This window comes from Priestia sp. FSL R5-0597, assembly GCF_038006305.1.
GTDB lineage: Bacteria > Bacillota > Bacilli > Bacillales > Bacillaceae_H > Priestia > Priestia zanthoxyli.
The window spans coordinates 2,724,620-3,183,667 of record NZ_JBBOUZ010000001.1 but is presented as its reverse complement, the minus strand read 5'-3'; the positions used below and the strand labels follow the sequence as shown (position 1 = coordinate 3,183,667).

The 459,048-nt window shown below is 38.4% G+C and carries 509 protein-coding genes, 8 pseudogenes, 3 riboswitches and 4 other annotated features (1 of these 524 running past the window's edge); of the genes and pseudogenes, 365 read left to right on the top strand and 152 right to left on the bottom strand.

Annotated elements, in window-relative coordinates:
* The first annotated feature begins 19 nt into the window (after positions 1-19).
* On the top strand, positions 20-676 hold the full coding sequence (locus MKX72_RS16465) for a TetR/AcrR family transcriptional regulator (RefSeq protein ID WP_047751820.1): 657 nt from the start codon (positions 20-22) through the stop codon (positions 674-676).
* A 152-nt stretch (positions 677-828) separates the two neighbouring features.
* The gene (locus MKX72_RS16460) at positions 829-1,422 is read left to right on the top strand and encodes a hypothetical protein (protein ID WP_028414498.1); all 594 of its coding nucleotides are present in this window, start codon (positions 829-831) and stop codon (positions 1,420-1,422) included.
* A gap of 39 nt (positions 1,423-1,461) precedes the next feature.
* Here MKX72_RS16460 and MKX72_RS16455 read toward each other — a convergent pair whose 3' ends face one another.
* The 6 genes from MKX72_RS16455 to MKX72_RS16430 all read right to left on the bottom strand — a co-directional run bounded on the left by MKX72_RS16455 (position 1,462) and on the right by MKX72_RS16430 (position 6,004).
* Positions 1,462-1,815, bottom strand: coding sequence for a DUF1516 family protein (locus MKX72_RS16455; protein WP_223272376.1), 354 nt, complete (start codon positions 1,813-1,815; stop codon positions 1,462-1,464).
* A gap of 154 nt (positions 1,816-1,969) precedes the next feature.
* A complete protein-coding gene (locus MKX72_RS16450) occupies positions 1,970-2,341 on the bottom strand; it encodes a NucA/NucB deoxyribonuclease domain-containing protein (protein ID WP_372454473.1) in 372 nt (123 codons plus the stop codon).
* A gap of 191 nt (positions 2,342-2,532) precedes the next feature.
* Positions 2,533-2,997: a FixH family protein gene (locus tag MKX72_RS16445; RefSeq protein WP_049165553.1), complete on the bottom strand. Its 465-nt coding sequence runs from the start codon at positions 2,995-2,997 to the stop codon at positions 2,533-2,535.
* Positions 2,998-3,026: 29 nt separating this feature from the next.
* Positions 3,027-4,406, bottom strand: coding sequence for a PepSY-associated TM helix domain-containing protein (locus MKX72_RS16440; protein WP_155007932.1), 1,380 nt, complete (start codon positions 4,404-4,406; stop codon positions 3,027-3,029).
* Positions 4,407-4,540: 134 nt separating this feature from the next.
* Entirely contained in the window at positions 4,541-5,182 is a 642-nt protein-coding gene (locus tag MKX72_RS16435) for a response regulator (protein WP_033580507.1), read from the bottom strand.
* Positions 5,183-6,004 carry a sensor histidine kinase gene (locus MKX72_RS16430; RefSeq protein WP_049165546.1) on the bottom strand — a complete coding sequence of 274 codons (822 nt, stop codon included), beginning with the start codon at positions 6,002-6,004 and terminating at the stop codon, positions 5,183-5,185.
* 202 nt (positions 6,005-6,206) lie between these two features.
* Here MKX72_RS16430 and MKX72_RS16425 point away from each other — a divergent pair, with 202 nt between their 5' ends.
* The 3 genes from MKX72_RS16425 to MKX72_RS16415 all read left to right on the top strand — a co-directional run bounded on the left by MKX72_RS16425 (position 6,207) and on the right by MKX72_RS16415 (position 7,989).
* On the top strand, positions 6,207-7,040 hold the full coding sequence (locus MKX72_RS16425; RefSeq protein WP_049165544.1) for an AraC family ligand binding domain-containing protein: 834 nt from the start codon (positions 6,207-6,209) through the stop codon (positions 7,038-7,040).
* Between the two features lie 27 nt (positions 7,041-7,067).
* Complete coding sequence (locus MKX72_RS16420) at positions 7,068-7,697, top strand: LysE family translocator (protein WP_049165541.1); 630 nt, start codon at positions 7,068-7,070, stop codon at positions 7,695-7,697.
* Positions 7,698-7,854: 157 nt separating this feature from the next.
* The gene (locus tag MKX72_RS16415) at positions 7,855-7,989 is read left to right on the top strand and encodes a hypothetical protein (protein ID WP_258524403.1); all 135 of its coding nucleotides are present in this window, start codon (positions 7,855-7,857) and stop codon (positions 7,987-7,989) included.
* 87 nt (positions 7,990-8,076) lie between these two features.
* On the opposite strand, the gene MKX72_RS16410 is transcribed toward MKX72_RS16415, so the two are convergent.
* Positions 8,077-8,439 carry a hypothetical protein gene (locus MKX72_RS16410; RefSeq protein WP_033580509.1) on the bottom strand — a complete coding sequence of 121 codons (363 nt, stop codon included), beginning with the start codon at positions 8,437-8,439 and terminating at the stop codon, positions 8,077-8,079.
* Between the two features lie 203 nt (positions 8,440-8,642).
* Here MKX72_RS16410 and MKX72_RS16405 point away from each other — a divergent pair, with 203 nt between their 5' ends.
* The 3 genes from MKX72_RS16405 to cotJC are packed head-to-tail and all read left to right on the top strand — an operon-like array spanning position 8,643 to position 9,739.
* Positions 8,643-8,891: a spore coat associated protein CotJA gene (locus MKX72_RS16405; RefSeq protein WP_033580510.1), complete on the top strand. Its 249-nt coding sequence runs from the start codon at positions 8,643-8,645 to the stop codon at positions 8,889-8,891.
* Positions 8,888-9,148, top strand: coding sequence for a spore coat protein CotJB (locus tag MKX72_RS16400; RefSeq protein ID WP_025751042.1), 261 nt, complete (start codon positions 8,888-8,890; stop codon positions 9,146-9,148). Before MKX72_RS16405 ends, MKX72_RS16400 begins: the two co-directional genes overlap by 4 nt.
* A 21-nt stretch (positions 9,149-9,169) precedes the next feature.
* The gene (cotJC, locus tag MKX72_RS16395; protein WP_025751043.1) at positions 9,170-9,739 is read left to right on the top strand and encodes a spore coat protein CotJC; all 570 of its coding nucleotides are present in this window, start codon (positions 9,170-9,172) and stop codon (positions 9,737-9,739) included.
* Between the two features lie 69 nt (positions 9,740-9,808).
* Here cotJC and MKX72_RS16390 read toward each other — a convergent pair whose 3' ends face one another.
* Positions 9,809-10,177 carry a nuclear transport factor 2 family protein gene (locus tag MKX72_RS16390; RefSeq protein WP_098627543.1) on the bottom strand — a complete coding sequence of 123 codons (369 nt, stop codon included), beginning with the start codon at positions 10,175-10,177 and terminating at the stop codon, positions 9,809-9,811.
* A gap of 303 nt (positions 10,178-10,480) precedes the next feature.
* Here MKX72_RS16390 and MKX72_RS16385 point away from each other — a divergent pair, with 303 nt between their 5' ends.
* Both MKX72_RS16385 and MKX72_RS16380 read left to right on the top strand, forming a co-directional pair.
* Positions 10,481-11,059 (top strand): TetR/AcrR family transcriptional regulator, encoded by a 579-nt coding sequence (locus MKX72_RS16385; RefSeq protein WP_028414486.1) that lies wholly within the window; start codon positions 10,481-10,483, stop codon positions 11,057-11,059.
* 26 nt (positions 11,060-11,085) lie between these two features.
* Positions 11,086-14,235 carry a cytochrome P450 gene (locus MKX72_RS16380; protein ID WP_155007934.1) on the top strand — a complete coding sequence of 1,050 codons (3,150 nt, stop codon included), beginning with the start codon at positions 11,086-11,088 and terminating at the stop codon, positions 14,233-14,235.
* Between the two features lie 71 nt (positions 14,236-14,306).
* Here MKX72_RS16380 and MKX72_RS16375 read toward each other — a convergent pair whose 3' ends face one another.
* Positions 14,307-15,242 (bottom strand): helix-turn-helix transcriptional regulator, encoded by a 936-nt coding sequence (locus MKX72_RS16375; RefSeq protein ID WP_155007936.1) that lies wholly within the window; start codon positions 15,240-15,242, stop codon positions 14,307-14,309.
* Positions 15,243-15,332: 90 nt separating this feature from the next.
* Here MKX72_RS16375 and MKX72_RS16370 point away from each other — a divergent pair, with 90 nt between their 5' ends.
* Positions 15,333-15,851 (top strand): dihydrofolate reductase family protein, encoded by a 519-nt coding sequence (locus MKX72_RS16370; RefSeq protein ID WP_028414483.1) that lies wholly within the window; start codon positions 15,333-15,335, stop codon positions 15,849-15,851.
* A gap of 89 nt (positions 15,852-15,940) precedes the next feature.
* Positions 15,941-16,381, top strand: coding sequence for a cell wall hydrolase (locus tag MKX72_RS16365; RefSeq protein WP_013083968.1), 441 nt, complete (start codon positions 15,941-15,943; stop codon positions 16,379-16,381).
* 141 nt (positions 16,382-16,522) lie between these two features.
* Here MKX72_RS16365 and MKX72_RS16360 read toward each other — a convergent pair whose 3' ends face one another.
* The 10 genes from MKX72_RS16360 to gvpA form a co-directional block, all read right to left on the bottom strand.
* On the bottom strand, positions 16,523-17,047 hold the full coding sequence (locus MKX72_RS16360; protein WP_028414482.1) for a hypothetical protein: 525 nt from the start codon (positions 17,045-17,047) through the stop codon (positions 16,523-16,525).
* A gap of 145 nt (positions 17,048-17,192) precedes the next feature.
* Entirely contained in the window at positions 17,193-17,321 is a 129-nt protein-coding gene (locus tag MKX72_RS16355) for a hypothetical protein (RefSeq protein ID WP_255219776.1), read from the bottom strand.
* A gap of 32 nt (positions 17,322-17,353) precedes the next feature.
* Positions 17,354-17,671 (bottom strand): gas vesicle protein, encoded by a 318-nt coding sequence (locus MKX72_RS16350; protein ID WP_016764858.1) that lies wholly within the window; start codon positions 17,669-17,671, stop codon positions 17,354-17,356.
* A 14-nt stretch (positions 17,672-17,685) separates the two neighbouring features.
* Positions 17,686-17,970: a gas vesicle protein K gene (locus MKX72_RS16345; RefSeq protein ID WP_047750481.1), complete on the bottom strand. Its 285-nt coding sequence runs from the start codon at positions 17,968-17,970 to the stop codon at positions 17,686-17,688.
* Positions 17,960-18,211 carry a gas vesicle protein gene (locus MKX72_RS16340; RefSeq protein WP_098627540.1) on the bottom strand — a complete coding sequence of 84 codons (252 nt, stop codon included), beginning with the start codon at positions 18,209-18,211 and terminating at the stop codon, positions 17,960-17,962. Before MKX72_RS16340 ends, MKX72_RS16345 begins: the two co-directional genes overlap by 11 nt.
* On the bottom strand, positions 18,208-19,032 hold the full coding sequence (locus tag MKX72_RS16335) for a GvpL/GvpF family gas vesicle protein (protein WP_155007938.1): 825 nt from the start codon (positions 19,030-19,032) through the stop codon (positions 18,208-18,210). Before MKX72_RS16335 ends, MKX72_RS16340 begins: the two co-directional genes overlap by 4 nt.
* An 11-nt stretch (positions 19,033-19,043) precedes the next feature.
* Positions 19,044-19,301, bottom strand: coding sequence for a gas vesicle protein GvpG (locus MKX72_RS16330; RefSeq protein WP_033580519.1), 258 nt, complete (start codon positions 19,299-19,301; stop codon positions 19,044-19,046).
* Entirely contained in the window at positions 19,298-20,068 is a 771-nt protein-coding gene (locus MKX72_RS16325) for a GvpL/GvpF family gas vesicle protein (RefSeq protein ID WP_155007940.1), read from the bottom strand. Before MKX72_RS16325 ends, MKX72_RS16330 begins: the two co-directional genes overlap by 4 nt.
* 23 nt (positions 20,069-20,091) lie before the next feature.
* Positions 20,092-20,355: a gas vesicle protein GvpO gene (locus MKX72_RS16320; RefSeq protein ID WP_013057922.1), complete on the bottom strand. Its 264-nt coding sequence runs from the start codon at positions 20,353-20,355 to the stop codon at positions 20,092-20,094.
* A gap of 23 nt (positions 20,356-20,378) precedes the next feature.
* Positions 20,379-20,657: a gas vesicle structural protein GvpA gene (gene gvpA, locus MKX72_RS16315; RefSeq protein WP_029714942.1), complete on the bottom strand. Its 279-nt coding sequence runs from the start codon at positions 20,655-20,657 to the stop codon at positions 20,379-20,381.
* A 436-nt stretch (positions 20,658-21,093) separates the two neighbouring features.
* On the opposite strand from gvpA, the gene MKX72_RS16310 reads away from it, so the two are divergent.
* Entirely contained in the window at positions 21,094-21,918 is an 825-nt protein-coding gene (locus MKX72_RS16310; protein ID WP_155007942.1) for an SPL family radical SAM protein, read from the top strand.
* A 37-nt stretch (positions 21,919-21,955) separates the two neighbouring features.
* Here MKX72_RS16310 and MKX72_RS16305 read toward each other — a convergent pair whose 3' ends face one another.
* Positions 21,956-22,339, bottom strand: a complete 384-nt coding sequence (locus MKX72_RS16305; RefSeq protein WP_098627537.1) for a nuclear transport factor 2 family protein — start codon at positions 22,337-22,339, stop codon at positions 21,956-21,958.
* Between the two features lie 18 nt (positions 22,340-22,357).
* Positions 22,358-22,837, bottom strand: coding sequence for an RrF2 family transcriptional regulator (locus MKX72_RS16300; RefSeq protein WP_013057917.1), 480 nt, complete (start codon positions 22,835-22,837; stop codon positions 22,358-22,360).
* A gap of 160 nt (positions 22,838-22,997) precedes the next feature.
* On the opposite strand from MKX72_RS16300, the gene MKX72_RS16295 reads away from it, so the two are divergent.
* Both MKX72_RS16295 and MKX72_RS16290 read left to right on the top strand, forming a co-directional pair.
* The gene (locus tag MKX72_RS16295) at positions 22,998-23,981 is read left to right on the top strand and encodes a LacI family DNA-binding transcriptional regulator (protein ID WP_028414479.1); all 984 of its coding nucleotides are present in this window, start codon (positions 22,998-23,000) and stop codon (positions 23,979-23,981) included.
* 272 nt (positions 23,982-24,253) lie between these two features.
* Positions 24,254-24,937 carry a TerC family protein gene (locus MKX72_RS16290; protein ID WP_033580523.1) on the top strand — a complete coding sequence of 228 codons (684 nt, stop codon included), beginning with the start codon at positions 24,254-24,256 and terminating at the stop codon, positions 24,935-24,937.
* A 37-nt stretch (positions 24,938-24,974) separates the two neighbouring features.
* Here MKX72_RS16290 and MKX72_RS16285 read toward each other — a convergent pair whose 3' ends face one another.
* Positions 24,975-25,526, bottom strand: coding sequence for a helix-turn-helix domain-containing protein (locus MKX72_RS16285; RefSeq protein WP_028414477.1), 552 nt, complete (start codon positions 25,524-25,526; stop codon positions 24,975-24,977).
* Positions 25,527-25,621: 95 nt separating this feature from the next.
* Between MKX72_RS16285 and MKX72_RS16280 the strand changes: the two genes are divergently transcribed.
* Positions 25,622-26,347, top strand: a complete 726-nt coding sequence (locus MKX72_RS16280; protein WP_034267817.1) for an AzlC family ABC transporter permease — start codon at positions 25,622-25,624, stop codon at positions 26,345-26,347.
* On the top strand, positions 26,344-26,673 hold the full coding sequence (locus tag MKX72_RS16275; RefSeq protein WP_033580525.1) for an AzlD domain-containing protein: 330 nt from the start codon (positions 26,344-26,346) through the stop codon (positions 26,671-26,673). Before MKX72_RS16280 ends, MKX72_RS16275 begins: the two co-directional genes overlap by 4 nt.
* Before the next feature lie 115 nt (positions 26,674-26,788).
* Here the strand turns inward: MKX72_RS16275 and MKX72_RS16270 are convergent, their stop codons facing one another.
* Together MKX72_RS16270 and MKX72_RS16265 are read right to left on the bottom strand one after the other, a co-directional pair.
* Positions 26,789-27,202 (bottom strand): DUF1259 domain-containing protein, encoded by a 414-nt coding sequence (locus tag MKX72_RS16270; RefSeq protein ID WP_154992041.1) that lies wholly within the window; start codon positions 27,200-27,202, stop codon positions 26,789-26,791.
* 114 nt (positions 27,203-27,316) lie between these two features.
* The gene (locus MKX72_RS16265; protein ID WP_028414473.1) at positions 27,317-27,973 is read right to left on the bottom strand and encodes a DUF975 family protein; all 657 of its coding nucleotides are present in this window, start codon (positions 27,971-27,973) and stop codon (positions 27,317-27,319) included.
* 281 nt (positions 27,974-28,254) lie between these two features.
* Between MKX72_RS16265 and MKX72_RS16260 the strand changes: the two genes are divergently transcribed.
* The 5 genes from MKX72_RS16260 (at position 28,255) to MKX72_RS16240 (ending at position 31,238) form a co-directional block, all read left to right on the top strand.
* A complete protein-coding gene (locus tag MKX72_RS16260) occupies positions 28,255-28,800 on the top strand; it encodes a CBO0543 family protein (protein ID WP_033580526.1) in 546 nt (181 codons plus the stop codon).
* Positions 28,801-28,907: 107 nt separating this feature from the next.
* Positions 28,908-29,267: a nuclear transport factor 2 family protein gene (locus tag MKX72_RS16255; protein ID WP_028414471.1), complete on the top strand. Its 360-nt coding sequence runs from the start codon at positions 28,908-28,910 to the stop codon at positions 29,265-29,267.
* Between the two features lie 86 nt (positions 29,268-29,353).
* On the top strand, positions 29,354-29,914 hold the full coding sequence (lepB, locus tag MKX72_RS16250) for a signal peptidase I (protein WP_028414470.1): 561 nt from the start codon (positions 29,354-29,356) through the stop codon (positions 29,912-29,914).
* A gap of 292 nt (positions 29,915-30,206) precedes the next feature.
* On the top strand, positions 30,207-30,770 hold the full coding sequence (locus tag MKX72_RS16245) for an NAD(P)H-dependent oxidoreductase (RefSeq protein ID WP_034267823.1): 564 nt from the start codon (positions 30,207-30,209) through the stop codon (positions 30,768-30,770).
* Positions 30,771-31,073: 303 nt separating this feature from the next.
* Complete coding sequence (locus MKX72_RS16240; RefSeq protein ID WP_013057894.1) at positions 31,074-31,238, top strand: hypothetical protein; 165 nt, start codon at positions 31,074-31,076, stop codon at positions 31,236-31,238.
* A gap of 81 nt (positions 31,239-31,319) precedes the next feature.
* Here MKX72_RS16240 and MKX72_RS16235 read toward each other — a convergent pair whose 3' ends face one another.
* Entirely contained in the window at positions 31,320-31,574 is a 255-nt protein-coding gene (locus tag MKX72_RS16235) for a hypothetical protein (RefSeq protein ID WP_013057893.1), read from the bottom strand.
* Positions 31,575-31,936: 362 nt separating this feature from the next.
* Here MKX72_RS16235 and MKX72_RS16230 point away from each other — a divergent pair, with 362 nt between their 5' ends.
* From MKX72_RS16230 to MKX72_RS16195, 8 genes and pseudogenes are all read left to right on the top strand, one after another.
* On the top strand, positions 31,937-32,743 hold the full coding sequence (locus tag MKX72_RS16230) for a cell wall hydrolase (protein WP_033580528.1): 807 nt from the start codon (positions 31,937-31,939) through the stop codon (positions 32,741-32,743).
* 172 nt (positions 32,744-32,915) lie between these two features.
* Positions 32,916-33,116, top strand: a complete 201-nt coding sequence (locus MKX72_RS16225) for a hypothetical protein (protein WP_033580529.1) — start codon at positions 32,916-32,918, stop codon at positions 33,114-33,116.
* A 230-nt stretch (positions 33,117-33,346) separates the two neighbouring features.
* Positions 33,347-34,297: an ABC transporter permease gene (locus MKX72_RS16220; protein WP_028414467.1), complete on the top strand. Its 951-nt coding sequence runs from the start codon at positions 33,347-33,349 to the stop codon at positions 34,295-34,297.
* On the top strand, positions 34,290-35,237 hold the full coding sequence (locus tag MKX72_RS16215; RefSeq protein ID WP_034267834.1) for an iron chelate uptake ABC transporter family permease subunit: 948 nt from the start codon (positions 34,290-34,292) through the stop codon (positions 35,235-35,237). Before MKX72_RS16220 ends, MKX72_RS16215 begins: the two co-directional genes overlap by 8 nt.
* A complete protein-coding gene (locus MKX72_RS16210) occupies positions 35,231-35,989 on the top strand; it encodes an iron ABC transporter ATP-binding protein (protein WP_028414465.1) in 759 nt (252 codons plus the stop codon). Before MKX72_RS16215 ends, MKX72_RS16210 begins: the two co-directional genes overlap by 7 nt.
* Before the next feature lie 23 nt (positions 35,990-36,012).
* A complete protein-coding gene (locus MKX72_RS16205) occupies positions 36,013-36,969 on the top strand; it encodes a siderophore ABC transporter substrate-binding protein (RefSeq protein ID WP_155007946.1) in 957 nt (318 codons plus the stop codon).
* A 36-nt stretch (positions 36,970-37,005) separates the two neighbouring features.
* Positions 37,006-37,278, top strand: a pseudogene (locus tag MKX72_RS16200) (manganese catalase family protein); the annotation flags it as partial.
* A 240-nt stretch (positions 37,279-37,518) separates the two neighbouring features.
* Entirely contained in the window at positions 37,519-37,659 is a 141-nt protein-coding gene (locus MKX72_RS16195) for a hypothetical protein (protein ID WP_176343797.1), read from the top strand.
* 467 nt (positions 37,660-38,126) lie between these two features.
* Here the strand turns inward: MKX72_RS16195 and MKX72_RS16190 are convergent, their stop codons facing one another.
* The 3 genes from MKX72_RS16190 to MKX72_RS16180 form a co-directional block, all read right to left on the bottom strand.
* Positions 38,127-39,206 carry a PrsW family intramembrane metalloprotease gene (locus MKX72_RS16190; protein ID WP_098627532.1) on the bottom strand — a complete coding sequence of 360 codons (1,080 nt, stop codon included), beginning with the start codon at positions 39,204-39,206 and terminating at the stop codon, positions 38,127-38,129.
* A 239-nt stretch (positions 39,207-39,445) separates the two neighbouring features.
* Positions 39,446-39,694 (bottom strand): hypothetical protein, encoded by a 249-nt coding sequence (locus tag MKX72_RS16185; RefSeq protein WP_033580533.1) that lies wholly within the window; start codon positions 39,692-39,694, stop codon positions 39,446-39,448.
* A gap of 22 nt (positions 39,695-39,716) precedes the next feature.
* Positions 39,717-40,331 carry an NAD(P)-dependent oxidoreductase gene (locus MKX72_RS16180; protein WP_034267848.1) on the bottom strand — a complete coding sequence of 205 codons (615 nt, stop codon included), beginning with the start codon at positions 40,329-40,331 and terminating at the stop codon, positions 39,717-39,719.
* 535 nt (positions 40,332-40,866) lie between these two features.
* Between MKX72_RS16180 and MKX72_RS16175 the strand changes: the two genes are divergently transcribed.
* Positions 40,867-42,354, top strand: coding sequence for a hypothetical protein (locus tag MKX72_RS16175; protein WP_340760406.1), 1,488 nt, complete (start codon positions 40,867-40,869; stop codon positions 42,352-42,354).
* A gap of 77 nt (positions 42,355-42,431) precedes the next feature.
* Here the strand turns inward: MKX72_RS16175 and MKX72_RS16170 are convergent, their stop codons facing one another.
* Complete coding sequence (locus MKX72_RS16170; RefSeq protein ID WP_235918738.1) at positions 42,432-43,154, bottom strand: DUF421 domain-containing protein; 723 nt, start codon at positions 43,152-43,154, stop codon at positions 42,432-42,434.
* Positions 43,155-43,481: 327 nt separating this feature from the next.
* Here MKX72_RS16170 and cspD point away from each other — a divergent pair, with 327 nt between their 5' ends.
* Both cspD and MKX72_RS16160 read left to right on the top strand, forming a co-directional pair.
* A complete protein-coding gene (gene cspD, locus MKX72_RS16165) occupies positions 43,482-43,679 on the top strand; it encodes a cold-shock protein CspD (protein ID WP_013057877.1) in 198 nt (65 codons plus the stop codon).
* A gap of 242 nt (positions 43,680-43,921) precedes the next feature.
* Positions 43,922-45,499: a peptide chain release factor 3 gene (locus tag MKX72_RS16160; protein WP_028414456.1), complete on the top strand. Its 1,578-nt coding sequence runs from the start codon at positions 43,922-43,924 to the stop codon at positions 45,497-45,499.
* A 97-nt stretch (positions 45,500-45,596) separates the two neighbouring features.
* On the opposite strand, the gene MKX72_RS16155 is transcribed toward MKX72_RS16160, so the two are convergent.
* Together MKX72_RS16155 and MKX72_RS16150 are read right to left on the bottom strand one after the other, a co-directional pair.
* Positions 45,597-45,923: a DMT family transporter gene (locus tag MKX72_RS16155; RefSeq protein ID WP_013057875.1), complete on the bottom strand. Its 327-nt coding sequence runs from the start codon at positions 45,921-45,923 to the stop codon at positions 45,597-45,599.
* Positions 45,920-46,453 (bottom strand): TetR/AcrR family transcriptional regulator, encoded by a 534-nt coding sequence (locus tag MKX72_RS16150; protein WP_155007948.1) that lies wholly within the window; start codon positions 46,451-46,453, stop codon positions 45,920-45,922. The genes MKX72_RS16155 and MKX72_RS16150 overlap by 4 nt, the downstream gene beginning before the upstream one ends.
* 237 nt (positions 46,454-46,690) lie before the next feature.
* Here MKX72_RS16150 and MKX72_RS16145 point away from each other — a divergent pair, with 237 nt between their 5' ends.
* On the top strand, positions 46,691-47,266 hold the full coding sequence (locus tag MKX72_RS16145; protein ID WP_034267864.1) for a poly-gamma-glutamate hydrolase family protein: 576 nt from the start codon (positions 46,691-46,693) through the stop codon (positions 47,264-47,266).
* Here MKX72_RS16145 and MKX72_RS16140 read toward each other — a convergent pair.
* Positions 47,217-47,771, bottom strand: a complete 555-nt coding sequence (locus MKX72_RS16140) for an HAD-IIIA family hydrolase (RefSeq protein ID WP_155007950.1) — start codon at positions 47,769-47,771, stop codon at positions 47,217-47,219. The two genes, MKX72_RS16145 and MKX72_RS16140, sit on opposite strands and share 50 nt — an antisense overlap.
* 148 nt (positions 47,772-47,919) lie before the next feature.
* Between MKX72_RS16140 and MKX72_RS16135 the strand changes: the two genes are divergently transcribed.
* Complete coding sequence (locus MKX72_RS16135; protein ID WP_033580541.1) at positions 47,920-49,242, top strand: AlbA family DNA-binding domain-containing protein; 1,323 nt, start codon at positions 47,920-47,922, stop codon at positions 49,240-49,242.
* A 157-nt stretch (positions 49,243-49,399) separates the two neighbouring features.
* A complete protein-coding gene (locus MKX72_RS16130; protein ID WP_165351766.1) occupies positions 49,400-49,546 on the top strand; it encodes a hypothetical protein in 147 nt (48 codons plus the stop codon).
* A 38-nt stretch (positions 49,547-49,584) separates the two neighbouring features.
* Here MKX72_RS16130 and MKX72_RS16125 read toward each other — a convergent pair whose 3' ends face one another.
* Positions 49,585-50,028, bottom strand: coding sequence for a hypothetical protein (locus tag MKX72_RS16125; RefSeq protein ID WP_028414451.1), 444 nt, complete (start codon positions 50,026-50,028; stop codon positions 49,585-49,587).
* Between the two features lie 118 nt (positions 50,029-50,146).
* Here MKX72_RS16125 and MKX72_RS16120 point away from each other — a divergent pair, with 118 nt between their 5' ends.
* The 9 genes from MKX72_RS16120 to MKX72_RS16080 all read left to right on the top strand — a co-directional run bounded on the left by MKX72_RS16120 (position 50,147) and on the right by MKX72_RS16080 (position 55,596).
* Positions 50,147-50,365 carry a DUF1659 domain-containing protein gene (locus MKX72_RS16120; protein ID WP_013057868.1) on the top strand — a complete coding sequence of 73 codons (219 nt, stop codon included), beginning with the start codon at positions 50,147-50,149 and terminating at the stop codon, positions 50,363-50,365.
* Between the two features lie 15 nt (positions 50,366-50,380).
* Positions 50,381-50,593, top strand: a complete 213-nt coding sequence (locus MKX72_RS16115) for a DUF2922 domain-containing protein (RefSeq protein ID WP_013057867.1) — start codon at positions 50,381-50,383, stop codon at positions 50,591-50,593.
* A 55-nt stretch (positions 50,594-50,648) separates the two neighbouring features.
* Positions 50,649-50,786: a YvrJ family protein gene (locus tag MKX72_RS16110; RefSeq protein WP_155007953.1), complete on the top strand. Its 138-nt coding sequence runs from the start codon at positions 50,649-50,651 to the stop codon at positions 50,784-50,786.
* Between the two features lie 84 nt (positions 50,787-50,870).
* Entirely contained in the window at positions 50,871-51,284 is a 414-nt protein-coding gene (locus MKX72_RS16105; protein ID WP_028414449.1) for a BlaI/MecI/CopY family transcriptional regulator, read from the top strand.
* Between the two features lie 3 nt (positions 51,285-51,287).
* Positions 51,288-52,139 (top strand): M56 family metallopeptidase, encoded by an 852-nt coding sequence (locus MKX72_RS16100; RefSeq protein ID WP_034267882.1) that lies wholly within the window; start codon positions 51,288-51,290, stop codon positions 52,137-52,139.
* A gap of 36 nt (positions 52,140-52,175) precedes the next feature.
* The gene (locus tag MKX72_RS16095) at positions 52,176-52,883 is read left to right on the top strand and encodes a DsbA family protein (RefSeq protein WP_033580543.1); all 708 of its coding nucleotides are present in this window, start codon (positions 52,176-52,178) and stop codon (positions 52,881-52,883) included.
* Positions 52,883-53,293 carry a disulfide oxidoreductase gene (locus tag MKX72_RS16090; RefSeq protein WP_028414446.1) on the top strand — a complete coding sequence of 137 codons (411 nt, stop codon included), beginning with the start codon at positions 52,883-52,885 and terminating at the stop codon, positions 53,291-53,293. Before MKX72_RS16095 ends, MKX72_RS16090 begins: the two co-directional genes overlap by 1 nt.
* A gap of 1,069 nt (positions 53,294-54,362) precedes the next feature.
* Positions 54,363-54,845, top strand: coding sequence for a DUF2243 domain-containing protein (locus MKX72_RS16085; RefSeq protein ID WP_033580545.1), 483 nt, complete (start codon positions 54,363-54,365; stop codon positions 54,843-54,845).
* Positions 54,838-55,596 (top strand): cytochrome c oxidase assembly protein, encoded by a 759-nt coding sequence (locus tag MKX72_RS16080; RefSeq protein WP_049165493.1) that lies wholly within the window; start codon positions 54,838-54,840, stop codon positions 55,594-55,596. The genes MKX72_RS16085 and MKX72_RS16080 overlap by 8 nt, the downstream gene beginning before the upstream one ends.
* A gap of 38 nt (positions 55,597-55,634) precedes the next feature.
* Here MKX72_RS16080 and MKX72_RS16075 read toward each other — a convergent pair whose 3' ends face one another.
* Positions 55,635-56,519: a YitT family protein gene (locus MKX72_RS16075; RefSeq protein ID WP_033580547.1), complete on the bottom strand. Its 885-nt coding sequence runs from the start codon at positions 56,517-56,519 to the stop codon at positions 55,635-55,637.
* A gap of 304 nt (positions 56,520-56,823) precedes the next feature.
* On the opposite strand from MKX72_RS16075, the gene MKX72_RS16070 reads away from it, so the two are divergent.
* Together MKX72_RS16070 and MKX72_RS16065 are read left to right on the top strand one after the other, a co-directional pair.
* Positions 56,824-56,949 carry a hypothetical protein gene (locus MKX72_RS16070; RefSeq protein ID WP_016764808.1) on the top strand — a complete coding sequence of 42 codons (126 nt, stop codon included), beginning with the start codon at positions 56,824-56,826 and terminating at the stop codon, positions 56,947-56,949.
* Positions 56,950-57,047: 98 nt separating this feature from the next.
* Positions 57,048-57,521, top strand: coding sequence for a hypothetical protein (locus MKX72_RS16065; RefSeq protein WP_033580548.1), 474 nt, complete (start codon positions 57,048-57,050; stop codon positions 57,519-57,521).
* 28 nt (positions 57,522-57,549) lie between these two features.
* Here MKX72_RS16065 and MKX72_RS16060 read toward each other — a convergent pair whose 3' ends face one another.
* On the bottom strand, positions 57,550-58,008 hold the full coding sequence (locus MKX72_RS16060) for a GyrI-like domain-containing protein (RefSeq protein WP_047750500.1): 459 nt from the start codon (positions 58,006-58,008) through the stop codon (positions 57,550-57,552).
* Between the two features lie 251 nt (positions 58,009-58,259).
* Here MKX72_RS16060 and MKX72_RS16055 point away from each other — a divergent pair, with 251 nt between their 5' ends.
* Positions 58,260-58,694 carry a hypothetical protein gene (locus MKX72_RS16055; RefSeq protein WP_033580550.1) on the top strand — a complete coding sequence of 145 codons (435 nt, stop codon included), beginning with the start codon at positions 58,260-58,262 and terminating at the stop codon, positions 58,692-58,694.
* A gap of 88 nt (positions 58,695-58,782) precedes the next feature.
* On the opposite strand, the gene MKX72_RS16050 is transcribed toward MKX72_RS16055, so the two are convergent.
* Entirely contained in the window at positions 58,783-59,010 is a 228-nt protein-coding gene (locus MKX72_RS16050) for a hypothetical protein (RefSeq protein ID WP_013057853.1), read from the bottom strand.
* A 128-nt stretch (positions 59,011-59,138) separates the two neighbouring features.
* Here MKX72_RS16050 and MKX72_RS16045 point away from each other — a divergent pair, with 128 nt between their 5' ends.
* Complete coding sequence (locus tag MKX72_RS16045; protein WP_028409240.1) at positions 59,139-60,137, top strand: NADP-dependent oxidoreductase; 999 nt, start codon at positions 59,139-59,141, stop codon at positions 60,135-60,137.
* A gap of 40 nt (positions 60,138-60,177) precedes the next feature.
* Here MKX72_RS16045 and MKX72_RS16040 read toward each other — a convergent pair whose 3' ends face one another.
* A complete protein-coding gene (locus tag MKX72_RS16040; RefSeq protein WP_028414439.1) occupies positions 60,178-60,810 on the bottom strand; it encodes a YitT family protein in 633 nt (210 codons plus the stop codon).
* A gap of 417 nt (positions 60,811-61,227) precedes the next feature.
* Between MKX72_RS16040 and MKX72_RS16035 the strand changes: the two genes are divergently transcribed.
* The gene (locus MKX72_RS16035; RefSeq protein ID WP_028414438.1) at positions 61,228-62,052 is read left to right on the top strand and encodes a 5'-nucleotidase, lipoprotein e(P4) family; all 825 of its coding nucleotides are present in this window, start codon (positions 61,228-61,230) and stop codon (positions 62,050-62,052) included.
* Here the strand turns inward: MKX72_RS16035 and MKX72_RS16030 are convergent.
* Both MKX72_RS16030 and MKX72_RS16025 read right to left on the bottom strand, forming a co-directional pair.
* Positions 62,045-62,260 (bottom strand): hypothetical protein, encoded by a 216-nt coding sequence (locus MKX72_RS16030; protein ID WP_165573214.1) that lies wholly within the window; start codon positions 62,258-62,260, stop codon positions 62,045-62,047. The two genes, MKX72_RS16035 and MKX72_RS16030, sit on opposite strands and share 8 nt — an antisense overlap.
* A gap of 191 nt (positions 62,261-62,451) precedes the next feature.
* Complete coding sequence (locus MKX72_RS16025) at positions 62,452-63,021, bottom strand: GNAT family N-acetyltransferase (RefSeq protein WP_013083913.1); 570 nt, start codon at positions 63,019-63,021, stop codon at positions 62,452-62,454.
* Between the two features lie 312 nt (positions 63,022-63,333).
* On the opposite strand from MKX72_RS16025, the gene MKX72_RS16020 reads away from it, so the two are divergent.
* Positions 63,334-64,125 (top strand): sulfite exporter TauE/SafE family protein, encoded by a 792-nt coding sequence (locus MKX72_RS16020; protein WP_033580552.1) that lies wholly within the window; start codon positions 63,334-63,336, stop codon positions 64,123-64,125.
* A gap of 29 nt (positions 64,126-64,154) precedes the next feature.
* Here MKX72_RS16020 and MKX72_RS16015 read toward each other — a convergent pair whose 3' ends face one another.
* From MKX72_RS16015 to MKX72_RS16005, 3 genes are all read right to left on the bottom strand, one after another.
* Positions 64,155-64,880, bottom strand: coding sequence for a class D sortase (locus tag MKX72_RS16015; RefSeq protein ID WP_155007955.1), 726 nt, complete (start codon positions 64,878-64,880; stop codon positions 64,155-64,157).
* Position 64,881: 1 nt separating this feature from the next.
* Positions 64,882-66,015 (bottom strand): processed acidic surface protein, encoded by a 1,134-nt coding sequence (locus tag MKX72_RS16010; RefSeq protein WP_155007957.1) that lies wholly within the window; start codon positions 66,013-66,015, stop codon positions 64,882-64,884.
* Between the two features lie 343 nt (positions 66,016-66,358).
* On the bottom strand, positions 66,359-66,490 hold the full coding sequence (locus MKX72_RS16005) for a hypothetical protein (RefSeq protein ID WP_013057845.1): 132 nt from the start codon (positions 66,488-66,490) through the stop codon (positions 66,359-66,361).
* Positions 66,491-66,841: 351 nt separating this feature from the next.
* On the opposite strand from MKX72_RS16005, the gene MKX72_RS16000 reads away from it, so the two are divergent.
* The 4 genes from MKX72_RS16000 to MKX72_RS15985 all read left to right on the top strand — a co-directional run bounded on the left by MKX72_RS16000 (position 66,842) and on the right by MKX72_RS15985 (position 71,595).
* Entirely contained in the window at positions 66,842-67,399 is a 558-nt protein-coding gene (locus MKX72_RS16000; protein ID WP_028414434.1) for a thioredoxin family protein, read from the top strand.
* A 383-nt stretch (positions 67,400-67,782) separates the two neighbouring features.
* Positions 67,783-69,426 (top strand): APC family permease, encoded by a 1,644-nt coding sequence (locus MKX72_RS15995; RefSeq protein WP_047750503.1) that lies wholly within the window; start codon positions 67,783-67,785, stop codon positions 69,424-69,426.
* Between the two features lie 428 nt (positions 69,427-69,854).
* The gene (locus tag MKX72_RS15990; protein ID WP_155007959.1) at positions 69,855-70,478 is read left to right on the top strand and encodes a LysE family translocator; all 624 of its coding nucleotides are present in this window, start codon (positions 69,855-69,857) and stop codon (positions 70,476-70,478) included.
* 271 nt (positions 70,479-70,749) lie between these two features.
* The gene (locus MKX72_RS15985) at positions 70,750-71,595 is read left to right on the top strand and encodes an N-acetylmuramoyl-L-alanine amidase (protein ID WP_033580557.1); all 846 of its coding nucleotides are present in this window, start codon (positions 70,750-70,752) and stop codon (positions 71,593-71,595) included.
* A 46-nt stretch (positions 71,596-71,641) separates the two neighbouring features.
* Here MKX72_RS15985 and MKX72_RS15980 read toward each other — a convergent pair whose 3' ends face one another.
* From MKX72_RS15980 to MKX72_RS15955, 6 genes are all read right to left on the bottom strand, one after another.
* Complete coding sequence (locus tag MKX72_RS15980) at positions 71,642-71,959, bottom strand: DUF3243 domain-containing protein (protein ID WP_013083905.1); 318 nt, start codon at positions 71,957-71,959, stop codon at positions 71,642-71,644.
* A gap of 219 nt (positions 71,960-72,178) precedes the next feature.
* Complete coding sequence (locus MKX72_RS15975) at positions 72,179-72,685, bottom strand: PCYCGC motif-containing (lipo)protein (RefSeq protein ID WP_080974266.1); 507 nt, start codon at positions 72,683-72,685, stop codon at positions 72,179-72,181.
* An 84-nt stretch (positions 72,686-72,769) separates the two neighbouring features.
* Positions 72,770-73,390, bottom strand: coding sequence for a class I SAM-dependent methyltransferase (locus MKX72_RS15970; RefSeq protein WP_028414429.1), 621 nt, complete (start codon positions 73,388-73,390; stop codon positions 72,770-72,772).
* 57 nt (positions 73,391-73,447) lie between these two features.
* Positions 73,448-76,006, bottom strand: coding sequence for a heavy metal translocating P-type ATPase (locus MKX72_RS15965; protein WP_049165480.1), 2,559 nt, complete (start codon positions 76,004-76,006; stop codon positions 73,448-73,450).
* A gap of 31 nt (positions 76,007-76,037) precedes the next feature.
* A complete protein-coding gene (locus MKX72_RS15960) occupies positions 76,038-76,397 on the bottom strand; it encodes an ArsR/SmtB family transcription factor (RefSeq protein WP_028414427.1) in 360 nt (119 codons plus the stop codon).
* Between the two features lie 300 nt (positions 76,398-76,697).
* Complete coding sequence (locus tag MKX72_RS15955) at positions 76,698-77,126, bottom strand: PAS domain-containing protein (RefSeq protein WP_235918739.1); 429 nt, start codon at positions 77,124-77,126, stop codon at positions 76,698-76,700.
* A 187-nt stretch (positions 77,127-77,313) separates the two neighbouring features.
* Here MKX72_RS15955 and MKX72_RS15950 point away from each other — a divergent pair, with 187 nt between their 5' ends.
* The 8 genes from MKX72_RS15950 (at position 77,314) to qoxD (ending at position 83,929) form a co-directional block, all read left to right on the top strand.
* Positions 77,314-77,553 (top strand): hypothetical protein, encoded by a 240-nt coding sequence (locus MKX72_RS15950; RefSeq protein WP_033580560.1) that lies wholly within the window; start codon positions 77,314-77,316, stop codon positions 77,551-77,553.
* An 80-nt stretch (positions 77,554-77,633) separates the two neighbouring features.
* Positions 77,634-77,786: a hypothetical protein gene (locus MKX72_RS15945; protein WP_186808516.1), complete on the top strand. Its 153-nt coding sequence runs from the start codon at positions 77,634-77,636 to the stop codon at positions 77,784-77,786.
* 479 nt (positions 77,787-78,265) lie between these two features.
* Entirely contained in the window at positions 78,266-78,613 is a 348-nt protein-coding gene (locus MKX72_RS15940) for a rhodanese sulfurtransferase (RefSeq protein WP_033580561.1), read from the top strand.
* A 307-nt stretch (positions 78,614-78,920) separates the two neighbouring features.
* A complete protein-coding gene (locus MKX72_RS15935; protein WP_013057828.1) occupies positions 78,921-79,499 on the top strand; it encodes a hypothetical protein in 579 nt (192 codons plus the stop codon).
* A gap of 566 nt (positions 79,500-80,065) precedes the next feature.
* Complete coding sequence (qoxA, locus tag MKX72_RS15930; protein WP_013057827.1) at positions 80,066-81,019, top strand: cytochrome aa3 quinol oxidase subunit II; 954 nt, start codon at positions 80,066-80,068, stop codon at positions 81,017-81,019.
* Between the two features lie 46 nt (positions 81,020-81,065).
* A complete protein-coding gene (gene qoxB, locus MKX72_RS15925) occupies positions 81,066-83,009 on the top strand; it encodes a cytochrome aa3 quinol oxidase subunit I (protein WP_013083896.1) in 1,944 nt (647 codons plus the stop codon).
* The gene (gene qoxC, locus MKX72_RS15920; protein ID WP_013057825.1) at positions 83,009-83,617 is read left to right on the top strand and encodes a cytochrome aa3 quinol oxidase subunit III; all 609 of its coding nucleotides are present in this window, start codon (positions 83,009-83,011) and stop codon (positions 83,615-83,617) included. Before qoxB ends, qoxC begins: the two co-directional genes overlap by 1 nt.
* 3 nt (positions 83,618-83,620) lie before the next feature.
* Positions 83,621-83,929 (top strand): cytochrome aa3 quinol oxidase subunit IV, encoded by a 309-nt coding sequence (gene qoxD / locus MKX72_RS15915; RefSeq protein ID WP_013057824.1) that lies wholly within the window; start codon positions 83,621-83,623, stop codon positions 83,927-83,929.
* A 29-nt stretch (positions 83,930-83,958) separates the two neighbouring features.
* Here qoxD and MKX72_RS15910 read toward each other — a convergent pair whose 3' ends face one another.
* Together MKX72_RS15910 and MKX72_RS15905 are read right to left on the bottom strand one after the other, a co-directional pair.
* Positions 83,959-84,297, bottom strand: coding sequence for a hypothetical protein (locus tag MKX72_RS15910; protein WP_034270308.1), 339 nt, complete (start codon positions 84,295-84,297; stop codon positions 83,959-83,961).
* A gap of 1 nt (position 84,298) precedes the next feature.
* Positions 84,299-85,078: an undecaprenyl-diphosphate phosphatase gene (locus MKX72_RS15905; protein ID WP_025751115.1), complete on the bottom strand. Its 780-nt coding sequence runs from the start codon at positions 85,076-85,078 to the stop codon at positions 84,299-84,301.
* Between the two features lie 181 nt (positions 85,079-85,259).
* Between MKX72_RS15905 and MKX72_RS15900 the strand changes: the two genes are divergently transcribed.
* The 3 genes from MKX72_RS15900 (at position 85,260) to MKX72_RS15890 (ending at position 87,278) form a co-directional block, all read left to right on the top strand.
* Positions 85,260-85,673 carry a hypothetical protein gene (locus MKX72_RS15900; protein ID WP_033580565.1) on the top strand — a complete coding sequence of 138 codons (414 nt, stop codon included), beginning with the start codon at positions 85,260-85,262 and terminating at the stop codon, positions 85,671-85,673.
* 101 nt (positions 85,674-85,774) lie between these two features.
* Positions 85,775-86,317 (top strand): GNAT family N-acetyltransferase, encoded by a 543-nt coding sequence (locus MKX72_RS15895; protein WP_028414422.1) that lies wholly within the window; start codon positions 85,775-85,777, stop codon positions 86,315-86,317.
* Between the two features lie 133 nt (positions 86,318-86,450).
* Positions 86,451-87,278, top strand: a complete 828-nt coding sequence (locus MKX72_RS15890) for an LCP family protein (RefSeq protein WP_047750510.1) — start codon at positions 86,451-86,453, stop codon at positions 87,276-87,278.
* A 34-nt stretch (positions 87,279-87,312) separates the two neighbouring features.
* Here the strand turns inward: MKX72_RS15890 and MKX72_RS15885 are convergent, their stop codons facing one another.
* On the bottom strand, positions 87,313-87,576 hold the full coding sequence (locus MKX72_RS15885; protein WP_013057818.1) for a hypothetical protein: 264 nt from the start codon (positions 87,574-87,576) through the stop codon (positions 87,313-87,315).
* Between the two features lie 413 nt (positions 87,577-87,989).
* Here MKX72_RS15885 and hutI point away from each other — a divergent pair, with 413 nt between their 5' ends.
* Positions 87,990-89,267, top strand: a complete 1,278-nt coding sequence (gene hutI, locus MKX72_RS15880; protein WP_028414420.1) for an imidazolonepropionase — start codon at positions 87,990-87,992, stop codon at positions 89,265-89,267.
* Positions 89,268-89,342: 75 nt separating this feature from the next.
* A complete protein-coding gene (locus MKX72_RS15875; RefSeq protein ID WP_028414419.1) occupies positions 89,343-89,717 on the top strand; it encodes a DUF7674 family protein in 375 nt (124 codons plus the stop codon).
* 47 nt (positions 89,718-89,764) lie between these two features.
* On the opposite strand, the gene MKX72_RS15870 is transcribed toward MKX72_RS15875, so the two are convergent.
* Positions 89,765-90,058 (bottom strand): DUF3817 domain-containing protein, encoded by a 294-nt coding sequence (locus MKX72_RS15870; protein WP_013083888.1) that lies wholly within the window; start codon positions 90,056-90,058, stop codon positions 89,765-89,767.
* A 259-nt stretch (positions 90,059-90,317) separates the two neighbouring features.
* Between MKX72_RS15870 and MKX72_RS15865 the strand changes: the two genes are divergently transcribed.
* From MKX72_RS15865 to MKX72_RS15850, 4 genes are all read left to right on the top strand, one after another.
* Positions 90,318-90,893, top strand: a complete 576-nt coding sequence (locus MKX72_RS15865; RefSeq protein WP_028414418.1) for a TetR/AcrR family transcriptional regulator — start codon at positions 90,318-90,320, stop codon at positions 90,891-90,893.
* 33 nt (positions 90,894-90,926) lie between these two features.
* Positions 90,927-91,376: a DUF6188 family protein gene (locus tag MKX72_RS15860; RefSeq protein ID WP_034270292.1), complete on the top strand. Its 450-nt coding sequence runs from the start codon at positions 90,927-90,929 to the stop codon at positions 91,374-91,376.
* A 122-nt stretch (positions 91,377-91,498) separates the two neighbouring features.
* Entirely contained in the window at positions 91,499-94,537 is a 3,039-nt protein-coding gene (locus tag MKX72_RS15855; RefSeq protein WP_028414416.1) for an efflux RND transporter permease subunit, read from the top strand.
* A 245-nt stretch (positions 94,538-94,782) separates the two neighbouring features.
* Positions 94,783-95,505, top strand: coding sequence for a GDSL-type esterase/lipase family protein (locus MKX72_RS15850; RefSeq protein ID WP_028414415.1), 723 nt, complete (start codon positions 94,783-94,785; stop codon positions 95,503-95,505).
* A 135-nt stretch (positions 95,506-95,640) separates the two neighbouring features.
* Here the strand turns inward: MKX72_RS15850 and MKX72_RS15845 are convergent.
* Together MKX72_RS15845 and MKX72_RS15840 are read right to left on the bottom strand one after the other, a co-directional pair.
* Positions 95,641-96,681, bottom strand: a pseudogene (locus MKX72_RS15845) (alkene reductase); the annotation flags it as partial.
* 173 nt (positions 96,682-96,854) lie between these two features.
* Positions 96,855-96,974, bottom strand: coding sequence for a DUF4023 domain-containing protein (locus tag MKX72_RS15840; protein ID WP_080754499.1), 120 nt, complete (start codon positions 96,972-96,974; stop codon positions 96,855-96,857).
* 206 nt (positions 96,975-97,180) lie between these two features.
* Here MKX72_RS15840 and MKX72_RS15835 point away from each other — a divergent pair, with 206 nt between their 5' ends.
* Positions 97,181-97,498, top strand: coding sequence for a hypothetical protein (locus tag MKX72_RS15835; RefSeq protein ID WP_028414413.1), 318 nt, complete (start codon positions 97,181-97,183; stop codon positions 97,496-97,498).
* Between the two features lie 21 nt (positions 97,499-97,519).
* Here MKX72_RS15835 and MKX72_RS15830 read toward each other — a convergent pair whose 3' ends face one another.
* Both MKX72_RS15830 and MKX72_RS15825 read right to left on the bottom strand, forming a co-directional pair.
* Complete coding sequence (locus MKX72_RS15830) at positions 97,520-97,798, bottom strand: RNA polymerase sigma factor (RefSeq protein WP_028414412.1); 279 nt, start codon at positions 97,796-97,798, stop codon at positions 97,520-97,522.
* A gap of 326 nt (positions 97,799-98,124) precedes the next feature.
* Positions 98,125-99,312 (bottom strand): macrolide family glycosyltransferase, encoded by a 1,188-nt coding sequence (locus MKX72_RS15825; RefSeq protein WP_028414411.1) that lies wholly within the window; start codon positions 99,310-99,312, stop codon positions 98,125-98,127.
* A gap of 219 nt (positions 99,313-99,531) precedes the next feature.
* Between MKX72_RS15825 and MKX72_RS15820 the strand changes: the two genes are divergently transcribed.
* Complete coding sequence (locus tag MKX72_RS15820; protein ID WP_155007961.1) at positions 99,532-100,248, top strand: CPBP family intramembrane glutamic endopeptidase; 717 nt, start codon at positions 99,532-99,534, stop codon at positions 100,246-100,248.
* Positions 100,249-100,397: 149 nt separating this feature from the next.
* On the opposite strand, the gene MKX72_RS15815 is transcribed toward MKX72_RS15820, so the two are convergent.
* Positions 100,398-101,507, bottom strand: a complete 1,110-nt coding sequence (locus tag MKX72_RS15815) for a GerAB/ArcD/ProY family transporter (RefSeq protein WP_028414409.1) — start codon at positions 101,505-101,507, stop codon at positions 100,398-100,400.
* A gap of 15 nt (positions 101,508-101,522) precedes the next feature.
* A complete protein-coding gene (locus MKX72_RS15810) occupies positions 101,523-101,756 on the bottom strand; it encodes a hypothetical protein (protein WP_049165455.1) in 234 nt (77 codons plus the stop codon).
* Between the two features lie 222 nt (positions 101,757-101,978).
* On the opposite strand from MKX72_RS15810, the gene MKX72_RS15805 reads away from it, so the two are divergent.
* The 4 genes from MKX72_RS15805 (at position 101,979) to MKX72_RS15790 (ending at position 103,519) form a co-directional block, all read left to right on the top strand.
* A complete protein-coding gene (locus MKX72_RS15805; protein ID WP_049165452.1) occupies positions 101,979-102,251 on the top strand; it encodes a hypothetical protein in 273 nt (90 codons plus the stop codon).
* 84 nt (positions 102,252-102,335) lie between these two features.
* On the top strand, positions 102,336-102,527 hold the full coding sequence (locus MKX72_RS15800) for a hypothetical protein (protein WP_014459359.1): 192 nt from the start codon (positions 102,336-102,338) through the stop codon (positions 102,525-102,527).
* 42 nt (positions 102,528-102,569) lie between these two features.
* On the top strand, positions 102,570-102,941 hold the full coding sequence (locus MKX72_RS15795; RefSeq protein ID WP_013083874.1) for a hypothetical protein: 372 nt from the start codon (positions 102,570-102,572) through the stop codon (positions 102,939-102,941).
* A gap of 44 nt (positions 102,942-102,985) precedes the next feature.
* Positions 102,986-103,519, top strand: coding sequence for a GNAT family N-acetyltransferase (locus MKX72_RS15790; RefSeq protein ID WP_155007963.1), 534 nt, complete (start codon positions 102,986-102,988; stop codon positions 103,517-103,519).
* A gap of 128 nt (positions 103,520-103,647) precedes the next feature.
* Here the strand turns inward: MKX72_RS15790 and MKX72_RS15785 are convergent, their stop codons facing one another.
* On the bottom strand, positions 103,648-104,397 hold the full coding sequence (locus MKX72_RS15785) for a MerR family transcriptional regulator (protein WP_155007965.1): 750 nt from the start codon (positions 104,395-104,397) through the stop codon (positions 103,648-103,650).
* 158 nt (positions 104,398-104,555) lie between these two features.
* On the opposite strand from MKX72_RS15785, the gene MKX72_RS15780 reads away from it, so the two are divergent.
* Entirely contained in the window at positions 104,556-105,008 is a 453-nt protein-coding gene (locus MKX72_RS15780) for a MarR family winged helix-turn-helix transcriptional regulator (protein WP_013057798.1), read from the top strand.
* Between the two features lie 22 nt (positions 105,009-105,030).
* The gene (locus MKX72_RS15775; protein WP_047750520.1) at positions 105,031-106,638 is read left to right on the top strand and encodes an MDR family MFS transporter; all 1,608 of its coding nucleotides are present in this window, start codon (positions 105,031-105,033) and stop codon (positions 106,636-106,638) included.
* A 38-nt stretch (positions 106,639-106,676) separates the two neighbouring features.
* Here the strand turns inward: MKX72_RS15775 and MKX72_RS15770 are convergent, their stop codons facing one another.
* Together MKX72_RS15770 and MKX72_RS15765 are read right to left on the bottom strand one after the other, a co-directional pair.
* Positions 106,677-106,829, bottom strand: a complete 153-nt coding sequence (locus MKX72_RS15770) for a hypothetical protein (RefSeq protein ID WP_165573525.1) — start codon at positions 106,827-106,829, stop codon at positions 106,677-106,679.
* A gap of 25 nt (positions 106,830-106,854) precedes the next feature.
* Complete coding sequence (locus MKX72_RS15765; RefSeq protein WP_013083869.1) at positions 106,855-107,037, bottom strand: YolD-like family protein; 183 nt, start codon at positions 107,035-107,037, stop codon at positions 106,855-106,857.
* Between the two features lie 613 nt (positions 107,038-107,650).
* Here MKX72_RS15765 and MKX72_RS15760 point away from each other — a divergent pair.
* Together MKX72_RS15760 and cysI are read left to right on the top strand one after the other, a co-directional pair.
* Positions 107,651-109,459, top strand: a complete 1,809-nt coding sequence (locus MKX72_RS15760) for an assimilatory sulfite reductase (NADPH) flavoprotein subunit (protein WP_047750521.1) — start codon at positions 107,651-107,653, stop codon at positions 109,457-109,459.
* Positions 109,460-109,481: 22 nt separating this feature from the next.
* Positions 109,482-111,203 carry an assimilatory sulfite reductase (NADPH) hemoprotein subunit gene (gene cysI, locus MKX72_RS15755; RefSeq protein WP_028414400.1) on the top strand — a complete coding sequence of 574 codons (1,722 nt, stop codon included), beginning with the start codon at positions 109,482-109,484 and terminating at the stop codon, positions 111,201-111,203.
* 49 nt (positions 111,204-111,252) lie between these two features.
* Here cysI and MKX72_RS15750 read toward each other — a convergent pair whose 3' ends face one another.
* Positions 111,253-111,519: a hypothetical protein gene (locus MKX72_RS15750; protein WP_033580575.1), complete on the bottom strand. Its 267-nt coding sequence runs from the start codon at positions 111,517-111,519 to the stop codon at positions 111,253-111,255.
* Positions 111,520-111,717: 198 nt separating this feature from the next.
* On the opposite strand from MKX72_RS15750, the gene MKX72_RS15745 reads away from it, so the two are divergent.
* The gene (locus MKX72_RS15745; protein WP_155007966.1) at positions 111,718-112,467 is read left to right on the top strand and encodes an SDR family NAD(P)-dependent oxidoreductase; all 750 of its coding nucleotides are present in this window, start codon (positions 111,718-111,720) and stop codon (positions 112,465-112,467) included.
* A gap of 42 nt (positions 112,468-112,509) precedes the next feature.
* On the opposite strand, the gene MKX72_RS15740 is transcribed toward MKX72_RS15745, so the two are convergent.
* Both MKX72_RS15740 and MKX72_RS15735 read right to left on the bottom strand, forming a co-directional pair.
* Positions 112,510-113,040, bottom strand: a complete 531-nt coding sequence (locus MKX72_RS15740; RefSeq protein ID WP_033580577.1) for a GNAT family N-acetyltransferase — start codon at positions 113,038-113,040, stop codon at positions 112,510-112,512.
* Between the two features lie 230 nt (positions 113,041-113,270).
* Positions 113,271-114,275: a DUF3231 family protein gene (locus MKX72_RS15735; protein ID WP_033580578.1), complete on the bottom strand. Its 1,005-nt coding sequence runs from the start codon at positions 114,273-114,275 to the stop codon at positions 113,271-113,273.
* A gap of 317 nt (positions 114,276-114,592) precedes the next feature.
* Between MKX72_RS15735 and MKX72_RS15730 the strand changes: the two genes are divergently transcribed.
* The 6 genes from MKX72_RS15730 (at position 114,593) to MKX72_RS15705 (ending at position 119,074) form a co-directional block, all read left to right on the top strand.
* A complete protein-coding gene (locus tag MKX72_RS15730) occupies positions 114,593-115,387 on the top strand; it encodes an aminoglycoside N(3)-acetyltransferase (protein WP_033580579.1) in 795 nt (264 codons plus the stop codon).
* Between the two features lie 270 nt (positions 115,388-115,657).
* Complete coding sequence (locus tag MKX72_RS15725; protein ID WP_033580580.1) at positions 115,658-116,890, top strand: NAD(P)-dependent malic enzyme; 1,233 nt, start codon at positions 115,658-115,660, stop codon at positions 116,888-116,890.
* A gap of 163 nt (positions 116,891-117,053) precedes the next feature.
* On the top strand, positions 117,054-117,359 hold the full coding sequence (locus MKX72_RS15720) for an antibiotic biosynthesis monooxygenase family protein (protein WP_013057785.1): 306 nt from the start codon (positions 117,054-117,056) through the stop codon (positions 117,357-117,359).
* Entirely contained in the window at positions 117,356-117,721 is a 366-nt protein-coding gene (locus MKX72_RS15715; protein ID WP_025751140.1) for a hypothetical protein, read from the top strand. The genes MKX72_RS15720 and MKX72_RS15715 overlap by 4 nt, the downstream gene beginning before the upstream one ends.
* A gap of 189 nt (positions 117,722-117,910) precedes the next feature.
* Positions 117,911-118,555, top strand: coding sequence for a hypothetical protein (locus MKX72_RS15710; RefSeq protein ID WP_154990306.1), 645 nt, complete (start codon positions 117,911-117,913; stop codon positions 118,553-118,555).
* A gap of 99 nt (positions 118,556-118,654) precedes the next feature.
* On the top strand, positions 118,655-119,074 hold the full coding sequence (locus MKX72_RS15705) for an Rrf2 family transcriptional regulator (RefSeq protein ID WP_028414393.1): 420 nt from the start codon (positions 118,655-118,657) through the stop codon (positions 119,072-119,074).
* A 30-nt stretch (positions 119,075-119,104) separates the two neighbouring features.
* Here MKX72_RS15705 and MKX72_RS15700 read toward each other — a convergent pair whose 3' ends face one another.
* From MKX72_RS15700 to MKX72_RS15680, 5 genes are all read right to left on the bottom strand, one after another.
* Positions 119,105-120,727, bottom strand: coding sequence for an APC family permease (locus MKX72_RS15700; RefSeq protein ID WP_155007967.1), 1,623 nt, complete (start codon positions 120,725-120,727; stop codon positions 119,105-119,107).
* Positions 120,728-121,128: 401 nt separating this feature from the next.
* Positions 121,129-121,584, bottom strand: coding sequence for a hypothetical protein (locus tag MKX72_RS15695; RefSeq protein WP_028414391.1), 456 nt, complete (start codon positions 121,582-121,584; stop codon positions 121,129-121,131).
* Between the two features lie 238 nt (positions 121,585-121,822).
* Positions 121,823-122,275: a DMT family transporter gene (locus MKX72_RS15690; RefSeq protein ID WP_155007968.1), complete on the bottom strand. Its 453-nt coding sequence runs from the start codon at positions 122,273-122,275 to the stop codon at positions 121,823-121,825.
* Between the two features lie 12 nt (positions 122,276-122,287).
* Positions 122,288-122,716 carry a DMT family transporter gene (locus MKX72_RS15685; protein WP_028409192.1) on the bottom strand — a complete coding sequence of 143 codons (429 nt, stop codon included), beginning with the start codon at positions 122,714-122,716 and terminating at the stop codon, positions 122,288-122,290.
* A gap of 70 nt (positions 122,717-122,786) precedes the next feature.
* A complete protein-coding gene (locus MKX72_RS15680) occupies positions 122,787-123,101 on the bottom strand; it encodes an ArsR/SmtB family transcription factor (protein WP_013083854.1) in 315 nt (104 codons plus the stop codon).
* Between the two features lie 295 nt (positions 123,102-123,396).
* Between MKX72_RS15680 and MKX72_RS15675 the strand changes: the two genes are divergently transcribed.
* From MKX72_RS15675 to MKX72_RS15665, 3 genes are all read left to right on the top strand, one after another.
* Positions 123,397-124,887: an MFS transporter gene (locus MKX72_RS15675; protein ID WP_034270214.1), complete on the top strand. Its 1,491-nt coding sequence runs from the start codon at positions 123,397-123,399 to the stop codon at positions 124,885-124,887.
* A 286-nt stretch (positions 124,888-125,173) separates the two neighbouring features.
* Positions 125,174-125,344: a hypothetical protein gene (locus MKX72_RS15670; protein WP_013083852.1), complete on the top strand. Its 171-nt coding sequence runs from the start codon at positions 125,174-125,176 to the stop codon at positions 125,342-125,344.
* Positions 125,345-125,490: 146 nt separating this feature from the next.
* Positions 125,491-125,883: a hypothetical protein gene (locus tag MKX72_RS15665; protein WP_028414388.1), complete on the top strand. Its 393-nt coding sequence runs from the start codon at positions 125,491-125,493 to the stop codon at positions 125,881-125,883.
* Between the two features lie 23 nt (positions 125,884-125,906).
* Here MKX72_RS15665 and MKX72_RS15660 read toward each other — a convergent pair whose 3' ends face one another.
* Entirely contained in the window at positions 125,907-126,263 is a 357-nt protein-coding gene (locus tag MKX72_RS15660) for a helix-turn-helix domain-containing protein (protein WP_028414387.1), read from the bottom strand.
* A gap of 267 nt (positions 126,264-126,530) precedes the next feature.
* Between MKX72_RS15660 and MKX72_RS15655 the strand changes: the two genes are divergently transcribed.
* Both MKX72_RS15655 and aspA read left to right on the top strand, forming a co-directional pair.
* Positions 126,531-127,514, top strand: coding sequence for an asparaginase (locus MKX72_RS15655; protein WP_033580584.1), 984 nt, complete (start codon positions 126,531-126,533; stop codon positions 127,512-127,514).
* A 20-nt stretch (positions 127,515-127,534) separates the two neighbouring features.
* Positions 127,535-128,965 carry an aspartate ammonia-lyase gene (aspA, locus tag MKX72_RS15650; RefSeq protein ID WP_155007969.1) on the top strand — a complete coding sequence of 477 codons (1,431 nt, stop codon included), beginning with the start codon at positions 127,535-127,537 and terminating at the stop codon, positions 128,963-128,965.
* A gap of 32 nt (positions 128,966-128,997) precedes the next feature.
* Here the strand turns inward: aspA and MKX72_RS15645 are convergent, their stop codons facing one another.
* Complete coding sequence (locus tag MKX72_RS15645) at positions 128,998-129,441, bottom strand: HIT family protein (protein ID WP_084595970.1); 444 nt, start codon at positions 129,439-129,441, stop codon at positions 128,998-129,000.
* A gap of 254 nt (positions 129,442-129,695) precedes the next feature.
* Between MKX72_RS15645 and MKX72_RS15640 the strand changes: the two genes are divergently transcribed.
* The 4 genes from MKX72_RS15640 (at position 129,696) to MKX72_RS15625 (ending at position 131,882) form a co-directional block, all read left to right on the top strand.
* Positions 129,696-130,118, top strand: coding sequence for a MerR family transcriptional regulator (locus MKX72_RS15640; protein WP_155007970.1), 423 nt, complete (start codon positions 129,696-129,698; stop codon positions 130,116-130,118).
* A gap of 427 nt (positions 130,119-130,545) precedes the next feature.
* Positions 130,546-131,127 (top strand): ATP-dependent Clp endopeptidase proteolytic subunit ClpP, encoded by a 582-nt coding sequence (clpP, locus tag MKX72_RS15635; RefSeq protein ID WP_155008244.1) that lies wholly within the window; start codon positions 130,546-130,548, stop codon positions 131,125-131,127.
* A gap of 12 nt (positions 131,128-131,139) precedes the next feature.
* Complete coding sequence (locus MKX72_RS15630; protein WP_165573521.1) at positions 131,140-131,304, top strand: hypothetical protein; 165 nt, start codon at positions 131,140-131,142, stop codon at positions 131,302-131,304.
* A 161-nt stretch (positions 131,305-131,465) separates the two neighbouring features.
* Entirely contained in the window at positions 131,466-131,882 is a 417-nt protein-coding gene (locus MKX72_RS15625; RefSeq protein WP_028414382.1) for a hypothetical protein, read from the top strand.
* Between the two features lie 280 nt (positions 131,883-132,162).
* Here the strand turns inward: MKX72_RS15625 and MKX72_RS15620 are convergent, their stop codons facing one another.
* Complete coding sequence (locus MKX72_RS15620) at positions 132,163-132,432, bottom strand: GlsB/YeaQ/YmgE family stress response membrane protein (RefSeq protein ID WP_013083843.1); 270 nt, start codon at positions 132,430-132,432, stop codon at positions 132,163-132,165.
* 350 nt (positions 132,433-132,782) lie between these two features.
* Here MKX72_RS15620 and MKX72_RS15615 point away from each other — a divergent pair, with 350 nt between their 5' ends.
* A complete protein-coding gene (locus tag MKX72_RS15615; RefSeq protein WP_155007971.1) occupies positions 132,783-133,598 on the top strand; it encodes an STAS domain-containing protein in 816 nt (271 codons plus the stop codon).
* Positions 133,599-133,641: 43 nt separating this feature from the next.
* On the opposite strand, the gene MKX72_RS15610 is transcribed toward MKX72_RS15615, so the two are convergent.
* Positions 133,642-133,827 (bottom strand): aspartyl-phosphate phosphatase Spo0E family protein, encoded by a 186-nt coding sequence (locus MKX72_RS15610; protein WP_028414380.1) that lies wholly within the window; start codon positions 133,825-133,827, stop codon positions 133,642-133,644.
* 157 nt (positions 133,828-133,984) lie between these two features.
* Positions 133,985-134,248 (bottom strand): GlsB/YeaQ/YmgE family stress response membrane protein, encoded by a 264-nt coding sequence (locus MKX72_RS15605; protein ID WP_013083841.1) that lies wholly within the window; start codon positions 134,246-134,248, stop codon positions 133,985-133,987.
* Positions 134,249-134,445: 197 nt separating this feature from the next.
* Between MKX72_RS15605 and MKX72_RS15600 the strand changes: the two genes are divergently transcribed.
* The 3 genes from MKX72_RS15600 to MKX72_RS15590 all read left to right on the top strand — a co-directional run bounded on the left by MKX72_RS15600 (position 134,446) and on the right by MKX72_RS15590 (position 136,453).
* Positions 134,446-135,210 carry a GNAT family N-acetyltransferase gene (locus MKX72_RS15600; protein WP_155007972.1) on the top strand — a complete coding sequence of 255 codons (765 nt, stop codon included), beginning with the start codon at positions 134,446-134,448 and terminating at the stop codon, positions 135,208-135,210.
* 142 nt (positions 135,211-135,352) lie between these two features.
* The gene (locus MKX72_RS15595; RefSeq protein WP_014459392.1) at positions 135,353-135,829 is read left to right on the top strand and encodes a hypothetical protein; all 477 of its coding nucleotides are present in this window, start codon (positions 135,353-135,355) and stop codon (positions 135,827-135,829) included.
* 138 nt (positions 135,830-135,967) lie between these two features.
* Positions 135,968-136,453: a hypothetical protein gene (locus tag MKX72_RS15590; RefSeq protein ID WP_155007973.1), complete on the top strand. Its 486-nt coding sequence runs from the start codon at positions 135,968-135,970 to the stop codon at positions 136,451-136,453.
* Between the two features lie 36 nt (positions 136,454-136,489).
* Here the strand turns inward: MKX72_RS15590 and MKX72_RS15585 are convergent, their stop codons facing one another.
* Together MKX72_RS15585 and MKX72_RS15580 are read right to left on the bottom strand one after the other, a co-directional pair.
* On the bottom strand, positions 136,490-137,323 hold the full coding sequence (locus MKX72_RS15585; RefSeq protein WP_034270201.1) for an STAS domain-containing protein: 834 nt from the start codon (positions 137,321-137,323) through the stop codon (positions 136,490-136,492).
* Between the two features lie 238 nt (positions 137,324-137,561).
* Positions 137,562-138,344: a PAS domain-containing protein gene (locus tag MKX72_RS15580; RefSeq protein WP_033580591.1), complete on the bottom strand. Its 783-nt coding sequence runs from the start codon at positions 138,342-138,344 to the stop codon at positions 137,562-137,564.
* A 152-nt stretch (positions 138,345-138,496) separates the two neighbouring features.
* Here MKX72_RS15580 and MKX72_RS15575 point away from each other — a divergent pair, with 152 nt between their 5' ends.
* From MKX72_RS15575 to MKX72_RS15560, 4 genes and pseudogenes are all read left to right on the top strand, one after another.
* Positions 138,497-138,760, top strand: a complete 264-nt coding sequence (locus MKX72_RS15575; RefSeq protein ID WP_155007974.1) for a hypothetical protein — start codon at positions 138,497-138,499, stop codon at positions 138,758-138,760.
* 352 nt (positions 138,761-139,112) lie between these two features.
* Complete coding sequence (locus MKX72_RS15570; protein ID WP_033580592.1) at positions 139,113-139,778, top strand: cobalamin B12-binding domain-containing protein; 666 nt, start codon at positions 139,113-139,115, stop codon at positions 139,776-139,778.
* The gene (locus MKX72_RS15565; RefSeq protein ID WP_029714452.1) at positions 139,765-140,589 is read left to right on the top strand and encodes an STAS domain-containing protein; all 825 of its coding nucleotides are present in this window, start codon (positions 139,765-139,767) and stop codon (positions 140,587-140,589) included. Before MKX72_RS15570 ends, MKX72_RS15565 begins: the two co-directional genes overlap by 14 nt.
* Positions 140,590-140,723: 134 nt before the next feature.
* A pseudogene (locus MKX72_RS15560) lies at positions 140,724-141,074 on the top strand (EamA family transporter); the annotation flags it as partial.
* 143 nt (positions 141,075-141,217) lie between these two features.
* Here MKX72_RS15560 and MKX72_RS15555 read toward each other — a convergent pair.
* Positions 141,218-142,132: a LysR family transcriptional regulator gene (locus tag MKX72_RS15555; RefSeq protein WP_013083830.1), complete on the bottom strand. Its 915-nt coding sequence runs from the start codon at positions 142,130-142,132 to the stop codon at positions 141,218-141,220.
* A gap of 409 nt (positions 142,133-142,541) precedes the next feature.
* On the opposite strand from MKX72_RS15555, the gene MKX72_RS15550 reads away from it, so the two are divergent.
* Positions 142,542-143,645, top strand: a complete 1,104-nt coding sequence (locus tag MKX72_RS15550; protein WP_033580593.1) for a citrate synthase/methylcitrate synthase — start codon at positions 142,542-142,544, stop codon at positions 143,643-143,645.
* Between the two features lie 54 nt (positions 143,646-143,699).
* Here the strand turns inward: MKX72_RS15550 and MKX72_RS15545 are convergent, their stop codons facing one another.
* Entirely contained in the window at positions 143,700-144,164 is a 465-nt protein-coding gene (locus MKX72_RS15545) for a DUF4306 domain-containing protein (protein WP_235918740.1), read from the bottom strand.
* 188 nt (positions 144,165-144,352) lie between these two features.
* Between MKX72_RS15545 and MKX72_RS15540 the strand changes: the two genes are divergently transcribed.
* On the top strand, positions 144,353-145,237 hold the full coding sequence (locus tag MKX72_RS15540; protein ID WP_028414373.1) for a diacylglycerol/lipid kinase family protein: 885 nt from the start codon (positions 144,353-144,355) through the stop codon (positions 145,235-145,237).
* Between the two features lie 29 nt (positions 145,238-145,266).
* On the opposite strand, the gene MKX72_RS15535 is transcribed toward MKX72_RS15540, so the two are convergent.
* On the bottom strand, positions 145,267-145,830 hold the full coding sequence (locus tag MKX72_RS15535; protein ID WP_028414372.1) for a YitT family protein: 564 nt from the start codon (positions 145,828-145,830) through the stop codon (positions 145,267-145,269).
* 360 nt (positions 145,831-146,190) lie between these two features.
* On the opposite strand from MKX72_RS15535, the gene MKX72_RS15530 reads away from it, so the two are divergent.
* The gene (locus MKX72_RS15530; RefSeq protein ID WP_033580596.1) at positions 146,191-147,360 is read left to right on the top strand and encodes an MFS transporter; all 1,170 of its coding nucleotides are present in this window, start codon (positions 146,191-146,193) and stop codon (positions 147,358-147,360) included.
* 186 nt (positions 147,361-147,546) lie between these two features.
* A complete protein-coding gene (locus MKX72_RS15525; protein ID WP_033580597.1) occupies positions 147,547-147,993 on the top strand; it encodes a GNAT family N-acetyltransferase in 447 nt (148 codons plus the stop codon).
* A gap of 328 nt (positions 147,994-148,321) precedes the next feature.
* Here the strand turns inward: MKX72_RS15525 and MKX72_RS15520 are convergent, their stop codons facing one another.
* Together MKX72_RS15520 and MKX72_RS15515 are read right to left on the bottom strand one after the other, a co-directional pair.
* Entirely contained in the window at positions 148,322-148,678 is a 357-nt protein-coding gene (locus tag MKX72_RS15520) for a hypothetical protein (protein WP_033580598.1), read from the bottom strand.
* A 66-nt stretch (positions 148,679-148,744) separates the two neighbouring features.
* Positions 148,745-149,611 (bottom strand): YitT family protein, encoded by an 867-nt coding sequence (locus MKX72_RS15515; protein WP_033580599.1) that lies wholly within the window; start codon positions 149,609-149,611, stop codon positions 148,745-148,747.
* A gap of 162 nt (positions 149,612-149,773) precedes the next feature.
* On the opposite strand from MKX72_RS15515, the gene cobT reads away from it, so the two are divergent.
* Complete coding sequence (gene cobT / locus MKX72_RS15510; RefSeq protein ID WP_049165408.1) at positions 149,774-150,811, top strand: nicotinate-nucleotide--dimethylbenzimidazole phosphoribosyltransferase; 1,038 nt, start codon at positions 149,774-149,776, stop codon at positions 150,809-150,811.
* A gap of 74 nt (positions 150,812-150,885) precedes the next feature.
* On the opposite strand, the gene MKX72_RS15505 is transcribed toward cobT, so the two are convergent.
* Positions 150,886-151,050, bottom strand: coding sequence for a hypothetical protein (locus tag MKX72_RS15505; RefSeq protein WP_155017376.1), 165 nt, complete (start codon positions 151,048-151,050; stop codon positions 150,886-150,888).
* 288 nt (positions 151,051-151,338) lie between these two features.
* Here MKX72_RS15505 and MKX72_RS15500 point away from each other — a divergent pair, with 288 nt between their 5' ends.
* On the top strand, positions 151,339-152,019 hold the full coding sequence (locus MKX72_RS15500) for an FHA domain-containing protein (RefSeq protein WP_033580601.1): 681 nt from the start codon (positions 151,339-151,341) through the stop codon (positions 152,017-152,019).
* 15 nt (positions 152,020-152,034) lie between these two features.
* On the opposite strand, the gene MKX72_RS15495 is transcribed toward MKX72_RS15500, so the two are convergent.
* The 3 genes from MKX72_RS15495 to MKX72_RS15485 all read right to left on the bottom strand — a co-directional run bounded on the left by MKX72_RS15495 (position 152,035) and on the right by MKX72_RS15485 (position 153,847).
* Complete coding sequence (locus MKX72_RS15495) at positions 152,035-152,802, bottom strand: class I SAM-dependent methyltransferase (protein ID WP_049165404.1); 768 nt, start codon at positions 152,800-152,802, stop codon at positions 152,035-152,037.
* Between the two features lie 187 nt (positions 152,803-152,989).
* Positions 152,990-153,451 carry a DinB family protein gene (locus MKX72_RS15490; protein WP_049165400.1) on the bottom strand — a complete coding sequence of 154 codons (462 nt, stop codon included), beginning with the start codon at positions 153,449-153,451 and terminating at the stop codon, positions 152,990-152,992.
* Positions 153,452-153,571: 120 nt separating this feature from the next.
* Entirely contained in the window at positions 153,572-153,847 is a 276-nt protein-coding gene (locus MKX72_RS15485) for an AbrB/MazE/SpoVT family DNA-binding domain-containing protein (protein WP_013057736.1), read from the bottom strand.
* Between the two features lie 412 nt (positions 153,848-154,259).
* On the opposite strand from MKX72_RS15485, the gene rpsN reads away from it, so the two are divergent.
* The gene (gene rpsN / locus MKX72_RS15480; RefSeq protein ID WP_028414364.1) at positions 154,260-154,529 is read left to right on the top strand and encodes a 30S ribosomal protein S14; all 270 of its coding nucleotides are present in this window, start codon (positions 154,260-154,262) and stop codon (positions 154,527-154,529) included.
* Between the two features lie 29 nt (positions 154,530-154,558).
* On the opposite strand, the gene MKX72_RS15475 is transcribed toward rpsN, so the two are convergent.
* Entirely contained in the window at positions 154,559-156,310 is a 1,752-nt protein-coding gene (locus MKX72_RS15475; protein WP_033580603.1) for an SH3 domain-containing protein, read from the bottom strand.
* A gap of 571 nt (positions 156,311-156,881) precedes the next feature.
* Here MKX72_RS15475 and MKX72_RS15470 point away from each other — a divergent pair.
* Positions 156,882-157,415 (top strand): GrpB family protein, encoded by a 534-nt coding sequence (locus MKX72_RS15470; RefSeq protein ID WP_028412757.1) that lies wholly within the window; start codon positions 156,882-156,884, stop codon positions 157,413-157,415.
* A 35-nt stretch (positions 157,416-157,450) separates the two neighbouring features.
* Here the strand turns inward: MKX72_RS15470 and MKX72_RS15465 are convergent, their stop codons facing one another.
* The 4 genes from MKX72_RS15465 to MKX72_RS15450 form a co-directional block, all read right to left on the bottom strand.
* Positions 157,451-158,131: a DUF4397 domain-containing protein gene (locus tag MKX72_RS15465; protein WP_033580604.1), complete on the bottom strand. Its 681-nt coding sequence runs from the start codon at positions 158,129-158,131 to the stop codon at positions 157,451-157,453.
* Positions 158,132-158,246: 115 nt separating this feature from the next.
* Positions 158,247-158,684: a hypothetical protein gene (locus MKX72_RS15460; protein WP_033580605.1), complete on the bottom strand. Its 438-nt coding sequence runs from the start codon at positions 158,682-158,684 to the stop codon at positions 158,247-158,249.
* A gap of 93 nt (positions 158,685-158,777) precedes the next feature.
* Positions 158,778-159,515 carry an oxygen-insensitive NADPH nitroreductase gene (nfsA, locus tag MKX72_RS15455; RefSeq protein ID WP_049165395.1) on the bottom strand — a complete coding sequence of 246 codons (738 nt, stop codon included), beginning with the start codon at positions 159,513-159,515 and terminating at the stop codon, positions 158,778-158,780.
* A 29-nt stretch (positions 159,516-159,544) separates the two neighbouring features.
* Positions 159,545-159,829 carry a putative quinol monooxygenase gene (locus MKX72_RS15450; RefSeq protein WP_013057729.1) on the bottom strand — a complete coding sequence of 95 codons (285 nt, stop codon included), beginning with the start codon at positions 159,827-159,829 and terminating at the stop codon, positions 159,545-159,547.
* 204 nt (positions 159,830-160,033) lie between these two features.
* Here MKX72_RS15450 and MKX72_RS15445 point away from each other — a divergent pair, with 204 nt between their 5' ends.
* Entirely contained in the window at positions 160,034-160,348 is a 315-nt protein-coding gene (locus MKX72_RS15445; protein ID WP_013083811.1) for an ArsR/SmtB family transcription factor, read from the top strand.
* A gap of 19 nt (positions 160,349-160,367) precedes the next feature.
* Here MKX72_RS15445 and MKX72_RS15440 read toward each other — a convergent pair whose 3' ends face one another.
* On the bottom strand, positions 160,368-160,703 hold the full coding sequence (locus MKX72_RS15440; RefSeq protein WP_033580606.1) for a CHY zinc finger protein: 336 nt from the start codon (positions 160,701-160,703) through the stop codon (positions 160,368-160,370).
* A 177-nt stretch (positions 160,704-160,880) separates the two neighbouring features.
* On the opposite strand from MKX72_RS15440, the gene MKX72_RS15435 reads away from it, so the two are divergent.
* The 16 genes from MKX72_RS15435 to MKX72_RS15365 all read left to right on the top strand — a co-directional run bounded on the left by MKX72_RS15435 (position 160,881) and on the right by MKX72_RS15365 (position 175,651).
* The gene (locus MKX72_RS15435; RefSeq protein ID WP_029714620.1) at positions 160,881-161,948 is read left to right on the top strand and encodes an undecaprenyldiphospho-muramoylpentapeptide beta-N-acetylglucosaminyltransferase; all 1,068 of its coding nucleotides are present in this window, start codon (positions 160,881-160,883) and stop codon (positions 161,946-161,948) included.
* A gap of 158 nt (positions 161,949-162,106) precedes the next feature.
* Positions 162,107-162,249, top strand: a riboswitch (cyclic di-AMP (ydaO/yuaA leader).
* Positions 162,250-162,321: 72 nt separating this feature from the next.
* Positions 162,322-162,459 (top strand): hypothetical protein, encoded by a 138-nt coding sequence (locus MKX72_RS15430; RefSeq protein WP_155278280.1) that lies wholly within the window; start codon positions 162,322-162,324, stop codon positions 162,457-162,459.
* A 15-nt stretch (positions 162,460-162,474) separates the two neighbouring features.
* A riboswitch (cyclic di-AMP (ydaO/yuaA leader) is annotated at positions 162,475-162,615 on the top strand.
* 291 nt (positions 162,616-162,906) lie between these two features.
* On the top strand, positions 162,907-162,993 hold the full coding sequence (gene kdpF / locus MKX72_RS28335) for a K(+)-transporting ATPase subunit F (RefSeq protein WP_080754503.1): 87 nt from the start codon (positions 162,907-162,909) through the stop codon (positions 162,991-162,993).
* Between the two features lie 24 nt (positions 162,994-163,017).
* Complete coding sequence (kdpA, locus tag MKX72_RS15425; RefSeq protein ID WP_186808525.1) at positions 163,018-164,679, top strand: potassium-transporting ATPase subunit KdpA; 1,662 nt, start codon at positions 163,018-163,020, stop codon at positions 164,677-164,679.
* Positions 164,680-164,700: 21 nt separating this feature from the next.
* Complete coding sequence (gene kdpB, locus MKX72_RS15420; RefSeq protein WP_049165386.1) at positions 164,701-166,776, top strand: potassium-transporting ATPase subunit KdpB; 2,076 nt, start codon at positions 164,701-164,703, stop codon at positions 166,774-166,776.
* A 13-nt stretch (positions 166,777-166,789) separates the two neighbouring features.
* Positions 166,790-167,356, top strand: a complete 567-nt coding sequence (gene kdpC, locus MKX72_RS15415; protein ID WP_049165382.1) for a potassium-transporting ATPase subunit KdpC — start codon at positions 166,790-166,792, stop codon at positions 167,354-167,356.
* Between the two features lie 53 nt (positions 167,357-167,409).
* Positions 167,410-168,558: a KdpD-like non-kinase potassium sensor gene (gene kdpDN, locus MKX72_RS15410; protein ID WP_049165380.1), complete on the top strand. Its 1,149-nt coding sequence runs from the start codon at positions 167,410-167,412 to the stop codon at positions 168,556-168,558.
* A gap of 29 nt (positions 168,559-168,587) precedes the next feature.
* The gene (locus MKX72_RS15405) at positions 168,588-169,022 is read left to right on the top strand and encodes a CBS domain-containing protein (RefSeq protein ID WP_047750552.1); all 435 of its coding nucleotides are present in this window, start codon (positions 168,588-168,590) and stop codon (positions 169,020-169,022) included.
* A 254-nt stretch (positions 169,023-169,276) separates the two neighbouring features.
* Positions 169,277-169,831: a signal peptidase I gene (gene lepB / locus MKX72_RS15400; RefSeq protein WP_028412768.1), complete on the top strand. Its 555-nt coding sequence runs from the start codon at positions 169,277-169,279 to the stop codon at positions 169,829-169,831.
* An 82-nt stretch (positions 169,832-169,913) separates the two neighbouring features.
* A complete protein-coding gene (locus MKX72_RS15395) occupies positions 169,914-171,017 on the top strand; it encodes an oxidoreductase (protein WP_223546159.1) in 1,104 nt (367 codons plus the stop codon).
* 250 nt (positions 171,018-171,267) lie between these two features.
* Entirely contained in the window at positions 171,268-172,155 is an 888-nt protein-coding gene (locus MKX72_RS15390; RefSeq protein WP_033580612.1) for a sulfite exporter TauE/SafE family protein, read from the top strand.
* A gap of 448 nt (positions 172,156-172,603) precedes the next feature.
* A complete protein-coding gene (locus tag MKX72_RS15385; RefSeq protein ID WP_033580613.1) occupies positions 172,604-173,065 on the top strand; it encodes a hypothetical protein in 462 nt (153 codons plus the stop codon).
* Between the two features lie 116 nt (positions 173,066-173,181).
* Positions 173,182-173,640, top strand: a complete 459-nt coding sequence (locus tag MKX72_RS15380) for a hypothetical protein (RefSeq protein WP_028412771.1) — start codon at positions 173,182-173,184, stop codon at positions 173,638-173,640.
* Complete coding sequence (locus MKX72_RS15375) at positions 173,640-173,960, top strand: hypothetical protein (RefSeq protein WP_028412772.1); 321 nt, start codon at positions 173,640-173,642, stop codon at positions 173,958-173,960. The genes MKX72_RS15380 and MKX72_RS15375 overlap by 1 nt, the downstream gene beginning before the upstream one ends.
* Positions 173,960-175,219 carry a glutathionylspermidine synthase family protein gene (locus tag MKX72_RS15370; protein ID WP_049165375.1) on the top strand — a complete coding sequence of 420 codons (1,260 nt, stop codon included), beginning with the start codon at positions 173,960-173,962 and terminating at the stop codon, positions 175,217-175,219. Before MKX72_RS15375 ends, MKX72_RS15370 begins: the two co-directional genes overlap by 1 nt.
* A 15-nt stretch (positions 175,220-175,234) precedes the next feature.
* Positions 175,235-175,651 carry a DUF350 domain-containing protein gene (locus MKX72_RS15365; protein WP_033580616.1) on the top strand — a complete coding sequence of 139 codons (417 nt, stop codon included), beginning with the start codon at positions 175,235-175,237 and terminating at the stop codon, positions 175,649-175,651.
* Positions 175,652-175,669: 18 nt separating this feature from the next.
* On the opposite strand, the gene MKX72_RS15360 is transcribed toward MKX72_RS15365, so the two are convergent.
* On the bottom strand, positions 175,670-175,816 hold the full coding sequence (locus MKX72_RS15360) for a hypothetical protein (RefSeq protein WP_165351762.1): 147 nt from the start codon (positions 175,814-175,816) through the stop codon (positions 175,670-175,672).
* 189 nt (positions 175,817-176,005) lie between these two features.
* Here MKX72_RS15360 and MKX72_RS15355 point away from each other — a divergent pair, with 189 nt between their 5' ends.
* Positions 176,006-176,431: a DUF6843 domain-containing protein gene (locus MKX72_RS15355; RefSeq protein WP_033580617.1), complete on the top strand. Its 426-nt coding sequence runs from the start codon at positions 176,006-176,008 to the stop codon at positions 176,429-176,431.
* Positions 176,432-176,472: 41 nt separating this feature from the next.
* Here the strand turns inward: MKX72_RS15355 and MKX72_RS15350 are convergent, their stop codons facing one another.
* A complete protein-coding gene (locus MKX72_RS15350) occupies positions 176,473-176,925 on the bottom strand; it encodes a hypothetical protein (RefSeq protein ID WP_028412776.1) in 453 nt (150 codons plus the stop codon).
* A gap of 172 nt (positions 176,926-177,097) precedes the next feature.
* Between MKX72_RS15350 and MKX72_RS15345 the strand changes: the two genes are divergently transcribed.
* Both MKX72_RS15345 and MKX72_RS15340 read left to right on the top strand, forming a co-directional pair.
* Complete coding sequence (locus tag MKX72_RS15345) at positions 177,098-178,435, top strand: sodium-dependent transporter (RefSeq protein ID WP_014459442.1); 1,338 nt, start codon at positions 177,098-177,100, stop codon at positions 178,433-178,435.
* A gap of 304 nt (positions 178,436-178,739) precedes the next feature.
* Entirely contained in the window at positions 178,740-179,141 is a 402-nt protein-coding gene (locus MKX72_RS15340) for a hypothetical protein (RefSeq protein WP_235918741.1), read from the top strand.
* Positions 179,142-179,358: 217 nt separating this feature from the next.
* Here the strand turns inward: MKX72_RS15340 and MKX72_RS15335 are convergent.
* Positions 179,359-180,883 (bottom strand): annotated as a pseudogene (locus MKX72_RS15335) (catalase); the annotation flags it as partial.
* Positions 180,884-181,335: 452 nt separating this feature from the next.
* Here MKX72_RS15335 and MKX72_RS15330 point away from each other — a divergent pair.
* Together MKX72_RS15330 and MKX72_RS15325 are read left to right on the top strand one after the other, a co-directional pair.
* The gene (locus MKX72_RS15330; protein ID WP_028412780.1) at positions 181,336-182,511 is read left to right on the top strand and encodes a C40 family peptidase; all 1,176 of its coding nucleotides are present in this window, start codon (positions 181,336-181,338) and stop codon (positions 182,509-182,511) included.
* 124 nt (positions 182,512-182,635) lie between these two features.
* Positions 182,636-182,950, top strand: a complete 315-nt coding sequence (locus MKX72_RS15325) for an MTH1187 family thiamine-binding protein (RefSeq protein WP_013057706.1) — start codon at positions 182,636-182,638, stop codon at positions 182,948-182,950.
* Positions 182,951-183,014: 64 nt separating this feature from the next.
* Here the strand turns inward: MKX72_RS15325 and MKX72_RS15320 are convergent, their stop codons facing one another.
* Positions 183,015-184,598 (bottom strand): PucR family transcriptional regulator, encoded by a 1,584-nt coding sequence (locus MKX72_RS15320; RefSeq protein WP_049165366.1) that lies wholly within the window; start codon positions 184,596-184,598, stop codon positions 183,015-183,017.
* A 306-nt stretch (positions 184,599-184,904) separates the two neighbouring features.
* Here MKX72_RS15320 and allC point away from each other — a divergent pair, with 306 nt between their 5' ends.
* The 11 genes from allC (at position 184,905) to MKX72_RS15265 (ending at position 196,571) form a co-directional block, all read left to right on the top strand.
* Complete coding sequence (allC, locus tag MKX72_RS15315) at positions 184,905-186,146, top strand: allantoate deiminase (RefSeq protein WP_224980593.1); 1,242 nt, start codon at positions 184,905-184,907, stop codon at positions 186,144-186,146.
* 12 nt (positions 186,147-186,158) lie between these two features.
* Entirely contained in the window at positions 186,159-187,409 is a 1,251-nt protein-coding gene (locus tag MKX72_RS15310) for a pyridoxal-phosphate-dependent aminotransferase family protein (protein ID WP_047750555.1), read from the top strand.
* Between the two features lie 41 nt (positions 187,410-187,450).
* A complete protein-coding gene (gene ggt, locus MKX72_RS15305) occupies positions 187,451-189,061 on the top strand; it encodes a gamma-glutamyltransferase (protein WP_047750556.1) in 1,611 nt (536 codons plus the stop codon).
* Positions 189,062-189,085: 24 nt separating this feature from the next.
* A complete protein-coding gene (locus MKX72_RS15300; RefSeq protein ID WP_340760287.1) occupies positions 189,086-189,670 on the top strand; it encodes a chromate transporter in 585 nt (194 codons plus the stop codon).
* On the top strand, positions 189,667-190,197 hold the full coding sequence (locus tag MKX72_RS15295; protein ID WP_014459451.1) for a chromate transporter: 531 nt from the start codon (positions 189,667-189,669) through the stop codon (positions 190,195-190,197). Before MKX72_RS15300 ends, MKX72_RS15295 begins: the two co-directional genes overlap by 4 nt.
* A 58-nt stretch (positions 190,198-190,255) precedes the next feature.
* A complete protein-coding gene (locus tag MKX72_RS15290) occupies positions 190,256-190,714 on the top strand; it encodes a GNAT family N-acetyltransferase (RefSeq protein ID WP_155007977.1) in 459 nt (152 codons plus the stop codon).
* A gap of 200 nt (positions 190,715-190,914) precedes the next feature.
* Positions 190,915-191,120 (top strand) — a binding site (T-box leader).
* A gap of 70 nt (positions 191,121-191,190) precedes the next feature.
* Positions 191,191-191,397: a binding site (T-box leader), on the top strand.
* A 126-nt stretch (positions 191,398-191,523) separates the two neighbouring features.
* On the top strand, positions 191,524-192,597 hold the full coding sequence (locus MKX72_RS15285) for a bifunctional 3-deoxy-7-phosphoheptulonate synthase/chorismate mutase (RefSeq protein WP_013057698.1): 1,074 nt from the start codon (positions 191,524-191,526) through the stop codon (positions 192,595-192,597).
* Between the two features lie 6 nt (positions 192,598-192,603).
* Positions 192,604-192,804, top strand: a binding site (T-box leader).
* 48 nt (positions 192,805-192,852) lie between these two features.
* On the top strand, positions 192,853-194,019 hold the full coding sequence (gene aroC / locus MKX72_RS15280) for a chorismate synthase (protein WP_155007978.1): 1,167 nt from the start codon (positions 192,853-192,855) through the stop codon (positions 194,017-194,019).
* A gap of 20 nt (positions 194,020-194,039) precedes the next feature.
* Positions 194,040-194,897 (top strand): prephenate dehydrogenase, encoded by an 858-nt coding sequence (locus MKX72_RS15275; protein ID WP_033580624.1) that lies wholly within the window; start codon positions 194,040-194,042, stop codon positions 194,895-194,897.
* A 15-nt stretch (positions 194,898-194,912) separates the two neighbouring features.
* Positions 194,913-196,184 (top strand): 3-phosphoshikimate 1-carboxyvinyltransferase, encoded by a 1,272-nt coding sequence (gene aroA / locus MKX72_RS15270; protein ID WP_033580625.1) that lies wholly within the window; start codon positions 194,913-194,915, stop codon positions 196,182-196,184.
* 141 nt (positions 196,185-196,325) lie between these two features.
* The gene (locus tag MKX72_RS15265; RefSeq protein WP_013057694.1) at positions 196,326-196,571 is read left to right on the top strand and encodes a hypothetical protein; all 246 of its coding nucleotides are present in this window, start codon (positions 196,326-196,328) and stop codon (positions 196,569-196,571) included.
* Positions 196,572-196,613: 42 nt separating this feature from the next.
* On the opposite strand, the gene MKX72_RS15260 is transcribed toward MKX72_RS15265, so the two are convergent.
* Positions 196,614-198,158, bottom strand: coding sequence for an FAD-dependent oxidoreductase (locus MKX72_RS15260; RefSeq protein WP_080754504.1), 1,545 nt, complete (start codon positions 198,156-198,158; stop codon positions 196,614-196,616).
* A 127-nt stretch (positions 198,159-198,285) separates the two neighbouring features.
* Between MKX72_RS15260 and MKX72_RS15255 the strand changes: the two genes are divergently transcribed.
* The 5 genes from MKX72_RS15255 to MKX72_RS15235 all read left to right on the top strand — a co-directional run bounded on the left by MKX72_RS15255 (position 198,286) and on the right by MKX72_RS15235 (position 202,196).
* Positions 198,286-198,444, top strand: a complete 159-nt coding sequence (locus MKX72_RS15255; protein ID WP_155278281.1) for a hypothetical protein — start codon at positions 198,286-198,288, stop codon at positions 198,442-198,444.
* A 367-nt stretch (positions 198,445-198,811) separates the two neighbouring features.
* Positions 198,812-199,783: an extracellular catalytic domain type 1 short-chain-length polyhydroxyalkanoate depolymerase gene (locus MKX72_RS15250; RefSeq protein WP_033580627.1), complete on the top strand. Its 972-nt coding sequence runs from the start codon at positions 198,812-198,814 to the stop codon at positions 199,781-199,783.
* Positions 199,784-200,122: 339 nt separating this feature from the next.
* The gene (locus tag MKX72_RS15245; protein ID WP_033580628.1) at positions 200,123-200,542 is read left to right on the top strand and encodes a CBS domain-containing protein; all 420 of its coding nucleotides are present in this window, start codon (positions 200,123-200,125) and stop codon (positions 200,540-200,542) included.
* A 262-nt stretch (positions 200,543-200,804) separates the two neighbouring features.
* Entirely contained in the window at positions 200,805-201,185 is a 381-nt protein-coding gene (locus MKX72_RS15240; RefSeq protein WP_034270116.1) for a hypothetical protein, read from the top strand.
* A gap of 57 nt (positions 201,186-201,242) precedes the next feature.
* The gene (locus MKX72_RS15235; protein WP_033579463.1) at positions 201,243-202,196 is read left to right on the top strand and encodes a sporulation protein; all 954 of its coding nucleotides are present in this window, start codon (positions 201,243-201,245) and stop codon (positions 202,194-202,196) included.
* Positions 202,197-202,225: 29 nt separating this feature from the next.
* Here MKX72_RS15235 and MKX72_RS15230 read toward each other — a convergent pair whose 3' ends face one another.
* Both MKX72_RS15230 and MKX72_RS15225 read right to left on the bottom strand, forming a co-directional pair.
* Positions 202,226-203,551 (bottom strand): hemolysin family protein, encoded by a 1,326-nt coding sequence (locus tag MKX72_RS15230; protein WP_049165352.1) that lies wholly within the window; start codon positions 203,549-203,551, stop codon positions 202,226-202,228.
* Between the two features lie 668 nt (positions 203,552-204,219).
* The gene (locus tag MKX72_RS15225) at positions 204,220-204,852 is read right to left on the bottom strand and encodes a spore coat protein (RefSeq protein WP_033579461.1); all 633 of its coding nucleotides are present in this window, start codon (positions 204,850-204,852) and stop codon (positions 204,220-204,222) included.
* 208 nt (positions 204,853-205,060) lie between these two features.
* Here MKX72_RS15225 and MKX72_RS15220 point away from each other — a divergent pair, with 208 nt between their 5' ends.
* Complete coding sequence (locus tag MKX72_RS15220; protein ID WP_033579460.1) at positions 205,061-205,612, top strand: hypothetical protein; 552 nt, start codon at positions 205,061-205,063, stop codon at positions 205,610-205,612.
* Positions 205,613-205,635: 23 nt separating this feature from the next.
* On the opposite strand, the gene MKX72_RS15215 is transcribed toward MKX72_RS15220, so the two are convergent.
* Complete coding sequence (locus MKX72_RS15215; protein ID WP_028412796.1) at positions 205,636-206,088, bottom strand: Dps family protein; 453 nt, start codon at positions 206,086-206,088, stop codon at positions 205,636-205,638.
* Between the two features lie 192 nt (positions 206,089-206,280).
* Here MKX72_RS15215 and MKX72_RS15210 point away from each other — a divergent pair, with 192 nt between their 5' ends.
* From MKX72_RS15210 to MKX72_RS15200, 3 genes are all read left to right on the top strand, one after another.
* A complete protein-coding gene (locus MKX72_RS15210) occupies positions 206,281-206,562 on the top strand; it encodes a hypothetical protein (RefSeq protein WP_013057684.1) in 282 nt (93 codons plus the stop codon).
* Positions 206,563-206,655: 93 nt separating this feature from the next.
* Complete coding sequence (locus MKX72_RS15205) at positions 206,656-206,829, top strand: hypothetical protein (RefSeq protein WP_013057683.1); 174 nt, start codon at positions 206,656-206,658, stop codon at positions 206,827-206,829.
* A 552-nt stretch (positions 206,830-207,381) separates the two neighbouring features.
* Positions 207,382-208,083 (top strand): poly-gamma-glutamate hydrolase family protein, encoded by a 702-nt coding sequence (locus MKX72_RS15200; RefSeq protein WP_049165349.1) that lies wholly within the window; start codon positions 207,382-207,384, stop codon positions 208,081-208,083.
* Between the two features lie 51 nt (positions 208,084-208,134).
* Here MKX72_RS15200 and MKX72_RS15195 read toward each other — a convergent pair whose 3' ends face one another.
* Positions 208,135-208,404 carry a CPCC family cysteine-rich protein gene (locus MKX72_RS15195; RefSeq protein ID WP_033579458.1) on the bottom strand — a complete coding sequence of 90 codons (270 nt, stop codon included), beginning with the start codon at positions 208,402-208,404 and terminating at the stop codon, positions 208,135-208,137.
* Between the two features lie 287 nt (positions 208,405-208,691).
* On the opposite strand from MKX72_RS15195, the gene MKX72_RS15190 reads away from it, so the two are divergent.
* From MKX72_RS15190 to MKX72_RS15180, 3 genes are all read left to right on the top strand, one after another.
* Positions 208,692-209,252, top strand: coding sequence for a copper resistance CopC family protein (locus tag MKX72_RS15190; protein ID WP_049165347.1), 561 nt, complete (start codon positions 208,692-208,694; stop codon positions 209,250-209,252).
* A gap of 4 nt (positions 209,253-209,256) precedes the next feature.
* On the top strand, positions 209,257-210,318 hold the full coding sequence (locus MKX72_RS15185) for a copper resistance D family protein (protein ID WP_232217049.1): 1,062 nt from the start codon (positions 209,257-209,259) through the stop codon (positions 210,316-210,318).
* 413 nt (positions 210,319-210,731) lie between these two features.
* Positions 210,732-212,459, top strand: coding sequence for an ABC transporter ATP-binding protein (locus MKX72_RS15180; RefSeq protein ID WP_155007979.1), 1,728 nt, complete (start codon positions 210,732-210,734; stop codon positions 212,457-212,459).
* A 42-nt stretch (positions 212,460-212,501) separates the two neighbouring features.
* Here the strand turns inward: MKX72_RS15180 and MKX72_RS15175 are convergent, their stop codons facing one another.
* A complete protein-coding gene (locus MKX72_RS15175; protein WP_028412803.1) occupies positions 212,502-213,167 on the bottom strand; it encodes a type 1 glutamine amidotransferase domain-containing protein in 666 nt (221 codons plus the stop codon).
* 97 nt (positions 213,168-213,264) lie between these two features.
* On the bottom strand, positions 213,265-213,843 hold the full coding sequence (locus MKX72_RS15170) for a hypothetical protein (RefSeq protein ID WP_028412804.1): 579 nt from the start codon (positions 213,841-213,843) through the stop codon (positions 213,265-213,267).
* Positions 213,844-213,993: 150 nt separating this feature from the next.
* Between MKX72_RS15170 and MKX72_RS15165 the strand changes: the two genes are divergently transcribed.
* Entirely contained in the window at positions 213,994-214,392 is a 399-nt protein-coding gene (locus tag MKX72_RS15165; protein ID WP_034270096.1) for a FixH family protein, read from the top strand.
* A gap of 63 nt (positions 214,393-214,455) precedes the next feature.
* On the opposite strand, the gene MKX72_RS15160 is transcribed toward MKX72_RS15165, so the two are convergent.
* Positions 214,456-215,832 carry an aminotransferase-like domain-containing protein gene (locus MKX72_RS15160; protein ID WP_033579453.1) on the bottom strand — a complete coding sequence of 459 codons (1,377 nt, stop codon included), beginning with the start codon at positions 215,830-215,832 and terminating at the stop codon, positions 214,456-214,458.
* 150 nt (positions 215,833-215,982) lie between these two features.
* Between MKX72_RS15160 and MKX72_RS15155 the strand changes: the two genes are divergently transcribed.
* Both MKX72_RS15155 and MKX72_RS15150 read left to right on the top strand, forming a co-directional pair.
* Positions 215,983-216,900 (top strand): DMT family transporter, encoded by a 918-nt coding sequence (locus MKX72_RS15155; RefSeq protein WP_155007980.1) that lies wholly within the window; start codon positions 215,983-215,985, stop codon positions 216,898-216,900.
* Between the two features lie 293 nt (positions 216,901-217,193).
* Positions 217,194-218,525, top strand: coding sequence for a polysaccharide biosynthesis protein (locus MKX72_RS15150; protein WP_013057669.1), 1,332 nt, complete (start codon positions 217,194-217,196; stop codon positions 218,523-218,525).
* A gap of 35 nt (positions 218,526-218,560) precedes the next feature.
* On the opposite strand, the gene MKX72_RS15145 is transcribed toward MKX72_RS15150, so the two are convergent.
* Positions 218,561-220,351: a transglycosylase domain-containing protein gene (locus MKX72_RS15145; RefSeq protein WP_034270090.1), complete on the bottom strand. Its 1,791-nt coding sequence runs from the start codon at positions 220,349-220,351 to the stop codon at positions 218,561-218,563.
* An 822-nt stretch (positions 220,352-221,173) separates the two neighbouring features.
* On the opposite strand from MKX72_RS15145, the gene MKX72_RS15140 reads away from it, so the two are divergent.
* The 6 genes and pseudogenes from MKX72_RS15140 (at position 221,174) to MKX72_RS15115 (ending at position 226,856) form a co-directional block, all read left to right on the top strand.
* A complete protein-coding gene (locus MKX72_RS15140; RefSeq protein WP_033579450.1) occupies positions 221,174-221,776 on the top strand; it encodes an alpha/beta hydrolase in 603 nt (200 codons plus the stop codon).
* Positions 221,777-222,066: 290 nt separating this feature from the next.
* A complete protein-coding gene (locus MKX72_RS15135) occupies positions 222,067-222,777 on the top strand; it encodes a polysaccharide deacetylase family protein (RefSeq protein ID WP_155007981.1) in 711 nt (236 codons plus the stop codon).
* 15 nt (positions 222,778-222,792) lie between these two features.
* A complete protein-coding gene (locus MKX72_RS15130) occupies positions 222,793-223,386 on the top strand; it encodes a DedA family protein (RefSeq protein WP_028412811.1) in 594 nt (197 codons plus the stop codon).
* On the top strand, positions 223,383-224,516 hold the full coding sequence (locus tag MKX72_RS15125; RefSeq protein ID WP_028412812.1) for an MGDG synthase family glycosyltransferase: 1,134 nt from the start codon (positions 223,383-223,385) through the stop codon (positions 224,514-224,516). Before MKX72_RS15130 ends, MKX72_RS15125 begins: the two co-directional genes overlap by 4 nt.
* A gap of 92 nt (positions 224,517-224,608) precedes the next feature.
* On the top strand, positions 224,609-225,358 hold the full coding sequence (gene nfsA / locus MKX72_RS15120) for an oxygen-insensitive NADPH nitroreductase (protein ID WP_028412813.1): 750 nt from the start codon (positions 224,609-224,611) through the stop codon (positions 225,356-225,358).
* A gap of 428 nt (positions 225,359-225,786) precedes the next feature.
* Positions 225,787-226,856, top strand: a pseudogene (locus MKX72_RS15115) (LysM peptidoglycan-binding domain-containing protein).
* Between the two features lie 80 nt (positions 226,857-226,936).
* Here MKX72_RS15115 and MKX72_RS15110 read toward each other — a convergent pair.
* Positions 226,937-228,079, bottom strand: coding sequence for a C40 family peptidase (locus MKX72_RS15110; protein WP_028412815.1), 1,143 nt, complete (start codon positions 228,077-228,079; stop codon positions 226,937-226,939).
* Positions 228,080-228,273: 194 nt separating this feature from the next.
* Here MKX72_RS15110 and MKX72_RS15105 point away from each other — a divergent pair, with 194 nt between their 5' ends.
* The 8 genes from MKX72_RS15105 to MKX72_RS15070 all read left to right on the top strand — a co-directional run bounded on the left by MKX72_RS15105 (position 228,274) and on the right by MKX72_RS15070 (position 234,425).
* On the top strand, positions 228,274-229,323 hold the full coding sequence (locus MKX72_RS15105; RefSeq protein WP_155007982.1) for an anthranilate phosphoribosyltransferase: 1,050 nt from the start codon (positions 228,274-228,276) through the stop codon (positions 229,321-229,323).
* Between the two features lie 152 nt (positions 229,324-229,475).
* On the top strand, positions 229,476-229,778 hold the full coding sequence (locus tag MKX72_RS15100) for an urease subunit gamma (RefSeq protein WP_013057659.1): 303 nt from the start codon (positions 229,476-229,478) through the stop codon (positions 229,776-229,778).
* A gap of 14 nt (positions 229,779-229,792) precedes the next feature.
* Positions 229,793-230,119, top strand: a complete 327-nt coding sequence (locus MKX72_RS15095; protein WP_028412817.1) for an urease subunit beta — start codon at positions 229,793-229,795, stop codon at positions 230,117-230,119.
* 1 nt (position 230,120) lies between these two features.
* Complete coding sequence (ureC, locus tag MKX72_RS15090) at positions 230,121-231,830, top strand: urease subunit alpha (protein WP_028412818.1); 1,710 nt, start codon at positions 230,121-230,123, stop codon at positions 231,828-231,830.
* Between the two features lie 9 nt (positions 231,831-231,839).
* Positions 231,840-232,286 (top strand): urease accessory protein UreE, encoded by a 447-nt coding sequence (ureE, locus tag MKX72_RS15085; RefSeq protein WP_028412819.1) that lies wholly within the window; start codon positions 231,840-231,842, stop codon positions 232,284-232,286.
* Entirely contained in the window at positions 232,279-232,965 is a 687-nt protein-coding gene (locus MKX72_RS15080) for an urease accessory protein UreF (protein ID WP_155007983.1), read from the top strand. Before ureE ends, MKX72_RS15080 begins: the two co-directional genes overlap by 8 nt.
* Before the next feature lie 39 nt (positions 232,966-233,004).
* On the top strand, positions 233,005-233,619 hold the full coding sequence (ureG, locus tag MKX72_RS15075) for an urease accessory protein UreG (protein WP_028412821.1): 615 nt from the start codon (positions 233,005-233,007) through the stop codon (positions 233,617-233,619).
* Positions 233,616-234,425 carry an urease accessory protein UreD gene (locus tag MKX72_RS15070; RefSeq protein ID WP_048019020.1) on the top strand — a complete coding sequence of 270 codons (810 nt, stop codon included), beginning with the start codon at positions 233,616-233,618 and terminating at the stop codon, positions 234,423-234,425. The genes ureG and MKX72_RS15070 overlap by 4 nt, the downstream gene beginning before the upstream one ends.
* Positions 234,426-234,679: 254 nt before the next feature.
* Here MKX72_RS15070 and MKX72_RS15065 read toward each other — a convergent pair whose 3' ends face one another.
* Entirely contained in the window at positions 234,680-235,318 is a 639-nt protein-coding gene (locus MKX72_RS15065; protein WP_155007984.1) for a HoxN/HupN/NixA family nickel/cobalt transporter, read from the bottom strand.
* Positions 235,319-235,590: 272 nt separating this feature from the next.
* Here MKX72_RS15065 and MKX72_RS15060 point away from each other — a divergent pair, with 272 nt between their 5' ends.
* The 17 genes from MKX72_RS15060 to MKX72_RS14980 all read left to right on the top strand — a co-directional run bounded on the left by MKX72_RS15060 (position 235,591) and on the right by MKX72_RS14980 (position 252,388).
* Complete coding sequence (locus tag MKX72_RS15060; RefSeq protein ID WP_033579442.1) at positions 235,591-236,052, top strand: hypothetical protein; 462 nt, start codon at positions 235,591-235,593, stop codon at positions 236,050-236,052.
* A 232-nt stretch (positions 236,053-236,284) separates the two neighbouring features.
* Complete coding sequence (locus tag MKX72_RS15055; RefSeq protein ID WP_033579441.1) at positions 236,285-237,052, top strand: carotenoid biosynthesis protein; 768 nt, start codon at positions 236,285-236,287, stop codon at positions 237,050-237,052.
* Complete coding sequence (locus MKX72_RS15050) at positions 237,049-237,762, top strand: lysophospholipid acyltransferase family protein (RefSeq protein ID WP_155007985.1); 714 nt, start codon at positions 237,049-237,051, stop codon at positions 237,760-237,762. The genes MKX72_RS15055 and MKX72_RS15050 overlap by 4 nt, the downstream gene beginning before the upstream one ends.
* Positions 237,759-238,865: a glycosyltransferase gene (locus MKX72_RS15045; RefSeq protein WP_155007986.1), complete on the top strand. Its 1,107-nt coding sequence runs from the start codon at positions 237,759-237,761 to the stop codon at positions 238,863-238,865. Before MKX72_RS15050 ends, MKX72_RS15045 begins: the two co-directional genes overlap by 4 nt.
* Positions 238,862-240,322 carry a phytoene desaturase family protein gene (locus MKX72_RS15040; RefSeq protein WP_155007987.1) on the top strand — a complete coding sequence of 487 codons (1,461 nt, stop codon included), beginning with the start codon at positions 238,862-238,864 and terminating at the stop codon, positions 240,320-240,322. The genes MKX72_RS15045 and MKX72_RS15040 overlap by 4 nt, the downstream gene beginning before the upstream one ends.
* 132 nt (positions 240,323-240,454) lie before the next feature.
* Positions 240,455-241,183 carry a hypothetical protein gene (locus MKX72_RS15035; protein ID WP_028412829.1) on the top strand — a complete coding sequence of 243 codons (729 nt, stop codon included), beginning with the start codon at positions 240,455-240,457 and terminating at the stop codon, positions 241,181-241,183.
* A 157-nt stretch (positions 241,184-241,340) separates the two neighbouring features.
* Entirely contained in the window at positions 241,341-242,084 is a 744-nt protein-coding gene (locus MKX72_RS15030) for a sugar phosphate isomerase/epimerase family protein (RefSeq protein ID WP_033579437.1), read from the top strand.
* Entirely contained in the window at positions 242,081-243,040 is a 960-nt protein-coding gene (locus tag MKX72_RS15025; protein ID WP_099000311.1) for a sugar kinase, read from the top strand. The genes MKX72_RS15030 and MKX72_RS15025 overlap by 4 nt, the downstream gene beginning before the upstream one ends.
* A 2-nt stretch (positions 243,041-243,042) precedes the next feature.
* Positions 243,043-244,323, top strand: coding sequence for an MFS transporter (locus tag MKX72_RS15020; protein WP_013083743.1), 1,281 nt, complete (start codon positions 243,043-243,045; stop codon positions 244,321-244,323).
* A 26-nt stretch (positions 244,324-244,349) separates the two neighbouring features.
* Entirely contained in the window at positions 244,350-244,994 is a 645-nt protein-coding gene (locus tag MKX72_RS15015) for a bifunctional 4-hydroxy-2-oxoglutarate aldolase/2-dehydro-3-deoxy-phosphogluconate aldolase (RefSeq protein WP_014459503.1), read from the top strand.
* Between the two features lie 101 nt (positions 244,995-245,095).
* Positions 245,096-246,106 (top strand): LacI family DNA-binding transcriptional regulator, encoded by a 1,011-nt coding sequence (locus tag MKX72_RS15010; protein WP_049165310.1) that lies wholly within the window; start codon positions 245,096-245,098, stop codon positions 246,104-246,106.
* A 102-nt stretch (positions 246,107-246,208) separates the two neighbouring features.
* Positions 246,209-246,844: a 3-hexulose-6-phosphate synthase gene (gene hxlA / locus MKX72_RS15005; protein WP_049165308.1), complete on the top strand. Its 636-nt coding sequence runs from the start codon at positions 246,209-246,211 to the stop codon at positions 246,842-246,844.
* A complete protein-coding gene (hxlB, locus tag MKX72_RS15000; RefSeq protein WP_033579433.1) occupies positions 246,844-247,392 on the top strand; it encodes a 6-phospho-3-hexuloisomerase in 549 nt (182 codons plus the stop codon). The genes hxlA and hxlB overlap by 1 nt, the downstream gene beginning before the upstream one ends.
* A 336-nt stretch (positions 247,393-247,728) precedes the next feature.
* A complete protein-coding gene (locus tag MKX72_RS14995) occupies positions 247,729-248,700 on the top strand; it encodes a DHH family phosphoesterase (protein WP_098625824.1) in 972 nt (323 codons plus the stop codon).
* Between the two features lie 21 nt (positions 248,701-248,721).
* Positions 248,722-249,471 carry a glucose 1-dehydrogenase gene (locus MKX72_RS14990; RefSeq protein ID WP_049165303.1) on the top strand — a complete coding sequence of 250 codons (750 nt, stop codon included), beginning with the start codon at positions 248,722-248,724 and terminating at the stop codon, positions 249,469-249,471.
* A 270-nt stretch (positions 249,472-249,741) separates the two neighbouring features.
* Positions 249,742-250,389 carry a nitroreductase family protein gene (locus MKX72_RS14985; protein WP_033579430.1) on the top strand — a complete coding sequence of 216 codons (648 nt, stop codon included), beginning with the start codon at positions 249,742-249,744 and terminating at the stop codon, positions 250,387-250,389.
* A 427-nt stretch (positions 250,390-250,816) separates the two neighbouring features.
* Complete coding sequence (locus tag MKX72_RS14980; RefSeq protein WP_028412838.1) at positions 250,817-252,388, top strand: APC family permease; 1,572 nt, start codon at positions 250,817-250,819, stop codon at positions 252,386-252,388.
* A gap of 58 nt (positions 252,389-252,446) precedes the next feature.
* Here the strand turns inward: MKX72_RS14980 and MKX72_RS14975 are convergent, their stop codons facing one another.
* A complete protein-coding gene (locus MKX72_RS14975; protein WP_049165300.1) occupies positions 252,447-253,010 on the bottom strand; it encodes a YdcF family protein in 564 nt (187 codons plus the stop codon).
* Positions 253,011-253,157: 147 nt separating this feature from the next.
* Positions 253,158-253,337, top strand: a riboswitch (cobalamin riboswitch).
* A 92-nt stretch (positions 253,338-253,429) separates the two neighbouring features.
* Here MKX72_RS14975 and MKX72_RS14970 point away from each other — a divergent pair.
* The 3 genes from MKX72_RS14970 to MKX72_RS14960 all read left to right on the top strand — a co-directional run bounded on the left by MKX72_RS14970 (position 253,430) and on the right by MKX72_RS14960 (position 257,500).
* On the top strand, positions 253,430-254,956 hold the full coding sequence (locus MKX72_RS14970) for a cobyric acid synthase (protein ID WP_155007988.1): 1,527 nt from the start codon (positions 253,430-253,432) through the stop codon (positions 254,954-254,956).
* Positions 254,957-255,161: 205 nt separating this feature from the next.
* Positions 255,162-256,220 carry a FecCD family ABC transporter permease gene (locus tag MKX72_RS14965; protein WP_028412841.1) on the top strand — a complete coding sequence of 353 codons (1,059 nt, stop codon included), beginning with the start codon at positions 255,162-255,164 and terminating at the stop codon, positions 256,218-256,220.
* Complete coding sequence (locus MKX72_RS14960) at positions 256,217-257,500, top strand: ABC transporter ATP-binding protein (RefSeq protein ID WP_033579427.1); 1,284 nt, start codon at positions 256,217-256,219, stop codon at positions 257,498-257,500. Before MKX72_RS14965 ends, MKX72_RS14960 begins: the two co-directional genes overlap by 4 nt.
* A gap of 17 nt (positions 257,501-257,517) precedes the next feature.
* Here the strand turns inward: MKX72_RS14960 and MKX72_RS14955 are convergent, their stop codons facing one another.
* The 7 genes from MKX72_RS14955 to MKX72_RS14925 form a co-directional block, all read right to left on the bottom strand.
* The gene (locus MKX72_RS14955; protein ID WP_028412843.1) at positions 257,518-258,336 is read right to left on the bottom strand and encodes a hypothetical protein; all 819 of its coding nucleotides are present in this window, start codon (positions 258,334-258,336) and stop codon (positions 257,518-257,520) included.
* Between the two features lie 44 nt (positions 258,337-258,380).
* Entirely contained in the window at positions 258,381-258,806 is a 426-nt protein-coding gene (locus MKX72_RS14950) for an Hsp20/alpha crystallin family protein (protein ID WP_028412844.1), read from the bottom strand.
* Between the two features lie 89 nt (positions 258,807-258,895).
* Entirely contained in the window at positions 258,896-259,399 is a 504-nt protein-coding gene (locus MKX72_RS14945) for an Hsp20/alpha crystallin family protein (RefSeq protein WP_028412845.1), read from the bottom strand.
* Between the two features lie 51 nt (positions 259,400-259,450).
* Positions 259,451-259,693 (bottom strand): spore germination protein, encoded by a 243-nt coding sequence (locus tag MKX72_RS14940; protein WP_013057626.1) that lies wholly within the window; start codon positions 259,691-259,693, stop codon positions 259,451-259,453.
* A 107-nt stretch (positions 259,694-259,800) separates the two neighbouring features.
* On the bottom strand, positions 259,801-260,043 hold the full coding sequence (locus MKX72_RS14935) for a spore germination protein (protein WP_013057625.1): 243 nt from the start codon (positions 260,041-260,043) through the stop codon (positions 259,801-259,803).
* Between the two features lie 143 nt (positions 260,044-260,186).
* Positions 260,187-260,966: an STAS domain-containing protein gene (locus MKX72_RS14930; RefSeq protein ID WP_028412846.1), complete on the bottom strand. Its 780-nt coding sequence runs from the start codon at positions 260,964-260,966 to the stop codon at positions 260,187-260,189.
* Between the two features lie 182 nt (positions 260,967-261,148).
* Entirely contained in the window at positions 261,149-262,354 is a 1,206-nt protein-coding gene (locus tag MKX72_RS14925; protein WP_049165290.1) for a TcaA 3rd/4th domain-containing protein, read from the bottom strand.
* A 198-nt stretch (positions 262,355-262,552) separates the two neighbouring features.
* Here MKX72_RS14925 and MKX72_RS14920 point away from each other — a divergent pair, with 198 nt between their 5' ends.
* From MKX72_RS14920 to MKX72_RS14910, 3 genes are all read left to right on the top strand, one after another.
* Positions 262,553-263,698, top strand: a complete 1,146-nt coding sequence (locus MKX72_RS14920; RefSeq protein ID WP_049165285.1) for an acyl-CoA dehydrogenase family protein — start codon at positions 262,553-262,555, stop codon at positions 263,696-263,698.
* A gap of 90 nt (positions 263,699-263,788) precedes the next feature.
* Positions 263,789-264,343, top strand: a complete 555-nt coding sequence (locus MKX72_RS14915; RefSeq protein ID WP_033579422.1) for a GrpB family protein — start codon at positions 263,789-263,791, stop codon at positions 264,341-264,343.
* A gap of 15 nt (positions 264,344-264,358) precedes the next feature.
* Positions 264,359-265,291 carry an alpha/beta hydrolase gene (locus MKX72_RS14910; RefSeq protein ID WP_049165282.1) on the top strand — a complete coding sequence of 311 codons (933 nt, stop codon included), beginning with the start codon at positions 264,359-264,361 and terminating at the stop codon, positions 265,289-265,291.
* Between the two features lie 155 nt (positions 265,292-265,446).
* Here MKX72_RS14910 and MKX72_RS14905 read toward each other — a convergent pair whose 3' ends face one another.
* Positions 265,447-265,599 carry a YflJ family protein gene (locus tag MKX72_RS14905; protein ID WP_080754441.1) on the bottom strand — a complete coding sequence of 51 codons (153 nt, stop codon included), beginning with the start codon at positions 265,597-265,599 and terminating at the stop codon, positions 265,447-265,449.
* Between the two features lie 149 nt (positions 265,600-265,748).
* On the opposite strand from MKX72_RS14905, the gene MKX72_RS14900 reads away from it, so the two are divergent.
* From MKX72_RS14900 to MKX72_RS14820, 17 genes are all read left to right on the top strand, one after another.
* The gene (locus MKX72_RS14900; protein ID WP_049165277.1) at positions 265,749-266,612 is read left to right on the top strand and encodes an alpha/beta fold hydrolase; all 864 of its coding nucleotides are present in this window, start codon (positions 265,749-265,751) and stop codon (positions 266,610-266,612) included.
* A 434-nt stretch (positions 266,613-267,046) separates the two neighbouring features.
* Positions 267,047-268,390 (top strand): hypothetical protein, encoded by a 1,344-nt coding sequence (locus MKX72_RS14895; RefSeq protein WP_033579419.1) that lies wholly within the window; start codon positions 267,047-267,049, stop codon positions 268,388-268,390.
* Between the two features lie 106 nt (positions 268,391-268,496).
* The gene (locus tag MKX72_RS14890; protein WP_049165272.1) at positions 268,497-269,459 is read left to right on the top strand and encodes a class F sortase; all 963 of its coding nucleotides are present in this window, start codon (positions 268,497-268,499) and stop codon (positions 269,457-269,459) included.
* Positions 269,460-269,689: 230 nt separating this feature from the next.
* The gene (locus tag MKX72_RS14885; protein WP_176544737.1) at positions 269,690-271,228 is read left to right on the top strand and encodes an AbgT family transporter; all 1,539 of its coding nucleotides are present in this window, start codon (positions 269,690-269,692) and stop codon (positions 271,226-271,228) included.
* A 264-nt stretch (positions 271,229-271,492) separates the two neighbouring features.
* Complete coding sequence (locus tag MKX72_RS14880; protein ID WP_028412855.1) at positions 271,493-272,719, top strand: ammonium transporter; 1,227 nt, start codon at positions 271,493-271,495, stop codon at positions 272,717-272,719.
* A gap of 14 nt (positions 272,720-272,733) precedes the next feature.
* On the top strand, positions 272,734-273,096 hold the full coding sequence (locus MKX72_RS14875; RefSeq protein WP_013057611.1) for a P-II family nitrogen regulator: 363 nt from the start codon (positions 272,734-272,736) through the stop codon (positions 273,094-273,096).
* Between the two features lie 166 nt (positions 273,097-273,262).
* The gene (locus MKX72_RS14870) at positions 273,263-273,400 is read left to right on the top strand and encodes a hypothetical protein (protein WP_186807070.1); all 138 of its coding nucleotides are present in this window, start codon (positions 273,263-273,265) and stop codon (positions 273,398-273,400) included.
* A 488-nt stretch (positions 273,401-273,888) separates the two neighbouring features.
* Complete coding sequence (locus tag MKX72_RS14865) at positions 273,889-275,064, top strand: branched-chain amino acid ABC transporter substrate-binding protein (RefSeq protein ID WP_033579416.1); 1,176 nt, start codon at positions 273,889-273,891, stop codon at positions 275,062-275,064.
* Between the two features lie 81 nt (positions 275,065-275,145).
* A complete protein-coding gene (locus MKX72_RS14860) occupies positions 275,146-276,132 on the top strand; it encodes a branched-chain amino acid ABC transporter permease (RefSeq protein ID WP_033579574.1) in 987 nt (328 codons plus the stop codon).
* Between the two features lie 9 nt (positions 276,133-276,141).
* A complete protein-coding gene (locus tag MKX72_RS14855; protein WP_033579415.1) occupies positions 276,142-277,428 on the top strand; it encodes a branched-chain amino acid ABC transporter permease in 1,287 nt (428 codons plus the stop codon).
* Positions 277,429-277,440: 12 nt separating this feature from the next.
* Complete coding sequence (locus MKX72_RS14850) at positions 277,441-278,238, top strand: ABC transporter ATP-binding protein (RefSeq protein ID WP_033579414.1); 798 nt, start codon at positions 277,441-277,443, stop codon at positions 278,236-278,238.
* Entirely contained in the window at positions 278,235-278,942 is a 708-nt protein-coding gene (locus MKX72_RS14845; protein ID WP_049165268.1) for an ABC transporter ATP-binding protein, read from the top strand. The genes MKX72_RS14850 and MKX72_RS14845 overlap by 4 nt, the downstream gene beginning before the upstream one ends.
* 527 nt (positions 278,943-279,469) lie before the next feature.
* Entirely contained in the window at positions 279,470-280,150 is a 681-nt protein-coding gene (locus tag MKX72_RS14840; RefSeq protein ID WP_223546143.1) for a hypothetical protein, read from the top strand.
* Positions 280,151-280,367: 217 nt separating this feature from the next.
* Positions 280,368-281,465 carry an acyltransferase gene (locus MKX72_RS14835; protein WP_047750599.1) on the top strand — a complete coding sequence of 366 codons (1,098 nt, stop codon included), beginning with the start codon at positions 280,368-280,370 and terminating at the stop codon, positions 281,463-281,465.
* A gap of 121 nt (positions 281,466-281,586) precedes the next feature.
* Positions 281,587-282,123 (top strand): sigma-70 family RNA polymerase sigma factor, encoded by a 537-nt coding sequence (locus tag MKX72_RS14830; RefSeq protein ID WP_033579411.1) that lies wholly within the window; start codon positions 281,587-281,589, stop codon positions 282,121-282,123.
* Between the two features lies 1 nt (position 282,124).
* Positions 282,125-282,523, top strand: coding sequence for a PadR family transcriptional regulator (locus MKX72_RS14825; protein ID WP_033579410.1), 399 nt, complete (start codon positions 282,125-282,127; stop codon positions 282,521-282,523).
* Positions 282,520-283,794, top strand: a complete 1,275-nt coding sequence (locus MKX72_RS14820) for an FtsW/RodA/SpoVE family cell cycle protein (RefSeq protein ID WP_033579409.1) — start codon at positions 282,520-282,522, stop codon at positions 283,792-283,794. The genes MKX72_RS14825 and MKX72_RS14820 overlap by 4 nt, the downstream gene beginning before the upstream one ends.
* 10 nt (positions 283,795-283,804) lie before the next feature.
* Here the strand turns inward: MKX72_RS14820 and MKX72_RS14815 are convergent, their stop codons facing one another.
* Positions 283,805-284,092 carry a hypothetical protein gene (locus MKX72_RS14815; RefSeq protein ID WP_028412858.1) on the bottom strand — a complete coding sequence of 96 codons (288 nt, stop codon included), beginning with the start codon at positions 284,090-284,092 and terminating at the stop codon, positions 283,805-283,807.
* Positions 284,093-284,314: 222 nt separating this feature from the next.
* On the opposite strand from MKX72_RS14815, the gene MKX72_RS14810 reads away from it, so the two are divergent.
* The 3 genes from MKX72_RS14810 (at position 284,315) to MKX72_RS14800 (ending at position 285,970) form a co-directional block, all read left to right on the top strand.
* Complete coding sequence (locus MKX72_RS14810; RefSeq protein ID WP_033579408.1) at positions 284,315-284,803, top strand: GyrI-like domain-containing protein; 489 nt, start codon at positions 284,315-284,317, stop codon at positions 284,801-284,803.
* Between the two features lie 93 nt (positions 284,804-284,896).
* Positions 284,897-285,187, top strand: coding sequence for a hypothetical protein (locus tag MKX72_RS14805; RefSeq protein ID WP_013057601.1), 291 nt, complete (start codon positions 284,897-284,899; stop codon positions 285,185-285,187).
* A 324-nt stretch (positions 285,188-285,511) separates the two neighbouring features.
* Complete coding sequence (locus MKX72_RS14800; protein ID WP_049165262.1) at positions 285,512-285,970, top strand: hypothetical protein; 459 nt, start codon at positions 285,512-285,514, stop codon at positions 285,968-285,970.
* Positions 285,971-286,011: 41 nt separating this feature from the next.
* Here MKX72_RS14800 and MKX72_RS14795 read toward each other — a convergent pair whose 3' ends face one another.
* The gene (locus tag MKX72_RS14795) at positions 286,012-287,232 is read right to left on the bottom strand and encodes a DUF418 domain-containing protein (protein ID WP_033579406.1); all 1,221 of its coding nucleotides are present in this window, start codon (positions 287,230-287,232) and stop codon (positions 286,012-286,014) included.
* 165 nt (positions 287,233-287,397) lie between these two features.
* Between MKX72_RS14795 and MKX72_RS14790 the strand changes: the two genes are divergently transcribed.
* The 6 genes from MKX72_RS14790 (at position 287,398) to odhB (ending at position 295,738) form a co-directional block, all read left to right on the top strand.
* On the top strand, positions 287,398-288,294 hold the full coding sequence (locus MKX72_RS14790; protein WP_155007989.1) for an NAD-dependent epimerase/dehydratase family protein: 897 nt from the start codon (positions 287,398-287,400) through the stop codon (positions 288,292-288,294).
* Between the two features lie 121 nt (positions 288,295-288,415).
* Positions 288,416-288,862, top strand: coding sequence for an OsmC family protein (locus MKX72_RS14785; protein WP_098625818.1), 447 nt, complete (start codon positions 288,416-288,418; stop codon positions 288,860-288,862).
* A 139-nt stretch (positions 288,863-289,001) separates the two neighbouring features.
* On the top strand, positions 289,002-290,546 hold the full coding sequence (locus MKX72_RS14780; protein ID WP_028412865.1) for an MDR family MFS transporter: 1,545 nt from the start codon (positions 289,002-289,004) through the stop codon (positions 290,544-290,546).
* A gap of 66 nt (positions 290,547-290,612) precedes the next feature.
* On the top strand, positions 290,613-291,200 hold the full coding sequence (locus MKX72_RS14775) for a PadR family transcriptional regulator (RefSeq protein ID WP_028412866.1): 588 nt from the start codon (positions 290,613-290,615) through the stop codon (positions 291,198-291,200).
* A gap of 364 nt (positions 291,201-291,564) precedes the next feature.
* A complete protein-coding gene (sucA, locus tag MKX72_RS14770) occupies positions 291,565-294,426 on the top strand; it encodes a 2-oxoglutarate dehydrogenase E1 component (RefSeq protein WP_033579402.1) in 2,862 nt (953 codons plus the stop codon).
* Positions 294,427-294,442: 16 nt separating this feature from the next.
* Complete coding sequence (odhB, locus tag MKX72_RS14765; RefSeq protein WP_014459542.1) at positions 294,443-295,738, top strand: 2-oxoglutarate dehydrogenase complex dihydrolipoyllysine-residue succinyltransferase; 1,296 nt, start codon at positions 294,443-294,445, stop codon at positions 295,736-295,738.
* A gap of 41 nt (positions 295,739-295,779) precedes the next feature.
* Here odhB and MKX72_RS14760 read toward each other — a convergent pair whose 3' ends face one another.
* Positions 295,780-296,388 carry a TetR/AcrR family transcriptional regulator gene (locus MKX72_RS14760; RefSeq protein WP_098625816.1) on the bottom strand — a complete coding sequence of 203 codons (609 nt, stop codon included), beginning with the start codon at positions 296,386-296,388 and terminating at the stop codon, positions 295,780-295,782.
* 193 nt (positions 296,389-296,581) lie between these two features.
* On the opposite strand from MKX72_RS14760, the gene MKX72_RS14755 reads away from it, so the two are divergent.
* The 8 genes from MKX72_RS14755 to MKX72_RS14720 all read left to right on the top strand — a co-directional run bounded on the left by MKX72_RS14755 (position 296,582) and on the right by MKX72_RS14720 (position 304,721).
* A complete protein-coding gene (locus MKX72_RS14755; protein ID WP_098625814.1) occupies positions 296,582-297,757 on the top strand; it encodes a YhgE/Pip domain-containing protein in 1,176 nt (391 codons plus the stop codon).
* 35 nt (positions 297,758-297,792) lie between these two features.
* The gene (locus MKX72_RS14750; RefSeq protein ID WP_235918743.1) at positions 297,793-299,304 is read left to right on the top strand and encodes an FAD-dependent monooxygenase; all 1,512 of its coding nucleotides are present in this window, start codon (positions 297,793-297,795) and stop codon (positions 299,302-299,304) included.
* Positions 299,305-299,452: 148 nt separating this feature from the next.
* Positions 299,453-299,638 carry a hypothetical protein gene (locus MKX72_RS14745; RefSeq protein WP_154990369.1) on the top strand — a complete coding sequence of 62 codons (186 nt, stop codon included), beginning with the start codon at positions 299,453-299,455 and terminating at the stop codon, positions 299,636-299,638.
* A gap of 126 nt (positions 299,639-299,764) precedes the next feature.
* A complete protein-coding gene (locus MKX72_RS14740; RefSeq protein ID WP_028412871.1) occupies positions 299,765-300,457 on the top strand; it encodes a response regulator transcription factor in 693 nt (230 codons plus the stop codon).
* Positions 300,454-301,923, top strand: coding sequence for a sensor histidine kinase (locus MKX72_RS14735; protein WP_034268979.1), 1,470 nt, complete (start codon positions 300,454-300,456; stop codon positions 301,921-301,923). The genes MKX72_RS14740 and MKX72_RS14735 overlap by 4 nt, the downstream gene beginning before the upstream one ends.
* A gap of 25 nt (positions 301,924-301,948) precedes the next feature.
* On the top strand, positions 301,949-303,025 hold the full coding sequence (locus MKX72_RS14730; protein WP_155007991.1) for a TolB family protein: 1,077 nt from the start codon (positions 301,949-301,951) through the stop codon (positions 303,023-303,025).
* Positions 303,026-303,172: 147 nt separating this feature from the next.
* Positions 303,173-303,934 carry a M15 family metallopeptidase gene (locus MKX72_RS14725; RefSeq protein ID WP_098113833.1) on the top strand — a complete coding sequence of 254 codons (762 nt, stop codon included), beginning with the start codon at positions 303,173-303,175 and terminating at the stop codon, positions 303,932-303,934.
* A gap of 115 nt (positions 303,935-304,049) precedes the next feature.
* A complete protein-coding gene (locus MKX72_RS14720; protein WP_155007992.1) occupies positions 304,050-304,721 on the top strand; it encodes a DUF421 domain-containing protein in 672 nt (223 codons plus the stop codon).
* 28 nt (positions 304,722-304,749) lie between these two features.
* On the opposite strand, the gene MKX72_RS14715 is transcribed toward MKX72_RS14720, so the two are convergent.
* From MKX72_RS14715 to corA, 3 genes are all read right to left on the bottom strand, one after another.
* On the bottom strand, positions 304,750-305,484 hold the full coding sequence (locus tag MKX72_RS14715) for a polysaccharide deacetylase family protein (protein ID WP_155007993.1): 735 nt from the start codon (positions 305,482-305,484) through the stop codon (positions 304,750-304,752).
* A gap of 83 nt (positions 305,485-305,567) precedes the next feature.
* Positions 305,568-306,845 (bottom strand): polyamine aminopropyltransferase, encoded by a 1,278-nt coding sequence (locus MKX72_RS14710; RefSeq protein WP_049165238.1) that lies wholly within the window; start codon positions 306,843-306,845, stop codon positions 305,568-305,570.
* A 431-nt stretch (positions 306,846-307,276) separates the two neighbouring features.
* Positions 307,277-308,239, bottom strand: a complete 963-nt coding sequence (gene corA / locus MKX72_RS14705) for a magnesium/cobalt transporter CorA (protein WP_098625803.1) — start codon at positions 308,237-308,239, stop codon at positions 307,277-307,279.
* Positions 308,240-308,369: 130 nt separating this feature from the next.
* Here corA and MKX72_RS14700 point away from each other — a divergent pair, with 130 nt between their 5' ends.
* The 15 genes from MKX72_RS14700 (at position 308,370) to MKX72_RS14630 (ending at position 316,952) form a co-directional block, all read left to right on the top strand.
* The gene (locus tag MKX72_RS14700) at positions 308,370-309,245 is read left to right on the top strand and encodes an STAS domain-containing protein (protein WP_098625801.1); all 876 of its coding nucleotides are present in this window, start codon (positions 308,370-308,372) and stop codon (positions 309,243-309,245) included.
* Between the two features lie 217 nt (positions 309,246-309,462).
* Positions 309,463-310,533, top strand: coding sequence for an FMNH2-dependent alkanesulfonate monooxygenase (gene ssuD / locus MKX72_RS14695; RefSeq protein WP_155007994.1), 1,071 nt, complete (start codon positions 309,463-309,465; stop codon positions 310,531-310,533).
* Between the two features lie 121 nt (positions 310,534-310,654).
* Positions 310,655-311,428, top strand: a complete 774-nt coding sequence (locus MKX72_RS14690) for an alpha/beta hydrolase (RefSeq protein WP_098625797.1) — start codon at positions 310,655-310,657, stop codon at positions 311,426-311,428.
* A 79-nt stretch (positions 311,429-311,507) separates the two neighbouring features.
* Entirely contained in the window at positions 311,508-311,708 is a 201-nt protein-coding gene (locus MKX72_RS14685; protein ID WP_013057578.1) for a DUF6501 family protein, read from the top strand.
* 279 nt (positions 311,709-311,987) lie between these two features.
* Complete coding sequence (locus MKX72_RS14680; RefSeq protein ID WP_013057577.1) at positions 311,988-312,227, top strand: YiaA/YiaB family inner membrane protein; 240 nt, start codon at positions 311,988-311,990, stop codon at positions 312,225-312,227.
* Positions 312,228-312,351: 124 nt separating this feature from the next.
* Positions 312,352-312,873, top strand: coding sequence for a hypothetical protein (locus tag MKX72_RS14675; protein WP_028412881.1), 522 nt, complete (start codon positions 312,352-312,354; stop codon positions 312,871-312,873).
* 109 nt (positions 312,874-312,982) lie between these two features.
* Positions 312,983-313,201 (top strand): spore germination protein, encoded by a 219-nt coding sequence (locus MKX72_RS14670; protein ID WP_013083687.1) that lies wholly within the window; start codon positions 312,983-312,985, stop codon positions 313,199-313,201.
* Positions 313,202-313,209: 8 nt separating this feature from the next.
* Positions 313,210-313,443 (top strand): hypothetical protein, encoded by a 234-nt coding sequence (locus MKX72_RS14665; protein ID WP_028412882.1) that lies wholly within the window; start codon positions 313,210-313,212, stop codon positions 313,441-313,443.
* Positions 313,444-313,598: 155 nt separating this feature from the next.
* A complete protein-coding gene (locus MKX72_RS14660; protein ID WP_013057574.1) occupies positions 313,599-313,940 on the top strand; it encodes a DUF1033 family protein in 342 nt (113 codons plus the stop codon).
* Positions 313,941-314,037: 97 nt separating this feature from the next.
* Positions 314,038-314,568, top strand: a complete 531-nt coding sequence (gene sigY, locus MKX72_RS14655) for an RNA polymerase sigma factor SigY (protein WP_033579389.1) — start codon at positions 314,038-314,040, stop codon at positions 314,566-314,568.
* A complete protein-coding gene (locus MKX72_RS14650) occupies positions 314,565-314,885 on the top strand; it encodes a YxlC family protein (protein ID WP_033579388.1) in 321 nt (106 codons plus the stop codon). Before sigY ends, MKX72_RS14650 begins: the two co-directional genes overlap by 4 nt.
* Positions 314,885-315,088, top strand: coding sequence for a transcriptional regulator (locus MKX72_RS14645; protein WP_098625794.1), 204 nt, complete (start codon positions 314,885-314,887; stop codon positions 315,086-315,088). The genes MKX72_RS14650 and MKX72_RS14645 overlap by 1 nt, the downstream gene beginning before the upstream one ends.
* Entirely contained in the window at positions 315,085-315,276 is a 192-nt protein-coding gene (locus MKX72_RS14640; protein WP_013057569.1) for a PLD nuclease N-terminal domain-containing protein, read from the top strand. The genes MKX72_RS14645 and MKX72_RS14640 overlap by 4 nt, the downstream gene beginning before the upstream one ends.
* A gap of 12 nt (positions 315,277-315,288) precedes the next feature.
* The gene (locus MKX72_RS14635) at positions 315,289-316,179 is read left to right on the top strand and encodes an ABC transporter ATP-binding protein (RefSeq protein ID WP_098625791.1); all 891 of its coding nucleotides are present in this window, start codon (positions 315,289-315,291) and stop codon (positions 316,177-316,179) included.
* Positions 316,176-316,952, top strand: a complete 777-nt coding sequence (locus MKX72_RS14630) for an ABC transporter permease (protein WP_034268960.1) — start codon at positions 316,176-316,178, stop codon at positions 316,950-316,952. The genes MKX72_RS14635 and MKX72_RS14630 overlap by 4 nt, the downstream gene beginning before the upstream one ends.
* Positions 316,953-316,979: 27 nt before the next feature.
* Here the strand turns inward: MKX72_RS14630 and MKX72_RS14625 are convergent, their stop codons facing one another.
* Complete coding sequence (locus MKX72_RS14625) at positions 316,980-317,783, bottom strand: lipid II flippase Amj family protein (RefSeq protein WP_049165218.1); 804 nt, start codon at positions 317,781-317,783, stop codon at positions 316,980-316,982.
* Positions 317,784-318,289: 506 nt separating this feature from the next.
* On the opposite strand from MKX72_RS14625, the gene MKX72_RS14620 reads away from it, so the two are divergent.
* From MKX72_RS14620 to MKX72_RS14595, 6 genes are all read left to right on the top strand, one after another.
* The gene (locus tag MKX72_RS14620; RefSeq protein WP_013057564.1) at positions 318,290-318,937 is read left to right on the top strand and encodes a VC0807 family protein; all 648 of its coding nucleotides are present in this window, start codon (positions 318,290-318,292) and stop codon (positions 318,935-318,937) included.
* 161 nt (positions 318,938-319,098) lie between these two features.
* Positions 319,099-319,773 carry a GntR family transcriptional regulator gene (locus MKX72_RS14615; RefSeq protein WP_028412889.1) on the top strand — a complete coding sequence of 225 codons (675 nt, stop codon included), beginning with the start codon at positions 319,099-319,101 and terminating at the stop codon, positions 319,771-319,773.
* Positions 319,770-320,462, top strand: a complete 693-nt coding sequence (locus MKX72_RS14610; RefSeq protein ID WP_049165214.1) for a DUF2848 family protein — start codon at positions 319,770-319,772, stop codon at positions 320,460-320,462. The genes MKX72_RS14615 and MKX72_RS14610 overlap by 4 nt, the downstream gene beginning before the upstream one ends.
* The gene (locus MKX72_RS14605) at positions 320,459-321,241 is read left to right on the top strand and encodes a carbon-nitrogen family hydrolase (protein WP_034268943.1); all 783 of its coding nucleotides are present in this window, start codon (positions 320,459-320,461) and stop codon (positions 321,239-321,241) included. Before MKX72_RS14610 ends, MKX72_RS14605 begins: the two co-directional genes overlap by 4 nt.
* 38 nt (positions 321,242-321,279) lie before the next feature.
* Positions 321,280-322,575 (top strand): MFS transporter, encoded by a 1,296-nt coding sequence (locus tag MKX72_RS14600; protein ID WP_049165211.1) that lies wholly within the window; start codon positions 321,280-321,282, stop codon positions 322,573-322,575.
* A gap of 191 nt (positions 322,576-322,766) precedes the next feature.
* Positions 322,767-323,039 carry a hypothetical protein gene (locus MKX72_RS14595; protein WP_223260190.1) on the top strand — a complete coding sequence of 91 codons (273 nt, stop codon included), beginning with the start codon at positions 322,767-322,769 and terminating at the stop codon, positions 323,037-323,039.
* Positions 323,040-323,096: 57 nt separating this feature from the next.
* Here the strand turns inward: MKX72_RS14595 and MKX72_RS14590 are convergent, their stop codons facing one another.
* The gene (locus tag MKX72_RS14590; protein WP_033579384.1) at positions 323,097-324,797 is read right to left on the bottom strand and encodes an L-lactate permease; all 1,701 of its coding nucleotides are present in this window, start codon (positions 324,795-324,797) and stop codon (positions 323,097-323,099) included.
* Between the two features lie 382 nt (positions 324,798-325,179).
* On the opposite strand from MKX72_RS14590, the gene MKX72_RS14585 reads away from it, so the two are divergent.
* The 8 genes from MKX72_RS14585 (at position 325,180) to MKX72_RS14550 (ending at position 335,713) form a co-directional block, all read left to right on the top strand.
* Positions 325,180-326,505 carry an FAD-binding oxidoreductase gene (locus MKX72_RS14585; protein ID WP_098625789.1) on the top strand — a complete coding sequence of 442 codons (1,326 nt, stop codon included), beginning with the start codon at positions 325,180-325,182 and terminating at the stop codon, positions 326,503-326,505.
* The gene (locus MKX72_RS14580) at positions 326,506-327,867 is read left to right on the top strand and encodes a (Fe-S)-binding protein (RefSeq protein WP_154990394.1); all 1,362 of its coding nucleotides are present in this window, start codon (positions 326,506-326,508) and stop codon (positions 327,865-327,867) included.
* Entirely contained in the window at positions 327,851-329,302 is a 1,452-nt protein-coding gene (locus tag MKX72_RS14575) for an FAD-linked oxidase C-terminal domain-containing protein (protein ID WP_098113827.1), read from the top strand. The genes MKX72_RS14580 and MKX72_RS14575 overlap by 17 nt, the downstream gene beginning before the upstream one ends.
* 171 nt (positions 329,303-329,473) lie before the next feature.
* A complete protein-coding gene (locus MKX72_RS14570; RefSeq protein ID WP_098113826.1) occupies positions 329,474-331,651 on the top strand; it encodes a malate synthase G in 2,178 nt (725 codons plus the stop codon).
* Between the two features lie 106 nt (positions 331,652-331,757).
* Positions 331,758-332,534 (top strand): fumarylacetoacetate hydrolase family protein, encoded by a 777-nt coding sequence (locus MKX72_RS14565; protein WP_033579381.1) that lies wholly within the window; start codon positions 331,758-331,760, stop codon positions 332,532-332,534.
* Positions 332,535-332,586: 52 nt separating this feature from the next.
* Positions 332,587-333,381 carry an IclR family transcriptional regulator gene (locus tag MKX72_RS14560; RefSeq protein ID WP_033579380.1) on the top strand — a complete coding sequence of 265 codons (795 nt, stop codon included), beginning with the start codon at positions 332,587-332,589 and terminating at the stop codon, positions 333,379-333,381.
* 143 nt (positions 333,382-333,524) lie between these two features.
* Positions 333,525-334,757 carry an aminopeptidase gene (locus MKX72_RS14555; RefSeq protein ID WP_033579379.1) on the top strand — a complete coding sequence of 411 codons (1,233 nt, stop codon included), beginning with the start codon at positions 333,525-333,527 and terminating at the stop codon, positions 334,755-334,757.
* A 119-nt stretch (positions 334,758-334,876) separates the two neighbouring features.
* On the top strand, positions 334,877-335,713 hold the full coding sequence (locus MKX72_RS14550) for a hypothetical protein (protein WP_155007995.1): 837 nt from the start codon (positions 334,877-334,879) through the stop codon (positions 335,711-335,713).
* Positions 335,714-335,742: 29 nt separating this feature from the next.
* Here MKX72_RS14550 and MKX72_RS14545 read toward each other — a convergent pair whose 3' ends face one another.
* Both MKX72_RS14545 and MKX72_RS14540 read right to left on the bottom strand, forming a co-directional pair.
* Positions 335,743-335,877: a hypothetical protein gene (locus tag MKX72_RS14545; RefSeq protein ID WP_014459590.1), complete on the bottom strand. Its 135-nt coding sequence runs from the start codon at positions 335,875-335,877 to the stop codon at positions 335,743-335,745.
* A gap of 80 nt (positions 335,878-335,957) precedes the next feature.
* On the bottom strand, positions 335,958-336,449 hold the full coding sequence (locus MKX72_RS14540; RefSeq protein WP_028409022.1) for a hypothetical protein: 492 nt from the start codon (positions 336,447-336,449) through the stop codon (positions 335,958-335,960).
* A gap of 407 nt (positions 336,450-336,856) precedes the next feature.
* On the opposite strand from MKX72_RS14540, the gene MKX72_RS14535 reads away from it, so the two are divergent.
* The 3 genes from MKX72_RS14535 (at position 336,857) to MKX72_RS14525 (ending at position 339,071) form a co-directional block, all read left to right on the top strand.
* Positions 336,857-337,276: a hypothetical protein gene (locus MKX72_RS14535; protein WP_028412901.1), complete on the top strand. Its 420-nt coding sequence runs from the start codon at positions 336,857-336,859 to the stop codon at positions 337,274-337,276.
* A gap of 72 nt (positions 337,277-337,348) precedes the next feature.
* Positions 337,349-338,365 (top strand): hypothetical protein, encoded by a 1,017-nt coding sequence (locus tag MKX72_RS14530; protein ID WP_033579377.1) that lies wholly within the window; start codon positions 337,349-337,351, stop codon positions 338,363-338,365.
* 127 nt (positions 338,366-338,492) lie between these two features.
* Positions 338,493-339,071, top strand: a complete 579-nt coding sequence (locus MKX72_RS14525) for an HAD-IA family hydrolase (RefSeq protein WP_033579376.1) — start codon at positions 338,493-338,495, stop codon at positions 339,069-339,071.
* Positions 339,072-339,073: 2 nt separating this feature from the next.
* Here the strand turns inward: MKX72_RS14525 and MKX72_RS14520 are convergent, their stop codons facing one another.
* The 3 genes from MKX72_RS14520 to MKX72_RS14510 all read right to left on the bottom strand — a co-directional run bounded on the left by MKX72_RS14520 (position 339,074) and on the right by MKX72_RS14510 (position 343,969).
* Positions 339,074-339,670 (bottom strand): mechanosensitive ion channel family protein, encoded by a 597-nt coding sequence (locus tag MKX72_RS14520; protein WP_028412904.1) that lies wholly within the window; start codon positions 339,668-339,670, stop codon positions 339,074-339,076.
* Positions 339,671-340,513: 843 nt separating this feature from the next.
* On the bottom strand, positions 340,514-341,536 hold the full coding sequence (locus MKX72_RS14515; RefSeq protein ID WP_033579375.1) for a hypothetical protein: 1,023 nt from the start codon (positions 341,534-341,536) through the stop codon (positions 340,514-340,516).
* Between the two features lie 969 nt (positions 341,537-342,505).
* Positions 342,506-343,969, bottom strand: a complete 1,464-nt coding sequence (locus tag MKX72_RS14510; RefSeq protein ID WP_013083667.1) for a hypothetical protein — start codon at positions 343,967-343,969, stop codon at positions 342,506-342,508.
* Between the two features lie 313 nt (positions 343,970-344,282).
* Between MKX72_RS14510 and MKX72_RS14505 the strand changes: the two genes are divergently transcribed.
* From MKX72_RS14505 to MKX72_RS14485, 5 genes are all read left to right on the top strand, one after another.
* A complete protein-coding gene (locus tag MKX72_RS14505) occupies positions 344,283-345,164 on the top strand; it encodes an HAD family hydrolase (protein WP_033579374.1) in 882 nt (293 codons plus the stop codon).
* Between the two features lie 504 nt (positions 345,165-345,668).
* On the top strand, positions 345,669-346,493 hold the full coding sequence (locus MKX72_RS14500; protein WP_042992073.1) for a pyruvate, water dikinase regulatory protein: 825 nt from the start codon (positions 345,669-345,671) through the stop codon (positions 346,491-346,493).
* Positions 346,494-346,613: 120 nt separating this feature from the next.
* Complete coding sequence (locus MKX72_RS14495) at positions 346,614-348,116, top strand: malate:quinone oxidoreductase (protein WP_033579372.1); 1,503 nt, start codon at positions 346,614-346,616, stop codon at positions 348,114-348,116.
* A 251-nt stretch (positions 348,117-348,367) separates the two neighbouring features.
* The gene (locus MKX72_RS14490; protein ID WP_033579371.1) at positions 348,368-349,027 is read left to right on the top strand and encodes a 2OG-Fe(II) oxygenase; all 660 of its coding nucleotides are present in this window, start codon (positions 348,368-348,370) and stop codon (positions 349,025-349,027) included.
* Positions 349,028-349,426: 399 nt separating this feature from the next.
* Positions 349,427-350,251 (top strand): thermonuclease family protein, encoded by an 825-nt coding sequence (locus MKX72_RS14485; RefSeq protein ID WP_033579370.1) that lies wholly within the window; start codon positions 349,427-349,429, stop codon positions 350,249-350,251.
* A gap of 244 nt (positions 350,252-350,495) precedes the next feature.
* Here MKX72_RS14485 and MKX72_RS14480 read toward each other — a convergent pair whose 3' ends face one another.
* Positions 350,496-350,786 (bottom strand): EamA family transporter, encoded by a 291-nt coding sequence (locus tag MKX72_RS14480; RefSeq protein ID WP_051137148.1) that lies wholly within the window; start codon positions 350,784-350,786, stop codon positions 350,496-350,498.
* Positions 350,787-351,012: 226 nt separating this feature from the next.
* Between MKX72_RS14480 and MKX72_RS14475 the strand changes: the two genes are divergently transcribed.
* Entirely contained in the window at positions 351,013-351,135 is a 123-nt protein-coding gene (locus tag MKX72_RS14475) for a hypothetical protein (RefSeq protein WP_255219794.1), read from the top strand.
* 83 nt (positions 351,136-351,218) lie between these two features.
* On the opposite strand, the gene MKX72_RS14470 is transcribed toward MKX72_RS14475, so the two are convergent.
* Positions 351,219-351,362, bottom strand: coding sequence for a hypothetical protein (locus MKX72_RS14470; protein WP_155017337.1), 144 nt, complete (start codon positions 351,360-351,362; stop codon positions 351,219-351,221).
* A gap of 159 nt (positions 351,363-351,521) precedes the next feature.
* On the opposite strand from MKX72_RS14470, the gene MKX72_RS14465 reads away from it, so the two are divergent.
* From MKX72_RS14465 to MKX72_RS14425, 9 genes are all read left to right on the top strand, one after another.
* Positions 351,522-352,076, top strand: coding sequence for a GNAT family N-acetyltransferase (locus MKX72_RS14465; RefSeq protein ID WP_033579369.1), 555 nt, complete (start codon positions 351,522-351,524; stop codon positions 352,074-352,076).
* 197 nt (positions 352,077-352,273) lie between these two features.
* A complete protein-coding gene (locus MKX72_RS14460) occupies positions 352,274-352,834 on the top strand; it encodes a hypothetical protein (protein ID WP_028412912.1) in 561 nt (186 codons plus the stop codon).
* Positions 352,835-353,033: 199 nt separating this feature from the next.
* Positions 353,034-353,864 carry a YitT family protein gene (locus tag MKX72_RS14455; protein ID WP_028412913.1) on the top strand — a complete coding sequence of 277 codons (831 nt, stop codon included), beginning with the start codon at positions 353,034-353,036 and terminating at the stop codon, positions 353,862-353,864.
* Positions 353,865-354,176: 312 nt separating this feature from the next.
* On the top strand, positions 354,177-354,590 hold the full coding sequence (locus tag MKX72_RS14450; protein ID WP_155007997.1) for a DUF4395 domain-containing protein: 414 nt from the start codon (positions 354,177-354,179) through the stop codon (positions 354,588-354,590).
* Positions 354,591-354,835: 245 nt separating this feature from the next.
* Positions 354,836-356,359, top strand: coding sequence for a nickel ABC transporter substrate-binding protein (nikA, locus tag MKX72_RS14445; RefSeq protein ID WP_033579367.1), 1,524 nt, complete (start codon positions 354,836-354,838; stop codon positions 356,357-356,359).
* 2 nt (positions 356,360-356,361) lie between these two features.
* Complete coding sequence (nikB, locus tag MKX72_RS14440; RefSeq protein WP_033579366.1) at positions 356,362-357,303, top strand: nickel ABC transporter permease; 942 nt, start codon at positions 356,362-356,364, stop codon at positions 357,301-357,303.
* Positions 357,300-358,106 (top strand): nickel transporter permease, encoded by an 807-nt coding sequence (gene nikC, locus MKX72_RS14435; RefSeq protein WP_033579365.1) that lies wholly within the window; start codon positions 357,300-357,302, stop codon positions 358,104-358,106. Before nikB ends, nikC begins: the two co-directional genes overlap by 4 nt.
* 5 nt (positions 358,107-358,111) lie before the next feature.
* The gene (locus MKX72_RS14430; RefSeq protein WP_033579364.1) at positions 358,112-358,909 is read left to right on the top strand and encodes an ABC transporter ATP-binding protein; all 798 of its coding nucleotides are present in this window, start codon (positions 358,112-358,114) and stop codon (positions 358,907-358,909) included.
* 9 nt (positions 358,910-358,918) lie between these two features.
* Positions 358,919-359,689 carry an ABC transporter ATP-binding protein gene (locus MKX72_RS14425; protein ID WP_033579363.1) on the top strand — a complete coding sequence of 257 codons (771 nt, stop codon included), beginning with the start codon at positions 358,919-358,921 and terminating at the stop codon, positions 359,687-359,689.
* 64 nt (positions 359,690-359,753) lie between these two features.
* Here MKX72_RS14425 and MKX72_RS14420 read toward each other — a convergent pair whose 3' ends face one another.
* A complete protein-coding gene (locus tag MKX72_RS14420; protein ID WP_028412920.1) occupies positions 359,754-360,050 on the bottom strand; it encodes a hypothetical protein in 297 nt (98 codons plus the stop codon).
* Between the two features lie 134 nt (positions 360,051-360,184).
* Here MKX72_RS14420 and MKX72_RS14415 point away from each other — a divergent pair.
* Positions 360,185-360,286 (top strand): annotated as a pseudogene (locus MKX72_RS14415) (DNA topology modulation protein FlaR); the annotation flags it as partial.
* Between the two features lie 46 nt (positions 360,287-360,332).
* Here the strand turns inward: MKX72_RS14415 and MKX72_RS14410 are convergent.
* Positions 360,333-361,652, bottom strand: a complete 1,320-nt coding sequence (locus MKX72_RS14410) for a DUF2254 domain-containing protein (RefSeq protein ID WP_230624634.1) — start codon at positions 361,650-361,652, stop codon at positions 360,333-360,335.
* 173 nt (positions 361,653-361,825) lie between these two features.
* Here MKX72_RS14410 and MKX72_RS14405 point away from each other — a divergent pair, with 173 nt between their 5' ends.
* Positions 361,826-362,272 (top strand): DUF4385 domain-containing protein, encoded by a 447-nt coding sequence (locus MKX72_RS14405; protein WP_033579361.1) that lies wholly within the window; start codon positions 361,826-361,828, stop codon positions 362,270-362,272.
* Here MKX72_RS14405 and MKX72_RS14400 read toward each other — a convergent pair whose 3' ends face one another.
* Positions 362,273-363,586, bottom strand: coding sequence for a hemolysin family protein (locus tag MKX72_RS14400; RefSeq protein WP_033579360.1), 1,314 nt, complete (start codon positions 363,584-363,586; stop codon positions 362,273-362,275).
* Positions 363,587-363,855: 269 nt separating this feature from the next.
* Here MKX72_RS14400 and MKX72_RS14395 point away from each other — a divergent pair, with 269 nt between their 5' ends.
* The gene (locus tag MKX72_RS14395; RefSeq protein ID WP_028412925.1) at positions 363,856-365,889 is read left to right on the top strand and encodes a Na+/H+ antiporter; all 2,034 of its coding nucleotides are present in this window, start codon (positions 363,856-363,858) and stop codon (positions 365,887-365,889) included.
* A gap of 47 nt (positions 365,890-365,936) precedes the next feature.
* On the opposite strand, the gene MKX72_RS14390 is transcribed toward MKX72_RS14395, so the two are convergent.
* Positions 365,937-366,395, bottom strand: a complete 459-nt coding sequence (locus MKX72_RS14390) for a histidine phosphatase family protein (RefSeq protein WP_235918744.1) — start codon at positions 366,393-366,395, stop codon at positions 365,937-365,939.
* 341 nt (positions 366,396-366,736) lie between these two features.
* On the opposite strand from MKX72_RS14390, the gene MKX72_RS14385 reads away from it, so the two are divergent.
* Together MKX72_RS14385 and MKX72_RS14380 are read left to right on the top strand one after the other, a co-directional pair.
* Positions 366,737-367,618 (top strand): M23 family metallopeptidase, encoded by an 882-nt coding sequence (locus MKX72_RS14385; RefSeq protein ID WP_049165173.1) that lies wholly within the window; start codon positions 366,737-366,739, stop codon positions 367,616-367,618.
* Positions 367,619-367,752: 134 nt separating this feature from the next.
* Positions 367,753-367,884 (top strand): hypothetical protein, encoded by a 132-nt coding sequence (locus tag MKX72_RS14380; protein ID WP_255219796.1) that lies wholly within the window; start codon positions 367,753-367,755, stop codon positions 367,882-367,884.
* Positions 367,885-367,954: 70 nt separating this feature from the next.
* Here MKX72_RS14380 and MKX72_RS14375 read toward each other — a convergent pair whose 3' ends face one another.
* A complete protein-coding gene (locus MKX72_RS14375; protein WP_033579356.1) occupies positions 367,955-368,413 on the bottom strand; it encodes a hypothetical protein in 459 nt (152 codons plus the stop codon).
* Between the two features lie 211 nt (positions 368,414-368,624).
* Here MKX72_RS14375 and MKX72_RS14370 point away from each other — a divergent pair, with 211 nt between their 5' ends.
* The 4 genes from MKX72_RS14370 to MKX72_RS14355 all read left to right on the top strand — a co-directional run bounded on the left by MKX72_RS14370 (position 368,625) and on the right by MKX72_RS14355 (position 371,550).
* Positions 368,625-369,257: a GntR family transcriptional regulator gene (locus tag MKX72_RS14370; RefSeq protein WP_228307259.1), complete on the top strand. Its 633-nt coding sequence runs from the start codon at positions 368,625-368,627 to the stop codon at positions 369,255-369,257.
* Positions 369,258-369,338: 81 nt separating this feature from the next.
* Positions 369,339-370,370 (top strand): zinc-dependent alcohol dehydrogenase, encoded by a 1,032-nt coding sequence (locus MKX72_RS14365; protein ID WP_033579355.1) that lies wholly within the window; start codon positions 369,339-369,341, stop codon positions 370,368-370,370.
* Complete coding sequence (locus MKX72_RS14360) at positions 370,367-371,128, top strand: glucose 1-dehydrogenase (protein ID WP_033579354.1); 762 nt, start codon at positions 370,367-370,369, stop codon at positions 371,126-371,128. The genes MKX72_RS14365 and MKX72_RS14360 overlap by 4 nt, the downstream gene beginning before the upstream one ends.
* A gap of 62 nt (positions 371,129-371,190) precedes the next feature.
* Positions 371,191-371,550 (top strand): hypothetical protein, encoded by a 360-nt coding sequence (locus MKX72_RS14355; RefSeq protein WP_154992112.1) that lies wholly within the window; start codon positions 371,191-371,193, stop codon positions 371,548-371,550.
* 43 nt (positions 371,551-371,593) lie between these two features.
* Here MKX72_RS14355 and MKX72_RS14350 read toward each other — a convergent pair whose 3' ends face one another.
* Entirely contained in the window at positions 371,594-371,824 is a 231-nt protein-coding gene (locus MKX72_RS14350; RefSeq protein ID WP_033579352.1) for a hypothetical protein, read from the bottom strand.
* A 253-nt stretch (positions 371,825-372,077) separates the two neighbouring features.
* On the opposite strand from MKX72_RS14350, the gene MKX72_RS14345 reads away from it, so the two are divergent.
* Positions 372,078-372,590, top strand: coding sequence for a topology modulation protein (locus tag MKX72_RS14345; RefSeq protein WP_155007998.1), 513 nt, complete (start codon positions 372,078-372,080; stop codon positions 372,588-372,590).
* Between the two features lie 77 nt (positions 372,591-372,667).
* Here the strand turns inward: MKX72_RS14345 and MKX72_RS14340 are convergent, their stop codons facing one another.
* Both MKX72_RS14340 and MKX72_RS14335 read right to left on the bottom strand, forming a co-directional pair.
* Positions 372,668-373,339 carry a VOC family protein gene (locus tag MKX72_RS14340; protein ID WP_033579350.1) on the bottom strand — a complete coding sequence of 224 codons (672 nt, stop codon included), beginning with the start codon at positions 373,337-373,339 and terminating at the stop codon, positions 372,668-372,670.
* A 43-nt stretch (positions 373,340-373,382) separates the two neighbouring features.
* Positions 373,383-373,787 (bottom strand): hypothetical protein, encoded by a 405-nt coding sequence (locus MKX72_RS14335; RefSeq protein ID WP_028412934.1) that lies wholly within the window; start codon positions 373,785-373,787, stop codon positions 373,383-373,385.
* 128 nt (positions 373,788-373,915) lie between these two features.
* On the opposite strand from MKX72_RS14335, the gene MKX72_RS14330 reads away from it, so the two are divergent.
* Both MKX72_RS14330 and MKX72_RS14325 read left to right on the top strand, forming a co-directional pair.
* Positions 373,916-375,148 carry an MFS transporter gene (locus MKX72_RS14330; RefSeq protein WP_154992116.1) on the top strand — a complete coding sequence of 411 codons (1,233 nt, stop codon included), beginning with the start codon at positions 373,916-373,918 and terminating at the stop codon, positions 375,146-375,148.
* Positions 375,145-375,597 (top strand): GNAT family N-acetyltransferase, encoded by a 453-nt coding sequence (locus tag MKX72_RS14325; protein ID WP_033579348.1) that lies wholly within the window; start codon positions 375,145-375,147, stop codon positions 375,595-375,597. The genes MKX72_RS14330 and MKX72_RS14325 overlap by 4 nt, the downstream gene beginning before the upstream one ends.
* 121 nt (positions 375,598-375,718) lie before the next feature.
* Here the strand turns inward: MKX72_RS14325 and MKX72_RS14320 are convergent, their stop codons facing one another.
* Together MKX72_RS14320 and MKX72_RS14315 are read right to left on the bottom strand one after the other, a co-directional pair.
* Positions 375,719-376,630 (bottom strand): DMT family transporter, encoded by a 912-nt coding sequence (locus MKX72_RS14320; protein WP_033579347.1) that lies wholly within the window; start codon positions 376,628-376,630, stop codon positions 375,719-375,721.
* A gap of 167 nt (positions 376,631-376,797) precedes the next feature.
* On the bottom strand, positions 376,798-376,944 hold the full coding sequence (locus MKX72_RS14315; protein WP_013057506.1) for a hypothetical protein: 147 nt from the start codon (positions 376,942-376,944) through the stop codon (positions 376,798-376,800).
* A 218-nt stretch (positions 376,945-377,162) separates the two neighbouring features.
* Here MKX72_RS14315 and MKX72_RS14310 point away from each other — a divergent pair, with 218 nt between their 5' ends.
* On the top strand, positions 377,163-378,053 hold the full coding sequence (locus MKX72_RS14310; protein ID WP_155007999.1) for a LysR family transcriptional regulator: 891 nt from the start codon (positions 377,163-377,165) through the stop codon (positions 378,051-378,053).
* Between the two features lie 85 nt (positions 378,054-378,138).
* Positions 378,139-379,311 carry an iron-containing alcohol dehydrogenase gene (locus MKX72_RS14305; RefSeq protein WP_028412939.1) on the top strand — a complete coding sequence of 391 codons (1,173 nt, stop codon included), beginning with the start codon at positions 378,139-378,141 and terminating at the stop codon, positions 379,309-379,311.
* 36 nt (positions 379,312-379,347) lie between these two features.
* Here the strand turns inward: MKX72_RS14305 and MKX72_RS14300 are convergent, their stop codons facing one another.
* Entirely contained in the window at positions 379,348-379,680 is a 333-nt protein-coding gene (locus MKX72_RS14300; RefSeq protein ID WP_028412940.1) for a hypothetical protein, read from the bottom strand.
* Between the two features lie 265 nt (positions 379,681-379,945).
* Here MKX72_RS14300 and MKX72_RS14295 point away from each other — a divergent pair, with 265 nt between their 5' ends.
* The 7 genes from MKX72_RS14295 (at position 379,946) to MKX72_RS14265 (ending at position 386,416) form a co-directional block, all read left to right on the top strand.
* A complete protein-coding gene (locus MKX72_RS14295; RefSeq protein ID WP_261764020.1) occupies positions 379,946-380,917 on the top strand; it encodes an EAL domain-containing protein in 972 nt (323 codons plus the stop codon).
* A gap of 172 nt (positions 380,918-381,089) precedes the next feature.
* A complete protein-coding gene (locus tag MKX72_RS14290) occupies positions 381,090-382,334 on the top strand; it encodes a YeeE/YedE family protein (RefSeq protein WP_033579343.1) in 1,245 nt (414 codons plus the stop codon).
* 313 nt (positions 382,335-382,647) lie between these two features.
* A complete protein-coding gene (locus tag MKX72_RS14285) occupies positions 382,648-383,754 on the top strand; it encodes a CapA family protein (RefSeq protein WP_014459640.1) in 1,107 nt (368 codons plus the stop codon).
* A 92-nt stretch (positions 383,755-383,846) separates the two neighbouring features.
* A complete protein-coding gene (locus MKX72_RS14280) occupies positions 383,847-384,032 on the top strand; it encodes a DUF4083 family protein (protein ID WP_013057499.1) in 186 nt (61 codons plus the stop codon).
* A 100-nt stretch (positions 384,033-384,132) separates the two neighbouring features.
* Positions 384,133-384,366 carry a hypothetical protein gene (locus MKX72_RS14275; protein ID WP_028412944.1) on the top strand — a complete coding sequence of 78 codons (234 nt, stop codon included), beginning with the start codon at positions 384,133-384,135 and terminating at the stop codon, positions 384,364-384,366.
* Positions 384,367-384,470: 104 nt separating this feature from the next.
* Positions 384,471-384,956, top strand: coding sequence for a GNAT family N-acetyltransferase (locus MKX72_RS14270; RefSeq protein WP_028412945.1), 486 nt, complete (start codon positions 384,471-384,473; stop codon positions 384,954-384,956).
* Positions 384,957-385,084: 128 nt separating this feature from the next.
* Entirely contained in the window at positions 385,085-386,416 is a 1,332-nt protein-coding gene (locus MKX72_RS14265) for a TIGR00366 family protein (RefSeq protein WP_014459643.1), read from the top strand.
* A 70-nt stretch (positions 386,417-386,486) separates the two neighbouring features.
* On the opposite strand, the gene MKX72_RS14260 is transcribed toward MKX72_RS14265, so the two are convergent.
* Positions 386,487-387,326, bottom strand: coding sequence for an SDR family oxidoreductase (locus MKX72_RS14260; protein WP_154992120.1), 840 nt, complete (start codon positions 387,324-387,326; stop codon positions 386,487-386,489).
* A gap of 230 nt (positions 387,327-387,556) precedes the next feature.
* On the opposite strand from MKX72_RS14260, the gene MKX72_RS14255 reads away from it, so the two are divergent.
* From MKX72_RS14255 to MKX72_RS14230, 6 genes are all read left to right on the top strand, one after another.
* Positions 387,557-388,519, top strand: coding sequence for a carbohydrate ABC transporter permease (locus MKX72_RS14255; RefSeq protein WP_028412947.1), 963 nt, complete (start codon positions 387,557-387,559; stop codon positions 388,517-388,519).
* Complete coding sequence (locus MKX72_RS14250) at positions 388,519-389,346, top strand: carbohydrate ABC transporter permease (RefSeq protein WP_013057493.1); 828 nt, start codon at positions 388,519-388,521, stop codon at positions 389,344-389,346. Before MKX72_RS14255 ends, MKX72_RS14250 begins: the two co-directional genes overlap by 1 nt.
* A gap of 70 nt (positions 389,347-389,416) precedes the next feature.
* Positions 389,417-390,700 carry an ABC transporter substrate-binding protein gene (locus MKX72_RS14245; protein ID WP_033579340.1) on the top strand — a complete coding sequence of 428 codons (1,284 nt, stop codon included), beginning with the start codon at positions 389,417-389,419 and terminating at the stop codon, positions 390,698-390,700.
* Positions 390,701-390,919: 219 nt separating this feature from the next.
* Positions 390,920-393,193 carry a T7SS effector LXG polymorphic toxin gene (locus MKX72_RS14240; protein ID WP_052191897.1) on the top strand — a complete coding sequence of 758 codons (2,274 nt, stop codon included), beginning with the start codon at positions 390,920-390,922 and terminating at the stop codon, positions 393,191-393,193.
* Positions 393,194-393,204: 11 nt separating this feature from the next.
* Entirely contained in the window at positions 393,205-394,518 is a 1,314-nt protein-coding gene (locus MKX72_RS14235) for a suppressor of fused domain protein (protein ID WP_155008000.1), read from the top strand.
* A gap of 133 nt (positions 394,519-394,651) precedes the next feature.
* Positions 394,652-394,852: a hypothetical protein gene (locus tag MKX72_RS14230; RefSeq protein ID WP_080754439.1), complete on the top strand. Its 201-nt coding sequence runs from the start codon at positions 394,652-394,654 to the stop codon at positions 394,850-394,852.
* 63 nt (positions 394,853-394,915) lie between these two features.
* Here MKX72_RS14230 and MKX72_RS14225 read toward each other — a convergent pair whose 3' ends face one another.
* Positions 394,916-395,239, bottom strand: a complete 324-nt coding sequence (locus MKX72_RS14225; RefSeq protein ID WP_014459650.1) for a YnfA family protein — start codon at positions 395,237-395,239, stop codon at positions 394,916-394,918.
* Between the two features lie 308 nt (positions 395,240-395,547).
* On the opposite strand from MKX72_RS14225, the gene MKX72_RS14220 reads away from it, so the two are divergent.
* Entirely contained in the window at positions 395,548-396,534 is a 987-nt protein-coding gene (locus MKX72_RS14220) for an MBL fold metallo-hydrolase (RefSeq protein ID WP_033579339.1), read from the top strand.
* 42 nt (positions 396,535-396,576) lie between these two features.
* Here the strand turns inward: MKX72_RS14220 and htpX are convergent, their stop codons facing one another.
* Entirely contained in the window at positions 396,577-397,449 is an 873-nt protein-coding gene (gene htpX / locus MKX72_RS14215) for a protease HtpX (protein ID WP_014459652.1), read from the bottom strand.
* 296 nt (positions 397,450-397,745) lie between these two features.
* On the bottom strand, positions 397,746-398,333 hold the full coding sequence (gene plsY, locus MKX72_RS14210) for a glycerol-3-phosphate 1-O-acyltransferase PlsY (protein WP_033579338.1): 588 nt from the start codon (positions 398,331-398,333) through the stop codon (positions 397,746-397,748).
* A gap of 466 nt (positions 398,334-398,799) precedes the next feature.
* Between plsY and MKX72_RS14205 the strand changes: the two genes are divergently transcribed.
* The 16 genes from MKX72_RS14205 (at position 398,800) to MKX72_RS14130 (ending at position 410,778) form a co-directional block, all read left to right on the top strand.
* Positions 398,800-398,988, top strand: a complete 189-nt coding sequence (locus MKX72_RS14205) for a hypothetical protein (RefSeq protein WP_016764545.1) — start codon at positions 398,800-398,802, stop codon at positions 398,986-398,988.
* Positions 398,989-399,295: 307 nt separating this feature from the next.
* Complete coding sequence (locus MKX72_RS14200; protein ID WP_033579337.1) at positions 399,296-399,607, top strand: hypothetical protein; 312 nt, start codon at positions 399,296-399,298, stop codon at positions 399,605-399,607.
* 366 nt (positions 399,608-399,973) lie between these two features.
* Entirely contained in the window at positions 399,974-400,300 is a 327-nt protein-coding gene (locus MKX72_RS14195; RefSeq protein ID WP_098627507.1) for a nucleoside triphosphate pyrophosphohydrolase, read from the top strand.
* Positions 400,301-400,462: 162 nt separating this feature from the next.
* Complete coding sequence (locus MKX72_RS14190) at positions 400,463-401,314, top strand: HNH endonuclease domain-containing protein (protein WP_235918745.1); 852 nt, start codon at positions 400,463-400,465, stop codon at positions 401,312-401,314.
* A gap of 138 nt (positions 401,315-401,452) precedes the next feature.
* On the top strand, positions 401,453-402,397 hold the full coding sequence (locus MKX72_RS14185) for a sugar-binding transcriptional regulator (RefSeq protein WP_026106623.1): 945 nt from the start codon (positions 401,453-401,455) through the stop codon (positions 402,395-402,397).
* A 5-nt stretch (positions 402,398-402,402) separates the two neighbouring features.
* Positions 402,403-402,726: a hypothetical protein gene (locus MKX72_RS14180; protein WP_034268798.1), complete on the top strand. Its 324-nt coding sequence runs from the start codon at positions 402,403-402,405 to the stop codon at positions 402,724-402,726.
* A gap of 182 nt (positions 402,727-402,908) precedes the next feature.
* Positions 402,909-404,210 carry a pyrimidine-nucleoside phosphorylase gene (locus tag MKX72_RS14175; RefSeq protein WP_155008001.1) on the top strand — a complete coding sequence of 434 codons (1,302 nt, stop codon included), beginning with the start codon at positions 402,909-402,911 and terminating at the stop codon, positions 404,208-404,210.
* 21 nt (positions 404,211-404,231) lie between these two features.
* Complete coding sequence (gene deoC / locus MKX72_RS14170) at positions 404,232-404,906, top strand: deoxyribose-phosphate aldolase (protein ID WP_155008002.1); 675 nt, start codon at positions 404,232-404,234, stop codon at positions 404,904-404,906.
* A gap of 59 nt (positions 404,907-404,965) precedes the next feature.
* Complete coding sequence (locus tag MKX72_RS14165; protein ID WP_013057475.1) at positions 404,966-405,364, top strand: cytidine deaminase; 399 nt, start codon at positions 404,966-404,968, stop codon at positions 405,362-405,364.
* A gap of 19 nt (positions 405,365-405,383) precedes the next feature.
* Positions 405,384-406,565, top strand: coding sequence for a NupC/NupG family nucleoside CNT transporter (locus MKX72_RS14160; RefSeq protein ID WP_028412960.1), 1,182 nt, complete (start codon positions 405,384-405,386; stop codon positions 406,563-406,565).
* Positions 406,566-406,713: 148 nt separating this feature from the next.
* Entirely contained in the window at positions 406,714-407,328 is a 615-nt protein-coding gene (locus tag MKX72_RS14155; RefSeq protein WP_013057473.1) for an AmiS/UreI family transporter, read from the top strand.
* A gap of 42 nt (positions 407,329-407,370) precedes the next feature.
* Positions 407,371-407,615 (top strand) — a binding site (T-box leader).
* A gap of 67 nt (positions 407,616-407,682) precedes the next feature.
* Positions 407,683-408,912, top strand: a complete 1,230-nt coding sequence (locus MKX72_RS14150; RefSeq protein WP_033579333.1) for an MFS transporter — start codon at positions 407,683-407,685, stop codon at positions 408,910-408,912.
* A gap of 78 nt (positions 408,913-408,990) precedes the next feature.
* The gene (locus MKX72_RS14145) at positions 408,991-409,413 is read left to right on the top strand and encodes a DUF4275 family protein (protein WP_033579332.1); all 423 of its coding nucleotides are present in this window, start codon (positions 408,991-408,993) and stop codon (positions 409,411-409,413) included.
* 270 nt (positions 409,414-409,683) lie between these two features.
* Positions 409,684-410,031, top strand: a complete 348-nt coding sequence (locus MKX72_RS14140) for a DUF805 domain-containing protein (RefSeq protein ID WP_028412962.1) — start codon at positions 409,684-409,686, stop codon at positions 410,029-410,031.
* A gap of 51 nt (positions 410,032-410,082) precedes the next feature.
* Entirely contained in the window at positions 410,083-410,439 is a 357-nt protein-coding gene (locus tag MKX72_RS14135) for a DUF805 domain-containing protein (RefSeq protein WP_028412963.1), read from the top strand.
* Positions 410,440-410,640: 201 nt separating this feature from the next.
* Positions 410,641-410,778: a hypothetical protein gene (locus MKX72_RS14130; RefSeq protein WP_186808517.1), complete on the top strand. Its 138-nt coding sequence runs from the start codon at positions 410,641-410,643 to the stop codon at positions 410,776-410,778.
* A gap of 33 nt (positions 410,779-410,811) precedes the next feature.
* Here MKX72_RS14130 and MKX72_RS14125 read toward each other — a convergent pair whose 3' ends face one another.
* Positions 410,812-411,888 carry an LLM class flavin-dependent oxidoreductase gene (locus MKX72_RS14125; RefSeq protein ID WP_033579331.1) on the bottom strand — a complete coding sequence of 359 codons (1,077 nt, stop codon included), beginning with the start codon at positions 411,886-411,888 and terminating at the stop codon, positions 410,812-410,814.
* Between the two features lie 320 nt (positions 411,889-412,208).
* Here MKX72_RS14125 and MKX72_RS14120 point away from each other — a divergent pair, with 320 nt between their 5' ends.
* The 6 genes from MKX72_RS14120 (at position 412,209) to MKX72_RS14095 (ending at position 417,225) form a co-directional block, all read left to right on the top strand.
* Entirely contained in the window at positions 412,209-413,021 is an 813-nt protein-coding gene (locus MKX72_RS14120) for an amino acid ABC transporter substrate-binding protein (RefSeq protein WP_155008003.1), read from the top strand.
* A gap of 150 nt (positions 413,022-413,171) precedes the next feature.
* A complete protein-coding gene (locus MKX72_RS14115) occupies positions 413,172-413,981 on the top strand; it encodes a hypothetical protein (RefSeq protein WP_028412966.1) in 810 nt (269 codons plus the stop codon).
* A gap of 180 nt (positions 413,982-414,161) precedes the next feature.
* Positions 414,162-415,073 (top strand): NAD(P)/FAD-dependent oxidoreductase, encoded by a 912-nt coding sequence (locus MKX72_RS14110; RefSeq protein WP_155008004.1) that lies wholly within the window; start codon positions 414,162-414,164, stop codon positions 415,071-415,073.
* A 111-nt stretch (positions 415,074-415,184) separates the two neighbouring features.
* Positions 415,185-415,463, top strand: a complete 279-nt coding sequence (locus MKX72_RS14105) for a hypothetical protein (protein ID WP_049165106.1) — start codon at positions 415,185-415,187, stop codon at positions 415,461-415,463.
* A 252-nt stretch (positions 415,464-415,715) separates the two neighbouring features.
* Positions 415,716-416,717 (top strand): DUF3231 family protein, encoded by a 1,002-nt coding sequence (locus tag MKX72_RS14100; RefSeq protein ID WP_155008005.1) that lies wholly within the window; start codon positions 415,716-415,718, stop codon positions 416,715-416,717.
* Positions 416,718-416,877: 160 nt separating this feature from the next.
* Positions 416,878-417,225 (top strand): DUF805 domain-containing protein, encoded by a 348-nt coding sequence (locus MKX72_RS14095; RefSeq protein WP_155008006.1) that lies wholly within the window; start codon positions 416,878-416,880, stop codon positions 417,223-417,225.
* Positions 417,226-417,257: 32 nt separating this feature from the next.
* Here the strand turns inward: MKX72_RS14095 and MKX72_RS14090 are convergent, their stop codons facing one another.
* The gene (locus tag MKX72_RS14090; RefSeq protein WP_155008007.1) at positions 417,258-418,442 is read right to left on the bottom strand and encodes an iron-containing alcohol dehydrogenase; all 1,185 of its coding nucleotides are present in this window, start codon (positions 418,440-418,442) and stop codon (positions 417,258-417,260) included.
* A 54-nt stretch (positions 418,443-418,496) separates the two neighbouring features.
* Positions 418,497-419,345: an AhlS family quorum-quenching N-acyl homoserine lactonase gene (ahlS, locus tag MKX72_RS14085; protein ID WP_034268775.1), complete on the bottom strand. Its 849-nt coding sequence runs from the start codon at positions 419,343-419,345 to the stop codon at positions 418,497-418,499.
* Positions 419,346-419,666: 321 nt separating this feature from the next.
* Between ahlS and MKX72_RS14080 the strand changes: the two genes are divergently transcribed.
* The 8 genes from MKX72_RS14080 to MKX72_RS14045 all read left to right on the top strand — a co-directional run bounded on the left by MKX72_RS14080 (position 419,667) and on the right by MKX72_RS14045 (position 427,481).
* Complete coding sequence (locus MKX72_RS14080; RefSeq protein ID WP_155008008.1) at positions 419,667-421,055, top strand: sigma-54 interaction domain-containing protein; 1,389 nt, start codon at positions 419,667-419,669, stop codon at positions 421,053-421,055.
* Positions 421,052-422,149 carry a sugar diacid recognition domain-containing protein gene (locus MKX72_RS14075; RefSeq protein WP_155008009.1) on the top strand — a complete coding sequence of 366 codons (1,098 nt, stop codon included), beginning with the start codon at positions 421,052-421,054 and terminating at the stop codon, positions 422,147-422,149. The genes MKX72_RS14080 and MKX72_RS14075 overlap by 4 nt, the downstream gene beginning before the upstream one ends.
* A gap of 126 nt (positions 422,150-422,275) precedes the next feature.
* Positions 422,276-423,544: a GntP family permease gene (locus MKX72_RS14070; protein ID WP_155008010.1), complete on the top strand. Its 1,269-nt coding sequence runs from the start codon at positions 422,276-422,278 to the stop codon at positions 423,542-423,544.
* A 20-nt stretch (positions 423,545-423,564) separates the two neighbouring features.
* Positions 423,565-424,701 (top strand): glycerate kinase, encoded by a 1,137-nt coding sequence (locus MKX72_RS14065; protein WP_155008011.1) that lies wholly within the window; start codon positions 423,565-423,567, stop codon positions 424,699-424,701.
* Positions 424,702-425,026: 325 nt separating this feature from the next.
* Positions 425,027-425,920 (top strand): alpha/beta fold hydrolase, encoded by an 894-nt coding sequence (locus tag MKX72_RS14060; RefSeq protein WP_155008246.1) that lies wholly within the window; start codon positions 425,027-425,029, stop codon positions 425,918-425,920.
* 134 nt (positions 425,921-426,054) lie between these two features.
* On the top strand, positions 426,055-426,726 hold the full coding sequence (locus MKX72_RS14055; RefSeq protein ID WP_049165076.1) for an HAD family hydrolase: 672 nt from the start codon (positions 426,055-426,057) through the stop codon (positions 426,724-426,726).
* Positions 426,727-426,745: 19 nt separating this feature from the next.
* Positions 426,746-427,189: a GNAT family N-acetyltransferase gene (locus MKX72_RS14050; RefSeq protein ID WP_155008012.1), complete on the top strand. Its 444-nt coding sequence runs from the start codon at positions 426,746-426,748 to the stop codon at positions 427,187-427,189.
* 76 nt (positions 427,190-427,265) lie between these two features.
* Complete coding sequence (locus MKX72_RS14045; protein WP_049165070.1) at positions 427,266-427,481, top strand: DUF3951 domain-containing protein; 216 nt, start codon at positions 427,266-427,268, stop codon at positions 427,479-427,481.
* A gap of 55 nt (positions 427,482-427,536) precedes the next feature.
* Here MKX72_RS14045 and MKX72_RS14040 read toward each other — a convergent pair whose 3' ends face one another.
* Positions 427,537-428,316, bottom strand: coding sequence for a class I SAM-dependent methyltransferase (locus MKX72_RS14040; protein ID WP_155008013.1), 780 nt, complete (start codon positions 428,314-428,316; stop codon positions 427,537-427,539).
* 65 nt (positions 428,317-428,381) lie between these two features.
* Positions 428,382-429,137, bottom strand: coding sequence for a hypothetical protein (locus MKX72_RS14035; protein ID WP_155008014.1), 756 nt, complete (start codon positions 429,135-429,137; stop codon positions 428,382-428,384).
* Between the two features lie 333 nt (positions 429,138-429,470).
* On the opposite strand from MKX72_RS14035, the gene MKX72_RS14030 reads away from it, so the two are divergent.
* The 6 genes from MKX72_RS14030 to abc-f all read left to right on the top strand — a co-directional run bounded on the left by MKX72_RS14030 (position 429,471) and on the right by abc-f (position 437,276).
* Positions 429,471-430,505 carry a LacI family DNA-binding transcriptional regulator gene (locus tag MKX72_RS14030; RefSeq protein ID WP_154992434.1) on the top strand — a complete coding sequence of 345 codons (1,035 nt, stop codon included), beginning with the start codon at positions 429,471-429,473 and terminating at the stop codon, positions 430,503-430,505.
* A 311-nt stretch (positions 430,506-430,816) separates the two neighbouring features.
* Positions 430,817-432,076: an ABC transporter substrate-binding protein gene (locus MKX72_RS14025; RefSeq protein ID WP_155008015.1), complete on the top strand. Its 1,260-nt coding sequence runs from the start codon at positions 430,817-430,819 to the stop codon at positions 432,074-432,076.
* Between the two features lie 89 nt (positions 432,077-432,165).
* Positions 432,166-433,098, top strand: coding sequence for a carbohydrate ABC transporter permease (locus MKX72_RS14020; RefSeq protein WP_033579310.1), 933 nt, complete (start codon positions 432,166-432,168; stop codon positions 433,096-433,098).
* Entirely contained in the window at positions 433,098-433,928 is an 831-nt protein-coding gene (locus MKX72_RS14015; RefSeq protein WP_028412981.1) for a carbohydrate ABC transporter permease, read from the top strand. Before MKX72_RS14020 ends, MKX72_RS14015 begins: the two co-directional genes overlap by 1 nt.
* 26 nt (positions 433,929-433,954) lie before the next feature.
* Complete coding sequence (locus tag MKX72_RS14010; protein WP_155008016.1) at positions 433,955-435,277, top strand: alpha-glucosidase/alpha-galactosidase; 1,323 nt, start codon at positions 433,955-433,957, stop codon at positions 435,275-435,277.
* 370 nt (positions 435,278-435,647) lie between these two features.
* Entirely contained in the window at positions 435,648-437,276 is a 1,629-nt protein-coding gene (gene abc-f, locus MKX72_RS14005) for a ribosomal protection-like ABC-F family protein (protein ID WP_098627492.1), read from the top strand.
* Positions 437,277-437,496: 220 nt separating this feature from the next.
* Here the strand turns inward: abc-f and MKX72_RS14000 are convergent, their stop codons facing one another.
* A complete protein-coding gene (locus MKX72_RS14000) occupies positions 437,497-439,629 on the bottom strand; it encodes a GDYXXLXY domain-containing protein (protein WP_098627491.1) in 2,133 nt (710 codons plus the stop codon).
* 336 nt (positions 439,630-439,965) lie between these two features.
* Between MKX72_RS14000 and MKX72_RS13995 the strand changes: the two genes are divergently transcribed.
* The 14 genes and pseudogenes from MKX72_RS13995 to MKX72_RS13930 all read left to right on the top strand — a co-directional run bounded on the left by MKX72_RS13995 (position 439,966) and on the right by MKX72_RS13930 (position 452,273).
* Positions 439,966-440,319 carry a YwqH-like family protein gene (locus tag MKX72_RS13995; RefSeq protein ID WP_098627490.1) on the top strand — a complete coding sequence of 118 codons (354 nt, stop codon included), beginning with the start codon at positions 439,966-439,968 and terminating at the stop codon, positions 440,317-440,319.
* Positions 440,320-440,325: 6 nt separating this feature from the next.
* Positions 440,326-440,598 carry a DUF5344 family protein gene (locus MKX72_RS13990; protein WP_014459698.1) on the top strand — a complete coding sequence of 91 codons (273 nt, stop codon included), beginning with the start codon at positions 440,326-440,328 and terminating at the stop codon, positions 440,596-440,598.
* A gap of 182 nt (positions 440,599-440,780) precedes the next feature.
* Complete coding sequence (locus MKX72_RS13985; protein ID WP_186808518.1) at positions 440,781-443,027, top strand: T7SS effector LXG polymorphic toxin; 2,247 nt, start codon at positions 440,781-440,783, stop codon at positions 443,025-443,027.
* 13 nt (positions 443,028-443,040) lie between these two features.
* Positions 443,041-443,451, top strand: a complete 411-nt coding sequence (locus MKX72_RS13980) for a hypothetical protein (protein ID WP_098627484.1) — start codon at positions 443,041-443,043, stop codon at positions 443,449-443,451.
* Positions 443,452-443,956: 505 nt separating this feature from the next.
* A complete protein-coding gene (locus MKX72_RS13975) occupies positions 443,957-444,424 on the top strand; it encodes a DUF6985 domain-containing protein (RefSeq protein WP_155008018.1) in 468 nt (155 codons plus the stop codon).
* A 386-nt stretch (positions 444,425-444,810) separates the two neighbouring features.
* A complete protein-coding gene (locus tag MKX72_RS13970; RefSeq protein WP_098578643.1) occupies positions 444,811-445,200 on the top strand; it encodes a hypothetical protein in 390 nt (129 codons plus the stop codon).
* A gap of 409 nt (positions 445,201-445,609) precedes the next feature.
* Positions 445,610-446,089, top strand: a complete 480-nt coding sequence (locus MKX72_RS13965; RefSeq protein ID WP_098578644.1) for an Imm30 family immunity protein — start codon at positions 445,610-445,612, stop codon at positions 446,087-446,089.
* A gap of 373 nt (positions 446,090-446,462) precedes the next feature.
* Positions 446,463-446,870 carry an Imm48 family immunity protein gene (gene imm48 / locus MKX72_RS13960; protein WP_155008019.1) on the top strand — a complete coding sequence of 136 codons (408 nt, stop codon included), beginning with the start codon at positions 446,463-446,465 and terminating at the stop codon, positions 446,868-446,870.
* Positions 446,871-447,326: 456 nt separating this feature from the next.
* The gene (locus MKX72_RS13955) at positions 447,327-447,686 is read left to right on the top strand and encodes an Imm3 family immunity protein (protein WP_155008020.1); all 360 of its coding nucleotides are present in this window, start codon (positions 447,327-447,329) and stop codon (positions 447,684-447,686) included.
* 145 nt (positions 447,687-447,831) lie between these two features.
* Entirely contained in the window at positions 447,832-448,218 is a 387-nt protein-coding gene (locus MKX72_RS13950; protein WP_155008021.1) for a hypothetical protein, read from the top strand.
* Between the two features lie 239 nt (positions 448,219-448,457).
* Positions 448,458-448,924 (top strand): annotated as a pseudogene (locus MKX72_RS13945) (DUF6985 domain-containing protein).
* A gap of 212 nt (positions 448,925-449,136) precedes the next feature.
* Positions 449,137-449,607, top strand: coding sequence for a hypothetical protein (locus MKX72_RS13940; protein ID WP_155008247.1), 471 nt, complete (start codon positions 449,137-449,139; stop codon positions 449,605-449,607).
* A gap of 42 nt (positions 449,608-449,649) precedes the next feature.
* Positions 449,650-450,021 (top strand): annotated as a pseudogene (locus MKX72_RS13935) (DUF4352 domain-containing protein); the annotation flags it as partial.
* Positions 450,022-450,770: 749 nt separating this feature from the next.
* Positions 450,771-452,273, top strand: coding sequence for a malate:quinone oxidoreductase (locus MKX72_RS13930; RefSeq protein WP_013083523.1), 1,503 nt, complete (start codon positions 450,771-450,773; stop codon positions 452,271-452,273).
* 114 nt (positions 452,274-452,387) lie between these two features.
* Here MKX72_RS13930 and MKX72_RS13925 read toward each other — a convergent pair whose 3' ends face one another.
* Positions 452,388-452,954, bottom strand: a complete 567-nt coding sequence (locus MKX72_RS13925; RefSeq protein ID WP_034268657.1) for a DUF6434 domain-containing protein — start codon at positions 452,952-452,954, stop codon at positions 452,388-452,390.
* Between the two features lie 196 nt (positions 452,955-453,150).
* On the opposite strand from MKX72_RS13925, the gene MKX72_RS13920 reads away from it, so the two are divergent.
* The 7 genes from MKX72_RS13920 to MKX72_RS13890 all read left to right on the top strand — a co-directional run.
* Positions 453,151-454,083, top strand: a complete 933-nt coding sequence (locus MKX72_RS13920) for an ADP-ribosylglycohydrolase family protein (protein ID WP_034268654.1) — start codon at positions 453,151-453,153, stop codon at positions 454,081-454,083.
* Between the two features lie 171 nt (positions 454,084-454,254).
* On the top strand, positions 454,255-454,431 hold the full coding sequence (locus MKX72_RS13915) for a hypothetical protein (RefSeq protein WP_156830718.1): 177 nt from the start codon (positions 454,255-454,257) through the stop codon (positions 454,429-454,431).
* Between the two features lie 263 nt (positions 454,432-454,694).
* Positions 454,695-455,000 (top strand): PTS sugar transporter subunit IIB, encoded by a 306-nt coding sequence (locus MKX72_RS13910; RefSeq protein WP_025751577.1) that lies wholly within the window; start codon positions 454,695-454,697, stop codon positions 454,998-455,000.
* Positions 455,001-455,011: 11 nt separating this feature from the next.
* Positions 455,012-456,358: a PTS cellobiose transporter subunit IIC gene (celB, locus tag MKX72_RS13905; protein WP_034268651.1), complete on the top strand. Its 1,347-nt coding sequence runs from the start codon at positions 455,012-455,014 to the stop codon at positions 456,356-456,358.
* 38 nt (positions 456,359-456,396) lie between these two features.
* Entirely contained in the window at positions 456,397-457,725 is a 1,329-nt protein-coding gene (locus tag MKX72_RS13900) for a 6-phospho-beta-glucosidase (RefSeq protein WP_048019128.1), read from the top strand.
* A gap of 98 nt (positions 457,726-457,823) precedes the next feature.
* Positions 457,824-458,732: a phosphotransferase gene (locus tag MKX72_RS13895; protein ID WP_155008023.1), complete on the top strand. Its 909-nt coding sequence runs from the start codon at positions 457,824-457,826 to the stop codon at positions 458,730-458,732.
* A 79-nt stretch (positions 458,733-458,811) separates the two neighbouring features.
* Positions 458,812-459,048, top strand: the 5' end (the start) of a protein-coding gene (locus MKX72_RS13890; RefSeq protein ID WP_155008024.1) for a TcaA NTF2-like domain-containing protein. The gene runs 1,470 nt beyond the window's last position; 237 of the gene's 1,707 nt are visible here — the first part of the coding sequence; it begins with the start codon at positions 458,812-458,814; its stop codon lies off the right edge, out of view.

Below are 459,048 nucleotides of genomic sequence, written 5' to 3'. Positions count from 1 at the left end.
GTAAGCGAGCGTGAAAAAAATGCCAAAAGTAAGGGAAGGATACGCTGAAAAAAAGAAGCAAGAGATTTTAGAAGCAGCCAAAAGAGTATGCAAGAGCAAACCGGTGCATGATGTAGCCATGCGAGATATCGTTTTGGAAGCTGGAATGAGTCAAGGAGGCGTGTACAAATATTTTTCAAACCTTGATGAAGTATTTGTCGGACTTCTTAATCAAGAAAGCGTCAGCTATAAAGTAAAAGATAAAATTGAAGCCCTGCTTCAGACAAAAAAAGACTCCTTTGAAATGCTGCATGATTTCATTATGTATATTGGAGAGCATATCCAGGAATCAATGACAGCGGGAGGAGAAATTTACTTTGAACTAGTAGCGTTGTATTCAAAAGACCCTCAGCGTTTTATGAAAATTGAAGATCAGCTAGTTGAAGTATCAAACCTTAAATATATTCAAAAAAAGCTTCACGACTTTATTACGGAACAAATAGAAGTAAAGAATTTCTCTCCGGCTGTACCAGCAGATGACCTGCTAGCTTTTATGGCTACAACCGTCAACGGAATTACACAAAATCCAGCGCCGGTTTACAACGTCGATGAACAGAAACAAGTTGCAGAAGAGGCAAACGTAGAACGTCATATCAATACGCTGTCAGTAGCTGTCCGAAAGCTGTTAGGTGAATAAGTACAGCTGCAATTTTGAAATGTTCCTTATCGTATGGCTAGCGGCGTTAAGCATAGTTAGAAAAAAGGCTTTCACTTCTCCGTCTCTTTTGAATAGTTTTGCAATAATTAAGCATAATACGACTGCAAACTATATTTAAGGAGATGGAAAAAATGAAAAAAGGACTTATCATTGCTTCTTCGGTGCTTTTCCTTTCAGGCCTAGCTGCGTGCGGAGGAAATAAGGACAATAACGCAATGGACAATACTCAAAATGATTTACGCAACACTTCTACAAACGACGGAGTTGATAACAATATCCCAATGGATAATACTGATCAGCCGACCAAGTCAGTTGAAGCAGCGCAAAATGTAGAAGATATGAAGGAAGTTGATGATGCATATGTGCTTCGTGATAATAACAACGCCTATGTAACAGTAGACCTAGCTGGAAATGACGCAGCGGACAACAATGATAACGGCAAGGTGAACACGGTAACGTATAACGGCGATACTTACCATGAAGTTTCAACTGATTTTGAGCAAAAAATTGCGGACCGTGTGAGAGAAGCAGATAGTAAAATTGACAAAGTATACGTGGCGTTTGTCAACACGGGTTTAGACAATATGAATAACAACAATAACGTACCTGGTGTAGATAAAAATGACAACATCTATAAAGATGATGAAAAAGACAACAACCGTGATCCGGAAGATATTGTAGAAGATCCAAAAGATATGATGGATCGTAACAACAAAGATCAATAACATAAAAAGGCCTCTGAATCACCAGAGGCCTTTGGTTCATTAACTAAGTTCAAGTAAAGAAATAAAAATCGGAAGAACACAGCAAGAAACGGCTGAAATAAAATCAAGCTCGTTCTGTTTTTTTGCAGAAAGCGTGAACTCCATCAAAATAATTGTCAGGATACTCATGAAAAGCGTTGCATAAAAAAGAAAATCGCGCTGACTTTCCACTAAAAACAACACCGCATTTAAAATCAAAATAACGGCATAAAGAAACTTAAGCAGCACGTGAAGCTGCATGCTGAATTTATTCTCTTGTTTGTAGCGCAAGATATAGACAAAAAAGAAAATAAATAAAGTTAATTGCCATGAGGCAGGAAGTAACTGCTGCCATAGATTGTCCAAGAAACTCATTCCTCCTATAAAACGATGATGCATATATGTATAACATACATTTTTATTTTAAAAGTGAAGAGTATCTTTAGGCAAGAACAATTCTTCCTTTTTTATTCTTTTTCTTATACAGGCTCTCAACATAAAAAAAGAATGGTCGCAATGACCATTCTTTTTACTTCACTTCAATTAAAACCTTCGTACCGTCTGGAAACTCATCTACTTGATGTGAAATCCAAGACCCGGCGCCTCGGTTGTCTGAAGGCTTTACATATTCAATATCTGCGCCGCTTCCGCCTTCTTCACAAAAGGCCATCGGAAACTCATCTCGGTCATAGCCGCTTTTAGTCGGAATGCCTTTTAAAGACTCACGGCGGTTTTCTTCAGCACCGTCTCGATCGATTGTACAAACAGCCGATTTTCCTTTATCGATTGCATGTTGAATGTGCGCTGCAGTTTCAGGGTAACGATCAGCAGGGAAGGTAATGACTTCATCGTAGGAGGGATTCGTTGAAGAGTTCTGCTCTAACGGATTTCCTTCAATCATAACAATAACGGCTATTACTAAAATTAAAATACCAGAAACAATTTTTTTCAACCTGTAAAACTCCTTTATAAAACGTTTATCACTCTTATTGTAAAGTAATAAGAAAAAAATGTAAAAACATATAATGGAACTAGCTAGAATTCATAAGACAAACATAAGCTCACGTTCAGCTGCTGAACGTGAGCTTATGTCTAATGATGAGAGTGGTGATGATGCGTTTCGTTTTCAGCTGGCTGTAGTGAACGTAACTCTTCTTTTGATAATTTGCCTACTGCGACTTGCTGAGTAGGAAGGATGTGCTCACCGCGAGCATTAATATCGGTTTTAATATAGTAAATACCATCCTCTTTAAAGGCTGCTTTTGCTTTATACATACTGCCGTCATAATGTGCCTTTATTGTTTCAACTTTACCGGGAGCATCTTTTTTCCACACGTTAAACTGAACGATTTTGGCGTCATCCACCGTTTTATTTTCTTGCATTACGTGCACTTTTAGTACCTGTGTGCTCTGTGGCTCTATATTTTCAGGAAGCATCACATGCGCCGACAGAGGCTTTTGCTGCTTGTAGAGCTGGTCTGCGTCACTGTTTACAGAGCACGCGGAAAGCACAAGCGTACTGAGTATGACTAGTCCGGACATTTTCCATTTATTCATTGTCACTGCACCTCACATCGTTTCATCAATCATGCGTTTAAAAATCGCTTCAATGCTGGAATTCGTTTGATAACAAAAAAATCTAAAAGCCACACGATAATCAAAGACAGTCCGACTAAAGGAAAGAGGATACCAAACACGACGATTATACACGTCACGATTCGCATTGCATTTCCTTCAGGAACTTTAGGAGCCCCCATGTTTTTAGCTGGTTTTCGTTTCCACCACAGTAAGGCTCCGCTGATAGCGATACCAGCAATTCCGATACAAATAATAAGGCCCATAAGCTGATTGATAAATCCAAACTGTGTGCCTTTATGAAGCGTAATACCAAGCGCAATCAATTTGCCCATAAATCCATAGTTGTCGTACCGATAATCGGCTAACACAGCTCCGGTATATTGATCAAGGTGAATGGTTGCTTCATCTTGAGCTCTTGGTGAAAAAACGGAGAGCGTATACACACCTTGAGCGTCTTGCGGAATAGAAATGGTGTAGCCGTCGTGCATATGCTGTTCTTTTGCAATCCCTACAATGTCATCAAGCGATACTTTTGTATATTGCGAAGCTGTGGAGCTTGGCACTTCTAACGTTTCAGCTCCCCAAGGCACGTCCGCAACATCTTTTGTTTGCACGGTTGAAGTAGGAGCACTTCCTACCCAAATAGACGGAGGGTACCCAACACCTGCGTTTGTGGCGACTTGCTGAAACGCATTGCCCCACAGTCCTGACCACGGAAGTCCTGTTAGTACGAGAAAAAGCATCCCCGCTGAAATCCAAAAGGCCGGTACTGCATGAAGGTCACGTATCAGTACGTTTTTACCTTTTGAAAAACGAGGAATCAGCACGCCTTTTATTTTGTCTTTTTTGCGCGGCCACCATAAAAAAGCGCCGGTTACAATTAAGACAATTGCCCAGCAGGCCGCAAGTTCTACGATACGATCACCTGCTGTTCCCGCCATCAGCTCTCCGTGAAATTCTTCAATTTGATTCATCAAGCGACTGGAATCATCTACTTTTCCTATGATGCGACCATTGTGAGGGTTAACAAACATCGTATATGTATGGTCTTTTAATGAAATTCCTACTTCTGACGAACGAGTAGAGCGATTACTGGGCTTATACGTCAACACATCAGCGTCTGGATACTTTTCCTTTACAGCCTTTACTTGTGCTGAAGGGGATAGGGACTGTGACTGAGCTTGTACATGATAGAAGTCGTGATACAGTTTTTCTTCAATTTGAGGCTTGAATAAATACATCCCCCCAGTAACAGCTAATATAAGAAGAAACGGAGTAAATATTAAACCTGCATAAAAATGCCAGCGCCATATGGCTTTGTATAGACCTTGAGAACGCGCCGTGCTTTTTTTCGTTGTACTCGCTGATTCTTCGCGCTTTTCCTGCATCGTTTTTTCCTCCTTTTTACTAACTAACGTGCTTTTATTATAGAAGGAAAGGGAGAATTAGCCATCACCCCTGAGAGTGATTGTTGGGGTTTATAAGAGGAAGGGGGTAATAAAAAAACAGCTCGTGAAAGCTGTTAGTTCATTAAGCCATTTTGAAACGCATAGCTTGTCAGCTGCACGCGGTTTTCTAAATGAAGCTTGCTTAAAATATTTTTCAAATGGCTTTTTACCGTGTGTTCAGAAATAAATAACTGCGCGGAGATATCGCGGTTTGACAGCCCTTTAGCCACTAATTGAAGCACTTCAAGCTCCCGTGCAGAAAGGGGAGTGTCTGGCTTTGTAATCGATGTTTCCTGCGGAAACTCTTTTAAAATTTGAAACGCAATTTCTTTTGACATAGGAACTTCATCTAAAGCGAACGCACGCAAATAGTCGTACCACACTTCAGACTGCAGGTTTTTTAACAAATAGCCCTGGGCGCCTTTTTTCAACGCATCAAACAAATCCGTAATATCGTCTGAAACCGTGATGACCACAATTTTAACATACGGAAACTGAAGCTTAATTTGTTTTGTCGCTTCTAATCCATTCATCACGGGCATTTTAATATCCATTAGCACAATGTCAGGCATCAATTTTTCGGTTAGTTCGATTGCTTCTTGCCCGTTGGTTCCTTCGCCAACAATCATAAAATCTTCGTATTCTTCTAAAATATCGCGAATGCCTTCTCTTGCGTGAGCGTGATCATCTACAATCAAAATACGAAACGGCTGCATTTACGTAACCTCCTTTTTAATACTAACAATGGTCTGGTTCTGTTTTCGTTGAATGGAAAAGTCCCAGTTCATATCTTTAGCACGATCTTTCATAATTTGCAGGCCAAGACCGGCCTTAAGAGATTCAGAGGTGAAACCTATACCGAAATCTGTAATTTCACAAATCCATCCGCCGGCCGTTTCACCGGCTGTAATCCAGATTTTATTTGTTTTTGCATGTTTAATGACGTTCATAGCAGCTTCTTTCACACAGGCAAACAGCTCATTTTTTTCTTTTCTCGAAAGCGTTGTTTCTGACAGTCTCCAATCTAAATTGACATCTAGTAAATGAGTATGTTTTAAATCATCGACGTATTGATGAATGCTTTCAGTCCAGCTTTCTGAAGAGTCTGAAGGAGAGTGCTTTAAATTTGTAATCGCTTGGCGCGTATCGTCATGAACATGCTGCAGAGTTTGCTTCATTCGGATAAAATCAGGATCCTGCTCTAAGTTGTTTTTTCTTCCGAACTTGTTCATTTTAACAGATAGGAGAAACAGCGACTGCGCAATGCCGTCATGCAGTTCACGAGCTAATTTTTCACGCTCAATAAGCGCAGCTTTCTTTTCTTTTTCTTGCCTTAGTTCCTCTTGCATTTTTTCTAAAATAGAAAATAAATAGCGGACAAAGACAAGCGTTACAAAAAAGACAAGCAGCGGAGAAAGAACATTTCCCATGTCCATTGAGATGTAAGGGAGCAAAAAGGCATGGCGAACATACTCCCAAAGTGCGATGGTCAGAGTTGGAAGAAGCAAAATCAGCCATTTAATTTGTCTATATTTCACGGTATCCCTTCTTTCATCCATAAAATGTGTCTATATTTTATCATTTGAGCGGAAAATTACTAGAGGAAAGAAGAGAAATCACTCTTAGGGGTGAGTGGATAAAGTTAATAAAGAAAATCTTATCTGCAATATCATACAAGAAAAATTCTCGAGTCAATGGTATGGTTAAAAAGCTTAGTATGTGACAAGGAGTGATTTATTAATGGCAAAAGAAATTCGGACAGCGCACGTTGACGCTGATTTACATATTGAAGCTTACCGTTTTAAAGGAATTATGCAAAAGTTTCCTGCTCATTTTCACGAGTATTATGTGATTGGATTTATTGAAGAAGGTCAGCGTCATTTAATCTGCCAAGGCAAAGAATACATCATTAATCCAGGCGATTTGCTGCTGTTTAATCCGTATGATGTCCATAGCTGTGAACAAATAGACGGCAAAACGCTTGATTATCGCTGTATTAACGTAACGCCAGACGCGATGAAAAAAGCTGTTTTTGACATTAACGGAAGTGAAAGTCTTCCGCGTTTTAACAGCAATGTGGTACAAAGAAGTGAGGCTGTCTCTAGTTTAAAAGAGCTTCATTTACAAATTTTAAATGGTGAACATGAGTTTAAGAAAGAAGAGTTATTTTTATATTTGCTAGAAGAGCTCATGCACGATCATTCAAACCTTTCCTTTTTTTCGTCAGCTGCTGACACGTCTGATGAAATCAAAACAATCTGCAGCTATTTGGAAGACAGCTATACAAACAAGATCACGCTGGATGAATTAAGTAAGCTAATTGGATGGAGCAAATACCGGCTGCTGCGCTCTTTTACAAAGCAAAAAGGAATCTCTCCATACAGCTACTTAGAAACAGTTCGAATCAATCAGGCTAAAAAGCTTCTAGAACAGGGACAAAAACCGATTGACGTCTCCTTTTTAACTGGATTCAGTGATCAAAGTCATTTGACTCGATTTTTTAAAAGTCAGGTGGGGCTAACGCCAAAACAATACATGAAAATCTTTGAAAGTGAAAAGAAAACAGAATGCTAGTAATAGCTTAAAAAGGAGAGAAGAGCTGTGGATCATTTAGCTGCTTATATGCTGATGGCGCTGGTTATGTCAATGATACCTGGTGCTGATACGATTCTTATCATGAAAAATACGCTTCATCACGGAGCAAAAGCAGGACGTTTTACCATACTCGGCATGGCTACAGGCCTCACGTTTTGGACGTTAATTGCTGTGCTTGGCTTGTCTGTTGCTATCGCGCAGTCGGTGTATCTGTTCAACACCATTAAATATATAGGTGCCGCGTATTTATTTTACTTAGGTATCAGGGTATTTCTGACAAAAAATACGCTCTCATTGGAGCACATTTCAGAAGAAGAAAAAGCTGTTAAGCCTTCATCTAATCACGCCTATAAAGAATCATACATACAGGGAGCTCTTAGTAATTTTCTTAACCCTAAAACGGTATTGGTTTATATTACATTCATGCCACAGTTTATCAACTTGAATGCTCACACGAATCAGCAGCTGCTTATGCTTGGTTTTATTCTTACACTCATAGCGGTAGGTTGGTTTTTAATCTTAGTGTATGTAGTAGATTACGTGAAAAAATGGCTTAAAAAACCGATGTTTCAAAAAGTTTTTCAGAGATGCAGCGGAGTGCTGCTGATTGGTTTTGGAATAAGAACAATCGTGTAATAGTAGCTAGTAAGCAAAAAAGAGGCTGGGATAAAAATATGTTAGTTGAAGGAAGATCCGAATGAGTTTGATTCTTGATGGAGAATCAAACTCATTCGGATTTTTTATTAGTATGGTGAACATAGCCTTCGTATATTTATTCAGTTATTTCTAGCTGTTGATTGGAGGGCAAGGCGAAGACTCCTACGGGAAAAGCGGAACAGGTGAGACCCCGCAGAAGCGCAAGCGACGAGGAGGCTCACCGGCCGCCCGCGGAAAGCGAAGCCATGCACGGAAATCAACAGCAGTGTAACAAGCCACCGATACTAGTTCATGTATTCAATTTTATCGTCTTTAAATTGTATTGATTTAGTTATATCTCAATCTCTTTTCTTAACGTTTAAAAACACGTAAACGAAACAATTTGTCGTGTATCGACACCGAAAATGGTCCAAAAACGTCCGTTCCATCTAAATCCTGCAACCGATCGCGGTCCTACAAAAATAGGGAAATACCAGAAGCTAGAGCCGTTTCTAAGCCATATGAACGTATTGCGGAATAGACAAAGAGAAATGGCTCCTGGGTCAACAGCAAATGGAGTTGCCGTTTGCTGAGCTGGAATAAATGCCGGCGGAGGGGAAGTTGGAGCTTGCTGTGGGTCAGGTGTAGGTAAACCGCCTGGTGGTCTAGGTGGACCGGGCGGGAGTTGAGGTCCAGGAAATCGTGCTGGGTAAAAATAAAAATCCATGTAATTAATGTCCATTTTTTAAGCACCTCTATTTTCTTAATCACTATTTTATAAAGTATGAGAAAGCTGCCTAAAGGGATTGGGCAACTATAGCGTTTTTTACATAGGTCTTTTTTATGAAGAAAAGTTTGGTTCTTAAGTCGGGAAGGAATTCCTTCATGAACTCGATAAAAACTGAATAGGATAAAACAGAGTGTGTTTTTAGAGGAGGACTTTTCATGGATAACAATCCAAAAAAGATGTTTACACCGGTTAAGACCTATCAACCTTTCCACAGTATCTATGATCCGTGCCGGCCGATAGGAGTTAAATATTATTCTACGCCGCCTCAATTATACATGGGATTTCAGCCCGCGAATCTGCAGCAGTTTTCACCGAAAGAAGCGCTAAAAAAAGGAACGCTGTGGCCGGCTTTTTGGGACTACTATGAAAATCCATACAAAGATAAGAAGAGGGATGAAGAATGAAAAAACTACCTCCGGAGTACTATCAGGATTTAGAAGAAATACAGGCGATTGATTTTGCACTTGTAGAATTAACGCTGTATTTAGATACCCATCCAAATGACCAGCAGGCTATGCAGCAGTTTAACGAATACGCGCAGCAGGCTATGCAGTTAAAAAGAAACTTTGAAACAAAGTACGGGCCGCTCCAGCAGTATGGAAACAGCTATACCGACGGGAAGTGGAGCTGGGGAACAAGCCCTTGGCCATGGCAAATATAAGCAGATAAAGGCGGGAACTATATGTGGGTGTATGAAAAGAAATTGCAGTATCCAGTTAAAGTAAGTACGTGTAATCCAACGCTTGCCAAATATTTAATGGAACAGTACGGGGGAGCGGACGGAGAGCTTGCAGCTGCACTTCGTTATTTGAATCAGCGCTATACCATTCCCGATAAAGTTGTTGGACTGCTAAACGATATCGGGACAGAAGAGTTTGCTCATCTTGAAATGATTGCGACGATGATTTATAAGCTAACAAAAGATGCAACGCCGGAGCAGCTGAAGGCAGCTGGATTGACAGAACACTATGTAAACCATGATAGTGCACTTTATTACAATAATGCTGCTGGCGTTCCGTTTACAGCTACGTATATACAGGCAAAAGGAGATCCGATTGCAGATCTTTATGAAGACATAGCGGCAGAAGAAAAAGCAAGAGCTACATATCAATGGTTAATTGATATATCAGATGATCCAGATTTAAACGACAGCTTACGATTTTTACGAGAAAGAGAGATTGTTCATTCACAGCGTTTCCGTGAGGCCGTGGAGATTTTAAAAGATGACAGAGACAGGAAGAAAATCTTTTAACTAGCAAAAAACATCCCTCTTTGCGAATGCAAATGAAAGAAGGGATGTTTTTTATTATGGCAGCGTTGATTATGCGCTAGAACTGCAGTGACAAGAAACAACCTTTAATGTTCCTTCAACATCTTTCCAAATTCGCGTATAGCAGTATTCGCCTCCAATAGATTCACCAGCTGCAAGCGACCCATTTAACGCTACTTTTGTAACCGTAACGGCAAGTTCTTGAAACAGTTTAATTTCTTGTTCCAACACTTCGATGCCCGCTATATCAAGACTTTTTGAACGATGAGCATTTATATCTTGCTCTTTTGACAACCATTGCCCAAAGTGATTCACAAAAATAAGCTCATCTGAAAGTAATTCTTCTAATAACTCTACGTTATTAGAAAGCATGGCTGAGCGAAGCATTTCTTCGTATTCTATCACTCTTGCTTGGTTCATTTTTAATCCTCCTTTACGCCTTGTGTAACTCTTTTCTATTTCCACCTTACTTTTCCTTTAAACTTCTTCCTTTAATAGTTTGTGTTAAATTATGTTAATCAAGGGGATAAGTGGACTAATTTTCTGTAAGCATAAAATATTCTGAAAGACTCCATTATTTACCTTTAAATGGTATAAAATTAGAGTGAAAGAACCTTTTCTTTCCACTTGTTTAGTTATCTTTTTACTATTAAGAAGCAGTTTTTTATACTTGTAATTGTAGCGGAATGAACGTTCATTCCGTTTTTGGAAAGAGGTGATAAAGTGGAATCTACTCCAACAAAACAAAAAGCGATTTTTTCTGCTTCGCTTCTGCTGTTTGCAGAAAGAGGATTTGATGCAACCACGATGCCAATGATTGCAGAAAATGCCAAAGTAGGAGCAGGAACAATTTATCGCTACTTTAAAAATAAAGAAAGCCTTGTAAACGAACTGTTTCAGCAGCATGTAAACGAGTTTTTACAGTGTATTGAAAGCGGCCTGGCTAACGAAAGAGAAGGATATCGAGATGGATTTCATCATATCTTTGAAGGTATGGTGACATTCACTAAAAATCATCCTCGTGCGCTTGGCTTTATTAAAACTCATAGTCAAGGAGCTTTTTTAACAGAAGAGAGTCGCTTAGCCTATCAAAAGCTGGTGGAATTTGTTTGCACGTTCTTCAGAGAAGGACAAAAGCAAGGCATTATTAGAAACCTTCCTGAAAATGCGCTCATTGCTATTTTATTTGGAAGCTTTATGGAAGTATATGAAATGATTGAAAATGACTATTTATCTTTAACTGATGAACTTCTTGCCGGCGTAGAAGAGAGTCTGTGGGCAGCACTTAGCAGACAATCATGAAACTTAACAAGTGAAAGAGGGATAACATGACAATTAAAGAAATGCCTCAGCCAAAAACATTTGGAGAGCTTAAAAACTTACCGTTATTAAACACAGATAAACCGATTCAAACGCTGATGAAAATTGCAGATGAATTAGGGGAAATCTTTAAATTTGAAGCGCCTGGACGTGTGACGCGCTACTTATCCAGTCAGCGTCTAATTAAAGAAGCATGCGATGAATCCCGCTTTGATAAAAACTTAAGTCAAGCGCTTAAATTTGTGCGTGATTTTGCAGGAGACGGTTTATTTACAAGCTGGACGCACGAAAAAAACTGGAAAAAAGCGCATAATATCTTACTTCCAAGCTTCAGTCAGCAAGCGATGAAAGGCTATCACGCGATGATGGTCGATATCGCCGTGCAGCTTATTCAAAAGTGGGAGCGTCTAAATGCAGATGAGCATATTGAAGTACCGGAAGATATGACGCGCTTAACGCTTGATACAATCGGTCTTTGTGGATTTAACTACCGCTTTAACAGCTTTTACCGCGATCAGCCTCATCCATTTATTACAAGCATGGTACGTGCGCTAGATGAAGCGATGAACAAGCTGCAGCGAGCAAATCCAGATGACCCTGCCTACGATGAAAATAAGCGTCAGTTTCAAGACGACATTAAAGTGATGAACGATCTAGTAGATAAAATTATCGCAGATCGCAAGGCAAGCGGTGAACAAAGCGATGATTTATTAACGCATATGCTAAACGGAAAAGACCCAGAAACAGGTGAGCCGCTTGATGATGAAAATATTCGCTATCAAATTATTACGTTCTTAATTGCGGGACACGAAACAACAAGTGGTCTTTTATCATTTGCGCTGTATTTCTTAGTGAAAAATCCACATGTATTACAAAAAGCAGCAGCAGAAGCAGCACGAGTTTTAGTAGATCCTGTTCCAAGCTACAAACAAGTCAAGCAGCTTAAATATGTGGGCATGGTCTTAAACGAAGCGCTGCGCTTATGGCCGACAGCTCCTGCATTTTCTCTATATGCAAAAGAGGATACGGTGCTTGGAGGAGAATATCCGTTAGAAAAAGGCGATGAACTGATGGTTCTAATTCCTCAGCTTCACCGTGATAAAACGATTTGGGGAGACGATGTGGAAGAGTTCCGCCCAGAGCGTTTTGAAAATCCAAGTGCGATTCCGCAGCATGCGTTTAAACCGTTTGGAAACGGTCAGCGTGCGTGTATCGGTCAGCAGTTCGCTCTTCATGAGGCAACGCTTGTACTTGGCATGATGCTAAAACATTTTGATTTTGAAGATCATACAAACTACGAGATGGATATTAAAGAAACTTTAACGTTAAAACCTGAAGGCTTTGTTGTAAAAGCAAAATCAAAAAAAATTCCGCTTGGTGGCATTCCTTCACCTAGCACGGAACAGCCTGCTAAAAAAGCACGCAAAAAGGTAGAGAACGCTCATAATACGCCGCTGCTTGTGTTATACGGTTCAAATATGGGAACAGCTGAAGGAACGGCGAGGGATTTAGCAGATATTGCGATGAGCAAAGGATTCGCACCGCAAGTTGCAACGCTTGATTCCCATGCAGGAAATCTTCCGCGTGAAGGAGCTGTTTTAATTGTAACGGCTTCTTATAACGGACATCCGCCTGATAACGCAAAGCAGTTTGTCGACTGGTTAGACCAAGCGTCTGCTGATGAAGTCAAAGGGGTTCGCTACTCCGTATTTGGATGCGGCGATAAAAACTGGGCTACTACGTATCAAAAAGTGCCTGCTTTTATCGATGAAACGCTTGCAGCTAAAGGGGCAGAAAACATAGCTGAACGCGGCGAAGCAGATGCAAGCGACGACTTTGAAGGCACATACGAAGAATGGCGTGAACATATGTGGAGTGACGTAGCAGCTTACTTTAACCTCGACATAGAAAACAGTGAAGATAATAAATCTACGCTTTCACTTCAATTTGTCGACAGCGCTGCGGACATGCCGCTTGCGAAAATGCACGGTGCTTTTTCGGCGAACGTTGTAGCAAGCAAAGAACTACAAAAACCAGGCAGTGAACGAAGCACGCGTCATCTTGAAATTGAGCTTCCAAAAGAAGTTTCTTATCAAGAAGGAGATCATTTAGGTATTATTCCTCGCAACTATGAAGGAATAGTAAATCGTGTAACGACAAGGTTCGGTCTAGATGCATCACAGCAAATCCGTTTGGAAGCTGAAGAAGAAAAATTAGCGCATTTGCCACTCGGTAAAACCGTATCAGTAGAAGAGCTTCTGCAATATATGGAGATTCAAGATCCTGTTACGCGCACACAGCTTCGCGCAATGGCTGCTAAAACGGTCTGCCCGCCGCATAAAGTGGAGCTTGAAGCCTTGCTTGAAAAGCAAGCGTATAAAGAAAAGGTGCTGGCAAAACGCTTAACAATGCTTGAACTGCTTGAAAAATATCCGGCGTGTGAAATGGAATTCAGCGAATTTATCGCTCTTCTTCCAAGCATGCGTCCGCGCTATTACTCCATTTCTTCATCACCTCGCGTCGATGAAAAACAAGCAAGCATCACGGTTAGCGTCGTCTCAGGAGAGGCGTGGAGCGGATATGGAGAATATAAAGGAATTGCGTCGAACTATCTTGCTGAGCTGCAAGAAGGAGATACAATTACGTGCTTTGTTTCCACACCGCAGTCAGGCTTTACGCTGCCAAAAGATCCTGAAACACCGATTATCATGGTCGGACCAGGAACAGGCGTCGCGCCGTTTAGAGGCTTTGTGCAGGCTCGCAAGCAGTTAAAAGAACAAGGACAGTCGCTTGGAGAAGCGCATTTATACTTTGGCTGCCGTTCACCTCATGAAGACTATCTGTATCAAGAAGAGCTTGAAAATGCACAAAATGAAGATGTCATTACGCTTCATACCGCTTTTTCACGCGTACCAAATCAGCCGAAAACATACGTTCAGCACGTTATGGAACAAGACGGCACGAAATTGATTGAACTTCTTGATCAAGGAGCGCACTTCTATATTTGCGGAGACGGAAGCCAAATGGCACCTGACGTTGAAGCAACGCTTATTAAAAGCTATGCTGATGTTCATGAAGTAAGTGAAGCAGACGCTCGCTTATGGCTGCAGCAGCTAGAAGAAAAGGGCCGATACGCAAAAGACGTGTGGGCTGGGTAAATAAAAAATAACCTCCGCTAAATAGCGGAGGTTATTTTTTATAGTCAGATTGAGACATGACTAACCCCACCTCATTTATAGCGCCTTAGCGTTTCTTCTGCGTGACAGCAAATTTTTTCAATTAGCTCCTTAGGTTCTTCAATTAAAGCATGAGCACCTAAGGTATAGAAAAAAGAAGCCATGTAGTTTAATTCATTTCCATCAGTTATCGTATCGATATAGCCGCCCCCGTCTTCCGTTACCTTCACGTGATTTTCAAGCCACGGAACGCCTTTACACTGACGAACGCCTTCGTGCGTCAAGGTTACTTTTAACGAAATCGGCTGTGAGTTTACTGGTTCTGTTTCAAGCCATTCTTTTAACGTAAGAGACATCTTTTCGTCTTTTTCTAAAACTTTTAACGAGTGAATACGATCTGCTCGAAACAATAATACTTTTTGCTTATCGCAGGAATAAGCGGGGCAGTACCACAAGCCGTTATGAGCATAAATGCCAAGGGGTTTGACTTCTTTTCTTGTTTGACCCGTCTTTGAATCATAAAGAAATTCAATATATTTTCCTGTAAGGCTTGCTTCTAGCAGCTCTTTTAAATAAGGAGTGTCTAAGTTTCTTTTAGGATTCCAAAACGCAATATGAGCACTTATTTTATCTACTTTTTTCTTCGTTTCTTCAGACAGGTACACATAAAATTTTTGAAGAGCCGCATGAATTTCTGCATCAAACGGAAGGTCATGATAATACTGCAGAGCTTGATAAGCAAAAAAGATCGAAATAGCTTCTTGTTCCGTAAACAAGATAGGAGGGAGAATACGGTTTTTTAACACTCTGTAACCACCGCTCCGTCCTTTTTCACTGTAAAGAGGCAGTCCTAATTCACTTAAGTCCAGCAAATAGCGCTGAACGGTCCGTACAGAAAGGCCAAATTCCTCCGCTAGTTCTTTTGCCGTAAACGTTCTTTTTGTATTAATAAACATAAGCATATCAACAAGCCGTCTAGACTTAGCCATTTATTTTCACCTTTTTCTTTTAATATGACAAAAAGTGTCGTATTAAGATGATATCATACAGAAACAGTAAAGTTGAAAGGAGAAAAGGGAATGAAGAAAAAAATCGTCGTATATATTGCCGCAAGCTTAGACGGGTATATCGCAAGAGAAAACGGAGAGATTGACTGGCTAGAAAGCGTAGAAGGAGAGGGGGACAACGGCTACGAAGCGTTTTATCAAACGTGTGATGCGGTCGTTATGGGAAAGGCTACGTACGATCACGTGCTGAAGCTCACACCCGAGTTTCCGTATCTCGATAAAAAGTGCTACGTGTTTAGCCGCTCAGCTCAAGGAAAAGATCAGTATGTTGAGTTTATAAACGAAAGCGTGGCGTCATTTCTCAACAATCTCAATCAAGATACGAAAAAAATATGGCTGGTGGGAGGTGCTGATATTCTCGCTGATTTCTTAAAAGCAAACAGGGTGGATGAATTTATTATATCGGTTATTCCCGTTTTGCTTGGAGCTGGTATTCCATTGTTTAAGCCAGGAATTCCAGAAATGAACTTCAAGCTCACTAATATGAAGCAGTACGGACAAATTGCTCAGCTGTATTACAAAAGAGGATAAGCCTTTTGCGGAGCATTCAATTCCTGTTATTTTAGGGACAGTGACATCAAGACCGGCTTTTTTTCATAGTATATTTTTGGGGTGAAAAAATGCCAAGAGTAAATTATCGAGATTCAGACGTTGCTTTAATGGCAAGGATGATGAGAGCAGAAGCTGAAGGCGAAGGAAAACAAGGCATGCTGTATGTTGGAAATGTCATTGTAAATCGCCTTAAAGCAAACTGTTTAGATTTCAAGAATTTAAGATCCGTTCCGCAAGTTATTTATCAGGTGCAGGGAGGCAACTATTCGTTCGAGGCTGTTCAAAAAGGAAATGTATTTTATCAACGAGCAAGAGGTGTTGAAAAAAGGTTAGCCAAAAAGAATTTGGATTATTGGAGAGAACACCCGGGGAAATATGCACTGTGGTACTTTAACCCATCCGCTCCATGCCCTCCAACATGGTACGGTCAACCCGCTTCTGGTCAATACAAAAATCATTGCTACTATGAGCCAAAGCCTGGAACATGCGCTAGCGTTTATAACGGGTAGATAGCTTAGAAGATATGCTGCGCTTTGAAAGTCTGGCCTCAAATCCAACCCGTTAGCTGCAGGTGACAAGGTAATTCTTCTTCATATAATAAGAGAAAGCCCTCTTTTCATAAAGAGGGCTTTTGCTAATTGGTGCATGTCTCATTTTGCTTCAAATTTTATGTTTTTACCAGCAGCAAATTCGGATTGATCCTTCGCTTTTGTATCCTTTACCACCCAGGACGTCTTTACCTTAGCTGCTGCTAAAATATCTTTGATTTGCTTATCGGTTAAGCCTTTCGTATAAAGGACAAATTCCCTTGTATAGATGTTTTTGTTTTCTTGCTCTTCATCTGCACCGCTGCCAAACCAATATCTTGTTTGCTGATCGTCTTTCATGTTATTAAAAGCTTCTTTATAGTTAGGTAGCTTAACTTGAATATCCGACAGGTAGTTCGTACCGCGTAAAGTAAGAGTCATATGTACTTTGTGAAAATCTTTTTTAGAAGGGCCTGTTAACCCTGATGTTCCAACTTCACTAAATTCTTTTTTCGTCAGCGGTTTAACTGTAGTAGAAACAGAAACTTTTGGATCTGAATTATTTGTCACAACGTCTTCGGTACTGCAGGCACTTAAAATGAACAGCGTTAAAAGAGCATAAATTGCTCCCATCACTTTTTTCTTCATGCTCGTTCTCCTTTGTCATTAATAGATAATGGTATTCATTCGCCATGTTCATTATCTTTACCTTTATTTGTCTCAACGTCATGATTAATGAAGAAAAGTATAGAAACATTAAAAAGAGAAATGCCGAGGCATTTCTCTTTTTGTTCTATGAGTCTGGATTAAGCGAAGTATGCGTATACTCCGGCATACGCTCTTCTTTTTCCGTTAGTTGAGTATCGGGGCTTTGCTGCTCTTGTGAAACAGGAGACAGCGTGGATTTTTGTTCATGATTCATGTTTGTCATTCCTCCTTCTATGAAGTGAGCTGTTAATCAAGCGAAAGCAAATCATCTTGAATTCGCTGTGTTAAAGAGGCAACTTGCTGCGTTAAACTGTCATTTTCCGCCTGGAGTTTTTGATAAGACTGATTTGCTTTTGAACATAGGTAAGGGTCTGTTTCCCACCAGTCCATGCCAATTTCTCTTGCTTTATCAATAGAAGCGACAAGCAGCCGAATTTTTATGGTTAAGAGTTCAACATCAGCAATTTGCACTTTAATATCTCCAGCAATAACAAGACCTTTATCTAATACTTTTTCCAATACTTCTACAATGGTGCCCAGATGCCCGTTATGTTCCGCCGCCATTTTTTCACTCCTTGTTATAACACTTTTCCCAGCGGACCTAGATCAATATTTAAATCTTCATTTGTAAAGTTAAACACTGATTTTAGCTCCTCCATTTTGTTCTCTAACTTCATCAACGCCACGCCCAGATCTTCGATTTGAGCGTCCGTCAGGTTTCCGCTGTCGACTCGGCGAATCGCATGTTTTTCAATGAGCTGCCGCAGTAATTCAATGACGGTTAAAACAAGCTGTGCTAGGCCCTGTTCAGCATTTTCCGCACTCAGCTCAATGCGACCGTTCCGTTTAGGGTTATTTTCCATTTCGCAACGCCTCCGTTTCCTGTTCAAACTGCTCAGAAGAAATGATTTGACGATCATGAGAGCCTATCAGCGTTTCTACAGAAGAAATCAGTACGCGCAGATCAAGATAGACTAAATCAATTCCGGCAATTGAAATCAATAAATCACCTTTAATGGCAATTCCTTTATCGAGGATCACATCCAATATATCAATGAGGGCAATGTCTTTTTGCTCGAGCGTTTGTTTTCGCAGCGATGTCATCCCGCATCTTTCTCCGAGCGGAGAGTGTCGATATGATAAGCAGGCCATGGTCCTGTTACTTCAATGTTCAGTCCCATGTTTTTGTAAAGCGCTTGCTTGTTGCTAATGGCTTTTAGAAACGATTCCACATTGCTCTTGGACAAAAGGTAGATGCTGTTCCAGCACATGCTGTAGCTGTCGCCGGTTATTTTTTGACTCCAGTTATTTTTGATTGTGTGGTAAGCGGCGTAGGGACTTATCTCACTGTGCAGGTGGTCACAAAGCGAAAGCTGCTCTTTTTCTGTTTCTTCTTCAATCAGCCTTTCTATCTTTTTACGTTCAAAAAACTGCCTGCCCGGAGGTAACGTATTTATTTCTTCTTTTTTCTTTTGGATCGTTTCACTGTATGTCAAGAGGTAGCTCTTTAAATGATTCGTATGGGCATACACTTTTATATTCCATTCTTCAGATTTTTTTAAAAGCTGAAGAGAAGAGAGGGTTTTTTCTTTGTTATCGACAATGCTTTTTTGGCAGCTGTCCTTGCTTTTATAGACAGTACAAAATTTCATTGGAAGAAGCGTGTAGTGCTTCTGTAAGAAAAGAAGGGTCTCATGGTGATGCATAGCTTTGTCTTGCAGCCATTTCATATCTTGCTCTATCTTTTCTTTTAGCATTTCTTCTGAATACTCAACGCTTGGCAAGTCGCATACGAATGCGGTAATATCATCAAAGCAAAGAGTATAGATAGGGTTGTTCTTGTCCATGCCTTCAAGGGCGGGGAAGGAAATTTGCTTAGTTTCTTCGGTTGGAACTAGACCATATAAATAAATGAGCTTTTCCATCTCTTTCAACCTCACTTTTGTTTCTTCGTCATTGATTCCCATCTTTTTAATTCATGTTCTTTTGCTGCTTCATACCTAAGCAGCAGTTCTTTTTCTTTTTCCATATATGCATCTTCTGGTATTTCTCCAAGCTCATACATCATTTGAAGATGAACGATTTTTTGCTGAATAAAAGAAACGTCATACAGTTCCTTATCCGCTTCTTCTTTGATTTTTTGCCCAACTTTAACAATGAGCGTGACAGGAGATAACAGCAGTTTATGAATCATACATTCTCTTCTACTTTTAATTGAATATTGATAAAGTTATAAGCGGCCCACGGTCCGGAATATTTAAAATCGGCTTTGTGCTTCCACTTTTCATACAGATCATTTACACGTTCATCAAACGCTGCTTCTTTTTCTCGATCAATTAAAAATGAAGCATTCAAAAGCATCGTTTCAACAATAGGAGGGTTAAGTCTAGACGCTTCAGCCATCGGTTCTAAATGTTGATACAGCTCTTTTTTACAGTCATGCTGAAGCTTTAAAAAGAATTTCTGAGCTGTTTCTCCGTGCGCAATTTGTTTATAAAAATCAGCACTGGCAGAACGCGGATTTCGCACTTGCTGCAAAGAAGAGTCTTGCCCCACTTTTTGTTTCAGCCAGTCCGGTTTCCCAATTACTTTTAGTCCGACTTCTATTTTTCCTTTTAACTGTGGGAAAAGGGAGGAGAACTGTGGATATAAGTTTTCTAACAGCATTTCAACATCTTGTTGACTATGAAATACATTGCCAAAGCTGATTGGAATGACCGAATCATGCTTATTCATTACTTTGGAAATCACCTGCTGGTGCGCTGTGACATTCTCTTTGGTAGGGTGATAAATTTTAAGAGGAAAGGCAGCGGCCACTATAGCTGCATCTCGGTAGTGAATGGTAAAAGTAGCTCTTTCTTGATGATCAATCGTGACGCTGCCAAACGTATGCGCCTCGGTGGCAGGAATGCTGCAAAAAATGTAAATGCCCGTTGCTTCACTCATCGATTTCTGTTTCATTCCTTTCCTTTAAAATAATAGGCTTACTTCTCTGCTGGGGAGCTTCGGTAGCGCAGGCTGGTACGTGAAAAAGACGTAATGTTATGCTGCTTATTGACCAGCACTTCATAGATACCAAGCAGTTCGTCTTTTGCATAGCGCCTCATATACTCCTGTTCTTCAAAAGCTTCAAGTGTTATTTTCCATCCTCCATTTTGAATCGATTCATACGAAATAATTCGATGAGGAGGAGCGACGTGTTCTTTAAAAAAATCAGTCACGGATTCCATGATTTCGGCTACTTTCACTTCTCTAATCCACCTTTATGAGTTTATAAATCTAAATCTTGCAAAAGGTTTAGCTGTTCAAGTTTGTTTCCGCTGTTATTGGAAGAAAGGAAATCTTCTCTTTCGTTATGAAGCAGCCGAATGGCCTCAGCGTACCTCAGCCATGTGTCCACGCTCGCAATCACGATTCTAGCTTCAATGGTAATCAATTCAATACCAATAACGGAAATACGAGCGAATACGTCAATTACCACACCTTTATCTAAAATGCGGTCAACTACTTCAGCTAGACTAGAACAATCGTTTGATTTGTTAATCGTCATGATGAAAACCCTCTCATGTTGCATAGTAGAATAGATGCGTTTGCTAATCTTGCTATTAATGTGCGTGATGTTGTAAAAAATATACAAATAAAACGTACATAAATGTAAAAATAGTATAAAATACCATGATTATTTTTGTTTAGATACGGGTAGAGTTAAGTACATTACTTTTATCCATTGATGATTGAAAACACATACATAAAAAACAAAGGGAGTGGAGAAAGATGAGAAAAGAAGAGCAGCCGGTATTATCTGATTTTATTGAAAAGGACCAATTTGAGTTAAATTCATATTTAACCTCTTTACTTGAAACGACAAGTGAAAAAAAAGAAAATCAAAGTTGATGAGTTGAAAACATAAAGGGCTACTTTCCATGTGGAAAGTAGTTTTTTCATTTGTGAACTTGATATACTTATTGGACAAAGAGGTGAGAAAGATGAACCAAAAAGACGTGGTTTCGAAAAGTATTTTAACAAAAGCGACCGGCTTTTTGGCATCCGGTTATACTCATAGTTTAAATCCGTATGCTGGATGTACATTCTCCTGCAAATTTTGCTACGTGCGAGAACTGCCAATTCAGCGTTTTAAAGAAATGGAGTGGGGGACGTGGTTAGAGCTGAAAGTCAACGCAGCTGAAGTCTATCAAAAAGAAATACAAAAACTGCGAAAAAAAGAGCAGCCGGTGTGCATTTTTATGTCTTCAGCGACAGATCCCTATCAGCCGGCTGAGCGTAAAGCAGGCATCAGTCGAGCTCTTTTAGAAACAATGATCAATCATCCCCCTGATTTTTTACTGATTCAAACAAGATCGCCGCTTGTGACGAGAGATATTGATTTGCTTTTACAGCTTCAAAAAGTATGTGACCTTCGCGTATCGATGACTATTGAAACAGACCGAGAAGATGTAAAACAAATTTTTTCTCCTTATGCTCCGGGGATGAAACTTCGTATGAATGCGTTAAAAAAAGTAAAAGAAAGCGGAATTTCAACGCAAGTAGCCATTGCTCCAATGCTTCCTTTCACGCCTGAATTTCCTGAGAAAATAGAAGGAATGATGGACCGGATTTGCATTGATACCTTGTACTTAGGAGATGGTTCCTTAGGGAAAACGTCTAAAAGGCTAGGGATGCCGGAACTATTTGATCAGCACGGTTTCCTAGACTGGTATGACAAAGACATTCATATCAAAGCCATTCGTTACTTTGAAAAATTTTATCCTTCTTCGATGATTTATCTTTCTCAAGAAGGGTTTGCGCCGTAAAAAAAGAAGGGCCTATATAGCCCTTCTTTTCTCCATATTAATTTTTATACGTATCAAACATGTTTGTGTCATCAGGTACGTTTTCTAAATAACTGATCTTCCCGTTTTTATCTAGCTTAGCAATATCTTTTCCTGTTTGAGTAAATACGCTGCCAGATGCACGTTTTCCGCATACTGCCCAAGGAGTTTCAAACATGTTCGTACCTTCAACTGCTTTCCAGCCTTCGAACATATGCTTAATATCAGCATTTTCTTTAAAAACCATTTTCACAAACAGCTTCCAGTTTTCAATGCCTTGCTTTTCGTGGCCGTTTAAGACAAATACGATATCGTCTGAAAAAAGGCTCACCAATTCTTCAAATGCTTGTTCGCTTGTACGTGATTGATCGAATAAATCAAAATATCTATTTAAGTTTTCCATGATAATCTCCTTTGGGTGCTACAGCACCATTTTTTCTTCTACAGTTGCTTTTAGCATGTCCAGGTTTTCTTTTGGACATTTTTTGTGAATTTCATTTGTAAGCGTGGCAATGGTTTGCCGTTTTAAAATGGACTGCCATGAAGATTCGGCTTCTTCCATTAAATCGGATAATAAGCAAATATCTTTGTCTTTTAAATTAAGCATATCGTGAAAAATACCGCTTGATGAATAAAGAGACTGCTTGCCTTCAATGGCTACGTATACGTCATAAATACGAATTTCTTCCGGCGTTTTCTTTAAGCGAAATCCACCTTTGCTACCAGGAACGGAAGCAAGTAAATCAGCGCTAACCAGCTTGCGAAGAAGCTTTTGAAAATACGTAGGCGAACCCCCAAGCTGAGTGCTTATAACATCTCCTGGCAGCACAGCTTTTTCAGGTAAAAACGTAAGCAGCAAAATGGCATACACCGATTGCTCAACGCCTGTTTTCATATGCAAAAACATCATCTCCTGCCATATGTGTACAACGTGGATAATGATTATCCATGTTTAGGTTATCATACCGCTTATGAATCAAAAAGTAAAGCAGTTACTTAATATACACGCGATATTCGTGTATACTGTGAAAGAAGCAGCAACAAAATACGGAGATGAGAGAATGACAACTATTGCAGATATCGCTCGGCTTGCAGGAGTAGCAAAAAGCACTGTATCCCGCTACCTTAACGGAGGGTCTGTGAGCGATGCGACGAAACGAAAAATTGAAGGAATTATTAAAGAAACAAACTATAGCCCAAATGCTTTTGCTCAAAGCTTAAAAGCAAAAAAAACAAATATCATCGGTGTCATTGTTCCTCGCATGGGTTCTTTTGCGACTTCCCGCACATTAGATGGTATTGACCAAGAACTTAGAGACCACCACTATCAAATGATTGTTTCCAATTCTAATCAAGATTTAGAAAGAGAAATTGAAAATATTTATACGCTGGCTAAGCAGAAGGTAGCCGGTATTATTTTGCTTGCCGTTCAGATTACAAAAGCTCATTTGGAAGCGTTCCGTACGATTTCAATTCCCGTTTTGCTAATTGGACAGGAGCATAAAGAAGTTCACAGTTTAATTCACCAAGATTACGAGGCTGCATGCGACATTGGAAGGTACATAGGGGAAAAAGGGCATAAAAAAATCGCTTTTTTAGGCGTAACTGAAAAGGACATAGCTGTAGGTGTAAAGAGAAAAGAAGGGGTAAAGCAAGGTCTTAAAGACAGCGATTGCGAGATCCGCTGTTATGAAACAAGCTTTAACATGAGCGATGCAATCGGAGCAGCTACGGCAGTGATGAAAGAATTTAACCCGTCCATGATTGTATGTGCGACCGATAACATTGCGCTTGGTACGTTAAAGGCAGCTTATTTAAACGGACTGCGCGTTCCTGAAGATGTATCCATTACCGGCTTTGGAGGCTATGAAATTACAGGTGTGATTCATCCGAGCTTAACAACCGTAAAATATTACTATAAAGAAGCGGGCCAAATGGGAGCACAGCGAATTATCAAGCTAGTTAACGGCGAAGAAGTCGAAAAGCTTACACTTTCGAACTACGAATTGATTGAAAGAGAAAGCGTTGACAATCGTTTTACATAAAAAACGATTGACAGAATGTAGGAGATGCTATAGTATGAATGGTGTAAATACAAACAAATAATTGAACGTATCTCCTAAAGGGGAGTAGCTTTAACAGCAAAGTCGTCATTACAGAGATTATCTCTCGGCTTTGTTGGCGACATTATGTTGTTAGCAAGACCTTTACCGCTTATTTGGTAAGGGTCTTTTTTGTATTCAATTATAAAAAAGGAGGAAAAGGCTCGGACATTTAGAGGAGAAACGTTACATAAAAAGAGAAGGTGGAGGTAACTATGGAGGAACTAATTGGCGTATCAGTGCAAGGTTTGCTGCAAATTATTTTTCTTGATTTAATTTTAAGCGGAGATAACGCGATTGTGATTGCAATGGCGGCTCGTAACGTACCAAAAGACTTACAAAAAAGAGCGATTTTAATTGGAACAGGCGGCGCGATTGGTCTTCGATTATTATTTGCGGCTATTATTGTCCCATTATTAAAAATTCCATTAATCGGAGCGGTCGGCGGCTTGATGCTAGTCTGGATCGCGTATAAATTATTAGCCGATAATCACGAACACGGCGATAACCCTCAAGGTGGAGCAACGGTATGGAGTGCGGTTAAAACGATTATTATCGCAGATGCGGTCATGTCATTAGATAACGTATTAGCTCTAGCTGGTGTAGCTCATGAATTTGTTCCAATTATGATTGGTGTATTAATTTCAATTCCGATTATTATTTGGGGAAGCAGCTTTATTATGAAAGCAATGGAAAAATTTCCGATTATCATTTACGCTGGAGCGGCGATGCTCGCATGGTCTGCTGGAAAAATGATTGTTGAAGATAAAATTATTGGTGGATTTGTTCCAAGTACAGCTTTACATCTTGCTGTTCAAGCTATCTTAACGATTGCGGTTGTAAGTATTGGATACATGAAAAACAAAAAAATGAAAAAAGAACAAGCCCACGCAGCTTAATAAAAAAAGAGCGTACGGATGATCCGTACGCTCTTTTTTATGATTCGGGATAGTGCATAAGTAAAAAAAAGCTTGCTTCTTCTTCAGATGAATTGATATAGCTGTGAGAGGTATTTCCTGAAAAATGCAGAGCGTCTCCTGAGACTAATTCATGTTCTTCACTTTCAAAACGAACCGTTAATTCTCCTTCTTTAATAAGTAAGTATTCATCTCCTAAGTGAGTTTTTGCTTCATGCACGCATCCGGGCTTTAATGTAACAATGTAAATTTCAAACTTTTTTTCCGGGTGATAAGGAAAAAAAGAATACACTAAGTAATCACCTTTGTTGTCCGTGATGGGATCTAGCTGTTTTATGCTTACTTTCTGCACATCCGGAGTGTCTTCTTTTATAAATACAGAAAAAGAGACTTGAAGGCCGTTCGCAATCTTCCAAAGCGTAGTAACTGTCGGACTGGATTTACCTTTTTCAATTTGTGCAAGCATTGCTTTGCTCACACCTGTTAATTCAGAAACTTGATCAAGCGTCAAATTTCGATTTTTTCGTAGTTTAACAAGATTTTTAGCAATAATATCTTGAATCGCGTCCATTGTTGTACTCCTTTAATGATTATAAAGATAGTATAACATACCGTTGTTTAATATAACGTATAGATGTATAATATAGCAGAAAAGGAGGGAGTACGGTGATCGCAGAAAAAGCAGTACAGCAGAGAGAAAAAGTGGATCTAACGTTCAGACAAGGGGCCAAGGACTGTGTCCCTACGCTACTCGGTTACATAAGCATAGGGCTTGCCGCCGGGATTGTCGGCGTGTCCTCGCATCTTTCCGTTATGGAAGTTACTTTATTATCAGCGCTCGTGTATGCCGGGGCTGCTCAGTTTATTATTTGTGCACTGATGGTTGCGAACAGTTCGATTTCAGCTATTATTCTCACAACATTCATCGTTAACTTACGACATTTTCTTTTGAGTGCTACGGTCGCGCCTAAATTCACAAAATATTCGTTATTAAAAAACGTCGGAATTGGAGCACTACTGACGGATGAATCATTTGGAGTGTCTTCAAATAAAATTGCAAAAGGGGAGCCAATTAATGACCGCTGGATGAACGGATTAAATATAACGGCTTACGTCAGCTGGATTATCGCCTGTACGATGGGAGCCATTTTTGGGCATTTGCTATCTGACCCGGAAGCCTTTGGATTTGATTTTGCCTTAACGGCTATGTTTTTAGCTCTGCTTGTTTTACAAATCGAAAGCCTGTTACCTTCAAAACTTAATCATTATTTACGTTTAATTCTTTATATGGCGATTATTATGATTGTGCTGTCTTTTTTGGTACCTTCACATGTAGCTGTCTTAATTTCAACGATTATTGTAGCGACGATTGGGGTGGTGACGGATAAATGAGTATCCACTATTCAACACTTATCATTATTTTAGGGTGTGCCCTTGTTACCGTAGTTCCTCGTATTGTTCCGTTTTTAGTTGTGCGTAACATCGCGCTGCCAGAACCCGTATTAAAATGGCTGTCCTATATTCCTATTTGTATTTTAACAGCACTTGTTGTACAGAACTTTATCATTCAAACAAATGACAGTGTGAAAATTAACTGGCCCGTCATCATCGTAGTTATTCCAACCTTACTGATTGCGCTGAAAACAAAAAGTTTATCCATCACCGTTATTAGCGGAGTTGGAATGATGGCGCTGCTTCGTTTGTTTTTATTTTCATAAAAGAGGCTTTTCGTTTAGTTGAAGATAAAATTGAGTCTACTCATAATATGTTCATTCATAAAAAAGAAGCATCTTTTATAGCTCTACCATGCTTTTAAAAGGTGCTTCTTTTTTATTATACGTCTGTTGAAACAGGCAAGCTGCTTAGCGTTGTAAAACAAAAAGCCATTTTTTTTGCAAAATGCAAAGGAGGCTCTACAGATTGAATATGAAGATACATAAGGACGGGTTCTGTAAAAAGCCAATGGTTATGCAAAGCGCTTACGATAAGACCTTGCCGCGCAGCAGCTTCTGTAAAACGAGGGATTTCTTCTTGCAAAATAGCAATCTCAGCCAAGTTTAACGCGTTTCCCTGCGCGTCTATCGCCTCAAATGATACGCCAACCGGAACGACAGAGCTGCTTTTCCGCCCTTGAACAGAAGCCTGAAAGCTTCTTTTAAGCGACACTGAGCATCCTGTTGGACTAACTTTGCTTTTAGCGTTTAAAATCTGGCCAAACTGCTGACATATCTCACTTGTAGTATACATATAAGCCCCTGCCTTTCTTCTATACTCTTAGTAAGCTTTATGACATAAGAGCTTCACTTATGCAAACCGTGTTCTTATAAAAAAATCCTCTTCACGATGAAGAGGATTTTTTTATTATTCAGCATGCGATGAACGTTCGTTTAGCAAATTTTCATAAAAACGAGCAAGTGAAGCAGAAAGGTATGGAATAGACCATAAAAAGCCGATTCCTACTGTAATAATACTTAATAAAAACCAGCCAAGAAAGCTTAGCAGCAGGAGGAAGTACTGTCCTTTATAACCATTCATCAACCTGCGGCTTTCTGTAATCGCTTGATTCATCGAGTAAGTAGGATTGTCTTTACAAATATAGTACGTTTGTGAATATGCCAGTGCTTTAATAATTCCAGGAATCAGTAAGAGCAGTGACCACAGCATCACATAAAGAGTCATAAGTACATAAATTCCTAATGACTTTACATAAAGGCCAAAGTCTTGGAATGTTTTAAACAAGTGCCCCAATCGAACAGATTCACCTCGTGCTAGACCTAAAAATGCCCAGTAGTTCGCCATCAGAAGAGGCGAGAAGACAATAGCAAAGGCAGTTGAAATCCATGAAGCGGAATCAGATTCATCTTTCATCCAATTGTCATAGCCTCCGCTTGCCACAATTTCAAATGGAATAGGCAGAAGCGTATATACTCCGTACGTCACCACCGTCAGTAGAATCGCAAGTCCCCAGCGATTCTTTAAAGAAGCTTTAGCTTCTCTTTTAATCGTACCGATGTTCATGTTGTTCCTCCTTTAATGTTGCAAAACAGTATCTTTTTGCTCGTATTAACATGTAAACCATGCACAATTGTTAATTTTGTATGAAATGAAAATAATAGTCAATAGGTTCTGAGATGAAAAGAGCGCTCTTGCAAAAAAATTTACTAGACAGATAGAAATCTCTAAGTAGGTACAATCTGCTTTTGAATAAGGAGGAGGTGCAAAAGCACTGTGTGCGATGTTTTATTTTAGTATGAAGTGAAACCCTCATGGAAAGACTTTCTAAGATAGGAGGGATTTCTATGTTTGAAATGATTAAAATGATGCAACAAGTCTTAAACGAAAAAGAATTTTCTTATTGGGTTCATCAAGATCTTTTTAGTTTTCAGTGGTGGCTCATAGTAGTGATAAATGCACTTTTCCTGCTGCTTTTTTACTTTTTTATTGATAGACAGCGTCTCTTTTTTATGCTTCTCGTTTTTTTTATCAGCTTTGATATAGTCGGCTTGGTAGATGAATTCGGTAAATTTTTTAATCTGTGGTGCTATCCTCACCAGATGCTTCCATTTACCGATCGCTTCAATACGGTTGACTTTGCTATTATTCCGGTAAGTATCGCACTCGTCTACCAATTTTTTAGCAAATGGAAATCTTTCTTTATCGCACATATTATTACGTCTGCCGTTATTGCTTTTATAGGCATTCCGATATTCAAAGCGCTGTATTTGTACCAATTGCTGAACTGGTCGATGTTTTATTCATTTCTTACCGTATTCGTCATGGGAATTGTCGTGAAAATGATTAGCGATTGGATTGCGGGTAAGAAGAGAGGCTATAGCGTTAGCTAAACAAACAATACTCCTGTCTATTTGAGATAGGAGTATTATTTGTTTAAGGGAAAACGGCAGTATTCCTTTATAATAAATGTAAGAAAGAATGAGAGGAGACTGTGAAAGTGGAAAAAGCGAATATCACCCGAACATTTTATGAGTTAGAATGCAGCCACTTAAAATCAGAGATACGAACCTCTGCTAAAGAGCTTTCAAACATTCTTGCAGATGGTTACGTGGAGTTTGGCAGTTCAGGAAGGGTATGGAAACGAAAAGATTACAATAACAATCATGTACTTTCGCCAGATGTATTTGAGATCTCTCATTTTCATGTAGACGTATTGTCTCCTGACTGCGTATTAACTACCTATCATCTTATGAACCATACGGCAGAAAAAAAGACGCTTCGCAGTTCTATTTGGCGAAAAAGAGAAGAAAAGTGGCGCTTGTTTTTCCATCAAGGCACAGTGACAAACGGTGAGTAATAAATAAGATTATTCGGTTATTATTATACTTTCCCTCTATTTGATGCTATGATGAAAGTATATTTTGACGTAAGGGATGTTTTGAAATGAGCAAAAATAACGTAAAAAAAGAAGTGTTTTCATGGATTAAGTCCATTGTTATTGCATTGGTTATTGTAGTGGGAGTTCGCCATTTTTTATTTGCGCCAACTACGGTTCACGGTGAATCGATGTATCCAACGTTTGAAGATTCAAATCGCGTTATTTTAAATAAAATCAGTGATGTTGATCGCTTTGATATGATTGTATTTCATGCACCGGATGCAGATGAAAATTATATTAAACGTGTAATTGGACTGCCAGGAGATACGGTAGAAATGAAAAACGACGTTCTGTATATTAACGGAAAAGCTTATAAAGAGCCGTATTTAAAAGAATCTAAAAAATCTCTTGCACCTAATGAAAAATTCACGGAAGATTTTACGCTTCAAACGCTGCCCGCAACTGATGGCAAAGTGAAAGTGCCGAAAAATTCACTGTTTGTAATGGGTGACAACCGTCCTGTAAGTCATGATGGACGAGCATTTGGCTTTATTTCACAAAAATCAGTGATCGGAAAAGTGCAGTTTCGCTACTATCCGTTAAATGAAGTGGGCGAACCGAAATAAAAAAGATAGAAAGACTGACGAAATTTAATCCGTCAGTCTTTTTTTGTTGGGTGAAAAGAACTGATTTTAAAAAAACGATTTGCTTTATGCAAGTTAAACATCTTCTAAGAAATTAGTAAATTAGATCTTGTTTTTTTCTTTATTTAGGAAATCATAAGGGTGTTTAAAAAGGGACTTCTAGGTACCTATGTTACTTCAAAGTAAGAGGTAGTACTGATAGATAAGCAGTTTTTATGGGTATACAGATATATGAAGATAAAGAAGTAAGGATTTTGGAAAGGAGCAGGTCAGCATGAAAAACGTATTAATCATTAATGGACACGAGTATTATAAAAAGTCAAAAGGAGAGTTAAACCAGACGATTTTTAATGAAATGCAGCATTTACTCGCTGATCAATTTGACATTAAAACAACGGTGGTTGATAAAGGCTACGAAGTAGAAGAAGAAATTGAAAAGTGGCTATGGGCTGATGTTGTGATTATGCAGACGCCTATTTACTGGTTCAGCATTCCCGGAAAGTTTAAGCAATATATTGATCGCGTGTATATGGATAACATTTTCTTTAAAGGTTCCAATCAATACGGGCGAGGCGGCTTATTAACAGGGAAACAATACATGTTTTCTCTTACATGGAATGCGCCGGAAGCGATTTTTAACAATGACGAAGCTTTCTATGAAGGAAAAAGTTTAGACGAAGCCATTATGCATTTGCATAAAATGAATCAGTACGTCGGTATGAGTCCACTTCCAACGTACTCTATTCACGATGTAGTTAAACATCCAAACATTGATCACTACAAGCATAAATTACAAAATCATGTAGCAGAAGTATTTGGAATAGGAGAGCATCGTTAAAAATAGAGTTGATCGTTTTCTGAGAGGCTCTATAGATTCTAGAAAAAAACATAAAAAAGCGGCTTTATCTTAGATAAAGCCGCTTTTTTATGTGACAGTTTCAAACTTCAGGGTGTGAGGTGGGGTAGTTTTTGTTTACCCGTCTATATCTAAATAAAACAATCTAAATGATAATGAAGTAGAAATTATTTATTCCGTTTGTTTATAAATTGTTTAAATATAAGATGAAGCAGTTTAGCTTTGGAAAATAAGGGAAGAAACATACTAACTTGCCTGTGTATATTTAGAAAAGGAGGGATAAAGATGTCGTTAGCTCATTTTGATGATATTTCAGAAATTTGCTATGCATGTGAAAAACAGCCTCTTGGGAAAAGACAAAAACGCATTGGCGTATGGACGGAAAAAGAAATGAGAAAGCCTGTTGAAGAGAGAGTAGAAAATCAGAAGGTGGTCGCCCTTTCTCGTTAATGTAAAAAAGCCTTTAGCTCATCTAAAGGCTTTTTTACATATTGGCGTTTGGACATGTGTGAAGGGTCATAGAAGCAATCGTTATAAATCTTCTAGTCTTTGAACTTTTTTGCCTTCTATTTTATGCTGTTCCATCGTTTCTTTTAACTCTTTGTTCGCCGTTGTCATGGTCGTTTCATTTGTTACGCCCATAAATGACCAGCCGTGAGATTCAAGCCAGTACTTGAATTCCCGCAAAAACTCTTCCTGCGTTCCTCCCGTATGATAAAAAGCTCCTTGAATCGTAATAGCCGGTTTTTCCGTATTATACGTTACATACATTTTATTTGCACACATCCAAATGGACCTCCTTTATTAATAAACAAACGTAAATTGACAAAGAAGCGCTGAATCATTCCTCAATAGTTACACTATTTCTCTATTTGACTGCTGTTTTCCTTTTAATCTCTGCGATTAATCATAATTAAATCAAGTTTTTTACAGAAAGAGGAATGTAAGTAAACAGATAAAAAGCGCGTTTCGCAATGAAATCGTCATATTTCTACATATTCTTTAAGGGTCATGTAAAAGTTGTAACATAATGAATGGCACTGTAAGAAACTTAATCCAATTAGAACAAATGTTACTGTTTTTTTTAATGAAAAGGCGAATCTATGTGCTAAGGTAATAACAGGTTCAAATTTTAGGAGGTAGTTTTTGTGAGTAAAAAACGTGTAAAAAAATGGGCAGTTGCTTCTGCAGCGTCTGTAGCATTTCTAGCAAGTCAAGGAACAGCATCAGCAGCAGCTTCGCACAAAGTCGTAAAAGGAGATACCTTGTGGGGGCTTGGCCAACAAAATGGGGTTACGGTAGATGAGCTGAAAGGCGCTAATAACCGCCAAAACGACATGATTTACGTTGGAGAAACATTAACGATTCCTGACCAGGGACAAGTACAATCTGCCGCTAGTCCGGCAACATCTGTACATACAGTAGCACAAGGCGAAACGTTATATCATATTGCAACACAAAACGGCATGACTGTGGATCAGTTAAAAGCTGTTAACGGTTTACAAAGTGATATCATTACCATCGGACAAACATTAAAACTTCAAGGAGAAGCACCGGCGCCGGCACAAACTGCTCCGTCTACATCGGTTTCTGCACAAGATCAAGATTTACTAGCTAGATTAGTAGAGGCAGAAGCAAAAGGTGAGCCGTACCAAGGAAAAGTAGCGGTAGCAATTGTGGTATTAAACCGTGTAGCTTCACCGGAATTCCCAAATAGCATTCACGACGTTATTTATCAGCAGCTAGGAAACGGCGTATATCAATTTTCACCAGTAGCAAACGGAGCAATTAATCAACCTGCATCAGAAGAATCAAAACGAGCGGTAAGCGAAGCATTATCAAACCCGCATGAAAACGATGCGCTGTTTTTCTATAATCCGAAAATCGCTGAAAGCCAATGGGTTGCAACGCAGCAAGTAACGGCAGTTATCGGAAACCATGTATTTGCAAAATAAGTAGATTTCTTTCAAATATAAACATATATTTCATATATATGTAATATTCATACAAAGAGTCTGCTACAAAAGTATCTTGGTTAAAGTAAAATCCAAACTATTAATATTGATAGTTTGGATTTTTTTGTTATGGTGAACGTAGGTTTCGTATATGTAGAGGTACTTCTAGCTGTTGATTGGAGGGGAAGGAGAAGACTCCTGGGGAGAAAATGGAACAAATGAGACCCCGCAGGAGCCCATGCAAAGAGGAGGCTTATCGGCCGCCCGCGGAAAGCGAGGCCTTGCACGGAAATCAACAGCGGTGAAACAAGCAGTCCAGATCATTTATTCCTATTATTCGTCTTTAAATGAGGGCGAGTTAGGTATGTTTTAATCTCTTATGTATGAAGAGAGAAATAGCTCTTTTTAAGTTTAATTGAACCTTAAAATGCCTTAACAGATCCATCTGTTAAGGCATTTTTTTGCTTTAATTTTAAGAAAACCATTGATTATTTAGAGAATAATGGTATTATAGGGGTAGTCAATTGATAATGATAATCATTTACATATGATATAGAGGAGGAGATAACTAGACTTCTAGATGAAAGAAAGGAGCAAGGAAAGTTGAAGTTTTATCAGTTAATTCTTGTGTTTGCTGTACTAGCGGTTTCGTCTCTTTTTGTAGGAGTACAAGACCTGTCAGCGATGGATCTGTTTCATTTAACAAAAGAAGAAAGCCAAACGCTGTTTTTTAGTCGTTTTCCTAGGCTTTTGAGTATTATTATGGCGGGAATGAGCCTTAGTATTTGCGGGTTAATTATGCAGCAAATTACGCGAAATAAGTTTGTCTCTCCAACAACTGCAGGAACGATGGACTGGGCAAGACTTGGTGTGTTGATTTCTCTACTAGTATTTGCTTCAGCAAGTCCTCTATTAAAAATGAGCATTGCTTTCATTTTCTCACTTGCGGGCAATCTATTGTTTATGAGAATACTAGACAGAATTAAATTTAACGATACGATTTATATTCCACTAGTTGGTTTAATGCTCGGCAGTATCGTAAGTTCCCTAGCTACCTTCATCGCTTACAAATACGATTTGATTCAAAACCTTTCTTCATGGCTGCAAGGCGACTTTTCGCTAGTAGTCAAAGGGCGATATGAACTTTTATACCTGAGTATACCGCTCTTAATAATTGCTTATCTTTACGCAGATAAGTTCACGGTTGCTGGTATGGGAGAAAGCTTTTCAATCAATTTAGGCGTGAAATACAAACAAATCGTAAACATTGGATTAGTCATTGTTTCGCTTATTACGTCGATTACGATTTTGACCGTTGGCATGCTGCCTTTTTTAGGATTAATCATCCCAAATATCGTATCGATTTACCGTGGAGATCATTTACGAAAAAGCCTGCCTCATACAGCGGTGCTTGGAGCTGTATTCGTACTTGCGTGCGATATTTTAGGCAGAGTCATTATTTTCCCTTATGAAGTTTCTATTGGGTTAATGGTCGGTGTAATAGGAAGTGCGATCTTTCTTTTTATGCTGATAAGGAGAGGTCGTTATGCATAACAAATATAAAATTATTATTCTCGCCGCGCTGGCTATTTTGTCGGCTGCGCTGTTTATCAGCTATGATTTAGGCTACTGGCAGTACACGCTGCCGCGAAGAATTGAAAAAGTCGCTGCGATTGTTTTAACCGGAGGAGCGATTGCGTTTTCATCCGTTATCTTTCAAACGATTACCAATAATCGAATTCTAACTCCTAGTATTCTAGGACTGGATTCACTGTATTTATTTTTGCAAACGTTTATTGTGTACATCTTTGGCTCGACGAATATTGTCATCATGAACAAAAATCTTAACTTTCTTCTTTGCGTTTCGCTGATGATTATCTTTTCGGTCTTGCTTTACATACTGATGTTCAAAAAAGCCGGTAAGAATATTTTCTTTATTTTACTGGTTGGAATTGTGTTCGGCACGTTATTTAAAAGCATGTCTTCATTTATGGAAATGCTGATTGATCCGAATGAATTTCAAATTGTACAAGATAAATCATTTGCAAGCTTTAACAATGTCAATACTGATTTGCTATACATAGCAGCGGTTATTTTTATCCTGCTTGGCATTTACGTATGGCGTTTTACCTCCATTTTTGATGTTCTGTCGTTAGGAAGAGAACATGCGGTAAATTTAGGTATTGATTATGACAGGCTTGTCAAAAAAATGCTGATTGTGATCGCCATTTTTGTCTCAGTGGCCACAGCTTTAGTTGGGCCGATTACCTTTCTTGGACTGCTTGTTGTGAACCTTGCGAGAGAACTGTTCAAAACGTACAAGCACACCTATCTAATGATGGGATCACTGCTGCTTAGTGTTATAGCCCTCGTCGGAGGAGAATTTATTGTTGAAAAAGTGTTCACCTTCAGCACCACGCTGAGCGTCATCATTGACTTTGCCGGCGGAATTTACTTTATTTATTTGCTGCTAAAGGAGAATAGATCATGGTAGAAGTAACAAATGTCAGTAAAAAATACGGAGAAAAAACCGTTTTAGAAAAAACATCTGTGGTGATTCCAAAAGGGAAAATCACGTCATTTATCGGCCCAAACGGAGCGGGGAAAAGTACGCTGCTTTCCATTATGAGCCGTCTTATTAAAGCCGACTCAGGATCAATATCAATAGAAGGAAAAAATATAGAGAATATTGACAGCTCGGATTTAGCCAAAAAAATGAGCATTTTAAAACAGTCCAATCAGCTGAATATCAGACTTAGCGTACGTGAACTCGTAAATTTTGGCCGGTTTCCTTATTCAAAAGGCCGGTTAACAAAAAGCGATGAACAAGCGGTTGATCAGGCGCTGAGTTATATGAAGCTTGAAAGTATTCAAGATAAATACTTAGATGAACTGAGCGGAGGACAGTGTCAGCGAGCTTTTATCGCTATGGTCATCGCACAGGACACGGAGTATATCTTCTTAGATGAACCGCTCAATAACTTAGATATGAAGCATTCTGTTGAAATTATGAAGCTGTTGAAACGTCTCGTAGAAGACTTAGGCAAAACCATTGTGATTGTCATTCACGATATTAATTTTGCGTCTGTCTATTCGGATTACATCGTGGCGCTTAAAAACGGTGAAGTGATCCGTGAAGGCCCAACAGAAACCATCATTCAAACATCTGTATTAAAGGATATATACGATATGGATATTCCAATCGAAACGGTTGGCGGACAGCGTATTTGCGTTTATTTTTCATAAAATTTATTCATGAGGTGACAAAAGTGAAAAAAGTGTTAGTAATGTTTGTAGCAGTCTTAACGGCGATTGTTGTGGCCGCTTGCGGTAATCAAGGAGCAAAAGAAACAACAGGTGGAGAAAGTAAGAAAAAAGAAACGGTAACGGTAACCGATCAGTTCAATAAAGACGGAATTAAAATTAAGAAAAATCCTAAAAAAGTTGTAGTATTCAGCATGGGTGCACTTGATACGCTAGATAAACTAGGCGTTGAAGTAACGGGCTTGCCAAAACAAGCGATTCCTGAGTATTTATCAAAGTATCAAGATGATAAGTATGCGAATGTAGGTGGCTTAAAAGAACCTGATTTCGAAAAGATTGCAGAACTAAAGCCAGACTTAATTATTATTCAAGGCCGCCAAGCAGATTCATTTGATGAATTTTCAAAAATTGCGCCGACGATCTATATCGATACGGACAACCAGCACTATATGAAGTCATTTAAAGAAAACACAAAAGTACTAGGACAAATTTTTGATAAAGAAGATCAAGCGAAAAAAGAGCTAGCAGCAATTGATAAGCAAATTGCAGATTTGAAAAAACAAGCGGACAAACTAGATAAAAAAGCGCTTGTAATGATGGCAAATGACAGCAAAATGACAGCATTTGGTCCAGGGTCTAAATACGGATTAATTCATGATGTATTTGGTATCAAAGCAGCAGACGACAGCCTAGATCCATCGGCTAAGCACGGTCAAAGCATTGCATATGAATATTTAGTTAAGCAAAACCCGGACTACTTATTCGTGGTTGACCGCGGCGCAGCAATTGGTGAAAAATCATCTGCTAAACAAATTGTTGAAAATGAGTATGTAAAAGAAGTCAATGCAGTGAAAAACAATCACGTTGTGTATCTTGATCCAGGTCTTTGGTATTTATCTGGAGGAGGCCTTGAGTCAATGGCAGGCATGATTAAAGAAATCAAAGCAGGGATAGAGAAATAATAGAGAAAAAGGAGCTGGTTTTAACCAGCTCTTTTTTTATGCATGGACTGGGGCAAGCTTTTCCCTGTACCAAATTATGATATTAATAAATACCCTGAATGAAGAAAATTTGTCGAGATGGGCTATCATAACACGCAATTTGATTTTAGGTCAGATCCACACAGAATGGAAGAAATATTCCAAGGGCAGACGCCAAGCAGAAATGGCGGAGACTTGAGCGTAACGCCTCCACCGGAAGCTTTTCCCGTTCCTCACTTATCTGAAATGCCAAATGAGCACGCTCCAGGTTTAGGAGACATGAACGCTTAAAAATATGTGAATTAGCTTTAGTGAATTAGAACTAAAGTAATTTAAAAAACATTGACTGAGGGCTAGTAGTCAATGTTTTTTTATGTTTTTTGAGCTGCTATTCCTCTAAAGGCAAGAACATCTGGCTGTTTTTATAAACTTCGGATGAAATGTGTGTTCATTTAATTGTTTTTTATAAGAAGAAAAGGGAATACTTTCTTTAATCGCTTGCGATAGAAAGTTAATAAGGGGCATGCTGCTATGAGTAGTCAACAAGATGAATTTTTATTTAAAAGAGAGCTCTATCGCTTAGTACAAGAATACAAACGCTGTAAAGCTGAAGAAATTAGACGGGCAATTAAAAAGGATATTCTTCTTTTGAAGAAGGTTATAAATAACTGAAATAGACAAAAACTAGAAAAAAGCTCATGCTAGTTAATAAATGAGCTTTTTTTCCTGCTTTAGACTTGTTCAAACGAATTAGTATGTCTATACATGATCTTGGGAAGATTATGAATCATATTAAACAGAGCTAACGCAGTTGTTTCTGGTTCTTTATAACGATGAATAATATCGTTTTCAATGTCGCAGATTTGAAAACTGTTTAATTGGTTTGAATAACTTAGTGTAAACCTATTGGCAAAAGTATGAGTAATGTCGCTATCTCTATAATTTACTAAATTTGCTATCATGTGCTTAATTTCAGTTAGGTTCATCCACCAAGTCACCCTTTCATGTTATTTAGGTTATCATACCATGTCCAGGTAATTCGAATACTGTTTTTTACAATTTGTAACAACAATTTTTAAAATGAAACATAAAGGTAATAAAAAGTTAAAACGAGCAGCTTAACGTACGCTGAATATTTCCTATGAGGGTGTAGGATTTTCTTTGTAGTGGGTCAACTCTAACTTTTTATCCTCGATTTCTTTTAGCCCAATACGAATCATACTGAATACCAAAATCCATAATATAACCGTTAAAATCGTATGTCCCGCTGGGAAAATACCTAGTATAGGTGAGTCCCAAAGAGCGTGCATAAAAACGACAAGCAAAAATACACCGAGAAATTTGGGCTTTATCAACATGTTCCACTGAAATTTCTTATCTCCTTGCACGATGCAGATGGCAGCGCCAGTCAAGGCAGCCCAAGCCACATGTCCTCCAGGAGCAAAAATACTGCGCCAGAGTATTGTAGAATAGAGCATGTGAAAGCTGCCGGAAAGAAGTGCTCGCAAAGCATAGCCAGCGGTTTCAAAAGCAGCAAAACCAGCTCCTATTGCAGCTCCTAAGAGAAGTCCGTTAAGGATATATCTATATTTAAGATTGCGTACAAAATAAATAACAGCGATAACTTTAGCCAGTTCCTCACATATTCCAATCACGATCACGTTTGTGTTATTTCCAAGAATATCATAAAACACAAGTGCTAATAAAAGTGAGAGGATTCCGCCAATAAAAACGACATAAACAATTTTGTAAATAGCAATATTCTGCGGAGCGTTCATTTCCCAAAAGAAAATGAGCGTAGTAAATGGCACTGCAAAAGCACCGACTACAATAAGACCGGGTATAAAGTTGATGTTTTCGAATAAGCTTACGCCTAGATATAGTCCTAAGTATGCAACAAGCGCAATAAGAAAGACCCTTGCAAAAAGCCAAGGCTTTGGCCATGTATTTACAACTTCTTCTATTTTAGGAGTCGTAAGCCCTGTTCCTACAATAAAAAGCCGTTCAGCTTCCATTTCACTGTGCTGTCGGAAGACTCGAGAGAATATATTTCGAAATTTAGGTTCAACCGAACGTTCATTTCTTGGAATTTTATCAACACGATGGGCAAACAAGTAGAATATGCTGTAGTTTTCATCGTGGTCCACGATTTCATGGCCGCAATTTAAGCAGAATTTTACCCCTTCCGGATTAGAATAAGCGCAATGGGGGCATTTCATTTATCTTCCTCCTCTTTCTTTTGACGCTTGTCTTACGATATCTTCTACATATATTATGTGAGTTGATGAAAAAAAGCATAAGAGGGTTTGGCAGGTAATTTGCTTAAATAATGGAATGGTACAGAAGCTATTGCTGAAAGAGACCTCATGAAAGCTAAAAAAGGCTGCGTCATAAGGCGAATATTCGACTTACAGCACAGCCCTTTATATGATTAAAAATGTGGATGTTTATAATGCTACTACGCAATAAAAAAGCTTCCTGAAATAAAAATGATGACACCAATGACCATCATTAATGTTTCGCGGTCTTTTTTTCCTGTTTTTTTATTAGCAGGAAGCAGCGATTTTGAAAGAGGCTTGGCAAAAATGATGACAAGCATGCAAACAGCAGCAAAGATGCCAAGCGCCACTTGGAAATTACCTTCAATAAAGACGCATGCCATTAAAAGTACAAGACTTATTTTTAGAAAAATTTTTGATAGGTTCACTATCAACACTCCTTTAGAACACTTAATACGAAAGACTTAGTGATTTTTTTATGTGCCTGTTGTTTTCTACGGCTTGAAGGAGAAAATGAGCGACATCAGAACGGCTGATGTTGCGTCCGTTTTCTGGTATGCTAGCTTCTCCTATACGATAATACGTGGTTAACGGACCGCTCGTTAGACCCATTGGCCGAGCAACGGTCCAGTCGAGTCCGCTTACCTTCAAGAGCTTCACGGCTTCGTGATGGTCGCGAAGCACATTTTTTAAAATACGCTGAGCAAGCCAGCCCGTCATGCCTGGAATTTCTCCGTCGATTCCGGCTGAAGCCGTGTAGGCGATACGCTGAATTCCGTTTTCGTTCATACATTGAATCAGCAGATTTGTCGTTTCTACTAAAAGGGTAGAATGCCCTAGATTTTCGGTTCCCAGACAAGAAATGACTGCATCACACCCTCGCATAGCCTGACACACTTCATAATAATCAAGCACGTCGCCTTGTATGATGTGTACGTTCGCATGCGTTACCTTAAGCTTAGATGGATTTCGCACAAAAGCTTTTACATAATGTCCGTTTTTAATCGCTTGCTTGATTACTTCCTGTCCGGTCCTGCCGCTTGCGCCAATCAAAAAAATGTTCATACGATCAACCCTTTCGTTTCAATGTAGGTAGTAAAAACGAAATTTTCTTTTACCATAACACATTTTTCTCGATTTAGCTTGTCAAAACATAAAAGCTACTTACGAGATTCACCAAAGTAAGAGGTATCCTCTGTTCTTTTTTAAAACTTATGTCATAGACTGTCTAGAAAACAAAGAAATGTACGAACGGTTTATAAAGGTGTTTAATGCTTGAGAAGCGAAAGGGTATTATAAGAATAAGGGACGAACAGAAGGGGCGATGCACGATGAAAAAATCGGTAAGCCGAGCACGTGTTATCATAGTACTAATAGGTTTTCCGCTCATCTTTCTCATTATGGCGCTTGTGACCGGTGAGTGGCGATATATGACTTGGATGATCCCGCCTGCACTGATGTCATGTTGGACGGCACTCTTCGTATTAAGAAAGCAAGAAGAAAGATAACAGGAAATTTGAACTATTGCATCGAATTTATAGAAAAAGTATAAAATGATAGAAAGCTATAGTAAGAAAATTTAATGAAGGACGGTGTGAAGATGAACGGACAACAGTTATTGTATGGGTTGCTTACGTCTAAAGGCGATATCCTAAGAGCTGCTTATGTGTTATGTGACCACCGCATTTATACGGAAATGTCAGCACAGTATCAGCAAACGGAGCATACGGATTTTCAAGCATCATTGGTAGAAGAAATGAAATTGCTTGAAAAACAGCCTGAAGTAGACATGCATCTGCATATTTTGCTTGAAATGGCGAAGTTTTTTGAACTTCCCGTTTCTCATGCTACAACAAACGGCGAGCTGTACGAGTTAAGCGATAACATTGGAAATTTGCTTGTATCTAAATACAATGAGCTGTTTTCAATTGCACGCTGTCATACGCTAGAAGACGTAATGCGCCATCAAATCCGACTGTTCTTTCATCTAATTGATTCGCAATACATGATTGCTACAAATCGTCAGCAAGCTGTGTTTCAGCAGCAGCTGATGAATTGGATTGAGCAGCTTCCTCCCATGTATCAAGAAAGAATGATTGATGTATTAGGAGAATATCAGCAGGCAGCGCTTGTGAAACTGCTGCAAAAAAAAGGGACAATCGAGCTATACAAACAGCTTCCTCCGCACGCATACCCTGCTATTTCAGGCCTTATGGCAACCGTAATGAGTATCTTTATTCCCGTTAATTACCCGCCAGCACTGCTATTTAGTATGAATGCGCCGCTTTTTTTAATGGCGAGCTTTGAAAGTCATGAAATTATTGCAAAACGCAAAGAAGCTGGAACGTTTTTACCGCTGTTATTAGTAGTTGTTCAGCTGATGTGGACGTACAAGCTTGAGCATCAGGATGAGCTGTTGAATTATCAGTCTCTATTGATCAAGTGGTCATCTGTACACACAACGTATCAAGATTATGTAAAAAAGAAAGAGCAGTCACTGTTTGATCGTGAACGGTTAGACAACTTTATTTATAAAACAGAGCAGTATGTTAAGCAGCTCTGCGCTACGGAGAAAAAGACGGTGAAACAAATTGAAACGCTCAAAACAGCCATTCGCCATCAGCTTGATGAAATGGAGCTCACATCGTTAAACGGAGGGCTTGTGCTTCAAAAAATGATTGAAGAGCATGAATCATTAAAACAGGATGTAGAAGAACTGCAGCGCAAGCTTTCGATTAAAGGTGACTTCTTCTCTAAAGTAAGGCTGACGTTCCGTTCTGCAGAACGAGCTGTCAAAAGCAAAGTGAAAGAAGTAGAGCGTAAAAAAGTGCTTATGCAAATGACGGACTTTATTTTAGCAAATCGCTTGCCCGTATGCGTGGATATTCAAAATGAAATTTATGATTATCAAGACGAGCTGACGACGACTATTTTTCAAATTAATCAGCAGGTCGAGCTGCTTGAAGAAACAAAACAAAGCCGCCAGCTAGCCGATGCAAAAGTACGCCGCTATGATCAAGAAATAAAGCGATTTGAGCGGAACTATTATGGCTTAAAAGAAGGAACAGTTGAAGAAATGGCACAGTAAAACTGGGACAAACGTATTTTATCCGAACGAGTTTGATTCTTTATGGAGAATCAAACTCGTTTAGTTATGTCTCAACCTTATTCTCTGTCTGTAGGAGCGGACAGCTGATCTTTATACTCATCTACATAGAGCATGCCGTTTGTTGACACAACTGCATACAGCACTTGGTTCAACTGAAGCTGACGATTTGAAAGTTCAAGGTTGATCCATTGTTCGGTATATTGAGGTGTTAAATTTTTATGAATAATTTCTCCGTCCATGATGAGTTCTATCGGTAAATTCATTTCTTTAAACGGCTTAGACAAAACGTCCTGTTTGGCAATGTTTTGATAAGCAGTTTTCTTTAATACCGACAGTTTTCCGCTTACTTCTAAAACAGCAAATTCTACTTCAGCAATGTTGAACGTTCCTAGTTCTCGTAAATGCTGATTCAAGTCGTCAATGGAATATTTGACTTTTTTCATATTTGCTTCAAGAAGCTTTCCTTTTTCCATAATAACCGTCGGGCGTCCTGTAATCCATTTTCGCAAGCGCCTGCTTTTTAGAGCTGTTGATGCTAAAAGAAAATGAATAGCCACAAGAAAAGCAAAAGAAGCGAACATCGGCAGAAATTTTAATTTTAAATCAAATCCCATATTTGCGATGAACGACCCAATAATGATGGACATCGCAAACGTAAAATGATTGTTATGGGTGTTAATTTGTTTTCCAATCAGGAAAGTTGTAATGCTTAAGATAATAAAAGAAACAAAGGTTCTAAGAAGGGACATGAGAATGTCTTCCATAGGTTGTGATGTCACCTGCTTTCTCATAAATAGAAAGAGTATCTATCTCTATAGCGTTATCCATTTAAAGGATCGTTATACAAGAAAAAACATCAAGAAGAAGTGCGGATAATTCGTTCACATTCGGCTACTTAAAAAGGGGTAGAAAGGCTGTAGGTAAGGGATAGAAGCGAACAAAAAGAATGTGCAAATTCCTTTGAAATTTTTTGGAGGATTTGTTACAATAAAGGTGCTTATTTTTGTTCGGTAAGGATAGTTCGAAGTGTTCGTCTTGACTTATTGTAAGAGCAGGAATAGAGTAATACACAATGTGTGGATTGTCACACAAGGAGGAAAAGAGATATGTTACAAGGTAAAGTAAAATGGTTCAACGCTGAAAAAGGTTTCGGTTTCATCGAAGTAGAAGGACAAGACGATGTATTCGTTCATTTCTCTGCTATCCAAGGCGAAGGTTTCAAAACTTTAGAAGAAGGTCAAGAAGTTACATTTGAAATCGTTGAAGGCAACCGTGGACCACAAGCTGCTAACGTTCAAAAGTAATTTTTTTTATAAAGTTTAAGCCGATCAGCAGAACGTTTCTCTGGTCGGTCGTTAAACTAAACTGGGAGAAGGCCCCTTTTATAAAAGGGGTCTTTTCTTGTTCGCTTTTTACACCTTGTTGACGATTTCTTTGATTTTGCAGAAGTATTCAAATATGAAAAAAACTAGTCACGCAGTATAAAAAAAGCGTATAATGAAATGATGAAAATAGGAATTGTAGAGCAGAAAGGATTTTAAAACGTATGAGCAACCAACTTCAAGAAACGATGGTCGATTCACGTCGTACATTCGCCATTATTTCTCACCCGGATGCCGGGAAAACAACGTTAACAGAAAAAATGCTGTTACTGGGCGGAATGATTCGTTCAGCCGGAACGGTTAAAGGAAAAAAATCAGGCAAGTTTGCTACATCTGACTGGATGGAAATTGAAAAACAGCGTGGAATTTCAGTTACATCAAGTGTTATGCAGTTTGAGTATAAAGATCACTTTATTAACATCTTGGATACACCAGGACACGAAGACTTCAGTGAGGATACGTATCGTACCTTAACAGCTGTAGATAGTGCGGTCATGGTTATTGACGGAACAAAAGGAATTGAAGCACAAACGCTTAAGCTTTTTAAAGTTTGTCGTATGCGCGGTATTCCCATCCTAACGTTTATCAATAAATTAGACCGTGAAGGAAAAGAGCCGCTTGAGCTGCTTGAAGAAATTGAAGATGTACTTGGTATCGAATCATACCCTGTAACGTGGCCAATTGGCATGGGGAAACGATTCCAAGGAACGTATGACCGTTTTTCAAAGCAAATTGAAGTGTATCAAGGAAACAAAGAGTCTTATTTTGCAGACTTTGACGGTGAAAATATCGACGATGAAATTAAAAAACACGTCGATGAAATGTATTTACCAGGCTTAGTGGATGATTTATCTCTATTAGACGAAGCAGGTAATGATTTTTCAATTGAAAAAGTAAAGCAAGGCTTATTAACGCCTGTTTTCTTCGGAAGTGCGATTGCGAACTTCGGCGTACAGTCTTTCTTTAATTCATTTTTACAATTAACATCACCGCCGCAGCCTCGTGAATCAACGAATGGCACCGTTCAGCCTACGGATGAAAACTTCTCAGGTTTCATCTTTAAAATTCAAGCGAACATGAACCCAGCTCACCGCGACCGCATTGCGTTCGTACGCGTATGTTCAGGAAAATTCGAGCGTGGAATGAACGTAACATTAGCAAGAACGAACCGCAAAATGAAGCTAGCGCAGTCTCATCAGTTCTTGGCATCAAGCCGTGAAACAGTAGACACAGCGTATCCAGGGGATATCATTGGCTTGTATGACTCAGGTACGTATCAAATTGGCGATACCATTGTAGGAGAGGGAAAAGTATTCGAATTCGACGCTCTTCCAAAGTTCCCGCCTGAACTGTTTGTAAAAGTTCGTGCGAAAAACGCAATGAAATCCAAGCACTTTGAAAAAGGAATTAATCAGCTTGTACAAGAAGGGGCGGTACAGCTTTACCGTACGCCGTTCTTTGGAGATTATATTTTAGGAGCAGTCGGTGAACTTCAGTTCCAAGTATTTGAACATCGTATGAAAGGTGAGTACAATGTCGATCTTGAATTCACACGCATGTCTCACAACATTGCAAAATGGGTAGACAAAGCAACAATTGAAGATCGCATGCTAGATTCTCGCGTGATGCTAGTAGAAGATCGTGATAAGCATGCTGTTCTTATGTTTGAAAACGATTTTGTATGGCGTTTGTTCCAGGACAAATATCCATCTGTTAAATTCCTAGATCCGTTTAATCTATAAAAGAGTATAAAAAAAGGAAAACGATACATACTACTTTCATAAGTAGACAGTCGATTTTCCTCCTTTGCTTAAGAGTCAGTATTTACTGGCTCTTTTTTTAGTGAGCCACTGATTTTAAATTTAAAAGAATGACTCCTGCAATGATTAATACGATGCCAAATACCATCGTAAGACTGCCGCTTTCTTTCCAAATGACTACACCAATCACAGCTGTCACAGCAGTTCCTACACCAGACCAAATGGCGTATGCAACGCTGAGCGGAATGTGCTGAAGCGATGTGGAAAGCGCATAGAAAGCAAGACCAAATCCTAATAAAACACCAAGACTAGGCCAAAATTTTGTAAATCCGTTTGATGCTTTTAACATAGATGTACCAAATAACTCTGAACTAATTGCAATTGCTAAAAATAAATAGGCTTTCATCGAAAACCCTCCTCTGTTAATTTCCGAAGTTGTTGTTGAATCTGTTTTTGCATGTCTGGATCCACGGGTGCGAGCCCAAACATTTGGCTGAACCATAATCCATCGGCTGCTAAGCGCACAATGGTAGCAAGGACAGGGTCAATGCCATCTTGTTCAATATGGTGCTGCCACTTTTTGTAGTGTTTTTGAAGGTGCTGTAGAAGTTCAGGATTCGTTGCAATACCTGCAAGCAACCCTGCGCTCATCGCTTGTTCACGCTGAAGGTCATGAAGCGTCTCAGCGAGATAAGCCCGGCTCCATTTGCCAGGAGCATCGTCATGTTCAATTTGCACGTGTAGCCCGTCATCATATTGCTTTGTGACTGAATGCAGCATTTGCTGAATCAATTCATCTTTTGATGAGAAGTGGTACAACAAGCCGCCTTTACTAACACCGGCTTCTTTTGCTACTTTTTCAAGCGTCAAATTTCCAACGCCGTCACGCTGCACAACCTGAGTGGCCCCAAGCAATATATCATCATATGTAGACACATGAATTTCCTCCTTTTTGATTTTCCCTAGAATACTTTACCGTCTGGACGGTTTGTTTGGCAATACTTTTATTTCGAATTTCAAAAAAAATTTTTGTGCACACTAAAATATAAAGTATAAAAACAAAAATGAACGCGTAAACAAAGGGTTAATCCCTTTACTACTTTTACTATATGAAGAAAAAGGAAAATTAAAGCCTGGGTATATGAAAGATAAAAGAAAGGTGTGAAGAAACCGATGAGGGATGTGTATCAAAGTTTTCAAGAACTATCACAGTGCGAACGAGCCGGAATTGATTACGAAATAAAATGTGTCATTCGCCGGAGAGAAATTGTCGTGCTTGCGATTCACGGAGGAACGATGGAAATTGGGACAGAAGAAGTAGCGGAAAAAATAGCAGAAAAGCTGAACGCAACGGTGTACGTATTTAAAACGCTGAAAACAGAAAATCCGTTTGAATTACATGTTACGTCTGCAAACTACGATGAAGAAATGGCGCGTCATCTTGTGAAAAAATCAGAGATCACAATTTCTCTTCACGGTGCCTATAGCGATGTCTGCACAACTTATATTGGAGGAAGAGACGAAAAGTTAGAAAAAGCGGTGCGTCAAGCACTTTCTAATTTTCCGATCAGTGAAACGCCCGTACATTTAAAAGGCGTTTCACCTCGAAATATCGCCAACGACAATCAGCGGCATAAAGGACTGCAGCTTGAAATCACCACTCCGCAGTATGAACAATTATTACAGGATGAGCAGCTGTTCAACGAGTATGTGAATGCGATAGTATCGGCTGTGAACTCAGTGATGTAAAGATAAATTCAACAGCTTTCTGTATATCGGCTGCAATAAGAGTTGGTTGTACATCAGCCCACTTTTCTCGTTCATGTAACGTGTCATGCCCGGCACCTGTTAACACTAAAATGCAGTGAGCGCCTGCTGCACTGGCCGCTACTAGGTCTTTCCACCGGTCGCCAATCACGATGCAGTTAGCCAAATTTAAGCTGTGCTCCTCCGCTGCTTTTAACAGCATGCCGGGGTTTGGTTTGCGGCACGAACAGGCGTCTGAATCTTCATGAGGACAAAGGTAAACATCATCAAATCCAAAAGCTAAAAGTTCAGAGATAAACTGTGATTTATTTACCTTTCCTTTTGCAACATCGGGCTGATTCGTAAAGGGAAACAGCGGAATGTTTTGTTTTTTTATGTCTTTAATCGCTTGCTTTGCTTGGGGGAACAGCTGAAAATCACCTGGATATTGAATGTCATTACTGCCTCCAATCGTTCCGTCTCGGTCTAAAAATATTGCTTCAATCATGTTATTCACCTCTTTTTCTATCATAATATAAAACAGGATGAATTTGGTAAAAACTTTGTTTTTTGAAAAAAATCAAAGAAATATGACTGTCTTTTTACTTCTCATCATATGGATAAGTTAAATAGAAGTGGTGAGGAGGGGAAGACAAGTGAACGAAGAATCGTTTTATTCACCATTTATAAGCGAAGACGGAAAGAAAAAAACAATTGGAGAAATTGAGTTTTCAGATGTGCAGCGCATGATGGAAAAACATTTAGAAGAAGGCTATCAGCTTGAGTTCAAGCGCGAAGTAAGCTCAACGGTCAAACGGAAAATCCCAAATATCATCGCTTCGTTTGCCAATGAAAAAGGAGGGTGGCTTATTTTTGGCGTAGATGAAGACGACCATTCCATTAACCTGCTCGAGCGCAAGGAATATGAGCTGTTTATTAATAATATGCTGAAAGATGTCACCAACCCCATTCCTCGTATCGTTACGCGCTTTTTATCACCTGAAGATCACCCCGGGCAAGGTGTCTTTGTTATTTGGATTCCCGAAGGTCCGAACCCTCCGTACATGTCTTACGGGAAAATTTACAGAAGAATTGGAAGCGGCACATCTCCCGTTACGGAAATCGATGATCGCTATCATTTAGATCGTCTTTATCAAAAATCGGAGGATCAAACGCAGCGAATAGAGGAATTTTGCACAAAAGAACTGTCTATCTATAACAGAAAGTGGCCGATGCACGGGAAAAGCTATATTCATTACGGGATGTGTAATATGTACGTGCTGCCACTATATGATTTGCATTTAATCGAACAAATGGAAGAAGAACGGTTAAAGCAATATATTTTAAGCAAGTCTAGCGAACCCAAACACTATCGTTTGGACGACGAGAGTATGGTGATGCTGCATACACCGTTTGTCAAAGCTTCTTATTCAGCGGAATCCATCATTTTTCGAAGCACAGATGTAATTGATGCATACGATAAAACAATTGCGTGGGAGCAGTTTTATAACGGATCAGCTAAGTTTCACATTCCTATTCCGTATATGGAAGAACCAAAACAAATTCATGATGTGCTGAAATCAAGCATTTCAAGCTACATTGATGAGACGATTTTTGAGCAGTTTCAATATATAAACGGACCCTTTTTTCTTACATCTTTAATCAGCTGCATCGGCGGATACATCGATTGTATGATGGAACTAAAAACTGAGCTCGAAGACATGATTATTGTAATTGATTTAGAGAACGTTCGAAATGATGTGCTTTACTTTCCGCATCAGCAGTTTCAAACATTTCTAGAAGAAGAAGGGCTCGTCTTTTCAGATAAAAAGCAGTATCGGTTTAATCAATCATTTAAAACAACAAAACTAGGGGGAAACGTCGAACTTCTTGCCTACGTTGATTATATCGTAACGGCGTTTGGCCTTTCAAAAAACCAGTCCATGGACTTTCTTAAACATTCGTTAAACCGAGTATAAAATATACAATTTTTTGACAATAGCTAAAAAAATGACAAAAATGAAAAAAAGTATGATAATATCTTTCGTAAGTAATGAGCAAGTAAAGAAGAGAAAGGGGACTCTTTTTTACAGCTGCCGTTGCTAGGTAGGGTTAAACATAAGGGGAGAAAAAGTAATGAAAAAAGCGACATCCATACTTCTAATTGTCCTAGCACTTGCTGGTCTAGGAGGAGTATGCGCTGCTTATTATCATTTGGAGCAGCAAAAGCAAACGGAAGAAATGACGTATGAACAGAACTACATAACCGTAAGAAATGCATGAAAAAACCAGCCAATCGGCTGGTTTTTTTGGGTTTCAAGTCATAGTAAGTAAAATAAAGATTTTGCTTGTTCAGTTTTTTTAAATAACTCCAATGATGTATAGACGCAAAATAGAAAGCCAACGCTTGAAAAAATAAAAAACAAGCGGAGAAAAGGGCGTTTTTTTTGAATGCGAAAGTACGTAAAAACAACGAGTGAACATACAAGCAGTACGCTCATAGCAGCAAATCGAATCGCGAGCTCTGCTAAATCATCAACCGTGCTTTGAAACAGTTTTAGCGTTTCATCGTTCAAATCAGTCTCAGGAATGTTCGTTTTGTCTTGCTGATTTAACACCCCTACATCCCATTTTTCTCGACTATAATCATGAGAAACCGTGTAGTAAAACGGACCAAGCTTTTTTTCATCTGCACCGTCATCAGCAAGTGCTGAAGCTGGATGCATGAATGCTAGAACAAAAAATAAAAAGCTCCACTTTCTCATTACCAAAGCCTCTTTCTAACTCAGACTATCTCCCATTATAAACCAAAAATTTTTATGTTTCCATCATCCCTCTTTCCTATTTCCATTTCTATATATAAAGTGAAAGGGGGAATAAAAGATGGCAGAAAAAATTCAGCATTCAAGCCAGCTTCGCTTAGTATTAGAACAAGGAATAAAAGAGGATGGAAAACCCGATTTAAAGACAAAATCCTATATGAACATTCAGCCCGGAAGTTCTGCAGATGCACTCATTACAGCAAGCGAAACCATCGCCAGCCTGCAGTCGCTGCCGCTTGTTGAAATCAACGAAGTTGTCACGTTTTCACTTTTAAAATAAGAAAAGAGGTAGAGTATGAAAACTTTAACGATGCAGTTTTTGAATGAGTCACAAAAAGCAGTAAGCCTATCGATTGAATCACCAAAAGATACGTTAGACGCAGCAGCCATCACAGCAGCAATGAACGCGCTGATCGCAAGCGATGTCTTTACTTCAAGCGGCGGAGCGCTCGTTGCCAGAAAAGGCGCCCAAATTGTCGAGCGAAATGTAACCGAATTTACGATTTAAAAATGAAAGTCCTTCCACTTCGGTGCGAAGGGCTTTTTTAAAAGGAGAGAGGAAGATGGCAGAGTGGTTTACGCTTGTTTCAGACGTTGGGTTTCCTATTGTGGTGACGCTTTATTTACTTCACCGAATCGAAGCCAAGCTCGATACAGTTGTGCTGACCATTCAGCATTTAACCGATGAAGTAAAAAAGTGATTATGACAATTGTAAGGCGGTTGTCATGGAAAAGTTGACGGATTTGACACCTCACACTACAATTAGTAGTGTGAGGTGTCGAATATGAAAATTGAAAAATTCAAATTTAACGAAACCGGCCTTAATCGCTTTTTTGGCCCGCTTGAAGCAAAAATTATGACGGCTTTATGGAACGGAAGTGAAATGTCCATTAAAGACGTGCAGCACGTGCTTGAGAAAGAAAAAACAGTTAACTTCAACACCGTTATGACCGTTATGAATCGACTGGTGGAAAAAGGCGTGTTGCAAAAGCGTTTAAAAGGACGTACGTCGATGTATCAGCCGATTCTTTCTAAAGAGGAATTTATCGACGCTCAGTCGAAAGAGTTAACGCACGAATTGATCGATGAATTTGGCTCGCTTGCTGTTACTCATATGCTTGATGCGCTAGAAGAAGTCGATGATTCACTGTTAAGTATGCTCGAATCAAAAGTCAAACAGTTAAAAAAGGATGAATAATCAATGAATCAAGGAATACTAAAGCGTTCTAAGCTTATTTTTAACCTGTGCTTTTTTATTGCCGTGACGTTGCTTATGCAAATGGGGATGTATGTGCTGCATTTGCTGTTTGGATGGAATTTATCGTTTAACTTAATTTTACTTTGTAACAAAGTAGCCCACTTTTTCGGCTTGTTTTTTATTGAATACATGCTGAATGCCGTTATTTTTCACACGATGTTTGTACTGTTCATTAAAGCTGTAAAGCAAGTGATTCAAATGCGGAAAGTCCGTAAAATGATTACGAAGCTGCGAAATGAAACAACAACGGCTGACCTGCAAAAAGCGTACGGAAAGGATTTAACGGTCTTAACAACAGATCAGCCCATTGCCTTAACGATGGGGCTGTTTACACCGCATATCGTCCTGTCTACAGGGTTGCTGTCGGTGCTTGATGAAAATGAACTCGAAGCCGTTATTTATCACGAGCAGTCGCACGTTGCAAACAAAGACCCGCTCAAAACGTTTTTGCTAAGTACGCTTGCCTCTGCATTATGGTATATTCCATTTATTAAATGGAGCCATAAACGCTTCAAAGTTATGCGTGAAGTGCTGGCTGATCAAGATGCCATTGTGAAAAATGGCACGCCTGCTCACATCGGCAGCGCGCTTTTAAAAATGGTGAAAACGGGACAGACAAGTCTCTCGTGTGCGCACGTATCGTTTGCTGATACGTCGGTTAATTATCGCATTCAATATATTTTAAATCCGGAAACGAAAATGCCGATGCAGCCTCCTGTTATTTTAACGCTGACGTCGCTATACGTGTTTTTTATTTTGTGTGCGCTGATTTTTACAGCTCTAACAGCTTTGTAAGTTTGTAAGAGAGAAAGAAAAGAAGGAGATGAGATTGTGTCAAAAGCAAAGAAAAAGAAAAAAGTAACGCCCAATCAGCAAACATCCTCAAGCAAGTGGATTTTTTGGGTGATAGGAATTATTGCGGTCTGTATTTTAGGGTTAATCGTCCTTTCGAATATGTCAAAGGGCGGAGGAGATGAAAAGGCCGCTCTTACATATGATAATCAGCCGTATCTTGGAAAAGAGTCAGCTCCGGTAGAAGTGGTAGAGTTTGGAGATTACAAATGCCCGGCTTGCAAAAACTTCACGGAATCCTTTTTCCCGCTGATTCAAAAAGATTATGTGGATACAGGTAAAGTGAAATTCTACTTTATGAACTATGCATTTATCAACAACGACTCCTCTCGTGCAGCAGAATTCGCCGAAACGGTATACAAAGAGCTTGGAAACGATACATTTTGGAAATTCCATGAACTTCTTTATAAAAAGCAAAACGCAGCGGACGAAAAGAAAGATGTCTTAACGGAATCTTACTTAGAAGATACGCTGAAAGAAGTGTCAAGCGATGCCGATGCGAAAAAAGTAGCGAGTGCATTTAAAGACGGAAAAGGAAAAGATGCGTTTAATCAAGATATGAAGACAGCCAATGACTTAGGCATCACAGGTACACCAACCATTTATGTAGGCGGCAAAAAATTCGAAGGAAAAACAATCGATGACTTTGATCAAATGGTCAAAGATGCGGCTAAGGAGAACAAATAATGAACAAGTCTTTAGTTTTCGGGTGGATTACAGCGCTTATCGCGATGCTTGGAAGCTTGACGTTTAGTGAAGTTCTTCACTTTATCCCGTGCGAACTTTGCTGGTATCAGCGAATTTTAATGTATCCGCTCGCGATTGTGCTAGGTGTAGCCGTGTACCGGAATGATACGTTCATCTACAAATACGTCCTGCCGTTTTCGGTGATTGGTATGGCGCTTTCAGGCTATCATTATTGCCTGCAGAAGATACCGGCTCTTAAAGCATTTGAAACGTGTACAAGCGGTGTTCCTTGCTCAGGTCAATATATTAACTGGCTTGGATTTATCACCATTCCTTTTTTAGCGTTTATTGCGTTTACCATTATTACGATTATGATGCTTGTTCTTCGCAAGCAGATGAAAAAAGCTTAACCTCCGGGTTAAGCTTTTTTTATCTGAAAACAAAAAAAGTCCCGCTTACAAGAAGCGGGTGCAAATAGGGTACATCTATGAAAAATGATGAAATTGTTTTGACAAGAACAGTATATAAAAGAAAAGTGAAAAAACGGTGAAAAGAGAAAAGCTTTTTTAAAAAATATGCTTTTCTTATAAAAAAAGCCCCGCTCACAAAAAGCGGGGAATAAATAGGGGTCATTTATGAAAAATGATGAAATTGCTTTGACAAACTTAGTATACAAAAGAAAAGTGAAAAAACGGTGAAAAGATGGAAGCTTTTAGAAAAAATAAAAAAAGACCTGTTTTGGGGAAACAGGTCACTAGAAAGGGAGTAAAACTATGAAAAAATATGCTAATTGGCTTTACATGTACTATCTTACCGCCGAATAGTGAAAAAACAGTGAAAAGAAACATCAAACAAAAAAAGACCTGCTCTGGGGAAGCAGGTCTTCACAAAGGAGTAAAACTATGAAAAAAATATGCTAATTGGCTTCGCAAGTACTATCCTATACCTTTATGGTGAAAAAACGATGAAAAGAGAAGCAGGATATAAAAAAGACCTGTTTTGGGGAAACAGGTCATTAGAAAGGGAGTAAAACTATGAAAAAATATGTTAATTGGCTTCGCAAGTACTATCTTATACCTTTATGGTGAAAAAATGATGAAAAAAGAAACTGGATATAAAAAAAGACCTGCTCTGGGGAAGCAGGTCTTCAAAAGGAGTAAAACTATGAAAAAAATATGCTAATTGGCTTCACAAGTACTATCCTATACCTTTATGGTGAAAAAATGGTGAAAAGAGAAGCGGGATATAAAAAAGACCTGCTTTGGGGAAACAGGTCATTAGAAAGGGAGTAAAACTATGAAAAAATATGCTAATTGGCTTCGCAAATACTATCCTATACCTTTATGGTGAAAAGATAATGAAAACGAGGTTAGGATATAGCTCCTATTTTTCCATATTATAGATTCATTTCTCTTTAATAGGGTATACGTTCATTAGAATCGATATAAACTTAAAGAACTGGCAGGGAGGGATATATATATGGAAAAGAAGCACGAAGCAACTGCAAATCAGCGCGTGGTTCACCGCGCTCGAAATAGCTGGTCAGGCTTTTTGTTTGGCGTAGGGTTAGTTGCTTTTATTGATGAAGCAGTGTTTCATCAGCTGCTTCATTGGCATCATTTTTATGATAAGTCCACAACGTCCGCTGGTTTAGTGTCAGACGGTTTGTTTCATGCATTCAGCTGGTTCGCTACAATCGCATCACTTTTTATGGTGGCAGATCTAAGGCGCCGGGGCGGCTGGTGGGTGAAAAGGTGGATAGGAGGAATATTGCTTGGAGCCGGGGCGTTTCAGCTTTATGACGGGACCGTTCAGCATAAGCTTATGGGCCTTCACCAAATTCGGTACGGAGTGAAGATTGCACCTTACGACATTACGTGGAATGTACTTGCATGTTTGATGCTGCTTATTGGCATCGTTTTAACATGGTTTACACGTAAACAAGGTGCACATCATGATTAAATATGAAGTACTATCTCAGCTTTTATTAGCCTTGCCTTTTGTCGCTGCCTTTTTTTTATACGTGTGGGCTGTAACGTCTTCAAATGCAACGTATAGAAAATGGTCATTATATAGGACGTCCAGCTGGACACTTGGTATTTTATGCGCCATATCTTCTGTAGCAGGACCGCTCGCAGCTCGTGCTCATATGGACTTTACCGCGCATATGACGGGGCATTTGCTTTTAGGTATGCTAGCTCCGCTTTTAATGGCGTTAGGAGCACCTCTTACACTGCTGCTTCGCACGCTTCCGGTTCATGCAGCCAGAAAGGTGTCAAAACTTTTAAAAGGGCGGTTTGTTCGGTTCATCAGCAGTCCGGTGACAGCTTCTGTTCTTAACGTAGGAGGACTTTGGATTCTTTATACAACAAGTCTGTATGGCATGATGCATCACTCTTTTTTCGTGCATGTCGCTGTACATATTCACGTATTTTTAGCCGGCTATTTGTTCACCGTATCGATGATTTCAATTGATCCTTCGCCGCATCAAAAAGCTTTTACGCACCGAGCGTCCGTATTGGTTCTTGCTCTTGCCGCCCACGGTATTTTATCAAAATATGTGTACGCTCACCCGCCTATGCACGTCTCGGCAGAAGAGGCGCAGCAAGGGGCTATGCTGATGTATTACGGAGGCGATTTAATCGACTTATGTTTAATTTTACTTCTTTGTTATGAATGGTTTAAGCGGGTTCAAAAAGTCTCTTTTACATAAAAAACGCGCAGAAAGCATCATGCTTTCTGCGCGTTTTTTTAGTGAATGTTTCGTTTTTTAAAACGTCCGCCGCGGACTTCGGTAATATCTGCAACGGCTAAAAAGGCAGTAGGGTCAAAATCTTCAACAATGGTTTTTAGCTTTGATTCTTCAAGGCGCGTAATGATGCAGAAAATCACTTTTTTATCATCGCCCGTATAAGCACCTTCACCGTGCAAATAGGTAACGCCTCGACCTAGACGCGCATTAATCGCATCGCCGATGTCATCAGAATGATCACTAATAATCCAAGCTGATTTTGATTCTTCCAATCCTTCTACAACTGTATCAATGGCTTTAGCCGCAATGATGTACGCAAGGATAGAATACATGGCGCGGTCCCACGTGAACACAAATCCCGCTGCTCCTAAAATGAAGAAGTTGAAAAACATTACAATTTCTCCTACAGAAAACGGAATTTTTTTACTGATTAAAATGGCAAGTATCTCCGTACCGTCAAGCGCTCCGCCGTAGCGAATTACGAGTCCAATTCCAATTCCGAGAATAATCCCTCCAAAAACGGTAGCAAGGAGAACGTCTGCGGTAAACGCGGGGACATGGTGAAACCTAGAAGTTAAGATGGATAAAACCAGTATGCCAAAAATAGTGGAAAGGGCAAATGTTTTTCCCATTTGCTTGTACCCGATAAATACAAACGGAAGATTTAGTACAAAAAGAAAGATTCCTAGATTTACGCCGGTAATATGCGAAAGCATGATGGAAATACCGGTAATTCCTCCGTCGACAACGTGGTTTGGAACAAGGAAGATTTCAAGTCCTGTGGCCATGAGCAGGGCACCGATCGCAATAGCGATAGCCCTACCGAATACCTGTCCCTTGGACAGCTTTCGGTGCTGAATTTTCGCTTTTTCGAGTTCTGTCATTTGCATGTCTCCTTTGATGTCTCCTATGTATTTCTCACTTTAGAAAAGTGAAACTATCTTTAATTATACCTTACTATGCACAATTAGTGGGGATAGACGGCTTAATTACTTGTTTCAACCTATAAAAAAAGCCTGCTTTAGAGTCATAAGCAGGCTTTTTAAGGAGTAAAACGATGAAGAAAAGTATGATTGGCTTCACAGTTTTCACTATATAGAGGCTTGATGAAAAAATGATGAAAATGCCGGCATGTGCGGCAAGAAAATCGGGGATACTAGTTAAAAAAGGCCAAAAGGAGATGACGAAATGAGCGTGTGGATGATGTATAATCACTTGATGCATTCGCAAATCTTTTTAAGCAGCGTATTAATTAGCGGTATTCTTCTTGTTAGCGGAGGATTTGTGTACGGCAGAATAATGAGTAAGAAGTGAACCTAATATTGCCGCGAATAGGTTGTTAATGGAAGATGCTCAATAGTAGCTTGGTTAATGTTATACTTGCTCCATAAGCTTAGCGTGGAGGTGTCAGCATGAGCAAGCATCATGATCTAACAGCATCATACGGAGAATCGCTAGTGACGTGTGAACATCAGTTTGAAGCTAGCTATTACTATCATCAAGTGCGCGAACAGTGCATGAATCACATTCATGAAATAAGCAAAGCGGTAGCTGAATTCACCGTTGATTTTACAGATGAAAGTTTGAAAATATTAGAGCTTCTTTACTATGATCTAGAAGACGACGATCGCTTTGACTATTTTTCAATGACAAAAGAAGAATTCGAAGAGTGTATGGGCGTATACTTTGGTGAGGTGGTTACGTCTACGATTGATGAAGCGCGCTGGGTTGTGAAAGAATATCCGCTTATGGAAAACAAGTATGTGACCGGAATTGAAAAAGGGAATCTTTCACTCATGTTTCCCCATGGCTTTTTTAACCATAAAGAGCGTCATCCAGAGTGCGTTTTTACTCTTTATCATTTATATAAACAGCTGCAAAAATAGGAAAAAGGTGAACGTAAGTTCACCTTTTTTAATGTCCAAGCTTTATGGGAATATAAATATCCATTTCATATGTATCACTATATAAATTGCCGTGTATAGCTGTATTTACAATTTCAAGAGCAGGACCTTCAATCATGCTGTAAGGAGAGTTCGGCAGCCATTCATTCCAGATGCTGTTATACGTCGACCCAAGCGATGTAATGGGACCTCTGTGTTTAAACTGCAGGTATGTAAACGAAGGAAACGTATGAACGCTCATACCGCTTGGAATACAAGCCGTATCAGCCACTTCTGTACCTGCAATATAAAAATAATTTTCTCTTTTCGGAGCCATGCAAATGCCTGTAATCATATGAGGTTCTTTTGAAGAAGTAATCATTTCTTTTTCTTTAAGTATTTGCTTCAAAAGATTCTCTTTTTGATACTCTCCGTTTTTTGCTATGCCTATCACTGAAAATCCTTCTTTGTATACAACTTTACCTTGCATAATCCACCTCGAATTTTTCAAGCTCTAGCTTTTATTCTATCAATCATAAATTACTTTACCGTGATTGTAACATAATCTTAAGTAGATATCGATGCAGAAAATGGAACATTACAGTAGCCAGCTTTTGTGAATTAAGAAATAGTTTTAACAAGCTGGTTTAAGGAGGTCTTTGAACTCTTAGTCATGTAAACTAAAAGGTAAGTATATACTTTATTACCGTATATTCCATATAAATAAAGGGAGGGAAAGTAATGGGAGACGTGATTCAAAGCCAGCTGAATATATTTTCATCGCAGTCTCAAAGCGTTCAGTCGTTGACTTACGGTTCTGAAACAAGCATTTTAACAGTAAATGCTGAGACGAAAAAAAACAATCAGAAGATGAAAATAGATGGGTTTGCGACAATTGAAGCAAACATTCCTCTTGGATTAACTAGTTATCAATACGGGGTAACACTTAGAGTATATAGAAATTCTCAGCTTTTGTTTTCACAGAATTTACAGCAAGGAGCTGCAGCCGTTCTAACACTGTCATTTACTCAGCAAAATGCTCTTTCTTTTACATGGGTAGATACAGTAGCATCAATTGGCACATACACGTACTCAGTCAGAATGGAATTTTTTGTCCGTTCTTCAACTGGGGTGAGCGTTCAAACGACTACCCGTGCAATTGCGATTACTACATAAAAACAGCGCCAAAATTCTGGCGCTGTTTTTTTACTGATGCAACACTTTATTTATATAACGTTTACGAAGAGTAAATCCGGGAAACTCCTTAATATAAGTCAAAATGGTAGCTAAACCAGTAGTCGTCCTGCACATTCTTTGTGTTTGAAGCGACAATATGCTCATGACCTTGTTCATCCGTGGCAATCCAGTTATAGTTGATATCCATTTTAATCGGATACATATTGCCTTTTTTAAACAAAATAACGGGGGGAGTTACTTCAACAAACTCGTTTAGTTTTTTAACAACATTTTCTTTACAGCGAATTAGCTCCATGTCTTTTTCTCCTTCGGTGTTATTGCACAATCATATTTTTTGCGTTGTGCACAATATATAATTTAAAATAACAAAAGTAAGTTTAGCACATTTTACAAAAAACAGAGAAATAAAAAGGAGCGATATCGATGAATGAACAAATTTTATTAGCAGAACGCCCAAAGGGAATGCCAACAAAAGATACGTTTAAATACGAAAAAATTGAAATGCCTACAGCGAAAGAAGGCGAGGTACTTGTTCAAACACTTTACCTTTCTGTTGATCCGTATATGAGAGGACGCATGAACGATACAAAATCATATGTTCCTCCATTTGAGCTAAACGCACCGCTTGCAGGCGGCATTGTAGCACGCGTAACGGAATCAAAATCAGATCGCTTTAAAGAAGGCGATATCGTGACAGGTATGCTTCCTTGGAAACGCTATTCAGCCGCAGAAGCAAAAAACTTACAGAAAGTTGATCCAGAGCTAGCGCCAATTACAACGGCTATCGGCGTTCTTGGTATGCCTGGTCTCACAGCTTATTTTGGACTGCTTGAAATCGGTCAGCCAAAAGAAGGCGAAACAGTAGTCGTTTCCGGTGCAGCAGGTGCTGTTGGATCTGTTGTTGGTCAAATAGCTAAAATTAAAGGCGCACGTGTTGTCGGCATCGCAGGTTCTGAAGATAAAATTGCTTATTTAAAAGATGAGCTCGGATTTGATGAAGTGATTAATTATAAAAAAGGAAATGTGAAAGAAGCATTGAAAGAAGCGTGTCCTAATGGAGTTGATGTTTACTTTGAAAACGTCGGCGGCGAGATTTCAGATGCAGTTGTTAGCTTATTAAATAAATTTGCGCGCATTCCGCTTTGCGGCCAAATTTCACTGTATAACTTAGAAAAACAAGATGTTGGACCACGTGTTCAAACACCTTTATTAATTAACAGTGCGCTAATGAAAGGGTTTATCGTAGCCGACTATGCTGACAAATTCCCTGAAGGCATTAAGCAGTTAGGCGAATGGGTGCAGCAAGGGAAAATCAAGTACAGCGAAAACGTTGTAGAAGGTTTTGAAAATGTACCTGAAGCGTTTCTTGGGTTATTTGAAGGGGCAAACTTAGGAAAACAGCTTGTAAAAGTAGCAGAATAAGCGTAAAAAAACCGTGCGGGATCATTTCCGCACGGTTTTTTTACATAGTTGAAGCCGTTTGTTGTTTGGCTTCTTCTTCAATATGTTCACCCGTTCGTTCGATTGGCGAGCGTTTGTGATAGCGTCCAAGCAGTCCTGTCATGATGAAAATACCAATTAACGAATAAAGAACTTGAACTACGCCGAATACCACTGTTGCAGAGCCTACAATCAACACATCTGTCAAAAGCATTGTTTTACCTGGATTAATGCCAAATCTCTTATCAAGAAACACGCATAGCATGTTGATTCCGCCAAGAGAAGAGCCGTGGCGAAACAAAAAGATTAGTCCAATGCCGACGATAATGCCGCCCATAACCGCGGCTACAAGTGGATGCGGAAGCGCAAATGAAAAGTTCGCAGCTAATAAATCGGACATCACTGACATCAAGCTAACGCTGATGAAGCTTTTTATCGTAAACTGCAGTCCAATTTGCGTAAGAGCCATAAAATAAAACGGTAGATTGATGATAAAGAACAATACCCCAAATGAAATACCGGTTAAATGCTGCAGCACTATGCCAAGTCCTGCCGTTCCGCCAATAACGAGGTTAGAAGCGGTTAAAAATTGAATTCCGATGGCAACGCATAAGCAGCCAAAGGTAATCCATCCCCATTGTTTTACGTGATTCATATCTCCATCCCCTTTTGTATATTTATACAATACTTTCGATAGAAAACACCGTCTTTTAATTCACAAAATCTATTTTACTATATATCTTTTCAAAAAAAAGCACTTTTGTGAGAGAATCTAACACAAGATAAAAAGTTAGATAATTCAGATTTATTGAGTTCTTCTGGAGCAAATGAGTGATAAGCCGATATGTTTCTAAAAAAAGATTAAAAAGAAAGAATGAGAAAAACGGATTTTGGAAAATGTATAAACAAATATTTGGATAATGGTCAAAAAAAGGGAAGGAATATCAGTTAAAACGAACTATTTTAATTATTAATTAAAATATTATTCGTATTTGTGTTGATTTTTTGTTTGATTGAGGTAATATATAACATTATTAGCATGAAAATATGTAGAGATGGAAGTGGATGCAAAATGAATAAGAAATTATCAGCGTTGACAGGGGTGGCTGTACTTGCTTTTTCGCTTACAGCATGTGCCCCTCAGCAGGAAAAAGAGGTTTCTGCTGAGAAAAAAGAACCCGTTCAAAATCTAGCTGATCAGCAAATTATGGCGGACGCTTGGTACCAGACATCCGGCGAAATGAAAGCTTTGTATTACCAAGGCTATAATACAGGGAAGCTTCGTTTAGATGAGGCGCTTGCAAAAAGTACCGATAAAAAGCCTGCCATTATTTTGGATTTAGATGAGACCGTGCTTGATAATAGCCCATTTCAAGCTTCAGCGATCAAAACGGGTAAAGGATTCCCTTATAAGTGGGATGAATGGGTGCAAGCAGCAAAAGCGAAAGCAGTGCCAGGTGCTGTCGATTTCTTGACGTATGCAGATCAAAAAGGTGTAGATATTTACTACATTTCAGGCCGTACAACTTCTCAGCTTGAGGCAACAATTAAAAACCTAAAGAATTTACATATTCCTCAAGCAACCAAAGACCATGTGCTGTTGACGGGTCCAAAAGACGAAGGAAAAGAAACGCGCCGTCAAAAAGTAGCGACGAATCATAATGTAGTCCTGCTGTTTGGTGATAACTTATCTGATTTTAGCGGCTTTGATAAAAAGTCGATGAACGATCGAAATAAGCTTGTAGAAGAACAAAAAGAAGCATTTGGTCAAAAACTAATTGTGTTTCCAAATCCAATGTATGGAGATTGGGAAGGAGCTATTTATAACTACGACTACTCAATTTCGGACAAACAAAAAGATAAGCTTCGCCGCGAACAGCTTCAATATTTTAATTAAAAAATAGGTTGAAACATAACGAAATCGCTCCAATCAAAAGGCGAACAAATTGGATACATGAGCTGAACCGCTTGTTACACCGCTGTTGATTTCCGTACAAGACTTCGCTTTCCGCGGGCGGCCGATGAGCCTCCTCGTCGCTTCTCTCCTGCGGGGTCTCATCTATTCCGCTTTTCCCGCAGGAGTCTTCGTCTTGCCCTCCAATCACCAGCTGGTATCACCTGCATTAAATGAAACCTGTGTTCAGCATCACAATAAAAAATCCGAACGAGGTTGATTCTTCATTAAGAATCAACCTCGTTCGGATTTCTCTTCAACTCACATATTGTTGTCCCAGCTTCTTTTAATCTTTTTACTATACCCTATTTAAACGATAGCTTGTACAAATGATCCTGCTTTTTAAGAAAGAAGCCACGGAGCATAAGGAGCTTGCTTCCACTCGTGTTTTAACATGCCATAAATTACAAGATCGTGGTAGTGATCATATAGATATTCACCTTCTCTGCAAATGCCTTCTTCTGTAAAACCTAGACGCGTAGGGATGGCTTTGCTTTTTTCATTATTAACGCCGCAGCGTATTTCGACTCGATGAAGGTTTAACGTATTAAATGCATAATTCAGGCATCCGTGTACGGCTCTTGTCATAATGCCTTTCCCTTGGAAATCATGTCCAATCCAATAGCCGAGACTTGTACTTTTATTTCCCCAATTAATTCCGTGGAAACCAATCATTCCGGCGATTTCTCCGTAGTACCGAATGATCGCCTGGAACCCTTGGTTATTATAGTATTGAGCTCTCCATTCAGGGATGAGTTCATCATAGTCAGCAATACTTTGCATGCTATCTACCCATGGGAGCCATTCTTTTAGGTAAGGTCTTGACTCGTTAATAAGAGAAAGCAAGGGGAAAGCGTCAGTTGATTCAATTAAATGCAAACTAACTTCGTCATCAATTTTGTATTCAAACATACGAAAGCCTCCTGTGATGATGGGCCTGCTGAGATAAGCGTAGCGTGTAGGCAGTTCTAACATCTAGTTTTTCTTTATTCTACCACAAGTAGCAGAGCGGAGAACGAGGAAGTTTGAGCTAAACGTAAATAACGCATAAAGTCGATAGGATTTTAATGATTAAAAAAATTAATAATTGAAAGCACTTTTATCAATGTTTTTACAGAAAAGAAGCATATACAGTGATACAATGGAAGAAGAGATAAGGCGTTGTATGTATACATACTTTCTAACAAACATGATATTGGATTGATAAAAGCAGGTGGTAAAAACATGGATGTACAACTATTAATAACGGTATTTGCACTCGGGTTTTTCGGGTCATTTTTAGCAGGTATGCTTGGAATTGGAGGGTCAGTTGTTTTGTACCCGCTGTTGCTATTTGTTCCGCCTCTTGTAGGAGTGGGAATATTCAGCGCGCACGAAGTAGCTGGTATAGGAGCTGTGCAGTCGCTGTTTGCGTCTGTTTCAGGAGCTCTTGCTTATAAAAAGGGCGGCTATTTGAATAAACCGTTAATTTTATATATGGGCGTCAGTGTCTTAGTTGGTAGTCTCATTGGTTCAACGCTATCAAACTCGTTTTCAGAAGGAATGATCAATTTCATTTACGGCGTGATGGCAACAATTGCTGCAGGATTAATGTTTATGCCCAAAAAAAATAATCCAGCGGCCGATTCATTCGAAGTGACGTTTTCAAAACCTTTGGCAGCAGCCCTGGCGTTTTTAGTTGGAATTTGCGGGGGAATTGTCGGAGCAGGAGGCGCATTTTTACTTGTTCCTATTATGATTACCGTGTTAAAAATTCCTGTGCGCGTAACGATTGCAAGCTCATTAGCCGTGACGTTTATTTCGTCTATGGGAACAACATTCGGTAAAGTAATGACGCATCAAGTCCTTTTGCTTCCGGCGCTTATGATTATTGGAGCAAGCTTACTAGCAGCTCCGATTGGCGCTTTTGTCGGGCAAAAGACGAAGGTAGCGTCGCTGCAAGTGATCTTAGCAGTCGTTATTACGGCGACTTCGTTGAAAATATGGTTTGATTTACTAATGAAATCTATTCATTAAAAAAAGCTGCCTCTTTAAGGGCAGCTTTTTTATTTTGTTGTTGATGCAACAAGGTGAGCGACTAAAATATAGCGTTCAGGTGCTGAACCAACGTAGTTAAATGGATAACAGGTGCTGACGGTTAAAGTGGCTCTAGGTTTTGGCACAATAACGGTCCGGTCATCCGCATCCACAATTCGTACTTTGTTTACTTTGTATGTGAAGGTGCCTGCTGCTGTATTTACCACAAGCGAATCGCCTTCACCCACGTCGCCAAGCTTACGAAAAACCGTATCGCGATGTCCTGATAGAACAGAATTGTCGTTTTGACCAGGCAGCACGCTTCCCGCAAAATGACCGACGCCTTTTTCTAATTCATCTTCGTTCGTACCGTGATAAATTGGCAGCTTCGCATTTAATTTAGGAATATATAGTTCTCCCATTAAATCACCGATTTTTGGCTGTTTCGGATAAGACACATTTGACACTTTTGGCTTTTTTTCTGAGCTAGCAGTACGAGAGTGTACCGCTTTTTTGGGATCAACAGAAGAAGCTTCAGCAGAAGAGTCTGCTGTTGATGAGTCCTTGCTTTTAGAGACTGAAGCTGCGGCTGGTTCTTCTGTATCCATTGTTTTAAATGCCAAATAGCCTCTTGCAAATTTATAGGCGTTTGTTGTTGTAAACCAAAGACCAAAGCAGATGACAGCGGCTAAAAGGGAAAGAACAATCAACCGCTTTTTACGATTGATTGTTCTTCTTGTTTTTCTTGGTTCCATTTTATGCGCGTCTCACTTTGCGGAAAAGAACAAAGCCAGCTGCTACAAGCACTAATCCAATTAATGTATTGGTTACATAATTAGAAGCCGTTTCCGGAAGTTTTGCACCTTTGACCGTTTTTTGTACAGCGCCATTCGTTTGTTTCTTCACAGGTTCTTGTTTCTTTTCTACTGCTGGTTTTTGCGCTTGAGCTGGTTTTGATACAGCTTCAGCAGATTTTTCTACTTCTTTTCCTGTGTCTGTGATGATATCAGAATTAAACATATCGCCTGTGATCACCATGTCTGCTAAAAATTTACCGTCTGTTGTATAAAGAGAAATTTTTAGACTTGCATTTTTTAATTCTTCTAAGTTGATTAAATCAGTAAGAGAAAGCGGTCTTTCATTTCCACCTTGTACAAGTGAAAATTTAGCGTCTAAATGGAAGATTGTTAGCATTTCTTTATAAATAGACATTAATTCAGCGATTTGATCAGCAGATAATTCTGTTGCTGTATCAAAATCTTCGAATGCCGCTAAGCGCTCGCCTAATTGATCTAAGCGGTTAAGCGTTGCTTCATTTGAAAGCTCATCTTCTAACGATGTAAAATGTGCTTCAATTCGATTTAACTCTTCTGAAGTTAAGCCTAATTCAGACTGCATAAATGATAGTAAGCCGCTTAAATCTTCTTCACTTAATTCATCATCGTAAGAAGTGTCTTCTTCGTCATATGACTCATCATCTTCATACCAGTCATCGCCTTCTAGATAGAAGCCGACATCATCGTATAAATCATCTAGGTACACATAGTCGTCTAAGCTTTGGCCGTTTTCTTTTAATAACGCATTTAAGCTTGTTTTGTCTAAGTCAAAATCTGCATACAAATCTTGCACGTTATGTAAGTCAGCTGCAATCGGTTCACCTAAAAAATCTTCTAAATCTGCGATTGTATCGTAGTTTTCAAGACTATCGTCATACAGTGAAAGTGAATATTCAACGTCGTCTTTGGTTACTTCAAAACCTCGCGTTTGGCTTACCGATTTTAAATATTTGTTGAAGTCTGCGTCAAATGTTGACGCGGCTGCGAATGAAGACGTTGGAAATACGCCAACAAACAGCAGAAATGATAATAAAATTGCCCCCAGTTTTTTCATCAATTTTCTCCTTTTTTTTACGTTTTCTACAAGATTATATAGTAAGAGTTATAAATTTACAATATATACTTATATTATATATACCTTGAATATAGTGGTAATTTAAGGTATTTATAGAACTATATATTTTGAGAATACCATATGGAAGGGAGCGGAAAGACCTAGGTAGAAAAAAGGGGAAAATAAAGAAAAAGGTTTATACTTTTTTTGACAAAGCAGAAATATAAAGAAACATCAAAAAAGAACAGCACTTAGAAGCTGTTCTTTTTGAAATGATATGTAAGCATTAGCATAGATAGTTGAAATTCGATACCGTTCCGCTTTAGAAAAAGGTGGCTACGAGTTATGATTTTAGTAAGGATAGTGAAGAAAAGTGAGAGCGCGGTTTTGTCAGCTCTATTTTAATTCCTTTTAGTCTTAAACGTTCTACAAACTGTTTGCGTTTTTTTCGCTTTTCATGCGGGGATTGATTCATATTCGCCTCATCCTCCATATTTAGTCAAGTAGCTAACATATCATTATCATAATCAAAAGATGACGGTTACACAATAAACATTCTCAAATATTCACAAAGATTTAAAATTTGTTACATTGATAGTGTACATGTACCCCATTCTCTTTTTTTATAACATCTCAATGTGCTGTTTTTAAATTGAAGTTTTATGAATTCCGTCGCAGAATAAAAAAACATGATCAAAATGAGCACGCAGACTTTTATATTTTGATTCATGGTGCTTAAAAGCTATACTAGTAGTGCGTATAGAAAAGACGAAAACGAGATTGGATATCTCATCTATTCGTATACAAAAAAGAAAGAGGGATCTTGATGAAAACAGAACAGCAGTATTTTGAAGAAGGAAAATCAATTCAAACATATATGAACGATATGAGTACATTAAAAGAGGAAAGTTTAGCTGTTTATGAACAATTTCAGCTTCCTAAAGATGGACTGGCTGACAAATTAAAAGCTCACAAGCTTCACTTCTTAGCGATTACGGAAGATTGGTGCGGAGATGCGATGATGATTAACCCAATCATTCGTAAAGTAGCTGAAGCTGCCGGTATCGATGTGCGTGTTGCACTGCGCGATGCGGACACCGAATTAATTGATCGTCACTTAACAAACGGCGGCCGTGCTATTCCGATTATTTTAATTTTTAATAATGAAGGAAATTTACTAGGTAAATGGGGTCCTCGTGCTCCTGAAGTTCAGCAAATCGTGGATGAGCTTCGCGCCGAACTTCCTTCAAAGGAAGATCCTTCGTTTGAAGAAAAGCAAAAAGAAGTCTTTTCTGCGTTACGAACAAGATATAAAGAAGAACCGGCTCTTTGGTCGTATGTTTATAATAGCTTCAAAGAAACAGTGTTAGCTGTTGTAAAATAATTTAAAAAAGCAGGGTAAAATGAACGCTTCATTTTACCCTGCTTTTTTTCTGGTTATTGCAGCAAAATCGTTTGTATATCACTTTAATGAAAAGGCTGCTTTTATAAATGTTAGTGTTCGAAACGCGCACTTTTAATTGGTGAAACGCACAAAATTCTAAAAATAAAAATATTTTTTATTCAAAACGCGTACTTTTTTAACTTGATGATGATATAATAGCAAATAATAAATGAAGAAGGGGGACGGGTGAATGAATGTAAAAGCTTTTGGTTAGTACTTTTAAGCAGCATTTTTAGAGATCAAAATGAATTTTATTTTTTAAATTTAATGAAAGCGCTTAATAGCTCACTTCTCAGAATATATAGAAGAAAGGTGTTAGATACATGAATAACTTACATAGAAAAATGGGAACGTTTTCTCTCATGATGGTCGGCCTTGGATCTATTATTGGATCAGGATGGCTGTTTGGGGCATGGAGAGCTGCTCAAATTGCAGGCCCTGCAGCAATTGCTTCTTGGATTATTGGAATGGTTGTTATTTTATTTATAGCTCTTTCTTACAGTGAACTAGGATCGATGTTTCCAGAAGCAGGAGGTATGGTTAAGTATACGCAGTACTCACACGGCTCATTTCTTGGCTTTATTGCGGCTTGGGCAAACTGGATTGCCATTGTATCCGTTATTCCTGTTGAAGCGGTTGCCTCTGTTCAGTACATGAGTTCATGGCCGTGGGAGTGGGCGAAATGGACAGGGAGTTTAGTAGAAAACGGGATTCTTACTGGAAAAGGCTTGGCTATTGCTACAGGGCTATTAATCATTTATTTTCTTTTAAATTATTGGACGGTAGGCTTATTTTCGAAAGCTAACTCACTTATTACCGTTTTTAAAATTGTGATTCCAGGGCTTACAATTGGTGCTCTTTTATTTGCAGGATTTCACGGCGGAAACTTTTCCTCTGCAGGAGGCGTTGCTCCAAATGGATGGGCAAGCGTGTTGACAGCTGTTGCTACGTCTGGGATTGTGTTTGCTTTTAACGGTTTTCAAAGCCCTATTAACATGGCGGGAGAAGCGAAAAATCCGGGACGCTCTATTCCAATTGCCGTGGTAGGATCCATTTTGATTGCAACCGTGATCTATGTATTGCTTCAAATTGCGTTTATTGGAGCGGTAAATCCTTCAGAAATCGTAAAAGGATGGAGTCATCTGAACTTTAATTCGCCGTTTGCCGATTTAGCGATTGCACTAAATATTAACTGGCTTGTTATTGTTTTATATGCCGATGCGTTTGTATCGCCATCTGGAACAGGTATTACGTATACAGCTACCACGTCACGCATGATTTATGGTATGGAAAAAAATAAATACTTGCCGAATATACTAGGACGAGTTCATCCGCTTTACGGCGTTCCTCGTCAAGCCATGTTTTTTAATCTATTTGTCTCATTCATCTTTTTATTTTTATTTAGAGGCTGGGGAATTTTAGCCGAAATTATTTCTGTAGCTACGTTAATTTCATATCTTACTGGTCCTATCACAGCTATGACGTTAAGAAAAACGGGGACCGATCTTTATAGACCTTTACGTATAAAAGGGTTAAATGTAATAGCGCCTCTTGGCTTTATTTTTGCTTCACTTACTCTTTACTGGGCGAGATGGCCGTTAACTGGACAGGTATTATTTATTATTTTAATTGGTTTGCCAATTTATTTTTATTACCAAGCGAAATCAAAATGGAAAGGCTTTGGTCAAAACTTCCGAGCTGGCGTTTGGATGATTGTCTACTTATTATGTATGATGACAATCTCCTGGATAGGAAGTGAAAAATTCGGGGGACTCAATATTATTAAATACGGCTGGGATATGGGTCTTATTGCAATTGTTGCACTTTTCTTTTATGCTTGGGCACTTAAAAGCGGGTACAAAACAGAGTATTTAAAAGAAGCAATTCATGTTAATAATGAAATGAAAGAAGCGGAAGCACAGACTGCCTCGGCTAAAGAGCAAGTTATAGAAAAACAAATTAAATAAGTAGTAAAAATGAGGCTGGGACAAAAGTATTTCAGTTAAAGTCAAATGCGAACTATTAATTATTTTTTAATTGGTAGTTCGTGTTTTTTGTTGTTATGTTGAAGATAGATTTCATGTTTTCAATTGCTTCTAGCAGTTGATTGGAGGACAAGGCGAAGACTCCTGCGGGAAAAGCGGAACAGATGAGACCCGCAGGAGCGTAAGCGACGAGGAGGCTCAGCGTCCGCCCGCGGAAAGCGAAGCCTTGCACGGAAATCAACAGCGGTGTAACAAGCAGCTCAGCTCATGTATACAATTTATTCGTCTTTAGATTAGATTGATTTAGTTATGTCCCAGCCTTTTTTTATGGATAAATTTTCTTTTTTTGAATACTAGATAGTAAAAAATGCTATAATGGTGGGCAAAATCATGCAGGGGGAGAACGGCTTATGGATATCGTATCAATCACTTCTTTTTTAGGTGTAGCCGCTTTGCTTACGGTTATGCCTGGTCCTGATAACTTATTTGTTTTAGCACAAAGCATATCAAACGGTAAATATGCAGGGATTTCGACTTCATTAGGTCTTTGCACGGGCTTGCTTGGTCATATAGCAGCGGCAACGTTGGGCCTGTCGGCTATTATTTATCAATCAGCTTTAGCATTTGCTATTGTCAAATACGCTGGGGCAGCTTATTTATTATATCTGGCTTATAAGACGTTTACAGCCAAAGATTCCGCTCTCGCTGTTGAAAATAAAGAAGCCGTTGAGTACAAGATGCTATATAAAAAAGGAGTGATTATGAACCTGCTAAATCCAAAAGTTTCGCTTTTTTTTCTTGCTCTTTTACCTCAGTTTGTTAATCATTCAACCGGACACGCCACGCAGCAAATGCTTGTTTATGGAGCTGTGTTTTTAGTTCAAGCGCTGATTATCTTTACGTTAATTAGTCTATTTGCAGGGAAAGTAGGGGAGTTTTTGCGAAAATCTCCGGCGCTGTCTAAGCGGCTTAATCTCGTGCAAGGCTCTATCTTTACGCTTATTGGCTTAAAAATTGCTTTTAGTGAGAAATAGCAGAAGATAAGATGGCGAACCTGCTTTTTATCTCTATTAAGAGGCGTGGACATAGGTTAGTTAAAGGGAGATCCGAACGATAAATCCAATTCGTTCGGATTTTTTATGTTTATGGTAAAATCCAGTTTTTTAAGTTATTGTTCTCTAACCTTTAAGAGGACGAACCCTTCTTGTCCACTTACATATATATATAGAATGAGAGATAAAACATCGGACAAAGCCGGTGTTAACCCCAAGTTCTTTCATATTATGGCTGAAAGGAAAGGTTCACATGAAAAAAGTATGGCTAGATGCAGGGCACGGCGGTACAGATTCAGGCGCTTTAGGAAATAATTTGCGTGAAAAAGATATTACGCTGCAGCTTGTATTACACGCGCGGGCGTATTTAGAGCATAACTATTTAGTAGATGTTCAAGTAACTCGTTCAACCGATGTGTTCGTTTCATTATCAGATCGAGCGAACCGAGCTAATGCATGGGGAGCAGATATATTTGTTTCGATGCACATTAATGCCGGCGGAGGTACTGGATTTGAAACGTATCGCTATCCATCACAAGAGGGAAGTCAATCTTCTCTTTTACAAAAAGAGCTTCATGCAGAGATTTTACCAACCATGCGCAAATTTGGAACGATTGCAGATCGCGGTTTAAAAACAGCTAATTATGCTGTACTGCGTGAAACAAATATGCCTGCTGTTTTAACTGAAAACTTGTTTATCGATACAACAGCCGACGCTGAAAAATTAAAAAACGCGACGTTTCTTCGTGAAGTGGGAGAAGCACACGCGCGTGGAATTGCTGCGTATTTAAACTTACCTTCTACTAGCGTTACATTCTATACCATTCAATCTGGAGATACGTTTTATAGCATTGCAAAGAAGTATAATATCACCGTTCAGCAGCTGCAGGATGCAAATCCCGGCGTAGATCCTACCAAACTGCAAATTGGGCAGCAGATTGTTCTTCCTGTCACTACGTATACTGTACAAGCAGGAGATACGTTCTATAGCATTGCAAAGAAGTATAATATGACTGTTCAGCAGCTGCAGGATGCAAATCCCAGCGTAGATCCTACCAAACTGCAAATTGGGCAGCAAATTATCATTCCCGCTGTTTAATATCTGTAAATAAAAAAGATGACACGGCAGCGTGTCATCTTTTTTATTATTGAACTAATCTTACAAGCATATGGGCAAGGTGATGCTGCTGTTCTTTGTCTCCAACTTTCCACAGTTCGTGAAGCAGGTTTTCCTCTCGATTGCGAGGCTCTTCATGCTTAGCGAGATAATCAGCTACTTTCTGAGCTGTTTTAGCCAGCTGTTCCTCATTCATCCCTAACTTTTCACCTTTTGAGACCTTGTCCCCTAGATAACTTTTAAATCCTTCGAAGCTAGAGAGAATATCCTCTTTTTTCTCCTCGCTCATAGAATTAATTGCTCCTTCAACTTTTGCTGAATGATTTGTTTCTACAGAATTACTCATAGATTTTTTCTCCTCTCATGGTTATATTTGGGTGTTAGAAAGCATATTCCCTGAGGGTTCAGTAAATAAACGTCCAAATGTGTTATTTTTACATGATGGCGTTTTACAAGGACTTAAAAAGGTGAGGTCAAACGAGATTTTATCAACCAATAATAAAATGACAAAAAAAGACTTTGAATAAAGAAATAAAAGTCTTTTCATGATTTTTATACTGAAGCATCATACTTCCGGCGTAGGAGTAGGCGTGGCATAGCCTTCCTTATATTTATGATCAATTTCTTGACGAATGTCTTCGATGCTTTTGCCTTTGCTGTAGTCTACTACAGCTTGAGCCGCTATTTCTAAGCAGACACCGCATTTTGTTCCGTGATCATCCCACGTTACTGCGCCGTTTTCTTTGTTTTCAAAGATAAAACAGTCATAGTTGTTTTGATGATTAGCTTCTTCTCCACATCCGCAGTAGCAAGGAATGTTTTCTAGTAAGGTTTGATGCTTAGCAGCGGCTGCATAAATAAGTTGCATATCTTCGGGCTTGTCACTCAGAAAGGAAGGGAGAGTTTCACTATTTTTTGTTTCTTCTCGTTTATCCCCTAATGTGTGCGGCTGATGTTCTTCATGTTGTGTTGTTTCTGTATGTTTGTTAGCTGAACTTTCTTTACTTTCGTTTCCACAGCCGGACACCATGCCTGCTGCAAGGACAACTGGTATGACCTTTGATTTCATCATCAAAATGTTCATCCTTTCTTCAATTAAAGATAGAAAATAATATGTACATCCATCACGTTAAAAAGACATCATTCGTCTTTGAAGTCATTCATCAACTTTCTGCAAAATAATTTTCCGATACATACCTTTCAACATGACGCTTGAATTTTCCTTCAAGATAAGCTGATCCCGGCTTGCTTCAAGCATATGTTCAAAAGAGAGGCCAATATCTGTTCCTAGTAATTTTACGAAGAGGCGGAATATTTTTTTAGGAAAAGCCGCGGATTTCTTTTTGGTTTCAAATTTATCAAAAATCAGGATTGTTCCCTTGGGCTTTACTACTCTTGTCATTTCTTTTAAAGCTTGCTTTGCATCAGGTACTACGCTAAGAATCAAGCTTGCTACAACAACATCAAACGAAAAAGAGTCGAATGTTAGCTGCTGAGCGTCCATTTGGTGGAAAGTTATAGACGGGTTTTTGTATTTATCTTTTGCTTTTTGAAGCATTTCACTGGAATAGTCGATGGCTGTTACATTTACTTGATGAGGAATAAAAGCTAAATCGGCACCCGTTCCAACACCTACAAATAAAATGCGCTGCTCAGACGAAAAGGGGACATCTTGAAAGACTTTTTTTCTGGCTCGATAAAACATCCCGTTATTAAAAAAGACATCATAAAAAGGGGCCCAGCACTTATAAATAAATTGGTTCCAGCGGTTATTCACGTAAACCCTCCTAAAAATAAGCTTTCCAACGCATGCTGGAAAGCTTATAGATTCCATTTATTTTTTCATTTTGAGTAAGCGAAGGCTGTTTAAAATAACAAGTAGCGCTGCTCCTGTATCGCTTAAGACGGCAATCCACAGAGTAAGCCACCCTGGGAAGATAAAGGCTAAGGCAATGACTTTAACAATAATAGAAAACCAAATGTTTTGTTTGATAACAGCTAACGCTTTGCGACTTAGCTTCATTGTATGAGGAAGCTTTTCTAAATTGTCTGCCATCAGGACAATATCAGCTGTTTCCATGGCTGTATCAGTACCAGCACCGCCCATTGCAATGCCAAGATCAGCAGTAGCAAGGGCAGGGGCATCGTTAATTCCATCTCCAACCATAGCCGTTTGATACCCTTCATGTTGAAGCTGCTGTATGGCCTTTACTTTGTCTTCAGGCAGCAAATCAGCGAAATAGCGGTCTACCCGAGACTGAGAAGCAATCATTTTAGCTGTTCCTTCGTTATCACCGGTTAACATCACAATTTGCTGCATTCCGTTTTGCTTAAGGCTTTCTAAAGCAGATATGGTTGTATGTCTGATGGTATCAGCTACGCTAATAATGCCTAGAGCACTTTTAGCTGTTCCGACAATAATAATCGTTTTACCTTCGTTTTGAAGCTTTTCAATCTGAGACCAGCAGTGTGTTAGAGGTGTTCCTAAATCTGAGAATAATTTTGCATTACCTGCGTAATAAACCGTGTCTTGAATTGTTGCTTGCACGCCTTTTCCCGTAAGGATTTTAAAATTTGATCCTTGTAAAGAAACGACTTTTTTCTCCGCAGTATAATCCACGATAGCGCGGGCAATAGGGTGATTCGAATAATCTTCAAGCGTTTTGGTTATCGCTAAAAGCTGATTTTCTTCAGCAGCAAGGGAAACAACTTCTGAAACGGCTGGTTTGCCTTCTGTTAGCGTTCCTGTTTTATCAAAAGCAATCGCATTGATTGCACCGGCTTTTTCTAAAAACGTCCCACCTTTAATGAGCACACCATTTTTCGCCGCGTTTCCAATCGCAGATACAATGGCGACGGGAGTCGAAATGACTAGCGCGCATGGACAAGCGACAACTAATAATTCAAGCCCTTTGTAAAACCACTCGCTCCATGCACCATCAAACAGGGGAGGGATGACCATAATGAATAAAGCTAAAATAAAGACAATAGGTGTGTAAATGGTTGCAAATTTATCAACAAATGCTTGAGTCGGCGCTTTTTTCTCCTGTGCTTCTTCCACTAAATGAATGATTTTAGCAATGGTCGTATCTTCGACTAGCTTTGTTACTTTAATTTCTAACGATCCGCTTTCGTTAATCGTGCCGGCATAGACAGCATCGCCCATTACTTTATCAACGGGAATAGATTCACCTGTAATAGGAGCTTGGTTGATACTGGATTCCCCGTTTATAATTTCACCATCGAGCGGAATTCGGTCTCCTGGCTTTACGACAATCGTGCTGCCAATTGAAATATCTTCCGCAGCTTTTTTAATCAGCTGCCCGTTTTCCTTTACCCATGCTTCAGAAGGAGCTAAATCCATCAAACCTCGTATCGAGTTTCTTGTTTGTTCAATTGATCTTGTTTGCAGAGCTACACCTAAAGCAAATAGCCAGACGACCGTAGCACCTTCAAGCCATTCACCAATAACAGCTGCTCCAAGTGCTGCAACGGTCATTAAAACATTCATGTCTAAAGAACGGCTTTTGATTCCGTAATAAGCACTTTTAGCCGGCTTATATCCGCTAACAATCATGGCAATAGCGTACAGTACAGTTGTCATATAAGAAGCAATTCCTGTATGAGAACCGATAAAACCTAGTGCGATAAGAATACCTGAAAAAATAATCGGACCATTTTTGCCTTTATGGTGCCGAGATTCAGCCGGCTGCCTGCTGCTGGTCACTAAAGTAGCGGTATACCCAGCTTTAGATACTTCTTTAATAATGTCATCAGCTTCATTATCATGTTCGATTTGTGCTTTTCCCGTTGAAAAGTTAACGCGTACGTCTTTGACAGCAGGAACTGTTTTTAAATGATTCACAATCGTGTTTGCACAAGCTGCACAGTCCATTCCTTCAATCAAATACGTTTTCATTTTCTTATTTGATTGAATAGGCTCAATACTAAAGCCCAGTCTTTCCACTGAGTTTGGAATGAGTGACAGAGCTGATTCACTTGCCGCCGCCACTTGAAGCTTTCCTGTATTGTAGTTGATTGCTACGTGTTGAATATCGTTTAACGTTTTTAAACTTTTTTCAATCGTAGCAGCACAAGAAGGACAATCCATTCCATACACGCGGTATTCAGCCGTTTCTTCTATGTCACTGCCTGTTGCTATATCGTGATCGCTGCAGCACGAATGCTGGCTTTTATCGGTCGTTAACGCACTTGTATCTGAACAGCAGCTGTGACTGTGTGCGTGACTCTTTGTACTACAGGAAGAAGGTTCTTCAGTAGGTGCGGCTTCTGAAGAAGAGGAGCAGCAGGGGCTGTTCTCAATTTCTGATGAAGAAGGGCCGCTGCAGCAGCTTCCGGTATGGTGATGATGTTTTTTATCTTCGTGTTTCATTGTGTCCCACTCCCTATACGGTAAGAAAAACTTAAATGGTTACATCTTCTTTTTTAGCAAACATAATATCAATTACTTGTTTAATATGTGCATCCCTTAAAGAATAAAAAGCTAACTTTCCTTCTTTGCGATAATTGGCAATTCCTATATTTCGCAGCAGTCTTAAGTGATGAGAAGCAGTAGCAACCGTAGAGCCTACAATGTTGGCTACGTCACATACACATAATTCCTCACCTTTATAAAGGGCTAATACGATTTTCAGCCGCGTTTCATCTCCCAACGCTTTGAACATCGTAGAAATATCCTGAACAGCTTCAACATCGATAGAAGGCTTAATACGATTCACCTTTTCTTCGTTAAAACAATAAATATCACAGCGATCTTTTGGCATAGTTTCCTCCTTCATTCAAACATTCAAATGATTGTTTGTTTATAATATATGCCAATTTTAAAAAATGTTCAAACATTTATTGATTATTCGGACTTTTTTTTTGAGCAAAACATAAATATAGAAAGAATAAATATGAAAAGTATGCCTATTAGTGTATGTACTCTGGACTAAATGGTGCGGACAAAAAGAGAATGACTTTACGTGTAGAACAAAACAAAAAGCCACCCCTATAGGTAGCCTTTCAATGACTTTTAAAAATGAGAGAAATAACCGAATACAGCGCAAATTATGTTCATTTGGTTATCGTTTTAATCGATTAAATAATAAATCTGCTGCATTATTTAACACCTTGTCCGATTCTTTTAATCGCTTGTCTGAGTTTTCTAAATAGGATTGAGCAGATAATACAACATCTAATGGATCCTTGACATTTTTCTTTTTGGTGCATACTAAATGACCAACATTATTTTTCCAATGAATCGTGCATTTAAAATTCACAAATGTATCATCGCTCGTTCTCAAACGCAAATGCCTGATGATGGGGTTAGATGAAGAGTGCTGTGACAGCATCCACATTGCTTGTTTCCGGTCGTCTTTATGAATAATGCTCCACAGACTGGAGACTGAAGAAAAATAAGAATGTGCTTGACTAGAAAAATGCAGGATTTCACCTTCTTGATTTAATTGAAAGTAAGGAACGGGGATCCATTTAAGTATGTTACTTTCCATCATGCACCTCTCCCAACTTAAGTAATCTCTTTTACCATATCACAATTACCTAATATTTGTATGATTTTTATCATTTTTCCCACTCTTTTCTCCATTTTAAGCTGTAAAAGCTACCGAATTATTCAGTTTACAACACTTGAAAAAGGAACGTGTGTTCGGTAAAATAAAAATTAAAGGAGCGAATTCTATGGAACGGCTACTTCAAGAAAGCTACTCTTCGAAACGACCTGTTGAAATTATTTATATGGATGATAAAGGATGTTTGACACAGCGATTTATCATTGTGTATAAAATTGATCCTCAGAGCGTAAAAGCTTGGTGCTTACTAAGGAACGAGAAACGAACGTTTAAAATAGAGAATATCCTTTCATGCGGATTCAGCAATAAAAGGAAAAGCAGTTTTAGGCAGAAAGCTCACTCAATTTAAGAGGGGCTTTTTCATATCATTTCCTCTTATGGCGTGTGAGTTATTTTCACACACTATATCCACCAGAAAGGGGAATGAACATGACATTAAACCAAGGAAAGAAAACTAAACATATTGCTAAAGGGAGCAAGGACAGAGAAAATATGACAATGCAGGGTGAGAAAAAACAGCATGAAGCACAAAGTACCTCTTTGTCTCATAATAATTGTCGTGCAAACCTTGACGGAGATTAATCTAGAAAAGGAAAGCTTTCGTCTCCGAAGCTTTCCTTTTTTTGTGTATATCGCATTTCTAAGTTAACTCGTATTTTCCTGAGCCAATCACAATATAGTCTTTCGCTTCACGTGTTCATACTATCCTATCTCGCATCCTTCGTTTTTAGAATCATTTTTCTACGTTCTTGCAACATTGGGTCTACTATATTACTCATAAGCGAACCTCAGCCTTAACGGGACAGAAAAGGGGAAATGAAGATAATAATTCTGCGTTTCTTCATTATAATAAGAAAAAACGATCTGTTTACTAGTATTTAAATCTTTCGAAAAATCAAAATAAATAATGATTGATTTCGTCACTTTATTGTGGTTTCATAATAAAGTGTAAAAAGACCATTTTTCTTACAGAGAGAAATGAGATAGAGTACTTCTGTGTTGATTCTTTCTTTTGAATATAGTATACATACAGGGGTATAGAAATTAGTTGGGAGGAAAACATGGCGATATTATATATGAGCATAGGTATTTTACTTTTATTAATTTGTTACAGTTTTTATAAACGCTATGTGCCGGTGCAAGGAATAAAGAAAGTGACGACCGTCGACTGTGCTTCTACAACGATTTCGTATGTAGATGTTCGTCATTTTCATGAAATGAAACAAAACCCCTGTCAAAAAGCAATCCATATTCCGCTTCCTTATTTAGAGAGACAGCATGAGGAAATTCCATATAAAGAAGTGGTCGTAATTGTTCCTGACAGCATTTCCCGAAATTTAAGCATTCGGCAGCTCAAAAAACATGGATATCAGGTCAAAGGATACATGTGTGCGGAAAGATGTGTATAATAAAAAAACGGCAAATAAGCCTTAAACGACTTTGATATAGAAGGATATAATAGATAAGCTAAGCGATACTCATTTCAAAATGGGTATCTTTTTTTGCTTTAAGGATTAAGAAGGGGAGTGGAGATCGGTTTCTTTTGGTTCAACAGCTACTGAGTCTTTTAGCGTATTTTTATGACAAAAGGTTTGAAAAATCCCTTTTGTGGTAAAAAAAAACGTAGTTCTCCTAGTGCATAGACAGAGGTTTGATAGGAAGTTATAATTTAGGCAATTACATAAAAGGGGAGTAAGCTAAGGAAGGTGAATAGATGTGCGAAAGATAAAGCGGTTGCTATTTCTGTTCATTTGTATAGCGGTTGTAATTGTTGCGTATGAGATGATTCGATATCCGATTGAAAACAATGCTGCAAGTGTGCAGCAGCATTTGCGAAATTGGGAGCATAAAGAAAGTATTGATGGTTCTGCAAGGATTACGCTGCAAGATTTTAAACGGGTTGATCACTCTAATACATACATAGCCTTATTCTCCATACCTGGTGATAAAGAAGGAATGGCCGTATTGAAGCAAGGATGGAACAAACGCCTGCGTATTGAAGTCAGTACCAAAATGAGCAATTTAGTGGATTATGATGATATCCATACAAATAAAGGTACATATGCGCTGTTTACAGGAACAAATAGAAGTAAACAAATTGAGCGCGTAAAGGCGGCTTTGGTGCACGATACATATACAATTGATGCCGCGGTTCCAAAAAGTGATTATTTTGTGCTGTATGAAAAAATACCGAGTCATATTAAACATCCGTTTCCAGCAACGACAACGCTGCTAGATAAAGCAGGGGATGATATCACGGTTAAAGAATTTATGGACCAAGAGCTGCGTGAATAACACGTGGCTTTTTTCTATAATAAAAAGCTTTTTAAAAAAATTCACGTTTTGTTCATATTTTCGAAAGAAAGAATTTTAAGCAAAAAAATCAAATATTTGCTACAAAACAAAGGGGAATTAACGGGCAAAATAAGTTTCATACAGGGCGTCACATTTTCTTTGAAAATTTGTCACAAAATATTCAATTATGTCGATGTGTATTGATATATCAATGTTGAAGCAAACATGCAAAGCTAATTTTGCAGTTATTCCTAAAGAAATAGTTAAGAAATGGGAGCTGAATCCTTTTATTTACATTTATTCATACCAAATTATGTGATAGAATATCGCAAGGTTGAAGCACTCTAACCCCATTGGTACAGTCACTATATTAGAATATTTTTAATATAAAAAAATAAAGCAAAAGGGACGAAAAAAATGTCATTTTGTATTACAATAGTAGTGGCCTACAAATAAGGGGGAAGAGAGTCTGTATAAAAATGTCGTTATCTAGCGAAAGATAGCGCATTTTGAATGTTCATCAATATAGGCTTCGCATCATGTGTTGTTAGAAAGGAGAGTTTTAAGTGAAACCAAAAAAAGGATTTTGGAAGCTAGTAGGTTTACTATCTGCGCTTTCACTAGTATTTTTGAGCGGTTGTTCAAAACTTGCTGTATTGAACCCGCAAGGTCCTGTTGCAAAAACGCAATCTGATTTAATCATTTGGTCTATGTGGATGATGTTGATCGTGGTTGTTGTCGTATTTGCTATTTTTATATTTGTTCTTGTCAAATATCGTGAAAAACCTGAAAACATGGACTATGAGCCACCTGAGCAAGAAGGTAACTTAAAGATGGAGGTTATTTGGACAGCATTCCCAATCATCATCTTAATTCTATTAGCAGTGCCAACTGTTAAAGCGATCTACTCTGCAGAAGAAGTACCGGCAGAATCAAAGGATAAAGATCCAATCGTGATTCACGTTACATCTGCAAACTGGAAATGGATTTTCAGTTATCCGGAACAAAATATCGAGACGGTTAACTACGTAAACATTCCAGCAGATACGCCAGTGAAATTTGAGTTAACGGCTCAAGGACCTATGAACTCATTCTGGGTACCAGAACTTGGCGGACAAAAATATTCGATGAACAATATGTCAATGCCATTATACTTAGAAGCTGATAAGCCTGGTTCTTATATGGGACGTAGTGCTAACTTCTCGGGTGAACATTTCACTCAAATGCAGTTCGAAGTTCAAGCTCAAACGGACAAAGACTTCAAAGAGTGGGTTAGTGACGTAAAAGGTACAGCTGGTAAATTGACTGAAAAGAAATATGATCAAATCCTAAGCCCAGGCGTTGTTGGTCGTCAAACTTACAACGGTACACATTTAAAATGGATTGACCATGCAAAAGATGTATACATTCCTGGCAAAGAGCTAGAACGTGGTACAGGACATGATCACAGCAAGATGAAAGAAGACGAAAAAACGAGTAATGAAGAAATGGAAAACATGGATCACTCAAATCATGAATAACATTCATTTATTACACTAAATAACGTAATGATTGGGGGAAGACATAATGAAGCTAGATGAATTTTTCGTCACTGGCGAACCTATGATTTACGCTGCTGACGCAGCAATCGCTATGACGGTCATCGGTATCGTTTTTGTCTTAACATATTTCAAGAAATGGAAATGGTTATGGACAGAATGGTTAACAACAGTTGACCATAAAAGACTCGGTGTCATGTACATCCTTTCAGCTGTATTAATGCTTTTCCGCGGCGGAATTGATGGAATCATGATGCGTATGCAGCTTGCATTCCCGGGTATGAACATTTTAGATGAACATCACTACAACGGAGTCTTCACGGCTCACGGTGTTATCATGATCTTATTCATGGCAATGCCATTTATTATCGGACTAATGAACGTAATCGTTCCATTACAAATTGGTGCGCGTGACGTAGCATATCCGTTCTTAAACGCAATCAGTTTCTGGACATTCTTTATGGGAGCAATGCTATTTAACCTTTCTTTCGTAATCGGAGGAGCTCCTGATGCAGGTTGGACAAGTTACTTCCCGCTTGCAGGTAAAGAATTCAGTGAGGGTATCGGAAATAACTTCTATGCCGTTTCACTACAGATTGCTGGTGCTGGTACATTAATGACTGGTATCAACTTCTTTGTAACAATTTTAAAAATGCGTGCCCCTGGCATGACAATGATGAAAATGCCAATGTTTACTTGGTCAATCTTCATCACATCAATTATTATCATTTTCGCGTTCCCTGTATTAACAGTAGCGCTTGCACTTATGACACTTGACCGTGTATTCGGAACAGCCTTCTTTACAATGGCTAACGGCGGTCTTCCAATGATGTGGGCTAACTTATTCTGGATTTGGGGTCACCCTGAAGTATATATCGTTATTTTACCGGTATTCGGTGTCTTCTCAGAAGTTATCAGTACACATTCTCGTAAGAACTTATTCGGTTATAAAGCAATGGTAGTATCAATGGTCGGTATCGCATTCTTAAGTTACCTTGTATGGGTGCATCACTTCTTTACAATGGGTAACTCACCGTCAGTTAACTCGTTCTTCTCAATCACAACGATGTTAATTGCCGTACCAACCGGAGTTAAAATCTTTAACTGGCTCTTTACAATGTATAAAGGCCGTATCAAATTTACGACTGCGATGCTTTGGTCATTAGCGTTTATTCCAAACTTCGTAATCGGTGGGGTAACAGGGGTTATGCTTGCGATGGCATCAGCCGATTATCAATATCATAACAGTTACTTCCTAATCGCTCACTTCCACTATGTATTAATCTCTGGTACAGTGTTTGGCTGTTTCGCAGGTTTATACTTCTGGTATCCGAAAATTTTCGGTCACACGTTGAACGAAAAATTAGGAAAAATTTCATTCTGGATTTTTGTTGTTGGATTTAACGTATGTTTCTTCCCACAATTCTTCCTAGGTTTAGACGGTATGACTCGTCGTATGCAAACTTATGCTGACAACCTTGGCTGGAACGGATTAAACTTAGTTTCAACAATCGGTGCATTCTTAATGGGTCTTGGCTTCTTCGTATTAGTAGTTAACTTATTATACAGTGCATGGAAAAACAAACGCGACACTGCAAACGATCCTTGGGATGGTCGTACACTTGAGTGGTGGACTAAATCACCAGTTCAAGCTTACAACTTTGCAGTAATTCCTCATGTGAAAGAAATGGATGCATTCTGGCACATGAAAAAACGTAATGAAACAGAAATTAAAGCAGAAGACTTAAAACCAATTCACTTACCAAGCAACTCTGGTGTGCCGTTTATCTCAGGTATTTTCTGGTTTATCGGTGGATTTGGCTTAGTATTTGAATGGATTCCAATGGCAATCGTTGGATTAGCAGGTATTTTTGCTTGTATGCTTGCTCGTTCATTTGATTATGATCCGGGCTTCTATGTAAAAGTAGATGAAATCAAGAAGGTTGAAGGAATTACAGGGGGTGACAAATAATGGCAGGACATTTAGATAAATCATTGCCGTTAGAATACCAAGAAGAACAAAGTCGCCTGAATATCCTTGGATTCTGGATTTTCTTAGGTGCCGAGATCGCGTTGTTCTCTACGCTGTTCGTAACGTACTTAACGTACCATACGCGTACAGCGGGTGGCCCTACTGCAGAAGAACTGTTCGTTGTTAAAGATTTTATGATTGAAACGCTGTTACTACTATTCAGTAGTTTCACGATGGGAATTGCCATCTTTAAAATGCGTAATAATGATTTAAAAGGACTTTTAGTTTGGTTTGTTATTACACTTGTTCTTGGTGGAGGATTCCTTTTCTACGAAATTCGTGAGTTTTACATGTACGCAGTTCACGAAGGTGCAACAATGCAAACAAGTGCCTTCTTATCAGGGTTCTTTACACTACTTGGAACGCACGGTCTTCACGTAACAGTCGGTGTATTCTGGGCAATCAGTATTATTATTCAATTAGTAAGACGAGGATTAACACCAGTTACTGCTCGTAAAGTATTTATTATCGGTTTATACTGGCATTTCCTTGATGTTGTATGGATCTTCATCTTCACGCTTGTATACTTGAACGGATTGGTGGGATAAGACATGGAAAATAAACAAGGCCAAAAAGCAGGTTTTCCGCTTAGTCATGTATTTGGGCTTATCCTTTCACTAGCCTTAACATTCGCAGCGCTTGGTTTAGTAGTGCTAGCTGATCTATCAAGAAGCATTACGATGACTCTTATCATGATCCTAGCGTTATTACAAGCAGCAATGCAGCTAGTAATGTTCATGCACATGACTGAAAGTGAAAATGGTAAAGTACAGGTTGCAAATATTCTTTACAGTTTCTTTATTGCACTTTGTATCGTTGTTGGTACACTGTGGATTCTTGCAGCTCACTTTAACCATTAAAAATAAAACCACTTACTTCGGTAAGTGGTTTATTTTTTTTCATTCAGTTTATATTTCAACGTTTGATATTCTCCCGTAGCTACTTTTTTTACTACTTTTCCTTTATCATCTCTATAAACATTTACTTGTTCGTATACTTCAATTCGGTATCCGCCTCTTTTTTCTGTTTTAACATGAACTTCTTTGACCGACATATTTAATTGTTCCGCAGCGTCTTCATCAGCAGAGGTTTCAACAGCTCCTCCATCAAGTGAAAGGTGAGCTAAGCTGTCAAACGACTGCTGGGAATTGTTATCAACGTAGCTTGTCACGACTAAAATGCCGGCAAAAAACAATACTAAAAAAAGCGTCCGGACTTTTATCTTCATCTTAAAACACCCCCGTAAACTGACAAACAAGCACGACTGCACCTAATATCCAAACGTAAATCGCAAACGTTTTTAACGAATGATGCTTTAAATAATTGATCATCCATTTTACCGCTACATAACCGAATAAAGCAGATGAAAGGGTAGCGACGAATAAAAAGAAAACGGAGAGCTGCTCGACTTCACCTGTGACTACATCTTTTAACTGAAGTAACACCGCTCCGCAAATGGCCGGAGTCGACAATAAAAAGGAAAAGTAAGCGGCTGTTTCACGGTCTAATTTTCGCATTAACGCAGCTACCATCGTTAAGCCTGACCTGGATACAGCAGGGAATATCGCAGCTGCTTGAAACGAGCCGATAAAAAAAGCATCTCCGTATGAAATATGATCCATTTTTTTATAGCCATTTTTTACGGAATCACCAAACCATAACAGCAGTCCCGTCGCAAGAAATTCCCAGCCGATCGTTAGGCCAGATTTAGAAATGCTGTCAAAATAGTCTTTAAACAAAAGACCAATTGCAACTGCAGGGATCGTTCCTATCACTAAAAGCCCTGTAAGCTTGCTAAAGGGATGCCGAATAATATGCCATAGCTCACGCTTATAAAAGACAAACACAGCAAGCAGAGTGCCCATGTGCAGCATCGTATCTAAATACAATCCCGCATCGTCTAAGCCAAATAAGTGGCGCCCTAAATACAAATGCCCCGTGCTGCTTATCGGTAAAAACTCTGTAAGCCCCTGAATGATTCCCAAAATAAATGCTTCAAACCACGACATCTTATCACCTCATACAGCGTGTCCTTATTAGTAGTGTATAGAGGAAGTTCTGAGAACATGACAAAAACATGGAAGTATAGGCATTCATTTAGTGAAATAAATACGTAAAAATAGGTCATAGTATAAGAAGAGACGACCATTCTTATCTCCATCTCATCCACTATGGAAAGAGGTGCTTAAAATGATACGAAAATGGGTTGCTGTATGCGTCGTATTCGCTGCTTTTATTTTTCCGCAAGCAGTAAGTGCTGAACAGCCAAAAGTAGAGGTGTTTCAAATTGAAACGGGCAGAGTCGTTCGTTCAACGCCCAAACCTCCAAATGTTCAAAAAGAAGCCGAAAAAAGTATTGCGTCCATTACTGGTTTATATAAAAAGGCAAGTCCGCTTCCTAAAAAAGGCTATCTTGTTAAAGTACCTCTTGATCCAGCCGTGAAAATTGAAAATAGTGCGGTCAACACGCTGGCAAGTGAAGTTATTTTTGTTCTTGAACCGAATCAAAAACCAATCATGATGGTATTTGACAATGAAAATAGAACCTATTTTTTTGAATTTACTCATGATTTAACTCTTCTCAGAAAAGCATTACAGCTATAAGTCATCGAAATGATGGCTTTTTTTTACATAGACAGTTGACAGTTTATTATGATAAATGTAATATATTTAGAAAAGTCAGAAATAATAAGGGGGAGAATTATGTGATAGCTCTACGACCGTTCTCCAAAAAAGACTTTAAACAGCTAATGGATTGGATTCCCTCCGAGTCATTTATGGTGCAATGGAGCGGCTCTAGCTTTTCTTTTCCGCTTACTCCTAGACAGTTAAAACACTACATTCGATATGCAAATGAAGATGGTGCCTCTACCTATGCTTTTTCTGTAATAGATGACAATGAACAGCTTATTGGGCATATTTCCCTGGCTCATATTGATTATTATCATAAAACAGGAAGAATTGGCCGAGTGCTGCTTGGTGAAAAGTATAGAGGAAAAGGGTTTTGCGCGCACATGTTTGAAAAAGTGTTAGCTTTCGGTTTTGAAGAACTGGGCCTTCACCGAATTTCGCTCGGCGTCTTTGATTTTAACGAGCGGGCGATTCAGTCTTATGAACGAATTGGCTTTACACGCGAAGGCCTTCTTCGAGATGTCCGGCTTGTAGATGGACAGTACTGGAGCTTAATTGAAATGAGTATGCTAGAAAGTGAATGGGCACAGCGTGATGTGCATCAAAAATCAAGCTAACATCTACTAGTGAAAAGCCAGCTTCCCAACAAGCGGGCTTTTTTGACGTGTGCTTAAATTTCCTCAAGAAGGTATAAATTTTCATTCATTAAGGCATATAGAGAGTAAGTGATGTGTAAAGGAGGCCGTATGAATGAAAAAATACAAAGTAGGCATCTTAGCGGCATGTATGTTGCTTTTAGGAACCGCTGGGTTGGGAATTGTCTATCAGCATCAAACATCTGCTAAAGAGCAGCCTCATTCGTTTAATGTACTCGTTATGGGCGTAGATGAAAGGCCAGGCGATACGGGCCGCTCAGATGTATTAATGGTGGTCAATTTAGATAAAAGCCATAATAAAGCAAAGGTTATGCCGATCCCTAGAGATACGCGCGTGCACATTGATGGAAAAGGGACGGATGAGAAAATTAACCATGCTTATCGATACGGAGGCATTCCTTTAACCGTGCGCACGGTTGAGAATTTTTTAAATATTGACGTTGACTACTATGTGAAAGTAAATATGGAGGGGTTCAAAGATGTAGTCGATGAACTTGGCGGCGTGAACGTGAATAACCCGTTTCCTTTTGTCTTTGATTCATTTATCTTTCCTGAAGGAGAAAATGCGTTGAACGGTGAAAAAGCTCTTGCCTATGTACGGATGAGACATGAAGACCCAAAAGGTGATTTAGGAAGAAACAATCGCCAGCGTCAAGTGGTGGAAGCTCTATTAGATAAAGGAATGAACATGTCAACGGTGAAAAATATCCCAAGTCTTCTCACGCTCGCAAAAAAGCATATCCAAACGAATATTGATGTCAGCGATGCATTTACGATGTATAACGTCATTAAGAATGGACGGCCTGATTTCGAAACGGTAACGGTAAAAGGAGAAGGACAAATGGTAGATGGTACATGGTATTATGTTGTAAAACCATCTGAAAAAAAGCAGCTGAGCGCTATGTTTCAACAAACCCATTAATAAAAAAGAGGGCTGAATTTTTTCAGCCCTCTTTTTATTCACCAATTTCTTCTTGACGCTGCAAGCAAGAAATTTGTTTTTTCTCTGGATGGACACCAAATGTATAGCCCCACGTTTGCAATTTATCTAGAATGATTTCGTCTTTTTTAAAGCCAAAGATCATCACTACATCTTGGTTTTCATCTAAAAGCAAATACTTTTCATCTTTGCGCCACATCGTTAAGTTTGACGCATAGAAAAGATTCCAGCCGTTATTCATGCGATGGCCGGTTGCTTGGTTTTTATAGTTGACAATCATATTTCTTCCTCCATTAGTGAATCTTTCTAAAAGTAAAACTTCAAAGAATATTATAAACGTTCTCTTCCTAGAAATCTATTATTTATCCTATTGAGGGGACCTCGCCGTGATGTTTATAAAATACATGTGATAAAAGATTTAGTATATAAGGATATATCTGTATAAAACAACAGTCAATAAGTAAGAAAACGGAGAAAAAAAGGGTCTAAAAGCGTATATAATTGAAAAAAATATAAGTTATCTAGCTTTAAAGACTTAAAAACACGCTTTTCAGACCATGGACATGCTTTTTCGAATTTCTACCTACAAGAAAGAAGGCAGAGGTGCGAAATGTGTAGGTGAATCTAAATGAGTTTACGGTAAACATGGAGCCCCAAAACGTGGTATACGCTAGAAAAGGGGGAAATTCAACGATGTCCAAAAAAGCGCTATGGATTAAAAATGCTTCGCAAGTTGTAACGGCCAAAGAAAATAAAGGTCCTTTAGCTGGCAAAGAAATGAGAAACTTGACGGTGATTGAAAATGGCTCAGTCTGGATAGAAGGAGATCAAATTGTGACCGTAGGTACAACAAAAGAGCTAGAACAAAAATATGAAAGGGAAAGAAATGATGCAACGATTATTGATGCTTCTCATAAAATTGTGACTCCGGGTCTGATTGATCCTCATACACACGCTGTGTACGCTGGCTCTCGTGAAGAAGAATTTTATAGGCGATTTGAAAGACCAACTTCTTACTTGGATTTATTAGAAGAAGGTGGAGGTATTCACTCCACTGTCGTTCAAACACAGGAAGAATATGCGTACCGGATTTATCAGCAGAGCTATGAGCGTCTTACGTCTTTTCTAGCTCACGGAGTCACGACTGTAGAAGTCAAAAGCGGGTACGGCTTAGAACTAGAAACAGAACTGAAGCAGCTGCAAATCGCTAAAATGCTGAATGATACACACCCAGTTGATGTCATAAGCACCTTCTTAGGAGCACACGTCGTACCTTTAGCATATAAAAGAGATACGCAGAAATACGTCAATTTACTTATTCACGAAATGATTCCTCAAATTTCTTCTTATAAGCTCGCAGCATTTAATGATGCTGTATGTCTTCCAAATGCTTTTTCATTCCAACAATGTCAAGAAATACTCGAAGCCGGGAAAAGCCATGGCATGCTTCCTAAAATACATGCCGACCCCTTTGAATACTGCAGAGGAGCAGAGCTCGCAGCAGAGGTAGGAGCGATATCAGCAGATTATCTTTTGTATGCTTCTGATGAAGGGTTAAAGAAACTGGCTGAAAAACGGATCGTAGCCACACTTTTACCGGGGAATTCCTTATTTGTTGGAATGAAATGGCCAGATGCTAGAAAAATGATCGATTTAGGCGTTCCAGTTACTCTTTCTACAGACTGCAATCCAGGTTCATCTCCAACGACTTCACAGCAATTTGTGATGAATCTGGCATGTATGAATATGAACATGAGTCCTGAAGAAGTGCTTGTAGCCACAACTATTAACGCAGCTCATGCTATTAATCAAGGAGATAAGATTGGGAGTATTGAAGCCGGAAAACAAGCTGACTTAGCGATTTTTAATGTCTCTAGTTATCGAACCCTTCAATATCAGTATGGCTTGAATCATATTGATAGCGTAGTGAAAAAAGGAGAAGTAGTTGTAGAAAACGGTAAAGTTTTGTAAAACAAGTTTATAGAAAAAGAGAAAAGGGTAAAGAATAGAGAATTTGTCACACATGCAAAGGCAGGGAATTTAGATATGATTACAAAACAAAATGTTATTCCATTACTAAAAGAAGCTTGCCCATCTTTTGAGCCAAGCGAAGAAATCAACTTCAACGATAAAGAAGAGCTGCAGCATGAATTAAGCCGAGTAGCGGGTCATTTGATCTCTCTTGAATATAACGGCCAGCTCGAACGTGAACCGGATGTGTTTGAAGCGATTGAACAGCTGTATATAGAAGGTGAATCTGATGTGAAAGAAGCTGTTACAACGGGACTCTTTCAAGCAATGCATGAAATGATTATAGATCAGCAAATTAGTCCAGAAGAAATTGGAATGCTATTAAAACCTCACTCACTGAAGTGGTGGAAAACGATTGACCACTTTAGCGAAAATAGTGCGGAACAGTAAGGAAAAAGAACGTCATGGAAACATGATGTCCGTGACGTTCTTTTCTTTTACTGTTCTTTTTTCAGCTGGCGCTCTAAAATAAAAGGACCAAACGGAATAACCGACATAAGAAATGCAAATAAAGAGCGGCCGATTGACCATTTATGAGCGAATTTTACATGAACGACTGCAAGAGCATACAGCACAAAAAGTGCACCGTGTGCTGCGCCTACAACTGATACAGCTTCGGGTATGCCTGCTGCATATTTTAGCGGCATAGCAATGCCCAGCAGCAGTAAAAATGAAATTCCTTCTAAAATTCCTACTAAGCGCAGGCGACCGATTGGTGATGTAAGAACCATGTTTTCTCCTCCCGTAACGACGGAATAAATTTCTGTATCGATGACAAAAATGTACCATAGCAAGCTCTTCATATACAAGCATCATTTGTATCTGTCACAAAAAAGTCGAAAACGCTTTAATTTGCGCTATAGAAGTGTTGTGTTTAAAAAACTGACATACTCTTGTGATGCAATGTATAAAGAAGCACACTACGTGTTGACAAGTTATTTTAATTATTTTATATGTATAGTATCGAAAACGTATGAGAGGATTTTTATCATGACAAACCGAAAACAGCAGCGGGAGAAAATTTTAGATGCTGCTTTTGAAGTGTTCGGATCCAAAGGTTACTATGAAGCAAAAATGATTGATATTGCTAAACTAGCGGGTGTATCTAAAGGAACGCTTTACTTGTACTTTTCGTCTAAAGAGTCGCTTTATATCGCTGTTAATAATCGTTCGTTTGATGAGTTTTTGTATCATGCAAAGCGAAGAACAGATAAATGCCAAACGTTTCACGAAAAGCTCTATTCAGTTGCTAAACATCACCTGCTCTTTTTTTACGAAACTAAAAAATATCCGGACTCTTTTTGGCAAGCCCCTCACCAAATGCCAGAAATGATGGGTCGTCTTCATCAATTTTTTGAGGATTATCACGGGCTTGTTGCTAAATTGATTGAAGAGCAAAAAATAAAAAACGCTTTTTTACACTCAAAAGCGTTTTGCAGCATGTTAAATGGGTATAGGATGGATATCGTTTCCGATGATGATATAACAGAAGAAGATATCATGAACTATGCGGAGTTCATTGTGAACTTATACATTGAAGGCTGCTATTTTGAGACCCAAAAATGACTCGTCGGTACTGGTTGATAATGGAGGGATATGATGAGTAACAGCAGCACAGTAATTAATTTTTCATATTTTCAAGAACAAACCGTTACCAAGGTAAACACAGACAACACCCTGCCGTTTTCTCTTGGATTTAGTAAAGGCGGACTTGTGGCAGAATGTCCATGGAGACTAAAAAACAAACGCAGCATCTTGCTTGGTCAAGCAGACTGGAAATCGCTACATTCCGCCGAGCAGCGTCAGCAAGTCGAAGCGCTGCTGCTTGGCCAGCGCATTCTCTCTATACAGTGGTATGAAGATATCGGTATACTTCGAATTGCGTTTTCTAATGGGTATGCGCTAGATATGTTTCATGACAGCTCGTTTTTTGAAGGCTGGGATTTATATGGTCAAGACGGCTTTTCCTTTATCTCGCTTCCAGGGGGAGCGTGCGACCATCAAATTTCAGTTTGTATAGACAGTTCATCAGCACATGAAAGGAGGTGAGTTTTTTTTACGAAAAACTGACCCATGGGTACTCTAAAATTGTTTAAAAAAATAAAACGGGTCTGCAGCTATTAAAGGATGAAGGCTTCTCAAATAACTTAGTTACGTAACGGAGGAAAAAGATGAATTTTTTGACGAGATTTAGTTTAAAAAATGCGGTAGCTGTGTTTATCGTTTCATTTTTACTTATTTTAGCGGGGCTATATTCATTTTCAAAACTAAAAATTGATTTACTGCCGAATATCGAATTTCCGCAGCTGTCCATTGAAGCAACGTATCCTGGGGCTTCTCCTGATGACGTAAATGAAAGTGTCACGTCGAAAATCGAAGACCAAGTAAAAGGAATTGAAGGCGTTAAAAGCGTACAAAGCGTATCATATGAAAACGTCGGTATTATTAATTTAGAATTCCCGTTTAATACGGATTTAGATAAAGTTGAACAGCAAATTAACTCGTCGATAAAAGAATTAGATTTGCCAGAGTCATCAAATGTAGACGTAAACCGTTTTTCATTTGGTTCCTTCCCGATTTTCAACATTTCACTGTTTGCAAAAGATGATGCAAATCTTGAAAAAGTATTAAACGATGAAGTGATTCCTGAATTGAATAAAATTCAAGGTATTAACTCCGTCTCAGTTGGCGGTGTGAAAGAGGACCTTTTACAAATTACGGTCGATAAAGAAAAAGCAGCTCAAGCTGGTTTAACGCTTGATGGGATGAAAGAACAAATTAATCAAAAAGCCGTTTCCTTCCCAGCAGGAACATTAAACGGAAAAGAGCTCCAAATTCCAGTGCGAGTAGAAGAAAAAGTTGCCACGATCGATGCATTAAAGAAAATCCAGCTGAAATCCACGATGAACCCTGAAGCACAGCCTGTGAAACTTGGCGATATTGCCAAAGTCGAAGCCGTAACAGAACAAGGCGAATATACACGCTATGACGGCAAAGATGCGCTGTCGATGGCCATCACAAAAAAGCAAGACGCTAATACGGTTGAAGTGGCCAACGAAACGATGAAGATTTTGAAAAAATATGACGATCAGTTAGACTACGCAATTGGCTTTGACTCAGCTGATGGCATTGAAAAGTCTGTTGAAACATTAGTACGCGAAGGATTGCTCGGGGCATTATTTGCGTCACTCGCCGTGCTGATTTTCTTGCGTAACTTCCGTGCGACAATCATTGCGATTATATCGATTCCATTATCGCTGTTAGTATCAGCTATTTTCTTAAACCAGCTTGATATTTCGCTTAATATTATGACACTAGGTGGAATGGCTGTAGCCGTTGGGCGCGTAGTAGATGACAGTATTGTTGTGATTGAGAACATTTTCAGACGCGTTCGCCGTTCAGAAGAAGGCATGAGCAATGAGCTTGTCGAATCGTCCACAAAAGAGATTTTAAAAGCGATTACCTCGTCTACGATTACAACGGTTGTCGTATTCTTGCCAATCGGCTTTGTAGGAGGAATTACAGGAGAGTTCTTCTTGCCGTTTGCCTTAACAGTTGTTTTTTCACTGTTAGCATCTCTTCTTGTAGCGATTACAATCGTGCCGATTCTCGCAAAGTTTGCATTTAAAAAAGTACCGCCTGAAGAAAAAGAAGGAAAGCTGCAGCGCGGGTATGCAAAAGCGATTGCATGGTCGCTTAATCATAAAATCAAAATTTTGATTTTATCCTTTATTTTACTGTTTGGATCATTTGCGCTTGTTCCTTCACTTGGCTTTACGTTTATTCCAAATGAAGAACAAAAAATGCTTCAAGCCAACGTTCAATTACCGGCATCTACGTCCCTTGAAAAAACAAACGATGTATCCTTAAAAATTGAAAAGATGTTTGCGGACCAAAACGAAATTTCAGACGTGACAACGGAAGTTGGATCACGTGACTTTTCAACAGGTGTAAAACGTCCGAACCAAGTTGGCTATTTCTTGAATGTAAAAGAAGGCGTGAATGTCGATACGTTTATTGATAAAGTTCAAAAGAAAATGGAAAGCATCACGAAAGAAGAATCACCGAAAGCAACAGTTAATGTGCAAGAAGCATCAACAGGAGGGCCGCCTACAAATAATAACGTGACGGTTGATTTATATTCTTCTAATTTAGATGACTTGCAAAAGGCAGCTAAGCAAGTGGAAAACCACTTAAACAAAGACAAACGTCTTAAATATGTAACAAATAACTTCTCAGATAAGCAAAAGCAGCTTGTAGTAGAAGTAGATCCTGATAAAGCCGCAGAGTACGGGGTATCTGGATTTCAGCTGCTCGGTACAATCTCTGATCAAACCAAACCGGTATCGGTTGGAGACTTAAAATTGGATAATACAAAACGAGCGGTTCAGCTTTCGTACGATAAAGACCTTGCCTCAGTAAAAGAAATTAAAGACCTGCAAGTGTTTACAGAGAGAGGGCCTGTGTTAGTAAAAGATATCGCTGACGTTCGTACAATTGATACGTTCACTTCTATTCAAAAGCTCGACGGTAAAGTATTTGCTCGAGTAGAAGCAGACATCAAAGGCGATGATGTTCAAGCTGTGACCAAAGATGTTGTAGATGGAGTGAAAAAGCTAGACTTGCCGAAAGATGTGAGCTTGGATGGAGGAGGCGGAAGCGACGAGACAGTAGAAGTCTTCCAATCTCTAGGTCTAGCCATTTTAACAGCAATCGGCCTTGTGTATTTAACAATGCTCGTTACGTTTGGAAAAGCGCGTATTCCATTTATCATTTTATCGTCACTCATTTTTGTGCCAATCGGTTCGTTAGTTGGTCTTGTCATTGCAAAAGAACCGCTGTCTGTCAGCGTCATGATTGGATTCTTAATGCTGATTGGAATCGTTACAACAAACGCGATTGTGCTTGTAGATCGAATTACCCAAAATCGTGAACAAAAAGGCATGACAATCCGCGAAGCCCTTATTGAAGCTGGGAAAACGCGATTGCGTCCAATTTTAATGACGGCGTTTGCTACCATTGCTGCTTTAATCCCGCTGGCGCTTACTACGTCAAGCGGAACGCTGATTTCAAAAGGCTTAGCCATCACGGTAATTGGAGGACTTACGTCATCTACTCTTCTTACTTTAATTATTATTCCAGTTGTATACGAACTCTTCTTCGCAAGGCAAGTAAAAAGAGAAAAACAGCTGGAAAAAGAAACGACATAAGAACTATTTTCTAATAGAGGAAAATATGACCATAGACTATATGTTATAATAAAAGTACGTTTTAACCCCTTATATTATAGAAAAAGAAGCGGCGCTTTCGAGCGCCGCTTCTTTTTTATGTAAAATCATTATTTACAAAAAATGATTAAATGTCTTGTATGGAGGGAAAGAGTGTTAACAGGAAGCTTTACTATATCATCGTAGAGTTATCTAAAAACCATACAAAGTACAGGAGTGTCGTTTTCGTGAGTTCAACAAAGAAAGTTGTATTTATCAGTTCCATTATTTTAAATGTCCTTTTCATAGGTGTTTTTGCTTTTTATGCAACAAGCAGCAGCGCGATGAAAAATCCGCTGTCATCTAAGGGTTCGTCTAAGCAAAGCTATAGAGACAATCCTTATTACATTGAACGGACTACTTTGTTCAAGCAATTAAGTATTCCTAAAGAGTCCATCGTATTTCTCGGTGATAGCATTACCCAGCGCTCTGAGTGGAGCGAACTTTTTCATAATAAGCAGATTGTCAATCGAGGCGTAGCCGATGATACAACTGAAGGGGTATTGCATCGTTTAAAAAGCATTACAGATGCTAAACCAAAAAAGATTTTCTTAATGATTGGCATTAACGATTTAAATGAGCAAAAATCTGTAAAAAAAACCAAAGCCAATTACGCTGAAATTCTTGAGCGTATTCATAAAGAATCACCGGATACAAAAGTCTATATTCAAAGTGTACTGCCCGTCAACAATAAAAAATGCGGCGACGCAGTGGACAATAAAGATGTTATCGCATTAAACAACTATTTAGAGCGTCTCGCTAAGAAACATAATGATTCTTACATTGACCTGTATTCGAAAGTATCCAAAAACAATCAGTTAAAAAGTAGTTTCACGGTGGATGGTCTTCATTTAAAAGGCCAAGGCTATGCTGTTTGGAAACAAGAAGTTCAGTCATACGTTAATGAATAAAAAAGAGGTTGAGACGTAGCGTAACGAAACAGATGAAACTACATTCACCATAACAAAAAAACGAACCACTGATTAAACATGCTGATCAGTGGTTCGTTTTTCATTTGAGCTAAAATATTTTTGTTTCAGCTTTTTTTAGATAAGCTCTGGTAAATGTTTTTTAGCATCGTATTCGACAAGAGCATCATCGTTTTTAATACGCTGTAAATAATCAGGATTTGAAATTAGCGGGCGGCCAATAGCAGCTACGTCGATCCAGCCGGCTTGAAGCGCTTTTTCAGCTGATTCAGGCGTTAAATCACCCACGCCGATAATTGGTCCATCCCAGTACTTACGCGTGATTTCATAAAGGTTTTGGCCGTTTTGGACATCTTCGTAAAAATCAAGCATAGACGGGTGAATAATCTCAATGCCTGTTTCTTTAAAAGCTTCTGTATACGTTTGAATGGCTTTTTCGGTATCATCCCAGCGATAGTCTGGTTTATCAAGCTTATGAGGAGAGAAGCGAATCACAACGCGTTCTTTTCCGATAGCGTCAATAACAGCAGAAATCACTTCTTTCATAAACGTTAATCGCTGTGCAAGGTCGCCTCCGTATTCATCCGTGCGTTTGTTAGACCAGTCTGAATTAAATTGATCAATTAAATAGCCGTGAGCACCGTGAATTTCAACGCCGTCAAAGCCTGCTTCAATGGCATTTTTAGCTGCTTGAGCGTACTGTCCTACAACTTCTTTAATATCTTCTTTTGACATTTCTTCAGGCTCTTCGTACGGCTTGCGGAAACGAGGCACTTGACCTTGTGCTGCAATAGCAGAAGGGGCCTGAGGTTTATGTCCATTGATTAACTCAGGATGACTCAAGCGGCCAACGTGCCAAATTTGAGCAATAATCGTGCCGCCTTCTTCATGAACAGCTTCTGTTACAGGCTTCCATGAATCAATTTGTTCTTGTGTATAGATACCGGGAACGCCAGGATTTCCTTTTGCGCGTTCGCTGATAACAATTCCTTCACTAATAATTAAGCCAATACCATCCTTTGCGCGGCGGCGGTAGTAGTCTACAACGTCTTGACCGACTACGCCTGTCTCTGGATCAGCAAAGCATCGTGTCATCGGTGCCATTGCTGTACGAGTGTGTAAATCAAATGCTTCAATGTTTGTTGGTTGGAATAATTTTTCAAATTTACTCATTTTATATTCAGCTCCTTAAGAGGAAAGTATAGCTGCGAACGTTTTTGCAGCGGGTTCAGTTTATTGTAACAGGGGATTTGTTTTATCTTCAAACATTTCGACTTCCGAAAAATGATTACAAAAAAAGCCGGCTGTTTTGACAGCCAGCTTTTACAATATTAATGCTGTTTGTTAGGAAGTTTTTTCTCCGGGTGGCCAGTAGCTTGACCCTGCTTATTTTTACGCTGCTTTTCTTGATTGTCGTTCAGCTTTTGAACAAATTGATTTGTGTTTTCCATTATCCATACCTCCCTTATGAGCTTTCCCTGTTACTATAACCCATTGCATTCAAAAACATGACGCCAATCCGCTAAAAGCAGCTCCATATATACACCGGTATATAGAAATTAACAGGAAAATCGTGTATACTGTTGTAAAAATAACGTTAATGTTTCGTGAGTTTATAATTTCTTATTCATTCATGAACAAGAAAAGGTGTTACGCAATGAGTGATTTTTTTAGCGGGAAAGAAATGTCGTTTATTTTAATTTTGACATTCAGCGTGTACATATTTGTCTGGAATGTGCCCCTTCAGGCGACCAATGCCATGATGATTTACTTTATCCTGCTGTTTTTGTATACAGTCAGTAAGCTGCTTTTTTCTCCTCAGTTCCGACAATTTCCGCTTGTTAAGGTGCTATTGGCCATTTTATTTGTTCTTATGCTGGCTGAAATAATCGTTGCTTACAGCACTCATAGCATAAAGATTACAGATTTACATCATATTTTCGATTATTTCAGTCATATGGATTTGTATTCATAGTATGTACAGCCAAAAAATGATTTACGACGAAATCTTCTCTGAGTTCTGGCTGTGCTTTTTTATATTTTTTACACACTGCTTGCACAAGGAAAGAGAAAGAGTACGTTCTTTGACCAAAAGATCAGGGGAATGCCAAATTTCTTTGAATAGCTCTGTTAAGATGCTTTCGCAAGCATGTGGATCTTTTACTGCTGAATAGACAAGACGATACAAAAGCGTTTCATATCGATTGTAAAGCTGATGAAGTGCTTCTTTCTTTCGGTTTTTTATCTCTTGAATGAGTAAAAGATCATTGTTCATAAACGAGCCCCTTCGAAAATCAATTATAGTTCATTGTACCCTTGTTAAAATGAGCATAAACACCTAAAAAGGAGAGGCTTATGAGCTATGTAGTATCAAAAAAACAAGGCAAAATACTCAACGAGATATCAAAGAAGAGAACTTGGGGAAGTGAGAGACAACCTGCACGCTTTGCTCGTTACGTATCCAAATGAGCTGATAAACTTATTGTAGCTGGATGTGCATTGATTTTCCTTACAGTCGTCAGTTTACTAATCATCGGCATATATACAGTTTGTACATGGCTGTTTTTATAAAGAAAAGGTGCACATCAGTGCACCTTTTCTTTATGAATGTTGCTTCACTACGTAATTGACAATTTGTTCGGCTGCAGCGGCAGGGCCAGATGCCTGCTGGAAACTTGCGTTGATTTCTTTAATTCCTTTTTTATAGGAATCGTCGCGGACAACTTCGTCAACGGCACTTCTTAAAAGAGAGGCATTTACCGTTTCTTTTGCTAAGCGATAACCAGCGTTTAGTTCCACGAGCCTTTGAGCAACGATCGGCTGATCTTTGCCATGAGGTAAAACGACTAACGGTACGTTAAAATGAATAGCTTCGTTTACGCTGTTCATGCCTCCGTGCGTGATAAAAACGTCCGCTTCTTTTAACACGTCAAGCTGAGGAACATAGGGCAAAATAATAAAATGCTCTGGCGCTTTTTTAATTCTTTTAAAATCGGCCCGGTCTCCTGCTGCAATCACAACTTTTCCATCAAAATCGCTAAATGCGTCGATGCAAAGGTTGAAAAAGCCTTCTACGTCATGAAGTACCGTTCCCATTGAAATATAAAGAACTTTTTCGTCTTTCAGCTTTTCTAACGGAAAATCATGAGAGCGGTGACGCTTTGGAAAGCTTGGCCCAATAAATAAACACGAGTCATCAAAATGTTCATGAAGCGGCTGGAAAAAGCGGCTTGTGTACACGACCGTTAATTCGCCTTCATTGTTCATAAATTGAAGCAGATTTTTAGGCTCTATGCCAAACTGATTTTTAAGCAGGCTGAGCCCGTACTGAGCTTGTTCATCCGGCTGAAATGGAACGTCTGAATCAGGATGAAGAGGCATCATTGCTAAGCGGTCTTTCGGCATTAAAAAAGAAGCAGATGATACAATGCCAGGGATCCGCAAATAATCACGCACTAATTCGCCTGCTCCAAACTTGTCGTAAAACACAAAATCAAATTCAATTTTTTTTGATAATATATGAACAAGCTTCAGCGTATCTAAAGACGTTTGGATGTGGATGTTTAAAAAAGCGTTGATTCCTTGAGGAGTTTCAGGCTTGATGGATACACCGCTTAATAAGTCTGGGTGAATGTGTACGATAGCCCCGGCGTTTTCAAGGCGCTCTTTAAAACGCTCGGCCGTAATGTAATGAACTGTATCACCTCGGTCTGAAAAAGCTTTTACCATTCCAAGCGTTGGGTTTACGTGACCTTCAGCGGGAAAGTTGATCATTAAAATGTTTGCCATTTTTTCACTTCACTTTCGGTAAGATTTCTTCAAGCGTAATCAAATATAAGGAAGTTGACAACTAATTTGGTTAGCGCATTTATTTTTTGAAGCCCTGCCTTTGTGTATAAAATGTGAAAAAATATAACTTTTTTCCTAAAAAATAACATAATTAAACTGAGTTTATGATAGAATTTTGAGAGCACTAGAGAGAAAGAATCATTTTTGGAGGTTGCTATTTTGAGTACGTTATCAACAAATTCAGAACCGGTTTTAAAGCCTAAAAAGAAAAAAGAGTTTACTTACTTCACATTGCTTCTATTTATCGTGTTGGGCTTTGGACTGCAAATCCTAGCCGGAATTGGAGTAGCTATTTACGATGAAGTTATGGGTTCAAATATGACAGGAATTTTATTAGAAGGCCCATATGCTCTGCTTGTAGACGCGGCATTTTTTCTAGGGGTTGCGGTGCTTTATAGACCTGTGCGCAGATTTTTAAAACCTATGTGGAACGTCTCGGTATTAAAAGAAGGGAAAACGTATGTATATATTGTGGTAGGCTTTTTAATTGTAGCCGCGGTGCAGTACGTGATGCTTTCATTTTTAAACGTAGAAAGCGCAGATCAGCAGCAAAAAGATTTAAATCAAGGCAGTTTTAATCAAACGCAGCTTTCAAGCTGGATATTTTTTATAAGTGTAGCAGTTATCACGCCTATTAAAGAAGAGTTGCTTTATAGAGGTGTTTTATGTGGTTTCTTAACCAAACGCCATCACGTGCTTGTGGGCATTTTCGTTTCCGCTCTTGTATTCGGTCTTTTACATATTGGCTTTCCGATTACAGCTACCGTCATGGGACTTGTTTTCGCCATTATTTATTATCGAACAAAATCTATTTTCCCATCTATGATTTTACATATGCTGTGGAATGGATTAGTGAGTATAACCGTGTTCTTTTAAAAGAGGGTAAAACAAAGTAGTTTCGTTGAGGGAAAATCCGAACAATTCATCGTTCGGATTTTTTTATTGGTAGGATGAATCTAAGTTTCATGCATGTAGCTTCCTTCTAGCTGTTGATTGGATGGATTTCGTTATGTCTCAATTTCTTTTTATTTCGATAAAGACGCCGAATGCTTTACGCGAATTTTCCCAACTATTAATAACCCAAGAGGGTAAAATAGTCCAAATAACAGACTGTACGGAATCCACGTATCTCTGTCCCACGTTTGTTCATAGGGAATGCTTGGATACACGATAAGTGAAAATGTAACGGCAATAATGCCTAGCGGAAGAGTTAAAATTCGGTAGTTTTTTAATTCAAGAATTTGAGCGAGTCCGGAAACGGTCGCATAATAGTAGAGAGACGTTTTGAAATAAAGAGATAAAAACCACATAATGGCCATGATTACTTCAATATTTTTCAGAAAATCGGCAACTTCGATACGCCTTGCAAGCTCATAGCTTGGATATAAAGCGATACGTGTATACGTATTTCCAAGTACAAGAATGCCAAGTAATAAAATAATAATCATAATGCCTCCGCCGATTAAGCTTCCTGTAAAAAAAGCGCGGTTTCGCTGATCAGGTTCCCCTACGTGAGCAGGGAAAACGGTCAGCAATACAATGAAAGTGAGAGACGTAATACTTGTAAAGACCAGAATAGATCGAATAATAGGCTTAACGCCTACCTCTAACAAAGGCTGCAAATTCTCATAATGAATTTGAGGGAAGATCGAAAAAACTAAGATTAAAAACGGAATAACAAACCAAGGAAAGAGAATTTCAGCACAGCGGGCAATCGTTTCAATGCCAAGACGAACGCCGACAATCACAATTCCCATAAACAAAATATGAACAGCAAGCATAGGCGTTTGAATAATAATGCGAGTTGTTAGAAATGAGCCCACGTAAAACAAAACTTGACTGCAAAAAAGAAGAGTAGAAGCTACAAATAAAAGAGAGACAAACTTTCCTAGCCACTTGCCTAAAATGGCTTCGTTTAGTTCTACAAGGGTTTTATTCGGATAAAGGCTAGAAAGTTTGATATACATCCATACAAGAAAAACGCCTACACCTACGCCTAAAATGGCTGGAATCCATGCTTCTTGTTTAGAATCAGCCGTTAAGCTTCCAGGTACGACTAAAATAGTGTCGCCTAAACTATAAAAAATCACGAGTATTCGAAACTGTGCTGCGGATAATTTTATCTGACTATGCACGTTGTTCACTTCCTTTTACTTCAACAGACTGAACAAAAAATCACTAAAAGGTTTTAATAAAAAAGCAATGCCGTCTCCAGGGTTAGGGATTTCCACACCGCCATATTTTAAACTAACAATTAAAATACTTACTGTGAACAAACTCCAAAAAATTCGCTTTTCTCTTCGACTGTTCACTTTTTTTAAATAAGGTATTTCTACTAAACAAACAGCTGCACAAAGTAAAAAAATCCCTAAAAATATAAGCATGTATCAACCTCAATTAGTAACCCTTCAAAAATAATGAAGGGATGTTAAAGACGCCTGTGTTTCAAAAATAGTATCACCCAAAATGGCGTCATTTATGAAAAGTAAGACTAAAGGCAGTGCAAAACCGTGTTATAATGACCAAGTTGAGCGTTATAATAGAGAAAAAACAGCATGATTACAAACAAGTAGATACATAACAAGGTAAGGATGGGAGAGAGATAGATGGTAGACGAATTCAAAAAAATGCTAGATGACAAAGAAAAGGTACAGCTTATGATCGCCGCCGTTGTCATGCTCGGAGGCCTGGTCGTTTTGTTAAAAAGCGTTGCAACGGGTCAGGCAATGGGCCAAAAATGGCTAGAAAGTAAAGGGAATGTAGACACAGATCTGTATGTTGAAACGGTAAAAAGCTACATACACCTGTATCAAATTGTGGGTGGCGTGATGTTTGGAGGAGGCCTTCTCACGTTACTTCGTGCTAAGCTAAAGAAATAAAGCGGCAGCAAAATAAAAGAGCATAGTCCAAAAGAAGTGTCATATCTTTTTAATAACTTAAAAAATAGTGAAAAGGAGTTATGTATGAATAATGAAGAAAATACACCGGCTTATCATCTGTTTATGATGATAGGAGCGCTTGCTATGCTGATTTTTGGTGTTGTCGGTTTCTTTATTCAGTATCCTGCTACGTTAAGTTTTGTGATGTGCATTGGCGGAAGCATCATATTTTTGCTGCATTTATTTGAATATATGAAACCTAAAAATGAACTATAGCATCTTCAAACGAGGAAATCTAGAAGCAAAGGAAGATGAGAAATGCAGAAACATCGTACGTACGAAACGCTAGTTGATCTTTATCAAAAAAGCGCAAAAATTCATTATGAAATCGATTACCGAGATAAAAAATCTGTAAAAAAAGGAAACCGAGCTGCAGAAGATATGAAAAAAATTGCGCAGCTCATTCATTTATACTATCCAGGCATGCTCTTTGAATTTTCAACACTGCTGACGAATCCTACTTATCGAATTGACCTATGGGCTGCACATCATATTTTAGAAATTATGAGCTATTCACCAATGCTTGAGGACAACGCGCTTTCCGTCATTGAACGCTACGCCGACGAAAATGATTTTACGGCTTTAGGGAATCGCATGTGGTTAGGTCAGTGGAGAGAAAAACAGCGCTAAAACCCATATAGGCAAACAAGAATAACTAAAAGGAAGATAGATATATGAGTTTACGTACATTAAAGAATGGTATAGGCGTCACCATTCGAGAAGCAGAATCAAAAGACGCAGAGAAAATGATTGCTTTTTACAATCGAGTGGGAGGAGAAAGTGATTTTCTTTCATTTGGAGAAGGGGAGTTTCTTAGACCAGTTTCAGAGTATGAAGTGTTTTTAGCTTCTGTAAAACAAGAGCAAAACTCTCTTATAGTCGTGACTGAAAAAGAAGAAGAAATCATTAGTATTGCATCCATCACCTCGTCTCAAAACCCGCGTAATAAGCATGTGGGTACCCTTGGTATCGTGGTAGAGGATGCTTATAGCGGGCTAGGGCTAGGAAGACAGCTAATGATTGAGCTGATTGAATGGGCACGTATGAATAAACAAACAAAAAAAATCGAACTTGTGACGCGAGAAGATAATCAAAGAGCTATTTCTTTATACAAACAGCTAGGGTTTCAAACAGAAGGATTAAAAGAAAAAGACACCTATATAAATGGCGTCTACTATAATACAATGCTTATGGGTCTTCACTTATAAAAAGAGGCTGAGACAAAAGTATGTTAAGTGAATGCAAATCCGAACGATGAATCGTTCGGATTTTTTCATTGTGGTGATGAACGTAGGCTTCATATAATTGATGTAGTTATATCTCAATCTCTTTTGATTTATTGTTTTTTAGCATCAGCAAATGTACTCATCGCCTCGTTCATGAATTTCGCTAATCCTTTTCCGTAGCGATCGATGTTGGTTGTAAACCGCTCATCTTGTACATACATCTCTCCAAGACCTTTAAAGGCTTCTAACGAATACGTTCCAAAGTTCTCATTTAAAAATTGATACCATTGCTCAATGGCTTTTTGAGCTTCTGTAGAGGATGGTGACAGATCACGCAGAGAAGCTAAGTGAGTGTAGATACTTTCCCATTCGTTTGACATGCGCTGCTGTTCTTCATGTGAAAAGCTTTGTACTTTTTCATTCGCTTCATCTACTCGCTGATTTCCCCAGCGCTTCCGGGCTTCTTCTTCGTATGGGTTATGCGAAAAATCCAGCCCTTTAAACCGCTCTTTTTCGTTCATTTCAATCGCTCCTTTTTCATATTGAATCGTTTTATTAATGGTTGCAATCATTTGATCGACCCGACTGCGTTTTTCAATCAGCATGTTTTTTTGCAGTATCAACGCTTCTGTGCGATTAAATATTGGGTCTGTTATAATCTCCTGAATTTGTTTTAAAGGGAAGCCAAGTTCTTTAAAAAATAATATTTGCTGAAGCATATCAAGATTAGCCGGTGAATAAAGCCGGTAGCCGGATTCACTGACAGCATCAGGTTTTAATAGCCCGATTTCATCATAGTGATGCAGCGTGCGGACGCTGATTCCTACTAAGTCAGCCACTTCTTTTACTTTTCTGTTCATTCTTTCATCTCCCTTCTGAAATCTACTATAAAATATAACGCAGCGTAAGGGTCAATACTAAAAAAGAAATAATTGACTTTTAGTTTATATGCATTTATATTTAATTAGCATTAACTATTTATAACATGAAATAAATAAGCAAGCCTGGAGGAATAGATGTGACAAAAAGCAATCAGTATCTTGGGGAGATTCGTTCATCGCTTCAAGTGCTATTTGAAAAAATGCAGCCCGAAATGATGGAGAGCCTTAATGAGCATGAGATGACTCCTACGCAATTATTTGTTCTTTCTTATTTAAAGAAAGTAGGGAGCAGTAAGGTTTCTCAAATTGCAGAGCTAATGGATGTAAAACCTAGCGCCGTGACTCTTTTAGTGGATCGTCTTGAACAGCACAATTTTGTTGTAAGAGAACACAATAAAGAAGACAGAAGAGTTGTTGACATTACCTTAACGGAGTTTGGGCATCGCAAACTTGAAGACGTGCTAAATGGTCGAAAAGCCATTATGGACCGCTACCTTTTGCATCTAACAGAAGAAGAGCTTTCCATGATGGCTTCTATTACGAAAAAGCTTGCAACATCAGCTGCTTCTTATAAAGATAAGCAGCAGTAACAAAAAAGAGGAGAGACACACGATGGAAAATCAAAAAAATTCAAAGCGCACGCTTTTATTAATTGGGTTAATTATTGCGATGTTCTTTTCTGCACTTGATGGAACCATTGTCGGAACAGCTATGCCAAGAATCGTAGGAGATCTTGGTGGTTTAAGCATGATGACATGGCTGACAACAGCCTATTTATTAACGTCAACAACGGTTGTTCCGATTGCAGGAAAGCTCGCTGATTTAGTAGGACGCAGAGTAATTTATGTTACAGGACTTATTATTTTTATGGTGGCTTCTGCTTTATGCGGAATGGCAAATAATATGACAGAGCTTATTTTATTCCGTGCATTACAAGGAATTGGCGGCGGCGTTATGATGCCGATGGCAATGATTGTAATCGGTGATTTATTTACAGGAAAAGCACGAGCAAAGTTTCAAGGAGTATTCGGAGGAATTTATGGTCTTGCTTCTGTCATCGGTCCGCAAATTGGCGGATGGATTGTTGATTCATTGAACTGGAAATGGGTGTTTTACATTAACTTGCCGGTAGGGATACTCGCTACCGTTTTTATTGCGCTCGGACTTCAAGGAAAAAAACATACAGGACCTGTTAAATTCGATGTAGCTGGTATGTTCACAATGGTTATCGGAGTAGTAAGCTTGCTTCTGGCCCTGAGCTTTGGAGGAAAAGACTACGACTGGAACTCTTGGCAGATTATTAGTTTGTTTGCACTTGCTGTTGCTGGGATCATAAGCTTTATTATTGTGGAAACGAAAGCTAAAGAACCGATTCTTCCGATGTATTTATTTAAGAACCGAACGTTTACGCTTTTAAATATCATTGGCTTTTTTATGAGCATTGGTATGTTCGGAGCTATTACATTTGTTCCGTTCTTTATGCAAGGAATCGTTGGAGTCAGCGCCTCAGAATCAGGTACCATTATGACACCAATGATGATTTCAATGATTGTAACGAGTATTATTGGAGGTCAGCTTGTTTATAAAGTTGGAATCAAGCCTCAAATCGTTACGGGTATGCTCATTATGGCAGGAGGGTTCTTCTTGTTAACAACATTAGACCTTCATACTAGCAAGCTTGTTGCTACTTCTTATATGGCCGTAATCGGTTTAGGAATGGGTCTTGTAATGCCAATTTTAACGCTTGCTCTTCAAGAAAGCTTTTCAAAAGAAGAGCTCGGTGTTGTTACATCATCAAGTCAATTTTTCCGTTCAATTGGAGGAACGTTCGGTATTACCATTTTAGGAGCGATAATGAACGCCAAATCAGGTACGCTTCTTACTGACAAACTCGTTCCATATTTAAACTCATTGCCTGCTCAAGCAAGCGCTTTTGCCGACGGGTTCAAAAAAGCGATTGATACGAATCCTGAAAGTGTGCTGCAGATGCTGTTTAGTCCTGAGGCGCTAAAGAGTATTCCAGCTGCGCTTTCAGACAGCATTGTGCCTATTTTGAAGACCTCGCTAATGAGCGCATTGCACAGCGTCTTTTTCATGGGCTTAGCTTTTATTATTTTAGGAGCGGTATGTACATTGTTCTTAAGACAGATCAAGCTTTCAAATAAAAAAGCCGAAGAAAAACCAGAAGAAGGCATTGCTGAAGTAGAGCCATCACATTAAAAAAAGCGCACAAATTTGTGCGCTTTTTTTCTATATTATTAGCTAGTTGTTTCATTAGGCTTGCGAAGAAAAGGGGATTGTTTAGACGTGTCATACGAAATTTGATCAAGCAAATACGATAAATATAAGTTCAGTTCAAACCGATCTTCCGTCACAAAATCTGTAAGCGCTTGCTTATTATCTTTCCACATAGTAATTCCTCCTTAATTTTACATACTAATGAATGGATTTAATATCAGAAAGCAAAAGGGAAACAACGGCTTCATTTTCGTCTTTTACGGATAGAATTTGCTGATGGAGATTTAAGTTGTGCACGCGGCCTTTGCACGTTTGCAACGTTCCATCTTTATAGTAAGAAACAGTTATCGTCCCACTTTTCGTTAATTCTCGTAAAAACATTCAAGAAGCCTCCTTAAAAAAGATTACCTGATTTAAAAGCCAGTCCTTTCATTTGAGATGAGCAAAAGGGAATGGTATGTACTGCAAGCTTCCCTTTATATTCTTCACCGTGTATGAATAGATAAAAGGTTGCTAGCTCACCTATAAACTGTCCTAAATTTCAGAATATACTGTCTTTTGCGTATAGTGTTTTTTAAAAGGATTAATGTTACATTTATTATGTAACATTCTGATGAGAAAGAAAACCGTTTCTACAAAACTTCTCTAAAAATTACAAAATATTCATATTCGTGTGAAGGATGTAGAATGAGCAGATATGGAAGTAACTGCATTTATAAAAAACGTAACCACAGCTTCAATTATTAATGATCTTAATACTAGTTATCAATTATATGTATTTTACTAATTTATTCTTCTCCGATAAAATGCAGGTAGACGAATTTGATAAGAATTTTCTAATGATTTATATAATTAAATTTGATATAATCTATAGGAATAATAATGTATGAAGGGAAACATCATTGATTAATTAGACACAGGTATTACATGTTGTTGAAGATGATTCGTAAAAGCATACATATTTAAATTATATATTTTTGTGAGGTGGACAGTGTTGCAACTTAAGGTAGTAAACAGCCCTTTTAATCAAGAACAAGCAGATTTGCTTAATCGCCTTCTGCCGACATTAACAGAAGCACAAAAAATGTGGTTGAGTGGTTATTTAACAGCATCTCAATCTACGTCTGCCGAAGGAACGCCAGACGTTTCTACAGCAGCGCCTGCTCAAGCGGAGCAGACGATTTCAAAAGACGTAACGATTCTTTACGGATCACAGACAGGAAATGCTCAAGGTCTTGCTGAAAATACAGGCAAAACGCTTGAAGCAAAAGGTTTTAATGTAACTGTATCTTCTATGAATGATTTCAAACCAAATAATTTAAAGAAACTTGAAAATTTATTAATTGTTGTAAGTACACATGGAGAAGGAGAGCCGCCTGATAACGCGCTATCTTTCCACGAATTTCTTCACGGCCGTCGAGCGCCAAAGCTTGAGAATTTCCGTTTTTCTGTCTTGTCGCTTGGAGACAGCTCATACGAATTTTTCTGTCAAACAGGGAAAGAATTTGATGTGCGCTTAGCAGAACTTGGCGGTGAAAGACTGTATCCGCGCGTTGACTGTGATTTAGATTTTGAAGAGCCCGCAAATAAATGGCTTAAAGGTGTTATTGACGGATTAAGCGAAGCGAAAGGACACAGCGCTTCGGCAGCTGTTCCGGCGGAAGCTCCTGCAGGAACTTCGCCGTACTCAAGAACAAATCCTTTTAAAGCAGAAGTGCTTGAGAACTTAAACTTGAACGGCCGCGGATCAAATAAAGAAACGCGACACTTAGAACTATCTCTAGAAGGTTCAGGTTTGACGTATGAACCAGGAGACAGTTTAGGTATTTATCCTGAAAATGATCCTGAGCTTGTTGATCTTCTTCTTAACGAATTCAAGTGGGATGCGAGTGAAAGTGTAACGGTTAATAAAGAAGGAGAAACGCGTCCTCTTAGAGAAGCGCTACTCTCTAATTTTGAAATTACCGTGTTAACAAAGCCGCTTTTAAAGCAAGCAGCTGAGCTTACTGGAAATGATAAATTAAAAGCGCTTGTAGAAAATCGCGAGGAATTAAAAGCATACACACAAGGCCGTGATGTAATTGACTTAGTTCGTGACTTCGGCCCATGGAACGTATCAGCACAAGAGTTTGTAGCTATTTTACGCAAAATGCCAGCGCGCCTTTATTCAATTGCAAGCAGCTTGTCAGCAAATCCTGACGAAGTTCATCTAACAATTGGAGCGGTACGTTACGAAGCGCATGGACGCGAGCGTAAAGGTGTTTGTTCAGTCCTATGTTCAGAACGTTTGCAGCCAGGTGATACGATTCCTGTATACCTTCAAAGCAATAAAAACTTTAAGCTTCCTCAAAACCAAGAAACGCCGATTATTATGGTGGGACCTGGTACAGGTGTGGCTCCGTTCCGCTCATTTATGCAAGAGCGTGAAGAAACAGGAGCAAAAGGTAAGTCATGGATGTTCTTTGGAGATCAGCACTTTGTAACAGACTTCCTTTACCAAACAGAGTGGCAAAAGTGGTTAAAAGACGGCGTGCTAACGAAAATGGACGTGGCGTTTTCACGCGATACTGAAGAAAAAGTATACGTACAAAACCGTATGCTTGAACATAGCAAAGAATTATTCCAGTGGTTAGAAGAAGGCGCATCTTTTTATGTGTGCGGAGATAAAACAAATATGGCACGCGACGTGCACAACACGCTAGTTGAAATTGTTGAAACAGAAGGCAAGATGAGCCGCGAAGAGGCGGAAGCTTACCTTGCTGAAATGAAGAAACAAAAACGTTATCAGCGTGATGTATACTGAGGATTGAAAGGAGATTTTCAACATGGTAAACAAAATTTTAAAAGCGCCCGAAGGTCCTCCAAGTGACGTTGAGCGCATAAAAGATGAAAGTAATTATTTACGCGGTACATTAGGAGAAACAATGCTAGACCGCATCAGCTCAGGTATTTCTGAAGACGATAATCGTTTGATGAAGTTCCACGGAAGCTACTTACAAGATGATCGAGATCTTCGTAATGAACGTCAAAAACAAAAGCTAGAGCCAGCTTACCAATTCATGCTTCGCGTTCGTACGCCAGGCGGTGTTTCAACACCAGAACAGTGGCTAGTGATGGATGATTTAGCACAAAAATACGGAAATGGAACGTTAAAGCTGACAACTCGTCAGGCGTTCCAAATGCACGGAATTTTAAAGTGGAACATGAAGAAAACGATTCAAGAAATTCATGCTTCTTTATTAGACACAATTGCAGCTTGCGGAGATGTAAACCGTAACGTAATGTGCAATCCGAATCCATATCAGTCAGAAGTGCACGCTGAAGTATTCGAATGGTCAAAAAAATTAAGTGATTATTTATTGCCTCGTACAAGAGCGTACCACGAACTTTGGCTAGATGAAGAGAAAGTCATTAGCACACCGGAAGTGGAAGAAGAAGTGGAACCAATGTATGGTCCGCTCTATTTGCCAAGAAAGTTCAAAATTGGCGTAGCTGTGCCACCTTCTAACGATATTGACGTGTATTCACAAGACCTTGGTTTTATTGCCATTTTAGAAGACGAGAAGCTTGTTGGATTTAACGTAGCAATCGGCGGCGGTATGGGTATGACGCACGGGGATAAAACAACTTACCCTCAGCTTGCAAAAGTGATTGGCTTCTGCCGACCTGACCAAATTCTAGAAGTAGCGGAAAAAGTCATTACGATTCAACGTGATTACGGAAACCGCTCTGTGCGTAAAAACGCGCGTTTTAAATACACGGTTGATCGTCTTGGATTAGAAACGGTAAAAGAAGAGCTTGAAAACCGTCTGGGCTGGAGCTTAGACGAAGCAAAATCTTATCACTTTGATCATAACGGAGACCGCTACGGCTGGGAAAAAGGTGTGAAAGGAAAATGGCACTTTACTCTTTTTGTTCAAGGTGGACGTATTGCTGACTTTGAAGACTATAAGCTTATGACGGGTCTTCGTGAAATTGCAAAAGTTCATAGCGGTGATTTCCGTTTAACGGCCAATCAAAATTTAATTATCGCGAACGTATCCACTCAAAAGAAAAAGCAAATTAGTGACTTGATTGAACAGTATGGATTAACAGACGGCAAGCATTATTCGGCTCTTCGCCGCAGCTCATTAGCTTGCGTATCGCTTCCGACTTGCGGGCTTGCGATGGCAGAAGCTGAGCGTTATCTTCCAGTTCTTGTTGAGAAGATTGAAGCAATTGTAGATGAAAACGGACTTCGCGATAAAGAAATCACGATTCGTATGACGGGCTGTCCTAACGGCTGTGCGCGTCCTGCTTTAGGTGAAATTGCTTTTATCGGTAAAGCACCGGGCAAATACAATATGTATCTTGGAGCAGCATTTGACGGCAGCCGCTTAAGCAAAATGTACCGTGAAAATATCAGTGAAGAAGAAATTTTAAATGAACTGCGCGTCTTACTTCCTCGCTATGCAAAAGAAAGAGAAGAAGGCGAGCACTTTGGTGACTTTGTCATCCGCGCTGGTGTAATCGAAGCTGTAACAGACGGCACGAATTTCCACGCATAATACGTATGAAGGGACTTTTCTAACTTACAGAAAAGTCCCTTTTTCTATTTTAGTATTCTCTAACAAATACAGCTACTCCAAATACCCCTAATCTTTCAGCAGTAATTTGTTCAAAGCCGTTGTCAAGTAAACAATGAGCTGCAGTACGGTAGCGCTGACCTTGAGCTAACAAACGTCCGCAAGGATTTGCGCGGCCAATTACCGTTGCTTCTACGATGGTACGAGGAGCTTGTCTATCCAAAGGATTTCGCTCCCACAGAATTGTCACCACATCCGGAGGACGCGGAATAGATACATTACCTGTGTGTTCATGCATAGCCATCACCTCCTTACCCTATAGTAAATGCAAAAAACGCCAAACTGCTTGTACACATGCTGATTTTTGTTAAAAAAGGCGTTCAACTATGCCCCAGTTAACCACTTTTATGGCAATGAAGGAATCAATAGAAACAGCTGATAGAAAAAAGAATGCTATAATGTAAAAGAAAGGAATTTTCATCAAGGAGGGAGAAACATGCAGCAAAAACGAGTAGCGGTTATTACAGGGGGAGCAAGTGGAATTGGCAAAGAGACTGCGTTAAAGTTTGCGCAAAAAGGAGACGCGGTGGTCATTGCTGATTACGATGAAGAAAAAGGAAAAGAGACGCTTCAACAAATTGAAGAAGCTGGAGGCAGCGCTTTGTTTGTGAAAACGGACGTCACAAAGTTCGAAGAAGTAGAAGCACTGATTGAGAAAACGGTGAACAAATTTGGACGAATTGATGTGATGTTTAACAATGCAGGTATCGGACGCCCTACATCTGTTTTAGATCAAGACTTAGAAGAATATCACCGTATTATTAATGTCAATCAGCACGGCGTTACATATGGCATTATGGCAGCGGGCAGGAAAATGAGAGAGCTAGGTATAAAAGGCGTTATTATCAATACGGCATCTATTTTTAGCTTCTTAGCCTCACCCGGTACCTATGCCTATCACGCAACGAAAGGAGCTGTTGTCATGATGACGAAATCAGCTGCGCTAGATCTCGCTAAATACGGTATTCGCGTCGTCGCCGTTGCGCCAGGATTTGTTGATACGCCCATTATTCAAGGCTATAAAGACAACGGTATGATTGAAGGAATGAAAGCTAAAACGATGAGCAGGGAGCTCACTACACCAAAACAAATTGCAGGTATGGTTTATTTGCTGTCCTTAGAAGAAGCGGGAGCTGTAAACGGCAGTGTCATCATGGCTGATGATGGGTATGCGGCGTTTAAATAAAACGAAAAAGGATTCTTTTCTTAAAAAGAATCCTTTTTTTTATTATGTAGGAGGCAGGGAGCTATAAACAAGCGTATCGTGAGCTTTTCCGTTTTGATACATATAGTTTTTTAACACTCCTTCTTGCTGAAACCCGAGCTTTTCAAGCACGTGCTGAGATGCCTTGTTTTCAAGAAACACAACAGCTCCAATTCGCACTAGCTGAAGGGTATCAAATCCATAAGCCATAACAGCTGAAGCAGCTTCCGAAGCATAGCCGTGCCCCCAGTGTTCAGGGTGCAGCTCATAGCCAATTTCCGCCCGCTTATGCTTTTGGTTCCACTGATTCAATCCGACTGTCCCAATTAGTTCCCCCGTATCGAGCCGTTCGATTCCCCAGCGCAAACCTTTTTGATTTCTGTAATTTTCAGCAAAAATATCAATCAGCACCAAAGCTTCTTGGAAAGTTGTGAATTTTTCTTGCCCGTAATATTTGATAACTTCTTCCTGAGAAAAGCAGTCGAAAATAGTATCTGCATCCGCTTCTGTTATTTCACGCAGTGTAGTGCGAGGTGTATGAAGAATAGGAAACATACGTTTCTCCTTTCTATTTTATATAGAAAGTTTTCGGCAGCCCGGAGAAAATTCCTTTTATTTTTTGTCATAAGGTAAGTAGAAATATGAGCTAAAAGACTGAGAAGAAGAGAGGAAGAGCTTCTAAACAACCCAAACAATTTTTATGTAAGGGTAGCAAAAACAGTATACTAAAAAAACAAATAGGACTAGCTGCACGTTTAGCAGCTAGCTTTCCCATTTGCAAGAACCTATTTTTTCGTTAACTGATTGCGATCTTCAATTTGAGGAGGCTCTTCAAGCCATCCGTTTTGAATCATAATTTTTCCACCTTCTTTTGCAAAAAAGTAAATGTCTTTAGCCAGCTGCAGCATTTTGAGCGGCAAATCACTTCTTAAGCTAAAAGCACCCCCTAAAGCATTGCTTCCTAGGCCAAAGGTGCTTAGAAGACTGGTGTTGTACATCATTAATTTATCTGAAAAAGGAGAAACAGTTGAGCTTGTTGCTTTTCCGGCATGGGTAGCAGGAGGCTCTATATAGCTATGACGTAAAATATCTCCGAGTTCTGTTTCAATTTTTTTTGATAGCTTCATCCCGCTGACAAAATGCTGCTGTGCCTCTTTGTTGCCAGCTGCTTGAGCAAAGCCAATCATCAGCTGCATTCCGACAAGATTTGTATCAACGGCATGTTGAATAAGCGACACTTCAATTGTATTAAGAGATCTTTTTTCACTAAGCCAACTTAGCCCGCCGATATAATTTTGTTCGTGGACAAACCGAACTTCTTTTGGCATCGAAACGTAAGGAGGCTTTGCAATGACGCCGGTTTCTAATAATATCTGAGTGGATTGATTGTATATGTTCTGCGATTCTGATGTTGCATTTACAAAAAAATTCCGTACATCTTCCCGGTAGGACATCGTTGAATGCAAAGCAAATAGGCCTGTTTCAATCTGAGACATTAAGCGTACGTACATGATTTCAAACATGGAGTCGAACAGTTTCGGCACTCCTAGGTTTACATCATGTTTAGTAAATCCTAAAGGAATAACCGCACCTTCGTTCTCTAAAATTTCTTTGATTTGCTCTGTAATATTTAATGAGCGGCTATAATACAGCTCAAAAAGCTCTTTATGATCTTCTTTACCTTCAAGACAATATTCTAAAAACCTCGAAATCATCGTTTTTTCTTGATAAGTCATCCATAAGTTAGCGAGCTCCGAGGACGTGAGCGGCGGAAGTTTTGATGTGCTCATTGTACACATTCCTCCTGAAAATAGTGATATGTAAATATGTATAGCTTCATTAGTATTTCTTTTATTTATAGGAATATTCTTCTTTTTACTTTACTGAAAAGATTCATTAGCTGTTATTATAGTAAGATAGTTGAAGGAAATAAAACTTACCAACAAGTCAGTTGTATGATAACTGATATGAATAAAACTAAGTTTTTCTATTACTTTAAATAATTTGACAATTGGTGTTATTCTTACTATTATGGAAACATAAGTTTTACATATATTGCTAGAGTTCAGCAACACATTCTAGCAGCACTATAAGTAAGGAGCTTACGATGAAGCACATTGTCCAAGCAACAGATCATCCTAGAACGAAAGAGACGTTAAAAGAAGATTTACGCAGGTTAGGCATCACACAAGGGATGACTATCATGGTTCATTCTTCACTATCTTCATTAGGATGGGTAAACGGAGGTTCAGTAGCCGTTGTTCAAGCTTTAATGGAGACAGTGACAGAGGAAGGAACGATCGTTATGCCGTCACAGTCGGTCGATCTTTCGGATCCATCAGAATGGGGCAATCCGGCTGTGCCAAAAGAGTGGTGGGAAACTATTCGGGAAACGATGCCTGCATATGATCCAGCCCACACGCCAACAAGCGGGATGGGACAAATTGTGGAAACTTTTCGAACATATCCTGGCGTAAGAAGAAGCAGCCATCCAATGTATTCATTCGCCGCTTGGGGAAAGGACAGCGAAGACATCTTAAGAGATCATCCCCTTGAATTTAGTTTAGGCGAAAATTCTCCTCTTGAAAGGCTTTACAAAAAACATGCCTTTGTTTTATTATTAGGTGTCGGGTTTGGGAATAATACTTCTTTTCATCTAGCAGAATATCGGATTCCATATCGAAACGTGATTCAAAAAGGATCTCCAGTTATAGATTCAGGAAAGCGAGTATGGAAGACGTATAAAGAATTAGAGTTTCGAGAAGGGCTGTTTGAAGAGATAGGTGAAGCGTTTATTGAAGCAAAAGGAATAAAAGCTGAAAAAATTGGTTCAGCACGTGCATACTTCTTTTCAATGCCTAAAGCCGTCGATTTTGCTGAAACGTATTTGAAAGCGCTATAGTGAGCGGTTGTATGTTTTCTAAGTTGTCTGTATATCAGACAACTTAAAGTGAGACAAACAAGAGTTTCCGACACGTCTAGACTTTATATTAACAAAGCGCAGCAGTGGTCTAAGCAAGATAGTTTACTTTTTATGTTTCTTGTTTCATAATGGCACTTGTCTGTGAATTTATTCAGTCAGGTTGTCTTACAATTATGGAGATAAAAAGCAAGTGTTAAATAAATTCATTAAAAAATTTAAATGTATAGAAAAAAAGGAGAGAATACAATTATGTCACTACGTGATCAAGCACTACATATGCATCAAGAAAAACAAGGTAAGTTAGAAGTTAAATCAAAAGTTGAAGTTCAAAACGCTCAAGATTTAAGCTTAGCTTACTCTCCGGGAGTAGCAGAACCTTGTAAAGAAATTCATGAACATCCAGAAACGGTGTATGATTACACAATGAAAGGAAACATGGTCGGCGTTGTGACAAATGGTACTGCTGTTCTTGGTCTTGGAAACATCGGACCTGCGGCTTCACTTCCCGTTATGGAAGGAAAAGCAATTTTATTTAAAAGCTTTGCAGGCGTAGATGCATTCCCAATTACACTTGATACAACAGATACAGATAAAATTGTTGAAACTGTGAAATTAATGGCTCATACATTCGGAGGCATTAACTTAGAAGATATCGCAGCTCCACAGTGCTTTGAAATTGAAGAGCGCCTGAAAAAAGAAGTAGATATTCCTGTGTTCCATGATGATCAGCACGGTACAGCGATCGTAACGGTAGCAGGACTTGTAAATGCACTAAAAATTGTCAACAAATCAATGGAAGATTTAAAAATCGTCTTAAACGGAGCAGGAGCTGCCGGCATTGCTATTACAAAACTTCTTTATTCTTACGGTGTACGTGACATGATTATGTGTGATACAAGAGGTGCTATTTATGAAGGACGCCCTCAAGGCATGAACAAAGTAAAAGCGGAAGTGGCTTCTTATACAAACGTAAACAAAGAAAGCGGTACGCTAAGCGATGTAATTAAAGGCGCAGATGTATTTATCGGCGTATCTGCAGCAGATGCATTATCTCAAGAGATGGTTAAATCAATGAATGAAGATGCAATTATCTTTGCGATGGCAAATCCTAATCCCGAAATCAAGCCAGACGCTGCAAAAGAAGCAGGAGCGGCTGTTATTGGAACAGGTCGTTCAGACTTCCCTAACCAAGTAAATAACGTTCTTGCATTCCCTGGAATTTTCCGCGGTGCGTTAGACGTTCGCGCTACTCATATTAACGAAGAAATGAAAAAAGCTGCTGTTGAAGCAATTGCAGCCCTTATTACAGAAGAAGAGCTAAACGCAGATTACGTGATCCCTGGACCATTTGATCCTCGCGTAGCGCCAGCTGTAGCAGAGTCTGTAGCAAAAGCAGCAATGGATTCAGGCGTTGCCCGTATTACAATTGATCCAGCACGTGTAAAAACACATACAGAACAATTAACAAAAATCGAAAACTAATAACGGATAAAAAAGCCCTTTGAAACGCTGTTTCAAAGGGCTTTTAGGTTAAAGACCTGCTGTAACCCCAGTGAAATCTAAACGTAACACCATTTCATCTCCTATATGATGTACAATAAAGAGAAAAGAACCCAGGTTTTGTATCATAAAGGGAGGAACAAAGATGTACACCGTATTTTCAACATTTAATGTACCGGATGAAAAAGCTGAAGAAGTGATTGGAATTTATAAAAATCGTTCAAAATCAGTCGACGAGGCTCCAGGATTTGTAGATTTTCTACTTCTTCAAAACGATAAGCGAGCAGGGGAGCTCACCGTTCAGCTTACATTTGATACGAAAGAGAATTATTTAAGCTGGGTACGAAGCGAAGATTTCAAGCGTATTCATGATTTAGAGAAAAAGTACCCTGATCAAGAACTGGCAGCCGTCATCCCAAAAGTTTCTCAGTACAAAGTGGTGGCACGATGAGTTCACTTCCCGTTAATAAGATCGTCGAAAGAGTAACGGAGAAAATCTACGAGTTAGAACCTTCTTTGCTCGAAAAATTCGGAGAGCGCGGCAAAGAAAGATGCCATGAAGATAATCATTATCATATGAAGTATCTTGAGACAACATATAAGTTAGACAATCTGCAAATTTTTACGGACTATGCCTTATGGTTAAACAATTTACTTACAAGCCGAGGCATGAAAACACAGCATATTATTGATAATTTTAATTTTATACAAGAAGCGCTGTTTGAACTAGATAATTACGGTGATAAACAAGTACAGGCGTATGTGACTTACTTAGAAGAAGCGAATCATATATTGAAGCAACAGCAGCTTTAAAAAGAAGCTAGGACAAAAGTGTTTTAGTTGAAAGAAAATCCGAACGGGTTTGATTCTTAATAAAGAATTCAACCCGTTCGGATTTTTTCATTGGTAGGGTGAACGTAGGTTTCCTGGATGTCGTTATGTTTCATTTTTTGTTTTACATATGTATAAAGGTGGAAATAAAAAAGAAAAAGGAGAATACATATGCAAAAACAGCTAACAAAAGGAATCCTGTCCTTAGTCACTCTATGTATGATTGGAAGTGCGGCAGCTTGTTCAGGTGAACCAGCTAACAAGACAAAATCAGACAATCATAAAGCAGAGGAAAAACCAATTGAAGATCGTCAAGAATTGACAAAGCTACAGCAGTATTCGAGCGACCCAGACATTAAAAAGGGGAAAGAAGAAGATTTTGACTTGATCGGTACGTTAAAAAAAGACGCTGAAAAAGAAATGACGCTGAGTATTGATGATCAACTTGTTAAAGTACCAAAGAGCTCTGGGATGGAAGTGGAAGGCTCACAGCTAAAAGATATGCTTAATAAAGAAGTAGAAGCTGAGATTGACGCAGCTACACAAGAAGCAATTAGTATTGAATTAACTCCAAAAGCAAAAGCAGATAAAGATGGCGTGTACGAACAAGATGGAAACGAACGTAAAGTTGTGGGTATTTTTATAGAAGAAAGTAACAAACATATAACGGTAAAAGTTCCAAACGGCAAAAAAACGTATCAAAAAAGCACTGACTTTGAAAAAGAAGAAAAAGGCAGTTTAAAAGAAAAGACGGTATACCTTGAAATCAACTCAGCTAACGAAGTAGAAAGTATAGAAAAAGAAGACCGTGAATAAATAAAGCTACAGTTCTTCTTTCCTTCCTTGCTCTCTTGACTTTTCGAACTGTCTCACTTAACGTTACAGTAGAGAAAGAAAAAAGGTGGTTTATGGAAGATGAACAGTGAATTTACCATTGCCGTGCACAGCTTAGTGTTCCTAGCAAATTTACCAGATCACCGAGCAAGCAGTGAATCGATTGCTTATAATATCTGTACCAATCCTGCACGGGTTCGGAAAACAATGAGTACACTCAGAAAAAACAACTTGGTTCGGACAAAAGAAGGGCTAGGCGGCGGTTATACTTTAGGCTGCAGCCCTGCTGAAATAAGTCTTGGGCTGATTTACCGAGTTATATCGACAGGAACGTTGAAGCCTCACTGGTGCAGCGGCGACCCTGACGCTGACTGTATTGTGAAATCAAACATTCAAACAGTGATGGACGACATTTTTACAGAGAGTGAGCAAAGCGTAATCAGGCATCTAGATCAAATTACGATCGAAGACGTGCTGAAAAAAGTTAGAACTGCTCACTAAGAAGCACCTTGCTTATGCAAGGTGCTTTTGTTATGACTCTTTAGAAGCTGCTGTTTCATTCACTGCTGCTTTTAAGTCGTCATTTACTTTTCTTCCATTCTCTAAATACTCCGTTTTGAAGCCGCTTTTTAAAGCCCATGTGTAGAAGAGAAGAGAAACAACAACAATAATCCCCATATCCCATCCATATTTAATAACATTAAGACCGCCAAACTTTTCGCTTCCAAGCCATGAAATAGTCATCATACAAAGTAAGTATACAACCATCCATACGCCGCCTTTGAAGTTCTGTCGAAAGCCTTTCCATTTAGCCTTTGCTTGATAATAAAAATAAATAGGAAGGCCGATTAAAATAATAAACAAAACTTGTCCAGTTAGCGGCCAGCGCGCCCAATATAGCGTTAAAGAAGCAAAAATAAAACCAAGCGGCGCAATGATGCTTAATCCCTTTAAACGAAGGGGACGATATAAATCGCTGCCAGTTCGTCTTAGCGTCATAACCGTGACAGGACCTGTAATGTAAGAGATAAGCGTAGCGACTGAAATAATTTCAGCAAGCACGCCCCAGCCCCGAAATAAAAACAAAAAGACAAGAGCAACAGCTAAGTTAAAAAACATGGCTTGACGCGGAACACCATAAATCGGATGAAGGCGTCCTAGGACACTTGGCAAATATTTATTTTGTTCCATACCATAAATCATTCGAGCAGTAGTAGCTGTATACGTAATACCTGTTCCAGATGGTGAAACAAACGCATCTGCATACAGGACAATGACAAGCCAGTTAATGTTAAGGGCAATGGCTAAATCTGCAAACGGAGAGTTAAAGTTTAAATGACTCCATCCCTTCGCAATATCAGAAGGATTTATTGCCCCGATAAATGCAATTTGTAGAAGCAAATAAATGACTGTAGCAACTAAAATTGAGCCTACTACCGCAATCGGAATAGAGCGGCCCGGATTTTTCGCTTCTCCCGCCATATTAATAGGGCTTTGAAAACCGTTAAAAGCAAACACAATCCCAGACGTAGCAACTGCTGTAAGCACGCTAGCCCAGCCGTTTGGTGCGATGCTGCTTCCAGAAGTGAAGTTCTCGCCGTGAAAGCCTACAAATAAAAGCGCTCCGATTGTAAGTCCTGGTATAACAATTTTAAAAATAGTAATTAACGAGTTGGCTTTGGAAAATAGTCCAACTGTCCAATAATTCAGTAAAAAGTAAATAATCAATAGCACAGTAGCGATAGCTAATCCTTCGCCAGTTAACGTTCCTTTTTCTACGAGGTGGCTTGTCCACTGTGCCCACTTCCAAGGCCACGAACTCATATACTGTACAGAAGCTACTGCTTCGACTGGAATAACGGATACAATCGCAATCCAGTTTGCCCAAGCAGCAATAAAACCAATAAACGAACCGTGTGAGTACTGCGTATACTTGACCATCCCGCCGGCTTCGGGAAACATGGATCCTAATTCACTGTAAGAAAGTGCAATAAATAAAATAACGACCATTCCAATGACCCATGATAAAATAGCAGCCGGCCCTGCAATTTGAGCTGCTCGCCACGCTCCAAATAACCAGCCGGAACCAATAATTGATCCAAGTCCCGTCATGGTTAACGCGAATGTTCCCATTCTTCGATGTAAATTGTTCATCTGACTAACACCTTTCATGTAAAATAAGTCTTTCGTTTAAACGTTGTTGCTTTATTATTATTATTCTGAAATCTTTAGCTGTCAACTTTTGTCGTTACATGCAGTTCTTAATACCTATTGATTTCCAGTTATGCAGGACAGCTATCCTCAACCTTTCTGTCATAGCAATTAAAGCGCTTTACTTTCTTTTTCATCCTACAAGAAACCCTACAGAAATAGATAAAAACCGACAAAAAGTTATCAAGTTCGTATCTTATGCACTAGCAATATGAAAAAATTAGGGGATAAGTGGTAGTTATATTCCCTAAAATTGTGAAGAGAAAACACACTTCATAATAAAGCCCCTTTTGAATAGCGGAATAAATACCTTCAAAAGGGGTAAGAATTGGCTTTTTGAGCCTTTATCTTTCTTGATGTTTATACTCGAGTAATTTTACGACGTTTTCTACATCATTTTCAGCAGAAAGGTCGTTGATATTCACTTTGTAAATAAGCGTATCTGTTGCAAAGAATTCATCTTCTCCCTCAGGTTTTACTTTCAAGTTTAAGATTTTTACCCGCACAATATGAGTGAACTTACCGCCTTTACCTGGCTGTATTTCACCCATTTGTATTCCGATATCATCTTTTTTAATCGGGCGAACTTTTACTTTTTTATGCTGTTTACCGTACACCTTCTCATAATGAGAAGTAATATCTTGATGTACCCAAGGTTCAAGAGATTGATAAATAAAATCTTTTACAACAGGCTGACTTACGTGTGATTCTATATTTTCTTCTGGTATATTTTCTTCTGCGGAAATGGAAAGCGTAAAACAAAAAAAGACAAATGCTGCTAAAAACAAAAATTTTCCCACGAAAAAACCCACCTTACCTGTTCGTTTATGTAGCCGATTTTCTAGATCTGCATCTTTATCTTTTGAACAAAGGCATGAAGGTATGCACAGTTTTTTGTGAAATTCACCTGATTAAAAACCAATTTCGTTTAAATAAAATATGTTCTAAATAATTGATTGAAAATTCAAACGCGGTTTACGTACAAAAATAGCCAAGTGCGCCTTTACATAGGGACACTTGGCTATTTTCATGAATATTTTATGCTGCTGTTTTCTTATTGCCTTTGAAAATAAAATAAAGAGCTAATAACATAAATGCTACACCAATCCAGCGGGATAGATCAAAGGGTACTTCTTTGCTTCCAAACCAGCCAAAATGGTCGATAATCATACTTGCAAATAACTGACCGATAACAGTTGAAATATTAGCTGCTGTTACGCCAATTTTAGGAACAGCTAAAACGGTTAGAAACAAATAAGATGCTCCGAATAAAGCGCAAGTAAGCTGCCATTTAGGGACATCAAAAACAGAGAGAATGTTTCCTTGTCCAAAGAAGACAACGACAATCGTTAAAATCATGGCACCTGTTGCAAAGGTTAAAAAAGCTGTTTCAAACGTACCTGTTTTTTTACTTAAAGTACCGTTAATAGAAGACTGAGCGCTTAGCGTTAATCCTCCTATTAAGGTAAATATTACCATTAATAAACTCATTGTAAAACCCTCCTAGAAAATAAGTACAAGCGCAATTCCCATACATACAATAGCCATTACGCGTTCTTTGTTAATTTTAATTTTGCTGCTGCCAAGCCAACCAAAATGCTCAATGATCATGCTTGTAATCATTTGGCCCACAATAACCGCAACCATTGAAACGCCAATTCCGATAAAGGGGATACTAATCACTAGAATCGTTAAATAAACCGTACCTAATAATCCACCGGTTAAATTCCACTTAGGCGCTTTTAAGACGTAAGGTAAATCTCCCTTTCCAGCAAATAAAGTGGTCAGACCTAAAATGAGCGTTCCCATGATAAAAATATAATAACTGCTTTCAAGTTTTCCAACTGTTTTTCCGAGTTCTCCGGCAATGGCGCCTTCCATACTTAAAGCAGCGCCGCCTAAAACCGCAACTAAATAAACCAACAACTTCACGTTTATCACTCCAATATTTCTTTATATTTGTATATCTAGAAAAATAGATATAATGAGTGAAAAAAACTCGTTAAAGTTTTTTTCGTAAGAATGAAGAAAGCTCTTGAAGCGTTTCTTCATTTCGGCGATAGTATGTCCATTGACCGTGCCGAATTGACTCTAACAAACCTGCTTTTTGCATCATGGAAAGATAACTGGACACTGTGGACTGAGACAGCTGAGCTTTTTCCTGAATATCTCCCACGCAAACACCGCCTCTGCTGCTGACCTCCTTAGGCAAATGTGCTTGTTTGTCTTTAAAATGCTTTTCAGGTTCTTTTAACCACTCTAATATATTTAATCGAGTTTCATTAGATAATGCTTTAAAGATATCAATAGGTTTCATACTTATTATTTTATTCGTCACAGCTCAGATGTCAAATGTTCAAGTTTGCATTTTATAGTTAAATAATCAGCGATGGGTTGAATTATAACAGCTGTGAACAAAAAGTCAACTTATAATAGGGTATAAAGAAGAACGTTTTATCCAGCTGCTTTTCTATTTATATAAGTAGAAAGCATCTTATTTTTGTTAGTAGAACAGATGACATATTCCTTATTTTTTAAGGGATAGTTTAGTAAAATAGAAAAAAGTGAATAACAAAAGAAGCTAGTCTATTTACTCAGGGGGAGGGCTGCATATGCAAGGGAAAACAAAACAAGTGCGCTTTCGTAATATGGTAGCGTATGGATTTGGGGATTTGTTTGGCGGAGGATCCTTTTTTATTATCGGCACATTATTTATGGTTTTTTTAACGGATGTAGTCGGGCTTTCTCCTGTAGAAGCAGGAACGATTGTAGCTCTTGGAAAAGTGTGGGATGCTTTATTAGATCCAACCATTGGGTACATATCTGATCATCTTCAGACAAAAAAAGGACGAAGAAGAGTCTTTTTTCTTTTTGGAATCATTCCAGTTGCCATCACGTTCAGTATGCTGTGGATTCCTATTGAAGGCTCACATATGTTTAAATACACCTATTTTATTTTAGCCTATCTTTTATTTAATACCGCGTTTGGTATGGTCATGGTTCCTTACAATACGCTAGCAGCAGAAATGACGACAGATTATAGTATTCGTTCGAAAATGACGGGAATACGCATGGTCTTTTCACAAGGCGCTTCATTTTTAGGTGCTTTTTTCCCGAAACGAATCATTGATGCATTTCCAGGCGGACAAGGATATTTAATCATGGGCATTATCTTTGGACTTCTTTTTGCTCTTCCATGGATTTTTGTTTACAAGGGAACATGGGATAGCGGAGAAGTAGTGGAACGAAAAAAGAAAAACGGATTTTGGTTAGAATTTAAGCAGCTGTTTATCAGTTTTGGAAGTGCATTTAAAAATAAGTCGTTTAACGTGTACCTTGCCATGTATTTAGCATCTTACATTGCAATGGATGTATTTAATGCTCTTTTCTTTTATTTTATTGCCTATTACATGCTGCGCGAAGCGATTTATGCAGATACCCTGAGCTTTGTGCAAATTACACAAGTGCTATTTATTCCTCTTGTTACGTACATAGCCATTAAGTTAGGAAATAAATTAACCTATAACTTCAGCATGGTCATTTGGGGAACGGGCATTATTTTATTCAGTTTCCTAACAACAGATAGCTCGTTAGTTCTTATTTACTTAGCGGCATTTTTTTTAGGAAGCGGTCATTCGGGAGCGATCATGATTCCATGGAATGTACTGCCGTTTGTATCAGATGTAGATGAGATGATTACGACAAAAAGACGAGAAGGCGTGTATGCAGGGCTGATGTCATTTATTCGAAAATCGTCTCAGGCGCTTGCGATTTTTCTTGTTGGTATTGCCTTAAAGAATATTGGCTATGTACCAAATGCCGAGCAGTCAGCGTCTACGCTAGCCGGCTTACAAAAGCTGTTCATGATTGTACCTGCTATTTTAATTCTCATGGGAATTATAGCAACCATATGGTTTAAAATAAGTCCAAAAAATCACAAAATTTTATTAACTGAAATTGAAAGAAGAAAAAAGGGGGGCCCGGCGACCGCCGTTACTCCTGAAGCGAAAGCGGTTTGTGAAAGTTTAACGGGCTATAAATACGAACAGCTTTGGAAAGACGTAACCATTTCAAAAGAAATTCGAGATAAAACGGTTGTTTAGCCTTTAGATTCACGAAAAAAAGTAAAATTTTTAGCGCGGGGATTCGCTAATTATATCCAATAAGAAACTTCCTCTGACGTATTGCCTTTTAACAACAATAGAAATTCTCCTGCCTATCGACTCATTTTTTAGGTGAATTTTAGAAAGGAAGAATTTCTTGCCATTAAAGATGTGCAATTTGGCACGTCTTGATAGGGTGGATTGCACAATTTATAATGAAACTATAAACTAACCACAGGCGCTTTCAAGGCGCAGGTATAAATTAGAAAAAAGGAAGGTACAGTTTATGCCAATTCGATATGTTTGTCCACAATGCCAAGGAGCCGGTAAGAAATTTGGATTGATAAAGTGCAAAGTGTGCAACGGCGAAGGAAACATCATCATGTCTTCTAATGAGCCAGATCCAACTAAAAATAAAAAATTAAAATCATCTTCTAAACAAGATAAAGCAATGTAGGCTATTGCTAATAAAGGTATGTATGAACCCCGCTTTTCTACAAAAAAGCGGGGTTTTCTGCTAGACAGACGAACGCTTTTCTTATGATACAATAAAATAAAAGTCGCTAAAATAATAGATAGGGAACCGAAAGAAGAGGGAAATAGATGGAATACACCGCAAAACAATTTACGCCGCAGTTAGAAAAGCATATACATAAGGTTGAAAGGTCTATGCAAGAACTTCTCAAATCCATATATGAACAATATAAAGAAGCTTTTGAAAAAAAGGGGATGGAGATCTCTGTAGATGTGATCCGTGAAGGGGAAAATCCTTTTCACCCTGGTTATCACGCCACTATTCAAGTGGGTATTTTAGAAAAAGATGAGTTTTTAGATGGTCTTTTTATTCCTATCTGGCACTGTGTACGCACATTTTTGGGCATTCGTTCTTCGAAGAAGCTCCCAGGCAGCAAGATAACCGGAGAGCTGATGGAAGAAACAGAAGAGGAAATAACAAAAGAAGTAGTAGCCTATTTAGACATGCAGCTAGAAGATTAGAAGCAACCTGCTTCTAATCTTCTTTAAATTGAAGAAGGTGCAGTTTCTTTTTCAATTTGTCTTTTAGCACGAATAAAGGCCGTCAGCTGCTGAATTTCTTCTTGAGATAGTTCCGCACCGTCGACCGTAATTCTATGAGTCTGAGGCGATGTTAATTCGATGGGTGCATCTGAAGGAGAATGAGGTTCCTTTTCCTTACCTAGCAAATAGTCTGTTGATGTATCAAATAGTTCTGCGATTGTAACGAGTGCTTCAAGAGAAGGACGACGATAGCCAGATTCGTATCCTGCGTAGGTGCTTTTAGCAATTTCAAGCTGGTCAGCTGTATATTGAAGAGACCATTTTTTTTCTTTCCTGAGTTGAGCTAATCTGCTTAACATTCATGACGCTCCTTTGTAGGTGTAGTATGTAAAAAACCGAGGCATTCAGCTCGCGCGCAGATCTTTGGAATCAAACCGTGAGCCAATTTACATTTTTATTCATTATATCATTGCCGTAGAGAAAAGTGTACGCGAAACGAATAATTTTTCTCTTGATTTATTGAATTTGGGTTACTATAATTACAGGTGAAGTACGCGAAATGAATATAATTTATTTGATAGATTGTCAGGTTTTTTTACAGAAATTAAGCAAAGGGGATGTCGGTTTTGAAAAAACTATTATTGTTATCAACTGGCGGAACGGTCGCTTCACTTGAAGGTGAAAATGGACTTGTTCCTGGAATGGAGCCAGATCAATTACTAAGCTACATACCTGATTTAAATGAACATTGTCAAATTGACAGCAAATCTCTTATGAATCTTGATAGTACAAATATGCAGCCTGAATGTTGGATAGAGATGGCAAAAGCGATTGAAGAGCATTATAATGAATACGATGGTTTTGTTATTACCCATGGAACAGATACAATGGCCTACACATCGGCAGCTCTTTCTTACATGCTTCAGCATTCTAAAAAACCAATTGCGATTACAGGATCTCAAATTCCTATTTCATTTAGTAAAACGGACGCGAAGCGCAATATTGCAGATGCGATTCGCTTTGCATGTGAGGAAACAGGCGGAGTCTATGTAGTCTTTGACGGTCGTGTGATTCAAGGCACAAGAGCAATTAAGCTTCGTACAAAAAGTTATGATGCATTTGAAAGCATTAACTATCCATACGTGGCGTCTATCCATGATAATACGGTGGAATATACAAAATCGGTTGGCTCTAGTAAAGAAGAGTTGACGGTTAATACATCTCTTTGTACGGATGTGGCAGTTGTCAAACTGTTTCCCGGCATTAAGCCTGAATTTTTCGATGGATTAAAAGATGTATATCAAGGCGTTGTTGTTGAAAGCTATGGAAGTGGAGGAATTCCATTTCAAGTTCGCAATATTTTAGCCAAGCTTATTGAATTGACAAATCACGGTGTATCCGTTGTCATTACTACTCAGTGCCTTGAAGAAGGAGAAGACATGGGCATTTATGAAGTAGGCCGAATGATTAATCATGACAGCGTCGTTCGCTCAAAAAACATGAACACAGAAGCCATTGTTCCTAAATTAATGTGGGTGCTCGGACAAACCAAAGACCCTCACCAAGTGAAAAAGATGATGGAAACGTCGATTGCAGAAGATATTAATTAAAAAAGAAAGCAGGTACAGCTATGAAACAAGAAACAGCAGGATATCGTACAGAAGCTGATTTTCTAGGAGAAAAACAAATTCCAGCAGACGTATACTACGGTGTACAAACCGCACGTGCCGTAGAAAATTTCCCGATTACGGGTTATAAAGTACATGAAGAAATGATTAGAGCGCTTGCTATCGTAAAAAAAGCGGCAGCGCTTGCAAATATGGATACAAAGCGCTTATATGAAGGTATTGGAAATGCGATTGTGCAAGCAGCTGATGAAATCTTAGTAGGTCAGTGGCATGAATACTTTATTGTGGATCCTATTCAAGGCGGAGCAGGAACGTCAATGAATATGAATGCTAATGAAGTGATTGCAAACCGTGCCCTTGAAATTATGGGAGACAATAAAGGCGAATACGGTAAATTAAGTCCTAACAGCCATGTGAATATGTCTCAGTCAACAAATGATGTATTTCCAACGGCTATCCATATTTCAACGCTGAACTTATTAAATAAACTTCTTGTTACAATGAATGATATGCATGATGTATTTAAACGAAAAGCGCAAGAATTTGATCATGTAATTAAAATGGGCCGTACGCATCTTCAAGATGCTGTACCCGTTCGTCTTGGTCAAGAGTTTGAAGCATACAGCCGCGTGTTAGCGCGCGACATTAAGCGTATCAGCGCGACGCGTGACCACTTGCATGAAGTAAATATGGGAGCGACAGCTGTTGGAACAGGCTTAAATGCAGATCCTCGCTATATTGAAAATGTAGTCAAACACTTAGCCGATATCAGCGGTCTGCCGCTTGTACATGCAGAGCATTTAGTGGACGCTACTCAAAATACAGATGCTTATACAGAAGTATCTGCAGCGCTTAAAATCTGTATGACGAATATGTCTAAAATTGCAAATGACCTGCGTTTAATGGCATCAGGTCCTCGTGCAGGTCTAGGAGAAATCAGCCTTCCTGCTCGTCAGCCTGGTTCTTCAATCATGCCAGGAAAAGTAAACCCGGTTATGGCTGAATTAATCAATCAAATTGCGTTTCAAGTAATGGGAAATGACCAAACGATCTCTCTTGCTTCAGAAGCAGGTCAGATGGAGCTTAACGTTATGGAACCTGTGCTTGTATTTAATTTACTTCAATCAATCAGCATCATGAACAACGGTTTCAGAAGCTTTACGGATCACTGTTTAGCAGGAATTGAAGCAAACGAAACGCGGATGAAAGAATATGTAGAAAAAAGCGTAGGGATTATTACAGCTGTTAACCCTCACTTAGGCTATGAAGTCGTATCGCGTATTGCGCGTGAAGCGATTTTAACAGGAAAACCAATTCGTGAGCTTTGCCTTCAATACGATGTGTTAACAGAAGAGGAATTAGATCTCATTTTAAATCCATTTGAAATGACGAACCCTGGTATTGCAGGAAGTTCATTATTTGATCGTCAATAAAGAGAACGGCTTCCATAAGGAGGCCGTTTTTTTTATAAAGACATTTGCTGAATGACGCGGCGCATTTTCTGAGCTGTTGCAGCCAAGACGTCATCATTTTCAGCATATTCGGGAATTTGCGTATAAAAATCTCCGAAACACTCCTCTTTATATCTCGGAACGATGTGCATGTGAAAATGAGTTAACTCGTTAAACATACCCCCGTTTTGAGAGAGAGTAACTCCGTCTGGAATAAAAAGCGTCTTAACTGCTTTTGTCATTAGCTTCGCTGCATTCATCACGGCCAATATGTGTTCAGTATCGAATTCGTCGATTTCCACTATATGTGCTTTAGGAAGAATTAAGAGGTGTCCTTCGTTAAACGGCTTGTGGTCTAGCAGGCACGTCACAAACGAATCTTCAAATATCATATGCGATTTTTCTTGGTTATTTGCTAATCGACACCCTAAGCAATCTATACTTGGATTCCCCATCATATGTTCTCTCCTTTTTTAAGATAACTAAAGTGTAGCATGAGAAGTATGAGCAGGAATAGATTGAAATATACACAGTTGTTTTTTCGCTTAGTAAAGAGAGCCGGGGTATATGACCTGGGCTATTTGGTTCGTTCTTTTTATTTATAGGCTTTGCTGCTTTATCTAAAATTTACCATGGTTTTAATTGTAAAATAAATATCTTTACAGTATAATGACAGTGTAACAGTTAACTGTAACTAAAAAGGGGGGATTGTTTGAAAACATATACAGGCAAGCAAATTACGGAATTATTAAACAATGAAGGTGCGGACTTGAACCTGCGTACGGTGCGGTATTACACGCAAATAGAAATTGTTCCTCCGCTGGAGCTAGTGGGAAATAAGCGCGTCTATACAGATCAGCATGTTCATTACTTTCGAGCCGCTTTAACATTATCAAAAGCAGGGGAGTCACTAGCTTCCATTCAAGAAACGCTGCGTTCAATGAGTGTGGAAGAAGTGAAAAGTATAGGTGCGCAGCTCCCTCTTTACCAAAGCAAACAAATTCAAAATCAAGAAATGCATCAAGTCAATGAAGATGTGTTTGTCGCTATGAATCGGAATTTATCAGCGGACGTACGGCAAAAAGTAATTGAGTCTGTTACTCAGATTTTAAAGGAGCATTCATCGCATGATTAAATTAGCGGTGGCAAAATCAGTAATGGAAAAAGAAGAAGGAATGAACCACCTATGTATTACATTTGAACGATCGCAAATAAAAGTTAAAAACATCACGATTGATATTCAGCTGCCCCAAGGTTTGTTCAAAACAAGAAACTTAAATGGGTACTGTGAAAACCCACAAGGACAAATCGAAGTAAAACATATTGACGATGAACCTTTATTAATAGAGCTCTACACGGAAGAGACCGTTTTATATCCACAGGCAGAGATTGCAGTTGCGGTGACTTACCGCGATGAACACTTGCATATACAGCAAGAAAGACATTCTCTAATGATTAAATTTACCGATGAAGATTTGATAGGGGATTCATTTTTAAATCAAGAAGTCAGTGCAAAAGTAAAAAAATTTGCTCGTATTAATTCAGTGGAAAGAGGCGGTCACATGAACTTAACTCCCTATGTAGTAGAACAAACAAGTAAAGGAGAGCGTGCCTATGACATTTATTCAAGGCTGTTGCTCGACCGAGTGATTATGCTCACAGGTGAAGTTACGGATGAGGTGGCTACTAGCATTATCGCTCAGCTTTTATTTTTAGATGCAGAAAACCCAGAAAAAGATATTAGCATTTATATTAATTCACCGGGAGGGTCCATTACAGCGGGCATGGCTATTTTTGATACAATGCAGCTTATACGTGCAGATGTAAGTACATTGTGTATAGGGCTAGCAGCATCTATGGGTTCAGTTTTACTAGCGGGCGGTCAAAAAGGGAAACGTTTTGCTCTTCCTAACAGCGAAGTGATGATTCATCAGCCGCTAGGAGGAGCAAAAGGACAAGCAGCTGAAATTGAAATTCGAGCGAAGCGTATTTTGCGCTTAAAAGACCACCTAAATGAACTTCTGTCTGAACGAACAGGACAATCGCTGTCAACGATTAATAAAGACACTGATCGAGATACATTCTTTACAGCGGATAAAGCAAAAGAATATGGCTTGATTGATCAAATTTTAGTTCATCAATAAGGAGGATACCATGTGGAAAAGTCAAATCGTTATTCAGTAGAATATGAATGGGGAAACGTGATTTATTACCAAGAAGTAGAAGCAATGACGATACACGAAGCAAAAGAATACGTTCAACATACAAAAGTAAACGCCGCTATTCGCGCTGTTCATGTCATAGAAGATGTCGAATCGTAACGAAAAACTGGATCCTTTCGGGGATTCAGTTTTTTTGAGCAAATGAAGCAGGGATTTATAGGAAGAAAAGAGAATGCAAAAAGAGATTTAAAAACGAGCAGCTGGTAGCATCATTCAGCAAGAACATCTCATTTCAATTACAAAAAGAAAGGTAGATGTAAATGAAAAAAGTATGGTCTGGATTAGTAGTTCTCATTGCTATTTGTTGGGTGATCACAGGATGTCAGCAAAGCAGTGCTTCAAGCGGTACTGTTGAACAAAAGCTCGTAATCGAAAAATACATAGCCGATAATCAATATGGCCATGCGGTTAAAATGAAAGACCAAAATCAAGTGCAGAAAGTGCAGCAGTGGTTAAAAGATGTATCCTGGAGAGAAGAAAAAGCTGAAATGATTCGAAAACCTAACTACATTCTTCACTTTGAACCGGTAGAAACCAAAAAGGATATAAAGGTACAATCTTACCGGATGTGGGTCAACTTAGACAACGAAACCGTTGAATTAGCTACAGATACACACTACGCACAGTTAAAGGGCAAACAAGCAAGGTCATTTATTGAACTAGTAGAACCGAAATAGAAAGCAGCTATAAAACAATGTCCAATAAAAGCTAAAACTGCATTTGTTCATATTGAAGCTATCTTCACCGATATGCTTGAGGACCTCGAATGGACAGAGGTGCTCATTACTAACGCGCTTGATATGAGGGTGTAGAAATATTAAATGTCAGAGGTGACAAGCAGCAATTATTAAATGTAGCCATAAAGAATTAAACTTACAGGTAGGTCTATTATTAAAACATTTTGCTATAAGAAGTAAGGGAAAAAGAGAAATCAAGACGCTGATTTCTCTTTTTTATTTAGGCGTGTCGATGATTATTATTTCCGCGCATTTTGCGTAAAACAAAACTCACAATTAAAACTAAAATAACAGCACCAATAATAGCAGGAACAATTGCGAATCCGCCGATCTCTGGACCGAAATCTCCAAAAATTAGAGAGCCTAACCATGCTCCAATGAACCCAGCGATGATGTTTCCGATAATTCCACCTGGAACATCTCGTCCTGTTAACACACCGGCGAGCCACCCGATAAGTCCTCCAACAATAAGAGTCCAAATAAATGACATATACCTAACCTCCTTTTTATAGGGAATTCCTTTTCAGTCTTTCCTAAAACACATTTTGTCATGCGACATGCTTGCTGCAAACCCTTTTACATTTTTTCATCTATTTATCATATATGCTAAGATAGCCCAACATTAAATTGAAGAGTTATGTATGAGAATTCACCGTGAATGTAACGATAAAATAAAGGAGAGAAGTTCAGCTTATGTACGTTTTAGATTCAATTTAGCTCATTCTATTCGCAAAAGGGGACATCTGGTTCATTTTTAAAAGCTTTTTCCCTTGGTTTTACTTTTTTTAACGGTATATGTGATATCATTTTAAGTAAACAAATTCTTAACGGGAGAACAATATGGAGTCATTATTATTAGATAAAAAGCTTAAACACATTACGAATTTAATTCTAGAAAAAAAAGAAGAGTTCTCAAAACAAAAACAAGATGAAGACAAAGGTATTCAACAACAGTTAGAACCGTGGCGCGTTCATTTAATTCAAATATACGCTGATTCTGTCTCAACAAATGATACGAAAAACTTTGAAGTGCTTGAGGAATGGGGAAGAGAAGTAGCAAATCTACTTGTTGTCCTTCAGCTTCCGCTGGATGTAGCATTAGAAGAAATCAGCTATTACCGAAATATTATCGGGGAAATTATTAAAGAAGAAGCAAAGACTGAAACATTTACGTTTGATGCCTTCTATCAAGTTATTTCTCGTTTCAACTTAGTAGTGGACAAGGCTGTGCACTGGGTTAGTAAATCATATATGACCGACTTTGCAAACAAAATCCAATCCGCTCGCTATGCAATTGATGAACTTTCAATTCCTGTAGTACGCATTACGAAAGAAATTGGCGTGATTCCTCTTGTTGGCGATTTAGATACAAATCGGGCTCAAATTTTAATGGAAAATGCCCTTCAGCACGGCAGCGAGTACAAGCTAAATTGGTTGATTATTGATTTATATGCGGTTCCAATTATTGATACAATGGTAGCGGACCAAATTTTTAAAGTAATCGGTGCTTTAAGATTATTAGGAATTCAAGTGGTTTTAAGCGGTATCCGTGCTGAAATTGCTCAGACGATGGTGAACTTAGGGTTAGATTTGGCTGATATTACGACTTTCAGTAGCCTTCACCAAGCAGTGGAATATGTTAATCAAGCGGACTAATATAAAACAAAAGCCCATGATATGGTTACATATTCATGGGCTTTTATTGGTAGAAGAAAATTTGAAGTTTATTTAACAAAGCATCTAATGATTGACTAACTTGAAGTGTGTTAGGACTTGTCATTCCTTCACGGACAGCCGTTTGAATCATCAACGTTCGTGTCTGTTCGATTTCTTCTATTAGTATTTGGTACATGGATTTGTCTTTTTGATGGGTTGAAAGCAGCATGTTAATTCCTCTTTTTTTATAGTGATTATGGTTAAATTAACATTAATAGGTTTATTTTTCAATATTATGAAATTAAAAATAGTAAATCTTAAGAATTTTCCATATAAAAAAAGAACCTCTTTTTCAACAGAGGTTCTTTTTCTAATATAATAATTTATTATGCATGTTTATGACTACCACGCATTTTTCTCATAATGAAACTTACGATTAATACTAAAATGATTGATCCGATAATGGCAGGAATAATAGCAAATCCACCTACAACTGGTCCGAAGCTTCCAAAGATAGCTGAACCTAACCAAGAACCGATAAAACCAGCAATAATGTTACCAATAATACCTCCTGGAACGTCTCTTCCCGTAATTAATCCGGCAAGCCACCCAATAATACCACCTACAATAAGTGCCCATAAAAATGACATAAATATCATCCTCCTTTTTAATGATGTATTGCTTATATAGGTTAGTACCCCACTTAAAAGAAAACTATTCATAGAATAACAAAAAAAATAAAAAAACTTGGAAAAGGACTTAAGAACTGGGATAGAGTCATAGAAAATAGACTAACTAGTATATAATAGAAAAAGGAACATAGTTTAGAAGAGAAAGGAGACATGAAGTGAAAATAAAAAATCAAAGCGATATAGTAGAACAGCACTTGATTCAGCACTGGATGTATTTTCAGCATACGAAGAAATCTGTGAAGGTGGATACACCAGAAATGAAATGGATTTCTGCATCTCCTTATAATCGCGGCATATATGCAGGAACCCGTCATATTGAGACTGCGTTAGGGATGTGCTCTTCGGAAGGGGAAGAACCTCTATGGATTGTTGGTCCATCTTCATATGATAACCTTGGTCCAGTTCTTCATAAAAATGGATTTGTTCCTTATGAAAAATGGATCGGAATGATTCAGCACATTCAAGAAAAAGAATACGTACACACAGGAGTAGAAGGGTTTCAATGTAAGCGAGTGCACACAGAAGCTGAATTGAAAGAATGGATAACGGTATACATAGACGGCTATCAAAAACCAAAAGAATATCAAGCTGACTTTCTTGAAAGGTTTAGGGAGCTTATGCAGCACACTGACCAATATCACTTATATTTGGGTCTTTATCACAACCGGCCAGCTGTAGCTGGGTCTCTCTTTTTTTATGACGGTACAGCGGGTTTGTACTGTATCACTACAGCTAGACATATGAGGAGAAAAGGCCTGGCTATCGCCTATTTGAAGGAAGTTCTTACTGAAGCAAAAAAACAGGCAGATACGTGTATTTTGCATGCTACAAGTGCAGGAAAGCCAGCCTATGAAAAACTTGGTTTTACAGCGGTTAACGAATTTGATGTATACAGATGGAGAAATAGAGATGGAAAATAATGTGCTGAAGCTTGTGAAACAAGAGACAAAATTCGACAAAATTTTAAAAAAGTGTAGCTTCCACTTCGTTTTTGGTGTATCCTAGGAAAAAGCAGCAGCATGAGCTAGTGTTGTACATAGAACACAGATAAAAGGAGTCATTATGAAACATTTTTTTAAAACGAGCACGTTTTGGATAGGTTTAGTTGTCGGAATCGCGCTCACATTTGGGGGATATTTTACTGTTACTAGTATTTATGATTATTATTTAGGACGAGAACAGCTGAAAGTATTGACTGCCTCTCAGAAAAACCTTCAAACTGCTTTTAAAGAGTATAATCAGCTTATGGCCGAAAAAAAAACCAAAAAGCAATTTATCAATGAACTCGATGATATTTCAAATACGATAAACTATGAATATAATGAATTAGCTTCCCTTGATCCTACGATGAAAACGATGTATAAGCATACGGGCGTCATCGATGATATGGAACTGATGATTGATAATATCGATAGCATTTATGAATTAACGATGAATGATCACAAAGACGCAACAAAACCGCTTCAAACCTACGTATCTGATTTAATGGAATATGTAGAAAAAGATATGAAAAAAGAAATAAGCATGCTAAGTAAATAGAAAAAAACAGCTGTCTAAACAAATGGGCAGCTGTTTTTTTGTTGATTATAAAAGGAATCTTTTGGTTGCAGGCGAAAGAGTATACTATGCACCCACTCACTTACGTGCACCACGTTCACAAAAAAGGGAGGACATAGTATGAAAAAAGTGGTGGTTATCCTATTTAGTTTATTTTCATTAACCGCATGTCAGGTTCCTACAGCTGAAACGCTTGAAGATCCTTATCCACCCGCTATAAAAATAATAGCCGAAGGCAAAGAAGCCATCATTAAGCCTTTATTTTTTTGCTGGACCGAATGTGAAGCTGATTTTGGCGAACGAAAAAATTTCAGACAAATTGTTATGAAAGATAGTATTCCCGTCTCTCAAGGTGGTCAAGTATCCATTAAAATAGATGGTAAAAAACCTAATGCGCTTTATTACAAACAAATTCGCAATCAGTCTATTTATGAAAACACAGTAGAAAAAAAGGACATAAAAAAAACATCTGCTGCTATTACAGTAGATTCTGCCTCTCACAGTAACAGTGATCGGTATATACTCGTAGCGGACTGGAAAGATAACAACGGGAAAAAGTTAATCGGGCGTGTCTACTATACTCCAGTAAAATTTGAAACGCCATAGATATGGCTCTCTATGTTGTAATAGAGAGCCATATGTTTAACCAATAGAATTAAGTGCTTGTGCAAGAGAAGAAGTAGTTTTAACATGTTCAAATGAAAGCCCTAAGCGAATTGCAGTTTGAGAAATTTCCGGTCGAATTCCAGATAAAATTGTTTGCACACCAATTAAACGAAGAGCTTTTACCAAATTGAAAATCTCTTGTGCCATCATCGTATCAATCGTAGCTACACCGAGCAGGTCAATACATAAATGTTCAACGCCTTTTTCCGAGCATTGCTGAAGCGTGTTTTCTAAAATAAACTGACTTTTGACCGTTCCAATATCCCCCACAAGAGGCAGAAGGGCAACTTTGTTTTGAAGCATGATAACAGGAGAACTTAATTCATTAATTAACTCTTTCTGAGCGTTCAGCTGTTCTTGCGTATTCTTATGATATTCTTGAATAAAGATATAAATAGATAGATCAAAGGCTTTAACAATAATGTCATACCACATAAATATCTTATCCACGCTTACCTCTTCTGGGTGCAAAGAGATAAACTTCTTTAAGTAATTAACGACAATTTTTTGTGAATTAAAATATTCTCGAACGATAAAGTGAAGAGGCGTACTTAAATGCTTTGGATCACGTGCAAGTTCGACCGACCACTGCTGGAAATCGGAAAAAAAGTATTCCTCATCTTTTATAAATACGTCAAATAAATGCTGAAAATAATCTTGATTTTGCTGCTTCAGTTCTTTCACAATTACTGGATTTTTACTCGAATACACGGAGAACTCGTTTTCATCGTCGAGCTGATTGTACCAGTCTTCAGTTAATTGAAGAGAATGTTCTTTAAAAAAATGATATAGGTCCTGATTTCTATGCATGAAGACTCTCCTTACATATGTATAGTCTAATTATTTTATAAATAAAGGCATAAAAGCATCCCCTGATCTAGAGTGAGGATGCTTATAAATAAATCCATTATGAAGCGCATTTATTTTCCTATACGCCTTGTTTTCCCTAACTGTATAATTTCAAACCCAATTTATTAAAAAATAAACATTTTTTAACTAGCCTATTCATACATTTTACCTATTTTTCATAAAGAACCACTTCTTGTGCTTATAGCTTTAGCTTCGGTAAGGCATCTTTAATGCTTTGATAGACTAAAATAAAGGACATGTCATCTTCTATAGTGCTCATATGTATGGCCATGTTAGGAGAAATTCCTGTTAAAACGAGCTGAGTTCCCATGAGCTTCAGCCAATTGTAAATATTAAGAATATCACGGCCGAATGAATCATTAAATTGCGCTAACCCTGATACGTCTAGGATTAAATAACGATCTTTGCTGGTTGTGTTACGCGAGGTGAAACTATTGAATAGCATTTCTATACGCCGTTCGTTTAACGTTCCGATTAATGGAAGAACAGAGATTCCTTCCTCTATTGGCACGATAGGAGTGGATAGTCTTTCAACTTCTTCCAAAGCTTGCTGAAGCTGTTCTTGGGCTGTAATTTCTATGGTAACGTCTTTTTGAACACCGATAAAGTAATATTTATCTTCTTCTTCTATATATGTTGGGTCAATCGTTAGCTGATTATGAAAGAAAGAGCCGTCTTTTCGGTAATTCACAAGCGTAACAGAGACTGACTGATTGCGGCTGATAGCGCTGCGAATTTCATCAACGTGGTGCGGGTTTGTAAGAGGACCTTGTAGAAAACGGCAATTTTCCCCTAATACTTCTTCTTCCTTATAGCCGGTCATAAGGGAAAACCCTTGGTTGAGGTAAATAATTGGATTATCAGGTAAAGAAGGATCCGTCACGATAATGCCAGATTGTGAGCTATGAAGGGCCTTATTTAAAATGGACCATTTTGAATCTTGAGCTTCAGGTGTAGTCAATGCATTCCCTCATTCCTTGGAAATTTTATAAAAATATTGTGACATAAACACGTCAAAAAAACAATTTTCGACGCGTTTGCTTCTAGAGAAAGAATGAAGATAAGGAAAAATATGTTATAATAGTTTCGGGGGCAAAGGGAGTGTGAACAAATGTGATAACAATCAATTTATTTAATGTTAGTTTCTTTGTGATGGCGCTAGTAGGCTTTATCCTCATTTTTTGTTTGCGTATAAAGTTCAAGCGGCCACTATCATTGTTTAAATGGTCTTTTTTGTTCGGAACGGTGCTGCTGTTGCTAAGTTTATACTTGTTTATGGCGACCAGCCAATATATTCATTTGATATGCAATACAATCGGCTCAGTTATGACAGCGCTCTATCTTATCAGTATTATGGGGGGAGCAGAAGAGTCATAAATACATATGTTTGAAAGTCTATTAAAAGTGGAAAATAAGTAGCGATGCTTAAAAGAGAAAGAAACGAACTTACATTCTTTCAGCCGAAATAATGACAACTGGAAAAACACCTCGGTAAAAAATGCCGAGGTGTTTTTCATAAATAAAAGGGAAAGGAGAATATTTAGAGAAATACTAGTCATACTTTACTGAGTGTAGTAAAATTAAAAGTTATTATTCTATTTTTAGGTTGTTGCTATTGGCAACATGTGTTAGTCTAAAAGTGGTATACATTTTAGGCGATCTTGAAAAAGAGAGACGAGAAGCTTTTATTCAAGTTTCTTAAAAGCTTTACGTTTACTGAGGTGAAACAATGAAATCTCAAGTACAAAAATTTGTAGGCTATTTATTAGCTGGTGATCAAGACAGCGCTTGGGAAATTGTGCTGGAAGAAATCCAACAGGGAAAGAACAGCCTAGATATTTATGAAAATTTAATTACAACCGCAATGCGAGTAACTGGAGATATGTGGGAAGAAAATATCATTTCTGTAGCTGATGAGCATGTTGCAACTACGACGTGTGATTATGTGCTAACTCGCTATCGCTTTTATAAAAAAATTCAGGGACACGCTTCAGACACCGCTCCAAGGGCACTGCTTCTATGCTTGGAACAAGAACAGCACTTCATTGGTTTAAAGATGGTGGCTTTATTGTTTGAGGAACATGGTTGGAATACTCGCTTTTTAGGTGCCAATCTACCTCTGGAATACGCTGAGAAAATGGCTATAGAATGGAAGCCGCACATGGTAGGATTATCTGTCAGCATTCCTTATCATATTGAGAGGCTTGCTGAATATACCAAAACTTTGGACAAATTAGAACCAAGACCAACAGTAATGGTAGGAGGGCGTTTAGTTTCTCAAATTGATTTCCATTCTTACTGTTCTGAGCATACACGCCTAATTCCGGATCTTTACCAACTAAATAACTGGTTAATCAGTTATCACAAAGGAGTGGAAGTTAATGTCGATGCTTGAATATGTTCCAATTCCTTACTTTCTAGTGGATACTGAATTTAATATTTTGGAATGGTCGCAACAATCAGGTCATTTATTTAAGCCTTCAGCTAATTTTTTAGATCTTGTAGATGTATTTAGTCAAGAAAAGGCGAGAAAGTTTTTAAGCTTGCGCCAAAAAGATTCTCGAGAATTGTCTGTAGACGAACCCCATGATGAGCAAACGCTTGTCCAAAGCCGAGGCCAGGCTATTCAGAAAGTAGAGCTTGTGATGCAAACCAATGATTCGCCGTATTCACTGTTTGAATGCTTAATTCAATGGGATAGTGATATAGGTCATTTAGTTTGTATTCGCCAAGATGAACGTATACAAGAGCTAACAAATCTTGTTCAAGACCATCGGAAACGATTAGCAGATACAGATTTTGAACTGCTTGAACAAAAAGAACGTCTCGAAAAATCATTACAAAAAATTAAGCAATTGTCCGCTTCTTTTATTAAATTATCCTCTAAAGTAGGGCTTATACCTCTTTTTGGAGACTTAGACACAGCTCTTGTAGCTGAAAATACGTCCATTTTGCAAAACTTTGCACATGAAGGAAATTACACCACGCTTCTATTTGACTTTGGGGGCCTAGATATATTAACAACCGAAGGAATTCAAGCTTTTGCAGGCTTTATGCAGTCCTTCTATCTTATGGGGATTACATGCTATATTATTGGCATGAAACCGCACCATACGGCTGCTTTGAAAAATAGAACGTTTGGTGAACAAATTATTTATATGAATAATCTAAGTGAAATTATTGCTGTGAATAAAAATGTGAGTTAAAAGGGTGGAGGAGAAGAAAGTTATTCTTCTCCTCTTTCTGTATACACTTCTCTTCTTATAATTAAACATCTATTAAAGAATCTTTTTATATTTCAGCTGAAAAAATGGCGTTAAGACGTTAAAGTCCTGTGTCGTTTTTAATTAACGGTATTCAAATGTTTTACGGGGGAATATTTCTACTGGTGCTATCTTTATGTACAGAGCAGATTCATGTTTCGACTATTATGTCTTGGAATGCAGTATGGTCTATTGTATATTTAATTTTTGTTGGTTCAATTGCTGGACACGGCTTATATTATTGGCTAATCGCCCAAACAAATCCGGTTTTTCCATCTACTTGGTTGTATGTATCTCCTTTAATCGCCCTGTTAATCGGCTATGTAGTCTTAAATGAAGCTATCACGCCTTCTATTATTGGCGGAGGTCTTCTTATTTTAATAGGAGTATTTATGGCCAATCGTGAAGCTTTGGGAGTACATTTTTAAAAAAGTGTGTTATTCAAAAAGCAGCTGTAAAACAAGTCGCCATTTGCTGACTTGTTTTTAGTTAATCGCAAGACAAAAAAGATTGAAGAAAGATATAAAAGATGACTAAAAGCCTCTTTCTAATGAAAGAAGAGGCTTTTTTGTTAAGAGTTTGCTGACATCGTATGAGACGGCAAAATGATGTCTTGGTCTACTAGGAAGGATAAAAGTTCTCGTGTAGCATATGACATATAGCGATCTTTTTTCAAAATGATGCCGAGCTCCCACATTGGAGTAGGTGCGGCAATTGGAATACTTTTAATAAAGGGATTATTGATTTTCGGAAACACGGACTTTGGTAAAATAGCAATACCTAATTCAGAAGCAACTAGTTCAATAATCAAATCCCATTGAGAACTTTCGTACGCTATTTTTGGATGAAAACCCGCTTGAATGCACTCATGAATAATGCGATCATGAAGAGAGAAATCTTTGCTGAACAGGACAAACGGCTCTTCTCTAAGCTCGCTCAAAGCAACAATTGATTTAGCTGCCAGGGGATGCTCATGATGAATGTATAAATTAAACTCTTCTTCAATAAACGGATAGACGTGAAAAAGAGGGTTTTGAATAGGCAATACGATAATGCCAAGGTCTACTTGTTCGTTTTCTACAAGTTCGACAATTCGCTTTGCGCCAAGCTCCACAAGCTCTAATTTCACCTGAGGATGTTTTGATGTAAAGTTTTTTGCAATCATCGGGAAAACAACAGTCCCTACTAAAGGAGGAATTCCTACTTTAATATCTCCTGTAGGCAGATTTCGTAAATCATCTAACAGAGCATGCAGCTCGTGAAGAGTGGATACCAGCTTTTGGCTTTGCCCGTACACAATCTGTCCTGCATCGGTTAATGTCAGCTTTCGAGTAGAGCGATCAAAAAGGTCTACGCCGAGTTCTTCTTCTAGTTTTTTTACAATTTTACTTAATGCTGGCTGAGACAAGTGAATTGCAGCTGCTGCTTTCGTGAAACTTTTTTGATTAACTACTTCCATGAAATGTTGCAGTTCTCGAATATCCATAAATTCTCCTCACTAGTATTCTTAGTTTTCATACTATTTATTCTATTTATCTATTTTACTTATGATTCAAATAAATGTAAACTCTTACATAAGGAAGTGAATAGTGATTCATCTAAAAATAGCACATCAAATTCCTCTAAATACGTTAGAAACCCGCATATTTGTAAGCGTTAACAAAAAAGTACCCTCGAAGAAAATCCTAAAAAAATATTTTTTTCTCCCGTAAAACAAAGCCGCGAGCGCAGAAATAACACGTGTTGAAATGTTCATTTTGTATACTGTTCTGACAATTAAGAAAGAGGAATAAAATGGTATAGTGCACCACTAAGGTGAGTCTATTCATTCTGCAAACGAGCCGTACATAAAAAAAAGGGCCGGTTTGTTAAAAATAATTGGGGGAGTGGTTGAGATGACATATGTTAAAGGACTAGAAGGAATCGTTGCAGCTGAAACAAAAGTAGGGCACGTTGATGGAGAGAAAGGTCAGCTGATTTATCGCGGATATTGGGCAAAAGATTTGGCGATCAATTATTCTTTTGAAGAAGTTTCTTATTTAATTTGGAACGGTACGCTGCCAAATCATGATGAGTTAAAAGCATTTAAACAAGAGATGGTGACTCATCGTACGCTTCCAGCTAATATTGTTGCGTTAATGGACTGTTTGCCAAAAGATACAGAAGTGATGAGCGCGCTTCGCACATGTATCTCGGCGTTAGGAGACCCTTCATACAGCTGGCCTCCGACAAAAGAGCAGGCGCTTGCGATTACAGCGGTAACACCTACCATTATTGCCTATTGGTATCGTAAAATGAATGATTTAGAAGTAGTAGAGCCTAACGAGCATTTGGATCATGTAGCAAACTATTTATACATGATTAACGGAGAAATTCCAGATCAAAGTTTGGTTACGGCGCTAAACGCCTATTTTGTTTTGACAATTGAGCATGGAATGAATGCCTCAACCTTCTCATCACGTGTTATTTCATCTACCGAATCTGACATGGTTTCAGCTATATGCGGAGCAATTGGCGCGATGAAAGGTCCGCTTCACGGAGGAGCTCCTTCTGGGGTTATTAACATGTTTGATGAAATTGGAAGTGAAGAGAATATTGAGCCTTGGGTTCGTAAAAAATTAGATAATAAAGAGAAAATCATGGGATTTGGTCATCGCGTTTATCGTACACATGACCCGAGAGCAGAAGCATTAAAAGAAGTATCGAAACAAATTTCAGGAGACAACGGGCTATTTGATTTAATTGTTAAAATTGAAGATAAAACAATTGAATTACTAAATGAATACAAGCCGGGGAGAGGCATTTATACCAACGTAGAATATTTCGCTGCAGCGGTTATGAAAGCGGTTGAGCTTCCGTCTGAACTATTCACTCCGACCTTCACAGCAAGCCGTGTGGTTGGTTGGACAGCTCATGTCGTAGAACAGTCAGAAAATAATCGTATTTACCGACCTCAGTCTGCTTATATCGGTTATACGCCAGTTGAGCAAAATCAATAATAAACCGGATTTCACATAAAAAACGTCGGTAGATCCGACGTTTTTTTCATATGGTTAAATATATTCTTTTTGAGAATAAAATCGCTTTAATAAATAGAATAATCCGACTGCTAAGCATAAACTTGCTGCAGCTAAGCTAGAGGTAATCATGGCGTGTTCACCTTCGGTCGGGGTATGTGAAAGTTTATAGCTGCTGTAGCATAAGAGAGCTGTGATACATAAACAGCAGGAGCTAATCAATCCATACCGCTTTTTGAACCCAATAATAGATAGTAATACAATCAAATAAATCCCGCTCACCATCATCATAATTGGAAACTGAGGGTGGAATTTAATCGTATATAACAAATAATCGATGTGAGAATAGTGATGAACCGCCGAGGACTTTGTTAGCCCTCCGGTCAAACTAGCTGATAAAGGTCCTTCAAGCATCGAAGAGCCGTTACACCAAGTAGCGACTGAGGAAAGTAAAAAAACAAAACAACTTGCGAATAGCTGCGTCATACATTTTATTGACACGTATAGAAAGCTCCTCTCAATAACCATCTTTTGTTAATACAAGTCCGAAAATTATTATAGCAGGTTTTGAAAGTAAAAAAAGCACTATTGGAATGGTTTCATAAAACGTTCATATTTCAAAAGGTTTGTTTTTTCAAAAGAAAGGGAAAAAAGGTGAAACGGAAGATATGAATAGAGGAGAGAGAAAGATGAAGGCAGCAGTGATTTTGAATCCAAACGCAGGAAACAAAAAATTAGTAAATGAAATTGACTTTATATGTGATCGGTTAAACACAGCATTTGAGGCGGTTACTTTATATAAAACAGAGCAACCTGGAGATGGTGCCGAGCTGGTAAGAAAATTGGAAGGCGAAGCGGATGTCATTATTGGAGCAGGAGGAGACGGGACGATTTATGAGTTGATCAACGCTCTTGCTCCGCTGAAGCAACGCCCTGTATTTGCTATTTTACCCGGAGGGACGTGCAACGACTTTTCGCGTGCAATCGGAATGAATCAAAATCCTTTAAAAGCAGTGGAGCAAATTATTGAAAAGCAGACGGAAGCAGTGGATGTTGGAAAACATGGCGAAGATTATTTTTTAAACTTTTGGGGAATCGGTCTCGTAGCTGATGTATCTGAAAATATTTTAGAAGAAAATAAAGAGAAATTTGGTAAGCTCTCTTACTACATGAGCGTAGGTAGAACGTTAAATCAAGCAGAGCCTTTTCAATTAAAAATGACGAGCGAAAAAGCTTCCTATGAAGGAGAAGCAGTTATGGTGTTAATTGGGAACGGTCCTTTTTTAGGAGGAACTCGCGCTATGCTAGGAAACAGCTCATTTCAAGACGGATTATTAGATGTATTCGTTATTAAAGAAATGGGAATCGAGCCGGTTATGGCATGGTTACAAACAACTCCTGATGAGGAACAGCTTGACCCTGAAAGCAACCTTATGCATTTTCGGACAAAAGAAGTCCATATTGAAACCACTCCTGAAAAAACGGTAGATTGTGATGGAGAAAAAGAAACGACAACACCTTCAACGATTACGGTTCTCCACAATCACATAAATATGATAGTAGGAAACAAATAAAAAAAACGCTGAAACTTCAAGCGTTTTTTTTATGAAGACAGCCATCGCGGAGAAGTGAAGAGCATAATCATTATGCTGCTCATCGTAATAACAAGCATGGAGTAGCAAAAAGCTGTAAATCCGATAATATGTAAGCCCACTATCATAATCGTACTGTCTAAGATAAAAATGGTTATTCCTATATTGATTTTCCATTTTTTTGATACAATAATAGCGATTAAATCCAGACCGTCCGAACTGATGCCGTAGCGAAGCATCAGTCCTATTCCCATTCCTACGAGTGTGCCTCCAAGCAATGAGCTAAAGATCAAAGGAAGCTCCAGCGTGCCTTCGAGAATAGACAGCCATTCTGTCATAAAAAAAGAAACAAACAAACCTATACTTCCATAAAAAAAGTTTTGGCGATGACGAAAAAAAGCATATAAATAGACAGGTACGTTCAAAAAGAAAATGGACATTCCGATAGGAGTTCCAAACACATAATATACGATAAGCCCAAATCCTATAAGTCCACCGTCTAGTAAGTGATACGGAGCAATAAACCCGTTTAGCCCTAGTCCAATTAATAAGCTGCCACAGCAAATCGAAACCACTCTCGAAAAAATATTCCTCACCCTATACGTTAAATTTTAATGGGAGTACTCGTCCATCTATGTATATGACAAGCTTAGGTTATTTAGAAGTAAAGAAGAAGAAAAAAGAAAATTATGTAAAAAGTATTGATTCTATAACTCTGATATTCTATAGTTAATCTAACTTCGTTTTCACGACAATTTCTTGATTTTTTACCATACTGTTTAACTGTTTGTATTTTTTAATATATAAAAAAGTTGTGTTCTGTAAAAAGCATACGATTGTAATAAGTCGATAAAAGCAAGCCGTTATATAAAGGGGTTGATTACGTGTAGGATTCTCTTTCTTTTCAGTCATACTAAAAAGAAAGAGGGATTGTCGTGAAAAATCGTTCCGTACTTTTTTTATGGTTTGGTCAAAGCCAAGCTAATTTAGCAGATGTATTATATATTGTTGCGTTAATCAGCATTCTTTACGCTCAAAATAGTTCTCCTGTGCTGCTTTCATGCATTCCGTTTACCATTACGGCTGCTAAGTTTTTGAGCAGTTTTACGGTGCCTTTTCTTATAGATCGCTACAGAGCTAAGCGTATTCTTGTGGTGTCTCAGCTGTTAAAAACCAGTGTTTTGTCTATGTTTTTCTTGTGGCATATGTCGCTTATCAGCATGCTGTGCTGCGTGGCGCTTATTGCTTTTTTCGATGGGTGGGCAGCTCCGGTTCAAAGCTCTATGCTTCCTCATTTAGTAGATAAAGAGAAGCTGTTAAAATGGAACAGTATGTTTAATGTCACGGATCAAACGATTCAAATTGCAGCCTATCCGCTTGGAAGCTTTCTGATTATTAGCTGGGATGCTACCGGCCTTTTATGGCTGTCATTTTCGTTATTTAGTTTGTCACTCGTATTCATGCAGGCCATTCGCATGAACGTTCATTCTTCTAAAACGAAGCAAAAACAAGGGTTAAAAGAGGGATGGAAGCTAATTTGGCATTATCCGCGCCTGCGGGTTTTATTAGTCATGGAGGTTTTAGAAGGGATGGCTGCCGGCGTTTGGGCATCAGCTATTGTCTACGTGTTTGTGAAAGAAATATTAAATAAAAATGAAGCTTGGTGGGGATATATTAACAGCAGTTTTTTTGTTGGAACGGTTCTTGGTGGTTTCGTTTTGCTGAAGATTTCAGTTGAGCAAGAGAGAAGTCTTTATCATATTGTAATACTAGGCAGTCTTTTTTCAGGTTTCTTTACATTATTGTTCGGAGTGATATCTGTGCCGTTTCTTTCCCTTTTACTTAGTTTTACTATTGGCATTGCCCTTCAAATAAGCGCTACGTGTTCTTACACGCTTACACAAACGGCCGTTCCTTTAGAAAAGCTTCCTAAGGTGCTTTCCGCTACGCTGAGCGTTTCATATGTGACGTTTGGACTTTCGGTGCTGCTGCTTGGCGCTGTTGCTTCGCTAAATGTGACGGCGGCGTTTCTAACGGCAGGAGGACTGATTGTAATCAGCGGCTGCGTAGGTTTATTCTTACGAAATTATGCGCTTGCTAACTAAAAAAGGTTGCTGTTTGCAACCTTTTTTTAAAACAGCGTATTTTCTCTCCTCAACCATAAGCCGTATAAGGTTGTTTGCTTTAAATATCCCCTTGTGTAAAAGTAGGGAGCTTTTCACGAAAACGAAAGGAAAAAAAGTATAGCTATCGAATTATGTTAAGAGCGTTGAGCTAAAAGGAGTGATTAAATGGTTGTCATTCGACAGGCGGTTGAAACTGATCGAGAGCGACTGGCTACGTTAATGCAAGAATATATAGTGAAATTCTGCGAGCAGCCTGACCCTTCCCGGAAAGCTTTAACTTTACATATTAAGCGTCTATTGAATAATCCTTCCTACGGTATCCAGTTTGTTGCTGAATTGGAAGGGAAACTAGTAGGTTTTGCGACGGTGTACGTATCGTGGAGCACCCATTATTTTAAAGAAACAGGCGTCTTAAAAGATTTGTACGTATCTCCTTTAAACAGAGGAAATAAAATTGGTGAACGTTTGTTTAAGATTTGCCTTGCCTATTCTCAAAAGTATGAGTTTGCAGGAATGACCGCTGAGTGCAGCAGTGAAAATAAAGTTGCTCAAAACCTTTATCAAAAAATGAACGGTAAAGAAAATGCAGGGGTTCAATACCGTTTTTTTTAAGAGAAGTACAGCTTTTACTTTTAAGACTTCTACTAAATGGCAAAAATATGTTATAGTATGAAAAGTGAAATTGATGAAAATGTCGGTGGGCTATATGTTAGATGATGGTATGAATAGTAGGGGGAAGTTGGACTAGCTGTTTGAAAGGCGGCCATCCTATTTTTAGTATAGCCGCAAGGAAGGAGCAGGACCTTGAAAAAAAATCCAATCTTAAACGCGTGGAAAATAGTAACTGCGACGAGCGGTTTTTTACTTGCGCTGTTTATCTTTAAAGTCCGAAAAGGAAGATAACCATATAAAAAAAGCTCCTCGATTGAGGAGCTTTTTATTATTTAGTAATAGGAAACGTCAAGGGAGTCACTGTTGATAAAGAATCTCGGTAAGAATGATAGGTGAAATAATGACGTGTTGGACTATAAATAGTCATGTAAAGTAAATAATCATATTTCGTTTCCATATAGAAAAAAACGCCGTCTTCGTGGAGTGCATAGAAAGAGTACGAAATCCCGAGCAGCGTTTGCTTTTGTACGCTTGCGCTTGGATTTTCTTTAATCCATTCATACAGTTCAAAAACACTCACTCCTGGTGAAGATTGCAGCGTATGTACTTTGTCATATAACTTATCAGATACATCCGAAACCGACTGTTTTAATTGGTTAAATAAGTTGGACATTTGTTCTTTCATTGTGGTGATCTCCTTTACGGGTAGTCAGCTATTAGCATGCTCAGAGAAATTCACGCTTATGTATAGTTAGTGAATGGCTGATTTGAATTTGCCGCCCTGCGCTTCTTGGGTATCCATAATGGTTGTAAATGCCTGTGGATCAATTTCAGAAATAATGGTTTTAAGCTTGGTAATTTCTAAACGCGTCACAACTACGTATATGACTTCTTTTTCTGTACCTTCAAATCCGCCTTTACCATACAGTTTCGTCACGCCGCGGCCTAGACGATGCGTAATAGCGTCTGATAGCTCTTCATAGTGATTTGACACAATAAAAGCTGCTTTTGTTTCATCAAGCCCTTGAATGATCGCATCGATTGTCTTAGACGCAATATAGTACGTAAGGATTGAGTACATGGCCTGTTCCCAACCTAGCACGAACCCTGCCCAAGCGAAAATGAAGATATTTAAAAACATCACAAATTCACCCACAGAAAACGGGATTTTTTTTGTTAATAAAATACCTAAAATCTCAGTTCCATCTAACGCTCCACCGTGACGAATGACCGTTCCTACACCTGCTCCTAAAAGGAGCCCGCCAAATACGGTAGCAAGAAGCGGTTCAGATGTTACAGCTGGAACATGGTGCAATTGAGATTCTACAATGGATAAAGCAACAACTGCAAACATAGATGAAAAGCAGAAGCTACGACCAATTTGTTTGTATCCACTATATAAAAAAGGGAGATTAAAGATGATGATAAGTAGACTGAACGGCAATTTCGTTAAGTAAACTAAAATTAGAGAAATACCGATAATACCGCCGTCAATTACGGAATTTGGGACTAAAAATAATTCGATAGAAACGGCAGCCAAGGAAGCTCCAATTAACATCATAATGTAGCGATAAATGAGCCGACCTGCCTTTTCCTTTTTGTGCTGTTTCGTTGTCATAAAATCTTTCCTTTCAACATACTGCCTATACGCAACTCTTACTAGTATAACTAAGTCTTGGGAACTCTATCCAATTATCTACTTTAAAAAAGACTAGCCAGAATAAACAAAATCCTGTTAAATTAAACGGTAGACATTTGCTGAAATAAAGGAGCTGTACATATGATAAACGTTTATATTCCACCGCTTCAAACAAGCGCTGGCGAAAAAGCGGCACGCTATATTGATACATTAACCAAACCGATAGGAAGCCTTGGAAGGCTCGAAGAAATAGCAGTTGAATTAGCGGCCATGACAGGGGAAGCTTTTCCGACAGTCACGCCGCCAGGAGTCCTCGTTTTTGCAGGCGATCATGGAATTGTACAAGAAGGAGTTTCAGCTTATCCTCAAGACGTAACGGCACAAATGGCGCTGAATTTTTTGCAGGGAGGAGCAGCTATTAACGTGTTTAGTGGGCAAATAGATGCCCAGTTCAAACTGATTGACATCGGCATTGCTTCTGACCTTTCCCATAAGGATCTTGTACAACGCAAAGTGAAGCTGGGCACAGCAAGTTTTTATAAAGAAGACGCGATGACGCGCAGTGAGGCAGAATTGGCTGTTCAAGTCGGATATGAAGAAGCTGAAGAGCTTATTGCCCAAGGAATTAAATGTTTGATTGTGGGAGAAATGGGCATCGGAAACACTACGTCAAGCACGGCTATTTTAGCTGTATTGACAGGAGAAAAAGTCTCTAAGCTTGCAGGAATGGGCACAGGGATTTCTGACGAACAGCTGCGCCACAAAGTGAAGGTAATTGAAGAAGCGCTGCAAAACAGGCACATCAACCCTCAGGATCCAATTGATATTATTAGTAAAATAGGGGGGCTTGAAATTGCAGGGATGACAGGTGCTATGCTGGCGGCAGCTGCTCACCGTATTCCTATTTTAATAGATGGTTTTATTTGTACAGTTGCAGCTCTTCTAGCGACAGAAATCAATACACAAGCAAGAGACTATATGTTTGCTAGTCACGAATCTGTTGAACAAGGTCATGCGTGTGCAATGAAGCTTCTTGGCAAGAAACCGCTTCTCAACCTCAATCTTCGGTTAGGTGAAGGAAGTGGAGCTGCTGTTACATTTCCGCTGCTGCACTCGGCTTCGCTGATGATTGCTAATATGGCTACGTTTCAATCTGCGGGAGTGTCTGAGAAAGAATAAACTTAGAAAAAAATAAACCTAAAAAAGACATGGGAACAAAACCATGTCTTTTTTCTTTATTTTATAAAAAAATCTTATATTTTTAACATCATAAACCAATAAACGCTAAAGCTAGCACCTGTTAAAATAAATGATCCAATAATTAACAATACCAGTGCAACGCGTCGTTTAATCGCTTGAATTTCTCTATCTTTTGGCAAACGTCCCATTGGTCTTCCTCCATTATGTAAATATTTCACGTATTTTCCTATTTTACTCCGCTTTAAAAAGAGAGAACATATGTCAAAGTTACTAAAAAACAAATTATTTTACAAAAAAATTGTATCCACGTTACAGCAGGGCAAAGAATACGTATTTTTTCAGTTAGAAAAGGACTGCTCTAAAGGTTTACTTACATGGCAACAACCTTTATCATATAACTGACTATACTATGATGTTATCCAAAGTTGGAAGAAATCTCAATAAATGTGAGTGTTATAATTACATGATAAGAGTCAGAAAATTTTAAAAAAGAGTGTGAGCAAACAATGAACGGTATGTTGATTATTCGGAACGGTGCTCCTTTTTATGAAGGAGCTTCCGTGCCTATTCCAAAAGATAAAGCTTGTATTATCGGACGAAGCAGTGAAGAATGGGAGCCTTATCTGGCCTTTCAAAGTGCTTACATTTCACGCAAGCATTTTGAAGTAACGTACGAAAGCAATGCATTTTTCATTACAGACTTGTTTAGTAAACACGGGACAAAAGTAAACGGAGAAGAGTTACAGCCTGGAACCCCTCGTTTCTTGAAAGAGCAGGATGTCATTACCTTAGCAAATGAGGAGGCAGCTTTAGTATTTAGAAATGATGATATGGATGCAACCCTCGATTTAGGACCTTTGCTAAAACAAATAAATAAGCCATTTTACACATTAGATCCAATTTTGCAGAAAGTAAAAGTAAAAGAGGAAACGTATATTCTGTCAGATAAAGAATATGCGTGCTTAGCTTACCTTCTAGAATATAACAATCAATTTGTTTCAAAAGAAGCATTAAAAAAAAGCGTTTGGCCTGAACGAGTAGAGTCAAATGGAGAAATTCTGGTAGCAGCGGAAGAGCTGAATGCGCTGATTTACCGGGTTCGCAAAAAAATAGGAACATATTTAGAAATCGAAGTGATTCGAGGAAAAGGATATTGGCTGCACTTTAACGAAAATGGACGTGAATAGAATCACGTCCATTTTTTAATCTCGTTTTACAGCATGTACACGTATATGTTTAGCTTCTGCTAGCCAAGATCCGTTTTGAAATAGTTTGTCTTGCATTCGATTTTCTAAGCGCGTAATGAGGACATTTTTAGTTTCTGTCGTCACGTGAGCAAAAAGAGGGGCTGCATTTGTTTCGAGCCAATTACGCAAGCCGTTTTCCCCTTTTAACAAGAGGGGCCGGCTGTAGTGTATGGCCGTGGTGACTTGAAAATTCTGTGATTCCAAAAGAGAAGAATATTCAGCTACAGAAGGGAAGTACCATGGGAAATCTACATCGTTATAAGGGATATCAAACGTTTTAAATTGACGAATGATTTCTGTGAAAATTTCGTCCATGTTTCCTTTTCCCCAAAATTCTGCTACAAATCGGCCATTTAGTTTTAAAGCATTGTAAATATTTTTAATGACAAGGTGAGGGGGACGGATGTCGTGTAAAGTTGCATTGGAAAAAACTGCGTCAAATTGTTCGTAATAAGGAAGGTTAAGGGCGTTTAACTGTTCAAAGGATAGAGTCGGGTACTGATGACGAGCCTGTTCAATCATATTTTCAGAGCAATCGATGCCCGTTGCACGGACATGAAGCTTATTGAGCTGCGAAATAAATTCGCCAGTGCCACAGCCAATATCTAAAATATGTTCGCCAGCTTGAGGAGAAAGAAGGTTCATAGCACTTCCTCCAAATGAAGAAACAAACGGAAGATGATACACTTGAGCAATTTTTTGTTGATTAACAGTTTGACTCATGAAGTGATTCCTCCTTTGTAAAAGATGATGACGATCGTTTTATAAGAAGAAACAAGCTTTGAATAGTAGATATGAAGTTATTGATAGAATTATACCATATATCTTACTTATTATGCCGAAAACTCCAAAGAAAAAGCGCACCAAACTTCTAGCTTGGGCGCTTACAAGCCGAACTATTTTATAACCATTAACCGAACTGAACAAATAGAGGAAGGTCTGTATGACCCATCTCACGTACGTAGACGTATAAATTTCCTTTATGATGAATTTCATGATCAATGGCCATTTGTAAAAGCTGTCTTCCGGGAAGCTTTCTTCCAAACGCTGCAGTTGCGTCAATGGTCTTGTTTAAGTCAGCTTCGCTAAGTGAGCGCAATACGGCTACTGTTTTTTCCGTATATTCAGCTACAAGGTCCGATAATGTCTTACCGCTAAAATCAGCTTTTTGACCAAGCGGAGATAAATCACCGGATTTTACCACTGATGCAAATGCATAAAAGGATGTTAAAATATGCGTAGATAAGTCAAAAGCGGACATAGATGTCGGGGCAGGCTTGTATTCGTAGTGACCTGCTTCAATTTTGTTGATTAATTCATTAGTTACGTTTCGATGTGCTAAAAAGTGATGAGTCATTTGGTCAACTGTCATGATGAAAGGCTCCTTTATTATGTATTCGCTTCTGAGTATAGCATCTGAAAATCAGAAAGCGAAGAAAAAACTTTAATAAAAAGAAAAACAGCTGCACGTGAGCAGCTGCTTTTCTTTTTATTAGAAATTACGTTGTTTTAACTCTTCAAGTAATAACTCCATACCTTCGCGGCTTAAAGTTAATTTGCCATCTGCGATTGTTACATTGTCAGAAGATACTTCGCCAGTAATCGCACAAGCACCGTTCGGCTCATATTTCTTTAAAATAATTCGATCTGTTTCGACAAAAATTTCAACAGGATCTTTTACATCTATTTCAAGAACACGTCTTAACTCTTTAGGAATTACGATACGACCTAAATCATCTACTTTTCTTACAATACCAGTCGATTTCATTTTTAATCACCTTTACTTTTATATTTTATTGAGTACACAAAATATTATTTTTGGAATTTCTAAGATGATTATATACTAGATAACCGCTAAATTTGTCGAAGTTATTAATATGTAAATGAACTGTAATATTATTGAAATATTATCTGTAAATACAAATCCTCCTACAAAATGGAATATGTAGGGCTCTTTGTATGATATAGGAGATGAAGGAATTAATTACATTTGACATACAATTTTATTTATGTTTATACAGCAGCCTAGAGTTAGGCTACATGTAAGTGTGGAAGCAAACAAGTTGAAAGAATGAAGAGAATATGATTAAATTAAAAAAGTAACTTGTTCAAAATAATTAAATCGTAATGATTACGTATTTCAAATAAAAAATTGATAAAGCGAAAGGATGACAAAGAGTTTGGCTAAAAAATCAAAAGTTGTAAAAGAACAAAAGCGCCAAGAGATAGTAGCGAAATATGCGCAATTGCGCCAAGAGTTGAAGGAAAAAGGAGATTACGAAGCGTTAAAAAAATTGCCTAGAGATTCTTCACCAACGCGCTTAAATAATCGCTGCCGCGTTACCGGTCGCCCTCGAGGCTATCTTAGAAAATTTGAAATGTCACGCATTGCTTTTAGGGAATTGGCCTACAAAGGACAAATCCCAGGTGTTAAAAAAGCAAGCTGGTAGTATAAAAGCCCTCATAATGAGGGCCTTTATTATTTATTAGCTGCAAAGTATCGAGCAATTCCTTGATAAATACCTGTAGATATTTGCTGCTGATACGCATTAGAAGAAACAATTTGCTCATCGTGAGCATTTGATAAAAAGCCTAATTCAAGAAGTACAGCACGCTGGTTGTTTTCTCGAGTAACATAATAATCTCCAAAACGAACCCCCATATCCTTCATAGAAGGCGCATTTTCAGCCATGCTTTCTTGAATATATTTTGCTAATTCTTTATCTTTGGATTCACTGTAATAAAATGACGCAATGCCGTTTGCAGAAGATGAAGTAGAAGCGTTATAGTGAATGCTGATAAACGCATCTGCATGCTTTGCTTCACTAACGTTCACACGTCCGCTCAGTGAAATAAAGGTATCGTTTGAACGCGTCATAAATACATTTGCTCCCGAATTAGCTAAGCGGCTTGCCACAAGTTTTGCGGTTGTTAACGCTAGTTTTTTCTCAATCGATGATTTGCCTGAAGTACCAGGATCATATCCGCCGTGTCCAGCGTCTACTACAATAATTTTATCTTTTAAAGCAGCAGATGGGGAAGGCAAACTAGCTGAAGTTGTAGAACCTGCTGCAGCTGTTAACCCTTTTGACACCCATGCTGTTTGACTTGCAGAGTACTGAATTTGCACCCAGTCATTCGTTTCGCCTACTTTTTTGAATCGTTCGCCCGCTTTTGCTACACGGATAATGCCCGCGCTTAAGCTCGGCTGACTGCGTAAATTTGAAGCTTTTGTAATTTGAATCGACTGGGCTGTTTGTGAAGACTGTCCGGAATCAGCTTGTAAATACTGACTTGCTACCCAGCCTGTTTGACCTGATGCTGTTTTAATCTGTGACCAAGATCCGCTCTCTTTTACCACCGTTACTTTGGAACCCCGGGATAAGTTCGTCACGATAGACGCGCTTGTGCTTGCAGAAGAGCGAACGTTTAATGAGCTAGCGTTAACAACAGCTGACTTGGATGTTGTAGAACCCGAGTTACTAGTCGGTGTAGAAGAACCGGAGCCTGCTTGTAGGTACTGACTCGCTACCCAGCCCGTTTGACCTGATGCTGTTTTAATCTGTGACCAGGATCCGCTTTCTTTTACCACCGTTACTTTTGAATTGCGCGGTAAGTTCGTCACGACCGATGCGCTTGTGCTCGCAGAAGAGCGAACATTTAATGAGCTAGCGTTAACAACAGCTGACTTGGATGTCGTAGAACTCGAGTTACTAGTCGGTGTAGAAGAACCGGAGCCTGCTTGTAGGTACTGACTCGCTACCCAGCCTGTTTGACCCGCTGCCGTTTTAATCTGTGACCAAGATCCGCTTTCTTTTACCACCGTTACTTTGGAACCTCGGGATAAGTTCGTCACGATAGACGCGCTTGTGCTCGCAGAAGAGCGAACATTTAATGAACTGGCGTTAACAACGGCTGACTTGGATGTCGAATTTGCCGTAGACGTACTGTTTGTTTGTGTTTTGTTTATGTATTGAGATGAAATCCAAGCTTCTTTACCGTTATACGTAATTTTAGCCCATCCCTTGCTTTCATCTACTATATTAACGGTGTTTCCCTTCGTTACTTTTCCAACGATAGCGCCGCTTGTACTAGGCGTTGCACGTACATTTAACGATGTAGCAGTTACTTTGGCCGATTCAGCTGCATCTGCGTCAATCGAATGCAAAAGCAATGAAGAGCTTAAAAGAACAGAAGAAACGGCTGTGTACATGACATGTTTTTTATTCATTTTTTCCTCCTTGCAAATTACAAATTTCAACATAAGTTAATTAGTATACAAAGCATATATCGGCAAATAGCCCAAAATTTTGAGTTAAATCTACTATTATCTCATAATGCCGATATTATCCATCATACTATATGTCGAATTTCAATTGTATAATGAATTTGAACTATCTGCCATCCTTAACGATAAAATTTTACATTAATGTAAAATATAATTATATCAAAGGTGAAATGTAGGGATATTAAGGGCATTTAAAGGTCTTTAGCCCTTTGTTCACCGATGTTTTGAGGACATGTTTTATACTAGAAAAAATGTAAAATAGTATAAAGCAGCTGAATGTGAATATGATAGAGGAGAGATAGCAAATAAAAGAGTATCTATCTTTTGGAGGAGGAAACATCCACAATTATGAAACATTCAGAATAAAAATAACAAAAATATATAAAATAATATAAATCCTGTCTATATCGATGGAAAAGCTCATAGCATAAACAAAAAGTGAATAGTTAGAAAATTCTTTCTTTTTACTTTGAAACATGGTACAGTATAAAAAAGTGAAAGGGTGGAAACTGATATGCGAAAGATTGTTCAGTATGAAACAAAGTGGTCGCTTTTGTATCAAATGGAAAAAGAAGCGTTACTTAATACACTAAAAGATTTTTCAGTAGACATCGAACATATTGGAAGCACGTCCGTTCCAGGATTGGCAGGTTCACCAATCGTTGATATTTTAATCGGCGTCAAACGCGAAGAAGACATAAATGAAGTGCGCGCTATATTAAAAAATAAATCTCACGTATACGTAGCGGAAAAGGAGATGTTCGTCTTATTAAAAGAAGGCGTTCCAGCTGCACACTACCCTCCTATTATGACAGCTAAAAATGCCCGTAAGCTCATTCCACATGATGCTAGAAGAAGTCATGTGTACGTAACGGTCAGTGAATCACCTTACTGGAATGAACGAATTAATTTCAGGGAGCAGTTACGCTCGAGCGAACGTGCTAGAAAAAAATATGAAGGTATGAAATACGAGCTTTCAAAACGATTGTGGAACGATATTTCTACCTATGAGTACAAAAAAGAAGAATTCATTCAGCGCAGTCTATAAAAAACGTCATTTCAATTGAAATGACGTTTTTTTAATTAATTATCTTGTAAAACAATGGTCTCAAGCTTATCAGCAGTATTTACTGCGAGAACCGTATAGTTTTTACCGCTTTGAAGATTTGTTCCAGGAAGACTTAGTATTTCTTTTCCGTCTGCTGTGGAAACAGATAAATCATACGAACCCGGATTTACTACTTGATAACCTGAAATGCTTTTAAAAGACAGATCTTTAAATAAAGGAGCAGCCCCTTTAGGACCTACGTTTACCGCAGGAGCATCAGGAGATAAATGAGCAACACGTAAGCTTGCTTTTCCATCCATCCCTTGCTTATTATTCGTGAAAGCCTGCAGTTCAAGATTTTCGGCTTTATTTACAGCGGCTACTGTATACGATTTTCCACCGTCTACAACAAGGGTAGCTTCGATGATGGAATCTTTTGTTCCTTTTGTCTTCGCTTCGTATACTTCTACTTTATGAGAACCAGCTGACAAAGGCAGGGAGTTGGAGACATCTTTAAACTTTGCTCCTTCTACTAAAGCTTTGTCATCCACAAAAATGTCTACAGCTGGAGCATCCGGTGAAGCATGAACGATACGAACTTCTGCATTTTGAGCTGGTCGCTCATCTGCAGCAGGAGGTGTTTCAGCGGCAAATACTAACATGCGGCTAAGTGCCAAGAAGGCAATCACTGCTACCATTACGAATAGTCGTTTCATCAAGTATCACTCCTTTTTTAGTATACACAGCTTTATGTAAAGAGAAGGACTGTGCAGTTGTTAGCGTATACTAAATAAAATCAACTATTCGTTTGTTTGTTAACTTTTAACGTGTTTACTGAGATTTCTGACGGAAAAATCGAAGAATAGCCAAAATATTGTACAAGGTTGTTAAGAGCCACGTCAATAAAAAGCCTAGGCCAAGTCCGATATTGGCATCTATATACGTATGCGTGAAGTCATCATATACGACGTAGGCAAGAGGAGCAATTGACAGTAAAAGGAGAAGAAAAAACAAAAGTGTTTTCCATCTGCTTAAAGTGAAGGTTAGATAAAAGAAAAGGAAAGCGGAAAACAATAGAAGACCGTCTCGAATAGCCCAAGGTAAAACGCCGATATGTGGATTCGCGAGAAGAAAGGTTGGAACAATTGAAAGGAGGAAAAGGAGAGACAGCAAAGTCACATGAAGGGTGTTCTTTTTTGTAAAAGCCGGCACCAATAAAAACGCTGCCGTTGCACCTAAAAGAAAATTACAAATTAAAATAAACTCCATCCAAACACCTCATTTATCGAGTATTACTTTTAGTCTATTCAAGACGCTGTTAAAGTAGATAAAAAAAGCTGCGATGAACATCGCAGCTTTTGATCATTCGAATTTAAATCCTTGTTTTTCAAGCATCGCTCGAACTTCTGGATAATAAATGGTTTTGTAAATAGCGGATACAGTTTGTGACCAGTTGCGGTCATCTGCACCGTTTGTTCTCTTTTTCATATACTCTGCCATTTCAGCATCATAGTCTTGAATCAATGACTTTAAGTCATGATTATAGCTTTCACGATGGTGCACAGCAGCTTGTGGCAATCGAGGCTTTTTCGCAGAATGATCTGCCGGATGTCCAACGACAAGACCGCTTACTGGGAATACGTATTCCGGTAAATCTAGGAGCTCAATGACTTCTAGTGGCTTTCTGCGAATTCCGCCGATTGGTACTGTACCTAAACCGAGTGACTCTGCTGCAACTGTTGCTGCTTCTAAAGAAATTCCAGCATCGGTTGCCCCCACTAAAATTGACTCAAGTCCATCGGTTACGCCAAGAGGCGCATCGTTAAGCTCAGCTGCAATATTAGCACGATTAAAATCTGCACAAAAGATTAAAAATAGAGGAGCTTGGTCAATCCACGCTTGGTTGCCTGCAAGCTCTGAAAGCTTTTTCTTCTTTTCTTTATCTTGGACGCTAATAATAGTTACTTGCTGTCCGTTAATAGAAGAAGCGGCTGACTGAGCAGATTGAATAATTGTATCTAAATGCTCGTCGCTTACTGCTTCGTCTGTATATTGACGGATAGAACGATGATCTTGAATTGTACGAATTGCTTCATTCATGATGCGTCATCCTTTCAAAGAAGTTATTTTTAGCCTTGTAATGTTTTTACATCTAAAGGTGCTACAAGTACGCCAGTTTGAGCAAATGCTACAAAACTTTGGAAATGAGCTGATTTATTGTGTGCTTGAATTGCTTCTTCGCTTTTCCACTCTTCAATCATCATAAATGTGTTAGGTGTAAAAGCATCTTCAAATAGTTGATAGTTGCTGTTTCCTTCTTCTTGTAAAGAATGCTTAATTAGTTCTTGTACGTTTTCTAAAAATTCTTCTCTTTTTGCTGGGTTAACTTTCATTGAAGCTTGTAAATGAATCATGGGTGATTCCTCCTTTAATAATGATGGTGCTTTATATTATTTGTTTTGTTTTTAATCTTTCATTCAATTTACGATTAAAATGAAGATAAGTTCGAATATCATCGAACAATGAAACTATAACACCGATTAAATAACAGTGCAAGGAATTTAGTTCGAAAGTTATCGAACATTGATACACAAAAGAAGCTGTGTTATATTTTAAGCATGAGAAAACCTTATCAACCACCGAAATCTGAAATTAAATTAACGCCTATTTTACATGCATTGAGTGATCCTAACCGGCTGCGAATTGTACAGTGTTTAGCGACAAGAAAGGAGCAGACCTGTTCGTATTATCAAAAATTAAATGTATCAAAATCAACGCTATCACATCATATTAAAGTACTTCGCGAAGCTGGAATTATCAAACTACGTATAGAAGGTACGCAGCACTATTATTCCTTGCGTTTAGAAGAACTTGAGGAACTGTTCCCAGGTCTGCTTCCTTCCATTATAAATATAGATGAGCAATTATTTTAAAAGCTGAACGATGGTTTGTTCAGCTTTTTTGTTCAAAATAAATGTGTCCATGCAGGCTGCATCCAGGATTAAAAGAAGAACGACAGTGAGGGCAAGTCGAGTTACAGGTTAAGTATTCATTAATTGAAAGCTCATGTTTACATACTCCGCAAAGAATAGCTTTTTCATTAAACATAGATTTTGGCCATCTTTTAATGTCGTGATCCGCATGTGCGTTATGACATTGATAGCATGGATAATATGTATGACAGCAATAAAATTTTATTGCAATAATATCTTTATCCGTATGATAGTGCGTACAGCGCGTTTCGGAATCCACTGTGTCACCTTTTACTGCAGGTACAGATTTGGTCATTATCATCACTCCTTATGAAAAGTATAGCATGCTTTTATACGCCTTATCATACATATGTAAAAAGAAAAATGCTATAATAAAACCATCGTTTTACATGTCAGATTGCATGCTAAAAAGATCAGATAAAAATTGATGTCAAAACAGATCGATTAAGTGAAGTAAAGAGAGGAAGAAAAAATGAGTAAGCAAGTTATCGTTTTTACCGGAGGCGGAACAGCTGGACACGTAACACCAAACATTGCCATCATGAAAGAATTAGACAGTGAAAAATGGGATATCCATTATGTCGGTTCTCACAATGGTATTGAGAAAGAATTAATTACAAAATTAAACGTTCCATATCATGCGATTTCAAGCGGGAAGCTGCGTCGATACGTAGATATGGAAAATGTAAAAGATGTATTTCGAGTAGCAAAAGGGGTTGGCGATGCGCGTCGCGTGCTGAAAAAGTTAAAGCCTTCTCTTGTTTTTTCAAAAGGCGGTTTCGTCACAGTTCCTGTGGTAATGGCTGCTAAATCTTTAAACATTCCCGTGTTCATTCATGAAAGTGATTTAACACCGGGACTGGCAAATAAAATTGCGCAGAAATTTGCCACTAAAATTTTCACTTCTTTTGATGAAGCCGCAAACTACTTTCCAAAAGAAAAAGTGCAGGTTGTTGGTTCACCTATTCGAAAAGAGCTATTTAGCGGAAGCGCAGCGAACGGGGAAAGCTGGCTACGCTTTTATGATAAGCGCCCCATTTTAACGATTATGGGGGGAAGTTTAGGAGCACGCCGTATTAATGAAATCGTTCGAGAGTCTTTGCCTGAACTGCAAAAGAAATTCCAAATTGTACACCTTTGCGGAAAAGGCAATATTGATACAAGCCTTGAAAAAGAGTCAGGATACCGTCAGTTAGAATACGTAAACGAACAGCTTCCTGATGTTCTAGCGGCAACTGATTATGTGATTACACGCGGCGGATCCAATGCCATTTTTGAGTTTTTAGCTCTTCATAAACCGATGATGATTATTCCTTTATCAAAAGCACAGAGTCGCGGAGATCAAATTTTAAATGCACAATCCTTTAAGAAAAAAGGCTACTGTATGGTTGTAGAAGAAGAGCAGTTAACAAAAGAACTGTTTTTGCGTGAAGTAAATGAGCTTCAGCAGCAGGCAAGTACGATGAAGCGTACAATGCGTGAAGCAACAAAAACGGATGCCATTTCAATTCTTGTAAATGAAATTGAGAAAATGAGCTAAAAAAAGCGTTCTTATCTCCTCGATAAGAACGCTTTTTTCTTCTGAAATTATTATTTTAAAATAATGAATAAATATAGAAAAATAAAGCTTTTAAAATTTCAAAAAATGTTGTTGACAGTAAATTTTAACAGGAGTAAGATTACTCTCATGAAACGTTCCACTGTGAAACGCTGAGTCTTTTCTGAAAGAGAAGGAAAGAGCGGAGGACCCAATTATCAGGGGTGAATCTCTTAATTGAGTAGGGTTACTTTCTTGACCCGAACCCGTCAGCTAACTTCGTAAGCGTTAAGAGAGAGGATGGTGTAATCGTGGTCGTTTTCTATAACAGCGGATAGTACGCTCCTTTCAAAATATAGGTGAAAGGAGCGTCAGGATGCATTTATCTAAGCAAATGATTCAAATGATTGAATATCGGGCCATGTGCGATCAGCAATCTTTTGATCTAGCAAACCGCTATTTGTCTACGTTAGCTAATCAAAGTTTTAAACGCAGCAGTAAAAACTATTATTAAGTCTAAAAATTAAATAACAAAGATACGCTTAATCAATTATGAGCGGGGGACCCAATATTTTGTACGTATGTACTAGGGGTGAATCTCTTAACTGAGTAGGGTTACTTCCATAACCCGAATCCGACAGCTAACTCCGTAAGCGTTTTGGGAGTAAAAAATTCGTGTCAATCACGGCTTATTTGTCGTGCATTAAACCGCGGAAGAGAACTCTCTTCTGCGGTTTTTTAATGGAAAAAAATAGCATCACGTCTCACGGTTAGCTTTTTTGGACGTGATGCTTTATGAAAAGAAACCGTCACTAAACTTAGAAGCTATCATTTTTGTTAGGAAACAGTTAGGAGGGAGCAACTTGGATATGATCATGCTTGGAACGCTTGTCATATTAACAGCTGCTATGTACGGAATTATTTGCTGGTCGTCTCATGTAGTAGATGAAAGAGAGGAGAAGTGAACGTGTCGTTCATTTTGTTAGGTATTTCAGTTCTCGTTTTAATTTATTTAGTGTATGTACTGTTAAATCCAGAACAATTTTAATAAGCGGAGGAATAAAAAGTGGGGATTTTTCTACTATCAGTTGCGCTGCTGCTTGTTTTTGTAGCGCTTATTGCAAAGCCCGTAGGTATTTATATAGCGAATGTGTTTTCAAACGATAAAAACACTAGCTTGATAGGAAAGATAGAAACGGTGATGTTTAAAGCAGCAGGAATTAAAGGGCTTAATCAGACGTGGAAGCAATATGCATTTGCTCTTGTTTTGGCGAATACGTTTATGATTTTTGTGGTGTACCTTATCTTCCGGTTTCAAGGGGTACTGCCGCTTAACCCAAGCCACATCAAAGGAATGGATCCGGCACTTGCTTTTAACACGGCCATTAGTTTTATGACAAATACGAACTTGCAGCACTACAGCGGCGAATCAGGTTTGTCCTATTTCTCGCAGATGGCCGCCATTGTATTTATGATGTTTGCTGCACCAGCAACGGCACTTGCAGTAGCAATCGCTTTTATTCGTGGGCTAGCAGGGAAAGAAATGGGAAACTTTTTTGTTGATTTTGTAAAGTCAATTACGCGTATTTTACTTCCTATCGCTTTTATAACAGGCATTTTATTTATGTTTTTAGGTGTCCCTCAAACGTTAAGCGGAACGGTTACTGCCCATACAATAGAAGGGGCAACACAGCAAATAGCAAGGGGACCAGTTGCTTCTTTTCTTTCAATTAAAGAGCTAGGAAACAACGGAGGGGGATTTTTTGGTGTCAATTCAGCTCATCCATTTGAAAATCCTAACGCGTTGAGCAATGTATTACAAATCGTCCTTATGCTTTTATTGCCAACAGCACTTCCTTTCACATACGGAAAAATGATCGGACAGCGTAAGCAAGGCCGCATCTTATTTGTAGCGATGAGTATGCTGTTTATCGTTATTTTAAGCACAGCGTTCGTAACAGAGTGGGGCGGCAATCCAAGACTTGATGCTTTTCATTTAAATGAAGCGAACGGTTATATGGAAGGGAAAGAAGTCCGTTTTGGTGTCGGCATGTCGACGCTTTACGCCATCGTGACGACAGCAAGTGAAACAGGTGCAGTCAACACCATGCACGATACTCTTACGCCTCTTACCGGGTTGTTAACGCTTGGAAATATGATGTTAAATACCGTATTTGGCGGTGTCGGAGCAGGATTTATGAATGTCATGATGTACGTCATTATCGCCGTATTTTTATCAGGTTTAATGGTTGGAAGAACACCAGAATACGTAGGTAAAAAAATTGAAGGAAAAGAAATGAAGCTAATCGCCGTGACGCTTATTTTGCAACCGCTGCTAATTTTAGGAGGAACAGCTGTAGCACTTACCACTCATTTAGGAATGGAAGGTATATCAAATCCAGGCTTTCACGGGTTAAGTCAGGCACTGTATGAATTTACGTCGTCAGCAGCAAACAATGGATCCGGCTTTGAAGGACTCGGTGATGCAACGCCGTTTTGGAACATTTCAACGGGAATCGTTATGTATATTGGACGCTACTTCGGACTAATTACGATGCTGGCGGTATCGAGCTCACTAGCATCTAAGCAGCTTGTTCCCGAAACACCTGGAACATTTAAAACAGATACGTCTTTATTTAGCGGCATTTTAATTGGAACTACCGTTATTGTAGGAGCACTTACGTTTTTCCCAGTGCTTGTGCTTGGGCCGGTTGCTGAGTATTTAACACTGTAATCAAGAAAGCGGAGGATCATAATGAATAAACGGAATTTTGCAAATAATATTGAATTGGATCGCAACAGTCATATTCAAGGTTCTGTAGATACACAAGCTTCATCGATTTTTATTCAATCAGTAAAGCAGGCTTTTATCAAGCTCAGCCCAAGAACGATGATAAAAAACCCTATCATGTTCGTAGTAGAAATCGGGTTTATAATTACGCTTTTTTTAGCCGTTATTCCGGACCTTTTCGGAGAAAGTACAGTAAGCACAGGGTTTAATGTTGCCGTATCTCTCGTGTTATTTTTTACCATTGTTTTTGCTAATTTTGCAGAAGCATTAGCAGAAGGTCGAGGAAAAGCACAGGCAAACTCATTAAAGCAATCTAAAGGCGATATTACAGCTAATCAGCTTCAAAACGGGCAAATGATACAAGTTTCGGCATCGCAACTAAAAAAAGGAGATATCGTCGTCGTTTCACAAGGCGAAATGATTCCTGGAGATGGAGAAATTATTAAAGGACTGGCGTCTGTTGATGAATCGGCTATTACGGGTGAATCGGCACCTGTTATGAAAGAAGCAGGCGGGGATTTTAACTCTGTAACTGGAGGTACAAGAGTTGTCAGCGATGAAATTACAATTAAAATTACGTGTGAGCAAGGTGAATCGTTTTTAGATAAAATGATTTCGCTTGTTGAAGGAGCAGAGCGTCAAAAAACGCCAAATGAAATTGCGCTAAACACGGTTTTGACAAGTTTGACGATTATTTTTTTACTAGTTGTTGTGACGCTTCCTGTCTTTACAAACTATTTACATTTTCAACTCGACACGGCTATTTTAATTTCACTGCTCGTCTGCCTCATTCCGACAACAATTGGAGGATTATTATCGGCCATTGGAATTGCTGGAATGGATCGAGTCACGCAGTTTAACGTGATTGCTATGTCAGGAAAAGCAGTAGAAGCAGCTGGTGACATCAATACAATTATTTTAGATAAAACCGGCACCATTACGTTTGGAAACCGAATGGCTCATCAGTTAACGACTGTAGAAGGCGTAGACGAACGTGAACTGTACAAATGGGCGTTTGTTTCTTCTCTTTACGACGAAACACCAGAAGGACGCTCGGTGGTTGATTTTATCCAAACTCGCATGGGAGTAGAAGACCTTAGAAAAACGCAGGGAACGTTTGTAGAATTCAAAGCTGAAACGCGAATGAGCGGCATTGACTTACAGAATGTATCTGTACGAAAAGGGGCAGTGGACGCCGTCACGGCATGGGTAGAGTCAAATGGCGGAAAGGTTCCCTCTGATTTACAGCAAAAAGCAAACGAAATTGCAGGAGCTGGTGGCACGCCTCTTGCCGTCGCCGCTGATAATAAAATTTACGGTTTGATTTATTTAAAAGACACGGTAAAACCAGGAATGAAAGAACGCTTTGATGAACTTCGTAAAATGGGCATTAAAACAGTGATGTGTACAGGAGATAATCCGTTAACCGCAGCAACCATTGCAAAAGAAGCGGGAGTAGATGAATTTATTGCGGAATGCAAGCCAGAAGACAAGATTCAAGTTATTAAATACGAACAGCAGCAAGGCAAGCTAGTTGCGATGACAGGTGACGGGACAAACGATGCCCCTGCACTTGCTCAAGCTGACGTTGGTCTAGCGATGAACAGCGGAACTTCAGCTGCTAAAGAAGCAGCAAATATGGTGGATTTAGATTCTGACCCTACTAAAATTATTGAAGTCGTTTCAATTGGAAAACAGCTATTAATGACAAGGGGTGCCTTAACTACATTCAGCATCGCAAACGATATTGCTAAGTATTTCGCGATTATTCCAGCGATGTTTACCTTGGCGATTCCGCAAATGGAGGCTCTTAACGTAATGAAGCTGAATTCACCACTATCTGCGGTGTTGTCAGCGCTCATTTTTAATGCGGTCATTATCCCGCTGTTAATTCCCTTAGCCATGAAGGGAATTGCCTATAAGCCGATGAGTTCTAACGCCCTGCTGCGAAAAAATTTGTTCATTTACGGATTAGGTGGGGTATTAGTTCCATTCATTGGGATTAAAGCGATTGACTTATTACTTTCATTTGTGATGTAGAGGAGAAGAAACGATGATACAAACAGAACGAACGGGAAGCATTATTGTTCGCTTAACAATTATGATGATGATACTTTGTGGTCTTATTTATCCTGTTGTGATGACAGGTATTGCTCAAACAGCTGTTCCAAGTAAAGCAAACGGCAGCCTAATCTATTCAAACAATCATCAAGTTATCGGTTCTAAGCTGATTGGGCAGCAGTTTACAAGCAATGCATTTTTTCACGGCAGAGTCTCTAGTATTGATTATAACGGGGCAGGATCTGGGTCGTTGAATTTAGCACCTTCAAATAAAGATCTTACGAATCGTATCGAGAAATCCGTAGCGGCGTGGAAAAAAGAAAACGAAGTGCCCAAAGAAGGAATTCCAATTGATGCCGTCACAAATTCGGCTTCTGGACTCGATCCTGACATTACGCCACAAGCTGCATATGCACAAGTAGAGCGTGTGGCAAAAGCCACACATATTAAAGCCAACAGGCTAAAACAGTTAATCAAAGAACATACTCAGCAAGGGGCTTTTAGTGAAAAACGAGTAAATGTAGTAGAGCTAAATTTAGCTGTTCAACGAGAGCGCTAATTACATGCACTCGCTTCATGTACTGAAGCGAGTGTGATAAAGGGGCACAAACAATGAAAGAAAAAGAAGCTCATCCATACTTTCGAAGAAAAACTCCGGAAGAACTATTGCGTGAACTTCATAATCAGAAGCGCGGAAAGCTTAAACTTTACATCGGTGCCGCGCCGGGAGTAGGAAAGACGTATAAAATGCTTCAAGATGCGCACGATTTAGTCAAAGAAGGCATAGATGTCGTAGTTGGATATGTAGAAACACACGGCAGGGATGAGACTAAAGAGATGATTGGAAATCTAGAAGTAATCCAAAGAGAAACCATTTTTTATAAAGGAAAAGAATTACAAGAGCTTGATTTGCTGGCGATTGTAAGAAGGCGCCCAAAAGTTGTAATTATCGATGAACTTGCTCACACAAATGTTCCGACAAGCCGCCATAAAAAACGTTTTGAAGATGTTTCTTACCTGCTCAACCAAGGTATTTCAGTTATGTCAGCAATGAACATTCAGCATATGGAAAGCGTACATGACCTCGTATATGCTGTTACCCAAGTAAAAGTTCGTGAAACGGTGCCAGATTTATTTATTCAGCAAGCAGATGAAATTCAGCTTGTCGACGTTACGCCGGAACAGCTGCAAAAGCGGCTTCGTGAAGGGAAAATATACGAAGTCCATAAAATTGAACAAAGCCTGCAGTCGTTTTTTAAGCTTGCGAATCTCCATGCACTTCGTGAATTAACGCTCAGAGAAATAGCGGATGAAGTGGATGGCAAGCTGATTCATGCGCATGAAATTGGCGTAACAGGTATTTGTGAACGCATTTTAGTATGCATTCAATACAGTGAAACAGCTGAAAAATTAATTCGGCGAGGCTGGAGAATGGCGAACCGATTGAAAGCAGATTTACTGCTGCTGCATGTTTTTACAGGCGAGCAAACTGAAAGGCAAGAAGCCCAAATCAAACACTGGCAGGCATTCGCTGACCGTTTTCACGCATCGTTAATTGTTGAAGAAGCTAAAAAGCAAAAACCAGCTGCAGTGATTGTGAATGTAGCCAAGCAGTATCGCGTTACTCAAATCTTACTAGGGCAATCAGCGAGGACAAGATGGGAAGAGATTCGAAAAGGCTCTATTGTGAATACAATTATGCGACAGACTCATAACATCGATATTCATATTGTTTCAGATTCAGCAAAACAACAAAAATAAAATGCATATATAACAAAAGGAGAATATGAGTGAATATTGCGTTCTTTTTACTTCCTAAAAAAGAAGTGGTTACCCTATCGACACGGTCAACGATCCGTCAAGCATTGGAGAAAATGGAGTATCATCGCTACTCTTCTGTGCCGCTTATTAATCAAAAAGGAGAATATGTAGGGACTTTGGCAGAAGGAGACTTGTTATGGAAGCTAAAAAGCCTAGAACATATAGAACTCCATGAGTTAGAACACCTACGAATTGAGGAGGTTCCAAGACATCGCGATTACGAAGCTATCACCATTAACGATGAAATGGAAAGTATTTTGTCACGCGCGTCTGAACAAAATTTTGTGCCAGTTGTAGATGATCAAAACATTTTTATTGGACTCGTGCGGCGAAGAGAGATTATAGAGTATTGCATCTCCCAACTTTTTATACATGGAGAAACGCCTTTAAATGTGAAGATTTAGTTAAGTTTGCGTAAAAAACATAATTTTTACATAAAAGGTAGTCTCTTTTTATATAATTAATGTTATAATAAGAGATGTAAAGACGAAACTTGCGTAATGTAAGCCTCTAACATTTGTTAGAGGTTCTTTTTTTACATAACATAAAACATTTGATTTCAGTTCTTTCTATGGTTAAGTTAGAATAAGTGTTAAAGTAAGAGGTTTCTTGCTTTTTTACATAAGAAAAGTGAGCTGTACAAAGGAGACAAAGCATATTGACTACGGAAAAAACAAAAAGCGATCAATTACGCAGCATATTCAAAACTATTATCTTCGCTATCGCTCTAGTATTTATGATTCGCGCATTTTTATTTTCTCCGTATATTGTAGAAGGCGCTTCAATGAACCCAACGCTGCATAACGGAGAGCGGTTGTTTGTGAATAAACTGTCGTATTCGCTCCATGATATTCGCCGCGGAGATATTGTGATTATTAAAGATGAGGCTAAGAATAAGCATTATGTAAAAAGAGTAATCGGTCTGCCAGGTGAAAAAATCGAAATGAAAAAAGATCAGCTTTATATTGATGATAAAAAAGTAAGTGAACCTTATTTAAAAACGAATCGTCAAATTGCCAACAACATGGATATGGAGCTTACGGGAGATTTTGAACCCGTACAAATACCTAAAAACGAAGTATTTGTAATGGGTGACAACCGTCTGTACAGTATGGATAGCCGCAACGGTCTAGGTCTTATTGATGAAAAACGAATTGTCGGAAAAAGCGAATTTGTATTTTATCCGGTCAAAAAAATAAGAAAAACAACGTAAAAAGAAATGCCGATAAAGGTATTTCTTTTTTTATGCCTATGTCTACTCCGCTTATAGATGGGCAAGCTAAGGGAAAAAAGGTGTGAATCAATTGAAGACGGCCTATGAAAAGTTATTTAAACATTTTAAATTTGTTGATGCTCTTGAGATGAAAAACCGATTAGCAATGGGACCTATACTCACATACGCTTCACGAGAAAACGGGGAAATATCCGATATCGATCTGACTTTTTACGAAAAACGAGTAGGGGGCGTCAGTACGGTAATTATCGGCCCCGCGTTTATCACAGAAAATGGCCAAGTAGCACATGGTCAAATCGGAATTCATCGTGATCAGGTCATACGAAAGCTTCATCAACTAACCCAAATGATTCATAGAAGAGGAGCTAAAGCGATTCTTCAACTATCGCACGGGGGAAGAAAGTGCGTAGAAATGGAAAGTAAGTGGCAAGCAATTAGCCCTAGTGAAAAGCCTCACAAACGTAAAGGGAAAAAGCCTGTTCAAATGACCGAGCGCGATATAACTTATATTGTTCAAGCGTTTGGAGAAGCTACCACAAGAGCTATGGAAGCAGGGTTTGATGGAGTGGAAATTGACGGAGGAAATGAATGTTTACTGCAGCAGTTTACGTCAAGGCAAGCCAATGAACGAAGTGATTCTTATGGAGGAAGCGCAGAAAACCGCTTCACTTTTGCACTTGAAGTTATTCGTGAAGTGACGCGTCGAGCAGCACATGCGGGCAAACCATTTATTGTGGGATATACATTAGCGCCCAAAGAAAAAGGCTATTTAGGAAATAAAGTGGAAGATACATTTGAGTGGATTGATCGTCTTGTTCATACAGAAATTGATTATTTACATATCAGTGCTTTGCATGAACCTACCTCAAAAAGGGAAGAAAATCATTCACTGCTTTCTTCGATCATTAAGCACGTCAATTACCGGGTCCCTCTTGTGGGTACAGGAGGACTTACGGCAACGGAAGTCGCAGAAGCTTTTGAGCAAGGTCTGGCTTTAATTACGATTGAACAAGCGTTAGTCGTACAGCCAGATTGGGTAGAAAAAGTGATAAATAGCGATGAGCCTACTTCTATGGATGTGACGTCATTAGATAAAGATGTGAGTTTACCACCTGAAGTGCTAGCTCACTGGCAAGACATGCATAAAAATGACCGCCCTTATTAAGTGAGCGGTCGTTTTTATGTTGTTGACTTAACAAGAAGAATTTTATTTTTACTGATACTATAACCAAGCAGCATACATAGACTAAAAGAAAAACTAAAAACACAGTTGACTTCTTGGAATAGTTAGGATTACAATATAAACAACTTATTTATAAAACGGACAGCTGATCGGACATACCGAAGGCTTCTAGCAAACAACTGTTGGAGGCCTTTTTGTGCTCTCTAACAGAAGATTAAAGTGGAGGGACAACATGAAAAAGTTAATTACGTTTGCACTTATTGGCTTTTTAGCTCAGTTAATTGACGGATCACTTGGAATGGCGTACGGGGTGACATCAACTACCCTACTTTTAACGTTTGGAATTGCACCAGCTGTGGCTTCGGCATCTGTTCACTTGGCAGAAGTTGTAACAACAGCAGCGTCTGGTGTTTCACATATTAAATTTGGCAACGTAGATAAATCGATGGTTTTAAAACTGATTATTCCTGGTTCCATCGGGGCTTTTGTAGGAGCCTGCTTTCTAAGTAATTTACCTGGAGATGCAGTAAGACCTTACGTTTCAACATTCTTATTGCTCCTAGGAGTTTATGTGTTATTTCGCTTTTTATTTACGTTTAAAACAAACGAAGAAAAGAGCACCAAACCTTTATCGACGAAGCAGTCCATTCCGTTAGGATTAATTGCTGGATTTGCTGATGCTACAGGAGGAGGCGGCTGGGGGCCGATTGCAACGCCTGTATTGCTAGCTAAAAAAGGCACAACAGCACGGAAAGTCGTTGGAACCGTTGATACAAGTGAATTTGCTATTGCCGTCTCGGCTACACTTGGCTTTTTAATTTCTCTTGGCTGGGAGCAGGTAAACTGGTTCTGGGTAGGCGCTCTTATGATTGGCGGAATTATCGCGGCTCCGATTGCTGCATGGTTTGTTCGTATTATCCCGGCTCACTTGCTTGGTTCGCTTGTTGGTGGGTTTATCATTTTAACAAATGCTCGAACACTCTTAAATACATGGGTATCAAGCAGCTCAACGCAGATAGCTGTATACGCATTTATCCTTATTGTATGGGCAGCAGCAATCGTTTACTCATTTTTACAAGGGAAAAAATATAATCAAAATCGAAACGTAGAAGTTTCGTAATAAAAGGATGGAATAAAAATAGCTTAGTTAAAGAAAGATCTGAACGTGTTTGATTCTGTATAGAGAATCAAATGTGTTCAGATCTTTTTATGGTTAGAGCGAAGGCAGTTTCATGTATGTAGTGGCCTCTAGCTGTTGGCCGGAGGGCAAGGCGAGGACTTACGCGTAAAAAGCGGAACAGGTGAGACACGGCAAAAGTGGTCGCCCTCGGAAAACGAAGCCTTACACGGAAGTCAACAACGGTGTAACAAGGGAGCATACTAGCGTATTTATCTCATGTTCGTCTTTAGATTGGGATGATTTTGTTATGTCTCAATCTCTTTTAGTAAAATAGACGAGCGTAGATATTTTTTTTACGTCTTATGATACAATAGACGAGTTCATTCATGAGTGGGAATACTTTCTAACACATATAAAATTCATTGAATCGTCGAGGTGTGAAGAGTAAGTGGTCTATTTTATTTTAGTATTAGTAGCAGCTATCGAAGTAATTGTCTTGTTGATTAATCGACCTGTATTTGCAAACATTCCGTATGTGCAAGTATATATTGTTCCTTTGTTAATAGTAATTGTCATAACGATGTTACTTTCGCGAAATCCAAAGAGGTTTATGCGGTGGTTTAAACAAGGGCTTATTACGATTTCAGTCGTTGTACTTGTATTCGTACCGGTTCTCTATGCCAAAAATCTCCCGCTGTATGGTTATAATGAAGCAAAAAAAATGCTTGCGCAAAGAGAACAGCTCTTGCTAAGTCAGTTCCAAAAAGGAAAATACGTATATCCAGCAAAAGACAGCCCTAAAAAATACAGGTATCTATTCAAAGTTCATCGTGGAAACGGCATGCTTGAATATGTATTCGACCCATACACAGGCGGTTATGAAGTTGTGACAGATGTGATAAAAAAATAAAGGTTTAGCTTATTTAAAGCTAAGCCTTTTTATATGAGAAAAAATTGAAACTTTTTGAAAATCTGTGCGTATTTACTAAAGAGCGTTCACAAAAAAGTCACAAAAGGAGTTGCACAATGGCAAAATTAGAATACCGACTGCTAAAGCCTGATGATACGTTTGTATCTATTTATCACTATCAGTCTATTGAACTTGAACAAATTTTAGCAAGAAGAGAATGCGAATTTTTTGTTAAAGAAGGAGTAACGTATAAACAAACTTCATCTGCAGTCGAAGATGATATCCATATTGTTTATGTAAAAGAACATGAAAATGGACCGAAAGAGCAAGCAGAAGATGATCACAGAGAGATTACGTTAGAAGTCCGCGAATTAAATTCTCTTCGAGGACATCCAGTTTTATTCGTCTCTTCATTTTATACGCATTTGGACGTATTAAGCTATATCGGAACAGTTTATACATACTATAATGGATGGGAATGGGAAAGAGACTCTGCGGAAATTGATGAAGATCGCAGCGTGTACAGTTTATATGTAACAAAAACAGGCGTAACGTATGAAAGGGGAAAGGCGTAATGTCCAAAACAAAAAAAATGATGGCGGGGGTTTTGACCACTGCTTTAATGACATCGCTCGTTGCCTGTGGTTCAACTGATCAGGCAAGACCAGCTAAACCGAAAGATAAATCGTGCGACAAGTGGAAATGGGATGAAGATACGAAAACGTACTACTGTTCAGATTCTTCTTCTTCGCACAGCGGTTCATATTATCACGGAGGGCGCTACTACGGGTCTAAAAAACAGCTGACCTCATCATCGTCCTATAAGTCATTTAAATCAAGCAGCTCGTATAAATCTGGAATTGGGAGCGGCTCTAAAGGCGGTTTTGGCGGGTAATGCATAAAGAAAAGCGAGAAATGTTTTATAAAGAAATTCAAGATTTTTGGTACGACTTATATGGAACAGAGTATGCTCTTTATGACGTCCATATGGAGTCTTCTCACATCATTCATTCTATTAAAGAAGCAGCAAATCAAATCGGGGAACTATTTTTTAAAACGGCACCTTTACTTCGTTCATTAGATGATCAGACGCTTCTTTCTTTAGGATTTCCAAAAGCCAGTTTACCGTACCTGGGACTGAAAACGATGGAAACAGAAAGTGTTATTTCACGCCTTGATTTTGCTGTTACGGCTGATCAAATCAAGCTTCTAGAACTAAACGCGGATACGCCTACATTCATCAAAGAATTATTTCATGTAAATGAGTTAGTCTGTCGGCATTTTCAGGTTCAAAACCCTAATAAGCTTGAAGAAAAAAAGCTTGCTTTAGCATTAAAACACGCCATTTTTGAAGCTTATAACGAGCTCGATAGAACGAACTATCCAAACGTCGTTTTTTCTTCTCATGATACACATGAAGAAGATAAGCTAACGACTCTTTATTTAATGAAGCTAGCCGATGTAGATGCTACATACGTTCCGTTATCGCAGCTTCGAATTGTCCCTGCCTCTACAGTTGAAGAAGGTGAACATATAGAAGCGGGCGTGTATGATCAACATGGACAAAAAATAGACGTACTCTATCGCCAAACTTATCCGCTTGAACATTTAATTGAAGATGAAGATCCGAGTACGCATGAAAAAGTCGGACACATGCTTTTAACATTGGCACAGCAAAAACAGGTAGCCATAATCAATCCGCCTTCTGCATTTTTACTGCAGTCTAAAGCCGTGCAAGCACTCATTTGGGCTTTGTATGAACAACATCATCCTTTCTTCACTAAAGAAGAGCATCACATTATTGAAACATACTTTTTACCAACGTATTTAGAAGAAGATCCATTTATTGAAAGAAAACAAGCATTTGTGAAGAAACCATCGTTTGGTCGTGAGGGAGATACCGTTGAAATTTATAATGAAGACGGAATCAAAATAGACGAAGATCAGCATAAGACATATCAAGAATACACGGCTGTATATCAACAGTTTATTCCTTTGCCAACTGCAAAAATGAAGACGCAAACGAAAACAGTAGAGGCTCATATCATGTACGGGTGCTTTTTATTAAATGGAAAAGCAAGCGCAGTAGGAATTCGAGCTGGAAATCAAATTACAGATAACGAATCGTATTATTTGCCGATTGGATTAAAATGAAAAGGGGAACTAAAAATGACACAATGGATTGATTGGGCTAGTATAGGGAGTTTTTTATCTCACGTAGCGGTAGGATTAGGGCTATTATTTATCGGAGTAATCGTATTTGAATTAACAACAAAATTTAATGATCGTGAACTTATAAAAAAAGGAAATGTCGCAGTCGCTTTGAAGTTATGGGGAAAAGGAATTGGGCTTGCTATTGTCATTTTCACTGTGTGGAGCAACAGCTTAAATTTGGTAGATGCAACTCTTTGGGGAGTAGTAGGTATCATTACTCAAGTAGTGACATATTGGATTATTGAATTTATTATGACGCCTAAAACAAGCCTAGCCAAAAAAGTAGAAGAAGGAAATGTAGCGGTTGGAGTAACTCTTTTTGCAGCATCGATAGCCGTTGGCCTTATTGTCGCTGGAAGCTTAACATATTAAAAGAAGGCGATTCCTGTTTTACGGGGAATCGCTTTTTTTATGTCCAGATTGCTCGTGTTCACTTAGTAATAATATACGTGTATTTTCACGGTCGGCACGAACAATTTTTTGCTGTGTGTAAAGCGGAATGACAAAGAGCAAAATAAATAAAAAAACATAGCTCATTTTTGTTATCCTCCCATGTAAATTGTAAACGCCTGCTAATAGTGTGTGACAAACAATACGTAAATATAGCATATTTGACTGGATAAACTGGGAAAAATTGAGGGGTGCAAAAAGAATATAATCTTACCTTCAACAAAAACTAAAAGCAGTATAGAGACACGTCTTTTATTAAGAAAGGAGTTGGGAAAAGTGAAAAGGTGGCTCATTTTGTTTTTATTGATTGTAATCGCATCTGGATGTGGACGTCCAGATGAAACGTCTCAACCGAGCATTTTCCTTATACCAGAAGGGTACAAAGGATGGGTTATGGTCGAATATGATAAAGATAACGGAAATCCTAGCAAGACAGAAGGAGACTACACTGTATTTAAAGTAAACGAGCAGGGAGTCGGGAAAACCAAAACGCTTTTAAGCGGCGGCGGCTGGGCAAGAAATAAATATTTCTATGTAAATAAAAATGGAGAGCGAAAGCAATTGAAGCAAGGGAAGATGATTCATGGCACGACTCAAGGTAACAAAAATCATACGGTAACCTACTTTTTCGTCGGCACCGCAAAAGAGTTCGACAAGGCCGGGGACTATCGAAGAAAACTTACCGAAGAAAGTTCTTCGTAAAAAAGAAACGCTGCCTCTTTGGCAACGTTTCTTTTCTATCTTCATTTGAATGTGCAAAAGACGGTGTCTTTTAAACGTTGAATTTCGTTTAGTGCTTCTTCCTGCTTATGAATTACCCAATCTGGCAATGAGTGTTCAACCGACAGCTCGTCGAAACAAGCCCCGCATGTTTTAACTTCAATATAAGATTCAATATATTGAAGGTGATCTAAGTTATAAGCCCAAAGTCGACGTTCAGGGCAGATTGTTTCCAAGTAAAGCGGAAGCTGAAAAAAAGGATCTACTGCTTCAGAAAGTTCTAACGGTCCTTGGCCCTCAGCGCTGATGACGTCTAGATAACCACAGTGAGGACACGTGCATGAGTGCGTTGACCCGCTCAATTTTTTATCCAGTTTTACAACTCGCGCACATAGTTCGCAGTTTGGACATTTTACTAAGATAAAGTCAAGGAACTTATCTAAAAATTGCTGCTGTATTACTTGTTGATTTGTCATTTTTTGTACCTCTAACTGTCAAACTTTTTTTAGTTACGAAAATAAATAATGAAACCTACATACTATTCATAACACATGATGGGGGTTAAAACAACAAAAACCCTTTTCGACAGCAGGGTTGTGTGATATAGTATGACAAATCAGAATAAATAAAGAAAAATGGTGAGAAAACATGAGTCAAAACGAACAATGGACATCAAAACTCGGCTTTATCTTGGCATCCGCCGGTTCAGCAATTGGAATCGGAGCCATTTGGAAACTTCCTTATGTAGCCGGAACAAGCGGAGGAGGGGCCTTTTTTTTACTGTTTATCTTGTTTACAGCAATTATTGGTTTGCCGCTTTTGCTTGCTGAATTTGTACTAGGTAGACATACACAAAAAGAAGCAATTCGTGCTTATGATGCAGTTGCTCCCGGTTCTCTTTGGAAAGGAATCGGGTACTTAGGCGTGATTACATGCTTCATTTTATTATCTTTCTATAGTGTAGTAGGAGGATGGATTTTACAATATATTTTTGCAAGCGTCACGGGTCAGCTGAATGGAGTAAGTGACTACGGGAGTTTATTTAACTCCACCATTGCTAATCCGACAAGTGCTGTTATCTCTCAATTTGTTTTTCTTCTTTTAACAATTGTTGTAGTAGCAAGAGGTATTCAAAATGGTATTGAAAAAGCAAACAAAATTTTAATGCCTGCTCTCTTTATTTTATTTATTATTATTATTATTCGTTCTTTAACATTAGACGGAGCGATGGAAGGCGTATCTTTCTTTTTGTATCCAGATTTTTCAAAGCTTACCTCCCAAACCATTTTGTTTGCAATGGGACAAGCATTCTTTTCGCTTAGCGTAGGCGTTTCGGTTATGGTTACGTACAGTTCGTATCTGTCTAAACAGCAAAACTTGCCAAAATCGGCTATTTCAATTTCAGCGTTAAATATTTTGATTTCTTTACTAGCAGGTTTGGCAATTTTCCCTGCAGTCTTTTCAATGGGCGTAAAGCCGACGGAAGGACCAGGTCTTCTATTTATTGTATTGCCTTCTATTTTTGAACAGCTTCCGTTCGGAATTGTGTTTCAAACTTTCTTTTTGGCGCTGTTTTTATTTGCTACTTTAACATCTGCGTTTTCGATGTTAGAAATTATTGTTGCTTCATTAGCCAAAGGAGAGCAGCATAAGCGCATAAAGCTATCTTGGATTTCGGGCTTACTAATCTTTGTGGTAGGAATACCTTCAGCACTATCGTATGGTTTATTAAGTGACGTATCGATCTTTGGAAAAAGCATCTTTGACGCTTTTGATTTTCTTGTAAGTAATATCCTTATGCCTCTCGGTGCTCTTTTAATTGCCATCTTTGTTCCTTGGAAGATGAAAAAAGATGTGTTAATTGAAGAGTTTAAGCATGGTTCGACGAATGTGAAGCGCTGGTTCTCTTTATGGCTTCTTGCTATTCGATACATCGCACCTGTTTTAATTATCATTGTATTTATTAATATGCTAGGCTTTATCTAACGAAAAAACGCTGTTAAAACGCTTGGTTTTAACAGCGTTTTTTTTGGAGGAAAAGGAGGAGTATGATGCTTGATTTCTTGTACGATATGTTTGTAGGAGCAGGGGTATTTATTTTATTATTCGTTCTTTTGCTAGTAGCGAGAACGTCGGGGAAACGCAAGAAATAGGCGGGTATAATTCCCAGTGTAAAAACCCCAAAAAAGACTAACACCACAGAATTAAACTATGATAATATATTATCCTATGAGCATAACCAATGCTCACATATGTTGTGATGAAGCGTTTTTTAGAAAGAGGGATCATCTTGAGTGGAGAAGTTCTTGTCAAGATTTTATCTCAAGCGTATGAACAAAAAAAGACATTACCAATCGTCTCATTCTCGTCTTTTTTTGAACAAAAAAAGGTGGGCTTTCGTTTAAATAACGATGTGTCCGCTGGTATCATCTACCATACGCTTACATGTATTCAGAGAAAAACGTGTGTCCAAGATGTGTTAGTGGAAGTACTAAAAGTTGATAGTCCAAACAATGACGGGGCATTTTCTGATTGTGTATATATTTTAGCAAATGGTACAAACCAGCAAGTGAAAGAATGGGTTCAACCCTTACATCCTAAAAGAGTTACACAAGGATATCAGCACGGGACACCCATTGATGCGCCACAGTTAAAAAATGACTACCACGTGTTTGCCGTTACTTGGTCATAAGCGTTTAACCCAAAAAACATCCTGCTGTCGCTGCAGGATGTTTTTTGTTAATAAGGACGGGCGTCTTTTCCTTTTTCATTAGCTTCTTCTACCGCATCAGCAGCTTTGTTGCTTCCTAACGGTGAACCGCCTTCTTTTGGCAATTTCCCATATGTAGGAGTCATTTCTGCTCCCATTTCAATTTCTAAAGAACCATCATCATGCATGAGAAGACCGATACCATTAGCTACTCGATTGCCGTAGTCAAAATCACATTGAGTTAAAAGCTCAATCATCTTTGTTTGAACGGTATGGTGACAGCATTTTAAACCGTCTACTAAGTTTTGAATAAGCTCATCACGTTCCCAGTCTTCTAATAAACGATAGCGTTCACCAGCTTGCTTAAAGTCATTTGTACGGTCAATTTTTTCTTTTTTTACATTCCCTTCAACATAAGGCTGATGAGGTTTTGGATGATCATGCGCTTCTTGAAGACCTCCAAGAGAAGATGGCTCATAATTCACATGCGGGTTCTGACCAGGAGCTGCATCTACATGATAGGCCATTTGACCATCTCGTTGATTTGTTGCTACATGTTTTTTCGGGGCGTTAATAGGCAGTTGCAAGTAGTTTGTTCCCACACGGTGACGCTGCGTGTCGGAATAAGAAAACGTTCTTCCTTGCAGCATTTTATCATCAGAAAAATCTAGCCCATCCACAAGCACACCCGTACCAAATGCGACTTGCTCCGTTTCAGCAAATACGTTGCTTGGATTTTTATCTAGGACCATTTTACCTACTGGAAGAAATGGAAACTGGTCTTCCGGCCAAATTTTCGTGTCATCAAGCGGATCGAAATCTAGTTCGGAATGCTCTCCGTCTTCCATGACTTGCATACAAAGTTCCCACTCAGGGTAGTTGCCGCTCTCAATCGCTTCATACAAGTCTTGAGTAGCGTGACTGATATTTTTAGCCTGAATTTCTTCTGCTTGTTTTTGGGTCAAATTTTTAATTCCTTGTTTTGGTTCCCAATGGTATTTAACAAGAAAGGCATCGCCATCTTTGTTTACCCACTTATATGTATTAACACCGGAACCTTGCATTTGCCGATAGTTAGCAGGTATTCCCCAAGGTGAAAATAAAAAAGTAATCATATGCATAGCCTCAGGTGTATGAGAAATAAAATCAAAAATACGCTCGGTATCTTGACGGTTTGTCACAGGATCGGGCTTAAAAGCATGAATCAAATCAGGGAATTTAATAGCATCGCGAATAAAAAATATTTTAAGGTTATTTCCTACTAAGTCCCAGTTCCCGTCTTCTGTATAGAACTTTACAGCAAATCCCCTTGGGTCTCGCATCGTTTCTGGAGAGTCCTTTCCATGAGTTACGGTAGAAAATCTGACAAAAACGGGCGTCTGTTTGCCTGCTCCTGAAAAAACTTTTGCGCGGGTGTATTTTTCAACGGGCTCGTCCCCAAGCTTTCCGTACGTTTCAAAATATCCATGAGCTCCCGTTCCTCGGGCATGAACAACACGTTCCGGTATACGTTCACGATCAAAATGCGAAAGTTTTTCAATCAGCTGGTAATTTTCAAGAGTAGCAGGTCCTCTGTTGCCTACCGTTCGAGAATTTTGGTTATCACGAATGGGGTGACCTTGACGCGTCGTAAGCGTCTGCTCGTTCTCTCCGTTTGCATAGCGTTTGTCTTCCGAGTCACCTGATCCGCTAACATTTGTACCATGAATGCCTTTATGGCTCATAAAATAATCCTCCTTGTTTCCAACATAACAAGACTATTTTTTTCAGTCCTTGCTTTTTTATTCATTAATATGGAAATAATATAAATTTTTAGAAGAAAAGCTGTTTTACTGAAGAGGGAAACAAATTCGCTAAACGAATAAATTTTAAAAAAGTTTCACATTTCAAAAAAAAATAAATTGTTTTTTTTGAAATATAAAGATAATGTTACGGGTGATTTTTTACCTATTATTAGTGTAGGAAAAGGAATAATATTGGAATATATTAGCTTTTTTGTCGAACTTATTAAGTGTTAAACGACAATAAACTACGACAATATACACCATACGGCTGCGCTACTGTCGTTTCCTGTAACATAAATGTAATATTAGTGATGTTATTTTGTAATAATGTGTTGTTACAATGTAAACGTCTTATAGATTAGTAGATTATGGCATTGGAGGAACCTTTTTTTATGAAAAAGTTGATATATTCGTTAGCGTTATGTGGATCTTTAACAGTAGTACCTACAATTAGTGAAGCTGCTTTAGGAGATGCTACGCTGCACCCAGGAACAAGTAATTCAGATGTGAAAGAATTACAGCAAAAATTAAAAAACAAAGGTTATTTTACATACGGTACAACAACAAACTATTACGGTTCAATCACGACTAGCGCAGTAAAATCGTTTCAGCGCGCAAATGGTTTATCAGCAGATGGTATTGCAGGTCAAGCTACATTTAATAAACTGCTAGGAAGCGGAAGCTCATCAAGTTCATCAGTTAGCTCAAGCTCATTGCTGCGCGTTGGTTCAACAGGACCAAACGTACAATCTTTACAGCAACAGCTAAAGAATAAAGGCTATTTTAAAGGAACTACAACTCAATACTTCGGTTCAATTACAAAGAATGCAGTAATGGCATTTCAACGTGCAAATGGACTGTCTGTGGATGGAATTGCGGGTCCAGCTACGTTAAGTAAATTAAAAAATGGGGGTTCTAGCGCTTCAACTGGCGGTTCTAGCTCTAGCAGCTCAACTATTTTACGTCAAGGTATGAAAGGTTCAGCAGTAAGCAGCCTTCAGCAAAAACTAAAAAATAAAGGTTACTTCTCAGCTGGTGTAACAGGATACTTTGGCTCAATTACAACAAGTGCAGTAAAATCATTTCAGCGTGCAAATGGTTTATTAGTAGACGGAGAAGCGGGTCCGGATACGCTAAATAAATTAAACTCAAGCAGCTCTAGCAGCTCAAAACCTTCAACATCAACAGGAAGCAGCACAAGCTCAAGCTCAGCTTCAAAAGTTATTTCATACGGTAAACGTTTTATGGGAACACCTTATGTTTGGGGCGGAGCTGCGCCTGGAGGATTTGATTGCAGTGGTTACCTTAACTATGTATATCGCAATGCAGTAGGTGTAAGTCTTCCTCGTACAGTTGCTAGTATCTATCAAACTGGTACGCGTGTAAGTTCACCTCAGCCTGGAGATATCGTTTTCTTTGAAACGTACCAACCAGGAGCTAGCCATGCTGGAATTTATATCGGAAACGGTCAATTCATGCATGCAGGTTCTTCAACAGGCGTAACAATCACATCATTAAGCAACTCTTACTGGTCAAAACGTTACTTAGGAGCAAAGCGTTACCTATAAGAGTGTAACAAAAAGGAGTAGTTGCATAACTATTCCTTTTTTCTATGCACCGTAAACGTAAAAGTAGGAAATTTTTGTGTCGTTTGGTATGATAATTGGAGAATAAACAAAAGGAGTGTATAACATGGCTATTGTAGATGTAACAATTATTCCGGTAGGTACGGAAACGCCAAGCGTGAGTCAGTACGTAGCTGATATTCAAAAAGTGCTGGCCAAGCATGAAGATGAAATTACATATCAATTAACCCCTATGAATACATTGATTGAAGGGGAATTAAGCACGCTGCTAAAAATTGTTCAAGAGATGCATGAAGTACCTTTTGAAAATGGTATTCAGCGCGTGTGTACAAATTTACGAATTGATGATCGCCGTGATAAAGAAAATCATACGATGGCTGGGAAATTACAATCAGTACAGTCTAAATTAAAAGCGAAATAAATAATATGCACTACAATAAAAAACGCTTGAGTATCTACTCAGGCGTTTTTTATTGTAGTTATACTTAATTGGCATGCACAAGAGAAAAAATTTGAAAAGCTACGCGCAGCCGAAGGGTTTCCTCTGACGTGTGAATAGGTCTTTTTAGTAACTCTTCGCATTTTTCGATTCGATAGATTACCGTGTTCCGGTGAACGAATAACTGCTTAGCAGTCTCTGAGATTTGGCAATTGGAATTTAGATATGTTTCAAGCGTGTCAAGTAAGATGGAGCGATCTTTCTTATCGTACTGCAGCAAACCTTCTAATGTTTGAGAATAGTAATCCTGTAAATCGTTTGCTGGAAGCAACCTCAGCAGCTCTTTGAACTGTTTTGGCTGATAAAATTGAATAAGCTTTGACTGATCTTTAAAATGGATGGTTTCAAGAGCTTCAACAGCTTCTTTATATGAGTCAGCGATTGTAAGTAGGGATTGGCTTTGGTTTCCAATTCCAAATGACATTCGCTTATCATAGTGACGGTACACAGCTTCCTGCAAGCGATGCAAGCATTCTATAATCATAGGTTGAGAATGAGGTGTAAACAAGAGAATGTAAAGATTGTCATAGAAAAACAAAACGGCCTCTATAGGACCTGCTGATAACTCATATTGAAGGAGCTCATAGATCATATCATCATCGCTGTAAGGCGTGAATGTAGAATGAATTTTCCCAACGGCGCAAATATAGCTGTTTCCTGCTGATAAGCCCATCATCTGTGCTTGAAAGGAAGCATCCTCAGGCGTTTTATAATAATTGTTAACAAGCTGATTGAAAAAATCGTTTTTTCGTCGCCGTTCAGCTTCATACAAAGCCTGCTGTCTCATCATTTCGAAGGATAAAACGTTTGTCGCTTGTTCAATCGTTAGGAGCGCTGAATCGGATAAAGAAACTTGGTGTTCAATAAATAAATAACTGTACTTTCTTGTATGAGTAGCAATCGGAAAAAGCGTAACGGTTTTTTTTGTGTTCAAAAAGGAAAAGGTTGTATATTTTGACGTTCGTAAAAACAGCTGCTTAGCGCCCGCTACCGCTTCTTCCATTGGGAGCGAAAAAGGTTCGCGTTTGTTTGTGTAAAAGAGTTCATGGCCATGGGTATCAAAAAGGGCAACGTGAGCATTGCATAACGTTTGAATGGATTGCATAATTTTCTCAATGCCTTTTCCTTGTAAGATGTAGGAGGAAAATAGCTGATGTGTGACCATCGCTTGCTGAAGCTCGGCTGTTTTTTTATCTAAAATAAAGCTGAGAGATTCATTAATAACCGCGCCTAACGTTTCGTCCGTTTGGAAATCAATGATTGGAAAGTGAAGTTCATCAGCTAGCTGACAAATAGAAACAGGCACATGTTCGAAAAAACGCTTCGTTTTTATGGCCAATCCTGCACATTTCTTTTTAGCCATTCCTTCTACAAGTTTTGCTAAGCTTTCTTCATGTTCTTTGAAGTGATAACCCGTTGTAATTAAAAATTCTCCTTCTTTTAAAAAAGATAAAATATCGGGTGCGTCCATCATATTGACGTTATGTACTTTGCGGGTGACCCCTTTTTGTCCGGCTACTACAGATGCTTTCTCATAAATCGGGATGCGTAAAAGAGTTTGTAGTTCCATTATTCATTACTCCTTTTGTTAAAAATTCTCACATTTCCCTGCGCGTATTTTTATCTACCTTCTATTTTATAAGAAAGTTTAGTTAAAATAAATAAAATTTTCAGAAAAAAATGTATAAATTGTTAATGAAGAAGTTTATTTAATTCTGTAAGATAAAATAAATAACATATAACGTTAGAAAAAGTAACGTATATAAGACTTTGTGTATTTAGTGATAATAGCCAAAAAAACACTAAATCATTGTAGGAAGTGTTAATGAAAACAATCAGTCATTTTCTTAAAATGAAGATAGCAGGAGGGATAGCAATGGTTGCAGATATGACGGGAAAATCTAAGCTTTGTCAGCAAATCGAAGAAAACATTAGCTGGTTGTCACAGTTTGGGTTAGATGAAAAAGAAGGTGTCACGAGGCTTTTATATACGGAACAGTGGAATGCAGCTCAAAAGGCATTGGAAGAAAAAATGAAGGGACTTCACCTCAAAACGTATTACGATGATGTAGGAAATTTATTTGGACGGTTGCAAGGAACGGGTCCAGAACAACAAGTTATTTTAACAGGATCCCATATCGACACCGTGATAAACGGAGGAAAATATGACGGGGCTTTTGGTGTTGTGGCAGGTATCATTGCTCTGCAGTACCTATATGCGCATTATGGCTCCCCTACAAAAACCTTAGAGGTCGTATCACTTTGTGAAGAAGAAGGTAGCAGATTTCCTCTTACGTATTGGGGATCAGGTAATATGAATGGATTACACAGCAAAAGTGATGCAAAACATGTTATAAATAAAGAAGGGGTTAAGCTGGATGACGCAATGAAACAGCTCAATTTCGGAGAAGGCCTCCACAGCGAGCCATACCGCACAGACATCGCTTCTTTTATTGAACTGCATATCGAGCAAGGAAAGCAGCTTGAAATGTCTCATTGCGATATCGGAATTGTTTCTAGTATCGTCGGACAGAAACGATTTACAGTATCTGTTAAAGGTGAAAGTAACCATGCGGGCACAACCCCGATGAACATCCGAAAAGATGCATTTTATGTGAGCTGCAAACTCGCTAAGGCATTTATTGAATTGAGCGAAAAATATCATAACGCTTTATACGTAACGGTTGGAAAAATTACACTTTCTCCAAATGCACCGAATGTAATACCAGGATATGTAGAATTCACGGTCGATATAAGACATCATGAGTATAAGGTTTTACAAGAAGCAGAACGAGAAATGAAGGAAATTATCAAGCGAACAGCAGGGGATTTAGAAGTGAATCTCAACTGCTGGATGGATGAAAAACCTGTTGCCATGAGCGAACAATTATCTGAACTTTCCAAAATTATTTCCTCGGAAAAGAATATCTCCTCCCGAGAATTAGTAAGCGGTGCAGGACACGACTCGCAGGTATTCGGGCGAAGAGTTCCCACATGTTTGTTATTCGTCCCGAGCCAAGATGGAATCAGCCATTCCCCAAAGGAATTCACCAAAGGAGAACAGTTAGAAAAAGGAGTAAAGGTCTTAATAGAACTATTATATAAACTTGCCTACTAGGAGGAATTTGACATGACTATAACAAAACAGCTTCATACACCGCCGCGTACGATTATGACACCAGGCCCCGTAGAAGCAGATCCACGCGTATTAAGAGCATTAGGAACACCTATTTTAGGTCAGTTCGACCCCGCATTTACGCGCATTATGAACGAAACGATGGAAATGCTTCGTGAGCTATTTCAAACCAAAAACAAATGGGCTTTTCCCGTTGATGGAACGTCTAGAGCTGGGATTGAAGCAGTTCTTGCAAGTGTAGTTGAACCGGGCGATAAAGTATTCGTCCCGATTTTCGGCCGCTTCGGCTATTTATTAACGGAAATTGCCGAGCGCTACGGAGCTGAGGTACACAATATTGAATGCGAATGGGGAGAAGTGTTTGACCCTGAGACCGTAATCCAGGAAATAAAAAAAGTAAACCCAAAAATCGTTGCAATGGTTCATGGCGAAACGTCTACAGGGAGAATGCAGCCTCTTAAAGAAATTGGTGCTGCATGTCGCGACCAAGATGTTTTATTTATCGTCGACGCAGTAGCTACTATCGGCGGCACGGATGTAAAAGTAGACGAGTGGAACATTGACGCATTGATTGCAGGTACACAAAAGTGTTTATCTGTTCCGTCGGGTATGGCACCTATTACGTACAATGATCGTATTGAAAAAATTATCATGGAACGTAAAAAAGTTGAAAAAGGAATTGCGACAAAAGCAGATGCTCAAACTGTTCGTCTGCGCCCAAATATTATCAGCAACTATTTTGATTTGAGTCAACTTCAAGACTATTGGAGTGAGCGCAGGCTAAATCATCACACGGAAGCAACGTCCATGCTCTATGCTTTGAGAGAAGGACTGCGCATTATTTTAGAAGAAGGGTTAGAAGAAAGATTTGCAAGGCATCGTCTCCACGAAAAAGCACTTGTAGCCGGAATTAAAGCAATGGGATTATCTTTATTTGGCGATGAGCACTCAAAAGTTCCAACCGTTACGTGCGTCTTAATTCCATTAGGAATTGACGGGGAAGCAGTTCGTTCTACGCTTCTTGAACAATTTGGAATTGAAATCGCAAGTTCTTTTGGGCCGATGCACGGAAAAATATGGCGTATCGGTACAATGGGATACAGCTGCCGTAAAGACAACGTTCTCTTTACATTAGCCGGTCTTGAAGCAGTGCTTATTCGAAACGGGGCAAGCGTAAATGCAGGTTCTGCTCTGCAAGCAGCTTTAGAAGTTTATGAGGAAGAAGTAGCGTTGTCTAGTCTGTAAAGATTCGTTATTCACCATATAAAGAAAAGAGGAGATTTTCTATGAGCGAATACTTTTTCACACACCCATATGCATCGCAGCGTACGTGCACGTTTGGAAAAAACGGAATGGTAGCAACTAGTCAGCCTCTTGCCGCTCAGGCGGGTCTTGAAATGTTGAAAAAAGGAGGCAATGCAGTAGATGCTGCTATTGCCTCCGCAGCTTGTTTAACGGTGGTAGAACCTACTTCAAATGGAATTGGCGGAGACGCATTTGCTCTTGTGTGGATAAATGAAGAACTATATGGACTCAACGCGAGCGGTCCTGCTCCTGCTTCTATCTCTATTGAGGCTCTGCGCGCCATGGGGATAAAAGAGATGCCGGCTCGCGGTTTTGTTCCTGTTACGGTCCCAGGTGCCCCGAGTGCGTGGGTGGAGCTGTCAAAACGCTTTGGCCGGCTACCGTTAAAAGAAGTGCTGCAGCCGGCTATTTCTTATGCGCAAGAAGGGTTCCCAATCTCCCCAATTTTAGGGTACAATTGGGAACGAGCATTTGAACGATTTACACACGCGTTAAAAGGTGACGAATATAAACACTGGTTTGAGACATTTACTAACAATGGATCTGCTCCTAAGGTAGGGGAAATGTGGCGATCACCAGACCATGCTGCTACACTGCTTGAAATTGCCGAAACGAATGGAGAATCTTTTTACAGAGGGGATTTAGCTGATAAAATAGCAGCTTTTTCGAAAAAACACGGCGGATTTTTAGCAAAAGAGGATTTAGCAGCTTTTAAAGCAGAGTGGGTAAAGCCGATTTCAACTTCTTACCGAGGATACGATGTGTGGGAAATACCGCCCAACGGCCAAGGCCTTATTGCGCTTTTAGCTCTAAATACGCTAAAAGGTTTTTCTTTTGATGCCAAAGATTCTGTCGATACATACCACAAGCAAATTGAAGCTATGAAGCTAGCGTTTGCAGATGGACAAAAATTTATTACAGATGCTGATAAAATGACAGTAGCAGTTGAAGATTTGTTGAATGATTCTTATGCAAACAAGCGCAGAGGGCTGATTGGTGAAAAAGCGCTTATTCCCGAAGCCGGACAGCCGTCTCATAGCGGCACGATCTATTTGGCTACAGCTGATGGAGAAGGAAACATGGTATCATTCATTCAAAGTAATTACATGGATTTTGGCTCAGGACTTGTCGTACCTAATACGGGCATATGCCTGCAAAACCGCGGGCATAATTTTTCGTTAGACCCACAGCACCATAACCGATTAGAGCCTGGAAAACGAACCTATCATACCATTATTCCTGGATTTTTAACAAAGAATAAAAGTGCTGTAGGTTCATTCGGTGTAATGGGTAAATTTATGCAGCCGCAAGGACATGTGCAAGTCATCATGAATATGATTGATTTTCATCTAAATCCTCAGGCAGCTTTAGATGCACCAAGATGGCAGTGGATTGAACATAAAAAGGTTCTTGTGGAAAAAGAAATGCCTTCACATATTGTAGAAGCATTAGAACGCAAAGGGCATGATATTCATGTGGCTACGAGCAGACATACGTTTGGAAGAGGACAGATTATTTTAAGAGATGAACAAACCGGTGTATTATACGGCGGCACAGAAGCGCGAACAGACGGAGCCGTCGTTGCTTATTAGATCACAGAGAAAGGAGCGCGAGAAATGCGACAATTGGATATTTTTATAGCGTTTTTTCGCTCAGGTATGCTCGGCTACGGAGGAGGACCTTCAGCTATTCCACTTGTAAAAAAAGAAGTAGTCGATACGTACAAGTGGATGGATGACGATGAATTTGGCGATTTATTAGCAATTGCCAATACGCTGCCTGGGCCTATTGCGACAAAGCTGGCTGGATACATCGGCTATCGAGTCGGCGGTATCTTAGGTCTCGGTACAGCTTTATTTGCAGCCGTTATTCCAACCGTTTTTTTAATGGTATTACTGTTGACCACTTTAACGCAATTTAAAGATCAGCCCTGGGTTATGGGGATGACCAAAGCAGTCGTTCCTGTAGTGGGAGTGATGCTCGCAGTTATGACATGGGATTTTTTCAAAAAATCAACGTCTGGTTTAGGCTGGACGCCAGCTATTATCTTACTCATTATTAGTTTAGGACTAATGGGATTTGCCCATATTCATCCAGCAGTTATTATTATTGTACTTATGGCAGCAGCTTGGATTCCGCTAAAACGAAAAGGAAAAAAAGGCGAAAGTGATGAGCACAAGCAAAAGAGGGAATCGGTATGATTTATATTCAGCTATTTATGGCGTTTTTTGTTTCAAATATTTTAGGCTATGGAGGCGGACCTGCGTCGATTCCGCTCATTCAAAAAGAAGTTGTAGACCGCTACCATTGGCTTACCGTTAAAGAGTTTAGTGAAATGCTGGCAATTGGAAATGCGCTTCCAGGTCCAATTGCGACAAAAATGGCGGGATTTATCGGATATCAGCAGGCAGGGATTTTAGGCTCGGTGATTGCTCTTTTTGCAACGATTGCTCCGTCGGTTTTGCTTTTAGTCATTTTACTTCGAATATTATTTAAGTATAAAGATTCACCAAATGTTAAGAAAATGACCAACTACATTCGTCCCGTAATCGCTATTTTACTTGGCTTAATGGCGTATGAATTTTTTATGAATTCATACGGTGATTCAGGTATATGGCAAACTCTATTTTTAGTAGCAGCCAGCTTTCTTTTATTGGAAAAATTACGTGTGCATCCAGCGTTCGTTATTGTCGGAGCACTCGTATACGGAGCTGTTTTTCTTGCTTAAATGAAGCTCTCAAATGCTGAGAGTTTTTTTTGTAAAAGAGACGAAAAGAGGGAGAACAATGGTTGAAAAAGCACTATTAGAAGACGTGCAGGACCTGGTTAACCTGCGAATGCTGCTCATGAAAGAACTGGGAGAACTAAATGGGAGTGAGAAGCTGTTTCGAAAAGCGACAGAAGAATATTTTACTGCGAATATAAATAGCCCAAATAATTATACGGCTATTTTAAAAGTCGATGGAAAAGTTGTATCAGCAGGAAGCCTCGTCTTTTTTATACGTCCGCCTTCACCGGGTAACCTTCAAGGAAAAGAAGCATATGTTATGAACATGTATACAGCTTTTGATCACCGAAAGCACGGCTATTCTTCCGCTATTTTAAAGCACTTGATGCAGTACGGCCAAAAAAGTGGTGTAAATCGAATATGGTTAAATGCTTCCGCCGCTGGAAAAAGCTTGTATCAAAAACATGGATTTATTGAATATGACTCTGAAATGGAATACGTGTTTGAAAAAAAATAAAGTGACAAAACTCTTGATAGAGAGAGGTTTGAAGGGGCAATGGTTTTTAAAAAATAAAAAAAATTAATAAAAAGTGTTGACGAAGATAAAAAAACCATTCATAATACAAATCAACATCACACAACATTACACACAACTTGGAAGCGACAAACAGTTTCAAACGATCGGAACTGATTATCCAAGTACGCATACATAGTCAATACTGAGCGTTGATAGGAGCACGAGTAGAAAAAATTTCCCTGTATCAGAGAGCTGACGGTTGCTGCGAGTCAGAACAAAAATTTTTTCGAAGTACATTCCTTGAGCATCTTTTCCGAGCAGGAAAAGACGGCCTGGCCGTTATTTTAATGAAGAGGCAAGCAAAATGCTTGCAACTAGGGTGGTACCGCGAATTTTCGTCCCTACTGACTCTTAAGAACAATCTTAAGGGTGAGTAGGGACTTTTTGTATTTCGGTCCATTATAATTTTATATCCATTACAAGCGATGAAAAGAGCATAGTAGCAAAATCTTCCCTGTATTCAGAGAGCTGATGGTTGGTGCGAATCAGTACAAAAGAGATTGCGAATTACATTCTTGGAGCTTTCTTTTGGCAATAGTCAAAAGCGGCAATAGCCGTTATCTTAATGAAGAGGCAAGCAATGCTTGCAATTAGGGTGGTACCGCGATCAATTCGTCCCTACTGATACAATCAGTAGGGACTTTTTGTATATCCGCATAAGCGGCTGTGTAGGTGTAAAACGGATTTTTAAATACAAACTAAACGAAAAGATCCGTTCAAGGTTGTAAAATCAAAGGAGGATTTTTAAAATGACAAAATCACTAGAACAATTACGAGGACAAATCGACGAAATAAATTTAGAAATTTTAGAATTATTAAATAAACGCGGTGAAATCGCACAAGAAATTGGAAAAGTAAAAGGTACACAAGGTGTGAATCGCTTTGATCCAGTTCGTGAACGTAAATCATTAGATCAAATCTTAGCTAACCATAATGGTCCATTCGAAGCTTCAACAATTCAGCATATTTTCAAAGAAATTTTCAAAGCAAGCTTAGAACTTCAAGAAGACGATCACCGTAAAGCACTTCTTGTATCTCGTAAAAAGAAATCAGAAGATACAATCGTTGACATCAATGGCACAAAAGTAGGACCTGGAAACTTAGAATTCGTAATGGGACCATGTGCAGTAGAAAGCTACGAACAAGTAAAAGAAGTGGGCTTAGCGCTTAAAGAACAAGGCATTACATTAATGCGCGGCGGAGCGTTCAAACCACGTACATCACCTTACGATTTCCAAGGTCTTGGAGTGGAAGGATTAAAAATCTTACGTCAAGTAGGAGATGAGCTAGGTCTATCAATTATCAGTGAAATTGTTTCTCCTCAAGATATTGAAACGGCTCTAGACTACGTAGATGTGATTCAAATTGGTGCACGTAACATGCAAAACTTCGAGCTATTAAAAGCTGCAGGTTCTGTAGACAAACCAATTCTTTTAAAACGTGGATTGGCAGCAACAATTGAAGAATTCATTAACGCTGCTGAATACATTATGTCTCGCGGAAATGGAAACATTATTCTTTGTGAACGCGGTATCCGCACATACGAGCGTGCAACACGCAACACATTAGATATCTCAGCTGTTCCAATCTTGAAAAAAGAAACGCATTTACCAGTTGTAGTAGACGTAACGCATTCGACAGGACGCAAAGACTTACTATTACCATGTGCAAAAGCAGCGATTGCTATCGGCGCAGATGCTGTAATGGCAGAAGTTCATCCAGACCCAGCAGTAGCACTATCAGATTCAGCACAGCAAATGAACATTCCTGAATTCCACAAATTCATGGAAGAATTAAAAGGTGCAGCAGTAAAATTATCTTAATTTCATAGTGATACAGTGATAAGAAACTAGTAGCAAACATTTCCCTGTCTCAGAGAGCTGACGGTTGGTGGAAGTCAGTACAAAAATGTGAGCGAATTACACTCTTTGAGTACTCTTTTACAGAGCGGTCAGCGGATCGTTAACAATTCGAGGTGGCAAGCAATGTTTGCAACTAGGGTGGTATCGCGAGAAAAACTCGTCCCTATGACGTAGGGGCGAGTTTTTTATTTTTTATAACAGAAAGGAATCGATAATATGAGATATTTAACAGCAGGAGAATCGCACGGACCTCAATTAACAGCGATTATTGAAGGAGTACCAGCAGGACTTGAGTTAACAGCCGAACATATTAATGAAGACTTAGCAAGAAGACAAAAGGGACATGGGCGCGGACGCCGCATGCAGATTGAAAAAGACAAAGTTCAGATTAAAGGCGGTGTTCGCCACGGTGAGACGCTTGGTTCACCAATTGCTTTAGTCGTTGAAAACAAAGATTTTACGCACTGGAGAAATATTATGGGTGCTGATCCAGTTGATCATGAGGAAGAAGTAAAGAGACAAATTACAAAACCTCGTCCAGGTCACGCGGATTTAAATGGAGCGATTAAATACGGCCACAGAGATATGCGAAACGTATTAGAACGTTCATCTGCTCGTGAAACGACGGTACGAGTAGCCACAGGCGCAGTTGCCAAACAAGTATTAAAAGCTGTAGGTGTAAATATTGCATGTCACGTACTTGAAATCGGCGGTGTGAAAGCTGAAAAAACGGCATATGAGTCGCTAACAGAACTTCAGGAAAAAACTGAAGCGTCACCTGTTCGCTGCTTAGATGAAGAAGCGGGACAGAAAATGATGAAAGCAATCGATGATGCAAAAGAAAATGGAGACAGCATTGGTGGCGTAGTGGAAGTAGTAGTAGAAGGAATGCCTACTGCAGTAGGCAGTTATGTGCACTATGATCGTAAGTTAGATTCAAAGCTAGCTGCTGCTATTATGAGCATTAACGCGTTTAAAGGCGTTGAAATCGGCGTAGGCTTTGAAGCAGCTCGCAGACCGGGAAGTGAAGTCCATGATGAAATTCTATGGGATGAACAAAACGGCTATACGCGTAAAACGAATAATGCAGGAGGTTTAGAAGGAGGCATGACAACAGGGATGCCGATTGTGGTGCGAGGCGTCATGAAACCTATTCCTACCTTATACAAGCCGCTGCAAAGTATAGATATTGATACAAAAGAGCCGTTTGCTGCAAGTATTGAACGATCAGACAGCTGTGCAGTACCGGCGGCGGCGGTTGTAGCAGAATCAGTGATTGCTTGGGAACTAGCATCTGCTATTATCGATCAATTTGGGGCAGATCGAATTCAGTTAATTCAAGAAAATGTAAAAAAACACGAAGAATACGCAAAGCAATTTTAAAGAATAGAGGAGAATGAAAGGTGAAAACACGTGTATTACTTATTGGCGTTGGCCTTATTGGAGGATCATTAGCGCTAGCTATGAAGAAGCATCGTCACGTAACAGTCGTTGGAGCTGATATCAACACAAATGAAGTACAAGTAGCCAACCAGCTAGGTATCATTGATTATGTAGCTGAAGATATAAAAACAGAAGCAGCCCAAGCAGATTATATCGTGCTTGCTACTCCAGTAGAGTATACGACAGCATGGATACACGACCTTTCTACTTGGAAGCTTAAAGAAACGGTTATCGTAACGGATGTCGGAAGTACAAAAGGTGAAATTATGAAAGCAGCCCAAGCGCTGAATAAAAAACGTATTTCATTTATTGGGGGGCATCCGATGGCTGGTTCTCATACGAGCGGTGCAGTCAATGCACGAGCGGATTTATTTTGTTCGGCGCGCTATATTTTAACGCCGTTTGAAAATGAGCAAAAAGAAAAAATAGATGCGCTTATGCATTTGCTAGAGCCTACAGGTGCACAATTTGTACCGCTTGATGCAGCTACTCATGACCAAATCACCGGAGTTGTCAGTCATTTACCACATGTGATTGCAACCAGTCTAGTAAGACAAGTCAAAGGCTATTCAGCAAATAATCATCTTGTTACAGAAATGGCGGCAGGCGGTTTTCGAGATATTACGAGAATTGCTTCAAGCAACCCTCATATGTGGAGAGATATACTAAAACAAAATCGTTCTATGCTTTTAACATTGCTGGATGACTGGATGAAAGAAATGGAACAAGTAAAACTATTAGTAGAAAAAGGTGACGGACACGAGTTATTTGATTACTTTTCAGATGCTAAAGAATTTCGTGATTCGCTTCACGCATAAAAGGAGAGACAGATTGTGACAGTAAAAGCTTTACGAGGAACGATTCAAATTCCAGGAGATAAATCCATTTCTCACCGTTCCGTCATGTTTGGTTCAATTGCAGAAGGAACAACAACAATTAACGGATTTTTGCCGGGAGATGATTGCCTTAGCACCATTTCCTGCTTTCAAAAACTAGGTGTAGATATTCAAATGATTGATGAACAAAGCGTCGTGGTAAAAGGAAAAGGTCTACAAGCGCTAAAAGAGCCATCTGATATTTTAGATGTCGGAAATTCGGGCACCACGATTCGCCTCATGATGGGGATTTTAGCAAATACACCCTTTCATTCAACGTTAATTGGAGACGAATCTATTGCCAAACGCCCTATGAAGCGTGTGACTGGTCCGCTTCGTGATATGAATATTCATTTAGACGGCCGAAAAGACGCTAATTTTACACCGCTTGTTATTCGAGGTGGGAAAGCAAAAGGTATACACTATACATCTCCTGTTGCAAGCGCACAAGTAAAATCAGCTATTTTACTTGCTGGACTGCAGGCGGAAGGAACAACTTCTGTAACGGAACCGGCGAAATCGCGTGATCATACAGAACGTATGCTAGAGGCGTTTGGAGTTAAAGTGAAAGAAGAAGGATTAACCGTTTCAATTGAAGGCGGTCAAACGTTAAGAGGAACGCATGTAGAAGTGCCTGGTGATATTTCGTCAGCTGCATTCTTTTTAGTAGCGGGGGCTATTATTGCAAACAGTCGCATTGAAATTCAAAAAGTTGGGATGAATCCGACTCGAACGGGTATTTTAGATGTGCTTTCAAATATGGGGGCTTCGATCGAGACAGTCAAAGAAACAAAAGAAACGGCGGAACCCTATGCAGATTTAGTTGTAGAAGCTTCTCACTTAAAAGGTACGGAAGTAGGCGGAGACTTAATTCCGCGTCTAATTGACGAAATCCCAATTATTGCACTAGCTGCCACACAGGCAGAAGGGATTACCGTTATTAAAGATGCTGCAGAGTTAAAAGTCAAAGAAACAAACCGTATTGATACGGTAGTGAATGAGTTAACCAAAATGGGAGCTAATATTGAAGCAACGGAAGATGGAATGATTATTCACGGAGGTACAAAACTTCATGGAGCAAATGTAAACAGCCACGGAGATCACCGTATCGGTATGATGCTTGCTGTTGCCTCTTGTATTGCAGAAGGGGAAACAATTATTGAAAATCGTGACGCGGTATCCGTTTCGTACCCGCAGTTTTTTGCTCACTTAGAGTCTTTACAGCAGTAAATTCCCTTATTATGTTAAAATAGCAGTTTGAAAGTTGTAAGGAATTTATAAAATTAAAACCAATGACTCTATATTTCGCCGGAGAAATCCGATATAATCATTACAACACCTCTAGTATTAAATAGAATTTGGTGAATGATTATGTTTTTGATGATTGTCTACATCGGGGCCATTTTATTTTTTATAAAAATGTTTATGGATCGAGATTTTATTTGGTTTTTGTTTCTATTGCCATTTTTGATGTTTGTTATGTTTTTTGAAACAGACTATCTTGATCATGTCCCTGAATCTGGAAGGTTAATTATCTTTACGTTTTCTTTTTTAGTCATTTATGCAATGGTTTTAGTGTATAATCGATACTTTAGAAAAGAAGGATGTAAAGAGTAAATTCAAATGTGAATCCATTGATAATGATAAAAAAAGCATGCCCTACGGCGTGCTTTTTTTATCGCTTGAATTGACATCCACTGGTGTAAGCGGCTTTTTAGCAGGGCCTTCTACCACAGATCCGTCGTAAGAAAAACGAGAACCGTGACAAGGACAGTCCCACGTGCGGTCACCGGCGTTCCAATTTACTTCACATCCTAAGTGCGTGCATGTAGTATCGACGCAGTGAAGCTTCCCTTGAGGATCTTTATACGCCCCCGTACGTTTGCTGTTTACATATACGACCGACCCTTCATCATTTTGAAGCTGATCGAGTCCTTTTTCAGGCATTGAAAACTTACCGGTAATAAAGTGTTCAGCCACATCAAGATTTTGACGAAAGAAATGCTTAAGGCTAGGGTCCGCATAAAAACGAGACGGATTATACAACTCTGCATATGGGTTGTCTTTCCCGGTTATTGCATCCCGGATAATATGTGCTGCAATGGTGCTATGAGTCATGCCCCATTTTTTAAATCCGGTAGCAATAAAGATATTTGGCTTGCTTTCTTTAAGGGGCCCGATATATGGAATTTTATCAAGCGTAAATAAATCTTGTGCAGACCATTTATAACGAAAATGTTGGACAGTAAAATTTTCTTCGGCGAACCTCTGAAGGGACTCATAGTGAAACATAGTATTAATTCCTTGTCCAGCTTTGTGGCCTTCTCCGCCAATTAAGATGAGTTCTTCTCCGTCAACTTTTGTTGAACGCAGCGAATGAGTAGGCTGATCAGCACTTAAATACATGCCTCCAGGGTAAGCTTGTTCAACTTTTGCTGCTAACACATACGAACGTTTGGCATACATGCGCGTATAGTAAAATCCCGCTCCATCATAAAATGGAAAGTGTGAACACGCCACTACATATTTGCAAGAAATGCGATGTCCGTCTCTTGTGACAACGGTGGGCGACGTGCTTTCTTCTACATCCGTTGCTACGGTGTTTTCAAAAATCAATCCGCCGCTTTCTGTGAATTTTTTTACTAAATGAAGCAGATATTTTAACGGATGAAACTGAGCTTGATCTTTCATAATAGCTGCTGCTCTAATATCAAAACTAAAAGGAATCTCTGTTGCAAATTCACATGGAATATGTAATCGCTGATAGGCTCGAAATTCTTTACGAACTCGATGGTCAAACTCCAGCGTTTCTCCGTATAAGTAAGCATCTTGTACTGAAAAATCACAGTCAATGTTTTCCGTTTGAATTAAGTTTTTCATAAACTGCAGAGCTTGTTCGTTTGCTTTATAATACAGCAGCGTTTTTTCTTCGCCAATGTGTGAAAGCAGTTCATCGTAGATAACGTCATGCTGAGCTGTAATCTTTGCTGTTGTGTGACCGGTTGTACCATTTAAAATATTATCAGCTTCAATTAACGCCACGTTCAGTCCTTCTTTTTGTAATAAATAAGCCGTTGTAATACCGCTAATACCGCCTCCTACTACTACAACATCAACTTTTCGATTTTCTGAAAGAGATGGGTATGTTGGAAACTTTAAATGATCGCGCCAGTAGGGCTCAGTATCCTTTGGGATATTTGCCAATTTATTCACCTCCATATGATAAGTCTTATTTTTACCATAGTTTTCTAAAAAATGTATGCAAAATAAAGGAATCTACTCTAATAGCACCTCTTGGCTATACCTATTTAAAGAAAAGGAGGGGAAAAGAGTGATTACAATCAGCCTTTGTATGAATGTTGCGAACAAAGAAGAGGTTAATCCAAAACATTTGCTATTCAAGATGCTTCTTTTTCAACGTGGCTTCCACACCTGGACCTTGTCATTTGCTCCTATAGAATTGGTGAATAAAAAGCAGAGCATGAAATAATAAAAGGCTACAGATTGAAACATGCAGAGCAATAAATTCATATAAATGATAGGGAGCATCATATAATAAAAGTATAGATGCTTAATTCGGCAAAAGGTATGTAAACATCAAGGTCCAAATAAAAGGGCAAACGGCATGTTTGTCCTTTTTTCATGATTATAGTGACAATTTTCATATATAGTAATAAAGTATATATATAGCAAAAAAATCCCAATTTTAAAGAATATAAAAAACGGCTTAAAACCAAAACAAGTTGTACTCTTAGAGTATGTAGAACGTGCAAAAAAACGAAATAATATGTAGTATTGTAATACAGGACGTAATTGGGAAGAAAAATGAAAACGTTGACAAAAAGAGGAGGGGTACCATGTTGGGTTCACTACCTAATGTTATAAATACGTCAACGCTCGTGTCTTCAAGTGAACAACAAGAAGCGTCATCTGAATCATTTAAAACATATACTCATAAAGGAAAAAAATTCAAGGTTTATTTACCTAAATCCTATCATATTTTGAAATCTTACCCACTAATGGTTATGCTGCATGGATGTACACAAAATGCAGATGATTTTGCGATAGGCACGCAAATGAATGAGCTCGCCGACGAAAAGGAATTTATTGTCGTATATCCACAGCAGTCTTCTAACTCAAATATGAATAAATGCTGGAACTGGTTTGAACCGCTTCATCAAATTAGAGGATTTGGCGAGCCAGCGATTATTGCAGGGATTGTAAAAAAAGTCCAAAACATGCACTTTATTCAGAAAAATAAAGTGTTTGTTGCCGGTCTGTCAGCAGGAGGAGCCATGAGCATCGTCATGGGGGTAACGTATCCAGAACTGTTTGCTGGCATAGGTGTGTCAGCAGGTATCGAATATCAGGCGGCTCTTAACGTATTTAATGCGTATTCCGTCATGGCCAGTAAAGGTCCTTCCCCCGTTAAACAAGGAAGAATTGCTTATCAGCAAATGGGAAAACGGGCAAAGCCACTGCCGCTCATTGTATTTCATGGTAACGCCGATTCGACGGTAAATGTAGCCAATGCAGATCAAGTGGTTCACCAGTGGATTACAACGAATAATCTTGCTTATAACGGAAAAATAGATGGATGGATTCAGAATAGCCCTGTTAAAACGAGAGAAGAAAAAATCCTCTTTGGACGGGATTATACAACGTATCGCTACGAAAGCAGTAAGGGAGAATTGGCTATTGATAAATATATTATCAATGGAATGGGGCATGCATGGTCAGGAGGGAATTCAGCGGGCAGCTATACGGATCCTAAAGGCCCCAATGCTAGCCGAATCATGTGGGACTTTTTCATGAGTCAAAAAGTATAAACAGAGCATATAATGAGGTTCAGTTGCGTTCTTATCGCAGAGAAGAAGAGCTGAAAGTAGCTCTTCCGGCCCTTATTAGTATAAAGCAGCAGCTGCAGGAGCAATCATTTTAACTAGACGGTTTTTTCTAAAAATTAGGATTTGATTATTTAGAAAACGGGTACTGTAATAAAGAAATATGAAGCCGAAATTACATAGCTTAGGATTGACAGCTTATAGTTGTAAATGTAAGATAACTGCGAGCTGCATTTTGTATGATTAAAACATTAAAATAAGCCGAAAACTGAACAAATAAATAGAAATTGTAAGATGAGCGGGTAAGGAAAAGGAGATTAAAAAATGAATATTGCATTTTTCTTAGTACCAAAAAGTGATGTTGTAACATTAAATATTCACTCCACATTAAGACAGGCTCTTGAAAAAATGGAGTATCATCGCTATTCTACAGTTCCACTGGTTGACGATGATGGTAAATATGTGGGCGTTCTTACTGAAGGAGATCTTCTTTGGAAGTTAAAAAGCCTAGGAGACTATCGCTTTCAAGATACGGAAAATATTAAATTAACAGAGATTGACCGCTATCAAGATTATAACCCAGTTGCTATATATGATGAAGTTCAAAACATCCTTTCAAAGGCAATTGACCAAAATTTTGTGCCTGTAACGGATGATCAAGGCGTATTTATTGGAATTGTGAGAAGAAGAGAAATTCTAGAGTTTTATGCAGAAAGCGCAAGTAAAGTGAAAAATCAAATATAAAAAAGCCATCTCTAGATGGCTTTTTTTCTTGTCTTATCTTCCCCGTACATACTCCTAAAAACAGGCTTAGGTCATGGCCCACAGCAATGCACTTCCTTGTACTAGTTTACATAATCTATTTATATATAGGTATAAAATTGCCTATATAAATCTTATTTATAGATAAGGATGGTTTATGTGAGTTACAACAACAAAAAGAAGTGTTGCTGGTGTTCTAATCAGTATTATTACAAAACTTCTGGTTATGATCCAAGAAGTAGCCATGAAGGTAAATGCTGTCATAACGATTATAAGCATAACGATCATTGTCCTAAACATGATGATGATCATCGTTCAGGTCATAAAAAATGTCATCATGGCGGGGGTCACGGTGGCGATCATGGCGGTAACCACGGCGGACATCATGGCGGTAACCACGGTGGAGGGCATGACGGCAACCACGGCGGACATCACGGCGGTAACCACGATGGAGGGCATCACGATGGTCACCACAGTGGCTGTCATCACGGCGGACATCACGGCGGTTGTAAAAAACGTCATTGCTGCAAAAGACGTAACTGCTGCTGGGGCTGGGTTTTTTAATACAGGAGCTTTAAAGCAACAGAAAGAACTCAAGAAATTGAGTTCTTTTTTTGTAAGTTGAAACTTATAAACGGTATACTTCGTATATATAGTAAGAGCATTTTGGAGGAGGAAAAAAATGTTTAAAAAAATGTTTGCTAAAATGGGAGTTGGAGCTGCCAAAGTAGATTTACGATTAAATGAAACGGCCTATACGCTCGGTCATGTGATTGAAGGAGCTATTGTCATCCAAGGCGGAAACGTTCAGCAACATATTAATTTAATTGATGTTGAATTTTGGCTTGAAGTTCAAATGAAAAGCGGTCAAATGCATACACATCGTGTGGAAAGCCTGCGCGCAGCTTCTTCATTTACAATTAATGAAGGTGAGAAAAAGGAAATTCCATTTACATATCATTTACCTTTGGATCTTCCAATCTCTGCGAGCAACGTTAGCTATTTCTTTAAGACACACTTAGATATTGAAGGGGGAGTTGACTCAACAGACCGGGACCCTGTGCGCATTAAAGCACCAAAAAGCTTATATCAGCTAGTAGAGGGCTTTGAAGCACTTGGGTTTAGAGAAAAACACCATTCAGGAAAATTTAACGGATACAAACAAGAATTTGCATTTTTTCCTACAGACTTCTTAAAGGGATATGTAAATGAGGTTGAGTTTGAGGTAGCCATTGAACGAGAAGGTATACGAGTGTTATTGGAGCTAGATTTGCCTTCTTTCGGCCGGGAGAGGGAAATAAAAAACGAACTCTTTTTTACAAATGATGAACTAAGCCATCCATCCACTATCGCTCGTTTGCTGGAAGAAGCGATGGAAGAGATGATGGAAAATCCTCGAGACTATGAATATTATAAGCCTTCTCACTATGATCAGCATTCACATCATCCACGTATGAGCGGGTTAGGAGGAGCAATGGGAGGCTTTGCAGCCGGTATGTTAGGCGGGCTGCTCATTGAGAATTTGATCGATGATATGTTTGAAGACTCGGCGCTTGGTGAAATTGGAGAAGATATTGAAGAAGCCGGGGAGGATCTGTTGGATGGAGACTTTTTTGATGGAGGAGACGATTGGTAAAAGGGATTTTGAATAACTAAAAAGGATGATTAATGATGATCATCCTTTTTTTCTTTCTTCTTTCTTTTTTTTACTTCTATATACTTAATGTGAAAATCTTCTATAATCAAAACTTTAAAGTAAAATTGCTCATGCTGAATGATATCATTTTTGGTCACATCAAACTTTTCGGTTAACACCCACCCGGCAATGGTATCTACTTCTTCGTCGCTAATATCCGTGCCGAGTAAATCATTTACTTGGCTAATGAGCATTTTTCCGTCAAGAATATAGTGATCGTCTTTAATTTTTTGTACATAAGGAATTTCGTCCGTGTCAAACTCATCTCGAATTTCTCCCACAATTTCTTCAATAATGTCTTCTACTGTCACAAGCCCCGCGGTTCCACCATACTCATCAAAAAGAATAGCCATTTGAATGCGTTCTTTTTGCATCTTTACGAGCAAGTCATGAATAGGTACGGTTTCAATTACTTTAAAAATAGGCTTGACATATGATTCTAACGTATTGGTGCCGTCTTTTTCGTTAAATACAATATCATTATAAATTTCTTTAATATTAACGAGACCAATTATCTTATCTTTATCCCCATCTTCAACAATTGGATAGCGGGTATATTTTTCGACATTTGCAATTTGCAAAAAAACCTCTACCACGTCATCTTTAGAAGCACTTACAATTTCCGTTCGCGGGACCATTACTTCTTTAGCTAAACGGTCATCAAAATCAAAAATTTTGCTCATATATCGATATTCGGACTGATTAATTTCACCGCCTTCAAAGCTTTCAGATAACAAAATGCGAAGTTCTTCTTCACTATGAGCAGCTTCATTTTCCGAAATCATCGTTATACCAAATATCTTGGTCAACATACGAGCTGAGCCGTTTAATATTTTAATGAACGGATACATAAGTTTGTAAAACACGATAATCGGTTTTGCAAAGTTCATCGTAATTTGTTCAGCCATTTGAATAGCAAACGTTTTAGGAGCTAATTCTCCTAAGACAACATGTAAAAAGGTAATAACAACAAATGCAATGACAAAAGATAAAATACCAGCAAGCGGCTCATTCGTATGGAAGGTAGTAAAAAGAGGATGAAGCAACCGATCTAGCGTCGGTTCACCAAGCCAACCAAGCCCGAGAGCTGTGATGGTGATACCAAGCTGACAAGCGGATAGATATTCATCTAAATGCGTAATAACATGTTTGGCAGATACGGCTTTTTTATTTCCTTCTTCTAGAAGCTGGTTGATTTTTGAACTCCTTACTTTTACAATAGCGAATTCTGTCGCTACAAAAAAAGCAGTTAATGCAATCAAAACTGCGACTAATAGTAATTTTACGGCGATCATCAAAGTCACCACCTTGTACGTAAATGTATATCTTAAGTGTTAGCCAAAGTGGAGAAAACATGTATTAAATCGGGAAAAGAAAAACGCACATAAAAAAACTGCTTCTATCTTTAAAAAGAAAAAGAAGCAGTTTATTATGTTACATGTTCATTTAGGGGAATTAATCTTAACTTTACCATCATGGTCTATCACATATCGGTTCTACAGTTCAACTGACTTTTAGCAAACGTATTGCGAGCGTGTTATGACACCTCCTTTAACTGTAATCCGAGTATATATGATGCATCTCTCACTCCTTTCTATTAGTTAACTGTATTATAATACATAATTAATCAAAATACTACAAATATTCAGAAAATAATCCAAAATGCATAGTTTTTTGTCATTTTCTGAAATATATACGCAAAAGAGATTGAGACACAACTATATCAATCGAATCTAAAGGGGAACAAATTGGATAAATGGTCGAGTATGGATCGCTTGTTCCACCGCTGTTGATTTCCGTGCATGACTTCACTTCCCGCAGGAGTCTTCGCCTTTCCCTCCAATCAACAGCTAGAATCAACTCTAAACATAACCTATATTCACCATACTAATGAAAAGATCCGAACGATGAATCGTTCGGATCTTCCTTTAGTTAAAATACGTTTGCCCCAGCCTCTTTGTAATTAATGCAGCTTATGGTTATTAGGCATCTGAGGAGAGGCAGTAGCTTTTGCGAAACTTGTGATCATTTGCTGCATATCTTCTTTTGCAAGCTGCGGCACTTGATAATAATGATGTTTGTTTTGATAAAGAGAAATTTCATAAGCCATTTCAATCCAATTAGGAACACTGTCTCCGAATATTCGGCGAACAACAGGATTAGTTATTTCTAAAGCTGTCATAGTTAAAAGAGATGCTTGAGACTTGACTAGACCCAGCATATGACCTGAAATTCCTTTTTCATTAATTTCCTCAACGGACTGATTCGGCTTTTTAGGCTGCGAAGGCTTTAAGCCATAAACAAAGGTATGAGACTGTTTCATGTTATATACATGTGTAGAACCGGCCGGCTTTTGGCCAGTAGAAAAAGCTTCTACGATTAAATTATATTCATTTAAAATAAACTGATATTGCCGATCAATAATATCAAGCAGCTCTTGTTCTTTTACATATTGCCTAAACATCATAAACTGATCCATTACATTGATCGAGCCGGCAAGTGTTTCATGAACGTCAAATAGCTCATGCCCTCCATGGTTCAATTGAGGGGGGATAGCTCCAGTTTGCATGTTTGTAGGAAGTTCGTGATTATTCATACTAAGTCCTCCTTAAAATCGGTATCGACTATAGTCTTTAAACTTCTTCAAGTTTTATACTCAAACTTGATTTATTCATAAAATGTTGCTCTACATAACTTAATTTACCTCTAGTTAGTTAATTAAAGGGTAAAAGTGAAAGGGTTTTATAAAAAAAAAGCGAATATCAATAACAATTCACGATCTATAGATAGGGGAATCAAAAAACATGAATGAGCTGCTGTCATACTCAAGTGAATTAAAACATGAAGCAAATCAACTGGTGGTATCCAACCGTTTATTTAATTTGTTAAGAGAGTACGGTTGCCCGCTCTCAGGGGAGAGTTTTGAGTTAAATGTCATGACAAATCGCATCATTAATTTTTACGTAGGAAATGATGAAATGGATGAAGAATCTATTTTTCACATGGGGTATCAGCTTACAAAGCGTTTTCAACCTTATAAGATGATATTTGCTAATGAAAAAGGTAAGTATCAGTGGAGTGTGTATATGATTCAGAAGGGTGAAGAGTGGAAGCTTGATATTTCCGTGCTTCCAGAAAATATCGTGAAGGGCAAAGTTGAGAAACAAGTATTATTAAAATCACTTCTCACTGAAAAGAAGCGGGAATGTATTTTATTTTTCAAGCAGCAAAGCGGATATAATCGCTACTATACGAGTGATCATGTCTATAAGGCTGTGCTAGAAGATGACATTTACGATGATATGTCTTTTTTTATGTGGCTGCAAAAACAAAAAAAAGGAAATCAACAAACGTAAAAAAAGAGCCGATTGGGCTCTTTTTATGCATGTACGGATGTTTTTACAGGTAAAGCAGCTTTTAGCATCCAAATATGTTTTTCAATGTTGCCAATTGTTCCAATGAATAAGTCAGCTGTTACGTGATCATGTGCTGCTTCAGCTTTTTCAACTGCATTCTTTAGGTTTTTAACAAGTAGCGTATAGTCATTAATTAAGGTTTCTACCATTTCTTCACTCGTTTGCTCATTCCCATCTTCAGAAAGAGTAGCTGCTTGTAAAAATTGCTTCATCGTAGCAATTGGGCTTCCTCCAATGGCTAGTAATCGTTCTGCATATTCATCTATATAGTCCGCCGTCTCATTATAGAATTCTTCAAATTTTTCATGAAGCGTAAAAAATTGAGGCCCTTTTACATACCAGTGAAAGCGATGTAGCTTTGTATATAATACGTTAAAATCGGCAATTTGTTGGTTCAATACGTTTTCTAAATTCATAGTTAATAGCCTCCTAATGAGTTGTTGTTATCTTATGTTTATATTATATCAAATATCAAATTAAAATCAATACTTATTTATAATTATTATTAAATAATAATCAGAATGCTTTTAAATTGCAGTTATTCTCTTTAAAAACTCTAAAGATATGATAGGATAGAGCAAGAGTATTGAAAGGAAGAAGGGGTAGTCATGCATATTACACCAGAAGCAAAACAATTAATTAACAATATACTTGAAGAGCAGGAGATAACAGGAATTCGCTTGTATTTCAAAGGAATTAGCTGTGAAATCCCTAACATTGGGTTAGCTTTTGAAGAGCCTTTTGAAAATGATGAAATGTATGAAGTCGACGGAGTACAAGTAGCAATGGAAGCTTCTATTGTGCCTTATACAAATGAATTAATGTTAGATGTCCATACAACGCCGTACGGCCCAGGTTTAGCATTAGTTGGAGCTAAAGAAGCTGAGTAAAAAATTTATGTAAGAGAAGCTAACAGGTTTGTTGTTTGTTTTGGTAAACCTTGGTTTACTTAATTCAAACGTTAGTGAAATGGAGGGGGACCTATGCTTCTTTCTCATCATGTAACGGTTGAACAAAGACAGCAAATCAAACGCTTTAAACAGCAAATACAAGACGCAAAAACGCTAGATGAGCGCCGTTTGTATCAAGCCCAGCTAAATAAATTTGTTGAGCGCCTATTTATTGAGAATCGCTTGCAGCGCAGCGGCGAACAATAAAAAACACCTAGAAAAGAAGCCTTCAAAGAAGGTTTCTTTTTTTTTAGTAGATTATTATACTTTTACACCTTGTAATTATTCATTTTCTTATATATCGCCCTTTATCTATTTGAAATTCGGTTTTCTGTATGAATATAGCACTAAAAACGTGTAAGTGACTGTTAAATGAAATCGCTTTCTGTTATAGTAAAGGTATAGAATTGTACTTGTTCACCTACAATGTTCATAAGGAGTGGTTTGTATGATTGAAAGAGGAAACTTCTTAATTGGTTTAGCGTGGGGAACATCTTTGAGCATACCTTTATGGATCGCCTTCTTTGGCTGGATAAAATTAGTTTGGCGCTTGCTTTAAATAAATAAAAACAAAAAAGTAAAAAACTTCAGTGGATATGCGCTGAAGTTTTTTTAAATAGTATAAATAGGTATTAAGAACTATTAAATAAATTGTATTTTTAAACGATAAGTAAATAAGACTACTAAAATATTATTTTTGGTTTTTTTAGGATTCTAATGTTTTAGGTCTTATTGCATAATAGAAAGCGGGAGTACAAATTGAAAAGCTATCGTTTAGTAAGTTTCTCTACCTTATGTATCTGTCTATTCGTTTTATTCATTTCACCTTTTCAAGACACATCTAGTGCATCAACTGATAAATATCAAAATTTCAAGCAGCTCTCACAGCACGAGTCTTCAGCTAGCTATAAAGTGACGACTAAAGAAGCGAAAAGCCCTGTCCTTATCTTTGCTCCACACGGTGGAGGAATTGAAGGCGGGACAAGCGAAATTGCCAAAGAGCTTAGCAAACAAAATGCTCTTTACCTATTCGAATCGTTAAAATCGAAAGGCTCGCGAGATCTGCACCTCACAAGCACTCATTTTGATGAGCCCACAGCGCGTAAGATGGTAAGCATGTATGATAATGTTTTATCTCTTCACGGGTATTCTGGGAATGAAAAACATATTTTTGTGGGGGGAACTGATCGGGAACGTGCAAAAAAATTAACGCAATTATTAAATCAAAATGGATTTCCCGCGGAACTGATTACAAAAGGGCACGATGAGATTGCAGGCATTAACCCTAAAAATATTGCAAATAAAGATCGTACCGGCAAAAGTATTCAATTAGAGATTAGCCAACCGCTGCGAAGTGCTATGTTTCATTCATTCACTTCACAAGGAAGAGCTTCGTCTAAAACTCAAACTTTTTATAAGTTTACAAATGTGCTTTCTACGTTTGTTTCCACTTCTTACTGATTTAAAAAAAGAATGCTTTCACAAGCATTCTTTTTTTATAAACTAGTTTTCCTATTCGTGACTTATAATAGGTTTCCAGTTAAAATCTTTTACATCTTGAACAGAAGGCTTTCTCACGTGCTGTAAGCTTTCCTTATTACATGCTCCATAAACTATAAAATTTTGCTGAGCTTCTATTAAAGAAATAGAGTTGGCTCCTAGTTCATTGGCATTCAGCTTTTGATACGGATCGTCTTCCCAAAAACATATCTCACAAATATCATAGTCACCATCACTGTCTAACGATTGATAACCGCAGCAAGGGCACGTATACTTTTTCATTGTTCCTATCCTTTCTGTGTGGAATTTTAAACTAGAAAAAAGTCAGCCATCTTATTTAACTATTTTACTATATTCAAAGGTTAACTGAAAGAATATTCAAAAAATTACAGCGGCATATTTCCTAGGATTTGTGAACATTTTATAACGAATTGGTGATAGTTCTTGTGAGATTGAGTGAAAAAGGAGTACACTTACTAGGAAAATAGATCGTGTTCGGAAACGTCTACATAAAAACATTTTTGGATATGATGAATGAAAAAAGAAAAAAGAGATAGGGAGTCATAAATATGAAAAAAATAATAGGTTTACTTTTAGCATGCTTTTTAGCTGTCCCGACAGTTAGTTTTGCTCATACACATGTGCAAACAACAGTACCGGAAAATGGTGCAACTGTTACAGCTCCTCTAAAAGAAATTAAATTAACCTTTGAAACACCGATTGAAAAAATTAGTACAATGACCGTTGCAAAAGATGGACAAAACATTTCACTTGCATCGCAAAAAGTAGAGGGTCATGATTTAATAGCTTCTGTTGATCAGCCTCTTGAAAACGGATCTTACGCAGTAAACTGGGAAATTGTAGGGGAAGATGGGCATGTAATAAAAGATTCGATTGCTTTTAAAGTAGATGTGAAAGATGAAGCAAAAGAAGAGAATACTCAAGCAGCCGGAAAAGATAGTGAAAAAAAGCAGGGCGCCACGCAATCCGAACAGCACCAAAAAAGTGCAGCAGCAAATGATGAAAAAACGGAGAACAATGATTCTTCATCGTTTTTTGTTATCGTGATTATTGCTATTGTAGTGGTGGTTGGCGCATTACTCTTAATCTTCAGAAAGAAAAAGGCTTAAAAAGATGAGTGTTTTGTTGCCTGTTTTTGAGTGGTTCACATACGTAGCTCTTTCCTTATTATTAGGATTTGCCGTACTGCAATATGTGCCCCTTACAAAAAAGCCAACAATTTTATTATCAAAGCGATGGCTACTTGCAAGTGCAGCGGCTGTCGCTCTTTTTTCGGTTGGAAATTCGCTTGAGATTATTTTATCTTTTTCAAAAATAAGAGGGTTAGGTGAAACAGTTCGTCTTGTATTATTGGAAACAAGAACGGGACACGCCTGGATCTTTGTTGTACTGATTGCTATTTTATGTATGGTTGCTGTTTCAATAGAGAGCCACCCCCATATGTATACATTACTGACTGTAGCCTTAGTGGGAGGAATCGCCTACGCAAGTCACGCAGCATCCGCTTCTGTGCTTAGCGGCATGTTGTCTCATTCCCTTCATATTTTAGCAGTTGGACTGTGGGGAGGAGTGGTTCTGATTGTTGCCGCTTTTTCAAAAGAAACCTCCAATTGGAAAAGTTTCTTAAGCTGGTTTACTCCTTTTGCGATCGCTTGTTTTGTGCTTCTTTCATTAAGTGGGTTCATTTCGATGGTTATTATCATGGGGCTGTCCAACTATGTAAATTCATGGGCTACAGATTACGGGCAATCTCTTTTGTTAAAGCATATTACGATTATTCCGCTGCTTGCATTTGCCGTCATCAATGGCTTTCTTATGAAAAAAGCGATAAAACATCCAGAATATAAGCCCGTGATGTGGATTCGAGCAGAAAGCATTATTTTGCTTATCATTTTTTTATTTACAGCTATCATGGTAACGCAATCGCCGCCAACTAATATAAGTCATATGGCAATGGATTCATCGATTCTTCCTTTTATCTATGGGAAACAAGTGACGCTGCCTCTAACGTTTCACGTAACGATTGTAGGAATCCTATTCTTATTTGTTGCACTGCTGTTTTTTGTGTATTTACTTGTTTGTTTTTACAAAAAGACAGTATGGCTCAGCGTATTAAGTGCGGGTTTGTTTGTGTTTGCTTTTTATATTGCGATGATGACAAGTATTCAAGTCTAAAAACAGTGAGAAATATCTCACTGTTTTTTTATTAGCCATTAAAAGTAGTGTTATCTCTCGGGCCATTTCTCGGAGAAGGGGGCATCGGCATTTGGGAACTAGAACCGGAGCCGGATGTAGAGCCGCTTGGAGGCGATATATTTCCTGCGTTTCCAAAAATAACGATCCCGCCAGAAATTGTGCCAATAGAAATAGATTTAATATAAACAGACATCCTTATTCAACCTCTCATCTAGTAAAAGAATTCAGTGTACCATAGTATATGACCAGCTTGTCATTTTTGTATAGACGAGTTTAAAAAATAGGTAAAAGCTTAGAAGTTCAGGTTGAGAAAGGAAATGGTGTAAAATAAGATAGAACTTTGAAGGTAAAGTGTTGATATCACCTATTAAAAGAAGTAGAAAGGAACTAAGATGAATACGCAAAAAGGAATTCATTTTTCATTTAAAAAATTATGGTTGCTAACGAACCCTCCGACAGGAAAGCTACTCATTTCGTTCATACTGGCCTTAATTAATACCGGAGCGTCGCTTTCTATTCCTCTTGTCATTAAAGAAGTGATGGAGAAAATTGCAGTAGGCGTCTCACCGCAGCTTATAGCAGGACTCCTTGGTTTATTTGCTGCTCAAATGGCAACAAGCGCAGTATCTCTTTATCTCCTTGCTCAAGTAGGCCAAGGTGTTGTAAAAGAACTCAGACATAAAGTGTGGAACAAGCTCATAAAGCTTCCGGTTTCATTTTACGACCAAAATCGTTCCGGTGAAATGGTAAGCCGCATTACAAATGATACAACCATTGTGATGAACTTATTGTCAACAGAAATGATTGACTTTGTTAAAAATATTTTATCTATTATCGTTGCCATTGTTATTTTATTTACGCTTGATGTACCCATGACGCTCATTTTATTAGCGGTTATTCCCGTTATGTTTGTACTGGTTATGCCGCTAGCGAGAAAAATACATAAAATTTCACGTGAGCAGCAGGATAAAATGTCCAAGCTTACAGCTTTTTTAGCTCAAATGCTGAGTGAAATCCGCTTTATTAAAGTATCCGGTTCAGAGAAAAAAGAAGTTGATTCCGGCTTACAATCGTTTCAGTCACTCTACCTCTTCGGTGTAAAGAGAGCTAAAATTGAAGCTATCATTACACCGATTATTAGCACGGTGATGACCGCTGTTATGATTGCCATCGTCGGGTTTGGTGCATACCGGGTGAGTGAGGGATTTATCACTGCAGGAGAGCTGGTGGCTTTTGTTCTTTACCTTTTTCAAATTATGGTTCCGGTTGGTTCACTTACCCGATTTGTTACGAGCTTTCAGCAAACTAAAGGAGCTTCAGAAAGAATCTTTGATATATTAGCTGAGAAAGAAGAGAACTATGAAAATGGAGAAGTGCTTGAACAGGTAGGGAGTTTAAGGTTCGATAAAGTTGCTTTTCAATATGAAGATAAACCCGTATTGCAGGAAGTTTCATTTTCTGCTAAAAAAGGAGAAGTTACCGCTTTTGTTGGACCTAGCGGAGCTGGAAAATCTACTGTTTTTTCTCTTATCGAACGCTTTTATGAGCCTTCATCGGGTCACATATTCTTGGATGGAACAGACAGTCAAAACGTCAACTTACGTTCGTGGCGTCACCTGTTTAGCTATGTTCAGCAAGATTCTCCGATTTTAGCAGGAACAATTCGAGAAAATCTCATTTACGGATTAGAGCGGCATGTGACGGATGAAGAAATAGAAGAAGCAGCAAAGTTAGCGAATGCTCATCATTTCATTCAGTCCTTTGAAGCTCAATATGAAACAATGATTGGAGAAAGAGGTATTAATCTCTCAGGAGGACAGCGACAGCGTATTGCAATTGCCCGAGCGCTGTTACGAAATCCTCAGTTTTTATTACTGGACGAAGCGACAGCTAGCTTGGACTCCGAGTCAGAAAAGCTTGTGCAAGAGTCATTGGAGACAGTAATGAAAGAACGCACATCACTCGTCATTGCCCATCGTCTATCTACGGTCATTAATGCAGACCAAATTGTTGTAATAGAAGAAGGGCAAGTTACAGGAAGCGGAACGCATAAAGAGCTGTTAGCCTCTCATTCTTTTTACCGGCGTTTGGTAGAGCAGCAGTTTCAAACATCCCTATAGAACAAACAAAAAAAGACTGCTTTCGAGCAGTCTTTTTTTAGTTTATTTATTTAGCTTTTTAACTAATTCATCACCCATTAACTCAGAAGAAAAAGGATCTCGGCTTGTGACAATTTGATCATTTGCCCAAACAGCATATGCTTTTTTATCCATCTCAGGGATGTAATTAGCCACTTCACGAAGTTCTTGTTCTAAACTGTATGGTAAAAAGGGAAGTACTTCTTCCGGTTCAATTTCATCAGGATAACCGGTTACGTCTAGTCCTTTAATTAAAAGTTCATCATCGGATCCTTTCAAGAAAGCAAACACAGAAGGTCCGTGACACTCAGCTGCTAAAATACCTCCGTTGTCGTACACTTTGTTCATAAGTGCATGCAAGTCCACATTTTTTGCTAAGTCAAACATAGCGCCGTGGCCGCCTACTACTAAGATAACGTCATAGTTCTCAGCATCTACTTCTTCAAGTTTCATTGTCTGATCCGCTCTTCCTGACTCATATAATTTCTTATACGTTCCGTCTGGATCAAAGTCTTCTGAAATACTTCGAACGTCTAGTTCCGGCTTACCTCCAAAAGGTGAGGCTAAGTCAACGGTGTGTCCTGCGTTCTCAAGCTTTTGCAGCGGAGCAAATAATTCTTCTGCCCACCAACCTGTGTGATAATCTTTCTCTTCGTATCCGCTTGATAATACAGCTAACACTCTTGCCATGTTTATACCTCCTAAATGATGTAAAACGTATAGTGATACATATCATGTATTCATTGTGAACTGTACCCTATATAAAAAAACTTTAAACAATGGCAAGTTATGAAAAGGTAGCGTGAATCATAAACAAAACCAAAAAAGAGATAGCAAATTTAAGATGCCACTTTTTATCTGTACGCTTATAGCGCTTCACGCCCATCACGAGCAGACAAGCTAGAACAGCCATCGTGATAATTCCTGAAAAGTACGTAAAATTTGCTTGAAATCCTTTTATCAAAGCCATATAACCATGTAAAATAATCAAAGCAGTTGATATAAGGGCAACGGGAACGTGCCACTGACGAACGTACTTGGCTAAAAACTGAATAAGCGGTTTTAACTCAAACTTTCCTTTTTTAATTTGCGATATCGGTTTCCATTTTAATAATAAAAAGATAGGATAAATAGCTAAAGCTGCAAAGAAACCAATTCGTGCGATAGAACCAAGCTCTTTAAAATTCCCTTCGTATATTTTAGAATCAAGCGGAAGGGAATGTTTATAAATAGGGACGTAAATAAGCCCTGCTACAACTAGTAAAAAAGAGATAGTAAAGATAAAGATCACTTTTTTACGCTCACTTTTATTTTTGATTAACGTCTGTAGCCATGATTTTTTAGCTGGAGATTTAGCGGAATTCATTTTCTTCCTCCTTGGAAAAAACTAGTTAGTATCAGTATGAACTTTTTTTCTTAAAAAATCTTTAAAAATCCTTCTTTTTTAAAAAAATTCATTTTTTTCTTTGCAATACGCGTTATAGTTAAACAAAGGGTTTAAAAAGGAGATGAATACATGAAAAAAAGAATAAGTATATCTATAATCAGTCTTTGTTTACTTTTAACAGCCTGTGGTCAGGAACCTGCTCAAAGCACAAATGCTGAGCAGCCAAAACCGTTGGACGTAAACCTTCAAGGCCCAGAGAAGTTACAGAAAAATGAAAACGGTATCTACAAAGCCGAAGTTACATATGGAGACGAAAAAGTAAAAAATGATGACGTTGAAATGATTGAATTTGAAATAGAGAAAAAAGATGGCGAAGGGAAAGGGAAGATGTTAAAGCCTAAACAAATAGGAAAAGGTGTATATGAGATACAAACATCTTTCTCTGAGCCTGGCACATATACCGTGCAGTCACATGTTTCTGCAAAAGGGACGCATAACATGCCTCTTATAACCGTTACGGTTAAATAAAAGAAGTCAAGGATGCTAATTCCTTGGCTTCTTTTCGTTTAGTATGTCCATTAAATTCCCATTCTACAAGGGGAAAAGGTTATTTGGAATAGGATGATGTTTTCTATCATCAATTAAAGTAATGCACTGAGCCAGCTGTTCAATCCCTCGTTTGATCGTATTCTTATTTACTTGTGAGATGCTTAATCGGAGAAGCGTGTCTCGTTTATATTCTGGTAAAAAAAATCTAGAAGCATCATCAACATATATGTGCTGCTCGTTTAGCATGTGGACGATCTGTTTTGCTTTCACATGCTCAGGCAAACTAATGGATAAATAGAATCCTGAAGGCGGCTTAGAAAAATGTGTATGAGCGGGCAGCAGTGAATCACATGCTTCTACAAGAGTTTGCATTTTGGTATGGTATACCTCTTTTATCTTTTTAAGATGACTAGTAAACATGCCGCTTTTTAAATAAATTTCAAGAGCGCCTTGGGAAAGCGCTGAACTATTAAAATCTGAACTGAATTTATATCGTAAAAAGTTGCTATTCATTAACGAAGGAAGCACGATAGCAGCAATGCGTAACCCAGGAAGAAAAATTTTTGAAAAGCTTTTAATATAAATGACTCGTCCAGAAGGATTAAAAGAAAATAAAGGATCTGATTTTGCATCGGGATCAAGGTCGCCCAAAAAGTCATCCTCGACTATATATACATCGTATTTTTCGGCCAGCTCCACGATTTTTTTCTTCTCGAAATTTGTATAACAATGTCCAAGAGGATTATGGAATCTTGGAATAATATAGAAAAATTTTATGTCATTATTTCGAAAAATGTACTCCAAACGATCAAGATCAATCCCTTCCATCGATAGCTCGATCCCAAAAGTAGTAGCTTGGTGCAGGGTAAGAGACTCGATAAAACCGAAATAAGTGGGCTGTTCAATCAGGATATTATTTTTTCCATTTGGAAATGGCATAGAAACTAATAAGTGAAGAGCTTGCTGAGACCCAGATACAACAACTAACCTTTCAGCTTGAGTGAACACCTGTAGGCTCTGCAAGTGTTTCACTAACTGTACCCGCAATGAGTAAGAGCCTTGTTGATCAGAGTATGTAAAAAGCTCTTCTTTGTAGTGTTCAATTGCTTGGTTTATACAATGCTGAAATTCAAGATAAGGCATAACGTTTTTATCTGGACCAGCAGACAAGAAATCAATCACTTCATTTTCATTCGTCCTATGTTGAAATTCTGCCACAACGTAGTAGCCGCTTTTAGGAACAGAATAAATTAAATGCTCTTTTTCTAATTCGCTGTACGCTTTAATAACGGTATTCTTGCTGCACGAAAAATGGTGGGAGAGTCGGCGAACAGAAGGGAGTTTACCACCTGCAATAAGCGATCCATTTGCTAGGCCAAGCTTAATTTCTTCCATGATTTTTAGATATTTCAAACTCATAGGTCCTACTCCTTTAATTTGTACCCGTACAGTTAGGTAAAAGAATGATTTATTTTACTAGTTGTCCTGCGCTATCCTTTTAATTATATCAGAACTTTTTTTAGAAAAATGGTACAGTTCTGAAAAATAAAAAGACAGGGGTAGGGTAAGATGCAAAAAGAAACGAGAGAGAAAATCGGCTTATTGTTAGGGGTAGTAGGCGTTATCTGTTTTAGCTTAACCCTTCCTTCTACAAGTGTTGCAGTCGAGTATTTCGGAACGACAGTCGCCGGTTTAGGAAGAACAGCTATAGCTGCTATCTTAGTAGCTGTGATATTGATTGTACGAAAAGAAAAATTTCCTTCTCTTCGCCAATTTAAAAGTCTGCTGATCGTTGCTTTAGGCGCAGTTTTAGGGTTTCCTCTGCTCACCTCCTGGGCAATGAAATCATTGCCTGTTTCTCACGGAGCGGTTGAACTCGCTCTTTTACCATTAGCCACAGCCGGTTTTGCGATGTTTAGAGGAGGTGAACGTCCTTCTTTCAAATTCTGGATATCAAGCATGATTGGTTCTGCAGCTGTTATCGTGTATGCTCTTCACCTCGGATTTGGTCAACTGCAGTTTGCCGATGCCGCTCTACTAGCAGCGGTGCTGATACTTGGACTGAGCTACGCAGAAGGAGGGGTGTTAGCAAGAGAATTAGGCAGCTGGCAGGTAATTGCTTGGGCCATTATCATCGGTGCGCCATTTTTTATGATTCCAGTGGGACTAAGCATTACAGCTGAAATGCTTCATGCGCCTTTAAAAGCGTGGGTTAGTTTGATTTATCTATCAGTCGTGAGTCAATTTTTAGCATACGTTGCTTGGTACAGCGGAATGGCTATGGGGGGAATAGCCAGAGTTAGCCAGGTTCAATATTTGCAGCCATTTTTAATGATTCTGTTTGCAGCTCTATTTCTAGGCGAATCAATTACACTTTTTACTCTTGCTATAGCAATAATTGTTGTCTTTTCGGTTGTGCTAGGCAAAAACGCCTCGGTATCAAAAAAAGACGTGCATCCCGAGAAAATGATGAATAAAGACGCTTAACTAATATGTGAATTTGTTACATTAAAACAACATGCTCTATTTCCTTTAGCAATCGGCAGGTTCATTCAGTCTCCTGTTTTTCTATGTAAGTTTCAAGAGCCAAAAGATAAGAAATGAATGAATTTCCTATGTAAAAAAGGTATATAACGGTTTTTTTCACATAGGTTGAACATTATACAAGAACTTGTACACCGAAAAAATACAATTAGACAAATAATTCGTATTGGGCTTGTCATATACATAGAGAGAAGAGGTAGTGATGAAAAAGGACGGGAGATAGAGGAGATAACGAGATGAACACTTTTTTGAAAGGAACGTTTATTCTAGCAGGTGCTGCCTTTGCAGGAGAGTTAATTGAATTTCTTGTAAATATGGTACTTGCTAGAGAATTAGGAAGGGAAGGCATGGGCATGTACATGACTGTTCTTCCTATCATTTTTCTTATTGCCACCGTAGCCAACTTAGAACTGCCTATTTCTATTTCTAAATTTCTTGCTGAACATCATCGCAAAGAACATCAGCATATGATGAAGCATGCCACCATTTTTGCGACTGCTGTGAGCTTGGGGATCTTTTTTATTACACTGGCCGTATTAGCAGCCTTTCCATTTTTCAGTCACTATCATCCTTACTTGAAATGGGTTGTACTATGTTTCATTCCAGTTGTTTCATTTTCAGCGGTGCTTCGTGGATATTTTACGGGTAAAAATAATATGACGACCATCGCTGTGTCTAATTTTATTCGCAAAGCCTTTCAGCTAACTATTTTATTTGTTGTTTTTCAAATGTTCGCTTTCACAGATGTTAAAATGTCTCTGTTTATTGCGATTTGTACACTGATTGGAACCGAAGCTGTTATTTTGCTTTATTTTTTTATCACGTATGTTACTCAGTTAAGTGTTTTATCAAGAGGGCACAGGCCTCTGCTTTCTCCAAGTGAGATTCGGAAAAAGCTGTTAGGCGTCTCACTTCCGACCACGGGACTGCGTTTATTTAATGCGGTATGTAATGCTATTCAGCCGTTTTTAATCAAACACGCGCTCGTTTTATCGGGCATGACGTTAACCGGGGCAACGCAGCATTTTGGTATGCTAACAGGGGTAGCGATGTCGATCGGCTTTTTTCCGGCTTTCTTTGCTCACTCTCTTTTAGTAGCACTCATACCTGCTGTATCTGAAGCTCATGCGAAAAATCAGGAAGAACAGCTTCAAAGACTTTTGACTCAAAGTATGCAAATGACATTTTTATATGGGATTCCGTCTATAGTGGCGATGTATTTCTTTGCTGAGCCGCTTACTAACTTGTTTTTTCATTCTACAGAAGCCGTGTACTATCTAAAGGCTTTATGGCCGTATTTTCTTTTTCACTTCTTTGCCGTCCCGCTTCAAGCTTATTTAATTGGACTCGGCTATGTAAAAGATGCTTTTTATCATACGATTTGGTCTCATATTGTCTCTTTTTCCCTGATGTTTTTCTTAGGATCACAAACAAATATTGGCATGCAGGGAATTATTATCGGGATGAACTGTGGCGTGGTTGTTTTGACCGTTCTGCATTATGTAACGATTTGCAAAGTCATTAACGTTTCCTTTTTTTCACTTAAGCATAAAACGCATTTATCTTAAAAAAACCTCCAACAGTGAAGTTGGAGGTTTTTTGGTTACCAGTTATTCATAATTGAGCTAAACAGTGTAGCAGGGTCTTGTCCGCCGCCGCCTGATAAGTATTTCGTTGTTTGCGTAGAATTAGCATTATCAAAGCCAGCGTGGATAGAAACGACTGCATCATCGGTATACCCGACAAACCAAGCATCTTTGACGTCGTTGGTTGTACCGGTTTTACCTGCAGCATCTCGTGAAGAACGAGCGTTAACACCTGTTCCATAGCTTTTTTCAATTACGTCTTGCAGCATGGATGTCATTGTATCCGCATTTTCTTCACTCATTACTCGCTCTGTCTGAATGTCTGGCTTTTTCACTTCACCGTCGCGCATCTCAATTTTTCGAATTGCGTACGGCTTAGTCATGACGCCTTTGTTAGCGAAGGTTGTATATCCTTGTGCTAACTGAAGGGGAGAGAACGTTGTCGTCGTTCCTCCAAGAGCAAGTCCTAATTTTGACTTATCGTCATCTTCAAGAGGAAGTCCAGCTTTTTCCATGAATTTTACGCTTGTATCAATACCAATTTGTTTTAAAAGCCAAACAGCTGGAACGTTAAGTGAACGAGTAAGTGCTTCACGCATTGTCACATGCTTTTGATATTCACCTTCTGCGTTTTTAGGGCTATATCCACCGCCAAAGTCTTGTCGTTCGTCACTTAAGAGTGAAGTTGGTGTATAATCTCCAGTTTCTAGTGCTGGACCGTATACGGCTAAAGGCTTAATAGCTGAACCAAGCTGATAGCCGCTTGTAGCACGGTTTAAGCCGTTTCGTTCATAGCTGCGTCCTCCATACATCGCTGAAATCCCGCCTGTTTTAGGGTTGACAGCTGAAATCCCAACCTCTACTTTGCTGTTGATGTCATCATCTCGGAACGTATGATTTGCTACAGAGTTATTAATCGATTCCTGTAAATTAGGATCTAAATCTGTATAGATGGCATAACCACCCTTATAAAGGTCATCAGCAGATACGCCATATTGTTGAGCAGCTTCTTTAATTACATAATCAATAAATGCTTGATTTGAGTTCGGTTTTTTAACCGGAATACTAGGCTCGACTACGCGTTCGTTTAACGCTTGCTGATACTGAGTATCGCTAATAACGTTTTGGTCATGCATCAGTTTCAATACAACGTTTCGTCGGGCTGTTGCTTTTTCTGTACTATTGCTTGGTGAATACGTACTCGGCGCTTTTGGGAGTCCTGCTAAAAGCGCAGCTTCGCCTACGGTTAAATCTGATACAGGCTTATTAAAATAAATCTGAGAAGCTGCACCAATACCGTATACACCGCTTCCGAAATAAATTTGATTTAAATATAATTCCAAAATTTGATCTTTTGTAAATTGTCTTTCTAAGCCTAGTGATAGAAACATTTCATCTACTTTACGTTTAATGGTCTTATCACTAGATAAGTAAAGATTTCTTGCTAACTGCTGTGTAATGGTACTTGCGCCTTCAGCTTTACTCATTGTTACAATGTTCTTAAAAAGGGCGCGGCCAATACCTTGTAAATCAATCCCAAAATGCTTGTAAAAGCGACGGTCTTCCGTTGCAACAAACGCCATTTTTACATAATCGGGAATTTCATTGCTCGAAACATTTTGACGGGGAACGGTTTTATACAATTCGTCAATCTTACGGTCATTTTTGTCATAGACTACCGTACTTTGAACCGACTGCAGTTTCGAGTAAGATAAATCAGCCGTTTGCTGAAATTGCTTTAATACATAGGTAACTCCTAGCATTACAATTAAAACAACGACTAAAAAGGCTAAAATAAATTTCCTCATGTTGGTTCACTCCACTAAGTAATAATTCCATGTTCACACATAGCTACATTCTTCGTCTTTACAAGGTCGTTATGTAAAGAATGCTGAAGTTTGTTGACCCATTCAATCTTTTAACAAAGAGATGGGTGATAAAGTATTAACGTTTAAAAGCTGACGCGCTAAGTTTAATAAAGGCTATTATTCAAGTGCAGGTAAGTTTTTAGGGTATAAGATGATTGACATAAATAGCTCTTTACGCAGTTATTTTTTGCTTACTCGCAGATGCTTCGTTTTTTTATTAAACTGAAACAAAGTGAAATACAATCATCTGAACTTAGTTTACCCATAAATTTGTGTTTGTCAAATAAAGTCGTATAAAGCACCATTCGGGGCTTTGTTCCCCTTTATGAAAAACCAAGGGGGTATTTTACGTTCTGTTTCTCATAGAAAAAAGTTGTTATAACACGTATAAGAAATACGATTTAGTACGCTCGGGTATAAATGCTGATATCTGTTGAAAGTAACGAAATAAAGAAAAAATTAACTAATTTATCAGACTAGGGCACTTTTTATACGAAGGAGGACGGGCGAGTTTTAATTATTATCCACCTTTTGACGGGAGCACTTAGATAAAAGTGGAATATTTCTTTACCCGCTGTAAGTCAAACGAATTAAATACCTAGCTGCATATGAGCAATGGCCATATGAAGTTATTCAGTATTATGTGATACTGCCAGCAAAACATACAGGTATTTCTTTGACAGTAGTTCCTTTACAAATGCTTCGAAAGTTCTTATAATAAAATTATCTTTAATTCGAGATATTTAAAAGGAGTGGATATACGTGAAACATATTTTTAAAAAAGGAACGGACGAGACGAAACCGACTTTATTGCTGTTGCATGGTACAGGAGGTACAGAACAAGATCTGCTCCCTGTTGCAGATATGATTGATTCCTCTTGCTCCGTATTATCTGTAAGAGGAAATGTACTAGAAAACGGAATGCCCCGTTTCTTTAGACGTTTACAAGAAGGAATATTTGATATAGAAGATTTAATTGAACGTACAAAAGAACTTCATCAATTTTTAGATGAAGCGGCTGAAACATATTCATTCGACCGACACAACATCGTAGCTGTAGGCTACTCAAATGGTGCCAATATTGCAGGAAGTTTGCTGTTTCATTATGAGAATTCTTTAAAAGGGGCGGCTCTTCTTCATCCGATGGTTCCAAGAAGAGGAATTGAAGTGCCTAAGACCGACGCCTCTATCTTTATCGGCGCAGGTACAAACGATCCTATTTGCCCAGCATCAGAAACGGAAGAACTTTCTGCTCTTTTAGAAAAAGCCGGAGCGGACGTACAGGTCCATTGGGAATCATTTGGACATCAGTTAACACGAACAGAAATTGAAGCAGCTGAAAAATGGTATCGGTCAAAATTTTAATTTCAAAACTTTCCGCACTCGTGCGGGAAGTTTTTTTATTTTCAAAAAACAAGGACAGTTATCATACAAAAGATAGATATAAATGGTAAAAAGTACTTTTTTTACTGAATGAAGGGAAATTTTATGATATCATTTTATTTCCGGTATATCCTTGCAGAACAGCTATTTTTAGGTAAAGTATCAAATTATTTTAAAATTCCTGGCTTCTATCACAAAAAAATGAAACCAAAGTCTGAGTAAACCGTTATAATAAATGCAGGATTTAAATTCAAAAGGATGGTTAAAAGCATATGACTCGTTTTTTTATTGTTTTACTTTTCGTTCTAATGGTTATATGTGTATATACCATTATTTCGCAAAACCTTTACCGTCGCTATCATTCATCAGTCATAATAAAAGGGGCAAAAAAGCATAAAATAGCTATAACATTTGACGATGGGCCTCATCCTGTTTATACGCCAAAAATTTTGGACTTGTTCAAACTGCATGAAATGAAAGCTACTTTTTTTATTGTGGGAGAACTAGGGGAAAAACACCCGTCTATTTTAAACAGGATGATTGATGAAGGACATGAAGTAGCTATACATCATCATCGTCACGTGAGTGCATGGACGCAAACACCTTGGCAATTAAAAAGACACATTCATCAATGTGCACAGGTTATAGAGAAAGTAACAGATCAAAAGCCGCTTTTTTATCGTCCGCCGTGGGGACATTTAAATATGAGCAGTTTATTAATGGCCAAGCCATATCATCTCGTGATCTGGACAGGAATCTTTCAGGATTGGACACTAAAAACAACGAAAACGGCATTAGTTCAAAAACTAATGCGTAAAGTAGAAGATGGAGCCATTTTTGTTTTACACGATAATGGAGATACCCCGGGAGCAGATGAAAAAGCACCTGAAATGACGATTGCGGCGTTAGAAGAATTTTTACCTTACTTAAAACAGCAAGGGTATGAAAGTATAACCATGCAGCAATTGATGAATCAATCGTAAATAGAGGAGCGAGCAGTGGACTTAACAATTATTTCTCAGTATATACATTCCTATGGTTATATTGTTATTTTACTTGTACTTTTTTGTGGGATCGTTGGAATTCCAGCGCCTGAAGAATCATTTTTAATATTATTAGGCATGTTTATTGCCAAACATCAGCTGAACTTATACGAATCATCTCTTTTTGCTTTTTTAGGTGTTATAACTGGAATGCTTACTGCTTACGGGCTAGGAAGGTATGCAGGAACCCCATTTTTTGATAAATACGGAAAATACGTAGGGTTAACCAAAGAGAAAATTGAAGCGGCAAGCGGCAGCTACCATAAATATGGGATATGGACCATTTTATTTGGTTTATATATTCCAGGCTTACGTCAAATTAGCCCATATATGGCAGGAATAAGTCGCTATCCGTTTTTGCTTTATTTGCTGTTATCGGTGGTAGGCAGTCTAGTATGGGTCCTTTCTTTTCTCGTTCTAGGTTACTATGTAGGAGACCGGATTCATATTTCGTATATCATTATGGGAGCTGTAGCTTTTTTTGTTATTTATTTACTTATAAAAAGAAAAAGAAACCGAAAACGTCTTGAGAGGAGGGATGGTCAATGAGGAAGGTTCTGTTCTTGCCGCTTTTTCAGATGCCATCTGGTCATCACCAAGTAGCAGACGCCGTTATGGATGCCATCATGGAACGTTTTTCTCACGTTATTTGTCAAAAAATTGATTGTTTAAGCTATTGGAGCAAACCGCTTGAACAAATGATTTCATCGATATACATGAAATGGATTTCTGTTTTTCCAAAGCAGTTTGAAAAATTTTATTACGGGCATGTATACAAAAAAAACGACCATACGATGGATGATTTTGTCGTGAAAAAGTGGCCGATTATCGAATATCATATGAAGAAATTAATTGATGCAGAGCAGCCCGACGTCATTGTTTGCACACACAGCTTTCCTTCCTGTGTATTAAGCGGCTTAAAAGAAAAAGGAATCATTGATCTTCCTATTATAAACGTATACACCGACTTCTTAGTAAGCGACGTATGGGGTAAAAATGGAATCGAGCTTCACTGCGTGCCTGATCAGGATACGAAAGCATTTCTACAAAACGTTCACGGTGTAAAAGAGTCTTCTATTTATGTAACGGGCATTCCCGTTCATAAAGCGTTTTTAAAAAGACGGATTGACCATCTCATGCCACAGAAGCATATCCTGATTGCCGGCGGAAATTCGGGCCTTGGGAATGTACGCAAAATGCTTCAGCAGCTTCCGCAAAACTGTACGTATATGTATTATGTGCTGTGTGGAAAAAATAAAAAGTTGTATCAAGAACTAGTGAAACTAAACCACCCGAAAGTTAAAGCGGTCCCGTATGTAAAATCAAGAGAGAAAATGAATGATTTATATGAAGGAGCAGATGCCATTGTCACAAAAGCAGGAGGCGTTACAATTAGCGAAGCCCTTCATAAGAGACTACCTATTTTTATTCATTCATCTCTTCCCGGTCAAGAACAAATTAACATTGAATATCTAAAAGAAAAAGAGCTGCTGATACCGCTTAATGATGCTGAAGCCTTTGAACAGCAGCTTAAGAACATTTTAGAAAATGATGTGAAACGAAACCGGTTGATAAAACGAATGGACGAATATGTAGACAGCTTAGAAGTAAAAGTAGATCGCGTGCTTGCAGATCACTTTAAGCTGTATCGATATGAGACAAGTCAAAATCAATTTTAAGCAGAACATTGGTTATTTCTTTTTACATTCGATAAACTAACTGTAGATATAACATCTGTAGAAGGTTAAATGAAGTAAAAGGAGATTATAATATGAACTCAGTTATTGAAACGATTTTAAATCATCGTTCTATTCGCAAATATGAAGACAAACCATTGTCGGAAGAGCAAATTCAGACGATTGTAGAAAGCGCACAGGCAGCTTCCACATCAAGCTATATTCAAGCGTACTCCATTATTGGAGTAAAAGATAAAGAAACGAAGCGAAAGCTTGCCCAATTAGCAGGAAATCAGCCTTACGTAGAAACAAATGGACACTTCTTTGTATTTTGCGCTGACTTTCATCGTCATGATGTCATTGCAGAAATGGAGAAAAAAGATTTATCGACAGCGCTCGAAAGCACAGAGCAGTTCATGGTAGCTATTATTGACGTTGCCCTTGCTGCGCAAAATGCAACGCTTGCTGCTGAATCAATGGGACTTGGAGCTTGTTATATTGGCGGTTTGCGTAACGAATTAGAAGAAGTAAGCAAATTGTTAAAACTGCCTCATCATGTAATCCCGTTATTTGGTCTAACGGTTGGACATCCAGCGGGTATGACGGATAAAAAGCCGCGCTTACCATTTAAACATGTGTATCATGAAGAAACATATGAGCCAAACCATGAGCAGACGAAAAAAGAATTAACGACGTATAACGAAGAAATTTCTGCTTATTACAACGAACGAACAAATGGCAAACGCCAAGACACATGGACTGGTCAAATGGCTGAAATGCTTTCCAATCCTAAGCGTATGTATATGAAAGAATTTGTTGAAAAGCAAGGATTTAATAAGAAATAAAAAGGCTGGGACACAAGTAGTTTAGCCGAATTGAAAAGCGAACCGCTCATCAGAATCTTTGATGAGCGGTTCGCTTTTTTTGTTATGGTGAACATAGGTTTCATTTATGTAGTTTCTTCTAGCAGTTGACTGGATTCATTTCCAACCTCTTTTTTGTTACGAAAAAACTTAATATACCCGTTAAAGGGTCAATAAAAAAGAAGAGGCATAGCCAGCAATGATAGAGAAATTTAACTATTTTGGTTAAAACAACAATAAAAAGCAGTAAAAAGTAGAAACGTTTCATCATATAGCCAAATTATCAGAAATATTACGTTTAAACGTTCCTTTTTGTTAAGTTTTGTAATAAAAGTAGCATGGCTCTGTAACGGCTGTGAAATGTGAGGATGATATCATTCAATCATTGAGTAAATAAGGAGGTATTCGTAATGAAAAAATTTATATTTACTCTAGGAACAACAGCAATCCTTTCAGCGGGATTTGTAGGTGCAGCTTCTGCTTCTACAAGCGGAACGTATCACGTAGAAAAAGGTGATACGTTATGGAAAGTCGCTCAAAAGCACAGCGTGAGCGTAGACGAGCTAAAAGATGCAAATAACTTAACATCTAATATTATTTATCCAAATCAAGAATTAAACGTAGCTACTATAAAAGAAATGACGCACAAAGTTCAGCAAGGAAATACATTATGGTCCATCAGTCAGCAATACGGCGTGACGGTAGATCAAATTAAAGAATGGAACGGACTGAAGTCAGATTTAATTTATCCTGGCGAACAACTAAAAATTCAGTCTCCAAACGGCCAAGCTCAGCAATCAAGCCCTTCAGTAGCCCAAGCTGCTCCAGAAACTCAGCAAGCTCAAGCGCCGGCTGAACAAACTCAAGAAGAACAGCAGCAAGCTCAAGCTGAACAAGCTCAAAAAGAACAGCAGCAAGCTCAAGCTGAACAAGCTCAAAAAGAGCAGCAGCAAGCTCAAGCTGAACAAGCTCAAAAAGAACAGCAGCAAGCTCAAGCTGAACAAGCTCAAAAAGAACAGCAGCAAGCTCAAGCTGAACAAGCTCAAAAAGAGCAGCAGCAAGCTCAAGCTGAACAAGCTCAAAAACAACAGCAGCAAGCTCAAGCTGAACAAGCTCAAAAAGAATCGCTCAAAAAGAAGCAAGCTCACAAAAACAACAACAACCTGCTGAATCGTCACAACAAGCCAGCGGCAAATCAATGACAGTTGAAGCAACTGCCTATACGGCTAATTGTGCTGGATGTAGCGGTACAACTGCTACAGGAGTGGATTTAAAAGCAAATCCAAACCAAAAAGTAATCGCTGTTGATCCTAGTGTTATTCCGTTAGGTTCGAAAGTTTATGTAGAAGGCTATGGTGAAGCTGTAGCTGCCGATACAGGTGGAGCAATTAAAGGCAATCGAATCGATGTATTCGTTCCTTCTGAAAGTGATGCTCAACAGTTCGGAAGAAAATCTGTTAAAATCACGGTTATGAACTAAGAAGTTCTTTATAAAATTGCTAGTCTAGTATAGAAATACATAGCTAGTAAAACAAAAGAGGTGCCTTATGGCACCTCTTTTTACTTTATAATACGCTTTGCGCCCGCATAGCTGTTTTTCCAGTACGCTGTTGAAAGTGATTGCGTTTTAACGCCTTTGCTGCTGACATAAATGAATTCTTGTTTGTCTAGGTAAATTCCTACGACTGAAACGGATTTGCCGTTTTTAAAGAAAACTAAATCTCCAGCCTGCAGACTGTTTTGCTTTACGTCCGTTCCGCTTTTATACTGATCTGCTACTGTACGGGGGATAGAAATAGTTGAACCCGCGTTTTTATATACATACTGTGTGTACCCTGATACATCAAAACCTTTTGGTGTCGTGCCTCCATATTTATATGGCTTTCCAATTAGCGTTTTGGCATACGATACGATTTGCTGCTGTTTTGCACTAACAGAAGTTTGGGGTGCTGGAGCCGGCGCAGGTGCGCTTGTACTTTTCACTTTCAGCACTTGTCCAACTTTTAGCGCATCTGTTTTTAAATTGTTTAATTTTTTTAATTCAGCTACCGTCATGCCGTACTTTTTAGCGACTGCTGTCAGCGTGTCTCCCTTTTTCACCGTGTAGGTGCCATTGTTATCAGCCGGTGTAGATGGAGCTGTTGGTGAAGGTTGAATATCTTCATCAAGCAAATAACTCATATTTGCGCTAAACGTTACTTTTCGCTTCGTTTTATAGCTCTTCGCTTTTTGCTGAAATTGCGTATTGTATGCGTTGATTTCTTTTTCAAAATTTGCAGAGATCTTATTAAATTCCGCGTCACTTACATCTCCATACGCATAGTCTTCAAGATCTACAATGTAATTGTAAAGAGCAATTAAGCTGTCATATAAATACCCTTGAAGCTGATCAGCTTCTGAATTAAGATGATTCATCGCGTAATTTTTATCAGTCTTTGTTAGAAACTGGTCAATTTGATCCGCAAGCTGATCATATGCCGCTAACGCTTTTTCGTCATCTTTTATTCCTTCAATTTCTTTTAGCTTTTTTTCTACAGTTTTATAAAATGGTGCGTAATAATCTGCTAGCGAATTAACGTCTTTTTGATAAACGCTCACAGAAGAAGCAGCATAAGCAGAGTGGCTAAAAACAGGCGTTGTCACCGATGCTCCTACTAAAACGGATGCTGCTATAAATGGTACAAGTAGTTTCTCTTTTTTCATTTGTAAAGTCCCCCAAATATCCAAATAATAGTATAGCAGATAGATTATACTATATTAGGTTATAAAAGAACTAGTACTTTTCCTTTAATTTCATATTTTTTAGCAGTTTGCGTACCTGATAGAAGATAATCTAAGGAACAAAGGAAATATGTGATACAATGTACAAATATTCAGTTAAAAAGGAAGTGTACGATATGCAACAATTTATCAAAGAAATAGCGCGCGGAAAAAGAGGATCAACTGACTTAACGTATGAACAAGCAAAAGAAGCAGCTCGCTTAATCGCTTCTGGACAAGCTACGGATGCTCAGATTGCTGCTTTTTTTATTGCGGAACGCATTAAAACCGAAAATGCAGATGAACTATTGGGATTCGTTCATGCTTTTCGTGAAAAAACAAAAGAGATACCGCTGTCTCAGCCGTTAAAAGATAAATCAATTGATTTTGCAAGCCCTTATGCAGGGAGAAATTCATTTTTTGCGACCATTCCTGTATCGATTTTATTAGCTGAAAGAGGTGTGCCAGCTTTTTTACACTGTACAGAAGCGCTTTCTCCAAAGTTTGGAACAACGATTGAAGATGTACTTCATTCATTACAGATCCCTCAAGCTCAAACGATTGAAGACATCGGTCATACGTTAGAAACATTAAAAATTGGCTTTGTAAATGCTGAAACAATCTCTTATCCTCTTAGTCGCATCAAACAAATTCGTCATGAAATTGGCGTAAGAACACTAATTAATACGGTTGAAAAACTATTAAATTTATCAAATGCTTCTTCTTTAATGATGGGCGCTTTTCACCGCACGGCTATTAACAAAATTGTGCCCATTTTTGCTTCGCTCCCGTTTAAACATGTATACGTGGTGCAAGGTATAGAAGGATCTGAAGATGTACCTGTACATAGAAGCAGCTTTGTTTTTACTATCTCAGAAGGAGAGATGGAGTCGTTTATTGTCAATCCAAAAGAATACGGACTGTTTGTGGAAGAAGAACACTTTGAAAAGAAAATAAGTGTTGAAAAACAAGCGGAATATGTGGCGCGCATTTTGGAGGGTGAATCTTCTTCCGAACTGACTTATGTCTATAATCAAGTAGTATTAAACGCCGGCTTGCGCTATTATTTATTTGGCTATGAAACTTCTATTGAAGAAGGAGTAGACTATGCAAAACGTCAGCTAGCTGAAGGTCTGGGTTGGAAACACCTGCAGAAATGGAAAACACAAGTGATTTCAGAAGAGTAAAAGGTGAGCAAATATGCTCATCTTTTTTTATCGAAAGATATAAATCCTTTGTTTTTTATCAGAAAATTTAATATAATTAGTTGTGTATTTGTGTTAGAAAATATCACATTTGATGTTAACAAGAAAATAGATTAGCAGAAAGGAAGCTTTCATTGAAACTTACGTCGAGAGAACAAGAAAAATTAATGATTGTCGTAGCTGCAGACTTAGCAAGACGCCGTCAGACAAGAGGATTAAAACTTAACTATCCCGAGGCAGTAGCGATCATTACATATGAAATTATGGAAGGAGCTCGCGATGGCAAGACGGTAGCACAGCTAATGCGAGAAGGTACCAAGATTTTAAAACGAGAAGATGTAATGGAAGGTATTCCGGAAATGATTCATGATATTCAAGTAGAAGCTACCTTTCCAGACGGAACCAAGCTCGTCACTGTTCACGATCCAATTCGTTAAGAGGAGGGAAAAATATGATTCCAGGGGAATACGTCTTAAAAAAAGAACCCATCACATGTAATAACAGAAAGCAATCGATTAGCGTGACTGTAATCAATAGAGGCGACCGCCCTGTTCAAGTAGGTTCACATTTTCATTTTTTTGAAGTGAATGCCGCGCTCGAATTCCCCCGCGAAGCTGCGCTTGGCTATCATTTAAATATTCCAGCCGGTACAGCCGTTCGCTTTGAGCCAGGTGATGCAAAAGAAGTAGAGCTGGTTGCTTTCTCCGGAACAAGAGAAATTTACGGTCTGAACAATAAAACAAACAGATCGCTTTCTGATAGAAAGGAAGATGCATAAGATGAGTTTTCAAATGTCGCGACGTCAGTATGCAGATATGTTTGGACCAACCGTTGGAGATGCTGTTCGTTTAGCAGACACAGAGCTATTTATTGAAATTGAAAAAGATTTCACAACCTACGGAGATGAAGTGAAGTTTGGCGGAGGAAAAGTGATTCGTGACGGAATGGGGCAGCACCCTCTTGCAACGCGAAGTGAAGCAGCGGACTTAGTGTTGACAAATGCCATTATCGTTGATTATACAGGCATATATAAAGCAGATATTGGAATAAAAGATGGACTCATTCAAACTATTGGAAAAGCGGGTAATCCGCTGTTGATGGATGAAGTAGACATCATCATTGGTGCGAGTACGGAAGTAATTGCAGCTGAAGGGAAAATTGTAACCGCCGGCGGTATTGATGCGCATATTCATTTCATTTGTCCGCAGCAAATTGAAACCGCCCTTGCCTCTGGCGTGACAACGATGATTGGAGGAGGAACAGGACCTGCTACAGGAACAAAGGCTACCACTTGTACACCCGGAGCGTGGCATATCGAACGAATGCTTGAAGCCGCTGAAGCATTTCCGATGAATATTGGCTTTTTAGGAAAAGGAAATGCAAGTGCGAAAGAGCCTTTAATTGAACAAATTAAAGCAGGAGCAATTGGACTAAAGCTTCACGAAGACTGGGGAACCACGGCATCTGCCATCGACACAAGCCTGCAAGTAGCAGACGAGTACGATGTTCAAATTGCGATTCATACAGATACTTTAAATGAAGGCGGCTTTGTTGAAGATACGATTGCAGCAATTGGTGATCGAGTCATTCATACCTACCATACTGAAGGAGCTGGAGGCGGGCATGCACCTGATATTATGGAAATGGCAAGCTTTCCAAACGTGCTTCCATCATCAACTAATCCAACAAGACCCTATACGGTCAACACGCTTGAAGAGCATTTAGATATGCTCATGGTATGTCATCATCTTGATCCTGCTGTACCAGAAGACATCGCTTTTGCTGATTCCCGCATTCGCAAAGAAACGATTGCAGCTGAAGATATTTTACACGATTTAGGTGTATTCAGTATGATTTCTTCAGATTCTCAAGCAATGGGACGTGTAGGAGAAGTGATTACACGAACGTGGCAAACAGCTGATAAGATGAAAAAGCAGCGAGGAAAAATTGATGGTGACAGCGAAGTCGGCGATAACGCACGTGTCAAACGCTATGTAGCTAAATATACGATTAATCCAGCTATCGCTCATGGAATTTCCGAATACGTAGGATCGGTAGAAACAGGGAAAATAGCTGACTTAGTCCTATGGGAGCCAGCGTTTTTTGGAATAAAGCCTGACTTGATTGTAAAAGGCGGTTTAATTGCTCACAGCTTAATGGGAGACCCTAACGCTTCAATTCCAACCCCACAGCCGGTCTTATATCGTCCGATGTTTGCTTCTTATGGAAAAGCAAGAGCTAAAACCTCCGTTACGTTTGTGTCAAAAGCAGCGTATGAGAACAAAGTGGGCGAAAAACTAGGGTTACAAAAGCTGCTTAAACCAGTAAAAGATATTCGTCAGTTAAAAAAAACAGATATGAAGTTAAATGGAGAAATGCCTAAGATTGAAGTTGATCCCCAAACGTACGAAGTAAAAATAGATGGACAAATGATTACATGTGAAGCGGCAGAAGTTGTGCCTATGGCGCAGCGATACTTTTTATTTTGAGGTGAAAAAATGGTAATCGAAAAAATTATCGGAAATATAGCAACATTAGAAAAACGAGCTCCACATATAGAAAAGGTATATATCGAAAGTGATCACTTAGTAAAACGCGTTCAGCGCGTTGTAACAGATCACGGTAAGGAACTCGGAATTCGTCTGAAAGAAAACCGCGAGTTAGTTGATGGCGATGTACTATTTATGGATGAAAGCAATATGATTGTTGTGCAAGTTCTGGCAGACGATATTTTGACCATTCAGCCGATTGATATTCAGCAGATGGGAGAAATTGCTCATCAGCTTGGGAACCGCCATTTGCCGGCGCAGTTTGAAGGTGGAGACATGCTTGTACAGTACGATTATTTAGTCGAAGAATTGCTTCAGCAGCTCAACATTCCCTATAAGCGCGAAAAAAGAAAAGTAAAACAAGCTTTTAAGCATATCGGACATAGTCATGACTAATTCATTGCTTTCGCTGATTCAACTATGTGATTCAAATTTCCCATCGGGTGCATTTTCGCATTCGTTTGGTTTTGAAACGTATATTCAGCGAAATCAAATTTACGACACAGAAACCTTTCAAGAAGCGCTTCGTACATACCTTGATGTTCAGCTGACGTATACGGACGGCTTAGCATGCAGGCTGGCTTATGAGTATGCTGTTCGTGACCAGTTTAACGAAATTATGAGAATTGATCATGAACTATACGCTCTTGCTTTGTCAAAAGAAACAAGAGAAGGGACAAGACGGGTGGGCCAGCGCATGTTAAAGCTTTGCTTAGAGTTATTTCAAGGCTCTTATTTAGAAAAGTATATGAGTGAAGTAAAAGCAAAGAAGGCGTACGGACATCCTGCTGTTGTATTTGCATTAGCCAGCCTGCAATTAAACATTACAAAAGAAGAGGCAATTTCAAGTCATTTGTACGCTAGCATCTCTTCATTAATTCAAAATGCTGTTCGCGGCATACCAATCGGCCAAACCGATGGGCAAAAAACGCTCGTTCTTTTTCAGCCGCTGCTGCAGCAAGCGCTTCAGCATATTTTGCAAGCAGATCAAGAGGAATTTGGTGCCGTGACACCAGGGTTAGAAATTGCTCAAATGCAGCATGAACAACTGCATGTTCGATTGTTCATGTCATAAAAAAGGAGGGAAGGCCTTCGAATGATGAAGGCATAAAAAATGGATGCAATTAAAATTGGAATTGGTGGACCTGTTGGTGCAGGAAAAACAATGTTAGTAGAACGATTAACGCGTGCGCTAGAAGGGCAGCTCAGTATGGCAGTCATTACAAACGATATTTATACAAAAGAAGATGCACAGTTTCTAGTAAAAAACAGTATTTTGCCAGAAAATCGTATCGTAGGAGTAGAAACAGGAGGATGTCCTCATACAGCTATTCGAGAAGATGCATCCATGAACTTTGCTGCAATTGATGAGTTAGTGGAACGTCACCCCGATGTTGAACTTATTTTTGTAGAAAGCGGAGGAGATAATTTAGCCGCAACGTTTAGCCCAGAGCTCGTTGATTTTTCAATTTATATCATCGATGTAGCACAAGGAGAAAAAATCCCGCGTAAAGGCGGTCAAGGAATGATTAAATCTGATTTATTCATTATCAACAAAACAGATTTAGCCCCATATGTAGGAGCCAGTTTAGAAGTAATGGAAAAAGATACAATCCAAGCGAGAGGGCACAAGCCTTTTGTTTTCACCAATTTAAAAGAAGATAAAGGGCTCAATCAAGTGATAGAATGGATCAAAAAAGAGGCCTTTTTAATCGGCCTTGAATCATGAGCTACACGGGTTATTTAGAGCTTCGTGCAGAAAGAAACAGTGAGCGAACGGTTATTAAAGATACTTATCATTACGGGGCTTTCAAAGTTGCCAGACCTATTTACATGACTCCTGAATCACCTTTTGTTTATATGCTTCACGTAGGCGGGGGATACGTGAGCGGAGACAAATACAAAACGATGATAACGGTCGAGAAAAATGCTCAGCTGACTGCTACTACTCAATCTGCGACAAAGGTGTACAAAACACCGAACGCAGCTGTTTTACAAGAAACGTGCATAACCCTTGAAGAACAATCCATCATGGAATATATACCAGACCCGCTTATTTTGTATGAAAATGCTGCATTTGTCCAAGAAATAACGGTTCATATGGCAGAAAACGCTGCTTTGTTTATGTGTGACAGCATCACCCCGGGGTGGTCGCCGGATGGGCAGCTGTTTCAATATACCTCTATGCGTTCCAAGCTGAAACTGTATGTAAACAAGCAGCTGAAGGTATACGATCACTTATACTTGAAGCCAGAAAACCATCTGCGCGGCATGATGAAAATGGAAGGGTATACTCATTTTGGATCAATTATTATTGTTCATCCAAACGCCGACGACGCATTTATAGCGAAAGTACATCAGCTGTGCGAAGAGGCAGGCTGTAAAGCAGGAGCTTCCGCACTTCCGATTTCCGGATGTGCTATTCGAATACTAGCTGCTAGTACACAAGAAGTGGAAGAGATAATCGTCAAAGTATACGGATTGTTCCGGCAGGAGTTATTAAAAGCTGAAGTATCACTTTTGCGTAAGTATTAAAGTGCCTGTACAAAAGTATAGTAGTTAAAGAAAAATCCGAACGAGCTGAACTCTTGATAGAGAATCAAATTCGTTCGGATTTTTTATTGGTAGGGTGAACGTAGGTTTCCCGTATGTAGTTCGTTCTAGCCGTTGATTAGAGGACAAAGCGAAGTCTTGCACAGAAATCAACAGCTGTGGAACAAGCAGTCCAGATCATTTATCCTACTTATTCGTCTTTAGATTGAATTATTTTCATTATGTTTTATTCTCTGTTAGAACCACAGACTAAATAATCCGTCGCTTACACCTAAATTATACATATAATAGAGGCCAAATATAATGCTGACAGCACCTGTTACCTGCATCAAACAGCGGTTTAACGTCACTTGCTTTTTAGTTGTAACGAATGGAATTCCAATAACCGTCGTAAATAACAGCATGCCAAGACAAGTGCCGATTCCAAAAATGATAATGTACAGCGCACCTTGCCATACGTGAGTAACGGTGCTCATCGTTACTACAACCATCGCTGCGCTTCCGGCCAGTCCATGAACAAAGCCAATGCCTAATGACTTTAAGTAAGACGTTTTTTCGTGATGCGTATGCACTTGTTTTTTGTAAGACAGAAACGATGTAAAACCGAGATAAACGAGCATAATGCCCACTAAAAATTCAAGTGACATGCTCATACGTTCAGAAATACTGCTTTTTAACACTATTAAAACCATGCCAAAAATAAACAGCGTAAGCGTATGACCAATCCCCCAGTATACTCCTGCAAGCGAAGAGCGCCACAGCTTTTTACTTTTTGAAGCAATGGTTGATACAGCGATAATGTGATCTGGTTCTAGAGCATGCTTGATTCCTAAAAAAAATCCTAGTATTAAAATTGAAAAAAAACTTGTTTCCATGTCAGCTTTCTCATCCTTTCGTACGTATAAAACTAGTATATCGCACGCTTTTGTTTTAATAAACAGAAAATTCTAAACGAAAATGTCTGGTTGAATAGCTAAAACATTTATCAATTTACAATAAGTTACAAATATTAAAGGAGATGTAGTATAAAAATTTTACATTTACAAAAACTATAAGTAAATTATTGTGAGGTTGATAACTATGGACAAAATTTCTACTGATATCATGCTGTGGAGTTCTTTTATACGTCAAAATGTTGGGATAGAACGTGACTAGACTAGAAGCTCTTTTATGGAGCATTGCGTTGCCAGGCTTTGGACAATTACTAAACAAAAAACATATAAAAGGAATTTTGTTTATTGTACTTGAATTTCTCATTAATATGGGCGCAAATTTTAATGAAGGCATTCGCTTAAGCTTTTTGGGGGAAACAAAGCAATCCCTCGAGGTAATGAACATGCAGTGGTTAATGTTTTATCCATGTTTATATTTTTTTGCAATTTGGGATGCTGTTAAAGAAGCAGAAAACGGCGCATCGAGATTTACATTTATTCCTTTTGTCTCCTGTGCTTATTTTGTTACAGTAGGCATTATGTATTCCTCAGTGACAACCATCAACGGTGTTTTTATAGGCCCAATTTGGCTCCCTATGCTGTCTGTTGTACCGGGACTGGTTATTGGACTCATTGCCAAAAAGCTATTAGAAGTGTATATACATAAGAAAAAATAAACGTCATTTCAATCTATACATCCGTAGATTTTAATGGACGTTTATTTTATTTTTGTTTATAAATAAGTAATAAAGTCTCTTATTTAGGGAACGTACTAACAGTGGCTATTTTCACATAATCTTAAGAGAGTGTGTTCTACTCATAGAAAAGAGCACATTGAAAATGGAGAGAATGTGTACAAGCTTATATAATAGCAATTTGATAAAAAGAAGCTGGAGAGAAGGTGAATCGATGATCACAAATGGTATTTATCGTTTTTTTCTTATTTGGTACGTATGCGGAGTCGTTTTGCTTTCATTTGATTTGCTGCCTTCATGGTTAGAATGGGCAAATGCTGTTTTTCTACACTTGAGCAGTCTTCTTGCTCTTATTTATCTAGCTAAAGCCTATGGAGTAAGGCGGGCACTGGTCGTTGCCGTATTTGTGACAGGCGCATCTATTTATGTCGAAAGTCTAGGTGTTAAACATGGGTTTTTGTTTGGATCCTACGATTATGAAAAAGATTTTGGCGCTAAAATCTTAGGAGTTCCTCTAACCATTGGATCGGCTTGGTTTATGGTCGTAATCACAAGCAGAATATTAGCTCTCGGAATTATGAAGCGCATGGAGCTGCCGTTTATTGTCCATGGAATTGCCTATGCGGTCATTAGTTCGCTATTTGCTGTTATTATGGATTTGGCTATTGATCCCGTTGCCTATGTTGTTAAACAATATTGGGTGTGGGAAGGGGACAGCTTTTATTATAATATTCCTTTATCCAATTTCTCCGGCTGGTTTTTACTGTCTTTCTTCATTCAGCTGGTCGTATATTTCTTTTTAGCTAAGGTTCCTAAAGAAGAAGAGCCGGTATGGGAAAGAAGAATGGTGTTTTTGTATAGTGCAGTCGTCATGATGTTTGTAATTGTAGCATTAGTAAATGGCCTGTGGCTTGTGGTATGGCTGACGATGATTCCTTTTCTTATTCTTTATATTGTGTATAAAAAGGAGACTCGCTTATGATTTATCCGAAGAAAAACTCAATATTTGAGCGCTTTTTTCAACTGTTTGTCACATATCAGCTCAAAAAACAGTTTTATCGTATTCATTTACATATAGAAGAGCTCCCAAAAGATAAAAAAATGTTATTAATTGCTAATCATTCCAGCTGGTGGGACGGTTTAGTGACATTTTATTTAAATAACGCGGTATTAAAAACAGATCTATACGCTATGATGTCTGAACAAGGAATGAAGGATTTTCCTTTTTTTCAACGAATTGGGGCTTTTTCAGTAAATGCAGCGTCTCCGAAGCATACGGTGGAATCGTTAAGGTTTGCCAGTAAGCTGTTAGAAGATAAAAAAGCGGTGCTTGTTTTTCCTCAAGGAAAAGAAGAGCATCTTGAAAAAAGACCGTTAGCTTTTTCTGAAGGACCTGCTTTTCTTCTAAAAAAGCAATCTGACGTTGAAGTTATTCCCATTACATATTATTATACGTTTCGCCATGATCAGCGACCCGAGCTTTTTATCTGGGTAGGGCAAGCTGTTTTTTACGACTTAGCCAATGCAAGAGAAGATATAACCAAAACGCTAGCCGCTGCAGTCACTGCTCAGCTCGATCATCAAAAACAAAAAATCATTCAAGAAAACGATGAGGAATTTACGACTTTATTAAAAGGACGAAAGACGCTTAGCGAGTGGTTAACGTGGTGGAAAGCGAAGGTGAAAGAATGATTTACTATATGCTTTTATTTATTTTGATGCTGCTTCTGACCATTGTAAATATTCAAGCAATGCCTAAATTAAATAGATACAAGTTGAATTCAAAAACACCTCAGCCTCTCATTTCTATTTTGATTCCAATGCGAAACGAAGAACGAAATGTAAAGCGAATCATTTCTTCTGTTAAAGGATTAACGTACAGCAATCTAGAATGTGTCATACTAGACGATCAGTCCACAGATGAAACACGAACACAGCTTTTGAAAGAAATTCACGGAGATTCAAGGTTTACCATCATAGAAGGAAAAGAGCTGAAAGAAGGGTGGGTAGGAAAAGTTCATGCCTGTCACCAGCTGTCGCAAGCTGCAAATGGAGACTATTTATTGTTTGTAGATGCCGATGTACAGCTCAAAGAACGCACGCTAGAACATACTTTAGCCACCGCACAAGCGACAAAAGCAGCTCTTTTAACAGGATTTCCTCGTTTTCCCGTAAAAACGTGGTTAGAAGCATTGGTTGTTCCGCTTCAGCATGTGGTTGTTTTTAGCTATTTACCGGTTGTGGTAGCGAACCGTAACAAGGTGAGCAAAGCTTCAGCAGCTCACGGTGCTTTTATGTTTATAAAAAAAGAAGCTTATGAGATCGCAGGAGGACATGAAGCTGTTAAAACTTCACTAGTAGAAGATGTGCATCTAGCTCAGCTTTTTAAGAAAAAGAAACAGCGCGTTATTTTAGCCAATATTACGTCTCACGTTAGCTGTTATATGTATGAAACAACTGAAGAAGTATGGAATGGGTTTGCTAAAAATATCTTTGTTGGTCTAGGCCGATCCGCTAAAGCAGTTTGGATACTGAGCGTTTTTTTTACCTGTTACTATGTGCTGCCGCTTCCTTTGTTTATAGCAGGAATTCTTACAGGCAACATACTTTGGATTCTTCCTTTTTGCATTATGCTTTTTCAGCGGTTTTTAATTGACCGGTCGGCTCAGCAAAAAGGGCTTTTGTTTCTTACTATGCCGGCGTCGGCAATTGTGCTGATGCTGCTCATGAACCATTCTATGAAGCGTGAACGAAAAAAGCAGGGATATGAATGGAAAGGAAGGCATTATCAATGAAAAAAGTACTAATTGTCGGGGCAGGATTAGGCGGATTAGCTGCAGGAGTTCTTCTTCAAACAAAAGGGTTCGATGTCACAATCGTTGAAAAAAACGAGCACGTAGGCGGAAAAATGATGCCTGTGCAGCTAGGAGAATATTCTTTTGATTTCGGGCCTAATACCATTACAATGCCAGAAGTTTTTCAGTGGTTATTTGAGCAAGCGGGCGAACGTGCAGAAGACTATATGCCTCTTGTTAAACTAACGAATCATACAAATAATTTCTTCACCGACGGTTCACAATTTTCCATGTCTATCGACGAACGAAAAATGATTGAGCAGCTTGAACGTCTCGACCCCTTTGCTGCTAAACAATACCCGGCCTATTTAAAAGAAGTAAAAAGAATATATGACATTGCAAAAAGTCAATTTTTCTACCGGACATTTTCGTCATGGAAAGATTACACAAACCCTTCTCTATTAAAAGCACTGCTGCAAGTAAGGCCGTTTGAAACAATAGATACGTTTCATCAGCGCTTTTTTCGAAATGAAAACATTCGAAATGCATTTAATCGATACGCAACCTATATTGGATCTTCACCTTATACATCGCCCGCTACCTTTTCACTGATTGGACACTTAGAAATGAATGACGGGGTGTACTATGTAAAAGGAGGAAATACTAGAATTGCAAAAGGGTTGGGGCATGTGTTCCAAAAAGCTGGAGGAAAGCTGTACACAAACTGCAGCGTGACTGAAATAGTAGTAAAAAATAAGCGGGCTGTCGGAGTGGAAGTGAATGGAGAAGAAAAGATAGACGCGGATATCGTTATTGTAAACGGGGACTTGCTAAAAGCCTATCCGGCACTCGTAAAAGAGCAGGATAGACCTCATTTTAAAAACAAAAAAGCAGCTGAGTTTGAGCCTTCCATATCAGCCTATGTAATTATGGCAGCAGTTAAAAAGCGCTTTTCTCAGCTGATTCATCATCAAGTGTACTTTTCTCAGGATTACAAGCAGGAATTCTATGAACTATTTCAGCAAAAAACGCTTCCAACCGACCCTACCATTTACGTTTGTAATTCTTCGTATACCGATAACACGGTAGCTCCGGGTGATAATTTATTTATTTTAGTGAATGCCCCTGCTGTAAAAGAAGCGAATCAAGAAAAAATGAAATCTTACAGAGAGGTTGTCTATCGCAAGCTTTCTCAGTTTGGTTTAGATATTGAGCCCTCGCTTGTACATGAACGAATTGTTACTCCATGTGAAATTGAACAAACCTTTGGTGCATTTAAAGGCGCTTTGTATGGAGTGAGTTCAAATCGGAAAATGGATAGTTTTCTTCGTCCAAGCAACGTCTCAAAAGATGTTAAAAACTTATATTTTGTAGGAGGAACGACTCACCCAGGCGGGGGATCTCCTATGGTCACAATTAGCGGTATCAATGTAGCTACGCTTATTTCATCTTCCTAATTGATAAATCAGGATTGTCAAAAAGTTTAGTTTTTTGGTACTATAAGAAAGGACAGAGGCTGTTAACCACCTGTTCTCGCGGATGGAAAAAAATGTTACATAATGAAGTTGAAAAGGTGATTACATAACTATATGATTGTATTTACGTGTCTTATTATTATCATAAGCATTATTCGTCCGTACTTGGAGAGCGTGACTGTTAAGCGAATTGCTTCAGAAGGCAAAAAAATTCGCTACTACAAAGAACAGTTCTTTTTTTATGTGCTAATTTTACTATTTTATATTGCGGTGATGGTATACCATGCGGTTCCACTTTCTATGTTAGGATTGCAGGGAGTATATCTAGATACGATTCACCGGACGGCTCCGTATCCAGCGTGGATTGAATATCTGCTGCTTTTAATCTTTGCAGGTTTTATTATTATTTCCATTATGATCCAATGGATGAAAGATCATGGAGAAACGGTTTTTGTGGAACAGGAGATGCCCACGTCAATTGAGGCAACCGTTCCTAAAACAGAAAGAGAGCAAAAGTGGTGGCTTGCATACAGCGGTATTTCCAGCTTCGTAGAAAGCACCGTCTATTTTCCTAGCTTTTATTTATATAGTCACTATGTATTAGCCATTCAAAATACATGGGTGTTGGCTATTTTAATTGGTATTGGTTATTTCCTATCACAGCTGGCTTTTCAGCGTGACCGTTTGAGTGTCCAGACGCTGTTAGTTGGTATCGGGCTAGGCGCTTTATTTATCATGACAAAGTCAGTTGTAATCATGGTCTTGTACTATGGTTTTAGTTTCTTAATCTATGATATTTATCAACAAGATCGCAATTTAGTAAAAAGCACAGAAGATCACTAAGAAACAACACGGCATAACGCCGTGTTGTTTCTTTTTTTTATAATTTATAAAAAAAGCTTGAAAAGCGCTTTCAATAGTCTTATAATTTAGATAAATCGATTTACTAAACCGGTTTAGTAAGTGGTTAGCTAGTATAATAAGAAAGGTAGGTCGATTTATGAATCATATCATTATTCCTTTAAATGCATTTGAAACGACAAGCTCTCAGCACACCATGATTGGGAAAATATATGAACAGCAAGTACATGGAGTGGAAATTCGAAGAGAGTTAATGAAAAAAGTAGATCAAGAGATTGAGCTTATTGCCGAAGAATTAAAAAGATATCCGCTTTTTACAGTATATTCGGCTCCAATCGAACTGTGGAAAGAAAGTGGAGAGTTAAACAAACAAGAATTAAAATCTATTCTTGAAGAAGCCGTATCACTTGGCGCTCAGTGGGTAAAAGTTTCTCTTGGTTTTTATCAACCACAATCACCTATAGGGGAATTGCAGGAGCTATTGCAGGCATTTCCAGCTTTACATCTATTTGTGGAAAACGATCAAACCAGTTATGGAGGCAACATAGCATCTTTGCACGCATTTTTTGATAACGCTTACGAAATTCCTGTTTCCATGACGTTTGATATTGGTAACTGGCTTTATGTACAGGAACGACCCCAGGAAGCAATCAAAAAGCTAAGGTCATTTGTAGGCTATATTCATATTAAACACGTAATAAAGAATAGCGGAAAGCTAGTAACAACCTCTATATCAAACGATTCAAATGAAATGTGGAAAGATATTTTGAAAGGGTTTTCTCATTCGATTTTTAAAGCTTTAGAGTTTCCAATCGATGAACCGGAACAAATCCCCCGCTTCATTTCATTGGTGCAAGCAGCAGAACAGGAGGAAGTGCAATGAATTCATTAGACGTTATTACCTTCGGAGAAGCAATGGCGATGTTCATGGCAGAACAACCAGGACCGCTGTATGAGATTAAGCATTATACAAAAGAGCTAGCCGGAGCAGAAACAAATGTAGCAATTGGTCTCGCTCGTCTCGGTCTGCACGCAGGGTGGGTGAGCAAAGTCGGCAATGATCCTTTCGGTACGTTTATTATGAAACGGCTACAAGAGGAGTCGGTCAACACCGATTGTGTACTAGTAGATAGCGAACATTCAACAGGCTTTCAAATTAAATCAAAAGTGGAAGTGGGAGATCCGGAAGTTTGTTACTTCCGAAAAAATTCGGCAGCCAGTCACTTGCACCCACGCGATTTTAATCGAAACTATTTTTTAGCGGCAAAACACATGCATATGACAGGAATACCGCTTGCTGTGTCAGCAAGCATGCGTGAATTTGCTCTACACGCGCTTACCTCGATGAAAGCAGCTGGCAGAACGGTTTCCTTTGACCCGAACCTGCGACCGACTCTTTGGACATCGAAGGAAGAAATGATTTTTACAATCAACGAAGCTGCTAAACAAGCAAACTACGTTCTGCCAGGCATTGAAGAAGGGAAAATTTTAACCGGATACGAAAACCCAGAAGACATCGCTTCTTACTATTTAGATGCAGGCGTAGAGCTTGTCGTTATTAAACTAGGTGAACAAGGAGCCTTTTTTAAGACGGCTAAAGAGCAAGGAATGGTTGAAGGAATAAAAGTCAAACAAATAGTGGATACAGTCGGTGCAGGAGACGGCTTTGCAGTAGGGCTGTTAAGCGGACTTCTTCAACATGATTCTCTTACTCAATCTGTCATGAGAGCAAATGCTATTGGGTCATTAGCTGTACAAAGCCCTGGAGATAACGACGGATATCCAACTGAACAGCAGTTGCAAAAATATATGGAATCCCAAAAACAAGGAGTGAAGTGATAATGAAACAGCAGCTAGCAAAAAAAAGATGGCTTCGGTTAATTCCTATCGTATTTATTACGTATAGCCTTGCATATTTAGACCGTGCAAACTACGGGTTTGGAGCAGCAGCAGGGCTGGCAGAAGATCTTCATATTACGCCAGGTATTTCGTCTTTATTAGGATCGCTCTTTTTCTTAGGTTATTTCTTTTTCCAAATTCCTGGCGCTCACTATGCTGAAAATAAAAGCGCCAAAAAGCTGATTTTTTGGTCTCTGATTTTATGGGGAGCACTTGCTACAGCTACAGGTATGGTAAGCCACGTCGGATTTTTGTTTGTTATTCGATTTGCTTTAGGAGTAGTGGAAAGTGCCGTTATGCCTGCTATGCTCGTTTTTTTAAGCCACTGGTTTACAAAAGCAGAACGTTCTAGAGCCAACACGTTCTTAATTTTAGGAAACCCGGCAACGGTCCTTTGGATGTCAATTGTTTCTGGATATTTGCTAGAATCATTTGGCTGGAGATGGATGTTTATTTTAGAAGGTTTTCCAGCTGTTATTTGGGCGTTTTTATGGTGGAAACTAGTAAACGATGAGCCAAAAGATGCAGGCTGGCTGTCGAAAAAAGAAAAAGCAGACTTACACGATGCGCTGCAAAAAGAACAAGAAGGAATTAAACCTGTTAAAGGCTATAAAGAAGCTTTCAAAAATCGTACTGTCATTTTATTAAGCATTCAATATGCTTTATGGAGTATTGGCGTCTACGGATTTGTTATGTGGCTGCCGTCTATTATTAAAGCAGCGCCTAACATGAGTATAGTGAAGACAGGGTGGTTAGCGTCCGTTCCTTACGTATTAGCAGTCGTATTAATGTTAACGGTTTCATATCTATCAGATAAGTTTTTAAAACGAAGCGCATTTGTATGGCCGTTCTTATTAGTAGGAGCTCTTGCCTTTTACGGATCTTATTTAGTTGGCACAAGCAACTTCTGGCTTTCTTTTACTTTACTCGTTATCGCCGGAGGAACGATGTATGCTCCGTACGGACCGTTCTTTGCGATTATTCCTGAAATTTTACCGCGTAATGTTGCCGGAGGAGCGATGGCTTTAATTAATAGCATGGGGGCACTTGGTTCATTTGCCGGTTCTTATATTGTAGGATTTTTAAATGGATCAACAGGAGGGTTTGGCGCTTCCTATATCTTTATGGCTGGATCATTATTCCTTGCGGCAGTTTTAACCATTGTCGCAACGAAAAAGCCAAGAGAAGTTCAGAGTGTGAAGCCAGTTGAAACAACGGCTTAATGTAATGATAGAAAAGGAGAATTGAGATGCATATTGAGAAAATTACAAGTAGCGGTATTGTAGCGGTCATTCGAGGAGCAAGCGCTGAGCGAATTATTCCGCTTGCCTACGCGTTAAAAGAAGGCGGAGTAACAAATCTAGAAATCACAATGGAAAACCCTGCTGCCGTAGAGGTTATTAAAGAATTGAAAAATGAATTTGACGATTCGATGTTTATTGGAGCAGGAACTGTTCTAGACGAAGAAACAGCACGAATTGCCATTATGGCAGGAGCGTCATTTATTTTTTCCCCTACGGTGAACGAACGAACAATTAAAACGGCTAAAAGATACGGAGTCATTAGCGTTCCGGGTGCTTTTACACCTACTGAAATTTTAACAGCCTATGAATGCGGCGCAGATATGATTAAAGTCTTCCCGGCAAGCGTAGTAGGCCCCGCTTATTTTAAAAATATAGCAGGACCGCTTCCTCATATTCCGTTAATGCCAACAGGCGGCGTTACGGCTGAGAATGCGGGAGCTTATATTAAAGCCGGAGCAGCTGCTATTGGAGCAGGAAGCACATTAGTAGATGGCAAGCAGCTTCCAACTCCTGAATACTTACTTCAAGTAACAAGGGAAGCGAAACGTTTTACTCATGAAATTCAAGAAGCTAGGCTTGCGTACGCTTAATAAATAAAGCCTTCTGCTAGCAAGACGGCTTTTCCTTTTTCGTTTTTTTCGTTTACACTAGGAGTAGCATAATTTTAGGGATTGAATGAAAAGGACGGATCATGATGCAAAAAGTTACTATGCTGGACGTTGCAAAAGCAGCAAATGTCTCCAAAAGCACCGTATCACAATACATTAACAAGCGATACGAATATATGGGCGAAGAAACACGAAAGAAAATTAAAGAAGCGATTGATACACTGGGCTATCAGCCCAACTATCTAGCACGAAGCTTAAAACAAAAGCGAACGTCGATGATTGGGATTATTGTTGCCAATATTATGCACAGATTTTCTACGGAAGTCATTCGTGCCATTGAAGACTATTGCCATTCGCAAGATATACATGCCATCATTTGCAACGCAGATGATGACCCTGATAAAGAAAAGAAATATATTAATATGTTAAAAGCAAAGCAAGTAGATGGCCTTATTTTATTTCCAACGGGTGCCAATACTTCTCTTTATGAGCAGATGATCAAAGAAGAATATCCGGTTGTTATTATGGATCGTAAAATTCATGATGTAAAAGGAAAAATTCCATCCGTAGTGGCGAACAACCAAGAAGCCACAAAACAGGCTATTTTGCATCTGCTGGAGCTTGGACATAAGCATATAGCGATTATTACAGAACCATTAACTATTACACCCCGGATTGAACGTGTAGAAGGGTACAAAGAAGCGTTAACATCAGCCAATATGCCTTTAAATGAATTTATGATTATTAACTGCAAAAAAGCGGACATGCAAAAAGCGCTGGAGAAGCTATTTGCAGCCGATAATCCGCCGACAGCGCTGCTGGCTGGAAACGATTTAGTGTTCATTGAAGTGCAGAAATTTATTAAACAACACGGATTTAATATCCCGAATGATTTATCTTTAATTGTTTATGATAATATTCCTTACGCAGATGTAGCAACGCCTGCCGTTACCACGATTTCGCAGCCTGCTTTTGACATGGGAACAAAAGCAGCAGATTTACTTATTAAACAAATTTTGAAAGAAAAGATAGCTTATGAAGAGTACCAGTATGAATGTGAATTAATTATTCGAGAAACAACGTTGTCGCATTAAGCTAAAAAGAGCGCCTATGGCGTGCTCTTTTTAGCTCATCAAAATATTCGTTTTTTTTACGCTGTTACTAAACCGGTTTAGTAGAAAGTGAGGAGAAGAAAGATGAAGATACAATTAGCATTAGATCGCGTCACAATTGAAGAAGCTATTATCCTTGCCAAGCTGGCAGAACCCTATGTTGATTGGATTGAAGTAGGTACATCTCTTATAAAAGAGTATGGAATTGAAAGCATTTATAAAATCAAACAGGCATTTCCGCACAAGACGATTGTAGCAGATATCAAAACGATTGATAACGCAGAGTATGAGTTTACCATGTGCTATCAGGCAGGAGCAGATATAGCAACAGTAATGGGCGTATCACCTTTACCCACGATAGAGACGTGTGCAAATGTCAGCGAAAAATGGAATAAAAAAATGATGGTTGATTTATTAAACACGTCAAGCGGCTCGCAAAAGCAAGTAAGTATTTATAGAAACGCTATTTTTTGCCATCATATCAGCAAAGACGAGCAAGAAAAAGAAGGAAAATCGCTGAGTCAAATAAATTTGCGGCAGTATTTTCATTCAGATGCGCAAATAGCAGTAGCAGGAGGAATTAATCCAGCCTCAGCAGCATCATTACTTCAAATGAAAGCGGACGTTGCGATTATTGGATCAGCGATTACAAAAAGTGCAGATGTGGCAAAGGCATCTGCTGAATTTCAAGACTTATTTATGAGCAGGGGGAACGTATAATGACAAAAACACAAACGATTTTGCATGAAATTACGACCGTAATGAATCACATAAAAGAGCCTCAAATAGAAGAAGTAGCGTTTTCACTTTACCAAGCAAAACGAATTTTTGTTATAGGCGAAGGTCGCTCCGGGTTAATGGGCAAATCATTTGCGATGAGACTGATGCATTTAGGTGCAACAGTATACGTTGTAGGAGAGACCATTACTCCTTCGATTGCAGCGGGTGACGTATTGGTGGCTGTATCTGGTTCAGGAAAAACACAGCAAGTGGTGAGCGTAGCTAAAAAAGCCAAAGAAGTAGGATGTTCAGTTATCGGCATTTCAGCTAGTACAGAATCACCATTAACTGCTCATACTGATGAGCTGCTGCACATTCCCGCTGCAACCAAATACCGAAGCGAAAATGAAGCCGCTTCTATTCAGCCGCTTGGTTCATTGTTTGATCAATGTGCTCATGTTGTGTTTGATACGATTTGCTTAGAATACGGGAATTTGAACCAAACGGATCATGAACAGGCGTTTAAGCAGCACAGCAATTTAGAGTAAGTGGAAATAGGCTGAAACAAAAGTAGGTTGGTTAAAAGAAAATCCGAACGATGAGTCAAGATTCTTGATGGAGAATCACATTCGTTCGGATTTTTTTATTGGTATTGGTGAGCGTAGGTTTCATGTGTGTAGTTGCTTCTAGCTGTTGATTGGATCGATGTAGTTATGTCTCACTCTCTTTTGATACAGGTAAGTCTAAACGTTTACTTCACTTTTGTTTATTGCGAAGATATTCCTTCTCTTCAAAGTAAATAACAGCATTTTTATGTTGAAATTGCTATAATATACAAGCCGGTACATATACTAAGGCGACTGAAAATAAAGGAGTTTTGATTGATGACAAAAATAAAATTAATTTCACATAACGATTTAGACGGGGTAAGTCCAGCACTGTTGGGTCGGTTAGCGTTTGGCGACGACAACTTTGATTACAGCACGGTAAGCATTGGCCGCATCAATGACACAGTGACGCATTTTATTGAAGAAGAAAACGATGGAGACACAGCTTTATACATAACGGATATTAGCGTAAACGATGAAGTAGCGGAAAAATTAAATGAACTGGTAAAAAAAGGCCAGAAAATCACTCTTATTGACCATCATATCTCTGCTCTTCCACTAGCTGAGAAATACGATTGGGTTCATGTTATTGCAGAAGACGAAAACGGTAAAAAGACAGCAGCTACATCTCTTTTCTACGACTACTTAGTGCGCAACAACATGCTTCAAAAAACGGAGTTGCTTGATGAATATGTAGAACTTGTGCGCTTATTTGATACATGGGACTGGTTTCATGAAAATAATGTGAAAGCAAAGCGCCTCAATCACCTATATTATCTAATCCCGCATGAAGAATTTAAAGAGACCATTCTAGAAACGCTTCGTGAATCGTACCATACTGAAAATCAAGAATTTACGTTTACGGACAAACACGAAATTTTACTAGAAGCAGAAGAAAAAAAGATTGAAAAATATATTTACGACAAGCAAAAACAAATCATAAAAGAAAGTGTTGAAATTGCTAAAACAGCGTACAACGTAGGCATTGTATTTGCAGATACATATCAGTCTGAGCTAGGAAATGCACTGTGTCTAGAAAACGAAGATATCGACTTTTCCGTTATGGTGGACATGGGACGCCAAAAGATTGGCTTCCGTGCAGTAAAAGACGAAATCAACTTAGCCGAAATTGTTGGGCACCTTGGAGGAGGAGGTCACCCAAAAGCTTCTGGATGCAAGTTAACGGCTGAAACGTTTGCTCTTTTCGTCACGAATCACTTGTTTAAAGACGAAGAAAAAAGTGAATAAAGCGTATAAGGAGGAGATGCTATGTCATTTAAAGATTTAGTTGTTGTTGTTACGGGAGCTGCGAATGGAATAGGAAAAGATGTATCACGCGCATACGCAAAACAAGGAGCAAAAGTGGTATTGGCAGATGTGGACGAAACCGAAGGCGAGCGTCACGCAGAAGCTATTCAAAGACAAGGCGGAGAAGCCATTTTTGTAAAAACAGACGTCCGAAAAGAAAGCGACATTTTACATCTCGTTGAAAAAACGATCAGTACGTATGGAACGATACATATTTTGATTAATAATGCAGGCGTTTCCCGCTGGAAATCACCGTATGAACTAACCGTTGATGAATGGGATGACATTATCAATACGAACCTGCGCAGCGTGTTTCTATGTTCTCGCGAAGCAGCTAAAGTGATGAGGAAAAACGAAAGCGGAGGCTCCATTGTAAACTTAGCTTCTACAAGAGCTTCAATGTCTGAACCCGATACAGAAGCCTATGCTGCTACAAAAGGAGGAATCGTTGCTTTAACTCATGCACTTGCCGTTTCGCTTGGTGATGACAACATCACGGTAAATGCTATTTCTCCAGGATGGATTGAGACATCTGACTACGATGGCCTTCGTGAAATCGATCATACGCAGCATCCGTCTAATCGGGTAGGAACGCCAGCGGATATCTCAAGAGCGTGTATGTACTTAACAAACGTCGAAAATGATTTTGTAACAGGAGCTAACCTCGTAGTAGACGGGGGAATGACGCGAAAGATGATTTATGAACATTAAGCATCTACGAAAAAAGACTGCCGTATTTAGCAGTCTTTTTTCATATAATCAAGAAAAGAAAAAGATAATAATTTTCGCTTGACAGAACAAAATAATCATTGTAAAGTAAGTTACATAAAGTAATTAAATTTCAATTAATATTTTTTTGGTTTAATATCTCGAATTAGAGATATAAGAATTCATTATATCTTGTTTATCTCCTTTTATCAGGGGGAAGGGTATAAACATGCAATTTAAGCTTAAAAAAACAAACAATTAGGAGTGTGGAAAATGGGTTTTTTAGATAAATTATTTGATAAATCAAGTGATCAACAACAGGTTGGAAAAGATTTTTATGAAGCAATTAAAAACCGACGTTCTATTTATGCAATTGATAAAAATGTAAAAATGTCAGAAGAAAAAATTGAAGAAATTATTAACTTTGCGGTGAAACATACTCCTTCAGCATTTAATTCCCAAAGCGCACGCGTAGTCGTTTTATTTGGCGAACAGCATGATAAAGTGTGGAATATTACGAGAGAAACGCTTCGTAAAATTGTTCCAGCTGAAAATTTTTCAGATACGGATCAAAAAATGAACTTATTCGGAAGCGGCTATGGAACAGTTCTTTTCTTTGAAGATCAAGAAGTAGTTGAAGGGCTGCAAAAGCAGTTCGCATCTTACAGCGAAAATTTCCCGGTTTGGTCTAACCAATCATCAGGCATGCTGCAGCATGTGATCTGGACAGCTCTTGAGCTCGAAGGCCTAGGAGCAACTTTACAGCATTACAATCCATTGATTGACGATGAAGTAAAAGCAGCTTGGAATATTCCAAGTTCATGGAAGCTGATTGCTCAAATGCCATTTGGTAATCCCGTGTCACCAGCGGGAGAAAAAGAATTTCAACCACTAAGTGAACGTGTAAAAGTATTTAAATAAGCAAAAAAAAAGAGGCACGGGCAACATTATTTTAATTAAAGCAAAATCCGAACGATGAATCGTTCGGATTTTTTTATTGGTATGGCAAGCCTAGGTGTTGCGTATGTAGCTGCTTCTAGCGGTTGATTTTATTATATCTCAGACCCTTTTTTACGGTAAATAGTTTGAATATTCTTTTATGTTTAACCTAAGAAAAATGCGGTTAAATAGGAGGAGTAGTCCTCAAATCTTCTGTGGAATTTATGCGCTATACATAAGCAATTCAACGATGTTTTACAAAAAAATAAAGTTTTTAACTTGGTTTTTTAGAGAATATTTGTTAACATATCCACTTGTGAGGTCTTAGTAAGAGGAGGATGATGTAAAGAATCCCATATCGGACGCAAGGGCGTAGATATGTGGAGTGGAAATTTTAAAGGAGGATATTATGTCTGATCAAGGAAATCAAGGAAAGTTTAAAAAATCAATATCGTTACTTGACCTAACGTTAATTGGGATGGGAGCTATTTTTGGTTCCGCCTGGTTATTTGCGGTTAGTAACGTAGCGTCAAAGGCTGGTCCAGCCGGAAGTTTTTCGTGGCTGATTGGCGGAGTCATTATTTTACTTATCGGTTTAGTGTATGCTGAACTTGGAGCAGCGCTGCCGCGTACCGGTGGAATTATCCGTTATCCGGTTTACTCACATGGTCATTTAGTGGGTTACTTAATTTCATTCATTACCATTATTGCTTACACAAGTTTGATTGCCATCGAGGTAACGGCTGTACGTCAGTATGTTGCGTTTTGGCTTCCTGGTCTAACTAAACATGGTTCTGAATCGCCTACTACAATCGGCTGGTTATTTCAGTTCGCGTTATTAACGCTATTTTTTATCATTAACTACGTAAGTGTAAAAGCATTTGCTAAGTCAAATGTTATTATATCTGTGTTCAAATATGCGGTTCCTCTTACAATTATCGTCGTGTTAGCTTATCACTTTAAATCAGCTAACTTTACAACTGGCGATTTTACTCCGTTTGGTTTTAATGGTATTCAAGCAGCCATTTCAACAGGTGGCGTTATGTTTGCTTACCTAGGACTTCACCCTATTGTTTCTGTAGCCAGTGAAGTTAAAAACCCGCAGCGTAATATTCCAATCGCGCTCATTATCTGTATTGTACTTTCAGCGATTATTTACACAGCACTGCAAGTATTGTTCATTGGTAACATTCCGGCTGATATGCTATCAGGAGGATGGGGAACAATTCAAGAGCAATTCTCTTTACCATTTAAAGATATTGCACTTATTTTAGGCCTTGGCTGGTTAGTAACGCTTGTTATTTTTGATGCTATTTTATCACCAGGCGGTAACGGGAACATCTTCATGAATACAACTTCTCGTTTAGTTTATGCTTGGTCTCGTAATGGAACACTATTTAAACGTTTCTCAAAAGTAGATAAGAAAACAGGAATTCCACGTGCGTCACTATGGCTATCGTTTGGAATGTCCGTATTCTGGACACTGCCATTTCCTTCTTGGGAAGCGCTAGTAAACGTATGTTCAGTAGCACTTATTCTGTCTTATGCGATTGCGCCAATTTCAGCTGCTGCATTCAGAGTAAATGCAAAAGACCTTAAAAAGCCTTTCAAATTAAAAGGCATGAGCGTTATTGCTCCTGTGTCATTTATCTTCTGTTCATACATCGTATATTGGTCAGGATGGACGACAATTTCTTGGCTTCTAGGATCACAGCTTCTAATGGTTGTTATCTACGTAGCATTTAAGAAATACGTACCAACTGACGTTGTAAAATTTGCACAGCAGCTTAAATCTGCTTGGTGGCTAGTTGCTTATTATATTATTATGCTTGTTATCTCTTACCTAGGCTCATTTGGTGGAGGACAAGGTGTGCTAAGCAACCCGCTTGACTTAATTTTAATTGCTCTTGTTTCAATCGGTATTTTCTACTGGGCGAAATACACGGGTTTACCAAAAGCAGTTATCGATACGGATGATTAATAAAAAACACGGCATGAATTCATGCCGTGTTTTTCGTTTGTATAGGGGTGTACTCTATTTATTTATCAAACAGCCACGTTTTTAAGATAGCAGCATACTCACGAAAGTAGGATTGAAGTTTAATTGAATTTGGTGTCTTTGCACCTAAAGGATAAACGTCAAAACCTTGACGCTTGGCAATAATAGAGGCGCGAAATAAATGAAAATCACTGCTAACAAGCACGACTTTTTTGTGTTGAATATCAACTTTCTTTTTAGTGAAAGTGAAATTCTCAAAAGTAGAAGTTGACTGATCCTCTTTTATCATTCGATTCTTTTTAATTCCTTCTTTTCGTAGAAAACGATAGGCTGCTTCTGCTTCAGAAATTTCTTCATCGGATCCTTTTCCACCCGTTACGATAACTTTTGTTTGTTTATGAGTCTTTAAATAAGATAAAGCCGTTTTTGCTCGTTCTTTTAAACTAGGAGACATTTGATCTCCGTCTACTTTCGAACCTAAAATGAGCACATAATCTGCTTTTTGCGGAACAGGCTGATGAGCGGTTTGATACATACAAAAAGACATGATTGCTATGTAAAGAACAAGCAAACTAATAAAGATATAAATGATTTTTTTCTTCAACTACGAGCACCTTCCTAGCTATTTCATAAGATGTTTGGAAAATAATTGTTATTATAGCATACGAGACCAAAATAAGTATAAACACAGTAATATATAATAATAGAAGAAAATCGTTATTGTGAATGGTTATAAAATTCGTTACAATAAAGAATAAATGATTTTAAAAGTGCCTCTAAGGAGGATAATAGGGAAATCGGTGTAAATCCGGTGCAGCCCCCGCTACTGTAAATGTGGATGAACCTGCAAAGACCCACTAGTCAAACTAGGAAGGATGCAGAAGTAAAATGAAGCATAAGCCAGGAGACCTGCTTTTAAAAACCCCTTATTTTTCGGTGGGAGAAATAAGTCAAGACAATGTGTTAATGAGCGCATGACCAAACCTTGACTTTTATAGTTAAGGTTTTTTTATGTGATAGGGAGTGGAAAAAGTGAAAAAAGGAAAACCTCTTATGATTCAAGGAACGCACTCAGACGCTGGAAAAAGCATGATTGCTACAGCGTTTTGCCGTATTTTTAAAGAAGACGGCTATCAAACTGCACCGTTTAAATCGCAAAATATGGCGCTTAATTCATACATTACAATGGATGGAAAAGAAATTGGAAGAGCGCAAGGAATTCAAGCTGAAGCGGCTGGAGTAGAAGCAACAACCAATATGAATCCTATTTTAATTAAACCAACTCGTGATCATGAATCTCAAATTGTCGTTCATGGAAAGCCGCTTCGTAATATGTTTGCTTTTCAGTATCGGCAAGAATTTTTTAATGAAGGTTTGAACGTTATCACGGAGTCTTATAAAGAGCTTGCCAATCATTATGATCGAATTGTGATTGAAGGTGCTGGAAGTCCTGCTGAAGTGAATTTGAACGATCGGGAACTGGTAAATATGCGCGTAGCAAAGATAGCCCAAGCCCCTGTTGTGTTAGTAGGAGACATTGATAAAGGAGGGGTTTTTGCGAGTCTGGTGGGTACTCTTCAATTGCTTCCAGATGAACATAAACCTAGAGTAATTGGAGTGTTAATCAATAAATTCCGAGGGGACTTAGAGCTTTTAAAACCGGGGTTGAAGTGGTTTGAAGAATACACGGGAGTTCCGGTACTAGGAGTGATTCCTTATATGCACGACGTGGAAATTGACGCTGAAGATTCGCTATCACTCAGAAATTACTCAACGCTTGTAAATCCGTTAAAAGAAATCGATATTGCGGTTATCTCGTATCCTCGCATCTCAAATTTTACAGACATTGATCCTCTAAGCTTAGAAGAAGACTGTCATGTGAGACTTGTAACCAAGCCATCACAACTAGGTACGCCTGATTTAATTGTTTTACCAGGAAGCAAAAATACGATTGAAGATGCGCAGTTTTTACAAGAAAGCGGCCTGGCTCTAGCCATTAATCAAGTCTTGAACGCAACAAACGCTCACGTTATTGGCATCTGCGGGGGATATCAAATGTTAGGCGAGACAATTACGGACCCCGATGCAGTAGAGTCCCGGATTGAATCTATTAAAGGGCTGGGTTTGCTTCCAGTGGAAACCGTTATGACAACCAGCAAAAAAACAGAAAGAGTTTCTGGATATGTTCAGTTAGAGAGTGAGAAGGTTTCGATTGAAGGCTATGAAATTCATATGGGAAAGACGGTTTCTAAAAGCATGACGAAAGCCTTTGCGGTGGTAGATGATCAAAAAGAAGGAACGGTTAAAGACAACATCATTGGCACGTATGTTCATGATGTGTTTCATAACGATGCTTTGCGCAGAGCTTTGCTTAATCAAATTCGTAAACTTAAAAAATTGCCGCCTATTACGGATACATTCAACAGTCGCCTGCAAAAAGAGGAGTCTTTTTCAAAAGCAGCAGCATATGTGAGAGAAGCTGTAGATATGGAAAAGCTGTATCATTTAATAGACAACTATAAAAGCCCGGAGCAAACACAAAAAGTGTAGCTTGTAGAGGTTTTCGCTTGTTTTTTCACCGAGAACTTTAGTACGCTATTCTACGTTGCCTAGTTCAACAGTCTAGCACTCGTAACAAATAAAAGATGATTGTTTCCAATACTATGTAGGATGGAAACATGGTTTATGGACAGGAAAATGAATGGTTAATGTAATGTAAAACATCACGCCTCGTTTCCTAGAGGAGCTGAAAGTATTGATTTTTAAACGTATTTTTTTAAACAAAGCATCTATTTTATACATAGTCAGTTTATTTATTGTATGTACTTCGGTGATTATGGGAGTATTTATTGGTACAGTTTCGTTAACCGTAGGAGATACAATCAAAATTATTATTGGCCACCTTACCGGACTATCCTTATATCACGGTCCGGAAAACATGGATTTAATCATTTGGCAAATTCGTTTTCCAAGAGTACTGGTGGCATTTTTAGTAGGAGCTTCGCTTTCAATAGCAGGAGCTGCCTTTCAAGGGCTATTAAGAAACTCTCTTGCAGATCCTTACACGATCGGAGTTTCCTCAGGTGCAACCCTTGGCTCTGTCATGGCAATTTATTTTCACTGGAGTATTTTTGGTTTGTCTATCTTCACGCTGCCTGTAGTCGGCATCGTATCTGGTTTTATTACTCTTCTTTTAGTTTTTGGTATTACGAAACTCGCAAGCGGCAATTTGGCCAATGAAACCATCATCTTAGCGGGGATTATTTTATCATCCTTTATGAGCGCGCTTATTTCATTAATTGTAGCTCTTTCTCCTGAAGAAGATGTAAGGCAGGTTTTATATTGGCTAATGGGAAGCGTATCAATGAGAGGATGGTCGCATATTCAAATTTTAGGGCCGTTCTTTTTAGTCGGTACGATTATGCTGCTGTTACATGTGAAAGAGCTTAACGGCTTAGCATTTGGCGATCAATCCGCTCAATTTATGGGGATAGACGTAAAGAAGAAAAAAAGAATGATTTTAATAGGTGCATCCGTATTAACCGGGGCTGCGGTATCAGTATCTGGGGCAATTGGATTTGTTGGCTTAGTTATTCCCCACGTAGTGCGTCTCGTAGCGGGAGCTAATCATAAGCATGTACTGCCGCTTTCTATTTTAATCGGAGGAAGTTATTTGGTTTTAGCCGATTTATTAGCAAGAACGATATTAGAACCTCGTGAACTGCCGATTGGAGTCGTAACCGCCTTAATTGGTTCGCCAATTTTTACGCTGCTGCTTGTAAAAGAACGTATGCGGAAAAGAGGAATATCATGATTGAACTATATAATGTGACGGGAGGATACGATAAACAGAAACCGACCGTTCGTGACATCACGTTCACCGTAGACAAAGGTTCTTTTGTTGCTTTACTAGGACCAAATGGAAGCGGAAAAACAACGCTTATTCGCTTAATTATGAATGTATTAACCACTCAATCAGGAGAAGTGAAGGTAGAAGGGAAGTCAGTGAAGGCTTATTCACCAAAACAACTGGCGCAAAAAGTTGCAGTCATGACGCAAGAAAATCAAATTGGATTAGAATTTACGGTTCAAGAAATTGTTTCACTTGGACGTTATCCTTATCAGGCAAAAGGTTTGTTTAGCACTGTATCAGCACAGGATGAAGAAGTGGTAGAAAGCGTGATGAAATTAACAAACGTCTGGCACTATCGAAATCATACCTTTCAATCGCTGAGCGGTGGAGAAAAACAGCGGGTTTTACTTGCTAAAGCACTGGCGCAAGAACCTGACTACTTACTTCTTGATGAACCAACGAATCACTTAGATGTAAAACATACGATGGAACTGCTTCAGCTGTTAAAAACGTTACAGCAGGAAATGAGCTTGACGGTTCTGGCCATTTTGCATGATCTCAACATTGCCTCGCTGTTTGCAGATAATGCCGTATTATTGAAAGATGGAAGAGTAGAAGAAACGGGGATGGATGCCATTTTTCAGGATGCAGCTACGTTAAAAAGAGTATATGGCGTTGATTTGCATGTATTTCACCATCCCGCTGTGAACAAGCGGCAAATTGCTTTTGTGCCGCCGTATCAATATCCAGAGACGGACTTCCATGAGTTGTATCAGTTGCAAAAGGAACCGGGCAAGCTATGTTTATCCTTTGCTCGTCCTTTGAGAACTCTTTCACTGGGTTCCAATGAAACAGGTCTAGACTGGTGTCAAGAAATTGTTCAACAGCAAAGCAGTTCTAACACGGCGTGGAAATCTGCGTCTTTATCTAGTCATGAAGTTCGCTTAAAAGACGATAAAGGTTACTCGTGGCTGACTGTACTGACACATGGACAAAAAGAGAATGAAATGAATATTGTTCTACTAACAAATACACCGCTTTCGGACGCGAACTTACTTCATGCTGCGATGAAGGTAATTGAATACCGGGCTTTCTTAGGAAAAACAGGCCGTATTGTTGTAGCATCATCTCATCATAAAGAAGAAAATCAAGAAGAAATTTCAGCGTTCTTAATGGAACGCCTACAGAAAGAATTACAACTATTTATGGAAACAAAAATGACCGACAATTGCTTTAAATAAGCAGTAGCGGTCATTTTTTATTCTTCGGAGTGATCAGGCTTTTCTGTTTCACCTCCTGAACTCATCGTTGTCTCAGTTGTATGTTCATCAATCTTTTTTTCTTTTAGCTTAACAGAGAATAAGTCTTTGACTTCTTCATCCACTTGATCAGAGTCAGCGCTGTAAGTTGTACCAATGTTTAAGTGGCCGGTCAAATCTTTAATTCCTAGCTGGCCAAAATTATTACTAAGGTCAATTTTGTCTAACAATACTTTTTCCACCATAATTTTTTCAACAACAATGGACTGTTTTGGCTGAGTTACTTCATCAATCTTTTTGTCAAGAGTTTTCACCATCTCATATAAAGCTGTATTGGACGATTCTTCCTTTAACGCAGAGAGCTGATTTTGAATGTCTTCGAAATTAGGAGCTGACTGCATAGCCGAAAGTAAATGAGCTGTTTGCTCGTGCAGTTGAGACAATGATTGAATAAGATGAGCTGATTCATGTAATTGCTGATGAAGCTCTTCTATTTTAGGAATCGCGTCGGTTAAACGCGTCACTTGATCAATAATTCCCTGCAGGTTCAGCGCTGAATCTGACGAATGAACAGGTTTTGTGAATTCAACTTCATCAGATGTCTTAGGCTCCGTTTGGCTCGGCAACTTCTTTGGCTGCTGAGGGGGTTTCTTTAGATTAGACTGTTTTTTAGTTTTCATCTTTTCGGGTAATTCTTTCCGCTTTTGATTAGAGCTTTGGTCTATGGGACTTACTTTTTTTTTGGTTGGAAGGGAAGACGGATTTATTTTGCGGACTGTTTCAATTTTAGGCGATTGTTTAAACCACTTAGAAAACATGAAATTCCCTGCCTTTCATGCTACGTATAGTTCTGCACAATAAATTACAAATCAAATTTCACGTGCAATAGACCATCTTTAAATGATGCGTGACACGGCGCTTCCCCTACAGCAGGTGGAAGGATGATTGATCGTTGAAACGTTCCTTCACGTCTTTCTTTGTGAAGAACATTTGCATCCTTCATCGTTAAAAGAGATGAACCGGATATGTGTAAAGTATTTTCATGCATGGTCAATTCGACGTCTGTTCGTTTAGCACCGGGTATTTCAATCACAACTAACAGTTGATTTGCCCATTCGTATACATCAATTAAAGGATAATCTCGATACTCATTTACAATTTGAGGAGAAGCATCTGCTTCCGTATCATTCTTTTCTTCAGGATCATCGTCAAAAATCTTTTCCCAAAATTTTGTATGGTTTTCTTCTTGTAACGTTTCTGCCCACTTTTTAAACTTTCCATGATTCATATTTGTCACCTTCTTTAAAAAAATAAAACAAGGCCTTTTGCCGCTTTCTATTTTATATGTATGCATGAAAACAGAAAAAAACGTCCACTTTAATCTAAATCGTGGACGTCTATTTGAGACATAGGAATATTAACATGTTTAGGCATCCGGATTTCCAACACCCCGGAACGATATACGGCGCGTGTACCTTTTTTGCGAACCGAACAAGGAAGCTGAATTTCTTCTTTGAAGGATTCTTCTCCATCTATTCCTTCAATCGTACACACGTATGGAGTATGATAGACTTTAATGCTTGATACAATATCGCGGTTAGGAATTTTTAACTGAACAATGCATTCGTCTAATGTATTAATGACGTTTGAATCAAATCTTCTTAGCTGTTGTCCATGACCTTCATTTCCCACATCCTGCTGTTCTTTCATCATGTCTTGGGCCTGCTTAAAGAATTCATTTCCTTGCATAAAATCCGGAAAAGAATGGGACATCGTAGAAGAAATCATTTGCTGAATATATTTATTCATGTCTTTAGATGCCATTCCTTTTGGGATATTTTCCATCATTCCTTTAAACGGAGACTTTCCAAATGGAAACATATTTACACACCTCCTTGTAATGTGCCAAGTAAAACGACAAAATCGTTAAATCTAAATTTGATTTCCAATTGGAGCTGAAGGGTTTGCAATTTGATCTTGATCGCTTACGTCAGGATCTAACACGCCCGTATTCATTTGAGAGCAAGTAGGAGAGAAGTTACCTAAAGAGAAATTTGCGCCGTTAAACTTTGAGTTCGCCGTGTGACTGTTTTGAATGGTGGAACCGAAATCAATATTTGCGTTTTGTGTGACACCGTTTGTTACGATATTAAAAACGTTAATTTGAAGAGGCATAAAGAGACTCCTTACTGTTTTTATTCATTCTACTCCAACGGCCTATTGCGTTCAGAGAGAATGTATTCACCGTTTGTCGTCATGCTGTTGACAAGCATTGCCCTATATCACTGCTGATAACCATTGACATGATCAACGTTTGCAATATCTGTTTGGTCATTTGTATCAGGATCGATATAAATGTTTCGCATTTTCGAGGAAGCAGGTGAGACATCGCCATAAGAAGAGTTCGTACCAGTGGATTTTGAATGAGCCGTGTGACTGTTATGGAGTGCTTCGCCAATGTTGACAGAACCGTTGCTTGAGATACTGTTGATCTTTAAATTATAAATGTTAATAACACTTGGCATAGGCTCTCACCCTTTTCTATGGTTGATTAATGTATCCTATGATGATAAGTGCCTAAACGTTCACAATTCCTCATAACTAAAATCGCCTTTTCCGATTGAAGGAAAAAGCGATTGAGAGAGGATTACTTAATGATATGATGGGCTTATGAAATGGGTGCAATACGACAATTCTTTTTTTCTAAAATGTAAGAGATGCTTTGTTGGACAGTGGAAAATGTTCGCCAATTAAACTGAGAATCTACAAGCGACAGAGCCATTTTTGAAGAAAGACCAACAATAAGGCAAGTGGTACCAATCAAACGCAAAGCATCGTGGAGCGTGTTAATATAATAACCGTGTTCTTCATCTAATGAATGAAGGGAAGATAAATCAATAAGCAAATAGCGCGCCTGTTCTTTTACAACTGCCTCCAATACCGTTTCAGTTAGCTTCTTTCCACGTTCTATATCCATCTTACCGGTAATGGGCACAGCTAAAACCTCGTCCCATATCTTTAATAAAGGAGTGGACAAATCCTCAATTAACCGTTCTTTTTCAAGCTCTGCTTCGGCTTGATCTGTAAAGTCTAATAGCATAAGCAAGTAGCCATAGCGCTCGCCGTCTTTTGTATCAATGGGGTGAATCACAGCTTCTGCTACGTATTGACTGCCAATCGTTATACGCGTTCTGTAGGTTGTATGAAGAGAGGTGAGTAAATTTTCCGCTTCTTCAGAATTGGAATGAAAGAAGTCCATATGCTTTCCAATTAACTCTTCGATATGAGATAACTGGTAGATTGGGAGTACTGGCTGAAGTGTTTCAATTGCTCTTGCATTCATCCACTGCACACGATAGTCTTGATCTGCAATGATCATGGTTTCTTGAATATTTTCTAAAATCAAATGTCCATTAAGCTTTTGTGGAAGTCGTCCAATTCCATTCATTCTCCATCTCTCCTTATGCGTGTAGTAAGTTTATGTACATCTACTTTATATTTTACAGTGAAAAGAATGAAGAAGGCTATAAAAAATTTATTAACGTATGTAGGGATCATGGTATGTAAAAAAACGTAGGAGTAAGCACTCGCTTCAATCAAAAAACTCCCCTGGGTAAAGGGGAGTTCACTTTATTCATATGATTTAATAAAATCAACGTTATATTTTTCAACGCTTGATAAGTAGGAGTCTCTAAATGATGAATCAGGCGTATACCATGACTTTTCATAAAAATGGGCTTGAAGATCTTTCGATTTAAATACATACCCATGCCGCGCATAGATTTCATTTCGAGCTAGCCTTCGTTCACTCGAGCTCAAACTGCTAATATCACCATAACTTAATTTGTAAGAATCCGAACCCGGAAGAATATAAGAGCTTGAAGTAGCATAAGAGCGCGGCCCAGGCACGATTACTTCTCGTTCTTTTATGACGGTTTTTTCCTTTTCAAGGGGCGGCGTTTGTATATTTAATATAATACTTTCTTCACTTTGAATGGTGTAAGGACTGCTTTTGAACGTGGTGCCGCCTTTTTGCACTTCTGCATGAACAGTGACGCTTCCATCCGTGGCAACAGGCCCTATTTGTGATGAGCTATTCACCTGAAGCCCCGTGCTTTTTCCGTTTACGAATAAAATAGCGTCATCTCTATTCGATGAGATTGTAACATAAGCCCCTTTAAATACAACAGATATATTTTCTTCTTTTTGACGGTGAAAGTTTACAGTGGTTTGGTCTGTAAGCTTTCCGTAAGAGCTTTCATAAGAAGCTGTAAGCGGGTAATTTCCAATCATAAAAGGCCCTATTTTTTGCGTTTGATTTTTGGATATGGATTGTTTTGTATCATTGACTGTAACCGTTGCATCCTCTGGCGTGGTGAGGGAGATATAATATGATGACGGCACAACCACGTACTGTTTTTTGAAGAGTGGTGAATGTTTCTGTTCTTTTATTGTAAAGTAGATACTCGATTTATTTTTCAAATCATTTTCAACGTCTCGTAAAATAGAACCATCGGAAGTTGCATCCAACAGAGCTTGAATAGATGTGTCATTAATAACTATAGTAGACTGCGAAGAGTCTAATAACTCTCTTAACACAGCTGTATCTTTCGATTCCAATGCCTCAATAAAGCGGTCAGCCGTTTTTTCTTCTGAACCAGAGAAAAAGAAATAAAATACAAAAGTTAAAAGAAGTATAAGCACAATACCCCCGCCAATATACCAGCTCTTTTTATGCTTAGCTGCAGCTGGCGACACGGTGAAAGAAAAGCCGCAGTTATTGCAAAATAATTGATCTGTGCTTGCACTGGCACCGCATTTTGGACATTGATTCATTCACACCATTCCCTTCTTTTTATTCCATTAAATGTATGGAACGTGTAGGTAAAACAGACCATTAAATTGGAAAAAGAATAGATTTAACGAGAAAGATAAACACACCAAACATGCACAGAAAAGATGAGGTATGCTATGATAAGAACTATATATTAATCCGATAGGGACACTCTGTCATATAAAAAGGAGATGAAGCAAATGAGTGTTTCATTTGTAAATAAAAATCAAAAGTCTACGTACGAAAAACTGCTACCTCTAGTCGAAAAATTTAAGAAACGAGCTTTTAAAATAGATGAAGAAGGTACGTTTCCGTTTGAAAATATTCAAGAGTTAAAAGAAGCTGGCTATACACGTCTTTCTCTAGAAAGCAACTATGGAGGAGATGAATTACGCCTTTATGATTTTTTATTATTTCAAGAATTAATTGCTCAAGGGGACGCTTCTACGGCTCTTAGTATTGGATGGCATATGGGGATTACAATGGACTTGCGTGAAAAACAGCCTTGGAGTCAGCAAATGCTCGATTTTATTTTTAAAGAAATAGAAAAAGGTGCACTTATTAATACCGCTGCTACTGAACCAAAGACAGGAAGTCCTACTCGAGGAGGCAAACCGGAAACGCTAGCTGTAAAAACAAAAAAAGGCTGGCGAATCAATGGCCGAAAAACATTCACCACGATGTCTCCAGTGTTAAATTACTTCTTAGTAAAAGCAAGCATTGAAGGTGAAGAAGAGATCGGCTTATTTTTAATTCCTCGTGAAACAAGCGGACTTTCAATAGAAGAAACATGGGATATGATTGCAATGCGCGGGACAGGAAGTCACGATCTTGTACTAGAAAATGTCGATATTGAACAAGACTTTCTTGTTGAACGCCTAGGTGGCTTTAAAAAGAATGAGCCAAGCGGCTGGTTGCTTCATATACCAGCTTGCTACATGGGTACAGCCATCGCAGCAAGAGATTATGCTGTCGCATTTGCTACAGAATATTCGCCTAATAGTATTGAAGGAACGATTAGCGAGTTGCCAAATGTGCAGCGTTTAGTCGGAGAGATGGAACTTGAACTCATGCAGGCGCGTCACTTTATGTACAGCGTGGCAAACAAATGGGATGAAACAAGCGACCGAGCAGCATTAGCGGGAGAATTAGCAGCTGTCAAACACGTAGTGACCAATAGTGCCTGTACGGTTGTTGACAAAGCCATGCGCATAGTAGGAGCGCGTAGCTTGCAGCGCAGTAATCCGCTGCAGCGCTATTATAGAGACGTGCGTGCTGGGCTCCACAACCCTCCAATGGATGATATGACGGTTGTTAATTTAGCGAAGCAGGCGTTTGTTAGATAAAACTTAATAACATGTTAAATGATGAAAAACTGCTTATTATAGGCTATTCTATAGTAAGCAGTTTTTTCGTTACAAAAGGAGGAATTGAAGATGAAGTCCGTAAGAGAAATTCAGCTGACACCTCATAATATCGCGTGGGAAAAGGAATTTTCAAAAGAAGCTGCCACCTTAACAACTATAATGTCAGCTCAAGTTTTAGAGGTTCATCATATCGGAAGCACTGCTGTTCCCGGCTTAAGCGCAAAACCGATTATTGATTTACTTATTGAAGTGAAAGATATAAAAAAAGTAGATACATATAATCAAAAGATGGAACAGCTTGGATATGAAGCAAAAGGTGAAAACGGCATAAAAGGAAGACGATACTTCCAAAAAGGTGGAAATGAAAGAACCCACCACGTTCATATTTATGAAAAAGGCCACCCAGAAATTAATCGGCATATATGGTTTCGAGATTATCTGCGTACTCACCCTGATGCAGCAAAAGAATACGAAACGTTGAAAACAGAACTAGCGCATCGCTATCGCTTTGAACCGGAAAAATATGTGGAAAATAAAACGAATTTTATTCATAAAATAGATGGGCTAGCTTTAAAATGGAGAAAGGGAAGCAGCAATAAGAATAGGAAAGATGATCTTAGATAAAAAGGAGGAACGAGCTTGACTCCAGTTCTAAATCGACAGACAAATACAGGTAAAAAGAAAAAAACAATATGGATCAGCCTGATATCCTTTGTTATTCTTTGTTTTGTACTTTGTACGGCCATTTCTCTTTATGTAGGCATAAGCCTGACAAAACTAGATAAAAATCCTGCTGTGAAAAATCCTAGTGATTACGGCATGCACTATAGCAATCAAGTATTTTTGAGCAAAGACGGAATAACCCATTTAAAAGGATGGATGATTGAACCAACGGAACAGCCAAAAGCGACCATTATTATGTCACATGGATACGGAAATAACCGTGAAGCACAAGGAGCTGGCTTTCTGCCGCTGAGTAAAGAATTTGTAAAAGCGGGATATCGAGTAGTCATGTTTGACTTTAGAGATTCAGGAGACTCAGAAGGAAATCAAACGACGATTGGTGTAAAAGAACAGCTCGATTTATTAGGCGTTATTCAGAAAATGAAAGAAACAACAAAAGAGCCAATTGTGCTCTACGGCATTTCAATGGGAGCAGCCACTTCTTTATTAGCAGCCTCTCAAGATGACGACGTAAAAGCAGTGGTAGCCGATAGTCCTTTTAGTGATTTAACCTCTTATTTAAAAGAAAATCTATCTGTATGGTCTCATTTACCAAATTTCCCATTTACACCGCTAACCATTGCTATTCTTCCTGTTATTGCAGATGTAAATCCTGCTGAAGCTAGTCCTATTAAAGCAGTCGAGCATATTTACCCTCGACCAATTTTATTTATACACAGCACAGGAGATACAAAAATCCCTTACACTGAAAGTGAAAAAATGGCTAAAACACACCCGGATGCTTTTTCCTTCTGGAAAACTGATAAAGCAGAACACGTTCAAAATTATCATGTATACAAAAAAGAATATGTAAAGCGGGTATTATCTTTTATTGAGCAATCGCTGTAAAAAAAGTGGATGGGACAAAAATATGTTAGACGAAATGTAAAACGAACCATTGATCAAAACTTTTGATTAGTGGTTCGTTTTTTTGTTAAGACAAACGTAGATTTCATTTGTGTAAATCTTTAGATGGGATTCATTTCGTTATGTCTCAACCTCTTTTAGCCGTCGATTTTACCTTGTTCTATAAGCTCAGCATATAAATTACGAAGAATGTAGGTTTTATAACTTTCTAGCTTTCTTCCATCAATTTTAGAGATATTGGCCGCTTTTAACTGCTGAACAAACCAGCCTTTTGAATAGATATGAGCCATTGTTAATCACTCCTTCAAAAAAATCCACTCTAAATAATTAACTATATTCATAAAAAGAACTAAAAAGAAGTGAACGAAGCAAATGAATTGACGTTCATTTTTTACAGCGTTATACTGCTCTACAGCTACATAAAAGGAGGAAATGAACAATGAGCAAACAGTATATAAACGTAAATGGCGTTAATTTGCACTACATAAGCAAGGGACAAGGAGAGCTTATGCTATTTCTTCATGGGTTTCCTGACTTTTCGCATATTTGGCGACACCAGATAGATGAATTTTCTAATGATTTTCACACAGTTGCTCTGGACTTAAGAGGATATAACTTATCTGAAAAGCCAAGCGGACTAGAATCATACGAGATTGATGTATTAGTAGAAGATATTCGCCAAGTGATTGAAGGCCTAGGATACAGCTCCTGCACGCTAGTTGTACACGATTGGGGAGCAGGAATCGGATGGACATTCGCTTATCGCTACCCGGAATATGTACAAAAATTAATTGCTTTTAACGGTCCGCACCCTTATACATTTATGCGTGAGCTTAGAACAAATAAAAATCAGCAAAAAGCAAGCGAGTATATGAAATGGTTTCAAAAACAAGAAGCACAGGACTATATGGAACGAGACAACTTCTCAGGTTTGCGTAAGCTTGTGATCGACCCAGGTGTAAAAAAAGGATACCTAACAGCTGATGATGTTCAAGCATACATGAACTCTTGGGAAAATGGCTCTGTGCTGTCCATGCTAAGTTATTACCGCAATTTAAAGATTTTCACGGAAGAAGACCTTCGAAGAAAATCTTTGTTTCCGTTAGAAGAAGAAGTGTTAAACATCCCGGTACAAATTATTTGGGGAAATCAAGATCCTACTTTTATGCCTGAAAACTTAGATGGTATTGAAGAGTATGTGCCAAACATATCTGTTCACCGATTAGCTGAAGCATCTCATGCCCCTCAGCATGAAAAGCCTCAAGAAGTAAACAACGTGATGTGGAATTTTTTAAATAAGTAAAGAGAAAAAGAAAGGTTTCCTTTAGAAACCTTTCTTTTTCTTTTGAATTTAAAATAATTTTTAAAAAAGTGATCCAACAGAATAAGGTGATCGTTAGGTAAGTAGAAAAGGAAGTACTTCTTGAAAAAAAGCGGTTAAAAACTTTTTCAAAAAAAGTGATCTAGCTGAACAAAGCGTTCGTTAGATAAGTAGAAAGGGAAGGAATTCTTGATGAAAATGACATCTTAAAAAAGTTTTAAAAAAGTGATCCAAGGTCATTCGCCAATCGTTTAGTAGATAGAAAGAGAATACTTCCTAAAAAGAGTCATTAAATACGGGAGAACATGAAGGTAAAATATAAAGAATATTCAAAATGTTCAATCTATTTAATGATTTAAGATGTAGTAAGAATGAAAAAAGTAGCGTACATCAACTAAAAATGAGGAGAGTGGAAAATGATGAAATTAAGCAAAAAGTTAATGATCCCTGTACTAGGAGCTTCACTATTGATGCCCACAATTGCAAACGCAGAGGAAGCACAACCAACGGCAGTAACAAAAGCTGCAGATTTACGAGCGAACTTAGACTACTTATTATCTGAACACTTTACGCTTGCCGTTGCCGCTATGACAACAGCCTATGACGGTTCTAAAGACGCTGACGCTGCGTTTAAAGCATTGGACCAAAATGCCGTTGACATGGAGCCTGCTATTGCGTCTGTCTATGGTGATAAAGGAGCAGCTGAATTTGAAAGAATTTTCAGAGAACATAACAATTACACAGATGATTTTGTAAAAGCAACAAAAGAAAATGACAAAGAAGCCATGGCTGAAGTAGATAAAGAAGTAAATCAATTCGTAAATGAATTTGCTAAGTTCTTAAGTACTGCTACGGAAGGCAAACTACCTGAGGATGCAGCAAAAGAAGCGCTTCGCGTACATGAAGACCAAGTAAAAGAAACATTTGAAGATTATGTAGCAGGTGACTACGAAGCGGCCGCTAAAACATACCGCGAAGGATATCAGCAAATGTTTGCCATTAGTAAAGCGTTATCAAATGCAATCGTAACGCAAATGCCCGATAAATTCGACAATACCAAAGTAGATACACCAGCAGCAGATTTACGTTCTTCATTAAACAGCTTAGCAGCAGAACATTTTGCTTTAGCAACAATGGGAATGGAAAAAGGGTTCAACGGTTCAAAAGATTACGACTATGTTAGCTGGTTAGAAAATGCTAACACAGCAGATTTTAAAGCTGCAATCGGTTCAGTATATGGCGATGAAGGGGCTGCACAATTCGAAAAAATTTGGCAAGGAGATCACATCAATGCCCAAGCTGAACTAGTAAGTGCACAAGTAAAAGGCGATGAAGCAGGAGAAAAAGCTGCTAAAGACAAGCTCCATAAATTCGCGCAAGAATTTGGTACATTCTTAGGAACAGCAACAGATGGAAACCTTCCAACTGCAGACGCACAGGCAGCTATAAAAGCACATGAAGATACGGTTATTAAAACATTTGAGCAATATGCATCCGGCGACTACGCTGGAAGTTATGATACGTACCGTGAAGGGTATAAATTAATGTTTGGTGTCGGCCAAGCTTTAGGTGAAGCGATTGTAAAACAAAATCCCGATAAGTTTGCTGAGACAGCTATGCCAACAGATATGCCGAAAACAGGTATGGGCGGGGCATCTGAATCAACGATGAACCCACTAACAGCGATCTATATTGCACTAGGTTCGTTAGCTGTATTAACAGCTGGAGTTATTTTACGCAAGAAACCAGTAAGTAAATAATATTTTTTCTCCTTTTCCTTATGAATTACAAGTCAAGAGTCCTAAAAAAAGAAGAGAGGTTGTTCTCTCTTCTTTTTTATAAACAGCTGTGAAACGAGGTGACGATGTGAAAAAAGCGATTGTTCTCGCCTACTGTATATTAAGTTTAGTCCTGCTTGTTAGCGGCGGACTATATTTTAAAGAACAAATGGTAGAAGCAAAAGAAATGAAGCAACAGAATGCAGCTAAGCAAAAAGAAAAAGAAGCACAATCAAAGGATTTAAAAAGCCGGGTAACGCTTGAAGAGGAATTTGCTGTATTAAAAAAGCATAAAACAGAAGCCAAACAGTTAAACAAAGAATTCAAAGGAATCATTCCTGCAAAAGTGTCCATTCCAGCTATTCATGTGGAGGCTTCAATTGAACAAGTAGGGTTATTAGACAGCGGTGAAATGGCAGCGCCATCTACAGAAAATGGAGTTGCTTGGTTTGAACCAGGAGCTAAACCTGGCGTAAAAGGAAATGCTGTACTAGCAGGACACGTAGACAGTAAAACCGGTCCTGCCGTCTTTTATAATCTAAAAAACTTAAAAAAAGACGATGAAATTACCGTAAGAGATGCACAGGGGACCACGCTTACCTTTGTTGTTAAACGTACAAAAAGCTATCCGCGAGATAAGGCACCTTTAAACGAAATTTTTGGGTACAGCAACAAACGTAATTTAAATCTAATTACGTGTACAGGCACGTTTGACCGTGCAGAAGGAACCCATCAAGAGAGGTTAGTTGTATATACAGAACTAAAAGCTGACCAAGCAAAAGAATTGGATCGTGAAGCAACTGCACCACAACCTCCCACACATGTAAAGATGAGCGGTAATTTGCTTACGTGGTACGCGGTACGAGAAGGCAATATTATCGGTTACCGAATTTATAAAAAGAACCCAGGCGGAACATTTGTCCATATTGGCAGCGTTTCGGAATTTGAGCGAAAAAGCTTTGCCGACTCCGACGCATCTCAGTCTCGTTATTATGTAACAGCTGTTAACGAGTCAGGAAAAGAGTCTGCCCCATCTAGTATAGCGAAATAACAAAAAGCTCTCTTCAAACGGAGAGCTTTTTGTTATTTTTGATTGTCGATTCAAAAGATATCTTATGGCTTTCTATTTATCTAAATGCTATTAGTTTTAATAGATAAATAAAAATTCCTTAAAAATAATACTTGAATAATATAAATATTCAGATTATTATGTACTAATAGTCTTTTTGGTAATTAAAAGGAAAAAAACAAAAAGAATCTAAAAGAAAAAGGAGAGAAAGTATGGCACAACCTAATTTGCAAACAGAGCAAAAATCACATCCAACAACCTTTCTAGACAAACTATTAGGAAGAGTAGAAGCATTCGGAAACAAACTACCTGATCCTTTTATTTTGTTTGTATGCTTAGCGCTTATTATCGTATTAGCGTCTGTTGCTATCAATAGTATGGGAGTAACGGTGGTCCATCCTGGTACTAATAAGACTCTTCCAATTAAAAGTTTGTTGTCGCATGAAGGCATTCAGTATATCTTAACATCGATGCTGACCAATTTCACTGAATTTAAGCCCCTAGGACTTGTACTTGCTATGATGCTTGGAGTCGGACTTGCAGAAAAAGTAGGTCTGCTTGAAGTGGCCATAAAGAAAACGATTTTAAATGCTCCAAAAGCTCTTATTACATACGCCATTATTTTTACAGGAATTATGGCCAACTTAGCCGCAGATGCTGCTTTTGTCATCGTGCCTCCGCTTGCCGCAATGATATTTTATACAGTAGGAAGACACCCGCTTGCTGGATTAGCAGCAGGATTTGCTGGGGTGGGATCAGGCTTTACAGCGAATCTTATTATATCCGGAACCGACGGATTGTTATCAGGCATTTCTACTGAAGCTGCTAAAACAATCGACCCAAGCGCTGCCGTCAGTCCTGCAGCGAACTGGTACTTCATGGCGGCTTCTGTATTCGTTTTAACTATTATAGGAGCGATCGTCACTGAAAAGATTGTAGAACCTAGACTGGGTAATTATAAAGGGAAAAAACGCAATGATTTTGGTGAAATCAGTGAGGTAGAAGCAAAAGGATTAAAAAACAGTATCGTTGCTACATGTATTTATGTCGTTGTACTAGCTGTTTTCTTATTTTGGCCCAACTCTCCTATACGAAATGAAGACGGCGGAATTGTTCCATCTCCTTTTTTAGATGGTATCATTCCGATTACGCTGCTGTTTTTTGTGGTAGTTGGCTCTGTTTATGGAATAACAGTAGGGAAAATCAAAAGTTCTAGAGATATACCTTCTTATATGACTGATTCGATGAAAGATATGGCTAGCTATATTGTCCTTATTTTTGCCGCCGCTCAATTTATCGCTTACTTTAATTGGACTAATATTGGAACGTGGATTGCAGTAGAAGGAGCGGATGCATTAAAAGCACTAAATCTAACTGGACTTCCAGTTGTGGTTGGTTTTGTATTTTTAACTGTGGTTCTAAGCCTTCTTATTTTTAGCGGCTCTGCTCAATGGGCACTAGAAGCACCTATTTTTATTCCATTATTCATGCTGTTAGGATACAATCCTGGATTTATTCAAGCAGCTTATCGAATAGCGGATTCGTCTACGAATGTAATCACTCCTTTAAATCCATACATGATTGTCATTTTAGCCTTTATGAAAGAATACGAGCCGAAAGCAGGACTTGGAACCATCATTTCACTTATGCTTCCTTATACTTTAGCCTTCTTAGGAATTTGGATTGTAATGTTGATTGTTTTTGCTGTATTCGGTATTCCTTTAGGACCAGGTGTATATATGTATTTGTAAAAAAAATCCTCTTCTTGGAGTAGAAGAGGATTTTTTATGTCAGAAATTCTAACACACACAAATAACATTGCAGCTTCTGTGTACATAGAAGAATAAATAACAAAAAGAAAAGAGTTTTAAAAACAAAAGTTTTCTGAATAAATTTGCAAAAAGTAGTTGCTAAATACATATAAATCAAATATGATAGTAAACATAACAAGATATGTTATATAATCTAACATTGAATTTAGGGGTTATTTATTCGTACTTAAGGGGGAAATCATCATGCAAATGGGCGATTCAGTATTTATGTTTTTTTCGGCATTATTGGTTTGGATTATGACACCAGCTATTGCATTGTTTTACGGAGGCATGGTTCGAAGTAAAAACATGTTAAGTACCGCGATGTATAGCGTAGGTTCATTAGCTGTCATATCTGTTCTTTGGATAGTAGCTGGCTATTCTCTAGCATTTTCGACCGGTGGCAATGCTTTTATTGGAAACTTGGACTGGGTGGGATTAAAAGGCGTTGGATTCACTCCAAACGGGGACTACAGCGCAACGATCCCGCATAACATGTTTATGATGTTTCAACTAACATTTGCTGTGTTAACAGTAGCTATTATCTCTGGTGCTTTTGCAGAGCGCATGAAGTTTTCAGCATTTATCTTATTTGCTATCCTATGGTCATTATTTGTATATGCACCCGTTGCACACTGGGTTTGGGGAGTTGGCGGATGGCTTCGTGAACTAGGAGCTATTGACTTTGCTGGCGGAAACGTCGTTCACATTTCATCAGGTGTAGCAGGATTAATTCTAGCTCTTGTTGTTGGAAAACGAAAAAATGCCGATGCTGCAGCACCTCACAATTTACCGCTAACTCTTTTAGGCGGAATGCTGATTTGGTTCGGGTGGTTTGGATTTAACGTTGGAAGTTCCTTAACTATTAACAGCGTTGCAATGACGGCTTTCATTAACACGAATACAGCGGCAGCAACAGGAATTATCGGCTGGCTTGTAGTAGAGTGGATTATTAATAAAAAGCCTACGCTGCTTGGAGCCGTTTCGGGAGCGATTGCTGGACTTGTAGCTATTACACCAGCTTGTGGATTCGTTACACCGTTTGCTTCTATTGTAATTGGTTTTATCGGCGGAGCAGTTTGTTTCTGGGGTATCTTCTCACTTAAAAAGAAAATCGGTTACGACGATGCGTTAGATGCATTTGGTCTTCACGGTATTGGGGGAACATGGGGAGGTATCGCAACGGGTTTATTTGCCACAACTTCTGTAAATGATGCCGGCGCGAATGGTTTATTCTACGGAGACCCAAGTCTACTATGGAAACAGCTGGTGGCTATCGTAGCAACGTATCTATTTGTCGGCATCGCTACCTTCATTATTGTTAAAGTGGTTGGGTTGGTAGTATCTCTACGCGCAACACAAGAAGAAGAAACGCTCGGGCTTGATATTACGCTGCACGGTGAAAGAGCGTATCACGAATCGAATATGTAAAAGGGGTGGGCACAGTGAGTGATGTTTTAACAAAAATTGAAATTATTACGCGCCCTTCAAAGTTTGAAGAGCTTAAGCAAGAACTAGCAAAAATTGGCGTGAGCGGTATTACGGTTACAGATGCGTTAGGATGCGGATTGCAAAAAGGCATTACGGAACTTTACAGGGGGGTCAAAAAACAAGACAATATGCACGCCCGAATTAAAGTGGAAATTGTTGTGTGCGAAGTTCCCGTATCCGACGTTGTTGATAAAGCAAGAAAAGTACTAAATACAGGTCAGCCTGGAGATGGGAAAATATTTATCTATGAATTAAAAAATGCGATTAAGATCCGAACAGGGGAAGAGGGATCACAGGCATTACGAAACAATAGTTAAACTCGGGGAGAAGCGGAAAACAAAGGGTCATAAAAAGAGGCTGGGACAAAAGTAGTTTAGCCCAAGTGAAAAACGAACCACTCATCAACATATTTAATGAGTGGTTCGTTTTTTTTGTTTTTTGTGATGATGTCTATCGTTTTATTTGTTTCTTTCCTTCTAGCAGTTGATTGGAGGGCAAGGCGGAGACTCCTGCGGGAAAAGCGGGACAGGTGAGACTCCGCAGGAGCACAAGCGACGAGGAGGCTCAGCGGCCGCCCGCGGAAAGCGAAGCCCTGCACGGAAATCAACTGCGGTGTCATAAGCCGGCCAGCCCATGTATCTCATTTGTCCGTCTTTCGGTTAGATTCATTTCGTTATATCTCAACCTTTTTTTAGGTTGAATAGTTACAAGGCATGTTTCCTTATGGTGACATGCTTTTTTGTTATATATACGGCCAAGGAGTATATCGCAAAAAACAAGTGAATATAATTAAAATTATTTTTATAAAATTAAGAAAATTATAAAAATATGTGTCATTATTACTGACAAGTTTGGTGAAATAGTGCTGTTTATCCTTTTATAATAGTAAAAAATGACTATAATTTTACTTTTATTAGTTTCTCTCTGTATAGGAGAGTGAATCTATTATGAAAGGATGTGACAACCAATGTACATAAACAGCAAGCTTTTTTACCGTTTTCAGAAATGACATTTGCCGAAAAGATAAAAAGCGTTCTAGACGCGAACAAAGGGAGGGAAAATCGTTATAAAAGACTAGCCGCTATTACGCGTTTTATAACGATTACTACATGCTAAGTAAAAAAATGTTATCTATTTTAGCAACAACGGTCTTATCAGTAGGATTTGTAGCTGGCTGTGGCAGCAACAGTACATCAGGAGAAGATAAAGGCAGCAATGTTATTAAAATTGCTACGCAAAGCCCTTTGTCAGGAGGTAGTGCAACGTTAGGTGAAGCGATCAAACTGGGAGCTCAGCTAGCTCTTGATGAAGAAAAAGACACGTTTAAAAAATTAGGATATAAACTTCAGCTTGTGCCGTATGACGACCAAGGCGATCCTAAAAAAGGCGTAGCAAACGCTCAGTTAATCGGATCAGACAAAGCTGTCTATGGCGTAATAGGACATTTAAATTCAGGAGTTACCATTCCTTCATCTGAAACGTATGAGAAATACTCAATTCCAATGATTTCTCCTGCAAGTACAGCAACGGATGTAACAGACCGAAAGTTAAAAACAGTTAACCGCATTGTAGCCCGTGATGACTTCCAAGGGCCTGCAGGAGCGAAATATGCTGTTAAAGAGTTGAAAGCAAAAAATATTTTTGTCATTCAAGATAAAACAGCCTACGGACAAGGGCTTGCAGACGCTTTTAAAACAGCGGCTGAAAAAGAAGGGGCAAAAATTGTTGGATTTGAAGGAATTACAGTTGGAGAAAAAGATTTTAACGGTGTGTTAAATCAAGTCTCTAAAGAAAAGCCAGATCTCGTTTATTTTGGAGGGCTCTACGCAGAAGGCGGACTCTTAATTAAGCAAGCTCGTGACAAAGGAATTACCGCTAAATTTATGGGAGGAGATGGCTTAGACTCCTCAACTTTAGTTGATATTGCTGGAGATGCTGTAAAAGATACGTACCTCACGTCAGTAGCAGGAGATGCTTCCAAAACACAATTTGCTAAAGATTATGAGAAGAAATTCAATAAAAAAGTAGAGTCATATTCTGTATACGGGTATGATTCCATGAAGGTTATGCTTCAAGGTATTCAAAAAGCAATTGAAGACAATGATAAAAAGCTTCCTTCTCATGAAGCAGTGCGTGATGCCGTACGAGGTATTAAAGAATACAAAGGAGAACTTACGCAGGTAGGATTTGATGAGAAAGGAGACAATAAATACGCTAAAATCTTTATCTATAAGTTTGACGCTCCTTCATATCCAGCTAAATTAGAAGGGGAAATCTCACAGTAAACCTTAGAAAAGAAAGGTATGGATGTTCCGTACCTTTCTTTTCTTAAAATTGATTTTATAGGACGAAAGGGACGAGGTTATATGTTTGCTCATATTATACAAACGCTGCCGCAAGTGTTAATCGACGGACTAACATTAGGAGCTGTATATGCAATTATTGCCCTAGGTTATACGATGGTATATGGCATTTTAGAACTCATCAATTTTGCACACGGCGAAATTTTTATGTCAGGGGCCTTTATCGGAACCGCTATTTTAATAGGATTAACAGGCGTAGGTTGGATTGCAGCTTTTCCAGCTGTTGTGACGTTAATTTTAGTTCTTCTTATTACGAGTGTTGCGACTGGGTTTCTTGGTATGGGAATTGAAAGAGTGGCTTATCGCCCCCTGCGCAAGTCTTCTAAACTGATTACACTTATTACAGCTATCGGAATGTCGTTTCTATTACAGGATTTTGTGCGCTTCATTACGGAACTTAAGAATGGTAATTATATTGTTAATACCCCTGCTTTATTTTCAGGAAAAGTATCGGTTAACGCTTCTTCTCTTTCATCATCATTTGATGATGCTACATTTAAAGTAACGTTTATCGTAGTGTTAATTGTTGCTCTTTGCTTAATGATCGGACTCGAAATTTTCGTCAATCGAACCAAATGGGGAATGGCAATGAGAGCCGTAGCTCAAGATCCCGATACGGCTTCACTCATGTCCATTAATGTAAACAAAGTTATTTCTCTTACTTTTTTTATTGGTTCGGCTTTAGGGGGAGCAACCGGCGTGTTATTTGCGCTTCATTACGGAACAATTGATCCTTACATTGGTTTCATATTAGGATTAAAGGCTTTTACAGCAGCAGTTTTAGGAGGAATAGGCAATATACGAGGCGCAATGTTTGGAGGGCTAATGCTTGGCATTCTTGAAATGTTTGCAGCTGCGAATTTATCAACAATTACCGGCAATGTTTTAGGAGCAGAGTATAAAGATGTATTTGCATTTGCCATTTTGATTTTGGTGTTAATTTTTAAACCAGAAGGCTTATTTGGAAAAGCCGTTACAGAAAAAGTGTAGGTGATGACGATGAAAAAATTAATGAGTAGGCTTGAAGGAAACAAAAAGGCGCAAATCATTTTATTTTTTATATATGTAATTGCAACAAGCGGTAGTTTAATGCTTGCCCAAAAGTCCGTCGTCGCATTTTTACTTCTTTTATTTTCATTATTACTTCTGTACTTTATGTCTCTTTCTACTAAATTAAAATGGCTAATAGCAGGGGTCATTTTAATTGTGCTGCTTCCTTTTTCAGCTAGCCAAGGCCCTGCTTATGAATCATATATGGAAGTATCTACGCTAGTAGGCATTTATGTTGCTATGGCACTTGGGTTGAACATTGTAGTCGGATTGGCCGGATTATTGGATTTGGGATTTGTTGCTTTCTTTGCAGTTGGGGCTTACACGTATGGAATTTTCGCGACTAATCAAGCTGCTAATTTTATGCCTTTTGGTACGTACCCATTATCAGGAGAAAGCTTTTGGTTTTTTATTATTGCAGGGTGCCTAATAGCCGCTTTATTTGGAGTTTTGCTTGGTATACCTGTGCTGCGCGTAAAAGGAGACTATCTAGCTATCGTTACGCTTGGATTCGGGGAAATTATTCGAATTGTGTTTAACAATTTGGATAAACCGATCAATATTACAAACGGGGCAATGGGGCTGTCCTCCGTGACGCCGCCTTCTATTTTTGGGATTAATTTAGTATATCCAAGTCAGTTCTATTATGTAGTATTAGTCATCTTAGCTGCGGTTATTTTTATTGTACGGCGATTTGAATATTCTAAAGTAGGACGATCGTGGAAAGCGGTTCGTGAAAATGAAATTGCCGCTCAAGCGATGGGAATTCACCTTGTTAGAACAAAGCTGCTTGCGTTTGCTATTGGTGCATCATTTTCAGGCATGATGGGAGTTGTTTTTGCCGCGAAGCAAACGTTTGTCGATCCAACCAGCTTTACGCTGTTAGAATCTATTACGATTTTAGTGATGGTTATTTTAGGAGGAATGGGGAGCGTTCCGGGAGTCATACTTGGAGCAGCGGTTGTAACCATTCTTAATCTTCAAGTATTAACGGAGCTCACGGATTGGTTTAATCAGCTGAGCTTAAACGGAGTTATCTCTATACCGGATGCACTTTCGCCAGCTAAAATGCAGCGATTTATCTTTGGCGGACTTCTTATTTTATTTGCTCTATACAGGTCTCAGGGATTGCTTCCTGCTAAACAGCCTACGTTCGATTTGAAAGAGCTGAAAGAAGAAGCTGAAGAAGAAATACAGCCTGTGATTTCAACGGCTAAGAAAAACGTCAATCTATAGAGGTGAAACAAATTGTCTATTTTAGAAGTGAAAAATGTAACCAAGACCTTTGGCGGTTTAGTTGCCAATCAAGACGTAACAATGGATATTCAAAAAAATTCAATAACAGCTGTAATAGGACCAAACGGCGCTGGAAAGACCACGTTTTTTAATATGGTGACAGGTGTTTATCAGCCAACCTCAGGTGATATTATGTTAAATGGTCAATCCATAACAGGGCTAAAACCTCACAGCGTATCAAAACAAGGGATTTCTCGGACATTTCAAAACATCAGGTTGTTTAGTAATATAACGGTTTTAGAAAATGTGTTAGTTGGGATGCACAACCATTTGAAAGCAACCACTTTTGAAACGCTGTTGAATTTACCTCGAGCAAGAAGAGCGGAAAAAGCAGCTAAAAAAGAAGCGTATAAGCTGTTGGAATACGTTGGGCTAGAAGCTTTATATAACGAAGTAGCCACTAACTTATCATATGGAGCGCAGCGCCGACTCGAAATTGCGAGAGCGTTAGCTACTAGACCCTCACTGTTATTATTAGACGAACCGGCTGCTGGTATGAATCCGCGTGAAACAAAAGAGCTGACGGATCTTATTCACACGATACGAAGAGACCGGGAAATAACCATTTTATTAATTGAGCATGACATGAAGCTCGTCATGGAAATTTCTGATCATATTATTGTATTAGATCATGGAATAAAAATTGCAGAAGGAAATGCTGAACATATCCGTACGCACCCGAAAGTGATCGAAGCCTATTTAGGAAAAGGAGCGGCAGAGGAGATAGAAAGGAAGGAGAAAAGCACATGACTCTATTAAAGTTAACTGAAGTTGACACCTTTTACGGAGGAATTCAAGCGCTTAAAGGAATAACGATTGATGTAGAAGAAGGAGAAATTGTGACTCTTATTGGAAGCAATGGAGCCGGTAAATCTACAACATTAAAGTCCATTAGCGGTCAAGCTCCTGTCAAAGCAGGTAGTATCGTGTATAAAGGCACCCACATCACGAAATTCCCTCCTCACCAAACGGCCCGGCTAGGAATAGCTCACGTACCAGAAGGAAGAAAAATTTTCCCTAAGATGACGGTAAAAGAAAATTTAACGATTGGAGCCTTCTCACTTTCTAATAAAAAAATAATAGAAGAAAATATGGGTAGAGTACTCACATATTTTCCGAGATTAAAAGAAAGGCTGACTCAAAAAGGAGGAACGATGAGCGGCGGTGAACAGCAAATGCTAGCTATCGGGCGAGCGCTTATGATGAACCCTTCTATGCTTATGCTAGATGAACCTTCTATGGGGCTTGCTCCCATCATTGTAGAACAAATATTTGAAATCATTATGGAATTAAATAAAAGCGGAATGACCATTTTGCTCGTTGAACAAAACGCTTATCAAGCACTGCAAATCGCGCACCGAGGCTACGTGATTCAAACGGGAGAAATTATTTTGCAAGGAAAAGGACCGGAATTAATTCACAATGAAAAAATAAAAGAAGCTTATTTAGCTTAAAAAACAAACCGCATCGCGTTTTAACGCTGCGGTTTATTTTTGTTCACAGGGGATGATTTGGATAAAGCAGGTAAGCATTGCTATTATCTGGTTTAGTTTCTTAATTAAGTAGGGAACGTTTAAAATAAGATTATTGAATAAGTGAGTAATTAGATAACCTCCTAGATGAAAGGAATGCTTCCATTTAAAGCTTTTTCATAAAAAACAAAAAAAGTTGAAACTTTTTTCATCAAAAAACGTTTATAAAGTAATAGAAAAAAATGGGTACGGTTATTTACACTCAAAAAGGAAGTGAGAGCGTGGCGACGCTGAAAACTAATTATTTGACTGACTTATGCTTAATCTATAGAGAAAGTCAATTTTATGTAATGCAAATACCTAGTTTCTACAAAAAAATGGCTAGCAAATACTTTCAGTTTCAGCCCCAAGAAAAAATAATTGCGTATTTACACAGCTCTTTTATAGCGGGCCTAGATAAAAGGGGAATTTGCTTTACAAATAAGGGGATTTACTGGAAAAGCAGAGGGATGAAAAAAGGAAAAATGTTATGGGAAGATTTCGCTAACATTCAATCCATTACCATTCGAAAAGAAGAAATGATTTGTTTTAATGACGTGGAGAAATTTCAAGTCAATCAAAACGATTACTCAGCTAGAAAGCTAGTATCTCTATTAAAAAAAATCAAGAAATTTATTCGCACTCATTCCCATGAATATATGTGTCAAGACTATATATATCCATGTGTATCCTCAAAAGAATTAACTTCTATTTGTTCATCTTTTCAAATTCATCAAACACCTGATCCAAAAGATGTGTTGTCGGTAGCAGGACAACTATGTGAAGAAGTTGAAAAAGAGATGCGAAACAGGCTCTATTTACCTGCAAAAGAAAAAATTGTAGCTCATTTAAATACATATCCTCTTCAAAAAACCGAGGGGATTACCGTTTGTTCTAAAGGAATTTATTTCTCAAAATCTTTTAAAACAGTTTATTACCCTTGGCACTTATTTCGCCACGTGAGTATTTCAGTGGAAACAGAGGAATTAAAAATTGCTAAAAAACATTCGTTATCTCTCAACTCAGCTGCCGTATCAAGCGGAGAAGTAATGCTGTTTCTCAAACAAATTAAACAGCATGTGCAGGCTTTGCATGAAAAAGAAATCGATATTAAACAAGATAATAAGTTTGCATGGAAAATGTTAATTTAAAAAACAGGTTACCGGTAATCTGTTTTTTTGTTTTGTAGTTCTTTAGAATCATTTATTTGGAATATTGAAAGACATCATACAAGTAAACAAGACTAGAATATTGGAAGTTAAGAAAATTTTTCCATGACTATAAGGTTAATTTTACCAAAATGTCTTTTTCGTTTGGATAATTATGCTAAAATAGAGCTCGAGTTTATTTTAAGGAGCTGACAACAAGATGGAACGTAATTATTCAATTGATTTTATTAAGTTTTTTGCTACAGTGTTTGTGGTTTGTATTCATGTTAATCCATCACATGACGATTTCTTTTTAGGGAACCAGGAAAATGTGCTAGATGTCATTGTTGACACATTTGCACGATTCGCGGTTCCTTTTTTCTTTATTGTATCAGGGTATTTGTTTACGAATAAAATTCAAAAACATCCAAAACCTTCTGCATACTTAAAAAAATACACGTGGAATATTTCAAAGCTTTATGCATGTTGGTTCATCTTTTATTTATTGTTTGGTGTAGTTCTGCGCTTATTTCAAAACCACGGAACATTAGCAGAGCGAAAAGATGCAGTAGCTGATTATTTAACATCATCCATCACATTCAAAGATATCTTTTATTATGGAAGTGACACAAGCGGATTTCAGCTTTGGTACTTGATTGCGTTAATTTGGGCTGTTGTTATCGTTTTCTTATTTCAAAGATGGAAAAAGATCGGTTTATTAATGATTATCAGCACCGTATTATATGTAACTGGGTTATTTGGACAGTCTTATTCTTTATTTTTTCCACTTTCTTTTCAAACGAGAGATGCCCTGTTCTTTGGTTTATTCTATACAGTATTAGGAGCTATGTTTGCCCTTTATGGTAAGCAAATTCTGTCAGTATTAAACGTAAGGCCCATGATTTATTTAGCCAGCTTTTTTGTGTTTTCAGCGTTAGAGATCGCCGAGCGCTACTGGTTGGTCAATATCCAGCACAGCAAGCCCGGAGACTATTTTATTTCTACGATTTTTTTATCGGCATCATTGTTTTTATTCGTATTAAGCAGTCCAAGTCTTGGCAAAAACTCGTTTTTTTCAAAGGTTGGGAAAAATTCAGTTGGCATTTATGTCGTGCATATATGTATATTAAATGAGACCTATCGATTGCTTCGTTCCATAGATTCTTCTTTCTTTACAAATAGTATCGTCGCATATGTACTTATCGTCCCAGCAGTTTTTTGGTGCTCGTACTATTTATACAGAGGGATTCAATGGACAAAGGGAAAGTTACATGCAAAGCCGCACAAACATTCGTTTACAAAGCTACAGCATAAATAAGAAAAGCACCGGAGCAAGGGACTGACCCCAAAGCTTCCGGTGTTTTTTTGATAAAAAATAAGTAATTTAAAACCTAATTGGCTTGAGCTTCGTCTAATGTATTGAAAAAGAGGTGAGTGAAGTGAACGATTTGCTATTTGCATTAGTAGAGCAAGAAGAGTATGAAATTCTTTTAGAAGAGGCTATGAATGAATATGGTCAATCCATCTTGCAGCTTGTATATTCTTACGTGCGAAATTCTACTGTTAGTGAGGATTTGACACAAGAAATTTTTGTGAAGTTTTATAATTCTCTTTCTACGTATTCTAAGCAATCTAGTTTGAAAACTTGGTTATGGCGCATTGCTATTAATCACTGCAAAGATTATTTAAAAAGTTGGTACGTGCGAAAAATGCAATTTACAGAACATATACATACGATTTTTGAATCAAGCAAAGAAATGATCGAAGAAGAAATGGTAAAAAACGAGGAGTCTGAAGAATTGGTTCAAACTGTAATGAGTCTTCCATTAAAGTATAGAGAACTCATTTATCTGCATTATTTCGAAGAATACACAATTAAAGAAATAGCTGAGCTTTTATCTATTAATTCTAATACGATTAAAACACGATTACGGCGTGGAAAAGAATTGTTAAAACAAATGATAGAGGAGGGCTAATATGGATGAAAGATTACGTCATCTAAAAGGCTCAATGAAGCAATCTGTATTCCAAAACCTGCAGTTTACTGACAAGCACAAGCAAGCTATTAAGCGAAAAATAAAACAAGAAAACATTTTACTGCCAGCGCTACAGCTTCTGTCAGTTGAAAAAAATGGAATAGAACTTGTTCAAAAACTACGGAGTAGAGGAATTCAAGAGTTTGATGAACAAGAAGGGTTTGTGTACATTCTGCTGCATCAGCTTGAGCAAAAATCATACGTAACAAGCCGCTGGAAAGAAGATCAGAAGAAATACTATCAGCTGAATAGTAAAGGTAAAAAGGTAATGAAAAGCTTAGAAAATGGAAGTCAACGATCAGCTTTTGTCCTTCAAGGGTTATTAGGAGGAGGACAATGAAAAAAGAAGAATTTTTACAGTCAATTACTCAAGAAATAAAACATAAAGAAGCAAAAGAAGCAGTGTATCAAGAGCTTGATACCCATATTAAAAACTTAGAACGAGAATCTATTCAGCGCGGTGTTTCTCAAGAGGAAGCTGAAAAAAAAGCTGTTGAACAAATGGGCAGTTCAGCGGAACTAAGCAGACGCTTTCAAAAGCTATACCGCACAAAGATTGATTGGATCTTAGTTTCATTATTTGTTGCAGCGTTAGGCTTAGGAATGTTGACAATTAAGCTAGGTTCATCTATATCAATGGAAACCAAACTTATTACTGCATTAATTGGACTAGCCCTGACAGCAGTATGTGCTTTTCAAAACTACCGCAAGTGGAGAGAGTGGGGGTGGGTAGCATTTATAGCTCCTACACTCCTCCTTGTAGTATTTAATCTGCATATATTGCCAGAAAGGATTCAACCAAACGTTCAAGGTACAACCGTAGTAAACCTATCTTTTTTTAGCCTAGATTTAAATTTCATTTTAATATTTTATTTAATAGGTTGGGGATATATTTTACAACGTAGGTCATGTAACGTTCCCATTATGGCAGTACTATTTATTTTAACCATAGTCTTATACGGGCGTTTAACTAGTATTCCTAATGTGATGATGTACATCATCATGATCGCTTCTATGTTTATATTTAGTGCTCGTAAACATGCTAAAAAGATCACTTTGTTGTTTCTGCTCACACTGTTTATAATTATAGCCGTTATGCTGCTCCTTTCAGGAAGCTCTTATTACTTAAGTCGTCTATCAATTGTGTTGCATCTAGGGAAAGATCCAGCAGGGGCAGGCTACGTCCCTGTACATCTTTCTCGCCTGTTCCATCAAGCTGAGTGGCTTCCTCAAGCTAATCCATCAGAGGGATACCGAATAGGTGGAATCGACACAGAATTTGTATATGCAGGTTTGACCTATGCCTACGGCTGGGGAATTTCAATTTTTATTATGCTAGTGTTGAGTGCTTTATTAGTAAAAATGATACTGTTAATTAAACAGATTCGCGATCCGTTTGGAAAAATGCTTGTTTCCGGAAGCGTAAGCGTGTATGCATTTCAGTTGCTTTATAATTTAGGTATGTCGTTTAATCTCCTCCCAATTATGGGTGTATGGTTGCCATTTATAAGTTATGGTATGGGTCCCACAATTGCAAATGCGGTGTTCATTGGCATTGTGCTTAGTATATATAAAACAAAAGATATACCGATAAAAGAGCTGGCTAACTAAGCCAGCTCTTTTATGATGCAATAGCATACAAAAGCTGCTTTTGCATTTTAGGAGATAAAGGAATATTTTGATACAATTCGTAAATATGATGTTCGTTCCGGTGATAACAAATCCAATCCTTGTACGTTCCTTTTAAGAAGATGCGAAAAAACACGATTCGCTTATTCGTGCCGCCTGTTTTTAATTCAATTTTCAAATCATCTGTTTCTAATGTATACTGTACTGTAGAAGAGGAGAGAGCAAGTTTAGTTGTTTTTTTACTTGTTTTAATGAATTCGGCAAGTTCAATGATCTTCATTTTTTTACCTCACTCTATTGTAAATTAGGGGTATCTTATACGTATGATGTGTACAAAGAAAATAGAATCGTTTTTTTTATAGTTTAGAAGAATGATCTTCAGCCCCTTCGTTAAGGGATTTGCATAAAAGGTTGACGTTTTCTTTGAATACAAATAAAATGCATATTAAGAAGTATTTCCCTCATTGTAACTACAGAAAAAGAAGAATTAAGGGGGCTCAATATGTTGACTGACTTAGTCGTAAGTCAAAAAGTAGTCAAGGTAAATGAATTTACTGTTGTAGGAGTGCCTATTCGAACAGATGAACCTGTGGAAGAAACGGGCACAGGTCTTATTCCTGAGCACTGGCAGACTTTTTATAAACAACAGTTAGCTAATAAAATCGCCAATAAAGTAAATGGTAATACATTTGCTCTTTATACAGAATTTGAATATAATCAAAAAATGGATTTTACATTTGCTCTAGGATATGAAGTTTTACCTGGCGGCGAACTCAAAGATGATATGAGAGAGTTCATCATCCCAGAAGGTGAATATATGGTGTTTACAACAGCTGTTGGGCCAGCTAGACAGGTAGTAGTAGAGGCTTGGGCTTATATTCGCGAGTGGGCTAAAAAAAATCATCGTGCCTATAAAATAGACTTTGAATTATATGATGAACGCTGTATTGATCCTGAGTGCAGTCAAGTTGATATTTATGTTTCGATTTAATAGCTAGTTTTGCTAAGTAGTTAAGATGCAGATAAGCGTTTTTTGCTGCGTTCTTACTTTTGACGATAGGAATACAAAAGGGGTTTAGTGAGAGTGATCAGCAACGATTTATTACAAGCTTTAAAAGACGGATATAAACAGAGAATTAAATGGGTACTTATAAGTCAAATGGCACTGTTCATCACCGTAGCAGTCATACTTGTATCAAATTTTGTCACTAAATTTTCGTTTAACCAATTAAGCTTTATTTTTGTTTTGGTTAGTATAAGTTCGCTGTTATCAGGGGTAGAGCACGTATTGTTAAAACGTGAGAAGTGGCAATGGATTTTTGATTTTATTTTAGCTGCTTTTTTTATTGGTTTATCTATTTTTTTACACCGTTAAAGCGCCTGGTTCAGCGCTTTTTTATTTTGAACAGCTCAGCACACAAATTTCGGACCTTTCTAGTATAAACAAAACAAAAATAGGTATTTATGACGAAAATAGTCAGAAAATTTAGTAAAAAAGTCTTGTATCTTGTCTTTATTTCGATTATGATAAGTTTACACCCTTCGTATTCACTTCTTTGGATGTCAGTACCTCTATTTTTACACTACAGAAAAGAGGTGAAGCCATTTCTTCAGTTTTCCTGCTAGCCTGCATATTAACCCTTTTAGCTATTTTATTTAGTAGCAACTACCCTCAAAATTAAAGGAGAGATCCGCGCTTATGTCAAAAGCTCCTGTAAAAAACGATATTGAACTTCAACTATCTGAAACGCACTTTTTTCAACTGCTTGATTTAATTTATTTAGGTAACTGGATGGTCACAGCATGTTCTGGAGTGGAAGATGAGCATGCACAGGAATATACGGATGTAGAAAAACAAATGTTTTCACACGCAGAGCCTTTCCTTGAAAAAGGACCTTTTCACACGCTAAACAGTGAGGTTATGTTTACAGAAGAACATGAAGATTCTCTTCAAGATATTATTGGAGAATACGATAACGAAGTGTTTTGGGAAGCGCTAGCCTATCGCATGGCTAAACGAGATGTGATAGAGCAAATAGGATCCACTAAAGAAATAAAAAATGAAGTTTTTATGCAAATTTTTCATCGAGAAATGGATTATATACGAGAGTTTGAGACAAATGGAATTAAACGAATAACTATACCGCCTTTGCAGTAAAGGAGACAAATCGGCTTTCAACCTTGAAGGCCGATTTGCTGTTAAGCTGAAGCTTTTCTATTCCGCCTGAGAGGCGGGAGAGATCGGTATGTAAAGCTCCGCCATAACCATTCACACGGACCGTAATAGAAATAATAAAGCCACCACTTATTAAGAAAAAGCTGGAGTGTATAGATGATGAGACAAATAACCGTGCTTTCCATTAAGGTAAGAGTTCCGTATAAACCAAAGACTCGAACCATCCACAGGCAAATTAAAGTTTGGCTAAGGTAAGTTGTTAATGCCATTGTTCCACTATACTTAAAAAGACCCAGCATTGAAGCGTAAGGAGAAAATTGCAGGAATAACAGTAAGGTGGTAAGATAAAAAAAACATAGAAAAATGCCGCTCAAGCTTGTAAAAAGGTGAATGGCCGCCTGCTGATAGAGTTCGTATCTTAAAATCTCTGTTTTTAGCATGGCCAGAATAATAGTTAAAGTGAAACCTGCTGCGCCTGTTATTGACTGAATTTTCTTGAAAAAAGAACGATTTTGTTCGATATTATGTACCAATCCTTTTTTAGCAGTATATAAGCCAAATAACAACATAGAAAATACGGGAAAGATAGAAAACGGTAGATTTAATAGCATAGGCACCACTTCAACATTCAAACGATAAAACAGCCAAGATAAATAGTCTGCTTGCCTGTAGGTGGATAAATATTGGGTTAAGACATGTTCATGTAAAGCTTTATACTCCCACTGAGCCTCCTGCAAGACGTGTGCTGGAATAAAAAACTGCATACAAGCCAAAAGATAAAAAAAGCATAGCAAGCCTATTGCCCACAGCAAAATCGTCTTAGCTTTTCGATTGTAAAAAAAGAATAATAAAAGACCGCCAATAGCATACACATGCAAAATGTCTCCATACCAGAAAAAGACAAGATGAAAAAGCCCGATTAATAGTAAAGCAGCCATTCTTCTTGACCATAAAGCAGCGGCAAAGTACTGCTTTTCTTCAGCTCTATGCAAAAAAATTCCGCATCCAAGTCCAAACAAAAAAGAAAAGATGGTAAAAAACTTCCCTTGGACAAACAGCTGCAAGAATAAATCAATATAAGCATCTATTCCTTCATACTTATAAGAAACATTGTACAGCTGAAAAATAAATATCGGAGAAGTAAAAGCCGGTATATTCACTAAAAAAATGCCCAGCAAAGCAATGCCCCGAATAATATCAAGAATAACAAGACGTTCGTTAAGGGGAAGTGGAGAAGGATTCATCGCTGTCGCTCCTTTTGGTTAGATATGTACATCTTAACACGGCAGTGGCGAAAAAATAGGTGGAAGTACAAAAAAATAAGCGGAAAGATTCATAGCTTTATGGATGAAAAAGTTGGATAATAATGGTATGGTCACCCATATCAAATATGAAAGGTGGAGAAAAAGATGAAAACAGCACTTGTGTTAGGTGGAACGCGTTTTTTCGGAAAAAATTTAGTTCAGACATTGCTTTCTAAAGGAGTACAGGTTACGTTAGCAACGCGAGGTAAAACACCGGATGATTTCGGCGACCGAGTTGAGCGAATTTTTCTTGATCGTGTAGAAAAAGATTCTGTAATCGAAACAACAAGAGGAAGAAAATGGGATGTTATCTTCGATCAAATATGCTATTCTTCACACGGCGCAGCTGTTGCTGTTGAAGCTTTTCGTCATAGTACGAGTCACTATGTACTTACCTCGACTCTTTCAGTATATGGTTCTTTAGAAAAAACGTGTTATGAAGAAGATTTTGATCCATATAAGTATCCTATTTCATATACACGCCGTGAAAATATTTCCTATCAAGAAGGAAAACGCCAAGCCGAGGCAGTATTCTTTCAAAAAGCACCGTTTTCGTTAACAGCTGTCCGTTTTCCAATTGTTATGGGAAAAGATGATTATACGGACCGCTTGCGTTTTCACATAGAAAAAATTATGCATGGAGAAGAAATTGGTGTACCGGCTATTGAAGCAGAAATGAACTTCATTTCACAGGAAGAAGCAGGTGAATTTTTAGTTTGGTGTGCAGAACAGAAGCTAAAAGGGCCGATTAACGCTTGTTCAAATGGTACCATTTCACTCAAAAATTTATTTTCATATATTGAACAAGCAGCGGATAAAACAGCAAGAACAACCTCTCGTTTAACGGATGAAAATAGTTCTCCGTACGGAGTAGATCATTCTTGGACGATGAGCAATGAAAAAGCTAGCTTTTGGGGATATTCATTTACGAACCTGCAGGACTGGCTGCCTTCATTAATCAAAACTGTCGTTGAAAGCGAAAAGAAAGTACCTTTAAGTTAGAGAACAACAAAGACTGCACGTTTAGCAGTCTTTTTGCTGTTACAAGCAGAACATTTTTATTTTATGAGCAAAAAAGGTACGCTAAGTATACATCATTATATAGAAGAAAGAAGGATACACTATGGCAAAACATCACTTTCATTTGCAAGCAAATTGGCCAGGAGGCCGAAATGAAGTGGGAACAATTGAAGCAGGGCAATTAAAAACAAACATTTCTATTCCACCAGAAATGGACGGGCCAGGAGCCGGGACAAATCCAGATGAAATGCTGCTAGGAGCAGCAGCCACCTGCTACATTATCACGCTTGCAGCGATGCTAGAAAGAAGTGGAATCCATCAGGAGGCTTTAACGATGGAATCAGAAGCTATCGTGGACGTAACGAATGGTGTGTTTACGTACGAAAAAATCATTCATAAACCTCACGTGATCGTCACAGCTGAATTTGCGGCCCAAGAAGAGAAAATCAATCGACTTATAAAAAAAGCAGAAACGTCCTGTATGATTTCAAGAGCCATTCAAGGAAATGTAGAGATCGAATTAGAACCACAGTTCACAGTAAAAGCGTAATGAATCCATTACGCTTTTGTTATGTTTATTTCTAAAAAATAGCACATTTAAGATTGTAAAATACTCAAATTTGAATATAATAATTTAAGTAGCTATCATTTCTGTTCATCAAAAAGATGACGCGAAAGGAGGAACTGAAATGGTTTCATCAGAAAAACATATTCGTTTTATCGTAGCAGGATTGCTGCTCGGTATTTTTATGTCAGCCATGGATAATACCATCGTAGCGACGGCTATGGGGAAAATCATTTCTGATCTAGGCGGATTAGATAAGTTTGTTTGGGTTACGTCCGCTTATATGGTTGCCGTGATGGCAGGTATGCCGATATTTGGTAAACTATCTGATATGTACGGCCGTAAACGGTTTTTTATTTTTGGGTTAACCGTATTCTTACTTGGATCCGCATTGTGTGGTTTAGCACAAAGCATTGTGCAGCTAAGTATTTACCGAGCGATTCAAGGAATTGGAGGAGGAGCGCTTCTTCCGATTGCTTTTACCATCGTATTTGATATTTTCCCTCCTGAAAAACGCGGGAAAATGACGGGATTATTAGGTGCCGTTTTTGGCTCAGCAAGCGTATTTGGTCCACTTCTCGGTGCTTACATTACGGAATACATCAGCTGGCACTGGGTGTTTTACGTGAACGTGCCAATTGGACTTTTATCGTTATTTTTTATTATGCGCTTTTATAAAGAGTCAAAAAGTCATAAAAAGCAAAAAATTGACTGGGCTGGCGCAGCCACTCTTGTCATTTCAGTAGTAAGTTTAATGTTTGCTCTTGAACTTGGAGGAAAAGAGTATGAGTGGTCTTCTCCGCAAATTTTATCTCTTTTTGCTATCTTTGCTGTGGCGCTGTCACTCTTCTTTTTTGTGGAAAAGCGCGCGCAAGAGCCGATTATTTCATTTTGGATGTTCAAGCGCCGTTTATTTGCAACATCACAAATTCTCGCTTTCTTATACGGAGCAACGTTTATTATTTTAACGGTATTTATTCCTATTTTCGTTCAAGCTGTCTACGGAGGTTCTGCTACAAATGCAGGTTTAATTTTAACTCCGATGATGTTAGGCTCAGTAGCAGGAAGTGCGATCGGCGGGATTTTTCTCACAAAAACAAGCTTCCGAAACTTGATGATTATGTCCGTTTTTTCATTTGCAGTAGGAATGTTCTTGTTAGGAACAATGGAACCTGATACACCTCGTTGGATGCTCACGGTATTTATGATTTTGACTGGATTTGGCGTAGGGTTTAGCTTTTCTCTTTTACCAACGTCGTCAACTCATAAGCTAGATCCACAGTTTAGAGGTTCTGCCAACTCAACAAACTCATTTGCTCGTTCTTTAGGAATGACGCTGGGAGTTACGATTTTTGGAACGATTCAAAGCAATACATTTACAAATGAGCTGCAGCGCAATTTTCAAGGTATGGGAAATGGATCACAAGGAGCATTTTCTCAAATAGGAGATCCGAGTGCAGTTTTTCAATCAAGTGCCCGAAACAGCATTCCGCCTCAAATATTAGATAAGATTGTTGATGCTATGTCTACATCGATCACGTATGCATTTATGCTTGCTCTTATTCCAATTGCAGTAGCTATTATTACTGTCTTTTTAATGGGAAATGAACGAGTGGAAGTTCCCCCTAAAAAGCGGGTAGAAGCTAAGGAACCGGCAGCTCAAAAATAGAAAAGGCACGAATTTATTCGTGCTTTTTTTACTAAATAAGATGCATATCAAGAGGTGAAAGGTGTTATGAGTGTTAAATTAGTCATACTGGGCTTATTAATGGAAGGAAATAAGCACCCTTATGAAATTCAGCAAACCATTAATGAAAGACAAATGAAGCACTATATTAAACTTGCAAGCGGTTCTTTATATTACGCTTTTGATACGCTCGAAAAAGATCAGTTGGTGAAAGTAGTCGATGTGATTCGAGAGACGAACAGACCTGAAAAGACCGTTTATTCTATCACGGATGCAGGAAGAGAAGAATTTGAACGCCTTTATTTTGAACAGCTGTTAAAAAAAGAGCATATGCATAGACCTGTTTATGCTGCTCTTTCATTTACTTCTTACGTGGATCAAAAAAAAGTGGCTTCTGCTTTAGAAAAAAAGATTGAGGAAACGGCAGCTTATTTAGAAAAAATGCAAAATTTGTACCAAGTTAAAAAGGTGGATCATTCCATTGCAAATCTGTCGATCATTATGCGCACGATTATGCATTTGAAAGTAGAACTAACTTGGTTCACTCATTTACTCGAAGCGGCGAAAAGCAGCAAGCTTACAGAAGTAGATGATGGTTATTTTAAAGACGTTGAAAAAATCGTAGATGAGTTTTAAAAAAAGAAGCAAAACACTGCTTCTTTTTTTAAATAGTCATAAAATATATTTCAAGCAATTTAATTTTGCCAAAAGCTAGGTCAATAACAATTAATTAACACCTGATTCGACCTTTAATCAGCTTTACTTATAAAACGCTTTCAAAAAGTAGTAAGACTATTAAAAAAGTAAAAAAAATTAAAGAAATATAGCGATTTCATTTTGATTGACGAGTAAAAGAGTGGTAAAATATAAGCAGATATCAGATACACACGCAGTGAGATTTATCACTCGTTGTAAAGATGTCAGACGATAAGGTAATCGACATTCAAAATGGAAAGATTGTTGAGTACGACAATTATTATAACTCGTTGGGGGTTTTATCATGGGTAACGAAACGTCGAATAGAGGGGAGCCTTGGCAAGGATTTTTGGGTCCGAACTATGGCTATGTATTAGAACAGTATGAGTTATATGAAGAGCAGTCAGATCTAGTAGATCCAGACTTAAAAGAATTATTTGATTATTGGGGTGCTCCTCCATTAAACGAAAGTGAGCAGGTTCAGCAAGCTGAATACGCACAGGCTGCACCTTCAGCTAACACATCTAAAATTGCATCGGCTATTAAGCTAGCGGAAAACATCCGTGCTTATGGTCATCTATACGCGTCAATTAAGCCTCTTGAAAGCGAGAAGAAAGATCCTGTCTTGCTTCACTTGGAAGATTACAATTTAACGCAAGAAGATTTAAAATCAATTCCGGTTGATATTTTATGTACGAATGCGCCATCACACGTCAAAAATGGTTTAGACGCAATTAACTATTTAACAGATGTCTACACAAAAACCATTGCGTTTGAATTCCATCACGTACATAACATGGAAGAGAATAAGTGGCTGACTGATATGGTCGAGTCAGGTGCTATTTTCCAACCTCTTTCAAATGAGAAAAGAACTTCTGTATTAAAGCGTTTAACAGAAGTAGAAGGCTTTGAACAATTTTTACACCGTACATTTGTCGGACAAAAACGCTTTTCTATTGAAGGCGTAGATATGTTAATTCCACTTGTAGATGAACTGATTGCACGCTCAGTGGAAACAAGCCCAAAAACGGTTAATATCGGTATGGCTCACCGTGGACGTTTAAATGTATTAGCACACGTATTAGGCAAGCCGTATGAAATGATTTTTGCGGAATTCCAGCATGCGCCTAACAAGGAATTAGTTCCTTCAGAAGGTTCAATCGGTATCAACTACGGCTGGACGGGAGACGTAAAATATCACCTGGGTGCCGACAAACAAATTAAAGCAGAGAACACAGTTCGAGCTCGTTTGACATTGGCTAGTAACCCTAGTCACTTGGAGTTTGTTAATCCGGTTGTGGAAGGGTTTACAAGAGCGGCTCAAGATGAGCGTGATGTGAATGGATACCCGAAACAAGATGTAAAAAAATCGTTCGCGATTTTAATTCACGGAGATGCTGCGTTCCCTGGTGAAGGTATTGTACAAGAAACGCTGAACTTAAATCAATTGACTGGTTATCAAACAGGTGGAACAATCCACATTATTGCTAACAACATGATTGGATTTACAACAGAAAGCGTCGATTCTCGTTCAACAAAATATGCAAGTGACTTAGCAAAAGGGTTTGAAATTCCAATTGTTCACGTAAACGCGGATGATCCGGAAGCCTGTTTAGCGGCTGCTTATTTTGCTTATGAGTATCGCAGACGTTTTAACAAAGATTTCTTGATTGATTTAATTGGATACCGTCGATTTGGCCACAATGAAATGGATGAACCGTCTGTAACGCAGCCGAAGATGTATGAAATTGTGACAAAACGTCCAACCGTTCGTGCTATGTATGCAAAGCAGCTCGAAGAACAAAACGTTATTCAAAGCGGTCAAGCAGATCAAATTAATGAAGAGTTACAAGCGAAGTTAAAAGCAGCTTATGAGAAAGTACCGCCAAAAGCTGAAAAACAACATAGAATTATGGAAATGCCACAAGCAGTCTTCAAAGGAATTTCAGATATTGATACATCTGTTACAAAAGAAGAGCTGTTTGAAGTGAATCAAGAGCTAGTGAAATACCCTGAAGGATTTAACGTATTTCCAAAACTTGATCGCATCTTATCTAAACGTGCCAAAGCGTTTGAAGAAAATGAAAGCGTGGATTGGTCATTGGGTGAGGCATTTGCATTTGCTACGATTTTAAGAGACGGCACGCCAATTCGTATTACAGGCCAAGATTCTGAACGTGGTACGTTTGCACATAGACATCTTGTTCTTCATGATCATAAGACAGGTGATGTTTACTCACCACTACACGCAATGAAGAACGTAAGCGCTTCCTTTGATATTCGTAACAGTCCATTATCTGAAGGTTCAGTGCTTGGATTTGAATACGGCTATAATGTATTTGCTCCTGAAACGCTTGTTCTTTGGGAAGCACAATTCGGTGATTTTGCCAATGCAGGTCAAGTTATTATTGACCAGTTTATTGCAGCAGGTCGTGCTAAGTGGGGACAAAAATCTGGAATGGTCTTATTATTGCCACATGGCCATGAAGGTCAAGGGCCAGAACACTCAAGCGCTCGTCTAGAACGTTATTTACAGCTAGCTGGAGAAAACAACTGGACAATCGCAAACGTAACAAGCGCTGCGCAATATTTCCACTTACTTCGACGACAAGCTGCCATTTTACAGCGCGAAGAAGTAAGACCGCTAGTAGTTATGACACCAAAAAGTTTGCTTCGTAATGCTTTTAGTGTGTCAAACCTTGAAGAGTTTACAAAAGGCTCTTTCCGCTTAGTAGTAGAACAGCCTGGATTAGGCAAAAAAGAAGATGCAGTTGAACGAATCGTTCTGTGCAGCGGAAAAATCAGCAGTGAGTTAACGGAACGCTTAAACAAAGCAGAAGATGATAAAGATTGGCTACACGTTCTTCGTCTAGAACAAATTTATCCGTTCCCAAGACGCGTAATTGCTGAAATCTTTGCTCGCTATAAAAATTTAAAAGAGATTGTCTGGTTACAAGAAGAGCCTGAAAACATGGGCGCATGGAACTATGTAGAAGATCGACTGCGTGAAGTAGCACCAGAAGGAGCTACTGTTGACTACATCGGCCGCACAAGACGCTCAAGTCCAGCTGAAGGAGATCCAACAGTTCACAGACAAGAACAAGAACGTATTTTACAAGATGCATTAACTAAAAATGAAATTGCTAACGACGTTGTTACACGATAAGGAAGGGGAATGAACCATGGGAGAGATTAAAGTACCGGAATTAGCAGAATCAATTTCTGAAGGAACAGTTGCACAGTGGCTAAAACAAGTAGGAGATTTCGTTGAAAAAGGCGATTATATCGTTGAACTTGAAACAGATAAAGTTAACGTTGAAATTACAGCTGAAGACTCTGGTGTGCTAACAGAACTTCTTGCTGGCGAAGGCGACACAGTGCAAGTTGGTGAAACAATTGCACGTCTTGAAGCGAAAGAAGGAGCTTCAGCACCAGCAGCACCAAAAGCTGAAGAAAAACCAGCAGAGGAAGCACCAAAACAAGAAGCTGCTCCAGCTCAGCAAAAAACAGTTGAAGAAGTAGCGCCAGCAGCTGAAGCGCCTCAACAAGGAAATCAAAAACAATGGCTGATTGCTTCTCCTGCAGCTCGCAAAGCAGCAAGAGAACGCGGAATCAAGCTAGATCAAGTACCAACTACTGATCCTCTTGGCCGCGTGCGTAAACATGATATTGATTCATATGCAGATCAAAAATCAAATGAGCAAAAACAGCAGGCACAAGCAAGTAAGCCAGCTAACCCGGTATCTCCGTCTCCAGCGGCAAGTGAAAATAGCGACAAACCTGTTGAACGCGAACGTATGTCTCGTCGTCGTCAAACAATTGCCAAACGTCTCGTTGAAGTTCAGCAAACAGCGGCTATGTTGACAACGTTTAACGAAGTAGACATGACGGCTGTTATGGCTCTTCGCAAACGACGCAAAGACAAATTCTTTGAACAGCACGACGTAAGACTTGGCTTTATGTCATTCTTCACAAAAGCAGTAGTAGCAGCACTTAAAAAATACCCATTATTAAATGCTGAAATTCAAGGCAACGAGTTATTAATTAAAAAATTCTACGATATTGGTATTGCTGTGTCAGCTCCAGACGGTCTTGTTGTTCCAGTTGTACGTGATGCTGACCGTAAAACATTCGCTGGTATCGAAGGATCTATCGTTGATTTAGCGAAAAAAGCGCGCGACAACAAATTAGCATTAAAAGATTTACAAGGTGGAACGTTCACAATTACAAACGGCGGTGTATTCGGTTCATTAATGTCTACACCAATTTTAAACGGGCCTCAAGTTGGTATTTTAGGAATGCACAAAGTTCAGCTTCGTCCGGTAGCAATTGATGAAGAGCGTATCGAAAATCGTCCGATGATGTACATTGCACTTTCTTACGATCACCGTATCGTTGACGGCAAAGAAGCCGTAAGCTTCCTAGCTACTGTTAAAGAACTATTAGAAGATCCAGAATCTTTATTACTAGAAGGTTAATAAAAAGAACCTGCTATTCTCCGAGAGAATAGCAGGTTCTTTTATGTTCGCTTAATGCCTGCAACATAAGCAGGACCCAAAAAAGTCATGCTAGCGAGTGTCAGAGCCATTTCTCTAGGTGACTGCTTCATATCTTGTTCTAGCCAGTGCTGAATGACGCCAAGATGGGCTGACGTTACATAAGACATTAAATGTTCAAGTGGAACAAGCGGAGGCGTTTTACTATCCATGAGCTCTAATTTTTCCAGCATATTGGTTTTCATAACTTCTTTAATTTTAAGATGAAAGCCAGGGTTGCCTTTTGGACCAAGCATAACCTGCATAAAACGCGCATTCTCTTGAATATATTCAAAAAGCGCAATAATAAACGGCAAAGGCTGTTCTTTCAAATTAGCAGATACAATCTCATTTGGATTTGCTTTTTTGATAAATTCTTTTATCTCTTGAATGACTTCATTTTCACTTTTTTCAAGCAAATCGTATTTGTCTTGGTAGTGTAAATAAAAAGTTCCTCGATTAATATCGGCTTTTTTCGTCAGATCTCTGACCGTTACGCCTTCAAATCCTTTCTCTTCCATTAATTCTGTTAAAGCATCTCGGATAAATTTCTTCGTTCGAATAATTCTACGATCTGTTTTTGAATTCCCCACAGTTTTTAAACACCTACTTTTTTCTTTAATAATGAACAGTTATGTGTTTTGTGTTAAGTAAGCGACATTCCCATGATTATTGCATATTGAGAATGCAGTTAAATTTATTATAATTTACATAGTGATCACTAATCAACAGCATGTACATTATCTTTCCGTCAACGTGTATATGCTTAAAGAAGGGGATATCTATATGAAATTAAGTAATCAAAAGCTTATATATCTTTCACCAATTATAGTGGTAGCAGTTATTTTCATTTTTACCCTAACGTTAATTCCTTCAGTAAGCCAAGCACCTAAGAATTTGCCAATCGCATTTGTAAATGCCGACGAAGGAATGACAGTTCCAGCAAAGGGTAAGGTAAATATAGGAGATCATATAAAACAAAATATGAAGAGTTCAAGCGCTGAACAGGCTTCGGTTAAATGGATTTTTGTATCAACTACTAAAGAAGTTGAAACAGGGTTAAATAATCAAAAATACTACGGAGCGCTTATCATTCCAAAAGATTTCACCAAAAAACAGGCGACTCTTCAGACGGCTCAGCCTGAGGCACCTGCTATTAGATTGTTAGTGAATCAAGGAATGAATACAGCTGCTTCAACACTAGCCAGTCAGGTGCTAAACGGAGCAGTTGATCAGATGAATGAAAATATGCGCTTGCAGCTAGTGAAAAGATTTGAACAAAGCGGAACGCAACTAAGTGCAAACCAAGCATTAGCACTCGCTGCACCGATTCAAAAGACAGTGATAAACGTCAATAAAACAGGGACTCATAGTGTTAACGGAAATGCCCCCGTTTCATTATTTCAGCCGCTGTGGATGGCAAGCATAGCAGGGGCAGCAGTTGTCTTCCTCAGCATCCACAAAATCACGTTTTCTTCTCGCAAAGAGAAAATTGTTAACCAAGTAGGGTTCGTAATCATTGGTGCTACACTTGCTTTAGCTGCAGGTTTCGGGCTAGCGTGGCTAGCTGAAGTAGTTGGAATAAGCGTTCCTTCATTTTTGGATACAGCACTATTCTTAGCTATTGCTTACTTCAGTTTTTTCACCTTGATATCAGCCGCACTTTCATGGTTAGGACTAAAGGGACTTCCGATTTTCGTTATTATTCTATTTTTTGGCGCACCGCTGCTTCCAATGGCCCCAGAAATTATGCCTGATTTTTATCGAGAGTGGATTTATCCATGGCTGCCAATGAGGTTTATGGTAGATGGCGTAAGAGAACTATTTTTCTTTGGAGAACATCTGACATGGAATCATTCTGTATCCGCTCTAGCTCTTATCTCTTTAATAAGTTTGTGTGCTCTGTTTGCTTCTGCTTTACCTGCATCTTCTGTAAAAAAAGAGACGTCTCGCTCAATATAAAAGATACTGCAACTGAATGAGAAGGAGAGATAATGATGAAGCCACAAATCCTAATCGTTGGTGCCGGACCTACTGGCCTTGTGATGGCCTATAATTTAGCAAGACATAACATTTCTTTTCGAATTATTGATAGAAACGAAGGGCCTGGGCAAGCCTCCCGGGCAATGGCTATTTTACCGCGAACCCTTGAATTTTATCAGCAGTTCGGTTTTGCAGATGAAGTCATAGACCGCGGGATTAAGATGGAAGATGTATACGTCCGAGTAAAGAATAAAATAAAAGCAAAAGTTCATCTAGGATCTTTAGGAGAAGGATTAAGTCCTTTTCCTTTTGTTCTTACATTTCCACAGGACGACCACGAGCGGTTTCTGCTTGAAAAATTAAAAAATCTTGGGATTGAAGTAGAATGGAAGACGGAGTTACTATCTCTAGCTGAACACGGAGAAGGGATAAAAACTTTATTAAAAGCCCAGCAAGAGGAAACCGCTTATTTTAAGTATATTTGTGGATGTGACGGAGCACACAGTACAGTTCGTAAACAAATGAATATAGAGTTTAAAGGAGAAAAATATAAACAGCATTTTTATGTGATGGATGTTCACGGCTCTGGTGAAGTGATGAAGAATCAAAAAATCAGTATTTCATTTAGCAATGAAGAATTTTTGATTTGTATGCCTGTTAGAAGTAAAGGAACGTATCGAATGATCGGCATTATTCCTTCAGCTCTTTTGGATCAAAACGATATAAAAGCTGAAAATATTCAAACTTTTCTTCAACAAACATTTGGTGCTGAGATTGAAAATATAAATTGGTTCTCAACATACAATATCCATCACAGAGTAGCAAGTCGTTTCCGACAGGGGCGTATTTTTCTAAGTGGAGATGCAGCTCATATTCATAGTCCTGCAGGCGGACAAGGAATGAACACAGGAATTGGAGATGCAATCAACCTTTCATGGAAATTAGCAGCTGTCCTTCAACGAAAAGCGGCACTTTCCATATTAGATACATACGAAGAAGAAAGGTTGCCTTTTGCAGAGCTGCTTGTAAATACAACTGATCGCGCTTTTAAGCGAATGGTGGCACGAGATAAAACGAGTCAATTTTTTAGAAAGCATATCTTTCCGCCTGTACTATCCTTTTTATTTCGTTTCCCTTATCTCCGTCACAAAGCATTTACGATTTTATCTCAAATCCGCATTAAATATCGAAATAGTAACCTAAGCAGCGGACAAGGGACAAATGTGCAAAGTGGTGATCGGTTACCTTATGTGGAAGGGAATTTTGAATCTTTACAGTCCTTAAACTGGCAAATACACGTCTATGGAACAGCAGCACAGAAGCTAAAAAAGAGCATGAGAGAAAAAGGCTTCTCTTTGCATGAGTTTTCTTGGAACCCCTATATGAAGAAAGCAGGGCTTCAAAAAGATGCACTGTATGTTATTAGACCGGACGGGTATATTGGTTTTATTAGCAGTGAACAGCGTATAGAGCTTCTTTATCAATATTTGAATACTCATAAAATCCTTCCTTTTACAAATGAATAATAACGCTAATAAAAAGCTAAGACAACATGATTTTAGCTGAAAGAAAATTGGATCGATGAATCGAGACTCTTCAAGGACAATCAACTTTATTCGGATTTTTTTATGGTCATGTAAACGTAGATTTCATCTGTTTAGTTTACTCAAGCGGTTGATTGGAGGGCAAGGCGCAGACTCCTGCAGGAAAAGCAGAACAGGTGAGACCCCGCAGGAGCGCAAGCGACGAGGAGGCTCAGCGGCCGCCCGCGGAAAGCGAAGCCTTGCACGGAAATCAATTGCGGTGTCAAAAGCGCTCCATACTAGCCTCCTTTATCTCATTTGTGCGTCTTTAGATTGAATTGATTTTGTTATGTCTCAATCTCTTTATTTTTGTTTACAATTTCGAAACAACTTGGAGATGTTTTTGCTAAAGCTGTTTGATAAGATAGACGAAGAGAAATATCAAATGAAAGTACGTGATACATTGAATAAAAGGATTTTAGTAGTAGATGATGAAAAAAGTATTGCCACAGCGGTATCTTATGCTTTCAAGCGCGAAGGATATATTGTAGACACAGCATCTGACGGTGAAGAAGCACTTGAAAAAGTAAAAAGCTTTCGACCTGACGTGATGATATTAGATGTGATGATGCCAAAACTAACCGGCTATGAAGTATGCCGAAAACTTGAGAATCGAAGAGGAATGGGGATTATTTTGTTAACGGTTAAAAATGATATCGTCGATAAAGTTCTAGGTTTAGAGTTAGGCGCTGATGATTACATGACCAAGCCATTTGATGTAAGAGAACTTGTAGCTAGAGCTAAAGCACTTGTTCGGCGAATAGAAAAAAATGAAGCTCCTGAAGCTGTGGGAGAAATCACGGTGGGAAAAGTGAAAGTGAACTTAATTCAGCGCACGTTACATGTTGCCAATGAGTTAGTTAAGCTTACACCAAAGGAGTTTGATCTTATTGCTTTATTGCTTGCCAATTTAGAGAGAGTGTACACACGAGAAGATTTACTAGATCTTGTCTGGGGAATGGATTATGCAGGCGGTACACGTACGGTAGATATTCACATGCAGCGCCTTCGAAAAAAAGTAGGAGAAGCAGAGCCTTATTTGCTTCAAACGGTATACGGGGTTGGATATAAAGCAACTGCAGGGATCAATGAATGAAAATCAGCCTAAAAGCTAAGATGGGACTCGTTCTTGCTTTTTTAATTATTTTAACAGTAACCGTACTGAGCGTACTCGTATTAAAAGGAATTGAGACCAATCAGCGTGATCAGCTAGAAAGTGAACTTATTCAAAAAAGCAAAGCAGCGGAGCAAACGATTCATCAAAGTTATGTAACAGGTGACCCGTCTCTGAATACAGATTCCTTTCTTCAGCAAAAAGGACAGCGCCTTGCATCTTCAATTGCATCACAAAGCGGAATGCAAACAGTCCTATATAATCAAAAAGGACAGGAAGCAGGAAGCTCTATTCCCATCGGCCAAAAAGATGTGGATGTTTCTGATACGCTTAGCTATGCTTTGAAAGGAAAAATAGCCTATCAAATCTCGGGTTCTTCCCTTATTTACTTTGCACCTGTGTCAATCGAGAATCAATTTATTGGAGTCCTTCGTTTTGACCATTCCCTAAAAAATAATCAGCAGTTTATAGCTGACATTAGGCACTTATTTCGTATGGGGGGAACGATTGCAGCGGCAGCAGCTTTTTTAATTGGCTATGCTTATTTTTATCGCATTGCTTCTCTCATCGCTACGCTTCAAAAAACTTCACAGCAGATTCGAAAAGGCCATTATTTAACTCATGTGCCCTTCAAACGGCGCGATGAACTCGGAGAGCTCAGTCAAGGCTTGTTTTTTATGAGTACGTCGATTGAAAAAAACATCGATCAAATGAATAAAGAAAAAAGAAAGCTTGAGTTCGCCATTTCGAAACTGCAGTCTCTCGAACAGCAGCAAAAGCAGTTTATCGGTAACATTAGCCACGAATTTAAGACGCCTTTAACATCGATCAAAGCTTATGTTGACTTACTTGATATGTATCGAGATGATCCTCAGCTTATGGAAGACGGCGTGCAAAACATTCGTAAAGAAACGAATCGCCTCCATGAAATGGTGGATAAAATCTTAAAGCTTTCAGCACTTGAGAAATATGATTTCGAGCAGCGACCAGAGCAAGTTGAATTGAAACGGCTTCTAGAAGACATATGCGATCGTATGAAAGGAAAAGCTGCTAAATTTGATTTGACTCTTCATACAAATATAAAAGAAGCGGTTGTTTGGGCTGATCGCGAAAGCTTAATACACATTTTTATTAATTTAATTGACAATGCTATTAAATATAATGAACCCGGAGGAAAAGTGGAAGTAGCATCTTATACTTTAGAGAATTCTATCATTGTAGATGTAGCCAACACCGGAATAGGAATTCCACCCGAAGCAGAAGAGAAATTATTCCAACCATTTTTCACCGTAAATAAAGATCGGTCGCGTTTATCCGGAGGAACAGGTCTTGGCTTAGCATTAGCCAAAGATTTAACTGAAAAACAAAACGGTGTTATCAAGCTGCATCATTCTGACTCTACATGGACAACTTTTAAAGTGTCGTTTCCTTTAAAAAACGAGAACTGAGTTAGCTAAAAGGAGTGAACCGTTATTGAAACGGTATAGATTAATGATATATATCGCAAGCACTTTTCTTATTTTAGCATCATGCGGCCAAGGAGAAGGTCATAGAGAAACGGTTGAAAAACCAGACAAGAAAATTACTGTATTGGACCACGTAGATCAAGATGGAAAAATAGAAGTGAAAGACGTTCAAGATATTAACGGAATAAGAGCGTTTCAATTTTTGAATGAAAACACAGTGATTGTTAGTCAAGAAAATAAACAATTTCGGTCGCACGATTTCGGTCCCAAAGAGGTATATGCGCAGAATTTAGCTACTTATAATCTAAAAAACAAGTCTACTTTTGTGTTGCATCCAAGCAATGAAATTCAACATGCGGCGAAGCTTTCTCCAAATGGCAAATATCTTTTTTATAAAGTGGCAAAAGGCGAAGATACATTTGGTTATATAATGAACGTTCAAACAAAAAAAACAGTTGAAATCAAGAATGTTCTTCTCTACCCATCAAGCGGAGAGTGGCTTAATAATTCAGAAGTAATGTTTATTACAATGGAAGGAAAGCTTTCTAAAGCAAATGTAAAAGGAAAAGCAGAACCTCTATTGCACAGAGACGATCGAATCTTAGATGCAGTTAAAGGGATAGGTGGCATTTATTATATTGGTGTAAACAACCAGCTTTTTTTTCTTCATAACGAACAGACGGACCCTGAAAAAATCCGAGATAATGTGGTTTCTATTATCCCGTCTCCAAATGGAAAGCAATTAGCGCTCGTTCAGCAAAAAGATGCCCAAACGAGAACGCTGTCTATCACAGATTTAAAAGGATCAGAGGCCTTTCAGCTTGCTCTGTCCACTCAAATTTTTGGTGTCAGCTGGTCTCCCGACGGTTCGAAATTAGCTTATAATTTTATTTCTGAAAAAGAGGGAGGTAAAGGGATATTCATAGCAGATGGATTAACAGGAGATGTTACACACTTAAACGTAAATTTAGACTATGCCGCTGATCAGCTTGCCTGGAGTCAATCAGGAAATAAACTAGTTGCATCGAGCTTTACGCAAAATCAAGTTCATACGTATATTATCTTTTTGAAAAAGACTGCTTAGGCAGTCTTTTTTTTACGCATACTAAACTTCTTTAAGAGTGTTTACAAGTTTGAAACAACTGAATAAAAGACAGAAACATTTATGTTTTATTCTTTCTTTACAGGCTTTTATAGCGTATCAAAAGCCATGTGAAAGGAGTAAGACATCATGAAATACTTTTTATTTATTTGTTCTTTAGCTTTTGCGCTGATGATAGCAGGGTGCGGCACAAGCAATTCTTCATCAAAGCCTGTCGGAGAATTCACAAAAAATGGACAGGCTCAAAAACTAGAAAGCTCATCAGCTTCTTCATCTTTAATGAAATCTAATGTAGACGAAACAGTGGTAATAGCCAATCCAGAATCGGTTACGGCTTTAGTTAATAAAAAGCATCAGCTTCCTGAATCTTACCAGCCTTCCGATTTAGTCTATGCCGACGTTCCGTTTATCTTTAACGAAAAAATAGAAAAACGAATGCTTAGAAAGCCTGCGGCACAAGCGCTTGAAGAACTTTTTCGAGACGCGGAAAAAGAGGGGATCAGCTTACTTGGCGTATCTGGTTATCGATCTCACGAGCGGCAAAAAGAGCTTTTTGCATTTTACGCAAAACGAGACGGTGAAGAACAAGCACGCACTTATAGCGCCTACCCAGGAACGAGTGAACACGAAACGGGACTAGCAATCGATGTCACCGGAGGAAAGGGAATATGTGCTGCGGCAGACTGCTTTGCTGATACACTAGAAGCTCATTGGCTTTCAAAACATGCGTATCAATACGGATTCGTTATTCGATATCCTCAAGGTGAAGAAGAAGTTACCGGTTATAAATACGAACCATGGCACCTTAGATATGTAGGAAAAAAAGCAGCCGCATCCATTTTTAATCAATATATAACGTTAGAAACCTATGCAAGTAAGACAAAAGCTTAATCAAAAGTTCTATAGCTGGAAAACGAAGGAAAGAAAAATGAAAAGTCAGGTTTATCACTCTCACATATGATACAAACTGATACTATAACATGCTTGCTATAGAGGAAGGGTATCAATGTATAAAGATATTGCGATTGAACTGATATGTGGATTTTTAGCGCTATTTATTATGCTGAAGCTTTTAGGTAAGACGCAGTTTGCTCAAATCACTCCGTTTGACTTTATTACAACGCTTGTCCTGGGAAATATTGTAGGGGATGCAGCTCTTGAAAAAGGAGTAGAGTTAACTGAAATTCTTTATAGCGTTTTGATTTGGGGGCTTCTGATCTACGCAGTGACAAAGCTATCTCAAACCTTTACAGGGTTTAGAGGAATTCTTGAAGGAAAACCTTCAATGATTATTTATAAAGGGAAAATCCTTTATAAAGAGCTTAGGAAAAACAACTTGGACTTGAATCAGCTTCAGCATCTAATGAGACAGCAAGGGTATTTTTCACTGTATGAAGCAGAATACGTCATTTTAGAAACAAATGGAGAGGTGAGCGTCGCTCCTAAACACGAATTCGGCCCTCCGACGAAAAATGATTTAAACATCCCTTATTCTCAAACTAATTTACCTATTGCTTTAATCATGGATGGAAAAGTAGTGCCTGGTAATTTGAAAGAAGCAAACGTAGATGAAAAATGGTTAAAAAAACAGCTTGCAATCAAGAAAATTAAAAAATACAGCGAAGTTTTTTATGCTGAATGGCAGCAAGAGCGGGGACTGGAAATAACAAAATTCTAAAAACCCTTTCCTTTTAAGGAAAGGGTTTTTAGTTTTCTTTTAATAGCTTAGCAAAATCCTCAATCGTTGTAGAATACGTGACGTACAGACGAGGAATAAGATAGTTTTCATTCTTTTGTCCGCTTTCAGTAAAAAATTTTGGAATCGTTGAAAGCCCAAATGTATAATTCTTTTTTGTTTCTTCGACTACGCGGCTATTGACCTTTCCGTAAGGGTAAGTAACAGCAATAACGGGCTGGCTCGTAATGGCTTCAATTTTTCGTTTTGAATCAGCTAGCTCATAGGATAAATTTTTCGTCTTAGTTAAATCCGGATGAGTAGCGGTATGAGACTGAATAGAAAAAAATCCTGAATCAACAAATTTTTTTAAATCGGCTGGCGACAAACGGTTGGGACGACCGATAAAATCTGAAATCACAAAAATTGTAGCCGCTGGATGAAATTGAGGGCTGGCTGTTCTTTGAAAAATAGGCAAGATAGTAAGATTATTTTTATATCCATCGTCAAATGTAATAAATATAGGTTTTTTCACATGCTTTAGTTCCTGCCATTTTTCAAATGTTAGCGGCGTATACCCTTGCTTTTTAAGATAAAGAAGCTGTTTCTCAAAATTTTCAGGTGTCACATACAGTTCTTTTTCCCCGTGGCCTGTGTAGGAATCAATAGAGTGGTAAATCAGTATAGGTACTTTCACTTGGCTAAAAGCGGGGGAAGGGAAAATGACAGTTAGCAATAAGATAACAAAAACCGAAATTTTTCTCATAACAATCCTTTCTAACGCGCAGTGATGACGAGACTATCTTAGTATGTCAAAAGAAAAGGAATGTATAAGCCAAGCTTTCTTTTTTACAAATATAAGCCTTCTTTTTTAAATATTTTATGCAGAACTAAGTGCTCAGCAGAGTTCACAACGGCAAACTGTTTTTTAGAAAGAGAATGAGGAGAAAAATGCATTAGCTTAGTAAAGTCTGATGGCAACGTAGTAGATGAAACATCAGTAGAGAGTATAGGGGCAGACAAAGATGTTTTCGAGCCGATATGAAAACCCCAATCTCCAAAAGAGGGAATAATGGTGTGGTAGCTCAACGTATAAAACTGAGAAGCTTTCATCGTCTTATTAATGCTCCAAAAAACGATAGGTGTGTCTCTAGGAGAATTTGACTGACACACGACCAAGCCGCTGCGCGATAGTGAACGTTGGAGAAGTTCGTAAAATTCTTTTGTATAAAGAGCACTTATTTTTTTGTTAGTAGGATCAGGAAAGTCGACAATGATAATATCATAACACGCTGAATTCAAAGAGAGGTAGTCAACAGCATCTTGAATATGAACGGTGACACGAGAATCTTCAAATGAGCGTTGATTTAACTTCTTTAATTCTTTTACATTCATCGCAGCATTTACAACGTCAGCATCTATTTCCACAAGGTCTATTTCTTTAACTTCTTTATATTTAAGGACTTCTCGTAAAGCTAAACCATCTCCACCGCCCAGAATAAGAATGCGGCGAGGACTTAAGGAAGCTGCAAAGATAGGGTGTACAAGAGCTTCATGGTACGCATGTTCATCCAATGAACTAAATTGCAGCTGTTCATCCAAATACATTCGAATATCAGATGCTTTAATCAGCTGAATATCTTGAATACTGTTTTTCTGATGAAACAAAATGTCATGCTGACCTGATAAGATCTGCTGTAGACTAGCGTGATCTGAGTCATCTCCACGATCGAGAAGACGAGTGCTTTCAGCATGCTGACGATTTTTTGTTAGAGTTTCGGCGTGTTGAATTCCGCGAGAAATTGAATATACAACAGCTTTTTTTGAAGCTAATTGCTTCAGCAACGCATAACCAATTTCAATTATTTCTTTGTCTCCGCACGTATAAAAATCTAATGAAGCGTAGTTTTCCTCCGGCCAAGTATGAATAGACAAGTGAGAGGTAGCTAATACGAGAATGCCTGTAATGCCTTGGGGCGTAAACTGGTGAAAATAACAGTGCAAAACTTCCATCTCTGCATCTAGTGCAGCTTCAATAAGAATTTGCCTTAAAAGTGAGGGATCATTTAATATCACTTCATCGCATTCGAACGCATCCATTAGCAAGTGTTCGCCTTTAATATCCACTACTTCAGCCTCCTTTCTGAGCATTATTTTCACTATCTTATGAAATTTTTCAGAAAAAGGAAACGCAAGCACGTTAGTTTATAAATATTTTCGGGAAATAACTAGTTATCATCACATAGAAAGGCGGTTTAGGCAAACATATTTTCGTTGAAGGAAGAGCCGAACAATGAATCCATACTCTTAGTAGAAATCGAAACCTTTCGAATTTTTTCATTGATAGGATGAACGTAGGCTTCATGTATGCAGGATTTCTAGCGGTTGATGGGAGAGCAAGGCGAAGACTCCTGCAGGAAAAGCGGAACAGGGGAGACCCCGCAGGAGCGTAAGCGACGAGGAGACTCATCGGCCGCCCGCGGAAATTGATAGCACTAGCTCACTTATCCAATTTATTCATCTTTACATTGGATTGATTTCGGTATGTCTCAATCTTTCTACTCTTTATCAGCATTAAACCAGCCCTTTCGCTTGAACCATAGAATTAAACCAAGCGTTATCAATCCCATGAAGCCAAGCACAAAGAAATAGCCATAGTGCCACTTTAGCTCAGGCATATTTTCAAAATTCATTCCGTATACGCCAACGATAAAGGTAAGGGGAATAAAGATAGATGAAATAACAGTCAGTGTCATCATAATTGAATTCATCCGGTTTGAATTAAGAGAAAGATAATTATCGCGCATATCAGACGTCATTTCCCGGTTTGATTCAATCATATCGGCTAATTTTAATAAGTGGTCATAGACATCTTTAAAATACCTTTTTTGTTCAGGATGAACATCTAAGCGTTCAGAATTTATAACACGGTACAATAAATCGCGCATAGGCAAAACGGTTCTTCTGATTTTTAGCAAATCACTTCGAAGTTTAAATACATCTTCCATTAAAACAGAGATGGATTTTTTTGCGTCTATGTTTTCTATATCATTCAGCTCATCTTCAATTTGATATACAGTGGGAAAATATTCATCTACCACTTTATCCATCACAGAATACGCAAGGTAGCTTATTCCTTTTTCTTGAATCGAAGGTGTATGAAGCAGCTTTTCCCATACTTTATCAATTGCAGCTGACGGGTGAAAATGAAAAGTAACCATATAATTATCGCCGATAAAAAGATCAACTTCTTCAGCTTCTAACGTTTGCCGATTTAACGAATGAAGGACAAAAAAACTGTATCCTTCATAATAATCGAGTTTTGGACGCTGCAGAAAATGAAAGCAATCTTCAATCGCTAACGGATGAAAGTGAAAGGATGATTGAAGCAGCAGCGCTTCTTCTTCAGAAGGGCAGTTAAAGTCAATCCAATAGTACTGAATAGCGGGATCGTGAATCTGATCTAATTGTATATGTTTCACAAGTTTGTTATCGTTCGTAAGAGCTAACGTTCGTATCATTTGAAAACTCCTTTGTGTTTTTATAGCTATTTTCAATGTAGCATAAAACCACAAAATACACGTATTTTTTAAAAAAATTTTCTTTCTTCTCTTTTTATAAAACTAGTAAGGGTGAAAAAGTTGAATTATAATGATAGTAATAGCTCGTATGGAAAGGGGAATCGTTTTGAATAAAAATGAAGCACTTCGAATGTTTTTTTTAAAACATGCAGATCAACTGACGGAAGAATGGTATGAAAGCCTTGAAGACAATGACCCAGAATCGGTTTATGCATCTACTCATCCGGAAGTCATTTCAGTATTAAAAGATCAAAATAATGAATTTCATTTATACATAGCCGATGTATTTATAAAAAGTGAAAAAGAATTTTTTGATTCCTTTGAAACGTGGATTTTAAAGATTGCGGAAGACGGAGAGCATGTAAGAACGCCTATTCATTATATTATTCGAGAGTTTTTCCGAGTTAGAAAACAGTATTTAACGTATTTAAATCAATTTGTAGAAGAGTACGAGCAAGATATTACGCAAGAAGAACTAGACGAATGGAACGAATTGATTGTACGCGTGTTTGATATCACCGTTTATAAATTTGTAGAAGAGCACCATCAGCATTCAAAGCGGTTGCTTGAGGCACACAAAGAGCTGATTAATGAGCTGAGTTCGCCAGTTATTCCATTGAGCGATCATATCGCGATTCTTCCGCTTGTTGGGGATATCGACACGGCAAGAGCGCGACGAATTTTAGAGAATACGTTAACTCGCTGCGCTGAACAGCAAGTGAATCACCTTTATATTGATATTTCAGGAGTAGTTATTGTTGATACGATGGTTGCTCATCAGATTTTCCAGCTGATTGATGCCTTAAAATTAATAGGCGTAGAATCAACGATCTCTGGGGTACGTCCTGAAATCGCGATTACCGCTTCTCATTTAGGTTTATCGTTTGAAAATATATCAACAAAATCAACTCTTGCTAATGCGATGGCTTCACGTATGAGGAAATAAAAAACAAGAATTATTTTTAATTCTTGTTTTTTTATTTCAATTCATACTTGACATATAGGTTAAACAGGTATTATGATTTTACTAATTTAATAAATAAAAAGAGTCGTATTACATACGCTAATATACAAATGCATCTCTGTAATTAGCGGACAAGAATTGAACAAATAATATGAAAACGCTTTATATAGAATACGAGAATATTTAGGAGGAAATGGAAATGAACATCTTATGGTTTTTCCCTACAGCAGGCGACGGACATTATCTAGGCACAACCGAAGGAAGTAGAACAAGTGATATTCACTACTTAAAGCAAATCGCACACGGGCTGGATTATCTAGGATATGACGGTGCTTTGTTGCCTACTGGTTCAAATTGTGAAGATTCGTGGGTGATTGCATCGGCACTTGCTTCCGTTACAAACCGACTGAAGTTTTTGATTGCACTTCGCCCGGGTGTCATGTCTCCCACACTTTCAGCACGGATGGCTTCGACATTCGATCAAATATCAAACGGCCGACTTATGTTAAATATTGTGACGGGAGGAGATCCCGTGGAGCAAGCAACGTACGGTAACTATTTAAGCCATGATAAACGCTACGAGTTAACAGATGAATTTTTAACGATTTGGCGAGATGTAATGGAAGGAAAAAAAGTGGACTATAAAGGAGACCATCTTGATGTAACAGGTGCGTACATTCCGTCGCCTCCTGTCCAAAAACCGTATCCTCCGCTGTACTTTGGCGGGTCTTCTCCAGCAGGAAAAGAAGTAGGAGCAAAGCATGCAGACGTATATTTGCTGTGGGGAGAGCCTCCTGCAGTGATCAAGACGAAAATTGATGAGATGAAAGAAAAAGCTGCAAATGAAGGCAGGGACATTCGCTTTGGTATTCGACTGCACGTTATTGTAAGAGAATCGGAAGACGAAGCGTGGGAATCTGCAGATAAATTAATTAAACATGTTAATGATGATACGATCAAAGCGTTTCAAGATAAGTTTGCGTCATTTGACTCCACTGCCCAAAAAACACAGTCAAGTTTGCACAGCGGCACAAAAGATCGAGGTGCGCTGGAGATTGCTCCGAATCTATGGGCTGGAATCGGCTTAGCACGAGAAGGAGCTGGAACCGCTCTTGTTGGAAGTCCTGAAATTGTAGCGGATCGTTTAAAAGAGTACAAAGAGCTAGGAATTGATACGTTTATTTTATCGGGATACCCGCATCTAGAAGAAGCATATACGTTTGCTGAGCTAGTATTTCCACATATTCAAAAAGAACGAAGCAAGAGATAATTCTTGCTTCGTTCTTTTTGAATCGTAAAAAAATAAATAACCCAGTTGACTTATAGGAATTATAGGTGTATTATAAAGGTAGTTCATTTAGTCAGAAAATTTGTGATAAAGGGTGAAGAAAATGGAACGTTATGACGTAATTCAAGGCGCAGAATCTTTTTATTATAAAGGCAACGACATTGGTATACTTGTTTCTCATGGATTTATGGGGACCCCTCAAAGTATGGAATATATCGGAAAAGAATTAGCTAAAAAAGGTTTTACTGTGTACGGTTTGCGACTAACGGGACATGGTACTCACTACTATGATATTGAACAAACAACGTACGAGGAATGGAAGCAGGACTTTTTAAATGGGTATCAGCGTTTGAAGCAAGAATGCCGTCATGTATTTATCTTAGGTCAGTCCATGGGAGGCACTCTCACCTTTCATACAGCAAGCCAAGGATTAGATCTTGACGGAGTTATTGCAATCAATCCGGCTATGACGTCCATTCCTTCAATGGAGCCTTACCGCTCTCGTCATACGCCTCGTTATTTAAAAGAAGATCATCCTGATATTAAGGATCCAAACGTACATGAAATTACGTACGACAAAGTACCAGTGCGCTCTATGCGTGAGCTGCTTTCTTTAATGGACGAAACAAAAGAACGCTTATCTTATGTAACATGCCCGGCTTTAGTACTAACATCAACCGTTGATAACGTAGTACCGCCTGAGAATTCAGCTTATATCTTAAACCATATTCAATCAGCAGAAAAAAGACAGCACATGCTTCGAAACTCTTACCATGTTGCGTCGATGGATTTTGATAAAGACACAATTGTTGCACAAACGGCACAGTTTGTACAAGCAACAGTTACCAAAAAAAAAGTGCATGAGCGAATTTTTTAATTTTTAAATTCGCTCCGTTTCTTTTTTACTTCAAGTAAGATAAAATGAATCTTGAATGAAAACAAAGGAGTGTACATACATGATTCATTTAGAATGGAACGATCGTCCAACAATTAAACAAGTAAAATGCATACATACAGATGCAAAAAAATTCGTGGTTGAAAATGTTTTAACAGCAGGAAAAACATATGATGTAAAAAACGAAACAGAAGAATTTTATTTTGTTGTTGATAACACTGGCCAAGTCGGCGGCTTTTATAAAGAATACTTTGAAGGCTAAACAAAAAAATCATCGTCTCGGCGATGATTTTTTTATTGCAATAATTAAATGGAGCTTTTCTTAATGAAAACGAATGAACATACTTTTAAAGAGAAATTCCATATATCTCATCATTTCGAAAAAAAGCTTTATGATAAAAATAGAATGTAAGACCTAAATTCTTCCGTTTCTTGTTCTGATTAAAAGGGTAACTGACTATAAATACCCATGACAACAATTATTTTACAATGTAAAATGAAAGCGACGCTTAACAGAAAAAGGAAAAGAGGAGGTCATACGATGAAAAAGCGTAATACAGCAGCTTTTACATTTTTAGCATGGACAGCTTTTATTACAGCACTATTAGCTATGTTTATAGGAATTTATACCTTAGATGCATCATTACCGGTAAAAGGTTATTATGCTGTTGGAACATTATACTTAACGATGTCCGCTTTTGTGCTTCAAAAAACCATTCGTGATAACGAAGAAGATACGGCGCACGAACGCAAATATGACAAAGCAGAAGAAGAATTGTAGAGCTAAAAAAAGCATTTTTCTAGCTCTTTGAAAAACATCCCCATTTTTGGGAGATGTTTTTTTATATAAAAAAACAGGGAACTTGTCACTCCATGTCGTATTAATAAAGAAGGAGGCGATTGAATTGACACAACTAATGATTAATAACGTAAATTTTCACGTTGATATGTTTGAAGAAAAAATGATTACTGATGCGAATACAGGTGAAGAGTTGAAAAGGCTAAACTTTTCTTTTTCGGTTGTAGGCAAAGCAGCTTATGATAAATATGATGCATTTTTTGAGGATCCGTACTTTGAAGTAACAAATATGGAGACAAAAGAAACGCTAACACTAAAAAACATTTCGCATAGCACATTTTATCAGTCACCTGAAATTACAGATCATACAAATATTGTTTTCAGAGTGAAGCTGCAGCAAGAACCTGTTAAAGAAAAAGAACAAGTGAAAAATGAACGTCCAACAGAGAGCACGGTCAACGAAATGCTTTTATCTAGAATAAAGTTTAAGGCTCTTGTCGAAATACTTGAAGAAAAAGGACTTCTAACAGAGAATGAGTTGTATACTAAAATTGAAGAAGTAGCAGAACGAGATTTTGATATTCTTCGAGATGAATTAAGTCATTCTAAAAAAGAGGTAAAAGCGTAAAAATACCCCACTCTGCAGGGGGATTTTTTATTTATATCCATTAATTTATAACCCTTTTGATAAATCATTCATATATTACATCACGATGAAAATAAAAAGGGTGAGGATAATGCCGATTGTTATTAATCATGTAGTGATTCCAAATGTTACAGGAGGAGTCGTTACATTTGGCGACACGTACTATGTTTCTCCAAAAAGTAACAGTAAAACTGCGCAAGGTTCAGGGTCTTCAAATACAGGAATTTGTGTAAATACAAATTCGGGACTTTCTAATACAAATACGCTCGATCCGGATGGTTCTGACCAAAACGGCTTCGGAAACGGATAAGGAAAGAGATGTTTTACTCTTCTTTCTACACGCCTTTTCAGTATTCGTTTTATCCGTATTTTATGCCTTCTTTTGCACGTCCAATTGGATTTGTCGTGTCACCTGATGGAGCGATGGATAACTGGTGGGGCAAAAAACCATCTTGGTGGGGGAAAATCACGCCTTCAGCCGGCGTTTTCCCTCCTGTTACCCAGTATTATACGGGCAGTTTAGTTCCTTATAGTTTAAGGGGCTATTACTAATATAAAAAAGAAGTTCAGATTAAGCCAACTTGTTAGCGCCTATTTCCTAAAAATAGGCGTTTTTTTCCGTTTTACTTGATTCAAAGTTATTTTTGCTGAATAATAAGGAAAAGAGAATTTTTAGAAGTAAGCTGTAAGTAAGGAGATGTTCAATCATGACAGATAAATGGAGAGTTCATAAAATAAAAAGTGATTGTGAACCTTGGCTGTTTTTAGAAGGCTGGGAAAAAGATATTATTGAAACCATTGAATTTGAAAAAAAAGAAGAAGCGCTTCGCTACTACGCGATGATGATTTATGAATTTCATCAAAAATACGCAAGCGTGCGAAGTGATGAACTAGCGCTCTTTAGCTTTTGGAACGAAGGCGAAAAGGAATTTTGTGAAGCCTGTGATGATGATCTTCAAATCTTCCACGGTGTTTTATTCGCTAAAAACGATGAAGTCTATTCATTAGAAGAAGATGAAGAAGGATTAAAAATGCTTCGTACTAAATAAAAACGTCCTGCGGGGCGTTTTTTTTATATAAAAAATAAACGATTTCAATCGCTCAAGCGTCATATAGGTGATGAAACAAAAAGGAGGGGTGACCGCTTTGGAACAAGATGATTTCATCCTTGTCCAAAAAGCATTACAAGGTGATGATGATGCCTTTTCATTATTATTTCAGCGCTATCATTCATTTTTATATAAATACCTTTTAAAGCTGACATTAGATGAGGACTTATGCAGTGAATTGTGTCAGGAAGCAATGATGAAGTGTTACGTGAATCTTTCTTCATACAAAAATGAAGCAAAGTTTTCGACTTGGATGATATCCATTGCTTCAAGACTGTACATGGATTATTTGCGTAAGCAAAAACGTGAAAAAAGCAGTCTTCAGCGAATAAAGCAGGCTTTATCGCATCAGCTTCAGTGGAAAGCTAAATACAAAGGAGTGGAGTGGAGCGAGATGTTTTCCGATTTTAATGAACTCGATTCGCGCTTTCGAATTCCTGTCTTGCTTCGACATTATTACGGATATACATACGATGAGATTGCCCATATGCTGAATATGCGAGCAGGAACGGTCAAATCAAGAGTAAATAAAGGAGTAAATATACTGAGAAAGGAGTGGAAAGAATGAGGGAAGAAAATGACAATCAGTCCTTACATTCTTTAAAAAAAGATTGGGAGCAGCTAGAGAGTTTAGCAAGTCATGAACGTATTTCTCTTCATGCAATTCAAGAACAGCTTCTCATTCAAAAACAAAAGCAGAAAAAAGCTTTCCGGAAAGAGTTATGCTTATTTACATTAACAGCACTTGTTATTTTAACGGTAGTGGCAACGGCTATTTTACAAATACCTGCCTTATTTATCGCCATTGAGGTAATTGGCATCATTGTTGCGCCTCTTTCTTTTATCGTTTTTCACTATAAACGAAAAAAGGAGATGTTTTTATAATGAATGAAAAATGGATTATTGTGCTGTTTATTTCACCATTTCTCCTTCTTCAAAGCTTTCTACTTTTTATCAATGCAAAAAAACGCGGCGCCCATCCATGGTTTTGGGGAATATGGGGACTGATTCAAATCCCAATGCCAACGCTTTTTTATTGGTTTTTTATTATTTGGCTTCCAGCACGAAAAAAAGGGGGATGTAAATGAAGGACATTAACTGGTTGTTAATTGCTCCAATTCTATTCTTACAATTGCTTTTAATGATTCCAGCGTTAATAAGCTGCATAAAGCAAGAAGAGACAAACGGACCAAAATGGTTATGGGGACTCATCATTTTATGTGTAAGTACAGTCGGTCCCGTTTTATATTTTGTTTTAGGACGTAAAAAACAGTGAGGTGGAGCGAAGATGTTTATGCAAGTAGAAGGACTGACAAAAACGTACCGTAATATAACCGTTGTAGATAACCTTTCATTTAATCTCGATAAAGGAAAATGTGCAGCATTGTTAGGCCCTAATGGTGCAGGTAAGACGACTACTTTGCATATGATTGCAGGTCTTACTGCATCTAATAAAGGGAAAATTTCTTTTGAAGATAAACAGCATCAAGACGTACGATCATTTATTGGCTTTCTGCCGCAGCATCCTACGTTTTTTAATTGGATGACGCCTCAGCAGTATTTAACTTTTTTAGGCCTTTTATCTAACATTTCAAAAAATGTGCTTTCTCAACGAATAGATGAAGTACTTGAAACGGTAGGTTTAAAAGGAAAGGAAAAGCAGAAAATTGCTGGCTTTTCTGGAGGAATGAAACAACGTTTGGGCTTAGCTCAAGCCTTGTTACATAAACCTGAACTGCTAATTTTAGATGAACCCGTTTCGGCTTTGGATCCTGAAGGCAGAAAAGATGTCCTAATGATTATCGAAACATTAAAAAAAGATACGACCATCCTTTTTTCAACTCACATTTTGCATGATGCAGAACAAATATGCGATAACATGATTATGATTAAAAACGGACGCATGAAATGGAATGGAACAAAGAGTTCGCTGCGCCAAGAGTTTGCGGATCCTGCTTTTACGATTGAAACAGAAGAAAGGCTCCCTGCATCATTTAGCAGTCTGCCAAGTGAACAGGTGCTGTTTCATTCTCCTTATAAAGCCACTGTAAGTGTAAAAGATACATCTCAGCAGCAGCAGCTGCTTCAACTGCTTGTTGATCAACAAGCAAATCTTGTTTTATTTGAACGAAAACAGCATTCTCTCGAAGATGTGTATCTAGAGGTGATGAATAAATGAATATATTTAGAGTCTTATTTAAAAAGGAGCTGCATGAATTATTTGCGAACGGCAAAGCAATTTGGCTACCCATCTCTCTAATTTTGCTAGGCATCACACAGCCTTTAACGAATTATTATATGCCACAAATCATTGACATGGCAGGAAATTTGCCAAAAGGAGCCATTATTCAACTTCCTACGCCAAGCGGTCAAGAAGTATTGCAAGGTGTCCTTTCACAATATAGCACAATAGGAATCTTATTGATTGTACTAGCAAGCATGAATATGATTTCAAATGAACGACAAAATCATGCGGCTGTACTTGTTATGATGAGACCGGTGAGCGTCATTCAATACATTATGAGTAAATGGGCTGCGCAAATCGTACTGGTTATTGGCTCAATGTTTATAAGCTATATAGCAGCGTGGTATTATACAAATCTTTTATTTTCACATGTGGATTGGACTCATATGATAGTTAGCTTTCTTTTATACAGCCTGTGGCTGATTTTTATCTTGTCCGTGCTAGTGGCAGCTGGAACCTTTCTTTTACAAAGCGGAGGAATTGCTGGAGTAAGCATTTTGATTATTGCGTCACTTTCATTTTTAAGTACTTTGTTTACGAATCAATTAAAGTGGAGTCCTGCGGCGCTGTCACAATACGCCGGTCGTATACTTGAACAATTGCACTGGTCACAAAGTGTCACCTATACCGTAGTTGTTACATTAGTGAGCTGTTTTCTTCTTTTAATTGCTGCTGTTTATAGATACAAAAAAGTAGAATATGTATAAAAAGACTTCTGAAACGAAGTCTTTTTTCTAGGGAATTAATTTGCAAATCCATGCAATATAAAGAGCAGCGGGGACTAAGAGAATCTGGGCACATACTGTCCCGCATAAACGAGAGATGACGAGTGTACCAACCATTTTATTCATAGATTGCTTAGTCGATTCACCTTTCATTACCTTTTCAGTTAGAATGGCTACTTGCGGATCTACAAACACTGCAAGGGTAATCATCGCTAGTCCGTTAATAAGACCAGAAGACATCAGAATCGATTTAGAAAGAGTAGGCTCGAGCGTAGAAGCATAAAGAGTGGAAAGAACACCTACTGTATAAATGGTCGTAGCCATTAAATTTAAAAGAAGCAATCGCTTGGGCACTCCGCCTATTCGCAGCTGAGACAGCATAATCCACCTAGGACGCTTCACGTGTTTTTTTGCTTTTTCCAGCGTATGTATGGAAGTAATGTTTTTCATCATTTTGGGTACAGATCCTGCTACTTCTAAGTGTGAAATCATGCGAGAGAAGATTGATACAAAGCTAGGAATTAAAAGAGCACCTGCGATTGTCCCAATAGAGGCCGCGAGCAAGATAGTTTGAAGCTGATGAAGTAGAAGGGACAAATCTTCTTTAGACTGGACCGCATCTCCTAATTTGCCGGTCAGCGGAGCTTGCACCATATTAGCTGTTCTTGAAACGATGACAATAATATTAAAAAGAGATAGGGCCACGACTAGTTTTCCAGTTTTCAAGCCCGCGAGTCTCACAGAGTAGGCTAGTGTTTCAATCATGTGAATAATTCCTACAAATACACAAATAATCAGTAATTTTTCCATCATAATAAGTAAGTTCCTTTCTTTGATACACGCACTTCCTTATTATGTATAATTTTGGTTCATTTGTAAATAAAAAGCCGCTTGCTACCAAGAGTAGCAAGCGGCTTTTTATTATCGATGCTGGTTAATATCACGAAGTATATCTTTGCTAGCCTGATAATCTTTTTCCCGTTCTTTTTCCACCTGTAGACGTTTGTCTAGTTTACGGCTATATTCAGCATACCCCACGCCGTGAGAAAGCTGCATGGCCTTTTCCATTTCTGACGTGTACGTTAGGTGAAGTGCGATAATGAATCAATCCTTTCAGCATTTTTCACTTGTGGCACATGTATTGCTGCTCAAGTGTTTCGATGTTTATAATTCTTGAAGTCTTTCTAGAAATCGTTTTCCCTGTCGCTTTGGATCTAAACATAAATGATTAAAATTTCATAACATTCCAGGTAAAAGCCTTTTTTTCTTGCGTAGTATCCCATATAATAGCAGGAACAACGTTTTTAAAGGAGTTATATATGAACAATACAAAACGAGTATGGTTTGATTTACTTTTTTATATCGCTATTCCTTACCTAATATGGAATCAGGGAAAAGACATTATTGGTGATTACTATGCCATTTTGCTTTCAACAGCACCAGCGTTTGTGTATACCATTTATACATTTATTAAAGATCGCCAGTTTAACGTAACAGGATTGTTTATTGTCATTACGCTGCTGGCACGTACCATTATTGATTTAATTTCAGGAAACGCAGCGACGATGTTAAACAATCAAGTATACTTTATGATTGGACTGGCTGTAGTTGTCCTTTTTACCATTGTGATAAAAAAGCCAATTGGTTTGTACTTTTTTGTAGATACGGCGTACTTAATGGGCTATAAGCGAGAAGATTCTCTTAAGCTCTTCCACCAGCCTGATTTATTCAAAATGATGAACTGGCTTACAGTACTGTTCGCAGGTCGCTATGTATTTTTAGCAATTGTAAAATACGTATTGATTCAAAAGTACGGAGTAGAAGGGTACGGGAACATGATTGTATTCCGTCAAGCCGTTACGTGGGCATTCTCCATTTTAATTGCCGTCTACACGTATTTTATCTATAAAAAAATTCAAGATAAAACAGGGATGGATAATCCAATGAATCCAAATGTAAATGAATAAAAGGAGAAGCGTGCGTTTAGCTAACGTACGCTTTTTTAATGCAGAAACAAGTTTGTTAAATTTTCTGACAAATATGTGGTAAAGAGATTCTTTCATGTATATACTAAAAATAAGAAGCAACTGGCATGCCACATGCCAAAAGAATCAAAGGAGATAAAATTATGAGTTTATCAAAATTAACACAGCCGTTATCACTAAAGCAGCAGGCGTATGAAGGAATTAAAAACGCTATTATCGATCATACCATTGCTCCTGGAGAAGTCTTGTATGAAAGAAAATTAAGTGAAGAATTAGGAATCAGCCGTACGCCAATTCGTGAAGCTATCCCGCTTCTAGAATTAGAAGGGTGGGTTACATCAATTCCGAGAAAAGGAACGCTAGTGAGCAGTATTACCGCAAAAGATGTAGAAGAAGTCATTCAAATTAGACGTGGTTTAGAGGTTTTGGTAGTAGAGCTACTTATTCCGATAATCTCAGAGGAACAAATTTCAATGATTGAACAGCTTTATCAGCAGCAGGTAAAACTCCAAAAAGAAAATAAACTATTTATTTCTACAGATAAAGACTTTCATATCTTTTTAGCAGAATTAAGTGGAAATAGAAGATTAGTTAATCTAGTGCAAACTGTCAGTGACCAAATGCGCTGGTTTGGAATTAGCGCTTCTTACTTACCTAATCGAATAGAAGAGACGTTAAAAGAACATTCAGCTATTATTGATTGTTTAAAAGAAAAAGACGTCGACAAAGCAAAGAAAGCTGTACTTAATCATATTGATCTTACTCGAGAAGCTGTACTCGCCAGTCTAAAAAATAAAGAAGGAGATGTCAGTAAATGAAAAAAGTAACCGTTTATGTGGAAAGTGTAGAAAAGGTAATAAAAGAGGAAGACATTCATATAAAAGATGTTCTTGTTGTTGGCTATGGTGGTAGAGATCTTAAAAAAGTTCAGGAGCACATTGACGAGTTGGCGGAAATTGGTGTCGCACCGCCGTCAACTATACCAGCTGTTTATCCAATGCAACTATCTAATCTGTCTTTTGAACAAGCAATTAACGTTGCAAGAAAAGAAACGTCGGGGGAAGCAGAATATGTTTTATTTCATAATGGAACAGAATGGCTAATTACCCTTGGAAGTGACCATACGGATCGATTTCTCGAAATTGAAGATATTCAACTTTCAAAAGAATCTTGTCCTAAGCCTCTTGCGACTAAGTTTTGGCGTTTAGAAGACGTTCAAAATCATTGGGATCAGCTATATTTACGATCTTGGATTACAGATGAACAAGGGAGACGAAAATACCAGGAACATGACCTAACTTCTCTGCTCAGTGTTAATGATCTTCTCAATAAATTAGAGGGATTTGGTTATAAAGATATCTCAAATACAGTCATTTTTTCAGGAACAGTTCCAACATTAGAAGGCTTTGTATATGGGAGTAAATTTGAATATGAGCTTGCTGATCCGGTGTTAAACCGAAAGATTGAAAGCAGTTATTCAATTGCTATACAAGAGGTGAGAGTATGAAGATTGCGCTCATTCAATTAGATGTTCAAATTGGTGAACCAGATTGGAACTATCAGCATGTTAAAACGCTTATGTCCAAGGCAATGAAAGAAAAGCCAGATATAATTGTGCTGCCTGAAATGTGGAATACAGGCTATGCTTTAGAGCGTGCACAAGAGTTAGGAGATAGAAACGGTGTACTCACAAAAGAACTGTTATCCTCATTTGCTAAAGAGCATAATGTAACGGTTGTTGGTGGAAGCATTTTAAATTGTCGATCCCACAGACAGGAAGTAACCAATACTATGCTAGTTTTCAATGGACAAGGAGAACAAGTACTGGAGTACGATAAAATCCACTTATTTCGTTTGATGGATGAAGATAAATTTTTAAAAGCAGGAAATCGGTTTGGGCTGTTTTCTTATCAAGATATAAAAATAGGTACTATGATATGTTACGACTTGCGCTTTCCGCAGCTGTCTCGAAAGTTAGTAAATGATGGCGCCCAAATGTTAATTAACGTTGCACAATGGCCAACAGCGCGAGTAGATCATTGGAGAAGCCTATTAATTGCAAGAGCAATTGAAAATCAATGTTTTGTTATAGCTGTGAATCGCTGCGGGGAAAGTGAAGGAACTCCTTTTCCAGGAAATTCAATGGTAATAGATCCATTAGGTGAAATTCTGTTGGAGGGGTCTCAAGAAGAAGATATATATATTATTGAAGTTGACTTAGAGAAGGTGAAAAATGTTCGAGAACATATTCCAGTTATCACTGATCAACGGTTAGATTTATATTAAAAATACAGAATTTTCAAAAATATCGAGGAGGAAAGTAAATGGGGCAACCAGTTTATGAAGCAAATTCATCTGACAAAACACAGTCGAGAAAGGTCGTAGGGCTGCGTTGGTGGTTAGCACTTTTATTCTTTTTAATTGGTTTAATTGCTTACATGGATCGCTCTAACATCGCCATTATTGCTAAGCCAATGATGGAAGATTTAAATATGAATAAAGTTCAGTTTGGCATGCTAGCCTCTTTATTTTCACTAGGGTACGCCTTGTCTCAAATACCAGCTGGATTGCTGGCCGAGAAGTTCGGCGCTCGTAAAATTGTTTTCTATGCTTTAGTTTGGTGGTCTATATTCACAGGCTTAACGGCTTTAGTAAAGTCACACGGCTTAATCGGACTTGTTCGGTTTTTGTTTGGAGTTGGAGAAGGTCCCATGTATCCAGGAAACGCAGTATTTAATACGTACTGGTTCCCAAAGCAAGAAAAAGGAAGAGCTGCAAGTGCACTGCTTGCTGGTTCTTATTTTGGACCTGTTATCGCTCCCATTGTAACCGTTGCAATTTATCAATCTCTCGGCTGGAAAGCTGTGTTTTATATTTTTGCTTTAATAGGGTTACTTGTTGCATTCGTTTGGTATGCAATAGGCAGAAATCGCCCAGAAGAACATTCGTGGATTAGCAAAGAAGAGCTTTCATACATTATAGAGAATCGAACTGTTCAAAAAAAATCTAAGCAAACGGCCCCATGGGGAGAGTTTTTGAAAAATGGACGCTTCTGGGCTTTAGGTCTACAGTACTTTGTTGTATTATATATTGTAACTTTTTTCCTTGTATGGCTTCCCACTTATTTACTAGAAGCGCGTCAATTTTCTCTCAGCAGCATGGGATTCGCTGCAAGTTTACCGTGGCTATGCATTTTTATCACGGTTATGACTGGCGGGGCACTTTCGGATTCATTGTTAAAGAAAGGGAAATCTAAAATGTTTGCACGCGGTGCTTTAGCTATTGGCGGATTGGTTGTTTTTTCTATCTCCATGTATCTGGCAGCCTATGCAACTACACCTTGGATGAATGTCTTATGGTTAACCCTTGCTTTAGGTTCGCTCGGATTTCCTGTTGTGACATCATGGGCAGCAGCAGTTGACTTAGGAAATGAGTATTCAGGGTCTGTTTCGGGGTGGATGAACTTATGGGGAAATATTGGAGCATTTTTATCACCTATTCTGTGCGGATGGCTTGCTGAAACTATTGGATGGGAAGGAGCTTTACTAGTTAGTATCCTCCCAATTATTGTAGCTATTATACTATGGTTTGGAGTACGCCCGGATCGTTCTTTAACATAAGATTTTTTATATTATCTGGCATACCACATGCCAATATAAGGTAAGATAGCCATAGAACATTCCTACGGCTATCTTTTTTTACATAGAAACCTTTGTTACAAAACAGTGAACAATACACAAAACACTAACATCTCATTTAAAATTAATAGTAAAATAACGCTATTAGAAACGGGATGAAAGTAGGTCAAGAAATGAAACTATTATTAGCATGTCAAAAGCAGCCTTATCGGATCTTAGAAATGATTATGGTGTTTTTCACTTTAATTTTTGTCGTACTGTCGTTTTTTGATTACCGTCAGCTGTTTTTTCTCGTGTTTACCCTTGGAATTGTATTTGCTATTCGAGCGTTTGAAATGCAAGAAGGAGAGAAAAAGACGCAAGGAAACATCTGGCTGCTTGTCGGTGTTGTCATGATTTTGCTAGACATAGTTTTATTTGTTGTATATGCCATTAATCGATCTTAACTAAAAGAAAAAGGCTTCCGTGCAGAGGTTCACCTCTAGCTGCGGAAGCTTTTTTGATTAAGGAATCATCCACGATAATACATTGGATTGTAAAAATGTTAGTAGGCAGACAATCAGCAGTAAAAATAGGCTGTGCTTCACCGTAAAACGAAGCAAATCGGATTCTTTTCCTGCCAGCCCAACCGCAGCACAGGCGACAGCGATGGACTGCGGTGAAATCATTTTACCGGTTACTCCGCCCGAAGAGTTTGCTGCAAGCGCAAGAAGCGGATCCATTCCAATAGACGTGGCCGTGATTTTTTGCAAATTGCCGAACAATAAGTTGGCTGATGTATCTGATCCTGTAATAAAAACACCAAGCCAGCCGAGTACAGGAGAGAAAAAGGGAAATAACGCGCCTGTTTTAGCTAACAGCAGTCCTAATGTTGTACTCATTCCAGAAGCATTTGTCACGTAAGCAAATGCCACAACGGACATAATCGTAAGCAGCGGCAGCGCTAATTCTTTACACGTCTCGTTAAACGTAATAAACCAGTCTTTCCAAGAGATGTTGACGATAAATTTTGTGACAACAGCAGACAACAGGATAGCTGTGCCCGCAGCGCCTAGTAATTCTAACTTATACACTGCCGCAATTGGTTCTCCATTTCCATTTAAAATTAAATTATTTAACCAAGGTACTTCTGGCATAAACGTTAAATAATGTCCGACGGAATTGATAGCGCTCAAAAAAGCGTTAGTTCCTTCATAATGTCCCGTCAGAGCGGTTTTAATTTGAGGAATTCCCCATATGGAAATAAAGATCGTTAAAATTAAAAAAGGTGACCACGCCTTTGCAATTTGAGCCCCGGTGAATGCGGGCTGACCTTGAGTTTCTCTTGGCTCAGCCGAAGCGGAAGCTACTTCATGTGCTGCTTTTTCAGATTGAAAGCGAAACGTTGTTTTCGGTTTCCAGAATTTTAAGAAAATAGCGAGCGCAAAAAGTGAAACGAGTGCCGATAAAATATCGGGAAGTTCAGGTCCTAAAAAGTTAGAGCTGACAAACTGTGTAAGAGCAAAAGAGACGCCGGATACTAAAATAGCAGGGAGTACTTCTACTGTTTTCTTAAATCCAGCCATTACAAAAACCAAATATAGCGGAATAAATACAGAAATAAAAGGAAGCTGGCGGCCTACCATTTTAGAGATTTCCATTGCCGCTACTCCAGTAGGACCCTCCATAGCCGTGATAGGAATACCGATTGCACCAAAAGCAACGGGTGCTGTATTTGCTAATAAACATAAGCCCGCGGCATACAGCGGATTAAAACCTAGGCCTACCAGCAAAGCTGCTGAAATTGCAACAGGTGCGCCAAAACCAGCAGCACCTTCAAGAAAAGCCCCAAACGAAAAAGCAACCAACAAAGCTTGAAGTCTGCGATCTTCTGTAATAGATACGACAGAGGTACGAATAATATCAAACTGACCGGTTTTTACAGTTAGTTTGTAAAGAAAAACGGATGTAATGATAATCCATCCAATCGGCAGTATACCGTATACAGCTCCTTGACTAGCTGACATAAAAGCCATGCTAGCCGGCATTTTATAGGCAAGCATCGCAACGGCAAGTGCGACCAGTAAGGTTGTAATCCCAGCCATATAACCTTTCATTCGTTTAATAGCCAGAGCCCAAAAGAAGTAAAGAATAGGAATCAAAGCGATTAATGAAGACCAAATGACGCTGTTTCCTACAGGAGTGAACTGCTGTGTCCATGTCATAACTAACACCTCATTTTCAAATTAGTGAACTACGAATTTAGTAAAACGAAACCATTAAAACTACGATGATAAGGTCATCTGACGACTTATGTAAAAATGAATTCGCTTACATTATATTCTAATACTTTCGTGATAGGCAAGTACTAAAAGAAACTTTTTTTCTAAAGAACGGACATTTTTTTGTTGATAAGAAGAAAATACTGGTTGAAAATCCCAAGAATAGGTGATTAAATGATTGTAAGCGCTTAAAATATATCTTTTTATCTATTCTACTAATTATTCTTCTTATTAATCTACTACTTTCAGTCGTATTATACATGGCACTTCTGTATGTTATTAGTGAAACGTTGTTTGCTATTACAAAACGAGAGGAGTCAATTTATTGAGTACGTTAGAACTTCCAGGTCATTTAAAATCCATTTTATCTCATCCTTCCACACTTGAAGAACAGCATATGAATCACTTCCTTGGAAATAACGGGTCCGTGCATGTTAAGCCAACTTCAGAACAAGAAATAGCAGCCGTTTTAAGGTATGCGGCGGAACACGGAAAAAAAGTCGTCATTGAAGGGAACGGTACCAAAAAAGGCTTTGGCGGGCTTATAGACACAGCAGATCTTTTGCTTTCGCTGACTGAATACAGCGGAATTGTTGAACATACAGTAGGCGATATGACGGTTACTGTAAAAGCTGGTACGCCGTTTGGAGAGCTGCAAACGTATTTAAAAACGTACAATCAGCAAGTTTCACTTGATCCAGCTCTAGGAGACTACGCTACAATCGGCGGAGTTATTGCAGCGAATGAAAGTGGCCCAAAGCGCTTGTCTTATGGATCAGCTCGAGATGCAGTAATCGGTATGAGAGTCGTATATTCAGATGGAACCATTGTTCGTTCAGGGGGAAAAGTCGTCAAGAACGTGGCTGGCTATGATATGAATAAGCTGTTTATTGGTTCAATGGGAACGCTCGGCGTTATATCCGAAATAACGTTAAAGCTGCGTCCGCTGCCCAAGTATCAAAGCGTTCTTTTTCTTTCTTTTTCAACAGGCAATATCGAAGAAGTTCATGCGTTTGTTAGCAAAGTCTTAGACTCCATGATAGAGCCCGTTTCCTTGGAATTATTAAATCCTTCTCTAGCTGAAGATGTAATAGGGCAGCATCTGTTTACGCTTGTAATCAGCTTTGAAGATGTGAAAAGTTCCGTTCATTATCAAGAGAATTACATCAAAAGTATTCAGCCTGCTGATACGATTTTGAAAGTACTGCAGGAAAAAGAAGCTGAGGTGTTTTGGGGATTTTTTAATAACATTAGTCCAAATGGTGCATGCTGCTCTTCCGAAGAGGAAACGGAAGCCACTTTAAAAGTCGGTGTACCAAATATGAATGTACTTGACGTGATAAACAAAAGTACTGCTTTAAAAACATCCCTCCCCATGCTGGTAAAAGCACATGGAGGAGTTGGACACGGTCTTTGCTCAGTCTACATAAAGGGCTCAGAAGAAGCCATTCTTTCCGTTATCACTTCATTTACTGAAACGGCTAAAACGTACGGAGGATATGTGGTCGTTAAACATTTGCCTTTTATACTGCGTCAAAAAGTAAATGTGTGGGGGGAAAAACCTTCTCATTTTCCGTTACTAGCAGGAATTAAAGCAAAGGTGGACGCTAAAAATGTGCTTAACTATAAACGATTTATAGGAGGAATCTAAGTGAATTCAGCGAAAGCGGATATCAAAGATGCTCCATGTCAAAGCGTTAGCAATTATTTGTGGAAAGACGCGCCAGACGAAAAAAAATGGGCGGATTGTGTACACTGCGGAATGTGCTTGGAGTCTTGTCCTACTTACGAAATAACGGGGCAAGAACAGCATTCACCAAGAGGACGCGTGCACCTTATCAAATCGGTAGCAGAAGGAAAGATAAGCGTGAATGAACAGTTTACAGATCCTGTATTTGCTTGTTTGGACTGCCGTGCCTGTACAACTGCTTGTCCTGCAAATGTAGACGTTGGCGGACTCATTGAAGAAGCTCGCGGCCAAATTCGTCAGGCGATGCCTTTGACGGGATGGAAAGGAATGATCAGCAAGTTTTTTCTAAAGGAACTTTTTCCTCATTCCCATCGCTTAGAAGCTGCAGGAAGTCTATTAAAGTTGTATCAAAAAAGCGGGATGCAAAAAATGGTTCGCACAACAGGCATGTTAAATATGATGCCAACACATCTAGCAGAAATGGAACATGTAATGCCTAAAATTACCCGTTCTGTTCGAAAAAAATATAAAAAAGAACGCGTTCTAAAAGCAAAAGCCGAAAGAAAAGCCGAAGTTGCTTTTTTAACGGGCTGCATTATGGACGTCATGTTCAGTGATATTAACGAAGCGACTCTTAATGTATTAAGAAGAAACGGAAACGACGTTGTTATTCCTCATTCTCAGACGTGCTGTGGTGCTTTGCACGTTCATGCAGGAGACCGAGACATGGGAAGGCAGCTTGCCAAAAAAAATATAGAGGCGTTTCAGCATGCCGATACCATTATTGTAAACGCTGCGGGATGCGGCTGCATGTTAAAAGAGTATCCTGAACTATTTAGAGAAGAAGAGCAAGAGTGGCTTGAAAAAGCCGAAGTCTTTGCTAAAAAAGTCCAGGATATTTCAAAATACCTTCACGATACGGGATATCGCCCTCCGCAGGCGAAGCTGCATACGCGCATTACGTATCACGACGCTTGTCATTTAGCTCATGGTCAAGGAGTTAGAGAAGAACCAAGAGATATTTTGCTTTCTATTCCGGGAGTTGAAATGGTTCATATGGCTAACGCAGACAGATGCTGTGGAAGCGCAGGAATTTATAATTTAACAAACCCTGACATGGCGGGAGCCGTGCTTCAAAATAAAATGGAAAATGTGCCCCCTGACGTAGAAATGATTTCAATGGGAAACCCAGGATGTATGCTGCAGATGGCAGTAGGAGTGAAAAAATATGGACGAAGTCAGCAAATTGTTCACACGGTACAGCTTTTGGAGTGGGCCTATCAAAAAGAAGAGGAGGAAGCGCATCGTGTTGAAGAAAAATAGAATAAAAGATCTTCACGTGAAAAATCTTTCTCAACTAGTAGATGCTCATTCTATTTTGTATCACAAAGAAGATTTACTTGCGTACGACTGCGATGGGTTTACTATTCACAGACACTTGCCTAAAGCGGTGTTATTTCCTAAAAATACGAAAGAAGTTTCTAGCATTGTTAAATACTGCAATGAACATGACTTGCCTTTTCTTGCAAGAGGAGCAGGCACAGGACTGAGCGGAGGAGCGATTCCGCTTAATAACGAAGTGATTATTAGTTTAGTAAAAATGAAGCGGCTGCTTAGCGTCGACTATGAAAACAGACGTGCCGTGGTAGAGCCCGGATTTATTAATCTTAAGTTAACTAATTCAATCTCTGAAAAAGGATATTATTATGCACCCGATCCTTCGAGTCAGTATTGCTGCACCATTGGTGGAAATGTAGCGGAAAACGCGGGAGGGGCACACTGTCTAAAATATGGCGTAACTACCAACCATATTTTAGGGCTAGAGGTGGTGCTTCCAAATGGAGATGTGATTGAACTTGGCAAGCAAGGTATTCCAGATGAACCGGGATATGATTTATTAGGACTTTTAACAGGATCAGAAGGGACGTTAGGAATCGTTACAAAAATTACGGTGCGCATTTTGAAAAACCCCGAAGCCAAACAAACGGTACTTGCCTATTTCGACCGCGTAGAAGACGGCAGTCAAGCGGTATCCGACATTATATCAGCCGGCATTGTGCCTGCTGCGCTTGAAATGATGGATAAAACCGCCATTGAAGGAGTGGAAGCTGCTGCGTTTCCAGTCGGACACCCTAGAGATATTGAAGCTCTTTTATTAATTGAAGTAGACGGCATTTCAGCCGGTATCGAAGAGCAAATTCTACGTATTTTAGACGTATGCAAAAAACAAAACGTACGGGAAGTGAAAGTAGCTGAAAGTGAAGAAGAGCGCGCCAGGTGGTGGGCAAATCGCAAAACAGGATTTGGAGCGATGGGAGCTATATCCCCTGACTACCTCGTACAAGACGGCGTTATTCCAAGAAGTAAACTGCCTCAAGTGCTGAAGCGAATCAACAAAATTAGCGAAGAATCTGGCCTTCGCATTGCCAATATTTTTCACGCTGGAGACGGGAACTTGCATCCGCTTGTATTATTTGATGCTAGAAAGCCGGGGGAAACTGAAAAAGCACTCGAAGCCGGAAGCGCATGTTTGCAAGTATGTGCGGAAGTAGGAGGAACGATTACCGGCGAACACGGCGTGGGCATTGAAAAAAAAGAAGAAATGCGATTTGTTTTTAATGAAGATGAAATTCAAGCACAAACGAATATACGAGAAGTATTTAATCCTAAAAATCTATTAAATGCAGGAAAGCTTTTTCCAAGTCCCAGCCGCTGCGCTGAAGTCAAAAAAGAAAAGAAAAAAGTGGGTTATTTTTAGAAAATTCTTGAAAATACATTCGCTCGATGATATGATTTTTTTAACAAAAATAAAACGCTGTTTTGTAATAAGAAACAGTACCGCATATGTTCGTCTTAACCATTTTGGCAAAAAGAATTGAAAGCGCGTCCAAATTTAAAAATGTAAAGAAGTAAGAGGAGGAAACAGACGGTGACAAACTACAAACAAGTTGGAAATCTGAAAGTAGCTCCAGTTCTCTATCAATTTATTAATGAGGAAGCTCTCCCGGGCAGCGGCCTAAGTACAGAAAATTTTTGGTCTGATTTTGAAGCGTTAGTAACTGAGTTAACACCCGTAAATAAACGTTTGTTAGAAAAGCGTGATCAGCTTCAAGCTCAAATTAATGCATGGCATCAAGAAAATCCTGACGGTGACTTTAACGAATACAAATCGTTTTTAACGAGAATTGGCTATTTAGAAGACAAGGCAGAAGATTTTCTTATTGGTACAGAAGGAGTAGACAGCGAAATTGCCTATCAAGCGGGACCACAGCTTGTGGTACCAGTGAATAACGCTCGGTATGCTATTAACGCTGCTAATGCACGCTGGGGTAGTCTCTATGATGCACTTTACGGCACTGATGCAATCAGTGAAGAAAATGGAGCTTCGCGCACGAGTTCTTATAATCCAATTCGAGGAGAAAAAGTTATTGCGTTTGCAAAGAATTTTCTTGATGAAGTTATTCCGCTCGTTCAGTCTTCTCATGCAGAAGTGGTTCAGTACAGTCTTGAAAATGGAAAGCTTGTTGCTCAATTAAACGATGGCAGTTTAACAGAGTTACAGGAAGAAGATAAATTTGTAGGGTATCAAGGAGAAGAAGAAAGCCCTGATGCTCTTTTATTCAAAAACAACGGCCTGCATTTTGAAGTTCAAATTGATCGTACGGATTCGATTGGTAAAACGGACGATGCGGGTGTAAAAGATATTTTAATGGAAGCAGCTCTTACGACGATTATGGACTGTGAAGATTCAGTAGCGGCAGTAGACGCAGAAGACAAAGTAGACGTTTACCGCAACTGGCTGGGATTAATGAAAGGTGATTTGACGTCTACTTTTAAAAAAGGAAGTCAAAACATGACAAGGCGTTTAAATCCAGACCGTACCTATATTGCTCCCCACAAGGAAAAGATTTCACTGTCTGGCCGTTCGCTTATGTTTGTTCGAAACGTTGGGCATTTAATGACAAACAGCGCTGTTTTAGATCGAAATGGCAACGAAATCTATGAAGGTATTTTAGACAGCGTGATTACTAGTTTAATTGCCAAACACACCTTGCTTAAAAACGGTACGTATCAAAATTCTAAAAAGAGCTCTATCTATATCGTTAAACCGAAAATGCACGGCTCCAAAGAAGTGGCTTTTGCCAACACGTTATTTAATTCAATTGAAGATATGCTAGGGCTTGAGCGTCATACGATTAAAATTGGCGTAATGGACGAAGAGCGCCGCACAACGCTTAATTTAAAAGCGTGCATCAAAGAAGTAAAAGACCGAGTGGCGTTTATTAATACTGGATTTTTGGATCGAACAGGTGACGAAATTCACACTTCTATGGAAGCAGGCGCTGTTATTCGTAAAAATGATATGAAGGCGTCTAAATGGCTTCAAGGCTACGAGCAGTCTAATGTAAATGTAGGGTTAGCAAGCGGGTTCCAAGGCCGCGCTCAAATCGGAAAAGGAATGTGGGCAATGCCGGATATGATGGCCGAAATGCTGAAACAAAAAGTGGGGCATTTAAAAGCAGGAGCGAATACGGCATGGGTGCCTTCACCAACCGCAGCAACGCTTCATGCTCTTCACTATCATCAAATTGATGTAAGAGATGTTCAAAACGAATTGCTTACTAAGTCCACTGATTTACAAGATGACATTTTGCAAATTCCTGTGGCCGAAAAACCAAATTGGAGCAAAGATGAAATCCAGCAGGAGCTAGACAACAACGCTCAAGGAATACTCGGCTATGTAGTAAGATGGGTCGACCAAGGAGTAGGGTGCTCAAAAGTACCGGATATTAATAATGTAGGGCTAATGGAAGACCGGGCAACGCTTCGTATTTCCAGTCAGCACGTAGCCAACTGGCTTCATCATGGGATTTGTACAAAAGAACAAGTAACGGAAACGCTAAAGCGAATGGCAAAAGTAGTGGATCAACAAAATGAAAATGATCCTCTGTATCAGCCAATGTCATCGAACTACAGCGCATCCATTGCTTTTCAGGCAGCCTGCGATTTAGTATTTCAAGGCTATGATCAGCCAAACGGCTATACGGAGCCCATTTTACACCGCCGTCGTATCGAAGCAAAGGCAAAAGCAGCTATAAAACAGTAAAAAAACGGCCTGTCAGCATAGAGATGGCAGGCTGTACTTACATCTTAAGAACCTGACTACCTACGATCCTTATTAAAACAAAGCAAATGGGAAAAGGAGTTATGTCATGAAATTTGTAAGGTTTGCTATACAAGATAGCCGTCATACAGGTGTACTAAAAGAGGATACGATCAGCGTTATTGAAGGAAATATATTTGAGAAGTGGGACTATACAGGGCAGACTTTTTCACCGAGTGAAGTAAGGCTTTTGGCTCCTTTAGAGCCGAATCAAATTATTGGAATAGGCGCTAATTATGCAGCTGCAAAGTCGGAGCTGCCAAAAGAAATGCCTTCTATTCCTGTCTTCTTTTTTAAGCCCACATCCTCTGTGATTGGTCCAAACGAAGACATTGTCATTCCAACTGCCATTAAGCACGTCAAGTTTGAGTCTGAGCTTGCAGTTGTTATTGGAAAAGAAGCGAAGAACATCGCAGTAGAAGACGTACAGGACTATATATTTGGGTATACAATTGGAAACGATGTAACGGCTCCGGATTATTTTCATAAAGACGGGCACTGGACCATTGGAAAATCCTTTGATTCATTTACGCCTCTTGGCCCCGTAATCGAAACAGAGCTTGATCTTAAGTCCATTCATGTAAAAGCGTTTTTAAATGGCGTTGAAAAACAAAACAGCTCGACAGATTTAATGATTATTTCGGTTGGAGAAATGATTGCTTACCTATCTACTGTTATGACCCTTAAGCCGGGAGATGTGGTTTTAACAGGAAGTCCGGTCGGCGCGGAACTGGTGAGCGCAAACGATGTTATTGCATGCACCATCCGAGAAATTGGGACCCTCCAAAATCCGTTTGTTGCAGAAAAAGAACGTGTAAACGTATAAAAGTGATAAAAAATGCCCGGCAGTAAAATGACACATAGAGGAGAGAGGAAAAATGGAGCGAGAAAATATGGTTAAGTCTGTAAGCCGGGCATTGGACATTGTCACAATTGTCAGCATGGAAAGAGAAGGGGTAGGCGTCACAGAAATTGCAAAGCAAATGGACATTAATAAAAGCTCCGTATACCGTATTCTAACTACTCTTGCTCAGTATGGCTATATTGAACAAGATCAAGAAAGCGGGCGGTACAAGCTTGGGTATAAGTTTTTAGAAGTAAGTTCAAAGCTTTTAGATTCTATTGATCTACGAACGGAAGCAAAGCCGTTTTTGCAAGAACTTGAAAGTGAGACAAATGAAGTTATTCATCTTGTTGTCTACGATCAAGGTGAAGTAGTGTATATTGAAAAGCTAGAAGGAAATCAGACGCTGCGCATGCACTCAAAAGTGGGGAAAAGAGCGCCTATGCACTGTACGTCTGTCGGTAAAGCTATCCTAGCTTTTTTACCGCTTAACACGGTAACAAGCATTCTTGAAAGAAAAGGCTTACCAGCTCATACCAATCACACCATTACAGATGAAGAAAGCTTTCTCCGGGAACTTTCAGAAGTGAAGCAAAAGGGATATGCGCTGGATTTAGAAGAAAATGAATACGGAATTACTTGCATCGCAGCCCCTATTTTTGATCACCTTGGTCAAGTCGTTGCTGCAGTCAGCATTTCCGGTGCTACGATGCGTATGACCAATGAGCGACTAACGTACCTTCAAGAACGCATGGTTGATATAGGCAAGAACATTTCGGAGCGGCTCGGCTACAAAACGGAATCTGTGAAAGACAAAAGTTTGTTCTGATTCTTAGAGAACAAACTTTTTCTATATAATAATCTGTAAAATAACGTAATTATATTATGTAAACTATAGGCTAGGATTTTTAATTGATGTTTTATTCGTGATACAATAAAGTTGTTAGAATATATACGTAAAGGAGATAAATTATGGAACAGTTTGAGCGCAATATTGAAAAGTACGCCGAGCTAGCTGTAAAAGTCGGTGTAAACATTCAAAAAGGGCAAGTATTAAACATTAATGCTGATATTTCTTCCGCTGATTTTGTTCGTGAGATTGCGAAAAAAGCGTACGAAGCCGGAGCAAAGTCTGTTGATGTAGACTGGCATGACGATCATTTAGTTCGTTTGAAATATGAAAAAGCGGATGAATCTGTATTTAATGAATTTCCTGCTTGGAAAGCTCAGGCAAGAGAAGAGCTTGTGAAAAACGGAGGCGCTGTTTTATCTGTAATTTCAAGCGGTCCTGACTTACTAAAAGGAGTAGACGGCAAACGTATTGCTGCGTTCCAAAAAGTAAGCGGAAAAGCAATGAAAAAATTCCGTGAAGCGATCCAATCTGATAAAATCAGCTGGTCCATCGTAGCTGTTCCTTCAAAAGACTGGGCAGCTAAAGTATTTCCTGACGTTCCAGAAGAACAGCAGCAAGAAAAACTATGGGAAGCTATTTTTAAATCTGTGCGCGTAGACCAAGAAGATCCAGTGGCCGCATGGGAAGAGCATAATGCTTCATTACATACAAAAGTAGACATTTTAAATGAAAAAAGATTTTCTAAGCTTCACTATAAAGCGCCAGGAACAGATTTAACAATTGAACTTCCTGACAAACATATTTGGGTTGGAGCAGGCAGTGTTAATGAAGACGGCAACTCGTTCATGGCCAATATGCCAACAGAAGAAGTATTCACACTTCCGAAAAAAGACGGCGTAAACGGTCAAGTAACGAGCACAAAACCGCTTAGCTACGCAGGAAACTTAATTGAAAACTTCACGCTAACATTTGAAAACGGAAAAATTGTTGATGTAAAAGCAGAAGAAGGCGAAGAAACGTTAAAGCACTTAATTGAAACAGATGAAGGTGCCAAATACTTAGGAGAAGTAGCCTTAGTACCGCATCAATCGCCAATTTCTCAGTCAAACATCATTTTCTACAACACGCTGTTTGACGAAAATGCATCCAACCACTTAGCCATCGGCAGCTCGTATTCCTTCTGTTTAGAAGGCGGAAAAACGATGTCTAAAGAAGAGCTATCACAAAACGGAGCAAACGACAGCATCACCCACGTTGACTTCATGATTGGCTCAGCTGAAATGGACATCGACGGCATTAAAGCTGACGGTACAAGCGAGCCTGTGTTTAGAAAAGGGAACTGGGCGTTTTAATAAACAGTTTAATCTATGAAGTCTCTACAATAATCAAGGTAATAAATGAATTAGCCACTTCTCGATTTATAGAAGTGGCTATAAGTTTTTTTAATGTAAAGAGGAGAGTAATACGTTAAATGAATGAATTAGTAAAAATTGTTTTAAATAGCGTAGACCAATTATTTGGCAAAAATTATGTGCAATTGATTACTTATTTATTAATAGCATTAATTGGAACATGGTTGTACAAAGAGTTCAGAACTCAATTACTAAATAGTGAAAACTATAAAAGAGAAAAGTACAGTGAGGTATTAACAATTTTATTAGAATTGGAGTATGCACTAAATAAATTCTTAATAAATGAAGTAGAGTTTACTCAATTAGAAGAGAATTTAAAGGCTGCTTATCCGTATTTATCTTATGATCTAGGTAAGGAGGTTGGAAGCTTCAGTACTGGAATAGAAAAGAAAAAAGTCGAGAAATTCGTCGAAAGATTGAGTACAGAGAGAACTAACCTTAAATATAACCAACCTAATGCTTTCTCTTATTTAAATGAAAGAAGTATATCTCGGTCATTTGGTCACTTATTTAGAACAATGCTTTCACCTGTGCTTATACCTTTCTTGTTGACTTTATTAACTGTAGTGGTTTCATTTATGCTATTATATCTCACGTTTGCTATGTCAACTGTTGAATCTGTTGTCAAACAATATTATTTGATACAAGGTGTAATAGATTACATATGTTTCTTAATGATATTAGTTGGTATCGCTGATATTATTAATAACCAAAAGGTGTCTAGCATGAAACACTTAGTTATTTTTCTTATTATTTTTATAACTTTGTCTATTACTGCATTTTTACTTTTTTCAAAATTCATTATTATTCCTACAATTCTATTTGTATGCTACGGAATATTATTAAAAATGTACTTACCAAAAATTATTGTTGGGCTAAAAATAAATAATATATAAATAAAAAGAAGAATCACGGCAGGCGAACTTCACTCAGTTCCACCTTGCTGTGATTCTTCTTTTTTAACCGGAGCGTCACGCTTGAACATGTGATAGTAGGTAAACCCCAAGCATAGAGCGCCGGCGATTGAACAAAAATATTGCAAAAAACGGACGAAATCCATTGGAATGACCTCCCATTTTCAGTTTCGCTTCTAGTATGTACAGGGAAGTGAAATAATATGTGAAAAAGGGAGGTTTTCTCTTATAGTTCGTATGGTTCTTGAAGAGTAAGGTAAGGCTGCTGATCTTCAAGACCAAGACGCTTATTTAATTGTCTTTTCATTAAATCGTACTGGTAGATGAGGTGAAATTGATTTTTTTTCGGTGTTTCACAGCGAATGTAGGTTTCTTGCCCGTTCTTGTCTGTGAAATGAATGGTTAACTCACCGAAATAGCGTTGAACAGGAGCTCCGTGAAGGCCTTTTTCATTTTTGACAACCTTTGAAAATTCTGCTCGTTGAATACGGTTAAATGGAATAATAGCTACTTGATTGATAACAAGACGCTGATCGTACATGTCAATTTTAGATATGGAAATTTGATTAATTCCTTCTGCAAATTTAACATGCCCGTTTACAGAAACAAGCGGTTTGCGATCCTCAGGATCAACAGCGCCTTGAGGTCGCTTAATGACGTAGAAGCTAGCTACGCCAAGTGCTACGATACCAACCACAACAATAAGTGCAAACATCATTTTGCATTCCACCTCCTGAGTATAGATGTGTAATCTGAATTTAACAGCAAGCTGTTTCAGTTGCCATATTGCCTCAACAATGAGGATAGAGAAAAGCAGTTCGGCAGTTCATTATAAGTATATACATACGTTCGACAATATGGTGTGATATTCCTTCTTATTATGACTTTTTTACGACAAAATGGGCAAAACTCTTTCCGAAAATGAAGTGAATCAGTTACAATTTAAGGATAAGGTACCAAATTTCTTTTCTATCTCAAAAAAGTGCAGAAAAGCGTAAAAAATTCTAGGTACTTTCTCATATTTTTACTATTTTTATAGAATTTATTCCAATTTCTAATCCTTTATCGTGTATAATCTCTTGTGTGCAGCATGATATACATAAAGGTGTAAGGAGGCACAGTTCATTGTCTTTATCAGCAAAAAAGATATTATTATTAGTTTTAGTAGTTATATGTTTAGTGTTAGTTGTGATGCAATTCATAAATCGATCAGCAGAGCCGACTTCTGGACAGGCCCAAGAAACACTGAGTAAGCTTCCTGAACAAGAAACCGTTAAAGAAAAAGCGAAAGGCGACGAGGAAGCGCACAAATATCGAGTGTATTATATTACTATTGAAAAAATCGAAAATGGTACATACAGCGGAACAACAAAAGAAGGAACGGGCATTAAATTTTCCGATAAAAATTTAAATGAACCGATTCCAAGTAATTTGAAAAAAGGGGATATCGTTAAAGCATACTTTGATCTTGAATATAGCACGAAAGGTCTAGTCAAAGTAGAAAAGGTAGACGAGATACCCGATGATGACGAGAGCTCAAGTTAATTGAGCTCTTTTTTTGTGTTTTACGAATGTGGTAAAATATTGAATATATAGATACGATACAGGGGGAAGAAGATGATAGCAGCAATTATAGTAGTAGCGGTAATTCTTTTAGTTTTGATTATTAAAGGGGTTGTAAAGTCGAGAAGATTTCGCTTGTATAAAGAGGAGCTTCCAGATGAGCTCGGAATACATAAAGATAATGGCTTTGAAGATATAGTTCATTCACTAGAAGATTCTTTACCGGCAGCCTATGTTCAGCAAGTGAAACAGCGTATGCAAGGGCGAAATACAAAAGCCGATGAAGTAGAATGGACGTTTTTTGAGATGAAGCGCTATTTTTTATTAAATGCAGTCATCAAAGACGTACCAATGTTTAGTGCAAAAGTAGATGAAGTATGGCATGAAATGATTATGTTTACAGTAGATTATGAGCGCTTTACAGACCGTTTTTTCAACCGCTTTTTGCATCACCAGCCAAATGTAGAAACAGCTCCATCCCCACAGCCGGATAAGCGAGCGTTCTTTGATTGGATGTATGCTCATTTGTTTGACATAACGGGTAACAGCCGACTGCTTTGGGGGAAGTTTTTTCAGCATCCGCTTGATAAAAGTACGCTTCAAGATTTTCAAAGGTTATCAGAAGATGAATTACTAGATCGCTATTTTTTAAGAAACGGCAAATGGGAAAAACAGCAGAGAGCCCTGATTCAAACGTTAAAAGAAGAAGTCACTGCTGCACGAAAAAGAAAAAAAACGGGCGGATCAACTTATTTTAAAAAAGCGGCTAAAAAAGGAAATGTATCAAACGAACTTCTTCTTCAAGGCTTTGTTTTTTATTCTCTCTACAAAGCCACCAACTTTTCAAGCCATATGAATGAACTGTTGCTATATAAAAAGACGATGTATGCGGGAGAGACAGCCTCTTACAGCGGGTATAGCTGTTCAAGCCCCTGGGAAGACAACCGCCACCATCACCACAACGATGGAGGTCATCACCATCATGACAGCGGCAGCAGCTGTTCGAGTTCAAACTGCAGCAGTTCAAGCTGTTCAAGCTCTAGCTGCGGGAGTGGGTGCAGCAGCAGCTAATAAAGTAAAAAAACTCGTTTTATACGAGTTTTTTTACTTTAAATGCAACGACGACAAAATGATTCACTGACAAGCAGTGAAAAATTTGGTATAATCGTTACGTTTTTAAAAAGGAGAGACAGCGAAAATGAATATTTTATGGGACTTTGATGGAACCATCTTTGATACCTATCCGACTATCGTGAAAGCATTCAAAGAATTACTAACAGATCAAACGATTTCAGAAGATGATATTTTAAAACAAATGAAAATATCTTCTGACGTAGCAATCAAGCATTTTGATATTGAAAAGTCTTTGTTTGATAAACACTTCCATGTGCTCGAACAAAAAATAAATCCTAAAGATAAGCCTGCTTTTTCTCACGTAGAAGACGTACTGAGCTTTGCGGATACAAATGTAATTGTTACGCACAAGTCTAGACAATCTACGCTTGATATCCTGGCATTTTTTAATATGGAGCACTACTTCACGGAGATTATTACAAAGGATGATGGCTACAAACGAAAGCCCGATAGCGGAGCTTATGCCTATCTTCACGATAAGTATCAGCTCGATTTAGTAATTGGGGATCGCGAACTTGACTTAAAACCTGCCCGTGAACTGGGAATTAAAACATGTGCATTTCAAAATAACGATATTGAAGCAGATTATCACCTTACATCATATGATCAATTCTTTACAACGGTCGTAAATAAAAACTCGTGAAGCTATTCTTCACGAGTTTTTATTTGTTCAGGTGTATGTATTTCGGGGATTTCACCGAGCGTGTAGTTCGCTACTTTTGTAATGTTACTATTAGCAAAAAAATAAAACTCTCCGTCGACTCCGCGAATTTTTGTCGTGCGCAATCCAATTTCTTCAACAGTTCCTTTCGTATCATTTATAGATACGTGATCTCCTACTGAGAATTGATCTTCAAATAGAATAAAAAACCCATTTAAAATATCTTTAATCAAATTCTGTGCACCTAAGCCTGTAATAAACCCTGCTACGCTAATACCAGCTAAAAGTGCTTTCATATTAATTCCGATTGCCTCTAAAGACGTAATAAGTGCAATAAAATACACAACGTACATGACAATGCTCAGACAAAGTTTTTTCAGCGTTATTTCTTTTCGTTCGTTGTACCTCAGCAGTTTAGTTTTAAATCTGAAATCAAAGATTTTATTAATGACACTGCGAGCAAACCGGATGACAATTTGAGCAATGATAAAAATGAGGATAATCTTTATGATTACTTCACTAATGTCAATCCACCTACCGGTATTAAATAAAGTTTGCTGTACCCACTGTATGTATTTCATGACTAAGTCCCTTTCTTGCTTTATAAATTTTTCTCTACTGAATAGTATAATTTATTTTAAAAAATATACTACTAGAATTTATTAAGAGGCGTTTGAACTATTGTTTTATTTTAATTTATTTGTATTTGGTATATGTAATGAAAACTCCTTAATTTAGAAAAAGTGAAAATCCTCAGGTGTAGATATTTTTAAAACATTTCTTTATACAAATATTAAATAAAATCTTATAGCAGAGATTAGTATAGATCTTATTAGCAAACATTATATACAGATATTAAAGAAAGAAAAATCCTCTAAAAACCCAATGATATCAAGGGTTAGAAAGAAAATAGCTTTTCAATAAATAACTGTGTGGAAAATAGCCCTTTTTTGTGAACAGCATCCTTTGGCTAAAGGATGTTTTTTATCGTAGTAGATATGGAATCTATTTTATTTACTATGTTTTTTCTTCTACAATAGATGGATTTTAAAATCAATAGTATGAAGATTGCTGTTAAAAGTATGAATTATTTCCACTGTGGATAAAAGTAGTTATGTTAAAGAGTAAATAACCTGGAAATTATCGTTAATAAAAAAATAAAAGGGATGTTTTTATTAATAAAGAGGATGATATAACAGTCATTGAATATGTTTTCTTTCTTTTGTGGATAAGTATGAAGGTGTTTTTTTAGTAATATTCCATAGTTATACACAAGAAATATCATTTATTTAAACTCATTACGTTTATATAGATAGGATAATGAAATTTGAGAGCTGAAAAAATGGGTGTTTGTTTGTACTATTTGTATCAAAAAGAGAGGAGAAGGGATAGAAAATAAAAAAAAGGCATGCCAAAGAAGCCCCTTATGAAGCTGTAAGTTCGGCAGGGACTTGATCTTGAAGATTTTTTGAAAGCTCTTTTCGAATGAGCGTACGGATTTTCCCACCGTAATTTTCAACGACTTGAGCATCATGGCTGAAGAAGGCCTGTTCAATCAATGTATAAAGGGCAGACTTCACTCGTTCAATACCATATTCAAAAGAAAGCTGAACCAAATCAGCGATGTCTTCGTTTTGGAATGAAGACATAACAATTCCTGTAGAATCTGTGCTGTGTCCAGATAATTTTACAAAAGTCTCTTCAATAGTACGTCGAATCGCCGCATCGTATTGATCTCTCTTTTCTTGTTTTGACATCTTGCCATTTTTAGCTCCGTCTTTTAAAACAAAGAAAATAGTAGATCCTTGGACAACGGTTTTAAATGCGCTCGCCTGCGTTTCAGCTATTTTTTGCATCATACCCTTGTAGTGAGTATATTTCGGCGTAAAAATTTTATAGTCATTAAAGCTAATTTTTGAAGTGTTTTCTCCAGGATTAAACTGACGCTTAATCGTATCGTTGTCATAAACCAATTCTTTGCGCAGCTCTAAGCGAAGGGCATTTACGTTTTCAATTAGAATAAGTTCTTCAAAGCGAGTATATTCTAATTCCATAAACCCAAAGCCGTGTTCTTCAAAATATTGGGGGTAGGGAACAATACAAATATTGATTCCTTTGCCGCTGCGAGAATAGGAAATTAATTCTGTTTCTGCTAATACTACATTGTTGTTGCGAACTGTTCGAACTGTACAATTCAAAGCGGCTGCAATCTCTTTTTCAGAAACATCACAAATAATACCTCTTTCATCAACGTGAAGGAAGTGATAAAAAATTAATTGTGAAATTTGAGATTTAGATAAACGGTGATGTTCTGCCACTGTTTTGATTGTAGGGTTCCCATGAGCGTCTAGGTCCATGTGATCTTCAATATCTTTATATTTTTCTACGGTGCTAGACAATTGGCGAATAATTTGTTTTCCAATTTTCGCAAATTCTTTTTTTATCATGAGAATCCCTCCAATCTATTTCATATCAACAATAATTTATTAGGGTAAAATAACAAAGAATACCTTGTGAAAATTATATCAATAAGAAACAGAATCGCAAACGAACGAGTAGTACGCGAAAAACGGCAAAAGGCTCAAAGAATGCTGTCATAGCAAGGGATTCAGCGTATAGGTTTTTTAGTACGACAAAAACGGCAAAAGCAAGCAAGCGCCGGTAGAACAGTGTTTGTTACGATCAGTAAAAATCAAAAAAAACTTTATGCGTTTTAGTACGTAAAAAACGGCAAAAGGCTCAATATAGTACGCCGAAAATAGCAAAAGTGAAGAGTGGTACGCCAAAAACAGCAAAAGTGATCTCGATTCACCTAAAAAAAGGGAAAAAAATCACTTCTCTGATCGCTGTAAATAACACAATGAATTTCAATAGTACGTCAAAAATGGCAAAAGCTATTTTTAGTACGTGAAAAACGTCAAAAACGACCTAGTAGTACGCTAAAAACAGCAAAAGTTATCGTTTGGTACGTCAAAAATGGCAAAAGCTTTATATATGCTGCGAAAAAAATAAAAAATAGGGTTTGAAAAAGACATAACAAAGGGAAAAGCAATGTTTAGTACGCAGAAAACGGCAAAAGTAGTGAAGGAGTACGTAAAAAACGGCAAAAGGTAGGATTGTTTTACGAAAAAAAGAGAATAATTAACAATTAATAAGTGATGACGAGTAAATAAAATGAATTTAGTACGTCAAAAACAGCAAAAGAAGCAAAGTAGTACGTCAAAAACAGCAAAAGACAGTAATTAGTACGCAGAAAACGGCAAAAGTAGCGGAGGAGTACGTCAAAAACGGCAAAAGCTTTTGTGTAGTACGTTAAAAATGACAAAACTTCCAAACTATGAAATGAAAATAGAGGGAGATTTTGTATCAAAAAGACGAAAATGGCAAAATGTCAAATAAAAAAGGAAGGGAATGATTTACCCTTCCAATGTTTCTCTATGTTCTCCTCCAAAATAGTCTTGAATTTCATAATTTTGAAGAGGAATAAAAGAGATTTCAAATCCTTGAAGTTTTTGCTGATAACTTTGGATCAGTACTTGATTGCTAACAAATTCTGCTAGAGATTCATTAATTAATTTTAGGTTTACATCAATTTTCTTTGAACGAAAACGAACTTTTGAAGCAAAATATTGATACGGGTAAAAATGAGTGTAAGACTTTTCTTGTAAATAACAGTCTAAACGCTCTTTTTGAAATGCATAAAGCAGTAAAGAAGACAGCGAGTTATCTTTAAACTTTTTAATAACATCACTGTAAATTTGTACAAACTGCTGATTTAAAAAGCCTTGATGCGTATCATCGCTAAATACAATCGTTGCATATCGTCTGCCCGTTACTTCATCGGTTTCAATAACAGCCTTTTGAAAGAAGTTGATCGCAAATTTTGTATCTCTGGAATTTTTCTTCTTTGCTACACCTTCTACGTGATATCTGGCAATTTTCATAATGCGGGCTTCAACGGCTTCATAGTTTTTTACACCTTTTGAATTATAAATTTCTTTCACGATATCCGCTAAATCAAGAGTCACCGTTTTTTCTTTATAAAACATCTCGTCGCGCTGTGAAAGAGCAAACTGGATAATTTGGGAATCTTTTGGGTCTAAAACCATATTTCGTTTGGAAAGAACCGTTTGATTATCATTCACAGGGATAATGGTGCGAATGAAATATTCTTCATCAACTTTATAGTCATTATATAAAACGACTTCTTGGGAGTTTGTTTTAACTTCCATATTGGTTTTAAGAGAATGACTTTCGTTTGAGAAGATAGGCGCCTCTACCCACGAATTTAATCGTTTATCAATCCAGTTGCTTAAATTTCCATTGTATTTTTCTAAGATGATTTCCGCAATTAAAAAAGTAAAGTCCGTGTGAAATGCTTTCTCTATTTGATAATTCATTTTTGAATCTAAATAAGGAAAATCGGTAATGTTTGTTTTTTTGCTTTTAGCCCATGCCTCTACTTCTTTTAACTTTATCTTTAAAATATCTTCAGGTTTTTCCACGCCAAACAGCTTTTTTAAGTGTTCGGTATCCACTTTTTTATCCATCACTTTTTTGGCTAATTCAATGTCTTCAAAAATAGGATTAGGCTTTTCTGCTTTAATATCTTTTTTTAATGTTTGCAGCCAGTTTTTCTTATTTGATTGTCTTCTTTTGTAGGCTGGGTTTCGTATTTCCTTAGGATTTATTAATTTATTCTCTAAAACAAACGTATCTTGCAATATATTTAAAATGTAGTCTTCTATAAAATCTTTTTCATTCGAAAAAAACGAATGAGAATCATATAAAAAGTCTATGCACTTTGCTTTGATATTGTCATCGATCGCATCGCTGATTTGTTTAATAAGGTAAGGAGAAAAATTGGATGGTTCGTTCATGTTGACCTCCTCTGTATGTATTTAATCTGTAACACTCTTATTATATCTTTTTTGAACGATACTCTAAAGGCTAAAAGGAAAATTCGTTTTTGTGAATGCTGTTTTATATCAAATTAGCCTAACCAGCTATTAGTATATAAAGGCTTATTGCAAATATAAAATTCTTTCTTTATAGCGCTTGTACAATTTTAGATGTAAGGAGAGTATTATAGTAGCTTTATAAAAGAGAAAAGCAAAGTACATTCATTGAGTTTGAAAATGGAAAAGTTTATACTTGCCAAGTACAATCTTTTTACAAATAGGGGGAATAAATATGTTGTTAAAACCTAAAGCAATTTTTTTAGATATGGACGGTACGATATTAAATCGCTCCAACAAAGTAAGTATTCAAACAAAAGAAACCATTGACGAATTACGAAAACAGGGAATTTTTGTTTTTATTGCTACGGGAAGAGCGTTTGATGAAATAGAAGAGTTAGTTCCTGAAGGCTTTCAAGTAGATGGATTTATCACATCAAATGGTATGGCAGGATACGTAGGAAAAGAATCAGTCTTTCAGCATTCGCTTTCACTTCAATTGGTGGAAACTATTATTGAAAAAGCAAGAGCGAACAAGGTATACTACGAGCTTTTCCCGTATGGCACACCTCGCGTGACGTTAAAACAAGATCAGCCGTATGTTGAAAATGAAATTAAAGAGCCAAAACCAGACAGTGTGGAAATTAACGAATGGCTTTCTCGTAAACAAGCAATTAAAGAAGAAATTGACTGGAAAGATTCCGTAGAAGGAAGTGAATTTTCAAAGTTCTATTTCTTTGCAAGAACGCACGAGCATATCGATAAATGGAAAGAAGAGCTTGAAAAACTCAAGCAAGAAACAGACTTTACAACTTCTACTTCATCTAAACACAATGTCGAAGTGATGGTGGCAAACGTAAATAAAGCAACGGGAATTCAGCAAATGCTAAAACATTTTAATTTGCCCGAGCAAGACATTCTAGCAATTGGCGACAGCAACAATGATTTACCAATGTTTCAGTTTGCCAGCTACGCTGTAGCTATGAAAAACGCGCCGGATCATATTAAAGAAATTGTCGATGACATAACGGAATTTAACTGTGACGAAAACGGCGTATCTCATTATCTTTCTAAATTTTTATTACAAAAAGCTACTAGAAGTAATCCCGTTTTATAAAAATGAATCTATTTCACGACAATGCATTATAACCAGCTCTTCAAAACATCGTCTTTTAGGCGATGTTTTTAGTATACATAAGGTGAAAAGTAAACCGTTCATTATTTTTATTTATAAACAACATAATTATATAACTATCCTCGTACCTATCCCTGCAAAACACCTCTCAGCCCTGATGAGTGCCACCATGCCAAAGCATAAAACATTTTAAAATCTAAACTTTTTCTTTCTTCAAACTTTTTATAAAATGCGCAGAAAAGGGATTGTATCTCCGTATATTTAATGCTAATATAACATTTAATGAAAATAGTATAACATATTTATCTTTATTTCATAATTAGTATGACATAAATTCTTAATTTAATTGTTTTGTTAAAGTGTTTATAATCACAGTGACCAGCATATTTATCTATTCATTACTATTAAATTGTGTATCTTGTAAGCTGCTAAATAAAAATATTAGCGTTATTAAACTATCAAAATCAAAGAATAGGAAGATTTAATGTGAATAAAAGAAAAATTGTCTATATAGTTTCCGACTCAGTAGGTGAAACGGCTGAGCTGATGGTAAAAGCAGTTTTAACTCAATTTAGTGGAGAAGATATTGAAATTCAAAATACTTCTTACGTAGAAAATGAGGAAAATATTGATAATATCATTGCCGAAGCAAGGTGTAACGAAGCCATCATTGCGTATACCATCGTCATCCCACCTTTAAAACAGTATCTTGACCAAACGGCACAAGAAGAAGGAATTGTAGCCATTGATTTGATGACTCCTCTTATGAGTGCCTTTAGCCAAACCTTTAATAAAGAACCTAATCTTCAACCGAGATTAACAAGAAAATTAGACGATAACTATTTTCGAAGAGTAGAAGCAGTTGAATTCGCTGTTAAATATGATGATGGACAAGACTTCAGAGGCATCAAGCGAGCTGATCTAGTGTTGATTGGTGTTTCGAGAACATCTAAGACGCCACTTTCTATGTATTTAGCTCATAAAAGTCTTAAAGTAGCGAATATACCGTTAGTTCCAGAAGTGACGCCTCCTGATGAACTTTTTACTATTCCAAAAAATAAATGTATTGGTTTAGTTATTACACCGGATAAGCTCAATGAAATCCGAAAAGAACGATTAAAAAATTTAGGTTTAGCGTCTCAAGCCAATTATGCCAATGTAGATCGAATCCTTGAAGAGCTGGACTATGCTGAGAAAATTATGAAGCGCATTGGTTGTCCTATTGTTAATGTCTCAGGTAAAGCAGTTGAAGAAACCGCTGAAGTGATATTGAGCATGTTAAAAAAGGACAAGATGAAAGGCTATGTATAAAAACTCCCATTATGTAAGACAGACAACTTGTCAGACATACTTAATTTATAGAGAGTCAGGTAGAACAGGCGTGTTGCTAAAAGGTGCTTTTTTAAAATATAAAAGATAAGGAAGATTGTGATGAGCAATGTATATAAAAAAACAGACGTTATCTTAATTGGGGCCGGAGTGATGAGCGCAACGCTGGGATCTTTACTAAAAGAGTTAGTGCCGGAATGGGAAATCAAAGTATTTGAGAAACTCGCAGATGCAGGAGAAGAAAGCTCCAATGAATGGAATAATGCAGGGACTGGGCATGCTGCCCTGTGCGAGTTGAACTATACATCTGAACAAGCTGACGGATCTATAGATATTACGAAAGCAGTGCGAATTAATGAACAGTTTCAGCTTTCAAGGCAATTTTGGTCGTATCTTGTAAGCAGTAATTTAATTCATCATCCGCAAGAGTTTATTATGCCAATCCCTCATATGAGTTTCGTACAAGGAGAAAAGAACGTATCCTTTTTGAAAAAACGTTTTGAAGCGCTATCAAATAATCCGTTGTTTCAAGGGATGGAGTATTCGGATCGTCCTGAAAAGTTAAAAGAATGGATGCCGCTTGTTATGAAAGGCCGTACATCGACTGAAGCAATTGCGGCAACCAAAATTGACTCAGGAACGGACGTGAACTTTGGAGCTTTAACTCGTATGTTGTTTACACATTTAAAAAGTAAAAGCGTAGAAATAAACTATAACCACAGCGTTGAAAATCTGACACGTACCGCAGACGGCTCGTGGGAAGTAAAAGTACATGATATCCATAGCGGCAAACAGGAATATCACACGGCGAACTTTGTTTTTATCGGAGGAGGAGGCGGAAGTCTGTCTTTACTCCAAAAAACGGGTATTCCTGAGTCCAAACATATTGGAGGGTTCCCGGTAAGCGGATTATTTATGGTATGCAATAATCCCGAAGTTGTAGCGCAGCATCACGGGAAAGTGTACGGAAAAGCAAAGGTTGGCGCTCCGCCGATGTCGGTTCCACATCTTGATACACGCTATATCGACCGCAACAAAACACTGCTGTTTGGACCTTTTGCCGGATTTTCACCAAAGTTCTTAAAAACGGGTTCAAATTTGGATTTAATCAATTCTGTAAAACCGAATAATATCTTAACGATGTTAGCAGCAGGCGTCAAAGAGATGGGCTTAACGAAATACTTGATTCAACAGGTGCTATTGTCCAATGAAAAGCGTATGGAAGAACTTCGCGAATTTATTCCAAACGCAAAAAGCGAAGACTGGGATATCGTCGTAGCGGGTCAGCGTGTACAGGTAATCAAAGATACGGAAGCCGGAGGTAAAGGAACTCTTCAATTCGGTACAGAAGTTGTGAGTTCAGCGGATGGTTCCGTTGCTGCATTGCTCGGGGCCTCGCCAGGCGCTTCGACTGCCGTTCATGTTATGCTTGAAGTGCTAGAAAAATGTTTCTCGCAGCATATGAAGAACTGGGAACCAAAAATAAAAGAAATGATTCCTTCTTACGGCTTGTCACTGGTAAAAAATCCAGCGCTTTTTAACGAAATTCATGCTTCTACAGCACAAACGCTGAATTTAAGTAAAAAAGAACTTGTATACCGATGATTTTAGGCGGCCTTTGGCACGTATGCTTTAGATTAAAAGAATTTTTTTAGGCTGCTTTATAAAGTGTTTAAAATATAAGTGAAATCTATAAGGAAAAATGAAGGAGCTTCGTTATATAACGGGCTTCTTTTTATTTATTTCCTTTGCTAGCAGAATTTACTTCGTATACATGATATAATTCTTATTAGTAAGCGTTTACATATAATGGAGTGAAGAATTGGAAAATAGCTATTTTGAGGAGCCGATAAAAGATGATTACAACTAATACATCTTTACTAACGAAAGAACAAACGATTTTTAGCCATTCAGGGAATAAAATTAAATTAGAAGACAGAGAGATTAATATTGTTGCTCGATTTGAAGAGCCTCTTGTTCTAGTTTTAGGAAATGTCCTAAGTACCGAAGAATGTGACGAACTTATACAGCTATCCAAAGATAAAATGCAGCGATCAAAAATTGGAGCTGAACGTGAAGTAAACAGTATTCGAACGAGTAGCGGCATGTTTTTTGAAGAAAGTGAAAACGAGCTTGTACATCAAATTGAAAAGAGACTTTCTAAGATAATGGGACCGTCTATTGAATATGCTGAAGGCCTTCAAGTTTTAAAATACTTGCCTGATCAAGAATACAAAGCGCATCACGACTATTTCACTTCTGCAAGTAAAGCATCTAAAAATAACCGTATTAGTACATTGGTTATGTACTTAAATGATGTGGAAGAAGGAGGAGAAACTTATTTTCCTAAGCTGGGTCTTTCCGTATCTCCGACAAAGGGAATGGCCGTGTACTTTGAGTATTTTTATAGTGATGCTGAACTTAATGACCGTACTCTCCACGGGGGAGCTCCTGTTATAAAAGGAGAAAAGTGGGTCGCTACCCAGTGGATGCGCAAACAAAAAATTCGATCGTAAAAACAAAGGTTTGAAGAGTCCTATTAGCTATTGTTAGTAAGGGCTCTTATTTATGTTACAAAAAAATAGTCATCATGGTAGTCAGTTATTATATTGAAATATTCACACTTATTCTATTTGTGCGGCTATTCCTGATTCTTATAAGCCGGTAGACGATAAATGTATTTGTAGTGTAAAATATCCTCATGATTAAAAATCTGGATACACAAAAACGAAAAATGTGTCGTGAAATAAAAATAAAATAGATGCTATTTAAAATAATGACTTTAAAACAGGCTGCGCGAAAAACTCGTGAAAGGTATTTTCACGAGTTTTTGTTTTTAGGTGATTTACACTATTTATAAAATCATTTTACTTTTATATAGTAGATAGGGAATGTGTTAAAGGAGGACCCGGGTTTTGAAAGAAATAAAAGCAATTATTTACATCATGATCGCGATGTTTATGCTGCTTCTTACTGGATGCAGTGATGAGCAGGCAAGTCATTCAAGCACACCTTCTACGGATACAAAACAAGAAGTTCAAGTAGAAGGTTCATCAGATCAAGAAGAAGACCATAGTCCTTCTAAAGCAAGTCGTGAAGACGTAGTAGGTGAGGCAGCTACGGTAGAAAGAGTGGTGGATGGCGATACGCTTAAAGTAAAAATGCTGAACGGAAAGACGGATCGCGTACGACTACTTCTTGTCGATACCCCAGAAACAAAGCATCCCAAACTAGGCGTACAGCCCTTTGGTCCAGAAGCATCTGCTTACACGAAAAAAAGGCTAGAAGGGCAGGAGATCACTCTTGAATTTGATGTGCAAGAACGTGATCAATATGGACGGTTACTTGCGTATATATGGATAGACAATGAGCTATACAATGAAGAGCTGCTAGCAAAAGGGCTAGCCCGCGTAGCGGTATTTCCTCCTAACACAAAGTACGTAGACGAATTTAAGAAAATACAGGAGCAGGCTCGAAAAAGCGAAAAAGGCATCTGGAGTATTGAAAACTATGCCCAAGAAAAAGGATATAATACGGATGCTGTAAAAAATCAGTCCTCTTCTAATCGAAAAGATACTCAATCTGCCACAAGCTGCGAAGGTAAAATAAAAGGAAATCAAAACTCTAAAATTTATCACGTGCCAACAGGGGCACACTACAATCAAACAATGAACAACGTCATTTGGTTCTGTACTGAAAAAGATGCACAAGAAGCAGGATACACAAAAGCAAAGAACTAACAAAGAAATTCAGTAATTGCTGAGTTTGTTTTTTCGAGTTCAGTAAAGATCGAGATTGTTGTCTTTTGTATGAGGTAAATAAGGCTTATGACAGGATCAATGCAAAAAAGATGCTGAGACAAAAGTATTTTAGACGAAGTGAAAAACGCACCACTCATCAACATGTTTGATGAGTGGTGCGTTTTTAGATTGGGTTCATCTCGTAATGTCTCAGCCTCTTTTATTTTATTGAACTAGAAAATAGTCATTTCGCTGTGCTTTCTGTAAAATGTACAGCTTCTTTCTTGTTAATTTTACGAGTATATAAATTATTGCCAATCAAACTTCCTACAGTAATGAGTGCACCAGCTAATTCAAATGTAGACAAGTGATAACCTTGAATAACGGAGATAATAAAAGTAGTTACAGGAACCATGTTCATAAATAGAATACCATTTACAGGAGTAATCAGTCGATTCCCGATATTCCAAACAAAAAAGGCTAATACTCCTGCAATAAATGCTGTATAAAACAGTGCTCCTGATACATCCTTCACTGCGGAAACAGATGGAGTTTTTAACCAGCCTAATAACGTACCGATAGATACAATAATAATGTAAGAAAAGTAAATGATATGCAGCTAAGCTATCCCATAGGACTAGTACAACGAAAAAATCAAATAGCTGGGAACCTGCAGACAGCGTTATTGAATGAGCTGCGGCGTGAGCTTACCGCTTGGAAAGCACCCTGGTAATGTGGAGACATTTAGGAGCAGAAGTTAAGTGCTTTCGAACGGGATGTATGATGAAAATTATGAGTTCAACGAAGGCATTACAGAAGAGGGTGCTTCTGTAAGTTATGAAGAACGTGAACATATGTTAGTAATCACCACTATCTGTACATAATAGTTCTGTCTTTTCTTTGTATATATTCTGATGTTTAAGGCAGACCTAGAGCGGCCTTAATGGTTTAGATTCTACCTAATTTGTTAAATACCATCCAACAAAGAGCGGCCAATTCGTATAAGAAGACGCAGGGGCCATATGAGCAGCTGAGGCACTTGTAAAAGAACCTCCGCTATAAGTTCTCTCCCGCTCATCGTATTATCTTTCTGCTGACAGCGTTTTTTCATAGTCATCATCCATTCATTTGAAAATATACATTAATTATACAATGAAAGGAAGATTAGGAGTTAATTTTTTCTTTCTTTTCTTTTTCGTGTTAAAGTAGATAGGTAAGAAGTTTTGCTACAAATAACGCAAGCGAAGAGAATAAAGGGAGTTTGAAAATCGTGAAAATAAGGAAAGCAAGAAAAGAAGATGCTTCTGCTGTAACGGAATTACTTTATGACATGCTTGGGAGTATTGCACGCTCTCATACGGCGGCTACAACGAATGAAGAAGCGCTTTTAAGACTTAAAGCGTTTATTCTGTCTGAGAAGAATCGCTATAGCTATCATCATATTACAGTCGCAGAAGTCGATGAGAAGGTAGTTGGACTTATGCTTTGCTACGAAGGAAGTATGTTACAAACGCTTTATGAACCAGTTAAGCGTTTTGTGCGTGCGAAACTTAATAATCCAGCGTGGGAAATTGATATAGAAACTGAACATGGAGATTATTATATTGATTCTCTATGTGTAGACGAAGATTACCGCGGAAAAGGGATAGGAACGGCTCTTTTAAATGTAGCCAAGCAAGAAGCCAAAAAGCGTAAGATGTTTTTATCGTTAAACGTTGAATACGATAACATAGAAGCCAAAAAATTGTATCAGCGTATAGGCTTTCAAGAGCATAAAACCATTTTTATTGATAAAAAACCATTTTTTTATATGAAGACTGCCTGATCATCTTTACGGTAGTATTTTTTGTGATAAAATGGATATATAAGTAAAATAATAAGAACCAACAGCTCAGCACTTTTGCTGAGCTTTCCTGTAAATCGCGTAAACGTATCAAAATGGAAAGAATCCTACATCCAATGGACCATAAGCAAGCGGTCATGAAAGTATGTTTGCTGATGTGCCACATGAAAGGAGCGTGCATGAACATCAGAGATCTTCCGTTTAATATGAGTTATCGATTTAATGAACAGCTTCGAGAAGTTCCGGTTAACCCACACCAAATGAAGCAGGGAATCATCTATTTAAAGAAACGAGCTCTTGAAGAAGAGGATGAGTGTGCCGCTGCTAAAACATATGGACATATTGGTGTATATGAGCGCATACTTGGAGAATTAACGAGCAGTGAAAGACACTTGCAGCTGGCCATTTATCTATATGACCGACATGCTGATACAATAGGTGAATTTTTGAATACGATCCGACTTGGACATACATATCACTGGCAAGAACAGTGGGATAAGGCGAATGAAACGTTTCAGCTACTCATTGAACAATTAAAAGCAGATGAAGACCTTCACATATATGAAGACTTTGTCTATCAGCATTATGGAAAATGTTTACTTGATCAGCGGGTTGTTTCCAGAGCACATCACTATTTTCAACGCGCGTTAGAAATTCGATTGAAAAAAGGCGATAAAGAATTAATTGAGTCGACTAATTCCTGCATCCGTCTTTGCTTAAATAAATTAAAACATTCCTAGTATACATAAAAGATAAATGACTCATAGCCTTGGTTACACATAATGCATAAACTTTCCGATTGACAAACGTATGTGAACATATTATAGTCATACATGGCAATTTAAGAATACGTAATATAAAAACTAAACATAAGCGTCTCTTCTCTTTTGGAGAAGGGGCTTTTTTATGTGAATTTTTATGCCGAGGAGGGTTTAATTGATGAGTAAAACAGTAAAAGATGTCATCTTTTTATTAATAGGTTCGTTTGTATTTTCACTTGCAGTTAACATGTTCGTCATTCCAATAGGACTGGGTGAAGGCGGCGTTACGGGTATATCCATTATTTTATATTATACAACGCATCTTTCAACAGGCGTCACTAACTTTATTCTAAACGGTATCTTGCTTATCGTAGGGTATAAATTTTTAGAGAAAAAAACCATCGTCTATACAATGATTACGATTATCACTACATCTATTTTTCTTCACGTAACTGAAGGCTGGGGTCTTCATCTTCGCGAAGAGCTCATTGGCATGGTTTTTGCCGGTGTACTGCTAGGCGTTGGAATTGGGATGATTTTGCGAGTTGGTGGAACAACAGCAGGGTCAGCCATTATTGCTCGAATTCTAAATAAGTTTTTAAACTGGAAAGTCAGTCATGCACTTTTAATTGTTGATTTACTAGTGGTATTGGCTTCTTATTTTATTATTGGAATCGAAAAGTTACTATTTACGATCGTCATGCTTTACATTACAACAAAAGTAATTGACTTCGTTATTGAAGGATTTGATGCCAAAAAGGCCGTTACCGTTATTTCAAGCAACAAAAACGAGGTAGCGGACCAAATCAATGAACAGCTTGATCGCGGGGTAACGATTCTAAACGGTCGAGGGAACTATACAAAAGAATCAAAAGAAATTTTGTACGTTGTCATTAATAAACAAGAGCTTCTTAAACTTAAAAAGTTAATTAAAAAAATTGATGATGAAGCATTTGTGATTGTACACGATGTACGAGACGTAATTGGAAAAGGCTTTTTAAGCGCATAAAGCTGTGGTTCTTGGCAATTTTTTCTGACGTTGGTGTTTTCCGAAAAAGTATGATATAAGTGTGTCTAAAGACAATTCAATATACGAAAGGAAGAACCCATATGCGTAATAAAAGGCATGTAAAACGTCTTCTTCAACGTCGAATCCGTTCTTTACGATACGTTGTCTTGATTTTATTTACGATACTGATCTTAAAGTACGTTAGTGAAATTATGTAACTTTTTTATATAAGTCTTATCGCTCATTTGGAGTGCTTTTTCTTTTAAATTAGTAAACCGATTTGTATAATAGGTTTTAAGAAGGAGGAGTTCCATGAGCATTCCCAAACCATTAGTTCAGCTTAATCAACTCTTTATCGTTATAACGGTTTTGATCGCTTTACTTGCGGCAAAGTGGCTTTTACTTTTGCCTTTTCTCGTTGGAGTAGTCACACTTGCAACAAAGCGTAATCCCGTAATTATGGCAGGGAAAACTCTTCTCCGAAAGCCTGCTTCTTCTTATCAAATGGAAGACCGGGCTCAGCAGCTTTTTAACCAATGGATTGCAACGATATGTGTGGGAGTTGCTTTCATTTTTTTTTTAATGGGTTATACGCTTGTCGGCTATATATTTAGTATAATGGTGATTCTTGCTGCAGGTGTAGCGCTGATGGGGTATTGTATAGGCTGCACGATTCGTTATCGATATATGATGTGGAAATATAAAAGAAAAAAATACCCTGCATAAACAAAGCCTCGAGAAGGCTTTGTTTTTTTTTTGCTCATTTGTATACGTTATCAATAAATTTAATCATCATAACGGATGAAAACAGATGTTAGAGCACCTGTATCCTTTAAAAACCTTTGTTGACAAAGTAAGGTAAACAAATTAAACTTTTTATGATAATAATAATCGTTACGATTTAAAGGAGGGGAATTATAGTTAGAGACAGTACATAAAAAAGGATAGCTTTTAATAAAGGAAGGGTTTATATGAAAAAAAAGATAAGTCTGCTATGCTTAACGCTTGCTACGATAGGTATGCTAGCGGCATGTTCGAGTAAATCTGCGAGTACCGGACAAGAGAGGGAAACAAAATCACTTACTTTTGTATCGAATTTTCCAAGTGACACGCTCGATCCACAGTTAAATTACACCACTGTAAGAGCCGGCATTGCGGAAACACTAGTCAAAGTCAATGAGCAATTACAGATTGAACCATGGCTCGCAAAGAAATGGAAAACAGAAGATAATGGGACGACCTGGATATTTGAGATTAGAGGCGGGATTACGTTTCAAAATGGCAAGGATCTGAATGCTGAAGCCGTGAAACATTCGTTAGAAAGAACGATAAAAGAAAGCGAAGCAATGAAAAGTGCACTTAAAATTAAAGAAATGAAAGCCAGTGGCCAAATCTTGATCATTACAACAACAGAGCCGCTTGCTACGCTGCCTTCTGAACTTGTTCATCCAAACACGGCAATTATTGATGTAGATACTTCAGATATAAAAAGTAAACCAGTGGGAACGGGACCATTTAAAGTAGCTTCGTTTAAACCGGATAGTGAAATGAAAGTAAAAAAATACAAAGAATACTGGGATGGGGAACCAAAATTGGATGAAGTTGTGTTAACATTTAATGATGATGAAAATGCACGCACGTCTGCTTTACAATCAGGTGAAGCTGATATTGTATATCGTCCGGCAATTGAAAGCTTAAATACTTTAAAACAAGATTCATCTATTGTAGTAGATATACAGCCGAGCCTCAGAAATCAAATGCTTTTCTATAATTCAAGGCAAGAAGCGTTTAAAGATAAAAATGTGAGAAAAGCGTTTGATGTATTATTAAATCCCACGGATGTTGTCAACACAGCGCTCGCAGGTCAAGGTTCACCAGCAGCAGGTCCATTTTTAGATAGTTTGGATTTTTCGAACGATCAAAAAACGAAAACCTACGGACCAAGTGAGGCTCAAAAACATTTAGAAAAAGCCGGTTATATACTCGAGGATGGAAAAGCAATAAAAAATGGAAAACAACTTTCTTTTAAGCTTGTTACATACCCTTATCGTCCAGAACTGCCTTTAATGTCACAAATGCTTCAGTCAGAAGCCAAAAAGATTGGTGTGAAAATAGACATTCAACAAGTGGAAAATATGGATGAGTATATGACAACAAAAGATGATTGGGGAATCGTTACATACAGCCTAGTAACCGCGCCGCGAGGAGATGCAGGATATTTCTTTAATGCTCTTTATACGGAGGGAGGGGCATTTAATGTTGGACATTTTCATGAACCAGCATTAGCTTCCATTATTGATGAGCTTAATAAAACCGTTGATCAAAAACAGCGCAATAAGTTAGCAAGACAAGCGGGAGAAATAGCAGAAAAGGAAACGCTGCATTCTTCGATTGTTCACCCGAACAATTTTGTAGCCTATAGAGACAATGTGAAAAATTGGGTTACAGCCAAAAGTGAATACTATGTGATAACAAAGGATTTAGATGTGAAATAGATATGAAATTAATTGGTAAAAGAATAATAGAATTACTCATTTTTTTAGTTATCCTATCGTTTCTCAGCTTTGTTTTAATGAAGCTGGCTCCAGGAGACCCAGTTAAGCAAATGCTCCGCGTAGATGACGTGGCAGTTTCTGAGGAACAAATAAATAGTTTGCGAACAGAGCTAGGGTTTAACGAACCCGTATATATTCAATATGTAAAGTGGCTGAAGCGTTTTTTTCAGTTTGATTTAGGATCTTCATATATGACAAAAGAGCCTGTCATCGACGAATTAGTTGAGAAGTTTCCGGCTACGCTGCGCTTGACGGTTGCATCTTTGGTTGTGATGCTTTTAATAGCTGTGCCACTCGGAACGCTGTCAGCACTATATCCAAATAAGTGGATTGATTATCTCAGCAGAAGTATTTCTTTAATTGGAGCGTCTATTCCAAGCTTTTGGCTCGGTCTTTTGTTTATACAGCTGTTCTCTGTACGTCTTCAATGGCTTCCTTCAATGGGTACAGGCACAGCAGCCCATCTTGTGCTGCCTTCTTTAACACTTGGTTTTGCCATGTCCGCTGTGTATATGCGAATGATTAGAGCTAGTCTGCTAGAAGGATTGAAACAAGATTTTGTACGATCTGCTCGAGCAAGAGGAATAAGTGAAAGCCGCATTTTTATTTTCCATGCGTTTCGGTATAGCTTAACACCCATTCTTACCATTTTAGGGACAAGCTTAGGGAGTTTACTTGGAGGAACGGTTATTATTGAAGTGCTTTTTGCTTATCCTGGAATCGGAAAACTAGTTATTGATGCGATTATGAATCGTGATTATCCTGTGATTCAAGGGTATATTTTGTGGATGGGCCTGTTTGTTGTTTTAATCAATTCACTTGTGGATTTGAGCTACAAATATGTAAATCCCCAGCTCTATGTAAAGGGAGGGGATAAAACTTGAAAAAGCCGCAGCTTCTTTTTGTAGTAATAAGCATGTGTGGTATTGTGCTTATTTTATTTTGTCTGTTTGGAAGTCAGCTAATACCAATGGACCCCACACAAGTCAATATGCAAGACCGGCTTCAAAAAGCCAACAGTGATCACTGGCTAGGGACTGATCACTTAGGCAGAGATCTTTTTTCACGAATCATAGCTGGAGCTCAGACTACGATTGGAACTAGTTGTCTTGTCTTAGCGCTCTCTCTTTTGATTGGAGTCCCGGTTGGTTTAGTTTCAGGGTATATTGGAGGAAAGATAGATCGCTTTTTAATGAGAATTGTAGATGCTTTTTTAGCTTTTCCTGATTATATTGCAGCCATTGTCTTAAGTGGACTGTTAGGGCCTGGATTATTTAACTTAATTGCTGCGATGGTTATTGTAAAGTGGGTTAGTTATGCAAGGGTAGTGCGGAGTATTGTGCTTCAAGAAAAGTCAAAAGAATATGTGCTGATTGCTAAATTAAACGGAGTGGGAACACTGCCTTTAATCCTTCGCCACTTTCTTCCTCACGTCGGGGGACATATTCTTGTTCTTGCTACGCTGGATATAGGGAAAATCATTTTAATGATGGCCTCATTATCCTATATTGGACTAGGGACTCAGCCGCCTACTCCGGAATGGGGAACGATGCTAAATGAAGGCAGGGCTTACTTTTACAATGCTCCGCAGCTAATGTTGATACCAGGTGTGGCCATTATTTTATTTGTGCTGACGTTTACAGCTTTAGGTGAATATATTCGAGGGAAATATCAAGTTAATCGATAAAAGAGGTGATCGTCATCGTTTTAGAAGTAAAGCATCTAGCCATTTATAATAAAACAAAACAAATCATAAAAGACGTTTCTTTCACAATCGAACAAGGACAGTGGATGGCGCTCGTTGGAGAAAGCGGAAGCGGGAAAAGCATCACTGCTGCTTCGATAGGAGGACTGCTGCCTTCAGGTGTGACGCTTAAAGAAGGCTCTATCACCTTTAAACAGAAAGGAGAGGCTCCTATCCTTGGAAAAGATATTTCGTATATCTTTCAAGATTATCGAAGCGCTTTTACGCCTTTTTTAACAATTGGAAAGCAGTTTGATGAAACGGTTCGTACTCATAGTGAGCTGTCTAAAAAAGACAGGAAAGCCGCCGTTTTTCAGGCTTTAAAAGCGGTGAATTTACCTAATGAACGCGTGTATAAAAGCTATGCTGCTCAGCTGAGCGGAGGACAGCTTCAGCGAGCAGCAATTGCTTTAGCGCTGGTGATGAAGCCTGCCTTGATTATCGCAGATGAACCAACTACGGCTTTAGATAGCGTGGCAGCAGCTGAAGTTCTTCAGCTGCTGTATAAGCTGAAAGAAGAAGCTGGCTGTGCCATTCTGTTTATTACTCATGATTTGCGTCATGTGCGGAAATATGCGGACCGGGGAGCCATTATGCTAGCAGGAGAAATCGTGGAAGAAAACAGTATCGAATCTCTGCTTCACACTCCGCGTCATTTTTACACAAAAAAACTGTTTAACGCCATTCCTTCTTTACGGAAAACGCCTGATCGATTGTTAGATACGCAGAAAAAAGTGTTGATATAGGAGTGAGATATGAAAGAAAAAAATATATTACGCGTCACGCAGCTTGTGAAACAGTATAAAGACGTTAAAGCGCTAAATAATGTTTCCCTGCATATCGATAAAGGGGAATGTGTGGGGATTGTCGGAGAAAGTGGAAGCGGAAAAAGTACGCTTGTAAAAAGCGTGCTAAGGTTAACAGAGACTCAGCAGGGAGAAGTATGGTTTGCAGAGAAACCTCTTCACCGGTTAAAAGGGAAAAAACTGCAGCAAGCTCGTCTAGGCATGCAAGTGGTATTTCAAAACCCCGCGGCTTCTTTTAATCCAAAAGTAAAAATCATCGATTCTTTGCTCGAGCCTTTGCGGCAGCAGCGAACCGTTCCTTCATTTTTATCTCATGTGAGCAGAAATGAAAAAGAAATCGCTTTTTATTTGTTAGAAAAAGTCGGAATTAACGCAGAATATGCGTTGAATTATCCCCATGAACTCAGCGGAGGACAGCTTCAGCGTGTAGCGATTGCGCGTGCCATTAGCGTAGGTCCGTCTCTGGTACTGTTAGACGAACCAACAGCGAGCCTTGATGTTACGGTACAAGCAAAGATTTTAAATTTATTAAAAGATTTGCAGGAGACTTTTCAGCTGTCTTATCTTTTTATTTCGCATGATTTAGCAGCAGTAAAATTTATGAGCAGTCGCATGATGGTTATGCAGCAAGGCGAGGTTATCGATCAATTTGACCGTGCACAGCTATTTGATAAAAACAGGCATCCCTATACAAAAAAGCTTGTGCGTTTATTTGAATAGAAAATAAAGCTCTTCGTTTAATATACTAAACGAGAGCTTTTTTATAAATGAGAATGAGACAAAGTCAGGGACGCGGCGGTGGAGTATGCATATGGATAAAGTGATAGCCTGCTTGGCAGAGCATGATAAAACTAATGGTGAGTACAACAAGAGGAATTAGCTTGTTTTTTCCTCGTTCTTCATATAGTCCGGCTGCGCTTAAAAGAAAGCCAATAGTAGCTAAAGGAGGAGAGGCGCGAAAGAATAAATCTGCAGCTGTAAACCCTTGGTTTGTATATTTATAATAAAAAAATAGACCTGTAATTAATAAAAATAGTCCAATCCAAAACAGCGTAAGTTTTCCAAAAAGGGTTTTAGGCACTGTGTTTTCACTCCTTTTGTCAGTCAAGTACCATAAAATACTAGCATAAAACGTTTTGGTTTGCATTAGAGAAAAAGAACTTGAATGATACAATATGTATAGAAGAACAGGTTTGAAGTAGGGGGAGATGAAGTATTCAAAGCGCTTCATGTAAAAAAATACATATCGTTGGATCCGTTGGAAGTGGAAAAACGACTCTAGCCCGTTTGTTATCCCATAGATTAGAAGTTCCTCACATCGTAAGAAAAAGCCGCTCAGTTGATGAGCGGCTTTTTTTGGTTTTTATTCTATCAACATAGACCCGCATTTTTTTTCACAAGCTTTTGCAAGGTTTTTGAGAAGCTGATTAAGAAACTCTTTGTCCATTTTAAGCCACTCTTCCTTTTGCAGTCCTTCTACGATATAGGAAGAAAAAAACCACACGTCGTTTTTGATGGCAGAGCGATTTGTTTCAGCGATTACAGTTAATGCCTTAATGACAGCAGACATCACGGAAACATCTTCTTTTCCATAATGGCGAATTTGATAGAACGCTTTGTACAAATAATCCGTAAAAGAAGGTTTTTCTAGCAGCACTCGAATACGTCCTTCTTCATCGCAATAATAAGGAGAGGAAGAATAGCTTTGTCCGAGTTTGATAAACACTTGCGTGAGCTGTTCAATGCAGTTAATAGCTGTTTCAGGGTCATTAATAGCTGGTGAAATAGCTCTTAATGCAATTTCACTTAGTTTTTGAATACCTAATTTTACGTCTTGGATCGATTCTTGGTCATTTGTAATAAACAAGCAATGAAGAAATTTTTCACGTTCTAACGATTGATGGTGAGTGATTACAGTTAATAACGGTGTGTCTGCTTCTACATACTCTCCGGGTGCTTTTTCGAGTTTAACAATGACATTTAATTTAGATGCTAGTGCTGTTAAATGGTTGAGTTCGATATATTGAATATATCCTTGTCTATTACTTTTAATTTGCAGTGTGTTTTCACTATCAAAATCAACCTGTATTTCATTCTTTGATTCGGGGTGCTTTTGTTGTTCTAGCCGTCTCTCTTCAATGGTAAGCATCGTTTTTTTTGCAATGTTTGAAATTAAATTTCCGACTTTAATCCAGTTGATGACGTGGTGAATCAAAAACACAAACATCCCTAAGCAAATGAATGCTACCACGATGGCTAATGAAGGAACAATAAAAGTATTGCTGACTTGGTTGCTGCGAACTTGAATGAGCACTACAAGCACGTATACGTATCCACCGATAAAAGTGCCAAGCACGCGCTGAGTTTTGGCATCTGTATTAAAGTTCTGAATCGTTCTAGGAGAAAACTGACCTACAAACGTAGTCAGTACCACTAACACAGAAGAAAATGTAATTGTCGTCATCGTTAATAAGGAATTTGATACTGAACTTAAAATAGTATGAGCAAGCTCTTTATCCGTTAGAAACACGGATGGAACTAACTTTAACCACTGTTTGTGAGCTGTCAAATATCGATCTAAAAATGTACTAATAGTGGCTAAAACAAAAGCAACAATTCCGTATATAGAAGGAGTAATCCAAAAATTAGCTTTTATTCGATTTTGCTGTAGCTTTATTGACATAACGAAATCTCCCATATCATGATTTAATAAGTTCGGACTTCTTTTAGTATGAAGAAAAAAGTTAACCATACTTATCCACCTATTATTACCCTCACCTGCATGTGAAAAACTTCTTTAAGAAAAGTTTTATCATTCATTTGTAAAGGGTAGAGATCAAAAAGGAGGGAAGAGCCGTGGCATTTGATTATTCACTTGACTTTGAACATATCGATTTTAGAAAACATCCTGAAAAGTATAGAGTAGGAAAAGGAGAACAAGGAGTTCTCCTTGTTGAGCCATATAAAAGTGAAATTCTTCCTCACTGGCGTTTTCGTACACCTGACATTGCTGAGGAATCCGCCGACGCCATCTATCAGCTTTTTTTAACCTACAAAGAAAAAAGCGATTTTGTTGGAATGGACATGGCCCGGAAATTTCTCCAAATGGGATACACGCGATCGAGGCGCTACGCGAACTACAAAGGCGGAAAGAAATACAACAAAGACGGCGAGCGTAACGAACGGCAAATGGATGAACAAAAAGCAGAATCGGCATCAATTTTTATGGAAAAATGGAAAGAGGTACGAGAGAATAAAGAGTACTTGCAAATGAAAAAAGAGCATCAAAAAAAGTACGGATAATCAGCTGGGATCCGTACTTTTTTCCTTTGTTATTTCGATTCGTTTAATATGGTGATGTTCAATATCAATGACTTTAAATGAAAAACCTTCGTTTTTGATGCTATCACCTTTAGCAAGATCAAACTTTTCGGTCAGCATCCAGCCGCCAATGGTATCAACGTCTTCTTGTTCAATAGTTGTTCCGAGTAAATCATTTACTTCTTCAATCAACACCTTCGCATCTAGTACGTAGTGATTTTCATTAATTTTGTGTACGTCCGGTATTTCATCATCATCAAATTCATCACGAATTTCACCAACAATTTCTTCTAAAATGTCTTCAACCGTTACAAGCCCCGTTGTTCCTCCATACTCGTCTATTAAGATGGCCATGTGAATTCTGTCCCTTTGAATTTTAAGCAATAAGTCGTAAATGGCGATGGAATCAATGACTTGAATGATGGGTTTCATATACGTTTGCACGGTACGTGGTTTGATATCATCTTCTTTTATGTAATCCGCTAATATTTCTTTAATATTAACTAATCCCACCACTTGATCTTTGTTTCCATCTATAACTACTGGATAGCGAGTATATTGCTCTACTCTAGCCATTTTTAAGAATTCTTCTATCGTTTCATCTGCTGATACGCTAACAATTTCTGTACGAGGCACCATGATTTCTTTAGCCGTACGATTATCAAATTCAAAGATATTATTCATGAACTTAAATTCCGATTGATTAATTTCACCGCTCTCATAGCTTTCAGATAAAATAATTCTAAGTTCTTCTTCACTATGAGCTACTTCATTTTCAGAAGCTGGCTTCAGGCCGAATAATCCGACAACGCCTCTTGCTGAGTGGTTTAAAAGCCAAATAAACGGATAAAGTAACTTAGAAAAAAGAATAAGAGGACGGGAAAATAACAGCGTCACTTGTTCGGCCTTTTGAATCGCCACCGTTTTGGGCGCAAGTTCTCCAGCTACCACATTTAAAAATGTGACAATCGAAAAAGCAAGAACAAAAGATATGACATGCGAAAGTGATGTAGCAAAAGGAAGCATGTCAATAAGCGGCTCTAATAAATGACCTACCGTAGGTTCACCTATCCAGCCTAGACCCAATGCGGTAACCGTAATGCCCAGCTGTGTGGCTGAAAGATAACCATCTAAATTTGATACTACTTTTTTTGCTGCTAAAGCGTTCCGGTTTCCTTCTTCAATTAACTGATCGATTCTAGTCGACCGTACCCTAATGACGGCAAATTCCGTTGCAACAAAAAAGGCTGTTAATATGATTAATACGATGAATAAGATGACATTTACTGTTTCCAAATTTATCTCCTTACCCCGTTGAAACGGATAAGGGAACACCTCCTTTATAAAAGTTTGATGAGCTGATTTATATGGTAAATAAAGAATATCATGTATACTGTTCCCTTAATCTCCGTAGAAATAAACTTATCGAAAAGAAAGAACACTTTTTAATAACTCGCAACATTTTTTGGCAGAAAAAGCGTAAACTAAACATTATAAAATGAACGAAAAGAGACAACGTGATACCTTTAAAGAGATGTAAATAGAAGTAGGAGTCGATTGTTTTTATGGAATTTTTTCTAACGATATTAGTCTTATTGGCTTTGATTGGTCTATCTAATATCATTAATCATTTTGTGCCATTTATTCCTGTTCCGTTAGTTCAAATAGCTTTGGGAGCAGGGCTTGCTATCTTGCCATTTGGCGGAGATGTCCATTTGGAACCTGAATTATTTTTTATTTTATTTATTGCCCCGCTATTATTCAATGATGGGAAAAACGTGTCAAGAGCTGCTCTTTGGAAGCTTCGTACACCTATTTTATTACTAGCGCTGGGACTGGTTTTTGTAACGGTGGCAGTAGGGGGATATCTAATTAATTGGCTTATCCCTTCCATTCCGTTACCGGCGGCATTTGCACTAGCCGCTATTTTGTCCCCAACAGATGTAGTGGCAGTTGGAGCTATGGCGAGCCGAGTAAAGCTGCCTAAGCGAATTATGCATTTGCTTGAAGGGGAAGGACTGATGAATGATGCCTCTGGTCTTGTAGCGTTTCAAGTAGCAGTAGCTGCTACCGTAACGGGCGTTTTTTCAATCGTAGATGCTACATTTCAGTTCCTTTGGGTAGCGCTGGGCGGTTTGTTTGTAGGAGCATTTATCGCTTTTCTGATTATCAGACTGCGTGTACTTGTTCGACGTTTAGGAATGGAAGATATTACGATTCATATGTTAATACAAATTCTAACTCCATTTGTTGTCTTCTACATTGCTGAACACTTTCATCTATCGGGAATCTTGGCAGTTGTAGCAGGCGGCATTGTGCATGCGATTGAGCGCGACCGAGAGGAATCACCTAACCAGCAGCTTAAAGTGGTATCAAAAAGTACTTGGACGGTTATTTTATATTTGTTAAATGGCTTGGTTTTTGTGCTGCTTGGTCTGCAAATACCAAAAGTGGCGAAAGCAATTATTCAAGATCCAAACTTTAATAATGGACAAGTGCTTCTTTATATTTTGATTATTACTGTCTTTTTGCTCGTACTACGATTTATTTGGGTGATGGTATCATGGTCAGTAGGCTGGTATTACAAAAATAACAAGCATCTAAAACCTGAGCCTCGGTCTATTGGTATTATTACGGTTTCAGGTGTACGAGGAGCTGTTACGTTAGCTGGAGCGTTTTCGATTCCTTATACGCTTGATAACGGCAGTGATTTCCCGGAACGCTCTCTGATTATTTTTCTAGCAGCAGGCGTTATATTGTTAACCTTAGTTGCGGCAAGCATTCTTTTACCTGTTATTGCGAAAACAGAAAAGGCGCCGAAGAAGCCTGAGCGCAATACAAAAGAGGTTAAAGCACGCATTAAAGTGCACAAAGCTGCTATTCAGCGGTTAAAAAGAGAAATGACCGAGGAAAATCGTGGAGCAGCGCTTTCGTTAATTTCAACGTATAATACAACGATTAATAACATCATCGTTAAAACGCATCCTTTAGAAGCCTCTGAAAACAAACAGTATGAAGAAGAAATTCGATTGCTGGCTCTTCAGGCCAAGGGGAAATTGGTGGAAAAGCTATTAAAAGAGGAAAAAATAGACCGTGAGACAGCGTATATTTGTTTGGAACATACGCACAAGCTTGAAATGGCTGTAACCAATCGTGTAAGGTACAAATTATTGGTGAGCTGGATGAGGTTTAAAAAAGTTTTATTATTACTAGTCCGAATTTTTTCACCGAATAAGCAGGCTTTAAGAAAACAAAGCCTGCGCAGAAGAAGTAAAGTGAACAAAGTACGTATTCAAATGATTGAAGAAGCGATAAAGGTCATTAAAGAAAATATGAACGAAGAAAATCGAATGATTTCACTTGCTATCATTAGTGAATACCATAGATCCATGGCAAGACTTAGAAAAGAGAGTACGGAGTATAATTCAGGTAAACGTAAAAAAGCAACGAGAGATTTATGTTATAAAGCGTTTCATACCGAGCGGGAAACGGTGCAAGAACTTTATGAAAAAGGAGAAATCACACGTGAAATCGCTCATAATATTCGAAAAGATATCGCTTTGCGTGAAGCATTAACAATTGAAGAAAATGGTTATTAAAAAGTCGCAGAGAGTAGTCTCTGCGACTTTTTCTAGTAAGTTTCATTCTATTGCTTTTCAAAAAGATAAAGCTTTCCGTTAACAGCAATATCAAACCGAGGCCCTTTAAAGCCGCGTTTTATAAGTTCTTTACGCATAAATTTCATAATGCCTCCGTGGCGGACAATCAGCAAATCGTCTTCTGACTCGGAAATAGCGCGATCTAGCACTGCTGCTACTTTTCTCTTAGTCTCAGCCATATCTGTACGAGCTTGTTTGTTGATGAGTCCGGACATGCGAAACAGTAATGCCCAGAGGATAAAAGGAAGTTTAAATTTTACTGGAATAATAGGCATGGGTATTTCTCTAAGTTCCGGAAGAAGAGTGATCTCTTGTTTATAAATATGCTTTGCCGTTTTGTGTGCTCGCGGCATATCGCTTGAAAAACAGCGTTTCCATTCAATATTATTTAAATCAGTCTCTCCATACGTAATATCTGATTCATCATATTCCTGAAACCAAGCCACTAGTTCATCGGTGGATAAGCGGTGGTTTTCTGGAAGCCCTTTGTTTACTTTGTAATGACGTACTAATGCTACTTTCGTTGTGAAATCTCCTTAAAATTTAAGCGCCAAAAATACTTACTTGGCGCAGCTTGATTTTCTTATTTAACGTTATTTTCATCATGCTGCACCTCCTTTCAAATATTTGTAAAATAAGTATAAAATGGATTGAGAAAATTGTAAATAAGGTATAGGAGAAGATTTTGAGATAGAATAATTGGAAAATGAAACCTTTTTATAAGATAAAACGTATTACTTATAGATAATTCAAACAAATTGAAATACATATAAAAGGGTGGATTACAATGATGGATACAGAGAGAAAAGTGAATATCAGAGAAGAGTTTGGAACTTTATTTGCAGAAGGGGATTTTAAGAAGCTTTATGATTGTGTAAGCGAAGAATTTAAACGTCAAGTTTCCCTTCAGCAATTTTTGGAGCAGAGCAAATTGTTTAATCAAGGAGAACAGTTGTACAGACTAGAAACAAATCTTTATTTAACCCCTCAAATTGAGCAGTTTATTTGGATAAATTCTACGCAGAGAAAAGCCATCAGCGTTATGTTTGATGAACATAATATTATACAAGCACTTGTGCTTGCTCCTATAGAATCATTTTCAGAGAGAGAGAGATGGAGTACAAACAAATATACGATGCCGATTCAAAGTGAATGGTTTGTCTATTGGGGTGGAAAGCATGAGGTGTTGAACTATCACCATCCAGTCGAAAGCCAAAGGTATGCATATGATTTAGTCGTGCGAAAAGGAAAGCAAAGCTATAAAAATGATGGAATGAAAAACGAAGATTACTATGCTTATGGAAAAAAGGTTGTAGCTCCGCTTGAAGGAGTCGTTATCGCAGCAGCTGATGGCCAAGAAGATAATGAAATTGGACACACCAATAAAAAAAATCCTTTAGGAAATCACGTTATCATTGAACATGAAGGGAAAGAATACAGTGTGCTTGCACATTTGAAGCAAGGGTCGGTTTCTGTGAAAAAAGGAGACGTGGTTCGTAAAGGAACGCTGCTCGGAAGGTGTGGAAATTCCGGGAATTCATCCGAACCTCACATTCATTTTCACGTCATGGATGCCTCTGACATCGAAACGTCAAAAAGTTTGCGAATTCAGTTTCATGCAGCTGTTGAACCGATTCGCGGAGATACGGTTATTCCATTTTTCTATTGATTAAAAAGAGACTAGGACAAAAGTATTTTAGCCCAAGTGAAAAACGAACCATTGATCAACATGTTTGATGAGTGGTTCGTTCTTTTGGTTATGGTGAATATAGCTTCATGGGTTTCGTTCCTTCTAGCAGTTGATTGAAGGGCAAGGCGAAGACTCCTGCGGGAAAAGCGGGACAGAAGACCCCGCAGGAGCGCAAGCGACGAGGAGGCTCAGCGGCCGCCCGCGGAAAGCGAAGCCTTGCACGGAAATCAACTGCGGTGTCATAAGCGGTTCAGCTCATGTATCTCATTTATTCGTCTTTAGGTGGGCTTCATTTCGTTATGTCCCAGCCTCTTTTTATGCATGATTTTCTTCAAATATAAAGTCAAGAAGCCGCTGAAACAAGTAAAGGATAATGGCTACGGTAGTCATGACAAGGAAAAGTCCAAAATGACTAATTTCATACAGATTATAAAGCCCAATTTTAGCGAGAAAAGGAACTATAACATAACCATGAATCAAATCCAAAATAATGTTAACCATTATGTACAAGATAAACCCGGGATACGTAAGGTAAAAGACAAAGATCGTAATCACAATATGAAGGCAATAAATCGTTGCTCCCATGCTAGTAAGAAAAAATACGTTTTCTTGAACCGTCCACCAGTGCATTTTTTCCGCTACTTGATAGGCGATTGTCATCATTAATGCAGCAAACAACCCTACAGTAAAAAATCGTTTAACCCGCTGTTTATCAAGCAGCAGCAGTAAAAACCATGGAATAACAAGAATTCCCCATAATATAATTTGATTCATCCATCTTCCCACCTTTTATTTATCAGTAGTTCTTAGTGTAAGAAAGAATTGTAAAAATATACATTTCGCAAAGAAAACGTTTACAGTCAGATTTCTTATCTATATACTAAATCTTGAATACTTGTATACAAGTTGGTTAAGGGAGTGATGACACATTAAAAAGGTAACCTACCCGGAAAGATGGCTTCGCGGAGCCTCGCTGGGAGAACAAGTGGTAAGCAAATTAAGAATTCAAATTATGAGCGGCGAGCTGAAAAAAGGAACCATACTATCAGAAAATCAGCTCTCGGCAGAGTTTGGAATGAGTCGATCTCCTATCAGAGAAGCTCTGCGGATCCTTTCAAACGAAGGGCTCATTGATTTACAGCGAATGGGAGCAGTTGTTATTGGTTTAACAACTAGGGATTTAAACGAGCTGTACGATGTTCGTCTGCTTTTAGAACACTTTGTCTTAGAACGTTTATCTGAAGTCAACCATGATTCGCTTATTAAAAAGCTGGAGCAAAGCATTGATCAAATGAAGATGGCAGCTAAATACGATGACTATGTAGAGTTTGCTTATCAAGATTTGCGGTTTCATGAGCTCGTGATTATCGAAGCAGACCACAAGCGGATATTAAAATTGTGGGAAAGCATCCGTGAAATTATTTTAGCTGCTCTTTTAATTACGACTGAAAAAAGATTTCGAGATGATAAAGCAGCTGTGCTCCCACTGATTAAGCAGCATCATGAAATGATTAAGGCATTAAAGTCTCAAAATACAGAACGCATTCAAGATGAAGTGAAACGTCACTTTGAAGACACGCGAAATACGATAACAGCTTCACTTTTGAATGAAGCATAAAAAAAGGGATAAAATATTCGAAATATTTTTGAGTATTTTTCTCTTCAACTTGTCGACAAGTATACAAAGGGGGATGGAGAAATGAAAGCAGGTGTCTACGTTTCAGAAACAAAAGCCGTTATGCAGCAAAAAGCGAAACCGGTTATAAAAAAAGGAGAAGCGCTTGTAAAGGTATCTCATGCTGGAATTTGCGGAACGGATATGATGATTTATTTTGGAAAACACCCTAGAGCACAGGCGCCACTCACTATGGGACATGAGTTCAGCGGAGTGATAGAGGAGATCCGAGGAGAAACGGAATTTTCTTTAGGTGACCGCGTAGCAGTTGAGCCTACGCTTAGCTGCGGAACGTGCGAAGCCTGTGTAAAAGGACAGTTTCACGTTTGTAAAAAGTTAAAACTAATCGGCATTGATCAAGATGGAGGTTTTGCGCAGTACGTGGCTGTTCCTGTGAACCGCCTTCACCTCTTGCCAGAGAAACTGTCTAGCGAGCATGCAGCTCTTGCAGAACCTGTAGCGGTTGCCGTACATACAGTGCGACGCTCGCGTTTGAAAGTAGGAGACCAAGCTGTCATTTTAGGGGCAGGACCTATTGGACTGCTGATCGGGATGATTGCGAAACGAGCAGGAGCAAAAAAAGTAATGATCTCAGATATTAGTTCTTATCGCTTAACTAAAGCGAAAGAACTTGGCTTTATACCAATTGATGCAGCGAAAAGAGACGTAGTAAAAGAAGTGCGTTTGCTTACGAATGAAGTCGGTGCAGACGTTGTATTTGAAGTAGCCGGAAATCAAATTACAGCAAAACAAATGGTTGAAACAAGCCGTATTCAAGGAGAGGTTGTGGTGGTGAGCGTATACAAAAGCGCTCCAGAAGTAGATTTAGCAGCAATGCACTTTAAGGAAATTTCATTAACTACAACGAGATGTTATACAAGGGAAGATTTTCAGACGGCTATTGATTTACTTGCAAACGGTGAAATAGCAGCAGATTCTTTAATTTCTCATAAACTGCAGCTTGAAGATATTCAAGCGGGGTTTGAGTTTATGCAGCGGCCTGATGAATCACTTAAGGTTTTATTTGCACCAAACGGAGAGGAGAATGAACAATGACAGTAGATTTGTTTTCTTTAGATGGTAAAGTAGCAGCAATTACAGGAGCAACAAGAGGAATTGGAAGATCAATGGCGATTGCTTTGGCAGAAGCAGGTTCGGATATCGCTCTTTTGCAGCGTTCAAAGGAGTTTCTTGGAGTAAAAGAAGAAATCGAACGGCTCGAAAGAAAATGTTTTATTGTTAATTGTGATCTAGAAAATGCTTCTCAAGTAAGCGAAGCGATCTCATCGGTTGTTGCTTATTTTGGCAAGCTCGATATTTTAGTGAACAACGCGGGCATTCAAAGACGTTCACCCGCTGTAGACTTTGCAGAAGAAGATTGGGACGCTGTTATGAACGTTAATTTAAAAACCGTATGGTTGTTATGTCAGCAGGCGGGCCGCCAAATGCTTAAACAAGGAAGCGGAAAAATCATTAATATGGCATCTTTGCTTTCTTACCAAGGAGGTATTACCGTTCCAGCTTATGCCGCAGCAAAAGGCGGAGTTGCTCAGCTTACAAAGGCTTTATCTAATGAATGGGCAGCAAAAGGCGTAAATGTTAATGGAATTGTACCAGGATACATTGCCACTGATATGAATGAAGCACTTATTAACGATGAAACGCGCAGCAGACAAATCATTGAACGTATTCCCGCAGGCAGATGGGGACAGGCAGATGATTTTAAAGGAGCAGTTGTCTTTTTAGCATCTGATGCGTCTGCTTATATTCACGGACACTTGCTTGCCGTAGACGGAGGATGGCTAGGAAGATAACGCATGAACCAATAAATTTTTTCATATCATGAACAAACTCGATTAAAAGGAGCGTTCATGGTATGAAAGTGTGGATATTGAATGTTGGTATTGCTGTCACAGTGCTGACAACTGCTTGGGCGGTGTATACAAAGCCTGAAGAGAAAGAGGTTTCGCTAGTTTCTTACGATCAGCTCTCCATAGCTGTCCCAAAAGAAAGCACCGACTTTGAAAAAGAGTTAAAATCAGCTTTGACGCAGCATGGTTTTCAAGAAGTTAGGGTGCTGAATGACTATGCGGAAGCTCAAGTTCTGGTTCTTCTGCCGGCTGAACAACTTTCTTCCTATAAGAAGAAGGACATTCAGCAAGTCGTAAATCAACTTACCAAGCAGTATAACGTTAATCCTGATGTAGTTCAGATTCAGTTATATGGAAAAAAGTAAAAGCCTTTTAGAAAGGGGAATCCCTCTCTATAAAAGGCTTTTTTTACTCTTTTTTCTTCTCTTGTTGAGCGAGCTCTTCTTGTCTTTTAAAATGTGATTTTCCTAACGCATACACAAAACTAAAAAACAAAGGAAGTAAAATAGTCAGCAGCACAAGGCGAGTAAGCATATCGCTCAAGTCATTTCTCGTTAAGTAAATATTAATAGCTGCGATGACAATATAAATAAAAATCCCGAGGTTTCGTAAAAATCTCTTTAGCATAGATGCATTCATTTTTTTCACCTTACTTTTATATACTCACATTTAAGGTAAAGGAAACGATTAATAAAAGCAACCTATTTACTACAAAGCAAGAAGGAATACAGAAATTTATGATGAATGTTTATATGTTATCTGAAAATTATGCGAATAAAACTGCTAACATGAAGCTGCTTTATACAGCAGTCTGCTTTTAGTACACCGAGTCAGTATAAACAGTTGCCTTCTCTTCAATTAGCTTTAGTTTTTAAAAAGGTAAGGTGATGAAATGAAAAGAGTGCTGGTAATGGGCGTTTCTCCAGGAGTAGGAAAGTCCACATTTGCCAAGAAATTAGGGAAAAAGCTTGATCTAGAAGTACATCATCTAGACAGCCTGTATTGGCAGCCGGGCTGGGCGGAAAGAGACAATGATAGTTTTAGAGAATTGCAGGAGCACATTGTAAAAAAAGACAGCTGGATTATCGATGGGAACTACAGCAATTCGTATGATATTCGAGTGAAGCGTGCAGATACCATCGTTTATTTAGAGCTGCCGCTAATCGTTTGTGTGTACCGAGTGATAAAGAGGAGGATTGTATATGCAAGAAAAACGCGTGAAGATATGGCAAAAGGATGCCCTGAGAAAGTAGATTGGTCATTTTTTACATTTATTCTTACGACGTATCGAGAACGGCAAAAAAAGATGAGAAACCGGTTTAAAAAGCTTAAAAATGATGAGGATTGCAAGGTTTTTATGCTGATGAACAGAAAGGACATCGAGAACTATATACAAAACCTATAGGTGGAGTAGAGCTGAATTTTGAACAAAAACAGCCACGTAACAAGTTCGCTTGTTACATGGCTTTATTGAAAAAACAATCATTCTTGCGTAATCTTCAGCATTCCTTTTTTATCTAACGCAACTGCTAGAGAATGATTAACCTTCACCGTTAATGGATGAACTTCAGAGTCTCGGTCCGAAAAAAACCACCGTCTTTTAGGCGCCCCTACAAGAAAAAACGCACTGTCGCTTCCTAAAAAGTTAAAGTTCTCGTTTAATGGCCTGTTGTTGCGCACGGTGATACCCGAGTTAATAAGCTGTGTCCCTACAGAGCGGACATGAGGCGTTGTCAAGTTGATTTCTCCTATGCTTAAAAGCGACTTAGAAGAAAAGGGGTCGTTGGATGGCGGGCAGTCTGAATGTCTTGAAATGTATTCAACAATATTATGAGCAGGATCTTCAAAATAAAACGAATGAGCATCAAATGCTTCAAAATAAATCTCATCTTTCTTCTCTTCTGTATTGAGGAAGACTCTTTGAGTAGCCCATTGTTTCGCTTCCATAAAGCGGTTTGCTGGAACATTAAAAGCAAAATGGTAAAAGGGCTTTGTATGTAGAGCACTTTCTTTAAAAGTGAGCTCACTTTCACCAACTTTAATGGAAAAAGAACGCGGTGAAGCGGCAGTTAATGGGAAATTGAGGGAATTTGCATAAAAAGCCTTCATTTCGTCCAGTAGATGAGTGTACAGGACAGCTTGATTAATCATCATAAACCATTCCTCCTCGTTTAAACGTTGTCTAAATCACATGGCATTAAACAGATGTTTCATTATCATCCCTTTGAACGCTGCTTTTCCAGTGAAGCTGAAAAGATCCTTTATGCTCAGAGCCTATAAAGTTAATACGATATCTTCTCGTTCTTTCGGGTGTTAGATAAAGAGAGTTATTAGTCATCTCAAAGAAACGTGTACGTCTTGGATCTTCTACATATAGAGAAAGGTCTCCACTTTTAGTGTTTTTAGATAGCCTGAAAACGTAGGTTACGCCTTTTTTGAGTTTAATGCTCCGAGAGTAGCGGCCTGTAAAGCTGTCATATTCTCCAAAGAAAACCTCACTTCGCTCTTTTTTTATTCTCCCACCTACAATTTGATTTTCCTGGCCGTTAAAGTTAATAAGTAAAAAAGCAATAAGAACAATAAGAAAACTATATTTAAACATAAAAACCTCCATCTACTAAATTATAGATAGTTTTGGATTTCGTCAAATAGTGTTATAGTTTAAAAAGGGAAAAATTAACAAAAAATATTATCCCTTTGTATGTTACGCCTAACGGAAAGGAGAAAAAATTGACTCAGCGTTTTTATTTTTTAGCAGCAAGTCAAGTAACCACAAATTTAGGTTTTGTTCTTTATACAATGGCCCTCACTTTCTATATAAATCAAAACACCGGTTCAACAGCTCTTGCATCAATGATTACGATGACGAGCTTACTTGCTCGCCTCCTTAGTGGTCTTAGCGTACCTTTACTAGCCGATACATATAAATCTATTCATATTATGCGGGCTGTACAGGTTATGCAAATAGGAATGCTCGCTGGATTGTATATGCTACTCACACAAAAATTTACAGTCACAGTACTAGCGATGTGTTTTGTCATTGTTGGGATCATTTCTTTTTTTAACGGTTTTTTTACTATTTTTAAAACGTCGGTTGTTCGCAGCTTAGTAAGTGATAGTCAAAGAATGCAGGCGAATAGTTTGCTTTCAACAATTGACCAAACCTTTCTATTTGCAGGGTGGTCCCTTGGTGGTTTCGTTTTGTCTTTAACAGGATTCACTTATTCTTTATGTATAACGGCAGGTCTTTTATTGTTCTCGTTTGTTTGTTTGCTGTTTATAAAAGAAGCTCATAGATACAAGCAGCCAGAAAAGCGAAGCGTGGCAAAGCTAATGGAAGGATGGCGCTTTTTATGGGTACGTAAACGCATCAGAGCACTCGTTATAATGGACATAACTGAATCACTCGTTGGAACCATTTGGATTGGGGCTATTACTCTTTCTTTTGTGAAAGAAGTGCTTGGAAAAGGAGAAGTATGGTGGGGATATATAAACGGTGCGTATTATTTTGGAAGCATAGTCGGAGGAATTATTGTGTACCGAATGTCTTCTATGGTAAAAGGAAGGCTTTTGCTTCTTATGTTCGCGGGCTCAATTGGTTATGCTGTTTTAACCGGTTTTTACGGCTTAGTAACGAACCCGTATTTAGCTTTAGCACTTTTGGTAATGATGGGTCCTGCCTATCAGCTTCGAGACGCAGCGCAGGAAACCATTTATCAAAATGCCTGCAGCAGTGGGGTTCTTTCTAAAGTAATAGCGGCAAAATCAACTCTTGTACAGGGTGCGTTTATTCTTTCTATCGCGTTTGTAGGTACAGTAGCGGACTTCTTTGGGGTGAGGATTGTATATCTATTTGCAAGCTTCCTATTGCTGGTAACGTCTCTCATAGGTATTGCAGTATTAGTTCATAACAAGCAGTCTGTGGAAACAACATCACCTGTTGAACGGGTAGAGAATATATGAAGATCATCACGCTAACGTATCTTATGGAGCATGATATAAAAGAGCTGTTAATAGAAAGCCAGGAGGAAGGCTTTTTCTTTCTTACCAAGCTAATAGCGGAGTATAAAAACGGGCAAAACGTATTTAACAGAACAGGAGAAAGGCTGTGGGGAGTTTACGGTGAACAAAATAAATTAATTGGCGTAGCCGGCCTTAATCAAGATCTTTACAGTCAGTATACTAACGTTGGAAGAGTAAGAAGGTTTTATGTTTCAGCTCGGTTTCGCAGAAAGGGTATAGGTAAGCGACTTTTAAAAGAAATCATTCATTATGCAGAGAACTATTATAACACTCTCGTCTTATATACAGATACGGACGAAGCGAAGTTATTTTATGAACGAAACGGCTTTAAACGCATACACAATCAGCATAAAATTACTCATGAATATAAACTAAAAAATGTTCATTAATCAAACTAACGGATGTTTCATTCAATTAGGGCATTAAAATAGTATACGAATAACGCTCAGAAAAAATCTGAGCGCTATTCGTTACCATGCATCAACGCATCAACCGAACCCGTTACTCTTTTTAGTTTGCTTTTTTAAGTTTGAGAGCTGTTTTAGGAGCAGGGCTTTTTTTAACAATATACAAACCGCTAAAAATAATAAGTCCTCCAAGCAGCTGCATGGAATTGATGGTTTCTCCAATGGCTACAGCAGCAAAGACAACGGCGAACAAAGGAATAACATACATGTAAACCATTACTTTTGTAGATCCAATTTTTCCAATTCCTACATACCACATTACCAGCCCGTACACCGTCACGAACAAAACAGAGTATGCCAAAGAGCTCCAGCTGCCTATATCTGTTGGCCAGATAAGCGTTTGATAGGTGAAAAGACAGTAGACAGTAAGAGGAATAGCTCCGATCAAAGCAGACCAGGCAGTTACGCGCAAAGCAGAATATTTTACGACTAAAGGTTTTGCTAAAATTGGATACCAGCCCCACGCAACGGCCGCTACAATCCCCATGATATTTCCGAACCATGCAAGCTGCGACAGCGCATGACTAGAGTGACCAAACAGCAGTACAAACGCAGCACCGAAAAAAGCAAGCACAGAGCCTAGCTGTGTTTTTAACGAAAAAGCTTCATGCTTATATAAGATAGCTAAGATTCCTGTGAAAATAGGAGACATCGAAATAAGTAAAGAAGCATTTGTAGCTGTCGTATATTTAACAGATACCATAAACAGCGTTTGATAGAGTGTAACGCCTACTATGCTGACCGCTATTAAACGTCCCCAGTCTTTCTTTTCGATCCGAATGCCTCGCTCTACGATTCCTGTAATAAGTAAAAGAATAGGAGCAACCATTATAAAACGCAGCGCGCTAAATTGGATAGAAGACATATGAGCAACTCCAAATTTTCCGATTGTATAATTGGCTCCCCAAATTAACGCAACGGATAATAATATCCATTCCAGCCAGCCTTTTTTCATGTCATCACCTCGGGTAAATATATAAATTAAATAAGTGCGGATATCCTTAGTTACAAAGTATACAGGAAGAAATTATGTAAAAGGCCAGCCAATTCAGGTATTTTTATCTCATCCACTTGTTTATAATACAAACAAAAACGCAGCTGCAATGGCTGCGTTCATGACTGTTATCCACATTGTTCTATCTCATCTAATCGCACAAGTTCGACTTTAAAAGCATGATCAATCGGTCGAATTTCACAGTACCCTGAATCATATACGTGAATCAGTACAAAGCGTTTTCCTTTATATAGCACTTCTTTGTAGGCTGTCACGAGATACACCCTTTCTTTTCATAAGTTTGTTTTTCATTCTATGAACAAAAAACGACGTAATTGCCTAATATAAAAAGAATTTTTAAGGTTGATAAAATTGCTTGGCAAAACAAGTTCGCTTATACTGTACTGTGATTCTATTTACGTATAGGTTCTGATTAAGAACAGCTTTAGCATATGGATAACGAAACAAAACAGCAGTACATAAGGAGCAGCACATGGATATTAACTATTTATATACATTTAAAGAAGTAGCGAAGTGGGGGAGCTATACACGAACGGGCGAGGAGTTAGGGTATGCTCAGTCAAGCGTTACCACTCATATAAAAAAATTAGAGGATCATTACGGTCAAAAACTATTTGAACGAACAGGACAAAAAATGAAGCTGACTCAGCCTGGTGAAGAATTGCTTTATTATGTGAATCAAGTAACCGAGTTATTAAATGAAGCAAAAGAGCGCCTTACTACGAATGAAGATGCTAGAGGAACAGTTTCAATAGGAACCGTGGAGTCGCTGGCCGCTTATTTTATTACACCGTATATTCGTGAATTAAAAAAGCAGCACCCTTCTCTAAAGATTATGCTAGAAGCGGGTTTATGTCCAAATTTAACACAAGGAATTATTGACGGAAAGTATGACGTAGCCGTTTTGCTTGATCGCCTTCAAACCTCTTCAAGTTTAGAAGTGATTCCTATTCGAAAAGAAAACATGGTTATGATTGCTTCGCCTTCTCATTCTTTTAGTGAAAAAAACAACGTTGTAATGGAAGAGTTTGAAGGTGAAACCATCATTTTAACCGAGAGCGGCTGCCCTTATCGTACGCTTTTAGAAGAGATGATGCGCAGCAGGGGTATTCATATGCAATCGGTGATTTCATTTAGCAGTCTTGAAGCAATTAAACAGTGCGTAGCGGATAATTTAGGTATTGCTCTTGTGCCAGAAATAGCGGTAAAACAAGAGATTGAAAATGGAAAACTGATTAAAATCCGGTTTGACCATGAAGAATTTTATCTTTATTCACAGCTCATATTCAAAAAGAAAAAATGGCTGACGGCACCCATTCAACACTTCATTTCACTTGTACAAGAAGGTTATCAAAAATATTGATAACAGATATAGAGAATCTTCAATAATGATGAAGCTGCTTTCGTGATACACTTTTTACAAGAAAAGAAAACTAGAGGTGTAGAACATGAATATATTTTTGCAGCACAATCCTACCAAATTATACTTTGGAAAAAATCAAATTACGAAGCTATCGCAAGAGCTTGCTTCTTACACTAAACAAGTAAACGTTCTGTTAGTATACGGAGGAGGAAGCATCAAACAAAATGGCGTATACGACGAAGTGAAAGCTGAACTTCAGTCTATTAACGCAGTTGTTCACGAGCTGTCTGGTGTAGAACCGAACCCTCGTTTGACTACGGTAGCTAAAGGCGTTGACATATGTAAAAAAGAAAACATTGATTTTCTCTTAGCCGTTGGGGGAGGAAGCGTGATCGATTGTACAAAAGCTATCGCAGCTGGAGCCGTGTATGAAGGGAATACATGGGACTTAATTACACGCAAAGTAGAGATTACAGGTGCTCTTCCTTTTGGAACGGTCTTAACACTTGCGGCAACAGGATCTGAAATGAATTCAACTTCTGTTATTACAAATTGGGAAACAAAAGAAAAGCTAGGTTGGACGTCTTCTCATGTATTTCCCGTCTTTTCTATCTTAGATCCGGCGTACACGTTTTCAGTGCCGCGCGACCAAACAGTCTATGGAATTGTTGATAGTATGTCGCATGCGCTTGAACACTATTTTCACCGCACAGAAAATACGCCGATGATCGACGGTTTTATTGAATCATTGCTAAGAACAGCTGTACAAGAAGGTCCTAAGCTTCTTACAAATCTGACTTCTTATCAGTATCGTGAAACGATGATGTATATAAGCACGACGGCGTTTAACGGAAGCTTAGCAAACGGAACGGATGGAGGAGACTGGGCTACTCATCGTATTGAACATGCTCTGTCGGCCGTGTATGATATTCCCCACGGAGGCGGCCTTGCTATCTTGTTCCCTAATTGGCTGGAGCATGTGCTAAAAGAAGATCCTTCTCGTGTAAAACAACTGGCTGTAAACGTATTTGGCATCAACCCAGAAGGAAAAAGCGATGAAGAAACAGCAATGGAAGGGGCAAAAGCGCTTCGCACTTTCTGGAATGACTTAGGAGCCCCGAACAGCTTGCGTGACTATGATATTGATGACTCTGAATTTGATGCGATTGTTGAAAAGACCTTTGTAAAACCAGGTGTTGGTACTTATAAAGAGCTTGATTATGCAAGCGTTCGAGATATTCTAGAAAGATCCAAATAAAAAGACGAGCTGCCTGCTCGTCTTTTTTATATGTACTTAATAATCCATTAGAAAATAAAGAAAGAGAAAAAAGCACAGCAAGATGCAGCCTGCTCCTACCGTTATTTCGGAAAAACCTTGAATAAACGTATTTTTGGAAATGCCTCCTTCATTTTGTAGCTGAAATACGCGTTTTCTTTTGCGCTCATGAACGATTACCAACGAACCAAAAGCAACCGATAATAATGTAAAGAGCGGCACCACAATTAAAAACAGCTTAATAGAATACGCCCAGTACGATATATAGAGCGTATAATACATTGCTCCAGTACTTAAGGCAAAGAGTAGTAAAGAAAATAAAAACCACTTCGTAAAACGGTTTTTGCTCATGTATGGTTCACTTCCTTTTATCAAGTGCGTCTTATGATGTAGACAATAAAACACGTCTATCATTTTACCAAAACTTTTTGGTACATTCTATTTTAGCGGAAAAATAGGGTTTGCAATTTTCTTAAAAGTGGTATAGTTCCTAAGAACTATCCGTGTATACATACAGAAAACTGATGATAAATGAGGGAGAAGATGAGCTATGGGGTGCGACGCGTGTCTGCCAATTAGGACAGGATATACGGTTTCTTTTCAGCAACCAAGGGATGTGAAGAAATTGGAGAAATACTTTAAAGATATTTCTCAAAACCAATGGAAGACTCTTGGAGAAGATATGATCTGGATGAGGGAAGATATCTTTTGGAGTTTTATGGATTATGTTCATCAGCATCTAGACCCTCGGCATGTGTGGGCTGTAGAAGCCAAGCAGCGGAGCCCGTTTGAAAACCTGCGGCGTATGGAGCCAATCACCGCTTTCCAAAAAATGAAAGATGCCTTGTGGATTGATGAGCTGATTGAAGACAAGCGAATTTGCTCGTATTATCAGCCGATTGTATCGGTTGATCATGAACGCGTGCATATCGTTGGCCACGAAATTTTATCAAGAGGATTAGAAGAAGACGGAAGTATTATACCTCCTTTTAAAATGTTTGAAGCTGCTCAAATAAGAAATAAAACCTTCGCTCTTGACCGAGCCTGCCGCTTAGAAGCTGTAAAAAATGCTAGTATTATTGATCATCAGCTGATTTTTATTAACTTTATTCCTACAGCAATATATAATCCTGAGCATTGCTTAGCATCTACATTTACATTAATTAAAGAATTGAATATAAAGCCCGAGCAAATTGTGTTTGAAGTGATTGAAACGGAGGATGTTCAAGATATTGAGCATTTGAAAAACATTTTGAATTATTATCGCTCCCACGGATTTAAATATGCGCTAGATGACGTAGGAGTTGGCTATAATACGCTGAATCGGCTTTTAGAAGTGGAGCCTGACGTCGTGAAATTGGCATTTGAATTCACAAACGGAGTCAGTAAGAATGAGAAACAGAAAAAAGTGGCTCAAGAGATGTTAGCTATCACCCATAAAATGGGGGCACAGGCTCTTGCAGAAGGGGTAGAAACAGAAGAAGATTTAAAATGCCTGATAGAGATGGGGTATGATTTGTTTCAAGGGTATTATTTTGCAAAGCCTAATCCTAAACCGTTAAAAGAGATTCATTCTATTTACGTTTAGCAGCCAAAAGCAGAAGAACAGAAACTTCTGCTTTTTGTATGAATGAAAGTAAGAATACTCAAAAAATAAACAATTCACTTTCATTTTGCTAAATAGTTTACAGAGAAAGGGAAGTGCTATAAGATGATAAATATTAATTCTTAGTATTTCTATCAGAAAAGGAGTGGATGATTTGGCACAAACGTTGCACTCATCATATAAATCAAAGCCAACTACTGTTGTAACAGAATTAAGCCCTATGCAAAAGCCGTTATTTGCAGGAGGGGTTATAGCAGCGGTTATTTTACTTCTAGCGATTGTGCTAACGACTGATTGGACGCAAGGTGTGTTATTTATTATCGGTCTAGCACTAGGAATGACGCTTCTGTACGCACGTTTTGGCTTTACATCAGCATTTCGCCGACTCGTATCTGTCGGCAACGTTCAAGGCTTGCAAGCGCATATGCTTATGCTAGCGATTGCGTCAACGCTGTTTGCTATTATTTTAAGTACAGGCTTTAGCTTTACAGGGGTAACGCCAAAAGGATATGTTTCACCTGTAGGAGTCAGCGTGATAGTTGGTTCGTTTATGTTTGGAATTGGCATGCAGCTAGGAAATGGATGTGCCTCAGGAACGCTGTATTCGTTAGGCGGTGGCTCTTCTTCCATGATTTTAACGCTTTTAGCCTTTATTGTAGGCTCTATGTTCGGGGCGTATCATTTGCCATTTTGGCAAAAACAACCTTCGCTTCCTCCTATTTCATTAGCTGAATCGACAGGCCTTGGTTATTTTGGCGCTTGGATTGTACAGCTTATCGCGTTTGCAGCGATTTACTGGATTACGATTCAAATTGCCAAAAAGAAAAATCCGCCTATGATGAAGCAGCTTCCTACGACAAAAGGGTGGAAAAAGATCATTCGCGGCTCTTGGCCTCTATTCACTGCAGCGATTGTGCTGGCTGTATTAAATGCATTAACGCTGGCTGTAAGAGGAAATCCTTGGGGTATTACTTCTGCTTTTGCTTTATGGGGCGGAAAAGCAATGATGGCAGCTGGAATAGATGTATCAAGCTGGGGATTTTTCCAAGGTGCAAATGGAGAAGCGCTAACGCAAAGTGTGCTAGCAGACTCTACCAGCGTATTGAATTTTGGGATCATACTAGGCGCTTTCATTTCAGCGACGGCGCAAGGAACGTTCAAACCAGGAAAGATTAAACCTGGCGTTGCAGGAGCAGCTGTTGTGGGAGGCCTTTTAATGGGATATGGTGCGCGTCTTGCCTTTGGCTGTAACATTGGCGCTTACTTTGGCGGCATTGCTTCATTTAGTCTTCACGGATGGGTATGGATGGTTATGGCAATGCTTGGCACAGGCTTAGCACTATTTATCCGCCCGTTATTTGGACTCAAAAATCCTAAATCTAATGATTCGATTTGTTAAGTTTAAATAAAACCTTCTTTGCATGAGCAAAGGAGGTTTTTATTTTAGGTGATGTTTGGAATCGCTCTACTATTTTGTGAATCACTTGAAGTTTAGTACAGCTCATCGGCTTTCTGCGCATCGTTTCCGCTGCTTTTCTCTTAGCCAAATCCTCTTGTTCTAACCCAAAAAGAATATAAAAACTTCCTTTTTTTATAAAAATTTCACTTATTTTGCCGATAAAACAGGAGAATTGTATGTATTTGGCGAAATAAGCAGTAAACACCAAGTCCAGACACAGTTATTAAAACGTAAAAAGGGGTTTTAACGTTACATGAACAAGTATTTAAAAAAAGCTGTTATTTATGGAAGTTTGTGTTTTTTATTAGGAGCGTGCGGAGGAGCAGGAGAACAAACCTCTTCTGAGCCGCAGAAAAAAGAAGAAACAGTAAAGTCTAAAGAAGAAGCGAGTAAAAAAGAGAAAAAAGACGCAATCAATACAACTATTAAAGTTAGCGCAGCAGGAGATTTTACCTTAGGAAACGATGAAAGCTTTGGGTACGATTCTACTTTTAACGACGTAGCAGCAAGAAATGGCCTGCCGTATTTTACGCAAAATGTAAAATCGATCTTTGAGCAAGATGACTTAACAACGGTTAATTTAGAAACAACGCTGACAACTGCGACGGAAAAAGCAAGTAAAACATTTCGTTTTAAAGGTGATCCTTCGTTTGTAAATATTTTAAAACAAGGAAGTATTGAAACCGTTAACTTGGCTAATAATCATACGCATGATTATTTACAGCAAGGATATGATGATACACGAGAAAACTTAAAGAAAAGCGGAATAGGCTATTTTGGCTATGAAGATACATATATTACAACGGTAAAGGGAGTCAAAGTAGGATTGCTTGGATATCCGGGCTGGGATGACACAAAAGAAGTAAGAAGTCAGATTAAAGACGGAATTAAGTCTTTAAAAGAAAAAGGCGCTAAAATTATTATTGTGCATTTCCACTGGGGATCTGAACGACACTATGTTCCTGATACAGCGCAGCAGGCACTGGCGAAGTATACAATTGATAACGGAGCAGATTTGATTTTAGGTCATCACCCTCACGTTGTTCAAGGAATTGAAGAATACAAAAATAAATTTATTGTCTATAGCTTAGGAAACTTTATGTTTGGCGGAAACAAAAATCCAAGTGATAAGGATACATTTGTATTTCAGCAGACGTTTACGATTAAAGATGGAAAGCTAACGACTAATAAAGACATCAATGTGATTCCATTCCGCATTTCTTCCACAACGGCGCGAAACGACTACCGACCTACGCCTTTAACAGGAGCAGAAAAGGATCGAGTGAAAAATAAACTGATTGATGTTTCCAATCAAATCAAACAGGAAAAATGGACGGTCTACGATGAAGATAGTAAATGAAGCTCTCAGCACTGAGAGCTTTTTTTACAAAATAAAGCGATATACATCCAAATAAATAATATAATGTAAAAAAATAGATTAAAGGTGGAACTATGGTTAATATAGGTGATATTATTTTTCAAATTCTTATGCTGCTGATCCTGATAGGAATAGCAGGAGTAATAATTGCATTTATTATAGGCTTAAAAAGGTTGATTCAAAAGCAGGGGGCAAATGAAAAAAGGCTTCAGAGAATGGAACAAAAATTAGATGATATGCTGAAAAATAAAGAGTCATGACTATACAGAAGCACTGTTAACACATCAGTGCTTCTGAACTTGACATTTTATAAAAAAGCAGTAAGATATGTATACATCGTTTATATAGGGAGGAAGTTACATGGCAAAGTCAAAAGCAAAAAAAATGCGTGATAAAATGACGCGTGAAGGAAAACGAAATCCAGAATTAAACCGCAGCCTGTTTATATTTGCAGACATGGAAACGCGCAAAACCAAAACAAAGAAGGAAAAACTTCAGCATCAGCACACAAAACATAAAAAACGATTATCAGACGGAGCGTACAGTACCGGAGATGATCGTTTTTTTATTGCGCTTCATACATCTACAAAATGAAAAAAGAGCTTTTTGACTATCTATCTTCACTTTGCCTCAAACATTTTTACTGTAAACTTTCACAAAAAACCCTTATGATAGGAAAAGAAGGAGATGAACTAAGAATGCTTACGATTGAAAAAGTACCTAAAAGCCAAGCGGGCGTTTTGCAAAATTTGTATTCTCTTTATCTCCATGATTTATCTGCGTATACACCTTCTTTAGATATTCGCGAAGATGGAGCTTTTCATTTTGAAGAGCTGCCCTTGTTTTGGAAAGTAGAAGGCCTCTCGCCATACTTTATTAAAGTAGATGATAAGCTGACGGGCTTTTTTTTACTTCTTGAACAGCCCGCACTTCAGCAAGAAGCAGATTACTGCATCAATGATTTTTTTATCTTAAACAAATACCGAAAGCAGGGTATTGCTTCTGAAACGGTAAAAGACATTTTCTCTCATCGAAAAGGAACGTATATGATTATTGAGCTTGCAGGCAATAAGCGGGCTATTTCATTTTGGAAACATATTTATGAAAGCTTACATATTTCCTTTCAAGAAAAGAAAATTGAACTTGACGGAGAGCCAACTCTTATTCAAACGTTTAGCGTGTAAAACCTTTCTGGAAAACAGAAGGGTTTTTTTATTTAAACTAAATATTAACAATTTTCAACAAATTATGTATAATTAAAGATGCTTGTCGACATTTATTCACAGGAGTATTCCTGTAAAGGAGGAGTAAAATGAAAGCGTTATCTAATTTCTTCACGGCGCTTGTTCAGCGCTTTTTACCTGATCCGTTTGTATTTGCTTTAATCCTGACGCTGATTTTATTTGTATCAGGTATTGTTTTTACTCCTCACGGGCCGATTGAGATGGTTCAGTTTTGGGGAAGCGGCTTTTGGAACCTTCTTGCATTTGCGATGCAAATGAGCTTAGTGCTTGTCACAGGGCATGCGCTTGCTAGCTCGCCGCTTGTAAAGAAGTGGCTTGTAAACATAGCACTGTTAGCCAAAACTCCGGCGCAAGGGGTTATTCTGGTCACGCTAGGCGCAGCCATGGCTTGTATGATTAACTGGGGGTTTGGCTTAATTGTAGGTGCGCTGTTTGCGAAAGAAGTAGCGAAACGCGTGCCGGGATCTGATTATCGGTTTTTAATTGCCTGTGCTTACATAGGGTTTTTAACATGGCACGGAGGCTTGTCAGGTTCGATTCCTCTTGTCGCTGCTACACCTGGAAACCCAATGGAAAAAACGGCTGGACTTATTCCACTCTCAGACACAATTTTTACAGGCTACAACTTATTTATTACCCTCGGATTGTTGATTGTCCTGCCTATTATGACAAGACTGATGATGCCGACGGGAAAAGAAGTGGTAGAAATCGATCCAAGACTATTGGCAGAAGATGAAATGGCGCCGGCTACAGTTGTTGAGACAACTTCTTCTAAGCCAACATTTGCTGTACGCATGGAGAACAGCAGGTTTTTAAGTCTAACAATTGCACTTCTTGGGTATTCATATTTAATTTATTATTTTGCTACAAACGGTTTTAAAATGGATATCAACACAGTGAATTTATTGTTTTTTACGACGGGTATTTTACTTCACCGCACGCCTTTATCCTATATGAATGCCGTTTCCAATGCTGCGAAAGGAACCGCTGGGATTGTGATTCAGTTTCCATTCTACGCAGGTATTCAAGGCATGATGGAGCTATCAGGCTTAGGCGGGAAGCTAACAAACGCATTTATCTCGATTTCAAATGAAACGACATTTCCGTTTCTTGCGTTTTTAAGTTCTGGCGTTGTGAACTTTTTTGTTCCGTCAGGAGGAGGACACTGGGTTGTACAAGGACCTTTTATTATGCCGGCAGCTGAACAGCTCGGCGTAGATCCGGGAGTCGCTGCGATGGCCATTGCTTACGGAGAAGCATGGATGAATATGGCGCAGCCGTTTTGGGCACTACCTGCACTAGCTATCGCAGGGCTCGGAGCACGCGATATAATGGGCTACTGCGTGACGACCTTAATTGTATCAGGCTTTATTTTTGCTATAGGACTAACGTTTTTTTAATACGAAAAGGTCAGCTGAAAAGCTGACCTTTTTTCATTACTTTTTTCTTTCCCAAGCGTATCTATCTACTTTATAAACCAACTTCGCGCGCACTCCAGTCCCAAAATTCTTCTGCAAGCCGCTCATTTTTTGCTCTTGAAGAAGGAGGAGTCACGCGTTTTTTATAAAAATAAGCGCCGCTAATATGCGTCACTTCAGGACTGTCTGCTAAATAAATAGCTGTTTCGGCACCTTGAAGAGGCGTTAAAAAGAAAGGGCGAAGCACGGCGTGAACGCTTTTTCCAAAACCCGTTTGACGATTAACGCCGATAGCGGTAGACACGGCTCCGGGGTGAAGGCAATTTACGGTTACAGAGGTGTCTTTTAACTTTTTACTTAAATGAACCGTAAATAAGTTATTTGCTAATTTAGACTGAGAGTATCCTCGCCATATTCCGAATCCCGTTGTTAAGTGAGGGTTGGTGAAGTCTATTTTTCCCGCTTTATGAGCACCGGAGCCAACGTTTATAATGCGTCCCTGTTGAGATTTTTTCAGCGGATCTAAAAGTAAATTAGTTAATAAAAAGTGACCCAAATGATTGACACCAAGCATCATTTCAAATCCGTCTTGTGTTGTTTCCCGCTTAATTGTCACGACGCCCGCGTTATTAATCAGCACATCAAGTACACTGTAGCGAGACGTAAAGTCTTCACTGAAAGCCCGGATACTGTCAAGAGAACCTAGGTCACAGGTCATAAGAGATATGGAATCCGATCCGCTTTGGCGTTTCGCTTCTTCTAAAGCGGCATTTCCTCTTTCTTCATTTCGGCATACCATAATGACTTCGAAGCCTTTTTTGGCTAGTTCAATCGTTGTGGCCAGCCCCATTCCTGAATTGGCACCTGTAATTAGCGCTCGTTTTGCTGTCATGAGTATGTTCCTCCCAACTACATCTTTTTTCTAGTGTATAAGATAAGAAGATATGTCGTCCACTTCTAGCTTTTTCTTTTATTTCTTTCATGCTTTAGAAAAGTATGTAAAATGTGCACAGGGGAGAAAATGTTGCACAAAGGTCAATATTTTACACCCTACTCGTCAATTAAAGCGGTTTCATAAAAAGCGGATTTCGCTAAAATAAGACATAGGGAGGTGCTAGTAAGATGAATAGCCAAAGTAAATTACAGGAGACAGAATATGTTCCTTTAGAGCAAGAACTTAAAAGAGAACCATCAGTTAATACGAAAAAACGTAAAAATTTGAAAAATGCAGGTTTATTTGCTCTATTTGTAGGGCCCGCACTTTTAGCGTTTTGCGTGATTGTACTTATACCATTTTTTACAGGGATTTATTATTCATTTACAGACTGGAACGGAGTAAACGGCACGATTAACTGGGTGGGGCTTGATAACTTCAAGTACTTGTTCACCGAAGATAAGCAGTTTCAGCAGTCGTTTTGGATCACAACAAAATATACGGTCGTTGCGATTATCTTAACGAATGTGGTTGGGTTCGTGTTAGCAATCCTTGTTACTCAAATGTTAAAAACACGAAACATTTTACGTACGGTTTTCTTTATGCCGAATTTAATTGGCGGACTTTTACTAGGATTTGTATGGCAGTTCATTTTCGTAAAAGGATTTGCATCTATCGGACAAATCACGGGAATCTCGCTTTTTGAACTTCCTTGGTTGGGAGACGCAAAAACAGCATTTTGGGGCATCGTGATTGTAAGTGTATGGCAAGGAGCAGGTTATATCATGCTTATTTACACAGCAGCACTGCAAAACGTACCGCAAGAGCTGATTGAAGCAGCAAAAATTGACGGAGCAAGCAGATGGCAAATTCTTCGTCACATTACAATTCCAATGGTAGCGCCGGCAGTAACGGTTTGTTTATTCTTAACGATTTCATGGTCATTTAAAGTATTTGATGTCAACTTATCATTAACAAACGGTGGTCCATTCAAATCAACAGAAATGTTAGCGCTTAACATTTATACAGAAGCATTTGTGAATAACAGATACGGTCTAGGTGAAGCAAAAGCCTTAATTTTCTTCATCGTCGTAGCAGCGATTACGATTATTCAAGTAACATACACGAAGAAGAAGGAGGTTGAATCGTAATGGGAAACAAATATACGAGCAAAACCTTTATTGTTGAAATTTTAGCGGTCCTGCTTGGACTGGTGTTCTTGGTTCCCTTTTATTACGTGCTTTCAAACTCGCTGAAGTCATTTGCAGAAATTTTATCAAACACATCGGCACTGCCAACAACGATTCAGTTTCAAAACTTTGTTAATGCATTTAACCAAATGAACTACTTAAAAGTGCTTAGCAACTCGCTGATCATTACGGTCATCAGTAACGCAGTTCTAGTCATCTTCTGTTCAATGGCAGCTTACATGCTGGTTCGAACAAAGAAAAAAATCAGCAGCATTATCTTTATGGCATTCGTAGCGGCAATGGTTATTCCATTTCAATCCATCATGATTCCACTTGTAAAAGTAGCAGGAAACTTAAATCTGTTAAACAGCATTTGGGGTATTGTGATCATGTACTTAGGCTTCGGTTCAGGTATGACGATTTTCTTATACCACGGATTTATTAAAGGAATTCCAGTTGAGCTAGAAGAAGCGGCAATCATCGACGGATGCTCACGTCTAGGCGTATTCTGGAGAATTGTATTCCCGTTATTAAAGCCAATTACAGTGACTGTCGTCATCTTAAACAGCCTATGGATTTGGAATGACTTCTTACTTCCGTCTCTTGTTTTGCAAGATCCTGAGCTAAGAACGATTCCGCTTGCGACATTCTTCTTCTTTGGTCAGTATACAAAGCAGTGGGATTTAGCACTAGCAGCACTTGTAATCAGTATTATCCCGCTATTAATCTTCTTCTTTGCAATGCAAAAACACATTGTTAAAGGAATTACAAGCGGTTCAATTAAATAATAGAAGCGGCAACAGGGCTGGTTTTGAGGCTGAGGCATCAAAACCAGCAGCAAATAGGGAGGAACGGAAAATGGCATTTAAAATGAAAAAATGGCCTTTAGCAGTAGGTGTTTTATCGGCTACGCTGTTATTTTCAACCGCATGTTCAAACGAAAGCGCATCTGGTAATAAAAAAAGCGGCGGAGATCAAGTAGTAGTAGATGTATTTCAAGGAAAAGTAGAAATTGCAGATCAGCTAAAAGCTCTAACTGATCAATATACAAAAGAACATCCAAACGTGAAGTTCAATATCCAAACGGTTGGTGGAGGAGCTGACGGTGCAGCAGCTTTAAAAGCGCAGTTTGCGTCGGGCAATGCACCTGACCTTTTCACAAACGGAGGATATCAAGAGGCGAAAACGTGGAAAAATAAATTAGAAGATTTATCGGATCAGCCTTGGATTGATGACGCGTACGAAAACACACTTACTCCAATGACGATGGACGGTAAAGTATATGGACAGCCGATCAGTCTTGAAGGCTATGGATTTACATATAACAAAAAACTGTTCAAAAAAGCAGGCATTAAAGAACTTCCAAAAACATATTCGGAATTAGAAGCAGCGGCTAAAAAGCTAAAAGCTGCCGGTATTACGCCATTTTCTATCGGCTACGGCGAGTGGTGGGTGCTTGGAAACCACGGCTTAAACATTCCATTTGCCAGTCAAAAAGATCCGGATGCATTTATTAAAGGATTAAATGACGGCAGTACGAAAATTGCAGGAAACGAGCAGTTCAAACAGTATGTAAAGCTGCTTGATTTAACAGTGAAATATGGAAATAAAAATCCGTTAACGACGGACTATAACACGCAAGTAACGAAATTTGCGAACGGTGAAGCAGCGATGATTCAGCAAGGAAACTGGATTCAGCCAATGCTTGATAAAATTACGCCGAACATGGATGTAGGGATTCTACCTATGCCGCTAAGCGACGATGCAGCTGCATCTGACAAGCTTGCAATTGACGTTCCAAGCAACTGGGTTATTCACAAACAAGCACCAGCGGCAGATAAAAAAGCAGCAAAAGACTTCTTAAACTGGATGGTCACATCTAAAGAAGGTCAAAAAGCGCTAATAGAAGACTTCAAGTACATTCCAGCCTTTAAGTCAATTGAAGCAAAAGACATCGGACCTTTAGGTGAAGAACTTCTTAAATATTCTAAGGAGCAAAAAACGCTTCCTTGGGAATGGACAAAATTCCCTGAAGGCGTAACGCAAAAATTTGGAGCAGATGTACAAGAATACATCGGCGGCCAAACATCTGAAGATGAGCTATTAAAATCATTAGATAAAAGATGGGCTGAGTTGAAGTAATGGAAAAGACAACCTTTGGGTTGTCTTTTTTTGTGGAATCAAAGATATGATATTTTTGTATATTTATCCTTTTTATAGAAATTAATTGTGTATAAAAGGTTAGATATTCCTATTTAGATAGGTTAGCTGAAACTTTATAATGGATAATATAGGGAAAAGTTAGATTAAATACAAAAAGTTTGATGGTTTTCTAATTACAGTGATAAAAGAGGGAATTTAATGGGGAAAGTGTATGAAGCAAGTTCGCTGCTTGCTTATGCAAAAGAGCGTGTAAGTACATATAAAAAGCTTAATGAAGAACTAGGTGAACTGAAAAAAGCATTACAAGGTGTAGCAAACTTAGATACCGAATTTCAAGGGAAAGGTGCAGACCAAATTAAAAAATTTTATCAAATGCAGGTAGACGTGGTTGGCTATTGGGAAGCATTAGTTTCTGCTAACCATGCCTATTTTTCTGTATTGTCAGAACGTGCACATGAAGAAAAATTAGATGGTCACACAATTGTTGATGTATCTTTTTTAGAACATGAACTCGAAGTAGCTAATAATCAGGCAACACAAATGATTGAAGAACAACATAAAGATTTAAAAGATATCTTGAATGATATACATGATATTTTGCCGTTGGACGCTTTTTCAACAAAGGATGTTCAATCGAAGCTAAAGAGCGCAGATAAAAAGAGAGCTAGTACCATTACTGCAGTAGAAAAACTAGATCATAATTGGTCTACTGAATATGCAAGTTTAGATGAAAATTACCAATCTGTAAAAAGCAGTGTTGATGAGCTAGAAGCGTTAACTTCTCAAGGAAGTGGAGCTTATCAAGTTGTTTTTGACACTAAAGCCTATCATAATAGTGAAAAATACAAAATACAGCAAAAAATCAGCCAAAATACTAAAAGTTATTTAAAAGCAAAAAAAGAAGAAAAAACATACTATGAAAATAAAAGACAAGCAGAAATTGAAGCGAATAAACCATGGTATGAAAAAACATGGGAAGTCGTTTCAACCTTTACAGGAGAAGCGACTGGATATTATGATTATAAGCGAGCAACCGAAGGTGTAGATCCTGTGACGGGTAAAAAGCTCTCTGCCACTCAGCGAGCAACTGCAGCGGCAATGGCTGCAGCTGGTTTTATTCCAGTAGTAGGATGGATTGGTAAAGGAGCAAAAGGAGCAAAAGGTGTATATAAAGCTGGTAAAGGAATAAATGCGGCTCACGATGCACTGCTTGCATATAAAAATCCTAAATCGTTTCATGTTCTTCAGAACACCGAAAAAGGTCTTTACGGACTTGTAGGTACGAATGGGGCGTACGAATATGTAACAGGAAAAGATGTACTTGGAAATGAGCTAGATGAAGATGAGCGTAAAAGCGCGTTAATAGGAGCATTTGGAGGGCTATTTGGAAGCGGAGCTGGTGCAGTAATTACTCAGAAAGTCGCCAAAGATACGAAAGAAGCCATTCAAGGAGCAAAAGTGCTAGGTGAACAAGCAAAGCATACGTTTAAAGAAACCTCTAATTTAGCCAATACTACAGGCGTTCAAAGACACTTAGCTTTTGCTGGAGAAAGTGCAGTGTCTGAGTCAAGCTTATATTCCAAGTCTTCATCTCATCTAGAAAACAATATTTATAAAACTACTTCTGATTGGAATGTACCATCGAAAGGTAGTGGAAGAGGCTCTCAATCTTCAAAAAGTCTTGAGGCTGTTAACTCAGAAACTAGATCTGCTGAAACTTTATCAAAGAACTTAGATATTATTAACAAACTAGAGTTTAATCAAGCTAGTAAGGCCAAATTAGCAGCGGCTGTAAAAGAGGGTTTAGTTGACCCAGCAAGCTGGAAAGGAAGCTTAGTAGCTCCTAGTAAAGATGTTACACACCTAACTAACCGGGAGCTTCAAGCGATTAATTTACGTTTAAGCAAAGAAAAAATATTAAAGATAATACCGGTAAAACGTAAGGTGAATGCTGATAGAATTCAGCGATTAAGGTTAATGGCTGCTAAAAAAGCAGAACAATACGCTAATCAAGTGAGGAAAAATCAAGCTTGGACTCTTCAGAAAACACATAGTAAATCCAAACAAGATTCTGTAATACTAAGCGATGAATTAAAGAATGCCGGTATTATACGGCCGAAAAATTCTCAAGCTCATCATATCGTTCCTGTAAACGATGGAGGGATGAGAGAGTATTTAGAGAAATATGGTATAGATATTAATTCTGCTGCTAATGGAGTTTTTATCACCGCAAAAGAGTTTAAATTTTGGCCAGGACAAGTTGTACACCACTTGTATGGAGATTATTGGCTAACTGGAAAGAGTTTTTGGGGACATGGGAAAGTCTATAAAGACTACTTGAAGGACAGCATACTGAGAATCGACAACGCTCCTATACCTCATGAACAAAAGACGGAGCTTATAGTTAATTTATTAGATAAAACTAGAAAAGACTTATTAACAGGAAAAATAGACTTCCTATATAGAAACTAGAGGTGTTGTTTATGAAAATATGGAAATTAAGTACAAGTTTAGAAAGTGAGCAAATAGCCGCTGCTAACAAGGAAGATGACGAAACACTATTTAGAAATCTGCTGCAGCAAGGAGAGTATCTACATAGTAAAACAAATCTTCCAGTTGAAACATATGAAAAAGGAGAGTTAAATAACCTTTTAACTTATAAAGGTTTTGCAACTCCTCCAATTATCGATAGATATGCTGTTCAGAGCTTAGAAAAACTAATTTCTGAGTTTGTAGAATTTGTTCCTCTTACTCACCCTGAATACAAGTGCTACGCTGTTAATATTGTTAATGTGATAAACGAATGTGTGAATTATTCAGAATCAATACCTGATGATTTTGGAGGGTTTGACAAGCTGTCCTTTATAGAGGATAAGGTAAAGAGACAGCCAATTTTTCGAATAAAGTATACCGAACATAGTCTAGGAGATTTTCCTATTATCTCTCCAGAAATTTATGTTTCTGATGCATTTCGAGAGGTAGTGTTTGAGAACGGGCTAACCGGTTTTACTTTCTATGAAGTATGGTCATCACAGGAAGCAGAAGCTTCAGTTGAAGAGTTAAATCCATTTGTGCGCGAATCGCTCGATGAGGATGTGGAAGCTCACTTACAAGCATATTATGGGCCAATTATCCGCCGTGTCGAAGCAGAGTCAGCTGAGCTGACAGAGGCAGGTTTTTATGAAATGGCTCCTACAGAATCAGTGCCGTTTTATACGGTCGCAACACATGGTTATAGTACGCTTCGCCTGCCGGCACCCCCTGGATTAGACAGCGCGTATGTTGAACTGGTGATGCATGCAGATCAAGATCCGTTTGAAGATGAAAAGTACAGCTGGATTCCTCAAGTCATGCATCAAGTAGGAAGCTTTGCGGTTAACAATATGAATTGGATTGGTCAGTGGATGGTGTTTCCAAATCAAGAGCTGGATCGCTACGTGGATACCTATGAACGAACGTTAACAGGTGAAAAAGTGAAGCTGCCATTACAGGTTCAACCGTATTCACCAGAAAGCGGCTTTTGTGGTGTTATGGTCGTGCCTCCTTTGCCCCAGTGCCAAGAGGCATTTATGATGCCGTATCTTGAAAACGGAAAAGAAACCCACGGAGAGTGGCCAGTCTATTTCCATACGCTTCTCCCTTTGTACGAAGAAGAAATGGAGTACTATTTCCAGCATGGACAAGAAGCTTTGCTAGAAAAGATGATGGAAAATGGCATCGAACACTTATTTAATTTACATAGACCTAATACGTTTAAGGAAAAAAGAAAAGGCTTTTTCGGCAGATTTAATAAGTGATAAATAAAAAGAGGCTGGGACAAAAGTATGTTAGACGAAGTGAAAAACGAACCATTTATCAACCATGTTGATGAGTGGTTCGTTTTTTTGTTAGGGTAAACGTAGGTTTCACCTGTTTAGATTCTTCTAGCCGTTGATTGGAGGGCAAGACGAAGACTCCTGCGGGAAAAGCGGAACAGATGAGACCCCGCAGGAGCGTAAGCAACGAGGAGGCTCAGCGTCCGCCCGCGGAAAGCGAAGTCTTGCACGGAAATCAACGGCGGTGTCTCAAGCGGTTCAGCTCATGTCTCCCATTTGTTCGTCTTTAGATTGGATTCAACTCGTTATGTCCTAGCCTCTTTTTATTTTGCTTCTTCTTACAAAAAGGGAAAAAGCGCGCTCCTTCCTGTGTGATTGCTTAACTTCTTGGCCAAAGCATAACCGCTACGCCAATCAGACACACAAGTCCGCCAATCCAATCGTATGTATCGGGCATTTTTTTATCAACCCACCACGCCCAAAACAGGCTTAAAACAATAAAAATACCGCCGTAAGCTGCATATACACGTCCAAAGTCGGGGAACGACTGCCACGTAGCAATGACGCCGTACAGCACCAAAGCAATACCGCCCAGAAGTCCTAACCAGCTTGATGCTCCTTCGCGCAGCCACTGCCAAATCAAATAGCCTCCGCCAATTTCAGCAAGACCTGCTAAGATAAAAAGAAAAATCGCTTTAATCATAACCTATACTCCTTATATCATCATTTCGTCTCTTTATTCTATCTTACTTTTTTCGTTTGATGAACCATTCGTTTGCTTTAAATAAGTACACTGGAAAGCATTCCTTTATCAATTTGTCTTCAAACCTGCTAAACTATTAATAGTATGAGTTTATATAAAATGTTTGTACGAGTACAAAGAGCTATGTAATGATTGCTGCTCAGAGTACTTTTACAAGTAGACGTTAGCAGGAAATTGACTAATTAAAAGAATAAGACGTTTAACAGTATAAAAAAGTAAAAAGAATGCAGATATAGGGGTTTGGTAAAATGAGTTTAGATCATAAAGTGATACGCATTGAACTGCCTACGCCATTTCCAATTGGACCAGTGAATGTGTTTTTATTAAAAGCAGACAAGTTAACGTTAATTGATGCAGGTATGAAAACCAAAGAAGCGTGGAGCGTTTTTGAAGAGGCGCTTCGTAAAGAAGGATATAAAGTCACAGATATTGAACAAGTGATTCTTACTCATCAGCATCCGGATCACACTGGATTTTTAGAATGGATGCCGAGTGATATACCGGTTTATGGTCATAAGCTTGTGGAGCCTTGGATTTATCAAGATGAAGAGTTTGTTCAGCAGCATAATGAGCTATATCGTAATTTCCTTATGGAGTTTGGAGTCAGTGATGATGTAATGGAAGAATGGCTTCGTAAAGCAACGGCTGCAATTCAAGTATATTCACCTAAAGGGCAGAAGCTAACGTGTTATTTAAAAGAAGGAGATACACTTCCGTATGCGAGTGAGTGGGAAGTAATTGAAGCGCCGGGACATTCGTTAAGTCAGCTGATGTTTTACAATCGCAAAGAAAAAGTTGCGTTTGGCGGAGATCATATTTTGCCAAAAGTACCGTCAAACCCGTATTTAGAGCCAACCATTCAAAATCCCAAGCCAACGCCGCTATTGGACTACTTGGCGTCTCTAGAAAAAACGTTGAACTACGACATTGATTTGATTTACAGCGGACATGGTGAACCGCTTAGTGACATTCATTCTTTAATTATGGAACGTATTCAAAAGCAGCATAAATGGGCGCTGCGCGTGTTACAAGCGATGGGGGAAGGAAAGAAAACAACGCTTGAAGTCAGCGCTGCATTTTTCCCGGATATGTATCAAAAAGCACCTGACTTTATTTTCTCAGAAGTGTACGGCCAGCTTACGTATCTAGAAAAAGAAGGCTACGTGGAATTAACAAAAAATAAAGACGGCGTCTTGCTGTGGGAAGCTGCACGTGTGCTTGCTCCTCAGTCATAACATAAAAAAACCAGCTTCTTTAAAGAAGCTGGTTTTGTCTGCTTACAGTGAATGCAAGCGCTCAATGCGTTTTTCAAGCGGTGGATGAGTAGAAAATAAGCGTGAGAATTTTTCTTTACCGCTAATTTTAAAAGCGGCAATTGATTTTTGACGGTCATCTACTAATGAAGTAGTATGACGAAGCGATTCTAACGCATAAATCATTTTTTCCTTGCCGCCGAGTTTAGCTGCAAGCTCATCGGCTTTGAATTCACGTCTTCTTGAATGCCAGAAAATAATTGGGCTGCTTAAAATACTAAAGAGAATCTCAAATACAATCGATGTAAGGAAATAAACAACCATCGCAAACTCTTCTCGCACAAAGTTTGACACCGCTTTGGCTACTAAACGAGAGAAGAAAATAACGAATGTATTTAATACTCCTTGCAGCAGCGTAGTTGTGACCATATCTCCGCTTTTAATATGCGCTATTTCGTGAGCGATAACGCCGCTGATCGCATCACGGTCCATTCGTTCAAGCATTCCGCTTGAAACGGCAACAAGCGAGCGTCTTTTACTTGGCCCTGTTGCAAACGCGTTAACTTCGGCTGAGTGATAAATTCCGACCTGAGGCATTTTTCTTAATCCTGCCACAGATGCAAGTCGGTGAGTTTCTTCTAAAACAAATCGTTCATATTCACCTTGAGGGGAACGTTCATCAATAACTTGAACACCCATCATCCACTTTGCCATTAAGCGTGACATCATAAGAGAAATAATTGCGCCGCTGAAGCCGGCAATGACGCTAAATGCCAGCAGGCCGCCGTAACCGCCGCTTCCCATATAGCTTTGAACACCTAATAAAGATGTAATCGTTGTGATTGTAATTAATACTAAAATATTAACGAAAATAAACAGTGAAATTCGTTTTAGCACAAGTCTTCCTCCTTTAACTAATACGTGCATGATAGGTATACGGTTAGTGGAGAGGAAAGGTTTCATTTATTTATTCAAATTTACTAAAAAGATTACTATGTTAAGTAGTTAAATTGTAAATATCAAATGGAATGCATTGTTTACTCTATAATCCAGAGCGTTTTTTAAAAATAAATTTCATAATTTACGTCTATCTTGGGACAAGGCGTACTAAAATAATAAAAAAAGGTGTTCAACTCATGAACACCTTTTTGGTAAACATATTTAAAGATTACTAGTCAATAACTTCATGACGTTTAAAAATTAACCTTAGGCTCTGTACCCAATTTAATTCGTTTGAAGTTTTTAATATGCTTCCATGTAATGAAAACAAAAATAACGGCTGCAAATACGATTAGTACAACATCACCTACATAAATTGATGCCAAAAAGGCAACCAATGCGCCAATAGGTGAAGATAAGGATACGTATTTAGAAATTTTGAGAGAAATTAAAAAAGCAAGAATCCCTAGAATGAAAGCTAATGGTGAAAATGCAAGGAATACACCAGCGGCAGTCGCTACAGATTTTCCTCCTTTAAACTTTGCAAAAATCGGATAGCTATGTCCAAGAATAGCAATAAATCCAGGGGCAAGCATATGCAAGTGACTATTCATCATAAGCGGTAAACAGACGGCTAGCGAGCCTTTTGCTATATCGCCGATCAATACTATAATACCTGCTTTCTTTCCTAAAGTGCGAAAGGTATTAGTAGCTCCTAAGTTACCGCTTCCGTGCTTACGAACATCGGTTTTGTAAAAGCCCTTTCCAATCACTAAAGCAAAAGGAATTGACCCAATTAAATAAGCTAATAAGATAATTATAGCGTTTGTCAATACGTTCATTGTTGGCACCTCAAATTGTGTTGTTAGTATTCATTAAAATATAAATGCAGTAAAAGTAGTCTTTTGTATGGCTAAAGGCTTCTAGTTTTTTCGGTGGAGTTTTTGTAAATTCGATTGGCTTTCTAGTGGGACAACCCAATGCTTTTTAGTATGTTAAGATATTTTTGAACTTTTAAACCTTGATACGTATTAGTATAGATTGATATGTCTATTATGAATATGTAAAAAGAAGAAAAGAGGAGAAACGAAAAGGCAAAAACAAAAAACTTGTAATACAATTTTAAAAATATACCATAAATATTTAAAGGTTAAAAGATATTTTGGGTATATTGTAGTGGAAAAAAGCGTTTTGATCATTTTTTTATGAAAAACAAGACAAAAAAATTAACAAATCCAAAAAAATATAATAAAATGTAAAACAGTGTTTCGAAATATTAACTTCTTAAAATTGAAAGGGGTTCTGCACTTGTTGTGGACAGATATCAAAGAACGAGAAGTAGTTATGTACAAAAACTGCCAGGCGAAAATTTTAGAAAAAAAAGGGCCGAATAAAATAGTCGTTCGAAATTTAGAATTCCCGGAAAAAGGCGATTGGATATCAGCCGAGCTTGATTTTGAGGCTGTTGAAAAATTTGAGAAGAGTCGAGAACACTAATACAAAAAACATTTTATAATACTTCTATTTATCATATAAGAAAAAGCCGAGCTTACATTTTGAGTTCGGCTTTTTTTGTTGATGTTTACTTCATTCTCTCGACGAAGAGCTCCTCGTTATTACATGTAAAACAAAGCCTTTTCCTCTCATTCATTTTCCACTACTACACTAGTCCCGTATAAAAACGTATCTTTATATGGGACTATCGATTTATTTTTAGTGCACGTATTTTTGCCACTTTTTTCATATACAACCGTTCAGAAACAAAACCTCTGTGCATACATTGAAGACAAAGGGGGAGGATACATTGGGAAAAACAAGTCGTATATTGAAATGGGTCAGCGGAGGATTAGAGGCTCTTTGGGGGATTCCAATTCTAGGCGGGACCTTGGTTATTGGCCTAGCCTACACGCCGCTTATTTTAATGCTCGCATTGCATATTGTAGGTTTAGTATTTGCGATTAAAACAAACAAAGTTCGGACAGGGCATATCATGGGAATTGTCTGTTCTGCTATTGCGTGGATTCCAATTGTCGGCATGATCATGCATATCTTAACGGCTATTTTTTTACTGATAGAAGCAGCCAAAGAAAATGAACCATCTGAAGACGCAGCATAAAAGAAGAGCCGCCTGATTTTTAGGTGGTTTTTTTATATTTCCAAATAAATACTGGTAGGCTCTTTTGCTTTGAAAAATCCTTTTTATGTTAGAATATTAGAAGTATTTTCTAAAAAAGGGGGTAAACACAATAGATAAAGAAAATCAAAAGAAGAACAGATTTCTTGCCGTAGGAGTTATATTAGCCGCTCTTGTAAGTTTTATATTTCTACTATGGAGTATAGGCTGGGTAATTCCAAATGCAATAAGTGCCAGCGGCTATAAAGGTAAAGAAACGTTTATTGATTTAAATGTGTTTAACGGAAACAAAGCAGAATTTGAAAGATACTAGTTTACTAGAAAGGTAAGAGATGGAGGGAAAAAATAATGCTCACTTATAACAAGCTAGTGCGAGATAAAATTCCAACAATGATTGAGCAAAGTGGAAACACCTTCAAATCACGCGTGCTGCAGCGAGAGGAGTATCAAAATGAGCTGAAGGAAAAGGCAAAAGAAGAGCTTCAAGAATACATAGAAGCCCAAACCCATCAAGATGCTATTGAAGAACTCGCAGATTTACTGGAAGTGATGCACGCGTTAGCAGCTGTGCACGGAGCCACGCCAGAACAGCTGGAGAAAGTGCGTGAGGAGAAGGCGAAGGAGCGCGGGAAGTTTGATGGTCGAATTTATTTAGTGAAAACAGAAGAAGCGTAGTTTGGTGGTGCAATAGTGGAAGGAGCGAGCGGTGGCAGGTGAGTTTCAATTTAAAAGTAGGAGAAATAAAAAAAAACTTATTTAACAGAACAAGAAATTTGGAAGATCATTAATCAATTTTTCGCTAATGGTCACTTTACCACAACATATAAATATGGATTGATGAAAGCTTTAATTGAAAACCTATATAATGTTGACAATCGGTTAGTCCTCACGTTTGATCAAGTGTATTTTTCATTTGCTAAAATATATTGGAACTTGGTTATTCATCATGATTTGAATCAATTAAATACGTCCAACAGACAAGCTGGAATTCAAAAAGAGTTAAAGGAATTTCAGTTAATGCATGGTGTCCCCAATAAAGTAGTATTTGATCATTTACCAAGTAATCTTCAATTGCAATTAGTAGAAAGAACTAAAAAAGTGGGGGCAAGGTATGTAGTAGGAGCGTTATACGGAGATATGGAAGGTTCTATTTATGAGTTTGATAAAAGAACAGAATACATAAAGTTTAATAGCAGTATGTATATTTTTTTACAAAAATATAGACAAATTGTTACTCATTTAACCAATTATCATTTGGCGAAATTTTTAGAAAAGCATAATGACAAAAATAAGTTGGAAGATGTCTTGTTGAAAGTGGAAAATATATCAAAACGCGAATCGCTGCATGCATTCTATAACATCCTTTGGAAATATGAAACAAAAGAATGTTTTTATTGTGGGAAAGTTCTTTCTGATAAACGCATCGCTACTCATGTAGATCATTTTATTCCATGGAGTTATATCCAATCAGATAATATGTGGAATTTGGTGCTAAGCTGTCAAAGCTGCAACACAAAAAAGAGCAATAAACTTGCTAAGAGCTTATATCTTGAGAAAATGTTTGTTCGTAATGAGAATCTTAAATTAACAGCAGTTCACAATGATTTTAACTATTATTCGGAGCGTAAATTAGAAGCTCTTTATGAGTATGCTGGAATGAATGGATACGTAGAAAACTGGTCTCCTTAAACCCGAGTATTTCTCTTTTCATCTCAGTTACAAAATCCCCTCTTGAAATTTTGTTCATCAAACAAGTAAACTAAAGACATAAGTTTGGTAAAATTGGGATAAGAAATTCATGAGGTAAGGGAGAACAAGTCGATGGAGATGGATCAAGAGAAATTTAATAAAGTGATTGAAGCGGCAAGGATGTATTATATTCTTGATTATAATCAAAGTGAAATTGCAAAAAAGCTTGGTGTATCAAGGCCTACGGTTTCTCGATTGCTGCAGACAGCAAAAGAAGAAGGCATTGTTCAAATTAAAATTGTGGATTCATCTATCAATAGTGAAAAATTGTCTTCTCAGCTTGAACAAAAATTCAATCTAAAAAAAGCAATCGTCACACCGGTGCCTCAATATGAAAATCACATTATTAAAAGTCATCTAGGCGTAGCAGCAGCTGACTATCTCTATGACATCGTAAAAGATGGAGACATTATTGGGGTGACGTGGGGAACAACTCTTTATCAAGTGGCCATCGATTTAAAACAAAAGTATGTGAATGACGTTCAGGTTGTGCAGTTAAAAGGCGGAGTAAGCCATTCGGAAACGAGCACATATGCTTCTGAAATTATGTACTTATTTGGAAAGGCATACAATACGCCTCCTATGCATCTTCCGCTACCTGTGATTGTTGATCACGTGGTAGTTAAAAAAGCAATGGAAACGGATCGTCATATTAAGCGCATTTTAGATTTAGGCAAGCAAGCCAACATTGCTGTGTTTACTACGGGACCCATTAAAACGGATTCGCTGCTTTTTCAGCTTGGCTACTTTTCCGAACAAGATGTAGAGATGATTTCCTCGCGAGCAGTAGGAGATATTTGTTCACGCTTTTTTGATAAAGATGGACAAATTTGCAATGAAAGCCTGGATGAACGGACGCTAGGACTTGATTTGGAGGAACTTAAGAAGAAAGAGTACGCCATTTTAGTAGCTGGCGGGGATCAGAAAATCGACAGCATTTACGGAGCGCTGCAAGGGAAATTTGCAAATGTACTCGTTACTGATCAGTTCACGGCGCGCTTTTTATTAGATAAACAAGAGTAAAGGAGATGAAGACGCTGTTTTTTCAAGAGCAAAAGCTTCATCGAATTGAAATAGTAGAAGATATTGTATCTTATTCTGTGTCGTCTCTGCAGGCACAGCGAAACCGGTATCCTTTTCAAACAGACGTTTCAAAAGACGGAGTGATTGCCAAGGGAACCACGGGCTATATCATTAAACGGTGGGGAAGAATGTACTTTTCTCCTGATGCTAATCAAAAAGGAATTGAACGATTTACGCCGCCTGATCAGCCATACGTATTAATTCCTTATAAAAAGGTAAAGAATAAGTACAGAATCGTATTGTCATTTGTGATAAAAGCTGAAAAATAAGGGAAGACTTCCGAGTGCGGAAGTCTTTTTTTATTCACTAAAACAGCAGCTATAAATATTTTTGAACAAATGTAAATATATCTGTTTACAATTGTTCAAAGCTATTATATAGTAAGGGTGTAAGTTGTTGAAAACGTTTTAGTGGATGCACAATATGCAGATACTTTTAGGGGGAAAACGTCATGAGAATGGTTGACTTAATTGAAAAAAAACGTAATGGACATGAATTAAATAAAGCAGAAATCGATTTTATTATCGAAGGTTATACAAAAGGGGATTTACCTGATTATCAGCTATCGGCATTTGCGATGGCGATTTACTTTCAAGGAATGACGCAGGAAGAACGCGTAAATTTAACGCAAGCAATGGTTGAATCAGGCGATCAAATTGACTTATCAAAAATTGAAGGTATTAAAGTAGACAAACACAGCACAGGCGGCGTAGGTGATACAACAACACTTGTATTAGGACCTTTAGTAGCTGCGGTTGATGTACCGGTTGCCAAAATGTCTGGCCGCGGCTTAGGACACACTGGCGGTACGATTGATAAACTAGAAGCAGTGCCTGGCTTCCACGTTGAAATTACAAACGAAGAATTCATTCGTTTAGTAAATACAAATAAAATTGCCGTTATCGGCCAAAGCGGAGACTTAACGCCAGCGGATAAAAAACTTTATGCGCTTCGTGATGTAACAGCAACGGTTGATTCGATTCCGTTAATTGCAAGCTCAATTATGAGTAAGAAAATTGCCGCTGGAGCAGATGCCATTTGCTTGGACGTGAAAACGGGGAACGGCGCATTCATGAAGAAGCTTGAAGACGCTGAAGAATTAGCAAAAGCAATGGTTGAAATCGGAAAGGGCGTAGACCGAAACACAAAAGCAATCATTTCAGATATGAGCCAGCCTCTAGGTTTTGCGGTTGGTAATGCGCTTGAAGTGAAAGAAGCAATCGACACGTTAAAAGGCGAAGGCCCTGAAGATTTAACGGAGCTTTGCTTAACATTAGGAAGTCATATGGTTGTACTTGCTGAAAAAGCAAGCAGCTTAGACGAAGCGCGTGCAATGCTTCAAGAAGTAATTAAAAACGGAAAAGCATTAGAATCGTTCAAAACGTTCTTAAGCGCACAAGGCGGAGACGCTTCTGTGGCAGACGATCCGTCTAAATTACCGGATGCAGCGCACAAAATTGAAGTGCCAGCAAAAGAAGATGGCTACATTTCAGAAATCGTTGCAGAAAAAATCGGCGTAGCGGCAATGAAGCTAGGTGCAGGACGTGCAACAAAAGAATCTGAAATCGACTTAGCAGTTGGTATTATGCTTAATAAAAAAGTTGGAGATTCAGTGAGAAAAGGCGACTCTCTTGTTACAATCCACAGCAATAGTGAAGATGTACAGGAAGTAATGGATATCGTTTATGATTCTTACAGCACGGTCGCTGAAAAAGTAGAAGCTCCAACGTTAATTTATAAAGAAATTCATTAAGAAAGAGAGAGGAAGAACAAAATGAGTCAAAACATTACGGGTATTATTGATCATACATTATTAAAAGCAGATGCAACAGAAGAGCAAGTTACGGTTTTAGCACAAGAAGCAAAAGAATATTCATTCGCTTCGGTTTGTGTAAATCCAACGTGGGTAAAAAAAGCAGCTGAGTTATTAAACGATGCTCCAGAAGTGAAAGTATGTACGGTAATCGGTTTCCCTCTTGGAGCTACGACTTCAGCAGTAAAAGCATTCGAAACAACAAATGCAATCGAAAACGGTGCAGATGAAGTAGATATGGTAATCAACGTCGGCGCGTTAAAAGATAAAAACTATGACTTAGTGCAAAGCGACATTCAAGCAGTAGTGGATGCTGCAAAAGGAAAAGCGCTAGTAAAAGTAATTATTGAAACAGCTCTTTTAACAGACGAAGAAAAAGCAAAAGTTTCTGAGCTAGCTGTAAAAGCTGGAGCTGATTTTGTTAAAACGTCAACGGGCTTCTCTACAGGAGGCGCAACGGTAGAAGACGTAGCGCTTATGAGAAAAACGGTTGGACCAGATGTAGGTGTAAAAGCTTCTGGCGGCGTTCGCGGCTTAGAAGATGCAAAAGCAATGATTGAAGCTGGTGCAACACGTATTGGTGCAAGCTCTGGCGTATCAATTGCAAAAGGTCAATTAAGCAACTCTGATTATTAATAAATGACAGCAGGTTAGTACTAACTAACCTGCTGTAAACTAAGCAAAGGATGATGACTGTGGAGCCAAAACAATTAATAGATGAAGCAATCGCAGCAAGCAAACAAGCACATGTACCGTATTCTCACTTCCATGTTGGTGCAGCTCTTTTAACAACCGATGGGAAGATTTATCGTGGATGTAATATTGAAAACGCTTCCTATGGATTGACGAACTGTGCTGAGCGAACGGCTATTTTTAAAGCTGTTTCAGAAGGGGACAAACAGTTTTCAGCTATTGCAGTTGTAGGAGATACGGACGGCCCAATTTCTCCTTGCGGCGCATGCAGACAAGTATTAGCTGAGTTCTGTGATGATCACACACAAATTATCTTAGCAAACCTAAAAGGAGATTTTGTGATTACCAACATCAACGAAATCTTACCGGGCTATTTTTCATCAAAAGACTTACAAAAATAAGTAAGCAGTGGAGGATACTATGAAATATTTAATTGGCATCTTAGGGTTACTCGTTGTCTTTGGATTAGCGTATCTTGCAAGTAATAACCGTAAAGAAATCAAATATAGACCAATCGTTATTATGGTTGTGATTCAGCTTCTTTTATCAGCTTTACTTCTAAACACGAAGTTTGGCTTGATTATTATTAATGCGATTGCCAGCGTTTTTGGAAAGCTGCTTTCATACGCAAATGAAGGCGTAGAGTTCGTATTTGGCGGAATCGCGAATAAAGGATCAATGCCGTTTTTCTTAAACGTGCTGCTTCCAATCGTTTTTATCTCTGTCTTAATCGGGATTTTACAGCACTTTAAAATTCTTCCTTTCATTATGAAATGGATTGGGTTGGTTCTCAGTAAGATTAACGGAATGGGAAAATTAGAGTCTTATAACGCAGTAGCTTCTGCCATTGTAGGTCAGTCAGAAGTATTTATTACCGTTAAAAAGCAATTAGACAAACTGCCGCCAAACCGTTTATATACGCTTTGTGCATCAGCTATGTCGACTGTTTCAATGTCCATTGTCGGTGCTTATATGACAATGATTGAACCAAAATACGTAGTAACAGCAATTGTGATTAACTTATTTGGCGGATTTATTATTTCTTCTATCATTAACCCTTACACAGTAACGGATCAAGAAGATATTTTAGAGGTACAAACAGGTCATAAGCAAACGTTCTTCGAAATGCTTGGCGAATATATTATGGACGGATTTAAAGTAGCGATTATCGTAGGTGCGATGCTGATTGGTTTCGTTGCGCTGATGGCTGCGATTGATAACGTGTTTGAAATGCTGTTTGGTCTGTCGTTCCAGCACCTGCTTGGCTATGTGTTTGCACCGTTTGCATTCATCATGGGTGTTCCTGCTTCAGAAGTAGTAGCAGCGGGCGGAATTATGGCAACAAAACTTGTAACAAATGAATTTGTGGCAATGATGAGTCTTTCAGATATGGCTTCAACATTCAGTGCTAAAACACTTGGAATTGTATCCGTATTCTTAGTATCATTTGCTAACTTCTCATCAATTGGAATCGTGTCAGGAGCGGTTAAAGGCTTAAGTGAAAAGCAAGGAAATACAGTAGCGCGCTTTGGTCTTCGTTTACTGTATGGAGCTACGCTTGTAAGCGTACTGTCAGCGATTGTTGTCAGCTTCATTTTATAAGTGTAATAGAAACAGAAAGAAAAGCAGTTTCCTTTTCAAAAGGAATTGCTTTTTCTTTTTTACATGTAAACCATAGCTCCGCGCATCCTAAAGAAAAACATCGACACAGAGGAGGACAAGAAAAGCTGGGGGCTTTTCTTACTGAAAAATGGATCAAATTGGACTGTTGCTGTCAGGTGCAGCTTTATTTTTAAACGGACTCATGCTGCTTGGAAAAGCAGATGAAAAAAACGTAGGCGTATTTAACTTATTTGTTGGAGCTTTTCAAGTTATTGTTCCGTTTTATTTAATTATTACGTCAGATCAAAGCAACTGGATTTTGTATGAAAGAACGGCAATCTTTTTATTTGGCCTTACGTATTTATATGTAGGCGTGACGGTATTAAAGGGAATGCAGGGAACAGGGCTTGGCTACTACTCACTTTGGGTATCGATTATCGCTTTAGTGTACGTGACGGTTTCTCTTGTTCACTATCATGACGTCGTAAACGCCATTACATGGATTCTTTGGTCGTTTTTATGGTTTTTATTTTATGTGCTTAATACGAGCAAAAAAGATGTATCTGCATATGTAGGGAAAGTGGCGATTGTACAGTCGTGGGTTACTTTAACAATTCCAGCGCTGTTTTCGCTAACGGGCGTATGGGGAAATAAAGATATGTACAATATGTGGGGAATCGTGCTGGTAGCTTCCATCATTTATTTTGTATACGTAGGATACCGACTATTCTTTTCTCAGCCGAAAAAAATGATTTTGAAATAAAGTATTTACAAAAAATAGATAATAATGGTAAGATGTTAGAAATTAAATGCCATGAAGAGAAAAGTAGACAGCGCGTATTCTTAGCAGAGAGCTCCGGAAGCTGAAAAGGAGCAAGAAAAACGCTGTTGAAACAAGCCTCTGAGCAGCGCATTGGATCTAACGTGATAGTGCGACGGCTGCTTCCGTTACAAAGCTAGAGTATAAGCGAAAGCCGTACTCGACAAGGTTTATATGGCGACATATGAACAAACTAGGGTGGCACCGCGATTCATAATCTCGCCCCTAAGACACATGTCTTGGGGGTGGGATTTTTTTATTGACAAAAATCAATAGTGAAGCGGAGGCCTTTCTTTTATGAAAAGTAAGCTGTTGTCTTGGAAATACCCGTGTTTATTGCTGTTTGGAATTGGCACTAGCAATATCGGCGACTGGATTTATTTGATCGCTTTAAATGTCATGATGCTTGATATGACGAATTCGCCGCTTGCGATTTCAGGGCTATACATGATAAAGCCGCTTGCTGCGCTATGTACAAATATATGGTCTGGAAGCTTAATTGACCGCATGAACAAACGGAAGCTTATGATGGTTTTAGATTGGATGCGCGCCGGGGTCATTGCTTGCCTTCCGCTCTTCTCATCCATACTGATCATTTATGTGCTGGTATTTATCATCAGTATGGCAAGTTCGATGTTTCGTCCGGTATCGATGGTCTATATTACAAAGCTTATTCCAACTGAAAAGCGAAAAAGATTTAATTCGCTGCGCAGTTTGATTGACTCAGGAGGCTTTCTTCTTGGTCCGGCCGCAGCAGGTGCGTTATTTATGGTTGGAACGCCCGCATTTGCTATCTATGCCAATGCTGCAGCGCTCGTGTTGTCAGGAATGGTTACTTTATTAATGCCGAACTTAGATATAAAAACAAAAACTAAAGAAAATAAACTCTCTGTAAACACCATTCGAGAAGATTGGAGAGCGGTGTTTCGTTTCAGTAGAGCCAACAGATACATTATCACCATTTATGTATTGTTCAGTTTCTTAATGGTCATGGCCACGGCAATTGATTCCCTTGAAGTTTCATTTGCAACAAGAGTCATTCATTTATCCGAAAGCGAATACGGATTTTTAGTAAGCGTAGCAGGCGCTGGTATTATGATTGGCGCAGTTATTAATACACTGTTTGCTAAGAAGCTGTCCACGAACTTTCTAATAGGTGCCGGCAGTGTAGGAGTATCGCTTGGCTATTTGCTGTATGCGTGTTCGTCTTCTTTTCAAACCATGGGAGCGGGATTTTTTAGCTTATCCTTTGCGTTAGCTTTTGCAAGTGCTGGTTTTCAAACCTTTTATCAAAACAGCATTCCCGTTGACATGATGGGGAGAGTAGGAAGTATCTATGGGCTACTTGAGTCACTCCTGATTATTATGATGACCTTTCTATGCGGAATGGCTGCACACATTGTTTCAATTCAAGGAGCTGTAATTGGTGGAAGCCTGATCATGCTTTTAAGTACGGTTGTATTGTTTTTGTGCACGTTAAAGCCGGCGTTTTATAAAATAAGTTTAGTCAAAAAACAAGGAATCTAACGCATAGGTACTAATGGACAAATAAGCTAAGAAGCCGATAAAAAGAAATGAATACAGAATAAAGGGTGAGAAAGCACAGTGAAAATGAAAGATGCGTTAAAGAAAAAAGGAATGTTTGTTAAAAAATTATCGAATCAAGGTGAATTCTTCCGGAAGCGGTGGGAAAATGAATTTGCAGATGCTTTAAGCGCATCGCAAAAAAAGAAAATTTATATGGATCAGTTTCTGTGGCATGCGTTTAGCTATGAAAAGCTTCCTTGCTTGCAAGAGGAACAAGCGGTTCAAGCGTTTGAGAACCAAGTTAAGAACGACTGTTATTTGCTGTTTGAGCATGATGAACGAGTGCTGCAGCTATCTAAATGTAAGCATCTAACAAGCGCTGATTTAAGTGAAAATACAAACATGTATTTAGAAGATTTATATGTCGTAGATAAAGACTTTACATGGACTTATGTGATTACTCATGAAAGCTCATGTGGACCTTACTTTTACGGCACGTAAGTAAAGATAGAGCCTGCCGATATTAATACGGCAGGATTTTTGTTATAAAAAAACATTTTATAAATTAAAAGTAATTATAGTAATTAAATGGTTTTTTAACTGAATTTATTGGGTATTTATTACTAACTATTATCCATCTCTCTCCTATATCTATATTACCATTTGGGATTTTTTCAAAAAATAGGATATGAAATTAATTTTTTGTATGCTAAGGTAATTACTGCTAGTAAGCTTGTCTTACAAAATTCGGTTTAAAAAGGAGGTTTTTGTATGAAATGGTATTTACATGTGCTAAAAAATTATGCAACGTTTCAAGGAAGAGCAACACGTAAAGAGTATTGGATGTTTGTCTTATTTAATTTTATTATATGGTGTGTGCTTTCAGCTATTGAACTTATAACAGATATGCCTCCGTTTTTGCGTATAGTTTATCTTGTTGCAGTCTTCATTCCATCCCTTGCTGTGACGGCACGTCGACTGCATGACATAGGAAGAAGCGGGTGGTGGCAGCTCATTACTATTATTCCGATTGCGGGAAGTATTTGTCTATTAATTCTTCTTTGTCTACGAAGTGAGTCGCAGTTAAATCGGTTTGATGTACCTAATAAAGTTGCGTAGGACTTAAACGGTTAGGTAGTTTAATTTAATAAACAAAGAGAGGGTTTAAAAATGTACTGGTATATAAAAGCGTTAAAAAATTATGCGACGTTTCGAGGAAGAGCAACGCGTACGGAGTATTGGATGTTTACATTATTTGCTTATATCTTTATGATCATTCCGTATATCTTGGTTTTTATCGATTCACTTGCAGTATTTGGAGTTATTTTAGTATTACTTTACGGAGCAGCAATGATTCTGCCTTCACTTGCCGTTACTGTTCGCCGACTTCATGATACAGGAAGAAGCGGCTGGTGGTATTTAATTAACTTTGTTCCAGTTATTGGAGGCATTTGGCTGCTCATCTTACTTTGTCAAAGAAGCGAAGTAACAGCCAATATTTACGATACAGACACGCAGGCGTCTTAACCAGAGTAGTTTATTAGTTTAAAAAGTTAGTAAACTAAACGTGCGAATTGTATCTAAATTAAAAAGAGGTTGGGACAAAAGTAATTTAGTTGAAGGGAAATCCGAACTAATTGAGATTCTTGACAGAGAATCCAATTAGTTCGGATTTTTTCATAGTGTGATGGTGACCGTGAATTTTATGTATGTAGATTCTTCTAGCAGTTGATTGGAGGGCAAGGCGAAGACTCCTGCGGGAAAAGCGGGAGAGATGAGACCCCGCAGGAGCACAAACGACGGGGAGGCTCAGCGCCCGCCCGCGGAAAGCGAAGCCTTGCACGGAAATCAACGGCGGTGTCATAAGCGGTTCAGCTCATGTATCTGATTTGTTCGTCTTTAGATTGGATTGATTTCATTATGTCTCAATCTCTTTTTTTCATTTTCCCATACGCTGCTGGGAATTTCTTTTCGAAGAACAGGTGCAATATCACTTGCGAAGCGCTCTAGCTGTTCGCGCTGTTCTGCTTCGCTTAGACCGTCTACGCTGATGCTCAGCACTTCGTTTCCATAAGCATGGTGATAGTCTATTATTTTTTCAATGATTTGCTCTGGGCTTCCTACTAAAGCAGGGCCGTGTTGAACGATGTCTTCTAGTGACGTGAATGGCGATTGATTATGCTTCGCTGCTTCTGTATTGCTAAATGCGTTATAGTACGGGCGATAGCGGCGAATCGCTTCTTCCGTTGTATCAGAAATATATAGGCTGCTCGCCCCCGAACCGACGATGGCTTTGCGTGGGTCATGGCCATAATAAGTAAAACGTTCCCGGTAATGGTCAATCAGCGCTTTATATTTAGCCTGAGGGTGAAAGGAATTGGATGAAAATAGCGGCTCTCCATATTTAGCTGCAAGTTCTGTAGACAGCGGGCTTGACGCGCTTCCATGCCAAACGGGAATAGAAGGCTGAAACGGCCGAGGCTGAGTCGTAACGTTAGTTAAAGGCGGACGATAACGGCCGCTCCACGTGACATTTTCTTCTGTCCAAAGCTGTTTTAAAAGAGCGTATCTTTCAGCAAGAGACTCCCATTGTTCTTCTTCTGTAATGCCAAAAAGCGGATAATGACGCGGGTCATTGCCTTTTCCGATAATCAGTTCAAGCCGTCCACCCGACAGGTGATCAAGCGTTGCGTAATCTTCAGCTACTCGTACAGGATCTAAAATGCTTAGAACGGTAACGGTAGTAAGAAGACGAATGTGTGACGTTTTAGCAGCGATTGCACTTAAAACAACGGGAGGAGAAGAAGACAAAAAAGGAGCTCCGTGTCTTTCGCCGACTCCGTAAGCATCAAAACCTAATTTTTCGGCAAGCACTGCTTGATTTAACACATGCTGAAATTTTTCTTGAGCAGTTAATGTTTCTCCAGTAACCGGGTTCGGGATATTTTGAATAAGACTAAATAAAGCAAATTTCATACGTTTTACCTCCAAAAGATAAAATGCTGGACGACAATAAAAAAAGCAAACGTACACATATTGTCGTGTCCATTTGCCTCCAGTTGACTGGTAGATATGTAGTTTTATTGTTTTATTAGTTGTATCTTAAGCGGTAGACACTGAGCTGTCAAGATAATCTTTTTTTTAAAACCTACTTGATTTATCGGTTAACTAGTATTATGATGTGAATAATCTTACACGAAGTAAGCCCACTGGTTAACCAGAGGCTCTTGATGAAGCAGATGCTTTATCAAGAGCCTCTTTTTATTACATAACATAAGGATTCAGGGGAGGAACATATGAAAAAATATTGGCTGTTTTTACTTTCAATTGTAGTAGCTGTGAGCGTGGCAGGATGCGGAAAAAACGTATCTTCAAGTGCAGGAGAAAAGGAAGAAAAAGATGTTCAAACGATTGTTGTTGGAACGGGCACTCAGTTTCCTAACATTTGCTTTATTGATGATAAAGGTAAACTGACCGGCTATGATGTAGAAGTAGTAAGAGCGATCGACAAAGAGTTAAAGGATTATAAATTTGAATTTAAAACGATGGAATTTTCAAATCTGCTTCTTAGCTTAGAAAGTAATAAAATTGATATGATTGCTCATAACATGGCTCAGAACGCTGAGCGAAAGAAAAAGTTTTTATTTAATGATGAAACATATAATTATTCTCCCCTTTATGTAACAGTTCCTAAAACTCGAAATGATATTCATTCATTAAAAGATTTAGAAGGGAAAAAAATGATTGTAGGAGCTACAAGCAATGCGGCTGTCTATCTAGACAAATATAATAAAAAACACGGCAATAAAATCGATGTAGTTTACGCCGGTCAAGGTGCAGATGATGCTACCACTCAATTAAAAACAGGCCGAGCAGATGCTACGCTTGCGACGCCATTTTCCATCGATTTTAGCAATCAAGCGCTGAAATTTCAGCAAAAAACAGTTGGAGATATTGTGATTAATTCAAAAGTGTATTTTATGTTTAACAAAAAAGACGAAAAGTTAAAGTCGGAAGTCGACCAAGCGATTAAAAAGCTGAAAAAAGACGGGACGTTAAAAAAACTCAGCACAAAATGGCTAGGAGAAGACTATACCGTGCAAAATTGACTATAGCAAAAAAGCAGCTGCCCATACAGCTGCTTTTTTGTATGATATAAATCCAATAGATAGAAGAAACGACCTGCAAAGAAAACAAAAATTAGTGTATAGTAGAGCTATAAGTACTATAAAAGCAGGACCGCAGTAGGAGGCCATTCATTGATTACGGATTTACAGCGCGGAGATTTCTTTCAAAAAGGACATCGTTATCGCAGAAAACAAATTCATAAGCTTTATAAAGGACAGGAACAAAGCGAAATATCAACGCCAAAAGCGCATCCATATATTTTTATTTTCACAAAAGAAAGCGGAAGTGAATACGGAACGGGACACGGATGGAATAAAGATAAAACCGCTTTTTTCTACACGGGAGAAGGCCAAAGAGGATCGATGCAGCTCATTAAAGGCAATAAAGCGCTTCGTGAACATTTTTTATCAGGAAAAGCCGTTTATTTATTTCACTACGTGGAGCCGGGAGTGGTCGAGTTTGTTGATGAAGTGACGTATATCAATCATCAATTAGAAATTATGTGGGATTCAGACGGAGAGCTGCGTGAAGCCATTATTTTTGAACTTGAACGAAATTCCGTGATTGAGGAAAAAGCAGCACAGCTGGATGTTTCAGCTTATTCAACTGAACAGCTTCGTCATATGGCGTTAGGGAAAGAAAAAAAGACAAGTATTTATGAACAAACGGCAGCTCTTGGACAATATGTTCACAAACGCGCAGCGGGTATTTGTGAAGCCTGCGGAGAAAGCGCGCCGTTTATCGCAAAAGATGGAAGCTCCTTTTTGCAAATGTACTATCTTTCAAAGCTTTCAGAGAGCGGACTCGCTAAACCAAAGGACGCTGCGGCACTATGTCCCAACTGTCATAGTCGTCTACGCTACGGGAAAGATAGTGAAGTATATAAAGAAGATTTGATTACTAAAATTAATGAAAAAGAAGCAGGAAAGAAAAATGAGTAATATCGTCTTTTTCATTTTATAAAAAACCGTCTCTAGGCAGGGTAGCTGCCGAGGCGGTTTTTTGTATGTAGAATGACTTCAAAAAATAAAGACAATAAAGCGTATAAAAATAATACAAAAACAGATAATGAGAAACTGAAGCTTTCGTTTAGAAAATAGTAAAAGCTGGGGTGATGTGCTGTGGCAGACAAGTATGACTGTGTCATTATAGGTGGAGGAATTGCAGGACTTCAAGCCGCTATTCAGCTTGGAAGATATAAGCGCAGTGTATTGGTTATTGATTCAAACGATGGACGTTCCAATCTCTGCAAAAATTATCAAAATATATTGGGATGGCCTGAGGGAATAAGCGGGCAAACTCTAAGAGAAACGGGAAGGCAGCAAGCAACAAGCTACGGCATTCAATTTACAGAAGATCGTGTCATACAGTGTCAAAAAGAAATAGAAGGGTTTAACGTCATCACAAACTCTGCGAACTACGAAGCAGCTACTTTATTGTTTGCGACCGGAGTCGTAGACCGGATTCCTTCTGAACTTCAGCAAGAGCTACATCACTGTATGGGAAAAACGGTATATGTATGTCCCGACTGCGACGGGTATGAAGTAAATAATAGAAGGGTATTAGTACTAGGGTCGGGAAAAGCAGGAGCCAGTTTATCTCTTACGTTAACATATTGGACCAACGACATTACATACATTAATCATGACAAAAAAGAGATTGGACCTTTAGCAAATACTTTGATGCAAAAGGGAATTACCTATAAAGAAGGGGCAATAAAAAAAGTCATAGCTGAAGCAGAAATGTTAAAAGGAGTCATCCTCGAAAACAATGAATTTATTTATGGAGAAAGAGGTTTTTTAGCGTTCGGAGGAAATAAAGTTCGAACAGAATTAGCGCATGAGCTGGGGGCAGAACTCCTAGAAAATCAGCACATTATCGTAAATCCGCGTACAAAAGAAACAAATGTTTCAAACGTGTGGGCAGCAGGAGACATTGTGGCTCATTCTGAACAAGTTACGGTAGCGATGGGAGAAGGTTTACAAGCTGCTATTTGGATACACAAACGTCTGTTAGAACTATATGAAAAATAATTATTTTTATAAAAAAGTAAGATTGCATGTTTTGTTTTCTTTCTGTTAGGGAACTGGAAATAAAAGAGAGATAAAACCTGATTAAAAACGAGGAGAAGGAGTGGCAAAAAAGTGGTATATAGTCAAGCAGTAAGAAAACCTGAGTTTCAACAAGCAGAATCGGAAGGGTTAAATGAAGCCATTCACGAGTACATAACTCGTCGTACACGTCACAATGCACCGGTTGTGGATGCGCTTCGATATATTATGACCATTGAACATAAACATGAACGCATGCAGGTAGCAGCAGAATTGTTCGGATCAGCTATTCAGCATGTAAAAGATCAAGATATTGTTCAATATCTAAAAAAATGCGGAAGCTACAAAAGAATTTCCGATACGATGGAATAAAAACGTTTTCTTTGAAAAAGCGCCTTAAATGGAAAGGGGCTTTTTTTGTTTCCTCCATTTAAAAGCAAGGGGAAATACATAGAATTCTTCCAGTTTGTGCATAGTAAATGAAGCAGAATTAATTGAGGAAGAGACAGAGTTTTGTATCTGATTACGTGAATGAACGTTAAAGTAGAATACAATCTTCACTTGTACAGATGCCGACTTTTGAATAAATAGAGCTCTATGTATCCCTAGCAGGAGGTTTAGTGTATGAGTCAAGAAATACCCTTAAGTTCAAGTGAAATTGCTACTCTTTGGATGACCTATCAGCAAAAGACAATGATTCGAAGGATTTTAGAATATTTTATTGTTCAGGCAGAAGATGACAAGGCGAAAGAAATTATGCAAGATACGCATATGCAAGTGGTGAACTATATTGAAGATATCAAAACGATTCTAAAAAATGAAGGGGCAGCCATACCGGTAGGATACACGGAAAAAGACGTAAATGTCGGTGTTCCTAAGCTTTATGATAAAATGTTTGATATTATGTTTCTTCGCCTTTTAAAAGAAATTAGTATGGGTCTACATACGCTGCATTTAACCATGTCCTACAGAAAAGACATGATCTCTTTTTACAAAAAGCTTACGGCTTTCACACAAGATGTGTATGACAAATGTGTAGATTACCTTCAGGAAAAAGACGTGCTTCCAAGACCTCCAGCTGTCTCAGTGCCTAAAAAAGCGAAGTTTGCTGAAGGCACAGATTACATGGATGGAATCCATCTATTTTCGAGTAAACGGGTATTAAATACTGTAGAGGTAGCACATATTTATTACGCTATCGAAAGCAACATTCTTGGCATGCAAATGATTACAGGGTTCGCTCAAGTAGCAAATGAACCTGAAGTGAAGAAGTATTTTGTAAAAGGAAAAGAGCTGGCTAAGAAAGTTGTAAGTAATTATAGCAAAATTCTTCTGGAGAGCGATATTCAGACGCCTGCGACGTGGGGTGCGAAAGCAACCGAGTCAAAAATAGCACCTTTTTCAGATAAACTAATGATGTACTGCGTGAGTTTATTCTGTAGTTTCGGGCTAGGAAGCAACGCTTTGGGCACCGCGTTTAGTTTGCGTGGAGATCTTCCTCTTACACTTGTCAGTACGGCCAAAGACATTTTAACATACGGGCAAGACGGGGGAAAAATCATGGCCAAAAACGGATGGCTTGAGGAACCGCCAAGTATGGAAGACCGAAATGATTTGATTAAATAGAAAAAGCATAATACATCAAGAAAACTTCTTTTTTTAAAGAAGTTTTTTCTTTTGGATAAAAAATGTCGTTATTTGTTTATTTAACGGTTTGTTTTTTGAATAAAAAGGATATATAAACTATAAATTTACAATTATATGATAAAAAAGGAGGATTTTGCAGATGAAATGTTACATAAAGGTGTTAAAAAATTACGGGGTATTTTCTGGTCGAGCAAGCCGAACTGAATACTGGATGTTTGTGTTAGTTAACTTTGTTATTTCATTTATTCTTTCGTTCCTTCAGTTCGTTATTGATAAGCCTCTTTTTCTTCCGGTTATCTATTCGTTGTTGGTTGCAGTCCCATCGTTAGCGGTAGGAGCAAGAAGACTCCACGATACGGGAAAAAGCGGATGGTGGCAGCTCATTACATTGGTTCCACTTATCGGCAGTATCTGGCTAATTGTTTTATTCTGCCAGCCTAGCGATCCAAAAGAGAATCGTTTTGGTACAACGGCCAAAGCAGCATAATTAGAACTCCCCCTTAGGTAAGGGGGAGTTTTTTAGTGGACAGGTTCCACTATAGCTCCATCATAAGCCGATTGGTAAATAGCTCGTATGTCTTTTTCACGAAGAGGCAAAGGACTGCGAGCGAGAATTCGTTTTTGCTGGACGCCATCTTCTGTCAGCTTTTGAAGGGCACTTTCTGGAATATTAAAGCCGCGAAGGGTTTGAGGAATGCCGACGTCTTCAACAAGTGTCTGCAGTTGTTTTACACACTGATAAGAAGCTTTCTCTTCTGATAAAGAAGTAGCGTTTCCGCCTAGTGCTTCAAAAATATCCCGCATTTTTGTCACGCAGCTGCTGCGGATATAGCCCATAACGTATGGAAGCAGTACGGCGTTTGATTCACCGTGAGAAATATGAAACTGTCCGCCTAATGGATATGCAAGTGCATGAACACCAGCAACACCAGCGTTAAAAAAAGCGAGACCTGCTAAATAGCTTCCGTAGCTCATCTGAGTTCGTGCTTCTTTATCTTCGCCATTTTCTACAGCTGTTCTTAAAGAAGAGCTGATCATGCGTATAGCCTTTAGGGCTAAGGCGTCCGTTGCTGGATTTGCATTTACCGATACATAAGCCTCAACGGCATGAGTTAATGCATCAATCCCTGTAGCTGCCGTTACTTTAGAAGGAACGCTCAGCGTAAGCTCGGGATCTACAATGGCGGCGTCTGCAAGCAAATGGTCGTGGGTCACGACGTCTTTGCTGCTTTCAAGAGATAATACAGAAATATTCGTTACTTCTGAGCCCGTGCCGGAGGTCGTAGGAATTAAAATTTTCGGAAGCCCTTTTTCCGTAATTTGTTTCGTGCCAGTTAAGTTCAAATATTCTTCTACAGCTCCGTCATGAACGGCTAAAACGGCCGTAAGTTTTGCTAAATCTAATGCGCTGCCGCCGCCAACTCCAATGACTAAATCAAATTTTCGGCTTTTTGCGTAAGATACGAGTTTTTCACCAAGCGCTAAGGGCGGCTCTGGTGCCGTATCTGCATATACATCTACTTCGTATCCATTTTGTATAAGAGGAGCACTTACTTTATCTACAAGTCCAATGTCTTTTAACACGGGATCTGTGACGATTAAAATATGAGCAGGGTCATATTTTTTTACTTCGGGAAGCAGTTGCTGAAGTGATCCCCATCCTGTGTAGCTAAGAGGGGTGAAAACTAGTTTTGAAATGGTCATTTGTTTGCCCTCCGATTTATAGAAAATTTTTTTATATTAAGCAGCTGCTTGATTTCATTCGTAATAACCTTCAGTAGATTTGCGGAACTGCTGAAATTGATTTGCATCGTGACCAAACCAAACTTGCGAATTAGTTTCATAGGCTAGACGGCGTATACGTTCAACCGTGTTTGCATATCCAAGAGAGTCGTAGATAATACCGGGTGGTTTAACAGGAGGACCATAGCTCTCAGCTGTATAGATTGTATCGGATGCTAAGATAATGCCACCTGTTTCAGGCAAATGAACATGAAGACCAAGCATACCCCAAGCATGTCCGCTTCCAAAATTCAAGACATTAATTCCTTCTGCCAGTTTGATGGTATCTTCGTTTCGTTTAATCGTTTTCCAACGAAGGTCATTTTTTATCCAGGCGTCAATGTCAGCCCAAATGTAAGCACCTTCTTTTTGATTGCGTGCATAAGACTGAAGAGTGCCGTTTAACTCATCTTCATGAACGATAACAGTGGCGTTAGTGAACAATTCTAAGCAGCCGGCATGATCAAGATGAAGGTGGGAGGCAACAACAAATTTAATTTCTTTAGGGTCAACCCCTAATTGTTCTAATCGATTTGGTAAATAACATTCTTCTGTAGCGGAGTAAGGAAACATTTGTTGAGTTGCTTCAGTCCAACGCCCTTGTGGTCCCATTGATTCAGGGTTGCAGGCTGTATCAAACAGAATTTTCCCTTCAGGATGATCAATTAATACAGTATAAATTGGAAACTCTACAAATTCCGTAGGTGCATGAGGGTTCTTAACAGTTGCTGGGTTATGCATTGCAAGCATCCAGTTTTTATCCATTTGCATCGAGCCGTTGTCCATCACATAAAGCTTTGGGTTAGGTTTGATAATATTACACATATAATAGCCTCCTAAACGTAGTTGAATTTTTGTTTGCGTTTTCAAAATGACTTTATACTACATTTACCCTATATGCTGGAGAGAATAATCCTTTTTAAAATGGATAGACTCTTTCCTATTCTTTCAACATACTAGACTGCAATTTTTATGCCAGTATTTGAAAAGTAAATATTAGCGCAGTTTTCCTTGGTTCTTATAACCAAGTGCTGAAAAAATTCACCGCTTTTAGAAGGAAAAAGGCTATTGTGCATTGAATGGTTAGTGGTGAAAAGTTTCACCATATGTTGGCGGGAATTCACCATAAGAAAGGAATGCAAAACAATGACTTCTTTTAAAGGGAAAAAAGATTTGACGAACGAAACGTTACAGGCCATCATTGAATTCTCTACGGACGGAATATATGTAGTAAATAAAAAGGGAATAACGATATATGTAAATGAAGCTTATGAAAAAATCACAGGAACAAATAAACGAGACGTATTAGGAAAGCATATGCAAACCGTTATCGATGAAGGATATATTGATCAATCTGTTTCCCTACTTGTGTTAGTAGAAAAACAGCAGCGCTCTATTATGCAAACCATTTCAAGCGAAAGAGACGTTATGGTAACAGGAAATCCAGTGTTTAACAAACAAGGTGAAATAGAGCTCGTTGTGACCACTGTACAGGATATTACACAGTTAAACGCAGTTAAAAAAGAGCTTTTAAAGGTACAAGAGTTTTCGCATATGAATGCAAATAAATACGCTGTAAACGTGAATGGGTCGGAACAGCCCCTAGTGTTTCAAAGCAATAGGATGAACTTGGTTTATCAGCAAGCCAAACAAGTAGCTCCGTTTCCTACAAGTATTCTTCTATCAGGTCCCTCAGGATCCGGAAAAGAAGTAGTCGCTAACCTTATTCACGATTCAAGCGATAGAAACAATCAGCCATTTATTAAAGTGAACTGCGGAGCCATTCCTGAGCCGTTGCTAGAATCGGAGTTGTTCGGCTATGAAAAGGGAGCTTTTACTGGCGCTCGAACAGAAGGGAAAATAGGACTGTTAGAACTCGCTGATGGCGGAACCTTGATGCTTGATGAAATTGGTGAAATGCCGATTTCCTTGCAAGTGAAACTGCTTCGAGTGTTACAGGAAAAGCAGGTACAGAAAATTGGAGGAACTAAAACAAAAAGTATCGATATACGAATCATTTCGGCAACAAATCAACATCTAGGAGAGCTTATTAAAAAGGGGAGGTTTCGTGAAGATTTATACTACCGTTTAAAGGTAGTCGAAATCAGCCTTCCGCCTCTATCTCAACGTAAAGAGGATATCAGTTTACTGGTTGATCATTATGTTTCCTACTTTTGCAGCTTGTATTACGTCCAAAAGCGCATATCAAATAAAGCGAAGCAAGTATTAAAAGCTTACCAATGGCCAGGAAATGTAAGAGAGCTTCGAAATATGGTGGAGAATATGATTGTGTCTGTTCCTGGAGAAACAATTGAAGCCCATCATTTACCTTTTCATACTTATCATGAAGATGAAAAATGTGATTATTTACCTCTAAAAAAGAAAGTGGAGCAGTTTGAACAGCGACTCGTTAAAGAAACTATTCAACATTGTTCATCACTCCGGCAGGCAGCGAAAGAATTAGGTATCGATCATTCTACTTTGATAAAGAAACTAAAAAGATGGGAATGTAAAGAAAGAGAGGAGCAGGCTTGAGATATGTAACAAAAGAATTAGCTCAGAAAATTGTCGGTAGAACAATGGAGATTATTGATTGCAACATTAACGTGATGAACGAAAAAGGAGTCATTATTGGTTCTGGTGACAAAAAGCGAATGGACCAAATTCACGAAGGAGCGCTAATGGTATTAAAAAGCGGCAGTTCTTACGAAATTACTCAGCAGCAGGCTGACTCGCTGCGCGGAGCCAAACCGGGCGTGAATTTGCCTATTTTCTTTAACGGAGAAATTGTTGGAGTCGTGGGATTAACAGGACTGCCAGAACAGATTCGTAATTATGGAAAGCTCGTGCGCATGGCGGCTGAAATGATTTTTCAAGAAATGATTTTAATAGAGGAAATTCAGTGGGATGAACGGTTAAAAGAAGAGCTGGTTCATCAGCTTCTTCAACACGAAAAGCCGCTGGATTCCTTATTTTTTGAACGAGCAAATCGATTTGATATTAACTTATACCTTCCAAGAATGGCAGTGATTGTTACAGCTGAAAATCGCCATAAAGTTATGAAGGTTGTAAAGAAATACATAGCTAATAATGATCTATACGCTATGCTTCCAGACGGAGTAGTCATATTAAAATCTATAGAAGCCGGCAGCGCTAGCAGCTATGCTGAACAGCTGGAAAAACAGCTTCGTGCGTCTGGTATGGTGTGTAAGTTATCTGCAGGATCTGTTCAAGCTGACTTTAAAGGCCTTCATGTATCGTATCAGCAGGCAAAAGATACGCTTTCGGTTGGTTCAAAGCTTCATCAAGAAGCTGATTTCTACTGCTATTCGGATTATCAAATTCCCGTACTGTTACGTCAACGTGCCGGTTTTCAAGAAAATCATGATCTGTTGCAATACTATGAAAAGCTTAAGGAATATGATAAGAAAAAAGAACTTATCGAAACGTTAACAATCTATATAGAAGAAAATGGCGAAGGAAGCACGGCAGCTAAAAAGCTTTTTATCCATCGAAATACGCTAAGCTACCGTTTAGACAAAATTCAAGATATCACGGGAAAAGATCCAAGGAAAGTAAAAGACCTTCTTGAACTATATGTAGCAATGCTGCTATCTAAAATTTCATAATTGTGCACGTGCATAAAAGATCTTGTGATAGCAAGGTCTCTTTTTGTTGAAGTGACTAATGAAAGAATCAAAGGTAGCGCTTACAATTAGAATTGGGGATAGAAGAAACAAGAAAGGGGATGCTTTATGGACGTTCAAGTAAGCGCATTAGGCGCGATTTGTGCATTAGTAATTGCCATTATATTAATTTTAAAGAAAGTGGCTCCTGCATACGGAATGATAGCCGGAGCTTTAATAGGAGGACTGATTGGCGGAGTTAATATTGCTGATACCGTTACTTTAATGATTGAAGGAGCGCAAGGCATCATTCCCGCAGTGCTGCGGATTCTTGCAGCTGGGGTATTGGCCGGGGTATTAATAGAATCAGGTGCTGCAGCGGTTATAGCAGAAACCATTGTAAAAAAACTCGGGGAAACAAAAGCACTTTTAGCTCTAGCGCTAGCCACACTTATTCTTACGACAGTAGGCGTGTTTGTTGATGTGGCTGTGATCACAGTGGCGCCTATTGCTTTAGCTATTGCGAAACGTACGGGTATGTCAAAGCCTGCTATTTTACTAGCAATGATCGGAGGAGGAAAGGCAGGGAATTTAATGTCTCCTAATCCTAACGCCATTGCTGCTTCAGATGCATTTAATATTCCGCTTACATCCGTAATGGCCGCAGGGATTATTCCCGCTATATTCGGCGTAGCAGCTACTTATGTAGTAGCCAAACGATTAGTGAAAAAAGGAACAATGGTTCAAGCTGAAGAAATAGATACAGTGGATGCAAGCAGCTTGCCGCTGTTTTTAACAGCCATCATAGCGCCAATCGTTACCATCGTCCTGCTGGCACTGCGTCCGCTTTTTGATATTAATGTTGATCCGATGGTTGCTCTTCCTGCAGGAGGGATTGTTGGTGCCATTGTGATGAAAAAAGGAAAACAGCTTAATACATACGCTATTTCAGGGTTAGGGAAAATGTCAGGTGTAGCCATTATGCTGCTTGGAACGGGGACATTAGCAGGAATCATTGCTAACTCTCAGCTAAAAGACGTGATCATTCAAGGCTTGTCTACCATTGGGTTGCCTGCTTATGTTTTAGCACCGGTTTCAGGTATTTTTATGTCAGCCGCAACGGCTTCGACAACGGCAGGAACAGCAGTCGCAAGCCAAATTTTTGGATCGACGATTTTAGAGCTAGGCGTTTCTGCTTTAGCCGGAGCTGCTATGGTTCATGCCGGAGCGACCGTACTTGATCACCTTCCGCACGGAAGCTTTTTCCACGCAACGGGCGGAAGTGTAAATATGAAAATAAAAGAACGTTTAAAATTAATCCCTTATGAATCGCTGATTGGACTCATTATGGCAATTGTATCCACGCTTATATTTGGTGTATTAAAGCTATACGGGTAAAAACAAAAAGGAGTGTTTCTATGAAAATTGTGATTGCACCGGATTCATTTAAAGAAAGCTTAACGGCTCTGCATGTTTGTGAAGCGGTTGAAAAAGGAATAAAATCTCATTTTCCAGACGCGGAGATTAGTAAAGTACCTATGGCAGATGGAGGAGAAGGAACTGTTCAGTCGCTTGTAGACGCAACGGGTGGAGATATTATACAAGCGCGAGTAACCGGACCTTTAGGTAAAGAGGTTGAAGCTTTTTACGGAATTCTTGGAGACGGCAACACGGCTGTTATTGAAATGGCAGCCGCTTCAGGTCTTCATCATGTCCCTGTCGATAAACGAAACCCGCTTATCACAACAACGCGAGGAACCGGCGAGCTCATTCTTAAAGCGTTAGATCACAAAGTAAAGCATATCATCATTGGCATTGGAGGAAGTGCTACAAATGATGGAGGAACCGGTATGGCAAAAGCTTTAGGGGCAAAGCTTCTTGATGCTAACGGAGCAGAAATAAAAGAAGGAGGAGGCAGTTTAGCTCAGTTAGCCTCTATCGATCTGACAAACTTGGATTCTCGGCTTGCTGAAGTCAAAGTAGAAGTGGCGTGCGACGTAGACAATCCGTTAACGGGTGAAACCGGAGCATCCGCTGTGTTTGGTCCTCAAAAAGGTGCGACTCCTGATATGGTTAAACAGCTTGACCGTAATTTAGCTCATTACGCAGCGATTGTTGGAAAAGAAATGGGTATTCATATTCAAAGTATTCCTGGTGCCGGAGCGGCAGGAGGACTAGGAGGCGGCCTGCTGGCATTTTTATCTGCGGAGTTAAAGCCAGGTGTAGACATCGTCATTAAAGCAACTCAGCTAGAAAGCTATATTAAAAATGCCGATCTTGTCATTACCGGTGAAGGAAAAATAGATGGACAAACCATTTACGGAAAAACACCCATTGGCGTAGCCAAAACAGCAAAAAAGCATAGCGTTCCGGTGATAGCGATAGCAGGGAGCATTGGAGCGGGAAGTGAAGCTGTGTATGAACATGGTATTTCTGCTTTATTCAGCGTCGTGCCCGGGGCAGTGTCTCTTCAGGAAGCGCTAGAAAAAGCTGATGAAAATATTGAAAGAACGGCTAAAAATGTAGCGTCAGTTATACGCTTAGGCATCAAGTGAAGGAGATACAGTTTTTATTGTTCGCTTTTTAATAAATAGTAAAAGGTCTCTTCCATAAGAAGAGGCCTTTTTTTCGTTTAGTGCTGAAGTAAGCTGCTATCATTCTTTTAAATTTTATATAGGAAATAGAACTAAATGTTTTCTGAAGCGTCATAGTAAGTAAGCAGTCACAAAGAGTCACTAGGGTTGGCATCTGCTTGTTAATTGCTACTTACGGAAAGGAGAAGTAAACGTGCAAAAAAAGTTTAGGTTCTTGAGGATTCTACGAAGCGTGATAGTAGCTATATTGGGGATATGCATCATATGGAGTGTAACGAATCAAGTAATGACGGCAGTGGAAAAGAAAAAGTACCCGCCTATTGGTCAATTAGTAGAGGTTAATGGCAGAGATATTCATGTATATACAAAAGGTAAAGGGGAAAATACGATTGTACTACTAACCGGCCTAGGAACGACTGCGCCTGCACTGGATTTTGAACCTTTAGTAAATGAACTGTCGAAGGATAATAAAGTTGTGGTAGTAGAACCATTTGGATACGGATGGAGTGACACTACGAATAAAAAACGTACGGTAGAAAATAGTGTAAGCGAAATGAGAGAAGCTTTGCAAAAATCGAATATAAAGGGTCCGTATATATTAATGCCGCATTCAGTTTCTGGCGTGTACAGCATGTATTACGCTAATAAATATCCAGATGAAGTAAAAGCAATTATTGGAATAGACCCTACGTTACCAAAAGCGCTGGATTATTTTAAAGAAGAAACGCCGAATATACCAAGTTTGATGAGTGTTTTAGCGCCAAGTGGACTTGCGCGCTTAGCCCTGCTTACTAGTCCTAATCAGTATCTACCGCTAGCCGAAGAAGGAACGTATACAGCAAAAAATTTAAAAATGACAAAAGCAATCTCCAGCTGGAAAGGCTACAACAAAAACGTCATTGATGAAGCAAAAGAGCTGAACAACAATATAAATAAAACTCTCGATATGTCGTTTCCTTCAAAAATGCCCGTAATGATTTTTACTAGAAAAATAGATAAAGAAGCAAAAGAAGGAAAATCAAATATTACGTTTTACCAAAATCAATTAAGTCACGTATCGTCGCAAAAGCTAGTTGTTTTACAAGGGCATCACTATTTACACTGGACGAAGTACAGAGAAATGAGCAAATATGTGAATGATTTTATAGATACATCTATTAATTCAAGTACAAAGAAATAAAGGTTTTAAGAAAAAGGAGTCCGAACCAGGGGTCTCCTTTTTTATAGGAAAGAATCAAACCCAGTTAGCTGTCTAGCTATAAATGTTATAATTAACCAATCGCTGGAATGATTTATATATAGAGGAGGCAAATTATGATTAAAGCCGTTATTTTTGATTTAGATGGGACACTATTAGACCGAGACAGTTCGTTAAAACATTTTATTCAAGATCAGTATGAGCGTTATAGTAAAGAGCTAGCACACATACCGAAGCAGAAATACATATCTAGATTTATTGAGCTGGATCAAAAAGGCTACGTATGGAAAGACAAAGTATATCAGCAGCTTTTGAACGAATATGATCTTTCGAATCTGACGTGGGAAGAGATGCTAGATGATTACCTTCACTATTTTCCAGCTCACTGCGTTCCGTTTTTACATATGGAGGATGTACTAAAAGAGCTAAAGAAAAAAGGGTTGTTACTAGGCATGATCACAAATGGTTTTACGGACTTTCAGTGGATGAATATTAAGGCGCTTGGAATTGACCACTATTTTGATACCATACTTGTTTCCGAACAAGAAGGCATTAAAAAACCGCATAAAGATATCTTTTTGCGAGCATTAAAAGCGCTTGATGTGTCGGCTGAAGAAAGTGTATACATCGGGGATCATCCAGAAAATGATGTGCTTGGCGCAAGAGGCGCGGGCATGCATGCTGTATGGAAAAAAGACGTTTTCTTTGACGGAAGTTTCAAAGATTCGTATGTAATAGAGAATTTAAAAGAGGTATTAAACGTTATTAATGAGTTTCAAGAATGCTGATGTGAAAAGGAGAAACACGATGAAAACCGAAGTTCGTCTATTGACTGATGAAGATCTTAAAGAAGCAGCAATCATCTATACAAACGTTTTTAGCACCCGGCCTTGGAGTATAAACACTGCTTATGCTCGTTTATACGATATCAGTAAAACTCCAGGTTACATAGGGATAGGTTTCTTTCATAGTGAAAATAATAAACTCATAGGATTTATAGTAGGAAATGAAGAACAGTGGGCGAACTATAAGACGTTTTATGTAAATGAAATTTGTGTGTTAAGCAAGACTCAGCAAACTGGCATAGGAACGAGTCTTTTATCTTTCCTTAACGAGTTACTTATACAAAAAGAAGTGAAAGAAGTCTATGTGTCTACTGAAAGAGGCCAAGGCAAACCAGAACGTTTCTTTGAAAAGAACGGTTTTGTTACTCATGAATCTCGTATACTGATGACAGTAAATGTAGATTGAATATAAGTGAATGGGTGTAGGATATCCGCTTTGTTATTTTAAGAGGTAGGGTTCATAAAGCAGGAGGAAATAATTTATGATTTTTTCGCTACTAGTTTTAGCCGCTGTTTTAATGGTGAGTATTCCGTTGATGATTATTATGATTAAAACGGTGTGGCATCGAAAGCTTCCCCGTAATTACTATACGCCGTTTGATTATCTTGCTGCACAAACAGAAGAAGAGTTTCACGAAGCGCAAAATGAACGAGAAATAGAAGAAAAAGAAGGAGATGTCAAAAGAAGAAAAAGCTAAGGTGATATGTGTATCCTTCTTTGTAATACTAGAAATAAACAGGCTATAAACCGTGTTAAGGAGTGGAATTGACTCTTTGTTTTTTACAAACGTAAATCATTTGAGTGCTTTGGTTGGTCAAAGCGCTCTTTTTCCAATCTCCGTAGACGTTCGTAATCATAAATCCGATACGTGCTAAAAGATGTTCCATTTCTTGCGGGAACGTATAGCGTAAATCTATTTTCGATGTTATTTCTTTTATGATTGTTTCGTGATCTCTTATCTTTCTAGTTGTGAGATTATGCTGAATTTGTTTGATGGCATCATAGTGGCTGCTTATGTAGACGTCTGTTGTATATCGGGTGTCGGAATCTTGATAGCTTTTCCAATACTCTTCGGCGGCTGTTGACGTTAGCTCTTCTATAGAAGGAAAACGTATTCCAACAATAAAGGTTCCACCATCGTTCAAATGCATATAAACGTGGTGTAAAAAGGCGTGCTGCTCCTCATTTGTTAGAAAATGCTGAAATGAATTTCCTACGATATAAATAAAGTCGCTTTTTATTTTTAAGTCGAGTTTGGTACAGTCTTGTTCTACCCAATTAACAGATAGCTTCAAAGCCTCTGCTTTCTTTTGTGCTTCTTGCAGCATGGATGGATGAATATCTACTCCAATCAATGAATGTCCCGCTTTTGCTAATGGAATAGTTGCGCGCCCTGTACCACAAGCTAAGTCAAGGATTATTCCGCTTTCCTTAGCTGCTTCTGTTAGTAAAAAAGCAACGTCTTCTGTATACTGCTCATTTTCATCGTCGTATAAAAGAGGGTTATTATATTCTTCTAAATTTGTTAACATAAAAGCGGACCTCCGTGTAGGTATATTTTTACATAATTATAGCAAAAAAAGAGCTGAAACTAGTTTCAGCTCTTTTTTTTTACAGCCCACCCCTCCACAATTTCCGTAAATTCACTTAGGTATTCTTCAAATATCCGTTTTCGATGTCCGTTTGCTCCGGATGGATGAGGAAAGCCAAATAAATACGTATGCCGAGAAAACGAAGGTTCACGCGAAAGTTTTCTTAAAACATTTTCAACTGCTTTTCCTAGCGGAATGATTAAACATGGATTCTTTATTTCGTTCAATTCCTGTGGAAACACTTCAAAAGCATAGTGTGAAAGAAGCGCTGATCGTTCAATTGGCGGCTGATGACCCGTATAGTTTTTTCCTTTGTAAAACACAGGATACTTTAATACGGACGTGGTATGCAGCATATCTCGCTGTGAAGCAAATAACTCAGCGGCACTGTCCATACCGATCGCTTTTTGAACGCCGCATCGATTTAACATGTCTATTAAATTTACTCTCATCGTTCCGCTAAAGCTCGCGGCTTTTTTTGTTTCGTACAGTACTTGTTCAAGCGGATGATGATGGGACAGGCTGGAAACGCATTGTTTAAAAGCAGTTTTCATTTGAAACCAGCCCGGTGTGATGCCGGCAATAATAATATGAGCTTCTGGATTTATGTAATCGTTATGGGGTGAGTAGTACATGCTTAGTTCATGTTCTTGACCGATTAAAACGTCTTTTTGCAACAGCTGTTCTTTCGTGAAATTCATATTATGTAATTGTTGAAGGACGGGCAGACATTGTTGAAAATAAGAATATTGGCTAATCATATGCTCTCTCTTTCCTTATCAGTATTTCTCCTTTTATTTTCCCCAACAAACCGTTTTATATCAAATATGAACAAATTCTTACGAAAATTAATATTTACTAAAAGTTTACTTAAGTTTTAGTGCAGTGTGATAAAAATAAAGTAGTAATAGCAGTGATTTTGTCATTTTAACGGCGGAACTAGCAAAAGAAATGAAGAATTTTGGAGAATATTTTAATAAATTTACTGAAATTTTAAAATTTTTTATTGAAAGCGTTTTATTAATGTGCTATTCTTCCAATATAAGAGATAAATATTTAGTAAAAATAGAAGATTATAATAGAGAGGTAAAAAGATGGCAACTTTAAAAGATATAGCGGCGTACGCTAATGTTTCCAGTTCAACCGTATCCAGAGTACTAAATAATGATCATACGCTTTCTGTATCTGAGGTTACTCGTGAGCGCATTCTTCATGCAGCCAAGGAGCTGCAATATACGCCCGTGAAGATACGAAAAGGAACGGCAAACGGAAAAGACATAGAAGCTCCAAGGATAGGTATCATTTTTGCTCAATCCCTTGAAGAAGAGTTAGTAGACCCTTTTTTCTCTTCTATTCGCCATGGAATAGAGAGTGAATGCGCAGAAAAAGAAATTTTTACAGTAAAGTCATTTAGACTAAAAGGCATGAAGCAAGAAGAGCTGCTGCAGGATCTTGATGGAGTAATTGTAGTGGGAAGAGTTAGTCCAGAAACGGTTCAAGAAGTGAGCAATCATTTAGATACTATTGTTTTTATCAATCACAAAGCGGATGAGGATTTGTACGATTCGGTCATGATTGATTTTGAGAAAGCTACTAAACATGCATTAAATCATTTATTTGACCTCGGTTATAAAAGAATTGGCTATATCGGAGGGACAGAAAGAGAACATTATATCAATGGAAGTTCTATTATTGAAGATCAGCGTCAAACGGTTTTTGAACGCGTTATGCATGAAAAAGGCCTGTTCGATTCTGAGAAAGTTTATGTCGGCGAATATTCAATGAATGAAGGATATGAGCTGATGGGACAAGCGATTAAGCAAGGAAATCTTCCTGAGGCATTTTTTATCGCAAGTGATGCAATGGCGATAGGAGCGATGCGTGCCCTGCAGCAATCAAATATAAAGGTTCCTGAAGACGTAGCGATTGTAAGCTTTGATGATGTGGATGTCGCAGCATTTGCGAGCACGCCGCTCACCACGGTTAAAGTATATACCGAAGAAATGGGAAGGCAGGCTGTTAAAATGCTAGTGGATCGGCTAAGCGGCAGGTCTATTCCTTTAAAAGTCATGGTGCCGACTAAATTAATTTATCGTGAAAGCTGCGGAGCTTTACTCAAGAAGCAGTAACCTAAAAGCTATAAATCGAAAGGGGGTGATAAAAAAGCAGAATTCATACATAAAGAGTGATAAGGGGGAAGAAAAATAGAAAAAATCATAAAAAAGGCAGGTTAAAAAGCCCTAGAAACTACATACTTATTGGCAGATAAGTATGTAAATGAAAAAGCTTTTTCATCTCTAGGACTCTTTGAACCTTTGTAAAAGTATAGGACTAAATTATAAGTGACTTTATTTCGTTGTGCAATGAATTTGTCTATGATTAAATAACTGAATATTCAGTTATTTATAACTTAATAGAGTATAAGGAGGAAAGAAGATAAATGAAAAAGCTTACGTATCTTTTTGTTCTATTACTAGTCTTTTCTGTTGTGGCAGCGGGCTGCGGAAATAAAGAAGCGTCAACAGGCGGAAATGGGAAAACAACGTTAACGCTTTTTTCTACGATGAGTAATAAAGGTGAGAGAAAAGCGCTTCAAAACGCGATTGCAGAATTTGAAAAGCAAAATCCAGATATTAAAATTGATGCAAATTTTCCGGGTAACGGCTATGAAGATATGCTTCGTGTGAAAATGGGTGCAAATGATATGCCGGATTTATTTGATACGCACGGCTGGTCTCAGCTTCGCTACGGGGAGTATGTAGCAGATTTAAAAGATATGGATTGGGTTCAGCATTTGGATCCGGCGCTAAATCAAATTTTAAAAGATAAAAGCGGCAAAGTGTATGCGTATCCTTTAAATCAAGCAAAAGACGGAATTAGCTATAATGCGACGCTGTTAGAAAAATACGGAATAAAGCCTCCTAACACAATGGATGAATTTATAACAGCGTTAGAAACAGTAAAAAAGAAAAGCAAAGGAGAAGTAGCGCCTCTATGGATCCCAGGAGGGGAAAATGGCAATATTGCTCAAGTGTTTGATCAGCTGGCTACACCTCAGCTTATTACAGCAAAAAATAAGAACTATGCTAAGCAGTTAGAAAAAGGAACATTTAATTGGTCAAACTACACGCCTCTAGCGGAAACAATGGCAGAAATGAAGAAAAAAGGGCTGCTGAATGAAGATGTATTAACCGCAAAAGTATCTCAAGCAACGGAATTAATGGCTCAAAATAAAATTGCTTTTACATTTGTGGGCGGATCTCTTGGACCGGATGCAACAGAATTAAATCCTGAAGTAAAAGTAGGAACGGTACCGGTGCCTGCTATTCATAAAGGGGGCACGCAAAGCTGGATTGGCGGAGAGCGCTTTACCCTTGCTGCGTGGAAGGGTTCTAAGCACCTTAAAGAAGCGAAAAAATTTATTGAATTTGTGTCACAGCCGGAAGTTGCCAAAAAGATTGCCGAAGGAACGTCTTCAGCATCGGCTCTGACAAACAATAAAACCCAAAACTACTACTCTGAATACTACGATAAGTATAGCGATATTAAAGTTGAGCCATACTTCGACCGAAAGTATTTACCGAGCGGTATGTGGGCAGTGATGTCTTCTACAGGTCAAGAATTGCTAGCGGGAAGTTTAACGCCAAAGCAATTATCAAAAGAGATGGAAAAAGAGTACAAGCGTCTCAGTAAACAATAAAATAGTGTGCAAAAGTTCCTTGTTCGCTAAGAAGCAGGGAGATAGTCTTCTGCTTCTTTTCAACACAAGCTGAAATAGGAGTGAACACGATGAATGAAATAGTCAGGAAAGAGTCGGTTTCTGTAGTAAGAGATACGGAAAAACGAAAGAAAAAATTAAAAACAGAGTCTTCTTTATGGTGGATGTACCTTCCCGGCTTAGTAATTATCACCGTTTTTATTATCTATCCTTTTATTAACGGAATTAGACTTTCCTTTACTAATTGGAATGGATTTTCACAAACATACGATTGGATTGGGCTCCAGCAGTATAAACGTTTGCTTGCAGACCCAACGACTTGGCTTGTGATAAAAAATACGCTGCTCTACGGAATAGGCAGTACAATTTTCCAAAACATTATTGGCTTGTTATATGCTTTGCTTCTCAATCAAAGCATTAAAATGAAAGCTGTAACAAGAACAATTGTCTACCTTCCGGTTATTATCAGCCCAATTATTATGGGGTATATCTGGTACTTCTTTTTTGCCTACCAAGGAGGCGCTTTAAATGACCTTCTTGTATTTTTAGGCTTTGAGAAGATTAATGCTTTGGGGACTCCGGAGCTTAACTCTTGGATTATTGTGTTCGTCAATACGTATCAATTCGTTGGAATTGCGATGATTATTTATTTAGCGGGGCTGCAAAGTATTTCAAAAGATTATTACGAAGCGGCGCAGCTTGACGGCGCATCGGCTCTTCAGCAGTTTAAAAACATCACGCTTCCACTGCTCATGCCTTCGATTACAATTAACGTCGTTTTAAATATTATCGGAGGTTTAAAACTGTTTGACGTCATTGTTGCGCTGACAGGAGGAGGACCTGGAGATGCATCGCAGTCAATGTCTACTTTTATGTATGATTTATATTTTAGAAGACAGGACGCTGGCTATGCTGCAACTCAAGGTGTGTGCATGGCGCTCATTATCTTAGTTATTAGCTTATCAGCACTTGTGTACTTTAAGCGAAAGGAGACAGAAGCGTGATGGACTATACAAATAAACGGAAAAAACGGTTTTTTACCTTTCTAGCGCTTTGTATAACGCTCGTTCATATTGTCCCTTTTTATATTCTAGTTACGACTTCTTTAAAGGCAACCGGGGATTTTAGTTCAAAATGGGTATTTCCAAAAAGCATACACCTTGAAAATTTCACAGCGGCTTGGGAGCAAGCGAACTTAGGAAATTCTTTTGTTAATACATTTATCATTACGTTCGTTTCGGCGATTCTGCTTATTTTTTTAGGATCAATGGCTGCGTATCCTTTAGCGCGACGCCAAACGAAACTAAATAAGTACGTCTATTTTATCTTTATCGCCGTGATGGTAATACCGCCTTTAACAGCGCTAGTTCCGCTGTACAAAATGGTTGTGAATATGGGGATGATGAACACGTATCAAATTGCTATTTTAAATAATGTCGCAGCATTTTTGCCGCTAACGATCTTTTTATATGCGAGCTTCATTCGCTCCACTATTTCTAAAGAGCTCGAGGAAGCAGCAAGAATTGACGGGGCCGGCACGTTAACGATTTTCTTTAAAATCGTATTTCCGCTGCTAAAGCCTGTCACTGCGTCTATTTTAATTATTGCAAGCGTCTATATTTGGAACGACTATCAGTTTGCAATTTTCTTCCTTCAAGATAAGGAAATGCATACATTAACCGTTACGTTAGCGAGCTTTTTTGCCGAAAATCAAAATAATCTTAGCTTAGTAGGAGCAGCTGCAATCATTGCGATGCTTCCAATGACCATTTTATTTTTAGTGCTACAAAAATACTTTATTGCAGGGCTTTCATCAGGATCTGTAAAAGGATAAAACCAATACGAGGAAGGAAGATGACGATGTCTAAAATCACATTTATCGGAGCGGGAAGTACAGTTTTTGCAAAAAATATTTTAGGAGACTGCATGTTTGTGCCTGCTTTAGCTGGCTTTGAGTTTGCACTTTACGATATAGATGCTGAGCGTTTAAGAGATTCGGAAAATATGCTAAACAATCTAAAAGAAAACTACAAAGTGAATATTACGGTTAAAGCCTATTTGAACCGCAGAGAAGCTTTAACAGGAGCAAAGTATGTGATTAACGCCATTCAAGTAGGCGGATACAAACCAAGCACCGTCATTGATTTTGAAATTCCTAAAAAATACGGCTTGCGTCAGACGATTGGAGATACAGTAGGAATTGGAGGAATCTTCAGATCACTGCGCACGATTCCAGTGCTGTTTGATTTTGCAAAAGATATTGAAGAAGTATGTCCGGATGCGCTGTTTTTAAATTACACCAATCCAATGGCAACACTAACGGGTGCAATGCTGCGCTATACAAATGTAAAGACGGTAGGCCTTTGTCACAGTGTTCAAGTATGTACAAAAGATTTATTTGATTCTCTCGGAATGGATCATGAAGGAATACAAGAGAAAATCGCAGGCATTAACCATATGGCATGGCTGCTAGAAGTAAAAAGAGATGGACAAGATTTATATCCAGAAATTAAGCGTCTGGCAAAAGAAAAGCAAAGAACAAAGCATCACGATATGGTGCGTTTTGAGCTAATGGATAAGTTCGGTTATTATATTACCGAATCGTCTGAGCATAACGCAGAGTATCATCCATACTTTATTAAACATAAATATCCAAATCTTGTTGATCAGTTTAACATCCCTCTTGATGAATATCCGCGCCGATGCGAAGAGCAAATCAGCAATTGGGAATCCATGAGAGAAGAAATGGTTAACAACAGTCAGTTAACTCATACACGTTCACATGAGTACGGCTCTGGAATTATTGAAGCAATGGAGACAAACGTGCCGTTTAAATTTGCGGGTAACGTATTAAATACCGGAGGCTTAATTAGTAACCTGCCGACAAAAGCGTGTGTAGAAGTGCCATGTGTTGTAGACCGAAGCGGTATTATGCCGACTTATGTAGGAGATTTACCAGAGCAGCTTGCGGCGTTAAATCGCACGAATATTAATACGCAATTATTAACTATTGAAGCAGCTGTCACTAGAAAAAGAGAGCACATCTATCAAGCAGCGATGCTAGATCCTCATACAAATGCGGAATTATCCATGGATGACATCATTCGTATGTGCGATGATTTAATTGAAGCCCACGGCGAGTGGCTGCCTGACTTTACAGGGAAAGTGAACCAATACGTGTAAGAAAAGAATCCTCGGCTGAGATCAGCTGAGGATCTTTTGTACTTAGGAAAAGAAGGGAATATCATCCAAATCTATATTGACATTTAAAAAACTTCATCATACACTGTAAGAAGCAAGTCATTTTATACTAAGAAAGGAAAGGTACCGTAGACAATGGATAAGTAATCCTATTTTTTTAGACATTCTTTTAAAACTTTATTTTAAATGAACATTTGTCTAGATGGGATTAGTCTGTACATTTTTAGGTGCCATTTCTATATGTCTTATATGAAGTGATTTCTCCCTTTTTTTACTCTATAAAAGGGTGCATATTTGCGTATGCCTAATTATGACCTCTAATCCTCTCTAGAAATCCTAGGGAGGTTTTTTTATGTTATTGTTAGAAGCTATAAATATTGAAAAAAGCTATGGAGATCGCCTGCTGTTTCAAGCGGAGAAGCTTCAAGTACATCGCGGAGAGCGAATTGGAATTGTTGGGAAAAACGGAGAAGGCAAATCGACGTTGCTTCATATTTTAATGAAGAAAATGAGTCCAGATCAAGGGATTGTGCAAACATATGGCCGTTCCTCACTGATTCCGCAGCTTGATGTTCAACCTACATCTGCCGTTTCTCCTGAGATGAAAAGTCAGTGGAGTGTGCCAACTGAAGCGGACTTTCTTAGCGGAGGAGAAGAAACAAGAAAGAAAATTGCATCTGCTCTTTCATCCGGCGCGGAACTGCTTGCAGCCGACGAGCCAACGAGCCACTTAGATGTAAAAGGCGTAGAGAAATTTGAAGAAGAAATGAAGTCTTTTACAGGCAGTCTGCTGCTGATTTCACATGACCGAGAATTATTAAATCGCCTTTGTACGTCCATATGGGAAGTAGAAGACGGCAAAATTAACTGTTATGAAGGCAATTATCAAGAATATGTGACGCAAAAAAAACACGCGGTTGAAAGACAGCAGTTTGAATACGAACAGTATGTACAAGAAAAGCAGCGGCTTGAACTGGCGTCTGAAGAAAAAAGCCAAAAATCAAAGTCGCTTAAAAAAGCGCCGAGCCGCATGGGCAATTCTGAAGCGAGACTTCATAAGCGAGCGGTCGGAAAACAAAAAGCGAAGCTAGATAGAAGCGCAAAAGCGATTGAAACAAGAATTGAAAAGCTGGAGAAAAAAGAAAAGCCAAAAGAAATGGAAGAAATTCATTTTGACCTATCGCAGTTTCACCAAGTGCACAGCAAGCAGGTACTGAGCTTTGACAAAGTATCAGCATCAGCTGGTAATCATATGTTGTTTCAAAATCTAAAAGGCGGTGTGAAGCCAGGAGCGAAAGTAGCGATTGTCGGCAAAAACGGCGCCGGAAAATCTACGCTGCTGAATATGATTGAGCAGCGAACAGAAGGAATTACGGTTGCGAAGCCTGTAAAACTCGGCTTTTTCCATCAGCGCCTTGAAAATCTAGATCCCGCTAAAACCATTTTAGAAAACATTAAAGAAGACAGCCCGTACACTGAACAGTTTATTCGTACGGTGCTATCGCGCTTACTTTTTAAACGTGAAGACGTGTATAAAAAAGTAGAGATGCTAAGCGGAGGAGAACGAGTCAAAACGGCATTAGCAAAAGTCTTTTTAGGAAACTATAACGTTCTTCTTTTAGATGAACCGACCAACTATCTTGATCTTCATACAAAAGAAGCGCTTCAAGAAGTGTTAAAAGCTTATCCAGGGACGATTTTATTTGTGACGCACGACCGCTATTTTGTTAAAAAGCTTGCGACGCATGTTTTGACGTTAAAACAGTCCAAAGCGGATCTCGCGGCGATTGAAGACACGGGTAAAAGCAAAAAAGCGTCACAGCAGCAAAATGAAGCGGAGAAACTTGCGCTTCAACTAGAATTAACAAAAGTGATTAGCGAGCTTTCTATCACGCCAGAAGGAAAAGACAAGCAGCGTCTTGAAAAAAGATACGAAGAGCTTTTAGAAGAAAGAAAACGATTAAATAGAAAGGAAGGGTAATATCACTTCACCTAACAATGAATACAATGATGTTACTGAACATCAAAAGCGTATTGAAGGAAAACTAACGGATATGAATGTAAAAGGAACGCCCAAAAGAATAAAATGGATTGGCTATGGAATCATCATTTTCTTTGTGATCCTTATCCTAACGATGATCATCAGCGTATTTATCAATTAAAACAAAAAGCAGCCGCTTCAATGTTGAAGCGGCTGTTTTTTATTTGCCTACTTTTGTAACGATCGCATCTCCATTTTTTCCAACGCGTACAGTAGCAAAACGAGCTTCGCTTTCCACTTTGCTGCCGGTTCCTTCTGGAATAAAGTAATGCTCAATTCCGTACTGAATTCCCCAGTCGTGATAGCTGCCCGTAATGACAACGTCTTTTTCTTTAGAAGTATACGGCTTATTCCAGTCATCATCCGCTTGGTAGATTTTTGCGTATTCATACACGCCTTGTTTGTCAGGGCGAAGAACGAGCTTCACTTTTTCTCCGTCTTTCACATGAGGTAAGGTAACGTGCGCAATGTCGTAATTAAGCTCAACGTAATCGCCTTGCAGCAGCGAGCGCGGATCGATCGGCTGTAAAGCGAGCTTAATTTCTTTTCCGTTTTGAAGAAGCACTTCGTTTTTAGTGAAAATGCCGCCCAGAATAATGAGCTGAACAAGAATGATGATCCATACAGCGGTTCGGCTGCGGTCAAGAAACGACGGCTGCGGCTGATCAGGCGTTGACAGGTCCCATTTCCTGCTTAGGAAAAGAAAGATCAGGCCTAAAATAACGAGCACAAGTGATTTATTAAATAAATCCCACACAAAGTCGTAATATTTCATCGCTAAAAAAACAAACCAGAAAATCATGCCAACAATAAAATCATACTTTGGCTCTTTTCGTACCGTCACAAATAAAAAGACGGTCGAAATCACAAAAAACACCGTGCAGTAAATAATATTTAAAAAAGACGGTTCGCTTAATTCAGTCAGCGACAGTAAAAAGATAAAAGCAAGAAGCAGCGCTGCTTTTTTAAACGCGTGGTGCACGTTTATCGCGTACACAGCGGCATTTAATAGAAACAAAGCGAGCAGCACATAATCTATTTTGATAGTGTCATAGTAAGCAGTCGGAACCTTTATTAACAGAAGCCCTTGCACTAGCACAAAAAGCAGCAGGCGAACGGGCGTATGCTTTGTGAATACTAAAAGCGCTACAAGTGCGATGACGTAGATAAAAAACAGAATGTCGTTCACAAAAAAAGAAGCGCCGCCGCTAATTAATACGCCCATCATTAAAAGCGTATATTTCACGGTTGGAATATCTGCTTTAATCAAATAACATGCCACAATCAGCAAAACGCCAATCACAAGCATTCCATTTGTTGGGTACGTTCCTGTAATAAGTGTGACAAGTCCTCCTAAAGAGCTGCTGCCGATGACCGATGCAATGGCCGTAATCCCAATCACCGCTATTCGTTTGATGACGCGGAGCGAGGTTTTTTGTGCTGACGTGTTGGCAGTGAGCCATTTGACAAACCATACGCTTGCACCAATAAATAAAATCACGAATCCTAAAGCTAAGAACAGTGACCATTCAGCGTAGTGTTTAAAAATAAAAGAGAAAAACTGTTCAATAACAAATAAAGCAAATGCCACAATGGAAATCCCTAAAAACGACCTTTGCGGCTCCACTTTTGAAAAATAAAAAAAGGAGCTTAGTAAAAACAGCAAATAAAAAATAATAAGACCAATCCGTAAGCTAGAGCTCCCTGTAAAATCCGGCAGGGAAACAGTTAAAAAAATGTAGTGAAACAAACAAAACGCGGCATACATGATCACAGGAGACGAACTCTGTTTATTTTTTATGATCCAAAAGATGAGTAAGTTCACAAACGCCATTCCTGCGTAAAGTAAAAGCGTCTCCTGTTCGCCTCGCTGTGAAACTGCGCCAGTTGGTGAAATGAAAAAAGCCATGGTGAATTGAAATAAAACAAACGATAACACGTAAAACGGCTGATACTTTGTAAAAAAGCTAAACAAAATAACCGGCACAAGCCAAATTAAAAACAGCCAGTACGATTCAGCGTGCGTGTTGTAAATTTGAGAAAGAAGCGCGATGCTTAATCCAAATGAAAGAGCGCCGGCCAAAAGCGTCCAGTGACTTAAAAACGCCTGCTGAGGAAGCAGCTTTCGCACCGCAAACGCACTTCCGTAAAACAGCAGCATCAGCCCCACGCTCAGCGCAATTTTAATGTAGCGGTCAAAGCCTTGCCAGTTCGATGCGAAAAAATATAAAATGCCGGACAAAACAAGAGCCAATCCCAGTAAATAACCGAGTCTTACGAGCTTTTCTCTCATACTCAACCTCCTCTTTATATTATGTATATACTAGCGCATGTTTAAATATTTGGAAATAGAAAGAATGAATGCGTTTTAACAAAAAAATTGTGTAAAAAGGCCTTTTAGTGGCGCGGAAATAACAAGCAAAGTAGTCCGAAAATCTTGATAAATTGTCAATGGTAAGATAGTTTTGGTTATTTTATCCTGAAGAGTGGGTATTGAACTAAAAACCTACATTATTCCCAAAAAATATAAGAAAACATGCCAATGTGCTCTCTTTCTTTATTTGATAAGCTATAAAAGGGAATTACTGTTAGAGAAACCAAGAGATAGATATAAAGGAAGTGTCATCATATGAATGAGATGTTTGTTGCTCATCTGTATACCCAAGTGAAGCAGGCACATGAAGATATCCAGCAGCTTATCGCTAGTAAAAACACGTTAACGGAAGTCAAAGGAGAGCTTGAACGTGCAAAGGAAAAGGTAAAAGAACCAGAGCTTACTTCCGCCACTTGGTCAGGCAGCCTTGCTGTTGGGTTTGAAGACATCCGCACCGCTATGTTAGACGAATACGATGATTTGCTGACCCGTCAGCTGACGGATGCCCTTGCGACAATTGAAGCAAAAATTACGGCGCTTCAATCGGATATACAAGGGATGGAACGCGCCATTAAAATGCAAGAAGACGAAGCAAAAGATAAGGTGTGATGCAATATGGCAGACGAAATTAAAGTAATAGATGGTGAAATTAATAGAACGCTTAGTGACCTAAGCGCTGCTGCGCAGCAGTTTCAGCCGCTTTTTCCGTTTCACGTAGGAAGCGGACAAGAACTAGAGGTGCTCGATGAATTAAACCAGCTGAACCAGCAGCTTCAAGCGTTAATTGTGGACTACAAGCAAACGCTCCTCGATGATTTAAACGCCACCAAAAAATCCGTGCAGTCCATAAAAGAAGCAGATGAAAAAGCTGCAAACGCCGCTAAATAATGTTCACAAAAACAACCTTTCAACCAGCATAGATTCGGCATTCAAATAAAAAGGTTTTATTTAGCGGATGATGCAAGCCTTGTAAAGAGGAGCATCCGCTTAGGTTTAGAAAAATGACGGGCGATTGTTCATTAACCGTTTGTTGTTTTTCTACATCGATACAGCTAGGAGGTTACAGGTTATTGAAAACACTTGATGTCGATGCTTTTCACGAAAATATTCAAGCTATCTTAGACTCTATTAAAAGTCAAAAAGAACAAATTCAGAGCCTGATTTCACAGGTTCAGGCATTTTCAAGCTTAGATGATGCGTTTAAAGGAAAAGGAGGAGAGGCGATTCGGTCTTTTTACGAAACGGGACATGCTTCTTTTTTAACGCTGTATCATTCATTACTCACTTCCTATGAAAATCGACTAACTCAGATCACACATGCGCTGCGCTCATTTGAACCGAGCGAAGACGGCTACATCACGCAGCCGTTTCTACAAGACACTATTCCCGCGCATTTAAATCAAACAAGAAATACAACCGTTTCGCTTGTCGATCAAGCGAATGCAGCAATTCAAAAAGTCAGTCATCTTGCTTCTGTTTCAGCGCTTAACGACCAAGGTTTTTTAACAGAAGTAGAACAAGCAAAAAACAAAGCGGACAAAACGATGAACGATTTAGTCCGTTTTGACGAACAGCAAACGCAAAGCCTTTCAGCCATTCAAGATCAGCTGACATCTTTAAACTCGCTGCTTTCTAAAGTGAAAGCTGGGTTTCAAAATGGTTCCATTCAGCCGGGCAATGTAAGTGAGCTGAGCGCGTTGGCGAAAAAAGCGATGACCGATTCAGGAGGCGTCTCGGTTTTTGAAAAAGGCATTCCAACAACCTTGACAAGAAAAGAAAAACAAGAGAAAGTGATAAAGGAAGTAGGCCTTAAAAAACTGATTCAACTTCAGGCAATGACGCCTGCTGAACAGTTAAAAGAAATTCATAGGCTTGAAAAAACCTCGCCTTACATAAGAGAAGTACTAACGCAAATTCAGCAGGATACAGCACCTGCTAACATGAAGAAATTAGCCGAACTGTCACCTGCAGAGCAAGCAGTGGAACTTGAAAAAAGCCCATACCTGCAGGCGCTCAACGATTCTTCAACTGTGGGCATGCTAACGTCTCAACAGATTCTTCAAAACGCTACGGGCGTTGAGGGAATGCTTATGCAGTCGGTGATGAGTCAGGGGCAGATTAGGAGTGTTGGGACTAAAAAAGAAACTACAAGTCCTAAAAAGCTGACTATTCAACAAAAAGAAAAGCAAGTTATTAAAACAGTTGGACTAAAACAGCTAAAAGAGCTGGAAATGATGCATCCGCTGGATCAAAAAAAGAAGCTCGAACAGCTTGAAAAAAAAGCTCCCCATGTTAAAGAAGTTTTTAAACATATTCAAAAGGAAAACAGTCCAAAGGTTCAGCGAGATCTTGCGGCACTGTCTCATTCTAAAGCAAAATTAGAAAAAGAGTTGAAGAAATATCCGTATCTATATGCGAATTATAAAAAGCCTGAAATTGCAAGAAGTGTATATGAAACGGAAGCCAAAAAGCAACAACAGGATGGTCTAGCAGCTGTTTCTTTTGTAGCGGATATGGTCCCTGTAGTTTCCAATGTAAAAGGTGGATGGGAAGCAAGTGTAGGATACGACCCTATTACGGGGAATGAACTATCTAGTTTTGACCGTTCTGTTTCTGGAGCAGGAATTGTCTTTGGCGGCTTTGCGAGAGTGCCAGGGAAAGTGGTGAAATACGGAAGCGAAGGAGCAGAATACGTACTTCGCGTAAACAAAGCAGAAAAGACCGTAACTAAGCATAAGGTTAAAGATGTTTCCAAGGGCGAGTCGAAAGCTGTGGAGAAAGTGGAAAAGCCTGGTGGTAAGGCGAATGCTGAAGGAGTTCATGATCAGGCGGCTGTTGCTAAGGGTACGGGTAATAATAGTAAGTCGGTCAGCGGAGCCAAATCAATTATCACACCTGAAATGGAGGAAAAAATCCTTTTGGGACAGAGAAAGAACCCTAATAAAAATGAAATTATTGGAGGGCATTCATCAAACATTAATAATAGCCATTCTAACTATGTTACGGAAGCTATTAAAATCAACCCTGATGGTACAAAAGATATTAAATATATAACTCAATTTCCGGATGGGAATCTTTCAAAAATAAAAAATAGTACAATATTTCCCGAAGGTTGGAGTGATATTAAAATCTTAGATAGTATAACTGATATTGGTAATTCTCCTCCAATAAGTATTAGAGGTAGAGATGGAGCAACTTTCCATAGGGGAATTGTTGAGGGTGTAGAAATTGATGTTATTAAAATAGATGATACGGTAGTTAGCGGCTACCCAACAGGACAAATTAATGCTCTATTACCAGGTGGTTTTAGTAAATAGAGGAGGAAAGTGAATGTACGAAAAAGTAGATGCAGTATTATCTGAAAATAGCGCAGATAATTATTTTTATGACGATGAATTTATGTATGTGCAAGAATTGATGAGTGAGTTTACTAATATTGATTGGGAGAATTTAATTCGAGGATTAAAAGATAAAGATGATAAATATAAAATTAGATTGGCCTACTGTATAGATGAAGATAACGGAGTATATGGATTTAATTTATTATTAGATTTACTTAATGAGAGTGATGAAGTGGCTGAATATGCAATAGATTCTTTACGTTCTTTTGATGGAGAAGAGTATAAAAAAATAATTGCTTCTAATAAGCAAATAAAGGACAAAGTAGAGAAATTATTAAAAAATGCTAGTTTACCTATTGAAAGGATTTTAGAAGCATTTTTACAACAAAACAAATTATAAAAATTCGCAAATATTATTAAACTTAAAAAATGTATAAAATCACTTTATTTCCTAAAATTTGGATTGATAGAGTAAATTTATGGTGAAATGTCTTAAATCTTGTGAAAGCTAAAAAGTCAAAGTATAGTATTGAAAAATTAGATGATTATTTAGTGAAATTAATTGATAAGCATTATGAAAAAATAGACTTAGGTGACTAGTATATGAGTCAATAAATCTTAATACCATTCATTCTTAAACCTTGATTGGCTAAATGTCTTTCAAGGTTTTTTATAAAGTTGGATGTGATGAGAAGGTATTCGTTTATAATGTAGTGAGACAATAAGAAAATGGTTAGTTTGAGAAGCGAGAGCTCATGAGTAATACCACCAAGGATTTTTAATTTAATACTTGCTATTCGTTTAAAGTACGTTGTGGAAATCACAATTAGTGGTGGAGTAGGAGAGATAAATGTGGCAGCGTTTAAGCCGGGAGGATTTGCTAATAAATAAAAAGGAGAAATAAGATGAAAATAAATGATGCGGTTTTTGGTGAGCTTGAATATGATTTGGTGTGGTCTAAGGATACTAGCATTGTCTTTTTAGGCCATGAAGTTGAGATAGCTTTAATGGTAAAAGATGCTGAGGATAGCAAGTTTGATAAGGGACAATATGCAGCATATACTTCACTTATGCAAAATTGGGAGCAGTTACAACAAAGCCTTTTGCAATCAATATTAGACTACTACAAACAAGAGCGTCAGGATCTAGGTTATGATATTGAAGTAAATGAACACTATCCATTCGTTGAAACAACTAATGAAATAGCAGAGATGATACGTTTAGATGGAATAGTTGTTCCCTATGTAGGTTCTTTTGACGGTCGGTATATTGGACTTACATTTAATTGTACATGGGATATAGAAAATGGGCTAGGGATTCGTTTATTAAATGAAAAAGTAGCTGAAGTAGGTTACCAGGATGTTGCAATTTGAAATAGGCTGTTAAAAAGTAAAAACTCATGATGGTTGTACCGTCAGGGAGTACTGTGTGTAATGATAAAATAGAAAAACGGAGTACGAGCTTAGGTGAGATGACATTTTACTGGGTGATGAATAGACACAATGAAGATGGTGATAATTTGTAAAGAAAGAAGACAAACGATTACAAAAAACTTGATATACTCTTTTCAAAGTTTTTTTGAAAAGTGAATATATAGAAATTCTAGAATGGAATGTTCCCTGTCCAGACCTTATTGACTCAATTTTTGTTAATGAAGAAGATTTATGACCAGAAGACATAGTGGAGATTGTCTCAGCCTATGAAGAAGAATTCCCTAATTATTAATTAACTAAAGATATAATGTTACGGGAGGGCGAAAATGAGTAGAGAATATCAAGTAAATGAAAGTAAAGAAGACATTGATAAATTGATGGTAATCTATTTTAATTTCATAAATGGAAAATATCTAGAAAAAGCATTAAAAAGCTTTGCTGAAAGAAAGGGTTATGGACAAGAGATTGTCTTTGCTCTTTTTCAGTCTGATTTAGATGAATATGATATGGCGCAACTGCCTAGACTACTAGATGAAAAACATGTTTTGATAGAGTTGGGGTATCCAGCTGTTAAAATTGAACAAATAGCTTTTTTAGATTTTAAAACATTTTATGATTATTTAAATATAAATGTACATAAGGAAATGGAGAAAAAACCAGAGAAAACTGAGCTGATAGATTTATTGGCAGAAGTGAAACGTAGTTTATGTATATAATTTTTTTATCATTACCTAAAAAGGCACTCTATCACCTGAATGGGGAATTAAGTGACAAAGCGTTGTAAACTCACTACGGAGTTTTGGATATATGATAAAAATCTAGCTTTTATAAACGGGTAACGATCCCCCGAATATATAGTAAAGCAATTGAAGCACAGCGATCAAGCACCATATTTTGAAAACATAAATCGTAGTAGTGTCTGTTAAAGGAAACAGGTCTTGAAAAACTAATGCGACTTCAGATAATGACGCCTGTTGAACAGTTACAAGCCATTCACAAGCTTGAACAAACATCACCTTATATAAGAGATAAAGAATATATTTATTCCTATAAATAGTATGGCATAATGGTTTGAAGATATTTGGCAAGTTAAATTACCAGTGGATAGAAAGCGAGAAAAGCACCATGAAATTTCAAGAGGATATTTCTATTTTATACAAAATGCGTTTTCTAGATAATGAAGGAGATAACATTGAAGAGTTTGAAAATATTCTTAATGAATTATCGCACAGAGGAATAAATGATATAATCCCTGACCTTTGTACAATTTTTGAGGAAGATATTGCTGAGCCATCAGCTGGCGATTACCTTATTGAAACGATATTTTATATTGCTGACCGTTCTGGGACGGAGGAAGGACTATACAACTTGGCTATCGGTATTCCTAAAATGTTACCTCATGCAGAATTCTGGGCGGAAAGAATTCATCGGACACTTTTAAATTCGGAAGGTTTAGTAGCATCTTATATTAACGCGTTAGAAGATGTAGATAGCTCAACAAAACAAATAATTAAAGGAATTCTTCTTGAGATAAGAGAGGACAATCCAGATGTATATTCAGAAAAAGTTAATTCAATCTTAGAGAAATTAAATGAAAATCAATAAAACAGAATCTGTACATAAAGCGACTAAAATATTACTTGATATCCGACCTGTCATCAGCACAAAAGCAGCAAGATCTTGAAGGTGTCAAGGTAGCGGGGTTATATGTAGGAGTGGATTTACATAAGGAGCATCATACGGCTGTTATGATTAATTGGTGTTAAGAGAAACTAGGAGAAATACAATTTGAGAATAAATCATCTGCATTCTTTTTGATACTAAGGGGGATTTAAATGAAACCTCATTATTTTACAATCGGTGTTTACGGAAGAAATGTTTACAGAAAGTATAATTAATAGATGATTATATTCCATGTGGATGAACTGGAGAATATCCTAAAAGAGATATAAAAATTATATGATAAGGAGTGAAATTTTTGGAAGAAAATAAAGATTTCCTCAATGAATGTATAAGTATTACAAACACTACTATAGATAAGGTTTTTAAAATAGACAGCAATGATGAACAAGAAAAGCAAATCTTGGGTGCGTACCTTTTTGGAATGTTTAATGGGTTGGGGCATGAAAAAAATAGTACACCTGTTGAGATACAGGGTGCTATGATTCAGGTTGCAAATGAAAAACTAAAGTGTTCTTTAGAGTCTGCTGTTCAATTTAGCCAGTTTCTTATTAACTCCACCGATAAAGGTTCTCACCCTACTATGTTTGCTATTATTCATAGAGGGTTGGAAGGATATTTTATGTATAAAAATGGTGAAACTGAAAAATTATCACGAGATTTTTGTGATATTATTGAAGTGGTTAAAGCAGCCACCGAAAGGTAAACGGCTAAAGTAAATGACTGGCATGTGAAGCTAGAAAGCGGTCGATATAATGGAAAGCCCATTGGTATATTGAAAATTTCTTGAGAACTTATCCGGAAACATGTCTTACAAAAGGGAGTCAATAGCGTTATCGCTATTGGCTCTTTTCGATTGTTAAGATGAAAGAGGTACATTCAAATGAAAAGATTTTACTTACATCATAATGAGCTAGTTTTAGCCGCTTAGCTTTATATAAAGTTTGGTACGAATTGTTTTACGGTGGAGGATTAATAACGTTAAAGGGGAATGTATAATAAGTATTTTGCTAATCGAACACATATCCCTATAAGGCCCTCTTGATTAAAAAAGAGAGAAAAGGTAGGAACTTGAATTTAGTTAAAAAATAAAAGGTATATTATTAATTGATGATACGGTAAAGAAGGACGAAAATGGTTACTTTATTGGAGGAGAAGACTATTGAAAGATTGGGAGTATAATGAAATATTTGATGCAATTCAGGAAACATATAAAGAATTGTTAGACGAAGGTAGAGGGTATAGATATGCTATAGCAAAACTAACGGATGAATTTGATAATTTAGGCAAGGTAGAAGATTTTATTGTGGATACTGCTATTGGAGAAATTGCAATTACCCATGAGCAAGTCTTCGTTGGGCATATTAGAGGTATAACAGGGAGGTTAGGAAAATTTAACCCAAAGGAAGCGGAAGACGAGCTAACATTAGACGAAATAAAAGATTTATTGGCACGAATGAATAAAGTAATAGTAGGACTACAAAATGTAGAGGTAGATTATAATTCTTCAGCTGGTGGATGATGAACATGAGTAGCATCAAAGATATATTAAAGCAACGAACTCGTCAGTTGTAATGTAGAGGGTGTTAAGGCATATAAAGGTGTCATGCAATTAAAGACAACAAGCACTTTTTGTTAGGGAGTTTATTGTAGGGGGGAGCGTTAAGATGAAGCAAACAAAAATCAGACAACAAGTTGAAGAAATAATAAAGCAAAGAAATCTTTTAGAGCCTTCTGATAAACTAATTGTAGAACTTCAGTCACTCGTAACTTTTTCTGATGTGGCTGGTTTATTTTATTCTGAACAGAATTACGACTACATTAGTAATAGAATAATCGACTATGAGAACAGGAAAAAAGACAACTTTTCTAAAAAAGAGTTGATTAATATGGTCACCAAGATACTGAATGTTTCTGAAAAGGAATATGAAATTGATGATCTGTTATTAATAGTAGAAAATGCCGTGAAGAAAGACATCTCAGAATACATTTACTATTCAAATGAAGATTTCACGGCTGAACAGATTATAGAAAAAGCACTTTGTGGTGAATAAAACAGTGGTCTATAAGAAACTTAAGAACTGAATAACTAGTGAATAATTATAGAATTAATAGAGAGTACAGCCTAGCAAATTAATGATCTTGAATCAAAATACATGTGTATAAAACCTATTTATGATTTTGAAAGAGCTTAGCATGGCGTGAGAGCTAATGAACACTTGGAGTAGGTGAAATGCTTGTAGCAGCGTTTATGCTAGGAGGGTCTCTTAATAAACAACAAAGGAGAGAGAGAATGAAACTAAATGATGCGGTCTTTGGTGAACTTGAGTTTAATACTTATGATTGGATATAAAAACATGGAGTTTTTTGAGAACGAAGTTAAGGTGGCGTTAATAGTCAGGGGGGAATCTGATGGGGAATTTGAGGAAGAACAATACAGGGCATATAATTTTTTACTATAAAGGTGGCAACAACTCCAACAAAGTATGTTGGAGTCTATATTAGATTATTATAAACAAAAAAGATATGAACTTGGTTACGATGTTGAATTTAACGAAAAGTATCCTTTAATAGAAACAGCTACTAAAATTCTCGAAAAAATAACTTTAGCTGGAATTTTTGTTCCAGATCATGACCTTAACGACTTTCTTGATATCGGGCTTACGTTTGACTGTACGTGGGATGTGGAAAATGGATTAGGGACTTTGTCTTGTGAAAGGTCAAGTAACCGAGATAGGTTATCAAGACGTTGTACTTTAAATTGGGAGGCTCTTTTTACACGACCACCTAGGCATATCATAATAAAAAACAACTATAATGCTAAATTTTGTTACAAGAAACAATACTGTTAAAACAAAATAGAGTCATGGTGATGAAAACGGTAATTTGGTCTACAGCTTTTATGGGTTATTGATTGGGTTAATAAGGGTATGAATAATCGTACAAACATTGAGGTGGATGGAAAGGTAGCGATGATTAAATATAACTATAGATTTAAGTATATAGAAGAATTTAATATGGTTGTAATGGATTTTGATGAAGAAAAATCTTTAGAATTTGCCAGTATGATAAATAATCCTTTAGGGTCTGATATACCTTGGAGGTTAAGTGAGTTAAAAAATGATATTGAAAATTTTATTGATTTATTGAAGGGAAACATACCTCAATATAGACATGGAGGAAATGCTTCCAGCATAATAGCCTATAAAGATTTCACTATCATTGAAGATCCATTTTACGACGAAGAGGAAGATGAGGTTGAACCAGTATGTAAATTAGAAACAGTTGAGTTTGTTAAAATCATATTGGTGTGGGCTTATGAAACATATAAGTATAAGAGCCAAAAAGGAGTCATTTCTCAAGAATATGCAGAAATAGCCATGGAATGGATTGAACAAATGATGGCAAAAGTCAAAAGTATAGAGTATAGCCATTATACGTAAGAAACAAAGAGTACGGTTACAAAAAAATTAGATGAAACAGATAATATTGATGTACTCAAAATTACTACAGTAGACCCTGTACAAGTAGTACCGGATGATAAGATATCTAAAAACAAAAACGGACAGTTTATCAAAATGAATATTACGATTAAGAATAAAGGAAAGAAAAATCATAAAATAAGTGAGCTACTTCATTTTAATATTCAAAAAGGAGACACTCAATACTTTGCTACAGTTGTTTCTGGTGCCACAGAGAATCATTTGAACGGAAACATTTCACCAGGAGAAAAACAAAGCGGTATTGCAACGTTTGATATACCAAAAGAAGGCGATTTTAAGTTTGAATTTAGCGGTTTTAGTAAAAATCGTGGTATTTGGACGTTTACACAAGATGATATTCAACCAGCTCAATAAGAATCAAAATAAGTCACGTGCTAATCGTGGCTTATTTTGATTGAACTCAGCAACAACTATGGCGCATGAACAAGGCAATTAAACAAATTTAAAATGAAAAGCATGTAAAGTACTGTTAAGTATGTCCTATGTAAAAGTCAACATACATGTTAGGTTTTATAACATAAATTTCTGAATAATCATTTACTTATTCACTTATTTCATGGTATGTTATATGACATAGATATTGTAACTTGCAATATCTGTTGAGAATTAGCTGTTGTAATACATACTTATTTTTCTAGATATGCACCTCTGGACAAGTTGGTGTTCTATACATATATGAATACATCTACGTATAACTAGCCAAAAAGAATGAAGGCTTTTCTATTTATAGTGCTGATTGTTCTTTGGGCTGAGTATAGTTATAGTAGGTGAAATTTTCAAGGCAGTTATTTTGGTTTTTAAGCTGAATTTTTGGAATAGTTTGTTATTTTATTAATCAATGCTTTGCCACTTAGAAGTAGGTATAAAAGTTTACTAATAAAAGAAAATGCAGACGGAATTTAATAAGTTTTTTGGAATTTGTGGGCGATTTTCTCACTTTTTTATCATTTTTGAATAGTTTATAATCATCAGACAATTATACTGTGATATAGTTATAAGTGAGACAGAAAAAGGTGTGTTCTTAGGTCGCACCTGAATTTTTTTACTACGTAAGCAGGAGCGCCTACATCTTTTTACAAATATAGGGGATGAGGAAGGTTATAATGAGCAACGTACAGAAAAAAACAGACGTTATCTTAATTGGTGCCGGAGTCATGAGCGCAACTTTGGGATCATTACTCAAAGAGTTAGCACCTGAATGGGACATTAAAGTATTTGAAAAACTCGCAGACGCAGGGGAAGAAAGCTCGAACGAATGGAATAATGCAGGGACGGGCCATTCTGCGCTGTGCGAACTAAACTATACATCAGAAAAAGCTGATGGATCTATAGATATAACGAAAGCGATCCGAATTAACGAGCAGTTTCAGCTGTCAAGACAGTTTTGGTCTTATCTGGTAAGCAGCAAGTTGATTCGCAATCCGCAAGATTTTATCATGCCAATTCCGCATATGAGTTTGGTACAAGGGGAAAAAAATGTATCGTTTCTGAAAAAGCGTTTTGAAGCGCTGTCAAACAATCCGTTGTTTCAAGGAATGGAGTATTCCGACAGTCCTGACAAACTAAAAGAATGGATTCCGTTAATCATGAAGGGGCGCACGTCAAATGAACCGATTGCCGCAACTAAAATTGATTCGGGAACAGACGTAAACTTCGGTGCTTTAACACGCATGTTGTTTGACCACCTGAAGAATAAAGGGGTTCACGTTCATTACAAACGAAGTGTAAAAGATATTAAACGTAAAAGTGACGGTATGTGGGAAGTAAAAGTCGCAGATGTAGACAGCGGCAAAGTTGAGTACCACACGGCAAAGTTCATCTTTATCGGAGGTGGAGGCGGAAGCTTGCCTTTACTTCAAAAAACAGGTATTCCTGAATCCAAGCATATTGGAGGATTCCCGGTAAGCGGATTATTTATGGTATGCAATAACCCTGAAGTCATTGCGCAGCACCACGGGAAAGTATACGGAAAAGCCAAAGTCGGAGCTCCGCCAATGTCAGTTCCGCACCTTGATACACGCTATATTGACAACAAAAAGACGCTGTTGTTTGGTCCATTTGCCGGCTTTTCACCAAAATTCTTAAAAACAGGTTCGAACCTGGATTTAATCAGTTCTGTAAAGCCGAATAATATTTTAACCATGCTAGCAGCAGGCGTCAAAGAAATGGCGTTAACAAAATATTTAATTCAGCAAGTGCTGTTATCAAATGAAAAACGTGTGGAAGAACTGCGTGAGTTTATCCCGAACGCGAAAAGCGAAGACTGGGATATTGTTGTAGCAGGCCAACGTGTGCAGGTAATCAAAGACACGGAAGCCGGAGGAAAAGGAACGCTTCAGTTTGGTACAGAAGTTGTAAGTGCCGCTGATGGTTCTGTTGCTGCACTTCTTGGCGCTTCTCCTGGTGCGTCAACGGCCGTTCACGTTATGCTAGAAGTATTGGAAAAATGCTTCCCAGAAAACATGAACAAGTGGGAGCCAAAAATAAAAGAAATGATTCCTTCTTATGGCATGTCGTTAGTTGATCATCCAGACTTCTTTAACGAAATTCATGCGTCTACTTCACAGACGCTTGGTTTAATTAAAAAAGAATCCGTTTATAGCTAAAGATTTTACGCCGTAACAAACAGCACATGTGTATGTGAAGAAATCTACAGGCGTGCACAAACACCACCTTTTCTTGAGGTGGTGTTTTAATGGTCATTATATGTAGACTTTGATTTAAGAGCGGTATTGATTGCTTCCAGGTTGAACTTTTAAATGCTTCCACGCCGCAATTGCATCATCGCGGCTTTTTCCATTGTTTTTCTGATCCTTAAAAAAATCGCTAATAAACCGGTTGTACTCAAACTGAGGCGCAATCTCTTTTTGATAAGAAGGCTGCTTTTTACGTTTTTCTTCTTCATGCCACGCTTTTACCACATCTCGATAGGTTTTCCCTACATTTTCTTTAAAGTAGTTTTGAATATACGTGGAAAAATGAAACGTAGGATGAATGGCTTTCTTAAAAAAAGTCCGTACTTCTTGACTGCAGCGATGATTTTCTCTAATGACGGTATCTAATGTTAGCGGCGCTTGTGTTTTAGAGGACGAGCGTCTTTTAGGTCGCGTTGTTATTTGTTGAGTGTCACCGGTCGTTAATAACACTTCAATTCTTTTTGAAAGTTCCATTTTAGATCCAGACGGGCTCATGTTGTTTTCTCGGCAAAATTGCTGCAGCTCGGTTTTGAGCCAGTAAAAGTCCGTAAATTCGTTGATAGGTAAGTCTTTTGTAAGTTCGGGTCTCATTGTTTTAACCTCCATATATTTACAAAAATAATTATAGAACACTTGTTCTTGTTGGTCAATTGTTTTAGAGAATTATGAAGGAATGGTTTTATATTTCTTCCTATTTTATATTTATAAAGAAGAAAAGCATCTAGGCAAGAGATCTCTTGCAAATTCCAAAATCAAACAATTACAATAATAGAAAGGAGTTGATTGCATGACGCTACATAAAAAAGTCCTTTCTACAATTCTAGGAGGAGCTGTCGGAGACGCTTTAGGCGTTCCAGTTGAGTTTAAAAAACGCGATACATTTCGGATTACGACTATGACCGGCTACGGTACATACAACCAGCCTAAAGGAACGTGGTCCGATGATACGTCTTTAACGATGTGCTTGATTGATAATTTAATAGACAAACAAGATGAATATGATTTGATGCAAAAGTTTGCGAATTATTGGTCGAATGGCTACTGGACGCCGTACGGAGAAATGTTTGATATTGGCATCGCAACAAGCGAAGCGATTCGCCGCTATAAAAGCGGGCTTCCTAAAGAAGAGTGGGGAGGAAGCGCTGAATACGACAACGGAAACGGAGCGCTTATGCGTATTGCCCCGCTTGCGTTTACACTATGTGATGAACCTAGCTTTACAAAAAGAAAAGAAGAAATAGAAAGAATTGCTCACGTCACGCACCGCCATGTGCGCTCTACGCTTGGTTGCATTATATATGTGGAGCTGCTTATTCGTCTTCTTGACGGCAACGAGCCTTTTGAAGCATATGAAAACGCGGTAAATCTCTGTCAAAAGCAGTTAACAGGTACGGAGTATGAAGCAGAGTTTTCTGCGTATGAACGAGTGTTAAACCTAAGCTTGCCGCACGCAGCGAGAAAGGAAATCGGGTCAACTGGATACGTCGTCAGCTCGCTAGAAGCATCGCTTTGGTCTTTTCTGCAAAGTGATGACTACGAAGAAGCTGTACTTACTGCTGTGAATTTAGGAGAAGACACAGATACAATAGGCTTTATTACCGGTACTATGGCAGGAGCATGTTACCAGCTGGATGGTATTCCTGAAGAGTGGGTTTGTCAGCTTGCTAAAAAAGAAGAGTTGATAGGAGCTTGTAAGAAATTTGCAGATGCGTGTGTATGAAAAAGACAATGAAAAGAAGCTGTATTTCACGAAATAGAACAAATCCTTATCAACGGAAACAAAACGCCCGAATATGCAAAAATACAAGTAAGCAATGATAAAAAAGGGTTCCTTCTTGGAGATTTTACTAGCGAAGAAACAAAAGGCTATACGTTTAAGAGCTTGCAAAGTGTGAAGCTACAGCCGCATACAGGTCCTGACGAACAGCTAGAAAGATCGTACAAAGGAAAAGAAAGTGATCAGATATATGCGCTTTCTCTTGCAGATAATATAAGTATACAACAAGTAACCATCTCATACCGCCACCTAGGAATCTCACATCAGGAGACAATTTCTACTGGGTTATAATAAGGATCGATAAGCAGCTTACCTAGATGGGTGAGCTGCTTATCTTTTTTAAGAATCTACCACAATTCAATTTGATTTACAATCCCTTTCTCTCTTAATTTAAAGAATATTCAAACAATATTTTTCCGTTACCAAAGGAAAAATATTGCGTTTAATTGAAAGCGTTTTCAATATATAGTGAAGGTAACAAGAAAACATCCATAAGTGAGATACTTATCTCACTTATGGATGTTAATCAATCAATGATCAAGGGGGAATTGGAAATGAATATTTTACTATGCTGCGCAGCAGGGATGTCTACAAGTTTGTTAGTGACTAAAATGGAAAAAAGCGCAAAAGAAAAAGAGACAACGTGCAAAATCTGGGCAGTGCCAGGAGACGCGGTTAGAAATCATATTGATGATGCAGACATTTTACTTTTAGGTCCGCAAGTGCGCTACTTGCTTCCTCAAATGAAAAAGTTAGGAGAGGAAAAAGGAATTCCAGTAGAGGTTATTAATCCGGTTCATTACGGAATGTGTAACGGAGAAGAAGTGCTAAAATCTGCTGAGCAGTTAGTTTCGAAATAGGAGGGAATCAATTGAGCAAAATGAATCGTGTACTTGAAACATATATTATGCCGCTTGCTGGAAAAGCTGCTCAGCAGCGTCATCTTCAAGCATTACGAGACGGTATGGTCCTGACAATGCCGCTTATTATTATCGGTTCACTTTTCTTAATTTTAGCCAATTTGCCTTTTCAAGCCTACACAGATTTTTTAACAGAACATCCTAAGCTAAAAGCAAGCATTTTATACCCGTACCGAGGAACGTTTGAAATTATGGCTTTAGTAGCTACGTTCGGGATTGCCTATCGCTTAGCAGAATCGTATAAAGTGGATGCACTTGCTTCAGGCGCAGTGTCTTTAGCTGCTTTCTTTGTCGGTACACCTTTTGTTTCGTATACGATTGGAGAAAACGCAGATGGAACGGCTATGGTCGAAACAGCTTACCAAACGGCGATGTTCACGAGTAAAGGTCTTTTTGTGGGGATGGTCATAGCTGTTATCGCCACAGAAGTTTACCGGAAGATTATTCAAAAAAATATTGTGATTAAGCTTCCAGAAACTGTTCCGCCAGCTGTCGCTCGTTCATTTTCAGCTTTAATACCAGGATTTGGCGCTGTAATGGTTATATGGGCGCTGCGTTTGCTTGTAGAAAACGTCGGAGACTTCGGGAATTTACATAATGTCGTGACGGTTTTACTGCAGCAGCCTTTAACTCATATTGGTACAAGCTTAGTCGGTACGATTCTGATTTTTATCTTAATTACTCTTATGTGGAGTACGGGGCTACACGGTGCGACGATTGTTGGTTCTGTCATGACGCCTGTATGGCTTACGCTAACAACGGAAAACGCAACCGCTCTTGCTTCTGGTGAGCCAGTGAAGCATATTGTAACGAATGAATTTAACGATATTGTGTTTGTGGGAGGGTCCGGCACTACGCTTTCTCTTGTGCTGGCGATGGTGCTGTTTGCGAAAAGCCAGCAAATGAAGCAGCTAGGAAGATTAAGCATCGGACCGGGCTTCTTTAATATTAACGAACCTGTTATTTTTGGAATGCCTATCGTATTAAATCCGATTATGATTATTCCGTTTATTTTAGCACCCCTTCTATCGGTCATCATTACGTATGTATCGATGGATATCGGCCTCGTTGCAAAGCCAATAGGCATTGTAACGCCGTTTACAATGCCGCCGGTGATTAGCGGCTACTTAATTACAGGAAGCATATCAGGGGCTGTTCTGCAGCTTGTGCTAATGGTGGTATCGTTTGGCGTCTATTTTCCATTCTTTAAAATGTGGGACAAACAAAAACTTATAGAAGAAACCGGAGCTTCTATAGATCGTTCACCGGTAAAAGAAGAACAGCAAAGTGTTGTATAACGTATTTTAAAATCATTCATTATAGCGGAGGGATTGAAATGACAAAAGGAATTAAAATTGTAACCATTGGCGGAGGTTCAAGCTATACGCCGGAGCTTGTCGAAGGATTTATTAAGCGCTATGACGAGCTGCCTGTACGAGAGCTTTGGCTAGTAGATGTAGAAGAAGGAAAAGAAAAGCTAGAGATTGTTGGAAACCTAGCAAAACGAATGGTTGAAAAAGCAGGAGTACCAATTGATATTCATCTTACGCTGGATCGAAGAAAAGCGTTAAAAGATGCCGACTTTGTCACTACACAATTCCGCGTAGGATTGTTAGACGCAAGGATGAAAGATGAACGAATTCCGTTAAAATACGGCGTGATTGGGCAAGAAACGAATGGACCGGGCGGATTATTCAAAGGGCTGCGCACAATTCCTGTGATTTTAAGTATTGTTAAAGATATAGAAGAACTGTGTCCAAATGCGTGGCTTGTAAACTTTACAAATCCAGCTGGTATGGTGACAGAAGCCATTTTACGCTATAGCAATCATAAAAAAGTAGTGGGCTTATGCAACGTGCCAATCGGTATTCGCATGGGGATTGCTAAAGCACTAGAAGTAGACGAAAGCCGCGTACAGGTGAGCTTTGCCGGGTTAAATCATATGGTCTTTGGATTAGATGTCTTTTTAGACGGAGTGAGCGTGAAAGATCAAGTGATTGACGCCATGGCAGACCCGACGAATGCGATGTCTATGCGAAATATCAAAGGAGTTTCATGGGATCCTGACTTTATTAAAGGCCTAGGAATTATTCCATGCGGCTATCACCGCTATTATTATAAAACAAACGAAATGCTGCAAGAAGAGCAAAATGCAGCTGAGCTCGAAGGTACGCGAGCTGAAGTAGTGCGCGCGTTAGAAAAAGACTTATTTGAGCTCTATAAAGATCCTAATCTTGCAATTAAACCGCCTCAGCTTCAAAAGCGAGGAGGCGCGTACTACAGTGATGCTGCATGCAGCTTAATTTCATCTATCTATAATGATAAAGGCGATATCCAGCCTGTAAATACCATTAACAATGGGGCAATTGCCAGCATTCCAAATGATTCTGCTGTTGAAGTGAGCTGCGTGATTACAAAAGAAGGGCCAAAGCCAATTGCAGTTGGTGATTTACCTGTAGCTGTTCGAGGACTTGTGCAGCAAATCAAATCTTTTGAACGCGTTGCAGCCGAAGCAGCGGTTACAGGAGATTACAATACCGCGCTTGTTGCAATGACAATCAATCCGTTAGTCCCGTCTGATACTATTGCCAAGCAGCTCTTGGACGAAATGTTAGACGCGCATAAATCTCATTTACCGCAGTTTTTTAACTCGGTGAATGTCTAATACGTATAGTGAAAAAACCTTTGACAACGAGTCAGAGGTTTTTTCACTTTTGTAGTATACTTTACATACAAACTAAACGTTAAAGAAAGGTGATCACAGTGCCAAATGCATGGGATGCAGAACAAATTGTATCAGCACCGCTTGCCAAAACGCTAATCGAGACGCAGTTTCCAGAACTTGCGCCCGCTACAATTTCGCTGCTTGGCTACGGCTTTGACAATACGGTTTATCAAGTAAACGACCGGTTTGTTTTCCGGTTTCCTAGACGAGAACTCGCAGTGAGACTACTAAAAACGGAAAACCGGCTTTTACCAAGCCTTGCTTCTCAGCTGCCGCTATCCATTGCCGAACCCATTTTTTTCGGTAAGCCGAATGCAGTCTATCCTTGGCCGTTTATGGGCTATCACTACGTGCAAGGAACTCCACCTGCACGATTAACAGAAGAAGAACGCATACAATCCGCTTCTGTACTAGCAAGGTTTCTTCGCACGCTGCATCACTATCCGTATTCAAAAGCGCAAGAGCTTGCTGTTCCATTTGATAAATTAAATAGATTGGATATGATGAAGCGAAAGCCGGTGTTAGAAAAGTATGTCAAGCAAATGAAGGAGCGTAATCTTTATTCAAAACAAGAGATTCTTGAAGACTATGTAAATGACATACAAGAAATTCACTATCAAGAAAAACATGTACTAGTTCACGGAGATCTTCATATTAAAAACATGATTGTTAATCAAACCAATATGGTTTCAGGCATCATTGACTGGGGAGATGTTCATATAGGTCACCCAGCAGTCGACCTAGCGATTGCCTATAGCTTCCTACCATCTAAAGGAAGAGCTCGTTTTTTCAAAGAATACGGAGAAGTAGATGAAGAAACGCACAGGCTTGCAAAATGGAAAGCCGTATTTACAACCGTAGTGCTTGTGGCACATAGCTACGATCAAGGAGATAAACAAACGCTAGAAGCGGCTCTAGAAAGCTTGAACCTTATCTTTCAAGAGTAATAAAACTGTAATAAAATTTCTGTTAAATTCCTGTATAGTTAAAAAAGGATAAAAATAAAAACAACAGGTGAAGCAAACGATGAATACAAGCCACTGGAATGAATCAGCAGCACATTTACTAGAAAGGTGGATACAGCTATATAAAGAAAAGGAATCTCTTATTGAAGAAACGGAATCTTTAAACATGCTAAAAGAAGAAGTAGACGGGATGGATAAAGAAAAATTTCTCTCCATAGTAGAACGTCATCTGCAGAAACTGTATGACGAACTGGAAAAAGAACGGACAGAGTACAATATGAACAACAGTGAATATACA

Excerpts from the sequence above, each read along its gene's own strand:
- MKX72_RS16465 (WP_047751820.1), top strand. The coding sequence starts at position 20 with ATGCCAAAAGTAAGGGAAGGATACGCTGAAAAAAAGAAGCAAGAGATT.
- MKX72_RS16460 (WP_028414498.1), top strand. The coding sequence starts at position 829 with ATGAAAAAAGGACTTATCATTGCTTCTTCGGTGCTTTTCCTTTCAGGC.
- MKX72_RS16455 (WP_223272376.1), bottom strand. The coding sequence starts at position 1,815 with ATGAGTTTCTTGGACAATCTATGGCAGCAGTTACTTCCTGCCTCATGG.
- MKX72_RS16450 (WP_372454473.1), bottom strand. The coding sequence starts at position 2,341 with ATGATTGAAGGAAATCCGTTAGAGCAGAACTCTTCAACGAATCCCTCC.
- MKX72_RS16445 (WP_049165553.1), bottom strand. The coding sequence starts at position 2,997 with ATGAATAAATGGAAAATGTCCGGACTAGTCATACTCAGTACGCTTGTG.
- MKX72_RS16440 (WP_155007932.1), bottom strand. The coding sequence starts at position 4,406 with ATGCAGGAAAAGCGCGAAGAATCAGCGAGTACAACGAAAAAAAGCACG.
- MKX72_RS16435 (WP_033580507.1), bottom strand. The coding sequence starts at position 5,182 with ATGCAGCCGTTTCGTATTTTGATTGTAGATGATCACGCTCACGCAAGA.
- MKX72_RS16425 (WP_049165544.1), top strand. The coding sequence starts at position 6,207 with ATGGCAAAAGAAATTCGGACAGCGCACGTTGACGCTGATTTACATATT.
- MKX72_RS16410 (WP_033580509.1), bottom strand. The coding sequence starts at position 8,439 with ATGGACATTAATTACATGGATTTTTATTTTTACCCAGCACGATTTCCT.
- MKX72_RS16405 (WP_033580510.1), top strand. The coding sequence starts at position 8,643 with ATGGATAACAATCCAAAAAAGATGTTTACACCGGTTAAGACCTATCAA.
- MKX72_RS16400 (WP_025751042.1), top strand. The coding sequence starts at position 8,888 with ATGAAAAAACTACCTCCGGAGTACTATCAGGATTTAGAAGAAATACAG.
- cotJC (WP_025751043.1), top strand. The coding sequence starts at position 9,170 with ATGTGGGTGTATGAAAAGAAATTGCAGTATCCAGTTAAAGTAAGTACG.
- MKX72_RS16390 (WP_098627543.1), bottom strand. The coding sequence starts at position 10,177 with ATGAACCAAGCAAGAGTGATAGAATACGAAGAAATGCTTCGCTCAGCC.
- MKX72_RS16380 (WP_155007934.1), top strand. The coding sequence starts at position 11,086 with ATGACAATTAAAGAAATGCCTCAGCCAAAAACATTTGGAGAGCTTAAA.
- MKX72_RS16375 (WP_155007936.1), bottom strand. The coding sequence starts at position 15,242 with ATGGCTAAGTCTAGACGGCTTGTTGATATGCTTATGTTTATTAATACA.
- MKX72_RS16370 (WP_028414483.1), top strand. The coding sequence starts at position 15,333 with ATGAAGAAAAAAATCGTCGTATATATTGCCGCAAGCTTAGACGGGTAT.
- MKX72_RS16365 (WP_013083968.1), top strand. The coding sequence starts at position 15,941 with ATGCCAAGAGTAAATTATCGAGATTCAGACGTTGCTTTAATGGCAAGG.
- MKX72_RS16360 (WP_028414482.1), bottom strand. The coding sequence starts at position 17,047 with ATGAAGAAAAAAGTGATGGGAGCAATTTATGCTCTTTTAACGCTGTTC.
- MKX72_RS16355 (WP_255219776.1), bottom strand. The coding sequence starts at position 17,321 with ATGAATCATGAACAAAAATCCACGCTGTCTCCTGTTTCACAAGAGCAG.
- MKX72_RS16350 (WP_016764858.1), bottom strand. The coding sequence starts at position 17,671 with ATGGCGGCGGAACATAACGGGCATCTGGGCACCATTGTAGAAGTATTG.
- MKX72_RS16345 (WP_047750481.1), bottom strand. The coding sequence starts at position 17,970 with ATGGAAAATAACCCTAAACGGAACGGTCGCATTGAGCTGAGTGCGGAA.
- MKX72_RS16340 (WP_098627540.1), bottom strand. The coding sequence starts at position 18,211 with ATGACATCGCTGCGAAAACAAACGCTCGAGCAAAAAGACATTGCCCTC.
- MKX72_RS16335 (WP_155007938.1), bottom strand. The coding sequence starts at position 19,032 with ATGGAAAAGCTCATTTATTTATATGGTCTAGTTCCAACCGAAGAAACT.
- MKX72_RS16330 (WP_033580519.1), bottom strand. The coding sequence starts at position 19,301 with ATGATTCATAAACTGCTGTTATCTCCTGTCACGCTCATTGTTAAAGTT.
- MKX72_RS16325 (WP_155007940.1), bottom strand. The coding sequence starts at position 20,068 with ATGAAACAGAAATCGATGAGTGAAGCAACGGGCATTTACATTTTTTGC.
- gvpA (WP_029714942.1), bottom strand. The coding sequence starts at position 20,657 with ATGACGATTAACAAATCAAACGATTGTTCTAGTCTAGCTGAAGTAGTT.
- MKX72_RS16310 (WP_155007942.1), top strand. The coding sequence starts at position 21,094 with ATGAACCAAAAAGACGTGGTTTCGAAAAGTATTTTAACAAAAGCGACC.
- MKX72_RS16305 (WP_098627537.1), bottom strand. The coding sequence starts at position 22,339 with ATGGAAAACTTAAATAGATATTTTGATTTATTCGATCAATCACGTACA.
- MKX72_RS16295 (WP_028414479.1), top strand. The coding sequence starts at position 22,998 with ATGACAACTATTGCAGATATCGCTCGGCTTGCAGGAGTAGCAAAAAGC.
- MKX72_RS16290 (WP_033580523.1), top strand. The coding sequence starts at position 24,254 with ATGGAGGAACTAATTGGCGTATCAGTGCAAGGTTTGCTGCAAATTATT.
- MKX72_RS16285 (WP_028414477.1), bottom strand. The coding sequence starts at position 25,526 with ATGGACGCGATTCAAGATATTATTGCTAAAAATCTTGTTAAACTACGA.
- MKX72_RS16275 (WP_033580525.1), top strand. The coding sequence starts at position 26,344 with ATGAGTATCCACTATTCAACACTTATCATTATTTTAGGGTGTGCCCTT.
- MKX72_RS16270 (WP_154992041.1), bottom strand. The coding sequence starts at position 27,202 with ATGTATACTACAAGTGAGATATGTCAGCAGTTTGGCCAGATTTTAAAC.
- MKX72_RS16265 (WP_028414473.1), bottom strand. The coding sequence starts at position 27,973 with ATGAACATCGGTACGATTAAAAGAGAAGCTAAAGCTTCTTTAAAGAAT.
- MKX72_RS16260 (WP_033580526.1), top strand. The coding sequence starts at position 28,255 with ATGTTTGAAATGATTAAAATGATGCAACAAGTCTTAAACGAAAAAGAA.
- lepB (WP_028414470.1), top strand. The coding sequence starts at position 29,354 with ATGAGCAAAAATAACGTAAAAAAAGAAGTGTTTTCATGGATTAAGTCC.
- MKX72_RS16245 (WP_034267823.1), top strand. The coding sequence starts at position 30,207 with ATGAAAAACGTATTAATCATTAATGGACACGAGTATTATAAAAAGTCA.
- MKX72_RS16240 (WP_013057894.1), top strand. The coding sequence starts at position 31,074 with ATGTCGTTAGCTCATTTTGATGATATTTCAGAAATTTGCTATGCATGT.
- MKX72_RS16235 (WP_013057893.1), bottom strand. The coding sequence starts at position 31,574 with ATGTGTGCAAATAAAATGTATGTAACGTATAATACGGAAAAACCGGCT.
- MKX72_RS16215 (WP_034267834.1), top strand. The coding sequence starts at position 34,290 with ATGCATAACAAATATAAAATTATTATTCTCGCCGCGCTGGCTATTTTG.
- MKX72_RS16210 (WP_028414465.1), top strand. The coding sequence starts at position 35,231 with ATGGTAGAAGTAACAAATGTCAGTAAAAAATACGGAGAAAAAACCGTT.
- MKX72_RS16195 (WP_176343797.1), top strand. The coding sequence starts at position 37,519 with ATGAGTAGTCAACAAGATGAATTTTTATTTAAAAGAGAGCTCTATCGC.
- MKX72_RS16190 (WP_098627532.1), bottom strand. The coding sequence starts at position 39,206 with ATGAAATGCCCCCATTGCGCTTATTCTAATCCGGAAGGGGTAAAATTC.
- MKX72_RS16180 (WP_034267848.1), bottom strand. The coding sequence starts at position 40,331 with ATGAACATTTTTTTGATTGGCGCAAGCGGCAGGACCGGACAGGAAGTA.
- MKX72_RS16175 (WP_340760406.1), top strand. The coding sequence starts at position 40,867 with ATGAACGGACAACAGTTATTGTATGGGTTGCTTACGTCTAAAGGCGAT.
- cspD (WP_013057877.1), top strand. The coding sequence starts at position 43,482 with ATGTTACAAGGTAAAGTAAAATGGTTCAACGCTGAAAAAGGTTTCGGT.
- MKX72_RS16160 (WP_028414456.1), top strand. The coding sequence starts at position 43,922 with ATGAGCAACCAACTTCAAGAAACGATGGTCGATTCACGTCGTACATTC.
- MKX72_RS16155 (WP_013057875.1), bottom strand. The coding sequence starts at position 45,923 with ATGAAAGCCTATTTATTTTTAGCAATTGCAATTAGTTCAGAGTTATTT.
- MKX72_RS16145 (WP_034267864.1), top strand. The coding sequence starts at position 46,691 with ATGAGGGATGTGTATCAAAGTTTTCAAGAACTATCACAGTGCGAACGA.
- MKX72_RS16140 (WP_155007950.1), bottom strand. The coding sequence starts at position 47,771 with ATGATTGAAGCAATATTTTTAGACCGAGACGGAACGATTGGAGGCAGT.
- MKX72_RS16130 (WP_165351766.1), top strand. The coding sequence starts at position 49,400 with ATGAAAAAAGCGACATCCATACTTCTAATTGTCCTAGCACTTGCTGGT.
- MKX72_RS16125 (WP_028414451.1), bottom strand. The coding sequence starts at position 50,028 with ATGAGAAAGTGGAGCTTTTTATTTTTTGTTCTAGCATTCATGCATCCA.
- MKX72_RS16120 (WP_013057868.1), top strand. The coding sequence starts at position 50,147 with ATGGCAGAAAAAATTCAGCATTCAAGCCAGCTTCGCTTAGTATTAGAA.
- MKX72_RS16115 (WP_013057867.1), top strand. The coding sequence starts at position 50,381 with ATGAAAACTTTAACGATGCAGTTTTTGAATGAGTCACAAAAAGCAGTA.
- MKX72_RS16110 (WP_155007953.1), top strand. The coding sequence starts at position 50,649 with ATGGCAGAGTGGTTTACGCTTGTTTCAGACGTTGGGTTTCCTATTGTG.
- MKX72_RS16105 (WP_028414449.1), top strand. The coding sequence starts at position 50,871 with ATGAAAATTGAAAAATTCAAATTTAACGAAACCGGCCTTAATCGCTTT.
- MKX72_RS16100 (WP_034267882.1), top strand. The coding sequence starts at position 51,288 with ATGAATCAAGGAATACTAAAGCGTTCTAAGCTTATTTTTAACCTGTGC.
- MKX72_RS16090 (WP_028414446.1), top strand. The coding sequence starts at position 52,883 with ATGAACAAGTCTTTAGTTTTCGGGTGGATTACAGCGCTTATCGCGATG.
- MKX72_RS16085 (WP_033580545.1), top strand. The coding sequence starts at position 54,363 with ATGGAAAAGAAGCACGAAGCAACTGCAAATCAGCGCGTGGTTCACCGC.
- MKX72_RS16080 (WP_049165493.1), top strand. The coding sequence starts at position 54,838 with ATGATTAAATATGAAGTACTATCTCAGCTTTTATTAGCCTTGCCTTTT.
- MKX72_RS16075 (WP_033580547.1), bottom strand. The coding sequence starts at position 56,519 with ATGACAGAACTCGAAAAAGCGAAAATTCAGCACCGAAAGCTGTCCAAG.
- MKX72_RS16070 (WP_016764808.1), top strand. The coding sequence starts at position 56,824 with ATGAGCGTGTGGATGATGTATAATCACTTGATGCATTCGCAAATCTTT.
- MKX72_RS16065 (WP_033580548.1), top strand. The coding sequence starts at position 57,048 with ATGAGCAAGCATCATGATCTAACAGCATCATACGGAGAATCGCTAGTG.
- MKX72_RS16060 (WP_047750500.1), bottom strand. The coding sequence starts at position 58,008 with ATGCAAGGTAAAGTTGTATACAAAGAAGGATTTTCAGTGATAGGCATA.
- MKX72_RS16055 (WP_033580550.1), top strand. The coding sequence starts at position 58,260 with ATGGGAGACGTGATTCAAAGCCAGCTGAATATATTTTCATCGCAGTCT.
- MKX72_RS16050 (WP_013057853.1), bottom strand. The coding sequence starts at position 59,010 with ATGGAGCTAATTCGCTGTAAAGAAAATGTTGTTAAAAAACTAAACGAG.
- MKX72_RS16045 (WP_028409240.1), top strand. The coding sequence starts at position 59,139 with ATGAATGAACAAATTTTATTAGCAGAACGCCCAAAGGGAATGCCAACA.
- MKX72_RS16040 (WP_028414439.1), bottom strand. The coding sequence starts at position 60,810 with ATGAATCACGTAAAACAATGGGGATGGATTACCTTTGGCTGCTTATGC.
- MKX72_RS16035 (WP_028414438.1), top strand. The coding sequence starts at position 61,228 with ATGAATAAGAAATTATCAGCGTTGACAGGGGTGGCTGTACTTGCTTTT.
- MKX72_RS16025 (WP_013083913.1), bottom strand. The coding sequence starts at position 63,021 with ATGTTTGAATACAAAATTGATGACGAAGTTAGTTTGCATTTAATTGAA.
- MKX72_RS16020 (WP_033580552.1), top strand. The coding sequence starts at position 63,334 with ATGGATGTACAACTATTAATAACGGTATTTGCACTCGGGTTTTTCGGG.
- MKX72_RS16015 (WP_155007955.1), bottom strand. The coding sequence starts at position 64,880 with ATGGAACCAAGAAAAACAAGAAGAACAATCAATCGTAAAAAGCGGTTG.
- MKX72_RS16010 (WP_155007957.1), bottom strand. The coding sequence starts at position 66,015 with ATGAAAAAACTGGGGGCAATTTTATTATCATTTCTGCTGTTTGTTGGC.
- MKX72_RS16005 (WP_013057845.1), bottom strand. The coding sequence starts at position 66,490 with ATGAATCAATCCCCGCATGAAAAGCGAAAAAAACGCAAACAGTTTGTA.
- MKX72_RS16000 (WP_028414434.1), top strand. The coding sequence starts at position 66,842 with ATGAAAACAGAACAGCAGTATTTTGAAGAAGGAAAATCAATTCAAACA.
- MKX72_RS15995 (WP_047750503.1), top strand. The coding sequence starts at position 67,783 with ATGAATAACTTACATAGAAAAATGGGAACGTTTTCTCTCATGATGGTC.
- MKX72_RS15990 (WP_155007959.1), top strand. The coding sequence starts at position 69,855 with ATGGATATCGTATCAATCACTTCTTTTTTAGGTGTAGCCGCTTTGCTT.
- MKX72_RS15985 (WP_033580557.1), top strand. The coding sequence starts at position 70,750 with ATGAAAAAAGTATGGCTAGATGCAGGGCACGGCGGTACAGATTCAGGC.
- MKX72_RS15980 (WP_013083905.1), bottom strand. The coding sequence starts at position 71,959 with ATGAGTAATTCTGTAGAAACAAATCATTCAGCAAAAGTTGAAGGAGCA.
- MKX72_RS15975 (WP_080974266.1), bottom strand. The coding sequence starts at position 72,685 with ATGATGAAATCAAAGGTCATACCAGTTGTCCTTGCAGCAGGCATGGTG.
- MKX72_RS15965 (WP_049165480.1), bottom strand. The coding sequence starts at position 76,006 with ATGAAACACGAAGATAAAAAACATCATCACCATACCGGAAGCTGCTGC.
- MKX72_RS15960 (WP_028414427.1), bottom strand. The coding sequence starts at position 76,397 with ATGCCAAAAGATCGCTGTGATATTTATTGTTTTAACGAAGAAAAGGTG.
- MKX72_RS15955 (WP_235918739.1), bottom strand. The coding sequence starts at position 77,126 with ATGGAAAGTAACATACTTAAATGGATCCCCGTTCCTTACTTTCAATTA.
- MKX72_RS15950 (WP_033580560.1), top strand. The coding sequence starts at position 77,314 with ATGGAACGGCTACTTCAAGAAAGCTACTCTTCGAAACGACCTGTTGAA.
- MKX72_RS15945 (WP_186808516.1), top strand. The coding sequence starts at position 77,634 with ATGACATTAAACCAAGGAAAGAAAACTAAACATATTGCTAAAGGGAGC.
- MKX72_RS15940 (WP_033580561.1), top strand. The coding sequence starts at position 78,266 with ATGGCGATATTATATATGAGCATAGGTATTTTACTTTTATTAATTTGT.
- qoxB (WP_013083896.1), top strand. The coding sequence starts at position 81,066 with ATGAAGCTAGATGAATTTTTCGTCACTGGCGAACCTATGATTTACGCT.
- qoxC (WP_013057825.1), top strand. The coding sequence starts at position 83,009 with ATGGCAGGACATTTAGATAAATCATTGCCGTTAGAATACCAAGAAGAA.
- qoxD (WP_013057824.1), top strand. The coding sequence starts at position 83,621 with ATGGAAAATAAACAAGGCCAAAAAGCAGGTTTTCCGCTTAGTCATGTA.
- MKX72_RS15910 (WP_034270308.1), bottom strand. The coding sequence starts at position 84,297 with ATGAAGATAAAAGTCCGGACGCTTTTTTTAGTATTGTTTTTTGCCGGC.
- MKX72_RS15905 (WP_025751115.1), bottom strand. The coding sequence starts at position 85,078 with ATGTCGTGGTTTGAAGCATTTATTTTGGGAATCATTCAGGGGCTTACA.
- MKX72_RS15900 (WP_033580565.1), top strand. The coding sequence starts at position 85,260 with ATGATACGAAAATGGGTTGCTGTATGCGTCGTATTCGCTGCTTTTATT.
- MKX72_RS15890 (WP_047750510.1), top strand. The coding sequence starts at position 86,451 with ATGAAAAAATACAAAGTAGGCATCTTAGCGGCATGTATGTTGCTTTTA.
- MKX72_RS15885 (WP_013057818.1), bottom strand. The coding sequence starts at position 87,576 with ATGATTGTCAACTATAAAAACCAAGCAACCGGCCATCGCATGAATAAC.
- hutI (WP_028414420.1), top strand. The coding sequence starts at position 87,990 with ATGTCCAAAAAAGCGCTATGGATTAAAAATGCTTCGCAAGTTGTAACG.
- MKX72_RS15875 (WP_028414419.1), top strand. The coding sequence starts at position 89,343 with ATGATTACAAAACAAAATGTTATTCCATTACTAAAAGAAGCTTGCCCA.
- MKX72_RS15870 (WP_013083888.1), bottom strand. The coding sequence starts at position 90,058 with ATGGTTCTTACATCACCAATCGGTCGCCTGCGCTTAGTAGGAATTTTA.
- MKX72_RS15865 (WP_028414418.1), top strand. The coding sequence starts at position 90,318 with ATGACAAACCGAAAACAGCAGCGGGAGAAAATTTTAGATGCTGCTTTT.
- MKX72_RS15860 (WP_034270292.1), top strand. The coding sequence starts at position 90,927 with ATGAGTAACAGCAGCACAGTAATTAATTTTTCATATTTTCAAGAACAA.
- MKX72_RS15855 (WP_028414416.1), top strand. The coding sequence starts at position 91,499 with ATGAATTTTTTGACGAGATTTAGTTTAAAAAATGCGGTAGCTGTGTTT.
- MKX72_RS15840 (WP_080754499.1), bottom strand. The coding sequence starts at position 96,974 with ATGGAAAACACAAATCAATTTGTTCAAAAGCTGAACGACAATCAAGAA.
- MKX72_RS15835 (WP_028414413.1), top strand. The coding sequence starts at position 97,181 with ATGAGTGATTTTTTTAGCGGGAAAGAAATGTCGTTTATTTTAATTTTG.
- MKX72_RS15830 (WP_028414412.1), bottom strand. The coding sequence starts at position 97,798 with ATGAACAATGATCTTTTACTCATTCAAGAGATAAAAAACCGAAAGAAA.
- MKX72_RS15825 (WP_028414411.1), bottom strand. The coding sequence starts at position 99,312 with ATGGCAAACATTTTAATGATCAACTTTCCCGCTGAAGGTCACGTAAAC.
- MKX72_RS15810 (WP_049165455.1), bottom strand. The coding sequence starts at position 101,756 with ATGCTTATATTTTTAGGGATTTTTTTACTTTGTGCAGCTGTTTGTTTA.
- MKX72_RS15805 (WP_049165452.1), top strand. The coding sequence starts at position 101,979 with ATGGTAGACGAATTCAAAAAAATGCTAGATGACAAAGAAAAGGTACAG.
- MKX72_RS15800 (WP_014459359.1), top strand. The coding sequence starts at position 102,336 with ATGAATAATGAAGAAAATACACCGGCTTATCATCTGTTTATGATGATA.
- MKX72_RS15795 (WP_013083874.1), top strand. The coding sequence starts at position 102,570 with ATGCAGAAACATCGTACGTACGAAACGCTAGTTGATCTTTATCAAAAA.
- MKX72_RS15790 (WP_155007963.1), top strand. The coding sequence starts at position 102,986 with ATGAGTTTACGTACATTAAAGAATGGTATAGGCGTCACCATTCGAGAA.
- MKX72_RS15785 (WP_155007965.1), bottom strand. The coding sequence starts at position 104,397 with ATGAACAGAAAAGTAAAAGAAGTGGCTGACTTAGTAGGAATCAGCGTC.
- MKX72_RS15775 (WP_047750520.1), top strand. The coding sequence starts at position 105,031 with ATGGAAAATCAAAAAAATTCAAAGCGCACGCTTTTATTAATTGGGTTA.
- MKX72_RS15770 (WP_165573525.1), bottom strand. The coding sequence starts at position 106,829 with ATGTGGAAAGATAATAAGCAAGCGCTTACAGATTTTGTGACGGAAGAT.
- MKX72_RS15765 (WP_013083869.1), bottom strand. The coding sequence starts at position 107,037 with ATGTTTTTACGAGAATTAACGAAAAGTGGGACGATAACTGTTTCTTAC.
- cysI (WP_028414400.1), top strand. The coding sequence starts at position 109,482 with ATGGTAAACAAAATTTTAAAAGCGCCCGAAGGTCCTCCAAGTGACGTT.
- MKX72_RS15750 (WP_033580575.1), bottom strand. The coding sequence starts at position 111,519 with ATGCATGAACACACAGGTAATGTATCTATTCCGCGTCCTCCGGATGTG.
- MKX72_RS15745 (WP_155007966.1), top strand. The coding sequence starts at position 111,718 with ATGCAGCAAAAACGAGTAGCGGTTATTACAGGGGGAGCAAGTGGAATT.
- MKX72_RS15740 (WP_033580577.1), bottom strand. The coding sequence starts at position 113,040 with ATGTTTCCTATTCTTCATACACCTCGCACTACACTGCGTGAAATAACA.
- MKX72_RS15735 (WP_033580578.1), bottom strand. The coding sequence starts at position 114,275 with ATGAGCACATCAAAACTTCCGCCGCTCACGTCCTCGGAGCTCGCTAAC.
- MKX72_RS15730 (WP_033580579.1), top strand. The coding sequence starts at position 114,593 with ATGAAGCACATTGTCCAAGCAACAGATCATCCTAGAACGAAAGAGACG.
- MKX72_RS15725 (WP_033580580.1), top strand. The coding sequence starts at position 115,658 with ATGTCACTACGTGATCAAGCACTACATATGCATCAAGAAAAACAAGGT.
- MKX72_RS15720 (WP_013057785.1), top strand. The coding sequence starts at position 117,054 with ATGTACACCGTATTTTCAACATTTAATGTACCGGATGAAAAAGCTGAA.
- MKX72_RS15715 (WP_025751140.1), top strand. The coding sequence starts at position 117,356 with ATGAGTTCACTTCCCGTTAATAAGATCGTCGAAAGAGTAACGGAGAAA.
- MKX72_RS15710 (WP_154990306.1), top strand. The coding sequence starts at position 117,911 with ATGCAAAAACAGCTAACAAAAGGAATCCTGTCCTTAGTCACTCTATGT.
- MKX72_RS15705 (WP_028414393.1), top strand. The coding sequence starts at position 118,655 with ATGAACAGTGAATTTACCATTGCCGTGCACAGCTTAGTGTTCCTAGCA.
- MKX72_RS15700 (WP_155007967.1), bottom strand. The coding sequence starts at position 120,727 with ATGAACAATTTACATCGAAGAATGGGAACATTCGCGTTAACCATGACG.
- MKX72_RS15690 (WP_155007968.1), bottom strand. The coding sequence starts at position 122,275 with ATGAGTTTATTAATGGTAATATTTACCTTAATAGGAGGATTAACGCTA.
- MKX72_RS15680 (WP_013083854.1), bottom strand. The coding sequence starts at position 123,101 with ATGAAACCTATTGATATCTTTAAAGCATTATCTAATGAAACTCGATTA.
- MKX72_RS15675 (WP_034270214.1), top strand. The coding sequence starts at position 123,397 with ATGCAAGGGAAAACAAAACAAGTGCGCTTTCGTAATATGGTAGCGTAT.
- MKX72_RS15670 (WP_013083852.1), top strand. The coding sequence starts at position 125,174 with ATGCCAATTCGATATGTTTGTCCACAATGCCAAGGAGCCGGTAAGAAA.
- MKX72_RS15665 (WP_028414388.1), top strand. The coding sequence starts at position 125,491 with ATGGAATACACCGCAAAACAATTTACGCCGCAGTTAGAAAAGCATATA.
- MKX72_RS15660 (WP_028414387.1), bottom strand. The coding sequence starts at position 126,263 with ATGTTAAGCAGATTAGCTCAACTCAGGAAAGAAAAAAAATGGTCTCTT.
- aspA (WP_155007969.1), top strand. The coding sequence starts at position 127,535 with ATGAAACAAGAAACAGCAGGATATCGTACAGAAGCTGATTTTCTAGGA.
- MKX72_RS15645 (WP_084595970.1), bottom strand. The coding sequence starts at position 129,441 with ATGATGGGGAATCCAAGTATAGATTGCTTAGGGTGTCGATTAGCAAAT.
- clpP (WP_155008244.1), top strand. The coding sequence starts at position 130,546 with ATGAACTTAACTCCCTATGTAGTAGAACAAACAAGTAAAGGAGAGCGT.
- MKX72_RS15625 (WP_028414382.1), top strand. The coding sequence starts at position 131,466 with ATGAAAAAAGTATGGTCTGGATTAGTAGTTCTCATTGCTATTTGTTGG.
- MKX72_RS15620 (WP_013083843.1), bottom strand. The coding sequence starts at position 132,432 with ATGTCATTTATTTGGACTCTTATTGTTGGAGGACTTATCGGGTGGCTC.
- MKX72_RS15615 (WP_155007971.1), top strand. The coding sequence starts at position 132,783 with ATGGAGTCATTATTATTAGATAAAAAGCTTAAACACATTACGAATTTA.
- MKX72_RS15610 (WP_028414380.1), bottom strand. The coding sequence starts at position 133,827 with ATGCTGCTTTCAACCCATCAAAAAGACAAATCCATGTACCAAATACTA.
- MKX72_RS15605 (WP_013083841.1), bottom strand. The coding sequence starts at position 134,248 with ATGTCATTTTTATGGGCACTTATTGTAGGTGGTATTATTGGGTGGCTT.
- MKX72_RS15595 (WP_014459392.1), top strand. The coding sequence starts at position 135,353 with ATGAAACATTTTTTTAAAACGAGCACGTTTTGGATAGGTTTAGTTGTC.
- MKX72_RS15590 (WP_155007973.1), top strand. The coding sequence starts at position 135,968 with ATGAAAAAAGTGGTGGTTATCCTATTTAGTTTATTTTCATTAACCGCA.
- MKX72_RS15585 (WP_034270201.1), bottom strand. The coding sequence starts at position 137,323 with ATGCATAGAAATCAGGACCTATATCATTTTTTTAAAGAACATTCTCTT.
- MKX72_RS15570 (WP_033580592.1), top strand. The coding sequence starts at position 139,113 with ATGAAATCTCAAGTACAAAAATTTGTAGGCTATTTATTAGCTGGTGAT.
- MKX72_RS15565 (WP_029714452.1), top strand. The coding sequence starts at position 139,765 with ATGTCGATGCTTGAATATGTTCCAATTCCTTACTTTCTAGTGGATACT.
- MKX72_RS15555 (WP_013083830.1), bottom strand. The coding sequence starts at position 142,132 with ATGGATATTCGAGAACTGCAACATTTCATGGAAGTAGTTAATCAAAAA.
- MKX72_RS15550 (WP_033580593.1), top strand. The coding sequence starts at position 142,542 with ATGACATATGTTAAAGGACTAGAAGGAATCGTTGCAGCTGAAACAAAA.
- MKX72_RS15540 (WP_028414373.1), top strand. The coding sequence starts at position 144,353 with ATGAAGGCAGCAGTGATTTTGAATCCAAACGCAGGAAACAAAAAATTA.
- MKX72_RS15525 (WP_033580597.1), top strand. The coding sequence starts at position 147,547 with ATGGTTGTCATTCGACAGGCGGTTGAAACTGATCGAGAGCGACTGGCT.
- MKX72_RS15520 (WP_033580598.1), bottom strand. The coding sequence starts at position 148,678 with ATGAAAGAACAAATGTCCAACTTATTTAACCAATTAAAACAGTCGGTT.
- MKX72_RS15515 (WP_033580599.1), bottom strand. The coding sequence starts at position 149,611 with ATGACAACGAAACAGCACAAAAAGGAAAAGGCAGGTCGGCTCATTTAT.
- cobT (WP_049165408.1), top strand. The coding sequence starts at position 149,774 with ATGATAAACGTTTATATTCCACCGCTTCAAACAAGCGCTGGCGAAAAA.
- MKX72_RS15500 (WP_033580601.1), top strand. The coding sequence starts at position 151,339 with ATGAACGGTATGTTGATTATTCGGAACGGTGCTCCTTTTTATGAAGGA.
- MKX72_RS15495 (WP_049165404.1), bottom strand. The coding sequence starts at position 152,802 with ATGAGTCAAACTGTTAATCAACAAAAAATTGCTCAAGTGTATCATCTT.
- MKX72_RS15490 (WP_049165400.1), bottom strand. The coding sequence starts at position 153,451 with ATGACAGTTGACCAAATGACTCATCACTTTTTAGCACATCGAAACGTA.
- MKX72_RS15485 (WP_013057736.1), bottom strand. The coding sequence starts at position 153,847 with ATGAAATCGACTGGTATTGTAAGAAAAGTAGATGATTTAGGTCGTATC.
- MKX72_RS15475 (WP_033580603.1), bottom strand. The coding sequence starts at position 156,310 with ATGAATAAAAAACATGTCATGTACACAGCCGTTTCTTCTGTTCTTTTA.
- MKX72_RS15470 (WP_028412757.1), top strand. The coding sequence starts at position 156,882 with ATGCGAAAGATTGTTCAGTATGAAACAAAGTGGTCGCTTTTGTATCAA.
- MKX72_RS15465 (WP_033580604.1), bottom strand. The coding sequence starts at position 158,131 with ATGAAACGACTATTCGTAATGGTAGCAGTGATTGCCTTCTTGGCACTT.
- MKX72_RS15460 (WP_033580605.1), bottom strand. The coding sequence starts at position 158,684 with ATGGAGTTTATTTTAATTTGTAATTTTCTTTTAGGTGCAACGGCAGCG.
- nfsA (WP_049165395.1), bottom strand. The coding sequence starts at position 159,515 with ATGAATGAAGCAATTCGTACAATTCAAGATCATCGTTCTATCCGTCAA.
- MKX72_RS15450 (WP_013057729.1), bottom strand. The coding sequence starts at position 159,829 with ATGATTCATTTACAAGCTTCAATGAAAGTTAACCCAGCAAAAAGAGAA.
- MKX72_RS15445 (WP_013083811.1), top strand. The coding sequence starts at position 160,034 with ATGAGAAAACCTTATCAACCACCGAAATCTGAAATTAAATTAACGCCT.
- MKX72_RS15440 (WP_033580606.1), bottom strand. The coding sequence starts at position 160,703 with ATGACCAAATCTGTACCTGCAGTAAAAGGTGACACAGTGGATTCCGAA.
- MKX72_RS15435 (WP_029714620.1), top strand. The coding sequence starts at position 160,881 with ATGAGTAAGCAAGTTATCGTTTTTACCGGAGGCGGAACAGCTGGACAC.
- MKX72_RS15430 (WP_155278280.1), top strand. The coding sequence starts at position 162,322 with ATGCATTTATCTAAGCAAATGATTCAAATGATTGAATATCGGGCCATG.
- kdpB (WP_049165386.1), top strand. The coding sequence starts at position 164,701 with ATGAATAAACGGAATTTTGCAAATAATATTGAATTGGATCGCAACAGT.
- kdpC (WP_049165382.1), top strand. The coding sequence starts at position 166,790 with ATGATACAAACAGAACGAACGGGAAGCATTATTGTTCGCTTAACAATT.
- kdpDN (WP_049165380.1), top strand. The coding sequence starts at position 167,410 with ATGAAAGAAAAAGAAGCTCATCCATACTTTCGAAGAAAAACTCCGGAA.
- MKX72_RS15390 (WP_033580612.1), top strand. The coding sequence starts at position 171,268 with ATGAAAAAGTTAATTACGTTTGCACTTATTGGCTTTTTAGCTCAGTTA.
- MKX72_RS15380 (WP_028412771.1), top strand. The coding sequence starts at position 173,182 with ATGGCAAAATTAGAATACCGACTGCTAAAGCCTGATGATACGTTTGTA.
- MKX72_RS15375 (WP_028412772.1), top strand. The coding sequence starts at position 173,640 with ATGTCCAAAACAAAAAAAATGATGGCGGGGGTTTTGACCACTGCTTTA.
- MKX72_RS15370 (WP_049165375.1), top strand. The coding sequence starts at position 173,960 with ATGCATAAAGAAAAGCGAGAAATGTTTTATAAAGAAATTCAAGATTTT.
- MKX72_RS15365 (WP_033580616.1), top strand. The coding sequence starts at position 175,235 with ATGACACAATGGATTGATTGGGCTAGTATAGGGAGTTTTTTATCTCAC.
- MKX72_RS15360 (WP_165351762.1), bottom strand. The coding sequence starts at position 175,816 with ATGAGCTATGTTTTTTTATTTATTTTGCTCTTTGTCATTCCGCTTTAC.
- MKX72_RS15350 (WP_028412776.1), bottom strand. The coding sequence starts at position 176,925 with ATGACAAATCAACAAGTAATACAGCAGCAATTTTTAGATAAGTTCCTT.
- MKX72_RS15345 (WP_014459442.1), top strand. The coding sequence starts at position 177,098 with ATGAGTCAAAACGAACAATGGACATCAAAACTCGGCTTTATCTTGGCA.
- MKX72_RS15330 (WP_028412780.1), top strand. The coding sequence starts at position 181,336 with ATGAAAAAGTTGATATATTCGTTAGCGTTATGTGGATCTTTAACAGTA.
- MKX72_RS15325 (WP_013057706.1), top strand. The coding sequence starts at position 182,636 with ATGGCTATTGTAGATGTAACAATTATTCCGGTAGGTACGGAAACGCCA.
- MKX72_RS15320 (WP_049165366.1), bottom strand. The coding sequence starts at position 184,598 with ATGGAACTACAAACTCTTTTACGCATCCCGATTTATGAGAAAGCATCT.
- allC (WP_224980593.1), top strand. The coding sequence starts at position 184,905 with ATGGTTGCAGATATGACGGGAAAATCTAAGCTTTGTCAGCAAATCGAA.
- MKX72_RS15310 (WP_047750555.1), top strand. The coding sequence starts at position 186,159 with ATGACTATAACAAAACAGCTTCATACACCGCCGCGTACGATTATGACA.
- ggt (WP_047750556.1), top strand. The coding sequence starts at position 187,451 with ATGAGCGAATACTTTTTCACACACCCATATGCATCGCAGCGTACGTGC.
- MKX72_RS15300 (WP_340760287.1), top strand. The coding sequence starts at position 189,086 with ATGCGACAATTGGATATTTTTATAGCGTTTTTTCGCTCAGGTATGCTC.
- MKX72_RS15295 (WP_014459451.1), top strand. The coding sequence starts at position 189,667 with ATGATTTATATTCAGCTATTTATGGCGTTTTTTGTTTCAAATATTTTA.
- MKX72_RS15290 (WP_155007977.1), top strand. The coding sequence starts at position 190,256 with ATGGTTGAAAAAGCACTATTAGAAGACGTGCAGGACCTGGTTAACCTG.
- MKX72_RS15285 (WP_013057698.1), top strand. The coding sequence starts at position 191,524 with ATGACAAAATCACTAGAACAATTACGAGGACAAATCGACGAAATAAAT.
- aroC (WP_155007978.1), top strand. The coding sequence starts at position 192,853 with ATGAGATATTTAACAGCAGGAGAATCGCACGGACCTCAATTAACAGCG.
- MKX72_RS15265 (WP_013057694.1), top strand. The coding sequence starts at position 196,326 with ATGTTTTTGATGATTGTCTACATCGGGGCCATTTTATTTTTTATAAAA.
- MKX72_RS15250 (WP_033580627.1), top strand. The coding sequence starts at position 198,812 with ATGTTGGGTTCACTACCTAATGTTATAAATACGTCAACGCTCGTGTCT.
- MKX72_RS15245 (WP_033580628.1), top strand. The coding sequence starts at position 200,123 with ATGAATATTGCATTTTTCTTAGTACCAAAAAGTGATGTTGTAACATTA.
- MKX72_RS15240 (WP_034270116.1), top strand. The coding sequence starts at position 200,805 with ATGAAGGTAAATGCTGTCATAACGATTATAAGCATAACGATCATTGTC.
- MKX72_RS15235 (WP_033579463.1), top strand. The coding sequence starts at position 201,243 with ATGTTTAAAAAAATGTTTGCTAAAATGGGAGTTGGAGCTGCCAAAGTA.
- MKX72_RS15230 (WP_049165352.1), bottom strand. The coding sequence starts at position 203,551 with ATGATCGCCGTAAAATTACTATTAGTCGCAGTTTTGATTGCATTAACT.
- MKX72_RS15225 (WP_033579461.1), bottom strand. The coding sequence starts at position 204,852 with ATGAATAATCACGAACTTCCTACAAACATGCAAACTGGAGCTATCCCC.
- MKX72_RS15220 (WP_033579460.1), top strand. The coding sequence starts at position 205,061 with ATGAATGAGCTGCTGTCATACTCAAGTGAATTAAAACATGAAGCAAAT.
- MKX72_RS15215 (WP_028412796.1), bottom strand. The coding sequence starts at position 206,088 with ATGAATTTAGAAAACGTATTGAACCAACAAATTGCCGATTTTAACGTA.
- MKX72_RS15210 (WP_013057684.1), top strand. The coding sequence starts at position 206,281 with ATGCATATTACACCAGAAGCAAAACAATTAATTAACAATATACTTGAA.
- MKX72_RS15205 (WP_013057683.1), top strand. The coding sequence starts at position 206,656 with ATGCTTCTTTCTCATCATGTAACGGTTGAACAAAGACAGCAAATCAAA.
- MKX72_RS15195 (WP_033579458.1), bottom strand. The coding sequence starts at position 208,404 with ATGAAAAAGTATACGTGCCCTTGCTGCGGTTATCAATCGTTAGACAGT.
- MKX72_RS15190 (WP_049165347.1), top strand. The coding sequence starts at position 208,692 with ATGAAAAAAATAATAGGTTTACTTTTAGCATGCTTTTTAGCTGTCCCG.
- MKX72_RS15185 (WP_232217049.1), top strand. The coding sequence starts at position 209,257 with ATGAGTGTTTTGTTGCCTGTTTTTGAGTGGTTCACATACGTAGCTCTT.
- MKX72_RS15180 (WP_155007979.1), top strand. The coding sequence starts at position 210,732 with ATGAATACGCAAAAAGGAATTCATTTTTCATTTAAAAAATTATGGTTG.
- MKX72_RS15175 (WP_028412803.1), bottom strand. The coding sequence starts at position 213,167 with ATGGCAAGAGTGTTAGCTGTATTATCAAGCGGATACGAAGAGAAAGAT.
- MKX72_RS15170 (WP_028412804.1), bottom strand. The coding sequence starts at position 213,843 with ATGAATTCCGCTAAATCTCCAGCTAAAAAATCATGGCTACAGACGTTA.
- MKX72_RS15165 (WP_034270096.1), top strand. The coding sequence starts at position 213,994 with ATGAAAAAAAGAATAAGTATATCTATAATCAGTCTTTGTTTACTTTTA.
- MKX72_RS15160 (WP_033579453.1), bottom strand. The coding sequence starts at position 215,832 with ATGAGTTTGAAATATCTAAAAATCATGGAAGAAATTAAGCTTGGCCTA.
- MKX72_RS15155 (WP_155007980.1), top strand. The coding sequence starts at position 215,983 with ATGCAAAAAGAAACGAGAGAGAAAATCGGCTTATTGTTAGGGGTAGTA.
- MKX72_RS15150 (WP_013057669.1), top strand. The coding sequence starts at position 217,194 with ATGAACACTTTTTTGAAAGGAACGTTTATTCTAGCAGGTGCTGCCTTT.
- MKX72_RS15145 (WP_034270090.1), bottom strand. The coding sequence starts at position 220,351 with ATGAGGAAATTTATTTTAGCCTTTTTAGTCGTTGTTTTAATTGTAATG.
- MKX72_RS15135 (WP_155007981.1), top strand. The coding sequence starts at position 222,067 with ATGACTCGTTTTTTTATTGTTTTACTTTTCGTTCTAATGGTTATATGT.
- MKX72_RS15125 (WP_028412812.1), top strand. The coding sequence starts at position 223,383 with ATGAGGAAGGTTCTGTTCTTGCCGCTTTTTCAGATGCCATCTGGTCAT.
- nfsA (WP_028412813.1), top strand. The coding sequence starts at position 224,609 with ATGAACTCAGTTATTGAAACGATTTTAAATCATCGTTCTATTCGCAAA.
- MKX72_RS15110 (WP_028412815.1), bottom strand. The coding sequence starts at position 228,079 with ATGAAAAAAGAGAAACTACTTGTACCATTTATAGCAGCATCCGTTTTA.
- MKX72_RS15105 (WP_155007982.1), top strand. The coding sequence starts at position 228,274 with ATGCAACAATTTATCAAAGAAATAGCGCGCGGAAAAAGAGGATCAACT.
- MKX72_RS15095 (WP_028412817.1), top strand. The coding sequence starts at position 229,793 with ATGATTCCAGGGGAATACGTCTTAAAAAAAGAACCCATCACATGTAAT.
- ureC (WP_028412818.1), top strand. The coding sequence starts at position 230,121 with ATGAGTTTTCAAATGTCGCGACGTCAGTATGCAGATATGTTTGGACCA.
- ureE (WP_028412819.1), top strand. The coding sequence starts at position 231,840 with ATGGTAATCGAAAAAATTATCGGAAATATAGCAACATTAGAAAAACGA.
- MKX72_RS15080 (WP_155007983.1), top strand. The coding sequence starts at position 232,279 with ATGACTAATTCATTGCTTTCGCTGATTCAACTATGTGATTCAAATTTC.
- ureG (WP_028412821.1), top strand. The coding sequence starts at position 233,005 with ATGGATGCAATTAAAATTGGAATTGGTGGACCTGTTGGTGCAGGAAAA.
- MKX72_RS15070 (WP_048019020.1), top strand. The coding sequence starts at position 233,616 with ATGAGCTACACGGGTTATTTAGAGCTTCGTGCAGAAAGAAACAGTGAG.
- MKX72_RS15065 (WP_155007984.1), bottom strand. The coding sequence starts at position 235,318 with ATGGAAACAAGTTTTTTTTCAATTTTAATACTAGGATTTTTTTTAGGA.
- MKX72_RS15055 (WP_033579441.1), top strand. The coding sequence starts at position 236,285 with ATGATCACAAATGGTATTTATCGTTTTTTTCTTATTTGGTACGTATGC.
- MKX72_RS15050 (WP_155007985.1), top strand. The coding sequence starts at position 237,049 with ATGATTTATCCGAAGAAAAACTCAATATTTGAGCGCTTTTTTCAACTG.
- MKX72_RS15045 (WP_155007986.1), top strand. The coding sequence starts at position 237,759 with ATGATTTACTATATGCTTTTATTTATTTTGATGCTGCTTCTGACCATT.
- MKX72_RS15040 (WP_155007987.1), top strand. The coding sequence starts at position 238,862 with ATGAAAAAAGTACTAATTGTCGGGGCAGGATTAGGCGGATTAGCTGCA.
- MKX72_RS15035 (WP_028412829.1), top strand. The coding sequence starts at position 240,455 with ATGATTGTATTTACGTGTCTTATTATTATCATAAGCATTATTCGTCCG.
- MKX72_RS15030 (WP_033579437.1), top strand. The coding sequence starts at position 241,341 with ATGAATCATATCATTATTCCTTTAAATGCATTTGAAACGACAAGCTCT.
- MKX72_RS15025 (WP_099000311.1), top strand. The coding sequence starts at position 242,081 with ATGAATTCATTAGACGTTATTACCTTCGGAGAAGCAATGGCGATGTTC.
- MKX72_RS15020 (WP_013083743.1), top strand. The coding sequence starts at position 243,043 with ATGAAACAGCAGCTAGCAAAAAAAAGATGGCTTCGGTTAATTCCTATC.
- MKX72_RS15015 (WP_014459503.1), top strand. The coding sequence starts at position 244,350 with ATGCATATTGAGAAAATTACAAGTAGCGGTATTGTAGCGGTCATTCGA.
- MKX72_RS15010 (WP_049165310.1), top strand. The coding sequence starts at position 245,096 with ATGATGCAAAAAGTTACTATGCTGGACGTTGCAAAAGCAGCAAATGTC.
- hxlA (WP_049165308.1), top strand. The coding sequence starts at position 246,209 with ATGAAGATACAATTAGCATTAGATCGCGTCACAATTGAAGAAGCTATT.
- hxlB (WP_033579433.1), top strand. The coding sequence starts at position 246,844 with ATGACAAAAACACAAACGATTTTGCATGAAATTACGACCGTAATGAAT.
- MKX72_RS14995 (WP_098625824.1), top strand. The coding sequence starts at position 247,729 with ATGACAAAAATAAAATTAATTTCACATAACGATTTAGACGGGGTAAGT.
- MKX72_RS14990 (WP_049165303.1), top strand. The coding sequence starts at position 248,722 with ATGTCATTTAAAGATTTAGTTGTTGTTGTTACGGGAGCTGCGAATGGA.
- MKX72_RS14985 (WP_033579430.1), top strand. The coding sequence starts at position 249,742 with ATGGGTTTTTTAGATAAATTATTTGATAAATCAAGTGATCAACAACAG.
- MKX72_RS14980 (WP_028412838.1), top strand. The coding sequence starts at position 250,817 with ATGTCTGATCAAGGAAATCAAGGAAAGTTTAAAAAATCAATATCGTTA.
- MKX72_RS14960 (WP_033579427.1), top strand. The coding sequence starts at position 256,217 with ATGATTGAACTATATAATGTGACGGGAGGATACGATAAACAGAAACCG.
- MKX72_RS14955 (WP_028412843.1), bottom strand. The coding sequence starts at position 258,336 with ATGTTTTCTAAGTGGTTTAAACAATCGCCTAAAATTGAAACAGTCCGC.
- MKX72_RS14950 (WP_028412844.1), bottom strand. The coding sequence starts at position 258,806 with ATGAATCATGGAAAGTTTAAAAAGTGGGCAGAAACGTTACAAGAAGAA.
- MKX72_RS14945 (WP_028412845.1), bottom strand. The coding sequence starts at position 259,399 with ATGTTTCCATTTGGAAAGTCTCCGTTTAAAGGAATGATGGAAAATATC.
- MKX72_RS14940 (WP_013057626.1), bottom strand. The coding sequence starts at position 259,693 with ATGCCTCTTCAAATTAACGTTTTTAATATCGTAACAAACGGTGTCACA.
- MKX72_RS14935 (WP_013057625.1), bottom strand. The coding sequence starts at position 260,043 with ATGCCAAGTGTTATTAACATTTATAATTTAAAGATCAACAGTATCTCA.
- MKX72_RS14930 (WP_028412846.1), bottom strand. The coding sequence starts at position 260,966 with ATGAATGGAATTGGACGACTTCCACAAAAGCTTAATGGACATTTGATT.
- MKX72_RS14925 (WP_049165290.1), bottom strand. The coding sequence starts at position 262,354 with ATGAATCAATGTCCAAAATGCGGTGCCAGTGCAAGCACAGATCAATTA.
- MKX72_RS14920 (WP_049165285.1), top strand. The coding sequence starts at position 262,553 with ATGAGTGTTTCATTTGTAAATAAAAATCAAAAGTCTACGTACGAAAAA.
- MKX72_RS14915 (WP_033579422.1), top strand. The coding sequence starts at position 263,789 with ATGAAGTCCGTAAGAGAAATTCAGCTGACACCTCATAATATCGCGTGG.
- MKX72_RS14905 (WP_080754441.1), bottom strand. The coding sequence starts at position 265,599 with ATGGCTCATATCTATTCAAAAGGCTGGTTTGTTCAGCAGTTAAAAGCG.
- MKX72_RS14900 (WP_049165277.1), top strand. The coding sequence starts at position 265,749 with ATGAGCAAACAGTATATAAACGTAAATGGCGTTAATTTGCACTACATA.
- MKX72_RS14895 (WP_033579419.1), top strand. The coding sequence starts at position 267,047 with ATGATGAAATTAAGCAAAAAGTTAATGATCCCTGTACTAGGAGCTTCA.
- MKX72_RS14885 (WP_176544737.1), top strand. The coding sequence starts at position 269,690 with ATGGCACAACCTAATTTGCAAACAGAGCAAAAATCACATCCAACAACC.
- MKX72_RS14880 (WP_028412855.1), top strand. The coding sequence starts at position 271,493 with ATGCAAATGGGCGATTCAGTATTTATGTTTTTTTCGGCATTATTGGTT.
- MKX72_RS14865 (WP_033579416.1), top strand. The coding sequence starts at position 273,889 with ATGCTAAGTAAAAAAATGTTATCTATTTTAGCAACAACGGTCTTATCA.
- MKX72_RS14860 (WP_033579574.1), top strand. The coding sequence starts at position 275,146 with ATGTTTGCTCATATTATACAAACGCTGCCGCAAGTGTTAATCGACGGA.
- MKX72_RS14855 (WP_033579415.1), top strand. The coding sequence starts at position 276,142 with ATGAAAAAATTAATGAGTAGGCTTGAAGGAAACAAAAAGGCGCAAATC.
- MKX72_RS14845 (WP_049165268.1), top strand. The coding sequence starts at position 278,235 with ATGACTCTATTAAAGTTAACTGAAGTTGACACCTTTTACGGAGGAATT.
- MKX72_RS14840 (WP_223546143.1), top strand. The coding sequence starts at position 279,470 with ATGAAAAAAGGAAAAATGTTATGGGAAGATTTCGCTAACATTCAATCC.
- MKX72_RS14835 (WP_047750599.1), top strand. The coding sequence starts at position 280,368 with ATGGAACGTAATTATTCAATTGATTTTATTAAGTTTTTTGCTACAGTG.
- MKX72_RS14825 (WP_033579410.1), top strand. The coding sequence starts at position 282,125 with ATGGATGAAAGATTACGTCATCTAAAAGGCTCAATGAAGCAATCTGTA.
- MKX72_RS14820 (WP_033579409.1), top strand. The coding sequence starts at position 282,520 with ATGAAAAAAGAAGAATTTTTACAGTCAATTACTCAAGAAATAAAACAT.
- MKX72_RS14815 (WP_028412858.1), bottom strand. The coding sequence starts at position 284,092 with ATGAAGATCATTGAACTTGCCGAATTCATTAAAACAAGTAAAAAAACA.
- MKX72_RS14810 (WP_033579408.1), top strand. The coding sequence starts at position 284,315 with ATGTTGACTGACTTAGTCGTAAGTCAAAAAGTAGTCAAGGTAAATGAA.
- MKX72_RS14800 (WP_049165262.1), top strand. The coding sequence starts at position 285,512 with ATGTCAAAAGCTCCTGTAAAAAACGATATTGAACTTCAACTATCTGAA.
- MKX72_RS14795 (WP_033579406.1), bottom strand. The coding sequence starts at position 287,232 with ATGAATCCTTCTCCACTTCCCCTTAACGAACGTCTTGTTATTCTTGAT.
- MKX72_RS14790 (WP_155007989.1), top strand. The coding sequence starts at position 287,398 with ATGAAAACAGCACTTGTGTTAGGTGGAACGCGTTTTTTCGGAAAAAAT.
- MKX72_RS14785 (WP_098625818.1), top strand. The coding sequence starts at position 288,416 with ATGGCAAAACATCACTTTCATTTGCAAGCAAATTGGCCAGGAGGCCGA.
- MKX72_RS14780 (WP_028412865.1), top strand. The coding sequence starts at position 289,002 with ATGGTTTCATCAGAAAAACATATTCGTTTTATCGTAGCAGGATTGCTG.
- MKX72_RS14775 (WP_028412866.1), top strand. The coding sequence starts at position 290,613 with ATGAGTGTTAAATTAGTCATACTGGGCTTATTAATGGAAGGAAATAAG.
- sucA (WP_033579402.1), top strand. The coding sequence starts at position 291,565 with ATGGGTAACGAAACGTCGAATAGAGGGGAGCCTTGGCAAGGATTTTTG.
- odhB (WP_014459542.1), top strand. The coding sequence starts at position 294,443 with ATGGGAGAGATTAAAGTACCGGAATTAGCAGAATCAATTTCTGAAGGA.
- MKX72_RS14755 (WP_098625814.1), top strand. The coding sequence starts at position 296,582 with ATGAAATTAAGTAATCAAAAGCTTATATATCTTTCACCAATTATAGTG.
- MKX72_RS14750 (WP_235918743.1), top strand. The coding sequence starts at position 297,793 with ATGAAGCCACAAATCCTAATCGTTGGTGCCGGACCTACTGGCCTTGTG.
- MKX72_RS14735 (WP_034268979.1), top strand. The coding sequence starts at position 300,454 with ATGAAAATCAGCCTAAAAGCTAAGATGGGACTCGTTCTTGCTTTTTTA.
- MKX72_RS14725 (WP_098113833.1), top strand. The coding sequence starts at position 303,173 with ATGAAATACTTTTTATTTATTTGTTCTTTAGCTTTTGCGCTGATGATA.
- MKX72_RS14720 (WP_155007992.1), top strand. The coding sequence starts at position 304,050 with ATGTATAAAGATATTGCGATTGAACTGATATGTGGATTTTTAGCGCTA.
- MKX72_RS14715 (WP_155007993.1), bottom strand. The coding sequence starts at position 305,484 with ATGAGAAAAATTTCGGTTTTTGTTATCTTATTGCTAACTGTCATTTTC.
- corA (WP_098625803.1), bottom strand. The coding sequence starts at position 308,239 with ATGATACGAACGTTAGCTCTTACGAACGATAACAAACTTGTGAAACAT.
- MKX72_RS14700 (WP_098625801.1), top strand. The coding sequence starts at position 308,370 with ATGATAGTAATAGCTCGTATGGAAAGGGGAATCGTTTTGAATAAAAAT.
- ssuD (WP_155007994.1), top strand. The coding sequence starts at position 309,463 with ATGAACATCTTATGGTTTTTCCCTACAGCAGGCGACGGACATTATCTA.
- MKX72_RS14690 (WP_098625797.1), top strand. The coding sequence starts at position 310,655 with ATGGAACGTTATGACGTAATTCAAGGCGCAGAATCTTTTTATTATAAA.
- MKX72_RS14685 (WP_013057578.1), top strand. The coding sequence starts at position 311,508 with ATGATTCATTTAGAATGGAACGATCGTCCAACAATTAAACAAGTAAAA.
- MKX72_RS14680 (WP_013057577.1), top strand. The coding sequence starts at position 311,988 with ATGAAAAAGCGTAATACAGCAGCTTTTACATTTTTAGCATGGACAGCT.
- MKX72_RS14670 (WP_013083687.1), top strand. The coding sequence starts at position 312,983 with ATGCCGATTGTTATTAATCATGTAGTGATTCCAAATGTTACAGGAGGA.
- MKX72_RS14665 (WP_028412882.1), top strand. The coding sequence starts at position 313,210 with ATGTTTTACTCTTCTTTCTACACGCCTTTTCAGTATTCGTTTTATCCG.
- MKX72_RS14660 (WP_013057574.1), top strand. The coding sequence starts at position 313,599 with ATGACAGATAAATGGAGAGTTCATAAAATAAAAAGTGATTGTGAACCT.
- MKX72_RS14650 (WP_033579388.1), top strand. The coding sequence starts at position 314,565 with ATGAGGGAAGAAAATGACAATCAGTCCTTACATTCTTTAAAAAAAGAT.
- MKX72_RS14645 (WP_098625794.1), top strand. The coding sequence starts at position 314,885 with ATGAATGAAAAATGGATTATTGTGCTGTTTATTTCACCATTTCTCCTT.
- MKX72_RS14640 (WP_013057569.1), top strand. The coding sequence starts at position 315,085 with ATGAAGGACATTAACTGGTTGTTAATTGCTCCAATTCTATTCTTACAA.
- MKX72_RS14635 (WP_098625791.1), top strand. The coding sequence starts at position 315,289 with ATGTTTATGCAAGTAGAAGGACTGACAAAAACGTACCGTAATATAACC.
- MKX72_RS14630 (WP_034268960.1), top strand. The coding sequence starts at position 316,176 with ATGAATATATTTAGAGTCTTATTTAAAAAGGAGCTGCATGAATTATTT.
- MKX72_RS14625 (WP_049165218.1), bottom strand. The coding sequence starts at position 317,783 with ATGATGGAAAAATTACTGATTATTTGTGTATTTGTAGGAATTATTCAC.
- MKX72_RS14620 (WP_013057564.1), top strand. The coding sequence starts at position 318,290 with ATGAACAATACAAAACGAGTATGGTTTGATTTACTTTTTTATATCGCT.
- MKX72_RS14615 (WP_028412889.1), top strand. The coding sequence starts at position 319,099 with ATGAGTTTATCAAAATTAACACAGCCGTTATCACTAAAGCAGCAGGCG.
- MKX72_RS14610 (WP_049165214.1), top strand. The coding sequence starts at position 319,770 with ATGAAAAAAGTAACCGTTTATGTGGAAAGTGTAGAAAAGGTAATAAAA.
- MKX72_RS14605 (WP_034268943.1), top strand. The coding sequence starts at position 320,459 with ATGAAGATTGCGCTCATTCAATTAGATGTTCAAATTGGTGAACCAGAT.
- MKX72_RS14600 (WP_049165211.1), top strand. The coding sequence starts at position 321,280 with ATGGGGCAACCAGTTTATGAAGCAAATTCATCTGACAAAACACAGTCG.
- MKX72_RS14595 (WP_223260190.1), top strand. The coding sequence starts at position 322,767 with ATGAAACTATTATTAGCATGTCAAAAGCAGCCTTATCGGATCTTAGAA.
- MKX72_RS14590 (WP_033579384.1), bottom strand. The coding sequence starts at position 324,797 with ATGACATGGACACAGCAGTTCACTCCTGTAGGAAACAGCGTCATTTGG.
- MKX72_RS14565 (WP_033579381.1), top strand. The coding sequence starts at position 331,758 with ATGAAATTTGTAAGGTTTGCTATACAAGATAGCCGTCATACAGGTGTA.
- MKX72_RS14560 (WP_033579380.1), top strand. The coding sequence starts at position 332,587 with ATGGAGCGAGAAAATATGGTTAAGTCTGTAAGCCGGGCATTGGACATT.
- MKX72_RS14555 (WP_033579379.1), top strand. The coding sequence starts at position 333,525 with ATGGAACAGTTTGAGCGCAATATTGAAAAGTACGCCGAGCTAGCTGTA.
- MKX72_RS14550 (WP_155007995.1), top strand. The coding sequence starts at position 334,877 with ATGAATGAATTAGTAAAAATTGTTTTAAATAGCGTAGACCAATTATTT.
- MKX72_RS14545 (WP_014459590.1), bottom strand. The coding sequence starts at position 335,877 with ATGGATTTCGTCCGTTTTTTGCAATATTTTTGTTCAATCGCCGGCGCT.
- MKX72_RS14540 (WP_028409022.1), bottom strand. The coding sequence starts at position 336,449 with ATGATGTTTGCACTTATTGTTGTGGTTGGTATCGTAGCACTTGGCGTA.
- MKX72_RS14530 (WP_033579377.1), top strand. The coding sequence starts at position 337,349 with ATGATAGCAGCAATTATAGTAGTAGCGGTAATTCTTTTAGTTTTGATT.
- MKX72_RS14525 (WP_033579376.1), top strand. The coding sequence starts at position 338,493 with ATGAATATTTTATGGGACTTTGATGGAACCATCTTTGATACCTATCCG.
- MKX72_RS14520 (WP_028412904.1), bottom strand. The coding sequence starts at position 339,670 with ATGAAATACATACAGTGGGTACAGCAAACTTTATTTAATACCGGTAGG.
- MKX72_RS14515 (WP_033579375.1), bottom strand. The coding sequence starts at position 341,536 with ATGATAAAAAAAGAATTTGCGAAAATTGGAAAACAAATTATTCGCCAA.
- MKX72_RS14510 (WP_013083667.1), bottom strand. The coding sequence starts at position 343,969 with ATGAACGAACCATCCAATTTTTCTCCTTACCTTATTAAACAAATCAGC.
- MKX72_RS14505 (WP_033579374.1), top strand. The coding sequence starts at position 344,283 with ATGTTGTTAAAACCTAAAGCAATTTTTTTAGATATGGACGGTACGATA.
- MKX72_RS14495 (WP_033579372.1), top strand. The coding sequence starts at position 346,614 with ATGAGCAATGTATATAAAAAAACAGACGTTATCTTAATTGGGGCCGGA.
- MKX72_RS14490 (WP_033579371.1), top strand. The coding sequence starts at position 348,368 with ATGATTACAACTAATACATCTTTACTAACGAAAGAACAAACGATTTTT.
- MKX72_RS14470 (WP_155017337.1), bottom strand. The coding sequence starts at position 351,362 with ATGAAAAAACGCTGTCAGCAGAAAGATAATACGATGAGCGGGAGAGAA.
- MKX72_RS14460 (WP_028412912.1), top strand. The coding sequence starts at position 352,274 with ATGAACATCAGAGATCTTCCGTTTAATATGAGTTATCGATTTAATGAA.
- MKX72_RS14455 (WP_028412913.1), top strand. The coding sequence starts at position 353,034 with ATGAGTAAAACAGTAAAAGATGTCATCTTTTTATTAATAGGTTCGTTT.
- MKX72_RS14450 (WP_155007997.1), top strand. The coding sequence starts at position 354,177 with ATGAGCATTCCCAAACCATTAGTTCAGCTTAATCAACTCTTTATCGTT.
- nikA (WP_033579367.1), top strand. The coding sequence starts at position 354,836 with ATGAAAAAAAAGATAAGTCTGCTATGCTTAACGCTTGCTACGATAGGT.
- nikB (WP_033579366.1), top strand. The coding sequence starts at position 356,362 with ATGAAATTAATTGGTAAAAGAATAATAGAATTACTCATTTTTTTAGTT.
- MKX72_RS14425 (WP_033579363.1), top strand. The coding sequence starts at position 358,919 with ATGAAAGAAAAAAATATATTACGCGTCACGCAGCTTGTGAAACAGTAT.
- MKX72_RS14410 (WP_230624634.1), bottom strand. The coding sequence starts at position 361,652 with ATGTCAATAAAGCTACAGCAAAATCGAATAAAAGCTAATTTTTGGATT.
- MKX72_RS14395 (WP_028412925.1), top strand. The coding sequence starts at position 363,856 with ATGGAATTTTTTCTAACGATATTAGTCTTATTGGCTTTGATTGGTCTA.
- MKX72_RS14385 (WP_049165173.1), top strand. The coding sequence starts at position 366,737 with ATGATGGATACAGAGAGAAAAGTGAATATCAGAGAAGAGTTTGGAACT.
- MKX72_RS14375 (WP_033579356.1), bottom strand. The coding sequence starts at position 368,413 with ATGAATCAAATTATATTATGGGGAATTCTTGTTATTCCATGGTTTTTA.
- MKX72_RS14365 (WP_033579355.1), top strand. The coding sequence starts at position 369,339 with ATGAAAGCAGGTGTCTACGTTTCAGAAACAAAAGCCGTTATGCAGCAA.
- MKX72_RS14360 (WP_033579354.1), top strand. The coding sequence starts at position 370,367 with ATGACAGTAGATTTGTTTTCTTTAGATGGTAAAGTAGCAGCAATTACA.
- MKX72_RS14355 (WP_154992112.1), top strand. The coding sequence starts at position 371,191 with ATGAAAGTGTGGATATTGAATGTTGGTATTGCTGTCACAGTGCTGACA.
- MKX72_RS14350 (WP_033579352.1), bottom strand. The coding sequence starts at position 371,824 with ATGAATGCATCTATGCTAAAGAGATTTTTACGAAACCTCGGGATTTTT.
- MKX72_RS14345 (WP_155007998.1), top strand. The coding sequence starts at position 372,078 with ATGAAAAGAGTGCTGGTAATGGGCGTTTCTCCAGGAGTAGGAAAGTCC.
- MKX72_RS14340 (WP_033579350.1), bottom strand. The coding sequence starts at position 373,339 with ATGATGATTAATCAAGCTGTCCTGTACACTCATCTACTGGACGAAATG.
- MKX72_RS14335 (WP_028412934.1), bottom strand. The coding sequence starts at position 373,787 with ATGTTTAAATATAGTTTTCTTATTGTTCTTATTGCTTTTTTACTTATT.
- MKX72_RS14325 (WP_033579348.1), top strand. The coding sequence starts at position 375,145 with ATGAAGATCATCACGCTAACGTATCTTATGGAGCATGATATAAAAGAG.
- MKX72_RS14320 (WP_033579347.1), bottom strand. The coding sequence starts at position 376,630 with ATGAAAAAAGGCTGGCTGGAATGGATATTATTATCCGTTGCGTTAATT.
- MKX72_RS14310 (WP_155007999.1), top strand. The coding sequence starts at position 377,163 with ATGGATATTAACTATTTATATACATTTAAAGAAGTAGCGAAGTGGGGG.
- MKX72_RS14305 (WP_028412939.1), top strand. The coding sequence starts at position 378,139 with ATGAATATATTTTTGCAGCACAATCCTACCAAATTATACTTTGGAAAA.
- MKX72_RS14300 (WP_028412940.1), bottom strand. The coding sequence starts at position 379,680 with ATGAGCAAAAACCGTTTTACGAAGTGGTTTTTATTTTCTTTACTACTC.
- MKX72_RS14285 (WP_014459640.1), top strand. The coding sequence starts at position 382,648 with ATGAACAAGTATTTAAAAAAAGCTGTTATTTATGGAAGTTTGTGTTTT.
- MKX72_RS14280 (WP_013057499.1), top strand. The coding sequence starts at position 383,847 with ATGGTTAATATAGGTGATATTATTTTTCAAATTCTTATGCTGCTGATC.
- MKX72_RS14275 (WP_028412944.1), top strand. The coding sequence starts at position 384,133 with ATGGCAAAGTCAAAAGCAAAAAAAATGCGTGATAAAATGACGCGTGAA.
- MKX72_RS14270 (WP_028412945.1), top strand. The coding sequence starts at position 384,471 with ATGCTTACGATTGAAAAAGTACCTAAAAGCCAAGCGGGCGTTTTGCAA.
- MKX72_RS14265 (WP_014459643.1), top strand. The coding sequence starts at position 385,085 with ATGAAAGCGTTATCTAATTTCTTCACGGCGCTTGTTCAGCGCTTTTTA.
- MKX72_RS14260 (WP_154992120.1), bottom strand. The coding sequence starts at position 387,326 with ATGACAGCAAAACGAGCGCTAATTACAGGTGCCAATTCAGGAATGGGG.
- MKX72_RS14255 (WP_028412947.1), top strand. The coding sequence starts at position 387,557 with ATGAATAGCCAAAGTAAATTACAGGAGACAGAATATGTTCCTTTAGAG.
- MKX72_RS14250 (WP_013057493.1), top strand. The coding sequence starts at position 388,519 with ATGGGAAACAAATATACGAGCAAAACCTTTATTGTTGAAATTTTAGCG.
- MKX72_RS14245 (WP_033579340.1), top strand. The coding sequence starts at position 389,417 with ATGGCATTTAAAATGAAAAAATGGCCTTTAGCAGTAGGTGTTTTATCG.
- MKX72_RS14240 (WP_052191897.1), top strand. The coding sequence starts at position 390,920 with ATGGGGAAAGTGTATGAAGCAAGTTCGCTGCTTGCTTATGCAAAAGAG.
- MKX72_RS14235 (WP_155008000.1), top strand. The coding sequence starts at position 393,205 with ATGAAAATATGGAAATTAAGTACAAGTTTAGAAAGTGAGCAAATAGCC.
- MKX72_RS14225 (WP_014459650.1), bottom strand. The coding sequence starts at position 395,239 with ATGATTAAAGCGATTTTTCTTTTTATCTTAGCAGGTCTTGCTGAAATT.
- MKX72_RS14220 (WP_033579339.1), top strand. The coding sequence starts at position 395,548 with ATGAGTTTAGATCATAAAGTGATACGCATTGAACTGCCTACGCCATTT.
- plsY (WP_033579338.1), bottom strand. The coding sequence starts at position 398,333 with ATGAACGTATTGACAAACGCTATAATTATCTTATTAGCTTATTTAATT.
- MKX72_RS14195 (WP_098627507.1), top strand. The coding sequence starts at position 399,974 with ATGCTCACTTATAACAAGCTAGTGCGAGATAAAATTCCAACAATGATT.
- MKX72_RS14190 (WP_235918745.1), top strand. The coding sequence starts at position 400,463 with ATGAAAGCTTTAATTGAAAACCTATATAATGTTGACAATCGGTTAGTC.
- MKX72_RS14185 (WP_026106623.1), top strand. The coding sequence starts at position 401,453 with ATGGATCAAGAGAAATTTAATAAAGTGATTGAAGCGGCAAGGATGTAT.
- MKX72_RS14180 (WP_034268798.1), top strand. The coding sequence starts at position 402,403 with ATGAAGACGCTGTTTTTTCAAGAGCAAAAGCTTCATCGAATTGAAATA.
- MKX72_RS14175 (WP_155008001.1), top strand. The coding sequence starts at position 402,909 with ATGAGAATGGTTGACTTAATTGAAAAAAAACGTAATGGACATGAATTA.
- deoC (WP_155008002.1), top strand. The coding sequence starts at position 404,232 with ATGAGTCAAAACATTACGGGTATTATTGATCATACATTATTAAAAGCA.
- MKX72_RS14160 (WP_028412960.1), top strand. The coding sequence starts at position 405,384 with ATGAAATATTTAATTGGCATCTTAGGGTTACTCGTTGTCTTTGGATTA.
- MKX72_RS14155 (WP_013057473.1), top strand. The coding sequence starts at position 406,714 with ATGGATCAAATTGGACTGTTGCTGTCAGGTGCAGCTTTATTTTTAAAC.
- MKX72_RS14150 (WP_033579333.1), top strand. The coding sequence starts at position 407,683 with ATGAAAAGTAAGCTGTTGTCTTGGAAATACCCGTGTTTATTGCTGTTT.
- MKX72_RS14140 (WP_028412962.1), top strand. The coding sequence starts at position 409,684 with ATGAAATGGTATTTACATGTGCTAAAAAATTATGCAACGTTTCAAGGA.
- MKX72_RS14135 (WP_028412963.1), top strand. The coding sequence starts at position 410,083 with ATGTACTGGTATATAAAAGCGTTAAAAAATTATGCGACGTTTCGAGGA.
- MKX72_RS14125 (WP_033579331.1), bottom strand. The coding sequence starts at position 411,888 with ATGAAATTTGCTTTATTTAGTCTTATTCAAAATATCCCGAACCCGGTT.
- MKX72_RS14120 (WP_155008003.1), top strand. The coding sequence starts at position 412,209 with ATGAAAAAATATTGGCTGTTTTTACTTTCAATTGTAGTAGCTGTGAGC.
- MKX72_RS14100 (WP_155008005.1), top strand. The coding sequence starts at position 415,716 with ATGAGTCAAGAAATACCCTTAAGTTCAAGTGAAATTGCTACTCTTTGG.
- MKX72_RS14095 (WP_155008006.1), top strand. The coding sequence starts at position 416,878 with ATGAAATGTTACATAAAGGTGTTAAAAAATTACGGGGTATTTTCTGGT.
- MKX72_RS14090 (WP_155008007.1), bottom strand. The coding sequence starts at position 418,442 with ATGACCATTTCAAAACTAGTTTTCACCCCTCTTAGCTACACAGGATGG.
- ahlS (WP_034268775.1), bottom strand. The coding sequence starts at position 419,345 with ATGTGTAATATTATCAAACCTAACCCAAAGCTTTATGTGATGGACAAC.
- MKX72_RS14080 (WP_155008008.1), top strand. The coding sequence starts at position 419,667 with ATGACTTCTTTTAAAGGGAAAAAAGATTTGACGAACGAAACGTTACAG.
- MKX72_RS14070 (WP_155008010.1), top strand. The coding sequence starts at position 422,276 with ATGGACGTTCAAGTAAGCGCATTAGGCGCGATTTGTGCATTAGTAATT.
- MKX72_RS14065 (WP_155008011.1), top strand. The coding sequence starts at position 423,565 with ATGAAAATTGTGATTGCACCGGATTCATTTAAAGAAAGCTTAACGGCT.
- MKX72_RS14060 (WP_155008246.1), top strand. The coding sequence starts at position 425,027 with ATGACGGCAGTGGAAAAGAAAAAGTACCCGCCTATTGGTCAATTAGTA.
- MKX72_RS14055 (WP_049165076.1), top strand. The coding sequence starts at position 426,055 with ATGATTAAAGCCGTTATTTTTGATTTAGATGGGACACTATTAGACCGA.
- MKX72_RS14050 (WP_155008012.1), top strand. The coding sequence starts at position 426,746 with ATGAAAACCGAAGTTCGTCTATTGACTGATGAAGATCTTAAAGAAGCA.
- MKX72_RS14045 (WP_049165070.1), top strand. The coding sequence starts at position 427,266 with ATGATTTTTTCGCTACTAGTTTTAGCCGCTGTTTTAATGGTGAGTATT.
- MKX72_RS14040 (WP_155008013.1), bottom strand. The coding sequence starts at position 428,316 with ATGTTAACAAATTTAGAAGAATATAATAACCCTCTTTTATACGACGAT.
- MKX72_RS14035 (WP_155008014.1), bottom strand. The coding sequence starts at position 429,137 with ATGATTAGCCAATATTCTTATTTTCAACAATGTCTGCCCGTCCTTCAA.
- MKX72_RS14030 (WP_154992434.1), top strand. The coding sequence starts at position 429,471 with ATGGCAACTTTAAAAGATATAGCGGCGTACGCTAATGTTTCCAGTTCA.
- MKX72_RS14025 (WP_155008015.1), top strand. The coding sequence starts at position 430,817 with ATGAAAAAGCTTACGTATCTTTTTGTTCTATTACTAGTCTTTTCTGTT.
- MKX72_RS14020 (WP_033579310.1), top strand. The coding sequence starts at position 432,166 with ATGAATGAAATAGTCAGGAAAGAGTCGGTTTCTGTAGTAAGAGATACG.
- MKX72_RS14015 (WP_028412981.1), top strand. The coding sequence starts at position 433,098 with ATGGACTATACAAATAAACGGAAAAAACGGTTTTTTACCTTTCTAGCG.
- MKX72_RS14010 (WP_155008016.1), top strand. The coding sequence starts at position 433,955 with ATGTCTAAAATCACATTTATCGGAGCGGGAAGTACAGTTTTTGCAAAA.
- abc-f (WP_098627492.1), top strand. The coding sequence starts at position 435,648 with ATGTTATTGTTAGAAGCTATAAATATTGAAAAAAGCTATGGAGATCGC.
- MKX72_RS14000 (WP_098627491.1), bottom strand. The coding sequence starts at position 439,629 with ATGAGAGAAAAGCTCGTAAGACTCGGTTATTTACTGGGATTGGCTCTT.
- MKX72_RS13995 (WP_098627490.1), top strand. The coding sequence starts at position 439,966 with ATGAATGAGATGTTTGTTGCTCATCTGTATACCCAAGTGAAGCAGGCA.
- MKX72_RS13990 (WP_014459698.1), top strand. The coding sequence starts at position 440,326 with ATGGCAGACGAAATTAAAGTAATAGATGGTGAAATTAATAGAACGCTT.
- MKX72_RS13980 (WP_098627484.1), top strand. The coding sequence starts at position 443,041 with ATGTACGAAAAAGTAGATGCAGTATTATCTGAAAATAGCGCAGATAAT.
- MKX72_RS13975 (WP_155008018.1), top strand. The coding sequence starts at position 443,957 with ATGAAAATAAATGATGCGGTTTTTGGTGAGCTTGAATATGATTTGGTG.
- MKX72_RS13970 (WP_098578643.1), top strand. The coding sequence starts at position 444,811 with ATGAGTAGAGAATATCAAGTAAATGAAAGTAAAGAAGACATTGATAAA.
- MKX72_RS13965 (WP_098578644.1), top strand. The coding sequence starts at position 445,610 with ATGAAATTTCAAGAGGATATTTCTATTTTATACAAAATGCGTTTTCTA.
- MKX72_RS13950 (WP_155008021.1), top strand. The coding sequence starts at position 447,832 with ATGAAGCAAACAAAAATCAGACAACAAGTTGAAGAAATAATAAAGCAA.
- MKX72_RS13940 (WP_155008247.1), top strand. The coding sequence starts at position 449,137 with ATGATTAAATATAACTATAGATTTAAGTATATAGAAGAATTTAATATG.
- MKX72_RS13930 (WP_013083523.1), top strand. The coding sequence starts at position 450,771 with ATGAGCAACGTACAGAAAAAAACAGACGTTATCTTAATTGGTGCCGGA.
- MKX72_RS13925 (WP_034268657.1), bottom strand. The coding sequence starts at position 452,954 with ATGAGACCCGAACTTACAAAAGACTTACCTATCAACGAATTTACGGAC.
- MKX72_RS13920 (WP_034268654.1), top strand. The coding sequence starts at position 453,151 with ATGACGCTACATAAAAAAGTCCTTTCTACAATTCTAGGAGGAGCTGTC.
- MKX72_RS13910 (WP_025751577.1), top strand. The coding sequence starts at position 454,695 with ATGAATATTTTACTATGCTGCGCAGCAGGGATGTCTACAAGTTTGTTA.
- MKX72_RS13900 (WP_048019128.1), top strand. The coding sequence starts at position 456,397 with ATGACAAAAGGAATTAAAATTGTAACCATTGGCGGAGGTTCAAGCTAT.